Here is a 461373-nt window from a genome sequence, read left to right on the forward strand (position 1 = left end):
CCATAAAGTTCTTCGCCCAACGTCCACCGATCTGAGCGCCAACATAACCGCCAGACCAGTCAAGCGTCTCAGCGTTAGACGCACCCACGCTAGCGCCAAGCATTAGCGCCACAATCCCCAAACGATTCATACCCGCCCTCACAAGTTGTGGCGGCAATCTAGGACAATCAAATGAACAAAACAACGTTCTTCGCGTATGCGAGGCGCGCGCCTTTTGGCGGCCGTTTGAGCCAGGCTCAGGTTGATGGCACATCGGCTATCTTGGCCGAAGCCGAACGCCGTAATCTGCCCGACGAGCAGATCGCGTATATTCTTGCAACAGTCTTTCATGAGACCGGCGGCAAGATGCAACCAGTTGTCGAGAATCTGAACTACACAAGTGCAGCGCAAATTCGGGAAACGTGGCCAACGCGGTTCCCAACTGTAGCCAGCGCACAGCCATATGTTCGCCAGCCTCAAAAGCTTGCTAACAAGGTCTACGGCGGTCGCATGGGAAACGACAGCGTTAATGACGGCTGGACTTATCGCGGGCGAGGCCTGCCCCAGATCACAGGCAAGGACAACTACAAGAAGTTCGGCATTGCCGATGCGCCAGAGAAGGCGCTGGAGCTAGCAACGGCCATCCGCATCCTCTTTGAGGGTATGGTGCTGGGCAAGTTCACGGGGCGCAAGCTCGCGGATTATTTCGGCAAGGGCAAAGCAGATCCTGAAGGCGCACGTGTCATCGTCAACGGCACCGACAAGGCCACGCTGATCGCTGGTTATTATCGCAACTTCCTCGATAGTCTGATTGCTGCGCGCGAAATGAAGGCCGCTGCTCCTGATGACGCTAAGCCTGACGACGTGCCTCTGCTCAAGGATAAAACTGTGCAGACCATTGTCGCAGCTGGTGGCGGTACGTTCCTGACCGGCCTTATCAGTGCTGTTTCCAATCCGTGGGCATTTCTGACGGTTGCCTTGATCGTTGTGGCCTTGGGTGGCGGCTTCTGGCTTTGGCATACAGGACGGATCGAACTGAAGAGGGTGGCGGCGTGACTTGGCTCTTAACGTTGCGCTCCAAACTGACAGCCTACGCCGTGGCAATCGCTGCGGCGCTGGCCGTCCTTGTCGGCGCGTACCTTAAAGGCCGGTCGGACAGCAAAGCAGCCCAGACCGCACGCGATGCGCAATCCGCAACCAAAGCACGGAATATAGAAAATGAAGTCAGCCGTCTTGATGACAGCGCTGTTGACGCTCGGCTTGCTAAGTGGATGCGCGACAAGCGGTAATTACTGCGATGTGGCGCGAGCGATCTATGCCAGCCACGACGACACGTCGGAAACCAAGCGCCAGATCCTGGCCGAGAATGAGAAAATGGAAAAGCTGTGCGGGGTACGGCCTTGAGTGGGGAAATTAAATGACGATTGAAGTAGGCTTGGCGCTAGCAATTCTGGCGGCCGTTACGGGTGCTTTCTGGCGCATGTGGGATTTGATCGCGAAGGCTGGTCAAAAAGGTGAAACAGCGTCAGCTGACCTTGCCGCCCACAAGCTACACGTGGCTGAAACTTATGTCACAAAGGCAGGCATGTCTGAGCAGACCGCGCAGATCATGAAGGCAATCGACGGTGTTGGTTCAAAGATTGACCGCACGAACGACCGGCTTGATACGATCATGCAGCCTAAGACTGCGCGGGCGATTGGAAGATAGCGGGCAAGGGGTGATTATCCGAAAAGTTGTTTAAACTCGTATGCGAGGCACGCACATCCGAATCCGAAAAGCATGAACGAGCTTACGCTCGTAGCTATGCCTACGTACATGAAACGATCTGCAACCATGAGTTCTTTGTCACGTTTGCTTGAGGTCGTTGACCGCTCACTGCGGTCGACGTGGCGCGTCGAGAAGAAAGCGAGTGGGTAGGTTATCCCTGCAAAGAACGCCCCGGTTGCCCAAAGAGTCAGAGGCCAGAAAATGAGTGGTCCAAATCCTGTAGAAACGAGAGAGCCAATCTGACTAATAAATGCGACCGCAGCCCCGCCGTTTAACAATACTGAAGTGTTGACGGCGGCGCGAGCGTAATCCTGAGAAATTTGACGATAGTCAGCCATGCCTAAGCATACTTTTTCGCTGCTTCTTTGATGCGGTCAGCATACTCGTAGATTTGATCAAGGCTCTCGATAATTACCCGATCTTCCGCGTCACCATCGAATATACCAATGTATTTGATTGCGCGGTTGAAGTGCAGGCGGACTAAAGGTTTACGGTTATTATCATCCAAGAGCACAGCACAGTACGATTTGGCGTCCCTCATTGCGATACGTTTTGCGGCGACGAGTTCCCGACAGATCGCGCGAACAATCATGAACCCTTCTATTTCCTCTTCGGTTGTCACGATTTCAGGCTCTTCGGCAGGCTCTTCTATTTGCTCTACAACCTGTTCCGTATCAGCTAAGGCATTTGATAATCTGTTTTTAACGGCGTCCATGATGACGTCACGGAACGCTGATTTAGTCACTCCTGTCAGCATTTCTTTCACTGGAGCGGTGAAGCGGCCCTCGTAAACCTCGGCTGAAACGATGCGTACGAAGTCTTCTGTAGGATCTTCAATCAGCTTGTTAATGGCTTTTTTGATCCCTGAAGTATATTTCAGCCGTTCAGCGGTAGCTAATATCGTATCGACATTGAAGCTGGCCTTTTCGAACTTTTTGAGTTCTGAAGCGATCCCAGGATTAAAATCAGCCATATCAAAAACAAAAAATGGCCGAGTGTCGAGTTTGTTTGGTGCGTCTAGGTCAGTGTAGAAGTTGAACGTTCTACCATTGGTAAGAATGGCGAACTTAGTATTTGTTACGCTGAAATAACGATATAATTGGTCTAAGTGCTTCTTTTCCAATGAAACGGTAATCGGCTTACACTCAATGAGTATTCTGATTTCGTTTTCAATCTGGATTGCGTAATCGACCTTCTCGCCCTTCTTGCCAACAGCATCAGCTGTGAATTCAGGTATAACTTCATTTGGGTCAAAAACGTCATAACCAAGCGCTCTGAGGAATGGAAGAACCACTGCAGTCTTTACTGCTTCTTCTGTGGCCATTGTGCTCGAATGCGTTTTAATGCGATCCGCAATTATTTTAATGCTTTCTTCGAAAGTACTCATTTCCACCCCTAGTTATAGCTAACCATTTTCGCCCAATACTAGCCAAGCTGGCAGAGGCATATCGAGTCGTCAACTACCAAAGGTAGTGAAGACGCAGCCATTCTACTTTGTCCTACTTGACGCCCCTTTCACTTCCACCACAATGACAAATTGCGGGCTACCAACCCGCAAGCCAACCAACACGAGGAGACTGTATGTCCAATGACAGACAGCGGGCGAACACGCGCCTTTCAAAACAAGAACTAGCCCGCCGTGTTGCTGCGTATCAGCAGCACGGCACGATAACGAAGGCTGCGCACGCGTGCGGCGTCAAGAAGTCTGCATTTCACGACAGTATTAAGCGGGCCGCTGAGCTCGGGTTGATGGGTCCAAAAGAAACGCTGCCCGGTTATGCAATCAAAAGCCTGACCGAAACGCCTAACGGCACGTACATGCGCCAGACGAAAGAGGCTGGCCCTGTTTATGAAGCCACTGTTGGTCTGGCGGTAAAAGGCAAGACGACGCTCGTTAACAGTGAAGGCCGCATCGTCACGCAGCACATCATGGAACGAGCGGACGCTGACCAACAGCGTGCAGCAATCACGGCCATGGTTGAGGCGCTGAAAGAAAATCTGCCGCGCGTATCTATCATGCCTGCGCCAAAGGGCTGTCGCGAGGATCTGTTGAACCAGTTCACGATCACTGACAATCATTTCGGCATGATGTCGTGGCGTGAAGAGACCGGCAGCGACTACGATCTGCGGATTGCCGAGCAGCTATTGCTAGATTGGTTCTCTGCTGCTGTAGCGCAAGCGCCAGACGCTCACACGGCCATTCTGGCACAGCTCGGCGACCTGATGCACCACGATGCGCTTGAAAGCGTCACGCCTGCTCACAAGCATGTTCTGGACGCCGACAGCCGACTGCAGAAAGTTATTCGCATTGTGATCCGCACGATCCGGCGCATCATCGACATGCTGTTACAGAAGCACGAGCGCGTTCATGTCGTGATGGCTTCGGGCAATCACGACCCGGCCTCATCCGCATGGCTGCGTGAAATGCTTGCCGTTATGTACGAGAACGAGCCTCGCATCACCGTCGATAATTCACCGTCGCTCTATTACGCGTTCGAGTGGGGCAGCACGATGCTTGCCTATCACCACGGGCATAAGCGAGGCGTTGCGAATATCGAGGGCACGATTGCAGGCATGTTTCGAGGTATGTTCGGACGCTCGTTGCAGGCCTACGTGCATATCGGACACCGACACAGCGACGATGCCAGAAAAGGCACGCTGATGTATGTCGAGCAGCATGAAACACTCGCGGCACCTGACGCTTATGCCGCCGGCGGTGGCTGGCTGTCAGGTCGATCAGCTAAGCGAATAACCTATAGCAAGCAATTCGGCGAAGTCGGTCGCGATATTCTCCGCCCCGAAATGGTCGCAGGGAAGTATGCGGCGGCGAATGATAATGCGAAAAGTCAAAGGGTTGCAGCTTAACCGTCATCCCTTTTGGGACGCTAGATAGTCTGCAACGGCCGCTCGAATTTCAGTCTCAAGTTGATTGGTTTGTGCCAAAATTTCTTTGATGGCCAGATCTACATTATCGATGAATGGGGAATTCATGCGACCGCCGCCCAACGGCGGTGCTATCGGACCATACTCCACGACCACCTTCTCTCCGGAGAACTGCACAGTGATGGATGCTGAGTTCCCAACGTACTTGGCATCTAATATTTGCATATAGGCCTCCCTGTTTGTTTCTCAGTGTAGGCCGGCGAACAGCATTCACACAAGATCATCTGCCGCCCACCAAGCGGCGTTTCACCGCAACACGAGGAGAGAACATGCTTGAAGAAGCAGAAGACAGAGCCGCGCGTGCGGCTGTTGAAGGGCGGACTGGAGAAGGTCCGATTACGCGCGTTACGGTGCGGGCTGATGGAATCGTACTCGGCATCAAAGGCGAAGACGGTATCTGGATAGACACATATTTCATAAACACTCAGCCACCTGTCAAACAGCCTGCCGACCTCGTAATCATCGAAACGCCTTACAGCGGAGATGTGGAGGCCAATACCGCATACGCACGCGCCAGCCTTCTAGACAGCCTGCGGCGAGGCGAGGCACCGATTGCCAGCCATTTGCTGCACACGCAAGTGCTGGACGATATGCAGCCTGACGAACGAACTTTAGGGATTGAGGCAGGCCTTGCTTGGTATCGCGTGGCAACGAAATGCGTTGTTTACTCTAATCGTGGTATCAGCGGCGGAATGAAAATGGGCATCGATCGAGCCGGACTGCACGATGTGGCGGTCGAGTATCGGTGGCTAGAAAAGAAAGCATGGCCAGCAGGAGAAGCACATGAGCAACATTGAAACAGCAATCGCGGTGGCATCTGCGGCTCACATGGGCCAAGTTGACAAGAACGGCGAGCCTTATATTTTTCATCCGATCCGTGTGATGCTGGCTCAGACCACGGCGGAAACGCAGATTGTCGGCGTGATGCATGATTTGATTGAGGACACGGACACGTCGCTGAACGACGTTTACTCATTTGGTTTCGACGACGACATCGTGCTGGCCTTGAACGCAATTACACGTCGCGATGACGAGGATTACTTCGTCTATGTGAAGCGTGCTTGTTCTAACCCTATCGCAAGGCCTGTCAAAATAGCTGATCTGCGGGACAATCTTCGCGCCTCCAATGATGATGCAGACAGGCGCGCCCGTTATACAAAGGCGCTCGAAATGCTCGGGGAGACTCCATGATTCAATTCCACGTTGGCCAGAAAGTGGTTTGCATAGATTCAGTCGTCGGCTTTGAGCAGTATCTTGAGGTGAAGGAAGGCGAGATTTACGAGATCGAGTGGATCGGACCTTTCGAGCATTATATTCACGGTTCGTACATCGGCGTTCGTCTCAAAGGCGTTGATCGCGGGACATGCCCACAGTTTGGTTATGAAAATCCGCCGTTTGCTGCAAAGCGCTTTCGACCGCTCGTTGAAGATAAGTTGTCAGCGTTGCGCGGATTGCATGCTGGCAGGCCTCTTACAGAGAGTTTCGAAGAGCCAAAGCGTAAGGTGAGGGAGGGTGTATGAGTAGCTGGCAGCGAATGGAATCTGCGCCCTTAGATGGGACTAAAGTCGATCTGTGGCGAGTGCATATTGAAAACGGTGATGCCGAACGAATTACAGATTGTTGGTACTCTGGAGGCAATTGGCTTTTTGACCGTAACGATATGATCGGTACTGTGGATGGTAGTTCTGACCAATTAGAAGCCTACTGGTTAATAACGCACTGGATGCTGCCGCCAGCACCGCCGGAGGATATGTAATGGTGCCAGATGCAAGAATTGACCGAGAGATCGCGCGTGGAGATTTGGAAAAACCTAAGCAGCCTATGCCGAAGCCTGTGCATCTAACTGATCTTGGCCTGCGGTCCAATAGCTCTATAAAGTCCGACGGTGGTTCAACCAGCTACTACGAGTTGCCCGCAGGAGCTAGCGAGCTAAACGATCTTATTGAGCACAAAGGCATGTCCTTTGCGCTCGGCAATATCTTTAAGGCTTGCTATCGATTCGGTGAGAAAGACGCGGCCAGTCGCCTTTACGATCTGAATAAGATCATTTTCTTTGCTGAGAGACTGAAGGCACAGGAACAACGCGCCGTCTAAAAAGACAACCGTCCTACAGAAAAGATAAACAATCAAAGCATATATAAAGAGGGCTTCGAATTTCTCCGAAGCCCTTATGATATGGCAGTAAGGCTGGTGGATTTTTATTTGCGGTAAGCTAAACCACCCCAAATTCGACCTTCGTCGCGATGACGACCACCGTGCACGGCTCCGATGTAAGCGGCCACCGCAGCAACGAGTGCAGACGCCGCGAGCAGGAAGGCGGTAAGAATGCCAGTTATCCTAGCTTTTTCTGCTGCGTCAGCTGCCTTTGCTTTCACTTCTTCGGCAGTTTTTTCAGCCTGTGCCTGTATAACAGCAAGGGTCTTTTTAGCTTCGTCAACCTTCGTCTGAGCTTCAGTACGCAGAGCCTGAACGCGCTCAACTGTCTGGTTTACACGAGTTTGAGCATCGTTTTGGCTAAGGCCGGTTCGAGCCGCGATCTGATTAGTGAGCCACGTACGATCAGCGTCTGAGATTTCACCACTAGTAAGCAGGTTTCCCAAAATTCCGCTAACCTGACGTTGGAAATCCGCGATGTTTTGAGCTTCCTGTCCAGCAACAGAGTTGCCTTGACTATCCGTGCGTAACAGAGTGTCCGTGAGGTAGTCTAATGGATTAGTTTTCAACCCTTGCGGCAGCATCTGTTCGACCGATGGAGCAGCGGCTTGTCCTGCACCTTGAGCTAATCCCGACACTGCTTGCCCGGCGCCTGAAATGACACCTCCAGCTAACTGACCAGCTCCTTGAGCTGTGCCGCCGAGGACTGCTCCTGTGGTTTGAACCGCTGTTTCAGCCGCGCTTCCAACTGCTTTCGCTCCACCTGAAATAACGCTGACAAGCATAATAGCCGATACGATTGTACCAAGTCCCCAAACGACGAGGCCATTCAGACCGTCTCGAACGGTTGCTTCATCACGGGTTGCTGTTCCTGATGGTCGGCGCATTCTGCCGGTGATATACCCGCCGAGCATATAAGAAGCGACCATTGATATGATAATAAATAGGGCAGTAATGACGAGCCAGACTGCACTAATGTCTCCTCCATCATCAACTGAGAACGAACTCAAACCAAGTCCACCAGCAAATGTTGTGAGGACAACCATCACACCTGACGCGACCGTCGCGCCAGCAAAAATAGCAGCCCAATCGACGTAGCTGCGATTAGGAGCGTTTTCTACAACTGTTGGATCCACCATCAACGTAATCCCAGAAAAGAGAGAATGAACAACACGATAACGACTAGGCCTACTAAATAGATGATAGAGTTCATGTTGGTTATCTCCTTCAAAAAGTAAAAATGACGACGCGGCCGGCTAATAAGCTGTCCGCCTTACGCTCTCTTCGGGAAAACTCGTGAGCCAGTAAAAGGTTTCAGTGAACGCAAAATTTATTTATTTTATCGATACTTAAAACGGTCTGGATACCGCGATTTAGGTACTTGCTTCTCTCATTTTGATTCTTTGGATCAACGGGGAAAAGATCAGCCGATTGATCTCCACGAACCAAACCAGGGTCTGACCACGATTTTCTTTCCATCCATTTTAAGACGCCACAAATAGATAACCCCGCCAAAGCGGGGCTCTTAATTATTGATCCGTTATTTCCTCGGAGGGCCGACCCGTTCGAGCAGCTTGTAAACGATCTCTGCGCATTCGACTGTTGACTGATCTTCAGCGCATTTCACATCGACCTTGTATCCCTTGTCCTCAACACGAATATGAGCCGACTTATCAGGGGCGGGGCGAGGGCCACCACGTGGCGGAGGAGGAGGAGGTGTTCCCGGCGCGCCAGCTTCAGGAGGTGTGGGCGGCTTAGGTGGCTCCTGTGCAAGGGCCGAGCCGGAGATCATTGCGAATGCAGCGGCAGCAATAAGAACGTTTTTCATTGCATTACTCCTAAGGGTGTGTGCGCTGTGAAAACATTCTATTGATTATAAGGTTCCAGTTTGTACTGATGAATTTGTTCCAAAACTTTTGATTGTTGGTCAGATACGAAGCGTAAAAAAATGCCTCACGATTTTTACGTGAGGCATTTTTAGACTTAACTGTATGGCGAGTTGCAGATCGCACGGCGTCCCGCACTTGGAACGTAAGTATTGTCAGAAGCGCGGTAGGTGCGATAACGCGAAGAGCACCACTGATAATGACGGTTGCTATAGCCTCGTGCCGCAGGACGTTGGTTATTTAACGCGCCGCCAAGAACTGCGCCGGCTCCAAATGCCGCTAAAGGATACCACCAACCGTCGGAGTGTCGCTTATAGCCCCGACGCTGGTCACGATAGCCACGATGTCCGTTATGCCAACCGTCACGGTTAGAGCGTTTCCAGTTTCCGCGTCTGTCGTCTCTGTATCGTCTATGCTGAACTTGCTGGATTTGAGATTCACTCAAACTCAAATCAGAGGTCTGCCTGAGCGGGGAGGCAACTGCCGGCGTAAATGAAGTCGCAGCGACAGCAAAACTTAAAGCGAGGATCCAGGATTTTTTGAACATCAGTTTTCCTTACATTGGCTCTGAGATTAACTTAAAAGGCCTTGTAAGGTTCCAATGCGTGTCAAATTGGCTTCAGTTATCTGGGTTCGCGATAAATAACGAATTCGCTTTGACCCTTCGCTGTGCAGGAGCCACACCTGAGTTTCCATTGGTGTGGACGCAAAGGCTCGTTCTTGCCGATCTTTCGTATCGCTTCTTTTGTATCTACCTTGTTGACGTGTCCGCATCTCGTGCAGAGACCACAAAGAACGTGCCACGGCTCGAGATCGGCAATCCGTGTAAAGGTGTCGATTTTTTCATGCGAAGGTGGCCTTGCCATGTGGCCTACCGAACGACGGTTCGTTCCCAAACGCCATCACCAAAAGGTTTGCCGCCATGCCGACTCATGAAAACGCTCATGCGCCTTTCAGATGAAAAACTGAACACGCAAAAGTCGATTCCAGATTTGCGTGCCATGCGATGAGGAAGGCGAGCACCAAGGCGGCCGGCATCTCGATGAACTTCACGTCGAGCGCATTTTAGTGCGTATGCTTCAGGAAGGGCGACTTGGAAAGTTTTCATCACGCAGCCCTCTTAAAAGAGTTGGTACGCTGATTATGGGCGAGTGCAATCTGAGACAGCTCAATCTCACGCGCAAGGAAGTCTCGGTCTTTCAAAAGCGCTTCGATGGAAGCTCGCACATCGCCTTTATGATAAGCCAATACCAGGTCAATTTCGGCGTCGTAGTTATTTAAAACTGCATTCATGGCGTTCTCCATAGTTTGATTACCGCCTGCCAATGTTCCTGTTATGTTCTAATTTAGTTTGTTAGTCAACCCATCTGATTCTAGAATGGGTAAGCATCTATTCACGATGTTGATGAGGCATGTTTAGGTTCATTTGAACCTGTGGTCACTGCCTGAAACGCTTGTAAGTTATTGAAATCGTTGGCGCACCCGACTGGATTCGAACCAGTGACCTCTGCCTTCGGAGGGCAGCACTCTATCCAGCTGAGCTACGGGTGCATCACCGGGAGACATTAAAGTCTCAATTGAGGCGTTTCTAGCTGAACCACGTCCCAGCTTCAATGCCCTATTTAAACAACAGACAGCAATTTGGCAAAATAGACGTAGAAATTTCTCAGCCCATCACCGCGGAAACGAAACCATATCCCCATAGAGCTCCCGCAGCTTCGCTTTTACAGCTGGAGAGTTTTGGTAAATTTCGATGAATTTTTTCAGCCGTGCATCGTCTCGCAATTCAGGACGAGTAACAAACTGAAACGCATAAATTGGTTCATTCTCGAAAATTAGACCGGATGACGCGTCCAATCCTGCAAGCTTGGCAAATGTAGGGTAGGTGGCAGCAGCATCGACGTCATCTAGTGAACGCGCAATTTGCGGTCCATCAAGTTGTACGATTTTCAGCGGCTTTTTCCATGTCACAACATCTTCAAGGCTGGCACGTTGGTCGATGCCTGGCTTCAGTTCAAGAAAGCCAGCTTGCTGCAAAAGCAATAAAGAGCGTGCGGTGTTGATAACATCGCCTGAAAACGCGATCTGTGCATTATCTGGAATATCTTCCAGCTTCGAATATTTCTTCGAGTAGAGGGCAAAAGGCGTACTGAATGCAGGCGCAACCGGCACAAGCCCATTCCCGGTATTGGCATTTGTATAATTCAAATAAGGAATGTGCTGGAAGAGATTCGCATCGACAGTTTTGTCCGCGACTGCCGTGTTGGGCGTATTCCAATCACTAAATTCGATTAACTCGACATCTAGCCCGTGCTCTTTGGCTTCTGTAGCCGCAACTTCAGCAGCCTGATTAGAAACACTGGTTGCAAGCGCGATGCGTAACGATTGTCGCTCTTCAGCATGAAGCATTGCCGGCATTAATCCTGCCGCGAGAAACAGTGCTGAAATTGAAAAAAAGCGCCGACGCGAATTAATTTTAGATGATGATATTTTCTTGCTCATATCGGTCGCCATGATAACTTTTAAAAGTTGAGTATTTTATTCTACTATATACACTTACATGCAAATAAAAAACAGTTTCTGCATGGCGCATCAATAATTTAGCACGCACTTGATTGTGATCAATGAGCCTCTATTTCGAGGGATTACAGTCTTGAGCATGTCATCTGCGGATGCAACATTTTCAGCCGTTAGTTCCTCAAACTTTTGTTAGTTTAAAAGCAGAAAAGGAGACATCATGTCAAACACAGCTAAGGTCGCCTTAGTCACGGGCGCAGCACAGGGTATTGGTCGCGGTATTGCTTTGCGTCTTGCAAAAGATGGTTTTGATATTGCACTGGTCGATCTGAAAGCGGACAAGCTTGAAACCGTGAAAAAGGAAGTCGAGGCGCTTGGCCGCAAGGCTTCAACCTTCTCCGCTGACGTCAGCAAGCGTGATGATGTCTATGCTGCAATTGATCATGCGGAAAAAGAACTCGGCAGTTTTGATGTTATCGTCAACAATGCTGGCATTGCGCAGGTGCAGCCAATTTCTGATGTGAAACCAGAAGAGGTTGATCGCATCCTTAAGATCAACATTGAGGGTGTTCTGTGGGGCATTCAGGCAGCCGCAGCCAAGTTTAAAGCGCGTGGACACAAGGGTAAAATCATCAATGCGTCCTCTATTGCTGGCCATGATGGTTTTGCGATGCTCGGTGTTTATTCTGCGACGAAATTCGCCGTGCGTGCGCTGACGCAAGCTGCTGCCAAAGAATATGCAAGCGCTGGCATTACCGTTAATGCATACTGCCCTGGTATTGTCGGCACGGATATGTGGGTTGAAATCGACGAGCGATTCTCGGAAATCACGGGGGCACCAAAAGGTGAGACCTACAAGAAATACGTCGAAGGCATTGCGCTTGGTCGCGCTCAAACGCCAGAAGACGTTGCTTCGCTGGTATCTTTCTTGTCCAGCCCAGATTCAGACTACATCACAGGGCAGGCTATTTTGACCGATGGCGGCATAGTTTACCGCTAAGCTCCTACAAAATCGAAAAGGCAGGTGAATCCTGCCTTTTTAAGCTTCCACATAGCTTTTTTTGGGGGGGGCTGACAGAAGAGTTCGGCGTGGCTTTTCTGTATTGAATGAGAGAGGGGGATTTTGAGACTCAGTTAGGCAAGTCAAAAATCAAAATGACTTGATCTCTCGATAAGAAAGACTTTCGCATTTAGCGCATTTTTTAATAAGCGTTTTGTAGATTACTTACAGTAAAAAGCCACGTAATTACGGTAGAAAATTACTGCTTATAATTTTATTTTTTTGGAAAATTTCTGGATAATCTTCATCCATATCGTAATTGTCACTAAAGATCACGATGTCTTTTACTAATCATTCCTTTAAAAGGAATGGCGCGAGTGACGGGGCTCGAACCCGCGACCTCCGGCGTGACAGGCCGGCACTCTAACCAACTGAGCTACACCCGCGCATTGTTCCGATGCTTTCACTTGGGAACGATGCTCATGTATGCGGGAACGCAGCCAGCGTCAATCGTTTCTATGCGTAAGACCATAAAAAAATGAGATAATTTGAATTTAAGCCCGCCCTTGTGGATAAACATATGGTTTTTTGCTCGTGAAAAGGGAAAACCAAGGCAATATAAAAATTATAAATAGAAAGCGGCAGCTCAAATATGAGCGCCGCCCCCTTCAGAGATTCGTTTAGCGAACAGTTTCGCCGGTCTTTGGATCAATCTTAATCTCGACCTTCGCGCCATTTTTCATGAAATACTCGATTTCATAATAGCCACGATCATTCCAGTCGACTTCATCGATATATTGAACGTCCGCTTGCTGCTCGATCTTGGAAATAATTTCAGAGAGTTTTGCGCCTTCAGGAGCGGCTGCAAAAGCTGATGCGGATGTTGCTGTAAGAAGAATGGCGGCGATCATGGTGCGCATGTAGAACTCCTTTGATTGTTACAACCTGTAGGTAAGGCTACAAAATGTCTAATCAAGGAGTGGTATCGCCAGATACTTTATTGCCACGAGCCAAAATGTGTCTGCACAAAGCAGCCAAACACCAGAAATGCCAATATGGCGAGGGCGATCAAGAGTATTTTCATTTCATGATCATCCGCATTGTTCAGATCACATACAAGAAAACTGTATGTGATCTGAAATTGTCAGGTCGATCAATTAAAGGAAATGATTTCGATCAACGGTTACGATTGTCGACTGAAAATGCACCTGCACCTGTTGCTACGAGGGTGAGGAATACAAAGCAGAACAGAATGGATGCATCGCCGCCGTTTGCGACTGGGAAGAAGCTTTTTGGGGCGTGCGCCATGAAATAGGCGAATGCCATGTGGCCCGATAGAATGAAGGCAACAGGGCGCGTAAACCAGCCAAAGAAAATGAGCGCGCCGCCAATGATTTCCAGTAAGGCCGAGGCAAGCTGCAATGTCGAGAGGCTATCAGGGCCAGCAATTGGAAAGCTGAAAGCTTTCTGTGTGCCATGCTCGAAATAGAGAAGCGCAGTTACGATACGAAGAATGCCGATTGCGTAAGGCTGGTATTTGTTGAGCGAGCTGTTTTCTGCCACGAGTTTCTCCAAACATGAGATTTAAAGTCAATAAATCCATGAAGCCAAAAACAGCCATAAATGCAAGCATTTGCTAATGAAAAATGCCGTTGAATATCAGCGGCATCGTGTTTGTCCGAGTTTCACGTCAAACTGACGTGGACCAACCATTCCGTTTTTCATCGGCTTTGAGATGATTGTCGCTCTAAGCGAGCAGGGACCAGCAATCACCTGGTACTTGTCGTCATTTTGATAGATTACCTTGTCTATTGGGTATTGAGGTATAGCTTGGGCCGCTGCTTCAATAACGGCATTGAGCTCTTTTGCGCGTTGATAATTCGGAGCCAGTGCAGCCTCGGCAGCGCTTGCTGCTAAAAATAGTGAAACGGTGCCTAATACGAGTGCCAATCGATCCATACTAATCTCCGTCAAATATAATATTCAATAAAATGGAGCGGGTAGCGGTAATCGAACCCGCCCGTTGCATCGCAAAAGTATCATCATGATCGTCCAATAAGATAGAGAAATCTGGCTTCGATTTGCCCCGATGCACTGCAACAATGTTCGATCATTACGAACCGTAAGAAGATTTCATCGCGCGTCCCATTGATATCCCAAAATCGATCGCCATTTCCGGTGTTCAGTGAATTTGAATAAGCAATGGATAATACATGGCCTTAGCCCCACAGCGCCGAGCACTGCTGATCGTCAATCCGAAAGCCCGTAATGGCAAAGGGTTCAATGCTGAGATGCGCGCGATACTGGAGCGCGGTGGCATATCTCTTGTAGAAAAAACGGCCAAAGGAGATGAATCAGTATCCGATGTTATACGCGGCAACAGTGACGTTGATCTGGTTATCGTTGGCGGTGGTGATGGCACACTCAATGCTGCCGCCCAAGGGCTTATGGAAACGAAGCTGCCTTTGGCTATTTTGCCGCTAGGAACGGCCAATGACTTTGCGCGCACAATAGGGCTTCCAGCAGACCCGACAGAGGCGACACGGCAATTGCTGACGTATCAGCAACTGCCCATCGATCTGGGGGAGGTGAATGGCCATCTCTATTTCAATGTGGCGAGCATTGGTTTCAGTGCTGAACTGGCTCAAAAACTTAGCGCTGATGCAAAAAAGAAATGGGGCAAGCTCGGTTATGCGATTGCAGCCGCCAGAATTTTGGCGCGTTCGGAGCTTTTTACCGCCTATCTGGAACATGATGGAATAACCGAGCAGATAAAAACGCTTCAGGTCTCTGTCGGAAATGGCAAGTTTTACGGCGGCGGAATGGCCGTTGAAAAAGATGCGACCATTGATGATGGTAAGCTCGATTTCTACAGTCTCGAAGTCGATCACTGGTGGAAGCTATTGCGCTTATTGCCAAGCTTACGCCAGGGCACGCAATCAAAGTGGGATGATGTTCGCGCATTTCCGACAACAGAAGTCATCATTCGCACCAAAAAGCCACGGCCTGTTAATACGGATGGTGAGCTTTCCACTTGGACGCCTGCACATTTCAAGCTGCATCGCAAAGCGATTGATGCTTTTAGGCCCGCATAAAAAATGGCCCGCTCTGATAAGAACGGGCCTAAATCATGACGTTAGGTGACTGGCTCGGAGGTCATAAGAGCCGTATAAGTAACGGCTGAACTCCTCGATTGTTCCTTAATCAGAAGAAAAAGTACCAGATAAACAGCACTGCAATAAAAGGTACGCCGAGAAGCCATAGGATAAGTGCACGGAACATTTTTTCTCTCCTTCGTGTTGGAAAAACAACGTGGTAGAGGCGTTTTGGTTCCCTGGTGGATGCTATGAAAATTTATTAACCTTCATCGACTCAAGTGTCCGATTTGCAAATTCTTTAATGATCCGTCAATAATTCAGTGACATCACTATTTGCTCAAAGAGATTTTGACCTCCAGGTTGCTTAAAGAGTTGCGGGTGTGTGGCGTATGAGTTCGAATGGGTGGCAAAACCGGGATGAAAACGTGAGGCTATCGATCAAGCGTGAAAAACGCGGATCGACTGCTATGTTGACATTCGTGGCGCTCGCTCTTGCTTTGGCAGGCTGTGCAAGCGCTCCGCAGCCGAAGTCATCAAAGAAAAAACACCCCAAAGAATATTTCGCTGAATCCAAATATGGTGTCAAAGCCAGTCCGCGCGTGACGAATGTGCAGGGCAAGCCTCTGCCGCGTGGTGGCGGTCGTGACCAGACCGGTAAACCTTATCAGGTTAAAGGCCGCTGGTATTATCCAAAAGAGAACAAGAATTATGCTTCGCGAGGCCGCGCCTCTTGGTATGGCAGCGCTTTCCATGGACGCCTGACGGCAAATGGCGAAATCTACGATATGACGCATTTGACGGCGGCACATCCGACGATGCCGTTGCCAAGTTATGCGCGCGTTACCAATATGTACAACGGCAGCTCTGTCATTGTGCGTGTGAATGATCGTGGGCCATTTGAGCGTGATCGCGTGATTGATCTGTCACAGAAGGCTGCTGAAATGCTGGATTATCAGCATCACGGTACAGCCGATGTGAAGGTGGAATATGTAGGGCGTGCACCGCTGGACGGGCAGGATGACGCCTATCTGATGGCATCTTATAGTCCGGGCAATGGCGACCCGGTTGGTCAACCTGCAACGGGCGTGATGATGGCGATGAATGCGCCAACCCCGACACCTGCGGGTATCGCGGCAATGCCTGTTCCACAATCCTCTCCGTTCGAAGTAAATCCGGCATATGGTGATGGCGAAGCGCCTCTCTTACCGGCCAGCGTTCCAATTCCATCACCAAAACCGGCAATTGGTTTTGGTGTCGCCAATGCATCGCGGCTTGGAACTTTGGGCTATGCGTCCGACCGCATGACCGTTTCTGCATATGCGGAAGAAAAGACATATGGCAGCATTCTGACCGCTAGCGCTGTTTCGGATGCATGGAAGCGCAGAAATTCGGAAGAGCAGCGTGAATATGTTGAGCTTGGCGTGTTTAGCTCGCTTGAAGACGTCATGAAGCTTGAAAAATCGCTGCCGCGCTCTGCACGCGTTACTCGTATGAAAACGCCGACGGAAAATGGCGACATGTACGAGCTGACTGCCTTCTCACAAAAAGGCAACAATGACGATCTGCTACGCGCTGCTTGGAAGGCTGGAGCGACCGACGCCTTTGTCGTTCGTGCTGACTGAAATAAGCAAAAGCCGCGGCGCAAGCTTGTCAAAGCATGACAGGTGTATCATGGGGCGCTCTTCGATCAGCGTAAAGTTTGCAATGGCGGCGACTGTCGCTCTTGCATTGTCGTCTCCGGGCTATGCGCAGCCTGCTGAGGCTGCGTTTGCAACCAAAGCCCCGCAAGTTCTGTTGCTCGATGATAAAAGCGGTACGGTCCTCCTTTCTAAGAATCCAGACCTGAAAATTCCTCCTGCGTCGCTTGCTAAGCTGATGACGGCAGAAGTGGTTTTCGAGGCGCTTCAAAAAGGCGAAACAACGCTTGAGACGACCTATCCGGTAACGGAATATGCATGGCGCACGGGTGGCGCGCCTTCTGGCACCTCAACAATGTTTGCGGCCTTGAAGTCGACGCCAACTGTCGCTGACCTTCTGCAAGGTATGATCGTGCAGGCTGCAAATGACGGTGCCATCATTCTTGCTGAGGGAATTTCTGGTAACGAATCTGCATTTGCCGACAAAATGAATGCGCGTGCGAAAGAACTGGGGCTTAAAGGGTCGAATTTCGTGAATTCCACGGGATTACCCGCTGACGGACAGACGGTCACGTTGTCTGATCTCATAAAGCTTGCACGACACATCTACAGCGCACATCCTGAACGATATAAATATTACGCACAGGATGCGTTTACCTGGAACAAGATTTTCCAGCGCAATCGAAATCCACTTTTGCGACTTGATATTGGCGCGGACGGCATGGGTACTGGTTATACTGAAGCATCTGGCTATGCACTTGTTGGCTCCGCCGAGCAGAATGGCCGTAGGCTTTTTCTGGCCATGAGCGGTCTTACCAGCATCAAAGAACGCGAAGAAGAAGCTAAAAAGCTTATTCAGTGGGCCATGACGTCTTTTGATGCTGTCAATATTTATGCGGCTAATGAAGAGGTGAGCACGGCACAGGTGTTTGGCGGTGCTGCCTCAACTGTTCCGCTGAAAGTTAAAGATCACGTCGAGCTGCTTTTGCCAAAAGAAGGCCGTGATAAGCTTATAGCGCGCATCTCTTATGAAGGTCCGCTGAACGCACCGGTTGCAGCCGATACGCAAATTGGGACAATTGCCTTTGAACTGAACGGCAATGTGGTTCAGCAAATGCCGCTTTATACGGCGCAAGCCGTACCAGTCGGAACACTTTCTCAGCGCGCAATGGGTGCAGCACTCGAACTTTCCACTGGATGGCTGCGTAAGTATCTCTAAACGCTCGACCTTGCGCATAAAGGCCGTTAAACAGATTGAAGCCTAAATAGGCACTAACTCTTTTTGCGGAAGTCAGCTTGACCGGATTGTTCATTACATTCGAGGGTGGGGAAGGTGCTGGGAAATCGACCCAGATAGCCTTGCTGGCAGAACATCTGCGCACTCTTGGTCTTGATCCTCTGATAACGCGCGAACCGGGTGGTTCTGCGGGTGCCGAAGCTGTTCGTCATGTGATTCTGAGCGGCAATGCCGAAAGCTATGGCCCTGCGATGGAAGCATTGCTGTTCGCTGCTGCCCGCGCCGATCATGTTGATCAGCTGATCCGTCCGGCGCTTGCCAATAATCGTATCGTGCTTTGCGACCGCTTTATCGATTCGAGCCGCGCCTATCAGGGCGTAACTGGTAATCTCGATGCCATCTATATGTCAGCCATTGAACGCATTGCGATTGATGGCGCCATGCCTGATCTCACCATCATTCTCGATATTCCTGCCGAGAAGGGGCTGTCGCGAGCGAACAAGCGACGCGGGAGTGATGTGGCAGATCGTTTCGAGAAAGAAGCGATAGCGGTACATGAGGCACGCCGCCAAGCTTTTCTCGCTATCGCCAAAGCTGAGCCTGATCGCTGCAAGGTGATCAATGCTGATCGCGATCTAGACGCTATTTCCGCTGATATTATTGCTGTTACTGATGAAATTTTGAAGAAAAGGGGACTTCTATGATCGAAGAACTCGACGTCCCAAAAGCCCATGATTCAATCGAAGGCGTTCCAGAACCTTCGGCCAGCGATTATATGACAGGACATAGTGAAATAGCTTCGTTTCTTGCACAAGCTTATCGCGAAGGCCGTATGCATCATGCGCTGTTATTTGAGGGTGAGCAGGGCATTGGCAAAGCAACTCTAGCTTTCCATCTGGCAGGTCACATGCTTGCGCATGGTGATCATGCATCTGCGCCTGAAACCATTGAAACACCTGATTTCAGCAAGCCACTCTGGCGACAGATTGCAGGCGGTATGCATCCAGCGGTGCTGCACATCAACCGGCCTTTTGACCAAAAGACGGGTAAGTTCAAAACCGGCATTCCGGTCGAGGAAATTCGCCGCGTCACGCATTTTCTGACACGCACGGCATCGGACGGCGCATGGCGCATTGTCATAGTCGATCCGGCAGATGACATGAACCGCAATGCGGCCAATGCTCTGCTGAAGACGCTGGAAGAACCACCAGCACGCGCGATGTTTATTCTGATCTCGCATTCGTCAGGCAGACTTCTGCCGACCATCCGGTCGCGCTGCCAGAGCATCCAGTTCAAGCCGCTGACGGATGAGCCACTCACCGATGCATTGAGGCATATCGGGCCAAGCGTTGGCCTTGATGCGGGCAACATCACGCCAGCACTGCTGACGCGCGCAGAAGGCAGCGTTCGCAAAGCGCTGCTGCTCGTTGCGCATGGTGGACTGGAAATCTCGGATACGGTCGATGCTATCTTGCGGGGGCAGGCGTTTGATCTACCAAAAGCACAGACGCTTTCAAATGTTCTCAATGGTCGCGAGGCTGAAGTTCAATATGAATTGTTCCGCGATTATCTGATGAGCCTTATTGCAGATGAAGCGCGTCGCTATGCAGATTCGGGGCAAACGCGTGAAGCCGATCAGTGGTCGCGCTACTGGAGCGAGTTGACCCGCGAAATTACCAATGCCGAGACCTATAATCTCGACCGCAAGCAGGCCGTTATGATCCTTTTGGAAAAAACGCATCGCGCTTTTCGATCTGGCGTGCCTCCGCTTACGTGACATGCCGTCTGACTTGCGTTATGTCACCGCTAACGTTTTTTGAACATCACACTTGAAGAAGCCGGATTTTAGATGAGCCGCGAAAAATTCTATATCACCACTGCGATTGCTTACCCGAATGGCAAGCCGCATATCGGTCATGCTTATGAGTTGATTGCGACCGATGCTATGGCGCGTTTTCAGCGTCTGGATGGTAAGGATGTTCACTTCCTGACCGGCTCGGACGAACACGGCATCAAGATGTTGCAGAGCGCGCGCAAGGAGGGCATCACGCCCCGCGAACTCGCAGACCGCAATACGGCTGCTTTCCAGCGCATGGGCGAGTTTCTGAACAGCTCACACGACGATTATATCCGTACCTCAGAAGAGCGTCATTACAAGGCCAGCCAAGCAATCTGGCAGGCAATGTCAGCCAGTGGCGACATTTATAAGGGCGGTTATGCCGGCTGGTATTCGGTTCGCGACGAAGCCTATTACGGCGAAGAAGAAACCGAAGTCCGTGCCGACAATCTTCGCTATGGTCCACAGGGAACAGTTGTCGAATGGGTTGAAGAAGAAAGCTATTTCTTCCGCCTGTCGGATTATCAAGACAGGTTGCTTGCGCTTTATGAAAACAATCCCGGCTTTATCATGCCTGCAGAGCGTCGCAACGAAATCGTTAGCTTCGTAAAATCTGGCCTGAAGGATCTGTCGATTTCGCGCACGACATTCGACTGGGGCATTCCGGTTCCCGGCGATGAAAAGCACGTCATGTATGTGTGGGTCGATGCGCTGACCAACTACATCACAGCGCTCGGTTACCCTGATACGACTGACGAAAAATGGGCTTACTGGCCAGCCGATGCACATATCATCGGTAAAGATATTTCGCGTTTCCATGCGGTTTACTGGCCTGCATTCCTGATGTCGGCAGGCATTCCGCTGCCAAAGCGCGTGTTTGCGCATGGCTTCCTGTTCAACCGCGGTGAAAAAATGTCGAAATCTCTCGGCAACGTCATTGATCCGTTTGAACTGGTTGAGCGCTATGGTCTGGATCAGCTGCGCTATTTCCTAATGCGCGAAGTGCCGTTCGGTCAGGATGGCAGCTACAGCCACGACGCCATCGTCAACCGCACCAATGCTGATCTTGCCAATGATCTTGGCAATCTCGCACAGCGTTCTCTGTCGATGATTGCAAAGAACTGTGAAGGCAAGGTTCCAGTTCCGGGCGCGTTCTCGGATGCCGACAAGGCCATTCTCGATCAGGCCGATGCAGCACTGGAAACCGCACGTAAGGCCGTTGGCGATCAGGCATTGCATATCGCACTTGGCAGCATTTTTGCCGTTGTGGCCGAAGCGAACCGTTACTTTGCAGGGCAGGAGCCTTGGGCGCTGCGCAAGACCGATCTGGAACGCATGGGCACGGTGCTTTATGTAACGGCAGAAGTGATCCGTCGCGTCGGTATTATGGTGCAGCCGTTTATTCCGCAGTCGGCAGAGAAGCTGCTCGATATTCTGGCAATTCCGGCAGATCAGCGTCAGTTTTCTGACGTGAGCGCGCATCCACTTGTTGGCGGTGCAGAACTGCCAGCGCCACAGCCGGTTTTCCCGCGCTATGTGGAACCAGAAGAGCAGAACTGAGCCGAATATGCTTGTCGATAGTCACTGCCATCTCGATTTTGCGGATTTCGAGCCAGAGCGCGATGCGATTGTGCAACGCGCGCTTGATGCTGACATCAAACGCATGGTCACGATTTCAACGCGTGTGCGCAAGTTCGATACGATCCTCGCACTCACCGAGAAATACGAAAGCGTTTATTGTTCGGTTGGCACCCATCCGAACAATGCGCATGAAGAACTCGACGTCACCGCTGACGATCTTGTGAAGCTGGCAGAGCACCCGAAAGTCGTCGCCATTGGCGAGGCGGGCCTTGATTATCATTATGATTATGCGCCGCAGGAAGCTCAGCGTCAGGGCTTTCTCGTGCATATCGAAGCTGCCCGCCGCACACAATTGCCGCTTGTGATCCATGCGCGCAGTGCTGATCAGGATATGGTCGATATTCTGGAGGCTGAGATGGCTAAGGGTGCATTTCCCTTCATCCTGCATTGCTTCTCATCAGGCAAAGCATTGGCTGAAAAGGGCGTAGAGCTTGGCGGTTATGTGTCGTTCTCCGGCATTCTGACCTTTAAGAACTCTGCTGATATTCGCGAAATAGCCCAGATTGTTCCTCGTGATCGTCTGCTGGTAGAAACTGATGCGCCTTATCTCGCGCCGATGCCGCATCGTGGACAGCGCAACGAGCCATCATTCGTGCAGCACACGGCAGCGGTGCTGGCGGAAACCATTGGCGTAAGCCGCGATGAAATCGCGGACATTACCAGCGAAAACGTGTTCCGGCTTTTCTCCAAAATGCCAAAGCCGATTGAGGGATAGTGATCGTGGGTTCTCCTCGCAATTGCCTGCGGTTTACAATTCTCGGGTGCGGTTCATCCCCGGGAACGCCGCGCATCAACGGCGATTGGGGCAATTGCGATCCACAAAATCCGAAGAACAAGCGCCGCCGTGCTTCTCTTCTCGTCGAGCGGTTTGATGAAGCTGGAAACAATACAGTCGTTGTAATCGATACAGGCCCGGATTTCCGCGCCCAGATGATCGATGCTAATGTGCGTTCGCTTGATGCTGCCGTTTACACGCATCCTCATGCCGACCATATTCACGGCATTGATGACTTGCGCACCTATGTCGTTGAAAACAAGCGACTGATGGATGTTTACGCCAACCGTCTGACGCGCAACCGTCTTTTCGAGGCTTTCGGCTATTGTTTCGAGACACCCGCGGGATCGAACTATCCGCCGATCTTGTCTATGCATGATATTATGGCTGAAACACCATTCTCGATCACTGGTGCGGGTGGACCGATCCGCTTTGAGCCATTCAGCCAAGTGCATGGCGATATTGAATCGCTCGGCTTCCGTATTTGCAATGTCGTTTACTGCACCGATGTCAGTGCGTTCCCTGATGAGAGCCATAAATATATCCGCCATGCGGATGTGCTGATTATCGACGCTCTGCAATATCGTCCGCATCCAAGCCATTTCTCACTGGAGCAGGCGCTGGAATGGATTGAGTTTTTCGGTCCGAAACGCGCAATCCTGACGCATATGCATGTGCCGCTCGATTACGACACGGTCATGCGTGAGACGCCTGATCATGTCGAACCCGGCTATGATGGGTTAAGCTTTGAAGTTCCCATGACATAAAAAAAAGGCCCGTTGCGGGCCTTTTTCTTTGCGTTTTGAGCTTGATTAAGCGACCGAACCCTTAACCGGGAACTGCATAACATTGCTTTCCTCAACTTCTTCTTCGTCAGCTTTTGCAGACTTGTCTTCAAGTTGCAGACCGCCAGCGCGAAGCAGGTCGGAGAAGCGTCCACCGCGTGCAGCTAGTTCATCGAAGCTACCACGTTCGACCAAATGCCCCTTGTCCATGAACAGGACGATATCAGCAGAGCGGACAGTCGACAAACGGTGCGCAATGATAAAGGTCGTGCGGTTATGACTCAGATCATCAACAGCCTGCTTCACCTTTTCTTCGGTCTCAACGTCGAGCGCACTGGTCGCTTCGTCAAGCACGAGGATTGGCGAATCTTTCAGGATCGCGCGGGCAATCGCCAGACGCTGACGCTCACCACCAGAGAGCTGCGAACCGCGTTCACCGACAACCGTGTCGTAACCATTGCCCTTGGCGAGAATGAAATCATGGGCGGCAGCAGCCTTGGCAGCAGCATGAACCATGTCGGAAGAAGCATCTTCATTACCGACGCGAATATTTTCTTCTACCGAGCGGTTGAACAGGCCTGCATCCTGAAACACCGTCGCAATAGCATGACGCAGCGAACGACGGCTGATGGTCCGTGTATCAGTGCCATCGATCAGAATGCGACCAGCTGCCGGATCAAATACGCGCTGAAGAATATTGATCAGCGTGGTCTTGCCCGCACCTGTTGGGCCAACAATAGCGACAGTCTGACCGGGCTTTACTTCAAACGATACGTCATAGACGCCCTGACCCGAATTTGGGAACTCGAAGGTCACATTGTCGAAAACAATATCGCCCTTAACATTTTCAATGTCTGTCGCGCCCTGCGGTTCCTGACGTTCAGCGGTCGCATCTTCCATCTCGAAGAATTCTTCGAGCTTTGCACGCGCTGTTACTGTCTGGTTGATAAAGGCGCTGATCTGGTCAAGACGACCGATCATAAGCTGTGCAAAGCCGATAAAGGCAATCACATCACCCACGCGCATCTGACCTTTGGTCACAAAATATGCACCGAGCAGCAGCACAATCACCATCGATAGTGTCGAAGCCATGCGGTTCAAACCGCTGGCAAGCGCCCACCAATTAAGAACTGGAAACTGCACGTTTTCGAGGTTCTTAGCATATTCACGTAGCGACTTTGTTTCCGAAGAAATGCGGTTATAGCTCTGCACGACGGAAACGTTGCTGATTGTATCGCTCACATGCTCAAACAGCTTGTGGTGATGCTTTTCAACCGCTGCCTGACCGTCTTTGGTCTTGCGCATGACGAGCTGGCCGATCATCACATAAATGACGCCGAGTACGATCAGCACCATGGACATGCGCATATCCATGGTCATCGCGACGGGAACAAGCGCAACGAGAGCCACAACAGTGGTCAGGTGCTGGCGCATGAATTCGAGCCAGAGCGTAAAGAGCGAGTCAGTTGCACGGATCAGCGTGTGCAGAGCATTCGATGTACCGCGCTTCTGATGCCATGACAACGGCATGGTGATGATGCGCTCATAGGAATCGATCATCACGCCAAGACGGCGACGATGGGCGAGGCGGTCAGCCCCACGCGCCACAAAAACCGCTGCAATGATGTTAAACCCACCAAGAGCTGCCCACATGGCGAGCTGCGTAACAATATCGCCCTTATCGGAGATAGCCTGAATAACCTGACCGAAAAGGATCGGCTCGGCCAGCATGACAAGGGCAACCAATACGCTTGCAATACACATGGTGATCGTTGCAGCTTTCTCCGCCGCAAGATATTCCATGGCACGCCAGTAGATTTTGAGCAATGACACCTTAGCACTCCCGCTCGTTCTATTTCAGAGGACTACATGGTGCAGTCGCCCTATTCTATCAATATGCAATGATGGCAAGAAGTGGCGAATAGGTGACAAGGTTGACCATAAATTAAAAACAGATGTAACCGAGCGTGAAGATTGTGGATCGCTTTTGTGACAATCGCACATACTTTTATGCCTAGTAATCCGGCGTTGGCACGTCTATTGACAGTCATAAAAGAGCGGCACGCAAGGCTTGTGCCCCAAAAAAGTATCGATCGGGTTTTTCCATGGCAGGTATTGAACAAAAAATAGTGGCTACAGACGAGGCGGGCATGCGTCTCGATCGCTGGTTTAAAGTCCATTTGCCGGGATTGGCTTTCGGTCACCTGCAAAAGCTGCTGCGTTCCGGGCAGGTCCGCGTTGATGGCGGTCGTGCAAAGTCAGACACACGCTTGCAAGCCGGCCAGTCAGTCCGTATTCCGCCCATTGGTGTAGAAGAAACACCAACTGGTCCAATGACGGCTCGCACCATCCGCAGTCAGGATGACGGTGACGTTCTCAAACAGATGCTGATCTATGAGGACGAGAAGGTCTATGTTTTCAACAAGCCTGCCAGTCTGGCAGTGCAAGGCGGTTCTGGCCTCGTTCGCCATGTTGATGGCATGCTGGAAGCATGGCGCAATAAGCGTGGTGAAAAGCCGCGTCTGGTTCATCGTATCGACCGCGATACGTCGGGTTGTCTTGTTGTTGCAAAAACACGCGGTGCCGCGCAGGCTTTGACGGCCTCTTTTCGCGAGCGCACTACCAAGAAGACATACTGGGCCCTGGTGAAAGGTGTTCCGCGCAAGCGCGAAGACAAAATTTCAACCTGGCTTGTGAAAGAGCAGACACCTGATGGTGACAAGATGCGTGTTTGCCAGCATGGTGAGCCGGATTCTGATCACGCAGTATCTTATTATAGGATCATCGAAAAAAGTGGTAATAGCCTGACATGGCTTGAGATGGAGCCATATACCGGCCGTACCCACCAGCTTCGCGTTCATGCGGCCCATATTGGTAATCCGATCCTTGGCGATCCGAAATATTTTGAAGCTGACGACAACTGGGATTTCCCCGGCGGTATTCAGCGAAAGCTGCATTTGCATGCACGCCGTATCCGTATTCCCAATCCGGCTGGCGGCATCATTGACGTCACAGCACCACTGCCGCCGCACATGGTGCAAACGTGGAACCTGCTTGGATTCGACGAGACTGAAACGGAAGATTAAAAATGTCAGGCATGGCGGGAGGGGCGACTCAAGGTCGTGCTGCATTTGATGGGGTAGCCATCGCGCTTGTCATGTTCATCATGTTCACATGGGGGCTTAATCAGGTTGCCATCAAGATAGGCAATCGCGGTTTTAATCCCATGCTTATGGCAGCCGGACGCTCTGCGTTGGGCGGACTTTGTGTCTTCCTTTGGTGTTATTGGAAGCACATTCCGCTTTTCAGGCGCGACGGAACATTAAAGCCCGGCATTCTGGCTGGGCTTTTGTTCGGTGTTGAGTTTGTTCTGATCTTTTTGGCGATGGAACTGACCAGCGTTGGTCGCGTCGCGCTTTTGATGAATGTTATGCCGTTTTGGGTGGCAATTGGCAGTCATTTTCTGTTGGGCGAACGCATGTCGATGCGCGCCTTTATCGGCATGTGTGTGGCATTCTTCGGTGTCGTCATCGTGTTTGCTGACAATAGCAGCAGACCCGGACCTTACGCGCTCTATGGTGATATCTTGGCTTTGATATCCGGCGTGTTATGGGGCTTGACAACGATTGTTATCAAACGCTCGAAGCTGGCACTCGCTGTCCCTGAAAAGATATTGCTCTACCAGTTGGCGGTTGCCGCACTGGTGCCTTTGCCGTTTATGTCGCTGAGTGGGCCGTTAATCCGCGAGCCTGATATGCTTTCGGTCTTGTCATTTCTGTTTCAGTCAATGTTCGTAGTTGCGGTCACATATCCTTTGTGGTTCTGGATGGTTCGCCGCTATCCGGTTTCCAAATTGTCGAACTTTGCATTTCTCACACCCGCTTTCGGTGTGCTGCTGAGTGGCTTGCTGCTCAATGAGCAAATGGGCTGGAAAATCTTTGCAGCGCTGGCTCTGATCGGACTTGGGCTCATTATTATCAACCGACCAGCAAAAGCCGGAGCAGCTTCATGAAACTCGTTCTCTTTGATTGCGACGGCACGCTTGTCGATAGTGGCGACACTATCCATCATTGTATGGCTGCAAGTTTTGAAGATGCTGGACTGACGCCGCCGGAAATTGAGCAGACCCATTCGATCATCGGTCTTTCATTGCCGATTGCCATTGCACAATTGCTTGGTCGCGAAGTTGATGAACAGGTGCATTGGCTAACACAGCGTTACAAAGAAAATTTTGTAAAATATCGTCAGAACCCTGATTTTGCAGAGCCACTTTATGACGGTATTCTGCCACTTCTGAATGAACTTGGCGGTCGCGATGATCTGTTACTGGGCATAGTCACAGGCAAGTCGCAGCGTGGCGTGCGTTCGATTTTTGAACGTCATGGCATCGGCCATCATTTCGTGACCGTACGCACGGCCGATGATTGTCCGTCCAAACCGCATCCGGCTATGGTGCTTGAATCCTGCGCTGAAATAGGGATAGAACCAGAGCGAACCATCGTGATTGGCGATGCGATTTACGATATGCAAATGGCCCGTTCAGCGGGTGCGCGTGCCGCGGGTGTTTCGTGGGGCTATCATAAGCCTGACGCACTGAAAGATGCAGGCGCCCATCATGTTATGAACAAGCCCGAAGAGCTCCATGCGATTTTGCATGAAATGGATGCCTTCGCATCCTGACCGACAACAATTGGACATATAATATGCGCGACACACTGAGCGATCCCCAAGCCGAAATGCCAATCTCGCAAACTGACCCGGTAAAGCGCTCACAAGAACTGATGCGCACACCTTTGCCAAAGCGTTTTTATGAAAAGGCAGAAGTCGCTGAAACTGAGGGTGGTTTCACCGTGCATCTGGACGGTCGCCCGGTTAAAACGCCAGCGCGTGCTGTTTTGCTTTTACCAACAGCACAAGCCGCTGAAATCATCGCCGAAGAATTTCGTGCGCAGGTAGAAGTGATCGACCCTTCCAAAATGCCTGCAACACGGTTGGTGAACACCGCAATCGACGGCATTGCGCAAGACCCGCAGGCTGTGTTTGAAGATATTCTGCGTTTCGCAGGCACGGATATGATCTGCTATCGCGCCGCAAGCCCGAAAGAACTGGTTGCTCGCCAGACAGAGCAATGGGATCCGCTGATTGATTGGGCGGAGAGCCTTGGCGCTCGTTTTGCGCTAGCCGAAGGCGTGATGCATGTCGAACAGTCTCGCGAAGCGATCTCAGCTTTCGGTGTTCATCTGACCGAATTCAAAAATCCAATAGCGCTTGCTTCGCTCCACACCATGACAACGCTGACTGGCTCATCGTTGATCGCGCTTGCAATTGCTAAGGGCGAAATCTCTGTTGAAGACGGCTGGAAGCGTGCACATCTTGATGAAGACTGGACGGTCGAGCATTGGGGTGAAGACGCTGAGGCACAGGCGCGCCGCAAGACGCGTCACGGTGAAATGCTGGTTGCAGATCGCGTGCTCAAAGCGCTCTAGTTATTATTCATCTAATAAGCATAATAGATTGATAGAAATAGAAAACCCGGCTTTCGCCGGGTTTTCTTTCGCGTGCATTTTGCACGTCGTTCCCCTCGGTAACTGTCTTAACCGATGCAGGTCGTTTCCGACCTGCTCTAGTGGTTAAACCGAGTAGTACATGTCGAACTCGACTGGATGCGGCGTTGTTTCATAACGCAGCACTTCAGCCATTTTGAGTTCGATGAAGCTATCGATCTGATCGTCTTCAAACACGCCGCCAGCCTTGAGGAACTCGCGATCCTTGTCGAGCGACTGCAGGGCTTCACGAAGCGAACCGCAAACAGTCGGGATCTTCTTGAGTTCCTTTGCAGGCAGATCGTAAAGATCCTTGTCCATTGCCTGACCTGGATGGATCTTGTTCTTGATGCCATCAAGACCAGCCATCAGCAGCGCTGAGAAGCAGAGATATGGATTTGCTGATGGATCCGGGAAGCGAACTTCAAGACGCTTCGACTTCGGCGACGAGCCGAAAGGAATGCGGCAGGAAGCCGAACGGTTGCGAGCCGAGTAAGCCAGCAGAACTGGAGCTTCATAACCCGGAACCAGACGCTTGTAGGAGTTGGTCGATGGGTTTGTGAATGCGTTCACAGCCTTGGCGTGCTTGATAACGCCGCCGATGAAGAACAGGCAGTTTTCCGACAGACCAGCATATTCATTGCCAGCGAAAGTTGGCTTGCCATCTTTCCAGATCGAGAAGTGAACATGCATACCCGAGCCGTTGTCACCGAAAATTGGCTTTGGCATGAAGGTTGCGGTTTTGCCATAGGCATTAGCAACCTGATGCACGACATATTTCTGGATCTGCATCTTGTCGGCATTGCGTACCAGCGTGTCGAATTTCGTGCCCAGTTCGTGCTGTGCGGAGGCGACTTCGTGGTGATGCTTTTCAACGGTGATGCCCATTTCCGTCAGAACGGTGAGCATTTCTGAGCGCATGTCCTGAAGACTGTCCACTGGTGGAACCGGGAAATAGCCACCCTTAACACGTGGACGATGACCCATATTGCCGGTTTCGTAATCGGTATCGTCGTTCGACGGCAGTTCGGTCGAGTCGAGCTTGAAGCCGGTGTTGAATGGATCAACCTTGAACTTCACATCATCGAAGACGAAGAATTCAGCTTCGGGGCCAACATAAACGGTGTCGCCGATGTTGAGCGACTTCATGTAGGCTTCGGCCTTCTTTGCAGTCGTGCGTGGATCGCGGCCATAAGCTTCACCCGAAATCGGATCAAGAATGTCGCAGAGAATGACCAGCGTGGACTGCGCGAAGAATGGATCAATGTGCGCGGTTTCTGGATCTGGCATCAGAACCATGTCGGATTCGTTGATGGCCTTCCAGCCGCCAATCGAAGAGCCGTCAAACATAACGCCGTCTTCAAACATTTCTTCGTCGACGAGGCCAACATCCATCGTGACGTGATGCAGCTTGCCCTTAGGGTCTGTGAAGCGGAGGTCGACAAACTTGACGTCGTTGTCTTTGATCTGTTTCAGAATGTCATTGGCAGTCGTCATTTTGGTATCCTGTTTGCACGGCGGTGTTCGGTAGACTTGGGTCGATAGACTTCGGTCGTCAGTTTGATTTCGTTAAATCGCGTCCACGCCGGATTCGCCGGTACGGATACGAATAACTTCTTCGATATTGGAAACGAAAATCTTACCGTCGCCAATACGGCCTGTCTGGGCCGCTTTGCGAATAGCTTCAATAGCGCCATCAACGGTTTCGTCGGCGACGATGACTTCGACTTTCACCTTGGGAAGAAAATCGACGACATACTCCGCACCGCGATAAAGTTCAGTATGGCCTTTCTGACGGCCGAAACCCTTGGCTTCAATGACCGTAATACCCTGCAAACCGACTTCCTGAAGAGCTTCCTTCACTTCATCGAGTTTGAAAGGTTTAATAATGGCTTCGATCTTTTTCATCAGAGAATTGTCTCCGCTCTTGTTCGGAAATGGACATTGTGCCCGTTTCGCTGAAATAGAAGCATGAACTGTGCCAACTCAATTTTTATTGGTCGACTTTTTTAAATCCTGCGCCGTTTTGGGAGATTTTTCCCAAATTTCTGCATATAAGCCGTTAGGAAATAGGCTTTAGGTAAGGCTAGCGCATTTTTAAAAATTGCAAGAGTTCAACTTCTTTGCCGCAGACTGGCATTATTATTAGCATCTGCACAAGCTGCGCTGCGTGAAAGATTTTTAATACGGTTTCGATCTCGTTATCGGTGATTAAAAAATAGACATTATGCAGTAAATTTCATCAGACTTGCGCAAAGTCATTTGCCGCGTAATTAATCACATTCATCGTAGAGGAGAATAGCGGCCATGTTTGAACTGCTAACGCCGGAGCAAATGTCACGTGCAGATGCGATGACAGTTAATAGCGGTACGCGTGATGGTTTTTCTCTTATGCTTGCTGCTGGCCATGCCGTTGCCGAGTTGGCTCGGAATATGTTTCCCGCACAAGGACCAATCGCAATTCTATGCGGACCGGGAAACAATGGCGGTGACGGTTATGTAGCGGCGCAATTTCTTGCCGAGGCTGGGCGCGATGTCATCTGTTTTGGCACGAAACAGCCAGCTCAAGGAAGCGATGCCATGCGCGCGCTGCTTTTTTATAAGGGCGAAGTTCGTCGTTTAAGCGCGTTGGTGCCAGAAGATTTCGTCGGTATTGTCGATGCACTTTATGGTGCGGGGCTGTCGCGTCGCGTAGATGGCGTTGAGGCGCGTGTTATTGAAACCGTCAATTCGTCGGATGTTCCAGTTCTCTCAGTCGATTTGCCGAGCGGGATTTCAGGTTTAAACGGGCAGGTACTTGGTACTGCCGTCAACGCACGCGCAACCGTGACCTTCTTTCGCAAAAAGCCTGGGCATCTTTTGCAGCCCGGGCGAGCGTATTGCGGTGTGGTGCACGTAGCAGACATTGGCATTTTAGATAGTGTGCTCGAAAAGATTGCGCCAAATACATTTGAAAACGCGCCTGAACTTTGGCGCAAGCAATTGCCCGCACTTTCAATCAACGCGCATAAATATAGTCGTGGTCACGCCGTTGTTTTTTCTGGCCCAGCACATTCAACCGGAGCAGCGCGGCTCTCCGCAATGGCTGCTGCACGGAGTGGTGCAGGGGCGGTTACCCTTCTATCGCCACCTGACGCGGTTGCAACAAATGCGGCTCATCTGACGAGCATAATGGTGCGCGAGACGCGCAGCATCAAAGATGTCGAAGCGTTTTTGATTGATCGTAAGGTTGCGGCCTGCGTTCTCGGCCCGGGATATGGCAGCGCTGCTTTTGCCCGTGACCATGCTTTGATGTTGCTGTCAGCCGCCAATAATCGCGCAGAACATTTAAAGGGATTGGTAGTTGATGCGGACGGCATAACCGCTTTCGAGGATAAGCGAGACCAGCTTTTCAATGCGAAACGCAGTGTTCATACGGCGCTCGTACTTACTCCGCATGAAGGCGAGTTTCGGCGATTATTTCCTGATATCGCTGCCGATAACGAAACATCAAAGCCAGATAGGGCACGCCAAGCAGCCAACCGTGCCAATGCTGTGGTGATTTATAAGGGACCAGATACAGTCATCGCAGCACCGGATGGGCGCGCCGCGATCAATGCTAATGGCACGCCACTCTTGGCGACTGCCGGATCAGGGGATGTGCTTGCTGGCATCATATGCGGATTGCTCTCACAGGGAATGCCAGCTTTCGAAGCTGCATGTGCTGCTGTCTGGGTGCATGCCGATGCTGCACGTCGCTTCGGCCATGGCCTTATTGCCGACGACTTACCGCTACAATTGCCTGCTGTCTGGAGCGCTCTCGAACGATCAGCGTCCTGAAATGCGGCTGTTGCCGCTACCGACGTCGACGGTGACACTGCCGGAAACCGACACATCAGTATTTCCGACACGGAAGTTTTTCCACGTTCCGCCTTGCTGATTATCAGGCTCGGGAGCAGGCGGTGGCGCTGATACAATCGGCGTTTGCGGCTTCACTCCGGGTAGGCCAGTTGGCCTCGGTTCATTTGCAAAAGCAAATGCTGATATTGTTGTCGAGAAAACAGCGGTAAGCATAAGTATTCTCTTCATAATAATACTCCCTTACACTTTATCTGCAACGGCTTCTAAAAGCTGATCCGCCATTTCGAGCGTAAACTCATCGTAATGCGAGATCACACGGCTCGGTTCATAATGCTGAACTGGCAGGTCAGTATAGCCAAAATCGACCGCCACGACAGGAATGCCTGCTGCCTTGGCCGTATCAATATCAGTACGGCTATCACCAACCATAATAGCGAGATCGCGATTGCCGCATGCAAGAGCGATGGTTTCCGTCAAATGACGAGGATCAGGCTTGCGGAATGCAAATGTATCCGCGCCGCAAATGGCAGCGAAACGATGCGCTTCACCCATTGCCTTCAGCAGCTTTACTGCCAGCGCTTCAAACTTATTGGTACAAACTGCCAGCGTATAGCCATTAGCAGTGAAGCGATCCATGGCTTCTAGCACGCCCGGATAGAATGATGAATGACCCGGCATATGCGCACTATAATGCTCGCGAAACTCTTCAACGAGTTCATCAAGCTTTACATCATCGACTTGTTTTTGCTGCGCTGCAAAAGCACGCTCAATCATGACGCGTCCACCTTGACCGACAAAGCGGCGAAGTGCGTCATTATCTGCTGTCTTCAAACCGGAAATTGACAGGCAATGATTTAAGCTATCCAGAAGGTCCGGTGCAGTTTCAACCAACGTTCCGTCGAGATCGAACACAATGATTGGTTTGGAATTGGCAGCGGACATAATGTTTCCTTCTGGAATTGATCTTCTCATTGCTAGTATGGCGAACCCGAAATTCGTATCGCTTTGAAGCAGTTCTCGGAGCGAATTTCGGGTTCTAAGCCATACTAGTAACTTTTGAATCTAGTGTGGTTTACGGATTTGAAGTTCCTAAACGTGAATGCAATACAAATGATAGGAACTTCAAATCCACCACACAAGTTGATCTTTCAGATAGGCTCAAGTTTGTGTCTTCTCAAGACAAAGCTGAAACAAGAGTTCATCGCAAAAATAACGATAAATTGTATTGAGAGCTTTGTTGCGTTGCGCACCCATGCTAGAGGCGTTGCCGGAGGCGGATTAAGAATCCGCGGGAAACTCAGGAACTCTAGCATGGATGAAGCACGCAAGCTGAAAATCGCCGCCGCTGCCGAGGCACTCACGCATGTCAAAGACGGAATGCGTTTGGGAATTGGAACTGGCTCTACCGCAGAAGAATTTGTGCGTCTGCTGGCGGAAAAGGTGAAGAGCGGTTTTAAGGTTATTGGTGTGCCAACATCTGAGCGCACCGCAGAACTCTGTGCGGAACTTGGTATTGCGCTGACGACGCTTGAAGAAACGCCACATCTTGATCTGACCATTGACGGCGCTGATGAAGTTGATCCGAACCTCTCGGTTATCAAGGGCGGCGGCGGTGCTTTGCTTCGCGAGAAAATAGTAGCGACTGCATCTGATTCGATGATCGTTATTGCCGACGGATCGAAAGTCGTTGAAACACTCGGCCGTTTTCCTCTGCCAATCGAAGTCAATCGCTTTGGCCTTAAAGCGACTTTGCTCGGTATTGAGGCCGCTGCATCGCAATGCGGTCTTGCAGGTCCGCTCGTCCTGCGGTTAAAAGATGGCGCACCATTTGTAACGGATGGTGGACATTATATCGTGGATGCATCTTTTGGCCGCATTCCCGATCCAAAGATTCTCTCTGACGCTCTCTTCGCCATACCGGGTGTTGTTGAGCACGGACTTTTTATCGGACTGGCACGCGCCGCAATCATCGCTGGCGCTGACGGTATCCGAACCATGAACCGGTCTTGAGTGGCCGACACGAATTGTTTGAACGGAGTACCGACCATATGATCCCGGCAACTGGCTTCCGCCGTCTGATTGCACCGTTTTCTGCACTTGTCCTGATGTCAGGCATCCATGCGGCATCTGCGCAGGAAATTTCTGCATCGCATCTTGATGCTGCCCGCGCGGCAATCGCTTCGATTCAGGCAACTGAACAGTTCGACGAAATCCTGCCAAGCGCTGCACGCGCTCTCAAGGGTGAGCTGATCCAGAAGGATCCAAACCTTGAAGCCCTCATCACCAAGACCGTTGATGACAAGGCTATTGCTTTGGCTGCACGCCGCGCTGATCTCGAAACCGAATCTGCTCGCGCTTATGCGAATGCGTTCAGCGAAGACGAACTCAAGGCAATCGCTGCGTTCTATACATCTGATGCAGGCAAGAAGCTTCTTGCGGAAGGCCCAATCGTAACCCGTGAAGTCGTGAAAGCTGCAAATATCTGGCAGAACGGCATTGCGCGCGATCTGGCGACCTCTGTCGCAGAAGTTCTCGCAGCACAGGCTGGCGCTACCGCTGCTCCTGAGCAGCCAGCGCAGTAATTCCTAACAATCACGTAGAATTTAAAAGCCCGGCGACTTGGCCGGGCTTTTTCTTTTGCTTACATATATCTCACGCATCAGATTTGAATGGAGAGTCCCATGGCCGGTTATGATTATGATCTTTTTGTTATCGGCGGTGGCTCGGGCGGTGTACGGGCAGGGCGACTTGCCGGTGCCCTGGGCAAAAAGGTTGGTCTGGCCGAGGAATATCGCATGGGCGGAACCTGCGTTATTCGTGGCTGTGTTCCTAAAAAGCTTTTCGTATACGCCTCCCAATTTCCAGAGCATTTTGAAGATGCAGCTGGCTATGGCTGGGATGTCGGCAAATCAAACTTTGACTGGACCAAGCTTATTGAAGCCAAAGACAAAGAAATTGACCGGCTTGAAGGCCTTTATCGCAAGGGTCTGGAAAATTCGAAGGTCGAGATTTTTGCAAGCCGTGCAGAGCTTATCGACGCACACACGATTGAACTCAAAGCCGATGGTCGTCGCGTAACTGCGGATCAGATTCTGATTGCTACCGGTGGCCATGCCAGCGTGCACGAATCTTTACCGGGCGCGGAATATTGCATCACCTCAAATGAAGCCTTTCATCTTGAAGAACTGCCAAAAGCCATCGTGATCGCTGGCGGCGGCTATATTGCTGTTGAGTTTGCCAATATTTTCCATGGTCTTGGCGTTGAAACCACAATTGTTTATCGCGGCAAGGAAATCCTGTCGCGCTTCGATCATGATCTGCGTCATCTGCTGCATGAAACCATGGAAGCCAAAGGTATCCGCATCATTTGCGGCGCGGTGTTCGAGAGGGTTGAAAAACAGGCTGATGGCGAGCTGAAAGTTTCGCTGACCAATGGTGAAACGCTGAATGTCGGCCAGGTGATGATGGCCATTGGCCGCAAGCCAAACACCAAAGGCCTTGGTCTCGAAAAAGCTGGCGTTAAAACAGACGCGCTTGGCGCGATCGAAGTTGATGATTATTCGCGCACAAGCGTTTCAAACATCTGGGCCGTGGGTGATGTCATCAACCGCGTTCAGCTAACACCTGTAGCGATTCATGAAGCCATGTGCTTCCTAGAAACAGCCTTCAAGAACAATCCGACCAAGCCTGATCACGACCTGATCGCTACGGCAGTTTTCTCGCAGCCTGAAATCGGCACCGTTGGCTTGCCAGAAGATGAAGCTGCCAAGAAATATCCTGAACTGGAAATCTATCGCGCACTTTTCCGCCCGATGAAGAACACGCTTTCGGGCCGCAATGAAAAGATGCTGATGAAGCTCATCGTGGATGCTGAAAGCCGTAAGGTCGTCGGCGCGCATATTATGGGGCCAGATGCAGGTGAAATGGCACAGTTGCTGGGTATTTCACTGAAAGCCGGCGCAACGAAAGACGACTTTGATCGCACCATGGCCGTGCATCCGACAGCAGCTGAAGAGCTGGTGACGATGTATAAGCCGACCTACCGCGTTGTGAACGGCAAGAAGGTCGAGAGCTGAACTTTCGTATCCTTCCAATCCTGTTAACGATTCTTGCTGGTATAAAGTGAGCGTCTGCATTATATCAACGCGATCACGCGTGCTGGTTTGCGTGCACAGACATTAAATTGTCTTGCTCAAGCGCATTCCAGCTTTCGTGCAAGGAGGAATAAATCCGAGAGAAATCGCGCGGATAATTAAACAGGTGTGAAATGACGAAGAACTGGACCCCGAATTCCTGGAGAAACAAACCGATCAAGCAAGTGCCGTTTTATCCAGACGCACAGGCTTTGACCGATGTTGAGGCTCGCCTTCGTACCTATCCACCGCTCGTTTTTGCAGGCGAAGCACGCAAGCTGAAAACACAGCTCGCAGCCGTTGCCGAAGGAAAAGCATTTCTGCTTCAGGGCGGCGATTGTGCGGAAAGTTTTGCTGAACATGGCGCGGATAATATTCGCGACTTTTTCCGCGTCTTTTTGCAGATGGCCGTTGTTTTGACTTTTGGTGCTTCGAAGCCGGTTGTTAAGGTTGGTCGTATTGCTGGTCAGTTCGCCAAGCCGCGTTCGTCCGATATGGAAACACTCAATGGCATTGAGTTGCCTTCATACCGTGGTGACATCATCAACGGCATCGATTTCGATGCGGCTTCGCGTATCCCTGATCCGCAGCGCCAAGATATGGCCTACCGCCAGTCTGCCGCTACGCTGAACCTGCTGCGTGCATTCGCGCAGGGCGGTTATGCGAACCTTGAGAACGTGCATCAGTGGATGCTCGGCTTTGTTGGCAAAAGCCCGCAGGCAGAGCGCTACGCAGCTCTCGCACAGCGTATTTCGGAAACCATGCACTTTATGCGTGCTATCGGGATTACTTCCGACAGCAATCACGCGCTGCGTGAAACCGATTTCTACACCAGTCATGAAGCCTTGCTGCTTGGCTATGAAGAAGCGCTGACACGCGTCGACTCGACCTCTGGCGACTGGTACGGCACTTCAGGTCACATGATCTGGATTGGCGACCGCACACGTCAGGCCGATCATGCGCATATCGAATATTGCCGTGGCATCAAGAACCCGCTCGGTCTGAAATGTGGTCCATCGTTGCAGCCGGATGATCTCATCCGTCTGATCGATCTTCTCAATCCTGAAAACGAAGCTGGTCGTCTGACGCTGATTGCTCGTTTCGGTTACGACAAGGTCGGCGATCATCTGCCACAGCTCATCCGTGCAGTTGAACGTGAAGGCCGTAAGGTCGTCTGGTCTTGTGATCCGATGCATGGCAACACGATCACTGCTGGCGGCTACAAGACGCGTCCGTTCGACCGTATCCTCAAGGAAGTGGAATCTTTCTTCGCGATCCATCGCGCCGAAGGTTCGCATCCGGGCGGTATCCATGTTGAAATGACCGGCAAGAACGTGACCGAATGCACGGGCGGCGCTCGAGCCATTTCGGCGGAAGATCTGCACGATCGTTACCACACGCATTGTGATCCACGCCTCAACGCCGATCAGGCGCTTGAGCTGGCATTCCTTCTTGCAGAGCTGCTCAAGAAGGAACGCGATGCCGGGACAGAAAAGCAGGCTGTTAACGGCTGATTGGGTAATCCCACTTTGAAATAATGGCAGGGCGGAGAATTCATTCTCCGCCCTGTTGCTTTTCGGATGAAGACACTTATTGATTTTCGCAAGACTTTTAGGGGGCATCCATGAAGCGGATTTTTCTGGCGTTTCTAAATTCAATGCGTGCTCTCAAGCACTTGGCGAAACACGAAAAGGCCGTTCAACAGGAACTGGTTCTTTTTTTGCTGTCGCTACCAGTTGCGTTCTTTGTTGCCCCAACTTGGCTGACATTTCTGCTGATGACAGGATCAATCCTGTTTCTTATTCTGGTCGAAGTGCTCAACACCGGCATTGAAGCGACCTGCGATGCCGTTTCACGCGATTTCCATAAGGAAATCCAGATTGCCAAGGATTGCGGTTCGCTGGCCGTTCTTATCGCCGTTATTTTTGTAGCCGTTACATGGGGCTACATTCTCGCCACAACCTATCTGATCTGACAAAGAACTGTCGTTCTTCCACGCAATCCGTTGCAATTAAATGCACAAGCGCGCTAAAGCTTGCGCATGATCAGCGTTAGCGAGAATCTCGATATGCTTCGTATTGCCGTTGCACAGCTCAATCCTGTAATGGGCGACATCGCCGGAAATCTTGCGAAGGCGCGTGCAGCGCGTGCACAAGCAGCTCAAATGAACGCCGATCTCGTGATGTTCACGGAGCTGTTCATTGCAGGCTATCCGCCAGAGGATCTGGTTCTCAAAACTGCCTTTGTTGCAGCATGCGAAAAAGCAGTCCGTGAACTTGCCAAAGACACAGCCGATGGCGGCCCCGGTGTGATTATCGGCACGCCTTTGCAGCGCGATAGTGGTTTGCACAATTCGATTGCAGTTTTGGATGGCGGCGAAATCATCGCTGAGCGTTTCAAAGTCGATCTGCCTAACTACGGCGAGTTTGATGAAAAACGCGTTTTCCAGCCCGGCCCGATGCCAGGACCAGTGAATTTTCGTGGTGTACGCATCGGTATTCCGATCTGCGAGGACATTTGGGGTGATCTGGGCGTTGCAGAAACGCTTGCTGAAAGCGGTGCAGAACTTTTGCTTGTGCCCAATGGTTCGCCTTATCATCGCGACAAGATCGAGCGCCGCTATCAGGTTGTTCTGAAACAGGTTATCGAAACTGAGCTGCCAATGCTCTATGCCAACCAGATGGGCGGGCAGGATGAACTTGTGTTCGATGGCGGCTCGTTTGCCTTTAATCCAGATAGCCACTTCCCTTGCTTGCAAATGCCGCAGTTTGCAGAAGCTATCACTCTGACTGTCTGGAAGCGCGAAACTGATGGTTGGCGCTGTGAAGACACTGAAAAGGCGAAGCTTCCCGAAGGTCTCGAAGCAGATTATGCAGCCTGCATGTTAGGCCTGCGTGATTATGTGAATAAGAATGGCTTCAAAGATGTTGTACTTGGCTTATCGGGCGGCATCGACTCGGCGATCTGTGCGGCTCTGGGTGTTGATGCACTTGGCAAAGATCGCGTGCGTTGCGTCATGTTGCCTTATCGCTATACTTCAGACGAATCGCTGAAAGACGCTGCTGATTGCGCAAAAGCGCTCGGCGTGCGTTATGATATTGTACCAATTGCAGAGCCTGTTGAAGGTTTCCTTTCTGCACTTAAGCCAATGTTTGAAGGCACCGAAAGCGGCGTTACCGAGGAAAATCTGCAAAGCCGTGCACGTGGCACTATTTTGATGGCTGTTTCCAATAAGTTTGGGTCGATGGTCGTGACCACCGGCAACAAGTCGGAAATGTCAGTTGGCTATGCAACGCTTTATGGCGATATGAATGGCGGCTTCAACCCCATCAAAGACGTCTATAAAATGCAGGTGTTCGCGCTGTCTGAATGGCGCAACAACAATGTTCCTGTGGGAAGTCTTGGGCCATCCGGCGAAGTGATCCCAACCAACATTATTACTAAAGCACCATCAGCCGAGTTGCGCGAAAACCAAACCGATCAGGATAGTCTTCCGCCTTATCCGGTGCTGGACGATATTCTCGAATGCCTCGTTGAAAACGAGATGAGTAATGCCGAGATTGTCGCGCGTGGCCACGCGCTTGAAACGGTGCAACGGATTGAGCATCTGCTCAATCTGGCCGAATATAAGCGCCGACAATCGGCCCCGGGTGTCAAAATTACCAAGAAGAATTTCGGGCGGGATCGTCGTTATCCAATAACGAACCGCTTCCGCGACCGCTGAAAGATTTAGTCATGACCGTAACTGTTCGTTTTGCACCGTCGCCGACGGGCTATATTCATATTGGCAATACACGCACTGCGCTTTCAAACTGGCTTTTTGCCAAGAAGAATGGCGGCAATTTTATTCTGCGTTATGACGATACAGATGTTGAGCGTTCGAAGCAGGAATATGCTGACGCCATCGCAGTTGATCTGGCTTGGCTCGGTGTTACGCCTGACCGCATCGAATATCAGTCAAAGCGCTTTGAGGTTTATGCCAAGGCGGTTGAAAAGCTTAAACAGGCTGGTCTTCTCTATGCCTGCTATGAAACAGCAGAGGATCTGGAGCGCCGTCGCCGCTTGCGCTTAGCGCGTAAGCTTCCGCCGGTTTATGGCCGTGAAGCATTAAAGCTAACCGACGAAGAGAAAGCGGCCTTTGAAGCAGAAGGCCGCAAGCCGCATTGGCGTTTTCTTCTGCCGAATTTTGAAAGCGATCCTTTCAACACCACACGCACTGAAGTGCATTGGGATGATCTGGTGCGTGGTCCACAGACGGTTGATCTGGCTTCGATGTCGGATCCGGTTCTGGTGCGTGAAGACGGAACGTATCTTTACACGCTGCCATCGGTTGTCGACGATATTGATCTCGGCATCACCCATATCATTCGCGGCGACGATCACGTCACCAATTCGGGTGTGCAGATTGCCATCTTTAAAGCGCTTGGCGCAGAGCCACCAGTCTTCGGCCATCACAACCTGCTGACCACGGTTTCGGGTGAGGGACTTTCCAAGCGCTCCGGTGCTTTGTCCATCGGTTCTCTGCGTGATGCCGGTTATGAACCAATGTCGGTAGCGTCACTGGCGATCCTGATTGGAACTTCGGAATCCGTTTCCGCGGCAACAGATATGGATGCTCTCGCAGAGCGCTTTGATCTGGCTGCAATTTCAAAGTCATCGGCAAAGTTCGATCCGGCAGAACTTGATACGCTCAACCGTACACTGCTGCATGAAATGCCATTTGATAAGGCAAAAGATCGTCTCGAAATATTGGGTATTTCGGGTGAAAAGGCAGAGCATTTCTGGATGACTGTGCGCGGGAATCTCGAACGCTTCAATGATGCGGCTCATTGGTGGCAGATCATCACCGGGAACTTGCCCGAAAAGCCTGAACTATCTGAAGAAGATCAGGCCTTTGTGAAGGACGCTTTCAAGTTGCTTCCCGCAGAGCCATGGGACAAACAGACCTGGAAGGTCTGGACCGACGCCGTGAAGGCAGCAACGGGACGCAAGGGCAAGACACTATTCATGCCCCTGCGCCTTGCACTTACTGGGCAGCTTCACGGTCCGGAGCTTGCGGACCTACTGGTTTTGATTGGTCTTCAAGGAACGAAGAACCGACAACTCTGACCTTTGAGCTTTGCGAATAATCACGCTCTACCGGCGTCGTCGTTGCAGACTGCGAAGCTGCCGCCGATGGAGTGCTTGAGGCTGGAGTGCTTGATGCCGGACTAATTGACGCTGGACTGCGATAATCAGTCTGTTTCAATGGCTCGTGTGAAATCGATGTATAAGTTGGCTTCGGCATCTCTTGATAGCCCGGAACCACAACGTCCTCTACCGGATGCGTAACAACGTAGGTTGCCGGTTCACCGCTGTTCTTCGCCGACTTGTTAACGGCCGCTTTTTTAGGGGCTGTCTTTTGCTGCTTTCGGACTGGTATCCATGTTGCAGTACAAGCCTGAACAAATTTCCCAGTATGTGATTTACCAGCAATTGTTGCATTTAGCTCCGCAAGCTGAAGTTCCAGAATTTTAATATCTGACTTGAGTTTATCTGCTCTGCTCTTAATTCGAATGCAGGCGGCTGAGTTGATTCCGCTCAAGCAGCTTTGCCTGGACATCTGAGTCTGTGTCCGCGCTAACTGAGATTTTGTTTGCTCCAGCTTAGCCTTAGTCGTTTTAACATTACTTGCTAATCTAACCTTTTCAGCCGGCGTACATTGCTGCGCCGGTTGGATAGTCGTACATCCTGAAATAAGCACAGAAGCTGTTAAAAGAATTGATGGAGTTATAAAACGCGTCAAATATCGGTTTGAGATTTTCATAGAACAAGCCCGTCCTGATTGTTCGTATGGCTGAATGTGCTCCTTTTAAGTAAAAAAAACATAAACGCCAAGTATTATTTGTATACTTGGCGTTTATGGATTTATCTATTTTTGCTTTTTGATTTTATTATTAATCACTTTTTCTTGATATTATCGCCAGTGCGCTGAAGTGCTTCAACTACAGCGAGTGCGGTCATATTGACTACACCTCGGGAAGTAACCGATGGCGTCAAGATATGAGCAGGGCGCGCAGCACCAAGTAGAATTGGGCCAACATGCAATGCGTCCGTTACCGTCTTTACGACATTGAGTGTGATGTTTGCCGCATCAAGATTAGGGAAAACCAATAGGTTAGCTTCACCCTTCAGTCGCGAATTCGGGAACACACGATCACGCAATGCCTGCGAGAGTGCGGAATCGCCATGCATTTCGCCATCTGATTCAAGTTCCGGCGCTTTTTCAGCAAGGATCGCGGCGGCACGACGCATTTTCTCGGCACTTGCCGATTCCTTTGAACCAAAGTTTGAATGCGAAACCAGCGCAGCCTTAGGCTCAATACCAAAGCGGCGGATTTCTTTCGCGGCCAGAATTGCCATTTCAGCAATTTCTTCTGCTTCAGGTTCCACAGTCACGTAAGTATCGGTCAGGAACAATGCGCCACGCTGTGAGATCAAAAGGCTCAATGCCGAATAATCACTGATGCCCGGCAGCTTACCAATGATCTGCTTTACAACGCGGGTATGGCGCTCAAAACGGCCTTCAAGGCCACAGATCATCGCATCTGCCTCATCACGCATCACAGCAAGCGCAGCAATTGCAGTCGAGTTCGTACGAACGATTGTACGCGCCGCTTCTGGTGTCACACCCTGACGGCCTGTGTAAGACAGATAGAGATCAACATAGTCACGGTAACGCGGATCGTCTTCCGGGTTAATGAGGTCGAAATCTGTGCCCGCACGGATTTTAAGACCATAGCGATTTAGGCGTGCTTCAATAACACTTGGACGACCGACGAGAATAGGCGAAGCAATGCCTTCTTCAATGACAACCTGAGCAGCGCGCAATACGCGTTCATCTTCACCATCGGCATAGATCACGCGCATTGGTTTGCTCTGCGCACGTGCTGCGGCGAAGACCGGCTTCATAATGAGGCCGGAACGGAAGACGAAACGTGTGAGACGGTCTGTGTAAGCTTCCCAATCCTCAATCGGACGTGTCGCAACACCGCTATCCATTGCAGCTTGTGCAACGGCAGGTGCGATGCGCAGGATGAGGCGCTGATCGAATGGAGATGGAATGATGTAGTTCGGGCCGAATGTTGGTGTATCGCCGGAATAGGCGCGGGCCGCAACATCTGAAGGCTCTTCACGGGCAAGTGCTGCAATAGCGCGCACCGCGGCTAGCTTCATTTCCTCGTTGATAGCCGTTGCGCCAACATCAAGTGCACCACGGAAAATATAGGGGAAGCAGAGAACGTTATTTACCTGGTTCGGATAGTCAGAACGGCCGGTGCAGATCATGGCATCGGAACGCGCTTCGCGTGCAGCTTCCGGCATGATCTCCGGGTTTGGATTGGCGAGCGCCATAATGAGAGGATTTTCGGCCATCTGCTTAAGCAATTCAGGCTTAAGAACACCTGCAGCTGAAAGACCAAGAAACACATCTGCGCCGCCAATAACATCGGCCAGTACACGTGCGTCTGTTTTCTGCGCGTAAACGTCCTTCCAGCGGTCCATAAGCACCGGACGACCTTCATAGACCACGCCTTCAAGATCGCAGACGAAAATATTTTCGCGCTTAGCGCCAAGTTTAACGAGCAGATTTAGGCATGCGAGAGCCGCAGCACCCGCGCCAGATGTTACAATCTTGGCGCTCGTAATATCTTTTCCTGCCAGTTCCAGACCATTCAGGACGGCTGCAGCAACAATAATCGCGGTTCCATGCTGATCGTCATGGAACACCGGAATATTCATCTTGGCGCGAAGCTGCTCTTCCACTTCAAAACATTCAGGCGCTTTAATATCTTCGAGATTGATGCCGCCAAAAGTTGGCTCAAGCGCAGAAACCACATCGACCATACGGTCGATTTCCAGCGCGTCGATTTCAATATCGAAAACGTCAATGTCGGCGAATTTCTTGAAAAGAACAGCCTTACCTTCCATCACCGGCTTGGATGCAAGCGCGCCGATATTACCGAGGCCGAGAACCGCAGTACCGTTTGAAACAACGGCTACCAGATTACCACGCGCCGTATATTCGGCAGCGGTGGATGGATCTTCATGGATTGCAAGGCAGGGTGCTGCAACGCCCGGCGAATAAGCAAGCGCAAGATCGCGCTGATTGCCGAGTGGCTTGGTCGCTTGAATCTCAAGCTTTCCCGGCTTGGGATAACGATGGAAGAACAGGGCCGCTTCGTCAAAATCCGAACGCGTGGAAGTGGAGGGGGTCTTTTTCTTTGTCATTATCGCATCGCTTTCCGGTTCATACGCGCGGCTGAAGGGGGAACCACACAATGACGCTTATTTGCGCCTGTTGAGCCAATATCGTTCTTATCTCAAACTATCAAATCACTACAGGCATGATTTCGAGAAGCAGTTATTCCGCAATCGCAGGGTTTCTCAGCAAACCAGCCTATTATTTCATCAGACATGCCACCAGCGGACACCTGCAATCAACCAGATTCTGGTTGACGCGCCGAAATGTCCACCGCTCTGGTAGCTCATTTGCATCACAACTTTCAATTCACAATGCCCGTCATATGTCTGTGACATGAATCGGGTTTTGTCTGCTCAGTTTCGGGTTGCCAGATGGAAGGACAACCACATGAGCGAAGAACAGATCGAACCAAAGAAATATCGCACATTGTTTATTTCAGACGTGCATCTTGGTTCGAAAGCAGCTCAGGCCGAATTGCTTTTGGATTTTCTGCGTACTCACGAAGCCGAAACCATTTATCTGGTTGGCGATATTGTCGATGGCTGGCGTCTGCGCCGGAACTGGCATTGGCCGCAGGAACATAATGATGTTGTTCAGAAGCTTTTGCGCAAAAGTCGCAAAGGTACTTCAATCATCTACATCGCGGGCAACCATGATGAATTTCTGAGAAATTTCCAGGGTACGCATTTTGGCGGCATCGAAGTGATGAACCGCGCGATTCACGAAACGGCAGATGGCCGCAAATTTCTCGTCATTCACGGTGATCAGTTCGATGTAGTAGTACGTAATGCGCGCTTCATCGCCTATCTTGGTGATTGGGCTTATGACACGGCGATCTGGATTAACACGGTCATGAGCCGTGTGCGCGCAAAGTTTGGATTGCGTTATTGGTCATTTTCCGCTTGGGCAAAGTTTCGCGTTAAGAAGGCCGTTAACTTCATCGGAAATTTTGAAGACGTCGTATCCGAAGAAGCTCAACGCATTGGCGTTGATGGTGTGATTTGCGGCCATATTCATCATGCAACTATCAGTAAAATGAATGGTGTTGAATATATAAACACTGGCGACTGGGTGGAAAGCTGCACAGCCGTTGTTGAGCATTTTGATGGTCGTATGGAACTGATTGAATGGACGGATCGTCTGGGACAACGACCTCAGCTTCCTGCAGCTGGCGACAATGGCAAGATAATACGGCTCCCCAGAGTGGCACGTAAAGTGATGAACGGCAGCTAATGAAGAAACTCGTCATCGTTACCGATGCCTGGCATCCGCAAGTCAACGGCGTTGTGAGAACACTGGCCAAGTGCTGCGAACTGATGACTGAACGTGGCTACGAAGTTATCGTTATCTCACCACAGGATTATCGCTCTTTTCCATGCCCGACCTATCCTGAAATCAGGCTGGCAATGACAACGCCATCTGCATTTCAGCGAAAGTTGATTGATTTACAGCCTGATTATGTTCATATCGCCACTGAAGGTCCGTTGGGTTTTATGGCGCGGCGTGCGTGTATGAAAATGGGCTGGAGCTTTACCACCAGCTTTCATACCCGCTTTGCGGAATATGTCAGGGATCGTTTTCCAATTCCGCTAAGCTGGACATATTCGTTTTTACGCAAATTCCACAATGCCGCATCGCATACGCTCGTCCCAACACAGTCTATTCTCACCGACTTGCATTCGCGTGGGTTTACGGGACTTGAGTTATGGACGCGGGGCGTGGATCGTCGCTTATTTCATTCGCGAAGCGATGTGAGGAAAGATTTGCCGCAGCCCGTATTCATTTGCGTGGGGCGTGTGGCAACCGAGAAAAACCTGCCGGCTTTTCTGGAATTGGATTTGCCCGGAACGAAACTCATCGTCGGAGATGGTCCAGCACTTCATGATCTGAAGAATCGGTTTCCCGACGCCGTTTTCATTGGCAAGAAAGAAGGCGACGCACTGGCTCAAGCCTATGCATCAGCCGATGTATTTGTGTTTCCAAGCAGAACCGACACTTTTGGTCTGGTTCTGCTTGAAGCGATTTCATCGGGTTTACCTGTTGCCGCTTTTCCAGTTCCGGGATCGTCCGACGTTGTCGGTGCGACCGGTGCTGGTGTTCTCTCAGAAGATCTTCGCGCCGCTTGTCTGGCAGCGCTTGAAATGCCTGCATTCGATCCTGCGGAGGTGTTAAAACCTTTCACATGGGACGCCTGTGCAGATATTTTCGAGAATGTCCTTGCGGCAACAAACAGTGTCAAACAACGATCGGGCCACTTACATAATCAGCCCCAGAGCGTTGCCTCCGGCGGATAAACAAGCGCGCCGTAATATCGCAGACCTGGAACTCGATCCTGTGCAAGAAGCAACGGCCCGTCAAGATCGACAACATCGGCCTTCTGCGCGAGCAGAACCGCCGGTGCCATTCCAAGCGACGTGCCGACCATGCAACCAACCATAACCTGCAAGCCTAGCGATATGGCCTTCTCACGCATGATCAACCCTTCGGTCAGTCCGCCAGCCTTGTCGAGCTTGATGTTGACCGCATCATAACGGGTCGCCAACTCTTCCAGTCCAACGGATGTATGCACACTCTCATCTGCGCAGATAATCACTGGTCGATCTATGCGGCTTAGAATTTCGTCTTTATCCGCAGGCAAAGGCTGTTCTATCAAAACTACGCCAGCTTTAGCTGCCGCAGCCATATTTTCTTCGATGTTATCGTCAGTCCAGCCTTCATTGGCATCAATGATTATTCGGCTGTTTGGAGCAGCATTTGTAACGGCATGAATGCGCTCAATATCATTGTCGCCGCCCATTTTGACTTTAATCAAAGGATAGTGAGCAACTCTTGCGGTCGATTCCGCCATTTCTTCAGGTGTGCCAAGCGATACGGTGATCGCCGTTTCAAGAGGCTGGGGCTGGGTTCCAAGAATATCTGCGACGCTCTTGCCTGACAGCTTTGCTTCCAAATCCCAGAAAGCACAATCAACTGCATTTCTTGCTGCGCCTGCGAGCATGTGCGTTTGAATAGCAAGACGATCCGCACCGCTTTCTATCGCGCTCCGGACCGCTTCAATCTGTTCACTAACGCTCTCGATTGATTCTCCATATCGTGCATAAGGAACACATTCACCGCGTCCCAATTTTCCATTGCGGCTAATTTCACAAACTATGACCAAAGCTTCGGTCTTTGAGCCGCGAGAGATTGTGAATTTTCCGGCAATGGGATAGCGTTCTTGGATGATTTTCAAACTATTGTGCATGGATATGCCCTTTAGGACGCAGTATTTCGGTCGTGAACCGACTCGTATAAGAGGTTAGGCCATGTTGACCGACACTGCCGACAAAGCAAGTGCTGCTTCTGATGTCGCGCCAAAGATTGATTTGGCCGAGCATGATGGCGCACGCCTCGTAAATCTTAGCGGACGCTGGGTTTCGCAAACTATTGGTATTGTCGACAAGAAGATGCGTGAGCTGGAAAATGTTGGCGGCTCGCATTCAATTATTATCGATGCAACGAATGTTGCGGGACTTGATACAGCTGGCGCTTGGTTGATTGAACGCCTGCGCCAGAGGCTGGTTTCTCAGAATATCGATGTTCATCTGGAAGGCGTCAGACCTGCGTGGCTGCCGCTCGTTGAAGAAGTCGGCAATTCGGTTGAGCGTACCCTAGATGTAAAGCCAGCGAAAAAGCCATTTTTTCTCATCAAAATGCTGGACTCTATCGGACGAGGCGTCGCCTCGGTTTACGAAGACTTCCTGATGGCGATGCACATTTTGGGGGCAACCATTCGCGGCGCGCAGCTTAAAGCCGGGCGCGGCAGTGGCATCCCATTTCCGGCGATTGTAAAGCAGATTGATCGGATGGGTGTCGGTGCAATCCCGATCATCGTCCTCATGTCCACGATTGTTGGTGCAATCATTGCACAGCAGGGCGCTTTTCAGTTGCGCTATTTCGGTGCGGAAATATTTGTCGTCGATCTGGTTGGTATTCTCGTCCTGCGTGAGTTGGGCGTGCTCCTGACTGCGATTATGATCGCCGGTCGTTCGGGCAGTGCGATCACAGCTGAAATAGGCTCGATGAAGATGCGGGAGGAAACCGACGCACTCACAGTAATCGGGCTTAATCCTGTGGGCGTCCTTGTCTTTCCAAGGCTTGTCGCCTTGGTGGTGATTCTGCCTCTTCTGACGATTATCGCTGATTTGTCGGCATTGGTGGGTGCAGCCGCAGTTACTTACTTTTACTCAAATATTTCGCCGGAAGCTTTCATCAGTCGCTTGCATGATGCCGTTGCACTCAACACCTATTTCGCGGGTTTGATCAAAGCTCCGTTCATGGCACTCATCATCGGCATACTTGCTTCTGTTGAAGGAATGAAAGTCGGCGGAAGTGCAGAATCACTGGGTAGCCGCGTGACAGCTTCGGTCGTTAAATCGATCTTCGTTGTCATTGTCGTAGACGGCATGTTTGCGATGTTCTATGCCGCAATTGACTTCTAACCTTTTAGTTTTGCAACTTTATGGGGTCTTTCGGACACAATAAGGGATAAAACTGAAGAAAGCCGTTTCTCGCGGTTCAGTCTCGCAATAAGCTCGGATAAAGAATATTCATGGAGACGAGTATAGATAATCAGCCGCATTTGCAGGACGTTGGCAACAACGATCAGCCTGTACCGATCATTTCGGTGCGGGATGTTACCGTTGGTTTTGGCGGTCGCGCACCTGTGCTCGATAATCTTTCACTCGATATTTACAAAGGCGAGGTTCTCGGCTTTATCGGGCCATCTGGCTCAGGTAAATCCGTGCTGACCCGAACCATTTTGGGCTTGAATAAAAAGCAGGCAGGACAGATTGAGATATTAGGAAATAATATCGATAAGCTGACCGATGTTGAGAAAATGGCTATAGACATGCGTATGGGCGTGCTGTTTCAGCACGGCGCTTTGTTCTCAGCTCTTAGCGTCCTTGAGAACATCCAGGTTCCTATGCGTGAATATCTGGATCTTCCGCCTAAACTCATGGATGAGCTGGCACGCCTTAAAATCGATCTGGTTGGTCTCAGCCCTGATGCGGCTGAAAAGTTCCCATCTGAGTTATCAGGCGGCATGATTAAGCGTGCAGCATTGGCGCGAGCGCTGGCTCTCGATCCCGACATCGTGTTTCTGGATGAGCCTACATCTGGACTTGATCCAATCGGTGCTGCCGACTTTGATGAGTTGATTGCCAATCTTCGCGATACAATGGGCCTCACGGTCTTTATGGTAACGCATGATCTCGATAGTCTTTTTGCAATTTGCGACCGCATTGCCGTACTCGGTAATAAAAAAATCCTGGTGAGCGGTTCCATTGAAGACATGCTGACTGTAGATGATCCATGGGTTAAATCCTATTTTCGAGGAAAGCGCGCTCGTCAGATTGACACTTCCGCGCCGAGCAGACGTCGGCCTAACAGCCAAATGCAGACGGGATAAGATATGGAAACGAAGGCCAATTACGTTGTGGTGGGAGTTTTCACGCTGATCGTCAGCCTGCTGGCTTTCGGTTTCGTGTATTGGATTGCGCGTTACGGCGAGGCACGGGATTCCGTTGGTCTCGACGTTCGTATACCGGGTTCTGTGACCGGCCTGGGCATCGGCAGTCAGGTTCTCTTCAACGGTATCAAGGTCGGTGACGTTCGTCGTTTGCATTTGGATGAATCCAATCCAAGCATGGTTATTGTACAGACGCGCGTAAATGCGACGACGCCGATTACACGCTCGACAAAGGCTTCACTTGGCTTTCAGGGATTGACTGGTCAGGCCTATATTGAACTGAACGGCGGTAGTCTCGAAGAGCCTAATCTGCTTACTGAAGCAGCCAAAGAAGATACGATTGCTCGTATTGATGCTGATCCTTCATCGATCAACAATCTGCTTGCAACAGCACAGGACATTTTTGGTCGCGCAAATTCGGTGCTGGGTGAACTCGAAGGCTTTGCTAAAGAAGCACGTGGCCCTCTGATCGATACGATCAACAATACAAAGACCTTCACAGACGCATTGGCTAAGAATGCAGACGTTATTGATGAATTGGGTTCCAACGCAGGCAACATCAATCAGATTGTGTCGGAAGCAAAGCAGATGATGGAGCGTTTGAACTCTGCGTCTGCACGTGTTGAAAACGTTATTGCTAAGGCAGACCAGTTGCTTTCCAGTGACGACAAGGATGGTCTTGTTGCACAGGCTAAGTCCACACTTGAATCGATCCGTCAGTTATCGAACAATCTCGACAAGCGGATCACGCCGATTGCCAGCAATCTTGAGCGCTTCTCCGGTTCAGGTCTGAGCGATGTTCAGGCATTGATCGGCGACAGCCGTCGCGCTGTACAGCGCGTAGAGCAGGCGATTACAGAACTAGAACGTAACCCACAGCGTTTGATCTTTGGTGGTTCCGGCAGTGTACCGCAGTATAACGGAAGGGCGCGTCATTAATGTCCATTACAGGTTCCATCGTGACAAAATCCCATCGTAAGCTGATCGTTCCGCTTCTTTTGACAACAATGCTTGCCGGTTGCGGAACTACGACGCCACTCGACACATTCAGCCTGTCAGCGCCACAACAGGTGCAAGGCACATCGGTTAGCCGTAAGAACCTCCAGATCCTCGTGCCATCACCCAATGCGCTGAAGGCACTGGATAGCGAGAATATCGTCGTCAACACTGCGCCCGGCACGATTGAATACCTCAAAGGTGCACAATGGGGCGACAGACTGCCCAATCTCGTTCAGTCTCGTCTTGTGCAGGCCTATGAAAACGCTGGCGTATTCGGTGGCGTAGGCCGTCCAGGTGATGGTCTGGCAATCAACTACCAGATCCTGAGCGATCTGCGGGTATTCAGCATTCAAGCCTATGGCTCTCAGCGTGCAGCGGTCGTAGAGATCGCTGTTAGGCTGATGAACGACAAGAATGGCGAAGTTCGTGCCACACGCGTTTTCCGCGCCTCTACGCCGGTTCATGGCACCACAAACAACGAATATGTGCGCGCGTTGGACAAGGCGTTTGATCAGGTCGCAAGCGAAATTGTCAGCTGGACAATCTCTTCGCTCTGATCCTCCGAAACACTAAAATATTCAAGGCAGCCGGTAAAACGAGCTGCCTTTTTTGTTGGCCTGACTTTTTAAATATCAGCTTGGCCGTGGGGTTGGCATAAAGTTGATGCTAAAACCCCTAGCCATCATTAAAATGAACATAAAAAAACGCAGCCTTTTGGCTGCGTTTTTCAGATTTATGCTCGCTTTGATTAGCGAAGGCGTCCACTTGCGTGAGCAAGCATGGTGTAAACTTTGCCGGTATCTGAAGTCAGGTAAGTCTGTGTCACCATGTTGTCGCGGTCGTTACGTGCAACGTCTTCAAGAAGGCGCTGGAAGTCGTCCATGTAGCGATCAACAGCGCGGCGGAACTCACCATCGGTCTGATACTTACGCTTGATGTCATCGAACGTTTGCTGACCCTTGAGGGTATAAAGACGACGGGTGAAGACATTGCGCTCACCGCGGCGGTAACGATCCCACAATTCAACCGATGCTTCATGATCAATTGCGCGTGTGATGTCCACCGAGAGCGAGTTGAGAGATTCAACAACGTGGCTTGGCGAACGTGGCGTCTGTGTTGGCTGTGCCTGCGCTGGCGCAGCAATATCATCCTCAACCGATGCACGAGCCAGAAGGTCAGAAACCCAGCCGCGTGGCTTTTCAGAAGACTGTACTGGCTGTGTAACCTTTGGAGCTTCAACCGGACGGCTGCGAACTGCGACGTCTGCCTGCTGCGCTCGCGGTGCTGCTACAGGTGCTTGAACCGGAGCAGGCGCTGCACGCTGTGTCTGCACTGGACGCGAAACCGGACGGTCTGCACGACTTTCGCCGACATCAACTAGACGGCCTGACTTATTGACGATTTCAGCCAGTTCTTTCAGAGCATTGATTTGTTCGCCAACTGCCTTGCGCATCGCGCTCGTCGTTTCCTTGGCTTCCGCTGGCATATCAAGAACGCCGCGCTTGAGTTCGCCACGAGTGGTGTCGAGTTCACTGCGAATTTCCGTTGCTGTACGACGAATATCGTCGGTAGCAGCAGAGAACTTCTGCGAAGCCTGTTCAACGATCTCAGTAACGCTTTCGCGCATCTTCTCAGCCGAACTGCGTGTCTGGCCTTCAGCGCGCTGGAAGGCAGAAGCCACAACAGTTTCAAACGACTGCATCAGCTTTTCGATGCCTTCCGACTTTTCAACCAGCCCCGAGGCCAGCTTGTCGAGCGCCAGATGACGATCTTCAAGCGTACCAGCAAGACCGTTTTGTGCCGAGTTAATCATATCGGAAGCGGTCGAGAGAACCTTTCCATGATCTTCAAAGCGCTCGGCAATATCTGCAATCTGCGACAATGTTCCGTCGGAGAGTGCACGCAGCGTGCCAATATTTGTGTCAATGAGACCAGTCGATGCCTGGAACATCTGTGCAGCACGGTTTGCATTCTCAACAAAGCTGCTTGTCGTTTCAACAAGACGGCCATCAATGCTGTTGAGGTTGTTTGCAGCCGCATCGATCAGCTTGCCAAGTTCGCCATTCGACGCCGAGAGGCGTTCAATCAGCTCACTGACATTTTCCGAAAGACCGGATTTTGCCTGCTGAACCGCAGCAATGGTTTCAGCTGTACGGTTAGCCAGCGCGTTGACGAGAGCAGCATTTTCCGCACGCAGACGATCGGTTGCTGCATGGGTTGCCTGTTCAAGCTGTTCTGCCAGTCCGCGACCGCTATCAGCCAGACGCTGGACCAAAGGTTCCGCAGTATCGTTGAGGATCTGCGTGATCTCCTGCGAACGAGCGGAGAGAACTGCGTTGAGTTCACGGGTGCGTTCTTCAAGCGTAACAGCAGTTGTATCCGTCACCTGAGCGATACGTGCTTCAACAGAACCGAGTTCCATCGTGATACGCGAACCAATGTCTCCAAGGCGTGTCGCAATAGCATCTGCACGCTCGGTAAGACGTGCTTCGGTTCCCGACAGATTTTCTGTAACGCTTGTTGAGAAGGCTTCGCTATGGCCAGCCAGCGTTTCACTGGTTTTGGTTGCAGTATCAGCGATACGCGCTTCAATTGCCGAAAGTTCACCGGTGAGGCGGCTTTCAATGGCTTCGAGGCCACCAGCAATTGCGCTTGCACGTTCGTTAAGGCGCGCTTCTGTACCTGCGAGATTATCGGCAACGCTCGACGAGAAGGCTTCGCTGTGGCCAGCCAGCGTTTCACTGGTCTTGCTTGCAGTATCAGCAATACGGGCTTCAATCGCTGAAAGTTCGCCGGTGAGTCGGCTTTCAATGGCTTCAAGGCCACCAGCAATCGTGCTTGCGCGCTCATTCAGGCGAGCTTCCGTGCCTGCCAAGTTTTCGGCAACGCTTGCAGCAAAAGCTTCACCATGACCGGCCAGCGTCTCGCTGGTTTTGGCAGCGGTGTCCGCAATGCTGTATTCAATCTCAGACATACGCGATGCAATAGCATTGGCGCGTTCGCTGAGACGTTCTTCCGTAGCCGCAAGATTGGTGCTGAGATCAGCGCTGAAGCTCTGACCAAATCCATCAAGCGACTGACCAGCTTTTGCAGCTTCTGCGGAGAGAATGCTTGCTGCTTCTGTGATCTTGTCACGCAGCGAACCAGCAACTGTACCCGCACTCTGTTCAAGAGCACGGCGAACATTGTCGACGCCAATGGTAAGCGCCTTTTCCATCGTTTGGGTGCGTTCTTCGATAATACCGGTCTGGCCTTCAAAGGCACGGCTGATGCTATCGCTGCTGGTTTCAATCGCATTGTGCAGATTGGCTGTACGCTGCGAAAGAATATCGCCGTGATCCTGTAGCGTCTGGCTCAGCGAAGCTGTGCTTTCGGTCAGTGTTTCACGAATTGCAGCCGTGCGACCTTCAATAGTCTGTTCATGACCGTCAAGAATGTTGGCAAGGGCACTGTTGTGATCGTTTAGGACAGAACGAAGGCCGCTTGTGCGTTCTTCAACACGCTGCACGTGATCGGTAAATGTCGCCTCGAATGCGTCGCGGCTGGCGCCAATCGTTTCGCTGATTGCATGCGAACGCTCGTCAAACACACGAGCCAGTTCCTGCTGATTTCCAGCAATAAGTGCCTCGAGCGATGCAACACGTTCATCGAAAGTGCGTGCCAGAACTTCACGATTTTCATTGAAGTTATCGCGCAGAGCAGTGGTGCGTTCATCCATCAGCTGAGCAAGCATAGTCTGATTGCCGGCAATCACACCGCTAAGTGAAGCGGCGCGTTCATCCAGCGAACGGGCATGATCAGCAAATGTCGCATCAAGACGCGAAGCGTTGTTTGCCATTTCTTCCTGAAGAACACTCGTTCTGTCAGCAAGAATAGCGGCATGATGTTCGGCAGCCGAATTGAGGGCAGAAGCGCTGTTGTTGATGGCGCTTTCGATGTCGTTGGTGCGGGCAGCAAGCGTGTCGGCATGGCCGCGAATAACAGCGGAAACGCGTTCAGTTTCACCTTCAAGCGACGCAGCCAGAACATCACGGCTTTCTGAAAGCTTGCCGGCAAATGCTGTGGCATTTTCATTGAGAACATTGCCAACGCTAACACTGATCGAGGTCAGATCATCGCTGATCTTGGTCTTTGTCTCGTCAATCATCGTGCTCAGTGCATTGCGGCCACCTGAGAAGGTTTCAGCAATTTCACGGGTACGCGCAATGAGGTTCTCATTGATCTGACGCGAGCGGGTTTCAAGAGCCGCGTTAAGCTTCTCTGTGCTGCTATCCAACGCATGCGCGCGGTTTTCAAACTCGCTGAGCAGGGAACGGCCACGCTCATTGAGCGTTGTGTCGAGCTGTGTGAGACGAGCATCAAACTCGCTGACCATCGACTGCGTTGCGCCGCCGAGCAGCGTTGCAATACCTGCAGTACGCTCATCAAGCGCCGAACTAACGCGTTCTGAAATCTCACGTGACTGCTGGTCGAGTGTCGTAATCCGAGAATCGAGCTGGCTCGAGAAAGCTTCGCCCGAGGTCGTGATGCGGGTGGCAATATCGCCGGTACGCGTTTCGATCGCGTCAGCAATTGCACCGCCGCTATTATTGATGCTGCTGATCAGGCGCTCACCAGAATCGCCCAAAAGCGAGCTAAGCTGCTCAGATGCAGATGCAACATTATCACGTATGATATTGGCAGCGCTCGACAATTCTTCCTTAAGCTGCTCATGCGCGCCTGTAATGGAAGAGCGTACGCGCTCCGCATGGCTGACCACGGCTTCGCGTTCATTACCAAGATCGCTCACGAGCGAACGAATACGAACTTCGTTATCGGTGTAAGCGCGCTCAAGCTGATTGACCTCAGACTGGACAAGCGTTTCGAGCTCAACAGCGCGAGCAAGCGTACGTTCAATGCCTTCATTCATCGCAGCAACTTCGCGACGAACTGCCTGGCTAAGCGTTGATACGCGATCACCGGCTGCTGCTTCAGGCTGCAATAGCTTGAGTGCTGCTTCCGACATGCTGCGTGCAGCAACATGCATTTCTTGTGCGCGTTTTACGATGTGCGCAAAGCCCCAGAACATCGCGACTGGAAGAGCAACACCAGCCATCACGCCAATACCTGCAGGAGAGGTAAAGAAATTCGTGGTTGCCTGAAGGCTTGAAAACACATCAGGGCTGATTGCCTTGCTGATCGCAACGCCACCGGCAGCCCAAAGGACACTCATGGCGGTTGTCGTCCAGTAAAGCTTAGAAGAGCGTTCCGTTATACGGCGAGGCGCGGCAGTGATTGTACGGCTGCTGCGGGAATCGTCATTGGCCGGTGTAAGAGCTGCAGCAGGCGTGGCAGCAACAACAGGCGCAGGCGAAGCGGTGGGCTTTGGCGCTGCTTCTTGAGTAGCAGGCTTTGCCTTGTTGGCTGGCTTGGGCGCAACATTGGCAGCTTCTGGCTTGGCAGACGGGAAGGCAGCATTCACAACTGGCGGCATAGGCGGCGCGGCAGGGCTTGCAATGACGGAAACGGTAGCAATCGTTTCAGCCTTCGCAGTTCCTTCAGTGGTAATGTCTACAGGAGAGACAGTCGCGGCTTCGACCACTTTCGTGTTCTGCTCAGCAACCAGTTCTTCGGCTGCGCGCGAAATCTGTTCTTCGAGGTCATCGACCGAAAATTCTTCGTCAAGTGCACTCAGATCCATATCGATGTCAAAGTCGTCACCGAATTCGATATCGAGTGCATGTTCAAGTGCTTGTTCAACCTCATGGTCGAGCTTTTGCGCCTTGGATTTAGAAGCCATAGCCTTGCCTACCTCGTACTCTTTACTGCGACGGCCGGATCAACTGAGAGCCGTTACAAAACTTACTCCGCCATTTTTCATCGTATCGGCTCGGGCTTGTTAAGGAAATAGGCGCCCGGGCAGGATATGTAAAACTTTAAATACAAGGTTAACAAACGAAAGGGAGCTTGCAGAAAAGCCCGGAAATGCGGCGTTTTTTGGTTAACGATCATTCTGTGGAAATCACCTCCACCCATCTTACAACCATAATACCCATACATCAATTCGTTAACAAAATTACACGTAAAAAGTGAACTGGTAATATTGTACTATTGATAGGTTGATTCATCTGCGCCGCCTGGTTCAGGAAACCTGCGCAGTTATAGGTGCGGATAATGTGGCTTTTACGTTAGAAGATGTGATCATAACGGCATATTGGCGCAGTTGGCTCAAACAGCGACTTATGGCGGTTGAAACTCTTTGAATAAGTCCGTATTTGCGTCTGCAAGATATTAATAGAACTCACAGCGATCACTTTACATCGCATGAGCTTATCAAACACGCAGAACGCGCGTGTTCAGGAACTTAAAATGACAAAGATTATCTTCGTATCTGCCGATGGTGCTTCACGCATTGAAGTTGAGGCTGATAACGGATCAAGTGTGATGGAAGCGGCTGTTCGCAATGGCGTGCCGGGGATTGATGCCGAATGCGGCGGTGCTTGTGCCTGCGCAACCTGTCACGTCTATATTGACGATGAATGGACAGAGGTTGTCGGCGGACCGGACGCTATGGAAGAAGACATGCTGGATTTCGCTTATGAGCCGCAGCCCAATTCGCGTCTTTCTTGTCAGGTCCGTGTAAGCGACGAGCTCAATGGTGTTGTGATCAGGGTGCCAGAACGCCAGAACTAAGAACGCATTATATAAAGATGCCGCTGAAATGTGTTGATGCACCTCAGCGGCATTTGTACTTTTCGGCTACTGAACCATCTTTTCGAGCTTATAGGTCAGCAAGCGTTCAAAGCGGCGCTCGAAGTTGATGGTTTCAACACGATCAAAGCGTTCCTGCTCTTTATCATGCGCTGCCATCAGCTTTTCCGTGACCTTATCAATGTCAGCGCGGAGCGTGACGCAATCTTTGCGGCTGCGTAGGGACCGTATTTCACGTTCCATTTCGCTCGCATGACTGCGGGCAATCACGATATGGCTTTCTTCGTGGCGGCGAATATCCTGATAAAGCGTATCCCAGATCAGTGCGATTTCTGGCTCAGCTTTGCGGCGCTGTTTCCAGCGCGGCAGCATGACCTTAGCGTGAACGTTCACATAAACATCCTGCACCTTGCAGGCTTGCTGACCTGTGGCACGACCATAACGAACTTTGGCATCAAAACGAATTTCGGCTGCACCCGGATGATGCTGGCCGGTTTTTTTCAGAAAAGGCCCGCTACGCGATAATGCTTTGTCGAGATCTTCCGCAGTCTTTCCGTTCACATTATAATAGCTAAAGGTACGGAAAATCGAAGCAGCCTGCGCCTGTGGAGCAATGACGGCAAAAGCTAGTCCCAATGCCAGAACTCGTTTTTTCAAAGACATGTTCCGGCACCTCTTCATAAACCAGAAAGAAAATTGCAAATTCATTGATGAGCAACATGGCATGCAATCGTCAAGAGAACTATAACGCATTCATAAAATGGCACACTCAGCAGAGCGTTCAGTCAGCAGCGTTAATAAACAATTGGAATATCATTGAATGATCAAACAATGGCAGCTCGCCCATGGCCGTAGCCTCCAATTGGGTTCAAAATCGGTCATCATGGGTATTTTGAACGTCACGCCGGATTCATTTTCCGATGGCGGTAAGCATATTGAGCTGGATAATGCGCTGGCAGCTGCAAAAGCGATGCTCGACGAAGGCGCTACGATAATCGACGTGGGCGGTGAATCAACCCGTCCGGGTGCGACAAATGTCGATGCAGAAACGGAAGCCGCACGCGTTGTGCCAATCATTCGTGCGCTGACCGAGCATTTTGGCTGCATCATTTCGATTGATACCTATCGCGCTTCAACAGCACTACTTGCGGTGGAAGCGGGCGCGCATATCGTCAATGATGTGTGGGGTCTGCAAAAAGAGCCGGAAATTGCAGCTGTTGCGAAAGATACAGGTGCTGGGATTGTCATCATGCATACAAGCCGTGACCGGGAAACCGATGCAGACGTGATTGCGGATCAGTTCGCCTTTCTGAACAAATCGCTCGAAATTGCGGGCAGGGCAGGCATCAACGCTTCTAATATCACGCTTGATCCGGGTTTCGGCTTTGGCAAAAGTCAGAATGAGGACATTGCGCTGATGGCGCACATGGAAGAATTGCAGCGTTTCGGTTATCCTCTGCTGATCGGAACATCGAGGAAGCGCTTTATCGGAGCGATGACAGGGCAGGCCGAGCCTTCGCAGCGCGATGTAGGGACTGCTGCAACTTCGTTAGCGCTGCGTTTGGCAGGTGCCGACATTTTCCGCGTTCATAATGTCGCGTTTAATAGAGACGCTCTTGCAGTTGCTGATGCTATCCTGCAAAGCAGAGCAAGTTCACAATAGGAAAAGAGCCGTGTACACTATCCGCATTATGAATTGCGCCTTCTTCGCGCATCACGGCGTCTTTGACGAAGAAAATAAGCTAGGACAGCGCTTCTATGTCGATGCAATACTCGATGTTGATGCGGGTTCATCCTTGGAAAACGACGATATTGAAGGCACTGTTCACTACGGCATCGCTTTCGCCGTCATTCAGGACATTATCACTGGCCGTCAGCGTTATCTGATCGAAACACTTGCGCTGGATGTCGGCAAAGCTTTGACTGAACGTTTCCCGCAGATCAAACGCGCCGAAATCACCATTCGTAAGCCAAATGCGCCGGTTCCTGGCGTGCTTGACCATGTTGAAGTCACGGTGGTTTATCCGCGCTGATGAGCAATGAATTGCCTTATCGCGCCTGGCTTGGGCTTGGCGGCAATATTGATGATCCTATTGCATCGATGGCGAAAGCCTTGAGGCTACTTGATACGCGTGACGATACGAACGTCATCGCCGTTTCAAACGTCTATCGCACACCGCCATGGGGCAAGACGGATCAGGCTTGGTTTCATAATGCCTGTGCGGAAATTGAAACCGTGCTTACACCGCTTCAATTGATTGAAATCTGTCTCGATGTGGAGCGTTCGCTCAAACGCGTGCGACTTGAGCGCTGGGGACCGCGTATCATTGATATTGATATTCTGGCGATGGAAACGAAGGCGGGCGAGGCGATCATCATGAATGACGCGACGCTTGAACTGCCGCATCCGCGCATTCAGGATCGGGCCTTCGTGCTGGTTCCACTCAATGATATTGCGTCGGAACTTGAAATCGCTGGTAAAAGCGTTTCCGAATGGAATGCTGTATGCACAAGCGCAGACATAGAAAAAGCCCGCACAGATGCGGGCTGGTGGCTTGAAGAATAAATAGCTTTAGTTTTTAGCGATACTGCCGACCGCGATATTATCAACGCGCTTGAGGCTCATGCCGATTACCGGGACGAGTTCTTTTTCAACGCGCACAGAAACCGTGACATTCATCGTGTTCTTATCGGCAACACGAGCAAGCATAGCGCCGTTCAGTTCTTTGCGGTTCAGCCCAAGAACGACCTTGTTGCCGGAAACCGTACCAGACGTAACGTTCAGGCCTTTGCCTTCTGCACCATCATTAAACTTACCGGAATAGGTTGAACCATCGCGTGTGATTGTTGCTTTCATCGCCTGCGAGAAAACACCAACGCGGCAGGTGCCATCAAGTGTCATGCCGACTGCGGCATCAGGCGTTGTACCAGCGAGATTGCAGACGAATTTGGTGCCTTTGTATTTACCGGCAACAATTTCACCCGGACCGGACCACTGTCCTTCGATTGTCTGGAAAAACTGTTCATCCTTATCTGCGGCCAGAGACGGCGCAACGAAAAGCGATGCGGGCAGAAGCGTGAGGCATGCAGCGATGGTGTTTTTCATAGTCAGCTCTGTCCCGGAATTTTTGCCTGAAGGGCACGCTTCCAATAGATGATTTGTAAACACGCCGCAACCAAATGGCAGAGCGTTTTATGGTGCAAGGATCGCAGATTCGAGCACCCTATATTCACGTCTTATAATCGTCGCGAATGGTTAACGCTTCGTTTTCATCGCCATTAAAGCTGACAGGTTTACCCAGAATAAAAAGCTATTTAGCCACGATCCTTTGGCTTTACAGCCTTATCGCCGTTTAAGCGAGCGATATCACCAATAAAGTCGCCAACACCGGGACGTTTCTCTGAATTAAACGGGAAGGGCCGAACCACATCCATAGCGGCAATGCCTATACGGGCAGTCATCAAGCCATTAACAACACCTTCGCCGAGTTTTGCCGAGAGGCGCGATGCAAGCCCATGACCGATCAGCTGTTGAATGACACTATCCCCCATGGCAATCGTGCCGGTGACGGCCAGATGCGCCACGACGCGTCTCGCGAGCTTAAGGAAACCAAGCGTTCCGGGGCGCCCACCATAAAGCTGTGACAGTCGGCGGATGAGACGCGCCGATTCAAAGATCACATAGCCAATATCAACAAGTGCGCGCGGGCTGATAGCTGTGACAATCGAAACACGCTTTGACGCATTGAGGATTAATGCACGTGCTTCACGGTCAAGCGGGCGCAGGATTTCAGTCTCGGCAAGACGAATGAGATTGCGACCATCAATGATCTCATCAGTCAGGCCATCAAGCATTTGCCGACCGCGTGCAGTTTCCGGCAAGCTTGCCGCGATTCCGCGCAACTCATCGACCGCTTTACGCGCAGCTGCCATATCATCGCGCTCAGCCGCATCAGCCGCATGCTTTCGCAAGTGCTGAACCGAAGCCAGTCGTCGAAGAGCCATCAACTCGCGCACAATAATTGCCACAAATGCTGCAAGCGCTACCATCGCCACGCCAAATGCGGCCCAACCCAACCAGTCAGCGCGGGAGAAGAGTGCCTGAATGAGGTCTTCAATCCAGATGCCAATGGCGAAGGACGCAAGAATAACCAGCGCACCAAATAAAACCTTGCTCAACGACCAGCGACTACGTGACGGCGCTTCAAAAGCCGGATCCAGAATCTCAAGCTCTGCAGCTTCTTCTTCACTCAGCGCAAAAACATCAACGTCTGGTACGACTTTTTCAAGATCGGTAACGGCGCGTGGGCGGCGAGGTGTTTCTGCCGCTGCAACCTTTTCCGCAGGTTGCTGAACAATAAAGGCCGCTGGTTTGCGTGGAGGCTGCTCACTCATGCCAGACGATCTCCAATCAAAAACTGCAATGCCCGATCAAGCCGGATATGCGGCAGCGAAAGCGTGATGCCTTCAGCCGTTCGCTCGAGACGTGGAGGGCGAAAACGAACAAAACGGATGGCAGGATCATCATTCGAAAGCGATGGCTCGAATATTACATTAGGGTTCTTTGGTAAATCACCGGGAAATATAGCCGTTTCTGTTTCACCATCAAAGATTTCACCGTCGATCCGCTCGCCTTTCAGCGGCGTTCCGATGATAACGGGCAGCGTATCTTTGCCTTCTTTAACAGTTGCTTCGCGAGTAGCGCGAACAGCGGCCATAGCAAGAACTTCAATGTCGGCCCCGGAAAAATCCGCCCGTTCAATGGCGCGTTCGACCAGACGGCGAACAATTGCTTGCAGACGGTCATGGCTTTCATGATGCAGGTGATCTGCCTTGGTGGCGGCCACCAGAATACGACCAATGCGGCGCTGAATAAGCCCCGTCAGCAGATTGGCACGGCCCGGACGGAAGCAGGAAAGAATATCGGTAATTGCGCGTTCGAGATCAGCAACCACCGCACCACCGGCATTCATGGCCTGCATTGCGTCAATCAGGATAATCTGGCGATCAAGCCTTGCAATATGCTCGCGGAAAAACGGCTTTACGACATGCGTTTTATAGGCTTCGTAACGGCGCTCCATCATTGCAGCCAGACTGCCGGTTTTGAAATCTTCCGGCTTCAGATCAGGCAATGGCGCGAATGTGAGGGCAGGTGAACCGTCCAGATCACCGGGCATCAGGAAGCGCCCCGGAGGAAGCGTCGATAATGCACGCTCATCGGCCTTACCGGCACGCAAATAGGCAGTAAAACTCTTAGCTAACCGCTGCGCCGTCAGTTCATCGGCATTATGCGAAGGCGTGATCGCGTGCGCGTCGGCAAGCCACGCAAGTGCCAGATCCTTGTGTGTTGGCTCATTGGCAAGGGCAAAGGAATCGGCACTGAACTCTCGATAAGTTTTGCCAAGCAGGGGCAGGTCGAGAAGCCATTCGCCCGGATAATCGACAATATCGACAGAAAGCCGTCCGGGTGAGAGCCAGCGCCCCCATGCCGATGCCGTTTCATATTCAATTGTCAGGCGAAGCTGCGATATCGCGCGCGTTGAATCCGGCCAGATCCGCTCATCAAGCAGCGCTGAAAGATGTTCTTCATATTGAAAACGTGGAACTGCATCGTCTGGCTGCGGCTCAAGCTGCGAGCGCGATATGCGCCCGGATTTATAAGCTTCGAACAGGGGCAAACGACCGCCATGCACCATATTGTGCACCAGAGCCGTGATGAAAACGGTTTTGCCCGCGCGGGACAGACCAGTGACACCAAGCCTTAGCGAAGGAGACATCAAGCCGGTCGCCCGATCTGTCAGCGTGTCGAGTGCGATCCGTGCTTCATCGCCGAAACTGGTCAGTTTTACCAATTGTGCCCTCGTAGAAATTACGTCCTGTCAAAGCCATAGATAGGAACTTATGAGGCATATCAACAAGGTGCCAGCAATATCGCTGTAATGCGCAGTCAGCGCGGGACAACAAAACTTTCAAGAAAACCCTGCTTCTGCGCAATCCCTGATAACGGTCCATCAAATTTGAATGTTGCGAGTGCAGCGGTGGGAAAACCTGCCTCAAGCCGCGCTATGCTTTGTGTATCTCCGTCGCCCGCAAGCGCTAGCGCGAGATCCTCAATGCTAGGATTATGCCCAACCAGCATTAATTGCTCTGACCCGGAGTTGTTCTTGATAGCCTGTAAATATTCAGCAGCCCCGCCGCTATAGATCGTCTGATCAATAATCGTTTCAACATCGATCTCAAGTCGTTCGACTAAACCGAATGCTGTTTCGCGAGTCCGGCAAGAGGCCGACAGCACAATCCTGTCCGGCAGTGAGCCGGATGATTTCATTACTTTTGCCAGTCCATCCAGTGAAGCTATGCCTTCTTCATCCAGTGATCTGTCAAAGTCCTTCATGGCGGGTTTTGGCCAGATTGCCTTGGCATGGCGAAGAAGAAACAGACGACTCATAGCGGACTCCCATAGGCATTTTGAGGAGGATCGAACACATTTCATGCCACAATTGCTTCAAAATAGGGATACGGATTTCAATTTCAGCCGCTTTTTCTATGAAAAGAATAAATATGCACAGGTAGTTTTGCTGCAATATTGGGCATAGCATTGATTGAGGATTGTCCTTATGCGGTAATTATGTTTCGTAAAAAGTTGCAAGACTGCCTATTTGAAGCGTTTTACAAAAAACAAAATCGAATAATTTAAATTTTTCATTTTAGTTGCTTATAATTTCATCATAATCACATAATTTTGATGAACTAAAAAATAGCAAGCAGCGTGTGTTTAATGTTGTGTCATTGATGTGATCGACTTATATACCGCACGCGTCTCCTAGATGTGGGGTAATTCAGAATGAGTGAATTGATCGACCTTGACTATAGGCCCACTGAAGACGAGCCGTTCATGAATGAACGGCAGAAGTCTTACTTCCGTGGAAAGCTTATTGCATGGAGGAATGATATTCTGCGCGAAGCGCGCGAAACTCTCGACGCGCTACAGCAGGAAAATGCAAACCACCCGGACCTGGCGGATAGGGCATCCTCCGAAACGGATCGGGCCATTGAACTTCGCGCTCGTGACAGACAGCGCAAACTGATTTCCAAAATCGATTCAGCCATTGGCCGTATTGACGAGGGGACCTACGGTTTTTGTGAGGAGACCGGCGATCCAATCAGTTTGAAACGGCTGGATGCACGACCAATCGCAACGCTTTCCATTGAAGCACAAGAGCGCCACGAGCGCCGCGAAAAGGTTTATCGCGACGATTGATTTATTTCAGTCGAACAGAAATTTATAAGGCTGCGTTTTCGCAGCCTTTTTTCTTTGCCTTATAACTCAAACAAAAAAGGGCGTCAGCATTTCTGCTGACGCCCTTTTTAGATTATGTATTTAATTAGAACTTACGGGTTTCATCGCTGGTGAGTTCACCGAGCAGTTTTTCCATTTCGTCTTCGATGCTGTCATCTGGCTTGCTGCCTCTAGGAGAAATATCGAGCGAACCAAGCAGCTCTTCTTCAAAAATATCTATTTCGAGCATTTCCGGTTCTTTATTGCCTGCAATATCGACACCATCTGTCGCAAGATCAGCCATGATGGCATCATGCAGTGCGCCGCCAATATCACCCAGATCATCTTCAAACTGTGGTTCAGGCTCTGAAGCAATCACGACAACAGGCTCTTCTTTTGCTGTTGCTACAATCGGCTCTGGTTCTGATCTAAACGCAGGCGCAATATCAGCAACTGGGCTCACTTCAGGTGCAACAGCCTGCGGGTTCGTCGTCTGTTCATTGGCTGGCGTGACATTACCAAGGTTGGCAGCTGCAACGCTTGCAGCTGCAGCAGCACTGGCCGCAGATGTAGAGCTCAAAACACCGCGCGATACCTGACTTAGCGGATAAGCCGGGTGCAAGCGAGGTGACTGCGGCTGCTCAGACGGATGCGCAGCTGGAAGAACTGTGCGCGGCTGCGGCGGATAATTAGGAGCTGGGCGAGGCGGCTGTGGACGCGCTGGAGCAGCGACCGCTGGTGCTTCAACTTTTTTCGGAGCCTGCGATGTAACTGGAGTTACAGGCGGTGCTACCGGCGGGCGTGGAGGTGCACGAAACTGCTGGGCTTCAGGAGCAATCTGTTGAACTGGCTCAGGTTTACGCTGGGCAACAGGCTCAATTGGAGAGTTGAGCTGAATGGCTTCGTCTTTTTCGACCACTTGAGCGACAGGCTGAGCAAGTGCTGGACGCTCCGCAATATCCGATGTGACACTGGCTTCATGCTGACGAAACCGCTCAATATGTTCCGGCTCAATACGCGAAGGCTGCAAACGTGGATTTGCTCGGGCTTCCATGACGATGTTTTGCTCAACGACAACATCGGTCGGGCCACCGATCAGCAAAAGATGCTCGACATCATCGCGGCGGATCAGAACCAGCTTACGGCGCCCGTCAACGGCTGCTGCATCCATGACTGAGAGCCGTGGCTGACGGCCTGTTCGACCGTTTGTGGAAAAACCACCGCCACTGAACCGCCGGATAATGCTCAGAACAACGAAAATTCCGCCAAGAATGATCGCAAAAATGAGGATAAAGCCGATAATGTTTGCAGCACTTTCCCCAACAAGACCGCTGAGCCATTCTTTCATGCGGGTAACCCTCTCATACTAAAACCAATAATGTCCGTGACGGAAACTACAATTCCCCGCGCTTCAAATCACAGGACAACACATTTCTCGTGCAACACTAATTCAATTTGTCTCACTTGGGAATGTTCCATCCATTTGGCTGAAACATATGATCCCCAGCCAAAACAGTGCAAAACACGCCATCTCACGCTGTTTTAAGGCCTGCAAGCTTGTGCTGTCAGGCGATTAACGCATTCTGCGAATCGTATATACCCTGCAATATGCGTCAAAATCTGGCAGAAGATATAAAGCTGGAAAACGAAGCAGGGAACGTGATTGGTTTTGCTTGATGAATAAGATAGCGCGTAAGCTGAAACAAACAGCAGCGGGACGATTTGCGGCCCTTGTAGTTCAGCTAAACAGCATGAAAGGGCAGTGGGCCTGATGTCGCGACCGACGGACAATAATTATCCGAAACCGCTCGTCATGCCGAAGCGTGGCTCAAGTTCAGCTTTACGGCTGCTCGTCATCGGCATTGTGCTGACGGTTGCGGCACTCGTCTATTTCGTGTTCCGCGATCAGCTTGGCGATGGGTTTGCTATCGTTCTGATGGGCATTCTGTCGATGATCGGCGTGTTCTATCTTTTTGGCGCTGCAACAGGTCTCATTGAGTTCAGTCAGCGTCATGGCGGGCGAGATCTTGAGCATCGTTTTATGGATACGATGCCAGAAGGCACTGTGATTTCGGATGCGCGCGGCCAAATTGTTTATGCAAATAATGCTTATGCCGGCATGACAGGTGTCGCTGCTGCTGATGGTGTGCGCTCGCTCGATAATATTCTCACAAGCGAGCCAGCTGCGTCCGACGCAATCTATCGCCTGACAAATGCGGTGCGCGATGGCCTATCCGCGCAAGAAGAAGTGCGCATTTCCGGCGGCCTTTCACGTGACAGCCACGGCTCTGCATCTCCGGTCTGGTATCGCATCAAAGCACGCCCTGTTGATGGCGGACAGGACTATAAAGGTCAGCTCGTCGCTTGGCAGATCGCAGACATTTCGGATGAACGCGCCGAACAGGAGCGCTTCTTTCAAGAATTACAGGAAGCAATTAATCATCTTGACCATGCGCCTGCAGGCTTTTTCTCAGCTGATCCTTCGGGCCGCATTATCTATCTGAATGCGACGCTTGCCGAATGGCTTGGCGTTGACCTGACGCAATTCACGCCGGGCTCGCTCACGTTGAAAGACATTGTTGCGGGCAGTGGCATGGCTCTTATTAAGGCCGTCAAAGCAGAGCCGGGCACCAGCCGCAACACCGTGATCGATCTTGATCTTATCAAGCGCAATGGTCAGAGCCTTGCTGTACGTTTTTATCACCGCGTACAGGCTGCCCGCGATGGTACGCGCGGCACAAGCCGGACCATCGTTTTGGATCGCGCAGAGGGCGAAGATTCGTCCGCCGCTCTTCGTTCCGCCGAAGTGCGCTTCACCCGCTTCTTCAACTCCGCTCCTATGGCCATTGCTGCCGTTGATGCCGAAGGCCATACGCTGCGCACCAATGCGCGTTTCCTCGATATTTTTGCACCTGTGGTTGATCGCGATGCCGTCGATAATCGTGTGAAACTCGAAAACGTTGTGCATGAACGCGATCGCGAAACCTTCAATAAGGCGCTTGCTGCAGCTTTCGCAGGTCAGGCAAGTATTTCGCCGGTTGATACAGTGCTTCCTGGCAACGAAGACCGCCATATCCGTTTTTATATGAGTGCTGTTACCGATCTTCGTGAAACCAGCGAAGAAGCGGCGATCATTTCTGCGGTGGAAACCACTGAGCAGAAAGCGCTCGAAAATCAGATGGCGCAAAGCCAGAAGATGCAGGCAGTTGGCCAGCTGGCTGGTGGTATCGCGCATGACTTCAACAACGTATTAACCGCGATCATCATGTCGTCGGACCTGTTGTTAAGCAATTACCGCGCTTCTGATCCGTCGTTCCCGGATGTCATGAACATCAAGCAGAATGCCAACCGTGCTGCATCACTCGTGCGGCAGTTGCTGGCATTCTCGCGCCGTCAGACACTTCGTCCAGAGGTTCTGGATCTGACCGATGTTCTGGCCGATCTGCGTATGCTGCTGGCGCGTCTGGTGGGCAAGGATATTAGTCTCAAGATCGAACATGGACGCGATGTCTGGCCAGTGAAGGCTGATCTTGGTCAGTTTGAGCAAGTCGCCGTCAATCTTGCTGTCAACGCACGTGATGCCATGCCAGATGGTGGCGAAATCACGCTACGCACACGCAATGTCAAAGCGTCGGAAGCGGCCAAGCTCAATTATCGTGAGCTACCTGAAGCCGATTACGTTGTCTTTGAAGTCGAAGACAGCGGAACTGGTATTCCTGCTGACGTTCTTGAAAAAATCTTCGAGCCGTTTTTCACCACAAAGGAAGTCGGCAAGGGCACTGGGCTTGGCTTGTCTATGGTCTATGGCATCATCAAGCAGACCGGCGGCTTCATCTACTGCGATTCCGAAGTTGGCAAAGGCACAACCTTCAAAATCTTCCTGCCGCGCCACGTTGAAGAACAGGGGGCAGACAATGCACCTGTAGCGGTCAAAGAAAAGAAGGTCGAAAAAGCAACCGACCTTTCTGGATCTGCAACTGTGCTTTTGGTTGAAGACGAAGATGCGGTGCGTATGGGCGGCGTGCGTGCATTGCAGTCGCGTGGCTACACCGTACATGAAGCGGCATCCGGCGTTGAAGCGCTTGAGGTTCTGGAAGAACTCAATGGTCAGGTGGACATTATTGTCTCGGATGTTGTGATGCCTGAAATGGATGGGCCAACTTTATTGCGCGAACTCCGCAAGACCCATCCAGACATCAAGTTCATCTTCGTTTCGGGTTACGCAGAAGACGCATTTGCACGCAATCTTCCAGCAGATGCCAAATTTGGCTTCCTGCCAAAACCTTTCTCTCTCAAACAGTTAGCAACTTCTGTTAAAGAAATGCTGGAGAAAGAAGATTGATGCCTGAATGCAGGGCAGAAAATCATGCGTAAGCGTGAAATCGCGATTTTCGGCGGCGGGCCAGCCGGGCTTTTTGCCGCCGAACATTTGTCGGCAATTGGGCACTCCGTCAGCGTTTACGAGCAAATGCCCACCGTCGGGCGCAAATTTATGCTTGCCGGAAAGTCCGGCCTCAACATCACCCATTCCGAAGATTTCGCACAATTTGCGCAGCGCTATGGTGCGAGTAATCGGCATCTCCGGTCTGCCTTAGAACACTTCACGCCGCAAAATTTGCGCGATTGGGCAGATGCGCTGGGTGCGCAAACCTTCGTCGGTTCATCCGGTCGCGTCTTTCCAAAAGCCATGAAAGCATCGCCGCTTTTACGCGCATGGATAAAGCGACTGGAAGCACAGGGTGTCAAAATTCTGACCCGCCATAAATGGACAGGTTTTGAGAATGGCAAGCTGATCATCGAAACGCCCTCAGGTATAGAAGCAATAACCTGTGACGCAGCACTGTTTGCCTTTGGCGGTGCTAGCTGGCCAAAGCTGGGCTCTAACGGTGCATGGATCGAACCATTCACCGAGCAGGGCATTTTGTCCGCTCCGATGCGTCCGGCCAATTGCGGCTTTGATGTAAATTGGAGCGATTTTTTCGCCGAGCGTTTCGCAGGCGAGCCGGTCAAGTCTGTGACCATCACCAGCGAGGCAGGTGTAACGCAGGGTGAATTCGTGATCACACGCGGCGGTGTGGAAGGCAGTCTTGTCTATGCGCATTCAAGCGCTTTGCGCGATGCGCTGCAACAAAATGGCCATGCAGACCTCATTCTTGATCTCGCGCCTGGGCGAAGCCTTGAACGGCTAACACATGATATTAACCGACAAGACAGCAAGCTAAGTATCAGTAATTTATTGCGAAAAGGCGCGGGGTTAACGGGCGTCAAGGCAGCTCTCATGTTGGAATTCCAGCGTGAGAAAGATACTGCCAAGCTGGCACAGACTATCAAGGCATTGAAAATTCCGCTCGTCCGTCCGCGTCCGATTGAAGAGGCGATATCCTCGGCAGGTGGGATAGAATGGCGAGAGCTCGACGAGCATTACATGCTTACCAAATTGCCTGGTGCGTTTGTCGCTGGCGAGATGATCGACTGGGAAGCACCAACTGGCGGCTATCTTCTGACCGCGTGTTTTGCAACGGGCTTAGCAGCAGCGAATGGCATAGATAACTGGCTCGCGAAAGGCAGTTAGTCACGTTAATATCAAAGAGGAAATGCGATGCGCTTTTTAAAAGTTACCGGTTCCATTCTCCTTCTTGCTATTCTGGCTGTCGTCTTATGGCTTGGTTTTCGTCCGCCCGAACTTCTTAAAGTTGGCAGCGGCTATGCTGCCAAGATCGTCTGCTCGAATGTCTTTCTGGCCAATCGTGATCCGCAAGAGGTGCTCGCACTTGATGTGCAGGCCCCCGGTCATCCTTTACTGAAATTTGTCGATGTTTCAGTCGATAATGCCAGCGAGACAGTTACCGCCCATATTTTTGGTTTCTTTGCACCGAGCAAGGCCGTTTATCGCCCGGGGCTTGGCTGCGCCAATGTGCACGACGTCGATTTACGCCCTTCATTGAACCAGCCTATGGATGCAGCAGCTCTCATTGCCGATGTGAATATCAATCCGGCAATACAAAGCATTATCGAAAACCCGACACTGGCAGGGCCGGGGATGCGCGCGATTGGCGTGTTGAAAGACGGCCAGATCATCGCTGAAACTTATGGACTAGGCTTCGATGCAAATACCCCCTTGCTTGGCTGGTCGATGACCAAATCGGTTATGGCTACGCTGATTGGAATGCGTATTGCCGAAGGCAAGATGGATTTGCAGCGCGATCATCTCTTAGCGGAATGGGAGAGCGACGACCGTTCAAAGATCAGGCTTGCTGATTTGTTGGCGATGGAAAGCGGGCTCAAATTTGATGAGGATTATGGCAGCGTCACCGATGTGACGCGTATGCTGTTTCTCGAAAACAATATGACCGAATTTGCAGAATCGTTGCAGCTCGAAGCGCAACCTGGCACAAAATTCAACTATTCCAGCGGTACAGCCAACATTTTGTCGAAACTTTATATGGAAAGCTTTGATACACCCGAACAAGCGCTCACCTACGCGCAAAGCGCGCTTTTTGAGCCATTGGGTATTGCGAGCGCCACGCTCGAAGTTGATGCTAGCGGCGTTCCTGTTGGCTCATCTTACCTTTATGCGAATGCACACGACTGGCTGTCTATCGCGCGCCTTATTCTCGATGACGGTAAAGTCGGCGACAAACAGCTTCTAAGTGAAGATTTCATTCGCCTGATGCAAGCGCCGTCCAAAGCCTCTGACGGCTGGTACGGGTCAGCACAGACCTGGCTGCAAGCCGCAGGTGTTAAAGCCGGAACAGAAGGCATTCCGGCAGATGCCTTCTGGATGTCGGGTCACGATGGTCAAAGCATGATCATTGTTCCATCGATGAATTTGGCGATTGTTCGGCTTGGCCTTACACCATCACGCACCGGATATAAGGTTCCTCAACTTCAGGCGGCAATCATTCAGGCTTTGCAGCAGGCAGAGTGAGGTCCACAAGATTGAGCTTACGGAAATCGCCACCGCTTGGATTCTGAAATGGATAGAGACCAAACTCTGGCATTACTGCATAGAGATGGTCGAAAATATCGGACTGGATCTGCTCATAAGAGGCCCAAACGGTTGTGTTGGTGAAACAATAGACCTCCAGCGGCAAACCATCTGGTGTCGGGTCCATCTGGCGCACGAGAAGCGTCATGCCCTTGTGAACGTTAGGGTGATTCCGCAGATAGGTTTCGACATAGGCGCGGAACGTGCCAATATTTGTAAACCGGCGCGTATTGACCGGGTTTTTTGCCTTATCGCCAAGCTTAGCATTCCAGTCAGCGATTTCCTTTTCTTTCTTCGAAAGATAGCCCGTCAGTTGATCAATGGAGGCAAGGCTTTGTAACTCATCTTCGCTTAGAAAGCGGATTGTTGCCTGATCGATGAAAAGTGCGCGCTTGATGCGACGGCCACCCGATTGCTGCATTCCGCGATAGTTTTTCATCGGTTCGGTGATGAGTTTGCGGATCGGGATTGTGGTGATCGTCTTGTCGAAATTCTGAACCTTGACCGTATAGAGCGCGATCTCAACCACATCGCCATTGGCATCAAGGTTTTTCATCTCGATCCAGTCGCCGACACGCACCATGTTGGATGAGGCAATCTGCATACTGGCAACGAGTGAGAGCAGCGTATCCTGAAAAACCAGAATAAGCACGGCAGCCATGGCGCCAACACCAGACAGCAGGATCACAGGCGAGCGATCTAGAAGCGTTGCAATGATCAGCACCACCGCGACGAGGTAAATCACGAGCTTGCTGACCTGTACATAGCCCTTGATCGGACGATCTTTGGACTCTTCACGGCGACTATAAAGCGTATCGACAACGCTGAGCGCCGCACTGACTGTAAAGGCCAACGTCAGAATGATAAATGCAATGGCAACATTGCTGATAACTTTTAATGCGGTCTCTGGAAGTTCAGGCACAGCCACAATGCCCGTCGCAATGATCAGCGCCGGAACAATATTCGCCAGATGCGCAATCACGCCATGTTGCTTGAGTTCTTCATCTTGACCAAAAGCAGTCTTCTGAACAATCCGGTCCAGAATTTTGAGCAATATGGCTTTAATGAGAAAATTTGCCACAAAGGCCGCAAGGAAAAGACCTGTAAGGGCGGCAACAGTCTGCGCCCAAGGATGGGCAATAAAAAATTCCGACAATATATTTTCCCGAATAGCTTGGTGATTTTCAAGAGTCCTACGTGTCTGAACCGCTGAAATCAACCTTTCGGCCTCATTTCAAAGAAAATCCCGGCCAGTGGCCGGGACTTTGTTCGCGATACAACGAGTATTTCGCATTATTGGGCAGGCGCAGCAGGTGCGGCCGGTGCCGGGGCTGGATCAGCCATTGGCGCTGGTGAGGCCGGGTCAGCCGCTGGCGCATCCGTGGCTGGAGCATTTGTCTCTCCCGCTGCGGCAGGATCAGCAACACCATCAACAAACAGCACCGAGCGATCAAAGGCAGGTGCCTCGGTTAGCTGATCCTTGGTGGCTTTGATGACGAGCCATTTCTTACCGTCACTGCGTGTTGCAAGCTGCAACTGATCGGGGCTAACAGCCACATCCTTCTGGCCAACGCCCAGGAAACCACCAACACCGATAACTGCGGCCTGAACTTCACCATCGGGGCTAACGATCAGATCATTGAGATTACCGACAGAGGCTGCATCGGCTGCATCACTTTCATAGACGGTCTGTCCGATGAAACTTGAAACGAGCAGCTGGCCATCTTTTGCTTCTACAAAACCAATCTTTTCAGATTCTGCAGCTGGGGGGCTACCAAACATATTCTGGGAAGAAACTGGAAGCTCTGCGGCGGCAGGTGCAGCTTCAGTCGGTGCGGGAGACGCTGTCTGGGCAAAAGCCGAACCACTAATCAGCAGCGCACATGTCGTTGTCAGCAGTGTTGTTCTAAGCATAATCATCTCCTTTGTTCATCTTGTTCCATTAGTTGAACGTAGAGATCTGAATAGGGTTCCAATTTTTAATATAATTTTTTCTGAGTTCTGCTGCTTAGGAAAAATAATTCAAATGTACCAAAACAAAACAGGCCGGAATGATCCGGCCTGCTTTTTATATTCAATTGAACTTCAGATTAACTGCAACCGCTCGTAGATCCACAGGTGTCGCATTTCAGGCAGGTGCCATTGCGAACCATAGTGAAGTTCTGGCATTCAGAGCAACTATCACCCGTATAGCCCTGCATCATCGACTTGATACGACGATCTGCTTCAAGCTTTTTGGCTGCATTGGTCGTTTCTGCACGGGCAGATGCTGCATCAGCAGCTGCTTTGTCAGAAAACAGTTCCGTTGCTGCAACATTATCCTGCTGCGGTGCTTGCGTTGGCTGTTGTTCAAACTCGCGTTTCAACGCTGTCGCACCTTCGGTCATCAAACCAACCGCTGCCGGGCGCGCCGCAGAAGCTTTCAGCGTGGTAACATTGGAACCTTGTGGTGCCGATGTGACCGAACCCTTCGGTTCCGTACCGGACTGTGTGTTCGACACAAGCGTTGGCTTGTAGCCACGTGTCCAGCCGGTTGAAACGAGATTGGTTTTGCCTTCCTGAATGCCCTTGCCAAGTGCAGTGTTCGAGAAATCGCTCGTATCGACATGCGCAAGATCGTTGCGGCCAAGATAGGACACGGCCAATTCACGGAACACATAGTCGATGATCGATGTCGCTGTCTTGATCGCATCGTTGCCGATGACCATGCCAGCAGGCTCGAACTTCGTGAAAGTGAACGCTTCGACATATTCTTCGAGCGGCACACCATATTGCAGGCCGAGGGACACAGCGATGGCGAAGTTGTTCATCATCGCACGGAAAGCAGCGCCTTCTTTGTGCATATCGATGAAGATCTCGCCGAGGCGACCATTACCAAATTCACCTGTGCGAAGGTAAACCTTGTGACCGCCGACAACAGCCTTCTGCGTGTAGCCCTGACGACGGTTCGGTAGTTTTTCACGCTCATGAACGATCTTTTCGATGACCTTCTCGACAACGCGTTCGGTGATCTGAACTGCGCGCGCGGCAGCAGGTGCTTCGATCAGTGCTTCAACCGCATCATCTTCGTCTTCATCATCCGAGATCAGCGATGCATTGAGCGGCTGCGAAAGCTTGGAGCCGTCGCGATAAAGCGCATTCGCCTTAAGAGCGAGTTTCCATGAAAGCAAGTAAGCGCTCTTACAATCTTCAACGGTCGCTTCATTTGGCATGTTGATGGTCTTCGAGATCGCACCCGAAATAAACGGCTGTGCCGCTGCCATCATCCAGATGTGGCTTTCCACCGAGAGATAACGCTTGCCGATTTTGCCACATGCATTGGCGCAATCGAAAACTGCATAATGCTCTTCTTTCAGGAAGGGCGAGCCTTCAAGGGTCATCGCGCCGCAAACGTGAACATTTGCTGCTTCAATTTCCTTTTTGCCAAAGCCAATTGCTGGCAGCAATTCAAATGAGAAATCGTTGAGCTGCTCATCAGTCAGCTTCAAGACGTCCTTGCAGAAATCTTCGCCAAGCGTCCACTTGTTGAAAGCGAACTTGATGTCGAAGGCGCTCTTCAGAGCAGCATTCAGCGCTTCAATCTTCTCATCTGTAAAGCCCTTGGCTTTCAGAGTCGAAGGATTGACGCCCGGTGCCTGATTGAGGTTGCCATGACCGACAGCATAGGCTTCGATTTCAGCGATCTGGCTTTCAGAATAGCCAAGTGTACGCAGCGCTTCAGGAACGGCGCGGTTGATGATCTTAAAATAGCCACCGCCAGCCAGCTTCTTGAACTTTACCAGTGCGAAATCAGGCTCGATACCCGTGGTATCGCAATCCATGACGAGGCCAATCGTGCCGGTCGGCGCGATAACGGTTGCCTGTGCATTGCGGTAACCGTGTTTTTCGCCGAGTTCCAGCGCCTTGTCCCAAGCAGCACGTGCGTGAGTGATCATGTCCTGATCAGGGCAATCTTCGGCAATCAGACCAACTGGATTAACGGCCAGACCTTCATAGCCGTCGTTTTCGCCATAAGCAGCACGACGGTGATTGCGGATAACACGTAGCATGCTCTGAGCATTTGGCTCATAGCTTGGGAATGCGCCAAGTTCTTTGGCCATTTCCGCAGATGTCGCATAGGAAACGCCGGTCATGATTGCAGTCAACGCACCACAGATCGCACGACCTTCGTCGGAATCATATGGAATGCCGGACGTCATGAGTAGGCCGCCAATATTGGCGAAGCCCAGACCAAGCGTGCGATATTCATAGGAGAGGCGGGCGATTTCCTTGGAAGGGAACTGCGCCATCATCACCGAGATTTCGAGAACCATCGTCCAGAGACGCGCGGTGTGCTCGTAAGCTTCGATGTCGAACGAGCCATCCTTATTGCGATAGGTCAGCAGGTTGATCGACGCCAGATTACAAGCCGTGTCGTCGAGGAACATATATTCCGAGCACGGATTGGATGCGCGAATTGGACCCGCCGCAGGGCAGGTGTGCCAATCATTCATTGTGGTGTTGAAGTGGAGACCCGGATCAGCCGATGCCCATGCCGCATAACCAATCTTTTCCCAAAGATCGCGGGCTTTCAGCGTCTTCATCACACGGCCATCGCGGCGCGCGGTCAGGTTCCAGTCGCCGTCATTTTCAACAGCGCGTAGGAATTCATCCTTGAGTGAAACCGAGTTATTCGAGTTCTGGCCCGAAACAGTCAGATAGGCCTCTGAATCCCAATCGGTATCATAGGTCTTGAACTCAATGTCCGTATAGCCCTGACGCGCAAACTGAATGACGCGCTTGACGTAGTTTTCAGGTACCTGGTTCTTCTTAGCAGCCTTGATTTCGCGCTTAAGAACAGGGTTCTTCGATGCATCGAAACAGTCGTCATTATCGGCTTCGCAATTGACGCAAGCCTTCATGATTGCAGTTAGATGCTGCTTGACGATCTTGGAACCAGTGACAAGAGCAGCAACTTTCTGCTCTTCCTTCACCTTCCAGTCGATATATTCTTCAATATCCGGGTGATCGACATCAACAACCACCATCTTGGCTGCGCGGCGTGTTGTGCCGCCAGACTTGATCGCGCCCGCCGCACGGTCGCCGATCTTGAGGAAGCTCATCAGGCCGGAAGACTTGCCGCCGCCCGAAAGCTTTTCGCCAGCGCCACGCAGATGCGAGAAGTTGGAGCCTGTACCAGAACCATATTTGAACAGACGGGCTTCGCGGACCCAAAGGTCCATGATGCCGCCTTCGTTTACCAGATCATCGCCAACAGACTGGATGAAGCAGGCGTGTGGCTGCGGATGCTCGTAAGCGGATTTCGATTTCGTCAGTTTTCCGGTCTGCCAGTCAACATAGAAGTGACCCTGACCCGGACCGTCAATGCCGTAAGCCCAATGAAGACCAGTGTTGAACCATTGCGGGCTGTTTGGCGCCACGCGCTGCGTCGCCAGCATGTAAGCCAGTTCGTCGCGGAAAGCCGACGCATCTTCTTCAGAGTTGAAGTAGCCGCCTTTCCAGCCCCAATAGGTCCATGTTCCCGCGAGGCGATCGAAAACCTGACAGCCGTCCATTTCGGAACCAAAACGCTCTTCTTCCGGCAGCTTCGCCAGAGCATCTTCATCCGGGATCGAACGCCAGAGCCACGATGGGACATCGTTCTCTTCAACTTTTTTAAGACGGGCAGGGACGCCGGCTTTGCGGAAGTATTTTTGCGCTAGAATATCGGCTGCTACCTGGCTGAACTGTGCCGGAACATTGATGCCTTCAAGGCGAAATACCACCGAACCATCGGGATTCTTGATCTCACTCGTCGCTGTGCGAAATTCGATCTCCGCATAAGCTGACTGGTTTTCTTTCGTAAAACGGCGTTCGATCTTCATCTGTCCCATCCAAACGTTCTATATATAGTAGCAGACTGATCAATTTCAGCCCGAGTTCAGCCTTGTCACACGAGCCACAACCGGCGTCTTGCATATTCGTTTCGAACATCCTCCCAATGCGGGAGGGCAATCATATCGAGGAGCGATCTCCTCAAGGATTCTTTCGATCAAATGCCTCAAACAGGGCATGATCAACGTTCCAGCCATGAGGCCAGTTCTAGACTCATTCATACATGCTGACGGATAAGGTTTTTGCTTATCTAGTATGTTATCATGATTGAAAATACTAAATCTAGTATTAATCCGACATCAGCACCAATAAACAGAAATCTTTCCACTAGGCTAAGTATCTGAAATTCAGACGCAAAAAATCTCGTGCGATAAACGTATTATCTACGCAACGCCCGTTACTCAACCGACTAAATTGAAGAAAAGGCCGACATAACTTCACGCTCGGCCACGCCACTTACGCAACGACCGTTTCATAAAAAACGACTCGGACATGAGCGTCAAGCTTTGGTTTACCATATGGCTTAGAGCGCTAGATATTGTGATCGAGCTCTGGGGGTAAATGTGGATAACGGGGAGAATGACAGATATATGAATGTCAGCTCAAATAATGCGGTGACACATGCCAATCAGCAACACCGGCCATTATATCGAGGCAATATCTGACGAAATAGCGACTTGTGGCGCTGGCAAAGCCATCATTCAGCAGCAATAGCCGTAAGCGACCCGTCAAAACCCAGCAAAATACGCTTGAGATCTGTTTCATCCACACGCTCCGCAGCCTGACGAGGGGATACCCACTCACAGATACGCTGCTCACGCTCCGGCCAATCTTTTGCACGCTCGACGAAGTGCAAAGCATAAACTGCCACCGTAAACTGATTGATGCATTCCGGCGGAAGATCGTTTTTGCAATAATCAAAGCTGCCAATCGGATGAGATGAAATCTCCCCGCGCACGCCAGCCTCTTCATAAGCTTCACGCGCAGCCGTCTCAGCAAGGGTACGGCCCACTTGCGGCCAGCCCTTAGGAATGACCCAACGGCCCGTTCCACGACTGGTAATGACGAGAATTTGCCGTTCGCCGGCCTCAAAGCGGTAAACAAGAGCCGCAACTTGTTGCAAACGACCAGAAGGCGTCAGAATACGCTTCTCCGTTGCAACAAATTTTTTAGCCTGTGTTTTCACCGCGAAAGTCCCACCATTTTCAAAACAGAATGGATTGATTCGCCAAAATAACAATGGATTTGTTTGACAGGGTCTTTCGATAAGAAGCTTAAAATGCTTTTATTTTTAAGGCCTTGCTTAAATTAGTAAACGCAACGCTTTAGCTAAATAGCTTGAAGTCACGCCTCCATACAATTTCGGCAGACTTTCAATATAGTGCGATTGCGGCAGCTTTACCACCGCAATCGACTTTCATTTATTTTCGTTTATCCGCGTTTTCCGCCAGCGATTGGCTCCTGATAGGTGAAGCCCATATCCCACGGGAAATAAATCCACGTATCCTGTGAGACTTCCGTTACAAAAGTATCGACGAGTGGGCGGCCTTTCGGCTTAGCATAAACGGTAGCGAAATGCGCCTTCGGCATCATTTCGCGTACGATAGCGGCGGTTTTGCCGGTGTCCGTTAAGTCATCAACGACAATCACGCCTTCGCCGCCATTTTCGAGAAGCGGTGCGCTGATGCCTTTGAGAATTTCCATTTCGCCTTGCGATGTATAATCGTGATAGGATGCAACGCAGACAGTTTCGATCAAACGAATGCCGAGTTCACGGCAAACGATAGCTGCTGGAACCAAGCCGCCACGGGTAATGGCCACGATAGCGCGCCATTCCTGATTCATATCAGCAATGCGCCAGGCAAGCGCACGGGCATCACGGTGGAACTGATCCCAGGAAACGGGAAAGGCTTTATCAGGCAACGACATCGAAACGCTCCATGGAAAATCCGGGAGTTTCACTCCGGATCTGTCAAACCAAAAATGCGCGATGACGGGTGCCATTCGCGCTGAACTGTCTGGATCTGCCGCTTTCCCTAATGCGCGCACAGCATTTCATATGCATGCTGCACAAGAAGGAAAGGCTCTCCGCCCGGCACAGTCAGCGCCGGGTGATGCTGATAACCGCAAAAAGACCTTTTGCGCAAGAGCGGCGTGAGACCCCACGTCCTTTTAAGGCCAAAAATATAGCGCGGGACCGCATAAAACGGACCGGCGCTATAATTATTCTTAGCGTGAGAACAGGGTCAGGATGGGAAGGTCGTTCAACATCGAACGGGTAACACCGCCGAAAACCAGTTCGCGCAATCGCGAATGGCTATATGCGCCCATCACCAGAAGATCGGTGCGATGCGCGATGATATGCTCACGAAGCACATCCTGTGCGCTACGACTATTGGATGCAAGCGGAGTGAGACTCACATCCACCCCATGCCGCGACAAGGCTTCGGCCAGTTCGCTGCCTGCAAGCGCTTCGTCTTCACCTTCGCGCTCTGGTGGATCAATCCAAACCAGTTCCGAGCGGCTTGCATGTCTCATGAAAGGCAAAGCGTCGAATGCTGCGCGCGATGCTTCCCGCTTGCCATTAAATGCAACCACAATGCGATCAATGGCTTCCATGGCAACGACGGGCGCATGAGGCACCAGCAAAACAGGGCAGCTGGAATTAAACACCAGCGTATCGGCTGTTTCATCATTGGTTGCTGGATCATCCGGATCGGGCTGACCTGCTACCAGCAATTCAGCGCCGAGGCACGAGGTTAGCACACCATCGGCAGCAGTTCCGGTTTCAGAACGCGTGATGCGGAACTCATGATTGATTCCCTGACGGCGCATTTCATCTTCAAACTGCGCTTTCAGATGCTCCGATATTTCTTTGTGCTGCTTATCATGCAGCTCAAACATGCCCGGATCGATAAAACCATTGGGATCTGCATACACGATGGGCGAGGGAACAGAATAAAGGCCGATGACATGAATGTCATGCGTTCTGCGCGTCAGAAGAGCAACTGCAGACAAAATCCGCTTCAGTTCTGCCTCGCTGCGGGAATAGGCCACGACCGTTTTGTAGGACATATCAGATCTCCTTCCGGCTATATTTCATTCTAACATATGATGGTGGTTGCGCTTGGGTAATAACTATTACCTTCACGCCGCACCTTGTTCTTGCAATGTGGCAATCATCGCTTCGATTGCAGCAACCGCCACGTCGATTTTTGCTTCATCACTGCCACGAACAACCAATTCGGTGCTGAAACGACCATTTTCAAATTTCGGATATGATCCGATTATTGTTTCCGGGTTTTCTTTCTGAATTGCTGTTAGCGGTGCGCCGATAACACCTTCACCAAATGGACAGCGCACAGCTTTGGATAAAAGTTTACGGCCAGTTTTCAGCGTCGGCAAAACATTGTCGAGCATAGCCTGAAACACCGACGGCACACCTGCCATCACATAAACATTGCCAATATGAAAGCCGGGTGCAGCAGATATCGGGTTATCGATATGCTCTGATCCTTGTGGCATACGCGCCATGCGTTTACGCGAGTCGGTGAACTCAAGTTCGCGCTTGGCATAATTATCAGCCAAGAGTTTCATAGCCTTTTCGTCATAGATGCACTGCACTTCAAAAGCGCGCGATACGGCATCGGCGGTAATATCATCATGAGTAGGGCCGATGCCGCCCGACGTGAAAATATAGTCATAGCCGGGGCGTAAAGCATTGAGCGCTGTAACGATGGCGTCTTCATCATCAGGAACGATACGAACCTCTTTGAGATCAATACCGGCAGCCGTCATCACATCGGCGAGATGACCGATATTTTTATCTTTTGTACGTCCTGAGAGAAGTTCGTCGCCAATAGCAAGCATTGCAGCCGTCACGGCCTGCTGCGGGGTATTCGTCATGCCCAGACTCCATTCTGTATATGCACAGTTAATCCCCGGCAGATGAAAGCTGCAACTGGTTTTCTGTGTTTTTCAAAGTGGAGACCCCGCATACGACTGATTGTTATCAATATAACTTTTATTCAACAAAAACGTTGCGGGCTATTTTCTAATTTTTTTCCACTGTCATGAAAACCAGTTGTTACAACTGCTCAAAACCGCTTGAATTTGCTTCACAAATCATGACATAGAAAGTCTTAGCTGCGGTCGTGGCGAAATTGGTATACGCAACGGACTTAAAATCCGTCGCCTTTTAGGCTTGCGGGTTCAAGTCCCGCCGACCGCACCACCCGTCTTCATTGATAAAACAATACTATTTTACTCATGTTTTGCGTTTCGCGCTTGTTTGCGGCGCGAAAGCCATGTAGCCATGCGAAAATAGTATTGTGAATGCAGAAAGCCGACCGATGAACGCCTTCGTTAAAGCCGTAGTTCAAGCTGAAACCGCCATGCGTGCGCTCTTTCCAGAGACACCATTGCAGCTCAATGACTATCTTTCACGGAAATATGGCGCAGAGATTTGGCTTAAGCGTGAAGATCTGACGCCAGTTCGCTCTTATAAAATACGTGGTGCTTTCAATTTCATTTCGCGCGCAGTGAAGACAACAGACGAAAATGCAGTTTTTGTCTGTGCGTCGGCTGGCAATCACGCACAGGGCTTTGCCTTCGCCTGTCGCCATTTTGGCCGCAAGGGCGTGGTTTTTATGCCCGTGACGACGCCGCAGCAAAAAATCGACAAAACACGCGCTTTCGGTGCTGAATTTATCGAAATCAAACTCATCGGCGATATTTTCGACGTCTGCTATGCTGCTTCACAGGAATATGCCGCAGCGAATAGCGGTGTAATGGTACCGCCATTTGATCATCAGGGCATCATTGAAGGGCAGGCGACCGTCGCACTCGAAATCGAACGGCAGTTGCCTGATAACAAAAAGCCGGATTTTGTGTTTCTGCCAGTTGGCGGCGGAGGTCTGTCAGCAGGCGTCACACAGTATTTTGATGGCATCGGCTGGAAAGCGTCTTATCGCTTTGTCGAACCGCAGGGCGCTGCAAGCCTTAAAGGTAGCCTTGAAGCGGGAAAGCGTATCAAACTTTCACACGTTGATAATTTCGTTGATGGAGCTGCAGTTGCCGAAATCGGCAAAGAAAACTTCAAGCTTCTCAAAGGCTTCGACAAAAACGTTGTGATCACAGTTCCGGAAAACCGTCTGTGCTCAACAATGGTTGAAATGCTCAATATTGAGGGCGTTGTGCTCGAGCCTGCCGGTGCTCTTGGTATTGATGCGCTCAAGGATTTCAAGAAAAGCGAAATCAAAGGCAAGCGTATTGTCATCGTCGTATCGGGCGGTAATTTCGACTTTGAACGACTGCCAGACGTCAAAGAACGCGCACTTCGCTATGAAGGTTTGAAGAAATATTTCATCTTCCGTTTTCCGCAGCGTCCGGGCGCTTTGCGCTCGTTCCTCGATCTTCTTGGACCGGAAGACGACGTTGCCCGTTTTGAATATTTGAAGAAGTCTGCGCGTAATTTTGGCTCGGTGCTGATCGGCATCGAAACGAAGAATGCCGGAAATTTTAAGATTCTTGAAAAGAAGTTTGCCGAAGCGGGCTGGGCTTATCAGGACATCACCGACAATCAGGTGCTTGCAGATTTCATTATCTGATAGTTCCAAAAACAAAATTCATTTGCTTTTTGGGGCATAATACCCCATATGGCGGCTCAGGCGCATGGACTGAACTTTTTCAGTCTTCCCGGAATCGGACTTGTTGCGTCTCGCCTCTTGCAGTCAGAATGGTCTGACAGCAGGGGAGACCCGGCTGGTTTCGGGCACGGCAGCGCAAGTCGACCGGATTTTTTTCCGGCGTCCCGTCGTACATCCAAGAAATTCCCGTTCGGCAAGTTGCGCTTGTCCGAAGTTTTTAAAGCGGACCGCAATCATGTGGTGCCGCCGAAAGAGTTTAAATTGACAACTGAAAATATTGGCGGCTTTGCCGCTCTTGGCGTTACTGGCGTGCTGCTCAAAGGCGTTGAAGCTGCTGGCATGACCGAGCCCAAGCCAATCCAGACCGAGGCTATTCCACATCAGCTGGCAGGCCGCGACATTCTGGGTATTGCACAGACTGGCTCCGGCAAGACAGCCGCATTCAGCCTGCCGATCCTGCAGAAAATCATTGCACTTGGTGACAAGCGCAAGGGCAAGACTGCACGCGCGCTGATCCTTGCACCAACCCGCGAACTGGCCGTGCAGATCGAAGAAACGATCCGCGTTGTGGCCAAGCAGGCCCATATTTCGACAGCACTCGTTCTGGGTGGCGTATCGCGTCTGAGCCAGATCAAGCGCATGCAGGGCGGCGTTGATGTTCTTATCGCAACGCCCGGTCGTCTGACCGATCTCGTACGTGAAAATTGCATTGATCTTTCGGAAACCCGCTGGCTGGTTCTCGATGAAGCTGACCGCATGCTCGACATGGGCTTCATCAATGATGTCAAGCGCATTGCCAAGGGTACGCATAAGAACCGTCAGACTGCGCTTTTCTCGGCAACCATGCCAAAGGAAATTGCAGCGCTTGCACAGACACTGCTGCGCGATCCAATCCGTGTAGAAGTTGCGCCACAGGGTACAACTGCTGCGGAAATCACGCAGGTTGTGCATCCGGTTCCGACCAAAGACAAGCGCCGTCTGCTTTCTGGTCTGCTGGCTGACAAGGGCATGAAGTCGGTTATCGTCTTCACGCGCACAAAGCACGGCGCAGACGCTGTTGTGCGTCATCTCGAACGCGATGGCTTTGATGTTGCTGCGATCCATGGCAACAAATCACAGAATGCCCGTCAGCGCGCACTGAACGGATTCCGCGATGGCACGCTTCGTATTCTGGTCGCAACTGACATCGCCGCCCGCGGCATTGACGTTCCTGGTATCAGCCATGTCGTCAATTACGATCTGCCAGATGAGCCAGAAACCTATGTGCACCGTATTGGCCGTACCGGTCGTAACGGCGCAAGCGGCGCTTCGATCACGCTTTATGATGCCGCAACGGAAGACACAAAGCTGCGCGCCGTTGAGCGTGTGACGCGTAACAAGCTGACCATTAAGGAAGCGCCTGTTAAGCTTGCACCTGCACCGGCTGCAAAGTTTGATGATGCGGAAGACAAGCCACGCTTTGATCGCAAACCCGGCTCAAACGGTGTTCCGCAGAAGCATCGTCGTCCGGCTCACAAGATGGCAAAGTCTAGCGAGCACCGTTCAGCACCAGCTGCGCAGCCTGCAAGTGGTGAAGCTGCTGCAAAGCCAAAGCGTCCATTCCATCGGAAGCGTCGTCCAGGTGGCGGCGGTGGTGGTCAGCGCGCTGCGTAATCTGTCAGAATGACATTTCCTTTAAACCGCCCTCAACAGGGCGGTTTTTTCGTTTCATTGATACTAACCAGTTTGCAATTGCAGTTTCACACGGAAAATTATTCCTCGCTTGCTTGAAGATCAGCATACTTCCACATAGTTTCGTCTTAACCAGAGGGATAGAAGCCATGCTCAATTCGGCACTCGACGCTATCGGCAATACGCCATTGATCCGTTTGAAAAAGGCTTCCGAAGTCACCGGCTGCGAGATTTACGGCAAAGCCGAATTTCTCAATCCAGGCCAGTCGGTTAAGGACCGGGCGGCGCTCTATATTATTCGCGATGCCGAAAAGCGCGGGCTTCTGCAGCCCGGCGGCGTTATCGTTGAAGGTACAGCAGGAAACACCGGCATCGGCCTCACATTTGTTGCCAAGGCACTTGGCTATCGCACAGTGATTGTTATTCCAGAAACCCAGAGCCAGGAAAAGAAGGATGCGTTGCGCCTTCTTGGTGCTGAACTAATTGAGGTTCCTGCAGCACCTTATCGCAATCCGAACAATTATGTGCGTCTCTCCGGTCGTCTGGCCGAACAACTGGCCAAAACCGAGCCAAACGGTGCAGTCTGGGCCAATCAGTTCGATAATGTTGCCAATCGCATCGCGCATGTTGAAACAACTGCGCAGGAAATCTGGCGCGATACCAATGGCAAGGTTGATGGTTTCGTCTCGGCTGTTGGTTCAGGTGGCACACTGGCGGGCACGGCGTTTGGCCTCAAGGACAAGAATGCCGATATCAAGATTGCGCTTGCTGATCCTCATGGCGCAGCACTTCATTCCTTCTACACGACAGGCGAATTGAAATCAGAGGGTGATTCCATCACCGAAGGCATAGGGCAGGGGCGCATCACGGCCAATCTCGATGGCTTTACGCCCGATTTTTCGTACCGCGTCGGCGACGCTGACGCGCTCGATATTGTCTTTGATCTGGTGCAGGACGAAGGGCTCTGCTTGGGTGGTTCTTCAGGCATCAATATCGCCGGTGCGATCCGCCTTGCAAAAGATCTCGGGCCGGGCCACACCATCGTGACCGTGCTTTGCGACTATGGTAATCGTTACCAGTCCAAACTGTTTAATCCGGCTTTCCTGCGCGGCAAAGACTTGCCGGTGCCGGGCTGGCTGGAAACGAAAACTGAAATTCACATACCTTACGAGGACTGACCATGGCATATGAGACCGAAGCTTTGTTCCGCGAAGATGCATATCTTAAAAGCGCGGAGGGTTCGGTTTTGGCTGTGACAGATACCGGCGGCATCATTCTCGACCAGACAAATTTTTATGCCACTTCCGGCGGCCAGCCGGGCGATACTGGTTATTTTGAACGCTCTGATGGTTCGCGCATTGAGATTGCTGCAACCGTTACGGGCGAAAACAAAAGCGAAATCATTCATGTGCCAGCCGAAGGGCAGGCGGTTCCCGCTATAGGCGAAAAGCTTACACTACATATCAACTGGGATCGTCGTCTCAAGTTGATGCGTATGCATACGGCTTGCCACCTGCTTTCCGTAGCCTGTCCATTTCCAATTACTGGCGCCGCCGTTGGTGAAGAGGAAAGTCGTGTCGATTTCGATCTGCCAGATGCGAGCTACACAAAAGAACTCGTCACAGAGAAGCTTATGGAATTGGTCAATGCCAGTGAACCGATTAGCCTCCACTGGATTACCGACGAAGAGTTTCTCGCCAATCCAGACATTGTGAAGTCAAAGAATGTTCGGCCACCTGTGGGTGCCGGACGCCTTCGTTTGGTTGTTATCGGTGAAAATGGCTCGGTGGATTCGCAACCTTGCGGCGGAACACACGTTTCTAACACACAGGAAGTGGGTGAAATCCACATTGGCAAAATCGAAAAGAAGGGCAAGGAAAACCGGCGTTTCCGCATTCGATTTGGCAATGCACCACTCTCATAAATTCAGGAGCAATCATGTCCGATAAAAGCGCATTTGTTATCTCCCGCGATGATTTGAAAGCCCGATTGGGCGAGCCGGGTCTCGCAATCGTGGATGCATCCTGGTATTTGCCCGCAGCCGGTCGCAATGGGCGCGATGAATATGATGCAGCGCACATTCCGGGGGCGGTCTTTTTCGATCAGGATCTAATTGCGGATAAGGAATCCGGCCTCCCGCACACTTTGCCATCGCCAGAGCTTTTTGCACGCCATGTCGGTGCAATGGGCATTACGGCGGATGAAACAGTCGTTGTCTATGACGGCCCCGGCATGTTCTCGGCACCACGCGTTTGGTGGATGTTCCGCGTCATGGGTGTGAAGAACGTTCTGGTTCTCGATGGCGGTTTTGATGGTTGGAAGGCCGCGGAATTCCCCATCACCAATGAAGTCACCAAAATCGCAGCAACACTTTTCACGCCATCATTCAATGAAGCCAAAGTCGTCAGCTTCAAAGAGATGAGCAAGGTGGTGGAAGAACATAGCTCGCAAATTGCAGATGCACGTGCCGCTGGCCGCTTCACAGGTTGCGATGCAGAGCCACGTGAAGGCATGCGCTCAGGCCATATGCCGGGCGCGCGTAATGTCCCGGTCGGTACGCTGTCTGAGAATGGCAAACTGAAAAGCCTCAATAGCCTGCGTGAAATCTTTGCCGATGCAGGGGTCGATCTCAACAAGCCGGTTGTCACAAGCTGCGGCTCTGGCGTGACGGCGGCTGTCATCACACTCGCGCTGACGTCGCTAGGCCATGAGGACAATCGACTTTATGATGGTTCGTGGAGCGAATGGGGCAGCAGGCAGGATACGCCCGTGGTGACCGGCGAAGCAGATTAAGCATGGCTGAAAAACTGATTGCCAGAGTGACCCATCTGGAAATGACAGCGCGCCCGGCACTGTCGGCTCCAGTGCCATCTGGCCTGCGCCTTGCACTGATGCGTTCAACACAAACGCCGGTGCATTTCTATCGCTACCTTTATGAGCAGGTCGGACGTCAGCATCATTGGATGATGCGCCGCATGCAAAGCGACGCGGAAGTGGCTGCGGCGATTCATGCAGAAACAACCGATATTCATGTTCTCTATGCAGACGGTAATCCAGCAGGTCTTTTAGAGCTTGATCTTTCTGCGCTTCCCGAGACGGCCGAGGTTCTGTATTTTGGTCTTATGCCGGACTATCAGGGGCGGGGGCTTGGCAAGTTTTTCCTAAATGAAGCCATTTCAACCGCTTGGTCACACAACCCGCAAAAAGTGGCAATTCATACCAATACGCTCGATAATCCGCGCGCGCTGCAACTCTATCAGAGAATGGGTTTTGTTCCTGTAGGATGGTCAGAAGAAGAAGTTACTCCCTGGGAATAGTAATTAACCCCGGGCAACTTCGCGTCCGTTGGTGATCGATACAACCGATGCGCTCGTAATACGACCGCTTTCCTCATCAAAAACGACACAATTACGACCGCGCTGCTTGGCCATGTAAAGGCAACGATCAGCGCGGCTTAACACTTGAGAATTGGTTTCGTTCTTCGGAGCCGATGCTACACCAATGCTGATGGTGAGCGGATATATTTGATATTCTGTTGCATGAAATGGCGTGTGTTCGACTTCTGCACGTATTCTCTGCGCAACGCGCATACCAGTTTCGCCTGTGGCGCCCGGAAGGAAGACACAAAACTCTTCGCCGCCGATACGACCGACAAGATCGCCTTTGCGTGTTACGTTCTGAAGTGCGAAGGCAATGAGTTTAAGTGCACGATCACCGACACTATGCCCGAATGTATCATTGATCGCCTTAAAATGGTCGGCGTCGATAACCAGCAGTGTTCCACTTTCAATGCGCGAACGGCTGATTTTCATAGCATCAAACAATGCTTCGCGGTTCAGCAGCCCGGTCATATGATCGACGCGCGAGCGCGCCTGTAACTCGCTATGCGCCTTTTCGAGCTGTGAGTAAGCTTCACCGAGCTTACTATGCTGAATGAAAATGTAAGCAAGAGATGGAAACGCCGTCACCAATGGAATGCCGGTACTAAGTGCAATCGCGACACGACCAGGCAAAGATCCAGAGACAAATCCAACGAGAAAGCTAACGCCGACGGAAAATAGAACCACATACAACGTTATTAACGCTGCTTTCCATAAAGCCGTCTTCATGCCTAAAAACTCCCCAAACCCGCCGAAGATATTTATGTGCCTGTTTCTGAACCCTCTATGAACAGACCTAATCGTCAGGGGGCTTATAGGAGAAGAGCACCAATACTGAAAGTTACGTCCCCGCCCATATGCAATTATTGATAAATTCGTATCATTAGTAGCGCAATCTAAGGTGGTGGAAATTATACTACCTAAACATCATTCGCACGGCAACAGTATTTAATAAAAATTACACAAAATGTAATTTTTAACATATGTCTAATTTATGTGACTATAATTAACAGGCAAAAGGGGCGTCCTAAGACGCCCCTTTTAAAATAACAAAATGGGATCACATTTTTAGAAGACTGCCAAATACTTCAAAAGCGATATTATACCGATGATAATAACGATTACTTGAGCAATCTGTTTCACCTTGCCATCAAGGGGCAGCATATTGATGAGATACAGGACGAGAAAGATAACAAGAACTGTTATCAGAAGGCTAATGAGGATAGACATAGGCAGTCGAACCCTTCCCGGAACGGCGGTTTATGAACACTCTCGACGGCCGTTCCATCGCGATGCCGAAAGTGCATATAATATGGGAAGTGCGGCTCATGTGAGAGCCTGAAACTGTCCCCGATCTCCATCATCCCAGATGCAGAGATGATATGCCGGTTAACGTTCAAATCAGAATAAGGTTCCACAAAATCGGCGACTTACGCCGCCGATCCAAATAATTTTCAAAGCGTCGATCTCGCTTTTAGTCGCCCAACCTTAGCTCTTGTCGCGGCTTTTGCTAAGCCTGCATTGAGCCAGTCTCTTTGCGGCGGCTATGCCAACTGAATGCTTCTTCAAGCAGGTGAGGGGTATGCCCCCCGCGCTGGCACGCACGATCAAAATAATCGTTCAATTGACCGCGATAGTCTGGATGCGCACAATTATTTATGATCTGCTTAGCGCGTTCGCGCGGCGCAAGTCCACGCAGATCTGCGAGCCCCTGTTCGGTGACAAGAATATCAACGTCGTGCTCGGTATGGTCAACATGGGTAACCATCGGTACAATTGAAGAAATTGCGCCATTTTTCGCTTCAGACTTGCTGACGAAAATCGAGATATAGGCATTGCGTGCAAAGTCACCGGAACCGCCAATACCGTTCACCATGTGCGTTCCATCCACATGTGTGGAATTCACATTGCCGTAGATATCGAATTCAAGCGCTGTGTTGATACCAATAATGCCAAGGCGGCGAATGACTTCGGGATGATTGCTAATTTCCTGGGGGCGCAAAATTAGCTTGTCCCGATAGCGGTCAATGTTGTTAAACACTCGTTCGCCACAAGCTGGGCTCAAAGTGATTGAGGAACCCGATGCGTAGTCCAACTTGCCAGCATCAAATAAATCAAAAGTGCTATCCTGCAACACTTCGCTATACATACGCAGATTATGGAATGGGCTTTCAGCAAAACCATTCAGAACTGCATTTGCAATTGTGCCGATACCGGCCTGCAAAGGATTAAGTGTCAGATCAAGACGACCAGCTTCGACTTCATCAAGAAGAAACTTTATCAGATGGGAAGCAATCGCAATCGTTTCGCCATCGGCAGGCTCAACCGTAGATGCGCTATCATTTTCATGGGTAATAACGATGCCAGCGATCTTCTCTGGCGGAATTGGAATATAGGGCAAACCGACACGACTATCGCAAGCCGTCACAGGGATCGGATCTCGGGAAGGGCGCTTCGTCGGAATATACACATCGTGCAGTCCTTCCAGCGCCAATGGCTGATTGAGGTTCACCTCAACAATCACCTTCTCAGCAAGAATTGCAAAACTTGCAGAATTACCGATGGAGGTAGTCGGGATTATCCCGCCATTCTCAGTGATCGCCAGAGCCTCCACAACCGCATAATCAATCGGGCCAATCTGGTTGGAACGCAGTTGCTCGACAGTCTCCGACAGATGCTGATCGATGAACATCACTTCGCCGCGATTGATCGCAGCGCGTAACGTGCGATCCACCTGAAACGGCATACGTCGTGCCAGAACATGGGCTTCTGTCAGTATCTTATCAACGTCATGGCCCAAAGAAGCACCAGTAATCAGAGTGATCTGAAATGGGTCTTCCGCAGCGCGCGCTGCCATTGCGAGAGGAACGGCCTTGGCGTCACCTGCGCGGGTAAAACCGCTCATACCGACAATCATGCCATCTTTTATCAGGCTTGCTGCTTCCTCCGCGGTGATGATCTTATCACGCAGAGATGTATTCCTGATACGAGCTTCCAACATGTAAATTACCTTCCTTGCAGACCAGTCCAAAAGACCGGAAACAACGTTCTCCGTGCAGGGATATTCACACTGGCATTCGGAGTCGGCGCATAGAGGTAATAGCCTAAGCAGTCAGCTATTACACGCATGCTTTCGTCTTAGATCAACTCACAGCAGCTATATCAAAATACACCAGCCGGAAAATGATCTTAATCAACACAGACGAGTTCCAAAGCAAATGAAAACAAAGTAGGAGTAGGGCGTTGGCACCGTCCTTCTCATAAAAACAATGAAGCGCATTTCTTTCAGCAGCACCGTCTTCCTGAAGGCAAGGCCTTCGCAAACAGAGGTTATGCGATGAACAATGTCGCTAATCAGAATGTCGGTTTCGGACGAATTGCAGTTATGATTCCCGTTAAAGATATGGACCGGGCCTGTAGTTTTTACATGAATGTATTGGGCTTTGAAAAAGTCTTTGAGAACGGAAATCCGGTGGGTTTTATGATCCTGCGCCGTGAGAACGCCGAATTGCATTTATCGCTGCAAAAAGAGCATAAGGCGGCAACTTTCAACATCGCTCATATGCTGGTGGAAAATGTCGACGCTCTACACACAATATGTAAGCAGAGCGGAATGCGGATCATAAAAGGCTTGCAGGATAAGGACTATGGATTGCGAGCCTTTGTTTTTGAAGACCCGGACGGCAATCGTATTGATGTAGGCCAGAAAATCTAGAGCTACACCGAAACCGGATGAGCAACGCTTATTCGGTTTTGTTTATTTGACGCTGAGTTGCGCAGCAAAGTTCTATTCTGCGACGTCCATCCAGATCAATATGCGAATAGGTGCGGTCCATGACAGGTTCCTTGCATTCGATAACTCATTGTTATCATTTGCAAGTCGCACTTCAAACTAGAACCCACCCGGCTACATAGGATAATCGCATAATCTATCTTATGGAACTAAATTATACCGACCGTTCTAAGATCAGTTGCGTTTGGCGATATAAAGATGCCCAGGCACTGGCGAACCTTGCTCACTACGCACAACGATATCTTCGCAGCGGATGCATTCAATACCGTGCTTAGATAGAAGCGAACTTACATATGTCTGAGCATGTGCAAAGCGCTGATAATCGCCGACCATGAAATTACGTCCGGCAAATCGCTTTTCAGACTGTGTTTCGCTTGAGAAGCTGAAGTAGCCGCCAGATGTCAAATGTGCAGCCACGCCAGCGAAGAACTGCTCAAGATCACCCATGTAAGGCAGCACGTCTGTGGCGACGATCAGATCCCAGGCGTCCTCCTTGGTCTCTTCAAGAAAGCGTACAGCTTCGCCCACAAACAGTGCATCATAATCACCTTTTTCATAGGCGACTTCGATCATGTTTTCGGAGATATCAACACCGGTTTTGTGGTCAGCCATGTCATCCAGCGCATCAGCCGAAAGTCCAGTTCCGCAGCCGAGATCAAGCATTCTCTCAGCCTGAAACTCTTCATCCATTTCCAGAAGCATTTCACGCAATTGCAACGGCACATCATAGCCGAGCTGATCGACAAGAATTGTATCAAACATTTCAGCATGCTGATCAAACAACGTCGATACATACGCATCCGGCGCTTTGGACGGGACAGCGCCACGTCCCATGCTGGCGAGACGCACAGCAGCGCCACCGTGATCCTCGGGATCGATTTCAAGAACGGCCTGATAAGCCAGCGCGGCAGCATCCAAATCGCCAGCTTTTTCCAGCGCAAGTGCCTGATTGTAAGCTTCTGCTAAAGCCTCCTGATCAAATGACTCTGTATCAGTGGATTTGCCGTTCTGCTCGGACATATGCATTGCCTTTTCTTGAGACCTCCTGCCCTCCTAACCTTATAACGCTTTGACAGCAAGAACAGTTCTATTCTGCTGCCGACGTTACCGTGTTGGATGCGGGTTTATGATCGGCAAGTTTTCGCGCGATCACAGCACAGGCCATGAGCTGTATTTGATGAAACAGCATTAGCGGCAATACGATGCTACCCACATCAGCGCCGATGAAAATAGCGCTCGCCATCGGCGCTCCGCTGGCAAGGCTTTTCTTGGAGCCGCAGAACATAATCGTAATCCGGTCGGCGCGATTGAAACCAAGCCATTTACTGCCATACCAGGTGGCGAGCATGACGATAACCAGAAGCAGGATATTGACGCCAATCATCACGCTGAGATCGTTCCACGAAACCTTGTGCCACAAGCCTTCAACAACCGCTTCACTGAATGCGAGATAGACGACCATCAGGATTGAACCGCGATCGACAAGGCCCAACGACTTGCCGTGACGACGCATAAAATTGCCGATCCATGGCTGAAGAATCTGGCCAAGTACGAACGGCGCGAGCAATTGCAGCAAGATTGATTCAAGTGCATCTACGGAAATTCCACCGCCGCCCTTAACTGCAAACAACAGGCCAACAAGCAAAGGCGTTAAAAACATGCCGAAAATGTTGGATGCGGATGCTGAAACAATGGCCGCTGATACATTCCCACCCGCCATCGACGTGAAAGCAATCGACGATTGCACAGTCGAAGGCAGAACACAGAGATAGAGAATGCCCAGATAGAATGGCGATTGCGACAGTCCCGGAATGGTCCAGCCAGCAAGAAGACCCAGAATTGGAAAGAGCACAAATGTTGAAAGCGCAACGGCCAGATGTAAACGCCAATGCGTGACGCCAGCAACGACAGCTTCACGCGATAGACGTGCACCATGCAGGAAGAACAGGAGCCCAACAGCGATTTTGGTCGCTATGCCAAACCACTCGGCAAAATCACCCTGCACTGGAAGAAATGACGCAAGCACAATGGTTGCAATCAACATACAGGTGAATTTGTCCGGTAGAAAACGCATTATCTCGATAGTCCTTAATAAGCTCGCGTAGAACCTTCAGGCCGCAAACTGGTCAGCTCTCTTCCCTGTTGTAATAGTCCAATCAGACTTTGGTACAATACTAAAGGATAGGCAAAGCAGCTGATCGGTTCACATTTGCGGGAAGCCGAGCATAATCAGTCTGGTTCGTATCCATTTGGATTCTTGGACTGCCAGTTCCACATATCCCTGCACATTTCACGCAAATCCTTCTGCGCAGTCCAGCCTAGAAAATCGCGTGCAAAGGCCGGATCGGCATAGCATTCGGCCACATCGCCCGGACGACGAGGAGAAATTTCATATTTGATTTCGCGGTTTGAGACGTGCTCGAAAGCTTTGACCACATCAAGCACGCTATAGCCCTGCCCGGTCCCAAGATTGACTGAAAAGCACTGAGGATCATCAAGTTTTTTCAATGCTTTGAGATGACCCGCAGCCAGATCAACGACATGGATATAATCACGAACGCCAGTTCCGTCTGGCGTCGAATAATCATTGCCCCAGACATTGAGTTTTTCCCGGCGACCAGTCGCCACCTGCGCAATGATCGGCATCAGATTGTTGGGAATTCCCTTTGGGTCTTCGCCAATCAGACCACTTTCATGCGCACCAACAGGATTGAAATAACGCAAAATCGCAATTTTCCAGCTGTTATCGCTGTTATAGAGATCGCGTAGCATATCTTCGACCACGAGCTTTGTGCGGCCATAAGGGTTAGTTGCAGAAAGCGACTGATCTTCAGTAATCGGCAGCTTTTGCGGATCGCCATAGACTGTCGCTGACGAACTGAACACGAGAGTCTTTACGCCGGTCGATTCCATTGCCTGCAAAAGACGCAAGGTGCCCAGCACGTTACAGTCATAATAATGCAGCGGTTTTTCATTCGATTCACCCACGGCTTTCAATCCAGCAAAATGGATGACTGCCGAGCATTTGTGCCGTGTGATGATCTTTTCCAGCAAGGCACGATCACGGATATCTCCAGGCTCACGGATCGGCGCACGCCCTGTAATTTTCTCCACCCGATGAAGCGATTCCGGACTACTATTTTCAAAGTTGTCGACCACAACAACGTCATGACCTGCTTCGATCAACTGAACGCATGTGTGCGAACCAATGTATCCGGCACCACCTGTCACAAGAATCGTCATTGTTTAAATACCTGCTTGTTGAACATGCCGCACCGATGTGCGATCCCATGGGCGTTTAGCTTTGGACTATGCAAAAACACGATTGACCGCAACCCAAACCATTTGATTTTGGCAGCTTGCATCAACAATGCGACATCAATTCTTACGGAGTGAAGATGGAACCCTCGCAAAATATCGACCGTCTTCTCGAAATCATGGTTGCGCTGCGTGATCCGCAGACTGGTTGCCCTTGGGATGTTGAGCAGACATCTCAATCTATTGCGCCCTATACGCTCGAAGAAGTCTACGAAGTACTCGACGCGATTGAGCGCGACGATATGGATGACTTTCGCGAAGAACTGGGAGACCTGTTGTTACAGGTTGTTTTCCATGCACGCATGGCAGAAGAAGACGGCAAATTCGGTTTCGGCGATGTCGTAGAAGCCATCACCCGCAAGATGATCCGGCGCCACCCACATGTTTTTGGTGATGCAGAAGCCAGAAGTGCTGGCATGGCAAAGGGTTCATGGAACCGCATCAAGGCCGAAGAAAAAGCCGAGCGTGCTGAACGTCGCGCTAAGCTTGGTTTGGAGACGGTCGAGAAAACCCGCTATCTTGACGATATTCCAAATGCATTCCCTGCCCTTCTTCGTGCTCTGAAACTCCAGCAAAAGGCTGCCAAGGTTGGCTTTGACTGGTCGGAGGCAGAACCGATCTTCGACAAGATCGCTGAGGAAACGGCTGAACTTAAAGAAGCGATGGCATCGCAGGACAAGGCGCATATTGCAGAAGAATATGGCGATCTGCTTTTCGCGATGGTCAATCTTGGACGTCATCTCGAGATCGACGCAGAAACTGCACTGATTGCGGCGAATGACAAGTTCAAGCGTCGGTTTGACTTCATCGAAACATCATTGAAGGAATCAGGAAGTAGCCTTGAAGCGGCCCAACTCGACGACATGGAAGCGATCTGGGGCGAGGCAAAGAAAAAGGGGCTGTAATCAGCCCCGTCCCTCAAATCTTATCGTCCCATTTGGGGCGGAACATCTGATAAACATCATCCGTTGTCGCAAAGTCCATATAGCCAAGGCGGGTCACCGGCTTGGCTTTTTTAATGTCAAATAGCCCATCGGTCAGCACGCTTTCATCGATGTGAACGCCGACGACTTCACCAATCACCATGTAATTGTCGGTTGGCCTGCCTTCTTTGTCCTGCAAACGCTTGATCTCGACCAGAACGCATTCCAATGCCGCATAGGCCTCTTTGACAAAAGGTGCTGCAATCAGTTTGCTATGCGCAACGGTCAAACCTGCATAGTCAAATTCACTCACGCCGCGCGGAGCATTTACTGAAGACGCATTCATCTGCTCCTTGAGATGGTCGCTGACCAGACTGGCCGTAAACTCGCCCGTCTCTTCGATGAATGAAACACTGTCTTTGAAACCGCTGGATGAAAACATAATCATTGGCGGGGTGTCACTGACCACATTGAAGAATGAGTACGGTGAAAGGTTCACCGCACCGTCTTTCGAGCGCGTACCAATCCAACCGATAGGACGCGGTGCGACAATCGCCTTGAATGGGTTATGAGGAAGATTATGACCAGATGAAGGTTCATAAAACATCAGCGTTTTCCGTCACTTATAACTTATTTTAGAGGAGAACGATTAGGATACCCATGGTCCGCTGTAATCAGAAACAATCTTATCCATATCCGCACGCGGACGCTCTGGCATTTTGTTTGCTGCCGTACCGATGTGGATAAATCCAGCAACGCGCTCTTCAGGTGCAACACCCAAAAATGCACGCGCTGGCGCATCATCCGAATACCAGTTGGTAATCCAGTTGGTTGCATAACCAAGTGCATTGGCTGCGGTGCAAAGATTCATAGCGACGGCACCTGCCGACAAAAACTGCTCCCACTCCGGAATGCGTTCATGGGCGACTGGCGAAGAGACGACGCCTATGACCAGTGGTGCGCGCGCAAAACGCGCCCTCTCCTGATCCTTGCGGCTTTCATTAAGCGGCCCTTCCCGCTCTTCAGCGCGTATAGCCAAATATTCACCAACCTTATGACGCACATCACCGCGATAGAGAATAAAGCGCCATGGCGTCAGACGGCCATGATCAGGCACACGCGCGGCAACTTTCAGCAAATCATCCAGCTCAGCACCTTGCGGAGCAGGCTCTGAAATTGCGGAAATAGGCGTAGAACTGCGCTGCGCCAAAAATTCAAAAACCGGATGCGTCACGGGGGAAACCTCATCGCTGAAATTTGTATATGTCACTCCAGTTAATATGGAGGCAGCTCCTTCTCGCCCGACGTGATCTGGGTGTAAAGTCAAAAATCCATGACTGTGCACGCTGCGTAAATATAAATTTGCAAAGGTGTCGGTCAATTTAGCCTTGAATTCGCCACCCGCTTCGGTTCAAAACAACAACATGTCAGATAGTCTGGGTCCGTATAGGGCAAACAGTGCAAAATCATCGCGCCGCAAGACCCTTGCAGCAACACTCTCGTTTGTCCTGATTGCATCGTCGGCTTTAGCGCAGGGTCCAGGTGGCCCCGGTGGTGGACCGAGTGGTGGACAGGGCGGGCCCGGCGGCGGATTTGGTGGCGGCCCACAAGGTGGTCCAAGTGACAGTGGCTTCAAATTGCCGAGCTTTCAGCTCGAATTACCCGCACCGGCAGCAGCACCCGTCATACAATCCCCTTTGGGAAATAACGGACCAACCCCGTCTAACAATGCAATTGGCTTGCCTAATTTCCCGGATCCAAAACTGAATTTACCATCGATCAGCCCCTATGCCGGCCCGACAAGCCCAGATAATAATCCACTGATCAAAACGAGTGAGCTCGATCTGAAGGCTCGCCTCAATCAGGATGGACCGGATATTTCTTCGGGAATCGTTTGGCGGGTTTTTGCGCCGGAGGTTGGCGCAGACGGACAACTGGCTCTGATTGCATCAGCCAAGGGTGGCAGCACAGTTTTCAACCTGCCAGAAGGCAGTTATCTCGTTCACGCTGCCTATGGCCGCGCTGGTGCGACAAAGCGCATTACGCTCAATAAAAATACACGTCATGAAGTTATGACGCTTGATGCTGGCGGAATGAAACTGAGCGCCGTTTTGCCCGATGAAGGCAAAATCAAAAGCGATCTCGTGCGCTTCTCCATTTATGCAGACGAAGACAACAGCGACCGTTCGCTCATCGTGCCAGACGTAAAGCCAGACACAATCATCCGGTTGAATAGCGGCACCTATCACGTCGTTTCTAACTACGGGACCGCAAATGCTATTATCCGCGCGGATATCCGTGTGGAAGCGGGCAAGCTGACAGAAGCGACGGTTCAGCATCGTGCAGCCGAAGTCTTGCTCAAGCTTGTAGCGAAAAAAGGCGGCGAAGCCCTCGCCGACACTTCATGGTCGATCCTCAATGCCTCAGGTGATGTCGTTCGTGAAAGCGCTGGTGCTTACTCGTCCATGGTTTTGATTGAAGGTGACTATGTTGCCGTCGCAAAAAACAAGGATCGTATTTATCAGCGCGACTTCAAAGTGACCTCTGGTGCCAATGAAGAGGTTGAAGTGGTCGCAAACCGCGAATCCGAAGCACTCACGGACGATGATGCCGCGCAAGACTAATTAAATTATATCTGAAATGAAAAGGCCCGCTTCAAGCGGGCCTTTTGCTATTATACGTTGCGCAAACGCAGCAAATCTGGCGGCGTTGCTTCTTCTGCGAGACGAGCAATTGCTTCGTCCAGCGTCATCGATTCCTGATCACGTGAACCCAGACGGCGCATATTGACCGTCTTTTCTTCCGCTTCACGCATACCGCAAACGAGAATGACCGGAACCTTCTGAACCGAATGTTCGCGGACCTTGTAGTTGATCTTCTCGTTGCGAACATCAGTCACAACCTGCAAGCCAGCTGCCTTGAGCTTAGCCGCAACTTCAGCAGCATAACCATCGGCTTCAGACGTAATCGTTGCTACAACCACCTGAATTGGCGCGAACCAAAGTGGCATATGACCGGCAAAATTTTCGATCAGAATGCCAAGGAAGCGCTCCATCGATCCGCAGATCGCGCGATGGATCATAACAGGCTGGGTCTTTTCCGAATTGCTGTCGATATAGAATGCGCCAAAACGTTCCGGCAAGTTGAAGTCAACCTGTGTCGTTCCGCACTGCCATTCACGACCGATCGCGTCTTTGAGCGTATATTCGAACTTCGGACCGTAGAAGGCACCTTCGCCCGGCAAAATGCCAGTCTTTATATCGTCTGACTGTTCCGCGATTTGTTCCAGAACGGTCATCATCACGCTTTCAGCGCGATCCCACAATTCGTCCGAACCCACACGCTTTTCGGGGCGTGTCGAAAGCTTGATCGTGATCCCTTTGAAGCCGAAATCCTTATAGACCGACAGAATGAGATCATTGATACGCAGGCATTCGGCAGCCATCTGCTCTTCAGTGCAGAACACATGCGCGTCGTCCTGTGTGAAGCCGCGAACACGCATCAGACCATGCAAAGCACCTGATGGTTCGTAGCGATGCACATTACCAAATTCTGCAAGCTTTATAGGCAGATCGCGGTAAGACTTAAGACCATGCTTAAATATCTGAACGTGACCCGGGCAGTTCATTGGCTTCAACGCAAACACGCGGTCGTCGTCGGTATCATCACCGGCAACCGTGACCTTGAACATGTTGTCGCGATACCAGCCCCAGTGACCGGAAGTTTCCCAAAGCGACTTGTCCAGCACCTGTGGAGCATTGACTTCCTGATAGCCATGGCTGTCGAGACGACGGCGCATATAGGCCACAAGCGTCTGGAACATGCGCCAGCCTTTGGCGTGCCAAAACACAACGCCCGGACCTTCTTCTTGAAAATGGAACAGGTCCATTTCGCGACCAAGGCGGCGGTGATCGCGCTTTTCGGCTTCTTCAAGCATATGAAGATAAGCGTTGAGATCGGCGTCATTGGCAAATGCTGTTCCGTAAATGCGGGTCAGCATTGGGTTGTTTGAATCGCCACGCCAGTAAGCGCCAGCAACCTTCATCAGCTTGAATGAATTGCCGATCTGACCTGTGGAGGCCATATGCGGACCACGGCAAAGATCGAACCATTCGCCCTGATTATAGATCTTGAGGTCCTGACCTTCAGCGATCGCATCGACGAGTTCGACCTTATAGCTCTCGCCCTTATCGGCAAAAACCTGCTTGGCCTTTTCACGCGACCAGATCTGCTTGGTGAACGGCTTGTTGCGCTGAATGATTTCGCGCATTTTCTTTTCGATCACTGGCAGATCATCAGGCGTGAAAGGTTCATTACGCGCAAAGTCGTAATAAAAACCATTCTCGATCACCGGACCAATCGTAACCTGTGTACCCGGGAAAAGCTCCTGCACGGCTTCTGCAAGAACGTGTGCCGTATCATGACGGATCAGTTCAAGCGCGCGCGGGTCTTCGCGGGTCAGAATTTCAATTGCACCGGAAGCGCCAAGCGGATCAGACAGATCGCGCACGGTGCCGTCTACGGCGTAAGCCACGGCCTTTTTAGCGAGTGATTTGGAGATTGATTCAGCTAACTCGAAACCGGTTGTTGCGGCATCATATTCGCGCACCGATCCATCAGGAAACTGCATGGAAACATTCGACATCATATTATCCTTATCCAGTCCCGCCAACGATTGCGGGTGGTTAGTCATGAAACGATCCTGCTTTGAATTGGCAGAACGATCTATATGTTGCTTACACAACAGGAAATGAAGGCCAGCTATTAATCTTTTTTGGCCATTACGTAAAGCAAAAGCACCGTGGCAAACTGCATCACGGTGCTTTCAGGGCATCTTAAAATCTGGCTGAAATCAGTTGCGGATAGCCAGGCAAGGAACACCCTGCAATTTAAGCTGCGTGCAGGTCTTTTGCGCAGCATCCGAGTCTTTAAAGCCGGTAAAGCGAACGCGATAAAGCTTGCGACCACGCGGCGCTGCCGAAATCTCTGCTTTGGTGCCCGGCACCAAGCGGTCTACGACAGGCATATATTTCGCCTGCAACTCGTCCGCACCTTTGCGCGATGGCGTCATACCGACCTGAACACGCCACGGTGACGCTGCAGGATTGACCAGAAAACCACCATCGCCCTGCTCGATCTTGGAATCATCAATCATATCCGAGACGGCATCTTCTTTTGGTTCAGGCGTCTTGATCTGCGTGACGATTGGCAGAGCATTTTCAATAGGTGCTGCAAAGGCGGTCAGTTCACGTCCTGCGAACCCGGCACCTTCTGTGCCAAAGCGCGTGAGTAGCTTTGACATGCGGTCATCGCGTTCACGTGACGATCCAGCGCCGAGAACGACACCAACAAGATGCTTGTTGTTAATGATTGCAGATGAAACCAGATTATAGCCCGAGACATCGGTATATCCGGTCTTAATGCCGTCAACGCCCTGATAGCGATACATCAGATTGTTATGGCCGTTAAATGGACGACCGTTATATTCAAAGGAGCGCTGCGAAAATAACGCGTATTCCTGAGGAAAATCACGGCGAAGAGACATTCCAAGCACTGCCATATCGCGTGCAGTTGTCAGCTGTGGCAAATGCCCTGTCAAACCCGATGGATTGACGAAATAGGTACTCTTCATGCCAAGATTTCTGGCTTTCTGCGTCATCAGACGGCCAAAACCTGCTTCAGAACCACCGAGATACTCGCCCATAACGGTTGCAGCATCATTAGCAGAAACGACGATCATACCATTAACCGCATCACGAACAGAAATCGTCGTGTCGGGTTTGAGATAAAGCTTCATACGAACTTTTGCAGAAGCATTTTTTGTCACAGGCATTTCATCATCCCAATGGATGCGACCTGTTTTCAATGCTTCAAACGCCAGATAAAGCGTCATCATTTTGGCTAGCGATGCTGGCGCGTGTTGCTCAGTCGCTCCGTCCTGCCCCACCACAACGCCCGTATCCGCATCGAAAACGACCCATGATACGTTGGCCATAGCGCTGGTTGCACAGAGAACACTGGCACCAAGCGCAACACCGGCAATAAGCTGGGAGATGCGGAACGACGATTTATTCATGATGGCTCGCAAGACTAGAAAACACGATGCAAATGCAGCTGAAATGCGGCGTCAAAAAGACGTTGGCTCAAACTGATTTGCGTTTCCTGATAAAACAGATTTATCATTAACGAATTCTAATCAGCATAGAATTGATCAACAGTTTTTTATAAAAGAATTTAGTTTTTCGGTGATGAAACGCGCCAATAACGCCACGGCAAATACCAACGATAATGGTTAGATAATTCTCTCGGCACTGGATCAAAGCCGTGCGTGCCCATCGGTCCACAACGCATGATCCGGAAAAGCCCCATCCAGCTACCATTCCACAGGCCATATCGTGCTACAGATTCGTAGGTATATTCGGAACAGGTTGGCATATGGCGGCACGAATTGCCGATGAAAGAGGAAAGTGTGAGCTGATATAATCGTATCAAACTTGTACCCAGCACCCTGCCCGGCGTTTTGCGCCACGGATCGCTGAAGTTGCGGGTCTGACGCTTTTTGAGTGCCTCGGCATTACCCGCGTGATCTTTCCCGCAACCACACATCAGGCGGCTTGCACCTTTTCCTCGATTTGGCGAATGCAATCGACCACCGCATCAAACGTTAGAAGTGTCGAGGCGTGACGGGCCTTATATTCGCGAACCGGCTCGAAATATTTTAAATCCTCGAAACGTCCTTCCGGTGCAGGACCGTTTTCCTTCAGCATTGAATACATCGAATCGCGCACTGCCCGCAGTTCTTCGGATGAACAGCCGATGATATGCCGCGCCATAACTGACGATGATGCCTGCCCCAATGCGCAGGCTTTTACTTCATGCGCAAAGTCGGTAACCACACCATCATGCATCTTGAGATAGACCGTGAGGGTAGAACCGCACAATTTTGAGTGAACGGTCGCCACCGCATCCGGGTCAGCAATGCGGCCAAGCTTTTCGATATTCCCTGCAAATTCAAGGATACGTTTATTATAAACATCGTCGATCATTGAGACGAACCTTCTGCCTTGCCGGATAAAAACGTAAAATTGTCGCCCGGTTACGGTTTGAAGTTGCATTTTGATGTCTATATAATAGGCAAGTCGCGACGACGCCATGGTCAGATTATCACATGGTTATGAAGTCGCAGGAATAACTGTCCGGCAGCTCAGTGTTGTTGGATCAATACACCGCACGCTCACAAGCACAATCGCCGGGCGCATCGTTGTATTGTCCGTTTAACTCGTCTCCTCTTTGAAGGAGGCTACTGGAGAATAACGATGGACGCGCGCATCAAAAAAATCCGTGACGAATCTATTGCTTCTGCACAAGTGCAGAAGCCAACGCAGGCTGAAGCAGAAGCCGCAGTACGCACACTTCTTTTGTGGGCGGGAGATAATCCTGATCGCGAAGGTCTGCTGGATACGCCAAAGCGTGTGGCAAAATCTTATAGCGAGCTTTTTGGGGGCTATGCCGAAAGCCCTGAAGATGTACTCGGCACCACTTTTGAAGAAGTGTCCGGCTATGACGACATGGTGCTGGTGAAGGATATTTCGTTCTTCTCGCATTGCGAACATCATATGGTGCCGATCATCGGCAAGGCGCATGTCGCTTATCTGCCGGACGGCAAGGTGCTTGGTCTGTCGAAAATTGCCCGCGTTGTTGATATTTTTGCGCGTCGCTTGCAAACGCAGGAAAGCATTACCGCACAAATCGCTGACAGCATTCAGCGCATTTTGAAGCCACGCGGCGTTGCGGTGTTGATTGATGCTGAACATATGTGCATGGCGATGCGTGGCATCCGCAAACAAGGTGCAAGCACAATCACCACGACCTTTACGGGCGATTATAAGACAGACGTGAATGAACAGGTTCGCTTCATGTCTCTTATTCGTAAGTAAGTATATTATCAGGCGCAAAAATGAGCAGTTTTCGAGCACAGCCCTCAGACAAAAAGTCGATAGAAGAAGGCGCTGTTTTCATGCCGCGTTTCGACGCTTCCGGCCTTATCACAGCGGTCGTCACCGACGCGCAGGATGGTGAGTTGTTGATGGTCGCTCATATGAACGATGAAGCATTGCGTCTGACGCTTGAAACCGGCATTGCGCATTATTGGTCCCGCTCGCGATCCAAACTTTGGAAAAAGGGCGAAACCTCTGGCAATCTACAAAGCGTGATCGAACTGCGTACGGATTGCGATCAGGACGCGCTGTGGCTGAAGGTCCGCGTGGCGGGTGATGGTCCAACCTGCCACACAGGACGCCGCTCGTGCTTTTATCGGCAGGTTCAGTCCGATAACGGTCAGGCTAGCCTGTCGATTGAAGACACCTGCGACCGTAACCATTAGAGCGCATCCAGAAAACCGTTTCGCACTTTTCGGGATGCGCCCCAATTTTTCATACTGTTACTTTTAACATTTATTGTTTCGCTACAGTGTTTTGATAAACTCGCCGAAACAAGAGGTGTTGATCGATATGTTCCCTTGGGGTCAAAAGCGTAAAGCAGCCAGTTCACAGCCTTTGAACCTCGAAGGTGTTGAGACTGCCCGGCCTCAAGCCCGACCTGAGCCACGAAGAATCGCACTCGCATTAGGCGGCGGCGCAGCGCGCGGCTGGGCTCATATCGGCGTGCTTCGCGCTCTTGATGAAGCCGGCATTGAAATCGAAATGATTGCCGGCACATCAATCGGCGCGCTGGTTGGTGGCTGCTACCTTGCAGGAAAACTGGACGAACTCGAAGAATTTGCTCGAAGCCTGACGCGGCGACGCATGTTCAATCTCCTAGACATAACCTTACGCGGCAGTGGTCTTTTTGGCGGCATGAAGCTTGATAGCCGTATGCGCGAACACCTTGATGGTCTGCGTCTCGAAGATCTTGACCGGCCTTTCGTTGCCGTCTGCACCGAACTGCGCACAGGCCATGAAATCTGGCTCTCTACTGGCCCGCTGGTCGAAGCAATGCGTGCATCTTATGCCCTGCCCGGCATATTTGAGCCCGTCCGTTGGCAGGAACGTGTTCTCGTTGATGGAACACTCGTCAATCCTGTGCCCGTCTCTGTCTGTCGCGCTTATGAACAGCGCCTCGTACTGGCGGTGAACCTGCATTATGATCAGTTTGGACGTGCTGCTGTAATCAAACACGCGCAATCGCATCCAGATACGTTAAGCGAGATGATACATGGCGGAAATGAAGGTCGTCTTGGTATTACTGGGGTAATGATGGAAGCTTTCAACATCATTCAGGACCGCATTTCCCGCGCCCGTATGGCTGGAGATCCACCTGATGTATCCCTTATGCCAACGGTGGGGCAAATCGGTCTCGCGGACTTTCATCGTGCATCCGAAGCAATCGACATTGGCTATGCCGAAACGGTGAAGCGACTGGAAGACATACGGCGCCTACAGAGCATAAGTGCTTAATAATTTGATATTTCACCGATAATTCAAAAAAGATTGAAACTAGCTAAAGAATAGGCTTGTGCCTGTCGGATCGATTTGCTAGATGGCTCCTCGCTGACAGTGTTCAGCTTCTACCACACAGTGCGGTCGTGGCGGAATTGGTAGACGCGCAGCGTTGAGGTCGCTGTGGGGCAACCCGTGGAAGTTCGAGTCTTCTCGACCGCACCATTCTCTTCCCAAAATATTTTATCTGTTCTTGTTAAAGCTTTGCTATCTGGTTTACTCCAGATGACGCGAAGCTTTTTTGCATTTCAAATCATGTATTTAAGCGCAATGTGAAACAATTGTGCTCAAGTCAAAAAATGGTCTTGTGCAGTCCAAATTGATTTGCTAAATGCCGTCTCGCTGACATTGTTCAGCTTCTACCACACAGTGCGGTCGTGGCGGAATTGGTAGACGCGCAGCGTTGAGGTCGCTGTGGGGCAACCCGTGGAAGTTCGAGTCTTCTCGACCGCACCATTCTCTTCCCTGAAAAATATAATTTTTTGCGCGCTAACTGTGAATAGCTTCTCGAATTTGGGATGTTATCCCAGTCGCTAAAATGCTTTATTGCATCATGTAGACGCCAATTGATAACGGGAAGACACCATGAAAATCAGCGCACGCAATCGCCTCAAAGGCACAATCGTCGATGTTACCAAAGGCGCAACCACTGCGCATATCCGCATTGATATCGGAAATGGTGTCGTTGTTACCTCGTCTATCACCAATGAAGCAGTAGATGAACTTGATCTTAAGGTCGGCAAGACGGCCTATGCGGTCGTTAAAGCATCCGACGTGATGGTCGCCACCGACGACTGACCCATTAAAAAAACCCGCTTAAAGCGGGTTTTTTCTTACTCATTATTTTTATGCTCGCCGAGCTTTGGTGATCGCTTATCCAATTTCAGTTCTGCGTCCGAGAATCGGATTGGCGTACGCAAGCCCGGCACACCATCGGGATCGATTCTCATCTGTCGCGCGATGAATTGCGGATCAGCAAATACATCCTCCACCGTGTTGATCGGCCCGGCAGGCACTCCTGCTTTGGCAAGTGCTGCCAGAAGGTCATCGCGCACCCATTGCTTCGTGCGCTCTTCCAGCAAAGACGTGAGTGCATCGCGATTAGCAACGCGCAATGCATTGGTGAGGAAGCGAGAATCGCGCGCGATTTCACCAATCCCCAGCAAAGCGGTCAGTTTTGCAAACTGCCCGTCATTGCCACAAGCGATAATGAAATAACCGTCCGATACAGGCAGCGTCTGATAAGGCGCAATATTGGGATGCGCATTGCCCATACGCTTGGGCGAAATGCCGGATGCCAAATAATTCATTCCCTGATTGGCAAGAACTGCTGACATGCAATCAAACAGCGCCATATCGATATGCTGGCCCTTGCCTGTGCGCTCACGCATGATAAGAGCCGACTGAATAGCAATGACGCTGTAAAGCCCGGTGAAGATGTCTGCGAACGCCACACCAATCTTCTGCGGTTCACGATCCGGCTCGCCAGTCAGGTCCATGATGCCGCCCATGCCCTGGATCATGAAATCATAACCCGCACGTTCTGCATAAGGACCCGTGTGGCCAAAACCCGTGATTGAGCAATAGATCAGCCGTGGATTGATCGCTTTCAGGCTTTCATAGTCGAGGCCATATTTATCAAGACCGCCGAGCTTGAAATTCTCAATCACCACATCCGCGTCAGTAACGAGCTTGCGCACAAGCGCCCGCCCCTCATCCGTACGAAAATCAGCGATGATGGATTGCTTGCCACGATTACAGGCGTGGAAATAGGCTGCCGACTTTTCGCCTTCAACCTCGATAAATGGCGGCCCCCATGTGCGAGTATCGTCACCTTCAGGGCTTTCGACCTTAATGACGTCGGCACCAAGGTCGGACAGTGTCTGTCCGACCCATGGACCTGCCAGAATGCGGGCCAGCTCAATGACTTTAAGACCAGCAAGCGGTGTATTGTGCATTTCTCAAATCCCTTCTGAGTGATTAGAAAAATGCCTGAATGCCGGTCTGCGCACGTCCGAGAATCAGCGCATGAACATCATGCGTGCCTTCATAGGTATTGACGGTTTCAAGATTCTGCGCGTGGCGCATGACATGATATTCGATCTGAATACCGTTGCCGCCATGCATGTCGCGAGCCTGACGCGCAATATCGAGCGCCTTGCCGCAATTGTTGCGCTTAACGATCGAAATCATCTCAGGCGCCATTTTGCCTTCGTCAAACAGACGACCAACGCGTAAGCTTGCCTGTAAGCCCAAGGTGATTTCAGTCTGCATATCGGCGAGCTTCTTCTGGTAAAGCTGTGTGCCAGCCAGCGGCTTGTCGAACTGCTTGCGATCAAGACCATACTGACGCGCACGGAACCAGCAATCCTCTGCCGCACCCAGCACACCCCAGGAAATGCCATAACGTGCACGGTTGAGACAGCCGAACGGACCCTTCAGACCCGATACATTTGGCAACAATGCATCTTCCGATACTTCCACGCCATCCATGACGATTTCGCCAGTGATCGAAGCACGCAACGAAAGCTTTCCGCCAATCTTGGGGGCAGAAAGACCCTTCATGCCCTTTTCAAGCACAAAGCCACGGATCGCACCGTCATGGGCAGTCGATTTGGCCCAGACCACGAAAACGTCGGCAATCGGCGAATTGGAAATCCACATTTTTGAACCGCTGATGCGATAACCGCCATCGATCTTATCGGCGCGGGTTTTCATGCCAGCAGGATCGGAACCGGCATCAGGCTCGGTCAGACCAAAGCAACCGATCAACTCGCCCGAAACTAGACCCGGCAGATATTTCTTGCGCTGTTCATCAGAGCCATAAGCATAGATTGGATACATTACGAGTGACGACTGAACGCTCATCATCGAACGATAGCCGGAATCAATACGCTCGACTTCGCGCGCCACCAAACCATAAGAAACATAACCAGCATTTGCCGCGCCGTATTCTTCAGGAAGCGTTACGCCAAGAAGACCGGCCTGTCCCATCAGGCGAAACAGATCTGGATCAGTCGTTTCATCGAGATAAGCTTTTTCAATGCGCGGCAGCAAAACATCACTAGAGAAAGCCTGTGCCGAATCGCGGATCATCCGCTCATCTTCGGTCAGCTGTTCATCAAGCAGAAACGGATCTTCCCAGTTAAATGCGGCACGCGACATCAATCATCTCCTCAAATTCGGTTGGTGAGACTATGGCGCAGCATTATTCGACATGCAATTTACGTTTACTCATCGATCTATTCCATTTAGTAATAGATAATGATTTCACTTTCGAGACGCCTGCTTCCTTCGACAAGTGCACTTGCCGCCTTTGATGCAGTCGCGCGCTATCAGAGCTTTTCGAGCGCTGCGGAAGAGCTGTCTTTGACGCAAGGTGCTGTCAGCCGTCAGATTGCCTTGCTGGAAGAACAGCTCGGCGCCGTCCTGTTTGATCGCACCAGTAGACATGTCATGCTGACCGATGCCGGACGCGCCTATCTTCAAGCAATAAGCCCTGCGCTTGCTTCCATTCGTGCGGCGTCATTACAGGTCATGTCGCAAATGCGGGGGACAACGCTCAATCTCGCATTTCTGCCTACCTTTGGCACCCGTTGGCTGATCCCGCGCATCCCGCGCTTTGTCGCGCAATATCCGGATATTATTCTGAATTTTGCCACGCGTATTGGCCAGTTCGACTTTGAACGCGAAGGCCTCGATGCGGCAATCCATATTGGCCAGCCAGACTGGCCCAATGCCGACTGCACATTTCTGATGGAGGAAATGGTTGCGCCTGTTTGCAGCCCAGCTTTTCTGAAACAGCATCCGATCAACGGCCCCACAGACCTTTTGCGTCTACCGCTTTTCAACATGGCATCACGCCCCGGCGCATGGAGCCACTGGTTCAAAAGCCTTGACATTGCAGCACCTGTTGCAGGCGGGATGCGCTTTGAGCAGTTCTCAAATGTTTCTCAGGCTTGTGTTGCAGGTCTTGGGATTGCGCTTATGCCGCTATTTCTGATCAGTGCCGAAATTGAGAGCGGCCAGCTTGTCGTGGCTTATGAGCACACGGTAAAAAGCCCGAGCAGCTATTACTTTGTAACACCGCAGGCGCGCGCAAACACGCCTGCGGTTAAAGCTTTCCGCGATTGGCTTCTTACCGAGGTCAATCGCGAGTTCGATCCTCATGCCATCGAGTTGCTGACGATCTCATAAGAGCGAAGACGCTTCTGATGGTCATAGATCATGCCCGTCACCATCAATTCATCTGCGCCGGTGCGTTCGGCAAATTCGCGGATGCCCTTGTCGACTGTTTCGGGGCCACCCACGACACGACATGAAAGCATCTGGCGAACCAGTGCCTGTGCTGACGGATCGAGCTGTTCCTGGTACCCCGCTACAGGCGCAGGTAACTTGCCCGGACGGCCGCTGCGCAAATTTACAAATGCCTGTAATTGGGACGTGAACAGGTGATGTGCTTCTTCGTCCGTATCCGCTGCAATGACATTCAGCCCAAGCATGACATAAGGCTTCTGCAGATATTCGGACGGCTCAAATCGCTCGCGATAAAGGTCTACAGCGCGTTCCATGTCAGCCGGTGCGAAATGGGAGGCGAAGCCATAAGGAAGCCCCAGCATCGCAGCCAGTTGCGCGCCAAACAGGCTCGAACCGAGAATCCAGACTGGAACATTCAACCCAGCCCCGGGAACTGCTTGTACGCGTTGAGCAGGATCGGCGGGCTTGAAGTAATTGAGAAGCTCAACGACATCACGCGGAAAATCATTGGCGCTGCTTTCCAGATTGCGGCGCAGTGCATGCGCTGTCATCTGATCGGTGCCCGGCGCACGACCAAGTCCGAGATCAATACGACCCGGAAACAGCGAAGCCAGCGTACCGAATTGTTCAGCGATTACCAATGGAGAATGATTGGGCAGCATGATGCCACCGGCGCCGATGCGAATGGTGGACGTGCCCGCTGCCACATGGCCGATAACGACCGACGTTGCAGCGCTGGCAATGCCGGGCATGTTGTGATGCTCGGCCAGCCAATAGCGCGTGAAACCAAGCTTTTGTGCCTGTTGGGCGAGCTCCAGCGTATTACGCAGAGACTGACCAGCATCGCTGCCTTCAGGGACGGGTGATAGATCAAGTACGGATAAAGGTATCATGCTTGCTCATATGGTGTGAAAAATCGGGGATGCAACAGAGCATAATCCGACCGGAGTAAAACGAGGATCGATAAGATTATGCTGGAAATCGCTCGACTCCCAACAAAAAGGGCGGCCCACATGTGGCCGCCCTTAATCTTATTATTCAATACAAGTTTCAGTGATGGACAAGTTTCAGTGATGGGATGCGGTCGCCGGTTCTTTTCCATCTTCTTGCGATGGTACAAACTCACCTTCCACGTCCTTCTTAGCGATGAAGGTGTAGAACATCGGCACCACAAACAGCGTGAAGACCGTTCCCACGGTAATACCAGTGAAAATCACCAGACCCATCGAGTAACGTGCCGCTGCACCCGCGCCGCTTGCAATGATCAGCGGCACAACGCCAAGTGCCATCGCAGCCGTGGTCATCAGAATCGGACGCAGGCGTGTTTCGGCAGAGAGAATAATCGCTTCACGACGTGAATGACCATGCAGACGACGTTGCTGATTGGCAAACTCGACCATCAGAATGCCGTGCTTGGTTATCAGCCCCACAAGTGTAATGAGACCGACCTGCGTGTAGATGTTGAGCGTTCCAAGACCGAGATTCAGCGGAACAATCGCACCGAAGATCGAAAGCGGAACCGACATCATGATGATGAACGGATCACGGAAGCTTTCAAACTGTGCCGCAAGCACCAGATAGATCACGATAACGGCAAGGCCGAAGGCGATCATGATCGTGTTGCCCTGCTCGACTTCCAGACGTGACTGGCCGGAATAGTCGAGGAAGAAGCCTTCTGGCATCTTCTGCTGCGCCAGATTGACGAGCGTTTGCAGGCCCTGACCTGTTGTGACACTCGGCATTGGCAGAGCAGAGATCGTCGCTGAGTTGAGCTGGTTAAACTGCTCAATAGCGGCAGGAGAAGCATTCTGTTTGATCTCAATTACTGATGACAGTGGAATCATTTCGCCAGAAACACTGCGAACAAAGAATTCGCCGAGTTTTTCCGGGGTGGAACGATAAGCATCCGGCACCTGAGTAATGACGTCATAGCTGTTGGAATCACGGTCGAACTGAGCAATTTTTGCACCGCCCGTCAGAAGACCAAGCGTCGAACCGATATCGCTGACCTGAACACCGAGCGTCGCAGCACGATCACGATCAATAGTGATCGTGGTCTGCGGTGCATTAAAGGACATCGAATTCTGAACGACGATGAACTGACCCGATGCCTGCGCTTCGTTCTTAATTTCTTCGGCCAGTTCAAACACCTGACTGGATGGTCCCGTTGACTGAAGCGCAATGGAAATCGGCAGACCACCGCCAGCACCCGGCAGCGACGGAGGCGCAAAAATGAATGCGTCAACGCCCGCAACTTTGGTCAGTCGAGCAGTCAGATCTTCCTGAATTTGCTTTTGCGAACGTGTACGTTCGGACCAGTCTTTCAGAACCCAAAGAGCGATGCCAGATGTTGTACCGCCATCCATACCAACGATCTGGAAACGTGTATCCAGCTCCGGCAGATCTTTGGTCAGACTATCAATCTCTTTTGCATAGAGGTTGGTATAGGCTGAAGTCGCGTATTGCGGAGCCTGGAACATCGAGAACAATGCGCCTGAATCTTCTTCAGGGGCCAGTTCACTCGACGTGTTGACGAACAGAAAGCCTGTCAGACCAACCAGAGCAATAACGATCATCAGCGTAATCGGACGATAATTCAGCGAACCGGATACCATGCCATGGTACCATTTTTCGAGCTTCTTAAAATTCCGGTCAATGAACTGCTGGAAACGTGACGCTTCACCGTGCTTAAGCATACGCGCACACATCATCGGCGAGATCGTCAAAGCTGCGATGCCCGAAATGATAACTGCACCCGCAAGCGTGAAGGCAAACTCGCGAAACAGCGATCCGGTCAAACCACCGGTAAAGCCGAGAGGCGCGAACACCGCAGCAAGCGTAATCGTCATCGCGATAATCGAGCCGGTGATTTCCTTCATACCCTTGAAGGCCGCATCCATCGGACGCAATCCTTCTTCGATATGCCGGTGGATGTTTTCAAGCACCACAATCGCGTCGTCGACCACCAGACCAATCGCCAGAACCATCGCCAGAAGTGACAGAAGATTGATGGAGAAGCCGAGAATATAAAGGAAGAAGCAAACGCCGATGAGCGAAATCGGGATCGTCACAATCGGAATAAGAACCGAACGGAACGAGCCGAGGAAGACGATGATAACCAGAATAACAATCGCGACAGCTTCACCGATGGTTGTGAACACTTCACTGATTGATGAGCTGATCTGCTCGGTCGCATCATAAACGAGATCAAGCGTCATGCCTTCAGGCAGGGAAGCCTGAATGGCCGGCAATTCCTTTTTAAACGCAGTTGCAACATCAATCGGGTTGGCTGACGGCGTTGGATAAATTGCAAGGAATGTACCGGCAGAACCGTTGAACGAAACAATCGTGTCTGTGCTTTTCGCAGCAAGTTCAACTTTTGCGACGTCGCGCAGACGAACAATCTGATCGCCAGTCGATTTGATTGGCATTGCGCCAAACGCTTCAGGCGTTTGCAATGTCGATTCAAGCGTGATCGAGGATGCAACATACTCGTTCTTCGTTTGGCCCGGCGCGGACAAGAAGTTAGACGCGTTGATCGCATTCAACACTTCAGAAGCCGTAACTTGGCGCGCTGCAAGCTGAATCGGATCGATCCAGACACGCATCGAATAAACTTGTCCACCAAGAATTTCAGCCTTCGCCACACCCTGAACGGTAGAAATGCGCGGCTGCATGACGCGTTCCAGATATTCAGTGATCTGTTCGCTGGTCATGTTGGGGTTCTGCGCGGCCAGATACATGGTCGCAAAGCTCTGCCCCGTTCCCTTAACGATCACCGGATCATCAGATTGTGTTGGCAGATTACCGCGAACCTGATTGACCTTGGCAATCACCTCGGTGAGTGCTGCGTCAGGATTAGCGCCAAGCTTCATCTGAACCGTCACCGTGCTGGACGATGGGCGGCTGGACGATGTGACGTAATCAATGTTTTCGGTCGTAGCCACCGATTCAGCAATCGGCGACGTGATGAAGCCCTGAATAAGCTCCGCACTCGCTCCGGCATAAGCGGTCGAGACGGTGATTACAGTTTCATCGACCTTCGGATATTCACGCACAGAAAGCTGCGCGATACCCAAAAGGCCGAGGAGAATGATCATGAGGGCGACCACTGTAGCAAGTACGGGTCGCCGGATGAAAATATCGGAAAAACTCATCTCGCTTGCCTATTACTTGTCAGCTGCAGGGATAGGATTGACGGTGTTGTCAATCGTTACTGGTGTCCCCGCTGAAAGCCGGTTTTGGCCCGCCGTGATCACAACGTCTCCAGCCTTGAGGCCATCGTTAATCTGGACGACACCGCCATAGCTGCGGCCAATTTTGACGAAAACCTGCTGTGCGACCTGTTTTGCAGCATCACCTTCAGGAGCCTTTTCGCCTTCTTTTGGCTGTGCAGGGCGAACAGCGTAAACATAGTCGCCGTAAAGGCTGCGAACAACGGAAGTCATCGGCAATGCCAGCACATTGTCTTCTTTTGGAAGCTCAACGCGAACCTGAACGAATTGTCCCGGTGTGAGGCGTGGCTCATCATTCTGCACTTCAGCACGCACCGAAACCAGACGGCTGGATGGGTCGATTTTTGGATCGATACCGACGATGGTGCCGCTATAATTGAGCTGCTCCATGCTTGGGCCAACCTTCACCGGCTGACCGAGTTTGAGCAAAGGCAGCGATTGCTCCGGCACAGTGAAATCGATACGCATCTTATCGGTTTCCTGTAAGGTTCCGATAATCGTTCCTGGCGTCAGATACTGCCCAAGATCAACCTTAGGAATACCAATAACGCCTGTAAACGGAGCCGTTACAGTCTTCTGATCGAGTACAGCCTGCATCTTGGCAACAGCAGCCTCCTTGGCACTTGCCGCCGCCGCTGTTGTATCAACGTCAGAAACTGCACCTACACCACGCGTCCGAAGCGTTTCAGCGCGTTTGAGATTTTGGTCTGCAAGCACGGCTTCAGCCTTGGCAGCCACCAGATCAGCGGTTTCAATACTGTTTTCGAGCTGAAGCAGGACCGTGCCCTGCTTCACTTCCTGATTGGCTTTAAAGTCGATCTTATCAACAATTCCGCTGACCTGAACTGTCAGATCAACACCATTGATAGCATTGGCAGAACCGATCGCTTCAATACCCGGCGTCCAGGTCGTCGGCTCAAGGGTGATCGTAGAAACCGTCTTTGCCGGCGGTTGCATATTGGCGAAGAAATCTTTGATCGCCTGCGTCCTGAACAGGTTAAAACCGACGAGCCCCCCTACGACGATCACGAGAAAGATTATTGCCAGAATAAGGCGTTTGATCATTGCGGCTGCACTCCAGGGCGGCTCAAGCGCGTTTCTGCCACAGCAAAAATCGCGCGTATTTTACTTGAATGTTTGGATCAAATAACTGTACCGTCTGGACGGTATTGTCAACTATTGAACTGTCAGGAGACCCATAGAATTGAACACAAAAAAGAAGGTCTCTTCGCGTGAACGTATCCTTAAAGCGGCTGTTGAGCTCGCTCAGGAGGTCGGACCCGCACATATTTCACTCGACGCAGTGGCTGCACGCGCTGGGCTTTCAAAAGGTGGATTGCTTTATTCTTTTCCAACCAAAGCTAAACTTTTGGAAGGTGTGGTTGAAGAATATATGAAAGTGCATGAACACGCGATGGAGGTTCAGGAGAACCTTCAAAGCGGAGGCAAGAATCAGGTCGCGCGTGCGTTTTTTGATGTTTTTCGCGTTCAGGCAGATGATGAACCACCAGCAAGCGGCATTCTAGCGGCTCTGGTCGAAAACCCGGATTTCATGATCCCGGTCAGACATTACCACCGTAGTCTGCTCGACCGCATGCTCAAGGATGCTTCGGATCGCAACCTTGTACTGATTACGTATTTAGCAGTTTCCGGGCTCGAATGTGGTCGATTGCTTGATTGTGATATTGTCAGTGACGAAGAGCGACATTCATTGATCTGTCGATTGGAAACGCTGTTAGAAGCCGGCTAATATTTTTTACTTAAGTAAACCTACAAAAAACGCGCCCTGTGAGGCGCGTTTTTATTAGATTAAAGAGCGGGTATATCGCCCCTCTCCCATCCGGCTGTTGTTTCAGCCGCGAAATCCTCAAAACGACCTTCCGCAATAGCGGCACGAATGCCCTGCATGAGATATTGGTAATAGGCAAGATTGTTCCATGTCAGCAGCATGCCGCCGAGTGCTTCACCCGATTTGACCAGATGATGCAGATAGGCACGGCTGTAATCACGCGTTGCCGGACAGTTTGATTCTGGATCAAGCGGACGATGATCATCAGCATGGCGTGCATTGCGCAAATTCACCTTGCCGAAGCGGGTGAAAGCCAAACCATGACGGCCAGCACGCGTCGGCATCACGCAATCGAACATGTCGATACCGCGAGCCACAGATTTCAGCATGTCATCTGGCGTACCGACACCCATCAAATAACGTGGCTTTTCTGCAGGCAGGATCGGGCAAACCACTTCCAGCATATCGAGCATAACACTCTGTGGCTCACCCACAGCCAGACCACCAACGGAATAGCCTTTCAGGTCCATGGCTTTGAGCGCTTCTGCCGAGCGTTCACGCAGACGCGCATTGTCACCGCCCTGTACGATGCCGAACATCGCTTTACCCGGCTGTGTGCCGAAAGCAACCTTGCAGCGTTCAGCCCAACGCAACGACATTTCCATGGCGCGCTCGGTGTTCTTTTCAGGGGATGGCAGGGCCACGCATTCATCAAGCTGCATCTGAATATCACTATCGAGCAGGCCTTGAATTTCGATAGAGCGCTCTGGCGTCATTTCATAGGCTTTGCCGTCGATATGCGAACGGAAAGTCACGCCGGTTTCATCAATCTTGCGCAACTGCGCGAGCGACATAACCTGAAAGCCGCCAGAATCCGTGAGAATCGGGCCTTTCCAACCGCCAAATTCATGCAGACCACCAAGGCGAGCTACGCGTTCCGCACCCGGACGCAGCATCAGATGATAGGTATTGCCGAGGATAATATCCGCACCAAGATCCTTCACCTGATCCATATACATGGCTTTGACGGTACCGGCTGTGCCAACCGGCATAAAGGCAGGCGTACGCACCACGCCGCGCGGCATGGAGATTTCGCCCTGACGGGCTGCGCCATCACGCGCAACCACTTTGAATTCAAAATTTTCGCTGGTCATGCCGTGTCTCTAAATAATTTTGACTGAAAAGGAAACCGTTTCGGCTAACCTCGTTCGAGCAAGCTTGAATCGCCATAAGAATAGAAGCGATAGCCTGTCTCAATAGCGCGCTTATAAGCTTCATGCATGGTTTCAAAACCACTAAAGGCCGAAACAAGCATGAACAGTGTTGAGCGCGGCAGATGGAAGTTGGTCATCAGCAGATCAACGGCACGGAACTTGTAGCCCGGCGTGATGAAAATATCGGTCGGGCCGGCCCATGGGCGAATAATACCGTCTTCACCGGCTGCGCTCTCAATGAGGCGCAGCGAAGTTGTACCGACGCAGATCACGCGGCCACCGCGCGCATGAACTGCAGTGAGTGCATCCGCCGTTTCCTTCGAAACATAACCAATCTCGGAATGCATCTTGTGATCGATTGTGTCGTCAGCTTTGACTGGCAAAAAGGTGCCTGCCCCCACATGCAGCGTCACGAAATGTTCTTCGATACCGCGTTCGCGAATTTTCGCGAGCAGTTCAGGCGTGAAATGCAGACCAGCCGTTGGTGCCGCAACTGCGCCCTCTTCACGCGCATAAACCGTCTGATAATCGCTGCGATCGCGCTCATCTTCGGTACGTTTCGATGCGATATAAGGTGGCAAAGGAATATGGCCGACGGCAGCAATCGCTTCATCCAGCATTGCGCCAGAAAGGTCAAACACCAGCAACACTTCGCCTGCATCGCCTTTTTCAGCAACGGTTGCATCAAGCGTACCCAAAAAGCAGCTTGAACCCGAATGACCGAAACGGATGCGGTCGCCCTCCTTCACACGCTTGGCAGGGCGCAGGAATGCCTTCCAACGATCAGCACCAGTACGCATATGCAGCGTCGCACTCACTTGAGAAATATTGCCTTCGCGCTCGCGCATGCCTTCAAGCTGCGCTGGAATAACCTTTGTGTCGTTGAAAACGAGCGCATCGCCCGGCTGCAACAAATCAGGCAACTCGAACACCTGTCGATCTTCGAACGGCTGGCCCGGACGCACACACAACAGCTTAGCATGGTCACGCGGCTCGGCTGGACGCAAAGCAATGCTCTCATCCGGCAAATCGAAATCAAAAAGATCAACACGCATTTTAAACCTCATTAAAGCATTTCAACTTTCAGAAATGCGTCAAAGCAAGAGCGGCCCCGGCAAAACCGGAGCCGCTATATTTCTATCGTAAATACAGAATTAGATGTCAGCAGCGATACGTGCGGTTACGATCGTGTCTGGATCGGTAACTGGTTCGCCGCGCTTGATCTGATCAACATTTTCCATGCCTTCGATAACCTGACCCCAAACGGAGTACTGACGGTCAAGGAACGATGCATCGCCAAAGCAGATGAAAAACTGCGAGTTAGCCGAATTTGGGTTCTGCGAACGCGCCATCGATGCCGTGCCGCGCTTATGCGATACGTTCGAGAATTCAGCCTTCAAATCAGGCTTGGACGAACCGCCCATGCCAGCGCGCGAGCCATTGAAATCCGCACCGCCCTTTTTACCGAACTTCACGTCGCCAGTCTGCGCCATGAAGCCATCGATAACGCGGTGAAACACAACGCCATCATAAGCGCCTTCGCGTGCCAGTTCCTTGATGCGTTCCACATGGCCAGGAGCCAGTTCGTTAAAGAGTTCGATAACAACATTGCCCTTGGTGGTTTCAAGAACGAGTGTATTTTCCGGGTCTTTATAAGCCATCGGGCCTCTCCTATTGAGCGTATCCCAAAAGTTTAAATGAGTTTTGGGACAGGGATACGCGTTGAATCTAAAACTTATTTCGTGTCGATTGTGGCTTTGACGATCTTGTCAGGGCTTTCAACCGAACCATTGTCGGATTCGCTGCCCTTTTTGATCTTATCGACGACATCCATACCACTGACAACCTTGCCAACAACAGTGTACTGGCCGTTCAGGAATGCGCCATCATTGAACATGATGAAGAACTGCGAATTGGCCGAATCTGGCGACTGGCTGCGTGCCATACCAACCGTACCGCGTACGAATGGTTCCTTAGAAAACTCAGCCGGAATGTTTGGCATGTCAGAACCGCCGGTGCCGACGCGCGATGCATTGTAGCCCTTATCGACATTGCCGAACTTCACATCACCAGTCTGTGCCATGAAGCCCGGAATCACGCGATGAAATGCGACGCCATCATAAGCGCCTTCCTTCACAAGCTTTTCAATCTGCGCAACATGCTTTGGGGCAAGCTTTGAATCGAGTTCAATAGCGACATTGCCGTCTTTGAGCTGCAAATTGAGAGTATCAGCAGCAAAAGCTACACCCTGAGAAAGCGCAACAATGGTGGCAGCGGCGAAAGCCGAACGAATGAAGGACATAATCGAGAAACTCCCTAAATCAGGATTTGAATTTTGCTTCCAGAGCGGAAGCAACAGAGGCGGGAACGAAGGGCTTTATATCGCCACCCATTGAGGCAATCTGGCGAACCAATGTGGCAGTAATTGTGCGCACAGCCGGATCGGCGGGCAAAAAAACGGTTTGCAATTCCGGCGCCATCGTTCCGTTCATGCCTGCCATCTGCATTTCATAGTCGAGATCGGTACCATCGCGCAGACCACGCACCATCAGCTTCGCACCGTGCTCGCGTGCCGCATCAATCACGAGCCCATCAAACGAAATCACCGAAACGCGCTTTGCATCCTTGCCAAGCAAAGCCTCCGCACTCGCATTGATAAGCGCGACGCGCTCTTCAAAACTGAACAGCGGCTTTTTACCGGGATGCATGCCAATCGCGACAATAACCTTGTCGGCAAGGCGGAGCGAGCCTTTGAGCACATCCATATGGCCGTTTGTTACCGGGTCGAAAGAACCCGCATAAATCGCGATTGTCATTTCTTCCAGCTAGCCTTTTCTCGTCAGTTTTTCAACAACAACCACAATTGAAAGAAATCAGAAACCAAGAAAACAAATTGAATGAGCAATGAAACACGATTTCACGACAGATTCACAACCAGTTTACCAGCATGGGTGCAAGTTCGGTGCAACCTTTTTGCTTCTCAAGCGTATCTATAATGAAAGGATACAGCGATGATGATATTTCTTCTGGCATTATCCATGATGGTAGCAATGGCTGCATCGGCGGTTATTCTGCTTCTGGAAGAGAATGAAGCAAAGCGTAACCGAGTTCGTCCCGCAGCATTCAGTTTGAGTTCTATGAGTAAATTGCGTTCACATTAATTGCTTATTTTAAAGATCGTCAGTTCCCTCCAGTCCTGACATCTCAAAAAGGCCGATGGCTTCCGCCACCGGCCTTTTCATTTGTTAAAAAGACTAACCTGATTATTTTGTGCTTCAGGAAACTCTTTTAATCTTCGCCACCAGCTACAGGCGCTTCACCTTCCGAAGTCGATCCCTCAACTTCAACAGCGCCATTTTCTTCATCGCTTTCCGTTTCCGAAATGCGCTCGACCGAAACGACCTTTTCGCCGTCAGCCGTATTGAAGATCGTGACACCCTTAGTCGAACGTCCGGCAATACGAATGCCGCCAACCGGCACGCGGATCAGCTGGCCTTTGTCGGAAACGAGCAAAATCTGATCGCTTGCTTCGACTGGGAATAGTGCAACCAGTTCACCAATTTCGTCGGTCTTCGAAGTATCCGTTGCACGAATGCCTTTGCCGCCACGACCAGAAACGCGGAACTCATAAGACGAGGAACGCTTACCGTAACCATATTCGCTAACAGTCAGAACAGTCTGCTCACGTGCTTTCAGTTCCTGATAAAGCTCTTCCGTCAGCTCAGCCTCAACCGCGACTTCTTCGCCGACAACAACAATATCATCCGCATCATCCGCACCCATCGCACGACGCTCGGCAATAGAGCGCTTGAGGTAAGCGGCACGCAGCGGTGCATCCGCATCAACGTGATGCAGGATCGCCATTGAAATGACCTTATCGCCATCTGCCAGATTGATGCCACGAACACCAATCGAGTTACGGCCCGCAAAGACGCGAACATCAGTAACCGGGAAGCGAATACACTGGCCGCCAGCACAGGTCAGAAGGACGTCATCAAATTCGGTACAAGTATCGACCGAAAGGATTTCATCGCCTTCTTCTTCCAGCTTCATCGCGATCTTACCGTTACGGTTGACCTGAACGAAGTCGGAAAGCTTGTTACGGCGCACCGTTCCACGCGTTGTCGAGAACATGACGTCGAGGTTTGCCCAGGATTCTTCATCCTCCGGCAATGGCATAATGGTGGTGATGCGCTCACCCTGCTGCAATGGCAGCATATTAATGAGTGCCTTGCCGCGCGATTGCGGATTACCGACTGGCAGACGCCATACTTTTTCTTTGTAAACGATACCACGCGAAGAGAAGAACAGCACCGGCGTATGCGTATTGGCAACAAACAGACGGGTTACGAAATCCTCGTCTTTCGTGGCCATGCCGGAGCGACCCTTGCCGCCACGACGCTGCGCACGATAGGTCGCCAGAGGCACACGCTTGATGTAACCCGCATGGCTGACCGTGACGACCATGTCTTCGCGGGCGATGAGGTCTTCATCGTCCATTTCCGCGCCACCAAGACCAAACTCAGTGCGGCGTGGCGTAGCAAACTCGTCACGAACGGCAATCATCTCTTCTTTGACGATTGTCATCACGCGAATACGCGAGCTGAGAATGTCTAGATAATCACGGATTTCTTCGCCGATTTTGTTCAGTTCATCCGCAACTTCGTCGCGACCCAGTGCAGTCAAACGCTGCAAGCGCAATTCAAGAATTGCACGTGCCTGCTCTTCGGACAGATTATAAGTGTTGTCTTCATTGATCTTATGACGCGGATCATCAATGAGACGGATCAGCGGGGCAACATCAGCGGCAGGCCAGCGACGTTCCATCAACTGCTCACGAGCCGTTGCCGGATCTGGCGCACGACGAATGAGAGCAATGATCTCGTCAATATTGGCAACAGCGATGGCCAGACCAACCAACACATGCGCGCGATCACGAGCCTTGTTGAGGAGGAACTTGGTGCGGCGTGTGACGACTTCCTCACGGAACGACACGAATGCGCGCAGCATATCGAGCAGAACCATCTGCTCTGGCTTGCCGCCATTCAGCGCAACCATGTTGCAACCGAACGATGTCTGCAAAGGCGTGTAACGATAAAGCTGGTTCAGCACGACATCGGCAACCGCATCGCGCTTCAGCTCAATCACAACGCGATAACCATCACGGTCAGATTCGTCACGCAGATCGGAAATGCCCTCAATACGCTTATCGCGTACCAGTTCGGCCATTTTCTCGATCATCGAAGCCTTGTTCACCTGATAAGGAATCTCGGTGATGATAATGGCTTCACGATCGCCGCGCATTGGCTCAATTGCAACAACACCGCGCATAATGACGGAGCCGCGACCTGTGCTGTAAGCAGAGTTGATGCCAGCGCGGCCAAGGATGATACCGCCGGTCGGGAAATCCGGACCGGGGATAATTTCCATGATTTCTTCCAGCTCAATGGCCGGATTTTCAATCAGCGCTACGCAACCATCAATGACTTCGCCAAGGTTATGCGGTGGAATATTGGTGGCCATACCAACCGCAATACCGCCCGAACCATTGACGAGAAGATTTGGAAAGCGCGCAGGCAGAACCATTGGTTCGCGCTCGCGGCCATCATAGTTGTCCTGAAAATCAACCGTATCCTTGTCGATATCCGACAGAAGGGATTCAGTGACTTTTTCAAGACGGCATTCGGTATAACGCATTGCCGCTGGCGGATCGCCATCGATGGAACCGAAATTCCCCTGCCCATCCACAAGCGGATCGCGCAGCGAGAAGTCCTGCGCCATACGTACGAGGGCGTCATAAATGGATGCATCGCCATGCGGATGGTATTTACCCATCACTTCACCGATCACACCTGCCGATTTACGGTAGGGGCGATTGTAAGCGAGGTTCATCTCGTTCATGGCGTGGAGAATACGACGATGCACAGGCTTCAAGCCGTCGCGCACATCAGGCAGCGCACGGCTAACGATAACGCTCATCGCGTAATCGAGATAGGAGCGCTGCATCTCCTCAATAATAGAGATCGGCTCGATACCTGTAGGGCCGCTCGGGCCGCCATTCATATCTTCGGAACCGGGTGGTGGCGTTAGATCTGACACTATTCAGATATCTTTCTCAACAGAATCGATAAAGTCACTTTATAGAGCAAACTAGCACAAAAGGCCAATTTGACCGCCATTTCGCGGCGTGAAATTCCATTACCTTATCAACGGCTTGAAAGATATTCACATAAACATCGCGCAATGATGTTGTGTGAGCGCACGCTTTGCATCGACCGTGTGCCACTGATCGGCTACAATCCCTTTAACAAATCAGGTAATCATTACCAATAAAAGAGGCGAGTTTAACATGGGGTTCTACGATACGGTTTTCAGCGCCTTCGTCACCCTCCTTGTAACAATCGACCCGCCCGGTCTGGCACCACTATTTCTGGCGCTCACGCCAGGCATGGATCGTAGCCATCGCAGTCAGGTTGCACTGCGCGCTTCTATAATTGGCTTCATTGTCATGGCACTGTTTGCGATTGCTGGAGCACAGATACTCGGCATGTTCGGCATCTCCATCGGGGCTTTCCGCGTTGCAGGTGGTCTGCTGCTCTTTTGGATCGCTTTCGAAATGATTTTTGAAAAGCGAACAGAGCGCAAGGAAAAGAGCGCGGAAGTCGCGATCACCAAGGATCATATCCGCAATATCGCTGCTTTCCCGCTTGCCATTCCGCTGATAGCTGGTCCGGGCGCGATCTCAGCCATCGTGCTGACATCGGATTCCTTTGACGGTATCGGGCCGCGCGCAGCCCTGCTCGGTGTGATCGCAGTCTGCCTACTGATTACCTACGTCGTATTGCTGCTCGCAGAACGCGTAGACCGGTTTCTGGGTGAAACCGGTCGTTCTATTCTAACCCGACTGCTCGGTGTCATTCTTGCAGCACTTGCAGTTCAGTTCGTAGCAGACGGTGTGCGATCGCTGATTAGTGGCTAGGCCGTAAAAGCACTCAGCTCGTTATTAAATATACCGCGAACGGGCTGAGAAAAGGCAAACTACTTTGCGAGGAGTATAATTTAAATAATTAGCTTAATTATATTTTTTCAAATTTTTTAGAAAAATATCCGTAGCAAAGGCGATATCTCCAGAATTATCGATGATGAAAACATCTTCAGCGCCATCATCAAAATAGACTTCACGGGAAAGTCGTCTGATAATTTCTTCCCGGCTCTCGCGACCGCGCGCAGCCAATCGCTCTGCCAATACCTCTGGCTTTGCAGAAATCACAACTATGGACCGCGAGGCATAAAGACTGCGTATTTCACCCAGCACGCGGCGCGAAACATTGGCAATTATGACCGAACCTTTTGCAATCTCCTCGTTTAGCGACTTTGGCAGACCATAGCTTAACCCATGTGCCTGCCAATGCAGAGCAAAAGCACCATCGTTAGCGAACCTAACAAAAGCATCTTCGGTCAGGCTGTCATGGTCTTCCGTTCCGGGCATTTGTGGGCGAGTGATTATGCGGCGAACGAAATGAAATCGATGATCATCAGCGAGTGCGGCACGCGCGGCGTCCATGATTGTGTCTTTGCCGGCACCGCTAGGGCCGACAACCGCCACAAAGCAACCTTTCGGCGCCAATCTCCGACTAACATCACTCATATCTGCACTCGATGCATTTCAAAACGATGTACCAAAAGGGACGCAGCGGATGGGCCACTTCGCCCTCGGTTCCTCATGCTTCATATGTTCGCTCACTCGCATGAACTTCATAAGCTTTGCGGATATGAAGATCAACGAACAGATATATAAATTATATGTCACAGACCGGTAAAAATCGGCTTTTTCAAAAAACCGTACACTTGGATAACAGGCACTAAGCAACGAAAGTGAACATGATTTTATTCAACCAAAGCCGATAACTTTTAAGAACAAAAATGCTTCAAAGCTAATGCAGGTAGCTGAAAATAGAGCGATAAATTGATATGTTAAAATCTATAAAAACATCAATTAGAACAAGTTACTATTCTTGTATCTCAATTATTCAATTTAATTAAAAAAGCGGGCGTTTAATGCGCCCGCTTTTTTCATCAAAATGGAATTTCGTCGTCGAGATCGCGGGAGAAACCGCCGCCACCGCCGCCCTGACTGGATGGGCCGGAGGAACCGAAATCATTACCGCCGCCCGAGTAATCTGACATCTGGTTACGATTGCCACCACCACCGCCGCCGCCAAAGGAACGACCCTCACCGCCGCCTTCGCCACGGCTATCGAGCATCTGCAGTTCGCCACGGAACTTCTGCAACACGATTTCGGTGCTATAGCGGTCGTTGCCGTTCTGATCCTGCCATTTGCGTGTTTGAAGCGCGCCTTCGATATAAACCTTAGAACCCTTCTTCAGGTACTGTTCGGCAACCTTAGCAAGATTTTCATTGAAAATAACAACGCTGTGCCATTCTGTGCGATCCTTGCGCTCACCGCTCTGACGATCACGCCAGCTTTCCGAGGTCGCAATACGCAGATTGGCGATCTGGTCGCCTGAATTAAGGCGACGAATTTCAGGATCGGCACCAAGATTGCCGACCAGAATGACTTTGTTGACGCTACCAGCCATCGAAAACTTACTCCGGGTCTCGCAAGCACAACCTAACCTACAGTTTCATCCGAATTGGATCGGACTGATCTGGCAAGACGTGCTTTCCACAATAAAGATCAGGCGCAAATATGCGCCATCACATAAAACTCTGAACACACACTACAACAGTCATTCTCGAAGCGCGCTGATTGCAGAGATTATTTTAAGAATGTTCCACAGATGATTATGTTCTTGTTTTGTTCAAAATGCAACAATATTCATAAATCATGACCGCGTTGACGCATTTAAAAGTCATACTCCGAGGATATATGGCACTCTAATGATTTGAAATCGTATTGCAAAGTTAAGCCCTGCCGCTCACTGTTTCTTTGGCGCGCAGGGCTTGGATTTGAGCAATGCTCTTATATCGACAATGCTTCGCCGATAAATGTTTTCGGAAATCTACTGCCTGGAAGCGGACGATCTCCGCGCATATTTCAGGTTTTCTGCAATCAGCTAACACGATCAATTATGCATTTGTCCGAAAAGACGATACAGAATGACGTGAAGTGATTGTGCTTTCACAATCGTGAAAGCGAGGCAACTTAGTCAGGTGGACTCATGCTCCATTTCCTCCTGTTGCATTAACCCAACCGTTTGGACCTCTTGTCGATATCGAATAATCATCCCGATATCTCTCCATCCAGCGAGTAGGTGCAGTCTGCGCCTGTCAGGAGTAACAGTCAACGCTCTTGCGTTCACATTTCGTATCGCATATCAGAAGTTCAGTTGTTCGATCTTTGTTCCGGTGTTATTTAAGCCCGGAATGATTGAACGCCCCTTTCCTTGGAAGGGGTTCATACCCATATTGTGGAGCGGCGCGGCATTGAGTTCCACGCCCGACAATCCATGACAGGACCAAACAGGCAGGACGCGGAATGAGCGATCAGAAATTCATTTCCATACGTGGCGCGCGTGAACACAATCTGAAAAATGTTGACCTTGATCTGCCGCGCGACAAGCTGATCGTCATGACCGGTCTTTCGGGCTCCGGCAAATCATCGCTGGCTTTCGATACGATTTATGCAGAAGGCCAGCGTCGCTATGTCGAAAGCCTTTCGGCTTATGCGCGCCAGTTTCTTGAAATGATGCAGAAGCCAGATGTGGACCAGATTGATGGTCTTTCCCCGGCTATTTCCATCGAGCAAAAGACAACGAGCCGCAATCCGCGTTCGACCGTCGGTACTGTAACCGAAATCTACGACTATATGCGCCTGCTTTTCGCACGCGTAGGTGTGCCTTATTCACCTGCGACGGGCCTGCCGATTGAAAGCCAGACTGTCAGCCAGATGGTTGATCGCGTTCTCGCATTTGAAGAAGGCACCCGTCTTTATATTCTGGCTCCAATCGTTCGTGGTCGTAAGGGCGAATATAAGAAGGAACTGGCAGAGCTTCAAAAGAAGGGTTTCCAGCGCGTAAAGGTCGATGGCGCCTTCTACGAAATCGCTGATGTCCCTGCCCTCGATAAAAAATACAAGCACGACATTGATGTGGTTGTGGACCGTGTTGTTGTGCGTGGTGATCTTGCAACCCGTTTGGCCGACAGTCTTGAGACCTGTCTGAAATTGGCCGAAGGTCTGGCGATTGCCGAATTTGCCGACAAACCTTTACCAGCAGAAGAGACAGCCTCCGGGGGTGCAGCGAATAAATCGGCGAACGAAACGCATGAACGCGTGATGTTCTCGGAAAAATTTGCATGTCCTGTTTCAGGTTTTACAATTCCTGAAATCGAGCCGCGTTTGTTTTCGTTTAACAATCCGTTCGGTGCCTGCCCGACCTGCGATGGTCTAGGCACGCAACAGGCAATTGATCCTAATCTGATCATCCCGGATCATTCCGCTTCTCTGAAAGATGGGGCAGTTGCGCCATGGGCGCGCTCGTCATCGCCCTATTACAACCAAACGCTTGAAGCGCTTGGCAAATCCTATGGCTTCAAACTGAGTGCCAAGTGGACTGATCTCCCAGAAGAAGCTCAACAGGCCATTCTTTACGGCACCAAGGGCAAAGAAATTGCCTTTAATTATGATGATGGTTTGCGCGCCTATCAGACCACCAAGGCATTTGAAGGTGTTATTCCAAACCTTGAGCGCCGCTGGAAAGAAACCGATTCAGCATGGTCGCGAGAGGAAATTGAGCGCTTCATGTCGTCAACGCCCTGCCCGGCATGTCGTGGCTATCGCTTGAAGCCAGAAGCACTGGCCGTCAAAGTTGGCATGAAGCATATCGGTGAAATCACCAGCATGTCGATCCGCAACGCTGACCAATGGTTCCGCGATGTCGATGGTACGTTCAACGACAAGCAGCGCGAAATCGCAGCGCGCATTCTCAAAGAAATTCGCGAGCGTCTGGACTTCCTCAATGATGTTGGGCTCGACTACCTGACGCTCGCGCGTAATTCAGGCACGCTTTCAGGTGGTGAAAGCCAGCGCATTCGCCTCGCCTCGCAGATTGGTTCCGGCCTGACTGGCGTCCTTTACGTGCTGGACGAGCCATCTATCGGCCTGCATCAGCGTGACAATGCGCGCCTTCTGGATACGCTTCGTCACCTGCGCGATCTCGGCAATACCGTGATCGTTGTCGAACATGATGAAGATGCGATCCTCACCGCCGACTATGTGGTCGACATTGGGCCAGCAGCCGGCATTCATGGCGGCCATATCATTGCGCAAGGTTCTCCTGATGACGTGATGTCGAACGCCAATTCGTTGACCGGCAAATATTTGTCAGGTGCGCTTGAAGTTGCAATTCCTGCTGAGCGCCGCGAAATTTCCAAGGCAAAGCGCATCAAAGTTGTCGGCGCGCGTGGTAACAATCTGAAAAACGTCTCAGCGGATATTCCGCTTGGCACATTTACAGCCGTTACCGGCGTATCGGGCGGCGGCAAATCGACGTTCCTGATCGAAACGCTGTTCAAAGCTGCATCGCGCCGCATCATGGGTTCCCGCGAACATCCTGCGGAACATGACCGTATTGAGGGCCTTGAGTTCCTTGATAAGGTGATCGACATTGACCAGTCACCGATTGGCCGCACGCCGCGTTCCAATCCCGCAACCTATACCGGCGCTTTCACGCCGATACGCGACTGGTTCGCAGGTCTTCCCGAAGCCAAGGCACGCGGTTATCAAGCCGGACGTTTCTCATTCAACGTGAAGGGTGGACGCTGTGAGGCTTGTCAGGGCGATGGCGTCATCAAGATCGAAATGCACTTTCTGCCAGACGTTTATGTGACCTGTGATGTTTGCCACGGCAAACGCTACAACCGCGAAACGCTCGAAGTGCACTTCAAAGGCAAATCAATTGCCGACGTACTGGATATGACGGTCGAAGAGGGCGCTGAATTCTTCACAGCCGTTCCCGCTGTGCGTGACAAACTCGAAACGCTTGTCAAAGTTGGACTGGGCTATGTGAAGGTCGGCCAGCAAGCCACAACACTTTCGGGTGGTGAAGCGCAACGCGTGAAACTTGCCAAGGAACTGTCGCGCAAAGCTACAGGCCGAACGCTCTATATTCTTGATGAGCCAACGACAGGTCTGCATTTCCACGACGTCGCAAAGCTTCTCGAAGTGCTGCACGAACTGGTTGAGCAGGGAAATACGGTTGTGGTGATCGAACACAATCTTGAAGTCATCAAGACTGCTGACTGGGTGATTGATCTTGGTCCAGAGGGCGGTGATGGCGGCGGCGAAATCGTTGCCGTTGGGCGTCCTGAAGATATTGCCAAGGAAAAGCGTTCCTATACCGGCCAGTTCCTCAAGGAGCTGCTCGAACGCCGTCCAAGACGTAAAGCAGAAGCTGCTGAATAATTTTAAAGCCGGGCATTGCCCGGCTTTTTTTATTCAAAAAAACCGACAACAGGCCCATATCCACCATGCCATGAAATGTCGTTGCGACCCATGGCAGGACTATAAATTCCAGCGCCGCCCCCGCCATCAAGGAACAGTGCATTCGGGCACTTCAGCTCGTCTCTAAACAGTGAAGCGAAATCATAGAAATTCACAGCATCTTCGCTAATTGCAAAGCGGATCGATTGATCCTCACAGATACCCACGCCGCTTCTACGAGTTCGGTCTGTGGATCCTTTGATCAGGATAGGATTGAGCTTGTTCCCTATGATCAGCATAGGCCCGGATTGCGTTGCAAAATTCGCCCGCAGCTTCTGCTTCAGAAACTGGTCAGTTGAGACAATTCCTGCGCTGTCATTATCAAAATAGAAAACACCATTCGGCTTTTTATAGAAATTTGGAATCGGACCCGAGACACGCTGCGGTGTTTTCGTATCTGGAGGCACCAGTTCCTGTCCATTCTCGATATATAAGCCCATCGGCGTAAAATCGACCTGATACATCCCGGCATTAAAAGCAAATGATAGTGTTTTGCCCACGCCAGCTACAGCATCTGCTACTTTTGAAAAATTGCGATATGGCTGGCCATCAGCACTTTTCCAAAACAGCCGCAGATTTTGTTTGTCCTTCACCGTGCAGACAATGAATTTCATATCTTGAAAAATCTGCGGTTCACACGCTTCGGCTCGTGCTGATTGCGTTGCGAAATAAAGTCCGGCAAACCCCAGAGCTGTGTGTGCCATTGTCGATTTAAACAAGCGCAAAGCAAAACCTCCCTCGAAAAATAAAAAAAGCCCGGCTAAACCGGGCCTTCTCGTAGTACTGTCCGCGATTATCGCGACAGTTACAGCATCAACCCAAAAATCAAAATCGATTTCAGAAAGCACGATGCTTAACCTAAAAAGTCAAAGCGTGCCTCGTGCGCCAATTATGACGCACAGCGCTCTAACGATTAGCCGTTAACGGCATCCTTAAGGCCCTTGCCGGCCGAGAACTTCGGCACGTTACGGGCAGGAATTGCAACTTCTGCGCCAGTCGACGGGTTACGACCTGTCGAAGCTGCACGATGCGACACGGAGAAAACACCAAAGCCTGGCAGACGTACTTCTTCGCCAGCCTGAAGTGCACCGGTTACAGCTGCGAGTACTGCGTCAACTGCAGTTCCTGCGTCGGCCTTTGTCAAACCGCCCTTTTCCGCTACTGCGGCGACCAATTCGTTCTTGTTCATAGGCATTTCCTTTCTTTATCTACCGGCGCGATTTACGCGAACGGATTGCGTGCAGTTTATTCAAATTGAATGACAAACCAAGCCTGTCAACACGAAAAAAGCCCAGAAAACCGGGGTTAAACACAGAAATGCCGGGCTTTTGGCCCGGCATTGTTAGTATATTAGCCACTGTGAACGATTAATGCGCTGTAGAAACGCCCGCGTCATCGTCTACCGGAGCAGATGCAACTGGTGTTGCAGGCTCTGTCCATTCGATCGGCTGTAGCTCACGAACCAGCGCATGCTTAAGCACTTCACCGACTCGCGACACCGGAACGATCTCAAGATTGTTCTTCACATTGTCCGGAATATCCGCCAAGTCCTTGGCGTTTTCTTCTGGGATCAGAACTTTCTTGATGCCGCCGCGCAATGCAGCAAGCAGCTTTTCCTTGAGACCACCGATAGGCAATACGCGGCCACGGAGCGTCACTTCGCCGGTCATTGCAATGTCCTTGCGAACCGGAATACCGGTCATCACAGAGACGATTGCCGTAACCATGGCGATACCAGCCGATGGGCCATCCTTGGGCGTCGCACCTTCTGGTACGTGCACGTGGATGTCGCGCTTGTCGAACAGCGGAGGCTCAATGCCGAAATCAACTGCACGCGAGCGAACATAAGATGCCGCCGCAGAAATCGATTCCTTCATAACATCACGGAGATTACCCGTAACGGTCATGCGACCCTTGCCGGGCATCATGACACCTTCAATGGTCAGCAACTCGCCGCCCACCTCAGTCCACGCAAGACCTGTGACAACGCCGACCTGATCTTCACCGTCGATCTGACCGAAACGATAGCGCTCGACACCGAGATAATCGGAGAGATTTTTGTCAGTGATTTTCACCGACTTCTTCTTCGACTTTAGAATCTCAGTCACGGCCTTACGTGCCAAAGTCATCATTTCACGTTCAAGACTACGCACACCGGCTTCACGTGTGTAAAGGCGGATAACATTACGCAGCGCATCGTCTGTGACCGAAAACTCTTTCGGCTGCAAAGCATGATCCTTGATCGCCTTTGGCAACAAATGCCGTTTAGCAATCTCGAGCTTTTCATCTTCGGTGTAACCGGCAATACGAATGACTTCCATACGATCCAGAAGCGGACCCGGAATATTCAGCGTATTGGCGGTCGTCACGAACATGACGTTCGACAGATCATATTCAACCTCAAGGTAATGATCCATAAAGGTCGAGTTCTGTTCTGGATCCAGCACCTCAAGCATTGCTGACGACGGATCACCACGGAAATCCTGACCCATCTTGTCGATTTCATCGAGCAGGAAGAGCGGGTTGGACTTCTTTGCCTTCTTCATCGACTGGATGACCTTGCCGGGCATCGAACCGATATAAGTGCGGCGGTGACCGCGGATTTCAGCCTCGTCACGCACGCCGCCAAGCGACATACGAACATATTCACGGCCGGTAGCCTTGGCAATCGAACGGGCAAGCGAAGTCTTACCGACGCCGGGAGGTCCAACGAGGCAAAGGATCGGGCCTTTGATCTTGGTCGAGCGAGCCTGCACTGCGAGATATTCGACAATGCGCTCTTTGACCTTTTCGAGGCCAAAATGATCGTCACCAAGCACGCCTTCGGCAAAGTTAAGATCCTGCTTGATCTTGGACTTCTTGCCCCACGGAATCGACAGCAGCCAGTCGAGATAGTTGCGAACAACGGTTGCTTCTGCCGACATCGGGCTCATGCTGCGCAGCTTTTTCAGCTCAGCCTGTGCCTTTTCGCGGGCTTCCTTGGAAAGCTTGGTCTTGTTGATGCGCTCTTCGAGTTCAGCCGTTTCATCACGACCGTCCTCGCCATCACCAAGCTCCTTCTGAATCGCCTTCATCTGCTCGTTGAGGTAATATTCGCGCTGGGTCTTTTCCATCTGGCGCTTAACGCGGCCACGGATGCGCTTTTCTACCTGCAGAACAGAAATCTCGGATTCCATGAAGGCCAGCGCCTTCTCAAGACGCTCACGCACCGAGAGAATAGACAACATTTCCTGCTTTTCAGGAATCTTGATCGCGAGATGCGAAGCGACCGTATCAGCAAGCTTAGAATAATCTTCAATCTGCGTGGCTGCACCAACCACTTCAGGCGAAATCTTCTTGTTCAGCTTGACGTAGTTTTCAAAGTCAGAAACCACGGAACGCGATAGCGCTTCAACTTCAACGGCATCTTCTTCGGGTTCAGGAAGAACCGTAGCAAATGCTTCGTGATAATCTTCGCGATCAGTGAACTTAGAAACCTTGGCGCGCGCAGTGCCTTCGACGAGAACCTTAACGGTGCCGTCTGGCAGCTTCAAAAGCTGCAACACATTTGCAATCGTGCCGATTTCATAAATAGCATCAGGTGCCGGATCATCGTCTGCCGCATTCTTCTGCGTTGCGAGCAAAATCTGCTTATCGACGCCCATCACTTCTTCAAGTGCTTTGATCGACTTTTCACGTCCAACAAACAGCGGAACGATCATATGGGGGAAGACTACGATATCGCGCAACGGCAGAACGGCATACAGCCCGTCTTCGCCATTCGCTTCCGTCTTCTGTTCAATATCCGTCATGTCAGTCCTTTCTCAGGTCATTCGACCCGACTGCCAAAGGTTGTGGCCCCTTTCATGATGAGGCAGTCCACAACCAGTGCTTCGGTCCATAATTGGAGTGTCGAACTCCTAAATTCAAGCTGCTTTAATGGCAGCATTCATAGAATCGTCATCTATCCTGCGCCGTCACAGAAATTTGTACAATAACAACTGCGCGATGTATCCAGACTGCGCCAACAGATAGACAAGAAAAAGGCCGCTTTCGCGGCCTATTCTCATTTTATTCAACAGCTATCAGGCTGAGGCATTGCCTTTTTCGTCCTGGCGCTCGGAATAGATGTAGAGCGGACGGGCGCTGCCATCCACAACATCTCCGGAAATAACCACTTCCTGAACGCCTTCCAGCGTTGGCAGCTCGAACATAGTGTCGAGCAGGATCTTTTCCATGATCGAACGCAGGCCACGCGCGCCGGTCTTGCGCTCAACTGCCTTATTGGCAATCGCACGCAGAGCGTCGTCGTGGAAGCTGAGTTCAACATTTTCCATGTCGAACAGACGCTGATACTGCTTCACAAGCGCATTCTTTGGCTCAGTCAGAATCTGCACAAGTGCGTCAACGTCCAGATCTTCCAGAGTGGCAATCACTGGCAGACGACCAACGAATTCCGGAATAAGACCGAATTTCAGCAAGTCTTCTGGTTCCAGTTCACGGAACACTTCACCAATACGACGATCTTCAGCGGACTTTACATTGGCGCCAAAACCAATCGAGGTCTTTTCACCACGTGCCGAAATGATCTTATCGAGACCAGCAAACGCACCGCCACAGATGAACAGAATGTTCGTCGTATCCACCTGCAGGAATTCCTGCTGCGGATGCTTACGGCCACCCTGCGGCGGCACGGAAGCAACAGTGCCTTCCATGATCTTAAGCAGCGCCTGCTGAACGCCTTCGCCCGATACGTCACGGGTGATAGAAGGATTATCCGACTTGCGGCTGATCTTATCGACTTCGTCGATGTAAACGATGCCGCGCTGTGCGCGTTCAACATTATAATCAGCCGACTGGAGCAGCTTCAGAATGATGTTTTCAACGTCTTCACCGACATAACCGGCTTCTGTCAGCGTCGTTGCATCAGCCATTGTGAACGGAACATCGATGATGCGTGCAAGTGTCTGGGCAAGATAGGTCTTGCCGCAACCCGTTGGACCAACCAGCAGAATGTTGGACTTCGCTAGTTCGATGTCGTTGCTTTTGCTCTGATGTGCAAGGCGCTTATAGTGATTGTGTACCGCAACCGAGAGAACGCGCTTGGCGTCTTTCTGACCGATGACATAGTCATCGAGTACGTCTTTGATTTCCTGCGGCGTAGGCACACCTTCGCGCGACTTCACCATCGAGGTTTTGTTTTCCTCGCGGATGATGTCCATGCAAAGTTCGACGCACTCGTCGCAGATAAATACGGTCGGGCCTGCAATCAGCTTACGTACTTCATGCTGGCTTTTGCCACAGAACGAGCAATAAAGCGTATTCTTTGAATCGCCGCCGCTGTTGCTGACTTTGCTCATTGCAGTTTCCTTTCAATAAACCGAGTTGAACAACAGCCCTCTGCGTCCATCTCGATCGTTTCTTCCGGTTCGGAGCCATTGAGGAAGCACAACACAGCTTCTTTCCGGCTCCATCAGCAGTTTTTACGCACTGCCAGTCATTTTGGATCTCGCGCACCCAAGGCTTTCCGACCGAATAAGCCTTAAGTGGCGACTTTTGCAGAACCTAAAGCGGGGAACAATTGAAAAATCATGTTCCCCAGCGAGATTCGGCATAATCTGAACTATTTTAACGCCGTGAACCCCAACAGATGCTTAACGCGATGCGTTAACCTTTAGCTAGGACCACGAAATAAGCCGCTTTTGTGGCAAAAGGCGCTAAAATATGAAGAGGCAGACAAGCTGCCGCTCCAGATTACTTGGTTTCTTCAACAGCCACTTCACGCGATTCGATGACCTTATCGATCAAACCGAACTCAAGAGCTTCCTGCGCGGTCATGAAGTGATCACGATCAAGCGTACGTTCAATGGTCTCATAATCGCGACCTGTATGCTTGACGTAGATCTCGTTCAGGCGGCGCTTCATCTTGATGATGTCCTGCGCATGACGTTCAATGTCGGACGCCTGCCCCTGGAAACCACCAGAAGGCTGGTGAACCATGATACGCGCGTTTGGTAGCGCGTAACGCTGGCCAGTCGCACCGGCAGTCAGCAGCAGTGAGCCCATTGAAGCGGCCTGCCCCATGCAAAGCGTGGATACTGGCGGCTTAATGAACTGCATCGTGTCATAAATCGCCATGCCGGACGTAACAACGCCGCCGGGCGAATTGATATACATGTTGATCTCTTTCTTCGGGTTTTCAGACTCGAGGAAGAGCAACTGCGCACAGATCAGCATCGACATGCCGTCTTCGACAGGACCGTTGACGAAGATGATACGTTCTTTCAGCAAACGCGAAAAAATATCATAGGCCCGCTCGCCACGGTTGGTCTGCTCGACAACCATCGGCACAAGGTTCATGACGGTTTCAATTGGATCTCTCATTATGGGCCTCTGCATATTTATAACGAATATGAATCGTATGGATGTTCCATACATAGGGCTTTGCAGCCCTGTTCCGCAAGATGCCGATCAATCCCAATCGGAATCCTGCTCGACAGGCTTAATGCCGCGTTTCTCATCGAGCATTTTGCGTGCTGTTTCTGTCAAGCGAGCTTGAATACGAACCGAGCCATCCTCGAGGTCTTCACGCTTCACATCGCTGCCATGCTGGTAAATCCAGTCAAGAATACGAAGCTCTGAAGGTGGAAGCACCACATCTACTGAGCCGAGCGCACCAGCAATGCGGCTCTCGATCAATGACAGCAACCTGTCAACACCTTCACCTGTCCAGGCAGAAAGCGGGATTGGTCGACCTTCGTCACCGCCAGCCGCGGCCAGACGCAGGGCAGCCTCACGGCCAGCCTCGTCGAGATTATCGATCTTGTTCCAAATCTGGATCACGCGCTTATGATCATGCGGATCGACATCGAGGCCCGTCAAAATGCTTTCTACGTCTTCTGCTTGCGCCGCATTATCCGGATCGGAAATGTCGCGCACATGCAGAATCAGATCCGCTTCGACCACTTCTTCAAGCGTCGCACGAAATGCTGCAACGAGATGATGCGGAAGATTTGAGATGAAGCCCACAGTATCCGAGAGAATAACCGTTTCGCCGTGCGGCAGGCGAATACGGCGCAATGTCGGATCAAGCGTCGCAAACAGCATATCTTCGGCCAGCACATCGGCGCCCGTCATACGGTTAAACAATGTCGATTTTCCCGCATTGGTGTAGCCAACCAGCGCGATGACCGGATGCGGCACTTTGCGCCGCTTCTGACGGTGCAATGTGCGGGTGCGCACAACCGTTTCCAGTTCGCGTTTGATCTTCAGAATCTTGTCCTGAAGCATGCGCCTGTCGGCTTCGATCTGTGTTTCACCCGGACCACCGAGGAAGCCACCGCCACCGCGCTGACGCTCCAAGTGTGTCCAGCTTCGGACAAGACGACCCTTTTGATAATTCAGATGTGCAAGCTCAACTTGCAGCGAACCTTCTTTGGTGCGTGCGCGCTCGCCAAAAATTTCCAGAATAAGCCCGGTACGGTCGATAACCTTGACGTGCAATGCTTTTTCGAGATTACGCTGCTGCACCGGCGTCAAAGAGTGATCAACGATCACGAGACCAATTGACTTTTCTTCCAGAATTTCAGCGATTGCCTCAATCTTACCCGTACCCAACAGCGTTGCTGGACGAGGTTGGCTGACAGTCACATTTTCAGCATGGGCAATTTCAAGGTTGATAGCGCGCGCAAGACCAATAGCTTCTTCCAGCCGTGCTTCATTTGAACGCTGAAACTGCGCTCGTTCGCCTTCTTCGCTTGCTGTAGTGGTATTATAACGTTCCGGAAGAATTGGAACGATGACCGCCGCTCTCGTTGGTTCTGGCTCAGACAGGCCAAATCCTTTTTTTTCATCGGCAGGCGAAACATTCGCGTCTTTGAATTTCGACAAATATACTTACTCCGGGATACGGAACCTAACTGCACCCGCAGATAGGTCTTCGCATAAGCGGTTTCAAATAGAAGACGCCCCGGCCAATCAAATCATGATCCTGAATACCCGACATACGGGATCGGAATCGAAAAAGCTGGAGCAGAGTGACGGTTTCAAGAGATCACCACGCTCCAGCATAAACTGGTCAGTTAAAAACTGAGAAGCGTCAGACTTCCTCACCCTCGAACATCTGTACCGGCTGGCTCGGCATGATGGTCGAAATTGCATGCTTGTAAACAAGCTGCGAATGACCATCGCGACGCAGCAACACACAGAAATTGTCAAATGACGTCACGATACCTGTGAGCTTCACACCATTGATAAGAAAAATGGTCAGTGAAATTTTCTGCTTGCGTACAGAGTTAAGAAAAAGGTCTTGAAGATTTTGCGATCGTTCAGCCATTGTTTTTATTCCTTTAATCGATCAGCAGTTTGTTCGTTTATGCCAGACGAACACGCGCACACACATAAATCAAGCTCCCGGGTTGCGCAAAACCAGTCGCTAAAAGCAATTGCTGTGGAAAGACAACTGCTTCGCTCTTAATCTTCGGTTAACAGGATGGGAATCTTTCCGCAACCAACAAATTCAAAACCCGACATGCAAATCTTTGCAGGTATGAATAAATCAACCTTATTTGAGGTCACTTGAAAGTGGTTTGCTAAGCAATGGTCTAACCCGATCAATAGCCCACATATAGAAGCTTCCCGGCTGCATGGAAACGACCTCTTTATGTTTCTTATGGATATGAAAACCAATGAAATCAGGGTGTTTGGTCGGCTCTATCCCATACACTGGGTCGTAAATCCGAGTAGCCTCTTTCCCTACCCAATAATAGAAATTCTCCTGCGGTGCCGCATTTTTAAAGATGCCATACTTGCGTGCGAGCCGTGATATGCCGTCATTTCCGAAAATTGTAATCCCGATAGCGGCAGGCGTAACTTCTTTGCCCGTAAGACGATAGTATAACGGCCGCAGCTTGCCGCGTCGTACTCCCAGCCAGCGCGGGAGAGGATAGGTGGCCGCAATATAGTGTTCAAATTCGCGAATGATCGGATGGTCATGCGGCAAATAGAGAGCCGAGACACCGACACGAAAGCGATTCTCTCGTGCCAGATATGGCTTCGTAGGATCGGGATGAAATTGCTTGAGCAAATAGACATCCGTATCAAGCCACACGCCCTGCCTATGCTTCATCAGCATAATACGGAAAATATCACTGAACTGAACTATCGTCGTTCGACTGCGCAACTTCGGGTAATTCGGATCGAGACGCTTAAATACCTGCTCAGGCAGAATAGTGCTGGCGTCGTGGATTTCGACGCCCTCAGGGACATTCTCGATTGGCGCATATGAAAACAGCTTCACGCGTTGGCCAGTCATCACCATGGATGCAAGGCATATGCGGTCGACGTCCCGTAGGCTCGGCCCATACCAGAAAGTGCAGATATCCATCAGAGATACCGGATAAAAGAGGTTGCCATTTTTGAAAACTCAGAAAAATTCGAGGCTAACGCGGAACATCTGTTCAACATGTTTGATTGCATCAGCAGTCGCGAATATCACAACACGATCTTTCGGCTTAATACGCACGTCACCATTTGGTTGAATAACCTGCCCTGCACGGTAAATCGCACCAATGCGCAAGCCTTCCGGCAAATCGAGATCACGCAAGGGTGCACCGACCAGCGATGATGTCTCAAGTGCTTCCGCCTCAATAATCTCAGCCATATCACGATAGACGCTGTAAACTGCGCGAATACGACCACGTCGAACATGCTGCAATATCTTCGAGACCGTAACAGCCTTCGGATCGATATACGCATCGATCCCCACCATGTGGGTAAAATCCTGATAGCCGGTCGTGTTGATCAGCGCCATATTGGCCTTACACCCAAGCCGCTTGGCCATGATGCTTGAGAGAATATTCACCTGATCCTGATTGGTCAGAGCGACAAACAGATCAGCATCCTCAATGTCCGCTTCCTGCAAAAGCTCCTGATCCAAAGCACTGCCGTGCAGAACCATGGTACGTTTCAGCTGATCTGCAATCATGAAAGCACGCTCATGCTCGCTTTCAATCATCTTTATGCGCGTTTGCCATTTGCGCTCTTCAATGGCTTTCGCAACATAAAGGCCAATATTGCCGCCGCCAGCAATGACAATGCGATGTGCCTCTGGCTTTTCATGACCAAACAATGAAAGCGTTCTGCGAACCTGTTCGCGGGTTGTCACAACATAAGCGAGATCACCGGCATTGAGCTGATCGGTTGAACGCGGAATGAACAGACTGCCATTGCGCACAACACCCACGACCGTTGCAGCGAGATCAGGAAACAGGTCAGAGAGCTGTTTTAATGGCGTATTGATAACCGGGCATTCTTCGAGACATTCGATTGCAAGACCGATGATCTTATCATCAGCAAACCGCAAAACATCGGTCGCGCCCTGCAATGCGATGCGCCGCAAAACCACTTCACCGACTTCAAGCTCAGGTGAAATAATCACGTCAATCGGCAGATTTTCGCGCAGAAACAAGTCCTGATATTCAGCCTTCAAATAAGACTGTGCACGAATACGGGCGATCTTGGTTGGCACATTGAAAACCGAATGCGCAACCTGACAGGCCACCATATTGACTTCGTCAGACAATGTGACTGCGATGATCATATCGGCTTCATTGGCACCGGCAGCAGCCAACACATCGGGTTGCGAACCATGACCAACGAACCCGCGCACATCCAGCGTATCGCGCACAATCTCGATATGGCGCGCAGATGTATCAATGACGGAGACGTCGTTTTCTTCAGCAGCAAGCCGCTCGGCAATACCGTAGCCAACCTGTCCTGCACCGCACACGATTACGCGCATGATTGTCCCGCCTGCCCTGAATTCGTTTAACTATTATACGCCAAGCGACTTCAGCTTGCGATGCAATGCCGAACGTTCCATGCCAACAAACTCAGCCGTACGCGAGATATTGCCACCAAAGCGATTGATCTGCGCAATCAGATATTCCTTTTCAAAGCGCTCGCGTGCTTCACGCAAAGGTAGAGCCATGATGTGCTGATCGGATTCAGTTGGCGCACGCGGCAATGTATCGCCAATTTCTGCTGGCAGAAGATCGGCTGTCACTGGCGCATCCGGATCATCACCGCGCGCCAGAATCATCAGTCGCTCAACATTATTCCGCAACTGACGGATATTCCCCGGCCAGCTATGCGATTGCAAAACTGCCATTGCATCAGAACCGATCTTGCGCGGCTTGATACCTGCCTGTTCCGCAATCTGCGTCATGAAAAATTCGACCAGCGATGGAATATCCTCGCGGCGTGATGCAAGCGCTGGCACATGCACAGGCACAACGGACAGGCGATGGAACAGATCTTCGCGGAACGTACCTTCGGCAATCATGCCTTCAAGGTTCTGTGCGGTCGAAGAGATGATGCGGACATCAACCTTCACACGCTTGGTTCCACCCACACGTTCAAACTGCTGATCAACCAGAACGCGCAAAATCTTGTTTTGCGTTTCACGCGGCATATCGGCAATTTCATCAAGATAAAGAATGCCGCCATGTGCTTCTTCCAGCGCGCCAACCTTGCGCTCACCGCCATCCATTTCCGTGCCAAAAAGCTCAATTTCCATACGCTCAGGCGTAATTGTTGCAGCATTGACCGTCACAAACGGACCATTAGCCCGACCTGAATGTGCATGGATAGCACGCGCTGCCAGTTCCTTACCCGCCCCCGAAGGTCCGGTGATCATGATACGGCTGTTGGTTGGCGCAACACGCTCAATCGTCTGGCGCAGCTGGTTGATCGCAAGCGAAGCACCGATCAGTTCCATGCTGTTGCCGCCGCGCTTGCGCAGATTGGAAACTTCGCGTTTCAGCTTCGATGTTTCCAGCGCACGTTCAGCAACCAAAATCAGACGATCCGCCTTGAACGGCTTTTCGATAAAATCATAGGCACCGCGACGGATCGCCGAAACAGCCGTTTCGACATTGCCGTGTCCAGAGATCATAACGACCGGCAGATCAGGATGCTGCTTCTTGATTTCGTCAAGCAGCGCAAGACCATCAAGGCGACTGCCCTGCAACCAGATGTCAAGAAACACGAGCCTAGGCACACGATCATCAATCGCAGCGAGCGCGCTATCAGCATCGAAAGCCGTACGCGTTTCATAGCCTTCATCGCTCAGGATACCTGCAACAAGTTCCCGAATATCCACTTCGTCATCAACAACAAGAATATCGGCTGCCATATCAGTTCACCTGTCCAACTATCTCGTTTCCGGGATTTCCCTCTTCCGCACCAGCAGAGCTGGTGGAAACCTCAGGAAAGATCATACGTATCATTGCGCCACGTCCACCGTGGAAATCTGCTGGCGCATCATGCAATTCCAACTGTCCGCCGTGGTCTTCCACGATTTTGCGCACTATCGCGAGACCAAGGCCAGTGCCCTTTTCGCGCGTGGTCATATAGGGCTCTAAGAGCTTCTGGCGATCATCGCCCGGCAAGCCCTTGCCGTTATCGATGATATCGACCACCAGATGCCCCTCGGCTTTACTTGAGCGAACAAGAATATGCCCTTCGCCGCGCTCTTCTTTCGGCACAGCATCAATTGCCTCGCTGGCATTCTTAATGACATTGCCAAAAGCCTGACCAAGCAGACGACTATCAAAAGAACCAATCAGTTTTTCAGAGCCATATTCATTGGTAAACTTTATATCCTGACGGCTGACTTCAATGAGGAACGAAGCCTCACGCAACGCCTCACGCATATCCATCGCCTTCATTTCAGGCTTAGGCATACGCGCAAATGCTGAGAATTCATCGACCATGCGACCAATATCACCGACCTGACGGATGATTGTATCAGTGCACTGATCGAACACTTCGCGATCTTCAACAATTACCTTGCCGTAGCGACGGCGAATACGTTCTGCAGAAAGCTGGATCGGCGTCAGCGGATTTTTGATCTCATGTGCGATACGACGCGCAACATCGGCCCATGCGGACGAACGCTGCGCCTGAACCAGATCGGTAATGTCATCAACCGTAACGACATAGGAATGATCGTCAGATTCTGAATCTTCGACGGTCACCTGCACGTTAAAGGTTCGTGCAACACCATTACGCGTCATACTGACCTGTTCACGATGCATCGCACGATCCGTTGTACGCGCAACTTCAAAAGCTTGTCCGATTTCAGGCGCAATACTGCTCAAGCTTTTGCCAATTGCATCTTGTGAACTGACACCGAACATATGCTCAGCCGAGCGATTAAGGATCGAAATTGAGCCATCAGTCTCGATACCGATAACACCCGCATTGACGCCAGAAAGAACCGCTTCAGAGAAGCGACGACGCTCGTCAATCTGATCTTTCGCTGACAAAAGCTCGTTGCGTTGGCTATTTAGCTCAGCAACCATGTTGTTGAACGTGTCGGACAGAGCGCCAACATCGCCATCAGATGCGCGTACTGGCACAGAGATATTCAGATTACCGGCAGCAACATCGTCAGCTGCACCAATCAAAAGCCTGATCGGACGCACAAGACGGTCCGCCACGGCAATACCTGTCCATATGGCAGACAGAAGAACAATCAGAGTCAGACCGAAATAGAGCAGCGCAAACGCAATCTGGGTTGGTATGCGGTTGGCATCCATCTCTTGATAGCGCGCCGTATTGGCTTCCATCAGGCGCATAGAATCCAGAATTTGCTGATCAACCGCCCGTACCGTGTAGAGATAAAGGTCCGGTATCTCGCGCATCTTGATGACAGCGCCAACAAAATTACTGTTGCCCGGAGGGATAATAACCGGCTTACCATCGACAGCTGTTTTCAAAGCGTCTTCGGTTGGCGGCGGCAAGCGCGTTTCAACGCCTGTCTCGCTTTTGACGACAACATCGCCGTTTTCACGCACCAAGAATGCACCAAGCAGTCCGCGTCCACCAGCCTGAAGCGTCATGTAGCGGATGAAGCCACCCCTATCGAGGCTATAGACCGTGCGCTGGGCATCAAGCTCCTGCAACATCGAAAATGACGTGCTTTGCAGGTTTAACGCAGTTTCCCGAATATAGGCGGTGGTCAGGTTCTGTGATGAACTGACAATATCGCGTGTGTTGGTATCAAACCAGCGATCAAGACCAAGATTGAGGGTAACGGAAGCAACAATCGCAACTACGATTGCAGGCACCGCAGCGATCAGTGAGAACAGCGCAACAATTCGCACATGCAGTCGAGATGCAGCTTTCCCGGATCGACGCGCCGAGATAATACGGTAAATCTCGCGGCAAATCAGCAGGATCAGAAAGATGATGAGCGCGACGTTGATAATGACCAGCGCAAGCGTGACTGCACGATCAGGCGTAATCGGCGTAATGCCAATGAGAATGCAAAAAGACAGTGACGCGGTAATCAACGCCAGAACAACGGTGATAATACCCGGTAACGCAAGAAGCCTGCGCCCCTCACCGCCGCGCGATGGTCGCTCTGCCTTATCCATATCCGTCGTCAGATTCGCTGTATGCATGTTAACCATATTACCCAATAGCGTTGCATCTATGCAACGCATTGTGGCGAAAATGCAACGATTGTTTACAGCTTAAATAGGGTTTCGCGAAACTGAGAGCGGCTTATCGCTCATTTTCTATTGCTTGGCGCCTCGATAGATATTCACGCCAAGCTCTCTGATCTTCTTACGCAGTGTGTTACGGTTAAGACCCAGAATTTCTGCGGCCTTAATCTGGTTACCGCGCGTAGCCGTCAAACATGCAAGGATAAGTGGGTATTCAAGTTCTGCCAGAACGCGATGATAGAGGCCGGGCGGTGGCAAATCAGAGCCGAACGATCCGAAATAACGCTGCATATTCTGCTCAACGACCTGCGAAATCGTGATGTTTTCGAGATCACCCGTCACGATGGCAGGGGCATCGGGCTTTGAAAGCTCCGACTTAAGTTCAGCTTCGATGATTTCGGGCGAAATCTCGTCTTGCGGATAGAGTGCTGAAAGTCTGCGCACAAGGTTTTCAAGCTCGCGCACATTGCCCGGCCATGGATAGCGGCGCATCATATCAAAGCCGGTCGCAGTAATGCGCTTTTCAGGCAGACCTTCTTCGGCGGCGCGCTTAAAGAAGTGGCGGACCAGATCAGGCACGTCTTCACTGCGTTCACGTAGTGGCGGCAGACGCAACGGCACGACATTCAGACGATAATACAGATCTTCACGGAACAGACCCTGCGCAATAAGCTGGCGCAAATCCTTATTGGTTGCAGCAACAATCCGCACATCAGTCTTGATCGGTGTACGACCGCCGACCGTCATATATTCGCCCTGCTGCAAAACGCGCAGCAAACGCGTCTGTGCTTCCATCGGCATATCGCCAATTTCGTCGAGGAAAAGTGTTCCGCCATTGGCCTGTTCGAAACGTCCACTGGACCGGTTCTGTGCGCCGGTAAAGGCACCTTTTTCATGGCCGAACAGTTCAGATTCAATCAGGTCACGCGGAATAGCCGCCATATTAATGGCAACAAATGGCCCTTTGCGGCGACGACCATATTCATGCAAGGCGCGCGCGACGAGTTCCTTACCCGTACCCGACTCGCCTGTGACCATCATGGTGAGGTCCGTCTGCATCATGCGCGCCAACACACGATAGATTTCTTGCATTGCGGGCGAGCGCCCGACCAGTGGCATGTTTTCAGCCTGCTCATCCGGCAGAACCGCAGCGGGCTTATGCTTTGGTTCTGAGAGCGCACGACCAACAATATTGATTAGCTCTGTGAGATCAAACGGCTTTGGCAAATATTCATAAGCACCGGCTTCCGAAGCGCGGATCGCGGTCATAAACGTATTTTGCGCGCTCATAACAACAATCGGCAAATCAGGCCGCATCTTCTTGATACGCGGAAGCAGATCAAACGCATTCTCGTCGGGCATATTGACGTCGGTAATCACCAGATCACCATCCCCGGCAGCTATCCAGCGCCAGAGCGAAGCACCATTGGATGTAACCCGCACATCATAGCCTGCGCGCGACAATGCCTGATTGAGCACTGTGCGAATTGCAGCATCGTCATCCGCAACGAGAATCGTACCTGTCGGACGTCCGGCAATCATGCTTTATCTCCTGTCTTTACAGACATATTTTCGGCTGAACTTTTCCATTGCGGCATGAGAATGCGAAATGTAGTGCGCGATGGGTGGCTATCGCACTCGATCACACCGCCATGATCGCCAATAATTTTGGCAACCAGCGCCAAACCAAGGCCGGATCCATTTGTTTTGGTCGTCACGAACGGGTCGAACAAATGCGGCAGCATATCGTCGGGCACGCCCGGACCATTATCATGCACGCAGAATTCCAGCGGCAATGCCACACGGTCGCTTGCACCCGGGACTTGTAAGCGAATGCCAGGGCGATAGGCTGTCGAAAGCGTGATTTCAGCGCCATCACGATCGCCAAGCGCTTCGGCTGCGTTCTTCACCAGATTAAGGAAAACCTGCACAAGCTGATCGCGATTGGCATAAACTGGCGGCAATGATGGATCATATTCTTCGACAAAGCGGATATGCCGCGCAAAACCGTTGCGTGCCAGTGTCTTCACATGATCGAGCACCGAGTAAATATTGACCGCCGTGCGCTCAATCGGACGCTCATCGGAAAATACTTCCATGCGATCGACAAGCTTTACAATCCGGTCCGTTTCATCGGTAATCAGTCGCGCCAACGCACGATCTTCATCACCAACCACTTGTTCCAGCAATTGTGCTGCACCACGAATGCCCGAAAGCGGATTCTTGATTTCATGCGCGAGCATTGAGGCAAGCCCCGTCACAGAACGCGCCGCACCGCGATGAGTCATCTGACGGTCGATTTTCTCAGCCATGGACTTTTCCTTAAACAGGATTACCACGGCACCCGGCGTTTCGATCACCGGAGCAACATAAAGATCGACAATGCGCTCGGCACCGAGCTTCGGCGATGAAATATCGACGCGATATTCATTAACCGGCACCTGAGCCGTGCGGACCTGATCGACCAGAGCCAGTAATGGGCTGCCAAATGGAAGAAACGATTCAAGACGGTTGCGTGCCAGAATAGACGAACCAGACCGGAAGAATTGCTCGGCATCCATATTCGCATAAACGATGTGATTATCGGCGCTCACCATAATCACAGGCTGATTGATCGCATCCAATATGATTGCTGGAATGCCGTTTGTTTCACCTCTACCGCCCATCACGCGACCTTTCTGTCTGCATCACGCAGAAAAACGCGGGTTAGCGCCGCGATAACCGCTTCGGGATCAGTGAGCGTCATGATTTCAGCCTTATCTGCCTGCGAGATTGCTTCGCCCGCATGACGATCCAGATACCAGCCGAGATGTTTTCTTGAATGGCGGATACCAGTCTTGCTGCCATAATGGTCGAGCATATCTTCGTAATGTCTTATAATATAAGAAAGAATGCCATCAGCTGTACGCGGTGCGAAATCACTGCCTGCGATCAAGCCTGCAAGCCACGGCTGACCATAGGAAGCGCGACCAACCATCACGGCGTCGGCCCCTGAACGACGCAGCAACTCTTCCGCATCTACGCGTGACAACACATCGCCATTGGCTACAAGCGGAATTTTCACGACATCACGCACCGCATGAATGGCATCCCAGTCGGCTTTGCCTTCATAGAACTGACAGCGCGTGCGTCCATGAACCGTCACCATGGCAATACCCGCACCTTCGGCGCGTTTAGCTAATTCAGGCGCGTTGATGCTATTCTCATCCCAGCCAAGACGCATTTTCAGCGTAACCGGCACCTTGACCGCATTCACAGTTGCCTCAACCAAAGTCATGGCGTGATCAAGATCGCGCATCAGCGCAGAGCCGGAATAGCCGCCCGTCACCTTCTTGGCAGGGCAGCCCATATTGATGTCGATAATATCCGCACCCTCGCCTTCGGCGATGATGGCCGCTTCGCCCATCCAGTGTGCTTCGCGGCCTGCAAGTTGGACGACATGCGTGCCAAGCCCTTCACCGGACAGGCGCAACATGCTTTCCTTATGACGATTGCAGAGCTCAGCACTCGCGACCATCTCCGAAACAACCATGCCAGCACCTGCTTCCGCAGCGCGCTTGCGAAATGGAAGATCAGAAACGCCCGACATAGGCGCAAGAAAGACGCGGTTTGGAACGACCACGTTACGTATGCTTAAAGGCAGTTCAAGATTAGCGACCAAAAGATGCTCATTTGATGTGCACGATGCAATTAGCACACAGTTTAATCACTCACTGCATTGAACGCAAGGAAAAGCGCGTGCGGGTAATGATAAATTGATTGCGGTATGGCAATTATTTACGCAAGGCGTTATTCGGCAAATAGCAATTTGAATCTCTGACAAAGGCGACCGATATTTTACGGGCAGCAGCAGTCATCGTAGCCGCAGGACGTGGCGAACGGGCAGGACAAAGCACCGAAGGACCGAAGCAATATCGGCGGATCGGCGGCGAAGCCGTGCTTTCGCGCACATTGCGAGCTTTTGCGCATTGTCCCGAGATTGCTGAGATTATTGTGGTCATCCATGCCGATGATGCAACCCTTTACGATAACGCTATCATTGAGCAATATGAAAATGTGCGTGTCGTCACGGGTGGACCGACGCGACAGGAATCCACTCGGCTTGGATTGCTGGCGCTCAACAAAAACGCGCCTGACTATGTGCTTATCCATGACGGCGTGCGTCCGTTCATCGAGCAGGAACTGCTTGCGCGCATTTTCGACAATCTGACACCGCAGGAGGGCGTTTTACCTGCGCTTGCCGTATCCGACACGCTGAAACAATCAGCAAGCGACGGCACGGTCAAAATGACGGTCCCGCGCGCTGGTCTTTTCGCAGCGCAAACACCGCAGGCATTTCCCTTCGCGCCAATACTCGACGCGCACGAGAAAGCATTTCTAAGCGGTCGTTCGGATTTTACCGATGACGCGTCGATTGCAGAAGCCTTTGGCCTGTCCGTGCGCATTATCGAAGGTTCGGCAGACAATACCAAACTGACATGGGCCAAAGATATCGAAATGGCCGACAAACGTTTGAGGCATGGCATGACTTCTTTTCCAGATATCCGCACCGGCAACGGCTATGACGTTCACAGTTTTGAGCCGGGCGACCACGTCACGCTTTGCGGCGTCGCCATTCCCCACAACAAAAAGCTCAACGGTCATTCCGATGCAGACGTGGCACTTCATGCGCTAACCGATGCCCTGCTTGCCACACGCGGTGCAGGAGATATAGGCACGCATTTCCCGCCATCCGATCCGCAATGGAAGGGTGCAGCATCGCATATCTTCGTTGAACATGCGGTTCGCATTGTTCGCGCAGCCGGCGGTCGTATCGCCAATGCTGATGTGACAATCATCGCGGAAGAGCCGAAAATCGGCCCGCACCGTCCGGCAATGACAGAAGCCATGGCCAATATGCTCGGCATTTCTCAAGACCGAGTGTCAGTTAAAGCCACCACCAATGAAAAGATGGGCTTTGTTGGCCGTGGTGAAGGCATTGCTGCTATTGTGACGGCAACCGTGATTTATCCCGGTGAGGTTCCAGAATGACATTAATCGCTGAAGCGCAAGTCATCGCGGTTCTCAATGCATGCCGCAAACATAGCATCATGATCGTGACGGCCGAATCCTGCACAGGTGGGCTTATCGCGGGTGCACTCACCGATATAGCCGGTTCTTCCGATGTAGTGGATCGCGGCTTTGTCACCTATTCCAATGAAGCCAAGAATGAGATGATCGGCGTCCCTATGGAACTGATCATCCAAGTGGGCGCTGTCTCAAAAGAAGTGGCAATCGCCATGGCAGAGGGCGCACTTGCCAACTCATGCGCAGGCATAAGCATTGCCGTGACAGGCATCGCAGGACCCGGCGGCGGATCAGCGGAAAAGCCAGTCGGTCTCGTGCATATTGCGAGCGCACGCAAAGGCTTTGCTACGCTGCATAGAGAATGCCGTTTTGGAGAAAAGTCCCGCGAAGCAATACGCCATGAGACTGTGCTATCTGCACTGGCTCTCGTGCTTGAAGGGCTTAATTCTCAACCGTAAATCTGATCGGCGCGTTTCTCGAATGCTTCCGAGAATTTGCGGAAAGCAAGATCAAACATTGATCCCATCAGCATACCGAGCATGCGGCTTTTGAATTCATAATCGATGAAAAACTCGACATCGCATTCCGAACCATCGCCAACCGGCTTAAAAGTCCAGCGATTATCGAGATAGCGGAATGGGCCGTCGACATATTTCACGTCGATCATGCTTTCTTTCGGCTTCAAAAGCACCTGACTGGTGAATGTCTCGCGGATCAGCTTATAGCCAACCGTCATGTCAGCGACGAGCAAGGTCTTATTATCGCGTTCTTTGCTGGAGCGGATTGAAAGCGCCTCGCACATCGGCAAAAATTGCGGATATTTTTCAACATCTGCAACCAGGGCAAACATTTCGTCTGCCCTGTGATGAACGCGTCTGACATTAGTAAATTGCGGCATGCGAGTTTAAGCCTGTGCTGCGACCTGCGCTTCACGCGCAGCCTTGAGCTTTGCAAAATCATCACCGGCATGGTGCGACGAGCGCGTCAGCGGGCTGGACGCAACAAGAGCAAAGCCTTTCGTACGACCGATTGTCTCAAACGACTTGAATTCGTCTGGCGTGATAAAACGGACAACCGGATGGTGCTTGCGGGTTGGCTGAAGATACTGACCAATGGTCATGAAATCCACGTCAGCCGAACGAAGATCATCCATCAGCTGAAGAATTTCGTTCCGCTCTTCACCAAAGCCAACCATGATGCCGGACTTCGTGAAGATCGTCGGATCGAGTTCCTTCACGCGCTGCAACAAGCGGATGGAATGGAAATAGCGCGCGCCCGGACGAACCTTGAGATATTTCGACGGAACAGTTTCCAGATTGTGATTGAACACGTCAGGACGTGCCTTAACAACGATTTCAAGCGCGCCTTCCTTGCGAAGGAAGTCTGGCGTGAGAATTTCAATCGTTGTCTTTGGTGTTGCTTCACGAATCGCGCGAATAACGTCAGCAAAATGCTGTGCGCCGCCGTCAGCGAGATCATCGCGATCAACCGAGGTAATAACAACGTGGGTAAGACCCATCTGCTTGATGGCGCGTGCGACACTTTCCGGCTCGTTCGGATCAAGAGCTTTCGGAATACCGGTCGAAACGTTACAGAAAGCACAGGCACGGGTGCATATTTCACCCATAATCATAAAGGTTGCGTGCTTCTTTTCCCAGCACTCGCCAATATTCGGGCAACCAGCTTCTTCGCAAACGGTAACAAGCTTGTTCGACCGGACGATTTCGCGTGTTTCACTATAGCCACGCGAAACAGGAGCCTTGACGCGAATCCAGTCTGGCTTTTTCAGAATTTCATTATCCGGACGATGTGCCTTCTCCGGATGACGAAGACGTCTCTGGTTCACCGTGTCGAGAACTGTAACCATGCTGTTTCCTGCCTATCCGAAGTTTTCACAAACTTGAAACACTTCTAAATTGGGTCCGGTTCGTAATCTCTGGTCTGTACCCTGTCAACTTGGCACACCCAAAGACATCGTCAATATGCTGCGGCTTACCGTCTCGCCGCCATTCCTAATGCCCTGAAAACGAGTGCCCAGATAAGGCCAAACAATAGCCCGCCAAATCCAAGTGCAAAAGCCAGTGTCCAGACGCCATACCAGCCAGCAATCGCCATTCCATTGACCGATATGGTGTTTCCGCCGATCAGGCTCAAGCTCCCGGCCATAAAGCCAAGCGCTAAACCACCAACGGTACACCATTTAATCATGGGCCATGCGGCACGCCGCCATGGCCCTCCATTATCGATCAGTGGAATATTTTTGCTCCTAGTTTAAGCGTTCAGCACGCGGCCATAGGCATCCAGAACACTTTCCTTCATCATTTCGGAAAGGGTCGGATGCGGGAAGACCGAATGCATCAGTTCTTCTTCTGTCGTCTCTAAGTTCATCGCAACGACAAAGCCCTGAATAAGTTCGGTCACTTCTGCGCCAACCATGTGAGCACCGAGCAGCTGTCCAGTCTTCTTGTCAAAGATCGTCTTAACCAGACCCTGATCTTCGCCAAGCGCAATAGCCTTACCGTTTGCCGAGAAAGAATAGCGACCGACACGAATGTCAAAGCCCTGTTCCTTCGCCTTGGCTTCAGTCAGGCCAACAGATGCTACCTGTGGATTGCAGTAAGTGCAGCCCGGGATCATGCCCTTGTCGAGCGAATGAACATTCGGCAAACCAGCGATCTTTTCAACGCAGATCGTGCCTTCATGCTCAGCCTTATGAGCCAGCATCGGAGGACCAGCAACGTCACCAATGGCATAAATGCCTTCGACATTGGTCTTGCCATAGCCGTCGATCACAACGCAGCCACGGTCTGTCTTCACGCCAAGCGCTTCGAGACCAAGGTTCTCAATGTTACCCTGAACGCCAACAGCCGAAATCAGACGATCAACAGTCAGCTTTTCAACCTTGCGGTCCTTGGTTTCGATATGAGCGGTCACGGAATCCGCGCCTTTCTCAACCTTGGTAACCTTGGCTTCGGTGATGATCTTGAGGCCGAGCTTTTCCAGACGCTTACGAGCGAAAGTGGAAATTTCCACATCTTCAACCGGCATGATGTTCGGCATCAGTTCAACAACCGTCACATCAACGCCCATGGCATTGTAGAAGGATGCAAACTCAATACCGATCGCACCGGAGCCCATGACCACCATCGACTTTGGCAGCGCCGGTGGAACCATGGCTTCGAAATAGGTCCAGATCAGCTTGCCATCTGGTTCAATACCCGGCAGCGAACGCGGACGTGCGCCGGTAGCAACGATCACATGCTTGGCCTTGTAGCCGCCCTCGCCCAAAACGCCCTTCGGCACTGGGTTCTGCGGGAGCATTGGCTGCTTCGATGATTTACCGACCGAAATCTCCGCAGGCGTATTGCCAGAAGCGCCCTTAACAAGCTTAGCTTCGCCCCAGATCACGTCGATCTTGTTCTTCTTCATCAGGTAGGCAACGCCGCCATTCAGCCGCGCCGACACACCACGCGAACGCGCAACAACCGCATCCACATCAGCACTGATCGAGCCTTCAAGCTTAAGGCCGTAATCCTTGGCATGTTCGCCCAGATGCAGCACTTCCGCCGAACGCAGCAGCGCCTTGGTCGGAATGCAACCCCAGTTAAGGCAAATGCCGCCCAGATGCTCGCGCTCGACAATGGCAGTCTTGAGGCCAAGCTGCGCTGCGCGGATAGCGGTGACATAACCGCCCGGTCCCGATCCGATGATAATAACGTCGTAGATGTCGGCCATAGTTTCCTGCCCTTAAAACATCAGAAATACGAGAAGCAGCATCTTACGCAGATTTTCTTGCGGTGCGCATTCTCGAATTGCCGACTTTCTGTCGGCTTATAAATAGGAAACGCCGCGTGTCAGATAACACGCGGCGTATAACCATATCAGACCAGCATACCCATCGGGTTTTCGATGTGACGCTTGAAGGCCTGTGCAAGTTCAGCAGCCAGAGCGCCATCAACGGCGCGATGATCGGTGGAGAGCGTGACAGACATAACCGTCGCAACCTTCACTTCACCATTCTTGACCACTGCACGCTGTTCACCTGCACCAATTGCGAAGATCGTCGCATGTGGTGGGTTGATGATTGCTGCAAAGTCCTTCACGCCGAACATGCCAAGGTTGGACACAGAGGTCGAACCACCCTGATATTCATCAGGCTTAAGCTTTCGATCACGCGCACGCTTGGCAAGGTCCTTCATCTCATTGGAGATGGCGGACAGCGTTTTGGATTCAGACTGACGCACGATTGGCGTAATCAGACCGCCCGGAATGGAGACAGCAACGCCCACATCCGCACGCTTGTGCTTGATCATGCCGCCTTCAGTCCAGGAGACGTTGGCTTCAGGAATATCACGCAGCGCAAGAGCAACAGCCTTGATCACCAGATCATTGACAGAAAGCTTGTAGGCCGGAACCTCTCCCTTCTCTGTCTTGGTAACGGGTGCTGCGGAATTGATCTGCGAACGCAGAGCCAGAAGCGCATCGAGTTCGCAATCAATCGTCAGATAGAAATGCGGAACAGTCTGCTTCGATTCAACCAGACGGCGAGCAATGGTCTTGCGCATACCGTCGTGAGGAACGATTTCGTAGGTGCCTTCTTCAAAGAGCTTGAGGATGGCATCATCTGACTGAGGCTTCGGAGCCGACGCAGCCGTCGGTGGTGCAGCAGACGCAGCTTTCGTACCGCCGGATTTGATTGCAGCTTCAACATCACGCTGAACAACACGGCCATGAGGACCAGTGCCTTTAACAGCGGAAACATCAACGCCTGCATCCTTCGCGATGCGACGCGCAAGCGGCGATGCGAAAACGCGATCTCCCTTGTTTTCGGCGCCACTATTAGTAGCAGGAGCAGCCGCTGGAGCTTCAGCTTTTACAGGAGCCGGGGCTGCTGCGGGTGCAGCTTCCTTCTTTGGCTCTTCCTTAGGCGTTTCAGCCTTAGCTTCCGCCTTTGGTGCAGGAGCAGCGTCGCCACCCTTTGCTGCTTCTGCGACATCCTCACCGTCTTCGGCGAGGATTGCGATCAGCGCGTTGACCTTGACGCCTTCGGTTCCGGCAGGAACGACGAGCTTCGCAACAACACCTTCATCAACAGCTTCGACTTCCATCGTCGCTTTGTCGGTTTCAATCTCGGCGATCACATCGCCGGACGTAACCTTGTCGCCTTCTTTAACCAGCCACTTGGAAAGATTGCCTTCTTCCATGGTTGGTGAAAGTGCTGGCATGGTGATTTTAATCGGCATGTCCAGTAACTCCTCAGGCGGTGTAGGTCACGGCTTTCACCGCTTCCACCACTTCAGCTACAGTCGGCAGAGCCAGCTTTTCGAGGTTGGCCGCATATGGCATCGGAACGTCTTTGCCAGCAATCGTCAGGATCGGCGCATCGAGATAATCGAAAGCCTGCTGCATGACGCGGGTAGCAATTTCAGTACCAACGGAAGACTGTGGGTAGCCTTCTTCAACAGTCACAAGACGACCCGTCTTCTTGACCGATTCCACGACCGTTGGAATATCCATTGGGCGGATGGTGCGCAGATCGATAATTTCAACATCGATGCCCTGTGCAGCCAGTTCTTCCGCAGCCTTGACCGCATAGGTCATGCCGATACCGAACGAAACGATGGTCGCGTCCTTGCCCTGCTTGTGAATGCGGGCCTTGCCGATTGGCAGAACGAAATCGTCAAGCTTCGGCACATCGAAATGATGACCGTAGAGAATTTCGTTTTCAAGGAAGATAACCGGATTTGGATCGCGGATAGCCGCCTTGAGCAGACCCTTCGCATCAGCAGCTGAGTAAGGCATGACGACCTTGAGGCCCGGGATCTGGCTGTACCATGCGGCATAGCACTGGGAGTGCTGAGCAGCAACGCGGGCAGCGGCACCCGAAGGTCCGCGGAACACCATAGGTGCGCCCATCTGGCCGCCCGACATATAAAGCGTCTTGGCAGCCGAATTGATGATCTGGTCAATCGCCTGCATGGCGAAGTTGAACGTCATGAATTCGACGATTGGCTTCAGGCCAGCCATAGCAGCACCAACGCCAACACCAGCAAAACCATGCTCGGTGATCGGGGTGTCGACAACGCGGCGTGGGCCGAACTCATCGAGAAGACCCTGCGTGATCTTGTAAGCGCCCTGATATTCGGCAACTTCTTCACCCATGATGAAGACATTGTCGTCGCGGCGCATTTCTTCAGCCATGGCATCGCGCAGTGCTTCACGCACAGTCATCGAAACCATTTCTGTACCAGCTGGAATGTCCGGATCGGAAGCAACTTCAACTTTCGGAGCAGCAGGCACGCTATCGGCCTTCTTTTCTGCGGCCTTTGGCGCTTCTTTCGCTTCTTCCTTTGGAGCTTCCGCTTTTGCAGCAGGAGCAGAACCGATGTCGGATGCACTTTCGCCGTCACCGAGCAGGATTGCGATTGGCGTATTTACTTTTACGCCTTCCGAACCTTCTTCAATCAACAGCTTGCCGATTGTGCCTTCATCAACGGCTTCAACTTCCATCGTCGCCTTATCGGTTTCGATTTCAGCGATCACGTCACCAGACGTAACCTTGTCGCCTTCTTTTTTCAGCCACTTGGACAGTTTGCCTTCTTCCATCGTCGGGGAAAGGGCAGGCATGAGAATTTCTACGGGCATGACAATACCTTTCCTGAATTAGAGCAGAATATCCGTGTAGAGCTCGGAAACATCCGGCTCTGGATCGTTTTGAGCGAAATCGGCCGAATCAGCGACGATGTCGCGAACATTCTTGTCGATTTCTTTCAGCTCTTCTTCAGTGGCCCAGTTGTTTTCAATCAGGCGCAGTTTAACCTGTTCAATCGGGTCGTGCTCCGAACGCATTTTCTGCACTTCGTCCTTCGAACGATATTTCGCAGGATCGGACATGGAGTGACCGCGATAACGATAGGTTTCCATTTCGAGAATCAATGGGCCCTTGCCCGAACGCGCCCAATCGGCAGCAAATTCGGCAGCAGCCGCAACAGCACGAACATCCATGCCGTCGACCTTGATGCCCGGTACGTTGAACGAAACACCGCGCTTGGAGAAATCTGTTTCAGCGGAAGAACGCGAAACCGATGTACCCATTGCATAGCGGTTGTTTTCGATCACGTAGATCACCGGAAGCTTCCACAGCGATGCCATGTTGAAGGCTTCATAAACCTGGCCCTGATTGGCAGCGCCATCGCCGAAATAGGTGACGGAAATATTGTCATTGCCGCGATATTTGTTCGCAAAGGCAAGACCGGTGCCAAGAGGAACCTGAGCGCCGACGATACCATGACCGCCGTAAAAGCCCTTTTCCTTCGAGAACATGTGCATGGAGCCGCCCTTGCCCTTGGAGTAACCTCCACGGCGGCCAGTCAGCTCGGCCATAACGCCACGTGCTTCCATGCCAGTTGCCAGCATGTGACCATGGTCACGATAGGAAGTGATGATCTGATCACCTTCCTTGAGCGCTGTCTGCATACCGACGACAACGGCTTCCTGACCGATATAAAGGTGACAGAAGCCACCGATGAAACCCATACCGTAAAGCTGTCCGGCCTTTTCTTCGAAACGGCGGATCAAAAGCATTTCGCGGTAAGCACTCAGTTCCTGCTCTTTATTAAACTTTGCAGGCGCTGGCGTCTTGGGGGTGGTGACAGAAGACGTCTGCGTTTTTCCAGCAGGCGCCTTATTAGCCCTCGGTGCCATATCTCGCTCCCTATAGCATGCACCCAAAATCAGAGGTGATTTTGAAAGCAACATGCGACGATTCAAATTATCAGAGCACCTTTCACGCACACGAAGGACGCGCGGCGCTCTACGATTGTCGTTCTATTGTGACGTTATACGGGCAATTTACAAGATACAATATGCACGCAAAGCATAGCTGCTATGCCGCCAAGCCTTTAAAAACATATCACAAAAAGACAATTAACCTGAATTTGGTTAATTTGACCGATCTTCGCGAGAAATGATTATCGTCATTTCATCGGAATGGGAGAGATTAAGCGCCCTGCGAGCCTGCTCGTCAAGCATGTCCTTTTCAATCGAGCCATCGCGCAGAAGCGTGACTCGCTTTTCAAGTGCAGCTCTGTCGGCAGTCACCTGTGCAAGTTGATCGGTCAGCAAGCTTTTCTGCTGTTCCAGCTGGAGACGGGAATAGAGCCCAAATTCGCCATGATAGGCGTGGAAACCAAAATAACTCAGAAACGCAGCTGTCAAAACAGGCAGCACAAAACGGCCACGGATAGATTTACGTTTCTGCTTGGTCCACATTTCGGCTTCCTTCCCGGATACTCACGAGGGCTTCGATGCTGATTTGAAGCCGTCAATCCGATTTCCACCATAAAACATAATTCTGCTTAACAGAGCTTTACCGCAGGGCGATGACAGTGGCTCTAGCGTCAGATTTTTTGGAGCCCTACCCCAGCACGAGAGTAAGAATGGCGACGACAGCCGCCATCCCATTAATGAATGCTGCGCCGTTCAAACATCAACAATCGTTGAAAAACCACCCATGATCATGCGCTTACCGTCAAAAGGCATGGTTTCACCCATTTCCTTCATGCGCGGATCACTCATCATTTTTTCATTAGCAGCGTCGCGTGTGGCTTTGTCAGGATATTCAAACCACGAAAAGACCACCTCTTCATCGTCCTTTGCCTGCACAGCACGGCGAAAGTCTGTGACCTTACCATTGGGCACATCATCGCCCCAGGCCTCGACCATACGCGTCACGCCAAACTCTTTGAATAATTCCGCAGCTTTAGCGGCATGTTGCCGATAGACCTCTTTATTGGCCTTTGGAACCGCAACGACAAATCCTTCTATGTAAGCCATTTTTCTCTCCCAATTTTTCGCCCTCCACCAAGTGATGATATTTTTCTTATTATTCACCTGAGACACAGGAAATTAGAAATAGGCCGCTAAGTCGCTAAAGCAATAGCACTCGTGCTTTGCCACCAACACGCAAAATTGAAAAGATAGAAGGCAAATAAAACAGGCTGAAAATTAGCCAAAATCGAGTAGGTAGATAATATTAATATTTATGACGAAATATAAACATCGATTACTTCTTAATATAATTACATAGGAATATAATATTATGAACGAAAAAATAGTGAAAAGAATAGCATGTATCGTTATGGCACTATTTCCTGCATTGTGGGGCTTATTCAGTTTTCTGAATAACACAGCTGATTTTCCAGGCACTGCTCAACATGCTGTTGCACCACTTTTGTCCATGGCTGACACTTATGGAAATCCCGCTTTAACTTGGCGCGCTATTACAGCGAGCTGGGCGCCTTACGTAGGGCTTGCTGGAATTACAGCGATGGAAACGCTGGCAGGCATTCTAGCCACGATCGGCGTCATCAAGATGATTGCAAACATTGGGAAAGACTATTCTGCTTTCTCCAACGGCAAAGCATGGGCGATGCTCGGAGCCCTGTGCGCAATCGCAGTCTGGGGCATCGGCTTCATGGTCGTGGCAGGTGATTGGTTCATGGCGTGGCAAGCCAAGGAAAACCCGCTCAATACACAACTAGGGGCGCTGATATACGCGCTTCCAAGCATGATGGCCGTTGTGATTATGATGCTTCACAAAGAAGAAGCATGAAGCCAATAAAAAACGGCGGCCTTTAAGCCGCCGTTTTCAAATTTTGGTAAGACGTCTTAGAGGAACTTCAGAGCGCTACGGCCTGCATAGCGAGCCTGCTTGCCAAGTTCTTCTTCGATGCGGATGAGCTGGTTGTACTTTGCAGTACGATCCGAACGCGCCAGCGAGCCAGTCTTGATCTGACCGCAGTTGGTTGCAACTGCGAGATCGGCAATGGTCGAGTCTTCTGTTTCGCCCGAGCGGTGCGACATGACAGAGGTGTAACCAGCCTTGTGAGCGGTTTCGACAGCATCCAGCGTTTCGCTGAGCGAGCCAATCTGGTTGACCTTAACGAGGATCGAGTTGGCAACGCCCATCTTGATACCATCGCGCAGACGTGCCGAGTTGGTGACGAACAGATCATCGCCAACGAGCTGGCACTTGTCGCCGATCAGGTCGGTCAGGTATTTCCAACCTTCCCAGTCGTCTTCAGCCATACCGTCTTCAATCGACACGATTGGGTATTCAGCAGCGAGCTTTGCGAGATACTCAGCCTGCGCCTTTGGATCACGGGTCTTGCTTTCGCCTTCATAGACGTAGTTGCCGCCCTTGAAGAACTCAGTTGCCGCGCAATCAAGACCAATTGCAATGTCTACGCCCGGCTTGAAGCCAGCTTTTTCGATCGATTCGACAACGAAATCGAGCGCTGCTTCTGCACTGAGCAGGTTTGGCGCAAAACCGCCTTCATCACCAACATTGGTGTTGTGGCCAGCATCTTTCAAACGCTTCTTGAGCGTGTGGAAAACTTCCGCACCATAACGAACAGCTTCACGGAACGACGGAGCGCCAACCGGAATAATCATGAATTCCTGAAAATCGATTGGATTATCAGCATGAGCGCCGCCATTGATAATGTTCATCATTGGAACCGGCAGAACGTGAGCGTTCGCACCGCCAACATAACGATAGAGCGGCAGGCCAGAAGCCTGTGCCGCAGCCTTAGCAACAGCAAGTGAAACGCCGAGAATCGCGTTTGCACCGAGATTGCCCTTGTTTGGTGTGCCATCAAGTTCGATCAGCGTCTGATCGATGAGCAACTGATTTTCAGCGTCGAGACCAGCGATTGCATCAAAAATCTTGCCATTGACTGCTTCAACAGCCTTTTCAACGCCCTTACCGAGATAACGGCTGCCGCCGTCGCGAAGCTCTACAGCTTCATGCGCGCCTGTCGATGCGCCCGATGGCACAGCAGCGCGGCCAAAAGAGCCGTCTTCGAGGTAAACGTCGACTTCGACGGTTGGGTTACCGCGGCTGTCGAGAATTTCGCGACCAACGATGTCGATGATTGCAGTCATAGGGGCAAGTCCTTCCCTGTAGGTAGCCCCGCTTTGTTGCAAGGCACATTGAAGAAATTCAATTTCAGGTCTTCATTACAGACATTTAAGGCGGAGGAAAATCCCCCGCCTGTGAATTCTTGATGAATTTTAAATCGATTTAGCAATTCTGTCGAATGCCATGAGCTTTTCAAGCAATGCAGGCATTTTGTCGATGGGCACCATGTTGGGGCCATCGGACGGCGCATTGTCTGGGTCTTCGTGCGTTTCGATGAACACACCAGCCACACCAACAGCCACAGCAGCGCTTGCAAGCGTTTGAACAAACTCACGCTGGCCACCTGACGAGCCACCCTGACCGCCCGGCTGCTGCACAGAGTGAGTCGCATCGAAAATCACTGGTGAACCAAAACCAGCCATGATCGGCAGCGAGCGCATATCGGACACCAGCGTATTGTAGCCAAAGGATGCACCGCGCTCAGTTGCCATCACATTTGGATTACCATTTTCGGTGATCTTCGCCAGCACGTTCTTCATGTCCCAAGGCGCCAGAAACTGGCCCTTCTTGACGTTGATCGCGCGGCCAGTCTTGGCTGCTGCAACCAGAAGATCAGTCTGACGGCAAAGAAATGCCGGGATTTGCAGAACATCGACAACTTCGGCAACTTCCGAACACTGATGTTCATTGTGAATGTCTGTGAGAACCGGAAACCCAAATTCTTTTTTGAGGTCTGCAAAGACTTCGAGCGCTTTATCCAGACCAATGCCGCGCTGTGCGCTCAGCGACGTGCGGTTGGCTTTGTCAAAGCTCGACTTGTAAACGAGACCAATACCAAGCTTGCTGGTGATTTCAACCAGACGCCCAGCCATCTCAAAAGCGTGTTCCCGTGTTTCCATCTGACAAGGCCCAGCAATCAATGCCAGCGGCGCAGTGTTTGAGAACGTTACATTGCCGATTTTTACAGCAGGATTGGCGGTCGTCATGATTGGAAACCTTCAACTATTACAAGTGCCTCAGAGGCACCTTATCTGGCGTGCGAATTGATCAAAAACAAGGCGCGGGTAATTGCCGCACAAATGAAACGCGCCACGACAAGCATGTCTCCAAAAAGTGGGAACCGGTTTTTGGATAAAGACATGCGAAAAACAAAGGCGTATCGCGCGTAAAGTAAAACGCGCCCCATAAGGGCGCGTAAGAGCTTTAAACCAGTCTGCCCTGCTCCATCGCGGCTGCGATGAAGGAGGCGAAGAGTGGGTGCGGTTCAAATGGGCGAGACTTCAATTCCGGGTGATACTGAACGCCAATGAACCAAGGATGATCGGCATATTCGACTGTTTCCGGCAGAACACCGTCCGGCGACATGCCTGAGAAGATCAGGCCGCTTTCTTCAAGGCGATCCTTATAGTCAACATTCACCTCATAACGGTGACGGTGACGTTCGGAAATATCGGTCGAACCGTAAATCTCAGCAATACGCGTTCCAGCCTTAAGCGTGGATTCATATGCGCCAAGACGCATCGTTCCGCCAAGATCGCCTGATTTGGTGCGCTTTTCGAGCATATTACCCTTGAGCCACTCAGTCATCAGACCAACGACTGGTTCTTTGGTCGGGCCAAACTCGGTCGAAGATGCATTCTCGATACCAGCGAGATTACGCGCTGCTTCAAGACATGCCATCTGCATACCAAAGCAAATGCCGAAATAAGGCACCTTATGTTCGCGTGCGAACTTGGCCGCAAGAATCTTGCCTTCTGCACCACGCTCACCAAAGCCGCCCGGCACCAGAATGCCGTGAACTTTTTCGAGATATGGCGATGGATCTTCGCTTTCAAAGACTTCCGCTTCGATCCAGTCGAGATTGACCTTCACCTTGTTGGCAATGCCGCCATGCTGAAGCGCTTCGATCAGCGACTTATACGCATCTTTCAGCTCGGTATATTTGCCGACAACGGCAATGGTGACTTCGCCTTCAGGATTGTGAAGAAGGTCAGAAATACCTTCCCAACGCTCCATGCGCGGCTTTGGTGCAGGCTCAATGCCGAATGCTGCAAGAACTTCGTTGTCGAGACCTTCTTTATGATAGGCAATCGGCACATCATAAATGGTCGAGACGTCGAGCGCCTGAATAACTGCGCTTTCACGCACGTTACAGAACAACGACAGCTTGCGACGTTCAGAAGCCGGAATCTCACGATCTGCACGAACCAGAAGAATGTCCGGAGCAATACCGATTGAGCGCAGTTCCTTGACCGAATGCTGTGTTGGCTTGGTTTTGAGTTCACCTGCCGCAGGAATATACGGCATCAATGTCAGATGGATATAGACCGCGCTGCTGCGTGGCAGTTCGTTGCCAAGCTGACGAATCGCTTCAAGGAACGGCATGGCTTCGATATCGCCAACCGTGCCGCCGATTTCGCATAACACGAAATCATATTCGTCATTGCCTTCAAGGATGAAGTTTTTGATTTCATCCGTAACGTGAGGAATGACCTGAACCGTCGCACCGAGATAATCGCCGCGGCGTTCTTTTTCGATGATATTGCGGTAAATACGACCCGTCGTAATATTATCCCGCTGATTAGCAGGACGACCGGTGAACCGCTCGTAATGGCCCAGATCAAGGTCTGTTTCGGCACCATCGTCAGTGACGAACACCTCACCATGCTGGTAAGGCGACATCGTGCCGGGGTCGACGTTCAGATAAGGGTCGAGTTTACGGATACGCACGCGGTAACCACGTGCCTGAAGGAGTGCAGCCAATGCTGCTGCGGCAATGCCTTTTCCGAGGGAAGAAACCACGCCGCCTGTGATGAATACATATCGCGCCATGGGCTTATGTCGTTAGACCCTTCTGATTGATTCCGCCACTAAAAAAATGGGAATCAATGTTTTTTCCATCAAAATCGCGCCCGAACTGCATTGCATGCGAGAAAATCGGACGCTTCCACCGAGTTTAGTTCTGTTCGTAACATGTTATCTAAATTGATACGCGCACGAAAAAAGGCCGGGAAAATCCCGGCCTTTCGGGTAGTTTACAAAAAAATCAGAGGACGACGACTTTTGCGCCCATACCAACGCGGTCATAGAGATCCATGACGTCTTCGTTGGTCATACGGAAACAACCGTTGGAAGCAGGGCTTCCGATTGTCCATGGCTGAGTCGTGCCATGAATACGGATGTAAGTATCTTTGTTGCCCTGAAACAGATACATGGCGCGCGAACCCAACGGGTTGCCCGGACCGCCATCCATGCCATTTTTATAACGACCGTACTGCGTAGGATTACGCTCAATCATTTCTTTGGTCGGAATCCAGCGTGGCCATTCGCGCTTAGCGTTGATGTTCGCAGTTCCCTTGAATTCGAGGCCAACTTTACCAACAGCAATCCCGTAGCGGCGTGCACTGCCCGAGCTTTCGACGAGATAAAGGAAATACTTCGACGGATCGATCACGATCGTACCTGGCTCATAGCCAGTGAACGAAACGGTCTGCGCCTGATAGCGTGGATCGATGTTGTAGCGATTAAGGCCAACCTTTTTCGCAGCACCTGCATTCGAAGCGGTTTTCTTTTTCTTCTTGGCAGGCTTTGCAGTGGTATCGCTTGCAACAGCAACCTGTTGCACAGCAGTCGCAGCAGCATCAAGCTCAGCTTCTGCGCCAGCAGCACCAGCGGCGAAGCTCTGGCCTGAAAGACCGATGCAGAGGCTTGCAATACCAGCCATCAAAATAAAACGTGGAGACATGATTAGTTCCCGAAACCAGACGTAAGCGGAAAATACCTGCCGCAACATCGCGTTCAGGTTTTTCAACCCAATACGTTAATCAGCAAAATTACTCAATTATCCAGACCGCCAATACATCACGATTCGATGATCGCTATTGCCTGTGTGCAACACTTTGGGTGCTTATTACCAAAATAAAAAGGCCGATCTGAAAACAGACCGGCCTTTTAAAAAATCTGGAAACTCAGATGATCTTACTGGGAGCTTGGAACCTGCGGTGCCTGTGGCTGGGTGCTGTCAGGCTGAACGGGTGCAGGAGCTTCGCCCGAAGCAGGTGTTTCCGCTTCATTGGTACGCGAAGATTCGCCACCGAGCTGATTAAGGATGCCGCCACCCGTACCAGTTCCACCAGCAGGCGCATTTTGCGTGCTACCAGCGGCAGGGATACGGTTCAGAATGTCGGTCGGCTTTTCGCCATAACGCGCCATAATGCCGAGCGCCAGCGAAGTGATGAAAAAGCCAATCGCAAGAATAGCTGTTGTGCGGGTCAGCGCGTTTGCCGCGCCGCGAGCCGTCATAAAGCCCGAACCACCGCCGATACCAAGGCCGCCGCCTTCGGAACGCTGGATGAGCACAACGCCAACAAGCGCCAAAACGATCAACAAATGAATGACAATGACTATGGTCTGCATAGGTTAAGGTCTTTATATCTCTGGACTTATGCTTAACCGAAACGGCACTAAAACAGGCGCCCGGTTAGCGATGATACAAATAGATAGAGCGGCTCTTTACACGCTATTGCGTCATAAACCAAGCCCCGCGCCCGATATTGATTAAAGGACGCAAACACTTGTCACAAATTGCGATATGTTTCGCATATGGCGAGAAAGTCTGTGGCTTTCAAGCTGGCTCCACCAACCAAAGCACCATCAACGTCTGGAACGCTCAGCAATTCCAAGGCATTTGATGCTTTCACCGATCCGCCATATAGAAGACGGAGATGTGCACCGTTTGCACCAAAACGTTCGGTCAGCTTTTCACGCATGAATGCATGAGCAGTCCGAACATCTTGAACAGTTGGTGTCAAACCTGTGCCGATAGCCCAGACAGGCTCATATGCAACAATCGTATTTTCAGCATTTACACCTTCAGGAAGAGATACCGCGAGCTGTCCGCCAATAATATCAAGGGTCCGCTCTGCCTTGCGCTCATCAGCCGTTTCACCAACGCAGACAATCGCAACAAGACCGGCTGCCCATGCGGCTTCCGTTTTGCTGCGCACTAGCTCGCTCGCTTCACGGTGATCGGTGCGGCGCTCCGAGTGACCAAGAATGACATGGCTTGCACCAGCTTCTTTGAGCATTTGTGCCGAAACATCGCCCGTATGAGCGCCAGATACCTTCGCATGACAATCCTGTCCGCCGAGACCGACTGTCTCGCCTTCAAGCGTTTCCGCTGCGCGTGAAAGCAACGTTGCTGGAACACAGATCACGGCATCCAGTTTACGGCCAAGATCAGAACTCAAACCCGCAGCAATCGCGCGCAGTTCGGTTAGAGATTCTCCCGTACCATTCATTTTCCAGTTGCCAGCAACCAGCGGACGGATTCCCGGAGTCATGTCATTCTCCTCGCCTTGAACGACAGCAAACCGCTCAACTTTATGTAAGCAGCGCCAAATTTTGCCACTGACTAAGCGTATTCGCACAGCAATGCAACGTTCTTGGTGCTCTGCGCACAATGAGAACTTGCATCGGAACCTTTGTTAAGGTTATCCCCTCACAAGGCTTATCTTTACAGATAGCCGGGCTTTGTTTTGTTCTTAAAGGGTTTCCAATGCTCGACAGTATGCGTGATGCCGCCAAATCCTGGGTTGCTAAGCTTCTTCTTAGCCTGCTCGTCCTCAGCTTTGCGGCTTGGGGTATTACGGATGCTTTCCAGGGCGAAATGGAAGTTGATTCAGCCATCAGCGCTGGCAGTTCAAAAGTCAGCACGACTGACTATCGTTTTGCCTATGAACAGCAGCTGATGCGCCTTTCACAGCAGTTCCGCCAGCGGCTCAATCGTGAACAGGCTCAGCAGCTCGGCGTTGACCAGCAGGTTCTGGCACAGCTCGCAGCCGGTGTCGTTCTTGATGAACAAGCCCGCAACATGCAGCTCGGCCTTTCCAAGGATGGCATCGCACGTCTGACCGGCGAAGATCCGTCATTTCAGGATGCAAGCGGCAACTTCAGCCGCGCCCAGTTTGATGCAGTTCTACGCCAGTCGAACATTCGCCCACAGGATTACCTCGATAACCGCGCGAAAGTTGCTCGTCGCCAGCAAGTTGTCGAAGCTTCCACCGACGGCCTGAAAATGCCAAACACCATGCTGAAGGCATTGGCCCTTTATCAGGGTGAAAGCCGCAGTGCCGACTACATTACTATTCCAGCAGAAAAAGCCGATGCGGTCCCTGCCCCTTCGGATGAAGCGCTCAAGACTTATTTTGATGCGCACAAGGACGAATATAAAGCACCAGAATACCGCAAGATTACCTATGTGAAGCTTGAGCCTTCAGATATTACCGATCCGGCGGCCGTCACGCAGGACGAAATTAAAGAATATTACGAAAAGAACAAAAGCCGTTTCAGCACAACTGAAACCCGCACAATCGAACAGCTTAACTTTGCAGATGAAGCAGCTGCCAAAGCCGCGCACGAAAAAATCGCAGCTGGCACCAGCTTTGTCGATATCGGCAAAGAACAGGGCAAGAGCGAAAGCGATCTCGTACTCGGCACTTTTGAAAAAACTGCTCTTCCTGATTCCGTCATTGCGGATGCAGCATTTGCACTTAACGAAGGTGGCGTCAGTGATGTTGTAAAGGGTGCATTCGGCCCTGTTATTCTTCGCGTTACGACGGTTAATCCAGCAAGCGTCAAAGAACTTTCGGAAGTCGAAAAAGAAATTCGCGACACTGTAGCGACCAATATCGCAATCAGCAGCATCGGCGGCATTCACGACTCATACGAACAGCAGCGCTCCGAAGGTGGCAGCATGACAGATGTTGCCAAGGCTCTAAGCCTCAAGGCTGTGACGATTGAAGCTGTTGACGACGAAGGAAATGATCTGGCTGGTAAAGCTCTTGAGTTGCCAAACTCGGAAGCGCTTCTTGCTGCTGTATTTCAGGCCGATCAGGGTTTTGACAATGATGCGCTGACGCTCGGAAACTCTGGTTATCTCTGGTATCAGGTTGATGGAACCACACCAGCGCGTGACCGCACACTTGATGAAGTCAAGGAAAAGGTTACAGCGGCATGGAAGGGCGAAGAAGCAGTTAAGCGTCTCAATGATCGCATGGCGGAATTGAAAAAACGTCTTGATGGCGGTGAAACACTCGACGCCATCGCAGCAAGTGCAGGCGTCGAAAAGCAGACCAAGCGCGGCATCACACGCAATACCAATGATGCGGATTTCGGCTCTGCCGCAACCGCACAGGTATTCCGCGGCCCGCTTAACCACACAGGCACCGCGGGCGCTGTTTCCAATGACGGACAGCTTCTCTTCAAAGTGATTGAAGTGACCGAGCCGACCGCTGCTGGCCCAGAAGCCATTCCGGAAGACCAGCAGACCTATCTTGCAAGCACGCTGACCGACGATGTTCTCGAACAGCTGGTTGGTGAGTTGCAGAAGCAGTATCCGGTCAAGATCAACCAGACTGCCATCAACAACGCACTGGCATTCTGATAAGCGGCGGACATAAGAGAATGGCTGACTTAAAACCCTATATCGCCAAGGCTGCCACCGGCACACCACTGTCGTTCGAGGATTCTAAAGCAGCCTTCAACATTATGATGTCCGGTCAGGCCACTCCTTCGCAGATCGGTGGCTTCCTGATGGCCTTGCGTGTTCGTGGTGAAACAGTGCCGGAGATTGCCGGCGCTGTTGCTTCCATGCGTTCCCGCATGCTGCCTGTTTCAGGATCAGAAGATGCGGTCGATATTGTTGGCACCGGTGGCGATCAGTCCGGCTCCTACAATGTTTCGACCTGCTCTGCCATCGTCGTTGCGGGCGCAGGCGTGCCAGTTGCAAAACACGGCAATCGCGCACTTTCATCAAAATCAGGTGCTGCCGACGCTTTGGCAGCGCTGGGCGTCAACATCGAGGCCGATGCAAATACTATTGGGCGCAGCATTAATGAAGCTGGTCTCGGGTTCATGTTCGCGCCGATGCATCATTCTGCAATGCGGCATGTGGGGCCCTCGCGTGTCGAACTTGGCACCCGCACAATTTTTAATCTTCTCGGCCCGCTTTCAAATCCGGCTAGCGTAAAGCGCCAACTCGTTGGCGTATTCTCTGCCGAATGGGTAGAGCCACTGGCGGAAGTCCTCCAAGCTCTGGGTTCAGAAACCGCTTGGGTCGTCTATGGCGATGGCCTTGACGAAATGACCACCGCTGGCACCACAAAAATTGCAGCGCTTGAAAACGGTACGATCCGCACATTTGAGCTTCAGCCGGAAGATGTCGGGCTTCGTCGCGTCGATATGTCTGAACTCAAAGGTGGCGATGCGGAAGTTAACGCCAAGGCACTGCTTGCAGTGCTTGAAGGCGCACAGAATGCCTATCGTGACATTGTACTGCTGAATTCCGGTGCAGCTCTGGTGATTTCCGGTAAAGCAAAAGACATTAAAGACGGCATCGCACTCGCCGCGCAATCAATCGATAGCGGTGCGGCGCTGGCCGTTCTGCAAAAAGTTATCGCTGTATCAAACGACAAGCCGCTCTGACGGAGAGGATCACATTATGTCCACCGACATTCTGCGGAAAATTGAAGCCTATAAGCGCGAAGAAATCGCTGCTGCAAAGGCGTGCCTTCCACTTGATGAAGTAAAGGCACGGGCCAAGGATCAACCAGCAACGCGTGGTTTTCTCAAAGCACTCGAAGCAAAGCGCGCTGCCAACAAGTTTGCTCTTATTGCCGAGATCAAGAAGGCAAGCCCGTCAAAAGGTCTTATCCGTCCGGATTTTGATCCACCCGCATTGGCAAAAGCCTATGAAGATGGTGGTGCGGCCTGTCTTTCAGTTCTGACAGATACACCTTCGTTTCAAGGCGCACCGGAGTTTCTTACCGCCGCACGCAACGCTTGCTCACTGCCTGCGCTGCGCAAGGATTTCCTGTTCGACACTTATCAGGTCTATGAAGCGCGCAGTTGGGGTGCGGATTGCATTCTGATCATTCTGGCAAGCGTGGATGACAATGTCGCCAAAGCGCTTGAAGAAACCGCCTTTGAGCTTGGCATGGATGCGCTGATTGAAGTGCATGACGAAGAAGAAACCGAACGCGCGTTGAAACTTTCATCGCGTCTTGTTGGTGTCAATAACCGCAATCTGCGTACCTTCGAACTCGACCTCGCCGTTTCAGAGCGTCTTGCAAAAATGGTACCTTCGGACCGTCTCCTCGTCGGCGAAAGTGGCATCTTCAGCCATGATGACTGTCTGCGCCTCGAAAAGTCGAATATTGGCACATTCCTGATTGGCGAAAGCTTGATGCGCAAAGATGATGTGGCCAGCGCCACCCGCGAACTTCTGACTGGCAAGGCATAAATAATGACGGCAAAGCTCACCCATATCGACCAGACTGGTGCCGCCCATATGGTCGATGTTGGCGACAAGGCAGAGACAGACCGCGTGGCGACTGCCGAAGGTGCTGTCAGAATGAAGCCAGAAACGCTGGCGCTCATTCTGGACGGCAATGCAGCCAAAGGCGATGTCATTGGCACAGCACGGTTTGCTGGCATTATGGCGGCGAAAAAGACCGCTGATCTTATTCCGCTCTGTCATCCGCTGATGCTCACCAAAGTGTCCGTCGAGATCGAACCCGACCAAACCCTGCCCGGCTTGCGCGTGTCTGCGACCGCAAAACTAAAAGGTCGTACCGGCGTTGAAATGGAAGCACTGACTGCCGTTTCGGTCACCTGCCTGACAATCTATGACATGGCCAAAGCTGTGGATCGCCATATGGAAATTACCGATATTCGCGTTTCGGCAAAAAGCGGCGGCAAGTCGGGCGACTGGAAAGCCTGATTATCCAGACAAGAGGAAACCCCATGTCGCTGTTACCGGTCGATGAAGCCCTTGCACGCATTCTGAGTAGTGCTCAACCGCATGGAACAGAGACAATCTCGCTTTTTGAGGCGGGCGGACGGGTCGTTGCAGAAAACGTTCAGGCTAAACTACAACAGCCTCCCTTTGATTGCTCGGCGATGGATGGCTATGCGATAATCGCGCCCGAACGCATCAACTATCCCCTTGAGTTCATTGTCATCGGCGAATCAGCTGCCGGCAAACGCTTTGAAGGCGCGCTCAAACGAGGCGAAGCCGTACGCATTTTTACCGGCGCACCCATGCCCACTGGTGCTGATAGTATTGTTATTCAGGAAGATACTGAACGATCAGGTGAAAAGCTCAAGATTCGTGAGGGATTAGACGTAGGCCGCCATATCCGTCGCGCTGGCCTCGATTTTGCGCCCGGCGACGTGGTGCTACCAATCGGTCGTTCTCTTGATGCGCCAGCGCTTTCGCTTGCAGCAGCGAGCGGCAATGCAAAAATTTCAGTGTTTCGTCAGCCGCGTATCGCAATACTCGCTACCGGCGATGAACTTGTTCGGCCCGGAATAATCCCCGGCCCTGACCAGATCGTCGCCTCTAACAGTGTCGGCATTGCGGAAATCGTTCGTCGTGCAGGTGGTGAGCCGAAAGATATGGGCATCATCATTGATGATCCGGCCAAAATAGAAACAGCAATCAGCGAAGCTTTTGCAGATGGCATCGACATTCTGGTGACGATTGGTGGCGCATCCGTTGGAGATCGCGATTACGTTCACGGCGCTTTAAAGAATTGTGGTGTTGATCTCGATTTCTGGAAAATCGCAATGCGCCCCGGTAAACCGCTGATGTATGGGCGCAAAACAGTTTCTGACAAAACAGTGCATGTTATCGGGCTTCCGGGAAATCCGGTTTCCAGCCTTGTATGCAGCCTTGTTTATCTGCGCCCACTTGTCGCCAAACTTTCCGGCACGCAGCTGAACGCAGATATACGCCCAGCCAAGCTCGGTGAGGCGATGAAAGCCAATGATCACCGGCGCGACTATGTACGCTCGACCGTTAGTCAGGCATCTGACGGCACACTGATTGCAACACCTTTCCCCGTTCAGGATTCGTCGATGCTTTCGGCACTGGCTCGCTCTCAAGCATTGCTAATCCGGGATGAGCATGCCCCGGCAGCAGACGCTGGCGATGCCTGCACAATCTTGATGCTGTAAAGAACTCAGCCCCTTCTCTCGACCATTAATCATTTTAAAACCATTGCGGAACAAGACTGGAACATATAGGGTTCGTTCTGGTTTTGTTTTTATTTGATTCTGGTCCGGAGGGTATAGCGCATGTTGACCCGTAAACAGCACGAGCTTCTGCTGTTCATTCATGAACGTCTTAAAGAGACGGGCATCCCTCCGTCGTTTGACGAGATGAAAGAGGCTCTCGATTTGGCTTCAAAATCGGGCATTCATCGCCTTATTACGGCGTTGGAAGAGCGTGGTTTTATCAGACGGCTTCCCAACCGCGCTCGTGCGCTGGAAGTTCTTCGCCTGCCAGATTCAATTGCTCCGGGCTTGAACGCGCAAAAGAAGTTCGCCCCAAGTGTCATCGAAGGAAGCCTCGGCAAAGCTCCACCACCGCCGGTACGTCCTGCCCCTGTTACGGCAAATGATGACGCTCCCGCGACTGTTTCCATACCGATGATGGGGCGAATTGCAGCAGGTGTGCCAATCTCAGCAATTCAAAATCAAACACATTCTATCAGCCTGCCACTCGAAATGCTGGGCGCTGGCGAGCATTATGCGCTGGAAGTCAAAGGCGACTCGATGATTGAGGCCGGAATTTTTGATGGCGACACCGTCATCATTAAGCGCGGCGAGACAGCCAATCCGGGAGAAATCGTTGTCGCACTCGTCGATGATGAGGAAGCAACATTGAAGCGCTTCCGTCGCAAAGGTGCGTCTATTGCTCTGGAAGCAGCTAACCCCGCTTATGAAACACGCATTTTCGGTCCAGATCGTGTGCGGGTGCAGGGTAAGCTAATCGGTCTCATCCGGCGCTATTAAATGACTGCATTTTGAGGAAACGTGCAGCTCACTGTGATTCCTCTTAAGCAGTGCGATGAATTAAAGCGGCTCTGAGAATTCTGTAAGGTTTTGTGTCGCGTCGTAAGCTTTGCTTTTCTCAATGCCTGCTCTCTTTTGATATTCGCGATCAGGAAGCCCCCTCGCCGCTCGCGAATAGAGACGATGCAAATGCCACGGGCGCGTTGGCGCATCGACCGAAAAGGTCAATTGATCAGTGTAGCCGGCTAAATTAGTCGTCTTGGTTCGGGCGAAGCGGTAAATTTTATTCTCTTGCGTAATACCGTTTTCGTCATAGTTGATCGCAGAAGCGCTTACACGTAGCAGCTTATACCCCAGCCTGAGCTCCAAGGTGCCTTTTAAGGCTAGTTCCTGTCGGTCAACCATCAAAACATTGGAACGCTCACAGCTCAGTTCCTTTCCGGCTATAGCAAGAATGACGACATCACCAATGTTGCAGGCAACCTCTTTCATTCCTTCATCTGCGGTATAAGACAGCATTCTACCGTCCCGCAGCGGGATCGTGCACAAGCCTTCTTCGCAAACAAAGGCTTCCTCAGCTGATATTGGGCTCTGTTTTTTTACCACCTGCGGCGGAATAAACTCTTTAATCAGATAGGCCGTCTGCCAGTTTTGCGCAGTAAATTTTGGAGGCCTGCTACGGTTGACCGCAAAATTTCCATCGGGCAGCCGAACAGCCACAAATTTCGCATCTTCACTCACAAGAACATCTGGCAGCGGTGTTCTTATAAATATGGCAAGTCCGATCACTACGAACGGTAACGCCAACCATCGCATCCTTGTTGTAAACACAACCGCTATAACAAGCGCCAGTGTCCAGAGAATAAGCGTGCTTGCTGGCATAACACCCGGATTACCATCTGGCGAAAAGCTGGCGACAAAACTTGCAATATGTCTCACCAGTAAAACGCCAAAGCCCATAATCTGCAATGGTAGCCAATCGAGATGCAGCGGCATCAATAACAGGCTCAACACTGCGAATGGCATAACCAATATAGAGATAACGGGTAGCGCCAATACGTTGCCAACGAGTCCAAACGGAGCCGTATTATTGAAATGATAGGCTGCAAAAATTCCGCTGGCCACACCGGCAACAATAGACGTCGCTCCCGTCGCGACAGCTGGTATAAGCATTTTTGAAACGATCCCGCGCGGCTTGGCGCGACGATCTTCAATCGCTGTTTGTTTACGAGATTTCCTATCGCTCCACCAAGCAAATGCTGCAATCAGGCCTGCGGTGGCTGAAAACGACATTTGAAAGCTTGGCCCCAGAATTTCATGCGGGGAGATTGCAATCATTGCCACTGAGGCAATCGCCAAATTGCGCATACTGATCGCCGCACGGTCCGCCAACAACGCGCAGAGCATCACAACAATCATCACATAGCTTCGTTGTGCAGCGACGTCAGCACCTGACATTGCCAGATAGAACGTGCAGCTTAGAAGCGAGAGAAATGCAGCGATTTTTTTGACCGGATATCTGGCACTAAACGCTGGCGCGAGTGCGAATATTGATCGCAATGACATCATCACGACACCCGCAGCCAACACCATATGTAAACCGGAAATGGACAAGATATGCGCGAGACCCGCTTTGCGCAGATCCTCATTTGTTTCTTCACTTATCCCCGCTCGTTCTCCGGCGATCAGCGCGGCAGCAACACTCCCATCCTCGCCTGAAAGCACTTCCGCAATACGTTCAGAAACATGCACCCGTAATTGGGCGATAGCGCCCGAAATTTTAGCAAATATCTCACTTGGCGCTGGCACATCAGCGACTTTCGGTGTTCCCAAAAAGAAGCCATTCGCTCCTATCCCTCCGAAATAAGCATGAAAGGCAAAGTCGTAGTTTCCTGGTCGAACAGGGCCAGAAGGTACACGCAAGCGAGCGAAACCAGTCAAGCCGCTGCCAATTTCCGTTTTGGCTGGTATATCACGCGCGGTAATCCGGATGCGTTGCGGCGAATAGCGAAGTTTGGGTCTTTGCGTTTCAAGCAATTCGAGCGTCACACGCCAACTGCCGTTATCGCGATATTCTAAGCCGACAACTCTGCCAGTGATACGCGTTGCGACCTCAGAACCTAACAATTGCGTACTTCGTCGTTCAGTCTCGAACTTTCCCGCAACTATCCCCAATAATACCGCCAACACGAGTGTTACTGCTTGTGATACGAGGAAATATTTTCGGAATAAAAACCGTATTAAACAAACAGCCACAATAACAGACAAAATGGGCAACCATTCAGGCTCATAAGAGAGCGTGAAATAGACGACAGCTCCCAAACCCATAAAAACGGGAAAAAGAAGAAAAAATATTCCGCGCCCTATTTCACGACTGAGCGCTGCAATGAAAAGCTGACGTGAACTACTCGGCAGTTCCCGCACACGCTCGAAAGGTGTCAGTTTCCTTCCCGGTAAAGCGACGGGATAAATGTCAGCTCGTTCGTTTGGTAACCACGGTTCGGGAAGCAAGGCACGCGCAAGACCTTCAGGCATGTCTTTGACAAATGCCCGCTCGCTGACCTCTTGTCTTTCCCTTATGCCCGTCATGCCCCCGCCTGACTGCAAAAGTGCCCGCGCTTCATCTAAAGAAGCACGTCCCAACGGTGCGAAAGAATTGGGAAACGCTTGCACACCGTGCTGCCTATGCTACATGAACCACAATCAAAATCGAGAGGGTTCTCGCAATGAGAGTCCTTATCGCCCGTGGACTGTGAGAAAACGGGCACTACATATTCAAAATTCTGCCTCGCGCTCGGCTTCCTGCCGCAATTCAACGAGGCTCTGACACAGTGGAGCTGTTATGTCGAAACCGGTCGTCACCCGTTTTGCCCCTTCGCCCACGGGTTATCTGCATATTGGCGGAGCCCGCACGGCTCTTTTCAACTGGCTCTATGCGAAGCATACGGGCGGCAAGATGCTGCTACGCATCGAAGATACAGATCGTGAGCGTTCTTCCGAAGCAGCCACCGCCGCCATTCTTGATGGCCTGACCTGGCTTGGTCTGGATTGGGACGGTGAACCAATTTCACAGTTCAAGCGCGCACCGCGTCACCGCGAAGTAGCAGAAGAACTCGTTGCGACCGGCAAAGCTTACTATTGTTACGCAACACCCGAAGAACTTGAAGACATGCGCGAAAAAGCACGCGCTGAAGGCCGTCCACCACGCTATGATGGCCGCTGGCGCGATCGTGATCCATCGGAAGCACCTGCAGGCGTAAAGCCAGTTATCCGAATTAAAGCCCCTCGCGATGGTGAAACCGTCGTTCGCGACGCGGTGCAGGGCGATGTCCGCTTCCCAAACAAGGATCTCGATGATTTCATCATTCTTCGTTCCGATGGCAACCCAACCTATATGCACGCGGTTGTCGTTGACGATCACGATATGGGCGTTACGCACATCATCCGCGGTGATGACCACCTGACAAATGCTGCCCGCCAGACCGTGATTTATGACGGTATGGGCTGGGAAGTCCCGCAGATGTCGCACATTCCGCTCATTCATGGTGCGGATGGCGCCAAGCTTTCGAAGCGTCATGGTGCACTTGGCGTCGATGCTTATCGCGCGATGGGCTACCTGCCGGAAGCACTGCGTAACTATCTCGTTCGCCTTGGCTGGAGCCACGGCGACGATGAAATCATGTCGACCGAGCAGATGATTGAATGGTTCGACGTGACCGACATCAATAAGGGTGCTGCGCGTTTTGACTTCCAGAAGCTGGAAGCCATCAACGGCGTTTATATGCGCGCCAGCGATGATAAGGCTCTGTTTGACGCATTGATCGCTGTACTGCCTGAAATCGAAGGTGGCAAAGAACTGGAAGCGTCGCTTGACGAAAAGGGACGTGCACAGCTTCTGACAGCCATGCCGGGTCTGAAAGATCGTGCGAAGACACTGGTCGAGCTCGCAGATGGCGCGAAGTTTATTTTCGCCAAGCGTCCTCTTGCATTTGACGAAAAAGCGGCATCCCTGCTCAATGATGAAGGTCGTGAAATTCTTAAAGGTGTCCTACCGCATCTAGAATCAGTCGGCGAATGGACTGTTGAAGCGCTCGATGCAGCGGTTCGGGCACACGCAGAAACTATTGGCCTCAAACTTGGGAAGGTTGCGCAACCATTGCGCGCAGCGCTCACTGGCCGTGCGACATCTCCGGGTGTATTCGATGTTCTGTTCGTGCTTGGTCGCGAAGAGTCGCTTGCACGTGTAAAAGATCAAATCGTTTGAACTGTTAGCATTCACGCTGACGTGACAAAACTGGCTTAATTAGACCAAAATACGCATTGCATCGCGAAATCATTGGGATAGTTTGGCGGTCGAAATCGTTTGGATAATGCGTTGAAAAATCGGTTTCGTGCGAAAGTGCGAAACCTGTAGAAGTTGAGAAGACAAGTTATAGAGACGATTAAAATTTCAGCTGCCATGGGCAGCAAAAGTGGACACGAAAGGAAACACGATGTCAGATAAGACAGCTAGCTTTACCCTCGACGGCAAAACGTTCGACCTGCCTGTACGACAAGGCACTGTCGGGCCGGACGTCGTTGACATCGGTCCACTTTACAAGAATGCGAATGCCTTCACCTACGATCCAGGTTTCACCTCGACTGCTTCTTGCGAATCCAAGATCACCTATATCGATGGTGATGAAGGTGTGCTGCTCTATCGTGGCTATCCGATTGATCAGCTTGCTGAACATGGTGACTTCCTCGAAACTTGCTATCTGCTGCTTTACGGCGAACTGCCAACAGCGACCCAGAAGGCTGATTTCGATTATCGCGTGACACGTCACACGATGGTGCACGAGCAGATGACGAAGTTCTTTAGCGGCTTCCGTCGTGACGCGCATCCAATGGCGGTTATCGTGGGCTGCGTGGGCGCAATGTCGGCGTTCTATCACGACTCGACCGATATCACCGATCCGCATCAGCGCATGGTTGCTTCGATCCGCCTGATCGCAAAGGTGCCTACCCTTGCTGCAATGGCCTATAAGTACCACATCGGCCAGCCGTTCATGTATCCGAAGAACGACCTCGATTTCGCAGCAAACTTCCTGCATATGTGCTTTGCAGTGCCTTGCGACGATTACAAGGTCAATCCGGTTCTCGCTCGCGCTATGGACCGCATCTTCATCCTGCACGCCGATCACGAACAAAACGCATCGACCTCGACCGTTCGTCTTGCTGGTTCGTCGGGTGCAAATCCATTTGCATGTATCGCTGCTGGTGTTGCTTGCCTTTGGGGACCTGCACATGGCGGTGCGAATGAAGCAGCGCTCAACATGCTTGCTGAAATCGGCTCTGTTGACCGCATTCCAGAATTCATCGCACGCGCTAAGGACAAGAACGACCCGTTCCGTCTGATGGGCTTCGGTCATCGCGTTTACAAGAATTACGATCCACGCGCTAAGATCATGCAGAAGACCTGCCATGAAGTTCTTGGCGAACTCGGCATCAAGGACGATCCGCTTCTTGATGTTGCGCTGGAACTGGAACGCATTGCTCTGACCGATGAATATTTCATCGAGAAGAAGCTCTATCCAAACATCGACTTCTACTCGGGCATTACGCTGAAGGCACTCGGTTTCCCAACCGAAATGTTCACTGTTCTGTTCGCACTCGCACGCACCGTCGGCTGGGTCGCGCAGTGGAAGGAAATGATCGAAGATCCTCAGCAGAAGATCGGCCGTCCGCGCCAGCTTTACACAGGTGCGCCAGAACGCGACTACGTACCAACTGCAAAGCGCAAGTAATCATTGTACAAAAGAAAACCCCGGCAAATCGCCGGGGTTTTTGTTTGTCTTAATTTTAATAACTCAACGTTTCCTGCCGTTTTCAGCCAAATCAAGCAATACCTTCGCACCGATCTCGCCAGAAGGCCGTTCGGTCGCCATAATCGACGTCACCTTATCAAACCCATCAATCTGAGCCTGTCGCGATGCACTCTTTTGCATGAGCTGTTCAATGTAGCGCGCCAGATTACCCGGCCTCACGGATTCGTTGAAAAACTCAGGCACAACTGGCGCATCAGCAATGATATTTGGAAGAGCGGCACTCCAGATTGTAATTTTAGATGCCAAGAACTGCCGCACAAACCAGTCAGCCTTATAAGACAGAACTGTCGGAATATGAGACAGAGCCAGCTCTAGCGAAACTGTACCGGACGCAGCCAGCGCTGCATCGGCGCGTGCAAAAGCATCCCACTTGGCTTCATCACCAGTGACGATAAGCGGCTTGACTGGCCAATCCTTAGAAAGCTCACGCACCATTTCTTCAATGCGTGGCAACGTTGGCAAAATAATTTCAAGCTTTTCGATACGTGTAGAAAGTTCTGCAACTGCTTTGCCAAATGGCTCCATCAGCATTTCAACTTCACCACGGCGCGAACCAGGCATCAGCAATAAACACCGTGAATCGTCACTCCAGCGATTCACCTCGAGTGTACGCTGCGCTGCCTGCACCTTTAAAATAGGCGCGTAACTACTCAACCGATGGCCAACATAAGTCGATTGCGGACCATTAAGCCGCTTCATGACCTCAACTTCGAACGGCAAAATCGTCAACACGTGATCGACATAAGCACGCATCGCTTTTGCACGTTGCGGACGCCATGCCCAAACACTGGGCGCGATATATTTGACAATCGGGATAGATGGATCGGCAGCACGTATTTTCTTTGCTACGCGATGTGTAAATTCCGGGCTGTCGATCAACAAAACGCAATCAGGCTTCTCTGCAATAATCCGCTTTGCGGTTTGCCGAATGCGGAGCAGAAGTCCCGGAAGATTTTTTAAAATCGCACCGAGGCCCATAAGTGCGATCTCATGAGGATCGAAAAATGTCTTTAGGCCGCGCTCGCCCAAATGCTCGCCACCAACGCCAATGATATCGACAAGCTTGTCCGTCTGTCTGCGCAGAGCATCAACGAGATCAGCACCAAGAAGGTCGCCGGACTCTTCTCCGGCCACGATTGCTATTTTCAATGGCCGGCTGGTTTTACTCACCCTGTCGTGTCCTTTGTGCTTCGACTAATCGTTTCGATAAAGAGGCCTTTTTCATTGGCTGCAGCCATGGTTTCACCAAGACCCAGAATGAAGGTTCGGCCTGCTTCAATCACAATTCCCGAAAGTCCTGCCCTCGCTGCATTCTCAACCGTTGATACGCCGATAGCCGGCAAATCAGCCCGCTCATCTTGCCGTGGCTTCGCCATTTTAACAAGCACGCCGCCGCGTTTAGAGATACGTCCCGCCTGACGAAGTTCACGCACGCGCTCGATCATCTGATCGGTACCTTCGGCACCTTCGAGAGCCACGACACGTCCACCGGCAGCAATTGCGCCCTGCCCGACATCTAATTCACCAAGGCGAAGTGCTGCTTCCATCGCAAGCGCTATATTTCTCCGCTCGCGAGCGTCAGGCGTGATACGCGTAATGTTGCGCGGCGGTATCGGTGACAACAATTCCGGCACAACTTCGTGTGCGCCGACCATGCTGAAACCATAGCGCTCAAGCAAACGCATGAAAGCGCGCAACAACGCATCATCGCCCTGTCCCAGAGCAACGAGCACATAACGCATCGCTCTTATCGTTGGCAAATTCAGCTTCAAATCGCTCAGATGTGGGCGGTTGCGAAGTCCGCCTGCGAGTACGACCTGGCTTACGCCAGCAGTTCGCATCGCACGAATAAGCATGCCAAAATCAACCGCAGCGATTTCCTGATGTTCATACTCGTACAGCGAGGCATCAGCTTCGCCACGCAGTGGAAGCAGAAAAGGCGGATTTCCATCCGCCTTTAAAGCTTCAGCCACTTTGATTGGCAAAAGACCGTTACCAGCAATGATGGCAGTGCGCTTACTCGTTATAGGACCAGCCCCGCTATCAATCGTCGTCACCGTCATTCATGGCTCCGCCTATGGATGAACCCAGCGGTGGCGTGCAATAAGCGCGCTTATTTTCCACCATGATGAAAGAAATAAGATCTGCCACGCCATCCGAATCAGGAAACGCGTTCAACACATCCTGTGCGCGCTCACGCACCGGTTTGCTGCGATCAAACAGCATATGTACGGCATGGCGCAGATTATGGATGTCTTTGCGCTGCATACCGGAACGCTTCATGCCGATAATATTCAGACCGCCAAGATAAGCGTGATTACCAATTGCGCTTCCGTAAGGAATGAGATCATGCGCGAGAGCGGCCATACCGCCAACAAAAGCATGATGGCCAACGCGCGTAAACTGGTGAACAGCAGAACCGCCACCAAGAATAGCATGGTGACCGATTTCGACGTGACCGCCGATCATGACATTGTTTGCAAACGTAACGTGATCACCCACATCGCAATCATGTGCAACATGCGCATAAGCGAGAAACTGGCAGTTATTGCCAACGCTTGTGAAACCACGGCTGCTATCCGAACCGCGATGCATGGTGACGCCTTCGCGCACGAGGCAATTATCACCAACAACAAGCGTGGTTGGCCCACCCTTGTGCTTACCGTTCTGCGGGTCGCAACCCAGAACTGCATGCGGATAGACCTTGGCATTCGCACCAAGACGCACAGCATCACTAATAACAACATGGCTCATCAGTTCAGAGTTATCGCCAATAACGGCGCCAGTCTGAACATGACAAAAAGGGCCGACGGAAACGCCCTGCCCCAGTTCCACACCCTGCTCAACCAGAGCTGTAGGATGGATGAAAGTTTCTTTCATTGAGGTACTCATGCCTTTTCTTCAGCTACGCCAACCATTGCGGCGACTTCAGCTTCGGCAACCTTTACGCCATCAACTTGAGCTACGCACTCAAATTTAGAGATATTTCCGCGCTGTTTGATCTTCTTCACGTGAAGGTGAAGCTGATCGCCAGGAACAACCGGGCGGCGGAACTTCGCTTTGTCAATTGTCATGAAATAAACAAGGCTAGGCTTATCGGAACCGTTTTTAAGAACCGTAATAGCACCAGCTGTTTGCGCCATAGCTTCAATAATCAAAACGCCCGGCATAATCGGCTTATCTGGAAAATGACCCGTAAAATGCGGTTCATTCATCGTGACATTCTTGATGCCAGTTGCAGACTGATCACCATCAATATCGATGATACGGTCGATCAGCAAAAATGGATAACGATGTGGGAGCGCGCCCATAATAGTCTGAATGTCTGCAGTTTCCAGCTTCTGGTTAGCTTCACTCATCAGAGGATTGCTCCTTTCTTGGTTTCCCGATGCTCCGGATATTCGCGATATCGCGGAACCATTGTTTAATAGGTCGAGCGGGGACGCCGCCCCAACGCTCGCCATCGGGTATGTCATTCATTACGCCGCTTCCAGCAGCAATCTGCACACGCGATCCGATGACCACATGATCGGCAAGCCCTACACTACCGCCGATCATCGTCTGATCGCCGATAACAACACTTCCCGAAATGCCGCAAAGTGCGGCCACAACGCAAAAGCGACCAAATCGAACATTATGTCCAATCTGCACGAGGTTATCGATCTTGGTGCCTTCGCCGATAAAAGTGTCGCTTAAAGCGCCACGATCAATCGTTGTGTTTGCACCAATCTCAACATCATCCTGAAGAATAACACGGCCAAGCTGCGGTACTTTTTCAAGGCCACGTGGACCCGGAACATAACCAAAGCCGTCCTGCCCGATACGAACACCGGGATGAAGCGAGACACGATTGCCGATCATGGCAAATTGGACAGCCACGCCCGGAGCGATATAGCTATCGCGACCAATCTGGCAGCCGGCACCAATAACAGCAGTTGCCGCGATCAGCGTGCCAGAACCGATGGTTACATCTTTGCCAATCGAAGCACCGGCTTCAATTGTCACGCCATCTTCAATTTTAGCTGAAGGATGAATGAAAGCAGCTGGTGAAATACCTGTTTCACCAAGCCAGCTTTGCGGACGTACAGAAATAGGAAACAGCATCCGGCCAACGGATGAAAAGTCACGCTGTGGATACTTTGTTACGAGAACAGCAACATCGGAAGGAACGCTATCAGCAACATCTTCTGAGCACAAAACAGCGGCGGCTTTTTTGCCTGCCAGTGTTGCAGCATTCTTTTTACCATCGACGAAAACGAGCGCGTCCGCACTTGCATCATTGATCGAAGACAAGCGAGCAACAGCACGCGGTGCAAGCTTCGGGTTACGAAGGCTTGCACCGGTGAAATCTGCTATATCGCCGATCGTGAGTTCACGAGAAGGCTTGAAGAAAATTGGATCTGCCATCTAAGCACTTTCTTGCCCGGGGCATGTCTGCCCCGGGAAAAGGCAAATCTATTAGAACTTGGTCGAAACGCCGAAGTTGAAATTCTGAACCTTATCGGAATCAGCCTTCGAAACAGGAAGCGCATAATCAAAGCGCAGAGGACCAAATGGCGACGCCCACATCAGGCTGACACCGACAGAAGAACGGATCTTCTTGTCGTCGCCCGAAATATCTGGCGTGTTGTTACCATAAAGTGTTGCGGCGTCTGCAAAGAATGCACCACGGATGCCAAGGCTATCTGGAACGAGTGGCATTGGGAACTGCACTTCAGCTGTCGCATTGAAGTACGTTGTACCACCAAGCCAATAACGGTTGCCGTTAGTTCCGTTAGCATCCTGATAAGGACCAATGCCGTTGAACTTGAAGCCGCGGATCATATCAGAGTTGTTCTTGAACAAATCAAAGATACGGACACCATCATTGCCAAATTCGTGGATATAACCACCACCTACACCCAGCATACCGACGATATCGGCTTCCTGAGCAAGAGTCTGGTAGTAGTTACCCTTGAAAGTCGTCTTGATGTACTTTGCGTCGCCACCGAGACCAGCAAATTCCTGATTGAACTTCGCATAAATACCATCATGCGGGTTCTTCATATCATCGATGGAATTATAGGTCAGCGAGTAGCTGATTGAAGAACGAATCCAAGGACTATGATCAGCAGCTTCAATCAGTGCTGGCGCATAGTAATCACTTAGAACGTTACCGTCGTTATCCGTGTAAAGCTTATACTTTTCCTGCACGAGGTTGTACGCCAGACCAGCCGAGAAGTTATCGGTGATCGGCAGGCCGAAACGAATCGTTCCACCTGTCTGCTCAACATCGTAACGACCACCACTGCTGACGCGGTATGAACGACGGAATACGTCGAAACCGGCCGACATGCGATAACCGAGGAAATAAGGCTCAGTGAACGAAAGCGCGTAGTTACGCATTTCATCCTGACCAGCACCCGCGCTGATACGAACGAACTGGCCACGACCGAGGAAGTTACGCTCGGTAATCGCAGCTTCAACCTGCGCACCTGGCGAATCACCACCTGTTGTATAGCCACCACCGATGGAGAATTCACCGGTCGACTTTTCGACGACATCAACAATCAGAACAACCTGATCAGGCTCTGCACCCGGAGCGGTCGAAACGTTGACTGTCTGGAAGAAATCAAGCGCTTCAAGACGACGCTTTGCGCGCTGAACCATGACCTGATTGAAGGCATCGCCTTCATTCATGTCGAATTCGCGACGAATGACGTAATCACGAGTCTTGTCGTTGCCGCGGATCTCAATGCGCTCAACATAAGCGCGCGGACCCTGATCAACGCTATAAACAACCGAGATCGTGTTGTTCTCAAAATTGCGATCGCCGCGTGGCTCAACCTTCGCGAAAGCATAACCGCTGCCAGCGACGTTTTCAGTAATCGCAGTCACTGAGTCTTCGACTTCCTTAGCGCTGTAAGCCTTGCCGGAGCGGGTCTTTACGAGGCCATTGAGTGCCTGCGTATCAACACCTTCAACGGTGCTTTCAACCGAAACGTCACCAAAGTTATAACGATTACCTTCATCAACATTGATGGTGATCGTGTATTCATTGGTCGAAGGATCAAGCGTCGCATTGGAAGACAACACGCGGAAATCGGCATAACCACGGTTATAATAGAAACGACGCAGTGCTTCTTCGTCAGCCTGCAAACGGCCTTCGTCGTAAACGTCATTACGGGTCAACCACGACAGCGGGTTCGAACGCTTAGTGGAAATAACATCGCGCAGACGGCGCGAACCGTAAGCATTGTTACCGACAAAATTAATGTCAGCGATCTTAGTGCGGCCACCTTCAGTGATCTCGTAGACCACGTTGACGCGACCCTGACCGAGATCAACGGTACGTGCATTCACGATCGCATCGCTGCGTCCGATATGCGCATAGGCACCCTTGATGGCTTCCTTATCGGCTTCCATGGTTGCAGCATCATAAGGCGAACGCGCCTTGAGCTGAACTGCACGCGCCAGATCGGGATCCTTGATCTTCTTGTTGCCCTGGAACAGGACGTTATTGACGACCGAGCGCTCATCAACATGAACAACGAGCGTGCTGCCGGACTGGTTGATGCGAACATCAGAGAACAGGCCCATGGCATAAAGACGCTTTACAGCTTCATCAATGTCATTGGCGTTGAAAGCTTTGCCCGGCTGAATGCCGATATTATCACGGACCGTCTGCGCATCAACACGCGCGTTGCCGCGCACTTCAATGCGATTGACAACAGCAGCATGAGCAGCAGTGACCGATGCAAGAGAAAGCGCAGCCGAACCTGAAGCTACCAGAGCAACTGACATGGCGAGCGCTGAAGCGGCACCAAAGAATTTAGAACTTGCCGTCATGGGCTTTCCGAACCTTCGTTTTTTCTGTCCCCGGGGCGAATTTCCCAGAAATGCACGTACAGATACAACCGTAATAGCCGGTTTTTCTATACAAGCAAGCGTCGCGGTTAAAATCTGTTTACTTAAGCAACCAGCGTGGCATCCATGCCACGCGATTTAATACTTATGGTAAACAAAACACTACGCTTTTCCAGTCCTCACTCCAAAACTTCATTTCTGATTAACACCTCTACACAGCTTTTGGCCAGTGAGGTGCTTATGCGGTAGAGAGCCTCGCCAAATTCACAGCGCGACCCAGTTTCCCGTCAAATATCCGGGAAGTGATCTAGCAGGCAAAGAGGTCGTTGAAAAGTACAAACCCCATAAAACCCATAACTACGAGGAAGCCTACGCGATAAAAAAGTTCCTGCGCGCGAACCGACACCGGACTGCCCTTAATTGCTTCCACAGCATAGAAAACGAGATGCCCACCATCGAGCGGTGGCAGCGGAAACAGGTTCAAAAGCCCGATACCAATGGAAAGCATGGCTGTCAGCTGGATAAGCCAGTCAAAACCCTGACTTGCAGCCTTACCCGCCATATTAGCGATCTTTACCGGACCACCAAGCTGACACTTGTCTTCACGGCCAACAGCGAAGCGCTGAAAAAACTCACCCGTGCGACTGATAATATGTCCGGTTTCTACAATTGCCTGTCCCACTGATTCGAGGGGACCATATTCAATACGGCGAAAATTGCCGACCGCTTGCGTGGTTTCAACACCGATAGCGCCCATCTTAACATTGTTGCCAAGCGGGTCTGTGCGTTCAACAAGCGCAGGCGTTGCTTTCAGGTCCACCATCTTGCCATTGCGTTCGACGGTGAAATCCAGCTCATCACCGGAGCGACCAGACACAATCCGCTGCACGTCGGAAAAAGTCGTGACCTTCTGGCCTTCAACGCTGATAAAACGGTCGCCCGGCTCAAAACCTGCCGCAGCCGCAGGACTGTTTGGCTGCACGCCCGCGACTAGCGGATCAGCAATTTGTCGGCCATACATCGCGAAAAACACGCTGAAGATGACAACGGTAAGAATAATGTTGAATGCAGGGCCTGCGAAAACGGTCGCGGCACGCTTCCAGACAGGTTGTCCAGGAAACGCCCTGCTCTGCTCATCTGGCGAAAGCTTGGAAACATCCACACCAACCGGAGAACTCGTGGCGTCTTCATCGCCGATGAATTTCACGTAGCCACCGAGAGGAATCGCCGATAACTTCCAGCGGGTGCCATGCTTATCGGTAAAGCCGATAAGTTCGGGGCCAAAGCCAATGGAAAACGCACTCGCGCCAATGCCGCACCAGCGACCGACGAGATAATGCCCCATTTCATGCACAAAAACGACGACCGTCAGCACAAACAGAAATGGAATTATGGTTCCCACAAGCAGACTTTCGCTGCCGATAAAAAAGGCGAGAGCCTCCTGCAAATTACCACTCCTACAAATTTACTCGCGGTCAGAAACTAAAAAAGATAGCTGATGGCACATCTGGCTCGGCCATGATGGCTCCAAAAAGATATAAGAGAGCTGCGGCCGCAACCAAACCATCGACACGATCCAGCACTCCGCCATGTCCCGGCAAGAGACGACCCGAATCCTTAGCGCCAAACTGTCGCTTTACCCACGATTCTGCCAGATCACCGATCTGGGAAATGATGGACAACAACAATGCCAATAATGGCACAATCCAGCTGCCCGGCGCTGCAACAAGCGATGCAACCAGAATGCCGCCCGCAACGGCTGCTGCTGCTCCACCAAGCGCACCAGACCATGTCTTATTCGGCGAAAACCGTGGTGCAAGCTTAGGACCGCCCAAAGCGCGCCCATTGAAATAGGCTGCAATGTCGGTCGACCAGACCACGGCGAAGAGGAAACAGATAGCTGTGAAGCCAAACGGTTCATCGCCGCGCAACAGCGAAAGTGAGATTGCAGAAAAGCCAGCATAGAAAAGGCCAGTTGCAGGCCATCCGCGACCATTCTTCCACTGTGTAATCAGCAGAACAATCGTCCCAAATGCCAAAACGCCAATAGTCAGCAAGGCACCGCGATCAAGAATCAGAAGAACCGACGTGATTATCAACCAGCCCCAGCCAAACAGGCGGGAAAACGTTGTCTGCTTCGTCGCACTCAACTCGGTCCACTCGTAAAACATCGCGAGGCCAATAGCGATTGCAAACAGGGTGAAACCCAGCCCGCCAACCCAAGTCAGCCAAAGAGCAACAGTTCCAAGAACAATCGCGGTCAGAATACGAGTTTGCAGATTTGACATTGATACCTTTCGATATAGCGGGCAAGCCGCATCACACAGCTGCACCATTGGTCGAAGGGCATGCATATTCTTCGGATTGATCCAATACGTCTACGCCACCAAAACGACGTTCGCGCTGGCGAAAGACCTCATATGCCGCATCAAGATCAGCTGGCCTGAAGTCCGGCCAGTGCCCTGGCACAAAGAGGAACTCGGCATAAGCCGCCTGCCAGAGCAGAAAATTCGATAAACGCATCTCGCCGCTGGTGCGGATGATCAAATCAGGATCAGGAATGCCAGCTGTATCAAGATTTGCAGAAATCAATTCAGCTGAAATAGATGATGGATCAAGCAGTCCCGCAGCGACATCGCGCGCAAGACTTTTGACCGCTCTGGTAATCTCATCACGAGAGCCATAATTGAAGGCGATGATCAGATTGAGGCCTGTATTCTGGCGGGTGAGCGACTCTGCCTCGCCAAGCAAGCCGCAAATATCTGCCGCCAATCCTTCGCGTTCGCCAATAATCCGTACACGGACATTGTTGCGATGAAGTTCAGCCAGATCGCGCCGTATGAAGAGCTTCAGCAATCCCATGAGATCGCCAACTTCACCGCTGGGACGTGACCAGTTTTCGGACGAAAATGCAAATAGCGTGAGATAGCCAAGGCAGCGATCACCCGCGCCCCTTACCGTTTCACGCAAAGCTTCGACGCCGGCCCTGTGGCCAGCGCTACGCGGCAAACCACGCGCCTTAGCCCAACGGCCATTACCATCCATGATAATGGCTATGTGGCGCGGATCAGACATGTCGAAGCTCCCCTTGATGGAAAATCATGTCAGGCCTAAACCTGCATGATTTCTCCTTCTTTGACCGAAACGATCTTGTCCATTTCTGCAATGGTATCGTCAGTCAGCTTCTGTACTTTTTCCGAGAAGCCACGGCTATCATCCTGACTGATGTCGCCGTCTTTTTCGAGCTTCTTCAACGTATCCATACCGTCACGGCGAACGTGACGCGCAGAAATACGGCCCTGCTCCGCATATTGATGAGCGATCTTGACCAGCTCCTTACGGCGCTGTTCGTTCAGCTCTGGAAGCGGAATGCGCAACGTCATGCCATCGGTAATTGGATTGAGACCAAGACCGGAATCACGAATCGCACGCTCGACCGCGCCAACCATTGTCTTGTCCCATACAGAGACCGACAACATGCGCGATTCAGGTACAGTGATATTCGCAACCTGATTGATCGGCATTTCCGAACCATAGGCCGTAATCGTGATTGGTTCGAGCAAGCTTGCAGAAGCGCGGCCCGTACGCAGACCACCAAGGTCGTGCTTAAGGGAACTGATCGCGCCTTCCATGCGTCGCTTCAGGTCGTTGATGTCGAAAACATCGCTCATGCAAATTCTCCTTCAGTGCTTGGCAAAATCAACGATCATTTATCGGAAACGATCGTGCAGCGTCCTTTGCCTTGCAGAATTTCGGCCAAACCGCCGCTTTCATGGATAGAATAGACTATTATCGGAATGTTGTTCTCACGCGCAAGGGCAACTGCCGTGGTATCCATGACAGCCAGTCCACGATCCAGAACTTCCTTATGGGTAAGCGTATCAAAACGGGTCGCTGTCGGATCTTTCTTCGGATCGGCGGTGTAAATACCGTCAACCTGTGTACCCTTCAGAAGAGCATCCGCTCCAACTTCCGCCGCGCGCAGTGCAGCAGCAGAATCGGTCGTAAAGAACGGGTTACCCGTGCCGCCTGCGAAGATCACAACCTTGCCCTCATCCATATAAGCAGTTGCCTGCCGCTGAGAGAAACTCTCGCAGATTTCAGGCATTGCTATAGCAGAGAGAACAACGGCGTCCACGCCAATCTTGTGCAATGAGGTACGCAGCGCCAGTGAGTTAATTATCGTGGCAAGCATGCCCATATGATCGCCAATCACACGGTCGCCACCCTTGGATGCGACGGCCACACCGCGGAAAATATTGCCGCCACCGATGACAACGCCAACTTCAACACCAAGTGCACGTGCCTGCTTAATGTCATTGGCAATACGGTCGGCAACCGAAACATCAATGCCAAACCCCTGACTGCCCATCAATGCCTCGCCTGAGGCTTTCAGAAGAACGCGTTTGTAGGCGGACTTAACGGACATGGAGTGTTCTCCGCAGATAGTGATCAATGAATAATAGACGTTGCGATACACGAAGGGCACCGCGTTGTCACGCGATGCCCTTCATAATCAAAAGCCTTTTGAGCATTTCCAGCAAAAGTAATTTGGACTTTTGCGCGGGTGAATGCGGCAGAAAAATCTTAAAGCGCATTCTGAAAAGAGCGCGCTGAAAGATTATTAGCCCTTGGCAGCAGCAGCAACTTCAGCAGCGAAGTCGCTTTCTTCTTTTTCGATGCCTTCACCGAGAGCGATACGTGCAAAGCCAGTGATCTTTGCAGGCGCGCCGATCGACTTTTCAGCTTCTTTAAGAGCAGCTTCAACAGTCAGATCAGGATTAATAACGAAAGCCTGCGAAAGAAGAACAACTTCTTCGTAGAACTTGCGCATGCGGCCTTCGATCATCTTTTCGATGATTGCATCTGGCTTGCCCGATTCACGGGCCTGCTCGATGAAGATTGCCTTTTCGCGTTCAGCAGCAGCTGGATCAACGTCAGCAGCAGTCAGAGCGAGCGGGTTGATAGCAGCAACGTGCATTGCAACCTGACGACCAAATGCGGCAGCAGCTTCTACGTCGCCATCGGTTTCGATTGCAACGAGAACGCCGAGCTTGCCGAGGCCATCTGCAACGCCGTTGTGAACGTAAGTAGCAACTGTACCCTTGGAAACTTCAAGAGCTGCCGAACGACGGAAGCTGATGTTTTCACCAATGGTTGCAACTGCGTCTTTTGCAGCCTGCGTAACAGTCTTACCGTCGATGTTTGCTTCAGCAACAGCTTCCGACGAACCATCGGTGGTGACTGCTGCGTTTGCGATCTGACGAACGAGATCCTGGAAAGCGTCGTTACGTGCAACGAAGTCGGTTTCGGAGTTAACTTCAACAACAACAGCCTTGTTGCCGGAAGCCACAACGCCAACCAGACCTTCAGCAGCCGTACGGCCAGCCTTCTTGTCAGCTTTAGCCATGCCCTTAGCGCGCAGGTAATCAACAGCGGCTTCGATGTCGCCATTGGTTTCAGCAAGCGCTGCCTTGCAGTCCATCATGCCTGCGCCGGTCAGTTCGCGGAGTTCTTTAACCTGTGATGCGGAAATGCTCATTGTGTCGCCTTTCACGAAAGCGAAGGCACACCGGATGGGTGTGCCAACTTTTAACCGACGCTGATTGCATCGGAATGAATGAAGTTATCCACCCGTCATGTGACGGATGGATGAAAATCATAAGCGCTGATTATGCGCTTGCAGCCGGAGCTTCGAGAGCTGGCTCAACAGGAGCTTCAACCTGCGCACCAACGTCGATGCCCATAGCGCCCTGCTGACGTGCAATGCCGTCAAGAGCAGCACGAGCGATCAGATCGCAATAAAGCGAAATAGCGCGAGCAGCATCGTCGTTGCCTGGAATTGGGAAGTCGATCTGATCTGGGTTACAGTTCGAATCGATAATCGCAACAACTGGAATGCCAAGACGCTTGGCTTCCTGAATAGCAATTGCTTCCTTGTTGGTATCAACGATGAACATAAGATCAGGAACCGAACCCATGTCCTTGATGCCGCCGAGAGCGCGATCAAGCTTTTCGCGTTCGCGTTCGAGAGTCAGGCGTTCCTTCTTCGAGTAACCCTGAGCGTCGCCAGCGAGAATTTCGTCGAGCTTGCGCAGACGCTGGATCGAGTTCGAAATCGTCTTCCAGTTGGTCATCATGCCGCCGAGCCAGCGTGCATTGACATAATACTGAGCCGAACGTGTTGCAGCATCAGCAATAATGTCAGAAGCCTGACGCTTCGTACCAACGAACAGAACGCGACCACCGCGAGCAACAGTGTCTGAAACGAGCTTCAGAGCATTGTGCAGCAGAGGAACGGTCTGGGACAGATCGAGAATGTGGATGTTGTTGCGTGCGCCATAGATGAATGGGGCCATCTTTGGGTTCCAGCGGTGAGTCTGGTGACCGAAGTGAACACCAGCTTCAAGAAGCTGACGCATGCTGAATTCTGGCAATGCCATGTGTATTTTCCTTTTCCGGTTTAACCTCCACGGGCTGAGGCGATTTCTCGCCACCGGAGGCTGAGGCCGGATTTCTCCCGGCAAAAGCCCAATCCCGTGTGTGGAATAGGCGCGCTGTTAAACCAACACGCCGATAAATGCAAGTCTTGCGCCGATTTTAACGCATATAGCTTCGGCAAATGCCTCACTTGCAGTCAGCGCTTGCAGCCTTATCATCGTATAGATCGAGCTTAACCAGCTTGCCGCGCATCGAGAAATCACCATAGTCCATGGTCAGGTCGCGGGTGATGCCATTCTTATAAAGCTTGAAGTTGATGCGATAGATCGGCAGGCCATCCTGCTTTTCTTTGTCATCGAAGTAGGAAATCGTCACCGGCCAGACATTGTCCTGCGTGAACTTGCCCATAGCCTTGGTTTCGTCGTTCTTGGCTTCCTGTTCTTTGCCGACAACAACGGTGGTCGCGACAACACGATCCGCATCTTCGGAAGCATCATACAGTGTCGTCTGATAGAATTTTTCGCCAGCTGCTGCCTTTGCAATCAACTCTTCCATATGCGTTGTCGGGAACTGCGTGGCTTTCAGATCAAGCTTATCTTCTTTGGGCTTAGACAATGCGACAACGGTTTTCCCGTCTTCGACCTTGGCATCGCCACGCACTTCCTTAACCAGCTCTTTGTCGACAAAGGTCTTATTGGCAAAGCGGAAGTCTTTTCCATCAGCACTCTCAAAGCTTGTCGTCTGCTGGTCGGTCACACGCTGTGGCTGCTCATCCATATCGATACGCGTTACAAAACGGAAATTCGTCGTATAGCCTTCACACGCAGAACCATTGAACTCATAGACCATGCGCCCTGTAAGCCCGCTGATCCCAGACTTCTCATCGGCACGATCCAATGTGAGATCATAAACGGCGCGATGCGGAATCAGCGACACTGTAGAAGCAGCATTGGCAACGCCACCCCAAACACAAACTGCCGCTCCACTCGCCGCAAACGCCATTCTCAAAAAATGCATATAAGAATCTCCCGAACTGTTGAGCAGCATGATAAAAAAACTCGTGGCGGAAGCGAGGCAAAAAACGCACCTTTCCCAAAAGCTTCACCGATTCTATCTATTACGGCACTAAGTTAGCAAGGATTAATGGAATGACCGACACCATCGACAGCCGCCTGCAAAATTTGGGTATAACTTTGCCAGAAGCTGCGGCACCAGCCGCAAACTACGTACCTTTCGCACAAACTGGTTCGCTGCTGCTGACTTCAGGTCAGCTTCCGCTGGAAAATGGCAAACTCGTTCATACCGGCCAGGTCGGTGATGTACTGACGGTTGCCCATGGTCAGGCTGCGGCACGCGCTTGCGCGGTCAACATTCTTGCACAGGCGAAAGCAGCGCTTGGCGACCTGCACAAGATCAAGCGTATCGTAAAAATTACCGTATTCGTTTCTTCGACCACCGATTTCGTGGAACAGCATCTGGTTGCCAACGGCGCATCTGACCTTCTCGTTGCTGTTCTCGGCGATGCAGGCAAGCATGCTCGTTCGGCTGTCGGCGTCGCAAGCTTGCCGCTTAATGCGCCAGTTGAAATCGAAGCCATTATCGAGGTTGCATAATGTCATCCCCGGAATGGCTCAAGAAGCAGCCGATTGCACATCGCGGCCTCCACGACCTCAACAATACGCGCTGGGAAAACACGCTTGCAGCTTTCGACGCAGCTGCAAAAGCAGGGTTTGCGATCGAGTGCGATGTGCACCTGACCAAAGACGGCAGCGTGATTGTGTTCCACGATGACGATCTTGAACGCCTCACAGGTCAGAAAGGTCGCATTAGCGATCTGACACTTGCGGAAGCAACAGCTCTGAAAATTGGCGGCACAAATGACCACGCGCCATCATTGCGGGAGATGCTTGATCTGGTTGCCGGTCGCGTGCCGGTCGTGATTGAGCTGAAAGGTATAGAAGGCCGCGATGACGGTCTTGTTGCAGCGGTTGCTAAAGACCTCGCCTCTTACGAAGGCGAAGCTGCAATCATGTCGTTCGACCATTATCTGGTCAGGCTTTTTCCAAGCGATGCTCCGGGAATTCCGGGCGGGCTCACTGCAGAAGGCACACAGATGAAGCACTTCGAAGCGCACTTCTCGATGCTCGCGCATCAGATTTCCTTCGTGTCCTATAATGTGCATCACCTGCCAAACCCGTTTGTCAGCTTTGTGCGCGAAAAGCTCGACCTTCCGGTCATCAGCTGGACAGTGCGCAATCCTGAAATGAAAACACATAGCGATCTGAACGTGGATCAGATCACCTTTGAGGGTTTTGATCCGCGCACTTTAGTCGCCTAGCAGGACACTTCGCCATGAATGACGACGAAAGGCAGACTGAACAAAGCTTCGCTCTCCGGGTTGTCGAAAGCGTTGGCGATTTTTCTGAAGACGAATGGAACCGCCTTGCCGGGACATCCCGGCAAGGCGGCTCCTATAATCCCTTCATTTCCCGCGCTTTTCTTCTGGCACTGGAACAATCAGGCTCTGTGTCACAACACGCTGGCTGGCTGCCGCACTATCTGCGTCTTGAAGATGACAAAGGTTTTCTTATTGGTGCGGTCCCCAATTACTTAAAAGGGCATAGCCAAGGCGAATATGTTTTCGATCATGGCTGGGCAGATGCCTTTGAGCGCGCGGGCGGACGTTACTACCCCAAGTTTCAGGCATCCATTCCGTTCACACCCGCAACCGGGCCACGTCTGCTTCATCATCGCGATTTTGAACCAGAGGCCATTCAGGTCGCGCTGGGAACCGGGTTACGTCAACTAACCGATCAGACAGGCGCTTCTTCTGCTCACGTTACATTCGCGCCTCAGACCGAGATTTCATCGCTCGAAGCAGCCGGATTTCTGCATCGAACCGATCAACAGTTTCATTTCATAAACAATGGCTTTTCAGAATATAATGATTTTCTGAATGAGCTTGTTTCCCGCAAACGAAAAGCGCTTAAAAAAGAACGTCGCGACGCGCTTTCAGAAGGTATTGAAATCGATTGGCTAACCGGCAAGGAGCTGACTGAATCGGTCTGGGATGACTTTTACGAATTCTATGTCGATACCGGCAATCGCAAGTGGGGACGCCCCTATCTCAACCGTAGTTTTTTCTCGCTGATTGGCGAGAGCATGGCCGACGACATTCTGCTCGTGATGGCAAAGCGTAATGGACGCTATATTGCAGGCGCGATCAATTTCATTGGCAGCGACACGCTATATGGTCGCCACTGGGGCTGCATCGAGGATCACCCATATCTGCATTTTGAGGTTTGCTATCATCAGGCAATTGATTTTGCGATTGATAGTAAACTGCGCGTTGTCGAAGCCGGAGCGCAAGGCGAACACAAACTTGCACGCGGCTATGTTCCGGTGACAACTCATTCCGCGCATTACATTGCGCACGAAGGTTTTCGCCGAGCCGTCAGTGATTACCTTGAGCGTGAACGCCGCGAGATCGATCAGATACATTCAGCACTGGAAGAGCACACGCCTTTCAGGCAAACGTAACGACTACTATAATTGACTAAACCGGAGAGACCAGCATGTCCGCCACCTATGATGACAACAACATCTTCGCAAAAATCCTGCGCGGCGAAATCCCATCCATCCGCGTCTATGAAAACGATGACGTTGTGGCTTTCATGGATGTCATGCCGCAAGCAAACGGCCATACACTGGTTGTTCCAAAAGCGCCGTCACGCAATCTACTGGATGCAAAGCCCGAAGCTCTGGCCGAGACAATCAAGGTCGTTCAGAAGATCGCAAATGCCGTGAAGACGGCCTTTGATGCCGATGGCATCACCGTCATTCAGTTCAATGAGCCTGCTGCCGGACAGACAGTTTACCACCTGCATTTCCACGTCATCCCGCGTTTTGAAGGCGTAGAACTGAAGCCTCATACGGGAAATATGGAAGACGCAGCCGTCCTTACAGCAAATGCTGAGAAAATACGCGCAGCACTTTGATAAGAGTGCGCTTTATAAGCTTAGAAGCCCTGTGACGAGCAGGGCTTCTGTCACTATGATGCCAACAAGCAAACGCTTTCCGGCAATGAGATAAGCAATAAAGCCCGCTGCTGCCGAGCCGACACGCAGCCACATGGGGGAGTTTGCAAGTTCCCCGTTCGGATAAAGTATAAGCTGCGCAATAACGCCCGCAACAAGTGCCGTCGCAACGCAGCGCACGAATACCAGAACTTCCGAATCTTCACGGACCCGCCCACCGACAATTACACCCATGACGCGGAAAAGATATGTTGGAAGCGCACCTGCAAGCAGGATGAAAAGAAGCGGCCACCACCAGTCTGAGTAACTATCCCAGTTCATTGGACGGGCTCCGTTGGCTTGCGCGCACGATGAACGGCGAATGCGATCACGCCACCAACAATTCCGGTCATGAGAAGATCATAGCCGGGTGCAAACTGGTGAAAGATCGGGAAAAGCACAATCCCGGACACCATGGCAATCTGCCCTGCCCGTTCACGCGCCGATCTCCAAAGCGACGTTAGAAAATACATCGGTGTGAGCATGAAAAGTGCTGCAAACACCACCGGCGGAAATGACGCCGACAGCGTATATACCAAAGCGACCACAAGCGCGTTCGTACCGACAAGCACTGTGCCAATACCTGCAAAATAGCTCGTTCGCATATTGCGCGGTACGTTGCGCAGCTCGTCCATCGCCATTACCCAGGCTGTCACCGCCACAAAATGGCAAAGGGCAGCAAGTGTCAGCTTACGTGTTTCAGGCCCTTTCAATTCAGGAAGAAGCGCCACCACCATCGGCATCAGACGCACAGAAGACAAGCCTACAGCCAAAGCAGCGGCTGGGATCGACGCTCCCGCACTGATTGCGCCGATCAACACCACTTTTGCAGGCAAAGCCCAGATGGTCAGTGTCATAAACACCGCTTGCCCAACTGTTATGCCGCTTTCAATTGCCAGCCCTGAAAAGCCGATGAACGAACTCATTAGCAAAATAGCGGGCACGCTCGCGATGCGGCTCGTACCACGGAAAAACCAAGCAAGATGGCTATTTTGTTCAGGCGATGATGAACCGGGAATGGTGGAGCGACTCGAAGACATGGTTGAGATTAGGCCATTTACACGGAAACTTGCACCATGAAAAAAGGCCCTTCGTGAGAAGGGCCTTTTGCAGTTGTTATTTCTTACGCGGCACTTTCGGTACCGAGGACTTCGTCGCGGAAGCCTTTGCGGCGGGTTTTGGTGCGGCCTCGTCCTTGCCAGCCAAAACCTTTTCCTTCTCGACCTTCTTCGGTGCTGCCTTCTTGCGCACGGGCTGCTTCTTTTCAGCCGGAATATCCTTCTTAGGAACAACCGTGGTGTCAGAAACAGTCTCAAGAGCAAGATCAGTCTTGCCGTCGTCCTTCGTGATCACATCGACCCGCACCGTACCGCCATGCTTGAGCTTGCCGAACAGCACTTCATTGGCCAGTGGCTTCTTGATGTGTTCCTGAATGACGCGAGCCAGCGGACGTGCGCCCATGCGCTCGTCGTAACCCTTGTCAGCAAGCCATGCGATGGCAGGCTCGGTCAACTCAAATGTCACGCCACGTTCAGCAAGCTGCGCTTCAAGCTGAAGCACGAACTTCTGCACGACCTGATGGATGACCGGAACTGGCAGCGGGCCGAATGGAACGATTGCATCGAGACGGTTGCGGAATTCCGGCGTGAACAGCCGGTTGATCGCTTCCATGTCGTCGCCTTCACGCCGTGTCGAACCAAAACCAATCGCCGCCCTTGCCATGTCGGAAGCACCGGCATTGGTGGTCATGATCAAGATCACATTGCGGAAATCGATCTTCTTGCCGTTGTGATCAGTGAGCGAGCCATGATCCATAACCTGCAACAGAATGTTGTAGAGATCTGGATGCGCCTTTTCGATTTCATCGAGCAACAACACACAATGCGGATGCTGATCGACTCCATCGGTCAGAAGACCGCCCTGATCGAAGCCAACATAGCCGGGAGGTGCACCGATCAAACGCGATACGGTGTGACGCTCCATATATTCCGACATGTCGAAACGAAGCAGTTCGACACCCAGCGACGAAGCAAGCTGCTTGGCAACTTCCGTCTTACCGACACCAGTTGGACCTGAGAACAGATAGGAGCCGATTGGCTTATCTGCTTCACGAAGACCAGCACGCGCGAGTTTGATTGCTGACGAAAGCGCTTCAATCGCCAGATCCTGACCATAGACGACACGCTTAAGCTCGGCATCAAGATGTGCGAGCACCTGCTCGTCATCCTTCGAAACAGACTTAGGCGGAATCCGTGCCATTGTGGCAATCGTTGCTTCGATTTCTTTGACGCCAATCGTCTTCTTGCGCTTGTTCTGCGGAAGAAGCATCTGACTTGCGCCCGTTTCATCGATCACGTCGATCGCTTTGTCAGGCAATTTGCGGTCAGAGATATAGCGTGCCGAAAGCTCCACAGCCGACTTGATAGCATCAACCGTATATTTGACCTTATGGAAGTCTTCAAAATACGGCTTCAGCCCCTTCATGATCTCAATCGCATCCGGGATCGATGGCTCATTAACATCGATCTTCTGGAAACGACGCACCAGTGCGCGGTCCTTTTCGAAGAACTGACGATATTCCTTATAGGTCGTCGAACCGATGCAACGGATCGCACCCGAAGACAGAGCAGGCTTCAACAGGTTCGATGCATCCATCGCGCCGCCGGAAGTCGCTCCGGCACCGATGACTGTGTGAATTTCGTCGATGAACAGAACCGCGCCCGGATATTCTTCGAGCTCTTTAACAACCTGCTTCAAGCGCTCTTCAAAATCACCGCGATAGCGTGTTCCAGCGAGCAGCGTACCCATATCAAGCGAGAAGATCGTGGCGTCAGCAAGCGCTTCCGGCACATCGCCTTCAACGATACGCTTTGCAAGACCTTCGGCAATCGCGGTTTTACCAACGCCAGGATCGCCCACATAAAGCGGGTTATTCTTGGAACGGCGGCAAAGAACCTGAATGGTCCGGCTGACTTCACTATCGCGACCAATCAGTGGATCGATGCGGCCTGATTTGGCTTTATCGTTCAGATTGACGCAATAGGCGGTCAGGGCATCTTGCTTTTTCTTCGCGCTTTCTTCCGGTTCTACGCTTGTGCGCTCTTCGCTCGCACTTTCAGCACCGCGCGGGGTGCGTGGTTCGCTGCCCTGCGTGCGCTTGGAAATGCCGTGCGAAATATAGTTCACAGCATCATAACGCGTCATCTGCTGCTCTTGCAGGAAGTAGGCAGCATGGCTTTCGCGTTCAGCGAAAATAGCCACCAGCACATTTGCGCCGGTCACTTCTTCGCGGTTTGACGACTGAACATGGATGACAGCGCGCTGGATCACGCGCTGGAAAGCCGCCGTCGGCTTGGAATCCTCGTCGTAGCCGGTGACAAGGTTGTCCAGTTCACGGTCAATATAATCGGTAACGATCTTTTTAAGATGCTCAAGATCGACGTTACAAGCGCGCATCACTGCGCCCGCATCCTGATCGTCGATCAGGGCAAGTAAAAGATGTTCGAGCGTGGCATATTCGTGATGCCGCTCGTTCGCGATGGTAAGCGCTTGATGCAGCGCCCTTTCAAGGCTGGGAGAAAACGATGGCATATGACCTCACTTTTTCTCCATTACACATTGTAATGGATGCTGGTTTTGGCGGGCAAAATCCATGACCTGACTAACCTTGGTTTCGGCAACCTCGTATGTGAATACGCCGCACTCACCGACACCATGATTATGGACATGCAACATGATACGCGTCGCGTCGTCCATGTCTTTTTGGAAAAAACGTTGCAGGACATGAATGACAAACTCCATAGGAGTATAGTCATCATTGAGAAGCAGAACACGATAGAGACTTGGCTTCTTGGTTTTGGTCTGCGTGCGCGTGACCACAACGGTCCCATTATCTGGTCCGTTCCCGCCGTTTGCTTTGCTTTGCATGACTGGATTTAAATGCCGCATGTAACCTATCACCCGATGCCCAACTCTATGGCCTGCTTGCCCTTTTATGTAGGGCGTCATGCGATGATTTTAAGCCCTTCCTTGCCACTTGCAACCGAGACTTCTTGCAAGGTGCCGCATTGGCACAATTATCTTGGCCAGTTTGCATCAATAACGAAAATTTGAACGCCCGGCGCAGAAGGCTTTGCTCACCGAATTGCGTATTTGTTGCGCACAACTTCACAGCTTGCCCATCAACTTTTTTTTAGAAATTATAAATAATGCGGTTACCATAAACGGATTGGTAACGCTGATGACAGTAAGGTTCCCGAATTAGATTGCTGTGTGCCCTTTGTGCCGCAGCTAAAAAAAACCGGGATACAGGCAGGTCATTATCGTGCGTATAGCATTCAGTAACGTAGCATATGCCTTGAAAAGAGCGGCGCAAGCCACCCTTCTTCTAGCTGTTGTAACAGGCTGCTCTACGGCCTCGACGACCGTTCCAGCTGTCGCCAATGACAGATATGCCGCCATTGTTGTCGATGCGAACACGGGTAAAACCCTGTTTGCCTCAAGCGCAGATGCAAAACGCTATCCGGCGTCGCTGACAAAGATGATGACCATCTACATGCTACTTGAAGCAGTGCAGACCGGCCGCATCAACAAAGACACGCGTATTCCAGTTTCAGCCTATGCAGCGGCTCGCCCGCCGACAAAAATCGGGTTCAAAAAAGGCCAGACCATTCGCGTTGAAGATGCAATTCTTGCGATGGTGACAAAGTCCGCCAACGACGTTGCAGCAGCATCCGGCGAATTCCTCGGCGGTTCAGAAGAGCGTTTTGCCCAGATGATGACGGCAAAAGCGCGTCGCCTTGGCATGAGCAACACCACATTCCGCAACGCCTCCGGCCTTCCAAACATGCAGCAGGTGACTACTGCGCGTGATATGGCGATTCTCAGCATCGCCCTTCGTCAGCATTTCCCGCGCGACTTCGCTTATTTCTCGCGCAGCAGCTTTGACTATCGCGGTCAAACCATTCGCGGTCACAACCGTCTTCTTGGCCGTATTGAAGGCGTTGACGGAATCAAGACCGGTTATACCAATGCATCCGGTTACAACCTTGCTTCATCAGTCAATCTTGATGGTCGTCGTATCGTAGCAGTCGTTATGGGCGGCAACACTGGCGCAAGCCGCGATGCGCATATGGCACAGCTTATCAAGCAATATCTGCCAGCAGCAACGCGTGGCCGTGCATCTGAGCCTCTCATTGCGATGCGTAGTGAAGTGCCGCAGGTCGTAGCCTCTGCCGCATTGCCAAAGGCACGCAACGCGCCTGTTCCAGTCGCCCGTCAGGTCGTCGCCGTTGAAGACGTGATCAACAATGAAACTGGTGAAGGTGACAATGAGCAGCCACAGGTACTGGCGCTTGCAGCTCCTACCCAGCGTCCCGCAGCAATGGCCGCGCAGGCAGCAGTTCGCCCAACGCCAAAGGCAGCTGTTCCTTCCGCACCAGTGCCACATGAAATTGATCCAGTAACGACAGCGTCTGCACCTGCATCTGGTGGCTGGGCTATTCAGGTCGGATCGCTACCAAGCGAAGGTCAGGCCCGCGATATGCTGACCAAGGTTTCGTCGTCGGTTGGCGCGCCGCTGCGTTCGGCATCGCCATATACCGAGACTTTTGTGAAGGGTAACGCGACTTTCTACCGTGCCCGTTTTGTCGGCTTTAATTCAAAACAAGCCGCATGGGATGCATGTGCATCGCTGAAAAAGAAGAACTTTGGCTGCTACGCAGTCGCAAACTAACAAACGTGGGAGAGTTCGCTTTCCCGCATAGCTTTAAACCCGAAATTTGTATTGCGTAGAGGGTTTCGAGATGTCGAATATGAACGAGACACTGACACAACATGCTTTGGCACCCAACCTGTGGACAGATGAGGCACACCGCCCGTCCACACTCGGGTCGCTGTTTTCAGTACAAGCCTTGAAGCAGGCCGCACTTCGTATTGCTGACGTGCGCCATGGCAAGGCGTTTCATACGCGCGATCTGGTAGGCGTGCTGGTCAGCCACGCCGCCCGCAATCGCCGCATGGTTAAGCCGCGCACAATGATGCGCATGACGTTACCCGTTACGGCTGATAAGGTTTCGGTACGTCTCACAATCGAAAACTGATTTAAAAAAATTTCATCAAAAAAGCCTGCCGGTTCGGCAGGCTTTTTTATTTGCTCACAGCAAACCCAAGGCCGCTAGTTCTTGTCGCAATTCGGAAGGCAAAGCAGCCCTTCCCGATTTGCCTGCAGCTTCATCGAGCGGAACTTCATTTTCATTAAGATAGCGCCACCCCTGAAAAGCACGACGTGGCTGCCAATCCGTCGGATGAATTTTTGGCTCCAGCACCAGATGGCAACGATTGATGCCCTGCTCATCCGTAAACGGTCGTATATCCAGAAAACGCTGTCGACATTGCACATTGCCTTTGATCACCCAATAGAGTGAGCCACCGTCGAGCAATTCATCGGCACGCTTGGGAACCATACGTGTCGTATGAAACTGTTCCGGGACCAGTCCAGCAGCACGTTGTTCCGCCAGCCGAAAATCGATCCAGGCTGCGAGATCTTCGATACTGTCGCAACCGACGCAAAGTTTTACGAGATTGAGTGCCATGGCGATGATTTAGCCAAGCCGAATGCAGTCTTCAAGTCATAAGAATTTTATCTTCAGCAGGCGACCACATTCACGGCCAAACCGCCCTGACTGGTTTCCTTGTAGCGCTCGCTCATATCGTGTCCGGTCTGACGCATGGTTTCGATACAGGCATCGAGCGGCACGAAATGCTGACCATCGCCCTTAACTGCAAGCGAGGCAGCGGTGACGGCCTTAACCGCACCCAGCGCATTGCGTTCAATACATGGCACCTGCACAAGACCGGCAACTGGATCGCATGTCATGCCAAGATGATGCTCAAGTGCTATTTCAGCAGCATTTTCGATCTGCTCAGGTGTACCGCCCATAACAGCAGCGAGACCCGCTGCCGCCATAGCAGAAGCCGAACCGACCTCACCCTGACAACCAACTTCCGCGCCTGAAATCGAAGCATTATGCTTGATCACACCGCCAATTGCGGCAGAGGTGAGCAGAAAATCACGAATACCCTTTGCATCTGCATCATCATGGAAATGCAGATAATAGCGCAAAACCGCAGGCACGACGCCAGCCGCACCATTGGTTGGGGCAGTCACAACACGTCCACCGGAGGCATTCTCTTCATTGACCGCCATTGCATAAACAGACAGCCAGTCATTTGCTAGCAGCGGGTTGACCTTGTTGTTACGCCAGTCGTCTTCAAGCCGTTCAAAAAGCTGACGCGCACGGCGACGCACTTTCAGGCCACCCGGCATAATACCATCGCGGCTCAAACCACGCTCAATACAGCCACGCATCGCGCCCCAAATGCGGTCCAGCCCTTCATCGAGATCAAGGCATGACATATGGCACTCTTCGTTGGCGCGTTTCATATCGGCAATAGAGAGGCCGCTTTTATTCGCCATGGTGAGCATTTCAGCCGCATTGTTGAACGGATAAGGCACATCAGCCTTTTCCTCACGCTGGCCACCGCTGGTCTGCACGCGGCTTAATTCCTCGGCTGTAACAACGAAGCCGCCACCAATCGAGAAATAAACGCGACGCAGCAACAACCGATCACTTTTATCGTAAGCTTCAAACGCCATGCCATTGGCGTGGCCCGGCAATGGCGTCTTACGATCCAAAACCAGATCGGTTTTCGGATCAAATTGATAAGCAGGATGACCAGCGGGCTGCACGGTTTTTGCGCGAGAAACCTTTTCGACTTCGCTATCCATAATATCAGGATCGATCGAATCGGGCGTGAAGCCACAAAGGCCGAGAATCACTGCGCGATCTGTGGCATGCCCTATGCCGGTATAGGCCAGCGAGCCATGGAGGCTGGCTTTCAGTCGATATACTTTGGCATTGGCAGGTTTTGGCCAATCGCCACCGATCAGTTCTTTAAGGAACATATGTGCGGCAGTCATCGGGCCCATCGTATGTGAACTCGAAGGACCAATGCCAATTTTATAAAGATCGAATACCGACAGAAACATTCTACACCTATCCAACCCAAAACGGGCTGCGCAATTCCACATGCCAACCACGCAAAGCAGGCAGCAAAATGATATTACACCATATAGATAGTTTAAGTGCGGAACAACGCAAACCGATTGCCGAAATGCGGCATTAAGTTTCCGCTTTACGCATCCTTCTCGGCATCAGACCGAGAAGAGGTAAGCCATAAGAATGATTGTAGCGAGGCCAACGACTGCCCAGAGCGTAACGCCCCAGCAGGATTTTTGAACGGTTTCGTCCATGGAGATTTTTTACAACCTTGTTGTGCAACTCTTGCAAGCAGCGTCCTTCACAACGCTGTTACCTGAGATATAGCCCTGACACATATGAAACGCAACTGTGAAAAATGGCAGAAATACGGCGCGTAAATCCACCCCATCGCAGCACGTTTCAAAAATCCATTTAGTATCAAAACGTTAACAAGGCGTATGTTTAACAAAAGCTTTAAAGTCACGGCAGAATTGGGGCATCAGGGTTGTGGAAGGAGCATATCTGTCTTGCCCGTCAACCAGTAAGCGGTAAGGCCAACCCATTCACGCATGGCTACGCTAAAGCGTGACAGACCTTCATTGGGCGATTCAAAGTAAAGTGAGAAATTCTGTTTGGCTGGCGTTTTGTAATCTACCGGCCAGGCAACGACATCGAATCCGGCCTTACGGAAGCAGCCGATTGATCGCGGCATATGATAGGCTGAGGTGACAAGCAGCCATGTCTCACCAGGCTTCGGTTGAGCCAGCTCTTTCGAAAACTCGGCATTTTCAACGGTGTTGCGCGACTTATTCTCAAAAATGAAACGATCGCCGGAAAAGCCTAAATCAGCAAGCATCATGCGCGTGCTCTCAGCTTCGGGTACAGCTTCTTCAAAAAAAGCACCATCACCACCGGACACAATCACTTTTGCGTCTGGGTAAAGCTTAGCAAGCCGCATGGTTTCAAAGATGCGATCTGCGGCGCTATTTAACTCAAACCCCGGCCTTCCCGCATTAATATCGCCATTCATATAGCCACCAAGCACCACAATCCCATCCACATGGGACGGCAGTTCTGCCTGCTTCGGAAAGCGATCCTCCAGCGGCACGAGAAGCAAGCTTCCAAGTGTTGTATATGCACTGAAAAACAGAACAATCGCGGCGCTTATCGTCGCCGCAAGACCGAGCTTTCGGAAGCCGGTCCATACCAATATGAGTGCGAGCAGCAGAAATACAAAGATGATCGTCAGCGGCTGGAAAAACAGCCAGAAAAGTTTCGAAACACTGAAAAACAAACTGATCTCCAACAAACGCTGCTGATTTCAAACGGGTCGGACGAATCCGGTTCTTCGACATACTATAGCCATTGAATGGCTTGTGATAAGAATCTTCGCGACTCTCACTGTCAAAGCCCGGGACGCATTATGCAGAGCAATGCCGAAATCAAACTGACGTCATCAAGCCGCCCACGTCTCGAACGTATCGATATAGCGCGCGGTTTGGCGCTGGTTGCGATGGCGATTTATCATTTCGGCTGGGATCTCGAGTTTTTCGGCTACATGGCAGCGGGAACTACCGGACACGGCGGCTGGAAGCTCTTTGCACGCTGCATTGCGTCAAGCTTCCTGTTTCTGGTCGGTTTCAGTCTGGTTCTGGCGCATGGCCGCGCTATTCGCTGGAACGCAGTCAGAAAACGCTTTCTACAGATAGCCGCTGCCGCTGCTGCGATTTCCGCCGTCACCTATTACATGTCGCCGGATAACTTCATCTTCTTTGGCATTCTGCACCAGATCGCACTGGCGAGCTTGCTCGGGCTCTTATTCCTGCGCGTCCCGCCAGTGATAACGCTGATCGTGGCAGCATTCGTCATCACCGCGCCGCTATATGTACAGGCCGATTTTTTCAATCAGATGTGGCTTGCATGGGTTGGGCTTTCAACAATCCCGCCACGTTCAAACGACTATGTGCCGCTTTTTCCGTGGTTTGGTGCGGTGCTCATTGGCATTGCAACAGCCCGCATCTTTGAGCGGTTCAACTGGCTATCAACACTCGCAGGCGGCATTCAACCGCATCTGCTGCAAAAGCCATTAACCTTCATTGGTCGCCACAGCCTCGCATTCTATCTGATCCACCAACCTGTGCTGATCGCGCTCGTTTATTGCTTTGCGCAAATCTCGCCGCCCGACCAGCGCCCCGTCTTTACACAATCCTGCGTCGCATCATGCCTGCCAAGTGGCAGCGAAGCGCTGTGCAATGCATTCTGCGGCTGCGTGGTCAGTGAGCTTGATAAAGCGAAACTTTTTGATGATGTCTTTAGCGGCAAGGCTGATCAAAACAACAACAGTACGGTTCAGCAAATCGCGCAGATGTGCTCACCCGTACCGGATAATCAATAAAAATCAGGTAGAAACGCCGAGTTCTGCAAGACGTTCGATGCAAGCTTCTTCCACCTGATCAAGCTCGGTGAGCGTCTCGTCAATATCCCGGCGCTTCTGACGAAGATCGGCACGCTTTTCTTCCACGCGCTTCATCAAGAGCTTGAGCTGCCCGGTCTCACCGGGCGGCTCACGATACATCTGCACGATCTCATGGATTTCGGCGATTGAGAAACCAAGGCGCTTGCCACGCATGATTTGCTTGAGAAGATGCCTGTCAGAAGGCCTGAACAAGCGTGTGCGACCACGCCTTACAGGCGCAATCAAACCCTCATCCTCGTAGAAACGCAAAGTCCGGGTAGAAATCCCGAATTCCCGTGTCAGCTCTGTGATCGTATAATATTCGCGCACAACTATATCCCGGCCTTGCAGTATGCAGGCGATTGTTGTGCAGCCGGACTTACGTAAAAGTCAATATTAAACCGTCACAATTAGTCATAATGATTATAAGTTGCAGGTACATTTGGTGATGCACTTGCCATTATCATGCCGCTCATGCGTTATAAAATGATAACAGTATCAATAATTGACAGCGATTCATGCGGCGCTCCATTAAATTTACGATCATCGGACTGGTCATTATTGCACTTGGCGGTGCTGCACCTTTTGCGATTGAGCCCATTGTCAAAAAGATCGGCGAAGGATCAATCCGCCAACTCGCAAAAGACGGTAATTTCTGCACAACAGATAATTGCGAAGAAGGCATGACCTATGCGATTGGCTTTTTAGAAACCAATTACGGCCTCTCTCCAGACAATGTGAAATGGTGCATGGGCGTCGATGTTATCGCAAATTATGAATTGCCATTTGGCAATGCACTCAAAAAGTCGATAACCGACCAGATGTATTCTCGGTGTGGCGATCCGGCTCAGGATGAACCTGTCGGCAATTATACGGCAGAATAAAAGGCCATACCGAATGACACGACTTTTTCGCCTTGCCGCATGGCTGGTACTGGCTCTCATCCTTATCGTGACCATCAGCCCGATTCAGTTTCGTCCCATAACGGGTGAACCCGCCGATCTTGAACGCTTTGCAGCCTTCTTCCTCGTGGGCTTTCTATTCGCACTTGCTTATCCCCGCCATTGGATCGCTGTGCTGCTGCTCACGATCGGATGCGCCGGCATGTTTGAACTGCTGCAACGGCTGGCACCCGGACGGCATGGCGAGTTTGCCGATTTTGTCTTCAAAGCGGTCGGCGCAATGGCTGGCGTATGCATCGGGCGCGGCCTCAGCTTACTTCCCATCTTTACAGAAAAATCGAAATAAAAACTTTTCCTCCAACGGAACCAAAAGGTTGCATGATCGTTTTATGTTCATCAATTCCAATGGAGGTTTGAAATGGCCGATAACAAGACAGCTAATGACGTTCAGCAGGCTTTGGAACAGCAGGTTGCTGATTTGCGCGGTGAGCTGAAGCGCCTGTCTAAGTCTTTGGCTTCCCGCTCGAACGATTTGCGCGATAGTGCAGAAGATGCATTCGATGATGCTTCGGGTCGTTTTCGTCATGCAGCACAGGTTGTTCGCGAACGCGGACAGGCCGTCGCCGAAACGGTAAAAGAAAATCCCGGCACAGCGACCACGCTGTTTGGCACGGCTGGTCTTATCGGCATTGCAATTGGCGTGGCAATTGGCTGCGTATTGTCCGACCGCCGCTAAACACTATTCGTTTTACGCAAAAGCCCGCGCCCTCCCAGCGCGGGCTTTTTCTATGGGGTTTACCAGCCATGCCAAGACTGCTACTCGGAGCCATTGGCAATCTGCCACCGGTCGCAGCCTACCCGGTTAAAACAAGGACAAGCGCTTTATCTTTAAGCGTTAAGACTGCACCGTGGCTTTAAGTAAAGGCACGTAAATGTCTGAAAAGACGATATATTCTGATCTTAAGCAGCTCGGTTCAAACACCGCTGCCCCGCAGTCTCCTGAAGAAGCAATTCTCGAACGAGTTGCAAACCCGCAAGCAGGAACGCCTTACTGCGTTCGCTTCACCGCACCGGAGTTCACTTCACTTTGCCCTATGACCGGACAGCCGGATTTCGCGCATCTGATGATTGATTATGTGCCGGGCAAGTGGCTGGTTGAAAGCAAGTCACTCAAGCTGTTCCTGTTTTCATTCCGCAATCATGGCGCATTCCATGAGGACTGCACCGTCACTATCGCTAAGCGGCTTGTTGAACTGCTAGAGCCAGAATGGTTGCGCATTGGCGGCTATTGGTATCCGCGCGGCGGCATTCCGATTGATGTATTCTACCAGACTGGCGAAACACCGAAAAATGTCTGGATTCCTGAACAGTCTGTACCCAATTATCGCGGTCGCGGCTAATCGCAAAAACCTGTATCTATTGCCGCACAAATCACATTGCCTATATCCGAACCAGACACCCAACAGGAAACCCAGATGAATAAAGTTGTCCTACTTATGTCGCTGGCAGTTCTTTCGGGCTGCGGAGCAGGCAAAGCGGCGATGGATGCAGGCAAAGGCTTTGACCGATTTGGCTGCATGTCCCGCAATATGAAGGGCGAAACGCCGTGCCCTTCGCCAGACAATCCGAACCAGACCCCATAAACAAAGCGAGCCGCCATGACCATTCAACCAAAAGACGTCCTTGATTTCTGGTTTTCAGCAAAAATGCGCGAAAACTGGTTCACCAAGAGCGATGAAATCGATGCGGAAATTCGCGAAAAGTTTCTGGCAGCCTATGAAGATGCGCGTGCCGACAAATTTGAAGACTGGAAGCAACAGCCAGAAACCGCACTCGCGCTGACGATTCTGTTTGACCAGTTTCCGCGCAACATGTTCCGCGGTTCGCCACGCTCATTTGAAAGCGATGGCCTTGCTCGTGATGTGGCGACACGGGCGCTGGACCACGATTTTGATCGCAATCTTTCTGCTGATGAGCGCCAGTTCTTCTATCTGCCTTTCATGCACAGCGAAGATCTGAGCGATCAGAAGCGCTGCCTCGATCTTTATGAAAAGCTCGGCAACGAGTTTTCACTGGGTTTTGCCCGCCAGCACCACGATATTGTTGAGCGTTTTGGTCGTTTCCCGCACCGCAACAAGGTTCTGAGCCGCGAAACAACAGCGGAAGAAGCCGAATTTCTCAAAGAGCATTCCGGATTTTAATTTTTAAAGAAGTTTATATGGCAGGATTCCACGGCGGTCGTGATCGACCGCCAGCCTGCTTTTCAGCGGTGGCACGGCACGCTGAACACATTCCGCCCGCTCGCAAATTCGGCAGGAAACGCCAATCGGATCGAATGCCGAGCGTGTGGCAATGTCCAACCCATCCGCATAGACAAAATCCTGCGCATGCGTGACTTCACAGCCCAGAGCAATGGCATAGCGGCGCTGCGGCGCGTGAAAGCCGCCCTCACTCTTGGTCAGTTCGGTTGCAACGCAGAGATAACGCGCCCCATCCGGTGTCTCGGCAAGCTGGCGGATAATCCGCCCCGGCGTCTCAAACGCCTGATGCACATTCCACAACGGACAAGCAGCACCATAACGCGCAAATTGCAGCTTGGCGGCACTGTGCCGCTTAGTGATATTCCCGGCACGATCAATACGTGCAAAAAATACCGGCACACCGCGCTGACCAGAGCGTTGCAATGTACTCAGACGATGCGCGACCTGCTCCAGACTGGCTCCAAAGCGCGATGCCAGCAATTCCAGATCATGCCGCAGCTCTTTGGCAGCCGACAGAAACGTCTGATAGGGCAAGACCAGCGCACCAGCGAAATAATTGCGTAGGCCGATTTTGCAAATCTCGACTGCCTCGGCTGAGCGAAAATCAGCACGTTTTGCTATTGCGGTGACAAGCTCTTCCATTTCCAATTCGGCAATCTGAAACGCAATCTGGAAATTGCGCGTCGAGGCTGGCGAATAGGGATTGAGATAAAGCACCCGGGCAACGGGATCGAATCGCCGCAAAATGGCTTCATCGGGATCAGCGCGTGCTACACGGACACGATAACGCTCTTCCATATATTGCGGCAGTGCCACGCCGATGTCGCGAAATGGAATCCTCAACTCGTCTGCAAGTTTTTCTGCAGCGATATCAAGCTCGTGCACGTAATTATCGATAAAATGGAAAAAATCGCGCACCTCTTCATAAGGCGCAGGTTCTGCCACTGACGACGGCGCACGACCAAGCTGGTGATCAAGGCTCGCGAGCTGCTCACTGTTACGTCGATAAGCCTGATGACAGGCAATCAGCGCATGAGCCAGCCCAGGCGCATTCTGCGTGATCAGCTTTAATTCCTGCAAATTCGGCTTGTAATTATCGAACACCGGATCGGCCAACGCTTCCGATACAGCCGATAACAACCGATCATCATCGCCCAGCGAAATGGCACCAATATCAATCTGATAATTTTCTGCCAGTGCCAGCAGCACAGCGGCAGATACAGGCCGCTGATTGTTTTCAATTTGATTGAGATAACTCGTTGAAATACCTAAGCGTTCAGCAAAACCAGACTGGGTTGCCTTGTGCTGCTCGCGTATGTCGCGGATCTTCCTGCCAACATAGAGTTTTTTGGGTGCCATAACAGGGTGCCATATTTGCAAATTTGCATTTCGCTATTTGCAAATTTATAAATTACACAATCGCACCTTTTCAAGCTTTCAGAATGCGGCATACTGGCTCTAAGCATTGAGACAATAATTCCGTAATTTCTTAGCTTTCCAAGGTCATAGCGAATGCAGGAACTTCTCGAACAGCTTGAAGCCCGTCGTGCCGAAGCCCGTCTTGGCGGCGGACAGAAGCGCATCGATGCGCAACACGGCAAAGGCAAGCTCACCGCCCGCGAAAGATTAGACGTGCTTCTCGACGAAGGATCGTTCGAAGAGTTTGATATGTATGTCACCCACCGCTGTACTGACTTCGGCATGGAAAAGCAGAAGATCGCGGGCGATGGCGTGGTGACAGGTTGGGGCACCATCAATGGCCGTCAGGTCTATGTGTTCAGTCAGGACTTTACCGTTCTTGGTGGCTCGCTTTCTGAAACGCACGCACAGAAAATCTGCAAGATCATGGATATGGCCTTGCAGAATGGCGCTCCAGTCATTGGGCTGAATGATTCTGGCGGCGCACGCATTCAGGAAGGCGTGGCGTCCCTTGCAGGCTATGCCGATGTTTTCAAACGCAACGCCGATGCATCGGGCGTCATTCCGCAGATTTCTGTTATCATGGGCCCATGTGCGGGTGGCGCGGTCTATTCACCAGCTATGACCGATTTCATCTTCATGGTGCGCGACAGTTCCTACATGTTCGTAACTGGCCCTGATGTGGTGAAAACCGTCACCAACGAAATCGTCACGGCAGAAGAATTAGGCGGCGCATCGACCCATACAAAAAAATCATCCGTTGCAGATGGCGCTTACGAAAACGATATCGAAACGCTTGAACAGGTTCGCATGCTTTTCGACTTTCTGCCGCTGAACAATCGCGAGAAAGCGCCGACCCGTCCGTTCCATGATGACCCGGCTCGCCTTGAAATGCGCCTTGATACGCTGATCCCAGACAGCGCCAACAAACCTTACGACATGAAAGAACTGATTCTCGCTCTGGCGGATGAAGGCGACTTCTTTGAAATTCAGGAAGCTTTTGCCAAAAACATCATCACCGGCTTCATCCGCATGGAAGGGCAGACGATCGGTGTCGTCGCCAATCAGCCGATGGTGCTCGCAGGTTGTCTCGATATTGATTCATCGCGCAAGGCCGCACGCTTTGTTCGCTTCTGCGACGCATTCAGCATTCCGATCCTGACACTGGTTGATGTTCCGGGCTTTCTACCGGGTACCGCACAGGAATATGGCGGCGTGATCAAACACGGTGCCAAGCTGCTCTTCGCCTATTCACAAGCCACCGTCCCGATGGTGACGCTCATCACACGCAAAGCTTATGGCGGCGCTTATGACGTGATGGCATCAAAACATATCGGCGCGGATATGAATTATGCGTGGCCGACAGCGGAAATCGCAGTGATGGGAGCCAAGGGAGCCACCGAAATCCTGTACCGCTCGGAGCTAGGCGACGCGGAAAAAATCGCCGCCCGTACCAAAGAATATGAAGAGCGCTTCGCCAATCCATTCGTTGCTGCCGAACGCGGCTTCATTGATGAAGTAATCATGCCGCATTCTTCCCGCCGCCGTATCGCCCGTGCGTTCTCTGCGCTTCGTAACAAAAGCCAGAACACGCCATGGAAGAAACACGACACCATTCCGCTGTAAGATTGCTACGGGTACGATAGAGATGATCAAAAAAATCCTCATTGCCAATCGCGGCGAAATCGCATGCCGGGTTATCAAAACGGCGAAGAAAATGGGCATTGCGACGGTCGCAGTCTATTCGGACGCAGACCGCAATGCGCTGCATGTCAAAATGGCCGACGAGGCAATCCATATCGGACCAGCGCCCTCAAACCAGTCTTATATCGTCATCGACAAAATTCTCGCGGCAATCAAAGCGACTGGCGCAGATGCGGTGCATCCGGGCTATGGCTTTTTATCAGAGAACCCACGCTTTGCCGAAGCGCTGAAAGCTGCCAATGTGACCTTCATCGGCCCGCCAGTGAACGCTATTGAAGCAATGGGCGACAAGATCACTTCCAAAAAATTGGCAAGCGAAGCCGGTGTCTCTACTGTTCCCGGCCATATGGGGTTGATTGAAGACGCGGAAGAAGCCGTGCAAATCGCGCGCAAGGTCGGCTATCCAGTAATGATCAAAGCTTCCGCAGGCGGCGGCGGCAAAGGCATGCGTATTGCATGGAATGATGACGAAGCCCGCGAAGGCTTCCAGCTTTCACGCAACGAGGCGAAATCCTCCTTCGGCGATGACCGTATATTCATCGAAAAATTCGTCACCCAGCCGCGCCATATCGAAATTCAGGTTCTGGGCGATCAGCACGGCAATGTCATTTATCTTGGCGAGCGCGAATGCTCCATTCAGCGCCGCAACCAGAAAGTGATTGAAGAAGCGCCCTCGCCGTTTCTGGATGAAGCAACCCGCAAGGCGATGGGCGAACAGGCGGTCGCACTCAGCAAAGCGGTTGGCTATTTCTCCGCAGGCACCGTCGAATTCATCGTCGATGGAGATCGCAACTTCTATTTCCTGGAAATGAACACACGGTTGCAGGTCGAGCATCCAGTGACCGAACTCATAACTGGCATTGATCTGGTCGAGGAAATGATCCGCGTCGCGTCTGGCGAAAAGCTGCGACTTAGCCAAGCCGACGTGAAACTCAACGGCTGGGCTATTGAAAGCCGCCTTTATGCCGAAGACCCTTATCGCAATTTCCTGCCTTCCATTGGCAGACTGACTCGCTATCGCCCACCCGTCGAGGGACGTAATGCAAACGGCACTGTCATTCGTAATGACACCGGCGTCTTTGAGGGCGGTGAAATTTCCATGTATTATGATCCCATGATTGCAAAACTATGCAGTTGGGGACCGGATCGCACCAGCGCAATTATTGCCATGAGCGGCGCACTTGATGCATTTGAAGTCGAAGGCATCGGCCACAATCTGCCTTTTCTTTCAGCCGTTATGGAGCATCCACGTTTTCGTGCTGGCGCACTGACAACGGCTTTCATCGCAGAAGAATATCCAGATGGATTTGCGGGCGTTTCCGTTTCGGAAGATGATGCGCATGTACTCGCCACCGTCGCCGCCCAAATCAACATGGTTGTCGAACAACGCAACGCGCAAATTTCTGGTCGTATTTCGTCACAAGCACAGTCCGTTGCGACTGAATGGGTAGTGACGCTTGGCGGCCACTGCCTGCCGATCAAAATCTCAGAAGGCGAAGGCGGCACCGTCATCAGCTTTCCCGATGGTAAAAGCCTGCCTGTTGCCAGCGACTGGCATCCCGGCAAACAGCTTGCCTCTTTCACCGTTGACGGCAAGGCAATAGCCATGAAGGTTTTGCGTTCAGGGACGGGCTGGCGACTGCGCTGGCGCGGGATCGATACAATCGCCCATATCCGCAAACCACGTGTGGCGGAACTTGCAAAGCTTATGCCGGTAAAACTGCCGCCGGACACATCAAAAATGCTGCTCTGTCCGATGCCCGGCGTGATTACATCTGTTCTCGTCAAAGATGGTGATACGGTCGAAGCCGGTCAGCCACTGGCAACCGTAGAAGCCATGAAAATGGAAAACGTACTGCGCGCCGAACGCCGTTCAACGGTTAAGCGCATCGCTGCGGAAGAAGGTGCAAGCCTTGCCGTTGATGAGCTTATCATGGAATTTGTGTGAGGACCGATATGAGCGAGCGCCCCACAAAACAGGATTGGTCGAAACTGGCCGAAAAGGAACTGAAGCGCCCTGCAGATAGCCTTGTCTGGCACACACCGGAAGGCATTGACGTAAAGCCGCTTTACACGGCTGATGATTTGACTCCAATCGAGCATCTCGACACCCTGCCCGGCTTTGAACCGTTTCTGCGTGGCCCGCGTGCCACCATGTATGCAGGACGTCCGTGGACCATCCGCCAATATGCGGGCTTTTCGACTGCCGAAGCATCGAACAACTTCTACCGCAAGGCACTCGCAGCTGGCCAGCAGGGCGTATCGGTTGCTTTTGATCTTGCGACGCATCGCGGCTATGACAGCGATCATCCGCGCGTTGAAGGCGATGTGGGTAAGGCAGGTGTGGCGATTGATTCAGTTGAGGACATGAAAATCCTCTTTGATGGCATCCCGCTTGAAAAGATTTCCGTCTCCATGACGATGAACGGCGCTGTCATCCCGATCCTCGCCAATTTTATCGTCGCGGGTGAAGAACAGGGCGTTTCGCGCGATCTGCTGTCCGGCACCATTCAGAACGATATTCTGAAAGAGTTCATGGTCCGCAACACCTATATCTATCCGCCGGAACCGAGCATGCGGATCATTGCGGACATCATTGCATATACCGCAACGGAAATGCCGAAATTCAATTCGATTTCCATCTCCGGCTATCACATGCAGGAAGCCGGTGCCACGCTGGTACAGGAACTGGCCTTCACGCTGGCCGATGGGCGCGAATATGTGCGAGCGGCGCTCAACAAAGGCCTGAATGTCGATGAGTTTGCAGGGCGTTTGTCGTTCTTCTTCGCCATTGGCATGAACTTTTTCATGGAAATCGCCAAGCTGCGCGCAGCCCGCCTGCTCTGGTCGCGCATCATGAAGGAATTTGACCCGAAAAAGCCGGGATCGCTGATGCTACGCACGCACTGCCAGACATCGGGCGTGTCATTGCAGGAGCAAGACCCTTACAACAACATCGTGCGCACAGCTTTTGAGGCTATGTCGGCAGCGCTGGGCGGCACGCAATCGCTGCATACCAATTCTTTTGACGAAGCCATTGCTTTGCCGACAGAATTTTCTGCGCGCATTGCCCGCAACACACAGCTTATTCTGCAAAATGAAACCGGCGTTACTAAAGTCGTCGATCCACTTGCAGGTTCCTACTACATTGAAAGTCTGACCAACGAGCTGGCCGAAAAAGCTTGGGCGCTGATTGAAGAAGTGGAAGGCTTAGGCGGCATGACCAAGGCCGTTGAAAGCGGCTTGCCAAAGCGCCTGATCGAAGAAGCAGCCACCCGAAGGCAGGCCGCAGTCGATAAGGGCGAAGAAGTGATTGTCGGCGTCAACAAGTTTCGTCTCGAACAGGAAGACAATATCGACATTCTCGAAATCGATAACACCGCCGTGCGCAAATCGCAGATCGCGCGGCTCAACCGCATCAAAGAAACCCGCAACAAAGCTAAAGTCGAAGCAGCACTTTCAGAACTTGAAAAGGTCGCGAAGACTGGTGAAGGCAATATTCTCGCAGCAGCTGTCGAGGCCTCGCGCGCACGCGCAACAGTTGGTGAAATTTCAGATGCGATGCGCAAAGCATTTGGTGATCATGCTGCGGTGCCCAAGGTTGTCAAAGACGTCTATGGTGCGGCTTACGAGAATGAACCGGAATATTTGACGCTTGTGGAGCGACTTGAAGAATTTTCCAAGCACACAGGCGACAAGCCTCGTCTGATGGTGGCAAAGCTCGGTCAGGATGGGCATGACCGCGGCGCAAAGATTATTGCCTCCGCCTTTGGCGATATTGGCTTTGAGGTGCTGGCTGGCCCGTTATTCCAAACGCCCGATGAAGCAGCTGACATGGCAATCAAGGCAAAGGTGCATGTGCTGGGCGTGTCATCGCTGGCAGCCGGGCACAAGACACTGCTTCCGCAGCTTGTCGAAACACTTCGCAAAAAAGGCGCCGAAAATATCATCGTCGTTTGTGGCGGTGTGGTTCCGCGTCAAGACTACCAGTATTTGTTTGACCATGGTGTCTCGGCAGTCTTCGGTCCCGGAACAAACGTGCTTGATTGCGCGCGCGCAGTGCTTGATCTCATGGAAGGCAAGCGTCGTAATCTCTGAATAATATCAGCAAGATATAACGCATAAGAGACTCTTTTTATGAGCAACTTAACAAGCCGGACTAACAGTCCGGCTTCATCATTTGGAGACCAGTCAGTTCTTGGGTCCCGCAAAACCGGCAATGGCCGAACTTGTCACAGAGACAGGATCGCTTGCCGGAAAACTATCTTCCAAGCCCTCATCCAGCTGACGCTCAAGTTCTGAACGATCCCCAGCCCGGCGCGCACTTGGAAGCGTGATCTGGTTTGCTGGCTCAATGCCGCATTCAAGACATGCCACGCCGAGCGCCTCACCCAGCTTTAGCGCGGCTTTGCGTATCACTGCATCGCGAGGAAGCTCTGCTCCGGTCTCATTCTCGACTTTAACCGAAATGCGCTCTTCGCCCTCGGTTACAAACTCGACCAGATAGGTTGCAAATCCACCAAGGGAACTCACACGAGTTTCAACGATATCCATGATTTCACCTCCGCATTTATCTGTAATGAAAACGGAGCATCGCGTGGATTGTTCCCTCAAAAACTGCGGCGCTCACCTTTCCCTGCAACTTCTGATGCCTATATCAAAAATGCACCTGCATTTATTACAACCAGAAAGGACATCTCATGGCCATCACACGAAAGGAAGAAGCCCGCGCGTTGAATGCAGAAGAACGCGAACTGGTAGAAAAATCCCACCACCCAATTCTTCAGGAAGTTCCCGACTCTGAGCTCTCGCAGCTTGCAAAGCTTTTGCGCGACCGCCGCAGCAAAGCCCGCGATCAGGCCCATCAGCGCCGCCGCGAAATGCGAGGAAAAGGAACTGCACGAGGCGCATCTGCATCAAAAGCTGACGAAGGCTCGCATCTGAAAGTTTCTGTTCTAGCCATGGCTATGCGCCGCATCAATGCAGAAGTTGATCGCCGCCGCAGCATGTCGTCAAGCAACGATCTTATCGCTAATGCGAAAAAGGCTTTGGCAACGAAGAAAGCCAGCGAAAAGAGCGAAACGACTTTCAACACGCGGCACGCGCGTCATGGAATGCGCAATATTCCCAATGAAAAAGCCGATAGCCTCATTCGCCCCATGGAGCGCGGTCGTTTGAAAAAAGCCGCCAGCGTAGCGCAAGCAAAACGCGATTCCCGACAGGAAGCAGCAAGCTAATCAACTTTCACAATCACCCGAAAATGCGTTTCATTTTCGGGTGATTTATTTTTAAAAACAATAATTTATAATATTTTATTAGATAATAGCTTTATGATTTTATTCTGAAAACTGCAATCCAAAGCCCTGCATCAAACGACGAATGGCATAATCCGGCTTATTCGATGTGAACACTGCCAGATCATCGTGATGATGCAGCGCCTCATCAATCTCGCGTGGCGACAAAAGTGAAACCGTGCGTCTTGCAATCGCTTCGGCAGGGTCGAGCCAATCAACCGGCCATGGTGCCAGCCGGCGAAAAACATTGACGAGAAACGGATAATGCGTGCAGGCAAGCACGATAATATCCGTGCGCTTACCGTCCATTTCGACAAAACACGGCGTGATCTGGTCAACGACCAGCGCCTCATCAATCTTCTCGCCGCGAATATGTGCTTCTGCAACACCTGCAAGCCGGTCAGCTCCAACAAGCCGCACATGACATTGTGAGCCAAATGACTGGATCAGATCACGCGTGTAAGCACGCTTGACAGTCCCCGGTGTTGCCAGAACAGAAACAAGCCCCGACGACGTGCGCTCGGCAGCAGGCTTTATTGCCGGAACTGTTCCGACAAACGGCACTAATGGATAAGCGCGGCGCAAATCATCCAACACCAGCGTTGAGGCCGTGTTGCACGCGATCACCGCAATTTCAGGATTATGCTCGGCGATAAACTTACCGAACAGTTCGACAATGCGCGCGCGTAACGCTTCTTCTTCCCAATCCCCGTAGGGAAACCCGGCATCATCAGCGATATAAACAAATCGCCGATCCGGCATCATCACCCGCAACTCGCGCAAAACCGTCAGACCGCCGATACCGCTGTCAAAGACCAAAATCGGTCTTTCCATCACGGTAAAAGACTTGCTGAAATGCTCTGCTGCGGGTGCTGGTTTCATTCAGCCTTGTCCTCTGTTGCGGGCTTACGTGCACGACTTTCCGGTGCGCCAGAACCACGCGGCTTTTTTGGTGTAAACACATCAAGCGAGGTGATCACGCCGCGCAGAAGCTTCAGTTCTGCCGATGCAAAACCTGCGCGCGTCAACACCGAACGCAGATTATTGACCATGATTTCTTTCTTGGCTTCGGGGCGGAAATAACCCCGAATATCAAGCGCTTCTTCCAGATGATTGAAAAGACTCTGCAATTCGAGCTTGGGTGCTGCTTCCATTTCCGGTCCACGGAAAACCGTATCAGTCTCGGTTGCAAGACCCGATTTCATCCACTCATAAGACATGAGCAAAACGGCTTGGGCGATATTGAGCGATGCAAAGGCTGGATTAACCGGGAACGTCACCAGTTCATCCGCAAGGCCAACTTCCTCATTGCTAAGACCAAAACGCTCGCGCCCGAACATGATGCCGGTCTTTTCGCCTGCCGTGAAACGACGACGCAATTCGCCATTCGCTTCCACAGGGCTGCGCACCTGTTTAAAACCATCGCGCTCGCGTGCTGTAGTGGCATAGACGAAATTCAGATCTGCGAGCGCCGATGGGAGATCATCGTAAACCACTGCATTATCGATGATGTGATCGGCTTTACTGGCTGCCGCACGTGCTTTCTCGCTTGGAAACTCTTCACGCGGCTGCACGAGACGCAATTCGGCAAGACCAAAATTTGCCATGGCGCGCGCCACCATGCCGATATTCTCCGGCAATTGGGGATTAACCAGAATGATCGCCGGGCCTTCGGTGATCAACGGGCGCTGTTTGTCTGTTCCTGCCATGATAATTTCCGCTTATGCTTTAGGATCGTGGCGTTTCCCTGACATGTTTGAAAGAAAATCGCAAAGATTCCCCTTACAAACATCGTCAAAAATCGCGTGTAGTAGCGGAATAACACCAGTCTCCCGGCCTTCCATGCCAGACTACTGCTACCTACATCATATCTGACAGGGAGGAAAATCATGTCCGGCAAAAAGATTCTCATGATCTGTGGTGATTTCTGCGAAGATTACGAAACCATGGTTCCGTTTCAAACGCTTCTGGCCGTTGGACATAAAGTCCATGCCGTATGCCCCGGCAAAAAGGCTGGCGACGCGATTGCGACTGCTATTCACGACTTCGAAGGCCACCAGACCTACACTGAAAAGCCCGGTCATAATTTCACTCTCAATGCGACATTTGCAGATGTGAAAGCCGAGAGCTACGACGCGCTGGTCATTCCCGGCGGACGCGGACCGGAATATCTGCGCCTCGATGACAAAGTCATCGCCATTGTTGAGCATTTCTTTGAAGCAAATAAGCCTGTTGCAGCCGTATGCCATGGGGCGCAACTACTCGCCGCCGCTCGTGTACTCGAAGGCCGCACCTGCTCCGCTTATCCGGCCTGCCGTCCCGAGGTTGAACTTGCAGGCGGAACCTATGCCGATATCCCAGTCGATCAGGCCGTAACAGACGGAAACCTCGTGACAGCTCCCGCATGGCCTGCGCATCCTGCATGGCTTTCGCAGTTCCTCGCAGTTCTCGGAACAAAAATCACGCATAGCTGAGCAAACGCTGAAACCACGCCTTTCATCATGCAAGGCATTTCGCTAAAAATGCCAAATCAGAACCTTTCCGGCAAAACTGTCGGAGAGGTTTTCTTGAAGTATGATGGAAGCCTTGATGAAAACCACCAAATTCCTCGCTCTCTCTTTTGCTGCATGCATCAGCGCAATTTTTGCTAACGCATCAGATATGGCCCAAGCGCAGGAAGCCGCTGGCGCAGAAGTGGCGGCCATTTCAGAGCAATATCCGGCACCCTCGCCCGATACTTTCGGCAAAGCTCAGTTCGTGCTGTCCGGCAACCCAATCGTTCCTCCGCGCGACTACAGCAAAGGAACCGGGCTCCCTTCCAAAGACGACTACCAGTCTAATGAAAGCGGAAGAATCTATGATGTTGTTTTTGTCGGCGTTCAAGCAGACCAGATGCAATTTGAAGTCAGAGGCTACTCAATTGATAGCCTGGAATTTCCAGCAAGTGGTCAGACGATAGAATTCCCCGCTGATCAACGGCAGGTCACAATCCGCGACCTCACCTTCAACATTGATGAAGCGACAGCTGGAAGCATCACTTATACGGTTCAACCGTTGAAGTAAGTTGCAGGCAGCTAAAATCTGCGCGACACTGCCGGAAGAGATTTTTGGGAGGAAGTCATGTGCAGATTGTTCATCGGGGCAGAACCGCAGCTTTGGCAAAGCGTCACGCGTTCACTGCGCATTGATGGCGTCGTGACCAGTGTACGGCTGGAGAACTTTTTCTGGTCAGCACTGGAAGATATTGCCGGGCGTGATGACATGAGTGTCAGCCGTCTGCTGGGCAAACTCTATGAGGAATCGCGCGCAGAAGGCCACGACCTCGACAATTTCGCATCATTTCTGCGTGTGTGTTGCGGGCGCTATCTCGCACTTCAGGTCAATGGACTTATTCCGACCGACAGAACAACCGCAATATCCACACTTGATACGGAAGAAATATTGCGGCGCGAAAAGGAAACCTATCGCGATCCGCATTCCAGCTGGCAAAAATCTGCACACCACGCGGCATGAAAAATCGCCTATAGGCCAAAGAATAAGCCTCTGACACTTTGCCTCAGCGCTTACCGATGCTATACGGGCGCGACGCATTCAATGAGAGGCATTATCAATGGCAAAAATCAAGGTTGCAAACCCGGTCGTTGAACTTGACGGCGATGAGATGACCCGCATCATCTGGCAGTTCATCAAGGACAAGCTGATCCATCCTTACCTCGACATCGATCTGAAATATTACGATCTGTCGGTCGAGTACCGCGATGAAACCAACGATCAGGTTACCATTGATGCTGCAAACGCCATCAAGGAACACGGCGTTGGCGTAAAATGCGCAACCATCACGCCAGACGAAGCACGCGTTGAAGAATTCAAGCTCAAGAAGATGTGGAAGTCGCCAAACGGCACAATCCGCAACATCCTCGGCGGCGTTATTTTCCGCGAACCAATCATCTGCAAGAACGTTCCTCGCCTGGTTCCAGGCTGGACACAGCCAATCATCGTTGGCCGTCATGCTTTCGGTGATCAGTACCGCGCGACTGATTTCAAATTCCCGGGCAAAGGTACACTGTCGATTAAGTTCGTAGGTGAAGACGGCGAAACCATCGAGCATGAAGTCTATCAGGCTCCTGCTGCTGGCGTGGCCATGGCCATGTATAACCTCGACGAATCAATCCGTGAATTTGCGCGCGCGTCGCTGAACTACGGTTTGCAGCGCAAGTATCCGGTTTATCTCTCGACCAAGAACACAATTCTTAAGGCTTATGACGGTCGCTTCAAAGACATCTTCGAAGAAGTCTATCAGGCTGAATTCGCAGACAAGTTCAAAGAAGCAAAGATCTGGTACGAACATCGCCTGATCGACGACATGGTTGCATCGGCTCTCAAGTGGTCGGGCGGTTATGTTTGGGCTTGTAAGAACTACGACGGCGACGTGCAGTCGGACATCGTGGCACAGGGCTTCGGCTCGCTCGGCCTGATGACCTCAGTTCTGATGACGCCAGATGGCAAGACTGTTGAAGCAGAAGCTGCACACGGCACCGTGACCCGTCACTATCGCCAGCATCAGAAGGGCGAGGAAACCTCGACCAACTCAATCGCTTCGATCTTCGCATGGACCCGTGGCCTTGCACATCGTGCAAAGCTCGACAACAACGAAGAACTGAAGCGATTTGCTGACACGCTGGAAAAGGTCTGCGTGGACACAGTTGAAAGCGGCTACATGACCAAGGATCTGGCGCTGCTTATCGGTCCAGATCAGCCATGGCTCTCGACAACTGGTTTCCTCGACAAGATCGACGAAAATCTTCAGAAGGCAATGGCTGTGTAAGCCAACCTGAATAAACAAAGAAAACGGCGGGAATTTCCCGTCGTTTTTTATTTGCGCGCCACTATTTATCCCTCGCAAGCACAATTAGTCCTCGATAGTCTGTTGTTACAGAAACAGGGAGGATTGATATGTCGACAATTCGGGCTTTGACGCCACAAGACCGCGCTGCATGGGAGCCGTTATGGAAAGCCTATCAGGTCTTTTATGAAGTCGATATTCCATCCGATACCACCGACATAACATGGCAACGATTCCACGATAGCGCGGAACCCATGCACGCTCTTGGTGCATTCGATGACGATGGAAGCCTTGTTGGCATCGTGCATGCGATCTTTCACCGCTCGTGCTGGCTGCCGAAATGGACCTGCTATTTGCAGGACCTCTATGTTGAAAACAGCCAGCGCGGAAAAGGTACAGGCGCCGCTCTGATCGAAGCGGTCGCCGATCTCGCTCGCGCAGAAGGTGCAGGACGTCTCTACTGGCTCACGCATGAAAGCAACGCCACTGCACGGCGTCTATACGACAACATCGCGCAAGCGTCCGGCTTCATTCAATATCGTAAGGCGCTTTAAGGAAGTGAAGTTCCCACTTCTTGATATGTAGAGAAGGACTAATATCAGAGCTGAAAAGCTTTTGTAAAAGCTTGAGCGCCATTGGGTGAGAAGGCAATAACACGACCTTCTTCCCGTCGCGCCCAACCTTTGTCGATAAAGCTTTTCAATAGGGCAGCACCAAGCGCACCGCCTAAGTGATTGCGTCTCTCGCTCCAGTCAAGACAATGACGGCAGAGCGGTCTCTTGCCTTTCTGCAGCGCATCGACATCAATGCCAAGGCACGAGAAGAATGTTTTTCCCTCATGGGTCAATGCTGGCTCACTGGTCTCGTCAATCAAACCAAGCCTGTGAGAGGCGTCCAGCATTTCCACGCCGCGCTCGCCCGCGAGATGATCATAACAAATGCGCGCCTTACGCAGAGCATTGTCTTTCGGACCAGTGCGAACACGAACAGCACCTGTACGTTGCGCAAGCCCCATCAGCCCTTCCAGAACCTGCGCTACATCAGCCCCTGACAGCCTGAAATACCGATGTCTGCCCTGCTTCTCAGCCACCAGCAAATTGGCTGCATCAAGTTTTGAGAGATGTCCGCTGGCGGTCTGGATCGTCACGCCTGCCGCGGCAGCGAGTTCGCTTACCGTCAAAGCGCGCCCATCCATAAGCGCGGTTAACATGTTGGCGCGCGCCGGATCGCCCAATAAGGCTGCAACAGATGCTATGATTGGTCCATCTTTCATACTTCGATGCTAACCGAAGCATGGATAACATTCAATAAGCTAAAACCATCTCCAGAAACTTCAACAATCAGGAGATATGAATGATTACCTGCTTCATCCGCTATCAAATCGATCCATTCAAAGCCGATGCTTTCGCCGAATATGCATGCAACTGGGGACAAGCAAGCCCACGTTGCGGCGCAAACCTCATTGGCTATTTCGGTCCGCATGAAGGCTCAACCACGACCGCCTATGGCGTCTACTCTGTCGAAAATCTCGCCGCCTATGAACAGTTTCGTGCACGTCTGGCCGCTGACCCAATCGGTCGGGCAAATTATGAGTTTGCGAAGCGCGAACAGTTTATCCGCTCAGAAGAGCGCATATTTCTTAAGCTGCAATCAGCTCCACATGCGGAGTTTATCAAACCATGATCGCTGTCATATTTGAAGTTTGGCCTGCGGATGATGAGCGGCGCGACCAATATCTCGATATAGCCGCAAGCCTTCGTGCCGATCTGGTTCAAATCGATGGTTTTATATCCATTGAGCGTTTTCAAAGTCTGGTTGAGCCAGAAAAGCTGCTGTCTCTCTCCTTTTGGCGCGATGAAGAGGCGGTAAAGCAGTGGCGTAATCTGCCAACTCATCGGATAGCGCAGACGAAGGGGCGTGGCGGCGTTTTTGAAAACTACCGCCTGCGTGTTGCGAATGTGGCACGCGATTATGGGCTAGATCAACGCGAAGAAGCACCTGACGATAGTCGCAAGATGCATGCTGCATGAAAAAGGCCGGGAAAATCCCGGCCTTTTTCATTTCTATATGCAACTTATCAGACGATCAGCGCTTTTACAGCCGCTATGGCGTCATTCGCCTTAGTGCCATCTGGACCGCCTGCCTGTGCCATATCAGGACGACCGCCGCCGCCAGCGCCACCAAGAGCGCCCGATGCCGCACGTACCAGATCAACCGCACTAAACCGACCAACCAGATCTTCGGTCACAGCAGCAACTGCACTCGCCTTGCCATCTTCGCTAACACCAACGAAGAGAACAACGCCGGAGCCAACCTGCTTTTTGCCTTCGTCAGCAAGCGGTTTGAGATCGCGCGGTGAAACACCAGTCACAACCTTGCCGAGGAAATTGACACCGTTGACTGTTTCAACAGCGCTGCCACCATCCGATGAACCACCACTTAGCGCGAGCTGTCGACGTGCTTCGGTCAGTTCGCGTTCGAGCCTCTTGCGCTCGTCAACCAGAGCATTCACGCGATCTAGAGCTTCCGATGGCGAGGTTTTCAACACACCGGCGATTGCCTTAACGCGCTCGTCCTGTTCTTCGAGGTAAAGGCGAGCTGCCTCACCAGTCAACGCTTCCATACGACGAACACCGGCAGCAACACCACTGTCCGCGAGAATACGAACGAGACCGATATCGCCAGTCTGGCGAACATGCGTACCGCCGCAAAGCTCAACCGAATAAGGCTTGCCAGCCTTTTCACCATGCTTGGCCGTGCCCATCGAAACAACACGCACTTCATCGCCGTATTTTTCGCCAAAAAGTGCCATCGCACCTTCAGCAATCGCATCATCCACAGCCATCAGGCGCGTGGTAACCTGCGCGTTCTGCAAGATGATCTCATTGGCGAGATTTTCAACAGCCGTCAGTTCTTCAGCCGAAATCGGCTTAGGATGCGAGAAGTCGAAACGCAGACGATCAGGAGCAACGAGCGAACCCTTTTGGGCTACATGCGAGCCGAGTGTTTCACGCAGCGCTTCATGCAGAAGATGGGTGGCCGAGTGGTTAGAGCGAATGCGCGTACGACGCTCACCATCGACCTTCAGCTCAACCGCATCGCCGACCTTAGCCGAACCCTTGGTAACTTCGCCGATATGGACGAAAAGGCCTTCACCTTTTTTGAGCGTTTCGCGAACAGTAATGACAAAGCCTTCGCCGGAGATCGTACCCGTATCGCCCTGCTGACCACCGGATTCGCCATAGAATGGCGTCTGGTTGACAACCACGGATACGGTTTCACCTTCCGCAGCTGAAGAAACTTCGGCACCATCGCGCACGAGAGCAGAAATAACGCCTTCTGCACTTTCGGTTTCATAGCCGAGGAACTCGGTCGCGCCGACTTTATCCTTGATACCAAACCAGATAGTTTCGGTTGCGGCTTCGCCCGAACCGGTCCAGTTGGCACGAGCTTCGGCCTTCTGGCGCTGCATAGCCGTGTTGAAGCCATCAGTATCGACCGTGACACCGCGCTGGCGCAGAGCATCCTGCGTCAGATCAAGCGGGAAACCATAGGTGTCATAAAGCTTGAACGCGGTTTCGCCATCAAGGCGATCACCTTCAACGAGATTTTCCGAAGCATCAGAAAGAAGACCGAGACCGCGTTCCAGGGTTTTACGGAAACGAGTTTCTTCAAGCTTCAGCGTTTCGGAAATCAATGCTTCCGCACGGATAAGTTCAGGATAAGCCTGACCCATTTCACGCAGCAAAGCTGGCAACAAACGCCACATCAATGGCTGGCTCGCGCCTAGCAACTGCGCATGACGCATGGCGCGGCGCATAATGCGGCGCAGCACATAACCGCGACCTTCATTCGATGGCAAAACGCCATCAGCAATCAGGAAGCTTGATGCACGCAGGTGATCGGCAATCACGCGATGGCTAGCGCGGAAATCGCCTTCAGCCTTAACGCCCGTTGCTTCTTCCGAAGCACGGATCAGTGCCTTAAACAGATCGATGTCGTAATTGTCATGCACGCCCTGTAGCACAGCTGCAACGCGTTCAAGGCCCATGCCGGTATCAATTGACGGACGCGGCAGATCAATGCGCTGCTCCGGAGAGAGCTGCTCGAACTGCATGAAAACGAGGTTCCAGATTTCGATGAAACGGTCGCCGTCTTCATCAGCCGATCCGGGAGGTCCACCCCAGATATGATCGCCATGATCATAGAAGATTTCCGAGCACGGACCACAAGGACCAGTATCACCCATCGCCCAGAAATTATCATTCGTGGCAATGCGGATGATACGATCATCAGAAAGACCGGCAATCTTCTTCCAGAAATTCGCGGCGTCATCGTCGGTATGGTAAACCGTGACCAGCAGCTTGTCCTTATTCAGGCCAAACTCCTTGGTAATCAGGTTCCAAGCATGCGTGATTGCTTCTTCCTTGAAGTAGTCTCCAAAGGAAAAGTTACCAAGCATCTCAAAGAAGGTATGGTGACGCGCGGTATAGCCCACATTGTCAAGATCGTTATGCTTGCCGCCAGCACGCACGCATTTCTGCGACGTGGTTGCACGGCTGTAAGGGCGCTGCTCAAGACCAGTAAAAACATTCTTGAACTGCACCATGCCCGCATTGGTGAACATCAGCGTCGGATCGTTACGCGGAACGAGCGGACTCGATGAAACGACTTCATGTCCGTTCTTACGGAAATAGTCGAGGAATGTGGACCTTATCTCGTTGACGCCAGCCATAATTCACCCTTGGACATTTTCTGCCCTGCATGAGATGCGCAATCGAACACGCATCAATTTTATAATCTCCACCCGCAGGAACGCGTCAACTTACGGCATATTCTGCCGCCACGCTTCGACTGCCCTATAATGGAAAGCCCGTGAGGTGGAATTTCGGTTGTCCGCTTTTAACGGGGCACTGCTTTTCTGTCCAGATAAGCAGTGTGCGCTATAAAAGCAATTTCTGCCGCAAACGCAGAAAACGGCAACTATGCAACAGTATTGAACCTGAAAAGCAAAAAGCCCCACACTTTCGTGCAGGGCTTGCTTTGCTTCATATCAACACGAAGCTTATGCTTCAGCTGCATCCGGACCGTCGTCAGCTTCCGGGCCACCATCTTCGATGAACTTCTCAGCGATGAGCCCTGCATTTTGACGAAGTGTGGTTTCAATCTCTTTTGCGACTTCCGGATTGTCTTTCAGGTACTGCTTGGCGTTTTCACGGCCCTGCCCCAGACGCTGCGAATTATAAGAGAACCAAGCGCCCGACTTTTCAACAATACCAGCCTTCACACCAAGATCGACCAGTTCGCCGGTCTTAGAAACACCGGCACCATACATGATGTCGAACTCGACCTGCTTGAACGGAGGAGCAAGCTTGTTCTTAACCACCTTCACGCGGGTCTGGTTGCCGACAACTTCATCGCGCTCCTTGATCGAGCCAATACGGCGAATATCCAAACGAACCGAAGCGTAGAATTTGAGAGCATTACCGCCAGTTGTCGTTTCAGGCGATCCGAACATGACGCCGATCTTCATACGAATCTGGTTGATGAAGATGACCATGCAATTCGAACGTGAAATCGAAGCAGTGAGCTTACGCAGTGCCTGGCTCATCAAACGAGCCTGTAGACCTGGCAGAGAATCACCCATCTCGCCTTCAATTTCAGCGCGCGGGGTAAGGGCTGCAACCGAGTCGATAACCAGAACGTCAATCGCGCCAGAACGCACGAGCGTATCCGTGATTTCAAGCGCCTGCTCACCCGTATCGGGCTGCGAGATCAGAAGGTTTTCAAGATCAACGCCCAGCTTACGCGCATAGACTGGATCAAGTGCATGTTCCGCGTCCACAAATGCACAGATACCGCCCTTCTTCTGTGCTTCTGCAATTGTATGCAGCGCAAGCGTGGTTTTACCCGAGCTTTCAGGTCCATAAATTTCGATGATACGTCCCTTGGGCAGACCGCCGACGCCCAGAGCTATATCGAGAGAAAGCGAGCCGGTTGGCACAGTCTCAATATCAACGACCTCGTTCTGACCGAGCCGCATGATAGAGCCCTTGCCGAACGCACGTTCAATTTGCGACAACGCCGCATCCAGAGCTTTAGTCTTATCCACTGAATTATCCTCAACGAGTCGCAATGATTTCTGAGACATCTTACACCATCCTCTTGCCTCGCTAGAAGCCCATCGGGCTTATCGCCAATATCTATTTGTATCTGTTTTGTTCTCATTTTGCAATAAGGTTAAATTATTGTTTTTAAACAATTAAGATTTTTTGTTCTTTTATTGTTCTTATATATTAGAAAACTATAATCTTCAAAACTGTCCACGCTTTAGTTGCAAAAAGCATGGAAATTTACCGCTCGATTCGCTGCTCACAAATGAAAACGCAGCCCTTCTTTCGAAGGGCTGCGCCAAATTGCTTAAGAATGCCGAACGAGAATTACTGCTGTGCGCCGCGCAGCGGGGAAATCTGGATTTCTACGCGACGATTCTGTGCACGGCCTTCCGGTGTTGCGTTGCTGGCAACCGGCTGGCTTGCACCGTAACCGATAACAGCAAAGCGGCGTGGATCAATGCCCTGCGAACCAAGATAGCTTGCAACGGAGGCTGCACGGCGCTGCGACAGACCCTGATTGTAGCTTGCACTACCGGTCGAGTCGGTGAAGCCATACACATCAACCAGTGTCTGATTGAATTTGCGCAAGACAATCGCTACCGAGTTCAGCGTCGAATAGAACTGGCTTTTCACCTGATCCTGATCAGTGTCGAACGTAATTGCCGAAGGCATATTCAGGATAATCTGATCGCCATTACGGGTGACGGAGACGCCTGTGCCCTGAAGCTGATTTCGAAGTTCGGATTCCTGACGGTCCATGTAATTACCGATAGCACCGCCACCAAGCGCGCCAATACCAGCACCGATCAAGACAGCATTACGCTGTGCGCGGCTCGAACCACCGACCATCAGACCACCGAGAGCACCAACGGCTGCGCCGATAGCGGCACCACCTGCGGTGTTCGACATCTTTTCCTGGCCAGTATAAGGGTCAGTCGATGTACAGCCTGCCAGAAATGTGGCTCCGATTAAAACAATTCCGAGTTTCTTCAGCATAAAAAACGTCATCCTCAATGTTCGATTCGCCGCGAATGATAACTTCGATTGCGGCTGGATGGTGGCTTTAAATCCTTTTATCGCCAATTTTAGAGCACACTCCAAGACATTTTAGCCTATTCGCCCGCAAGAGCGCAGTTGCGAAGCATAGCGGCTGGCCATATTTTGAGCGCGCTTTGCACCATTTAATGCTGTGGAATTGTTACGCCAGACACCGCGCGAATAGCCGCCATGACCCGAATAATATGCAAGATAGAGGCTGTAAGCATCATTCCGATTGATACCATTTCTCCGGCTGCTTTCATTATGATACCAGCCGATGAAATGAATGGCGTCGCCAAAATTGCTGCGTGATGCCGTCCAACGGCCCGTCTCGCGCTTGTAACGATCCCAGGTTCCATTAAGTGCCTGCGAATAGCCATAGGCAGTCGATGCACGCTTCCATGGAATAAAGCCGAGTAGCTTTGTGCGCGGCGGACGTGCATAGGGGCGGAAGCCGGATTCAGCGTAGATCGTCGCCATAAGGACGTGAACCGGAACTCCATACTCACGAGAGACACGTGTAGCGTCCTTCTGCCAGTTATTTATCCAGCCATCCCGTTGATCAAAAACAGCGCATACATTGCTGATCTGCCGTGGGGCGGTCGCGCAGCCACCAAGAATAACGAGCGCGACGAGCAACAAAACGCGCGTCATGAACAAACCTCGTAGGATCTATAAAATTTGATGAATTTTAAACATTAAGTGCAACTCAAGCTAAGTGCCTGATCTGTATATGGTTACCAGATTGTTTAAGCATACCGCTTTGGGTTGCCGGACCATTGTATTTATTAGAGAATAAATAAATGACGCCACCTGTGGACTAAATCCATAGGTTGCAGTTTTCTTCGCTCTAAGCTGATAGATGAAGGCCGAAATGTGACTTTAAGGCCGCACGAATAGTATTAAATATAGCGATCAGCGTTCATCTGCGACCCTGACGTTCGGCACGTAATCGCGACCAGTAATCTAATCGCTTACGAATTTCACGCTCAAAACCGCGTTCCGGTGGATCGTAGAAAACCTGACGACCCATCGCTTCCGGGAAATAGTCCTGCCCCGAAAAAGCGTCCGGCTGGTCATGATCATAGGCATAGCCATCGCCATAGCCTTCGCTCTTCATAAGCTTGGTTGGCGCATTGAGGATATGCTTAGGAGGCAATAGAGAACCATTCTCTTTGGCGGCACGCATAGACGCTTTATAGGCCATATAAACCGCATTGGATTTTGGAGCCGTTGCCAGATAAACGCAGGCCTGCGCCAAAGCCAGTTCACCTTCCGGTGAGCCGAGATAATCATAGGCATCCTTGGCAGCATTGCAGATAGCCAGCGCTTGCGGATCTGCAAGACCGATGTCCTCTACCGCCATGCGAACGAGACGTCGCCCGAGATAAAGCGGGTCTTCACCTGCATCAAACATGCGACAGAGATAATAGAGTGCCGCATCCGGGTCAGATCCACGCACCGATTTATGCAGCGCGGAAATGAGATTGTAGTGGCCGTCCTGCCCCTTGTCATAAACAGGCGCACGACGTTGCACGACATCCTGCAACTTTTCCGCATCAAATATCTCGCCCGGTCGGGCGGCGCGCCAGACTTCTTCTGCGAGCGTTAATGATGCGCGGCCATCGCCATCCGCCATGCGGATAAGGCTTGCGCGCGCTTCCTCATCGAGCGGCAATGGACGTTCTTCTTGCTCTTCGGCGCGTGTCAGAAGGGTCGCGATGCTCAACGCGTCGTGCGAATGGAATGTCAGCACCCTCGCCCGCGACAGCAAAGCGGCGTTGAGCTCAAAGGACGGATTTTCCGTCGTCGCACCAATGAGAATAACGGTGCCATCCTCCATAACGGGAAGAAAACTATCCTGTTGCGCGCGGTTGAAACGATGAATTTCGTCCACAAACAGCAATGTCTGACGGCCCGACATGCGGCGCGCTCGCGCAGCCTCAAATACCTTTTTAAGATCGGCCACACCGGAGAAAATTGCCGAAATTTGCTCAAAGGCTAATTCAGTTTGGCCTGCAAGTAGTCTGGCGACAGTAGTTTTGCCAGTTCCCGGCGGCCCCCAGAAAATCATCGAGCCAAGCGAACCAGAGGCAATCATCCGTGTGAGAATGCCTTCCGGTCCCGTCAGATGTTCCTGCCCTGTAACTTCTGAAAGTTGGCGCGGGCGAAGGCGGTCAGCAAGCGGCCTGTTACGGTCGGCATTGGGATCAGCCGCAGTGGAAAATAGATCGCTCATTACGCTTCGCTCAATGCCATAAAAACAAATGTCGTTTCAGGCATAGTCCCGCCTGAAACGACATGCAACTTTAAATGCTAAGATACGAGATCAGCGCACAAACTGGCGAATCAACGCACCATTACGCTCAACCTCAAGACGCCATGCCAGACCCCGTCCGCCATTAAGCGCCGTCGTCAAATCATTAATCGTACGGATCGGATTGCCGTTAATCCCGCGAATGATATCGCGCTGGCGCAGGCCAAGCTGAGCCGCTTGCGAATTAACAACAACATCGGTGACGATCACGCCGCGCGAACCTTCACGCAGTCGCATCTTCGAAGCCATTGCAGGGGTAATCTCTTCAACAACAGCACCCTCGAATGGGTTATCGCCCTTAATCGTCTGCTTCTGTTGTGGCTTGGCTTCAGGCTCTTTTGCCAGTTTCACCGGCAGCTTGCTGTCCTTGCCGTTGCGAACGATGTCGAGCGTAACAGTATTGCCGATGCCAGCCGTCGAAAGGCGATAGCCGAGGACATCGATATTGTCGGCGCGAACATCCTGAACCGAAAGAACAACATCACCAACTTTCAGGCCCGCCTGCTCCGCTGGTCCGCCCTTGGTAACGGCCGTGACGAGAACGCCGAAGGATTTATCCATCCCAAGGCCTTCGGCGACATCAGGTGTGATGTTTTGGAAGGTTGCACCAATAAAAGGACGCTCGAAACTCGTGCTTCCGCTCAATGCTGCATCAACAACCGCGCGAACCATATTCGATGGGATAGCAAAGCCGATACCCACGGAGCCGCCCGAGCGGGAGTAAATAGCGGTATTGATGCCTATCAGGCGGCCTCGCATATCAATCAGACCGCCACCCGAATTACCGGGATTGATCGCTGCATCTGTCTGAATGAAGAAGTCAAAATCGGAAACACCGACCTGCGTCCGGGACTGCGCCGACACAATACCGCTGGTGACAGTCTGTCCGACCGCAAATGGGTTGCCGATTGCCAGTACAAGATCGCCAACTTCAACATCGTCAGAGTTACCGAGCGAAACGACTGGGAATTTCTCTTTTGCTTCAATCTTAAGAACCGCAAGATCGGTGGTCTCGTCACGTAGCAAAACCTTGCTTTCGAGCTGACGACCATCAGACAGAGCGACCTTGATCTCGTCTGCGTCCTTAATGACGTGGTTGTTGGTCACGACAATTCCCGATGAATCGACGATCACACCAGACCCGAGCGATTGCTCCGTGCGTGGTTTGCCGGTGCCGCCAAATTGCTTCCCAAAGAACTGCTCGAAAAATGGATCACCCGCAAACGGGGACGCTTGCTGCTGCACCTGGCGCGCAGCATAAACATTCACCACAGCCGGCGCGGTCTCTTTGACGAGCGGCGCAAACGATAGCTGCATATCGCCACGGCTTAGCGGAATCTGTTTTCCTTGAACCGGAGCAGGATTGTCCTGAGCCAACGTCGGCAAAACCATCATACTGACAGAAGTTAGAACAACACCAGTAATTCCCAAACGCCGCAAATTCATCCGCTCACTCCAGCTTTCTTTCCGAAACCCGATTCATCAGGTTGAAAATAGTATGGAGGCAACAAGGCCAAGGATAAAGGGCTGTATTGTGGCAAACAGCATTACGGCTTTGTAATGCTTGGCTTGAGCAAGGCTGAAAAGCAAAAAGGGCCGCACAAGGCGACCCTTTTTAATCATTACGAAGCGTGAATTACGCTGCGTCTGCTTCTGCTGCAAGCTCAGCTTCAACGCGTGCGCGATCAGCTTTGCCCTTTGCATCGACATCGCGTTCAACGAATTCGACAACTGCCATCGGTGCATTGTCACCGGTGCGGAAGCCTGCCTTCATGATGCGGATGTAGCCGCCGTTACGGGTTGCGTAACGTGTAGCAAGTGTGTCGAACAGCTTAGCAACCAGCTGTACGTCGCGGATGGCGGAAATCGCCTGACGACGTGCATGCAGATCACCGCGCTTGCCGAGCGTGACAAGCTTTTCTACGATTGGACGGATTTCCTTAGCTTTAGGAAGCGTGGTCACAATCTGTTCATGCTCGATGAGCGAAGCCGCCATGTTGGCGAACATTGCCTTGCGATGCGAGGCAGTGCGGTTCAGCTTACGCTGTCCATTACCGTGGCGCATGGCCTTCTCCTTTAATTCAGTTCAGCCGGAATTTTCCGGTCTTAATATTGGTCTTCGTAGCGCTTGGCGAGATCTTCGATATTTTCAGGCGGCCAGGCTGGGATTTCCATACCAAGATGGAGACCCATCGACGCCAGAACTTCCTTGATCTCGTTGAGCGACTTGCGGCCGAAATTCGGAGTCCGCAACATCTCGGCTTCCGTCTTCTGGATCAGATCGCCGATATAGACGATGTTGTCGTTCTTCAGGCAATTTGCCGAACGTACTGACAGCTCGAGTTCGTCGACCTTCTTGAGCAGAGCCGGATTGAAAGCGAGTTCCGCAACTTGTTCCTGCGGAGCTTCCTTCTGCGGCTCTTCGAAGTTAACGAAGACAGCCAGCTGGTCCTGAAGAATACGCGCTGCATAAGCAACTGCATCTTCACCGCTCACCGAACCATTGGTTTCGATGTTGAGCGTCAGCTTGTCGTAATCAAGAACCTGACCTTCACGGGTGTTCTCAATCTTGTACGATACCTTGCGGATCGGCGAATAAAGGCTATCAACCGGAATAAGGCCGATTGGAGCATCTTCCGCACGATTACGATCAGCAGGCACATAGCCCTTACCGGTGTTAACGGTGAATTCCATGCGGATTTCAGCGCCTTCATCCAGCGTGCAGATGACGTGATCCGGATTAAGGATCTCGACATCGCCGACGGTCTGAATGTCACCAGCCGTAACAACGCCCGGGCCTTCCTTACGGACAACCATGCGCTTCGGGCCCTCGCCTTCCATACGGATGGCGATTTCCTTGACGTTCAGAACAATATCCGTGGTGTCTTCGCGGACGCCCGGAATAGAAGAGAACTCATGCAGAACGCCGTCGATCTGAACAGCGGTAACTGCTGCGCCGCGAAGCGACGACAGAAGCACGCGACGCAGAGCATTACCGAGTGTCAGACCGAAACCGCGTTCCAGCGGTTCAGCAACAACGGTTGCACGCGTGCGGGAGCCGTTGGTGATGAAATCCACCTTGTTCGGCTTAATAAGTTCCTGCCAGTTTTTCTGGATCATGTATTTTTCCTCTATCAACTGTCGCTACTATCCAATCGTAGCGATCCTGTGAAGAACCGCAGAGGAACCCCGAAGTCACCTTCGGGGTTCATGCAGCATATAAAAGAAATTAGACCCGGCGCTTCTTGCGCGGACGGCAACCGTTGTGCGGGATCGGCGTAACATCGCGGATCGACGTGATCACAAAGCCAGCAGCCTGAAGGGCGCGCAGCGCAGATTCACGGCCTGAACCCGGTCCGCAAACCTCGACTTCGAGGGAGCGCATGCCATGTTCCTGAGCCTTCTTGGCGCAATCTTCAGCAGCGATCTGTGCGGCAAACGGGGTCGACTTACGCGAACCCTTGAAACCCTGAGCACCTGCAGAAGACCAGGCAATCGCATTGCCCTGTGCATCCGTGATGGTGATCATGGTGTTGTTGAACGTCGAATTTACGTGGGCAACGCCCGACGAGATGTTTTTGCGCTCGCGACGGCGAATACGCTGGGCTTCCTTAGCCATGATAGTCCTTTCAAAACTCGATCTCGACACCGCCGTAATTCCAGCGGCTCCACCAGTCCTTTGAAAAGGACTAGCACCGAACCCACCCAATCAAGGGCAAGCCCGGCAGAACGAATGGTTCTGCCGAAAATTACTTCTTCTTACCTGCGATAGCCTTTGCAGGACCCTTGCGGGTACGTGCATTGGTATGCGTGCGCTGACCACGAACTGGCAGCGAACGACGATGACGCAGACCGCGGTAGCAGCCAAGGTCCATCAAACGCTTGATGTTCATGGAAACTTCACGACGCAGATCACCTTCAACGCGGTAATCAGCATCGATTGCTTCACGGATCTGAAGTACTTCAGCATCCGAAAGCTGATTTACACGACGGTCGTCAGCAATCCCAACTTTCGTTACGATCTGACGAGCAAATTTTGGTCCAATCCCATGAATGTACTGAAGCGCAATGATAACGCGCTTGTTCGTTGGGATGTTGACGCCAGCTATACGTGCCACGTCTGTTCTCCTTGGTTATATAAAAATCCATCTGGCAGATGCGATCAACCAGACAGCATTGTTTGACCGGTCCCGGCCTCTTACTATTTCCGCCAGAACCGACCATTCAAAACAAATTGAAGTGGCGCAGTCTTTGACGGAATCGCCCGAAAAAGTCAACTCTTAACTGTCCGTAACGTCACCGCAGTAACCTTGCAGACATTAAAAGCAACTTTTGGAAGCAATAAACGGGCAGAAAAACATAAAATGCTTCTCTGCCCGTAATCCTTGAAGGCTCATGTGAGCCTTATGCTTGACCGCTTATGCGGGAACGAGAATTCTCTCGATTTCAGCAGTAACTTCTTCAACAGGTGCCATACCGTTCAAAACACGCAGTTCACCAGTTCCAGCATAATATTCCGAAAGCGGCGATGTTTTTTCACGATATTCGACCAGACGCTTGCGGAAAGCTTCAGGATTATCATCAGAACGAACCTGACCACCCTTAGCAATCGTCTCAGCCACGCGGCTTTCAATCCGGCTGACCAAAGCGTTTTCGTCGACTTTCAGCTCAATGACCGCATCAAGCTTCAGGCCTTTGCCGCGAAGCATTTCACCAAGCGCTTGCGCTTGTGGAACCGTACGCGGGTATCCGTCGAGAATGAAACCACTTGCGCAATCCGGAGCATCAATGCGCTCCGAAACGATCTGGTTTACGATCTCATCAGAAACGAGCTGACCAGCATCCATGACGGCCTTAGCGCGTTTCCCGATTTCGCTCTGCTGAGCGACTGCTGCACGCAGCATGTCACCAGTCGAAAGCTGAGGTATTCCATGCTTCTTGGTAAGAAGTCCAGCCTGCGTCCCCTTACCTGCTCCGGGCGGCCCAAGAAGTATTAGTCTCATTTACTGCGTTTCCCACCTCTGAGTTTGGACTTCTTGATCAACCCTTCATACTGATGGGCGACAAGATGTCCCTGAATTTGCGCAACCGTATCGAGCGTAACGCTGACCACGATCAGCAGCGAAGTACCACCAAGATAGAAAGGTACACCGGTCGCAGAAATCAGGAATTCCGGCAGAAGGCAGACAAGCACGATATAGATGGCGCCGACAACCGTAATGCGGGTCAACACATAGTCTATGTATTCGGCTGTACGCTCACCCGGACGAATGCCCGGAATAAAGCCGGAGTGCTTCTTAAGCTGGTCAGCAGTGTCCTTAGGATTGAACACGATGGCCGTATAGAAGAAGCAGAAGAATGCCATCAAGCCCGCATAGAACAGCATATAAAGCGGCTGACCATGGCCAAGAGCGTTGAGGATAGTCGTGCCCCAAGCAGGCATTTCTGCCGTATTTGCAAAACCAGCAACAGTCGCAGGCAAAAGCAGAAGCGACGAAGCGAAGATCGGAGGAATAACACCCGCAGTGTTCAGCTTAAGTGGCAGGTGCGATGTATCGCCCTGGAACATGCGGTTGCCGACCTGACGCTTCGGATACTGGATCAGAAGACGACGCTGAGCGCGTTCAACAAACACGATGATCGCAATCAGCGCCACAGCAAGAACGATAACACCGAGGATCAGGCCAGTCGACAAAGCGCCTGTACGGCCCAGTTCCAGTGTACCGGAAATAGCATGCGGAAGGTTTGCAACGATACCTGCGAAGATGATCAGCGAGATACCGTTACCAATACCGCGCGCTGTAATCTGTTCACCAAGCCACATCAGGAACATCGTACCGCCAACAAGCGTGATGACCGATGAAACGAGGAACATTGGGCCCGGGTTCGTAACAATGCCGTTACCAGCCTGCAAACCAACGGAAATCGCATAAGCCTGAACGATCGCCAGAAGCACAGTACCATAACGTGTGTACTGGTTGATGATCTTACGGCCCGATTCGCCTTCCTTTTTCAGCGCTTCAAGCGTCGGAACAACCGACGTCATAAGCTGCACGATAATGGAAGCGGAAATGTAAGGCATGATGCCAAGCGCAAAAATGGCCATACGACCAACAGCACCACCGGCAAACATGTTGAAGAGTCCGAGCACACCCTGGCTATGCTGCTGGAAAGCCTGCGCAAGCGCATCAGGATTGATGCCGGGTAGCGGGATATAGGTACCAAAACGGTACACGAGCAAAGCGCCCAGTGTGAACCAGATACGCTTCTTGAGTTCTTCAGCTTTCGAGAAAGCAGAAAAATTAAGATTGGAAACTAGCTGTTCAGCAGCCGATGCCATTAAATTACTCCGGTGAAAAGTATCCGGCCCCCTACCCCAACAGCACGCATTAAAAATCCGCATGCCTTCGGACAAAAGACTCTACCCAGATATGCGCATTGGCATAAATGTGCAAGCGGCGGCACTAAGGCCGCCGCTTTTATTTTTATGTCGATGCTTTATTCAGCAGCTGCTTCAGGAAGCTTTACGCTACCGCCAGCCTTTTCGATCTTTTCGATCGCAGCCTTGGAAGCACCAGCAACATCAAAAGCTACCTTAGCCTTCAGTTCACCGTCAGCAAGAACGCGAACACCGTCAAGCGCACGGCGAATCACGCCAGCAGCCTTGAGGGTTTCAATGTTCACCACAGCCTTCGCATCCAGCTTGCCTGCATCGATCGCAGCCTGAACACGGCCGAGCGATACAACATTGAAGCTCTTTGCGAAGATGTTCGTGAAACCGCGCTTTGGCAAACGACGGTAAATTGGCATCTGGCCGCCTTCAAAGCCATTGATCGCTACGCCAGAACGGGACTTCTGTCCCTTGACGCCGCGGCCAGCGGTCTTGCCGGTGCCGGAGCCGATACCACGGCCAACGCGCTTGCGCGCTTTTACTGAACCTGGCTTGTCACGCAGATCGTTGAGTTTCATGTCTCTGTCCCCTGCGTTATCAGACCTCGTCCACAACGCGGACGAGATGCTGAACCTTGGCGATCATACCACGAACTGAAGGAGTATCCTCCAGTGTGCGGCGGCGGTGCATTTTGTTAAGTCCCAGACCGATCAGCGTTGCGCGCTGTTCGGCTGGACGACGGATAGGGCTTCCGATCTGTTCGACCGTAACCGTCTTACCCTTCTTCTCAGCCATCACTCAAATCCCTTGTCTATGGCGTATCCGGTGCTCTCGCACCGGACTGGCACAAACTATCGGCTACTCTTCGGAACCGACCACATCATGGCGACGAGCCTGAAGGGTCGAGTACTTGATGCCGCGCTGTGCAGCGATATCCTTTGGATGCATCTGATGCTTCAGAGCGTCAAAGGTTGCGCGAACCATGTTGTAAGGGTTCGACGAGCCGAGCGACTTAGCAACAACGTCCTGAACGCCAAGCGTTTCGAACACTGCACGCATAGGACCACCAGCAATGATTCCCTTACCAGCAGGAGCTGCACGAAGCAGAACCTTGCCAGCGCCGTGACGACCCTGCACATCGTGATGCAGTGTACGACCCGAACGCAGTGGTACGAAAATCATATCGCGCTTGGCAGCTTCAGTAGCCTTACGGATCGCTTCAGGCACTTCACGAGCCTTACCATGACCGAAGCCTACGCGACCCTTCTGATCTCCAACAACGACGAGCGCTGCGAAACCAAAACGACGGCCACCTTTAACAACTTTAGCGACGCGATTAATGTGAACGAGCTTGTCAACGAATTCGCTGTCACGCTCCTCACGACCGCGGTCCTCGCGGTTACGTTCTCTCTGTGCCATATCCTATTCCTTTATTATTTTCCGGAAGCACAAAATATTAGAAGCTAAGACCGCCTTCGCGGGCAGCTTCGGCGAGAGCCTTCACGCGACCGTGGTAAATAAATGCACCACGATCAAACACTACTTCACTGACGCCTGCTTTAACGGCACGCTCTGCAACAAGCTTACCAACGGCAGCAGCTGCTGCTGAGTCGGCGCCGGTCTTGAGCTGGCCCTTCAGGTCGCCATCCAGTGTCGATGCCGCTGCGATGGTAATACCGCGAACGTCGTCGATAACCTGAACGTAGATGTTCTTGGAAGAGCGGTGTACGCTGAGACGTGGACGGCCGTTTGCGACGGCCTTGACCTGACGGCGAACACGAGCAGCGCGACGCTGCAAAGTTTCTTTTGGCGATGCCATGACGCGCTTCCCTTACTTCTTCTTGCCTTCTTTGCGGACGATCTTTTCGCCAGCATACTTGACGCCCTTGCCCTTGTAAGGCTCGGGGCCGCGATATTCACGAATCTCAGCGGCGACCTGACCGACCTGCTGCTTGTCGATACCAGTGACGACGATTTCCGTCGGCTTTGGAACAGCAACAGTGATGCCGGCTGGCACGTCATAGATAACTTCGTGAGAGAAGCCGAGAGAAAGCTGGACATTCTTGCCCTGCATAGCAGCACGGTAACCAACGCCGCTAATCTCAAGCTTCTTTTCAAAGCCCTTTTCGACGCCTTCGAAGATGTTTACGATCATCGAACGCGACATGCCCCACTTGGAGCGAGCTTCTTTAGACTGATCACGAGGATCGACGCTTACAGCGCCGTCTTCGAGCTTAACCAGTACTTCATCGTGCACAACGAAAGACAATTCGCCCTTCGCGCCCTTAGCCTTGACGGTCTGACCTTCAACGCTGGCTGTTACGCCTGCCGGGACCGGCACGGGTTTTTTACCGATACGAGACATTTTTATACCTGTCTTCTATCTGTTCACTGTCAGCCGCATCAGAAGATGCGGCAGAGCAGCTCACCACCAACGTTTTGTTCACGAGCTTCATGATCAGCCATCACACCCTTAGGAGTGGACAGGATCGAGATGCCAAGACCATTCGCGACCTGCGGGATCGACTTAACCGACACGTAAACGCGACGGCCAGGCTTCGAAACGCGGGTCAGTTCACGAATGACTGGAACGCCTTCATAATACTTCAGTTCGATTTCGATCTCGGCTTTGCCGTTCACGAATTCACTCTGCGTGTATCCGCGGATGTAACCTTCAGATTGAAGAACATCCAGAACGCGAGCGCGGAGCTTCGAAGCCGGGGTCGAAACCTTGGACTTCTTGCGGCCTACTGCGTTACGAATACGGGTCAGCATATCGCCGATAGGATCTGACACAGACATATGCTACTCCTTACCAGCTCGACTTAACTATGCCTGGAATCTGTCCAAGCGAACCCAACTGACGAAGCGCAATACGCGACATCTTCAGTTTACGGTAATAACCACGCGGGCGACCCGAAACTTCGCAACGGTTGCGAATACGGACCTTAGCGGAATTGCGCGGCAGTTCGGCGAGCTGGATAGTAGCGCGAAAACGCTCATCCAACGGAAGGCTCTGATCCATTACGATCGCCTTCAGACGTGCACGCTTGTCAGCATGACGCTTAACCAACTTTTCGCGGCGCTTATTGTTTTCGACTGCGCTAGTCTTGGCCATATTATTATACCTCGCTACGCTTGCCGTTACTGCCGGAATGGGAAGTTGAAGGCGCGCAGAAGAGCGCGGGCTTCATCATCCGTCTTAGCGGTCGTGCAAACGATGATGTCCATGCCCCAGATCTGATCAACTTTATCGTAGTTGATTTCTGGAAACACGATGTGTTCCTTAACACCCATGGCAAAGTTGCCACGACCGTCAAAGCTCTTCGGATTCAGACCACGGAAATCTCGAACGCGCGGAAGCGCAATCGTGATCAGGCGATCAAGGAATTCGTACATGCGATCTGCACGAAGAGTAACCTTCGTACCGATTGGCATGTCTTCACGCAACTTGAAAGTTGCGATCGAATTACGGGCGCGAGTAATGACAGCCTTTTGACCGGCAATCAAGGCCAGATCTGCTGCAGCAACAGATGGCTTCTTTGAGTCGCCAGTTGCTTCGCCTACACCCATGTTCAGGACAACTTTGGTGATGCGTGGAATCTGCATCTCATTGTCGTACTTGAATTCTTCAAGGAGAGACTTACGAATTGTTTCGTTGTAAATCTTCTTGAAGCGTGGAAGTTCCTTAACTTCAGCCATCAGATAACCGCTCCCGAACGCTTTGCAACGCGGACCTTCTTGCCATCTTCAATACGGAAACCAACGCGAGTTGGCTTGCCGTCTTTAGGATCAGCAATTGCCAGGTTAGACAAATGAATCGGCGCTTCTTTAGTGATAATGCCGGCTTCCTGAGTCTGTGTCTGGCGCTGGTGACGCTTTACAGTATTAATACCGCGAACAAGCGCTTTGTCGTCCTTAGGCATAACCTGGAGAACTTCGCCCTTACGGCCTTTGTCCTTACCGGACAGCACGACAACGCTGTCGCCTTTGCGAATCTTTTGCATCGTCTTGCTTCCTTACAGAACTTCCGGAGCCAACGAGATAATCTTCATGTGGTTCTTAGCGCGAAGTTCGCGTGGAACCGGTCCGAAGATACGCGTACCGATAGGCTCTTTCTTGTTATCGATGAGAACAGCTGCGTTGTTATCGAAACGAATAACGCTGCCGTCTGCGCGACGGATGTCCTTAGCGGTCCGTACGACCACTGCCTTCATCACATCGCCTTTTTTGACGCGGCCGCGCGGAATTGCTTCCTTGATCGACACCACAATGATGTCTCCCACGGAAGCATAACGCCGCTTGGAACCGCCCAGCACCTTGATGCACATGACACGACGTGCGCCGGAGTTATCCGCCACGTCGAGGTTTGTTTGCATCTGAATCATGACTGGCCGCCTTTTTTTCCTTCAGCTGGTTAAGGGCTCCTGCCCTACCTAAGCTGCGTGTTTGTAATTTAGCCTGCTGTTACGTTCGAAAGAACGACCCAGCATTTGTCCTTCGAAATTGGCTTGGATTCTTCAATAGAAACCTGATCACCAATCTTGAACTGGTTGTTTTCGTCATGCGCTTTGTATTTCTTCGACTGACGAATAGTCTTCTGGAGAAGCGGATGCGAATAGCGGCGCTCAACCTTAACTACAACAGTCTTATCATTCTTGTCGCTGACGACAACGCCCTGCAGAACGCGTTTAGGCATTATACTTGTTCCTTATGCCTTGCTTTCGGCCGCCTTCTGGCGGGCGATGGTCTTGATACGCGCAATGTCGCGACGAACTTGCTTCACGCGCGCGGTTTTTTCGAGCTGGCCGGTTGCCTTCTGAAAGCGCAGGTTGAACTGCTCTTTCTTCAGGGAACCCAACTCATCATTAATCTGATCGAGGCTTTTCGCCCGAACGTCTGCGGCTTTCATGACTGCCCTCTTACTCTGCGATGCGCTGAATGAAGCGCGTCTTGACCGACAACTTTGCAGCGCCGAGTCTCAAGGCTTCGCGTGCCACATCTTCGGGTACGCCGTCAAGCTCAAACATTATACGACCTGGTGCAACACGTGCTGCCCAGTAGTCAACGGAACCCTTACCTTTACCCATACGGACTTCGGTTGGCTTCGATGTTACTGGTAGATCCGGGAAGATTCGGATCCATACACGACCGGCACGTTTCATGTGACGGGTGATCGCGCGGCGGGCCGCTTCGATCTGTCGTGCTGTGACGCGGTCAGGCTCTACTGCCTTCAAACCGAATGCACCGAAATTAAGATCCGTACCGCCCTTCGAGTTGCCGTGGATACGGCCCTTGAACTGCTTACGGAACTTGGTGCGCTTAGGCTGCATCATTGTTCTTTACTCCAATTTTCTCGCCGGCGGCCCGCTTTTTAAGCGTTTTCGCGGCGGCGGTTCTGATGGGAACCCTGATTGTCACCCTCAACCGCACGACGCTCAGAAGCCATTGGGTCATGCTCAAGGATTTCGCCCTTGAATACCCAGACCTTTACGCCGCAGATGCCGTAAGCAGTCTTCGCTTCAGCCGTACCGTAGTCGATATCGGCGCGCAGCGTGTGAAGAGGAACGCGACCTTCGCGATACCATTCCATACGTGCGATTTCAGCGCCGCCCAAACGACCGGAGCAGTTGATACGAATTCCTTCGGCACCGAGACGCATTGCCGACTGAACGGAACGCTTCATGGCGCGACGGAATGCCACACGGCGTTCGAGCTGCTGTGCGATCGACTGAGCGATCAGCGTAGCGTCGATTTCCGGCTTACGAACTTCAACAATGTTGAGCGACGTATCGGAATTCGTCATCTCGGAAAGCTTCTTGCGGAGCTTTTCGATGTCCGCGCCCTTCTTGCCGATGATGATGCCCGGACGAGCAGCGTGAATAGTCACGCGGCACTTCTTGTGTGGGCGCTCGATTACGATTTTAGAAATCGCAGCCTGCTTGAGTTCGCTCTTAAGATACTCACGGATCTTAACGTCTTCGTGCAGCAGCTTACCGTATTCGCCGGTATTCGCGTACCAACGCGAATCCCAGGTGCGGTTGATGCCGAGGCGAAAACCGATCGGATTAATCTTCTGGCCCATTATGCGGCCTCCCCTTTTTCCGCAACTTCGCGGACAACAATGGTGAGATGCGAAAACGGCTTTTCGATGCGGCTTGCCTTACCACGTCCACGAACGTGGAAACGCTTCATGACAATAGATTTGCCGACATAAGCTTCTGCAACGATCAGCGCGTCAACGTCGAGATCATGATTATTCTCTGCGTTGGCGATAGCCGATTCGAGCGTCTTTTTCACTGTTTCAGCGATCCGCTTGCGCGAGAAAGTGAGATCAGCAAGTGCCGCATTCACTTTCTTGCCGCGGATAAGTGCCGCGACAAGATTAAGCTTCTGCGGGCTGACGCGAAGCGTACGGGCGACGGCTTTCGCCTCGTTATCCTTAAGCTGGCGGGGAGCCTTGGCCTTGCCCATCTGTTACTTCCTCTTTGACTTCTTGTCCGCGCCGTGACCGTAATAGGTCCGTGTCGGCGCGAATTCACCGAACTTATGTCCAACCATTTCTTCGTTGATTGATACCGGCACATGCTTGTTGCCGTTATAAACACCGAAGGTCAGGCCAACGAACTGCGGCAAGATCGTGGAGCGACGGCTCCACATCTTGATAACTTCATTACGACCGCCCTCGCGTACCTTCTCAGCTTTCGTGAGAAGATAGCCATCGACAAACGGACCTTTCCAAACTGAACGAGCCACTTTAGACTACCTTTCTTACTTCTTGCGCTGATGACGCGAACGCATGATGAACTTATCGGTTGCCTTGTTCGAACGGGTCTTTTTGCCCTTCGTAGGCTTACCCCAAGGGGTAACCGGGTGACGACCACCAGAAGTACGGCCTTCACCACCACCATGCGGGTGGTCAACTGGGTTCATAGCAACGCCGCGAACGTGTGGACGCTTACCGCGCCAAACCGAACGACCGGCCTTACCGTCATTGATGTTGCTGTGCTCTGGATTGGATACTGCACCAACCGTTGCAAAGCATGCACCAGAAACCAGACGCTGTTCGCCCGAGTTCAGACGCAGGATAGCCATGCCCTGATCGCGACCGACGAGCTGTGCGTATGCACCTGCCGAACGAGCAATCTGACCGCCCTTGCCTGGCTTCATTTCCACGTTGTGGATAATGGTACCAACTGGCATCGACGAAAGTGGCATTGCGTTGCCTGGCTTAACGTCAACGGACTGACCGGCGATAACCTTGTCGCCAGCTGTCAGACGCTGTGGAGCCAGGATGTAGCTCAGTTCACCGTCTTCGTAGCGGATCAGCGCAATAAACGCTGTACGGTTTGGATCGTATTCCAGACGTTCTACCGTAGCGACAACGTCGTGCTTACGACGCTTGAAGTCTACAAAACGGTAGGAACGCTTGTGACCGCCGCCCTGAAAGCGAACAGTGATACGACCTGTGTTGTTACGGCCACCCTTCTTGGACAGACCTTCAGTCAATGACTTGACTGGCTTGCCCTTGTAGAGTTCCGAACGGTCCACGATGACCAGCTGACGCTGGCTTGGCGTGATCGGATTAAAGTGCTTGAGTGCCATTGTCTTTACTCCGTGGCCTCTCAGAGACCTGTCGAAACGTCGATGCTCTGGCCTTCAGCCAAAGTTACGATCGCTTTCTTGACATCGCTCTGGCGCCCGACAATGCCGCGGAACCGCTTCACTTTGCCTTTGCGCACAGTGGTGTTTACAGCCTTAACCTTGACGCCGAAAAGCGCTTCGATTGCAGCCTTGATTTCCGGCTTCGTCGCTTTGCGAGCTACGTTAAAGACGACCTGGTTATGTTCAGAAACAAGGGTCGACTTTTCGGTGATGACTGGGCTGACGATCACGTCATAATGGCGAAGATCGGTCATTTAAAACGCTCCTCGAGTGCTTCGACAGCTGCCTTGGAAAGCACGAGCTTGCCACGACGCAGAATGTCGTAAACATTGATGCCCTGTACTGGCAGAACATCGATGTTCGGGATGTTCGAAGCAGCGCGCTGGAAGTTCACGTCGATTTCTGCGCCGCCGATGAGCAGTGCATTTTCGAGACCGAGCTTTGCGAACTGCGACACAAGCTGCTTTGTCTTAGCTTCGGAAGCTGCCAGATCATCGATGATAATCAGGTCAGATGCCTTTGCCTTAGCAGACAGAGCGTGACGCAAGCCGAGAGCGCGAACCTTCTTTGGCAGATCGTGATCGTGGCTACGAACAACTGGTCCGTGAGCCTGACCGCCGCCGCGGAACTGCGGTGCACGTGCCGAATGGTGACGAGCGCGGCCCGTACCCTTCTGCTTGTACATCTTCGAACCGGTGCGGCTGATGTCGCTACGGCCCTTGGCATCATGAGAGCCCTGCTGGCGGCGAGCCAGCTGCCAGCGCACGACGCGCTGGAGAATGTCGTCGCGTGGGTCGAGACCGAAGATTTCTTCGTTCAGCTTGACCTGGCCGGCATCCTTGCCTTCAAGTGTTGTAATTGTGAGATCCATTATTCGGCTCCCTCAGTCGCTGCAGTTTCAGAAACTACAGCAGCTTCTACCTTGGCCTGTGCTGCTTGGCGCAGACCAGCTGGCTTGGGAGCATTATCTGGCAGCGATACCTTTACGGCGTCGCGAACGTAGATCCATGCACCCTTTGAACCAGGAACCGCACCGCGAACAAGGATAAGGCCGCGATCGAGGTCTGTCGAAACAACTTCGATATTCTGCGTGGTTACACGGGTCTGACCCATGTGACCGGCCATCTTCTTGCCTTTAAATACTTTACCTGGGTCCTGACGCTGACCGGTCGAGCCGTGAGCGCGGTGGGTAACTGAGTTACCGTGCGATGCACGATGACCAGCAAAGTTATGACGCTTCATAACACCGGCAAAGCCCTTACCGATCGAAGTACCCGTCACGTCGACCTTCTGGCCGGCGACGAAATGTTCGGCAGTGATTTCCACGCCGACTTCGAGCAGATTATCAGGAGAAACGCGGAATTCCGCAACTTTCGCCTTAGGCTCAACTTCAGCCTTCGCGAAGTGACCGCGCAGAGCCTTAGTTGTGTTCTTTACTTTGGCAAGTCCAACGCCAAGCTGAACAGCCGTGTAACCATTCTTTTCAACTGTACGCTGAGCTACCACGTGGCAGTCTTCCATACGGAGAACTGTTACTGGTACATGTTCACCGGCGTCGTTATAGACGCGGGTCATGCCCAGCTTTTGTGCAATAACACCTGAACGCATCGGGTTCGTTCCTTCCGTCCTCAAGCCGATTAAAGCTTGATCTCGACATCAACACCGGCGGACAGATCGAGCTTCATCAGCGCGTCTACAGTCTGCGGGGTTGGGTCAACGATATCGAGAAGACGCTTGTGCGTGCGCATCTCGAACTGTTCGCGGCTCTTCTTATCGATGTGCGGCGACCGGTTTACTGTGAACTTTTCGATCCGTGTTGGAAGTGGGATCGGTCCGCGTACATTTGCACCGGTACGCTTAGCAGTCGACACGATTTCGCGCGTCGAAGCGTCAAGGATCCGATGATCAAACGCCTTGAGGCGAATGCGGATGTTTTGACCGTTCATTTGATCTGTTCCTTGTTACGCGGAGCGTTTCCGGAGAAACGCTCCTGTACAAATCTAATTACTCGATGATCGAAGCGACGATGCCTGCACCAACGGTACGGCCACCTTCACGGATAGCGAAGCGAAGCTTGTCTTCCATCGCAATCGGTACGATCAGCGTTACGTCAACAGTTACGTTGTCGCCTGGCATAACCATTTCCACGCCTTCTGGCAGGGTAACAACACCGGTAACGTCAGTTGTACGGAAGTAAAACTGTGGACGATAGTTGGTGAAGAATGGTGTATGACGGCCACCTTCGTCCTTGGTCAGAATGTATGCTTCTGCCTTGAACTTGGTGTGTGGCTTAACCGAACCTGGCTTGCAGAGAACCTGACCACGCTCAACGTCTTCACGACCAACGCCGCGAACCAGTGCGCCGATGTTGTCGCCAGCCTGGCCCTGATCGAGCAGCTTGCGGAACATTTCAACGCCGGTAACAGTCGTCTTGCCAGTTGCCTTGATGCCGACGATTTCGACTTCTTCGCCAACCTTAACAATACCGCGCTCTACACGACCGGTAACAACAGTACCACGACCCGAAATCGAGAACACGTCTTCGATTGGCATCAGGAATGGCTGGTCAATCGGACGTTCTGGAGTTGGGATATAATCGTCAACAGCAGACATCAGGTTGCGAATTGCGTCTTCGCCGAGTTCCTTCGAAGAATCTTCAAGAGCAGCAAGAGCCGAACCCTTAACGATTGGCACTTCGTCGCCTGGGAAGTCGTACTTCGAGAGAAGTTCACGAACTTCGAGCTCTACGAGTTCGAGAAGTTCAGCATCGTCAACCTGATCGCACTTGTTCAGGAACACAACGATCGCAGGAACGCCAACCTGACGAGCGAGCAGGATGTGCTCACGGGTCTGCGGCATTGGGCCGTCAGCTGCCGAAACAACGAGGATCGCGCCGTCCATCTGAGCAGCACCGGTGATCATGTTCTTAACATAGTCAGCATGGCCTGGGCAGTCGACGTGTGCGTAGTGACGTGCAGGGGTTTCATATTCAACGTGTGCCGTCGAAATGGTGATACCACGAGCGCGTTCTTCTGGCGCAGCATCGATCTGGTCGTATGCCTTGAATTCACCAAAGAACTTGGTGATCGCTGCGGTCAGCGAGGTCTTGCCATGGTCAACGTGACCAATGGTGCCGATGTTTACGTGTGGCTTATTGCGTTCAAACTTGCTCTTTGCCATCTGAGCTCTCCTAAAATCTAGCCTGCTCAGGCTTTTTACTGTTTGGCGTAATCAGAAATTACGCGAACTTCTTCTGAATTTCCTGTGCGACCGCGGTCGGAACCGGCTCATAGTGGTCGAACTGCATGGTGTACTGCGCACGGCCCTGAGACATCGAACGCAGGTTGTTCACGTAACCAAACATGTTGGCGAGTGGAACGTTTGCGTTGACGACCGTAGCAATGCCACGAGCTTCCGTACCGGAAATCTGACCACGACGTGAGTTCAGATCGCCAATTACGTCACCGACGTAATCTTCCGGGGTTACGACTTCGACCTTCATGATCGGCTCTAGGAGCTGAGCACCGGTCTTCTGCGCGCCTTCACGGAATGCAGCGCGAGCAGCGATTTCGAAGGCGAGAACAGACGAGTCAACGTCATGGTATGCGCCGTCGATCAGGGTAGCTTTCACGCCGAGCATTGGGAAGCCAGCAAGTGGACCCGCACCCATGACGCTTTCGATACCCTTCTGAACGCCTGGGATGTATTCCTTAGGAACAGCACCACCAACGATCTTGGATTCGAAGATGAAGTCGTCGCCGTCATGCGGCTCAAAGATCACCTTAATACGAGCGAACTGACCCGAACCACCCGACTGCTTTTTGTGGGTGTAGTCGATTTCAGCAAGACGCGTGATTGTTTCACGGTAAGCAACCTGCGGCGCGCCGACGTTTGCTTCTACCTTGAACTCACGACGCATACGGTCAACGAGAATGTCGAGGTGAAGTTCACCCATACCAGCAATAATTGTCTGGCCTGATTCTTCATCTGACTTAACGCGGAACGAAGGATCTTCAGCTGCAAGACGGTTGAGCGCGAGGCCCATCTTTTCCTGGTCAGCCTTAGTCTTTGGTTCAATCGCGATTTCGATAACCGGGTCTGGGAATTCCATGCGTTCAAGAATAACCGGCTTCAGTGGATCGCAAAGCGTATCACCTGTTGTGGTTTCCTTGAGGCCAGCCAGAGCAACGATGTCGCCTGCGAAAGCTTCTTCGATGTCTTCACGGCTGTTGGAGTGCATCTGCAACATACGGCCGATACGCTCACGCTTGCCCTTAACGGTGTTTTCGAGCGAAATGCCCTTGGTCATCTTGCCCGAATAGATACGAGCAAAAGTAAGCGAACCAACGAACGGATCGTTCATGATCTTGAATGCGAGCATCGAAAGTGGTGCTTCATCCGAAGATTCACGGGTAGTTTCAGTTTCCGTCTTAACGTCGATGCCCTTAATTGCAGGAACTTCAACTGGCGAAGGAAGGAAATCTACAACCGCATCAAGAAGTGGCTGAATGCCACGGTTCTTAAACGCAGTACCGCAAAGCACTGGATGGAACTTAACAGCAATCGTACCCTTACGGATCAATGCGCGAAGCTGATCATTCGTAGGCATGGTGCCTTCGAGATAAGCTTCCATTGCGGCTTCGTCGATTTCCACGGCCAGCTCGATGAGCTTTTCGCGGTACTCTTCAGCCTTATCCTTAAGGTCTGCAGGAATTTCGCCTTCGGTCGCAGCTGCGCCGATGGTTCCATCCCAAGTCAGTGCCTTCATTTCGATCAGGTCGATAACGCCTTCGAACTCGTTTTCAGCGCCGATTGGCAGCTGAACTGGGAGCGCGATTGCGCCAAGACGCGAGCCAACCATTTCTACGCAACGGTAGAAGTCAGCACCGATCTTGTCCATCTTGTTGACGAAGACCATACGTGGAACGTGGTACTTCTCAGCCTGACGCCAAACGGTTTCAGTCTGCGGCTCAACACCAGCATTCGCATCGAGAAGAGCGATTGCGCCATCGAGAACGCGGAGCGAACGCTCAACTTCAATCGTGAAGTCAACGTGGCCCGGAGTGTCGATGATGTTGAAGCGACGCTTCTTGCCATCTTTGCCCTGCCAGAACGTGGTCGTAGCAGCGGACGTGATGGTGATACCGCGTTCCTGTTCCTGCTCCATCCAGTCCATGGTGGACGCGCCATCATGGGTTTCACCAATTTTATGGTTCTTACCGGTGTAGAACAGAATACGCTCGGTCATCGTCGTCTTACCGGCGTCGATGTGAGCCATAATACCGAAATTGCGGTAGTCTTCGATTTTATATTCGCGGGCCATGTTTTTGCTCTTTGAATAGGGTTCGACGATTACCAGCGGTAATGCGAGAATGCGCGGTTGGCTTCGGCCATGCGGTGCGTGTCTTCACGCTTCTTCACAGCAGAACCACGGTTGTTTGCAGCATCAAGCAATTCACCGGAAAGGCGATCAATCATTGTGGTTTCGTTACGTCCGCGAGCGGCGTTAATCAACCAACGAATGGCAAGTGCCTGGCGGCGTTCTGTACGCACATCGACCGGAACCTGGTAGGTTGCACCACCAACGCGGCGCGAACGGACTTCAACGTGCGGAGCAACATTGTCGAGCGCCTGATGGAACAGCGCGACCGGCTCTGACTTCGCCTTGGCTTCGATTGCCGACAGCGCACCGTAAACGATGCTTTCTGCAACCGACTTCTTACCATGAAGCATAACTGCATTCATGAACTTGGTGATTACGAGATCACCGAACTTTGGATCCGGATTAATCTCACGCTTTTCAGCTTTATGGCGTCTGGACATTTCGTCTCAACTTTCAATTACATCGGGCTCAACTCGCCATTATGGCGGCCGGTATCCCCGGAAAATTCTTACTTAGGACGCTTCGCACCGTACTTCGAACGACGCTGCTTACGGTTCTTAACACCCTGTGTATCGAGTACACCACGGATGATGTGGTAACGCACACCCGGCAAATCCTTGACGCGGCCACCGCGGATCATAACCACGGAGTGCTCCTGAAGGTTGTGACCTTCACCAGGGATATAACCGATGACTTCAAAGCCATTGGTGAGACGAACCTTGGCAACCTTACGAAGAGCCGAGTTAGGCTTCTTAGGGGTTGTGGTATAAACGCGGGTGCAAACTCCGCGCTTCTGTGGGTTTGCCTGCAGAGCAGGAACCTTATTACGCTTTACCGGCGCAGTGCGCGGCTTGCGGATCAACTGGTTTACGGTAGGCATTGAACCTTCCTCTATAAAAAATCTCGTAACAGAGCCCAATAAGGGCCGTTCCACCGGAGTGAACATGCACAAATTCGGGATGAGCCACTCCATCAGCGGCCAACCCGAACAAAAGCAGAGGAAGCTACAGCTTCATGCGAACGGCAAGTATCATTTCGATCGTAAAACGAACCCTGTTTGAGGCGAACTCCAGAGCGTGTCGCTCCGAAAAGACCAGCCTCACATCGGCTCAGATGGGCTGCTGATACGCGTTAACGGGCGTTTCGTCAAGGGCAACAGGGGAAGTTTCTTATGGAAGGGCCGCAAAACGGAGTTTTGGATCACCCTAAACAGTCGGTTGGGCCAATTCACTCGGCATATCTCAAATATTTGGGAGACAAAACTGTCATTTTCTTGTGTCAGCATAGCATCTGACAGCAACAGAGTTTATTGAAACACATCTGAGTCGAAAAGCAACGCAATTTTAAGGGATTCTTAATGTCATCCACCACCCCATCCACAGAAAACGATTCGCCTGTTGTGCATCTGGTCATTGCCGATGTTTGGAATGAAGGCGAAGAAGAATCTATTGAAGTTCATATTCTTCTGAAGTCAGACGAAGATGAAGATCTGGTTCAGACCGTTCTCGCGATCCTTTCGGAAGAAGGCTACAACGAGGCCGAACTGGTTGAGATGGGCACCATCACCGAAGAGCCTGAAGAAGAGCCACACAAAAGTGCATGGCACACCGCCCTCACCGGCGAAGTTGCACTGATCGAATTTGATGGTGAGGAAGAAGAAGAGTAAATCTCTTCCTCTCAATCAGAATAACAAAGGGCGGTTTCAAACCGCCCTTTTCTTTTGTCTTCCATACAAAAAAAGGCCGCCCCGAAAGGCGGCCTTTTTATTACTTTACCAACTTGCCTTATTCGGCTGCGCTGTTGGTCATGTCTGTCAGCATCGCGTTTGCATCTGACGAACCTGTCGACTTGCGGCGCTCGTCGATGATCAGTTCGTCGCGAGCAGTTGCAATGCGACGGATCTGGTTGGTCATGCCACCCGTACCAGCCGGGATGAGACGACCGACGATGACGTTTTCCTTGAGACCCTGCAGCGTATCCATCTTGCCGGCAACTGCGGCTTCGGTAAGAACGCGTGTGGTTTCCTGGAACGACGCTGCCGAAATGAACGACGGTGTCTGCAATGAAGCTTTGGTAATACCAAGCAGAACCGGATTACCCGAACCTGGCTTCTTACCTTCTTCGATCAGACGATCGTTAACTTCATCAAGTTCGATGCGGTCAACATGATCACCTGTGAGGTAACCCGTATCACCCGATTCCGTGATCTCGATCTTCTGGAGCATCTGACGAACAATCACTTCGATGTGCTTGTCGTTGATCAAAACGCCCTGAAGACGATAGACTTCCTGGATTTCGTTTACGAGGTAAGAAGCAAGTGCTTCCACGCCCTTAATCGCCAGAATGTCGTGCGGAGCTGGATTACCGTCGAGGATGTATTCACCCTTTTCGATAACGTCACCGTCCTGAAGATGGAACGGCTTGCCCTTAGGAATCAGATACTCGACAGGCTCGACCGTATCGTCGTTTGGCTCGATGATGATGCGACGCTTGTTCTTGTAATCGCGACCAAAGCGGACAGTACCATCGATCTCTGCGATGACGGCGTGGTCCTTTGGACGACGAGCTTCGAACAGTTCCGCAACGCGTGGCAGACCACCGGTAATGTCCTTGGTCTTGGCACTTTCCATCGGCAGACGCGCAATAACGTCACCAGCATTAACATGAGCACCCGGCTCGAACGAAAGGATCGTTTCAACTGAAAGCAGGAAGCGAGCTTCGCCACCCTTCGACAGCTTCAAGATCTTGCCGCTCTTATCCTTGATGACCATAGCAGGCTTGAGATCGGCACCGCGTGGTGTCGAACGCCAGTCAATGATGACGCGCTTGGTGATACCAGTCGACTCGTCCGCTGTTTCCGAAACCGAGAGGCCATCGACGAGATCTTCGAACTCGACAAAGCCTTCCACTTCCGTAAGGATTGGACGGGTGTATGGATCCCATTCAGCAATACGCTGACCGCGCTTAACTGTATCGCCTTCGTCAACGAACAGACGCGAACCGTAAGTAACACGGTGAACAGCACGTTCCTTGCCAGTCGCATCAACAATCAGAACCGCCATGTTACGGCCCATGACAACGAGGTTGCCATCGGTGTTGCGAACTACATTGCGGTTACGTAGCTTAACGGTGCCTTCATACGATGCTTCGAGATACGAGCTATCAACAACCTGAGCAGTACCACCCAAGTGGAAGGTACGCATGGTCAGCTGAGTGCCCGGCTCACCGATCGACTGCGCAGCGATAACGCCAACAGCTTCACCCTGGTTAACCGGCGTACCGCGTGCAAGGTCACGACCATAGCACTTGGCGCAAACGCCGTTACGGGTTTGACATGTCAGAGCCGAACGAATGCGGATCGACTGGATGCCAGCCTTCTCGATGATTTCGACGTCCTTTTCATCGACCATGCGGCCAGCTTCAACGATAACTTCGCCGGTTGCTGGATTGATGATCGGATCAAGTGCCGTACGGCCCAGAACGCGCTGACCAATTGGTGCAACGATCTGACCAGCATCGACGATTGGCTGCATGGTGAGACCAATTTCGGCGCCGCAATCGACTTCCGAAATGATCGCGTCCTGTGCAACGTCAACGAGACGACGTGTCAAGTAACCCGAGTTAGCGGTCTTCAAAGCAGTATCAGCAAGACCCTTACGGGCACCGTGTGTCGAGTTGAAGTACTCGTTAACGGTCAGACCTTCTTTAAAGTTCGAGATGATCGGGGTTTCGATGATTTCACCCGACGGCTTGGCCATAAGACCACGCATACCGCCAAGCTGACGCATCTGGTTGACCGAACCACGGGCACCCGAATGCGACATCATGTAAACCGAGTTCATCTGCTTCTGACGGCCAGTCACCGGATCGAACTCAACAGCCTTAATGCGGGCCATCATTTCTTCGGTGATCTTGTCAGTCGCCTTACCCCAGGCATCAACAACCTTGTTGTACTTTTCGCCCTGAGTGATCAGACCGTCATTGTACTGCTGTTCATACTCAGTGGTCAGCGCTTCGGTTTCTGCAACGATCTTTACCTTCGCATCAGGAATGACCATGTCATCCTTGCCGAACGAAATACCGGCGCGACATGCATGCGCAAAGCCGAGCTGCATGATGCGATCACAGAAAATGACCGTCTCTTTCTGACCGCAATGGCGATAGACGTGGTCGATCATCTTGGAGATGTTCTTCTTCGTCATTTCCTGATTGCAGATATCGAAAGATACCTTGGCATTCTTCGGAAGCAATTCGCCCGTGATCATACGGCCAGGGGTCGTGTCGTAAACCTTGGAAACAGGGTTTCCATTTTCATCGACAGTCTTAAAGCGGCCCTTGATCTTCGTATGAAGCGTGACAACCTTGTTCTCAAGCGCATGCTGAAGTTCGCCCATATCAGCGAACATCATGCCCTCGCCCGGCTCCTTGTCTGCCACAATCGACAGATAATAGAGACCAAGAACCATGTCCTGTGAAGGAACGATGATCGGCGCGCCGTTTGCAGGGTGCAGGATGTTGTTGGTGGACATCATCAGCACGCGTGCTTCAAGCTGGGCTTCAAGCGAAAGCGGAACGTGAACAGCCATCTGATCGCCGTCAAAGTCAGCGTTAAACGCTGTACAAACGAGCGGATGCAGCTGGATGGCCTTGCCTTCAATCAGCGTGGGTTCGAATGCCTGAATACCAAGACGGTGCAGCGTAGGCGCGCGGTTGAGAAGAACCGGATGCTCACGGATCACTTCGTCAAGGATATCCCAAACTTCTGGACGTTCCTTTTCAACCAGCTTCTTCGCCTGCTTAACGGTCGAGGAATAACCCTTCGCATCAAGACGAGCGTAGATGAATGGCTTGAACAGTTCGAGCGCCATCTTCTTTGGTAGGCCGCACTGGTGAAGCTTCAGTTCAGGACCAGTCACGATAACCGAACGACCCGAATAGTCGACGCGCTTACCGAGAAGGTTCTGACGGAAACGACCCTGCTTACCCTTGAGCATGTCGGAGAGCGACTTCAGCGGACGCTTATTAGCACCGGTGATGACACGGCCACGACGACCGTTATCGAACAGCGCGTCAACAGCTTCCTGCAACATACGCTTTTCGTTACGGATAATGATGCCAGGAGCGCGCAGTTCGATCAGACGCTTCAGACGGTTGTTACGGTTGATCACACGACGGTAAAGGTCGTTAAGATCGGACGTAGCAAAACGACCGCCATCGAGTGGAACCAGAGGACGCAGATCCGGTGGAATAACCGGAACGATCTTCATGATCATCCACTCAGGACGGTTGCCAGATTCCATGAAGTTCTCAACGATCTTGAGACGCTTCATCAGCTTCTTGGTCTTCAGTTCAGACGTGGTTTCTGCCAGATCAACGCGCAGGTCTGCGGCGATGTTTGGAAGATCCATCGAAGCCAGAAGTTCAAAGATAGCTTCCGCACCAATCAGGGCTGTGAACTGATCTTCGCCGAATTCATCGACGGCAATCATGTATTCTTCTTCCGAAAGGAGCTGATGCTCTTTCAGGGAAGTCAGGCCTGGTTCGGTAACGATGTAGTTTTCGAAATACAGAACGCGCTCAATATCCTTGAGCGTCATGTCCAGAAGTGTGCCGATGCGCGAAGGCAGCGACTTCAAAAACCAGATATGGGCAACAGGTGCTGCGAGCTCAATATGGCCCATGCGCTCACGACGAACACGGGACAGTGTGACTTCAACGCCGCACTTTTCGCAGATGATGCCTTTGTACTTCATACGCTTGTACTTGCCGCACAAGCATTCATAATCCTTGATCGGGCCAAAGATACGCGCGCAGAAAAGACCATCGCGTTCAGGCTTGAACGTACGATAGTTGATGGTCTCTGGCTTCTTGATCTCGCCATATGACCAGGACAGAATCTTCTCAGGGCTGGCAATCGAGATTCTGATGGAATCGAACGTCTGTGCCGGAGCCTGAGGATTGAAAAGATTCATGACCTCTTGGTTCATGCCGTTCTCCTTAAGGGCGATCCGCCGCCCTGTGTGTCGTCGATGACAAGTCAGACACTGTCATCTTGAAAAGAATTCGCGGTATTACGCAGTTTCGAAATTTACATTTCGTATCAGCATTCTCCGTAAGCGGCATAAACTGCCTGCCGGAAAAGACTTTACGGGCGCGCCACGGCTAAACCATGGCGCGCCTTAATGCTTTTATTCCGCCGCGTCCGGAAGTGCGGCCTGCTCGTCGCGTGTATCGTCCAGCTCGACATTGAGGCCGAGCGAGCGCATTTCCTTGACAAGAACGTTGAAGCTTTCCGGAATACCGGCTTCAAACGTATCGTCGCCACGAACGATGGCTTCGTAGACCTTGGTACGGCCTGCAACGTCATCCGACTTGACTGTAAGCATTTCCTGCAGCGTGTAAGCCGCACCGTATGCTTCCAGAGCCCAGACTTCCATTTCCCCGAAGCGCTGACCACCGAACTGCGCCTTACCACCAAGCGGCTGCTGGGTAACAAGCGAGTAAGGTCCGATCGAACGAGCGTGGATCTTGTCGTCGACCAAGTGGTGAAGCTTGAGCATGTAAATGTAGCCCATGGTCACCTGACGGTCGAACGGCTCACCCGTACGTCCATCATACAGTGTCGACTGACCCGAGGTCGCAAGACCTGCATCTGTCAACATCGCATTGATGTCAGCTTCAACCGCACCGTCGAATACCGGCGTTGCGATCGATACGCCGCGCTTCACCTGATTTGCCAGCATGAGGACGGAATCGTCATCATACGAACGGACAGGCTCGTTGCGGTCGTTGTCCGGATAAATGTGCTCCAGAGTATCGCGCAGCGGCTGAATATTTGCCGTCTTGCGATAAACGTCGATCAGCTCACCGATCTTCTTACCCATGCCTGCGCATGCCCAGCCAAGATGTGTTTCCAGAATCTGGCCCACATTCATACGGCTTGGAACACCAAGCGGGTTCAACACGATATCAGCATGCGTACCGTCTTCGAGGAACGGCATGTCTTCGACAGGCAGAATGCGGGAAACCACACCCTTGTTGCCGTGACGGCCAGCCATCTTGTCGCCTGGCTGGATCTTGCGCTTCACAGCAACAAAGACCTTAACCATCTTCATGACGCCTGGAGGCATCTCGTCGCCGCGCTGTACCTTTTCGACCTTATCCATGAAGCGCGCTTCGAGCAGCTTCTTGGATTCGTCGTACTGGCCACGCAGAGCTTCGAGTTCGCCCTGATGCTTTTCGTCTTCGACAGCGAACTGCCACCACTGCGAACGTGGATACTCGGTGATCACATCACGAGTAATAGTCGAGCCTTTTTTGAAGCCCTTAGGGCCTGCAGCTGCAACCTTACCGTCGATCATATCAACGAGACGGCCGTAAACGTTACGGTCGAGAATAGCCTGTTCGTCGTCGCGGTCCTTCGCAAGACGTTCGATCTCTTCGCGCTCAATCGCCATTGCACGTTCGTCTTTTTCAACGCCGTGGCGGTTGAATACGCGAACTTCAACGATTGTACCGTATGTTCCCGGAGGCATACGCATCGAGGTGTCACGAACGTCAGAAGCCTTTTCACCGAAGATGGCGCGCAGAAGCTTTTCTTCTGGCGTCATTGGGCTTTCGCCCTTCGGTGTAATCTTGCCGACAAGAATGTCGCCAGGATGCACTTCCGCACCAATGTAAACAATACCAGCTTCGTCAAGGTTCTTCAGCGCTTCTTCCGAAACATTCGGAATATCGCGGGTGATTTCCTCAGGTCCAAGCTTCGTATCGCGAGCAGCAACTTCGAATTCTTCGATGTGGATCGAAGTGAAGACGTCTTCCGAAACGATCTTCTCAGAGAGAAGGATCGAATCTTCGTAGTTGTAGCCATTCCAAGGCATAAACGCGACGAGCACGTTACGGCCTAGAGCCAGATCACCGAGATCGGTTGACGGACCATCAGCAATGATGTCGCCCTTACCGATTGGATCACCAACGCGTACAAGCGGACGCTGGTTGATACAGGTCGACTGGTTCGAACGCTGGAACTTCTGCAGACGATAGATATCAACGCCAGACTTCGATGGATCGAGGTCTTCAGTAGCGCGAATAACGATACGCGTTGCGTCAACCTGATCGACGATACCACCGCGACGAGCGGCAATAGCAGCACCGGAGTCACGCGCAACAACTGCTTCCATACCTGTTCCGACGAACGGTGCTTCAGCACGAACGAGTGGAACAGCCTGACGCTGCATGTTCGAGCCCATAAGAGCGCGGTTCGCATCGTCGTTTTCAAGGAACGGAATAAGCGCTGCAGCAACCGAAACGAGCTGCTTTGGCGAAACGTCCATCAGATCCACGTTTTCACGCGGGGTCATCATCACTTCGCCTGCATGACGGCAGATGACGAATTCGTCAACAAAGCTGCCATTTGCATCCAGCTCTACGTTTGCCTGAGCAACCGAGTGCTTTGCTTCTTCCATGGCCGAAAGATAGACGACATCGAGCGTTACCTTGCCGTCGACAACTTTACGGTACGGGCTTTCGATGAAGCCGTACTTGTTGACGCGAGCAAAGGTTGCGAGCGAGTTGATCAGACCAATATTCGGGCCTTCCGGCGTTTCAATCGGGCAGATACGGCCATAATGCGTTGGATGCACGTCGCGGACTTCGAAGCCAGCGCGCTCACGGGTCAAACCACCAGGTCCAAGAGCCGAAAGACGGCGCTTGTGGGTGATTTCCGAAAGCGGGTTGGTCTGATCCATGAACTGCGACAGCTGCGAGGAGCCGAAGAATTCACGTACAGCCGCAGCAGCAGGCTTCGCGTTGATCAGATCCTGCGGCATGACCGTGTCGATTTCGATCGAGGACATACGTTCCTTGATCGCACGTTCCATACGCAGAAGACCGACGCGATACTGATTTTCCATCAGCTCGCCGACCGAACGCACACGACGGTTACCGAGGTTATCGATATCGTCGATTTCGCCGCGACCATCACGCAGTTCAACCAGCATCTTGACGACTGCAAGAATGTCTTCCTTGCGCAGAACGCGCACGGTGTCTTCTGCATCGAGATCAAGACGCATGTTCATCTTCACGCGACCAACAGCGGAGAGGTCGTAGCGTTCCGAATCAAAGAACAGCGAGTTGAACATGTTCTCAGCCGAATCCATTGTCGGCGGCTCACCTGGACGCATAACGCGGTAGATGTCGAACAGTGCTTCCTGACGGCTTTCGTTCTTATCGACCGACAGAGTGTTACGGATATACGCACCGATATTGATATGATCGATATCGAGAACGTTGATCTCGTTCGCACCTGTATCGAGAAGCGTCTTAAGAACCTTCTCATCAATTTCATCACCGGCTTCGAGATAAATCTCACCCGTTGCGTAATTGACGGTATCTTCAGCAAGATACGCACCGAAGAGATCGTCTTCAGTTGCCTTGATGAACTTCAGGCCCTTTTCAGCAAGCTGCTTCGCCGAGCGAGCAGTCAGCTTCTTACCGCCTTCAAGAACGACTTCACCTGTTTCAGCGTCAATCAGATCAGAAATGATCTTCATGCCCTTGAAACGCTCTGCCGAATAAGGAATGCGCCAGTTATCACCGTCACGCGAATAGGTGACAGTGTTATAGAACGTCGACAGAATTTCTTCGCCGTCCATGCCAAGCGCCATCAGAAGCGTCGTAGCTGGAAGCTTACGGCGACGATCGATACGCGCATAGACTACGTCCTTGGCATCGAATTCGATGTCAAGCCACGAACCGCGATAAGGAATAACGCGAGCAGCAAACAGAAGCTTGCCCGAGGAATGCGTCTTACCCTTGTCGTGATCAAAGAACACGCCTGGCGAACGGTGCATCTGCGAAACGATAACACGTTCGGTACCATTGACGATGAAGGTGCCGTTGTCTGTCATGAGCGGCATATCGCCCATGTAAACGTCCTGCTCCTTGATGTCCTTGATGGACTTCGCGCCGGTATCTTCATCAATATCGAACACGATCAGACGCAGCGTCACCTTGAGAGGTGCCGAATACGTCAAATCGCGCTGACGGCATTCGTCAACGTCGAATTTTGGTGCATCGAATTCGTAGCGAACGAATTCGAGCATTGAAGAGCCGGAGAAATCCTGAATAGGGAAAACAGACTTGAAAACGGCCTGCAAACCCTCGTCAGAACGCCCACCAGCTGGTTCCTCAACCATGAGAAACTGGTCGTAGGATGCCTTCTGAACCTCAATGAGGTTAGGCATTTCCGCGACCTCGGGAATCTTACCGAAAAATTTGCGTACGCGCTTGCGACCATTGAAAGAATGGGTCTGAGCCATCGTCGCTCCTCGTTCTATAGCCTTGCGGCTTGCTCACGCCTTGCGGCCTTTATCGTGCGCCGCCTTTCGGCGGTCCTCTTAACGCATACCTCTTTCAAATCCGACAGATTTGAAGAAAGGACATACGCAATCTTCTTTTTAGAGCGGCCTTGGCGTGTCGTTCGAAACACCCGGCGCTCTAACAGGCTAAAACCCGTTTCCTGAAAGCCCCTTCAAGGCCATCAGAAAAAGGGTTTAAAAAGATCAGAACGTAGTAACTAAAATCGCTCTGACTATGATTTGCATAAAGAGAACCTATTTCCGCGCTTTTCGTTTCTTTTCATGCATTTACTCCAGATGCAAGCCCAGAGTTTAATAAGGATTAAACTGGCGGACGTTTCCGTCCGCCAGAATAAAGAACTTACTTAAGTTCAACCTTAGCGCCAGCTGCTTCGAGCTGTGCCTTGATCTTTTCAGCTTCGTCCTTGGACGCTGCTTCTTTAACAGCCTTAGGAGCTGCTTCAACGAGGTCCTTAGCTTCCTTCAGGCCGAGACCTGTGATTGCGCGAACTTCCTTGATCACGTTGATCTTGTTAGCGCCGCCTTCAACGAGAACTACGTCGAATTCAGTCTTTTCTTCAACAGCAGCAGCTGGAGCACCAGCAGCAGCAGCAGCAGCTACAGGAGCAGCAGCCGAAACGCCCCACTTTTCTTCGAGAAGCTTCGAAAGCTCAGCAGCTTCGAGAACTGTCAGAGCCGAAAGGTCTTCAACGATCTTTGCGAGATCAGCCATTTTGGTATTTCCTTAGTTTAAGGTTTGAACTGTTTGTAATGAGAAACGGCCTTAAGCCGCCTCGTTCTTCCGGGCGTGCGCACCAATAACGCGAGCGATCTGGCCCGCTGGAGCGCTGGTAAGTACTGCAAGACGCTGAGCTGGGGTTTGGATCATTCCAACCAGCTTTGCGCGCAGTTCGTCGAGCGATGGGAGCGAAGCAAGCGACTTTACGCCTTCGGCGTTAAGTGTTGTTGCGCCCATTGAACCACCAAGAATAACGAGCTTGTCGTTAATCTTAGCGAACTCGACGGCTACTTTCGGTGCAGCAATCGGGTCGTCTGCATATGCAACGACCGTCTGACCTACGAATAGGTCTGCGATGCCTTCCGATTCCGTGCCCTGAAGAGCGATTTTGGCAAGGCGGTTTTTCGCGACTTTAACGGTGCCACCAGCGTCACGCATCTTGGAACGAAGATCGCTCATCTGCGCAACGGTGAGACCGGTATAGTGGGCCACGACGACCGAACCGGACTCTTTGAAAGCGCCGTTCAGCCACGCGACAAATTCGCGCTTTTCCGCTCTATCCACTGTGTCTCTCCAGTAGACAGGACCAGTTTGGCCCTGCCGGGTTGCCTTTGCCAGACTTGCCTTGCGGCTCATCTGACGTTCGAGGATCCTGTCCCCTTCAGCTTCACCCGCAAAGCGGACTACACTCAAAGGCAACTACGGTTCAAACCTCGCATGCACTTTCGTGCGAAACAGGGTTATTCCACGTCTCATGCAGGCCGTATGTTTAAGGACAATCACCCGAAGATGACCATCCGCCTGCAATCTCGGACAGGATAACCGGACTTTCGTCCGGCTATCCGGATCTTGCGATCCGGAATTTGTTCACATTCGACTGCTTGCACAGTCCGGTAGTGCGACCAACCTCCCCTCAGGAGAGGCATAGGCTCCGGCAAACCGGAGCCCAAAAATTATGCGACGACCTTAACAGTCGATGGATCGACCTTAACGCCAACGCCCATGCTCGATGAAATCGAGACGCGCTTCAGGTATTCACCCTTAGCAGCCGATGGCTTCGCCTTGAGAACTGCGTCAGCAAAAGCTTTGATGTTTTCTTCGAGCTTCTGATTGTCGAAGGAAACCTTGCCGATGCCAGCATGGATGATACCAGCCTTTTCAACGCGGAACTCAACTGCGCCGCCCTTAGAAGCGGTAACAGCAGCTGCAACGTCAACAGTCACAGTACCAACCTTAGGGTTTGGCATCATGCCGCGTGGGCCGAGAACCTTACCAAGACGACCAACGAGTGGCATCATGTCTGGTGTCGCAATGCAGCGATCGAATTCGATCTTGCCGCCATTGACGATTTCAAACAGGTCTTCTGCACCAACGATATCAGCGCCAGCCTTCTTAGCTTCTTCAGCCTTATCGCCACGTGCAAAAACTGCAACGCGAACGGTACGGCCTGTGCCGTTTGGAAGGTTAACAACGCCACGAACCATCTGATCAGCATGACGTGGGTCAACGCCGAGGTTCATTGCGATTTCGATGGTTTCGTCGAACTTTGCAACAGCGCGTTCCTTAACCATGCCGATTGCATCGGACAGGTCGTAAAGCTTGTTGACGTCAACGCCTTCGCGGATCTTAGCTACACGCTTGGAAATCTTTGCCATCGTCTTAGCCCACCACTTCCAGGCCCATCGAACGGGCAGAACCTTCGATCATACGCATAGCTGCTTCAACGTCAGATGCGTTCAGATCTTTCATCTTAGCCAAAGCGATTTCGCGAACCTTGTCGCGCGCAATCGTGCCGGCCTTTTCCTTGCCAGGAGCCTTCGAACCGGACTTGAGGTTCGCAGCCTTCTTAAGGAAATAAGACACAGGAGGCGTCTTCATCACAAAAGTGAAAGACTTGTCCTGGTAATATGTAATCACGACTGGAACAGGCGAACCTTTTTCCATTTCCTGTGTGGCAGCGTTAAATGCCTTACAGAATTCCATGATGTTGATGCCGCGCTGACCCAAAGCTGGGCCAATCGGAGGCGATGGTGTGGCCGAAGCCGCTGCAACCTGCAGCTTCAACTGGCCTGCAATTTTCTTAGCCATTGCATTCTGCCTTCATATAAATGCTGGAAACCCAGCGTTCTCGATTAATGCCGGAAATCCGGCTCTCGACTGACGTCAGTTAAACTGACTGGCAGTTCGGTGGTGCGAAATCGGCAACCGGCTAAGCCACCTATCCTCCCACCATTTTCCGTCACTTACGACGGAAACCCTTTCGGGCAACAATCAGACCTTATCGACCTGACTGTATTCAAGATCCACAGGCGTCGCACGCCCGAAGATGGAAACTTCAACCTTGAGGCGCGCACGCTCTTCGTCAACTTCCTGAACGATACCGTTAAACGAAGCAAACGGACCATCGGAAACGCGAACATTTTCGCCAATCTCGAAGGTGATCGAGGTCTTAGGACGCTCTGCACCATCCTGAACCTGATTCAAGATCAGATCGACTTCCTTCTGCGAAACAGGAACCGGCTTTGAATCACCTAGGAAACCAGTAACGCGCGGCGTATTCTTAATCAGCGAAAACACAGCATCAGTCAGCGTCGCCTGAACCAGAACGTAGCCCGGGAAGAATTTGCGCTCTGCATCAACCTTACGGCCGCGGCGAACCTCAACAACCTTCTCGGTCGGCACGACGATCTGCTCGATAAGACCGGAAAGGCCCTTTTGAGCAGCTTTAGCTTGAATGTCGTCAGCCACCTTCTTTTCGAAGTTGGAATAGGCGTGAACGATGTACCAGCGCGCTGTCATCTCAAAACTCCCCAATCCTGCTTAGCGGCCAAGGCCAAGAATAAGTTCTACGCCATAGGCCATAAGCTGATCGGCAAGAAAAAAGAACGTAGCAGCCAAAAATGCCATAACCACAACCATGATCGTGGAGATGATCGTTTCACGCCGTGTCGGCCAGGTCACTTTCGCCGTTTCGGCGCGAACCTGCTGGAAAAAGGTGATCGGATTCGTCTTAGATGCCATCTGTCACTCTATTTGCTTGGTGAACCACTACTCTTGAAGCGAAAAAACGAATCAAAAACAGGAACCCACGCGTATACGGTACGCAAAGCTGAAGATTCAGCCCCACGCACCGCGTGTCTGTTGACGTTACATAGAATCGATTCCCAAAAAAAACAAGCCCAATAGTTAAAAGAATACCATACAGGCTTATCGGAAATCCGACCCTTACGAACATCGCTTGCAGTACCATTCAATCGTACCGCAGCGACCTCTCCTGCCCGACCATAACACCGGCGGAGAGTTATCGATATCTGACTTAGCAGCTCTTGATAAAAGCGCTCATCAGATCAGTCAGCGAAAACGCTACGTCAAAATACAAAAAACGAGTACTCATAGTCAAGCCATGAGTACTCGTTTTAAAATGGCAGGGGCAGCAGGGCTCGAACCCGCGGCCTACGGTTTTGGAGACCGTCGCTCTACCAACTGAGCTATACCCCTATTTGGCACTGAGTGTGCCAGACTGGCGGCATAACCGCCAGTCAAATTCTTTACTCGATGATCGAAGCGACGATGCCTGCACCAACGGTACGGCCACCTTCACGGATAGCGAAGCGAAGCTTGTCTTCCATCGCAATCGGTACGATCAGCGTTACGTCAACAGTTACGTTGTCGCCTGGCATAACCATTTCCACGCCTTCTGGCAGGGTAACAACACCGGTAACGTCAGTTGTACGGAAGTAGAACTGTGGACGGTAGTTGGTGAAGAATGGTGTATGACGGCCACCTTCGTCCTTGGTCAGAATGTATGCTTCTGCCTTGAACTTGGTGTGTGGCTTAACCGAACCTGGCTTGCAGAGAACCTGACCACGCTCAACGTCTTCACGACCAACGCCGCGAACCAGTGCGCCGATGTTGTCGCCAGCCTGGCCCTGATCGAGCAGCTTGCGGAACATTTCAACGCCGGTAACAGTCGTCTTGCCAGTTGCCTTGATGCCGACGATTTCGACTTCTTCGCCAACCTTAACAATACCGCGCTCTACACGACCGGTAACGACAGTACCACGACCCGAGATCGAGAACACGTCTTCGATTGGCATCAGGAATGGCTGGTCAATCGGACGTTCTGGAGTTGGGATATAATCGTCAACAGCAGCCATCAGATTGCGGATTGCGTCTTCGCCGAGTTCCTTCGAAGAATCTTCAAGAGCAGCAAGAGCCGAACCCTTGATGATTGGCACTTCGTCGCCCGGGAAGTCGTACTTCGAGAGAAGTTCACGAACTTCGAGTTCTACGAGTTCGAGAAGTTCAGCATCGTCAACCTGATCGCACTTGTTCAGGAACACAACGATCGCAGGAACGCCAACCTGACGAGCGAGCAGGATGTGCTCACGGGTCTGTGGCATTGGGCCGTCAGCTGCCGAAACAACGAGGATCGCGCCGTCCATCTGAGCAGCACCGGTGATCATGTTCTTAACATAGTCAGCGTGGCCTGGGCAGTCGACGTGTGCGTAGTGACGTGCAGGGGTTTCATATTCAACGTGTGCCGTCGAAATGGTGATACCACGAGCGCGTTCTTCTGGCGCAGCATCGATCTGGTCGTATGCCTTGAATTCACCAAAGAACTTGGTGATCGCTGCGGTCAGCGAGGTCTTGCCATGGTCGACGTGACCAATGGTGCCGATGTTTACGTGTGGTTTATTACGTTCAAACTTGCTTTTTGCCATCGCCGTTGTTCTCTTTGTTCTAGAACCGCTCGAGCGCCCGCACAAAAGCCTGAAAGACATTCGCGCCGACATTTATGCCAAAACGGAACGGCGAACCGCCCGTCGATGATACCTTACGCCTATCCGCTCACAAAAACTGGAGCGGGTAACGGGAATCGAACCCGTGTATTCAGCTTGGAAGGCTGCTGCTCTACCATTGAGCTATACCCGCATACTCTAAACTCTAATCCGACAGTGGTGGAGGAAGTTGGATTTGAACCAACGTAGGCTTAGCCAACGGATTTACAGTCCGTCCCCTTTAACCGCTCGGGCATTCCTCCTAATATCACTATCAGCAGAGTCGAGTAACTAGGCATTTTGTGCAGAATGTCTGGCTGCCCGTTTGGGCCGTACCGTCGTTCTGCGAGGGGGCTTATGCCGATATGCGTCGCTCCTGTCAACAGGGTAAAAGTGAAAAGAATGCAGAACTTTCCACAGCTTGCACATATCAACAGATGCGAGACGCCCCAGAACCGCGTGAAACCGGGATTTGACGGCTATAGCGGCCAGTTATTTCTTGTCTTAAATAAAATCGCACATGCTATCTTCCCTGTTGTGGACAGGATATAAGCGCCTCATGAACGATAAAAACTCTTCCCACACCCCAAAAGATTCTCACTATGCACGCCTGCGTCGCGAACATCGCGACCAGAAAGCATCGTCTGAAGGCAAAGCGCCGCACAGACCGCAACGCGCACCAATCCCTGCTGGTCGCGTGAGCGATGGTACAGTCCGTCTTTACGGCCTGCATACCGTACGTGCAGCAGTAGAGAATCCCGCGCGTAAGATTTTGCGTATGCGCGCCACACGCAATGGCTTCGCTCGCCTCGAAATTGGCGAAGCTGAAAACCTGCCCTTCCCTGTTGAAATCGTCGAACCAAAAGAAATCGACAAGGAAACAGGTTCTGATGCCGTGCATCAGGGCGTTATGATCGAAGCGGAACCGCTTCGTCATAAAAAGCTCTCGGAACTGAAAGACAGCCCACTGCTTCTGGTGCTTGATCAGGTCACTGATCCGCACAATGTTGGCGCGATCATTCGTTCTGCTGTGGCATTTGGCGCAGGCGCGATCATCACGACAAGCCGACACAGCCCGCAAGAAAGCGGTGTTTTGGCGAAAGCGGCCTCCGGTGCACTGGAAATTATCCCGCATATCGAAGTGCGTAATCTCGCAGATGCAATCGAAGAGCTTCATTCCCTTGGCTTCATGACCATTGGTCTTGATTCTGAAGGAGCAAATGAAATGGAAACGACGCTCAACAGTGATCGCGTTGCGCTCGTCCTCGGCGCAGAAGGCAAAGGCCTTCGCCAAAAGACCCGCGAAACAGTCACCGCACTGGCACGTCTCGACATGCCCGGTGAAATCAAATCGCTGAACGTCTCCAACGCCGCTGCAATTTCGCTCTATGCCGCCGAGCGCTATTTGCGCGCCCGTCGCTCAGCCTGACGAATCGGCTTAATTTAATATCTGGAGCGTTTTTCACGCTCCAGATAAAGATTTACGCGGTTGCAATATAGCTACGAATATCTTCCGCTTCTTGCTCGACATCCTCAATGCGCCGCTTCACGACGTCACCGATTGAAATGATTCCCGCAAGCTTGCCGTTTTCTTCAACCGGCATATGGCGGAAACGGTTATGCGTCATAATTTCCATCACCTGATTGATGGTGTGATGCTCGCGGCATACCTGCACTTGTGCCGTCATGAAGTCCGAAACCGGCCGCTTCCATATTTCCACATCCATCGTCGCCATTGCACGAACAACGTCACGCTCAGAAAGAATGCCTTTGATATGGCCTTCGGCGTCGCAGGCAACAATTGCGCCGATTTTATATTGGGCAAGAATGGCAATGGCGTGTGCAAGCGTATCATCCGGCTTGATGATAACGACTTCCCTGCCCTTGGTTTCAAGAATCGATCTAACAGTCATGCCAAAGTCCCTCCCAAGGTTCAGCAATCTATCAAGGGAACATGTCCCATGATTCTAACGCAGCTCCTCCAGCTGTGTTCCTATAATGGTGCGCTTTGATGCGCCGCTTTGCAAGCGTGCGAAATAGGGAGAGTTAACCTCTGCGCCGGATCACGGCATCGTAATTGCGTGGCTTATCCAGCAAGGCAATACCGAAAAAGCCCGCAACAAATCCACCAATATGCGCTTCCCATGCGATTCCCGAGAGGTCCGCGCCGCCCGTCGAATAAAGGCCCGTCACAATATTGATTAAGAACCAAACGCCAACGAATGTCAGCACAGGCTTCAACGTCAATGTAAGACCAATCGGCAAAACGGGCCCTGCAAATTCAGATTTGCGTCCATGCCCTACTCGGCGAAAGCCATAACGCGCAGCAGCACCCATCATGCCCGAAATAGCACCCGAAGCCCCGACAAGTGGCGTCACGCTCTCAGGATAGATCGCGTAATGTGTCAGTCCGGCAACGACCGATGTGAGAACCCAGAAGATAATCATTCGTCCGGTGCCAATACGACCCGCAAGCGGAGAACCGAAAGCCGCAAACCAGATCATATTGACCGCGATATGCGCCAAACCGCCATGCATAAACGAGTAACTGATGAGCGTGAACAGGGCTGCCGGATCAGTGAAACCACCCGCCAATGAGAACCGCGCCGGAATCAGCGCGAAATTCAGCATGAAGGCATAGTTCTGCTGCTCGCTGATAATGTAGTTCTGATAAATATAAACGCCGGCGCAAATGGCCATCAATGCCAGCACAACACCCGGTATATTGAATATCGGCTCTCCTCCACGAGAGGAGTTCGTGTTTTCGCGCATATCAGGCTGAGGAATGCTCATGAACCGCCGCTTTCCAGCTAACTGTCTTCAAAATAATGATTCTAGATAAGTGACAATTCGTTAAAAATAAAGGCCGCCGGATTGTACCGTACGGCCTTGTCGCAAATATCTGAACATTGCGAGACGGAATCTGGAGATCAGAAAAAAGTCAACCAAGACAATGACTTCTTCTGATAAGCCATCAAAGCGCTATAATAGATTTTTTGCAACTATTACTTCCTGTTAACCTTAACAGACATCCTCCGTGGATGAACAAAGGGTTAAGCTGGCGTCCCCGCCGTTAATACTATTTTAATGCGCTGAGCGATGGGCAAAGCCCGCAAACACAGACGAGCAATAAGCAGCGCAAGATGAAAAACCGCAGCACGATCGCAATTTTCAGCGAATGGCAGCGACTGGCACTGAGCCAGAGCGGTAGCCTTTATGCGCCTTCGCGCGAATCTATTCAGCCACGCAAACTTGGACGGCATTTGTCGGATCTGTTCTTTCTGGAAGAAGATAATTCAGGACAGATGATCTTTCGTCTCGCCGGAACCCGAATCTGCACCCTGTTCGGGCGTGAACTTAAAACGACCCGTTTTTTGGCTCTCTGGCCGGAGCGTAATCGCCCTGCCCTTCATGAGCTGACGCGAAGCATCAATGAATTTCTGGTTCCAGCCTTGAGCCACAATGACGGCATTAGTCTTTCGGGGCGTAGTCTCTCATTTGAAATGCTGCTCGCACCGCTTTCAATCAGCGATGATGGCAGATTGAACTTGCTCGGTAGCATTTCCGTACTTGATGACATTGCATGGGCCGGTGCGGATCCAATCGTACTGGGCAATCTCAACCGAATCGAACCGCTAGCGCCTGATCTGATTGTTGCACAAGAAGAGCGCAAGTCTTCTGCCATTACAATGAATGCAACCAGCGGACGGCAACGCTGGGCAGCGCCTGTGCCCAGCCGTGATATTCCGCAACTACGCGTGATCACTGGCGGCAAAGCCTGAACCAGTGCAAACCAAAAGGTAAACGCGCACTAAGGTTACGGATTTGCAAATTGCACTTCGGGCTCTTTTGGGCATCAAAAGGCCATAAATGACGCTAATATTAGCTGAAATACGCTATTTCTGAACAAAACCTTGCAGCATTCAGTTCAGTTTTATTCAAATTAGATTAGCATTTTCGCGTCTGAATTTCCCCACTCTCAAAGTCTTGCACGCATTCTTGTTTCCAACAGGGAGACAAAAGAATGACAAAGCAGACAATCATCGCAGTCCTGATGCTGATGCTGGGAACCGCCTTTGCGCAAGCCGCAAGCCCTGCTTCAAAATCGCATTGGATGCCGACTGGCGAACGCACGTCGCAGCCGATTGGTCACTATGAATTTTGTGAGCGTCATCCTGCTGAATGCAGCATATTGAATAAGAATAGCGCGCCGCTGACGCTCAACCAGAAAGTCTGGCAGGAAATCGTCACGATCAACGCCAGCATCAACGAACGAATCGCTCCGCGCACTGACATGGAAGTCTGGGGCCACGAAGAATATTGGGAATACCCAACGACTGCCGGTGATTGCGATGACTATATGCTGCTCAAGCGCCGCGAACTGATTGCGCTCGGCATTCCAGCCAACACACTGCTCATGACTGTCGTGCGCCAACCGAATGGTGAGGGTCACGCAGTTCTGACCGTGCGCACAGACCGCGGCGATTTCATTCTCGACAATATGGATCAGCGCGTGCGGCTCTGGAATGACACCGACTACACCTACCTCAAACGCCAGTCCACAACGAACACCGGCGTATGGGTTTCCATTAAAGATGGTCGCGACACTTTCGTCAGCAGCATTCGCAACTGATCCTGCTGAAATACCCCTGTTAAAAATGGAAGGGCGTCATTCCCCTTCCTTTTTTTATGCTGGTTCCAGACCGCGCATAAAAGACTGGCCTTTTTCAACATAATGCTTTGCTGACAGCTTCAGTTTTTCAGCCGCGGCAAAATCAAGTTCCCGGATAACGCGCGCTGGCGAGCCAACAATCAGCGAGTTATCTGGAAATTCTTTGCCTTCAGTCACAAGCGCACCCGCACCGATAAGGCAATTATTACCGATCTTCGCACCGTTCAGAATAATCGCCCCCATACCAATCAGCGTATTATTGCCAATCGTACAGCCGTGCAGAATCGCACGGTGGCCAATTGTGCAGCCCTCGCCAATGCTCAGAGGAAATCCAATATCGGTGTGCATGATGGTGTGTTCCTGCACATTGGTATTCGCGCCCACCGTAATCGGTTCATTGTCGCCGCGCAGAACGGAACCGAACCAGAAGCCAGCATTCTCGCCAACGAGAACTTTACCAATCAGCGTCGCGTCCGGCGCAATCCAATTACTCGCACGGTCAGCAAACTCCGGCTTATGTCCGTTATAGACGTAGATTGGCATCGGCTTTCCTCCATCAAAGAATCTCGAAACATGATGCGTTATTTATCATGGGAGCGAAATGCGGCTTGCAGACAATAAAGCGTTGCAATCAGAAAGATGATGCCAGCCGACAATTTTAGTCCAACGATAGTGGAAAAAATCCCCCAATCATCCGGCCAGCGAAAGATGCTGCGCAGCCTTCCCATCTGGGAAGAAATCACCATTTTGCCAGCGGTTACATTTTCGTAGGCGCTGCGAAACGAGAAGAATGACACGCACCCACCCAAAACCGTACTCGCCCAAAGTGACCCAGTCGAAAACTTCGACATTTCCGATTTCGTCTGATTGGCAAGACAGGGCTTGATTTCGCGCGTCTTCCGCTTACGAATGTCTAGCCATGGCGGAAGCTGCTTATCATCATCGTTCTTTTCCATGATTAGTCATCACAGATTTCATAGCCACTGCTCTCAGCTTCAACAGCTGCCTTAATCCAGAAAAAAACGTTTCCATCTCCCTGAAGTTTTCCTTGGCATAAAGCAACAATATTGCCCAGACCGGCAGGCGCCTTCGCCGCACAAGATGCCTTCCAGCTCGCAAAACGCTCAATAGATCCATCAACAATTTCGGGAAACCCAAAATAAATCTGACTCATTTTCTGAGCCAGTTCAGGACATGTACCATCATCATCAATGGCTTGAGCAACCGATGGAGAAACAGCAAAACTCAAAAATATTGCTGCACCACACGCTACAGCACTCAAAATTAACGGCCTCATAGCTTCTCCCAGCACGCACGTTGATTAAGAATACTTTTTAAGGCGCTCACGCGGAAGCATCAACTCAATAAAAAACGCCCCCTCTGCAAGGCAGAAAGGGCGTCTTATTTAACTGCAAAAAATCTCAGAGATCGACGTCGAGAATAGCCATCGAGAAATTATAGGAGAGTTCGCCTTCGTCTTCATCCTTATAGACAAGCCCCAGGAACTCATCATCCAGATAGACTTCAGCGGAATCGTCCTTGCGTGGACGCGCCTTAATCTGAAGGCCAGGATTGTTAAAAGTCCGCTTGAAATATGCGTCGAGTTTCTTGAGTTCTTCGGGTTTCAACCGGCTTCTCCTGATATTGAATTAAGGCCGGTGTAATGCACCCGGCATTGTTTGATGTAAAGCACTAACGCACGCGCGAATGAACACATGCACCGTTAGTTGGAATAGCTTTTCAGACATATAGTCCGCTCTGGTTAAAAAGCCAGCAGCAGTCAGTTTTATGGTTTTGCTGAACGAATAGAGCTATATGCCTTCGCCATACATATGTTCGCCAAACGCAGCCTCACCGAGCATCTGGTCCATAACGCGAGATGGCTCAGAACACCCACTCTCGCCGACAACCTTTGCAGGAACACCAGCGACCGTCGCATTGTTCGGCACTGGCTTAAGTACTACAGAACCGGCGGCGATCTTAGAGCAATGACCAACTTCGATATTGCCGAGAATCTTCGCGCCAGCACCAATCAGCACGCCATGGCGGATCTTTGGATGGCGATCTCCACTGGCCTTACCTGTACCGCCGAGTGTTACTCCGTGTAGAATCGACACATTGTCTTCGATGACAGCTGTTTCGCCAACCACAAGCCCGGTCGCATGATCAAGAAAAAGACCACTACCAAATTGGGCGGCAGGATGAATATCGGTCTGGAAGATCGATGATGAGCGGCTTTGCAGATAATAAGCGAAGTCTTTTCGGCCTTCCTTATAAAGCCAATGCGCCAAACGATGCGTCTGGATGGCGTGGAATCCCTTCAAATAAAGAATAGAATCCATGAAACGGCTATACGCCGGATCGCGATCATAAAAGGCCTGAATATCGACGCGCACGATATGAGACCACTCGGGATTGGCCTCGAACATCGCATCAAATGTCTGACGCAAAATATCAGCGCTTAAATCAGCATGTCCAAGACGTTCCGCGATGCGATGCATAACCGCATCTTCCAACGTCGTCTGGTTGAGTATCGTCGCGTAAAGAAACGTTCCAAGCACGGGATCGTTCTTGGCAGCGTCCTCCGCTTCGGCGCGGATGGAATGCCAGATCGGATCTACCTGTCCCAGCGACGGGGACAATTTTGCGTTCGAACGAACGGACATTATGCATACTCCAATTTTGCTTATCGCAGGCAATGAGCACTCCCGTTGCTCTATGCCTGCACCGCAATGCGCGTTCAGCCGATAACATATCTCAAAATGCTGCGCGTTGACACTGCGTAAATCTCGTTGATGCTTTGGTCGAAACTTATAGAGGGTTCTCTTCGAGAAACGCCAGAACGCCTTTCTTATAGACCTTATCGCCCACCGCCAACATGTGATCACGGTCAGGTATGTCAAGCGCCTGTCCATTTGGCAGCATATCGGCAAGTTCCTGTGCACTGCCCGCTATATCGTCAGTCGTACCAACGGCGACAAGAACAGGCTGCATGATGCGCGCAATTGCCTCGGGCGAAACCAGTTCTTTGGACGTAATCACACAGGCTGCAAGCGCAATTCGATCACTCTTAGTCTGATCGGCAAATTTGCGGAACATCAATCCACGCGGATGCGTAATGGTCGATGGATCTTCCGCAAGAAGCGCTTCACCAATCGGCTCCCAATCGCCCGCGCCTGTAACCATGCCGATGCCAAGACCGCCAAAAATAGCACTATGCACGCGCTCAGGATGTTCAACGGCTAAAAACGCGGTGATACGCGCACCCATCGAATAGCCCATGATATGCGCTTTCTCGATGCCAAGATGATCAAGCAGAGCGGCAGCATCACCAGCCATGGCGCTAGGCGTATAATCAGCCGCGTCATGGCTTTTTGAAGAAAATCCATGACCACGATCATCAATGGCTATCACGCGATAACCAGCCTCGGTCAACGTGCGAAACCAGCCGGGCGACACCCAGTTAACGAGGCTTGATGATGCAAAACCGTGAATGAGCAGAATCGGATCGCCCTCTCCGTCCTGACGATACGCAAGACGCAGACCATCATGTTCGAAATATTCGATGTCGAGCGCGCTCAATTTTGCATTCCTTTTGAATTTTAGACGGTGGGACTTTTGCCAGATTTAGCTGCGGCATTCGCCGCAGATTGCTTTGTGAATAGCCTTGTCACCACGCTTGATACCGGTCCGTTTAACAGTCCCCGCCAGAAGTTCAACCACATAGGCCGCCGGCCCCTGAGAAGAAATAATATCTTCCGAAAAAGGAACTGCGTTTTCGTGGATCGCAGACACATGACCAGTAGCGTCAAGAAATACCATATCCAAGGGTGATGGCGTGTTCTGCATCCACATCATCACATCGCGCATCTGGCCAAAAACAAAAAGCATTGCCCGATCTTTTGGGAAATCAGTGCGCCACATCAATCCACGCATACGCGCTTCATCAGTGTCAGCAATTTCCAATGCAAAAGAGGCTTTACCGCCTGAGGTGACGAAAGTCAGTGGCTCTTTATCTAAAGGCAGCAGCATGGGCTTGGTTTCCTGCGCCTGCGCAGAAACCGCAAAAAACAGAAAAACGAATGCGAAAAGAATGCGGCCCATGAAGTGCTCTTGCCCTGCATCTTGGATGCCCATCCCCGAATGTCAGGAAATGAACAATGATGGAATTGAGCTCGGGACAATATCAATGAGGTGGTGGCATCACAAGAGCCACTCACAGCCTTGTTACATCAAGAGATGCTGTAAAATCAGTGCGAGAAAGGAATCGCCGTTCCAATATCTGGATGGATTTCAGCAGCCATCAGGCCCTTGTCGCCGTCGCCAAAACGGATCAGGACAACCTGACCGGGACGCAGTTCCATCATTCCGAAACGACGCAGCGTTTCCATATGGATAAAAATATCTTCGGTCCCCTCGCCGCGCGTTAAGAAGCCAAAGCCTTTGGTGCGGTTGAACCACTTAACGATCACGCGTTCCAGACCACTTGATGGCGTCACAGTCACATGCGTGCGCTGTGGCGGCATCTGTGCAGGATGCACAGCCGTTGATGTATCCATCGAAAGAACGCGGAAGCATTGCATACCACGATCACCATTGCGCACTTCACACACGATCCGGGCGCCTTCAAGCGCTGTCTGGAAGCCGTCGCGGCGCAATGTTGTCACGTGAAGGAGAATATCAGTAAAGCCCGGCTGATCAGGAACGATGAAGCCATAGCCTTTTGCAACGTCGAACCATTTGATATGGCCCGAGAGTTCAACGAGTTCGCCAATCTCTTCTGAGGAGGCCTGACTGCGAAACTGGTCATTTGACACAGATTTGTCTGCCATGCGCTCGTCCCTCCTCTTTTGTTCCGTTGCGATTCTGACGTGATTCTTGCCCAAAGAATAACACTTCCTTAACCGTAGGCGGCAAGCCCTATCTTTTGTTCAATTGAAGATGACCACAGGCTTTATGCGCTCATCGTTAATTCCTAAATTTCTCAATCAAAAACGATCTGCCGAAAACATAAGGCAGCGTCGGCGTTCGACAACTTGTTACTTGCGTTTTTATGCGGGCCACTTATCCACGTTAACAGCTCTTTCAAGCGGTCACGCGAAACGCACTGAACCATTCTTTCGGGAAAGCGTTGAGTTTGTGACCCGCATATCTGCAAAACAGGAGAAGAAGATGCGCTATCTGCACACCATGGTTCGAGTTCGCGATATTGATGAATCGCTGGATTTTTATGTGAACAAGTTCGGTCTTGAAGAAATTCGCCGCACTGAAAATGAAAAAGGCCGCTTCACACTGATTTTCCTTGCCGCCCCAGCGGACAAGGATAAAGCCAAGGCAGAACGCGCTCCAGAGCTGGAACTAACCTATAACTGGGATCCGGAAACCTATACTGGTGGACGCAATTTCGGTCATCTCGCCTATGCGGTCGATAATATCTACGAAACCTGCCAGAAGCTGAAAGATGCAGGCGTTACCATCAACCGTCCACCGCGCGATGGTCACATGGCATTTATCAAATCGCCAGATGGCATTTCGATTGAACTGATCCAGAAGGGTGAACGTCTGGCTCCGCAAGAGCCTTGGGCGTCGGCTGAAAACATCGGCAGCTGGTAAAAATAAAGCCCGGTCGCGAGACCGGGCTTTTTTATTTATTCAGTGCCCTGAATGGCTGCAAGCAACCAGTCACCGCCGTCAACGCGGGTAAACGTCCAGACTTCAACGCTTTCAACTGGCTCATCTGGGTTGCCTTCAACAACTACACCCGTATTGCGATCAAGCATAACGTCGATTGCCGAGTAGCGGATAGCAACCGTTGCATAATCGACATTGCCTTCGCGCCATGCTTCGGAAACGTCACCTTGGAGGAGCTTCACGTCCTTCACTTCATTACGCATACCGCTTGAGGCGATTTCGCCAAGTTCTTCTGCGAGATACGACATGGCTTCCGGTGTTGCGAGCTTGCGCAGCGCTGCATAATCCTCACGACCGTAAGCGGTCTGGATTTCTGCAAGCATCTGCTCAAAACGATCAAGCTCTTCCTGACCCACATCCATCGGCTCGTCTTCAACAACGGGCGCAGCCGGAGCTTCTGCCTGCTTGTTGGCAAATGGATTAACGGAAGGCGTGCGGCTTGCAGTATTTGCCTGCGGAGCAGCAGTCTTTGCAGAACCAAAGACCTGTGCAGCATTAAAAGGCTGAGCACCAGCATTTCCTGCACCCGCTGCTGCCGTCTGACGACGATTTGCAATCATGCGCATAACGAACATTGCAATCAGAGCGATGACCGCAACCTGCAAAAGAAGGCCCAACATGCCAGCCATACCGCCAAGGCCGTTACCCAGCAGCATGCCAATCAGACCACCAACAAGAAGGCCACCAAGCATCGAACGACCAAAATTGCCGAACATTCCGCCCGAACGTGCGGCTGCAGCGCTTTGCGTGCCAGCAGCAGCACCCGGACGGTTAGTCTGTGTTGCACCTGTATTCGGCGTCATTGAACGCTCAACAGGCGCAGCATTGTTTGGTGCAGTCCTTGTTGGTGCAGGCGCCTGATAAGTACGCGCACCACGGCTACCAAAACCGCCCCCGCCTGCACGGCGAGCCTCGGCGAAATCGACAGCGGCAAAAGAGGCGATAAGCCCAAGGACCATTGCAGCGGTCAGTTTGGTCAGGCGGTTTCCGGAACCCGGCATAAGTATCTCCCATATAGAGTAATCACAGATTATTTTATTCTGTGATCATATGGGAATTCACCCCCCATTTTCACAAGAGCGTGAAGACAAAAAAGTTCAGAAAATTCAAACAGGCACAGCCGCATCCAGAATCTGTATCTGAGGTGTGACAGAGCCATTCCAGTGATTGAGCGACAGATTGCCAACGATGTGTACGCTCTGGCCGATATTATTGAACAAAAACCGCCCCAGATCGCCTTCAGCGACGCGAAACGCAATCGCATTCACACGCTTTCCATCGGCTCCACGCAGCACAACGCGGACATGGTCACGCCCGACAGTGCGTACATCGGCCAAAACGTGATGCGGAAGTGCCAGCACCGGCTGCGGGTGCGCGGAACCGAAAGGCCCTGCCTTCTGCAAAGATTCGTAAAGCGAAACGGTGGCACCCGATGCAGCCACCGCACCATCAATCGAAAGGCTCTGGTTTTCGCGAAGTCTTGCGACAGTATCGGCAGACTCCTCCTCAAGAAAGGCCCGAAGCGCTCCGAGTTTGGCTCGCTCAATGGTGATGCCAGCCGCCATGGCGTGGCCACCGCCCTTAACGAGCAAGCCTTTTTCTACAGCTCCGCGCACCAGCTTGCCAAGATCAAGTCCCGTAATCGAACGTCCCGAGCCGGAGCCAACGCCATTCACATTAAATGAAATAGCAAAAGCTGGGCGACGTGCCTTTTCTTTGAGCCGCGAAGCAAGCAGTCCGACGATACCCGGATGCCATCGGTCACTTGCCGTCACAATCACAGATGCGCCGGCACCACCTGAAAGCTCTAGCGAGGCTTCTGCTTCTGCTTCAATCAGCATCTCGGCTTCCATCGCCTGCCGTTCCTGATTGAGTCGATCAAGCTCAACGGCAATCGGATCAGCAGCAGTGGAATCATCCAGTGTCAGCAAGCGAGCACCTAAGCCCGCATCACCAATACGCCCACCGGCATTGATGCGCGGACCAATCAGATAACCGAGGTGGAAAACATTAAGCGGTTCGCCAATCCGCGAAACACGACCCAGTGCTGCAAGTCCGGCATTGCTCTGACTACGCGCAACCAGCAGCCCCTTGACCACAAATGCGCGGTTCACACCTTTCAGCGGCACCACGTCGCAAACAGTTGCAAGTGCGACCAGATCGAGCAGCGAAAGCAGGTCAGGCCCTGCCCCTTTGCCCCGCTCACGCAGAACTTTCGTCACCTGAACAAGCGTCAGAAAAACAACGCCCGCCGCACAAAGATGCTCTTGCTGTGAGATATCATCTTCACGATTCGGATTGACGATTGCCACCGCATCGTCTGGCAGATCGCCGCCTACCTGATGGTGATCAAGCACGACAACATCAGCACCCGCTTCTTTTGCAGCGGTGATTGATGGGGCGCTGTTGGTGCCGCAATCCACCGTCACGATAAGCGATGCGCCCTTTGCCACCAGCTCACGCATGGCATCAGGGTTCGGGCCGTAACCTTCGAAAATACGATCTGGAATATAAATCGAATGGGTAATGCCATAGTGTTTCAAAAATCGCGCCATCAATGCAGATGAACATGCGCCATCCACATCATAGTCGCCGAAAATCGCAACCGTTTCGCGACGCATAATAGCGTCCGCGATGCGGTTTGCAGCCTTATCCATATCGGTCAGCATCGCCGGATCGGGCATAAGATTGCGAAGACTAGGATCAATAAACTCCGGCGCGCCTTCAACGCTCACGCCACGCCCTGCCAGCACGCGCGAAACAAGATCAGAAATGCCGTGATGCTGCGCGATCGCAAGCGCCGTATTGGCTTCACGCGGTCCGAGCCGGTCCATCCATTTCTGGCCAGTGACAGATTTGCGGATACCGAGAAAATAGCGTTCTGTTGTCATGAGGTCTTAAAGACACAAAAGGCGGCATTTTTGCAATGCCGCCGTTCGATCATAAGCCGGGAACCAGAAGAGATTTCGGTTATGGCGTACCGAAAATGGTGGAGTTCGAGAACCGGAGCGGAATGTACTTATGGGTACATGAGCACCGGAAGCGTAGAACAACGCCATTTGCAGGCAGCCAGAGCCTAAATATCGATGGTTCTGTTAGAATTTAGACAGATCTTGGTGTCTCGCCTTAATTTCGCGAACCGTTTGCGAGCTTGAGCGCATGACGATTGTATGGGTCTGGATATAATCGCGGGCAAACTTAACGCCTGAAAGCATGTTGCCATCGGTCACGCCAGTTGCAGCGAACAGCACGTCGCCTTTGGCCATTTCTTCCATCGTGTAAATCTTTTTGGGATCAGAAATACCCATCTTGGCGGCGCGTGCGATCTTTTCATCAGAGTTGAGCTGCAAGCGTCCCTGCATCTGACCACCAATGCAGCGCAGTGCAGCAGCGGCAAGTACACCTTCCGGCGCACCACCAATACCGATATAAATATCGATACCGGTTTCATCCGGGTTCGTCGTGTGCATCACACCGGCAACATCACCATCACCGATCAGCCGAATGGACGCTCCAGTTGCGCGCACTTCTTCGATCAGGCGCGCATGACGTGGACGATCCATGATGCAGGCCGTAATTTCGTGCGGCTGCACTCCTTTTGCCTTAGCAATCGCGTGAATATTATCAGTGGCTGTCGCGTCAAGATCGACAACGCCTTTCGGATAACCCGGTCCGACCGCAATCTTTTCCATGTAAACGTCAGGCGCGTAGAGCAGATTGCCCTTCTCGGCAATGGCGATCACCGCCAACGAGTTTGGCAGGTTCTTGGCGCAAATCGTGGTGCCTTCCAGCGGATCAAGCGCGATATCAACATCAGGACCCTGCTTGGTGCCGACTTCTTCGCCGATATAAAGCATCGGCGCTTCATCGCGCTCACCTTCACCAATCACGACTGTTCCGGCAATCGGCAGACGATTGAGTTCCTGGCGCATGGCATCAACGGCTGCCTGATCGGCAGCCATTTCATCGCCACGTCCACGCAGACGCGCCGCCGCAACTGCCGCGCGCTCGGCAACGCGAACCAGCTCAAGCGTCAGAATACGGTCAAGTCCCTGCGCTGGTCGTTGCGGTTGCTGTTCTGAAGTCTTGGCCATGTGAACAAAGTCCTGAATTCATATGAAATGTGTGTTTCGCCATCTATAGCGACATTGTGCAAATGTTTTGTCAAAGTCCCCGCCGACCTGCAAGGGAAAGAGCGGTAAAAACATTTTCCGCTCTAACTCTTAATCGATTTAGCGTAAAAGGCCCAATATTTCAGCCTTTAGCATAGTCAAAGAAAACCTCAGGGCTTTCCACTTCGATCAGCCTTTTTCGATCTATCACCCAGAACCGATTGCCAATGTTGCGCACAAAACTGCGATCATGCGAAACAATCAGGCTCGCGGTTTCATCGCTTAGCAGTTCGGCTTCGAGCGCTTCTTGCCCATCAATATCAAGGTGATTGGTCGGTTCATCGAGAATGTAGAAGTTTGGCTTGGTCAGTCGCAAAACCAGCATGGCAAGGCGTGCCTTCTGCCCGCCCGAAAGCCGCGACAAAGATTTCGTCTGCATATCCAGCGTCATGCCTGCGCCAGCCAGCAACGACCGTGCGCGCTGGTCGCCCACATCGAAACGCTTCATAATCGTTTCAAACGGCGTCCAGTCACCATTCAGCTCAGACAAAGCCTGATCGCTATAGCCCAACACAAGCGACGGCGTCGCTTTTATGCCAGCGAGTGATTGTTCCGGCTTTAGGATTGCCTCGCGAACCAGTGTCAGAACTCGTGTCTTGCCGGTTCCGTTCGCGCCAAGCAGTACGATTCGATCACCGGGATTGATCCACAACTGACCGGTTTTGTAGAGAGCCCGACCGTCAGGCGTCGCAATCTCGGCCTTATCAATCACAATCAGCGCTTTGGCATGGCTGCCTCGCCCATCGAGTTTAATCTTGCCAGCAGAGCGTTCGACATGCGCCGCTTTGGCGCTTTCCTCAATTTTTTCGGCTCTCGCACGCAATTGCTTGGTTTTCACGACCAGCAAATCACTGCCCGAATTGATGCCGATATTGTTGAGCTTCGCAGCCTGTCTGCGCAATTGTTGGACAGTTTTCATGTCCTTTTCAAACTGGCGAGCGTCAGCCGCGTCAATCTCGTCAAGCGCCACACGCGCTTGGCTATAAGGCAACGCAAAGACGAACGAGTTTTCTGCACGCAGGAAAAGCGTGCGTTTCGTCACCACGTCAAGAAAGGCGCGATCATGACTGCAAACAATGACGGCTACTGAACGCGGGAGCGCATCTAGCCAGTTTTCCAGCAAATGCACCTTTTCAAGATCAAGGTGATTGGTCGGCTCGTCGAGCAAAAGCACATCAGGTTCAGAAACCCATGTGCGCGCCAGTAGCGCAAGCCGTTGCCAGCCGCCGCTCAGTTGTCGAACAGCAAGACCGCGCTGTTCTGCGGGAACATTCAGATCATCAAGCACTATGTCTACGCGCCAGCTTTCATAGTCGCGCGCATCTTCATCCAGTCCGCTGAGGACCAGATCGTAAAAAGAGAGGTCCATCAGATCAGCGGAAACATATTGGCTGACGTAACCAATTTTCAGCCCTCGTGAGCGGGTAATGACACCGCTGGTCGGCTCACCCTCCCCAACAATAAGGCGCAAAAGGCTGGTCTTTCCACGACCATTAGCGGCGACAATACCCAAACGCTCTCCCTCGCCCACAACAAAATCGAGGTTAGCGAACAAGGTCTGATGAAGGGTAAGCGAAAGATTCTGAATAGATATAAGAGACATGGCGATAGGCCCAATTTGGCCAAGCACTGACGAGCAGTTCTCAAACAGCTTCAATCAAAATGCTTGCAAATTTTCGGCTACAGCTATTCAAGCTGCGCCTTCAGAAAAGGCAGAGAAAGACTGTTCTGTAAGTCTTAATCGGCCCTGCACAAATTACTGTTGCAGGGCAAAATCAGGGCCGTACTGACGATGGCGGTCGTGACGCGTCACATCCATATTACAGCCCTCCTTTTCCATATTTGTCTCTTAGTCGGATTATTCCGATAGCTATTTCTTAGCAAAAACGTTGCCGCCCTTCAAGAGCGGCAACTTAAACCGGCAATTAGCCAGCGCGCTCAATGCGGATCATCTGCGGTTTACTGACCAGATGATCGTCCTTGAGAATGGCTTCAAGAGACTTCTTCACCGCAGATTCAGTCGTTTCATGCGTGACAAGAATAACCGTCTTAATACCATCGCTTACATCACTATCCATCAGCGGACGCTGAACAATCGACTCAAGTGAAATATCATTTTCGGCCATGCGCTTAGCGATAGCTGCAAAAGCACCGATGCGGTCATAAACCGTCAATCGAATGAAGTAGCCGCCAGCATGCTTGCGCATTTTGGCGCGCTTATATGGCTGCAAGGCTTTCGCAGGTGTGCCGAAAACCGGGCCATGCTGGAAGCCGGGACGGCTCTTCGCAATATCCGCAATATCGCCAATCACCGCCGAAGCAGTAGCATTACCGCCAGCACCAGGGCCAGAAAGCAGCAATTCACCCAGAAGATCGGTTTCAATCGCAACCGCGTTGGTCACGCCATGCACCTGCGCGATAACCGATGATGTCGGCACCATGGTTGGATGCACGCGCTGTTCAATGCCGGTATCAGTCTTTTGTGCAACGCCCAGCAACTTGATACGATAACCAAGCTCATCAGCAGCACGGATATCGGCCAGAGAAATATTACTAATGCCTTCAAGGTAAATATCATCGGCAGCAATCTGCGTGCCGAATGCTAGGCTCGTCAGCAACGCAAGTTTGTGCGCCGTGTCATTGCCTTCAATATCGAAAGTTGGATCAGCTTCGGCATATCCAAGGCGCTGCGCATCCGCGAGGCAATCCTCAAACGAAATGCCCTCTTCCCACATCCGGGTCAGGATGTAGTTACAGGTGCCGTTCATAATGCCGTAAACGCGCGAAACCGTATTGCCAGTCAGCGATTCACGCATCGCTTTGATAACCGGGATACCGCCTGCAACAGCAGCTTCAAAGTTAAGAAGCACGCCTTTTTCTTCGGCAATCTTGGCGAGAGCTACACCATGCTTTGCAAGAAGCGCCTTGTTGGCCGTCACGACATGATGACTTGCCCGCAATGCTGCTTCTACAGCCAGTTTGGCTGGGCCTTCATCGCCACCGATCAGCTCAACAAAAACATCGATATTGGCACTTTTCGCGAGTTCGACAGAATCGTCGAACCATTCAATGCCAGAAAGATCGACACCGCGATCGCGCGAGCGGTCACGAGCGCTTACCGCCGTGACAACAACCTGCTTGCCGCACTGACGAGTGAGCATTTCGGCCTTGTCACGTAGAATACGCAACACCGAAGCACCAACGGTGCCCAGTCCGGCAACGCCGATCCGCAATGCATCACTCATTGTTCTGTCTTTCTGAATTGTTGAGTTTGTATGTGGTGGGAAACAAGGGCCGACCAGAAGCCAGCCCTTGTCTTATCTTAAAAGCTGTTAGCGGCGACCTTCAAGCGGAATAATGTTCTGCACATTTTCATCTTTTGCAGACAGGAAACGCTTGATGTTGCGTGCGGCCTGACGAATGCGATGCTCGTTTTCGACCAATGCGATACGAACATATTCATCGCCATGCTCGCCAAAGCCTACACCCGGAGCAACAGCCACATCGGCCATTTCAACCAGCAGCTTGGAGAACTCCAGCGAACCCAACGCGCGGAAACGCTCTGGAATCGGAACCCATGCGAACATGGTTGCAGCTGGTGGTGGAACATCCCAGCCTGCACGGCCAAAGCTGTCGACCAGCACATCGCGGCGCTGTTTATAGACATTGCGAACATAGCTTATGTCCGTGCCGTCACCATTCAGCGCTGCGGTTGCTGCAACCTGAATTGGCGTGAACGCACCATAATCCAGATAGGATTTTACACGGGTCAATGCTGCAATGAGACGTTCATTGCCGACCGCAAAGCCCATGCGCCAACCCGGCATCGAGAATGTCTTCGACATTGAGGTGAACTCGACAGCAACATCCATAGCACCCGGCACTTCAAGAACCGATGGCGGTGGGTTGTTATCGTCGAAGTAAATTTCCGAATAGGCAAGATCGGACAAAATGATCAGATCATTCTTGCGCGCGAAATCGACCACATCCTTGTAGAAATCAAGGGTCGCGACATAGGCAGTCGGGTTCGACGGGAAGTTCAGAATCAGCGCGAGCGGCTTTGGAATCGAGTGCTTTACTGCACGATCGAGCGCACGAATGAAGTCTTCATCCGGCTTTGCAGGGATCGAACGGATAACGCCGCCCGACATGATAAAGCCAAATGTGTGGATCGGATAGGTCGGATCGGGACAAAGCACGACATCGCCCGGAGCAGTGATGGCCTGCGCCATGTTGGCGAAACCTTCCTTTGAACCCAAGGTCGCTACAACCTGAGTGTCCGGGTTAAGCTTCACACCGAAACGACGTGCATAATATTGTGCCTGTGCACGACGAAGACCGGGAATACCCTTTGACGACGAATAACGATGAGCGCGGGGATCCTGAACAGCTTCGCAAAGCTTATCGACGATGTTCTTCGGCGTCGGCAGATCTGGATTGCCCATTCCAAGATCAATGATGTCGGCTCCGCCCGCTCGCGCCGCTGCCTTCAGGCGATTAACCTGTTCAAAGACATAAGGTGGCAAACGACGGACTTTATGAAATTCTTCCGACATGATCCTGTTCCAGAATGGAGTTAAATGAAATGACGCTTATGCGTCGCGTTTGGAGATATACACTCGTTATCGAATCGGGTCGAGACTTGTTACAGTTCTGCGACAAAGCTTTTATTGACTAAAAGCGTCTTATTCCCCGGCTTCGATCTGCTTAAGTGTAGCGGCGGCTTCGTCCTGCGCTTGCTTGCGCAATGCAGCGGCCTGAGCAGGAGTGAGCGTGCTTGCTGACGAGCGCGTGGCCGCCAATCGCGTACGATCAGAATCAAGACCAGACATCATCTGCGCCTTTTCTTCCGGCGTAATTTGCACCGTGGCAGCTTTCGGCATACGTCCAAAGGTTGGATAGGTATCGCTGCGCTTGGCACCCGCCTGCGGTGTACCCTGAAATTCCGGACCGCCAGCACAACCCGCGAGAAGCGCCACGGCTGTTGCTGCCAGCATGATATTGGCAAACGTCCGCGTGCTCTTGGTCATATGTCGGGTTCCAATCCTGATGTTCTGCCCTGATATCTGCTCGTGCGAAATCTATAACTCGCCCGACGCAGATAATATATCGGAAAGTGGATAGCACCAACTCGCTACGTCATGTCAACAAGTGAGTTGCGATCAGGTGCAATCCTGCCCTTTCAAAGACGCCATCAAAAGCAAGTATAACCAAAAGTTACAATTAGTAACATTGCGTTATTATTACGTAAAACAAAATTGAAATGCAATTTATTCAAGCACTGATCGCTTTCAATAGTTGCGTTTGGCAGTTAAAAACCCTAAAAATTGGTTACAACTTATCATTCGATAAATTGTCTACTCATGCTTTAGGACGACTGCACACATGATGCATTCTTAATAAAGCACTGAAAATCTTGGACTATCTAAGCTGGCCTTCATTGCCGGTTTTTGTGAGTAAAGCTGCTTAAAAATGCTTGAGCGCGACTCACACGGGGAAGCCGATCTCCCCAAACCAAAACGGGATCAGGATTTTTCCGGCTCGTTAAAATGGTCAAGCCCATCTGTATGGGACATCGAGCTGGAGCAGATATTGAAATTCGCAGTAGCAACGCACACGACAACAAGAAGACTACTTTCTGGTAGCGTAGCCTTGCTCGCGCTCGTTCTTACATCGTGCACATCGACCGGCAATGGCACGTCACCATTACAAATGACGAACGACGCAGATGGTTCCGTCATTGCTGAAACTCTTCAAAGCGCAGCCGATCAAACGGTAGCCGCTGAAGCAGCTAAAGAATCAACAAAGCCAGCGCTTGCTGAAAAAGCCGCGCCCACTGAAAACACACAAACAAATCCCACCGCCACGGCATCAGTAGAAGGCGCACCAAAACAGGAAACCCCTGTTCAGGTTGCAGCCCTCACACCAGAGAAAAAATCCGGCTCTTTATTTGGGATGTTTGGCAAAAAACCCGTCGAATCCGCTCCTGAAGCACCAGAACAAGCAGCAGAAACTCAGAAGCCCGAAGAACAGGCTACGACAGCAGCACCTCAATCTAAGCCCGAACCTGCAAAGACTGAACCTGAAACGGCTCCAGCGGCAGAAGTTGCTAAGCCTGTCGAGCCGGAAAAACCAACACAGGTTACATCGCTTTTCGGATCAGCTAAAAATGCAAATGCCTATGTCGCTCCTCAGCGCCCGGCAACAGCTGGACAGGGAAGTATTGCACGCCTCTTCAACGAAGATGGCGCGAACGGCGACACTAAGTCGGTCAATAAGAAACTTGCTGTTGTGCGGCCCACAACTAAATCAACGCACGAATATAATTATGCCCTTCCCGGTGTGCGCGCGAATGGCGGCTTTGAGATCAAGCATCGCAAAAGCATCTATGATGACAGCGACATTGATGCGAACGAATATGACGATTACGCGTCCGTACAGCTTGCATCGGCGCCCGGCCTTGCACGTCTCGCACCCAATGGCCTGAAGGTTCAGCGCGAAACTGTCGATGTCGCCTGCCTGAAGCCTCAACTTGTTTCCATGCTGAAGACTATGGAACGTCACTTCCGCAAGCCAGTCATGGTAACATCAGGCTACCGTAGCCCGTCTTACAATCGCAAAGTAAATGGCGCCCGCAAATCCCTGCATATGATTTGCGCTGCGGCTGACATTCAGATCGACGGCGTATCAAAGCACGAACTTGCCCGCTACGCCCGCAATATGTCCACGCGCGGCGGTGTCGGCACTTATTGCCATACAACTTCTGTGCATGTGGACATCGGACCAGAGCGCGACTGGAACTGGAGTTGCAAACGATAAAAGAACAAAAGCCGGGTCGCATCACCCGGCTTTTTTATTGCATTTCAGTCAGATAGCTAATTTATCCACAGCGCATCCACTCTGAAAATTAGCCTCGCATGATATTTTTATGAAAAAGTCGAATTAAGGGCTTGCGAGTCAGAACCTTCCTGCATATAAGCCCACTCACACCAGCAACAGGCGCCCATCGTCTAGCGGTTAGGACAGCGCCCTTTCACGGCGCAGACAGGGGTTCGATTCCCCTTGGGCGTACCACTTGCTGGTTTTTCTTTTTCCAGACATACAATCGATACACACAAGGCAGCTTGTTTTAGGCGCCCCGTGTAGCCGAAGCATGACTTCAGCTTGGCGCTCTATCTCATTGTTTTCACAAGCGACGTTCGTAAAAATCATCAAGTAAATTTTTCTTGGATTTTTTCTAAAAAGGACTTGCGCGTCGGATATTTCCTGCATATAAGCCCACTCACACCAGCAACAGGCGCCCATCGTCTAGCGGTTAGGACAGCGCCCTTTCACGGCGCAGACAGGGGTTCGATTCCCCTTGGGCGTACCACTTGGTGGTTTTTTTATTCTCCCGAAAAATTGATATCTTGCTGAGTGACATATCTCAGATAGCAATGCTAGGCACTGTCCGTAAAACTTGAGATTGGACAGCAAGATTATGGCTAAAACCACCGCTATTGTACCAACAGCCCACGCCAGCCGCTATTTGCAGCAGCTCTGCAAACATTGGGCGCATAAATTCTCCATCGAATTCACACCAGAACATGGACAGATCGACTTCGATGAGAATCGCATCGTTACTCTTGATGCAGATTCGGAAAAGCTCATCGCAACCGTTGAGGCTCCACAAGAAGCCCTTTCACAGATGGAAGACGTCGTAGCAAGTCATATCATACGCTTCGCATTCCGTGAAGAATTGGCTTTTAACTGGGTAAAAGAATAGCCCTTTATTGGCTCTCATAATTTGCCCGCAAAATGCCGCGAATAAACATTTTCACATCATATTGCGGGCTAAATTAAGCGTGAAGTTTCCACCAGTTCAAAAGCAATTTGGTGGCGACCGTGATTACCAGCGAAACAAAAACAACACTCACCTTACTTGGCGCTGGCCTTATCGCAGCCATGCTCGTGCTCAGCGCAGATATGCGTTGGGCAGATGTCTTCACGGTGCTCTTCTAGATTCGCAGACGCTTGCATCCATGCATACATCCGCCTAAATCGGAGCATGCTTTTCAACCCTCCTCTTGTGACAGGTCGCCTTGAGCGACGCTATAAGCGCTTTTTGGCCGATGTTACGCTCGACGATGGGCAGTTCATTACGGCTTCCGTTCCCAACACGGGATCAATGCTCGGTCTTACAACGCCCGGCTCTCGCGTTTGGTTGAGCGTTTCAGATGCCCCTCACCGGAAATATCGGCACACTCTGCAAATTGTTGCAGCAGACAACACACTTGTCGGGGTGAATACGGGGCTGCCGAATAAAATCGCCGAAGAAGCCATTCTTGCAGGCATGATTCCAGACTTGAAGAATTACGCCGTCCTTAAGCGCGAACAAAAATACGGCAAAAACTCACGCATCGACATATTGCTTGATGAAGGCGAGCAACCACGCGCCTATGTGGAAGTGAAAAACGTTCACTTCATCCGCACCCCTTTCCTTGCCGAATTCCCCGACACAGTGACGGCACGTGGCGCGAAACACCTTGATGAACTCGTAGATGTCGTATCTGCTGGCTATCGGGGCGTGATGGTGTTTATTATCCAGCGAAACGATTGCGACAGATTCAGCATCTCAGGCGATCTTGATCCGACTTATGCGCGCGCATTTGATCGCGCACGCGCAGCCGGGGTTGAGGCTTGGGCCATTCGATGCCACATAACAGAAAACGGCATCAGTGCTGAAACAGTCGTGCCTATAGAATATTAGAAAGACGGACCGAGATGGTGACTTATATCGAAGCAACAAGCGCACCAATGAAATATACGGGGCAGATCAGGCTTTACGGCTCAGACGCCTTTGAGGGCATGCGCAAAGTCTGCAATCTTACCGCTCGTTGCCTTGATGCGTTGAATGACATTGTAAAGCCCGGCGTTACCACCAATGAAATCGATCGTTTCGTGTTTGAATTCGGCATGGATAATGGCGCATTCCCGGCGACGCTCAACTATCGCGGTTACACCAAGTCCACTTGCACATCGATCAACCATGTTGTTTGCCACGGCATCCCAGACGACAAGCCTCTGCGAGATGGTGATATCGTCAATATCGACGTGACCTATTTGCTTGATGGCTGGCATGGCGATTCAAGCCGCATGTATGCGGTTGGTGAAATCAAGCGCGCAGCCGAGCGCCTGCTTGAAGTGACCTATGAAAGCTTGCTGCGTGGCATTGAAGTTGTAAAGCCGGGTGTGAAAACCGGCGCTATTGGTGCTGCAATTCAAACCTATGCAGAAGGCGAACGCTGCTCAGTGGTACGCGATTTCTGCGGTCACGGTGTTGGTCAACTTTTCCATGATGCACCAAATATTCTTCATTACGGTACAGTCAACGAAGGTGTTGAGATTAAAGAAGGTATGATCTTCACGATTGAGCCGATGATTAATCTCGGCAAGCCCGGCGTTAAGGTTCTTTCGGATGGCTGGACTGCCGTTACGCGCGACCGTTCACTGACTGCGCAATATGAGCATACCGTTGGCGTTACCAAAGACGGCTGCGAAATCTTCACGCTTTCGCCGAAAAACGTTTTCGGTCCGCCATCCATGCGGTAGACTAGCTTAAAAATTGTCGACTGTTTCTGCGGGGGTTTAAACAGAATGGCACCAAAAGACAAAAGTCCGGGAGGTTTCGACTTTCCCGGCTTCAACGAGGGCATAAGAGTTCAGGCTTCCCTCGAAAAGCCGCATCATCTGGGTCACCGAGATCGGTTACGACTGCGCTTTAAGACAGCACCGGATGCACTCGCCGATTACGAATTGCTTGAGCTTCTGTTGTTCAGAGTGGTTCAGCGAGCGGATACAAAGCCCCTTGCTAAGTCACTGTTAAGCCGCTTTGGGACCGTTGCGGAAGTGTTGGGCGCGCCTGAAAAACTTTTAGCGGAAACGCCCGGCATTGGTCCCTCCATAGCGCTTGAACTAAAAATCGTCGAAGCAATCTCCAAGCGCTCCGCACGCAGCACAGTGATGGAGCGCGAAGTGCTGGGCTCATGGAGCCAAGTTATCCAATATTGCACCACAGCAATGGCCTATGAGACGCGAGAACAATTCCGCATACTTTTCCTTGATAAAAAAAATCGCCTCATCGCAGACGAGGTGCAGCAACAAGGAACAGTCGACCACACGCCGGTGTATCCTCGAGAGGTTATGCGGCGTGCTTTGGAGCTTTCAGCGACAGCAATTATTCTTGTCCACAATCATCCATCCGGTGATCCAGCACCGTCTCGCGCAGATATTGAAATGACTAAAGTGCTGATCGATGCTGCCAAGGCTTTGAGCATATCCGTTCACGACCATATCATCGTGGGAAAGCATGGACATGCCAGTATGCGCGGCCTGAAACTCATCTGAAACGCGTGAGTAGCGCATTCATCCTTCATTAAGCATACCATCCGAAACAAAGGGCTTTCCCCTCGATTTAGCTCGAATTTTCTTAAATTTAGACACAATCACGAGCGAGGACATAATCAGATTGAAGACAACCGGAATCGGCCCTTCAGAATAGATCACGCATATTTTCCGCCAGCGTTTTAGGTGGGAAAACTGGAGTAAAAAATGTTGAAGCGTTCCTACATCGCCGCGGCGTTCGGTGCCGCACTCGTTGCCTTTGCTGGCCCATCCATCGCCGCTGATATGATGGACAACAACGATTACACCTATAACGAACCTGTTGCAGCCGGTCCACACGACTGGTCAGGCAACTATGTTGGTGCACAGATTGGTGCTTCTTCGTCGAAAGTTCCCGGCCCGTTCACCAACCGTACTGGCTTTCTTGGCGGCGCGGTCGTAGGCAAGAACATGCAGAGCGGCAATATCGTTTTCGGTGGTGAGCTGGAAGGTAATTTTGCCGAAGCCGAACATCGCATTGGCCGCGGCGGCAGCCTCCAGCAATCGTGGAATGCAAATGCCAAGGGTAAAGTGGGCTATGCTTTCGACAAGACCCTCGTTTACGGCACGGCCGGTTACGGCGTAACCAAGTTTAAGGCCAAGGATGCAACCACATCCGGCCCAGGCTGGGAAGGTGGCGCACTGATCGGCGCTGGCGTTGAACAGGCAATTTCTGGCCCAATTTCCGTGAAGGCAGAATATGACTTCCAACGCTTCGGTGACGTAAAATCCAAGGTGAACGGCGTTAGCCAGACCAACAACCTCAAGAACCATTCTATTAAGGCAGGCGTGAACTATCGCTTCTAAAATCTGCCAATAAACTCCTCATAAAGGGCCGCATCATATGCGGCCCTTTGTTTTTTATCTAAAGAGTAAATTCAAAATAGTGCAAAAAATAAGGGCCATAAGGCCCTTATCTGGTTAATCATCCGATCCACGACGGGCATTATCCCCGTCCTTACCACGTCGCCAATAGGCAACAATCAGTTGCTTGTCTTTAGGCACATTGCGCTCTTTGCGCATATAGCTGCGGATGGCGCGGAACGCATTGAACTCACATCCAGCCCAGACATAGATGCTCTCTTCGTTTTCAGGCAACTCGACTGCCTGAACAGCATCCTGCAAAAGCGTGGTCGTACCGGCTTCTTCGCCATTACGATGTAGCCATTGCAGATCAACATCGGCTTTGGACTGAATAAGTTGCTCTTCTGCAGCACTGTCGATCTCTACACGAACAACAGCTTTCGCTCCCTCAGGAAGACGCTCCAAAATACGACCGATCGCTGGCAATGCCGTTTCGTCACCAGCCAGCAAATACCACTTTGCATCTTGCGCCGCATCGCCGCCGCCGGGACCGGTCATTCCGACAATATCGCCGGGTTTCACGCTCATAGCCCAGCCAGAACCCGGCGCATCGCAATCATCGCCATGGACAACCATATCGATGTCCACCCAACCGGCATCTGCATCCAATTGGCGAATAGTGTAAACGCGCGCAACAATCTGCGCTTCGCCTTCAGGCCAGACAGGACGACCATCTTCGCCCATGACCGGCCATTGCGGCTGAGCCAAGGCTTTCTGAGGGAAAAGCAGACGGATGTGCAGACCATGTTGCGAAAAACGTTTGAGATCGTTGCCCTGCAAACGCACGCGGCGCATATGGGGCGTGACATCAGAAACAGATAAAACCTTCATCTCGCGGAAGTAAGGCAGCAATTCTCCAGCTGCACCATCACCAATCCAGCGTATTTTCGGTGCCGTTTCGTCTTTGTCCAAAAACTCTAATATGTGCGAAGCAATTGACAGCTTCATATAGGCAAGGCCGGTGTCGTCGTCGCTACGGACATCAACATCGACCGCTTCGTCATTCCAGCGCACATCTGCCTGACCGAAGCTGAGCACCAGCTTTGCACTACCTTCGTTCCGCTCCACATCACCATGCTCATCAAAATGATCCAGCAGCTGATTAACGATACGATCAGGGTGGTCGAGTGCAATACGGGCGTTAGCGTTCAGGCTCAATTCGGACATGCCTGTCTCCTCATCAGAAATAACGATCAAGCCTTAACCGAACATAATATGACTATTCAAGTCATCATTTTGTTTTGGCGCCGCAATAAATTGTGACGGGCAGTGCCTGACGCCATGCATCGAATGAACCAAGTGTGCCCGCCTGAGCTACCTGCAAGCGTGTCAACTCACCGCCATATTGCTGTTGCCAGTTAAACAGCTGCATTTCGCTTTGCAATGTGACGGCATTTGCAACGAGACGCCCCCCGGGCTTTAGCGCTTTCCAGCAAGCGTCGATCACGCCGGCATCCGTAACACCACCACCAATGAAAATTGCATCCGGTGCTTCAAGGCCACTCAACGCTTCAGGCGCTTCGCCTTTCACAAGCCGCAAGCCCGGCACGCCCAGCGTTCGCGCGTTACGCTCAATGATAGCTTGCCGTGTTTCATCAGCCTCAATAGCGATAGTCCGGCAGGATGCATGAACTCGCATCCATTCGATGCCAATTGAACCGCAACCTGCACCCACATCCCATAAAAGCTCATTTGGCAAAGGCTGCAAACGCGACAGTGTCACTGCGCGTATATCGCGTTTTGTCAGCTGCCCGTCATTCTCAAAAGCATGATCCGGCAATCCGCTGACAGGCGAAAAAACAACCGCATCTGGCGCCGCGATGCATTCAATTGCCAAAACATTGAGATCGGCACAGTTTTCATGTGACCAATCCCGCGCAGTAGCGCTGATAATCTTTTCCTTTGGTCCCCCGAGGTGTTCAAGCACCGTCAGGCGGCTTTCACCAAAGCCTTTGGCCCTGAGTAAGGCTGCAGCTTTCGCAGGCGTCGTGCCATCATTGCTCAATACGAGGATTTTCTCGCCCGGCAGGATACGCGGTGCCAACAATTCAAACGGACGACCATGCACGCTGACCGCGCGTACTTCTTGCAGAGGCCACGCCATACGGCTTGCGGCCAGCGACAATGACGATGGAAACGGGATGATCTGCATATCCTGTGTCGAGAAATGGCGGCTCAGCGATGCGCCCATACCAAAGAACATCGGATCGCCGCTTGCCAGCACCACAACATTCCTACCGCGGTGGGCTTCAATCATTGGAAATGCATTATCGAACGGTGACGGCCACGAAATCTGCTCAGCTTTGATGCAATGATCAAGAAAGGCCAGATGCCGCTTGCCGCCGAAAATCACATCAGCACGGTCAAGCGCGTCGCGGGCGATCTTTCCAAGACCCGCTAGCCCATCCTCACCAATACCGATAACCGTCAGCCAGCAGCTCATAAGCATTGCTCCTTTTCTTCGTTCGTATGGCGGTGCAGTAGCAAGTGCAAGCGCGAAGGCGTATAAGGCCAATATGTTGAGCCAGCAAAATAGCCAGACCATTGCTATCAGACCCGACCGGCGTAATGCCTGTCCGGGGCTTTCGCGCATGGTGATGAGCAAGGATGGCGCAATCGCCCGCATCAAGCTCCGGCTCGGAAGGCTCAGCGTGGCACAGGCTCAGGCCATCGCAGATATCGCCGAACGATTTGAAATCGGCGCAATTGAATTGTCGATTCGCTCCAATATTCAGCTTCGCGGCATTCATCCCGACGTCTGGCCGGATGTTATCGATGCCCTTCATGAGTCAGGGCTTGTCGCGCAAAATGCGGCGGCTGATGATGTTCGCAATGTCATGGTTAGCCCAACAGCTGGTATCGATAATGGACAAGTCACAGATGTGACTGGCCTCGCCACTAAGATGCTTTCCGTTTTGCATGACGACGAAACTTATCACGCACTGTCGCCCAAATTCTCACTCCAGATTGATGGTGGCGAAGATTGCGCTATGGTTTCACATCCCGGCGATATCTGGCTCTCAGCAATTGAAGGTGGCAAGGCCTATGCGTTTGGATTGGCTTCCTCGCCTGACAGACAGGCGCTTGGTACAGTTTCAAACAAAAACGCCCTGCCTTTTATCGAAGCTCTGCTACAACATTTCCTTGGGTCAAGCCAAAAAGGCATTGCGCGCATGAAGCACCTCTTCGAGGTGATGCCGGTCGCAGAGTTTCTCCAAACACTTCCATTCACATTTGATGCAGCAGCAAGTTGGCAGCGCAAAGCACCCATCGCTCATACGCATCTTGGCTTACACAGCCAGCTTGACGGCAACTTTTATGTCGGTGCCATGCCGTTACTTGGTCGCCTGACACCGCAGCAAATGCGTGAACTTGCTGGACTTGCACAAAGCGAACTGCGCCTCACCCCATGGCAGGGCATTCTGATCCCGCATGTTGCGGAAACAGAAAGCAAGAGCACCATCAACGCGCTTCATGCCTTGAGCCTCTCCACCGAGCCCGCCTCACCTGCCGCTCGCCTTCGTGCCTGTTCAGGTTCCAAAGGCTGCGCATCAGCGCTTGCAGACACACAGACAGACAGTGAAAAGCTTGCCCGTAAGCTACAAAGCGACACCAAGCAGATTCACATCACCGGCTGCGCGAAATCCTGCGCTGCACTTTCTCCCTTGCCACACACGCTTCTGGCCCGCTCACCAATGCATTACGACCTGTTTTTGCAAGACAAAGCTGGACCAGCACGCTTCGGGCGGCTATTGGCGTCAAACATCACCATTGATGAGGCAGCAAAGCTGCTCAACAAATAGCAAAAGCGGACGCCATGACAGATTACATCCGCGATGGGCAGGCCATTTATGACCGCTCCTTCGCCATCATCCGCGCTGAGGCCGATCTGAGCCGCATACCTGCGGATCTCGAAAAGCTCGCGGTGCGCGTGGCTCACGCATCTGGCATGGTCGATATCGTTGAAGACATCGTCTTCTCAGAAGGCGCAGGACAGGCCGGACGTGATGCTTTGCTCAAAGGTGCACCAATCCTCTGCGATGCACGCATGGTTGCAGAAGGCATCACCCGTTTGCGACTGCCAGCCAATAATGATGTTATCTGCACACTGAACGATCCATCGGTTCCGGAGTTGGCGAAAAAGATCGGCAACACACGCTCTGCCGCAGCGCTTGACCTCTGGCTTCCCAACCTCGAAGGCAGCGTCGTTGCTATCGGCAACGCGCCAACCGCTCTCTTCCGCCTGTTTGAAATGTTGGACAATGGTGCGCCCAAACCTGCGCTTATCATCGGTATGCCGGTCGGTTTTGTCGGTGCTGCCGAATCCAAGGACGAGCTGGCCGAAAACAGTCGTGGTGTACCTTTTGTGATCGTGCGCGGACGTCGTGGTGGCAGCGCTATGACCGCAGCTGCTGTCAATGCACTTGCTTCGGAGCGCGAATAATGGCCCTCAAAGGCAAGCTTTATGGTCTGGGTGTCGGCCCCGGCGATCCCGAACTCATCACACTTAAAGCGCTTCGACTGCTCAAATCCGCTCCTGTGGTCGCTTATCACGCAGCCAAGGGCAAAAAGGGCAACGCACTGACAATCGTCGAAACCTATCTGTCTTCAGAACAGACTTTGGTTCCGCTTATCTATCCGGTAACAACGGAAAAACTGCCCGATCACATGGATTATGAGCAGATCGTCAGCGATTTCTATGCCGAGATCACCGCGACGATTGCAAGTCATCTTGATGCAGGCCGCGACGTGGCCGTGATCGCGGAAGGTGATCCGTTCTTCTATGGTTCGTTCATGTATATCCATGACCGACTGGCCGAAAAATATGAAACGGAAGTCGTGCCTGGCGTTTGCTCTGTTCTGGGCGCCGCTGCCGTGCTCGGCGCGCCCTTGGTCTACCGCAACCAGACCCTGTCGATCCTTTCAGGCGTCATGAGTGCGGGAGAACTCAAAACACGCCTAGCAGGTACTGAGGCCGCAGCCATCATGAAACTCGGCAAAAATCTCGACAAGGTGCGTGATGTGCTGAACGAGTTAGGGCTGATGGATCGTGCCCTCTATATCGAGCGTGCGACCATGCAGAACCAGCGTATTGCCCCATTGGCCGAGGTCAGTGGTAGCGATTGTCCATATTTCTCGATCATTCTAGTTCCAGGCAGCAAATGGAATGGCGCATGAAGCCTGCAATTCTGATCTTGAGCGAAGCTGCAATTTCCACGGCGCGGAAAGTGCAATCAGCACTTGGAAATGCGGAAGTACTCGGACTGGAAAACCGAGTTCACAGCGCCGACAAAAGCTTTGCTCATTTTGGCAATATAATCCGCGCACTTTATGAAGAGGGCCGACCTGTGATCGCCTTGTGCGCTTCAGGCATCATCATCCGCGCCCTTGCACCCCTTCTGCAAAACAAGCGCATCGAACCGCCCGTTCTGGCCGTTGCAGATGATGGCAGCGCGGTTGTGCCATTGCTTGGCGGTCTGTCGGGTGTCAATGACATGGCGCGAACAATCGCTCATGCATTGGAAGTAGCGCCCGCGATCACCACGACTGGCGAGTTGCGCTTTGGCATTAACCTGCTTCATCCTCCGGCGGAACTGACACTCGCCAATCCGGACAACGCCAAGACCTTCATGTCCAACCTTCTTGCAGGTCAAACACTACAAATTAGAGGCAATTCTCGCTGGCTCTCGGCATCAAAGCTACCGCTTTCCGACGATGGGCAACTCACAATCAGCATCACGCCCGAAAACCGCGCAGCAAAACCAAATGAGCTGATCTATCATCCGCGAACAATTGCCATCGCTATCGAAAAGCCAACCGAAGACCTTGCAGGTCTGATCGGACAAGCCTTTGACGATACAGGCCTATCGATAGACTCGCTTGCTTTGCTTCTGGCTCGCGAGACACATTGCGCTTCACCGCATATCCATGAGGCTGCAAAAGCACTGAAAGCGCCCTTGCGTTTTGTTGCAGGCGATGCCGATCTTGCAGCCGCCTCGGTCGAAAACCCTGTTCAACACGTGGCGACTGAAAACCTGACGCTGGCTGTTGCAGCAGCACCTGCCGATGTTCTTTTTATCGGTCGCAAGCGCGGCAAGCTCACGGTTATTGGGCTTGGCCCGGGTTCCCGTGATCTGATGACGCCAGCCGTGCAGCGTGATCTGGAACAGGCCGAAGACATACTCGGCTATGAAACCTATGTCCGCATGGCAGGCCCCTTCCGCGACGATCAGATCATTCACATGACCGACAATCGCGAAGAAATGCAGCGCGCACGCCATGCATTTGAACTTGCTGCTTCAGGCCGTGACGTCGTGATGGTGTCATCCGGTGATCCGGGCGTCTTTGCCATGGCAGCAGCCGTGGTCGAAGCTCTGCATGAATCATCTGATACGTCGTGGCACGGCGTTGAACTCGTTATCCAGCCCGGCATTTCGGCGGCGATGGCAGCGGCGTCGCGCATCGGCGCACCGCTTGGGCACGATTTCTGCATCATCTCGCTATCAGACAATCTGAAGCCATGGGATGTAATCGAGAAGCGTCTGGCACTGGCAGCGCAAGCCGATCTTGCCATGGCATTCTACAATCCAATCTCCAAAGCACGTCCGCATCAACTTAGTCGAGCTTTAGAAATCCTCCGGCAGTATCGTGATGCTGAAACGCCCGTCGTGCTTGGTCGCGATATTGGCAGGCCTGCCGAAACAACTCGCGTTGTTTCGCTCGGACAACTTACACCTGATGATGTAGACATGCGCACTGTGGTGATTGTCGGCTCATCGCACACTACGCGTTTTCCGCGAGCAGAAGGCGGGGAGTGGGTTTATACGCCGCGCTGGTATGGCGAAAAGCCCAGTAAATAAAAAACAAAAAGGCAGGGAAATCCCTGCCTTTTTCGTATGTTACGAAGTGTTATTGAATCACTTCTTCTTGGACTTTTTCGGTGCTGGAGCTGCCGAAGCGGTTTGAGCCGCCGCGGCTTCGGCAGCAACCTGATCTGCGCTCTTAGGCGATGTATCGATAACTGAACGAACCGAACCACCTGCAGAAAGCTGGCAAACAGCGGTGCGCAGATCAACCTTCAGATCAACATCGGTTCCGCCACCAGCACCCGGACGCGAATTAACCGCCGTAATTGCACGCTCTGGCAAAAAATACTTGTTGGCAGCAGCCGTGATGCAAGGCTGAGCAAGCGATGAATCGACCGAATAGGTCGGAACAAAGCGAGGAAATGAAACGCTGGAAGCTGCAACAGGCGCTTCCGACTTGCCGGGAACCGTCGCATTTTGCGTGGTTGTCGTACAAGCGGCAGCCAATGGAGCCAGCATAGCAATAACAAACAAACGGGCTCCGTTGCGGGTGCGTCCGGACATGATCAACCTCTTACGATCTGCTGATTAGGTAAAATTTTAACTGAGATAACTATTCGCTTTTGGCGGATTGTCGAGTGGCAGGAAGGCCACAATGCCGGTTTTTCGTTGAGCATCCCCAACGATGTCATCATTGTTTCGTGAATATCCAGTTCAACATCTCACGCCAGTCGCTCATTCTGATGGGCGTTCCATGGTTGCCGCTTTCAAAGCGACGAAACTGAACAGGGTAGCCAGCCGAACGCTTGCGGATTTCCCGATAAAAGCCTTCTTGCTTATCGATTGCGAAAACTGGATCGCGACTGCCGTGGCCAAAGAACACAGGCACGCGCTTCTGAAAAGCCGGAGATTTGAAGAAACCTTCATCCCACAATGACCCCATCAGGATCAAACCCGCAAGCTGATTGCCAGCTTTTTCATTGGAAGCGATGCGCCAGCAAAGTGCCCCACCCTGCGACCCGCAAGCAAGGACAAGCGGTGCGGATGGCGACGTTGCCTTTGCAGCCTCTATGAGCCCGGCAATCTGCTCTTCGCCCGTTGCAGCAAAATCTTTGAAATCCGGCGTCAGATAAAGCCCGCCATTCAGTGCAGCCAGATTTTTGACGCGGTTAAAGTTACCGCCGAAGGTAAAATCATTCACGCCCTGCAAACGATTGCCACCGCGTCCGTGCAGATAAATAACGATGAAAGAAGCATCTTTCTGCTTGCCCACAGCTATAGCCTTAACAGGGCCTGACGCTGTCTGAAAGACCACATCTTTCTGATAAGCACGCGCTTTTAGCGAAACATACGCATCCTTGGCGCGCTTCTCAGGTACGGCATCACGGCCATTAATGTCGCGCATTTCATTGTAATCAATGACTTTGTAATCGCCATTATCGGCGCTGCTAAGCAAGCCTGGATAGGCAAAATAATCATCTTTGAAAGGAGGAAGCGGCCCTTGAGCGAAAGCGGATGTAGCCGTTAACAGCAACAAGCTTGCAATTAATCCACCGCGTCGGATCATTTTCCCTCCTCCAAACACGTTCAGAGTTCCAGCTTATGATAGCGACGATTGAGATAAATCAGCGCTTCTTCATCAGCATTTGAAAGCAACCCGACCACTTCGCCGAACAGCACATGATGGGTTGAATGTTCCTGGACACTGGTTACCCGGCAGTCAAAAACCGCAAGTGCGTTTTTTAATGTCGGAGCGCCCGTTGCAAGCACATCCCACTCTGCGAGCTCAAAACGCTCTTCTTGCGTCATCCCCAGCCGACCGGAAAACGCATCCGCCAGCTGCTCGTGGGTGCCTGCGAGCGTATTGACTGCGAAAACACCATTTTCAATGAAAAGATGATTTTCCGGATGCGATTTCTGCAAGCAGACCAGCACAGTCGGCGGATTATCCGAGACCGAACAAGATGCGGTCAGTGTAAGACCACGACGGCCAGCTGAACCAGCAGTCGTGACAAGCTGAACTGCGCCTGCATAATGACTCATCGCATCACGATAAGTCTTTGGCTCAACAGAAACAGCATCGGGGGAAGCATTATTTTGCATTTGCACGTGAGCAACTATCCGTATTGACTGTCAGGTTCACGCAGATGTCTCTCCGTTTACCTGTATCTGCTTATGGGCATTGCACAAAGGCGAGGAAACCGCTACCCACTTTTCGTTGAATTTGTCATGAAATGTTTGAAGAAGACCGCCTCTGTGATCACGCCAAAGCAGCTTCCTGAAAAATATACAGCGGTTTTCCGCAACGGACTGTATGGGCGCAAGCATCTAAAGCTGCTGCTGATCGCGCTTTCGGCTTTCACAACACTTGGCGCAAGCGCCAAAGCACAGGACAATCCAACCGATATACGTATCGGCTTTGCTGCCCCCTTAAGCGGAAACTTCGCAGCACTAGGCAGTCAGCTTCGGGATGGCGCGAATGTGGCTGCTACAGCGGTAAATGCACGGCTTATCATCGCAGATGATCGCTGTGATGCAGAAGGTGGCAAGCAGGCTGCCGAAAGTTTTGTTCAGGAAAAAGTGCAGATTGCTGCCGGTTTTTTGTGCTCCGAAGCGCTTGAAGCAGCACTTCCTCTGCTCGCCCAAAACAATATTCCTATCATCACCTCTGGCGTGAGCGAACCCACACTGACCGAAAAACGCGCATCACCAACAATGGCTGTTTTTCGTCTGACAACGTCGCTCGACAAGGAAACGCGGGCGACAGGTAGTTTCCTCGGCAGTCTGTGGCGAGCACAGCCCTTTGCTATTATCGATGACGGCACCATTGAAGGTCGCGAGCGTGCGGCGCATGTGTTGAACAGTCTCAGAGACCAGCAATTGCAGCCAGTTTTCACCGATACCTACCGGCCCGGGCTAGAAAACCAGAATGCGCTTGTTTCTCGTTTGCGCCGCGCCGGTGCAACCCATGTTTATGTCGGCGGCGAACGTGATGATATTGCCGCCATTGGTGCGAGTGCTCAGGCACTTAAATATCCGCTGACTATCGCGGGCGGCAGCGTTCTGAACGCGGCTCCCGGCCCACAAAAGCTAAGCGATGGAACACTCATGGTTGCTCCACTAAAGGCACAGGATGTTTCAACGGCCAAACCTGCAACAGACGCGATCAGCAAGGCGGGCATCTTACCGGAAGCCTATGCGGTCATGGGCTTTGCTACAGTTGAACTCGCAGCTAAGGCAATCAAACAAGCGCAGGAACAGCAGCAGTCAGTCATCGATATCGTGCGAAGCAATTCCTTTGAAACGGCGATCGGCACACTGAAATTTGACGGTAATGGCAACCGGACCGACAACCCGAACCGTCTGCAACGCTATGATGGCAAGAGTTTCACACCAGCCGACTAATAAGACCAATCAGACTCGCCGCAATAACCAGCCCTGTCATCACGCTCATCATTGACCAGAACAGCGAAAGTGCAGCGTCGATATCAGTTGCATCAGCCTCGCGCTTGCCTTCACCATAAAACATCGGCGCTTCGACTTTCTCAGCCCCATACTGACGCGGCCCAGCAAGTGCTAATTTGAGCGCGCCTGCAAAGGCTGCTTCCGGCCAACCAGCATTTGGCGAACGATGCAGCGGCGCATCGCGCCACATCACCTTAAGTGTTCTTTTCCCGGCTTTTTTGTCGACCGTGAATGCAGCAGCAATTGCTGTGAGTAATCCGGTCAATCGAGCCGGGATATAGTTTGCGACATCATCAAGACGAGCTGCGAAGCGTCCAAAATGACGATAGCGATCATTGAGATGACCGATCATTGAGTCGGCAGTGTTGATGAGCTTATAGGCAAAAAGCCCCGGCAATCCGCCTACCAAAAACCAAAAAGCGGGCGCTATGATGCCATCCGAAGCATTCTCGGAAAGGCTTTCAATCGCCGCACGGCTAACCCCACCTTCATCCAATTGTTCAGGATTACGCCCGACGATCATCGAAACCGCTTTGCGTCCGCCTTCAATGCCGTCTTCACGCAATCCAGTGGCCACCGCCCGCACATGATCGGCTAGACTTTTCTGCGCGAGAAACACCGCAACGATGACAATCTCGACCAGCGCACCCGCCGTACCAAGATAAGGCAGCAAATAGTCTAGCGCCAACCCTACCACAACACAGGAAATCACCAGTCCGATGATCAGCCACATACCATTGCTGCGCAGTGCATTGACGGAAAGGCTATGATCATTGAGACGCTTTTCACCCCAGCTGATTGCCTTGCCAAACAGAACCACCGGATGCGGAATTTTCTGCCAAAGCTGCGGCGGGTCACCTACCACACGATCCAGAACAAGCGCTAAAGCAAGAATAATCAGCTTTATTTCCATGGACTTGATGCGCTTTCCTGAATCACTTTTTTAAGCGGAGAATATCCCGCAATGCCTGTTCCAATCGCATAAGGCTCGCTTGATCAGGCGCCAGTCCGATGCGCAGCCAGCTTGGTGCATAGGCAAACTTTCGGACAAGAATATGCCGTTCACAAAGCGCATCGTAAATTGCATGAGCATTTTCGTGTTCAACCAGCGAAAACAGAGCCGTGCCGCCGATTTCAGTGAGCTGACACTTTGCAAGCGTCGCGGTAAGTTCTGCCCGTCTTGTATCGATACGACTATGAAATGCCTCAAGCTCAACGCCACTTTTGAAAGCATGAAGCGCAATGGCAAGCGTTGGCCCCGCCACCGCCCATGGACCGAGTCTGTCTGCAACGCGATTCACAAGCGCATCATTTGCAAGCAGAAACCCAAGCCGAACACCTGCAAGGCCAAAGAACTTGCCAAAGGATTTCAGCACGATCAGCGGCGCATTCGCAGCATGCCTTGCAATGCTCACCTCTGGATGCGGATCGGCAAATGCCTCATCCACAACCAGAAAACCACCACGTTCGCCCAACTTTCGTGCAAGCCCCAGCAAATCAGGTCGCGCAACAATCCGGCCATCCGGGTTATTCGGGTTGACGATTGTAACCACCAGCGCATCCTCTGGGATGTCGTCGAGCGTCGCACATTCGATCACATTCCAGTTCGCTGCTTCAAAAGCTGCCGCATGTTCCTGATAGGTCGGGCCCAAAATGGCGACCGTCGCAGGCCCAAGCAATGTTGGTATAAGTTGAATGAGTGCCTGCGTTCCCGGGCTGGCAACGATTGGCGCATTCTGACCCGCTTCGTAATAGGAACGTGCGGCAGTCAATACCTGCTGCAACAGCCCCTCATCCGGCAGACGGTTCCACAGGGGCGCAGGCAATTCGGGCAGTGGAAAATGTTCGGGATTGATACCCGTTGAAAGATCAAGCCAGTCTTCAGCCTTGCCGCCAAAACGGGCAATGGCCTTATCCAGCGCTCCGCCATGCTCAATAGTCATGTTCAGGCACTCTCTCCGGAAAAATCAATTACGTGCATGAAGGAACCGGCAACTGAACCAACGCGCAGACCCGCCTCTCCCAGTTCCTCGCCCAACGCATCGCGAACACGGAAAAGCCGTTCGGCATCCCCTTCACGCACAATGCTCGCATAATGAAACTCATGCGCAGAAAGCGACAAAGGCCATGGTGAACCCGACAAAGGTTCCAGTTTGCGATAGCCAAGGTGCATTTTGCGTTTGGCAAAGCTTGTTTCAAGCGGAAGCAGCCCAAGCATAGGATGCTTCACGCAAGACGAATCTTCCAGCGTCTCACCCAGCACCATATAGCCGCCACACTCGCCGTAAATGCGCGCACCACGATCCGCAGCGCGCCTCATGCCCTGCTGGAAATGCTTCGCTTGGCTCAGTTTTCCGGCATAAAGTTCGGGATAGCCACCCGGCAGATAAATGGCGTCAGCGCTTTCATCGGGCGCTGCATCAGCAAGCGGTGAAAAGAATGAAATCTCGGCACCACGCCTGCGCCAGCCTGCAAGCAGATGCGCATATGCAAAGGCGAAGGCATCGTCTCGCGCTACTGCAATGCAGCTTCCAGGCGGCGTAAGGCGAGGAACATTCGCCATCGCCTCATGATGCTTTGGCCGCGACCAGATATGCTCTAATGCGCGTAAATCAATATGCGCATCGACCACATCTGCAGCGTGTTCAAGGAAACGCTCCAGATCGGCATGTTCCGCTGCTTGAACAAGCCCAAGATGCCTGGAGGGTAGAACCAGCGCTTCATCGCGCGGAATTGCGCCCAACACTGTCATGCCAAGCGGCTTGATCGCTTCGCGCAGCATGGCTTCATGTCTGCCGCTACCAACCCGATTGAGAATAACACCAGCAATCAGCACATCTTTGCGAAACTGGCTGAAACCTGAAATGAGTGCCGCAATAGAATGCGATTGGCGCGCGCAATCGACCACCAGCACCAGTGGCAGATCAAGCATTCTAGCCAAGTCTGCCGACGAACCCTTTCCATCGAGCGCCCCGTCAAAAAGCCCCATCATGCCTTCGACAACCAGCAGCTTGTTGCCTTCAGTCATACGGGAAGAAATGGCACTGATAAGCTCTGGCCGCATGCCCCATGGATCAAGATTGAAGCAATCTGCACCGCTCGCAGCCTTATGATAGGCAGGATCGATATAATCAGGACCAGCTTTTGCCGGTGCAAGTGCCTCGCCACGCCGTTTTAGAGCGCGCAGCAGCCCAAGCGTCAAAGTCGTCTTTCCCGAACCGGAAGCAGGTGCGGCAATCATGAAACCATTCATGCGCTCTTGTCCTTGTTGAGATGAAGCGGATCACTTGTCAGCTTACGTCCCTGAGACGCACCAAGCCAATCAAGCCCGGAGCGCAGCTTCACGACCTCGCCTACAACCACTATTGCCGGTGGCTTGAGGCCCGATGCTTCGACATCGGCAACCGCGCGTGACAGCGAGGTCTCCAGAACCACCTGTTCAGGCAAGCTGGCATTACAGACAAATGCGACCGGCTCATCCGGTGAGCGTCCTGCCGCCATCAGGCGCTCTGTGATGAGATCAATATGCTTCATCGCCATATACATCACTATAACCGGAGAGACCTGCGCAATGCCTTCCCAATTAATACGGTCCGGCATCAGCCCCTTTGCATCATGACCTGTGAGGAACGTGACTGATTGGTTGATATCGCGATGCGTGGCTGCAATTCCAGCATAAGCAAGGCCACCAATACCTGCTGTAATCCCTGGCACGATGCGAAACGGCACGCCATGTTCAACCAACGTCAGCGCTTCCTCAGCTCCGCGCCCAAAGACAAACGGATCGCCGCCTTTAAGGCGCAGAACCTTTTTGCCCTGCTTTGCAAGTTCCACCAGACGCAACGAAATATCGCGCTGTTTTGGCGACGGCTTGCCACCCCGCTTACCGGCATATTCCAAAACCGCTGTGGCATTTCTCAGAGAAAGGCAGGATTCATCAACCAGAGCATCATAGACAATCACATCGGCTTGACCTAAGGCATTGGCCGCATGAAGCGTCAGCAACCCCGGATCGCCGGGACCAGCGCCCACCAACCAGACATGCCCCGGCTCTATCGCAGGCAAAGCTATCCTGTCAGCGCCAGATGAGGTAATGTTCGGTTGAATATTTTCAGTCATTTTACAATGTGTCACCAGATAAATCCGCAGGCATCCATGAACGACGAAACCACGCCCCGCAAGGAAAAAACGCAAATTGGCGGGCAAGAACCGTTGCGTCGTGGCTGGACGACGGGCGCCTGCGCCACAGCAGCAACCAAGGCTGCACTCACCGCGCTGATTACCGGCGAGTTCCCTGATCCGGTCGGCATCATTCTGCCTAAAGGCGAAGTCCCTTATTTCCAGCTTGAATATGAAGGCCTCGGCGAAGGCTATGCCATGGCAGGAATCGTCAAAGATGCAGGCGATGACCCGGACGTGACCCACGGCGCGACAATCATCTCAACAGTCTTCCCCGCTCCTCCCGGCACAGGCATTGTGTTTCAGGCTGGCGAAGGTGTGGGCACTGTCACGCGGCCCGGCCTGCAAATTCCTCCGGGTGAAGCGGCAATCAATCCAACGCCTCGCCGTATGATGACAGAAATCTGCGAGCAGATTTGTGCCGAATATGGCCTGCCTGCGGATCTGGTGATTACGATTTCGGTTCCGGGTGGCGAAGAAATCGCACAGAAAACATGGAACCCGCGCCTTGGCATCGTCGGCGGCATTTCCATCTTAGGCACGACAGGTGTTGTGCATCCTTTCTCGTGCTCAGCATGGATTCATTCGATCCATCGCGGCATCGATGTGGCCCGCGCAGAAGGCCAAAAACATGTTCTGGCCCCTACAGGCTCTACGTCCGAAGATGCAGCTCAGGCAATCTATGATTTGCCGGAATTCGCGGTTCTCGACATGGGCGATTTTGCAGGCGGTGTCCTTAAATATCTTCGCGAGCATCCGATTGAAAAACTGACCATTGCCGGTGGCTTTGCTAAATTGACGAAACTTGCACAGGGGGAGTTAGACCTCCACTCAGCGCGGTCACAGGTGGACAAAAGCTTCCTCTGGGCGATTGCTGAAAAAGCTGGCGCGCCAGCTGACATGAAGGATCGGATTCTTTTTGCGAACACTGCGCTCGAAGTGCTTGAATTGACTCAGAGCCTTGGCCTCGACATGGCTACGCCAATTGCGCAAAAAGCAAAAGAAACTGCACTTGCAACCTTGCGCGGCGCGCCCGTTGACGTCGAAATTATCGTGACGGATCGCAAAGGCAATATCCTTGCCCGCCTCTAAAATACTCATTCTTGGCGGCACGGCAGAAGCAGCAAAACTTGCTTCTGCATTCGCGCCCCTGCCCGTTGAATCTATCACCTCACTTGCAGGCCGGACGGCAAACCCGACGGCAATCAGCGGTAAAATCCGAACAGGTGGCTTTGGCGGCGCAGAAGGTCTTGCGGCGTATCTGGCGAATGAAAAGATCGACCTCCTGATTGACGCAACACATCCCTATGCAACGCGCATTTCACAAAATGCTGTGCAAGCATCTGAGATCACCACTATCCCTCTGCTGAGGCTTGAACGCCCAGCATGGGAAAGGGAAAGCGGCGACAACTGGATTGATGTCGCGAGTGAAGCGCAAGCCGCGAGCCTTATTCCCGCAGATGAGCGCGTTTTGCTCGCATTAGGACGACAGCACATTGCGCCCTTTGCAGAACGCAACGATGTGCACTTCATCACGCGAATGATCGACCCGCCAGAAGTAAGCCTCCCGCACGATTGCGAGATCGTTCTGGCAAAGCCATGTAATTATGAAGCTGAGTTGCAATTCTTGAACGAACGAAAGATCAGCCTCATCGTCAGCCGCAATTCCGGCGGCAGCATATCCTACGCCAAGATCAAAGCAGCGCGTAATCTCACTATTCCGGTCTTGATGATTAGTCGTCCGCCCGTTGCAGCCAAAACCTCTGTCGCGACAGTGGACGAAGCACTCGATTTTGCGCGCACAGTTTTAAGATTTTGAGCGTGCAACATGGCTATGCGCCTCATGATAAAGCGCTGAATCCCGAAAATTCTTCGGATCAAGGCCACGCCCTACAAAGATCATTGCGGTTCGCTTGACGCCTGAAAGCTCGATTTTCTCCGCAATATCAGACAATGTTCCGCGCAAAATCTGCTCATCTGGCCAGGCAATGCGATAGGCAACAACCACCGGACAATCCGCACCATAGAATGGCGTAAGCTCTGCCTCGATCTTCGCAAGATTGCGAATGGAAAGATGGATAACCAGCGTCGCACCCGACTTCGCAAAGGTGGAAAGCTCTTCGCCTTCCGGCATGGCAGAAGATTTGACCGAAGTGCGTGTGAGAATAATGCTCTGATTAACTTCCGGAATTGTCAGTTCCTGCTTCATCGCAGCCGCAGCCGCCACAAAAGCCGGAACGCCCGGTGTCACATCATAAGGGATGCCGAGCGCATCGAGCCTGCGCATCTGTTCAGCCATCGCGCCATAAATCGACGGATCGCCTGAATGGACACGAGCAACATCATGCCCTTTGGCATGGGCTGCTTCAATCGCCGCAATAATTTCATCAAGAGTAAGCGAGGAACTATCAATCAGCAGCGCATCTTTGGGCGCGGACGCGACAACTTCTTTCGGTACCAGTGATCCCGCATAAATGCAGACCAGGCAGCTCTCAATCAGTCGCAGACCGCGCACAGTGATAAGATCGGCCGCACCCGGACCAGCGCCAATGAAATGAACTGTCACGTTTTCTTCCTCTGTTCAGGCATTTCGAATGCCTGTCAGATGACAGAGGAGTCAATCTTTTTCAGGCAAGAGTCCTTGAATATCATTGAAGATCGACTGCCACTCTTCCGGCGTCAGCTCAAAGAAATTAAAGCTTCTGAGCAAAAAAGCACCTTCGTTTGCAATAAACGCCAGTCGCGCGCGCCTGCCTTCAGGCGTCGAAACATCAAGACCATCCCACTGCTTGCGATACCAGGCCCGGGTTTCATCCAAATAATGCGAGTTGGGAATAAGGCTCGCCATCATTGCGGCAAATCGAGAATCATCTTCGGCATCGCTCTCACGGGTTACAGCTATGTGTGCTGCGATATGCGAAATTGTATCTTGCCTATGCTGCTTGCGTGCCGTCACAAGATCGTCGAAGCGGTCGCCCCACCGCTCGATCATGGCTTTCATCAATCCATCTTTATTCCCAAAGCAATATTGCACACCGCCTTTGGTCACGCCGGAGGCTTGCGCCACTGCATCCATGGTCAGCGCAACGATACCACCTTCAGCAACGAGCTTCTCAGCCATGTCGAGCACATGGTCACGATCGATTGAGCGCGGGCGGCCAGTTTTTTGCAATTTCTTACTTTCCATACGGACGGATTTATATTATGTCAGCCACCCTGACAAGTTTGAATACGGCCGTATTGAAAAGGTATAATCCGATGTTGCCGCAAAATCGCTGGCTCGTTCTCGCAATTGTTTCCAGCGCGTTGTTTCTGATCGTTGTGGATATGACAGTGCTTTACACAGCACTGCCACGCCTCACCCATGATCTGGCGGCAAGTGCTTCCGAGAAGCTCTGGATCATGAACATTTACCCGCTGGTGGTGGCAGGTCTGTTACCGGGTCTTGGCACACTGGGCGACAAGCTCGGCCATAAGCGCATGTTCATGAATGGCCTGGTGGTGTTTGGTCTTGCTTCGCTATGTGCTGCCTATTCGCCAAACCCGGAAGTTCTGATAGCATCCCGCGCATTTCTCGCCTGCGGTGCAGCGATGATGATGCCTGCCACGCTGTCGATCATTCGACTAACCTTCACCGATGAAAAAGAGCGCTCGCTTGCTATTGGCATCTGGGCGGCCATTGCCTCGGGTGGCGCTGCCATCGGCCCCGTTGCGGGTGGTGTATTGCTCGAATATTTCTGGTGGGGATCGGTATTCCTGATCAATGTGCCTGTCGTTATCGTAGCGCTGGCACTTTCAGCCTTTAACCTTGAAAACCGCCCGCTTGGCTCGAAGCGCAAATGGGATCTCGTCGGCTCGATCCAGATCATGATCGGCCTGATAGCGTTGACCTATGCCGTCAAGGAACTTGCCAAACGCGATGCATCGATGACTGTCTTTGCGGGCGCACTGCTCATCGGCCTGATCGCCACGACCATCTTTGTGCGCAGACAATTTGCGAGCAAGGAGCCACTCATCGACTTCTCGCTGTTTAACAACAGACTGTTCTCAACCGGCGTGTTTGCAGCTCTGGTCGCATCAGGGTCGATGACCGGCATGGAACTGGTATTCAGCCAGCGCATGCAGCTTATCGAAGGTATGTCGCCATTGCAGGCTGGCCTGATGATCTTGCCTATTCCGCTTGCGGCTTTCGTAGCAGGGCCACTGGCTGGGATGATGTTGCCGCGCCTTGGAGCAGGCAAAGTGCTTTGGGGATCGCTCGGCATCACAGCGCTTGGGATCGTGATTTATATCCTGACCTACAAGCTCTCGACGCACTTCTATCTGGCAGGGTTAGCCGTTCTTGGCTTCGGCGTCGGCTGCGCGATGACTGGTGCATCGTCATCCATCATGGGCAATGCACCCGTTGAAAAAGCCGGCATGGCGGCATCCGTCGAAGAAGTATCATTTGAACTCGGCAACGCGCTGGGTGTTACGATCTTCGGTAGCATCCTGTCAGCGTTCTATACTGCAAGCCTTGTTCTGCCAGCAGGCTCAAGCATTCCGCCGATTGTCCGTGATAGCCTTGATGAAGCTCTTCTTGCTGCACAATCAATGCAAGCAGCAGATGCAGCGAGCCTCACCGCACTTGCATCTCAAGCGTTTGAGAATGCCTATGTCGCAGTGATCGTCGCAACAGCTGCGTTGCTCATCACTGCTACTGCTGCGACCTACATCGTGCAGCGCCGCAAGGTGCTTTAATCAAAATGTGCCACCGCAATTGCTGCGGTGGCACGCTCAACTGAAGTCTTTTCGACCAGCAAAACAGCATTTTCTCCAGCCGCTGCAAGTGCAGCAGATTCTGCAACGCCATGGCAACCAACAGACGCAAAAACCAATTCTGATGGGTTTTTAAGCCGCGGTGTTTCCTGCTCAAGACGAGCAGCATCAAAGAAGCGTAGCGCACAGCCATAATGTTGTGCGAGTTTTGCCCATACAGGATCACTTTGCTTAGTGGCAATTGTTGCGATCATATCCGGCCGCTTCAATCCGGCACCGCGCAAAACTCTATTTGCCAATGAAACAAGCTCCTCAAAACCTACGACTGAGGAGCAGCCCATTCCAAGAGCAATAAGATTTCCGTTAGACGGCACGTGGAGCCGGTTGCTGCGCTTCTCTGATGTCTTCCGATGTAACACCAAGAATATCTGCAATACGCTTGATCATCGCAGTTTCCGACTGATCGACATGATTATCGGCACGCGCAACACGAACAAGATCACGCAACAACGACGCACGGCGTTCCGGCGCCATTTCAGCCAGCATGGAAGCTGCCTGTTTCGTTGTCGTTTCATAGCCGAAGTCTTTGAGATATTCGGTCACTTCCGGCAACTCTTCAGCCGAAATTCCAAAATTCTCGGAAACGATCTGTCTGAAAGCTGCGATTTCTGCCGGATGACGATCACCATCGGCAAAAACGACATGAAGCAGAAGAAGCAGTTCCGAAGCGAGCGCCGGATCTTCGGCAACGCGCTGCACAGCACTCTTTTTGCTGAGAAACGCAGTAATGCGTTCGAAAATGCTTTCGCTCATGGGGGACTTTCTCCTGTGACCAACCTGACGTTTATCAGTAATGATGCCTGAACAAAAAAACAACGCAAGTACCAGTTGGTTCCGCACATAACTTGTCTGGCGCAACGAGATTGTCTGCTCTATGTTGCATCAACTTTTTCCGGACCCACCCATGCTTGAATTCTTCGATACGTTGACGCTTCTGCTAACCATGGCCGCTTTTATTGCGGGCATTATCGATTCTATCGCGGGCGGCGGCGGCATGATCACGATTCCCGCGCTACTCCTAGCCGGAATTCCGCCTGTCGAAGCATTGGGCACCAACAAGCTACAGGGACTGTTTGGCTCATCCTCCGCAACCATCGCCTATGCACGCAAAGGTCATGTGAACATCCGTGAACAATGGCCAGAAGCAATTGCGTCACTTGTTGGGTCGGTTCTCGGTGCATTTCTCGCAACCGTTCTTCCTGTCGACATCATGCGGGCAGCACTTCCAATTTTGCTGATTGCAATCGCCGTTTACTTTGCGCTCAAACCCAGCCTCGGCGATCTGGATCGTACGCGTCGTATTGGACCATTCCTCTTCGGAATGACGATTATTCCACTGATCGGCTTTTATGACGGCTTGTTTGGACCCGGCACAGGATCATTTTTCATGATCGCATTCGTGGCGCTTGCAGGCTTTGGCGTACTCAAAGCCACTGCCCATACCAAGCTGCTCAATTGCGCATCGAACGTCGGTGGCTTTGCCACCTTTGCTCTTATCGGTGTGATCAACTGGAAAATCGGCATCTGCATGGGTATTGCACAGTTTATCGGCGCTCAGATTGGCGCAAGCCTTGCGATGAAGGTTGGCTCACGCATCATCAAGCCATTGCTGATCGTCGTGAGCCTTGCACTTGCCATGCGTCTTCTCATGGAGCCGAGCAATCCTATCCGCCAGATGCTCGGATTTTAAACCCGAAGCGCTACCAACACGACACCGCAACCGATCAAAGCAATGCCTAGCCAGTTGATCGTCGACATGCGTTCGCCAAGAAATGCTGCACCAAACAGCGCAACCAATACGACCGACAATTTATCGACAGGGGCGACGCGTGACGCGTCACCAATTTGCAGCGCCCGAAAATAGGCAAGCCATGACGCGCCGGTTGCAAGGCCGGAAAGCACGAGAAACACCCACGACTTGCCTGAAATCTCGCCCGGCTTTTGCCATTGGCCTGTTACAGTCAAAAACAGACACAAAGCACCTATAATCACCAGCGTACGAACCAGCGTAGCAAAATCTGAATTGATGCCCTGAATTCCGACCTTGGCGAATACCGCGGTCAGCGCTGCGAAAATCGCCGACATCAACGCCCAGAATTGCCAGCTATCCGCCATTAAAATTCAATACCTTTTTGTGCTTTTACGCCAGAACGGAACGGATGCTTGATCATTTCCATCTCGGTGACAAGATCAGCAAACTCAATCAGCTCATCCTTGGCATTGCGGCCAGTGATGATGACGTGCTTCATCTCGGGCTTGGCTGCAAGCACTTCGATGATTTCCTCAACCGGCAGATAATCATAGCGCAGCACGATGTTGAGTTCATCGCATAGAACCATGTCATAGCTCTCATCAAGAATAAGCGCCTTCGCCTGCTCCCACGCATCGCGTGCCATGGCGATATCGCGGGCACGATCCTGCGTTTCCCATGTAAAGCCTTCGCCAAGTGCGGAGATTGTCACCTGCTCCGGAAATTTCTCCAGAACCCAGCGCTCGCCAGTATCCCACGAGCCTTTAACAAACTGCACAACACCAATTTTCATGCCATGGCCAAGCGCGCGAAAAACCATGCCGAAGCCTGCGCTCGACTTACCCTTGCCCTTGCCGGTGTGGACAATCACAAGACCTTTTTCATCAGTCTTGGTCGCCTGAATTTTGTCGCGCGCTGCTTTCTTCTTGCGCATCTTATCCGCATGACGGGCATTCAATTCCTCTTCCGTCATCGAAAGAAGTTTCGCAGATTTCTCAGCCATTAATTGCCCTTTCCGGAATCATTTTTTTAAGTTTAGCAAGGTCAGGTGAAGATGGCAGATCTTCCACATCAGACTTTGCTTGCAAACAAAGAGTGGCACGTCACATCGCCGTTTTCGTGCGATACTCCATAAGATTTTCCAGCTCAAACCGTGCTGAGTTAGAACGCGGCACCCAGAAGCCACGCTCTATTGCGTCATTGAGCTTTGAAGCGGTCTCACTCAGAGCAGCCGGGTTCTTATCAAGCATGAAATCATGCACGGCTCTGTCAGCGATATAAGCCTGATAAACAGCCTCGAAGTGATGGTTGCCAACTTTGCCGGTCGTAGCCGCGAAAGCGAAAAGATAATCGACAGTGGCTGCAATTTCCGCAGCACCCTTATAGCCGTGGCGCATCACGCCCGCGATCCACTTAGGGTTCGCCGCACGTCCACGCACGACGCGCGCAAGTTCTTCTTCGAGCGTGCGGATCACCGGCTTCTCAGGCTTTGAATGATCATTGTGGTAAACAGTCGGCATCGCACCAGTCAGATTTTCAACCGTCGCGGCCATGCCACCTTCAAACTGATAATAATCATCACTGTCGAGCAGATCATGCTCGCGGTTATCCTGATTTTGCACAACCGCCTGCACAGAGCGGAGCCGTTCTTCGAGAAGACCGCGTTCCGCCTGCCCCTCTTCACCAGCGCCATAGGCATAGCCACCCCAGACGAGCCAGGCTTCGGCGAGATCTTTGCGATCAGCCCAGCCATTTTCATCAATCAGCGCCTGCAAGCCAGCACCATACGAACCCGGCTTTGATCCAAACACACGATAGCCCGCGCGGCGTTCGGCAGTCTTCGCATCTACACCCGTTTCGATAAGCCGCGCTTGTTCAGCCTTGATGCGGCTAGCGATCGGATTGTCCTCCGCCTCTTCATCAAGTGCGCCTACAGCGCGTACTGCTTTATCAAACAGCGCTATCTGTTCAGGAAATGCATCACGGAAAAAGCCCGAAATGCGCAAAGTCACATCAACGCGCGGGCGACCAAGCTTGGCAATCGGCACGATCTCGTAGCCAGTGACACGCCGCGACGCCATATCCCAGACCGGCTTCACGCCAATTAACGCCAAGGCCTGCGCAATATCATCGCCACCCGTGCGCATGTTGGAGGTTCCCCATGCGGTCAAACCAAACGAAGTCGGCCACTCGCCATGATCCTGCGTATAACGCGTAATCAACAGTTCAGCTGATTTGCGACCAAGCTCCCATGCCGCTGGCGTCGGCACGGCACGGCTATCGGTGGAATAGAAGTTGCGTCCGGTCGGCAAAACATCTGGTCGCCCGCGCGTTGGCGCACCGGAGGGTCCCGGCGGCACGAACCGTCCTGAAATAGCGGAGAGAAAGCCTTCAATCTCTGATGGCCCACACGATGTCACCATCGGGCGCAAATGTTCATTGATCGACTGCAGCACGGCATTGGTCTGTGCCCAATTTGCCGGGCAGTCAACTTCACCATCCACAAACTGCGCGGCAAGCAATTCGATACGTTCAACCGTATCACCTTTAATACGCCAGCTTGCAGGACTTGCCGCCGCCAACAACTCAGGCTTCGGCCCGGTCCACGGATCAGCCATAGCACAATCGAGCGGATCAAATTCTTCGCCAAGACCTGCGTCTTTTGCGATAGCCCGCTGCAAGCTCTGTTCGCCCAGCAAGCCACCCAGCGAAACAGGAATGCCGCGCGGCACGCGCGCCAGAGCAACCAGCAAATCGGTCAATAAACGCCCTTCAGGGGCGAGACCAAAAATATGCAGCCCATCGCGGATCTGCATTTCCTTGAGATCGCAGAGATAGGCATCAAGCTTTTGCAGCGCCATATCTTCATCGTCATGGTCATGAATACCCGCATCGCGGTCGAGACCAATGTCGCGTACCAGATCAAGAATCTGCGCCTTCAGTCGCAACAGACGGCGCGGATCAACGCCCGATGCCTCGTAATATTCATCAACCAGCGCTTCCAGATCTTTAAGCGGACCATAGCTTTCGGCGCGCGTTAACGGTGGGGTCAGATGATCGATGATCACGGCACCCGCGCGACGTTTGGCTTGCGTGCCTTCACCCGGATCATTGACAATGAACGGATAGACATGCGGCGTGGGGCCAAAGACCGCTTCAGGATAACAGTTTTCCGACAAAGCCAGCGCCTTACCGGGCAGCCATTCCAGATTGCCATGCTTGCCCATATGCACGATGGCATCGATCTTCGCCACGTCGCGCAAATAAGCGTAGAACGCGATATAGCCATGCGGCGGCACAAGATCAGGGGAGTGATAGGTCTCTTTTGGATCGATATTATAACCACGTGCAGGCTGAATACCGGCAATGGTTTCGCCAAGTTTCATCAGCGGCAGCGCAAAACCTTCAAGCTCGCTATCATAGAATGGATCATTCTCTGGGCCACCCCAGCGGGTCTCAATTTCATTCTGAATCACATTCGGAAGCTTTGCAAAGAAAGCCCTGTATTGACTCAGAGAAATGACCTCGCGGATGACTCGTCCATCACGTGCAGCATTGGTCGGACCAGCCATTAAAAGCTGCATAAAGGCATCACTATTGGCCGGCACATCACCCACCTGATAGCCCTCGCTCGCCATAGCGCGCAGCACTTCCACCGTTCCCGCAGGCGTATCAAGCCCAACGCCATTGCCCAGCCTGCCATCGCGATTCGGATAATTGGCAAGGATCAGCGCAACGCGTCGCTCTTCCGGCTTTTTTCGCTTGAGCCACACCCAATTTGCCGCCAATCGCGCGACAAAAGCCACACGTCCGGCATCCGGCTCATGGGTGACAATATTAGCTTCAACAGTGCTATCAAATTGCTTTGCCGATTTAAACGACACCGCACGCGACAGCACACGCCCATCAATTTCCGGCAGCGCCACATTCATTGCAAGATCACGCGCCAGCAAACCCTGCTGAGATGCTTGCCATGTTGCTTTTGGCGTACCGGAAAAGATCACCTGCAGAACCATATTGCCGCGCTTATCCAGCACGGTCGGCTTACGCTCAGCACCCGGCGAAGAAATTGCAAAGCCGGTTGCATTGAGCACAATATCCGGCTGACAATCTTCAAACAGGCCATCGACAACTGCAGCAGAAAGCCGGTCCTTAAGGCTGGAAACAAAGATCGGAACAGGGTTGAGGCCCTTGGCCAGCAACGCATTGATCAGTGCTTCGACCGGCTGTGTCTGTCCGCTTTGAACCAGCGCACGATAAAAAATGATTGCCGCAGCAGGCGCTTCGGCGTCTTTCCATTGTCGGCGGATGAGATCGAGCGAAGGCGTGGCCATATCTGGCCACCACAGCCCAGCTTTCAGAAGCGGTGCAGCCTCCTCCGGCTTTTCGCTTTCATCAATCAGTGCGCAACAATAATCGAGAAATCGGGACGTATTGGCGGCCCCGCCCTCAATCAGATATTGCCAGAGAGCATCCCGCTCCTGCGATGAAACGGTTGAGAACCGTTCAAGTCCGTAATCTGGCTTATCATCACCCGGCAGCACGGCGATCTTGATGCCGTGCGAAACCGCACAGGCATGAAGCGCCTCAAGCCCATAAGGCCAATAGGTCTCGCCACCAATAATCCGCACAACAATAAGTTTCGAATGTTGTGCCGTGCGCTCGATATAAGCGTCGACTGACATGGGATGTGTGAGGCTTAGAAAATTAGCGAGCCGGAGACTTGGCCCGCTTTGCCCAAGCTTATGTGCTTGAGCAAGGCTTGCCAGCTCCGTATCGGCAGCGGAAAGGAACAATATATCGCCCGGCGTCTGGCCGAGGTCGACAGCCTCATTGCCATCGCTGATCGTTCCTTTCTGGGCAAGTAATAAGTGCATCAGAGCATAATCCCGAAAAGTGGGAACCGGTTTTCGGAACAGATTATGCTCAGAAAAGCGACGCAAGCGCGATGTTTAGTCACTTCACAATTGTTCCTCACGAAGTAACAGCGTCTTTCACGGCTTTGGTGATAGCCTGTTCATCGATCTCATGCAGGCCAATGACGACAAGACGCGTATTGCGCAGTTCATCCTTGCCCCACGGGCGATCGAAATAGTGCTCAATACGCGGACCAACAGCCTGCACAACCAGACGCATCGGCTTGCCCGGCACATCGACAAAGCCTTTGAGACGCAGAACATCATGTTCCGCAATTATGCCCTTGAGCTTTTCGGTAAATGCCTTTGGATCAACAACCGAACCTGCTTCAACCACAAAGCTTTCAAACTCGTCGTGATCATGCTCATGACCATCAGCATGATGGATTTCATGATGCGATTTGCGGTTGGCGATATCGTCTTCCGTACCAACGCCGAGGCCGAGCAGTACGTCCGCACCAATCTTGCCGAAGCTTGCTGGCACCATGTTGACGCGACGTGTTGAACGTTCCGCCACATCGGCCTTCACGCTATCAAGTTTCGACGGATCAATGAGGTCGGCCTTGTTGAGAACAATGAGGTCAGCCGCATGTATCTGATCCTCAAAAAGTTCCTCTAAAGGGCTTTCATGATCAAGAGAATCGTCCGCTGCGCGCTGTGCATCCACCTTGTCGTGATCGTCCGCAAAACGGCCTTCAGCAACAGCGGCAGCATCGATCACAGTCACCACGCCGTCGACCGTCACCTGCGTTTTGATTTCGGGCCAGTTGAAAGCAGCAACCAGCGGCTGCGGCAGCGCCAGACCCGAAGTCTCAATCACGATGTGATCAAGACGATCCGCACGATCAAGAAGCTTGGTCATGGTCGGAATGAAATCATCAGCAACGGTGCAGCAGATGCAGCCATTGTTCAGTTCAATAATATCTTCTTCACGGCAGCTTTCGATACCGCAACCTTTAAGAATTCCGCCATCGACACCGAGATCGCCAAACTCATTGATAATGAGCGCAATGCGCTTGCCATTGGCGTTTTCCAGCAGATTGCGAATAAGCGTTGTTTTACCCGAACCAAGAAATCCGGTGATCACGGTCGCTGGAATCTTTTGTCCCTGCATCAAATTAACCCTTCATTTTGAGCGGCAATCCTGCCGCTATGAAATAAACTTCATCCGCCACCGACGCCACGGCCTGATGCAGAAAACCGGCATGATCGCGAAATTCACGCGCCATGCGATTTTCCGGCACAATACTCAAGCCGACCTCGTTGGAAACAAAAACAACCTGACCTGAAAGCTGAGGCAATGCTGTAACCAGCGTCTCGGTTTCAGCAGCAATATCCCGCTCTGCCATCATCAGATTGGTGATCCAGAGCGTCAGACAATCGACAAGCACGAAACGGTCATGTCCCGCGTGTTTTTGAAGTGCCCCCACAAGGTCGAGCGGTTCTTCAACCGTCTGCCATTCGTCCCCGCGACTGTTGCGATGAATGGAGATGCGGCTCTCCATTTCCGTGTCGAATGCACGTCCCGTCGCGAGATAGACTGGTTGAAGGCCTGTCCCTTCAACCAGTTTTTCCGCATAAGACGACTTACCAGACCGGGCTCCGCCAAGAACGAACGTGGTTTTTGCATTTTCATTTCGGAGCAGAGCCATATCTATCAGCCTTCAATATCTGACTTCGCATAAGCCTGAATGAACCAGCCCAGCGCAAGCCCAATGACAGCCCACATGAACAGGTTTGTTGCAAGCGATGCGACGGCATATTGCGAAGCAAGCAGTGACGGGATTGGCGATGCAATATCTTCAGGGTGCGGCGCGCCATAGAGATGCGGTGCGATAATCAGCACAAGTCCCAGGATTTTGGAAATAATCTCGCCACGCAAAACCAGTAGATAAATGCCGACGCCACTCAAGACGACGGTCGAAATCCACCAAAGCTGACGCTGTGCGAGGTCGGCCGCAGGCATGGCAGGCAGTTCCGGCGAAAGTCCCAGAGCGGGCAGGAAGGCGACCGCAAAGAAACCTGCCATCCCCCAAAGGATACCGTTCTGCGGTGTGATCCGACGACCAAGCAGCAAAGCAATACCACCCAAAAGCAAAGCAAAGCCTGCACCGGCTACGAGGTTGGCAAGCAATGTGTTGCCAAGGCGACCAAACGGAAGTTCAGCGCCCTCCTCTTCTTCGCCTTCACTCGCCGCAGCTGCGGCATGGTCGTGCGGTGCAGACGCTTCGGCTTCGCCATGGCTATGACCGCCGCCAGCGTCTTCATAGGTTTCCGCCTGAATAATCAGCGGAACGGTTTTCAAATACATAGCAGGCGTCACGAGGAGCCCGGCAAGAAGACCAGCAACAAGCGTGGCCAAAAGATAACGGATCAACATTTTATTCCCTCAACAGCAATTATTCGCCGATGGCCGTCCACCATCAAGCGTTGCTCATTTCCTGTTTCAAAAAGCTAATCGGCTTAGTGGCAGGGAAACCCGTATGAATGACGCGTATCGTGCGCTGAATCGTGCAGCGTATCCGAATGGGCGAGACCCACGCCGTATATCAGAAACGCGCCAAGAAGCAGCGAAACGACAGCTGTCGCAAGACGCGTTGCAAGCGGCATAGCTATAGTATTGGGAATAGAATTTTGGGTACGCGCAGCCATGACAACCTCCGTGTAGGCAGCAGGGAAAACCTCCCATGGGGTGCGGACAAAATGCCCTTCACACTACAGGCAGGTCTCCTGGCTCACGGGTCGTAGGGTTTGGAGCGCCTTCCCAGAAACGTTGTGTTTCCAGTGGCTGCCGGTTAACCGGCTTGCCTCATCCCTCTCCGCTCTACAGTCGCGGGGTCGGCTGCGATAAAGACGCCCGGATTGGGTCCGTCCGTCGCATTCCCTTTTGGTATCGCCGGGATTCGTCCCGGCAAAACCTGTTGTGTAGATCGACACTAGGCTTTCACCAATGCGGCGTCAATCAATCTACTTATAAAGGCGCTTACGCAGCCCTGAGCCTTTTTGTCGAACCCAATCGTCAATGGTATCGGCGTTGCGAGCAACTCGAGGCCACAGCCATATCATCAATCCAATTATCAAAACCCATGCAATAACGACATCAGACAAAAAGTGTGCCCCCATAAAAACACGGTTGAGCGAAATGGAAACAAGTAAAGGGACGAGAACCCCTGCTGCCCAAACACGATAAGGCCGTGGCACGAGAATGAGCAATGAAAGCATTGCAGCTGCCGCTGCCGACTCACCTGATGGAAACGAACAACTGTGACGACAAGCGTTCGCAAACTGCCAAGCTGGGGTAAAATCGGCCGTTCCACCAAATTCCATCAGATGTCTTGGACGTGCACGACCAATAATAAACTTCAGTGTCTGCACCAACACGCCAGGACCAAAGGCAAAAGTTAAAACAGCATAGACAATTTTATGTGGAGATATAGCGTTTAAGGGGCGTTGCGATATTGCATAGACTACAAGCAACATCAGCAGCAGACCAATAATATAGAACTGACTGAGCCTGTGATAATCTCTCAAAGCGACCCAATAGGGATGTTGAGAGATAACGAAATCGCCAGCACGATAAAAATATCGAGACACATCAATATCCACCTGAGGAAACACAATAAAAAAACCGCTGACCAGAATAAAAAAATATAAAAAATTCTTCTCCAAGCGGAGAGAATAACGTTCATAGTCAGCGCCAAAATAAGACGCAATACGCACGATCAACCTCTAAAAATAAATAAAAAAAATTTTAGAATTTAATATAGTCAAAATATTGTTCATGCATTTTTAAATAATTAAGTATTTAATTATATATTACTATCTATTTAAAGTAATTGTATTTTATTATTCTTTAATATTATAAATTATCAAATTGAAAAAATTGCATCAATATCGAGAGAATCTTCCAACCCTTTCGCGAGCTGATCCAGCGCGCCCTCTATACTTTCTCTGTAATGCTCAACTGAGCTACGCACTCCGAGAGCAAAAAGGACATTTCGCCTAAACTCATCAGCACAAAAAACGCCATGCAGATACGTCCCCATGACACGGCCGTTTATTGATACGGCTCCGTCGTCATGACCATCAATTTTTGAAAATGGGCGTATCGCATCAGCGCCATGCGTGCGACCGATATGTATTTCGTAGCCCTCGAGGGCTACATCATAAAGCATTGATTGAGCCTGAACATTGCGAACAACTTTTTCTGGCTCCATGATTGTCTCAACATCAAGTAAGCCCAAGCCATCAATCTCGCGCACCGACCCTTCAATGCCATGAGGATCACTAATGCGGTTTCCAAGCATCTGAAACCCGCCGCATATCCCAAGCACATGCCCCCCACGTCGCACATGCGCGTGCAAATCGCGCTCCCAACCATTTTCACGAAAGGCAATCAAGTCAGCAATTGTGGATTTGGTTCCCGGTATAACTACAAGACCGGCATCGTTCGGCAGAGGCTGTCCAGGGGGAACCATAACAACCTCCACCTGATCTTCGGCCTTCAATGGATCGAGATCATCAAAATTTGCGATGCGTGGTAGCATCGGAACCGCTACTTTCAATGCTTTGGCATCGCCGCGCGTAGCACGTTCCAAGACAACCGAATCTTCGGCAGGCAAGCGCGACACGGCTTTCAGCCAAGGCACAACACCGAAGGAGCGCCAACCGGTAAAACGCGTTATCGCCTCCAGACCGTCATCAAACAGCGTAATATCGCCGCGAAACTTATTGATCAAAAAGCCGTGCACCATTGCACGGTCCTCGTCGGACAGGATTGTGTGCGTACCGACCAGCGAGGCAATTACCCCACCGCGGTCAATATCGCCCACCAGAACCACCGGCACGTTGGCCTGTGTAGCAAAGCCCATATTAGCAATATCGCCAGCGCGCAGATTGATTTCGGCAGGCGATCCCGCACCTTCGATGAGCACCAAATCAGCGCCTTCGCTAATGATGGCGTAAGATTCCATAACTGCCGCCATCAATTGCGGTTTTAACTGCTGATAATATCGGCCACGCGCCTCACCACGCACTTTTCCCTGAACAACGACCTGACTGCCCATATCGGTCTGTGGTTTCAGCAAAACCGGATTCATGTGCACCGATGACGGAACGCCACACGCCAGAGCTTGAAGCCATTGCGCCCGTCCAATCTCGCCACCGTCATCGCTGACGGCCGCATTATTAGACATGTTTTGCGGCTTGAATGGCCGAACTATCAGTCCGCGATTGCGGGCAACGCGGCATAGACCGGCAACAAGAACACTTTTGCCGACATCCGAACCCGTTCCCTGAAACATGATTGCGCGTGTCATGCGCGCTTGCCTATCCCAAGTTTATGCGACTGGCAATCGCCAGCAGTTCCAGCGACCTTATATGCAAAAATGCGCATCAGTTTATTACAAAAGTGAGCAAGATTATTCCAATGGAGCGTTGGCAGCCACGAGCCATTGTGATCTAGTCCCATCAGGAGGCGCGGTGCTCATAGGGAGGAAACCATGGATACTGCCAACCAGAGCCAGTTTGAACTCAATGAAGATCAATTAGCCATTCAGGACATGGCACGCGGTTTTGCAACTGATTTTGTTGCGCCCCATGCGCTGCAATGGGATCGCGACAAGCATTTCCCCATAGAGGTGATTAAACAAACCGGACCGCTTGGTATGGGCGGAATTTATGTTCACGACGACGTCGGTGGATCAGCACTTAAGCGTTCTGATGCCGTCCTGATATTTGAGGCACTGGCCGAGGCTTGCCCTGCCTTTTCAGCCTTTATATCCATTCACAATATGGCAGCATGGATGATCGATACGTTTGGCGACGAGAACCATCGCCAGACATTTTTGCCCAAACTCACATCGATGGATTGGCTTGCAAGCTATTGCTTGACCGAACCTGGCTCAGGCTCGGATGCGGCTGCACTACGGACGCGTGCAGAGCGAGATGGCGATCATTACATTCTCAACGGAACAAAGCAGTTTATTTCCGGTGCAGGTGCGACCGATCTTTACGTAACAATGGTACGTACCGGCGAGGACGGCCCCAAGGGAATTTCTACGCTTATTGTGCCAAAAGATGCGCCCGGTCTATCTTTCGGCGCCAACGAACACAAGATGGGCTGGAATATGCAGCCCACACGAACGGTAATTTTCGACAATTGCCGCGTGCCAGTTGCTAATCGTTTGGGTGAAGAAGGCACAGGCTTCAAAATAGCTATGGCAGGTCTTGACGGTGGCCGACTGAATATTGCCGCCTGCTCGCTCGGTGGCGCACAATCTGCACTCAATAAAGCTATAGATTACACGGGACAACGCAAAGCTTTCGGCAAGACAATCGATCAGTTTCAGGCTTTGCAGTTCCGCCTTGCCGATATGGAAACAGACCTCTCCGCATCACGACAGCTTCTTTACACTGCTGCGAGCAAGCTTGACCGCAAAACACATGATGCCGGCAAATGGTCTGCCATGGCCAAACGCTTTGTAACCGACACAGGCTTTAACGTCGCCAATGACGCGCTACAGCTTCTGGGTGGCTATGGCTATCTCCATGATTACGGCATCGAGAAACTGGTCCGCGATCTGCGCGTTCATCAGATTCTTGAAGGCACCAACGAGATCATGCGCGTCATCATCGCGCGCCAGATGATCGGACGCTGATACATTTATTGAATAGGAGGAAACCATGGCCACTATCGCTTTTATCGGCCTCGGCAATATGGGCGGACCGATGGCCGCCAATCTGGTAAAGGCCGGGCACAAAGTCATAGGCTTTGATTTGCTGCCCGCTCATTTGGAAGAAGCTAAAGCCAATGGGCTTGAGATCGCGGCAAGCGCTGCAGAGGCAGCAAGCAATGTCGATGCGATCATTACCATGTTGCCTGCGGGCAAACATGTTCTTTCTGTTTATGAAGACATCGCTCCTAAGGCTCGTAAAGACTCACTTTTCATTGATAGCTCAACCATTGATGTGGATTCTGCACGCAAAGCGCACGAGATCGCAGCCAGTCATGGGCAACTCTCCGTCGATGCGCCAGTCTCAGGCGGCACAGGTGGTGCAACAGCTGGCACCCTCACTTTCATGGCAGGTGGCAGCGACAATGCTTTCGCCAAGGCTGAACCGCTGCTTCAGCCAATGGCTGGTAAGATTGTGCATTGCGGTGGCGATGGTGCAGGACAGGCTGCGAAAATCTGCAACAATATGATTCTCGGCATTTCGATGATTGGCGTCAGCGAAGCTTTTGTGCTGGCAGAAAAACTCGGCCTATCACATCAGGCTCTATTTGATGTGGCCTCAACTTCATCAGGTCAGTGCTGGTCGCTGACCACCTATTGCCCGGTGCCCGGCCCAGTGCCAACATCCCCGGCAAACCGTGATTATACGCCAGGATTTGCAGCAGCACTCATGCTCAAAGACCTCAAGCTTTCACAAGAAGCTGCAAAAAGCGCAGGCGCGGCCACCCCCCTGGGCGCTCATGCGGAAGAACTTTACAAGCGCTTTGACAATGAAGGGCACGGCGGAGACGATTTTTCCGGCATCATCAATTTTTTACGTTCAGCAAAAGCCTAAACTCGATAAATTCTTCTATAAAAAGCAAAAAACTGCCGTTGTTTAGATTTGCTTAAGTATCTGATAACTGTCCGGTAACGATGTTGCGCTAAAAAGGGGCCAGAGACGATTGAGTTCTTCTCTGGCTCCGGATTTGGTACTGCGTACCGGAGCTTCAGTCTCTTCCACCTGTGTATTGTTTGGTGGAAGCGCCATGCGTATTTGGCAAGACCGTGCACCTGACGAGGCAGCGCGGTTTTTTGCTATTTTTTCCCGCTTATAAATTATCCGTGATGATACTTTCAGTTTTTAGTTATAAGATTGAAATCAAGCCATAATCCTGTGACAGATATTTTATTGGAGCAGCGTTTCGCCGAGCGAAATAAACGAACGCGCCAGTTAAAAGCGAATTAAGCATCGTATTTTTTTGAGTACGATCAAATCTTGGAATAGTAATTTGACCACCCTGAAAGCGACAACTGCGGAAAGCGCAGATAAATCCTTCTTTGGCTTCCCAATGGCGGTTGTCTTCGTACTTTGCTATTTTGCCTTTCAGGCTATCCTTGTGACATTCGTCTCTAACGGCGCAGGCTTGGACGATGCAGAGCAACTCGCAAATATAGGCTATCTCGATTGGGGGTATGGCGGCTCACAGCCGCCTCTCTATACCTGGATAACGAATATTGCCGCGTCCGTTCTGGGCACATCAATGCTGACGCTTCAAATCGTCAAGTTTAGTATGCTCGCCAGCTTATTTTTAAGCGTATTTGGCGCAATGCGACTTTTAGGCTTCTCGCGAATTGTCGCTTCGGCATCAATGCTGGGACTATTTCTCGTTCCGCAAATAGGCTGGGAATCTCAGAGAGCACTAACACATTCTATTGCCGGGACAGCAGGATGCGGCTGGGCTTTTCTCACCTTCGCCTGGTACATGCGAGATAAAAGCATGTTAGCCGCAGTTGCCCTCGGCATTGCAATGGCTGCCGCTGTACTGGGTAAATTTAACGCATCTATATTTATAATAATGCTGATTGTTACCGGGCTTTCAGTAGCAGAATACAGAAAAGTACTACTATCAAAGATAACTTTTTTGACGGTGGGTGCATTTGCTATCTGCTTTGCTCCAACCGCTAATTGGATGATCGCGCATAAAGCAAGTGTTGTTGCACGTTCAGAAAAGCTTCAGATTGGTGCAACCGGTAACTTATTTTTTGATCGACTGCACGGCGTCGGTAGCTTCATTGAAGCTACATTTCTTTTTTCCGTTCTGGTGATCGGTATAGCTTTCATCATATCACTTATTCATTCTGCCAAACGCACGTCACCAAACCAACCGATTACGGCGGGTGAGACATTCATGCGGCGTATTCTCGTTGTGGGAATTATTATCGTATTGTTTGGAGTGATAGTAGCCGGTGTCAGCAACATCAAAGATCGCTGGCTGCAACCCGTACTTTTTCTCACACCAGCAGTGATAGCCTGCCTATTTTCAGAATACCGTCGCCACTCACGCGCACTATTACAATTTTCAGCCGTTAGTATTGTCTTCGCACTGATCGTACCGCCGGTACTTGCGTATTATCTCATCTATGGGTCGGGCAATCCGCCATATGGTCAGCTGGATTACCAGAGTCTTTATCAGGAAATGCGTCAAGACGGAGATTTCAAAACAATCCTGACCGACAATGCGCAAATCGCCGGAAATTTCAGAATTTTTGAACCGTCCATTCAAGTGATCCATCCGGAAACACCAAATGGAGCGTTTAATGCTGAAAGGCCTGCGCTTATAATGTGGTTCGGGGGTGCATCACCAAATGAGCGCGTAACGAACCTCATGAATCAAGCAAAAATCACAATACCAGAGAACGGCGTAAACACGACAACTGTCGTTTATCGAACACGCCGAGACAAACATCTGACAGTCAGCTATTTTTTGCAGAAATAAAAAAAGGTCCGGGAAAACCCGGACCTTTTTGATTCACTCAACCGTTTCTTGAACAGCATGCGCAGTGCCTTTTACGTCGCGCCCCACACCGCGAACCGTGTTGGCACAGGAAGCTAACGTGAAAGCGCAAAGGACAATAGCAACAGGAACGATACGAGATAGCTTCATAGGGTCTCTCCACTGAGGTCACAGTCTAACAAATAAACCTCCCGAACGACCGGCCCGCCCTGCCCGGAATCCTGGTGGTGAAGCTGTTCTTACAGCTGTCATTTTAGCCATTTAGTGCAGGATTTATTCTCGACAAGAGCGCAGATCAACCGCACGCAACTGCAACGCTACCCCAACCCGAACGCAGCGTTTCAAAGCGACCACTGCGGCGATAGGATTCAAAGACATTGCGCAGATGATCCGCCACAACCTGAATATGTTGCCGCGCATCGGGCCGAATAATCATTCCGAGCTGATAGCGTCCCAATTCCGGTAGTCCATGCTCAGGACCAAGTGCGACAATGCCTTCACCAAGCAAGGTCTTACCAAAAGGTGCAATCGCGAGATCCGCTTGGATTGCTGCACGCTGACCTGTTGAGTGCGAACTCATATAGGCGATGCGATACTGCCGCCCCGAACTCTCGAGTGCTTCCAGCGCATTGCCGCGCCATGCACAGCCTTCTTCCCATATTGAGAGTGGCAGCGGGTCACGCCGATAAGCCGTTCCACATTTCGCACCCGCCCAAACGAGTTCCTCATCAAGCAGAACTTCGATGTCGCCCTTGCTCGGTACGGTATGGGAAAGGTTAACGAGCGTAACGTCCAGACGCCGCTCGTCTAAACGCTTACGAAGATTGGAACTTTGATCTATCACCACATCGACTGTAACGCCGGGATGTGTCTCGGCAAATCGCTTCAACACCAGCGGCAGAACACATTCGCCAATATCGTCGGGCGACCCCAAACGAACAACGCCAGTGATAGTGGGCGCCAGAAACTTCGCAACAGCTTCGCGGTTAAGGGCAAGCAACCGCCGCGCATAGCCGAGAAGCATCTCACCATCGCTCGTCAATGTCACCGACCGCGCGTCACGATCAAACACCACAACGCCTATTTGCTCTTCAAGCTTCTTAATTTGCATTGAGACGGCAGAGGGCGTGCGAAACACGACATTGGCCGCGGCAGAAAAACTGCCAGTGTCTGCGATAGCCGCGAATGTGCGCAATACATCAATATCGAGCATTGGCATTGGATGCTGAACCGGCGCTGTCATGATGAACTCCATAGCTTTCGCTAGTTCAATTTTTCTGATCTTATGGCTTTGTATATTTCGTTTGATTGAACGTCAAGATGGTCGCAAGCTTTGGGCATAGAGATCAAGCCACTCCCAAACACATGATCTCAATTTTGTCTGGAGAACGAAAATGAGCATTCAATGTGAAGCACTGCAAAACGAATGTGGGTCACGCTCGTCTTTGATCCCAAGCTGGCTCAAGGCGAACGTAGCAACATTCAGCGGATTTTATTCCAACTGGAAATACCAGCGACGCATCAAAAAAAGTCGTAGGGCATTGGAGGCCTTGCCCGAGCACATTCTGCACGATATCGGCTGGCCATGCGTCGATGATCGACTACCCGCTCAAACCCTGAAAAACCGGAACACTTAAGTAATATTGCAAATTGAGGGCAGGATATTCCATGCCTTCAATTTAGCGACACGGAGAAACCAATTTACGGCAGGCATTTAGCCGCACTATTCAATCTGAGCGTTCTATGTCTCAATATGCCTGTCCTGTTTGCGCCATAGCCACCCCCTATAAAACAAGGCTGTAGCAACAGGATGACCGGTCAAAAAACGACCGGATGACAAGACCGGTGAAAATTCCGGTGTCATGACGGAGGCACAAGGTCTGAATTGCGTCGGGAACCGCAACAAGGCTTTTGAGAATGGGAACGGTCAGGCTATGATTGAAGCTTCATCGATTAAGCGATCTATTGTTTTTTTTCTGGTGCCGGACTTTTCGATGATCGCATTTGCGACAGCGATTGAACCGTTGCGCATTGCCAATCGAATGCTGGGCTATGAAGCCTATCGCTGGCGGCTCACCTCGACCGATGGCAAGCCAGTCAAAGCATCGAACGGCGTGGAATGCGCCGTCAATGCTTCGCTGGAAGACGAACGTCGTTTCCTTCAACGCGAGCAACGTCCATCCATGGTGTTCGTTTGCTCTGGCGTTTATGTCGAAGAGTTCCGCAACAAGTCTGTCTTTGCCTGGCTGCGTGAGGAATATAACCGTGGGGTGGCAGTAGGTGGCCTCTGCACCGGCGCGCATATTCTAGCAGCCGCCGGACTTCTCTCCGGCAAACGCTGCGCAATCCACTGGGAAAACTTGCCGGGGTTTTCCGAAGCTTTTCCAAAAGCGGAAGTCTATGCTGATCTCTTTGAGGTGGACGGCAATATTTACACCTGCGCTGGCGGTACAGCAGCGCTCGATATGATGCTGAAACTGATTGGTGATGACTTCGATGACAATCTGGTCAACCGTATCTGCGAACAAGCACTAACCGACCGCGTTCGCAATCCGCATGATCGTCAGCGCCTGCCACTGCGGGCGCGGCTTGGCATTCAGAACTCAAAAATTCTGACCATAATCGAAATGATGGAAGCCAATCTTTCCGAGCCAGAAACTCTCATTGATGTGGCACATAGCATTGGCCTGTCGCGCCGTCAGGTCGAACGGCTCTTCCGGCAGGAAATGGGCCGCTCACCAGCGAGATATTATCTTGAAATCCGCCTTGATCGGGCGCGACATCTTCTGTTGCAATCCTCTATGCCGGTGGTGGAAGTCGCCGTTGCATGTGGCTTTGTTTCCGCGTCGCATTTTTCCAAGTGTTATCGCGAACTTTATGGTCGTTCACCCCAACAGGAACGAGCAGATCGCAAAATGCTGATAGCAGCCTGATTACATCAAAAGCCATGCTACAAAGCGTGGCTTCTTATTTTAAATCAGTGTGATAGCCACGCACCATGAATCAAAATCTCAATATCGCACGCATATGAAAATCAACATTTCGGCTCAATCAAATACACATTTAACTTCGGTCGCCGGACGCTCTGATTATGTCGTAGAATGACTATTGTTGGCTCACACCAATCACTATGATTCCATCAAATTATAAATGGGATCGCATAAAATGGCAGAGTTTCCTAAGAAGGCAAAAGTCGTCATTGTCGGACTTGGCGGCATCGTCGGTGCATCGGTCGTCCACCACCTGATTGAGCGCGGTTGGGACGACATTGTCGGCATTGATAAGTCCGGCATCCCGACCGATATTGGCTCCACAGCCCACGCTTCCGATTTCTGCTATGCGACCAGTCACGATTTCCTATCGTGTTGGACCACGCTTTACTCCATCGATTTCTATGAAAAGATGGGGCATTACGCGCGCGTTGGCGGCATCGAAGTTGCCCGCGTCGACGACGATTCCCGTATGGAAGAACTAAAGCGCAAGGTTGCATCCGGCAAAGCTTTCGGCACACGTGCCCGCCTAATGGAGCCTTCCGAAGTCAAAGAGAAGTTCCCACTTATTGAAGAAAGCCTTGTTCAGGGTGGTCTTTGGGATCCGGATGCTGGTCTCGTTATTCCACGTTCGCAAACCGTCGCAGGCAAGCTGATCGACCAAGCCGAAGCCGCTGGCAAGCTGCAAAGCTTTGCGAATACACCCGCTCAGTCGCTTGTTATCGAGAACGGCCGCATCAAGGGTGTTGTCACCCATCGCGGTACAATTGAAGCCGATTATGTTGTTATTTGTGCCGGACTTTGGGGACGTCTGATTGCAGAAATGGTTGGCGAAGACCTGCCCGTGATGCCGATCGACCATCCGCTTACCTTCTTCGGTCCCTATAATGAATTTGCTGGCACCGGCAAAGAAATCGGCTGGCCACTTCTGCGCGATCAGGGCAACTCTGCCTATATGCGTGATACAGGCGACCCGAAGACTGCCGAAGGCGGCCAGATCGAATGGGGCTATTACGAGGAAACCAATCCGCGCCTGTGCCACCCTCGCGATCTGCTTGAAAAGCATGAAGCACGCCTGTCGCCCTCGCAGCGCGATCTCGATATGGAACAGGTGCTCGAACCGCTCGAACGCGCCATTGAATTGACCCCTATCTTGGGTGAACTTGGCTATAATGAAAGCCATTCCTTCAACGGCTTTCTGCAGGTGACAACCGATGGCGGCCCTTCGATGGGCGAAAGCCAAAAGGTGCGCGGCCTCTGGTATGCGGTTGCAATATGGGTCAAGGACGGCCCCGGCATGGGTAAGCTCATTGCGGACTGGATGACCGATGGGCGGACATCAATTGATCATCACGCTATCGACTATTCGCGCTTCTATCCGCATCAGATGACGGAGCAGTTCATCTGGGATCGCTGCACCGAAACGGCCATGAAGGTCTATAATCCAGCAGTGCATCCGCGTGAGCCATTCTCCAAAGGCCGCAATATTCGCCGCTCGCCTTTCTATGAGCGTGAAAAAGAACTCGGCGGCTACTTCATGGAGCTGGGCGGCTGGGAGCGTGCGCATGGCTATGCGGCCAATGAGCATCTGCTGGAAAAATATGGCGACCGCATTCCGGTCCGCGAGAACGAATGGGATAACCGCCATTTCTGGCGCGTTTCCAATGCCGAGCATCTCGCATTGAGCGAAGATTGCGGCATTATCAATCTCTCGCATTTCGCCATGTATGACATTGAAGGCCCGGATCATGTCGCGCTAATGGAGTGGCTTTGTGCCGCCAAAATCGGCGGCGATGCGAATATAGGCAAAGGCATTTACACGCACTTTCTCGACAATGAAGGCATGGTACGTGCAGATTTCACAGCAATCCGCATGGCCGACCGCATTCTTATGATCAACGGTGCAGATGCCGGTCCGCGTGATTTCCATTACATGCGCCGTGTGGCCGAAGATAAAGGCTTTGACGTTACCATCACCGATGTGACGGAGAAATATGTAACCATCGGCATTTGGGGACCGAATGCCCGCGCCAATCTCAAAAAGGTTGTCGAAGACCCGGATGGTCTTGATGCCGAAAACTTCGCTTTTGCAGCGATCAAGCCAATCCGCGTTGCAGGCAAAGACGTAACCGCCTTCCGTATTTCCTATGTCGGCGAACAGGGCTGGGAATTGCACATGAAATATGAAGACGGGCTTGCCGTCTGGGATGCGCTGCGCTCAACGGGTGCTATTGCCGTTGGCGTCGAAACCTACGCCAATACACGCCGCATGGAAAAGAGTCTGCGCCTTCAAAATGCTGATCTGCTCACCGAATATAACCTGCTGGAAGCTGATCTCGCTCGCCCGAAGGTGAAAGAAGCTGACTTCTGCGGTAAGGCAAAGCACCTCGAATATAAAGCCCGTGACCATCAGCCAGCAATGCTTTGCACTCTGGTCATGAGCGAAAATATCGATTCAAAAGGTGTTGCTCGCTATCCGGTCGGCATTTTGCCGGTGCTCGATCCAGAAACAGGCGAAACACTCGTTGATGAACTCGGACGCAGATCATTCACGTCGTCCATTGCCTATGGTCCAACCATCGGCAAGAATATCGCACTTGCCTATCTGCCATGGTCTTATTGTCAGGAGGGCCGCAAGCTGAATGTGGAATACTTTGGCGAGACCTATCCGGTCGAAGTCGTATCCATTGGCTATAAACCACTTTACGACCCGGAAAATCTTAAACCACGGAGCTGAAGCATGTCGCGGAAAAGTGGGAACCGGTTTTCCGATAACGATATGTGCAAAAAGAAAGCCGGGGCATAACCCCGGCTTTCTTCATTTAAAATCTGTGACTATTGAAAAGATGCCTTGCCGCCGGAAATGACAATCTTTTCATCGCCTTTCAGCGCTTCACGATCACCATTCGGAAACGTCACGAAGCAACCACCATCACAGAATTCGACGGTCTCACCCGCAGCAATCAGCATCTCGCGTTTTGATGCGCCTTCGGTCACAACGATTGTCTGTTCAGCTGCATCGTTATTGGAAACACTGGCAGCATAGAGGCTTGGCACAGAAAAAGAGAGTGCAAGCACTGCGCCGAGTACGACTTTGCCAGCAAAATGGACCTGAACTTTATTCATATCTTTTTCGGCGTTTCCGCCGCTCCCGCTACAAGCCGAAAACCGGCCCCACTCGTTTAAGCAGTCCCCTGCTCTCATTCTTTATTACTTATAAGACTTCAAAACTGAACCGCAACTGAACAGGCCGTTCATACCTTGTCATCATGTTCTGGTTTGTCAGCTTCCACAGGCTTTTCCTTACGCGGCTTTGCAGCGCGTGGAACTTCCCTATTCATCAAGTCTGACAGCTTTTCGATTTCAGGCACGCCAAGCACCAAATCCGTCGAAGACGAGGCCAATTGGATCCCTTCAGCATGGAACCGTTCAACAATCTGGAAGCGCAGCTCATTCTTGATACCACCCGTCGATGTAATATCTGCGACATGCGCATAGGCATCGAAAACCAGTAATGAATCCGTCATGCTTTGTAGTGCCACGAATGGCTCAGGATTTTTCAAAATCGATGGATGACCACGAATGATTTCTAACAGCAGGCCGTGAACACGGCGCGGCTCATCCGTATAAGCGGCCTGCACATTGATATCGATACGGCCCAGCTTATTCCGCAACGTCCAGTTACCGACATTGCCGTTAATCAGCGTCGAGTTCGGAACGACAATCGATTGTTTTTGGAAAGTTTCAACCTCAGTCGCGCGAACACTGATCTTTTTAACAATGCCGCTGACCGTTCCAGCTTCCACCCAGTCACCGACTTTGAACGGGCGTTCTGCCAGCAAAATAAGACCAGAAACAAAGTTCTGAACGATATTCTGAAGACCAAAACCGATACCAAGCGACAGGCCACCAGCGATCAGCGCCAGACTGGATAGATTGAAGCCAGCGGCGGATACCGCAACCAGCCCGGCAAGCACCAGCCCAACATAGCCGATAACAGTGCGGATAGAATTGCGAACACCTGAATCGACGCGACCGCGCGCAAGAACCTTGCTATCAAGCCAGTTTTGGAACCAATGCGTCATCAGATAGACGATGATAAACAGGCCCACGCCGGTCAGAATTCCCATCAGCGATATGGAAATGCTGCCAACCTGGAAGCCTGTCATCAAATGATAGAACGTGTTTTTGAGTTCGACCCATTGGAAGCCGAACTGCATCAACACCAGCGGTATGCCGACCAGGGCAACCGCAAGATTGATAAGAATGCCGACAACAAGTCCCAGCTGGTCCAGTTTCGCTTCATCGAAATGGAAGCGGTCACGCATTACCCGCCCAATTGGGCTGGACGCAAAGGCCTGTTCTTCAGAAATCGCACGTCCCGTCAAAAAGCCGAGATACATCGTCACGAGAAATGCGCCAGTGACAACGATCTGCTGCGCCATAAAGCGCGCAAGACCAATAAAGCCGAAGCAGGCTGTAACAATCGGAATAAGGCCAAGCAGAATCAGAAATACACGGAACGCTTTTGGCCAAGGGCGAATAGCTTCTCCAACGTTTCTCTCGATTGGTTTTACCAGCGCTATGATGAGGATGAGCACGCCGATTACAACCGTCGACAACAAGCTTTTGGCCATCGTCAAAGACAATGGCGACGACAAAACCTGATTAACCTTGCTGAAAAACGAATCCAGCCCGTTAATCAGTGCCATACCAGTTATGAGCCAAACCAATGCCCTGCCCGGACGCGGTGCTATAGGCACCAACCGCCAAGCGGGAGTGTAAGGGCTGATACAAGCAAATGCTAACCGGCTGATAAAGAAGACAATGCCGAGAACGATAAACAGCGATTGCAGCAGCGTCCCAATGTCGGGTCTGAGCACATTGAAGTAATCGAGACAGAAGTAAGTTGTAGCCAAGAAAACAGCAACAGCACCCGAAGGAATCGCCGTTGACCAGAAGGCGACCGACAAGCGGCTGAGATAAGAAGGCGCTTCGTTCGTTATATCACGCTCGTAAAGCGATCCCAGAACCCGTCGTGCACCAAGCTGAATAACCAAAGCAGCAATAACGGCAAAGAAAGCCGCAGCCAGAAATGAGTTGAGCTTAAAGGTAGAAACAAAGCGCCACCATGATTTCACGATGCTCCACAGGGAAACCATCTGATTTCCAGCGGCGGCTGTTACTTCTGAACCAAGCGTGAGATCAAGGTTCACACGTTGCGACAATGTCTGTGCGAACAGATCACGGCGCATATTGCCGATTTTTGCCGACATCTGATTGACAGCAAGTGAAGCGTCTTCAGTTTCACCGATAACCGCATTAATCTCGGCTTTCTCAGCGACTAACCTCGCACGCTCTTCGGCAACGATTGTCGGTTCCGCTGCCTGATCACCAGAAGGCGCTGCGCCCAACTGTTCGAGCCGCGTATTGATTTCCGTCAGTCGCGGACGAAAGGCGACACCAGCATCGAGTAGCTTTTTGGAAAGACCATCGAGCTGCAACTTGAAATTCGCCAGAGATTCGTCGTTCGTGACAGATTTCTGTAACTGGTCACTGATCGTTTTCGTCTGCTGCTTAAGATCGTTGATAACCGGCTTCTGCTGTTGCACGACGCCGGAGACGGGTGCGCTATTTTCAACAACAGCTTTTTCTTCCGGCACCGACTGTTCAGCGGCTACAGGAGCCTGCGGCTTCGACGCCTTGGGATCTTGCGCATTTGATTGCCCAATCGCGCACAGCGAAAAAGCCAAAGTTGTCATTGCGAATGCAACTGCGCGGAACGTCGATAAATATGTCAATTTCAACTCTGCCGGTTTCTCGATCTGCTTTTGAACATAAAGCGCATGATAACAGAAGCAATACTATGGCAAGCTCGATACCAAAATGGGCTTTTGATTTTATTCAGTGATTTCAAGACATCACCAGTACCCCATACAGAAAACGATTCCCTTTTTTGAATCGATGCTGTAGGTGTCATCGCTAAGCCTCGGTAAGAATACGATGTTTTTGAATCGGGCAATGCATAAAATCGAATAAACAGAACGGTTTAGCGACAAGCAAAATCATTCTTAAACTGGCTTATTTCTACGGAAAGACTGTCGAAGAAAGTTCGGGCGTTTTGTTTAAAGGCATGAACAACGCAGATCAGCGCACTGATCGTTATTATCAGCATGGTTTCATGCTGGTTGTGACGTGCGTTCTGTCGTTTGCCGCCTTTCTGTTCGCAATAGACCTTTCTGCTCTTGGCGGCGAAACGAGCCGTGCACTTCCCGGAAAAATGGCTGCGCAGCAGATAGATAGCGCACCTGCACTTCCCCCACGCCAGCAATCCACACCGGCAACCCAGCCGATGCGTGCTGTCCTGACAGATGCGATAGCAGCAAAAATCAAGGCAGCTTATCCTCACGGAAATGGCGACGGAATCGCAACATTCTCCAGCGAGATTGTCCTTTATGACGGGCAACCTGTCGAAGCAGCGACAAGCCCTCATTTTTTGAGGCTTTCGCAAAGCAGCTATGCTTCTGCTCGCGCACCACCAGCGATGGTGTAAATCCTTCTTTTGAAGGTGGCTTCGGCTAACCTTGAATCAATTACGAAAAAATGTGCCATAAGCCTTTGTTTTTATTGCAAACTTATAAGCACTCAATATCCGGAATTTCAACTCATGCGTACTTCTAAATGGGTCGCTGTGCTCTATGGACTGATCGTTTTGATCGGTGTCATTATTGCCTTGCCCAATTTCTTTACAAAGCAGCACCTCGAGGCGATGCCGTCGTGGTTCCCAAAACGACAGGTTACACTCGGTCTTGATCTGAGTGGCGGCTCCTACCTCGTTCTCGAGGTGGATGCAGCAAGCCTCAAAAGTGACCGCATGCGCGCACTGCTTGATGATGCGCGTGGGAAGCTGCGTGCTGAACGCATTCAGCCACAGTCGATCCGTGCAGTTGGCGATTCCGTCATCGTGACGATCCCGGATGCCGATCAGCGCGCGAAAGCCGATACAGCGCTTAAGACTCTGATCTCTCAGGTTAACACGACTGGCTTCGGCACCGCGATCAACGACATTGATGTAACCAGCAGCGACAATCAGATTCGTCTGACACTGACACAGGCTGGCTTTACATACCGCCTCGATGCAGCTCTCCAGCAGAGCCTTGAAATCATCCGTCAGCGTGTAGATCAGGTCGGTGTTGCCGAACCATCAATCCAGCGTGTTGGCTCTGACCGCATTGTTGTTCAGCTTCCAGGTCTTCAAGACCCAGCACATCTTCGCCAGCTTCTTGGCAGTACCGCGAAGATGAGCTTCCACATGGTAGCTGATGCCAATCCAAATGACGCACCACCTCCGGGCATCAGCATCTTGCCGGATTCTAAAGATCCAAACATCAAATATCCGGTTGAAGATCAGATCGCTCTTTCAGGCGAACGCCTGACCGATGCCCGTGCGGGATTTGATCAGCGCACCAATGAGCCAATCGTTTCGTTCCGCTTCGATAGCCTTGGCGCGCGTCAGTTCGCAGATATTACAACCAAAAATACTGGCCGTCCCTTCGCCATCGTCCTCGACGGCAAAGTTCTGACCGCTCCACGTATCAATGAACCGATCACGGGCGGCTCCGGTCAGATCACCGGCAGCTTCACGGTTCAGGACAGTGTTGTTCTTTCTGCACTGCTTCGCGCCGGCGCATTGCCTGCTCCGCTGACCGTAATCGAAGAACGCACCGTCGGTCCTGACCTTGGTGGCGATGCCATCAAGATGGGTCTGGTTACGGGTATCGCGGGCTTTATTCTTGTCGCGGTATTCATTCAGCTGCTTTACGGCGTCTGGGGTCTGATCGCCAACGTCGCGCTTTTGCTTCACACGCTGCTCACCTTCGCAGCATTGAGCCTTATTGGCGCAACGCTGACATTGCCGGGTATTGCGGGTATTATTCTGGGTATCGGTATCGCGGTTGACGCGAATATTCTGATCAACGAACGTATTCGAGAAGAAACGCGCAAAGGCCTCGGCGCTATGGCTGCGCTCGATAAGGGCTTCCATGCAGCCTTTGCAACGATTGTTGACTCGAACGTCACCTCGCTAATCTCGACCTTGCTGCTGTTCATGTTCGGCACAGGCCCGGTACGCGGCTTTGCTGTTGCAATGATGCTCGGTATCGTCATTTCGATGTTTACTGACGTTACGCTCGTGCGTATGGCGATGGCCTGGTATGTTCGCAAGCGCAAGCTCAAGGTGCTTGATATCAAGCCACTGATGAAGATTGCTCCGGAAAATCCAACTTTCCGCTTCATGAATGCACGCTTTGTCGGTATTGCCGTGTCCATCGTGTTGTCGCTTGCTTCGATTGGTCTGTTCTTCAAGCCGGGCCTCAATTACGGCATCGACTTCAAGGGCGGTATTCAGGCTGAAATCAGCACATCAAAACCAGCCGATCTCGCGCAATTGCGTGAAAAGCTCAGCGAACTTGGTCTTGGTGAAGTTGCCCTTCAATCAGCTGGTAGCCCGAACGATGTTCTGATCCGCATTCAGCGTCAGGATGGCGGCGAAGAAGCGCAGACGGTTGCCGTCAACAAGATGCGTGAAACGATTGCCGCAATCGACGCTGGCGCAAAGATCGAACGCGTTGAAGTTGTAGGACCAAAAGTCTCTGGCGAACTCGCTCGCTCTGGCTTCATTGCGGTCGTGCTTTCAGCGCTCGGAATGCTCATCTATCTTTGGTGGCGATTTGAGTGGTTCTTCGCGGTTGGCGCGATCATCACGCTCATTCTCGATACAACCAAGATGGTTGGCTTCTTCGCGCTGCTACAGCTCGACTTCAACCTGACGGCCATTGCAGCGCTTCTGACCGCTATCGGTTACTCGGTAAACGATAAGGTCGTGGTTTATGATCGCATGCGTGAAAACATGCGCCTTTATAAATCAAAGCCGCTGCGTGAGATCGTGGACATGAGTATCAATCAGGTGCTCATCCGCTGTATCTATACCTCTGTGACGACGTTCCTCTGCTTGCTGCCAATGGCAATCTGGGGCGGAAGTGCGGTTCATAACTTTGCCGTGCCAATGCTGTTCGGTATCTTTATCGCAACAACCTCGTCGATCTTCATTGCAGCACCGATCCTGCTTCTGCTTGGAAACTGGTGGCAACACCGTCAGGAAGCGCATCAGGCTGTTCTTGAAAACGGTACGACAACACAGAAGTAAGCTCATTGCCGGGCATGGTTTTCGCCATGCCCGGCTTCTTCCATAAATGTTCGCATGACTGAAATCGGGAAGGCCCCGCTATGCCCCATGACACGCCTCTGATTGCGACAATCGTCATTGGTCTGTGTCTTGCATTCATCTTCGGCACTATCGCCACCCGACTAAAAATCTCTCCCCTCGTTGGCTATCTTCTCGCAGGTGTCATTGCTGGCCCGCACACACCGGGCTTCGTTGCCGATCAGGACTTGATCCTTCAGCTAGCCGAAATCGGCGTTATTCTGCTGATGTTCGGCGTCGGCCTGCACTTCTCTCTCAAAGACCTTCTCTCCGTTAAAGCTATCGCCGTTCCCGGCGCACTGGCGCAGATTGCGACAGCTGCAGCACTCGGCACAGCGCTTGGCTTAGCGCTCGGCTGGGATGTAAAAGCCGGTTTGGTTTTCGGTCTCGCTCTTTCAACGGCAAGTACCGTCGTACTCCTGCGTGCAATGCAGGATATGCGCCTCATTGATACGGAGCGCGGTCGTATTGCGATCGGCTGGCTGATTGTGGAAGATCTCGCCATGGTCATGGCGCTGGTACTTCTTCCAGCCCTTGCCAGCATTGGCAGCGAAGCTGGCCATGCCGCGACAAGCGACCCCATCGCTCAATGGCTGGGCCTTGGCATTGGCGGCATCATTCTACTGACGATTGCCAAAGTCGTTGTCTTCATAGCGCTCATGCTGGTTGTGGGACGCAAAGTGATCCCATGGCTTTTGAACGTCATCGTTCAAACCGGCTCGCGCGAATTGTTCCGCTTAGGCGTTTTAGCAATTGCGCTTGGGGTAGCCTTTGGTGCGGCGCATTTGTTTGGCGTCTCCTTCGCGCTCGGTGCGTTCTTCGCTGGCATGGTGATGAGTGAATCGGAACTCAGCCATCGCGCAGCTGAAGAATCTCTGCCGCTACGTGATGCTTTCGCAGTCCTCTTCTTCATTTCCGTGGGCATGTTGTTTGATCCGATGAGCCTCATCCGTGATCCCCTGCCCCTCATTGCAACGCTTGCCATTATTCTCGTGGGCAAGTCGGTTGCCGCATTCTTTATCGTTCGCGCATTCAAACGTCCTGTTGGGACAGCGCTCACTATTTCCGCAAGCTTAGCGCAGATCGGCGAATTTTCGTTCATTCTTGCAGGGCTCGGCGTTGGGCTTAATCTTCTGCCACCAGAGGGGCGCGACCTAATCCTTGCAGGCGCTATCCTGTCGATCTTTCTCAATCCAGTGATGTTCATTGTCGCAGAGCGTCTGCGACCATGGATCGAAACGCGCCTCGGCGTTCAACCGTCCGATATCGGTAGCGCGGACGCTGACATCAGTATTTCTGAACCTGCACGACTTCCTCAGAGCAAGCTCAGGGATCATACGGTGATTGTCGGATATGGTCAGATTGGCCGTCGCGTGGCGGCAAATCTTCAGGAAAATCATATTCCTTTCCTCGTTGTCGAAGATTCGCCAAAGATTTATTTCAGATTGAAAGAAATCGGCATTGAAGCTATTGCGGGCAATGGCTCGGATGCTGAAATATGGGATACGGCGAATCCATCTTTTGCCCAAAATGTTGTGATTGCAATTCCGAATGCTTTTGAGGCAGGACGCATCACAAGTCTTGCAAGGCAGGCGAATCCAGATGTGCGCATTGTTGTGCGTGCCTGTTCGCAAGCCGAAGCTCAATATCTGCACGATCTTGGTGCAGACTCTGTCATTCTCGGCGAAGCAGAAATCGCCGCAGCAATGGAAAAGGCGATGAATAAGGAAGAACGGATTACGAGCGTTTCCACGATACACGCAAAGTCCGGGGCGGATGACAAAGGGGAATTTAATGCGAATTGAACGTGCGGTGGCCAGTTAATGAAGTTCAAGGATTATATCTGGCCGATCATTGGCCTTTGTGCAGTCGCTATATCTGTTTGGCTTCTATATCGGGAGCTGCGTAGTATTTCTCTCGATGACGTTCTGGATAGTCTTTACGCAATTCGCGCGCATCACTGGCTTCTATCTGCCGCAGCTGCACTTCTCGCCTATAGCTCGCTTGCCGGATATGATCGCATCGCGCTTCTTCACCTGCGTCGCAAAATTTCCTGGCTCTTCATCGCCCTTTGCTCGTTCACAACCTACGCTCTTTCGCACAATATCGGCGCATCGGTCGTATCGGGTGCTGTGGTTCGTTACCGCGCCTATTCTTCGCAAGGCATGCCGGGTAGTGAAATTGCTGTCCTGATTGCCTTCTGCTCCTTCACATTCATTCTCGGAGTGATCATCACTTCGAGTGTCGTTCTGCTACTGGAGCCGCATATTCTGATGCGCTTCAATGAGGAACTGACCCCGACAATCTCCGTCATTATCGCATTGGTGATGCTGGCGTTTGTTCTGCTTTATATTTTCGGAAGCTGGCTCCAGCTTCGCCCTTTGCAGATCGGCAAGTTTCGCCTGGAATATCCGCGTCTGCCTGTGGTCACACAGCAGCTTATCGTCGCTCCGCTGGAGCTTATTGGTGCAGCTGGCATCATCTATTTCGCACTGCCGGAAGCTGGAAATCCTGGTTTCCTGATCATCCTTGGCATCTTTCTGGTATCATTCTCAGCAGCGCTCATTTCACACGCTCCGGGCGGCCTTGGTGTGCTTGAACTGGTGTTCCTCACTGGCTTACCAGATATGAACCCCGCTGACGTTCTAGCTGCTCTGATCGTGTTCCGTCTGCTCTATCTTCTCATTCCATTTGCAATGTCGCTCATTGTTGTTCTCGTTTTCGAGAAATCGCAATTCGTGCTTCGCTGGAACGATAAACAAAAGAAATAGCATTGCAGAGGCGGGATTATTTTTTACACTCCCGCCTCTAATTGAATTTATTTTCCTTAAAATGATATGAAATAGCCCTTATCTTGGAAATTGCTTCGCATAACCTCCCAATGCAGAGCAAAAACAGCCTCCCAAGGCATTTTCCAAGAGGAACTAACGCATGCCTGCGACATTGATCATCCCCGGTTATAAGGGATCGGAAGCAGGCCACTGGCAGCGCCAATGGTTGCATGACGATCCGTCAGCAGTGCTCGTCGAACAAGACGACTGGCACTATCCGGTGCTATCCGACTGGATGCACGCGTTTGAAGCCAAACTCGCCGAAAATCCCGGCGCAGTTCTGGTTGCCCATAGTCTTGGTTGTATTCTTGTTTCTCATCTCGCAAGCCGCCCGGCTGCGGCACATGTTGCGGGTGCACTTCTCGTCGCCCCGGCAGACGTTGAAACCATGTCGCGCCGAGACAGCCGCTTTGCGAGCTTCGCACCTTTACCGCGTCACGAACTGGCATTCCCGTCGATTGTCGTTGCCAGCCGCGATGACGAATATATGAGTTTCGCTAAAGCCGAAGCTATCGCCAATGTCTGGGGTTCAGGCTTCGTCGATGTCGGCCATGCAGGACATATCAATGTGGCCAGTGGCTTCACGCATTGGCCAGAAGGCCCAATTCTCGCGTCGTCTCTTCAAAGAGAACCAATAACACACACGCTCTCCCAAGCAGCGTGACCGCGAACCGCCCGCTTCAATAAGCCGGGCGGTTCCATTTTTTCATAAGCGCATCTTCGCCGAAAACCGCTCAACATTTTTCGGGATGCGCTCTAGCTATGTTGTTTGCGCTCAAGCCAGATTTTGAAAACCAGCGTCACAAGCGCTATCAACGCCAATGTTGAAGCGGCAGCAAATGCCCCTGCTACGTTATAATCATTAAACAGCAGTTCGACCTGCAAAGGCAGTGTATTGGTTTTACCGCGAATAGCGCCCGATACAACAGATACAGCTCCGAACTCACCCATCACACGCGCATTACAAAGCACAGCACCGTAAAGCAGCGCCCATTTGATGTTGGGCAGTGTGACATAGAAAAATGTCTGGCAGGCGTTGGCTCCAAGCGTCAGAGCGGCCTCTTCTTCATCACTGCCCTGAACTTCCATCAGCGGAATAAGCTCACGCGCGACAAAGGGCGATGTCACAAACAGGCTCACGAGGAAGATCGCGGGAACCGTGAACATGATCTTGATATCGTAGCTCTCGAGCAACGGGCCGAGCAGTCCCTGTGAGCCATATAAGAAGAGATAGGTAACACCCGCTACAATCGGCGACACGGAAAACGGGATTTCGACAAAGGTAATCAGCAGCCTCCGCCCTGGAAACCGAAACTTCGTGACAAGCCATGCAACGCAAACGCCAAAGGCCATATTGATTGGCACAACGACAATCGCCGTCAGGATGGTTAGCCAGACCGCATGCAAGGTATCAGGCTTCAGGATTTCACTGAAAAAAACACCGACACCCTTGCTGAAGGCATAGGAAAAGATAATTGCCAGCGGCGCGCCAATGCAGATCGCAGAAAGAACAGCTGCAAGGCCAATCAGCAGGTTACGGACCGGACCGGGCGCATTGCGCGCCTGAACACTAGCGCTCTGCATAGCGAAGCTGCCTTGCCTGAATAAGATTGGTCACAAGAAGCATGAAGAAAGCCATCAACAGCATGACGAACGCCAAAGCAGCAGCGGCCGGATAATCATATTCATCGAGCCTGATGAAGACCAAAAGCGAGGTCACTTCTGTTTCAAAAGGCAGATTGCCGGAAATGAAAACAATGGATCCAAACTCGCCAAGGCTACGTGCAAAAGATAGCGAGGCACCTGCAAGAAAGGCCGGAAAGATAGTCGGCCAGATAATATGCGAAAAAATCTGCCACGGCTTTGCACCAAGGCTCCGTGCGGCCTCTTCAACATCAGCACTCATGTCTTCCAGCACCGGTTGCACGGTGCGGATGACAAAGGGAATACTCGTGAAAAACATCGCAACCATGATGCCCATCGGCGCATAGGCAACCTTGATGCCAATCGGCTCAAGGTATCTTCCAAACCAGCCATTGGGCGCAAACAGCGTGACCAATGCCAGACCCGCAATTGCTGTCGGCAGTGCAAATGGCAGATCAACAGCCGCATCGATCAATCGCTTGCCCGGAAACTGATAACGCGACAAAACCCAAGCAAGCAGCAAGCCAAACAACCCATTGAAGACGGTGGCCACCGCTGCCGCACTGATTGTAATGCGAAATGTCGCCAAAGCGCGTTCTGAAGTGACGATCCTCCAGAAATCGCTCCAGCCGAGGCTTGCAGTTTTCAGGATCATCGCCAAAAGCGGCAAGGCAACAATCACCGCCAGATAAAGCAAAGTGCAGCCGAGGGTCAGCCCGAACCCCGGCAGCACCGAATTGCGTTTCATGCTCAAAAGCGACACGAGAGCATTTCCAATATAGTTTGAGGCATTTGAAATGCTCTATCTGGTTTTACACGCATCTTAATCCGAAAACCGTTTCACACTTTTCGGAATGCGCTTTGGATTCTTCCAAAAGAAAGGCGGGGATCGAATGCCCCCGCCGGGTAGTTTTGTTTACTTGGCAGTAAAGAGCTTATCAAGCACGCCACCTTCGGCGAAGTGATCTTTCTGCACCTTGTCCCAGCCGCCAAAAGCATCTTCAACAGTCACAAGACGTACGTCAGGATAAATGTCTTTGTGCTTGGCAATGACATCCTTATCGTGGACGCGGTTGAAATTCTGGGCGAGAATTTCCTGACCTTCAGGGGAATAGAGATAATCGAGATAAGCTTCAGCAATCTTGCGCGATCCACGCTTGTCGACAACCTTATCAACCACCGTCACCGGGAATTCTGCAAGCAGGCTCACTTCAGGAACAACGACGTCGTATTTGTCAGCACCAAGAACCTTTTCAGTTCCACGGGTTTCGGCCTCAAACGTTACAAGAACATCGCCGATGCCGCGCTCAGCAAAAGTTGTTGTCGCACCACGGCCGCCAGTATCAAACACAGGGACGTTCTTGAAAATCTTGCCGATGAATTCGTGAACCTTGTCCTGATCGCCCTTGAAGGCTTCATTCGCATAGGCAGTTGCAGCAAGATAGGTATAGCGCGCATTGCCGGAAGTCTTAGGGTTCGGGAAGACAACCTTTACATCTTCACGCGCCAGATCGTCCCAGTTCTTGATACCCTTTGGATTGCCTTCACGCACCAGGAATGCCGGGAACGAATAATAAGGGGATGAATTGTTCGGCAGACGCTTCTGCCAATCAGCCGGGATCAGATCGCCCTTGTCATGCAGAACCTGAACGTCAGTCACCTGATTGAAGGTAACAACATCAGCTTCTAAGCCCTCGAGAATGGAACGAGCCTGCTTGGAAGAACCGGCGTGAGACTGATTAACGGTAAGATCTTCGCCGTTCTTGGCTTTCCAATCAGCGACGAATGCCTTGTTGACCTGCTCGTAAAGCTCACGCGCAATATCGTAGGAAACGTTAAGGATTTCTGTCGGCTGCTGAGCCTGCACAGGGACGGCACCCAAACCAAGAGCCACCGCCGCATATAGAATAATTTTCTTCATAGATCGCACCCTTCTCACTTTGCTTGCGCAAAGCGCCCATAAATCGACTTTCATTGGGAAACAAATCTACAGAGAGATAGACAAGAATCAATCTAAATCATTGATTTAAATATATAAACTACTATCATAACCATTATTGGAAACCGTACCTAGCAGCAAAATCCGGTGGAGAATAATTTTCTAAATAGCCTTTAAAGCACGCAATAAAAACCAGAAAGCCGGAAGCTTTTGCTTCCGGCTTTCGAAACTTAATCCGCTTGTTAGAGCTTACCAGAACCCGCGATGCTGCCAGCACCAGAGAAAATTTTGCTCGCCGCGTTCAACGCGATTACGGCGTCGCCGGGCAATTTCATCAGCATTCAGCTTCATGCCGCGCCACGGCTGTTCCAGAGATGCCATGACTGCCAGTGCGCCACTTTTCAGGCTTTTAATCAGCAATAAAAATTTGCGGTTCATAACAGCCTCCCGTTAGCATCAACACTTCAAAGCCGCGTTTTCGCCACAACATTGAACGATGTGTTAATTTTGAAGGCTTCTACGAGAAAGTCAATATCCTACTTATTCTATAGGAATTAACAGGATGAAATATTTTGCGAGCAACCGCGCAGCTGCTCGCAAAATTATTCCGTTTTACACCTCGTAATCGTCAACCGGCCGAATACGAACCTTTTCGACATGTCGACCATTCATCGAATGGATCGTAAACTCGAACCCGTCGGAAACGAAGCTCTCACCACCCAGCGGCAAATGCCCAAGGTGCCAAATGACATAACCGGCCAGTGTCGTGTAACGATCACTGTCATCCACAAGATCGCGTTGAAGAATGCTGCTCATACGACGAATGTCGGTGAAGCCATCGACCAGATAACCACCCTGCCCATCCGATTCTGCAACAGATGCCTCTTCGTCTTCATCCGGGAATTCGCCCGCGATGGCCTCAAGCACGTCGGTCGGTGTAACCACACCTTCAAACGAGCCGTGCTCATCAATCACTACAGCAAGCTGTACCGGTGAAACACGCAACTGCTCCATAACGCGCAAAACATTCGCATTTTCATGAACCACGAGCGGCTGCTTAACGACATTATTCCAGTCAATCGGCTTCTTGTCGCTCATATCGAGCAACAAGTCTTTGACCAGCGCCACACCGACAAATTCATCGACCTGACGGCGGGCCACGACGACCCGCGAATGCGAAAGCTCGCGAATTGCCTGATGCAATTCCGCTTCGTCTTCATCCAGATCAAGCCATTCGATCTCATTACGCGGCGACATGATGGTGCGTACAGGGCGATCTGCAAGATCGAGAACGCCGCGGATCATCTCTTTTTCTTCCGGCAGGAAGATGTCGTTGGATGCCGTTTGCTGCGCAATCACATCAACTGTATCGGAGAGCGGATTGTCATCGCGCTGACCACCGAGGAGCCGCAAGACGGCTCCCGCGGTGCGCTCGCGCAGATCGTTGGTTGTCACCAGCTTCTCACGATTCTTACGCGCCATCTGGTTGGCTGCCTCAATCAATACCGAGAAGCCGATAGCGGCATAGAGATAGCCCTTTGGAATATGGAAGCCAAAGCCTTCAACGACCAGACTGAAGCCGATCATCATCAGGAAGCCAAGGCAGAGAATAACAACCGTCGGATGTTTATTCACAAAATCCATGAGCGGACGCGCTGCGAGCATCATAACGCCCACAGCGATAACGACCGCTATCATCATCACAGGAAGATGCTGCACCATGCCGACAGCTGTAATCACGCTATCGAGCGAGAACACCGCATCGAGCACAACGATCTGAACAATGACCTGCCAGAAAACTGCATGAACGACACGCGAGTTCTTTGGCCCATGGGCACCTTCAAGGCGCTCATGCAACTCCATTGTACCCTTGGCGAGCAAGAAGAGACCACCGACCAGCATGATAAGGTCGCGACCGGAGAATGAAAGCTCCATCACGGTAATCAGCGGTTCGCGCAGCGTCACGATCCACGAGATCGATGCCAGAAGCGCAAGGCGCATGACCAAGGCCAATGTGAGACCAATTATACGCGCACGATTACGCTGATGCGGCGGAAGTTTATCGGCGAGAATTGCGATAAAAACGAGATTGTCGATGCCGAGAACAATCTCCAGCACCACCAATGTTACCAGACCTATCCAGGCATTGGGGTCGGCAATCCAGTCCATGGACCAATCCATGATGTGTCGGCTCCTATAAAATCAAAAAGAAGGGGAAACAGAAAAAACGCCGCATGCGTTTTCTTCCCGAACCGTAGAAAAACGGATCGGCGAGAAGAAACTGCAAACGGCGTGAGTAAGCTCAAAGCCTTTTAAGTCCGACGCTCCCTGAAAGGGAGCGGGACTTCGTGAAGACGGGTCGTCAGAACTGTCGTCGGGCATAAAGCGCGATGAACCTTTTAAAAAGACATGAAAGGAGCTGCTTGCTCACCCTCAAATGCCATGTTGTTAAGATTGCTGCATTATGCAGACGCGCGGCTCACGCGCAAGACCATATGCTATTCTGCTGGAGAAACATGAACGCCGCGCTTACGCTCACGACGCGGACGGCCCTTGAAAAAGCGCATACCAACCAAGGTTGCAACGATCGTCACGAGCGTGACCCCGACAACGGCCCAGAACATGTGATCGCCATCCATCTTCGCAAAAATACCGATTCCACGACCCGCGAGCCAGCCCGGCAAGAACATGACAGGTGCCCAGACCATAGCAGAAAGAACGTTTGCCGTCTGGAACCGCTTCTGATCCATCGACATCATGCCTGCAACCATCGGCACCGTGCAGCGCACCGGACCAAAGAAGCGACCGAGGAATACCGCGGAAAAACCATAACGGCGAAAAAGCAAGCGCGCGCGCGCTATACCAGTACGATGCTTATTGAGCGGCCATTTGTGAATAATGCTGCGACCAAGCCACCAGCCAAGCAAATAGGAAACGATATCACCGATTACGGCACCAATGACCGCACCAATGATAATAGGCCATGGCTCAACGATACCAGCACCGACGAGACCACCAATCGCGAGCATGATCGGCGTAGCGGGAATAAGCATTCCAATAATAGCGAGTGACTCGCCGAAGGCGATGACGCCCACGATAGGAGCGGCCCATGCCCGATGATCGGAGATGAACTGTCCGAGGTCGCTGATTATGCTTTCCATTCCGTCCTCAAAATGCCGCGAACCGGATTATGAAAACGCGTCCCAACCTTGGGTGCGGCTTCGGGTTTTCTTAAACGAGGACAATCCGGTGCGTGAACCCCTCGCCTGCCTGCGCGTAACAAACGCTTGCAGCATCTTCTCAATGGCAAAAATCATATTCGCCTATCAAGTCTTTTATATGCCGAAGCATCTCAGACAAGCATCAAAAATTGATGACATGACTGCGACATTTGCGGCGCGCTCATAAAAAGCCGGAAGCAATCATTATCACAATACACAAAAGCATGTGATTTGAGCTTCATGCATATGGAAATTCAGGCGCTTCGTTGCAACCACACACTGAAAAAATGTTTCAAAAACAGAATCATGAATGATTTGATTCCATAAATTCGACCACACATCAGCAATCAAAAGACGCATACCAGAGATGTGCACGATATGCGCGCAATTGGTAACTTAGAAAAACCCAGTATTTCCGGGACTTTTAAAATTCATTCCACTTTTTTTCGTTTTTTTTCAATTGGAGGCTAGACACAAAGAAAAGTGGCCTTTATAGAACCGCTCACTGCACCGGGGCCGCTGCCTCGGAGTAGCGAGTGGGTGATTAGCTCAGTTGGTAGAGCAGCTGACTCTTAATCAGCGGGTCGTAGGTTCGATCCCTACATCACCCACCATTTTCTCCTTTCTTACAAAGAGTTACCGCTGATTACCGAATGCCCGGGCAAGGGCAACGGGAAAACTCTTTCGAAAAATTCCAAACCGCTATCGCCTAACTTTTAGTTCGCTGAAAAGAACGATTCCTTACAAATAGAAATGGCGAAACTGGCACAGTGGTACTATGAGTGCCACATGACCCCCAAAAGCCTTGGCTACACCTTCACACTTCTCGCCGTCACCATCTTCGCAACACAAGACGGTATTTCGAAGTATCTCGGCTCACACTATTCGCCCATCTTTATTACGATGGTGCGTTATTGGGTTTTTGCAGCCTTCGTGATTCTTGTTGCTACGCGTTCAGGGGGAATCGCACGCGCGGCTTCGACAAAGCGCCCAGTCTTGCAGATTCTTCGCGGAATACTGCTCGCAGCTGAAATCGTTATACTCGTTTACGGCCTCAGCCGCGTCGGTATGGCCATGACGCAGTCAATCTTTCAGGCAGCCCCGCTGCTAATCACAATGCTCTCAGTGCCGCTCCTTGGCGAAAAGGTCGGCTGGCGTCGCTGGGTCGCGATTTTCGTGGGCTTATTTGGCGTCCTACTGATTATCGACCCGACACATGTGCAGTTTGACTGGGCGCTCATGTTTCCGATTACCGCCACAGTCATTTTTGCATTTTATGCGATTGCCACACGCGCAGTCAGCAAAACTGACACCTCAATGACCAGCTTTTTCTATACTGGCATTGGCGGCGCAGTTGTTCTCACCATGATCGGCCTATTCCATGTCGAGTCTATCGCTCTGCACGATTGGCCATGGATGGCAGCGCTCTGCGTAACAGGCATCGCCAGCCACTATTGCCTCATTCGCGCTTACGACATTCTTGAAGCCGTTGAAGTGCAGCCGCTGACATATCTACAGTTGGTCGTAGGCGCTTTGATTGCCGTATTGGTCTTCCACGAACAGCTAACCTGGAACGTTCTGACAGGCGCAAGCATTGTTGTGGCAGCTGGCCTCTTCTCAATGTTCAGAGAAAGATTGCGCGCAAAACGAGCATCATAACATTACCAATTATTAATTGGCTTGTTCATATCAGGTTCACCTAAAATGACCGACATTACTCACACGCCAATCAATGGCGCCCTTGTATAGAGTGATGGAGTCATAGAACCATGAAATCGAAGACCTTGTATGTTGCAGTTATCGCGTCAGCATTGCTTTCTACCGCTGCCTTTGCGCAGGAAAAAGCAACCGAAAATACAGGAAAATCGGCGACGGATACTTCCATTACACAAACTGATGGAACCAAAGGCAAGCGCGGACCAATTGATCTGGAAAAGTTCTCCCGCATGGAAGAACTAAAAGCCGCAGATACCAATGGTGACGGTGTTCTGTCTCGCGATGAAATCGAAGCGCTTGCCCTTAAGCGCATGGTAAGCCGTGCAGCAGATCGCTTAGAACGCCGCCTTGACGTTAAGGGCGATGGCAAAATCACGCTCGAAGCGATTGAGAAGCAGCGCCAGAAGGAATTCGCAGCGCTTGATCGCAACGAAGACGGCCAGCTTGATCGTCATGAACTGCGCGCGGCCAAGAAACTCCACCACGGTCCAAAGGGTCCGCATCATGGCGGCAAGGGCAAGATGGAACATCATCACCCAAAGCCTCAGCAGTAAAACTGCATCAATAAAAAAAGCCCCGCATCGCGGGGCTTTTTCCGTTTCAATTACGAGCGAATAACGCCCTTCTTGAAAATGATATTACCATAAAGGCGCTTTTCACCCGAACGGATGACAGCATAAGCAGCGCTTGCACGATCATAAAAAGCAAAACGTTCAATTGGCTCAACTGCGATCTTGCGGCCTTCAGCCTTTTCGATGATCGCTTCAAACTCACCAAAAATCGCTGGCGTATCATTCGGCGCTTCCATGACAGCCGCAGGCAGATCGACAAAGTCATCAAGCGGCAAAAGCGACAGAACAGCCTCTGCAACGTCAGTTGCGCTGATGCCCGGCAAATCGATAACCTGAACGCCAGAAGCCTGTGCAGGATAATTGGCGTCAACGATAACCAGATCGTCGCCATGGCCCATATCCGCAAGCACTTCGAGAAGAGAACCAGTCAGCAGTGGGTTTATATTTTTGAGCATTGATGAGTTCCGAATGGTGAATTTTAATTTGCGCACCCTATCTGAAATTCGGCTGAAAAAGCAAACGCCGGCTACATGAGCCGGCGCTTTTGTTCATCCATTAAAGAATGCTCGTATTAGTCGGCAGTTGCTTCAATATTGATCTTGTCGAGGATCGACATCGGATCTTGCGAAACAGCAATCATTTCCAATGCACCGATACCGCGTTCAGACTTCGATTTCGCAGTCACTTCAAAGGTCTTCGGCTTAGCCAAAAACGTATTGAACGCCGAGATTACGCCCTCAAGCTGTGGCTGATCGGCAGCAAGTTCCTGCAGAACTGCACTCGCGATAAGTGTAAGTGTGCTGCGTGCTTCTTCAACAGACATGTCGTTTTCGTCTGCATAGAGCTTCAGTCCCTTTTCAGCGAGACCTTCATTCTCAACCTTCAGCTTCACTTCACGCGCCTTAAGCCCGAGAAGTGCAACCTGAGCAAGAACCTTATCGCCAGAGAAAAACTCCTTGGAAAAGCCGCCCATCAAGCCGGACATTGAAATCTTGCCCATATCCTTGCCGCTCACAGAAATGTCCTTAATGATAAGGTTCTGTGTTGGCTCATCCCAGTTTGCTTCGACGTTTGAAGAAATCGTGACGCGGTCATAACCAAGCTTACGAAGCTGCTGATACATCTCTTCGCCGCTATCCGCAGGCACTGGCAAAGACATATCTTCATACGTAATACGAATATCAGACGGAATGCCGTTTACAGGCTTATTCAGCGCGACTTCATAGCTTTTAACGCCAATTTTCATGCGATGTGGCAGACCGTCCGGCTTTGGAGCTGGATTGCCGTCTTCATCCTCAATATCAATATCATCATTGACGTTGTTATCATAAGGAACATCGGCTTCGATGCCTTTGACAACAATTGTCCCAAACTCTGGCAGCATCGTCGTGAATGGGAAATTTTCCATTTCCTCTTCATTCAAAGCGGCAAACTTTGTTATCGCTTCCGCTGAAGGTGCCCAATTGAAGCCTTTAAGCGAGAACTCATCCAGCTTAACGTAATCCTTGCCATTGCCAGCATTGAAGCCATTGAGCGACATATCAAGCTTCTTATTGTCGAACGCCATCGACATTTTCTCGATGCTGCCTTCGCCCTTTTCAGCATCGCCTGGCTGAATCTTCATGCCAAGCAGTTCAACGTCGCCCTTACCAATCGTATCAAAAAGACCGATCAGACGAACAAAGAATTCTTTACGCTCTTCCGGGGGAAGCGCATCAATATCCTGAGCTGCTTCCAGCTTTTGCAAGGTTTCCGTAATTGGCTCCGCTGGCAGGCGCATGGTGAAACCATTGCTGCGGATTTCAGCATAGCTGAAATTCGATTTCGTGCTTTTAATCACGATGTCTTTTGCAGAGAATGGCCCATAAACTGGCTTGGCTTCGGTGTCATTTGGACCCGCAGCTTCGGTGTAAAGACGCGCGATGAAAACACCGTCAATGTCTTTACCTTCTGATACGCCGATCGTGCCGGCCATGCGTTCTTCTTCAATCGTGCCTGACTCATTTGGCAATGTCAGATCGAGATCAAAGGTCGCTCCAGAAGAAGTATAGCGCGCCACGTGACCATGCACGATATCTTCAAGTGTAACATCCTTGTAGGACGTCTTTTGTTCCTTATCGTTCAGCATCTGAACGACATTGATTTCTGGAATAGACATGCTCTTTGCAGAAAAACGACCAACGCGCTCGGCAAGGCTCAGCTCACCATTCCCAAAAGTGTCGCGCAACATGCCAATGTCGAAATTGGCGTCGTCAATAAGAACACTTGGCAGCGCAATTTTGAACTGCGCAACTTCTGTTTTGATGTCCTTGGCGTCCAGCATGCCATTCAGGAACAGGATTTTTGGACGACCTTCAATCGAACCAATCGTAATGTCCGTGCCGTCTTTAAGAGGCAGGACCACATCGGTCAGCTTGATATGACCAAGGAAGTCAGCTGAAACGGAGGCAGCTTTACCGCCGCGCCGTTCAAGCTGAGCATTGATCGTCTTTTCGAGTGTAATCTTGTATCCGACTGCACCTGCAGCGGCGATGGCGATGACTGCTACTGCTGCCCAAAGCGCCTTGCGTCCGCCTTTGCGTTTTCCGCTCGTTGCCTGCTCCACGATTTCTCATCCTTTCAGCGCAATTTCAACGGTATCTGATAGATGATTGGTTAATCACAAGAAATTGTAAGAGCAAGCAGGATTGGCCGAAATTTGGGATTTTTGACCATCCGGTGGAAAAATGCTCGCAATTTTGCAAATTTATTCAATGGAAACTGCAAAAATCTACCGTAGTCGTTTGCGCGTGTGCAGGACGAAATCATCATCGATTTTTAACAAATGCCCATCGATTCCATAAACCTCGTTGAGCAAATGAGGAGTAAGAACCTCTTCCGACATGCCATCGGCAACGAGTTTGCCCTGATCAAGAACAATCAGCCGCGTGCAGTATTTTGCAGCCAAGCCAAGATCATGCAGCGAGGCGATCACCGTCTTTTTCTCTGCTGCAAGCGCAGTAAACACTTCCATCAGTTCAAGCTGATGCGCAGGGTCCAGTCCGGCCACTGGTTCGTCTGCCATGATGATAGGTGTATCCTGCGCCAAAACACGCGCAATCAAAGCGCGCGCTCTTTCACCGCCCGATAATTCATTGGCAGGACGCAACGCAAACTCAGCCACACTCATACGCTGCATTGCTGTTTCAATGGCGGCTTCATCGCCGCTGTCCAAACCGGCAAAAACCGGCTTCAACGCTGAACGCCCGAGCGACACAAGCATACGAACCGTGACGGGCCATGCAACATCGCGTTCCTGCGGCAGATAAGAGATCGCCTTGGCACGGTCGGCGACGTGCATGCGTCGCAAGTCCGAACGATTGAGTAAAAGATTGCCATTTGAAGGCGTAAGCCCAAGTATTGCGCGCAAAAGCGTTGTCTTACCGGCACCGTTCGGCCCGATCAGGCCGATAAATTCGCCTTCACCCACTTCAAAGCTGACAGTTTCAAGAACGGCTTTGTGACCGAGCGACACATCAAGGTTTTTAACGGAGAGCATAGTCATACCAGCCGCCTCCGATATTTAAACACAAGCCACAAGAAGAACGGAGCGCCGATGATTGCGGTCAGCACACCAAGCTTCAATTCGCGCCCAGGCATGATCACTCTCACCAGAACATCGGCAGCCAGCAATAGTGCCGCCCCACCAAAGGCACTGGAAACGAGCAGCCGCGATGGTCTTGCACCAACCAGCGGACGCAACAAATGCGGCACCACAAGGCCGACGAAACCGATTGCACCAGCTACTGCGGTCGAGGCCCCGACACTGGCCGCAGTGCCAAGAACTGCCAAAACCTGAACGCGGGAAAGATTAACGCCCATACTGGCGGCAGCATCCGACCCCAGTGTGAGACTATCGAGCGCGCGTCCGAGCGAAAACAACATCACCCAGCCAATCAAGATAAATGGCGCTGCAAGCCACACATGCGTCATTGAGCGATCAGCCAGAGAACCCAGCATCCAGAACACGATTTCCATCGCCGCAAATGGATTGGGCGACAGATTAAGCGCAAGTGCCGTCATGGCCCCTGCAAGACTGGTGACGGCAACACCTGCGAGGATAACCGTCAGCGTTCCGGCGTGACGCCCTGCGAGAGCCTTTACCAGAAAGACTGACAAAAACGCACCGACCAGCGCCAGCAATGGCAGAGCCAGCGGGAAAACCTGCGAAAGCCCGGTATAGATTGCGATCACTGCACCAAGGGATGCGGAGGAGCTCACCCCAAGAAGTCCCGGTTCAGCCAAAGGATTGCGCAAATAGCCCTGAAGGGCCGCGCCTGAAAGCCCAAGCGACGCACCGATCAACAAGGCAAGGATTGCACGTGGAAGACGTATCTCACGCATGACCAACACAATCACATCGCCCTGCCCGGTAAAAAGTGCCCGAATACTCTCACCCACACTGATCGATGCAGGACCAACCAGCAGAGAAAGTGCAAAGAGCGCGAGAACCAGCAAACCCAGAGCAACAAGCAGGAGATAAAAACGCCCGGTTTCAGTCACGCGCGGCCTCCGCGAGCTTTGCAACAGCCTCAACACTGAATGGCCCACCACATACTGTCAGATTATCGTTGAGTGCCACCATCCGCGTATGGCCTTCAAGAGCACGCAATGCCGGATGCTCGAAATTCTCAAAAGCCAGTGCCGGCGGTCGCCCGCGTGACCCTCGAACCAGAATATCAGGCTTCTCCATGACCAGCATTTCCAATGGCAACATCGCGGAACCACGAACGCCTGCCTTGTCGGCGATATTATCAAGCCCCGCCAGACGGATCGCTTCATCAATCAACGTCCCGCGCCCCGCCGTATAGCTATTGGCATAATAAAGCGCCACAGTTGGCTTGCGATCAGGCCTTCTGATCGACAATAAATCCGCATCCATTGCAGCAATCTGACGTGCAGCTTCTTCTTGGCGTCCCAACAATTCCCCCAGCCGCTTCATATGCGTTTTGATATCCTGAAATGATCGTGCAGGCGCGAACTCCTCAACCCGCACGCCCAAATCACGCAAAAGCCCAACTGTTGCACGCGAAGAGAATGTACCTGCCAACACCAGATCGGGCTTCATGAGAAAAACTTCCTCCGCCTGCCCATGATTAACGGGCAATCCCTTTGCCTTCTCACTCATCACTGACAAAAGAGGATCACGCGAGAGATAGGACACCGATTGCAATTGCGCGGGATCAGACAGCAATATTGCAAGCTGATCCGTGCAGACATTCATCGACACGACACGTTGAGGGCGTTCTTCTGCGAATGCAGAATGAAAGCCAGCGAGAAACAGGCCTGCCAGAAGACAAAGCCTCAGATTCTTCATAACTGTCTGTCTACGCGCCCACATCATCTGCAATCAGAAATTCCGCGTTAGCCCAATATTTATGGTGCGCCCGGGCGCAATATAGCCAGACGTTGTCTGATAATCCTTGTTGAAAATATTCTCGACCGACAGCTTAAGTTGAGACTGCGCATCGATGTCATAAAGCGCAATGAAATCTGCCGTTACATAGGGATCAAGCTTATTGGTGTTGGCAGCATTTGTGAAACGTGAACCGCCATAAAGCAGCCGCGCAGTCAGATCGAGTTTGTCGACCGGCTTGTAGCTAACTTCTGCCGTTGCTTTGACCCGTTCGCGATAAGCCAGATCATTATCACTGTCTTCATCAATCGGACGCTTCAGATCAATAGAGCCTTTCACACCCCACCTCTCGTTAAAGCGATGAGACAGCGTGGCTTCAAAGCCGGTGATCTTTGCTCGCGCAACATTATAGGGCAGATAAGAAGGCGCTGTGCTCATGATCGCATCGCGCAACCACGTCTGGTAAAAAGCCATATCGAGGCTGGTTTTATCTGTTGCCTGCCAGTTAAGACCCACTTCATAAGAACGGGATTTTTCTGGTTGCAGATCAGGATTTGCATAACCGGGATAATAAAGCTCATTGAAGGTCGGCGCACGAAAGCCTGTGCCAAATGACGAGCGCAGCACCAAATCAGGCAATATCTCATAGCTCGCTCCGGCATTATAAGTCACAACGTCGCCAAACTGCTCGTTGTGATCATAACGCACGCCGCCATCAAAGCGCAGCGCATCATATTCCAGCGAATATTGTCCGAACACTGCCGCCAAATCGCGACTGGTTTCCGCATAGACCGTCGTGGCATTCACCTCCTCACGATAGGCCTCAACCCCACCCGTCACCACATGAGAGACGCTGCCTGTTTCAAATTGCTTTTCAGTCGAAGCAAAGAGTCCGTAGCGCTTGGTTTCAAACAGATCAGAACCACTAACGTTCTTACGGAAGTTCCGACTGTGATCCAGCCCTGAACTGAGTTCAATCGTCGAAGACCAGTCGTCCGTATGATCAATACGCGTGCCAATTTTTCCATTGAAAGCGGTCGTGTAAGCTTCGTTAAAAGACGGTGCTGTTGCGTCATATTGGTTGCGCCCGCGGCTCAACAGACCATCCGTATAAATGCGGCCCCAGTCGAAATCCTTTGCAAGGGAGAAATTGAACGAGCCTTGCAGAAATCCATCACGATCCGGTTCATAACCGAATGTTCCCGGCTGTTTGAAATTATAACCTTGCGTACCTGTTACCGCCGCACCAAACGCATAATCAATGCCGTCTTTGCTCTGGCCTTGCAGAGACGCAGACGCATAGCCACCCCATGGATGCGTGACGCCCGTTGTAACGCTGCCACAGAAAGAACGCTCACCGCAGGCACCGCCCTGCTTGGTGATGATATTGATCACACCGCCCATCGCATCCGCACCATATTGCGAGGAATGTGCACCTTTGGCGATTTCAATACGATCAATTGAACTGAGTGGAATATTGGCAAGCGATGTTGCGCCAGTCGTCGCTGATGCAGTTCGTACGCCATTGACTAAAACAACGGTCTGTTTCGACGACATACCGCGAATATGGAGATTGGAAGAGGACCCCTGCCCGCCATTGGTGGTGATCGAGATACCGGGGTAATATTGAAGCAGTGATTGCAGATCAGGCGCTGCTGAACGACCTATCTCTTGGCTGTCAATCACCGTGACGGACGATGTGGAGCGCTGCAACGACGTCGCGCGACGAAGCGGCGTGACGACAATCGTATCGAGCACAAGGCCATCCTGAGCGTTAGTGTTCGTCTGGGAAAAGGCATCAAGCGGCATAACCACCAAAATAGTGGATGCGAGATAGGCCGATAGTCGGAGAATATGCATTAGTCTACTTCCTGCGCGCAAGCGTTGCTTCACCGCAGGTGTCAGAAATCAGGGCGTAAACGCCCCGTCTTTGTCCCACGGCAACATTTCACAATGTCACCGCTACGGACGGCCGCGACTGGACACCCCTCGTGTCAGCCATGGGTGACTGGATGCGGCAGGTCTCCTGACTTCCGGGTCTTCATCAATCCTCCGCCTTCCCGAACGCGAATGTTCAGTGGCTATGATCGCGATAACGATCATGGGAGGACGACTCTCCGGTCACAGTTGCGGGGGCAGTCTCGGTCTCAGCTCTTCAAATAAGCCTCACCGTGTTCCCTTTTCATCCACCCTTGCGGGCAGAACCGTATCCTAGGGCGAGCGATAGCAAGCGGATCGCAGATTATCAACTGCAACATAATGCCCCTCTGAATCACATTGGCAGCAAACATTCAGAAGCTATTGAAGCACAAGGTATTTTGAAAAGGAGTTTTCGCGGGTGCTGATTGAGAGAGATGGAGGGCAATGTTGACAGCACCCGCTGACTGTCGATCAGGGCAACACTGCAAAAAAAGATCGCGCTGGTGCGCTCGACAGATCCTTGAATGAGAAATTCTTAGCCGGGATGTCGCTTTAGGTTGGGCCTCGACATCCCGGGCCGTCAGTTCTGGTGGAACCTGACAACGATCAATCACTAGCACCAGCAGGCAGATGCTTTCTTTGATTTAAATCAATTAGATAATAAATATATGCGATCTCACCCGCTATTTTTGCGGGCTGCACTTGCCCCATCTTTTTTTCAAATATGCAGAAACGCTTTTAAGTTTGGGATCAGACAGAAATCCTTGGCGGAAAAGAATGCTGCCTTTTACCTCTGGTATTGCGTTGTTGAGATCAAGCTGGCGCTTAATTTCATCGACGCCATTTCCCTCAAGCCACTCGGGTTCAGACTTCGAAGAACTACCAGCCCGATATAGCGCCATACCGATATAGAGATCGGTCTTCGAACCGCGCACAGTATCCGCCCACCATCTGACAATCGGACCATAGGGCACATCTTTGCGCCCGGACGACCAGTAAACCTGCGGCGCTATATAGTCGATGAGACCATCCTTCACCCAAGCGCGCGTATCAGCGAAGTCGCCATCATAATTAGTTTTGCCCGCACGCGTCGCAGAGCCACGCGGATCATCCGCCTGATTGCGCCAGACACCGCCCGGGCTAATGCCAAACTGAACATGCGGTTTGATCGCCTTGATCCGGTCTGAAATTTCCTGCACCAGCGTATAAGTATTGTAGCGTCGCCAGTCATACTTACTGGAGAACTTTGTCCCAAAACGCTTATAGGTTTTGTCATCCTTGAGCGGCGAGCCTTGGGTTTCATAATAGAAATAATCGTCGAACTGGATACCATCGACATCGTATTTCTGAACCACTTCGGCAGTGATATTACTCACCCATTGGCGCACAGCCGGAATGCCTGGATCAAGGACATAACGATCCGCTGAAATACCCACCCATTCCGGATTGGTCTTATAGACGCTCGGCGGGGAATCATTGGAAGAGCCCTTCAGCTCTTTGCGTGTCGCAGGCCGCACATCCATCGAAACCCGGTAGGGATTAAGCCATGCATGAAGCTCAATACCGCGCTTATGTGCTTCCGAAATCGCAAAGCGCAACGGGTCAAAGCCCGGATCTTTTCCAAGCGTGCCTGTCAGATAAGACGACCACGGCAGATAATCTGATTTATAAAAGGCGTCCGCAGCAGGCGAAACCTGAAAAATAACAGCATTGATGCCATGTTCGGTTGCCTCATCAAACATGCGCACCAGCTCTTGCTTCTGGCGCTTCACGCGTTCGGAATCATTTTCAATCTGTGTAGAAGCTCTCGATGGCCAATCCAGATTAAGAACAGTCGCAACCCAGCTCGCATGAAATGTATCGCAATCAAGTGGCATGGATTATCGAAGCCCTATTCTATTTTATATCAACGACATATACGGTTTGTTATGATCGTCTGAGTAACTACTTTAAAGTTGCATAAAGTCAAAGCGAGGGCACGATGTATAAGAATATACTGGTCACTACCGATGGTTCAGAGTTTGCGGAACGCGGTCTTGTTCATGGATTTGACACGGCAAAAGCCATGGGCAGCAAAGTGACTGTCCTCACTGTGACTGCACCCTATTCGCTTTCCGGCCTCCCGGGTGGATTTACCGACAGCCCTACCTTCATCGAACGTTATGAAGAAGAGTGGAACGACTTTGCTGACGCGGCTCTCGCACGCGCCCGTGAACTAGCAAATGAAGCAGGTGTTGAAATTCATACATTGCATGTCGTGGCACAGCATCCTGCGACATCGATTATCGAAACCGCCAAAGAACTACGCAACGACCTGATTGTTATGGCGTCACATGGTCGCCGTGGCCTCAAAGGCATGTTGCTTGGCAGTCAGACTTATGAAGTCGTGACGCACAGCAAGGTTCCGGTGCTGGTAGTCCGCTAAAGCATTCCCAACAAAAGTGCGAAGCAGTTTTGTGCGGGATAATGCGCAAAAGAGACAATTAGGCCGTCTGATGCCCAGTGGCGCTTTCAATATCAACGCGGAAGAAAACTGGATCCAGTTTGCGTTGTGTGCCGCCACTGGTAATCGTCTTGGTGTAAGCTGGTTCCCACCACGTTGGCTCATTTGAGAGCATATTCACGATGGCGGCCTTTTCCTGATCCCGCGTAATTTCGCGATAATGACCATTCACGACAACGCTGCGCCATTGCGTTTTTGAGACAATCTGATCGAATAAAATACAGACAGCACTGTTCTTTCGCATGGCCTCAGTTTTCTGACCGTCTGTAGTGAAAGAATAGAGCGCGCCGCCGCTGAACTTAAACCCAAGCGGTACGACATAGGGCCGATTATCAAGCACATAACCCAGCCGACCAATCTCGGTATGCTGGATCATATCGCGGACATCAATTTCAGACATTTCTTTGATCAGCATATCCAGCGTCCCTTATTCATCGAACCTATCGATAGATTACTATGGAGCAGCGATTGCGCTTTGACTGCAATCAAAACATGAAAATCAAACGAACAAGCGCCCTTCTGCAATCTTCACAGCCGTCCCACCAATACGCGCGCCGGTCAGCACTTGTTTAGAAACATCAAGCTCAAGACGAATACGCGAAGGGCGGCCCATCTCCATGCCCTGCTCAATCCACCATTGCGAACTGCCATCCATGGGCTTGTCTTTGGCAAGGATCATGCCCGCAAAAGCAGCAGCAGCAGACCCTGTCGCTGGGTCTTCATAGACATTCGATCCTGTCACAAACATACGTGCGTGATAGTTGCTATCGAACAAGATTGTCTCACGGCAATAGACATAGATCGGCAAGGGCCGGTCGCCGACATGCGGCAGGCTTTCGCTGACATAAACGGGATCAATAGAGACTTTTGCAGCCGCAATCAGGTTATGAACCGGCACGAGCAGATAGGGAGTGCCAGCGCTCCATATCGCTGGAATATGATTTTCAAAACCAATTTCATGCGTACCAAGTCCGATAGCGGCAGCGGCTTCTTCTTTCTCGATTTTAATATCGATCTTTTCTGGCAAGCGTGGCAGATCAAATTCGGCAAAGGCACTGTTCTCACCGAGAATAACCCCGCAACGAACAACGCCGACTTTTTCTTCCAGCGTAACAATCCGGTCGGACTCATCACCTGTCCTGCGATGTCGTGCCAGAGATACAGCGGCACCAACAGTCGGGTGCCCTGCAAAAGGCAGTTCGTAATCAGGTGTAAAAATACGGACCGCCGCTTCGTGCATGGGATTTTCAGGCGGGAAAATGAAGACCGTCTCAGACAGGTTAAACTCGCGCGCTATTGCCTGCATGCGCGCATCGGTCAGACCTTCGCAGTCATGAACGACAGCCAGTGGGTTTCCTGCCAATGCCTTATCGGCAAAAACATCAAAAACCTCATAATACCGGCCGGCACTGGCAGCTTCGGTCATCGTTCACGTCTCCCTCAGATCACAGTCGGCGAATAGCCTTGAGCTGCGAGCATAGCCAATTTATCGGCGCTGTCATCTGTAAGAACCAATCGTTACTGTTGATTATCAAAATGCCAGTCAGCAAACGCCCGCACATAAGGCGGCGTCGCCGGTCCCATTGCCCCAGCCTGTGTGACCGGAATGATTTCTGACAGCTCCGGCTCCGCCTGTTGCGCCAGATTGGTCTCAATCTGCTTCAGCAATTCAGCGGTTGAAAGATCAAAATAATAACGACGAAAAAGCGCAACGCTCCCGTCAGCTGTCACCAGATGCGTCTTTGCTTCCACCTTGGCATCACCAAGCTTTATGCCCGTTTCCTCAAAGACTTCACGAGCCATATTGGTTTCATAATCCGCATGTCCGTCGACAACATCATTGTCATCAATCGAGCCTGCGGGAAAATAAACGCGGCCGGCCACAGCATTGTGTGAACTCATGCGCGCAGCCATCAGATGTCCCTCTGCCGAAACTATGACGCCCACGCCAAAGATGTGCCATGGCCGCACCGTTTGCTTGTCTTTGCGCCAATACATGAGCGTTGCAAAGCTTGTGCGATGAAAACCGGCGGTGAATGAACACCCTTCAAGTCTCGCTTGAGGTGCCAGATAAATTTCACCATCAAACAATGTCGGATTGGCCTGACATTCACCCTGCCAGTTTTCGGCAATGGCTAGGTTGTTCGCCTGCGTGTAATCAAGTGGGCCGGGCAAAACCTGCACATCAACACGGTCAATTTCATAGATCGTGTTTTCTTTTACATTCTGCATGCGCGACCTCAATCTCAAACGATGTTCAGCGTCACGGCCACAGGGCAATGGTCGCTGGCTTTCGGGCGATCCCATCCAGTGCGTGGATAGCGATCCACCTCCTGTCCCGGCGGAAAAACCGTGCGCCATGGCTGACCACGGCGGATAATCTGCGGGATCGCACCACCGTTTTTGTCTGCCAGCGCTGGCGACGCGAGGATGTAATCAAGCTGGCAAAGATGGCGCTCCTGCGGCCCACGCGTATGATAAAGCGTCCAACGATCCATCTCTAGGCGACGTTCCACGAGATTGATAGCAAAGCCATCATTCAACAAAGTATCGAGCGCACTGGCCGCTTCTTTAACCGGCGTGAACTGATAACCGTTCCACTCATCACCCTCGATGATAATCCGCTCACGATAATCATTGAAATCACCGCAAATGAGCCAGCGCTTGTCTGCTGTATTGCCCGAGCCAAACTTCTCTTCAATGATATGGCGAATTGCACGCGTTTCGGCGTGTCTGACAGGTAATGACGCGGTGCGACCATCCATCCCGTTGCGGGAACCGCCCATCGATTTCAGATGTACGACAAACAATGTCAAAGGCTTGCCGTCGATACGCATATCAAGACAAAGACAATCGCGTTTGAAAATGCGGTCATGCGGCTCTAATCCCAGTTCAGCCAGCACCGGCTGATAAAGGTCGAGTTCTTTATAGGTTACATGCGCATGGCTGGTGACTTCCAGCACTTCAATCCGCTGACCATCCCGCGTCGTATCCCGCGCCATGACGGCAACGTCGATGCCACGACTATCGTTACCATCGATTAGATATTTGTTGCGATAGCCCTGCCCGACCATCTTGAAAAGATAGCCATATTCAAAGGCATTGAGTGCAGCGAGATTATCGACTTCTTGCAGGCAAAGCACATCGGCGCGCGTTTCAGCAATAGCCAAAGCCGTCATCTGCCGCGTATCGTCGGTATGGGCAACCGCCCGCGCCTGCTCAAGCAGACGGTATTGCTTTTCATCGCTGATCTCAAAGAGCTTAAGCGAGCGGTCCTGATGCAATTCATTGCGAAAACCGGAAAAATCAAACCGGCGCATCAGATTTTCGACATTAAATGTGGCTATTGTCAACATGCCTGCGCAATTTCGCGACTTGCGCTATAATTAGCAAGTGGTTCTTTTCAGGATTTTACAGCCACATTGGCTTTGTTCGAAAACGTCACCATATAATATTTTTAATCAGGATAACGAAATGCTTGGAAAGATAGGACGCATTACAATTTGCACAGGTCTGTTTGCGGCAAGCCTCGTCGGCAGCGCTGCGGCTGTTGATTTGAATACGCCTTACGTGCCGTCTTTGCGCCCAAGCACACCGCCTGTTGCTGGCGCATTGCCACGCTCCTATCAGCCAAAGGCCGGATCGCCCAAATGCTATGGCGCGGGATGCCGGGACAGCGGCAATTACATCTCGCGCGAAGGCATACCGATCTACAAGAATGGTGATCCGCTTCAGGTGCGACCAGCTGATCGCAGAGCAGTGAAAACAGTCGGCCCAAGCAGCAACCATATTTCATGGTGCTCGAACCAGTACCGCAGCTATCGTACTTCGGATAACACATACCAACCCTTGGCAGGGCCGCGCACGGGCTGCAATTCGCCATTCCAATGAAACAAAAAAGCCGGGCAATGCCCGGCTTCTGAATTTATGCAGCTTCCGATTTGGAATGCGTGCGGATCAAGCGACCAAGTCGCATGATACCTTCATCAATCATTTCATCATTGGCACATGAATAGCTCAGGCGCAGCGTATTCGCGCCCGTACCATCAGCAAAGAATGCCTTACCTGGTACGAAAGCCACCTTCTCGCTTTCGATAGAAGCTGCAAGCAGTGATGCACCATCCATGCCCTTTGGCAGCGTAACCCAGATGAACATGCCGCCTTCAGGCTTGGTCCAGTCTGTGCCTTCCGGCATATACTTGGCCAACGCTTCCAGCATCTTGTCGCGGCGGTGCTTATAAACACCATGCAGCTTTGCGACTTGTGCATCGAAACCTTTTGAGGCTACGCGATGAACAACAATCTGGTTGATCGTCGAAGAATGAAGATCAGCCGCCTGTTTCATCAGAACGAGCTTGCGGATAACCGCCTGCGACGCAACCACATAGCCAACACGCAGACCTGGTGCGAGGGTCTTCGAGAACGAGCCGCAATAGATCGTGCGGGTCTTTTCAATATCACCGCCGTTGCGCTCAATATCGAGCGACAGGATCGGCGCAATGGCTTCGCCATTGTAACGCAGATACTGATAAGCAGCGTCTTCGATGATCGGAATATCGAGCTCATCCGCATCAGCCATAAGCTTCTTGCGGCCTGCGAGATCAACGGTTTCGCCAGTTGGATTGCTGAAATCTGCCGAGAGATAAGCAAACTTTACCTGACCGCCAGCATCTTCCGCATGCTGCTTATAGGAAGCCGGTGTGCGGTTTCCATTGAGCGAGAGAATGTCATAGGTCGGCTCATAGGCATTAAATGCCTGCAACGCACCAAGATAGGTAGGCGCTGTCACGAGTGCCGTATCATTAGGCGAAATGAAAAGCTTGCCGAGATAATCGAGCGCCTGCTGCGAACCGGACGTAATGAAGACATTATCTTCCGTGCAGGGAATGCCGATTTTAGCAAGTTCGCCTACAAGCCATGAGCGCAACGGCTTATAGCCTTCAGATACCGAATATTGTAGAGCTGCATTGGCTTCAGGGCCACCAAAAATATCCTGATAAGCGCTCTGAAATTCAGCATGCGGAAACAATGCCGGGTCCGGAATACCGCCAGCAAAAGAAATAATATCCGGACGCTCCAGCAATTTCAGAAGTTCACGGATTTCCGAAGCGCGCATACGCTTCGAGCGCGTTGCAAATACAGTTTCCCAGTCCAGCACCGGAAATCTCCTCAATATGATGGAGGCAAAGCCTCCTCAAACTCGCCAGATAAAGTTCTAGCGATAGCGCAATTTTTTGCTAACGAGAACACTTTCTTCCATGCTCAGACGGAATAAAGATATTCTGAATTGTTTTGGCTGAACAACGCACAAAACATAAATTCAATCGGCGTTTGGCGATCTTTTCGTGCGCTACGTTTCACACGAATAAAGCTCTATGCATGAAAGGGGCGCAAGAAACGCCCCTTTATTTTCTTCAATCGAAGGGCACTGCAAAATCTGATGAAATTCTGACTCTGGCCGACGCATCGGCCCAAAAATCGTTTTCGATTTTTGGATAGATCGACGCATCTATCTGAAAATTAGAGCGACCTTTGTGCGCCCTAACGGGCGCACGGCGCTCTACCCGAAAATGGTGTTTTGTGAGAACCGGAGCGGAGCGTACATTAAGTACGTGAGCACCGGAAACGAAACAAAATGCCATTTGCAGACGGCCAGAGCCTGAATATCGCAGATTTTTAGTTGCGTGCCTTGTCGACGAGCTTGTTCGCTGCGATCCATGGCATCATGCCGCGGAGCTTTTCGCCAACTTCTTCGATCTGGTGGCTGTCGTTGTTGCGACGGATACCCTTGAAGCGCGCTGCGCCTGCACGGTATTCCTGCATCCAATCGGAAGTGAACTTGCCGGTCTGAATGTCCTTCAGAACGCGCTTCATTTCTTCTTTGGTTTCTGCAGTGATGATGCGTGGGCCAGTGACGTATTCGCCCCACTCAGCAGTGTTGGAGATCGAATAGTTCATGTTGGCAATGCCGCCTTCGTAGATCAGGTCTACGATGAGCTTCATTTCGTGCAAGCACTCGAAGTAAGCCATTTCTGGTGCGTAACCAGCTTCAACCAGAACTTCAAAACCTGTGCGGATAAGTTCAACAACGCCGCCGCAAAGAACAGCCTGCTCACCGAACAGATCGGTTTCGCACTCTTCCTTAAAGGTGGTTTCGATAACGCCCGAACGACCGCCGCCAACGCCCGAAGCGTAGGACAGAGCGAGATCATGTGCGTTGCCCGAAGCATCCTGATGGATAGCTATAAGGCAAGGAACGCCGCCGCCCTTCTGGTATTCGCCGCGAACCGTGTGGCCTGGGCCCTTTGGCGCGATCATGACAACGTCAACGGACTTCTTTGGCTCAATGAGGCCGAAGTGAACGTTGAGGCCGTGTGCGAAAGCAATCGCTGCGCCGTCACGGATGTTGTCCTGAATGTGATCCTTGTAGATGTCAGCCTGAAGTTCATCAGGGGTTGCCATCATGAGGAGATCTCCCCACTTGGCAGCGTCAGCAACATTCATGACTTCAAAGCCATCAGCTTCGGCCTTCTTGACCGTCGCCGAACCTTCACGAAGAGCGATGCGCACATTGGCTGCGCCGGAGTCCTTGAGGTTGAGCGCATGAGCGCGACCCTGGCTACCGTAGCCGACGATAACGACCTTCTTCGACTTGATCAGGTTAACGTCTGCATCACGATCGTAATAAACGCGCATTTCGATATTCCCTTCATTCAGATTATTCTGCGGCATCCTCGTATCCGCAGAAAACTAAGCTCCGTATAGAGCGAAAAACTGCTTTGTAGCGCGCCGGGCGTCCCGGATTACCACTTCGTCAGTCAATTCCAACCGGTCGCCGAGCAGCAACCGGATTTGCATATCCCGAACGACAAGTCCGAAAAATGCACGAAAAGCTTCATCAATATCGTCGAAAGCCAGAAGCTTTGCTTCCTGTCCCATTTCAAGGATCGGCTTAAGACGCTTGGCCATGGCAACCGGACCATTCGAGAGAACGATGTCACCCAATGCTGACTTACCAGAGGCAGAGTGACTGACGGCCAGACGGTTCAGCGCAACGGAAGTGCGCCCCGAGAGAACCAGCAACCAGTCACGAGCAAAATGTTCAAGGCTTGAGAAAAGCGATTCCGCATCCAGCTTCTCGCGTGCCACAGGCACAACGCGAACCTTCGATGCCTGCCAGCGAACCATCGCGGTCAGCAAACCATCGCGATCACCAAACCATTTATAGAGGCTTTCTTTGGAGCAATTTGCAGCACGCGCAATGCTTGCCGTTGTCAAAGCGCGGTCCCCGCCTTCAACAAGAAGGCGCAACGCCTGCTCCAGAACTTCGTTCTGACGCGGCGAGAAAGACGGCTGCTTCTGAGCCTGCAATTCTTCGCTTTTATCAGTCACCGGTTGATCCCTCCAACTTGTACCGTACGGTACGGTTCCGTTTATTAGTCTGAGATATGGTCATCGTCAAGCAGGATTTTTTAAAGCGAATACAGATTTTAGAATTGTGATCCGAACACTGTGTCCGACACTAAAAAGAAGCCAGCAAATTCAAAATGAAAGGGCGCCTTCTGGAATCAATTCCTGAGAAGACGCCCTTAGAGATTTTATAACTGAAACCTCAGATATTCACCTGCGTTCCAATTTCCACAACGCGGCCCGTTGGAATTTGGAAATATTCCGTTGCATCCGATGCCGTCCTAGCGAGCAAGATAAACAGCTTATCCTGCCAAAGCGGCATACCCGAATGCGCCGATGCTTTCAGCCAGCGACGCGACAGGAAGAATGACGTCGTCATGATATCAAATTTCCAGCCAAGCCTACGGCAAAGCCCCAAAGCACGCGGGATGTTCGGCTGCTGCATATAGCCAAACGTCAGCGTCACTTGCATGAAACGCTCATTATATTGCGAAACACGCACACGATCTGCGCTCGAAACCCAAGGCTTTGACGCTGTTACCACCGTCAAGATCACATTGTTCTGATGCAAAACTTTGTAATGCTTGAGGCTATGCATAAGCGCAGTTGGTGCGCTCTTGGGATCACCTGTCAAAAACACGGCCGTGCCGGGAACAATCGTGGGCGGACGTTTGTTCATCTGCTCAACGATCAGATCAAGCGGCACTTCTGCCTTACGTGTTTTCTGGAACAGATGACGCGTACCGCGTACCCACGTCCACATGATAACCACGAGAATTGCAGCAAACAGGATCGACGCCCAACCGCCGTCATGCACCTTGATGATGTTGGCACTGAAAAACAGAAGATCAATAATCAAAAAGCCGACAATAATCGGCAGAGCGCGGCTGACACGCCAGTTCCAGATGCGCGTCATGACGAAATAAAGAAGCCCGGTCGTGACCAGCATATTGCCAGTCACGGCGATACCATAAGCCGAAGCCAGATTGTTCGACTTCTCGAAACCAAGCACCAGAATGATAACGGTTAGACCAAGCAGAAGATTGACGCGTGGAATATAGATCTGCCCATGCAGCTTTTCCGACGTGTGCTGAATTTCCAGACGCGGCAGGATATTGAGCTGCACGGCCTGACGTGCCACCGAAAACGCACCACTGATAACCGCCTGACTGGCAATCACAGTTGCAGCAGTCGCCAACAACACCATCGGCCAAAGCGCAAATTCAGGCATCATCTGGAAGAATGGCAGAGCAGCCGCTTCACCATGCGAAAGCACGAATGCTGCCTGCCCAAAATAATTGAGCAGCAGGCATGGAAACACGATCCAAAGCCATGCGCGAACAATCGGCTTACGGCCAAAATGACCAAGGTCAGCATAAAGCGCCTCAGCGCCCGTCATCGCAAGGAACACTGCGCCAACTGTGATGAAGGCCACACCGGGGCTAACCACCAGAAAACGCAGCGCATAATAAGGATTGAGTGCCGCCATAACGGTCGGGTCATCAAAGATGTGCCATAGCCCGGAAGCGCCGAGCGCCAGAAACCACACCGCCATAACGGGCCCGAATACAATCGCGACCTTGCCCGTTCCATATTTCTGGATTGAAAACAGAACAACAAGGATAACCACCGTAATCGGCACCACAAAGGGCGTCATGTGGGGTGCTACGATCTGCACGCCCTCAACGGCTGACAGTACAGAAATCGCGGGCGTGATCACCGCATCGCCAAAAAACAGCGCTGCACCACAGATACCGGCTGCCAAAATGACGTCAGGCCGCCCCTTCAAGGCAGCCCGCACCAAAGCCATCAGAGAGAGAATGCCGCCTTCGCCGTTATTGTCGGCTCGCAGCACGTAAATCACGTATTTGATAGTAACAACGAGCAAAAGCGCCCAAAAAATTAGCGAAACGACACCGAGAATATCACTTCGCGACAGAATGCCATCCGACGTTGCTGCGTGCAGCGCTTCGCGAAACGCGTAGATCGGACTGGTTCCAATATCGCCGTAAACAACGCCCAATGCCCCAAGCACGAGCATTTTCATGCTGTCTTGCGAATGATCGTTTTCTTCAGAAACTGTGCCGTTTTCAGGAATAACGCCAACAGGCAGCGTGTTTTGAGAACCGGCCTGTGCTTCATCTGCAACTGGCTGGTTCTTATCATTATTCTCGCTGCTCATATGCAGACACCTCACAAGGCCGTAATTTTTAAACCTGCAGGAAAAAAGAAAAAGAGGAAAATCTTCGTCAGCAAAAAACTCTGGCCAGACGTAAAAGTTCCTCGTTCAGTCCGCTAACAACTCGACAGTTCGACGAAAACAAAATTCAGATAACTTAAGCAATCGCCGGGGTACAAATCTTGGACTGCGGAAAACTTCATTTATGCTTCCCTTAATTGATCCTGCATGCCCCCAGCACATAAACATCAGGCGCGCGGTCTATAACTTGTTACGTCCGCGCACAAATGCAGATTTCGCACAGCTTGTTTAGTAGCCATGCATTTTATGCACCACCTATCCCGCCAGCGCAGCAATATAACGACTGACCGTAACCGGCATGCCATACATCAAAGCATCTGCCGTCAGGCCATGACCGATAGATACTTCGCTTAACTGCGGTACACGTTTGACCAGCGCAGGTAGATTTTCAACTGTCAAATCGTGGCCGGCATTGATTGCGAGCCCCAGCTTCGTGGCCGCATCAGCTGCCTTACCGATACGACCAAGCTCGCGCGTTGCAGCAGCAGGATCATCATAGGTCGCGCCATAAGGGCCAGTGTAAAGCTCAATACGATCAGCACCAATCGCTTTAGCCTTATCATAGCCAAGCGGATCAGGGTCAGCAAACAGTGACACACGCATACCATTTGCCTTGAGGAGCTGAACAATCGGAGCCAGAAAATCAGATTTGGTTTCAAAATCCCAACCGTGATCAGACGTTGCCTGCATTGGATCATCTGGAACAAGCGTCACCTGTTCCGGCTGATGCTTGTCAACCAGATCAAGAAATGCCTCTGTCGGAAAACCCTCAATATTGAACTCAGCCTGCGGATATTCATCATCAATGAGTGCGCGAATATCGCCCAGATCGGAAAAACGAATATGGCGCTGATCAGGACGTGGATGCACTGTCAAACCAGCGGCACCCGCTGCAAGCGCTGCTCGCCCAAGGCCTGTAACGCTTGGCCATGGTAGATCACGGCGATTGCGTAACATGGCTATAGCATTGAGATTGACAGACAATTTTGCAGGCATAGAGCATAGCTCCCACAGATAAGGATATGGCTTTATATCCCGCGATAGTAAAAAATGTCAGTGCTTTCCGGTCGCACCCCACAATGAATCGTCAAGAAATATATCACTCAAATATTATCTATCGGAACGCAACTTTTGCCCCCTCAAAAACGTTAAAGCCGACAAAACACATGACGTTTTTAAAGAACAATATTTCCCAATGGAGGTCCTTATGCGCAATGAAGACATTCCTGTCGTCCGTCGCATTCAAACCAATCGTGAAGATGTGTTTGCCTTTGCAATCGAAGGGCATCTTGATGATGCAGCACTCGAAAATCTTTATGGCCTGCTCGATGCAGCCTATGAAGGACATGAAGAGATCGATCTTCTCATTCGTCTGACTGGATACGAAGGCGTCGATTGGGGCTCTGCATTTTCCGAAAGCATGTTGTCGATGCGCGCCAAGTCGCTGCGTCACCTGCGTCGTTACGCGATTGTTGGTGGACCACTATGGATACAAGCCAGCGTCACACTGATGCAGCCATTTCTTTCTATCGAAATGAAGACATTCGAAACGGAAGATGAACCAAAAGCATGGGCATGGCTAAACGCCGAACCCGCTGACTAATAATTATTTGACGATTGTAAGCTGCTCTGCCGCGCGGGTTATGGCTGTATATAGCCAGCGCTCACGTGTGTCACGGAACGCGTAGCTCTCGTCGAACAAAACAACATTGTCCCACTGAGAACCCTGCGCTTTATGCACTGTCAGCGCATAACCATAATCGAAATCATCGAAGCGCTTCTTCGTCTGCCACGGAATTTCAGCGTCCGGGTCTTCAAACTGCGCCTTGAGCAACTTGATCTTGGCAACACCGCGATCTTCATCTTCTGGTGAAACAAGCAGATTAATGCCTGGCTTCACTGTTTCCTTGGATGAGGTCATGACTTTCCAAAGCGAGCCGTTCAACAACCCCTTGGCCGGATCATTGCGCAGGCACACAAGCTTATCGCCTGCCTGCGGATACTCAGCGCTAAAGCCTTTCAGCTCGCGGAGCCGTTGGTTATAGCGCTTGCGTGTGCGATTCGTCCCCACAAGCACCTGATCGGCGGAAAGAACCAAATCCTGATTAACCTCAGACTTGGAAATAATCTTTGCCCGACCTTCATCGCAATAACTCAACTCTCGGCCTTCGCGGACATCCAGCGCCATGCGAATAATCGGGTTGTCACGTGCCTGACGATGAATTTCAGTGAGCAGATAATCCGGCTCGTGTTCAGTAAAGAATCCACCACCCGAAATCGGTGGCAACTGCCCCGGATCACCCAGCACGAGAATAGGCGTGCCAAAAGTCATCAGATCTCGGCCAAGCTGCTCATCGACCATCGAACATTCGTCCACAACAATGAGCGCTGCTTTGGCTACCGGGCTTTGACGATTGAGCGAAAACGTCGGCGCAATCGATGTCTTGCCAGTTGTTTCGTCTTCAATGGCTTCTTCGCCGCGCGGACGATAAATCAGCGAATGCAGCGTGCGGGCATTGTTTGCGCCCTTGGAGCGCAGTACCTGCGCGGCCTTGCCGGTAAATGCCGCAAATTGCACTTCACCATCCACGTGCTCGGCAAAATAGCGCGCAAGTGTGGTTTTACCTGTTCCGGCATAACCAAAAAGCCTGAAGATTGGCGAACGCCCTTCCTTCAGCCATTTTCCAACGGCTTTTAAAGCCTGATCCTGTTCTGGTGAAAACTGCATCCCCTGTTCAGACAGGATTCGGCACTCAAAAACAAGATCAAACCGTGATCAGATATTTTAGCCAACCAGTGCGGCAAATCTCTCGAGATCAACATTGCCACCGCTGACGATCACGCCGACGCGTTTGCCTTTCAGTTCTGGTGCCATTTGCATAGCCCCAGCGAAGCCCAGACAACCAGTCGGTTCAACCACCATCTTCATACGACTGGCGAAGAATTTCATACCCTGCACCAGTTCATCATCGCTGACAGCCAAAATATCCCGAACGGTTTTCTGAATGACCGCAAAAGTCATATCGCCGAGCGCCTGCGTCTGCGCGCCATCTGCCAATGTCTTTGGTACGTCGATGTGAACAATTTTCCCCGAGCGCAATGACTGCTGGCCATCATTGCCGGCTTCTGGCTCAACACCATAAACATCGCATGAGGGCGCAAGCACTTTCGCAGCCAAAGCTGATCCTGCTAGCAGGCCACCACCTCCGAGACAGACGAACAATGCATCGAGTGGCCCAACCTCTTCGATGAGTTCTTTGGTTGCTGTACCCTGCCCCGCAATAATATCAGGATGATTGAACGGCGGAATGAGCGTCAGGCCGCCCTCGTCCGCAAGCTTCTTTGAGAGCGCATCACGATCTTCAGTGTAGCGATTATAAGTGACGACTTTTGCACCATATCCTCGTGTGGCGTCGAGTTTTGCAGCCGGTGCGTCTTCGGGCATGATGATCGTTGCACCAATACCAAGAAGCTTTGCCGATAAGGCAATCGCCTGCGCATGATTGCCAGATGAGAAGGCAAGCACGCCACGCTTCTTCTGCTCATCGGTAAAGCGCGCCAAAGCATTGTAAGCACCGCGAAACTTGAAAGCACCAATGCGCTGAAAATTCTCGCATTTGAAAAAGAACTGTGCCCCCGTTTGGGCGTCAATGGTCGCTGAGGTGAAGACAGGCGTTTTATGCGCATGGCCTTCAATCAATCGGGCTGCTGATACCACATCATCATAGGTAGGAAGCACAGACATCGTTCACCTTTGGAGCATTTATCGGCTTTTGGTGAGAAGAAGTTAGCCCAATAAAAAACCGGCACAATCAAAAAATTGTGCCGGTTTTATTCGATATTGTATCAGTGGTGACTAAGCTTAGAGACCTTGCGGGCCACGGTTCATTGCAGCCACACCAGTGCGACAGATTTCCACCAGACCAAGCGGCTTCATCAGCGAAATGAACTGGTCAATCTTGGCTGTCTTGCCGGTAATCTCGACGATGAAATGCTCGGTCGTGGCATCCACGATTTTTGCATTAAAAGCATCGGTCAGGCGAAGAGTTTCAGCACGTGCCTCGCCCTTTCCTGCCACCTTAATCAGCGCCAATTCACGCTCAATCGGGCGCTCATGGCCGAGTTCAACAGCACGATGGGTCATATCAACCACGCGATGCACCGGAACAATACGCTCCAGCTGATGGCGGATTTGATCAAGCACATTGGGCGTGCCGCGCGTTACGATTGTGATGCGCGACAGATGCTGCTCATGCTCGGTTTCAGAAACCGTCAGGCTTTCAATATTGTAGCCACGTCCTGAAAACAGGCCAATGACGCGGGCTAGAACACCTGGTTCATTATCAACGAGAACCGAAAGCGTATGCGTTTCTGGTGTTTGGGTATCCGCTGCGATGAAATATGCCGAGCCGGATGCTAGATTTTGTGCGTTCATGTTCTTTACTCCGGGTCAGACTAGGGCGCGGCCCTTGGCATCAATTGCATTGGCAACCGCTTCGTCAGTCGCTTCATCAGGCAACAGCATTTCATTATGCGCCTTGCCAGATGGGATCATCGGGAAGCAGTTGGCGAGATTTGCAACACGGCAATCGAAGATGACCGGCTTGTTGATTTCAATCATTTCCATGATTGCATCATCAAGCAAAGCTGGCTTGTCACAACGAATACCATGCGCACCGTAGGCTTCTGCAAGCTTCACGAAATCAGGCATAGCTTCGGTATAAGAATGCGACAGGCGATTGCCATGTAGCAACTGCTGCCACTGGCGAACCATGCCCATATATTGATTGTTCAGAATAAAAATCTTGATCGGCGCATTGTACTGGATGGCCGCCGACATTTCCTGAATGCACATCTGGATCGATGCGTCACCGGCAATATCGATAACCAGCGCATCTGGATGCGCGATCTGCACGCCGAGAGCTGCTGGCAAACCATAGCCCATGGTGCCGAGACCACCGGACGTCATCCAGCGATTTGGCTCTTCAAAATCCATGAACTGTGCAGCCCACATCTGATGCTGGCCAACTTCAGTGGTGATGTAAGTATTACGGTCTTTGGTCAGTTCGTTCAGACGCTGCAATGCATATTGCGGCATGATGACGTCTTTGTTCGGCGCATATGCAAGCGAATTGCGTCCACGCCAGCGGTTGATCTGCTCCCACCATGCGGCCATCGCATTTGCTTCCGGCTTCTTGGAAGCTGCACGGAACTGGCGAACAATATCTTCCAGAACATGGGCAACGTCGCCAATAATCGGAACATCAACGCGTACATTTTTGTTGATCGACGATGGATCAATGTCGATGTGGATTTTGCGCGAATGCGGCGCAAAAGCATTCAGACGACCTGTGATACGGTCGTCAAAACGTGCGCCAACGCACAGCATGACGTCGCAATCATGCATGGTCATATTGGCTTCGTATGTGCCGTGCATACCCAGCATGCCGAGCCAGTTCTTGCCAGATGCAGGATAAGCACCGAGACCCATCAAAGTTGATGTGATCGGGAAGTTGCTGATTTCAACCAGTTCGCGCAGCAGTTTCGTTGCAGCAGGCCCCGAATTGATAACGCCGCCACCGGAATAGATCACCGGCTTCTTTGCGGTCAGCAGCATTTCAACAGCCTGAGCGATCGCATTCTTGTCGCCTTCAATGGTCGGGCGATAGCTGGTGCGCGGCGATGTCTGCGGTGGCGTATAGATGCCGGTCGCAAACTGAATATCTTTCGGAATATCAACCAGAACCGGACCCGGGCGGCCCGTCGAAGCAATATGAAACGCTTCGTGCAGAATGCGCGACAGATCATTTACATCGCGAACCAGCCAATTGTGCTTGGTGCAAGGGCGCGTAATGCCAACGGTATCCGCTTCCTGAAAACCATCAGAACCGATCAGCGATGTTGGAACCTGACCGGAAATGCAAACCAGCGGGATCGAGTCCATCAAGGCGTCCTGCAATGGCGTAACCGCATTGGTTGCACCCGGACCAGACGTAACCAGCATAACGCCAACCTTACCGGTTGCGCGTGCGTAGCCTTCGGCGGCATGGCCTGCGCCCTGCTCGTGGCGAACAAGAATATGTTCAACCTTGTCCTGCTGGAAAAGTTCGTCATAGATCGGCAGCACGGCACCGCCCGGATAGCCGAAAAGATGTTCCACGCCATGATCGATCATGGCCTGAATAACCATTTCCGCGCCGGTCATTTCGCGTTGTCCTGCGGAGATCGTTGCCGCCTCGCTTTTTGCTGCCGTCATCGTCGTCACTTCCCGTCTGCTTTACATATTCAATTTCGTTGGTGTTTAGATAACAAAAAAGGCCCCCGAGGGAGCCTGTCTTTCGCGCATGGGAGCTTTCGCCGGATGGTTACACCATCCTGCCCATGCGCGTACGTACCACAAGAATAAGAGCTGTTCTGTTCATGGTCGGGAGACTAATCAGCGAAAATCGTGCCGTCAACGCGAAAATGCATGAAACGTGATATTTTCTTATATAAAAAAGGCATTCTCGATAAGATTATTGCCCTAACAAGGCTTCCTGCCCCGAAATATATCTTTTCCAGCTATCATCGAGCTGATTTCTGAACCAAGTCGATTGCCGTTTGGCATATTGGCGGGTGGCGATAACCGAAAGCTCAATGGCTTCTTCCCGCGTCATCTCACCGGCAAAAAATGCTGAAATCTCGCGCACGCCGATAGCTTTTAAAGCCGGCAATGCCGGATCTAGGTCCAGTGCCATTATTGCACGAACCTCTTCAAGTGCACCATGATCCCACATCAGATTGAAGCGTTGTGCAATCCGCTCTCCCAACCATTGGCGGTCTGGCAACAAAATGATCTTGCGCGCACGCGCATCGTCGACCAGCGCGGTTCCTGTGTTTTTCTGCCAGTGCAGCAACGACTGTCCGGTTCCTTCAAACACTTCAAGCGCACGCACAATGCGCTGGCTATCGGTCGGGCGTAATGTGGCAGCGATTTCCGGATCACGTTGCGAGAGCATCAAATGCAGCGCTTCCGCGCCCTCCTCGCTCATTTTGTTGCGCCAGTACTCACGCACATCGGCAGGCACCTCCGGCATCTGCGAAAGCCCGCCAAGCAAAGCACGGAAATAGAGCCCCGTCCCGCCAACAAAGATTGGCGTGCGGCCTTTAAGGTCACTGCGCGACAGTAGCGCCTCCACATCTGCAAACCATTTGCCGGTTGAATAGGAAACAGATGGAGCAACATGCCCATAAAGATAATGTTCAGCTTCATGCAACTCATCGGGCTGCGGACGAGCGCTCAGAAGGTCAAGCACGTCATAAACCTGCATGGAATCGGTATTGACGATAAAGCCGCCGGTCTTCTTTGCCAGTTGAAGGGCAAGTGCCGACTTGCCGCTGGCCGTCGGGCCAGCTATCAGGATTGCATCCTTCGCCGCTTCACTCATCGCAGGAAATGCTCCTCATGTACCGATCCGCTTCCCTCATTGCTACACTGATTGCCAATCCAGCCAAAGCACAGCTTGTTCCGTCGCTGGGGATTAAAGCCTCGGCAGCAGTGAATGCAACCGGACTTTACTGGCTGGCCGATGGCATTGCCTGCGACATACCACTTCCCTCGACCATCTCCCCTGCAGAAGCTGAGCAAGCTCTGCGCAATTCTCTTGATGGCGCGCCAGTCGATGTCGTGGTGCAGGAACAGGACAGCCGACGCAAGAAAATTCTGATTGCAGACATGGATTCCACCATGATCCAGCAGGAATGCATCGATGAACTGGCTGAAGAAGCAGGCCTGCGTGAACAGGTCTCGCTCATAACCGCCCGCGCTATGAATGGTGAAATCGAGTTCGAGCCAGCTCTGCGTGAACGCGTGGCTCTTCTCAAAGGTCTGCCGCTTTCGGTTATCGACAAGGTTATCTCAACCCGCATCACACTCATGCCGGGCGGCGTGGAACTGGTTCGGACTATGCGCAAGCACGGCGCTTATACGGCACTCGTATCCGGTGGCTTCACATCGTTCACAAAGCGCGTCGCTGAGATGATCGGTTTTAACGAAGACCGCGCCAACACCCTTTTGCACGACGGAAAACATCTAACCGGCACTGTGTCCGACCCAATTCTCGGCCGTGAAGCCAAGGTCGAAAAGCTAGTAGAAATTGCAGAGCGCCTTGGCCTCACAGCGCAAGATGCAATTGCTGTGGGTGATGGAGCTAATGATCTTGGCATGATCCAGCTTGCCGGAACCGGCGTCGCGCTTCATGCAAAACCTGCGGTCGCAGCACAGGCTAAAGTGCGCATCGACCATGGCGATCTGACCGCCCTCCTTTATATTCAAGGCTATCGCAAATCGGATTTTGTCGAATGATTATTCTGGAAACGCCTCGCCTCGTTATTCGCAACTGGGAAAACCGGGATCGCGAACTGCTTCACGAAATTAACTCAGATGCTGAGGTAATGCGTTTCTTCCCGTCTCGGCTTTCACGCGCAGAATCAGACGCATTGTTTGAGCGTCTGCAAAAAATGATCACAGACACAGGGTTTGGCTTTTACGCTATTGAGGAAAAACAAAGCGGGCAATCGATCGGCTTTGCTGGTCTCGCCCTCACAGATCTTGAACCGTGCCTCCCTGACGGCACAGTGGAAATCGGCTGGCGACTTGCACCGCCCTTCTGGGGCAAAGGTTATATGACCGAGGCAGGAAAAGCACTTCTGGCTTACGCCTTCGACAAGCTTAAACTTCCTGAAGTTGTTTCATTTGCTGTCTTCAATAACGACCGCTCCACATCGGTTATGCAGCGCATCGGAATGGTGCGGGATGAAGCCCGCGACTTCGACCACCCCAAGGTGCCTGACGACATGCCCCACCTCAAACGTCACGTCGTTTATTCCGCAGTAAACCCATCGAAAAACTGAATCAAATTCCGAACCAATTCCGGCAAGAGATTCTAAACACAAACAAAAAAGGCGTCGCAACAGTTGCGACGCCTTTCGCATTTCCAGTTTAGGAAGAAGCTAGTCGATACGGATCGTCACAAAGCGCAGCTCGCCAGAGCGCGAAGCCAACATCAAAAGCGCGTTCTTGCGGCCCTCGCGACGCAACGCATCAATCCGCTTTTTAACATCGGCAGGGGCTTTCACAGTAACCTGACCAACATCGACAATCACATCGCCAATTTCGATGCGCTTTTCAGCGGCAGCAGAACCCGGCACAACGTGAAGAACTGCTACGCCTTCAACATCTTCGGCAATGCCAAATTCGCCACGTACATCTTCATTGAGTTCTGATAGCTTCATGCCAAGCACCGTTGCGGCGGCCTGTTCCTGCTGATCTTTCTTCTTGGGATCAACCTTTGGAGCATCCGGAAGCTCCTGCCCCTCTTCGCCATCTTCCATGTCTGGCGGAGGCGCTTGGTCTTCTGTCGCTTCCTCGGTGCTCTTATCGTCTTCGATCAAACGACCGAGCTTAACCTTGACGGTCTGCTCTTTACCATCCCGCACGACAACGACCTCAACCTCATCGCCAACGGCACTCTCGGCAACCAAACGCGGCAGATCACGAGCACGTTCAACCGGTTTTCCGTCATAGCGGATAACAACGTCGCCCGCCTTGATGGCTTTATTATCAACTCCAGAATTCTCGATAATACCAGCGATCAGCGCACCCTTCGCATCTTTCAGGCCAAGGCTTTGCGCAATGTCATCGGTCACTGGCTGAATACGCACACCGAGCCAGCCGCGACGCACTTCGCCAAATTCTTTGAGCTGATCGATAACACCAACGGCCATTTCCGCAGGGATCGCAAAGCCAATACCAATCGAACCGCCCGATGGCGAATAGATCGCTGTATTGATGCCGATCACCTTGCCGTCCATGTCGAACAGCGGACCGCCGGAGTTACCACGGTTGATCGCAGCATCGGTCTGAATAAAATCGTCATAAGGGCCGGACTGAATATCGCGCTTACGGGCAGAAATGATGCCGGCAGTTACTGTGCCGCCAAGGCCAAACGGATTGCCGATTGCAAGCACCCAGTCGCCGATGCGCGCTTTATCAGAATTGCCGAACTCAACAGCTTTGAGCTTATGCTTGGTTGGATCGACTTTCAGCACGGCGAGATCGGTCTTGGTGTCCTTACCGACAAGTTCCGCTTTCAGCTTGGAACCATCGACAAAATTCACTTCTATCTCATCCGCATCAGCGATGACGTGATTATTGGTGACGATAAAACCCTTTTCGGCATCAATCACAAAACCAGAGCCAAGCGACTGTACTTTGCGCGAATCGCCTTTCTTATCGCCGCCTTTTTCATTGAAAAAATCGTTGAAGAATTCTTGAAACGGTGAACCTTCCGGCACCTGTGGCATCGGTACGCCACTGTCTTCTTCGCCGTCTTCTTTAACCGTCTGCGATGTCGAAATATTCACAACCGCATCAAGCAGACCTTCAGCCAAATCGGCAACGGACCCCGGCCCCTGCCTGATTGGAGCAGTTTGCTGAGCAAAAGAGGGAGATATGCCAATCGCAACTGTCCCTGTAAAACTCATCGCTCCGAGAGCAACGGTTGCTAAAAGGGTGCGGCCAAATCCCGCCTTGGATGCAATTGCCATGAAGCTCCGCTCCGTTTTTGTCTGCATGAAAAAGCGAAAAGATTAGATCGCTGCAAAATACGGCCTGTTTACGGCCCCGCATAGAGTGGAGAGCAGAAATATAATGAATGAACTGGCTTATCCCCTAACAAGCCAGACAATAAAGACACCAATCGCCAATGCGCAAAGCCCGGCAATCCGCAACATGCCTTCCGGCGCTTGAGATGCATCACGCGCCAGCTTTTTGGCAATCAAAGGAAAGCCGCCGTAGAGCAGCCCCTCGAATACGAAGAGAAGTCCTACGGCGGCTAGAAAATCGCTCATATGCGATAATCTCTCTTACTGCGCTGGCGCTGTTGCAGGTGCGGTAGTCGGCAACTGCCCAGCGGAATCACGGAAGAACTTGAAGAACTCCGAATCTGGCGAAATAACCAGTGTTGTATCAGGCGTTTCAAGTGCCTTACGATAAGCTGCCATTGAACGATAGAACGAATAGAAATCCGGGTCTTTCGATGCGGATTCAGCAAAGATCGCACTACGCTCTGCATCGCCTTCACCGCGGAGGATTTCCGAGTCCTTACGCGCTTCAGCAACAGTTTCTACAACCTGACGATCAGCAATAGCGCGAATACGCTGTGCTGCTTCACGACCACGCGCACGCAGACGTTCTGCTTCCGCAAGACGTTCGGCCTTCATACGCTCATAGGTCTGCTGTGAGACTTCAGCGGTCAAATCCGTACGACGAATGCGAACATCTTCGATGGTGATGCCAAGCGATGTCGCATCAGGGCGAAGCTGATTTGCAACTTCACGCATCATATCGCCACGTTCTTCGGAAAGTGCAGCTTCAAAGCCGCGCTGACCGTAAACGCCACGCAATGCAGCATCAAGACGCGTACGCAGACGCTGTTCTGCAAGCAAAACACTACCCGATACGGTTTCACGGAACTTGCGCGGATCAGTGATGCGGTAAACGAGGAATGCATCCACGTCGTAGAACTTGCCGCCCGAAACCTGAACGCGAATATCGTCAAGGTCAAAGCGCAGCAGGCGATCATCGATCAGCTGAACCGTATCGGCATCAAGGAAACCGAAAGGCATTTTGAAGTAAATGCCCGGATCGGTTTTCACATCAACGATCTGACCAAAGCGCAGAACGATTGCCTGCTGGCGTTCATTAACGATGAATACCGACGAATAAATTGCGAAAGCAACGATGGCGATAATGCCGAAAATAAACGGAAGCCTGTTATTGGCCATGATTAGTTACCTCCGCTATTCGTCGTTGCGTCAGCGGCACCCGGACGCGGCTGCTGGCGCATAAGTTCACTCAATGGCAGGTAGGGCACGACATCCTTACCAGCTTCCACGATAACCTTCTTGGTGCCAGCAAGCACTTCTTCCATGGTTTCGAGGAACAAGCGGTTGCGTGTTACTTCAGGAGCGTTTTTGTATTGATCGACAACGGAGCTGAAGCGCTGTGCTTCACCTGTTGCATCCTGAACAACACTGTTTTTGTAAGCCGCAGCTTCTTCACGCAGCTGTGCTGCCTGACCGCGTGCCTGACCAAGACGCTGGTTCGAATACTGATTGGACTCTTCTACGAAGCGGTCTTCATCCTGTTCAGCGCGCTGCACTTCATCAAACGCATCTGCCACTTCACGCGGCGGCGCGGCGTCTTCGATGGAAACGGCATTCACCTGAATACCGGTGTTATAGCGATCAAGCGTGGCCTGAATAATTTCGCGTACACTCTGCGCAATTTCAGCACGATTATCACGGAAGACATCCTGTGCAGGACGACGACCAACGATTTCACGAATCGCACTCTCAGAAACCTGCTGCACCATGGCATCCGGATTCTCAACGTTGAAAAGATAATCGCGCGGATTAGCAACACGATAAAGAACCGAGAACTGAACATTGACGATGTTCTGATCGCCAGTCAGCATCAGGCCCTGCGTCGCAGTCCGTGAACCCTGACCACCGATATTGATCTGCTTTTCGACGATCTGAGCCTTTTCAACGGTCTCAACAGGCCAGAAAAGGAAATGCAGGCCCGGCTCGGAAACTTCAGCCTTTGGTTTACCAAAAACGAGCTCAACAGCGAGTTCGTCTGGCTGCACCGTATAGACCGACTGGTAAAGCCAGAGGCCAAGCACTGCTGCACCAATCAGGAAAAATACACCACGATTGCTGCCGCCTTTACCGCCGCCGCCACCTGGGAAAACTTTTTTCAGACGATCCTGCCCTTTGCGAAGAATATCCTCAAGATCAGGAGGCGTGTTCTGGCCGCCATTGCGTGGCCCTTTCGGACCCTGACCCCAAGGGCCACCTTTATCGCCATTGCCGCCATTATTATTGTTGTCGCCGCCGCCACCCCATGGGCCTCCGCCGCCGCCATTCTGATTACTCCAGGGCATCCTCACCTCTCGTCCGGGAGACGGGAAAGCCTGTTCAACTTCCCGTCATCAACTAATGTTACCGTTTTATAGGCATCGCGAGGGCCGCTTTCAACGTGAAGCGGCAAATTTCCTGCGTTATAATTTATATAACGTGTCGGTCGTACCGAATATAACGCGTTGGATGGCTATCTTTCTCGCCCGCGGGCACTTCTTCGGAGCTGACTTCTTGCCAGATTTCCGAATCGATTTCCGGGAAAAATGTGTCACCATCAATGGTCGCGAGAACGCGCGTCAGATGCACACGATCAGCAAATGGCAATGCCTGTGCGTAAATCTTGCCGCCGCCAATGATACAAACCTCATCTACACCAAGTTCAGCCGCAAGCTCGCGCCCCAGTTCAATTGCCGCATCGAGCGAGCTAACAATGGTCGCTCCGTCCGCTTTGAAAGCTACATCCCGCGTCACAATAAGGTTGGGACGGCCCGGCAGCGGGCGACCGATGGATTCCCATGTCTTGCGACCCATAATAACGGGCTTGCCAAGCGTGATCGCCTTAAACCGCTTGAGGTCTGTGGAAAGCTTCCACGGCATATCATTGTCGCGGCCAATGACATTGTTTTCGGACGCTGCAACGACAATCGAAAGAACGGCTTTGCTCTTGGTCATATCTTAAACCGCAATCGGTGCTTTGATTGATGGATCAGCTTCATAACCCACCAGCTCAAAATCGTCGTAACGGAAAGCAAACAGATCTTTCACATCCGGGTTGATGCGCATGGTCGGCAAGGATTTCGGCGTGCGGGTCAGTTGCAGACGCGCCTGCTCGAAATGATTGGAATAAATATGCGCGTCACCCAGCGTATGCACAAAATCACCCGGCTCAAGGCCTGCAACCTGCGCAATCATCATGGTCAGCAACGCATAAGATGCAATATTGAACGGAACGCCTAAGAAAATATCTGCCGAACGCTGATAAAGCTGGCAAGACAGTTTGCCGTCCGAGACATAAAACTGAAACAGGCAATGACACGGCGGCAAAGCCATTTCATCGACCAGCGCCGGGTTCCATGCTGAAACGATCAAACGTCGTGAGTTAGGGTTTTCGCGCAACATCTTCAAAAGATTCGCAATCTGGTCGATATGGCGGCCATCAGGCGCTGGCCATGAGCGCCACTGATAGCCATAGACCGGGCCGAGATCACCGTTCTCATCGGCCCATTCATCCCAGATCGAAACGCCATTTTCTTTGAGATAAGCGATATTGGTATCGCCTTTCAGAAACCACAGCAGTTCATGGATGATCGATCGTAGATGCAGCTTCTTGGTGGTGAGAACGGGAAACCCTTCAGCCAGATTGTAGCGCATCTGATAGCCGAAAACTGAACGCGTGCCTGTCCCGGTGCGGTCGCCACGGTCTGAGCCATTGTCGAGCACATGCTGGAGAAGATCGAGATAGGTGCGCATAGGGGTACTTTCCGGGCCGATTCGTCTTAACCCAATATAAGAAAAACCCCGGCTTTTAACACCGGGGTTTTCAGTCTGGACTGTGGACGACGATTAAAGATCGCCGAGCTTACCAAGCTGCTTCGCAACCAGATAATAGAAGGTGACGCGACCCTTGTTACGATCGCCCTTCATCACTTCGGCCACATGGTCTACCACTTCGACGGCTTTGGCTTCATCAGCAACGCCGAGCTTCTTGTGAACCCAGCTGTCGCGGACGCGCTTGAGTTCTTCAGGATCGGTTGCAGAAACTAGGGAGGAATCGCGATTGCGCAGCGCAATGCCAAGATGCTTTACGATCTTCTCGACAACGGCTTCATCAGCAGCGGCATCATAACGACGGACATCCGCGAGATAGTCACTCATAGATTCACTCTCCTTCGATTGGCTTTAGCCCCGGTTAAACCTCCGCTACAGCCGGACAATGACAATCCCAATCCGGCATGCACCGATAGTCTTGTCAGGATTGACCAGCCTGCGATTGCTGTCAATGAAAAATGAACGCAAAAAGCGAAGACAAACGAGCGCCAACAACCTGTTAAATCATAACTCCCCTCTTCCAATCGCGAAGAAGGACGCCTATATACGTCGTGTCAGCGCAAGCTGACTATGGTGATAAACGGACGATGTAATAAACCTATTGGACCCGGGGGCGGTACCCGGCGCCTCCACCAGAACGCAAGAAGCAGTAAACGCGAGTTGCGCTGTGGCGGGGGCGAAATAGGATCGACAAGGGTGTAAAGATCGCTCTTTTGCTCGGCATGATACCACCGTTATCGGGTCAATTGAGTAGTTGCAAATGACAACAAAGCTCAGGGTTACGCTCTCGCTGCTTAATCGCGGTGCGAGAAACCCAACCTAAGTCCTTCTGGTTAGCACCTTGAGGCGGGGTTCGGAGGCACCTGGCAACAGAAGCCTCCACTTTTCCCATCTTTAGATTGTTGCCACTTCCGCTTCTGGCTGTGCTTTGCGCGCAAACACAACGCGACTAAGCAGGAATGCGATAAGCGCACAGATCGCAATACCACCAATCATCGGCTTCGCTGAACCGTCAAAGAATGCGCCGGTAACGCCGATTGCAATGCCGCCAATGACGAAATGCAATGTGCCCAGAAGTGCCGATGCTGTTCCGGCAATTGCTCCGTGATCTTCAAGCGCCAGCACTGCGGTCGTCGGAATGACAAGTCCGAGAAAACCGTAACCAACAAACAAAAATGCCGCGATCAGCCAAAGGCCGGTATGGCCCATGAGAACTGCGGCAAACATCGCAAGCATAACGGCGGCAAAGCCTGAAACGGCGACCTGCATCACGCGACGCAATCCAAAACGCGCACCCAAGACGCCATTCAGCTGCGAAACGCTGAAGAACGAAACGGCATTAATCGAAAACGCAATTGCATACTGGCTTGGGCTGAGGCCGTAATGATCAATTAGAATAAACGATGAGTTTGCCAGATAGACAAAGAAGGACGCGATGCCGAAGCCGCCAATACAGGCCAACCCCATAAAATAGCGATCTTTGAGCAAGCGGCCATAACCCGCAAGCGCGCTGCTGATATTGCTATCAAGCCGAGCTTCGCTACCCCGCGTCTCTTTAAGCGACGTTGCGATCAGCACAACGCCCACGATTGCTGCCACCAGAACTGCCCAGAAAACACCGCGCCAACCAAAGAAGTCGATAAGCACCGAACCACTCAGGGGTGCTAAAATAGGTGAAATCGAAAAGACGAGCATCAATAGCGACATCAGTTTTGCTGCATCAACACCCGTATGCAGATCACGCACAATCGCACGCGGAATAACCGAGCTTGCCGCAGCGCCCAAACCCTGAATGAAGCGGAACAGGACCAAAATATCGATATTGGTCGCGAGTGCTGAGCCGATACTGCCAACAGCAAACAGGATCAGTCCGCCATAAAGCGGAAGCTTGCGTCCAACCATGTCCGACAAAGGACCAACAAAAAGCTGCGCAATCGCGAGAGCGATGAAGAATGCCAAAAGACTCATCTGCACAGCACCGGTCTCGGCGTGGAGATCGGTAGCGATGGTTGGCAATGCGGGCAGATACATATCAATGGCAAATGGGCCGATTGCCGAAAGAAGACCAAGAATAATCGCGTTACGCACGAGACCTGAAGTGGGAGAGCCTGAACTCATTGGGGGCGTACTTTCATCAATGTTTCGTGAGTCGCCCGTTACGCGTTTGGTTCCGGCGCATCGCTTGGGAGGAAGGGCAAGCCGGGACCAAATAACGCAACTAAGCGACTATCCACATGCTTATGCTACATAATTTCGCGATATTTGCGATGTATCCAGCCCCCAACCGGGTATCGCAGTCTCTCAAAAGCGGGTAGCCATCCCCATAATGGACGAATTACAATAACTGTTTTGACACTACTGTAAAATTAGACACTATTGTCCAAACCGTCAAGCCGCATTATGTTATGAATATGAAACCTACTGACATGCTCGATAGTGCCGTTCTCGCAGACAGACGCCCACTCCTTTCTGAAGGGGCAAATTCTGCGTCCGCAAAATCGGGGTTAAAGCCCGGCCAATGTATGAAGCGCGACTTCATTCTTTGCGCGGCAGCACGCGTTTTTTATCGAGATGGGTTTCAGGGCGCCAGCATCGATCTGATAGCCAGCGAAGCTGGCGTATCACGCCAGACCATTTACAATCATTATAAAGATAAAGAAGCACTGCTGGCGGCTGTTGTTGACGATGCATTCGACAGAATGTCGTCTGGTCTTTTTGCTGTGCTCGCTACTTTTCCTCAGTCTGGCGAAAACCTCGAAGAAAATCTGGTCGCCTTCTCGATCAGGATGAGCCGCAATTGCGTGCATGATTCTTCGACTGTCTTCTTGCGCAAACTGTTTCAGTCCGATGAAGATGCCCTGCCCCTACATGGCAATATATGCAGCAACAAGGGGCCCGCACAGGCAGTTCCAGCCATTGCCGCCCATCTGGCGCGCTTAGCATTGGCCGGTGATCTGGTCATTGAAGACCCCGATTTGGCAGCACGTCATTATCTGGCGCTTATCAATGCGGATATTCATTACCATCTGCTAACCGGCCAGACAGTTGATGATTCAATTATTGAAAAAAGCGCGATCAACGGTGTGCGGACATTTTTAATGGCCTTTGGTGCGCGCGCTTAAGCATTTCCGCACCTCCCCGGGCTCACTTTTTTCTTGATATATTTTAGATTCGTCAGAGAACAAACTTGACATCAACCTGCGAATCCGTGGGATAAGCAATCTATGGTTCAGGATCTCATTCGTTACGATATTCTCGCTCAGGAAGCCCTCCGTGGCGTCATTCGCAAGGTTCTTGCGGAAGTGGCAGCGACTGGCTTGCCTGGCAATCATCATTTCTTCATCACGTTCCTAACAGGGGCGCCCGGTGTACGCATTTCATCGCGACTTAAGGAAAAGTATCCTGAGCAGATGACAGTGGTGTTGCAACATCAGTACTGGGACATGGTTGTCACTGATCAGCTGTTTGAAATCGGCTTGTCATTCGGTGACGTGCCAGAAAAGCTGACAATCCCATTTTCTGCTGTCCGCGGCTTCTACGATCCATCGGTCAACTTTGAACTTGAGTTCGATGTATCGGTTGTGCAGCCAACAAGCGACAATGATGAAGGTGGCAACGTCTCCTCTATCGAATTGATCTCGTCCGAAGATGCGCCTGAAAAGGCCAAGCCTAAATCCAAATCGCGCAAATCTGCTGCTGATAAAGGTGATAGCGCTGCAAAAGACGAACCGGCATCTGAGGATGACGATACAGAAGCCAAGCCATCGGCAGACGTGGTTTCCCTAGATTCTTTCCGTAAAAAATAAGTTTTAACTTCACTGAGAATACCAAACACCGGCTGAACATTCTGCCGGTGTTTTTTTATAGCAGTCGTGCCGCTCTTGACTTCGATCAAAGCATCTCAACAAATGCTCTGTAAAACTGAGATAAACAAAAACGCATCACAGGACAGGCCCCAACATGTTGCGAATTATTGCTCAGATCGTTCTTTGGTTCAGCGGTATCATTGCCGGTTTCTTCGTCGCTAAAGACGCCCCGAACTTTCCGATGTGGCAAATGACTTTCGGGTTGCTGCTCCTCGTGATACTTTCGCTGATCATCTGGTGGATAACCAATCCAAAATCGCCAAACAAATAAGGCGATGCCCACTGACATACTTGGCAGGCATTCATGAGTGAAATTATCAATCTGCGCCAGTTCAAAAAGAACAAGGCGCGTGCCTCGCGGGAAGAACAAGCCGATCAGAACCGCATTCTGTTTGGCCGGACAAAAGCCGAAAAAGGCTTTGCGAAAGAAGAAACGCGCAAAGCCAATAGCTTTCTCAAAAACAACAAGCTTGAGCCAATCAACAAGCCGAAAGCTGAAGAGTGAGCGGCTCCCTCAGCACTACAGGACGGCTTAAAAAGCGCTCTGTGAGTATTCGTGGACATGCAACGAGCTATACGCTCGAAGACCCATTCTTCGAGCTGCTTGAAGAGATCGCAAACACGCGGCAAGTATCTGTCGCATCGCTTGTGACGGAGATCGACGGGCAGCGCGAGCGCAGCGTCAACCTCTCTTCTGCTCTCAGGCTCTACATACTTGACTGGCTAAAATCAAAAATTCGGTCTCAAGGCTGAGAATTCGGCGCAACATTTGGCGCCTGCTCCAGATCTTTCAAAAACTCATTCAGCGACTGACCACCCTCACCATTCAGTTGTGCGGGCTGATTAGTGCCCTCAACGGGTTTCTGCGCTTCCAATGCATTTCTGGCAGCCTGTTCGCGAGCTTCTGCCTCTGCTCTTTTTCGAGCCTCTTCCTCGAGCTGCACACGCTCGCGCGCTTTGGCATCCGATGCTAGCAAGTCCAGCTGGCGTCTCAGCCGCTGCTTTTCCATGATGCTCGCCTGCATCGCTTCAACCCGTTCCTGCTCTCGCTCCAATGCGCGCTGCGTCAGAAACTGAACCAGCGGCTGGCGATCAAATTGAACTGTAGGGTCGTCATAGGTTCCGCCAATTGTATAGCGAAGACTTGCTGTGGTTGAAGGTTGCACATCGTCCGGTTGATCAAATGCGAAGCTGCCTTCACCACTGAGGCCCAGCGTAGAAAGATTAAGCTGCATATCGCCGCTCAATGTGGCGTCGCCCGATGCAAGACTGATCGGTGCAAGTCGTGCGATGCCTCCGGCAATCGTAAAATCAAAGCGCGGATTACCAAGCGCAAAGCGACCCTGACCAATTGCCTTATCGGTCAATGCGCTGAAAGCTTTAGCATCCAGCTGCGTGGCACCTACGGGCTGATCACCCAGACTATCAGCCTCAGTCAGCATTGCCGGAAAAGCCGTTTGATCAAAGCCATTGATTGCGAAATTCTCGACATCAACGCTGCCTGAACCAGCTAACGACGCAACCAGTTCGGCGACATTCGAGCCGCTACCATTCAAAGTCAGAGCAGCCTTAATCGTTCCATCCAATGGGCTGCTACCCGTCGAAGAATGATAGAAATCTTCGAGCCGTGCACCACTCCATTTAAGATCAGAAGACAGCAGCGCGGTTTTATCGTTGTTGCGTAGAGAAATATTGCCAACCAGATACCCGCCAGCCCAGTTTCCCGTCAGCTCATTAAGTGCCAGCCCATCCATATTCTTCTGAACGCGCGTAGAAAAATCGCTCACGGTTCCGAAGCCATCCATGTGTGCTTGCGCTGCAGTCAGCTTCATATCCATTAGCAGCGTCAAAGACGGACGCGTAGCAAATGGCGTATTTGGCCAGATAGAAGCCTTACGCGGCGAAGATGGCTCAAGCGCATCCTGACCAAGCATGATTGCTGCGAGGCTGCCAAGTTCAACAGAGGTCAGCTTTGCTTCACCTTTGATCTGCGGAAGTCCACTATCTGAAAAGTTCGCTTCAAGACGAGCGGAGATATCATCTCCGCCAAGCTTACCCGCAAAATTCGGGAACCGCAGCAAACCTTTGGCAAACTGAAAATCGCTCGATAGATCAGCGGACAGTCCTTCGCCAAATCCCGGAAGCGTGTAACCCGCTGTTGCGATAAAGGGTTGCAAATCGGCAGACTTCACCTGAGCCTTACCGCTCGCCGCAATATCTCCGCCAACCATCGACAAAATGCCATCCGCAACTGCAGATCCATCAGGTGCCGTCAGTTTGAGTTGCGTTCGCATGCCAGCACTTGGCGCGCCCTGCATGGTGAGATCAGCCGTCAATTCGCCAGCAAGTCCGAGCGGCAATGTTGGAACGCCCAATAAAGCCAGAACCGTTTCGCCATTCGTAGACGTTGCAGTTCCGTTGAGCTGCATCTGCATCGGATCGTTTTCAGCGCTTCCGCCGCTGGTCGTGCCGGACAGGTCAAGCTTCATACCGCCTGCTTTGCCCGTCACGCTAAACGACGCCTCGCCACCCTTTGCAGGTGTCTTTGCTGGCACTTCCTTGGCGCGTGATCCTTTGGCACTTCCCGCAACCGGCGCGGCGGTCACACCATTACCGGTGGGTGCCACGGCATTGGCGATGATATTAATCTCCGTGTCCTCAAAGAGACCCGGATAATTATCTGCGCGCGCAGAGAGCGAACGGAAAAATGGAACTTGCGGATGACGATGCGCAGCGAGTGTCAGAAAATGCGACAGATCAGCGGAAAGCAAAGTTGCATCAAGTTTGCCTGACGGCGTTGCTGCAAAAGGCTCATAAGTGCCGGTTGCAGTCAGCGTTGTTCCTGCAACATCATTGACCATCAAACGGTCAAAATCAAAACGGCCATTATGAATACGAACAGCAAGATCAACACTCGCTGCTTCCATATCCTCATATTGAACAGGGCCAGCGGTGAACCCAATATCAAGCGCTTGTCCATCAAGTGAAGCAACGCCATGACCGCCTGAGAAAAAGCCTGTAAATGCACGAAGTGCATTGCTATCAACTGCACCACCTTGCAACCGCAGCGTAATAGCTGGTTCGGCAGAACCTGCTACTTGCCGCAGGAATGTACCTTTCAGCGTCGTTTGGCCCATACCGACTTCAAGGTTATCAATGCTCTGCATGCCTTCACGCAAATTCACTTTGCCTGAAAAGCCCACGCTATCGAGTTTACGGATGGATTCATCAACAGTTTCATTCAGCCATGCTGCAAGACCGGATGGCTGGCGCGAAGCCACAAGCATATCGCCTTCAAAACCGAAATCGCGCCCGACCGAAAGTCTGCCTTTGGCCTCAATCTTTGTACGGCCCGGCAGATCAGCTTCAAACTGACCAATATTCCAGCCATTTCCATCAGGCTCTGCACTGATTGTCACGGAACGAATAGTCGTTCCACCGGCAATCACTGCCGGTAGCCGTAAATCGACATTGCCGGGGATTCCAGGGATCGGCAATTGCTCAAGTATCCGCCGTAATGTCTCAAGGCGCTCGCCATCAGCGACGGGTGTGGGTTGCTGATCCTGCGTTTCAACCGGACCCCAGAATATCTGCTGGCCGTCAGCACTGATTTCAAAATGTGGCTTATCACCGTAATCAATAAGAGCCTTGCCATTCACCACGTAAGGATTGTCGGCCGGTCCCTGCTCCATGCGAAACTCGCTGGCATCGAAATGGATTTTATTTGCAGAAAACTTGCCACTAACACGAAGGTCACTGAAAAATGGCTTCTCTACTGGCTCTTTCTGGTTCTTGGCGACTGACCCCATCGCATCAGCAGAACGGAGTGAAAAGCTGCCAGCATAGTTCAGACGACCATCATCAAGCGTAATGTCACCATCAGTCTCAAACGATGCGGGCACCGCTTCAGGCGATATGCGCGCTCGAAGGCGCAGAGAGCCGTCGGGCTTGGCTTCACCGCTGGTAAGATCAAGCGCCAGCTTCTGACCTTCAATTTCTAAAGTGCCGTTGGCCAGCCATGGCCCTGCAAGACTGTTGGCAGAGAGAACCGCATTTATATCGCTGGCATTGTGAACGCGTCCACTCGCCTCATCGATAAGGGTCGTAGTTCCGTCCGTGATTGAGAGGCGTTCAACCTTGATCTGCGCCGGATCAAGCGGTGTGGAAGGACGGATCGCCCAATCCACCTTGCCATCCTTATCGAGCGAAATAATCGTATTCGGGCGTTCGACACGCATATCGAAAATCAGCAACTGGCCGCGCAAAAATGGCATCAGTTCCGCATCCATCGAAAACGTATCGACCGTCATCACGGGATGCTCATTATCAGCGCCCACACGCACATCGGAAAATGCCACTGAAGGGAACGGCAGCAATCGCGCACTCACGTCGCCTGTCACATGCACTGGACGGCCAAGGATCTGGCTTGCCTCGCGCTCAAACTCGGCACGATAGCCGCTCCAGTCGACAAATGGCGGAACGACCAGCGCTGCGGTCAAAAGCAACACCAGCAATCCACCCACGATGACGAATATGCGGCCCAAGCGAAACTCCGATAATATGCAGAGCGCGAAACAATCCTTGAATCACGCGATTTTTATCGGTGCAACATAGCGGGATCGATCCGGCGATAACAAGGCAAATTGCCTGCGCAATCGCCGATTCAGCCGCGACATTGAATCGCCTTCTTAAAAAGACGATTCAAAGGACTGATTTGAATCAGGAAATCAGGATTTTTCCCGGATTCATAATGTTATCTGGATCGATCGCTTTCTTGATCATCCGCATGTAGTCAGTCGCGTCACCAAGCTCCATTGCAAGATATTTCATCTTGCCCTGCCCGATACCATGTTCTCCGGTACACGTACCCTCCATGGCAAGCGCACGCTTCACCAGGCGATCCATAAAATCTTCTGCGCGCTCCATTTCCGATGCATCGTCCGTATCAAGCAGAAGAAGCAGGTGGAAATTACCGTCGCCAACATGGCCAACAACGGGAGCAATCAATTCGCTTTCAGCCAGATCTTTTTCTGTCTCAGCAATGCAGTCCGCAAGCCGTGAAATCGGCACGCATACGTCAGTCGAAACACCCTTCGCACCAGGGCGCAAAAGGAAAGATGCCAGATAAGCGTCATGCCGCGCGCGCCACAAGCGGTCGCGTTCTTCCGGATCATTGGTCCAGCGGAACTCGCCGCCACCATTTTCCGCAGCAATCTCGCCAAAGATTTCCGCCTGTTCCGCAACGCCGGTTTCGGTGCCATGGAACTCGACAAACAAATAAGGCTGCGCCTCATAGGGCAGCTTGGAATGCATAATCAGTGCTTCCATCTGGAGCTTGTTCACGAGCTCAATACGCGCAACGGGTATGCCCATCTGGATGGTTTCAATAACCGCGCGGCAAGCTGATTCAACATCAGGGAACGGGCAAATCCCGCCCGACACCGCTTGCGGAATACCCTGCAATTTTAAAGTCAGTTCAGTGATAATACCGAGCGTGCCTTCAGAACCGATCAGCAGCCGTGTCAGATCATAGCCAGCCGCTGTCTTCTTCACACGTTTGGATGTTTCGATCAGGCGACCATCGGGCATCACGGCTTTCAGCGCCAATACGTTTTCACGCATTGTGCCATAGCGCACGGCATTGGTGCCAGACGCTCGTGTTGAGGCCATACCGCCAAGGGTCGCATTTGCACCCGGATCGATTGGGAAAAACAGTCCGGTATCACGCAAATATTCGTTCAGCTCTCGGCGCGTAATGCCCGGCTCAATAACGCAATCAAGATCTTCCGCATGAACTGCCAAAACACGGTTCATCTGTGTGAGATCAATCGACACGCCACCGGCAGGCGCATTCACCTGTCCCTCAAGCGAAGAACCAGCGCCAAATGCGATCACCGGCACCTTATGCTCGGCACAGATGCGGACCACAGCCTGCACATCATCGGTTGTCTGTGCAAAAATGACAATGTCGGGCGCCTGCGTCGGCACATAGGTCGTCGTGTGGCCATGCTGCTCGCGAATTGCCTGTCCGGTCTGTGCTCGCTCACCAAACCGCTGCTTGAGGAGCGCAACTGCAGCTGCAATGCCCTCTTCATTACGCTGAAGGGCAACCACATTCTGAAGCGACATCGTTTATTCTCCGTATTTTAATTTATGCTGCAGCTAAGGCCAGCGCGACGGGATCTTGTCCCAAATGTTCAGCAATAGCCCGCACGACAAGATTATGATCTTCACGCTGCGGAAGGCCCGAAACAATTGCTGTTCCGATTACGCCCGCACCTGCGATATGGATGGGGAACCCACCACCCGCTAAAGCATAATCGGCAACATCCAGTGCCTTATGGTCTGCAAACATTTTGTCTTCGCGATTTTGTTCCAGAACAAGGCGATAGCTCGAAGCGTGAAAGCGACGCACGACATTAAATTTACGCCGCAGCCATTCGGTATTGTCAGCGGTGGTTCCAGCAGTTGCTGCAAAAAACAGACGGCGATCCCAAAGCGAAATATCAATCGCAACCGCGAGCTTCTGTTTCACCGCAATATCGCGTATCCGCTGGCCGAGTGAAAATGCATCATTCTCGGTGAAACTTGTGAAAATAAGTGCCTGTTCTTGCCGGATGATCTGCTTGATGTCGTCGCTTTGCGCCATGTTCAACACTCTCCCCAAACATTTATTCAGCTCTTTTGCGCCCTCATTCACATGATTGCAACCGTTGAACCCCACCATCAAACTTGATTGATTGAGCGCAAGCGGCTAGTGGAACTGCATGGCTCAGAACCCAAATATTGATGTACCCGCACAAGGCGACCGCATACCGCAATTTGTGGAGACCGCAGTTTTTAAGCGCGATGTTTTTTCCGAGACACGCGCAGGCTATTTTGCGGGCGATCCCGAGACAAGAATTATTCGTCGGGTGGTGAGTGCAGCCCCTTGGTGGTCGAAGCCTCTGGCATGGATTCTGGCACGACGCGAAATTCGCGGCCTCAAAACCGTGCGCGGCATCGAAGGCGTACCGCAACTTCTCTATACCGACAAAGACGGTCTCTATCGTTCATGGACGGAAGGCACACCGCTGCATCTTGCGCGTCCGGCTCAACTCAAATGGTATCGCACTGCGCATCGCATTCTGCGCGATATGCGCCGCATGGGCGTTACCCACAACGATCTGGCCAAGCCGCAAAACTGGCTGATGACGCCGGAAGGCGAAGCAGCGGTTATCGATTTTCAGCTGGCAAGCGTGCATCGCCGTCGTGGCGGATTTTACCGTTTGCTCGCCTATGAAGATTTCCGTCATCTCATCAAACAAAAGCGCGCCTTTGCACCCGATCTGATGACGCCGACCGAAAAGCGCATTCTGGCACGCCGTTCGCTGCCGTCACGCATTTGGCTCGCTACTGGCAAGAAGGTCTATAACTTTATCACCCGAGGCATTTTCAGCTGGTCCGATGGTGAAGGTACGGGCGACCGTATCGACAATGAAGGCCCAGCTATCATGGCTGCGTTGAAGTCAGACCCGCGTGTAAAAGACGTAGCGCTCGCGCTTTATTCACTGCCAGCCAAGGGCGTGGGCCTCTATGCCTTCGTCGAAACGGCTGACGCGGACGAAAAAAGCCTGCGCGCACGGCTGAAAGGCACAAAGCTTGAACTCATCCAACCGGTTGCGCATTTGCCACGCCGGGCCGATGGCACGATCAGAGACGATATTCTGCGTTTGATCGCCATGAACCAGATGACGGAGCTTGATGAACTGCTACAGCGCGAACCGGAGATGCGCGGCCTTGTCGAAGCGCTTGCTTCACATCGGCTCAATTTCACCGATCGTCGTATCACACAGCTTGAGTAATTTAACGCTTTCGCTGGTTTTTGATCAACGAATCACTACATTCGGTAGCAATGTCTGATTTTCCCGATGATATGCCGTTTTTCGGCAATGAAACTCCTGCCGATCGCGCACCCGCTGCGACTGGCGGAATTGCCGCGCGCGCCATGGCAGCACGCAACCAGCAGCGTGGCGAACCCGATTATTTAAAGGGTCTCAACCCTGAGCAGCGTCAGGCCGTCTTGACCACCGAAGGTCCGGTTCTTGTTCTCGCAGGTGCAGGCACCGGCAAGACCCGCGTGCTCACAACCCGCATCGCGCATATTGTGACGACTGGCCTCGCCTATCCAAGCCAGATTCTCGCTGTGACTTTTACCAACAAAGCCGCCCGCGAAATGAAAGAACGTATCGGCCATCTGGTCGGCGGTGCAGTCGAAGGCATGCCATGGCTCGGCACGTTCCACTCCATCGGCGTGAAACTGCTGCGCAAACATGCAGAACTGGTGCACCTCACTTCTGATTTCACAATCCTTGATACTGATGACGTGATCCGTCTCATCAAGCAGCTTATTCAGGCCGAGGGTCTCGACGACAAGCGCTGGCCGCCCCGCACTTTTGCGAACATGATTGATGGCTGGAAGAACAAGGGCTTTGGCCCAGCGGATATCCCGGAAGGCGATGCGCGTTCGTTTGGCAACGGCAAAGGCCGCGAGCTGTATCAGGCTTATCAGGAACGCCTTCGTACGTTGAACGCATGCGACTTCGGTGATCTTCTGCTGCATCCGATCCGCATCTTCCGCAACAATCCCGACATTCTGCGCGAGTATCACGCGAAGTTCCGTTACATTCTGGTGGACGAGTATCAGGACACCAACACAGCACAATATATGTGGCTGCGGCTACTTGCTCAAAAGCCACAATCGAAAAGCACTGCTCCAGTTCCAGCCGATGGTCGGCAGACATCATCAGGCGTAAGCGACAATAAAGTTAACTTGTGTTGTGTTGGCGATGACGATCAGTCGATCTATGGCTGGCGCGGTGCCGAGGTGGATAATATCCTCCGCTTCGACAAGGATTTTCCGGGCGCAGTTGTTATCAAACTTGAGCGCAACTATCGCTCGACAGCACATATTCTGGGAACTGCCGCGCATCTGATTGCACATAACGAAGGTCGTCTCGGCAAAACGCTTTTCACTGAAGCGCCAAACCCCGACGATCCAAAAGTCAAAATCCATGCAGCATGGGATTCGGAAGAAGAAGCCCGCGCAGTTGGTGAGACCATCGAACAGGCTCAGCGCCAAGGCCATTTGCTCAACAATATGGCGATCCTTGTGCGCGCGTCCTTCCAAATGCGCGAGTTTGAAGATCGCTTTGTGACGCTTGGCCTCAACTATCGGGTTATCGGCGGTCCACGCTTCTACGAGCGCCTCGAAATCCGCGATGCCATGGCTTATCTGCGTGTGGTTGCACAGCCGGCTGATGATCTGGCGTTAGAGCGCATCATCAACACACCAAAGCGCGGACTTGGTGAAGCAGCAATTCGCCTGATCCACGACTATGCGCGCGCACGCGACATTTCGATGTTCGCAGCCGCTTGTGATCTGGTGGAAACGGAAGAACTAAAGCCAAAGCCACGTTCGGCGCTGCGCGAAGTGGTCAATAATTTCCGCCGCTGGCAAACACTTCTCGACAATACCCCGCATACAGAACTCGCAGAAACCATTCTTGATGAGTCGGGCTACACGTCCATGTGGCAGAACGACAAATCGGCAGAGGCGCCGGGGCGTCTTGAAAACCTCAAGGAACTGATCCGTTCCATGGAGGATTATGAGAGCCTGCGCAGCTTCCTTGAGCACATTGCGCTCGTCATGGATGCGGAGCAAAACACCGATATGGATGCCGTCAACATCATGACGCTCCACTCTGCTAAGGGCCTTGAGTTTGAAACTGTTTTCCTGCCCGGTTGGGAAGAAGGCCTGTTTCCGCACCAGCGCGCACTTGATGAAGGTGGTCGCTCAGGCCTCGAAGAAGAACGACGCCTTGCCTATGTGGGCGTGACGCGCGCCAAAAAGAACCTGCATATCTGGTTCGTATCCAACCGCCGCATTCATGGCATGTGGCAGTCAACCATTCCTTCACGCTTTCTGGAAGAGCTTCCCGAACCGCATGTCGAAGTTGCTGAAATGGAAGGCAATTACGGCGGCTATGGCAATAGTGGTTATGGACAATCGCGCTTTGATAAAGCTGATCCATTCCAAAACTCCTATGCAACGCCCGGCTGGCAGCGCGCGCAGCAAAACCGCTCTGATGCAACACGCAACAACTGGGGTTCGCGCTCGGGTGCAAATGTCGAACGCGTCGGCTATGGCGAAACCGATTCTGGCTTTGGTGCTGGTCGCGGGTCGGTAAAAGGACGCACCATTGACGGCGAACTGGTTGCAAAATCAACAACCGATAAGCCGTCTGCCTATTTCGTCGGCGACCGTGTGTTCCACATCAAATTCGGTAATGGCACAATCTCGACCATTGACGGCAATAAACTGACCATCGACTTCGATAAGGCGGGACAGAAGCGCGTTCTCGACAGCTTCGTTCAGCGCGCATAATTCTTAAGAGTAGAAGAGCCGGAGATTACTCCGGCTTTCCTTTTTCCCAGGTCACATCACCCTTGAACAGCGGAACGGTCGACAGCGATGTCTTAGCCGAACCATCCTGCACCTGTGTCGCATGAGCGAGATAAAGAAGCGTGTTGTTCTTCTGATCATAGATACGGGTGATGACCAGCTTCTTCCAGATAAGACTGGTGCGCTCCGCAAAGACCCGCTCACCACCCTTACCAAGCTTAATATCACCGATGGTAATCGGCCCGGACTGCTCGCAGGAAATCGATGCATTGGACGGGTTTTCAAACCAGTTGCCCTTCTGCAGGCGGTCGATAACTCCGCGCGAAAAAGATGCCAAATAGCAGGTCACGCCCTGCACCTTCGGATCCTGAACGGCATCAATCACAATGTCATTTCCCAGCCAGTCCACGCCAACTTTACCGACTTCTTCTGCTGATACCGCAGCCGAAGCTGCAAGCAAAAGCATCGGCGCGACAAGCAATCCCACAAACCTGTTCATCTTTGACATTCGATCTCTCCAGCAACTTCGTTCTCAAAGGTGGAGAAACAAATCAGGCATTGCAAGAGAGCAACCCTCAACCGCCCCACTTTTCCAGAAAGGCCTCAATTTCAAGCGCCTGAATATCAGGAACGGCCTCATAAAGCTTTTCCACCGGCCAATCCCACCAGCACAGAGCCAGCAATCGTTCTATAATTGCATCATCAAAGCGCTTGCGAATGATGCGGGCCGGAACACCGCCGACAATATGATAGGGCGCAACATCTTTCGTCACCACAGCATTTGCGCCGATCACCGCGCCATCACCAATATTGACGCCGGGCGTAATCACCGCACCATGGCCAATCCAGACATCATTGCCGATTGTCACGCGTTTGGCCTGTCGCCGTTCACGGAACGCACCGTCCACGCCCAGATAACGAAAATACTCATTCGGACGATAGCTCACCTTATGAGTCGTAAGCCGTTCCATAGGATGCTCAAGCGCATTGATCCGCACATTGGAAGCAATTGAGCAGAACTTACCGATCTGCGCGTAAATACCTTCCCCGTTGCGCTCGAAATAGGTGAAATCGCCGACTGTCACTTCACGCAGGATTACACGCTCACCTATGTCCGCATAGCGACCAAGCTTGGAGCCTTTGAGCTGAGCTGTCGAGTGAATGCGCGGTTCACTATTTTGGAAACGAAGGTCTTCACCCTGCGTCATTTCAAAACTTTCTGAAATCTTTGTACTCTGCTAGACTGGATCTATCGTTTCAACATAAGATGCGCTCGTTAAATAAGCGCTTTCCTATTGCATAACGATGTAAACACTAAATAGCGTGCTTATCTGCGATAAATGCAAAACAAAATTCAAGGCTGACCGGACATGAAAAAATTCCTGCCCATCTTCATCTTCGCCTTCATCATTGTGATTGTTGGCGCTGCGGGCTTCAATATGATCCGCGACCGTAATTCCGCCGATCAGCCTTTCGGCGGTCCGTTCAATCTCGTGGCTATGGATGGCAAGCCTTTCACTGAAAAAGAACTGCGCGACACACCTTCCGTGGTTTTCTTTGGTTTTACCCATTGCCCTGATGTGTGCCCCACCACGCTCTACGAACTGGACGGATACTTCAAACAGCTCGGACCAGAAGCATCTGACATTAAAGCTTATTTCATTTCCGTGGATCCTGAACGCGACACACAGGAGATTATGAAAACCTATGTGAGCAACGTGTCAGACCGCATCATCGGCGTGACCGGAACACCGGAAAACGTCGCTGACATGGTGAAGTCCTACCACATCTACGCCAAGAAGGTTCTGACCGAAGACGGCGAATATACAATGGATCACACGGCTTCGGTTTTCCTTCTCGACAAGGGCGGTCGCTTCCGTGGAACCATCGCCTATCAGGAGAACCCAGATACTGCTCTGGAAAAGTTGAAGAATCTGGCCAAAGGCCGCACAAACGGGTAAACAAAGCTTCCAATTCGATTTGAGAGCTTATTATCCATGCCCCAATCACGACTCTTCTTTTCGGCTGACAAGACGGAAGCCGAACGAATCTATGACATCATCGAACAAGCATTCGAAGATGAAGCCTTCCCGATTGCAATCACTGAAATCGATGAAGACCGTCAGATTTTCGAAGTTTCCGTCTATACCGAAGATGGAGCCGAGGAACTCGCAGCGCGCATAGACGCGCTGGTGGGTGCTGGCAAATTTGAAACCGAAGAGCTGCCAGACATTGACTGGGTCACACACTCGCTCTCAGTTCTAAAGCCTGTTCGTGCCGGACGCTTTTTTGTGCATGGCTCGCATGACAGCGACAAACTACAAGCCGATGAAATTCCGATTTTGATCGATGCTGGCCTCGCTTTTGGCACCGGACATCATGGCACCACGTCTGGTTGCCTTGAAATGATTGAGGAAGTGGTTGAGCGCGAGCATCCGACCAATGCGCTTGATCTCGGCACCGGCTCTGCTGTTCTGGCAATTGCCATCGCCAAGCTTGCACCAATCCCGGTTCTCGCCACCGATATCGATCCGATTGCAGTCACTGTTGCCGCTGAAAACACCGTTCTCAACGGAGTGAGTGAGCATGTCGTAACGGCGACTGCCGAAGGCTTCGACCATCCGATCTTCCGCTCCTACACCCCGTTTGATCTTATCGTCGCCAATATTCTAGCCAACCCGCTGATGGAACTCGCACCTTCGCTGAAATCACATCTGGCACCAAGCGGCTCAATCATTCTGTCCGGCATTCTCGACAGTCAGCATGACATGGTTCTTGCTGCCTATCAGTCGCAGGGACTTACCCATGAGAAAACCTTCCATCGCGAAGGCTGGGTCACGATTCACCTGAAGTAATAGGTTTCCATTATTTATTGCGAGTTACGCTCATGGCTTTCCAGACTTTTGATGTAACCACCGATCCGGCCAATGGTGCACCACGCGTCGCCAAACTGCGCGAGAAGCTTGTCGAACAGGGACTCGACGGCTTTCTCGTTCCGCGTGCCGATGAGCATCAGGGCGAATATGTGCCGCTGCGTGCCCAGCGCCTTGGCTGGCTCACCGGTTTTACCGGTTCGGCAGGTGCGGCACTGATCCTCAAGGATAAGGCTTTAGTCTTCATCGACGGTCGCTATGAGTTGCAGGTTCGAAATCAGACGGATGGTAACGTGTTTTCTTATGAAAGCCTCGTCACCAATCCGCCTGCGAGCTGGCTCGCGGAAAACGGCAAAGGCCTGACCATTGGCTTTGACCCTTGGCTGCACACGATTTCCGAAGCCTCCGCTCTCCGCGAAGCTTTGGAAAATCAGGGTGGCAAGCTGGTGCCGGTTGCGCATAATCTGGTTGATCTCATCTGGGATGATCAGCCGGAAGCACCACTTGCGCCGGTCACTATTCAGCCAGCCCGTTTCTCGGGCCACGAGGCTGAAGACAAGATCAAGGAAATGCAAAAGGCGGTAGCAGCAACGGGTGCAAGTGCCGCAGTGCTAACTGATCCGTCATCGGTTGCCTGGGTGTTTAACATTCGCGGCAAGGACGTCTCCAACACGCCTCTGCCGCTTAGCTTCGCAATCATCCCGGCTGAGGGTGAGCCAGAACTGTTCATCGACGAGCGCAAACTTGCCATCGAACCCCGCGCCTATCTCACGCAACTAGCGAAACTCTGCGAACCAGCAAAGCTTGAAGGTCACCTGAGTGCGCGCGCAGCAGAAGGCGAAACCATTCTACTCGATCCAGCACTGGCTGCGGAAAAGCTTCGTCTGGCGGTAGAAGCCGCGGGCGGCCATGTCATTCATGGCAAAGACCCTGCCCGCCTGCCCCGCGCGATCAAGAACAAGGCAGAACTCGACGGTTCTCGCGCAGCACACGAGCGCGATGGCGTGGCAATGGTCAATTTCCTGTCCTGGCTTGATGGAGAAAAGCCCGGAACGGTTGACGAAATCTCAGCAGCGCAAAAGCTGGAAGCAAGCCGCGATAAGGCTGGCCGCGATTTCCAGATGCCACTTGAAGATATTTCGTTTGATTCGATCTCCGGCGCAGGTCCGGACGGCGCAATCATCCATTACCGCGTCAACACCGACACAAACCGCAAGCTTAACGATGGCGAGCTTTATCTGATCGATTCCGGGGCGCAATATCGCGACGGCACGACCGATATTACTCGCACCGTTGCTATTGGCAGCATCACGCCTGAAACCATCCGCTCGTTCACGCTTGTGCTGAAAGGCATGATTGCCATCACCACCGCACGTTTCCCGAAAGGAACACGCGGACAGGACATTGACGTGCTGGCGCGTATCGCACTCTGGAAACAGGGCTTTGACTATGCGCATGGCACCGGCCACGGCGTCGGCAGCTATTTGTCGGTGCATGAAGGCCCACAGAGCATTTCAAAGAAAGGCGTGCAGGAGCTTTTGCCCGGCATGATCCTTTCCAACGAACCGGGCTATTACAAGCCGGGTGCTTACGGCATTCGCATTGAAAACCTGATCATCGTGAAAGAAGCGGAAGTTCCAGCAGGCGGCGAGCTACCGATGATGAGCTTTGAAACGCTCACCTTCTGCCCGATCGACCGGCGCCTTATCGACAAATCACTGCTCACGCAGGAAGAGCTGGATTGGCTGAATGCCTATCATGGCAGCGTGCGTGAAAAGCTTATCACGCACTTGGATGAGGCACAGGCTAAGTGGCTCGAAGCAGCAACTTCAGAGATTTAAGCCGGAAAGAAATGGCGCAGTGCGATCAACAGCGCTGCGCCTGCAAAAAACATTGTCATCATGCTAACCCGCAATGACAACAACACGCAGAATACCAGCACCAACAATTCGCGCCAACCATGATCCGATGCGGGCGCTGCAACAATTGCTGTCAGAACCGCCGCAGGCACTGCATTCAATGCTGCTTCAACACGATAATGCACACGCTCAAAACGCGATAAGATCATATGCCCGCCAAAGCGGGTAAGATAGGTGCACAACGCACCCGCAAGAATAATCCAGATCGTCGTGGACATGATCTATGCCTTCCCTGTTTGCGGCTTTGCGAGAACAGCGGCCAGTACAACACCACCCATCGCACCGAGCGTTACATGCCATGGCGAGCCGACGAACTTGTAAGCCGCTACTGCGCAGACAGCACTGACAATAACAACCGGCCACCAATGTTCGCGATGGCGAAAACTCATCACCATGCCAAGGAAATAAATCGGCAGCAGAAAGTCGATCCCAAGCGCATAAGGATCAGAAATCAGATTGCCAAACAGCGCACCAATGAGCGTCTCGATCAGCCAGCAGACATAGATTGTGAGACCAAGCCCCATATACCATGCGAAGCTGATTTTCCGGCCCGCCTCAGCACGAATTTCAACTTCGGCATATTGCGGATCGACCAGCAGAAAGAAGGCGAGCGCCTTTTGCATGAAGGTGAAATGGCGAATGCGCCGGCCGACCGTCGCCGAATAAAGCACATGCCGAAAATTGACCGCGAAGATCGACAGCACAATCATCCATGGCGCGATGTTCTGGCCAAATAGATCAAGCCCAACCATCTGGCTGGCGCCTGCATAGATCATTCCACTCATGAAGATGGCTTCAGCAATGGTAAAGCCGTTGTCGATTGCTACTGCACCAAACAACAGACCAAACGGCGCACCAGCTGCTACGATGGGCAAGCCACGTTTAACACCGCCCCAGAAGTCGCTACCTGCTGACGCCGGTGCTGATCGAAAACCCTGATCCACGAATATCTCTCCTCACTCATGGAGTGCTTAGAGAATTTCAGGCCAACTTGAAATCAATTTTCGATAAAAATCATACTATTAGAATATACGCGCAGCATTTCAGCATCACTGATAAAAACCAGTGATACTGAAATGAATTATTCTGATGCTTGTGGAACGGTGCCTTCAATCTTCTTGATCCAGTCAATCAGCGGTCGGGACTGTTCGGCAAACTTGACCAGCCGATCAGCAAGATCAGCACGGGTAATGCTCTCCGGGTCAATTTCCATCCGCACAGCAAAATGCCGGTTGCGGATCCCATCAAGAAGATCAGCATCGGTCACGGTTTCAAAACCGCGTGGCGTTCGCTTCAAACGCTCATGATCACTGATCTGCAGGCCGTTTTTCTTGAGCTTTGCCACTACCGCGCGATATTCTTCCGGCTTTTCGACAATTGCCTCGCGGATAGCTTGCAGCAGCTCTTTTTTCGGCCCCCACCACGCCACACCAGCATAACAATCGCGAATGCCCGGCAGACCGATGCAGACATAAAAGCAGCCGCTTTCGTCCCATTTGGTGCCGGAGTTGGACAGAAGCGCCGACAAATGCCGATTATACGGCGCTTTATCATGAGAAAACCGCGTGTCCCGCTTGATGCGAAACTGCGATTTCACGCGATCACCTTTGAAAGGCAATCCGGCTTTTTCAAAGCGCGCCGTCAGTTCCTCAATCAAATCGCCAAGCGGCTCTTTCAGATGCTCTTCAAACAGGTCTTTGTTTTCGACAAACCACTCGCGGTTCTGATGAAAATCGAGCGCTTTAAGAAAAGGAATTGCCTTGTCGCCAAAACCTTTGAACGGAGCCATCAGCCTTCTCCAACCAAGGTTAGCCACGCATCTTCATCGATCACTTCGATGCCAAGCTCTGATGCCTTGGCAAGCTTTGACCCCGCCCCCGGACCAGCCACAACAAGATCGGTCTTTTTGGAAACAGACCCCGCCGTCTTGGCACCGTGACGCTCTGCCATGGCTTTCGCTTCATCACGTGACATGCGTTCAAGACTGCCGGTAAACACCACGGTCTTGCCTTCAACGGGCGATCCGGTTGCCACACGTGCCACTTCATCCAGCGGCGTCACCTCTGCTAAGAGCGCACTCAGCACTTCCTGATTATGTGGTTCTGCATAAAAATCGACAACAGCTTCTGCCACAATCGCGCCGATACCTTCAACGGCAATCAGGTCTTGCCAAGCTTCATTGCCCTTGTCGGTACGGTCACCTTCTTTTGGCGGAACAGCGGTTGTCGCGGCTTCTGCAAACTTCTCATAGGTCAGATAGGCTTTCGCAAAACGCTTGGCATTCACTTCGCCCACATGCCGGATACCGAGGCCAAACAGGAAGCGATGAAGCGCAATCTCACGGCGGTCATTAATCGCATCATAAAGCTTCTTTACCGAAGTCGCGCCAAAGCCATCGATGTTTTCAAGCTTCTTAAAGACTGACGCTTCCTGTCGCTTTTGTAGCGTAAAAATATCCGCAGGTGATTTGATTTTCAAACTGTCATCTTCCGCGTGGAAGAAAAACTCAACCTGCTTTTCGCCTAAACCCTCAATATCAAATGCATTACGGGAAACGAAATGGCGAATACGCTCGACCGCCTGTGCAGCACAGGTAAGCCCGCCCGTGCAACGATAGACCGCCTCGCCTTCTTCGCGCACGGCATGACTGCCACAGACCGGACATTCATGCGGGAAATTAAACGGCAGCGCATCGGCGGGACGCTTTTCCAACACCACATCGACAATCTGCGGAATAACATCGCCTGCACGCTGGACGATTACCGTATCACCGATACGAATGTCGTGATCGTCCTCCCGGATGCGCTCACCCTTAAGACCAAGACCCATGATGTAATCTTCGTTATGCAGCGTGGCATTGGTGACAACCACACCACCCACAGTAATCGGCTCAAGGCGCGCAACCGGCGTGAGTGCACCCGTGCGTCCAACTTGAATATCGATACCGCGCAGAATGGTCGTTGCTTGTTCAGCCGGGAACTTGTGCGCAATGGCCCAGCGCGGGCTACGCGAGCGGAATCCAAGCCGCGTTTGCAGATCAAGCCGGTCCACTTTGTAGACCACACCGTCAATATCGTAATCGAGCTTGGCACGCTCAAGACCAATGGCGCGATAATGCGCAATCAGCTCATCTGCGCTCTGCAACCGCTTGGTCAGCGGATTGACCGGGAAGCCCCACTTGGCGAACACCTCGACCATGCCATGCTGTGTGTCGGCAGGCATTTCCGACATCTCGCCCCAAGCATAGGCAAAGAATCTGAGCTTACGGCTAGCGGTTACCTTCGCGTCAAGCTGCCGCAGCGACCCTGCGGCAGTGTTGCGCGGGTTGACGTAGGTTTGCTTGCCCTCTGCCACCATCTGCTCGTTGAGTGCGAGGAAGTCGCTCTTGGCCATATAGACTTCGCCGCGCACTTCAACAATCGCAGGAACACCCGCCGGAAGCTTATTCGGAATCTCGCCAATGGTGCGGATATTGGCCGTAACATTTTCACCGGTGGTGCCATCGCCACGCGTGGCAGCACTCACCAGAATGCCATTTTCATAGCGGATCGACATGGAAAGCCCGTCGATCTTCGGTTCGGCCGTAAACGCGATAGAATTATCCGGCAAGTGCCCGAGAAAGCGATAAACGCTGCCGACAAAATCCTGCACGTCTTCATCCGAAAACGCATTGCCAAGCGAAAGCATCGGTCGTGCATGGGTAATCTGAGCGAATTTGGAAACAGGTGCCGCGCCAACACGCAAAGATGGGCTGTCAGCCCGCAGCAGATGCGGAAACCGCTCTTCTATCGCATCATTGCGCCGCTTCAGCGCATCATAGTCAGCATCCGAAATCTCAGGCCGATCATTGGCATGATAAAGCTCATCATGATGCGCTATTTCACGCGCCAGCCGTTCCAGTTCTGCGGCGGCTTCAGGGGCGGTCAGTTGTTCAACGGAAATATCGGACATATGCTTGGCAAAACCTGCTGATTCAATTTTGCCCAACATAGCTAAGAAATGAAGCTGCGCATACAGCCGCGCGCAGTTACAAACATGTGGTCACACTGACAGCGTTCTGTCAGGAGACCAATGCGCTGTTCTCGGCAAGCAAACGCTCGGCCGCTTTGCGCGCTTCATCGGTGATGCTGGCACCGGCCAACATACGTGCGATTTCTTCCTGCCGCTCATCGACACCAATCGACCGGATCGACGTGGACATGCGATCTTCATTGGTTGCAGACTTCGCAATCAGGAAATGCGTTGATGCGCGCGCGGCCACCTGCGGCGCATGCGTAACCGATAGCACCTGCACCCGCGATGATAGACGTGCAAGACGCTGACCAATCGCGTCAGCAACGGCACCACCCACCCCCGTATCGATTTCATCAAACACCAGCGTCGGTGCGGAACCGCGATCAGCAAGCGCCACTTTCAGCGCCAGTAAGAAACGCGAAAGCTCACCACCTGATGCAACCTTCATCATCGGGCCAGCACGCGTACCCGGATTGGTGCGAACCCAATATTCAACTGTATCAATGCCTTCGGCAGCACGAGCGTTGCTATCCGTGGTCATTTCGACGAGGAATTCAGCACGTTCCAGCTTCAGCGCCGGAAGCTCTGCCATAACAGCCGCTTTAAGGTGCTCAGCCGTATCCGTGCGACGTTCAGACAGAACCTTCGCAGCAGCATCGTAAGCCGTACGCGTCTCGGTTGCCTGTGCTTCAAGCTTGATGAGTTTTTCTGCACCGGCATCAAGATCCGCAAGGTCGGCATCCATCTTGTCGCGCAAAGCGGGCAAGCCCTCAACCGAAACAGAATATTTGCGGGCAGCCGCTCTCAGAGCAAACAGCCGCTCCTCAACCTGTTCCAAAACACGCGGATCAAAATCGATCTCGCGCATCGCATGATCGATACCATCCTGCGCAAGCGCCAAATGATTGAGTGCTTCATCAATTGCTTTACAAACAGGCTCAAGAAGATGCGGTGCTTCCGGGATTTTACGCTCAAGACGACGCACAAGGCTTGCGAGCGTTGGCACAGGCGAACCATTGCCTGACAGCAACTCACCGGCTTCGTTCACATCACCGGCGATCTTTTCCGATTTCATCATGATCGCACGACGTTCGGCAAGGTCGTCTTCTTCGCCCGGCTGCGGATCAAGCTTGGTCAGCTCATCAACGGATGAGCGCAGATAATCACCTTCGCGCTCAGCCTGTTCGACTCGCGCACGATGCTTAGACAATGCGTTTTCCGCATCACGCCATGTTTTATAACGCTCGCGAACAGTGGAAGCCTCGGAATCAAGCCCTCCAAAAGCATCCAGCAATGTACGATGAATATCTATGTCGATCAGTGCGCGGTCATCATGCTGACCATGAATTTCAACGAGACGTTTGCCGAGTTCACGCAAAAGCGCAACGCTCGCCGCCTGATCGTTGATGAAAACACGTGTACGACCATCTCCCATTTGAAGACGACGCAGGATGACGTCGCCGTCATCATCAAAACCATTTTCACTTAAGAATTTACGGGCCGGATGCCCACCCGGCACATCGAACACGGCAGTCACCTGCCCCTGATCTGCGCCATGACGCACCAGCGAAGCATCGCCGCGCGCACCAAGTGCGAGCGACAATGAATCAAGCAAGATTGATTTACCGGCGCCGGTCTCGCCCGTAAGCACGGACAAGCCGGTCTTGAACTCGATGTCGAGCCTTTCAATCAGAACAATATCACGGATCGAGAGGTGCGACAGCATGCTTGTATCGGCTTAGTTGCCGCCCGTAATAAGCGAAGATGCCTTGGCCAGCCATGAGCCACCGTTTTCGCGTGGCTCAAGACCACCGCTCTGCAACAGCTTGTAGCTATCCTTATACCAGCGGCTATCCGGGTAGTTCTTGCCAAGCACCGATGCTGCCATCTGTGCTTCAGATGTCAGACCAAGCGCGTAATAGGCTTCGACCAGACGAGCCAGCGCTTCTTCAACCTGACGCGTGTTGGAATATTCCTCAACCACGAGACGGAAGCGCTTAATCGCAGCCAGATATTCCTTGCGCTCAAGATAATAACGACCAACCTGCATTTCCTTGCCGGCGAGCTGATCGCGCGCAACGCGGATTTTGGTCTTGGCATCGTCGACATATTCGGAATTCGGGAAGCGATCGACCACTTCCTGCATCGCAGCAATAGCGCGACGGCTTGCAGCCTGATCGCGGGTCACGTCAGGAATCTGACGGAAATAGCTCAGACCGATGATGTAATAGGCATAGGCCGATTCAGGCGATGTTGGATAAAGCGTGTTGTAACGCTTCGCCATATTGATCGCTTCTTCGTAATTGCCCTGACGGTAATTGGTAAAGGCAGCCATGACGAGCGACTTACGCGCCCATTCAGTGTAAGGGTGCTGACGATCAACCGCTGCGAACTTCTTAGCAGCTTCGCCCAGACGACCAGCATCGAGGTTCGCAAGACCTTCATTGTAAAGCTTATCCGCCGGATCAATCGTCTCAACATATTTGGTTAGATCGATATCGTCGTTTTTGCTGGCACATCCCGCAAGCGGAACAAAAACGGCAAGAGCGCTGACAATCAGCGCAGTTTTCGTCTTCACCGGGAAATTTGAACTCGTCATGCGGTCTCCGGCCATCTGGCAACAACTTTTCTGTAAGGAGCCAAGCAAACAGACGTATCTGCGCTTATTTCCATCCATTCCAATACATCAGCATCAGCACATAGGTAAACATAGCCAAGGCTGTTTTGGCCGTTCATAAACCACATGCTGGCGTAATCGGCAATCGTCTAGCTGCTCAAACGTCAGAAAATGGCATATTCAGAACGGCCTAAGGCATTATCTTTGCAAACCAATTGCTACATCCTCATCCAATGGAGAGGTCTGGCTGTCACTTCACATACGATACACCGACTCATCGCAAACATGACCCGGCGATCACGGCCCAATTATGGCCATAAACGCTAAGTCCTTCGCATCACACCCTTAAAGTGCCCAAGGTGCAGAAATATTCGGACGCACAGTCACCAGATCCGAATTATCAGAATTGCGACGAACACCGCTTGCTTCAACAATATCGTAATTCGATTTGTCGGCCAGAAGCGCCTTTACCGTTTCAGCATTCAACCTGTGACCACCGCGATAGGACCGGAAGCAGCCGATAAACGGCAAACCAGCAAGCGCGAGATCACCTACGGCATCCAGCGTCTTATGACGCACAAACTCATCCGTGAACCGCAACCCGCCCGGGTTGATCACCGAATTATCGTCGCCAATGACAAGCGAATTATCAAGCGATGAACCAAGGGCCAAACCAGCGGCCCACAACCGCTCAACGTCTTTCATGAAGCCAAACGTACGTGCGGTCGATATGTCTTTGCGGAAGACGTCTTCATTGATGTCATTCGCGTATTTCTGGCGACCAATCAGCGGGCATTCAAAGTCGATTTCGACTTCGTAACGCGTACCCGAATAGGGCTGGAATTCACCCCATGAACCGCCCGCTTCCACACGTACAGTTTTCAGAATACGAATGAAGCGGCGCTTGGCATCTTGCGTAACAATGCCGGCTTCATCAAACGCATCAATAAAACGCGCAGACGTGCCGTCGAGAATGGGAACCTCTGGTCCCTCAACCTCGATAATAAGATTATCAATGCCCAGAGCCGCAATTGCAGCCATCAAATGCTCAACGGTATTGATTCGCGCTTCTTGCGGCCCAAGAGCCGTACACAGATCGGTCGCGCCAATCTCGGAAGCATGAGCGCGCGTATCAGGGGCATCCTGAATATCAGAACGACGGAAGACAATGCCCGTATTCGCCTCAGCAGGTATAAAGGTAGCCGACGCACTCGTACCACCATGGACACCAACGCCCGACAACGTGAAAACACGGCCAATTGTCTTTTGATAAACGCTCAAAACGGGGTCCAATCTATCTTCTATCAAAACTCGATCCCGCATCGGCCTGAACCTTCTTCGCGAGAAAATCAACGTAACCGAGCTTTCTTCATGCCCCTTAAATAAAAGAGATATGGCAAAAATGAGCAACTGTTACACAGAAGTCCGCTCACACAAACATGTAAGCATTCGCTACAAATAGTGGTTGCCTATAGCCGATCAAAATCACGCTTTCTTACAAAGCATAATGAAGTGCCAACAAAAAAAGCCGCAAGGAATCCCCTGCGGCTTTTTATTTCAGACAGCGTTTGCTGATCAGTTAGACTGACGGCGCAGGAACGCTGGAATTTCGAGCTGGTCTTCTTCCGAAGCAGCGCGTGGCTGTGGACGGCCCTGATCGTCAAGCTGGCCGCGACGCGGTGCATAGATCGAAGCGTCCTGCTGCATTGGACGGCGCTGCTCTGGCTGACGCATCGCAGGTTCGCGCTGCTGAGCTGGCTCAAGGCGAGCTGCTGGCTGCTCTTCTTCACGACGGGTCAAACCACGTGTCAGGCGGGAAAGCAGACCCATTGGGCCGCGTTCTTCCTGAACAGGCTGCTGAGGCGCTGCACGACGTGCATTGATTTCTGCCTGTGCAACAGGTGGGAAATCAGAAACAGCTGGCATACGCGGAGCAGGACGTGGCTGAGGAGCCGGTTCTGCATGCATCTGCTGTGGCTGCTGGTAAGCCTGCGGCTGCATGACTGGAGCAGTTGCCTGATTGTGATGCATCTGCGGCTGTGGAGCGACTGGACGAGCAACAGGTGCGCGTTCAAAGCTGTCAGCAGCAGGAGCCTGGAAAATGCGGCTCTGCGGGCGGAACTCAGGTGCCGCAGAGGCGGCTGGGGCCACTGGTGCAGCTGGAATTTCAGTCTCAATCGACTGAGCAACCGGTGCAGGCTGTTCGACGTGACGTGGCTGTTCAACAACCGGAGGGCGCAGAATACCATGCGCAGTCATCGGCTTTGTCTGTTGAGCAACTGGCTTTACCGGCTGGCGAAATTCCAGCGGCGCAGGCGCCGCGTCTCCGATCTTCTTGTCGATGCCAGTGGCAACAACAGAGACGCGAATAACGCCTTCTAGTCCTTCATCAAAAGTCGCACCAAGGATAATGTTGGCTTCTGGATCAACTTCTTCACGGATACGTGTAGCAGCTTCGTCCACTTCGAACAGGGTCATATCGCGACCACCAGTGATCGAGATCAGAAGACCCTTTGCACCGCGCATCGAGGTTTCGTCGAGCAGCGGGTTCGCAATTGCAGCTTCAGCAGCAGCCATCGCGCGGCCGTCGCCCGAAGCTTCGCCAGTACCCATCATCGCTTTGCCCATTTCGCGCATAACCGAGCGAACGTCAGCAAAGTCGAGGTTGATGAGGCCTTCCTTGACCATCAGATCGGTGATGCAAGCAACGCCCGAATAGAGCACCTGATCAGCCATTGCGAAAGCATCAGCGAAGGTGGTCTTGTCGTTGGCAATGCGGAAGAGGTTCTGGTTTGGAATGACGATAAGTGTATCGACGTTCTTCTGCAGTTCTTCGATGCCGAGCTCAGCCGTCTTCATGCGGCGAGCACCTTCAAAATGGAAAGGCTTTGTTACAACGCCAACGGTGAGGATACCGCGTTCGCGTGCAGCACGTGCTACGACAGGAGCTGCACCCGTACCGGTGCCGCCGCCCATACCTGCAGTGACGAAGCACATATGCGTGCCATTGAGGTGATCGACGATTTCGTCGATGCATTCTTCAGCAGCTGCACGGCCAACTTCTGGCTGCGAACCAGCACCGAGACCTTCGGTGACAGCTGCACCGAGCTGGATCATGCGCTCGGACTTCGACATCGTCAAAGCCTGCGCGTCAGTGTTTGCCACAACAAAATCCACACCGCGCAAACCGGCATTGATCATGTTGTTGACCGCGTTGCCGCCGCCGCCACCGACACCGAACACGGTGATGCGAGGCTTCAGCTCGGTAATGTCCGGCTTTTGCAGATTAATTGTCATGGTTCTCGTTCCTCTTAAAGCCTCTCACCGCTTCGCCGCCGCGGTGCTAATTGGTTATTACGCTGATGGTTACGCCCACATCACGCAATGAATCACTCAATGTGTACTCAAAAACTCTCTCTCAGCCATTGGCCGACACGCTGAATTCGCCCGCCCGTACCAGTCATAAGACCGGAGGAAGCTGCTTTCACCGACCGTTCTTCAATCCCTGCCACTTGCGGGTAGATCAGAAGTCCAACAGTCGCGGAGAAAGCCGCACCCTTAGCCGCTTCAGGCAATCCCGCTATTCCTAGCGGACGCCCGATACGCACATTCCTTGCAAGTATCCGTCTGGCTGCTTCTGGCATGCCCGGAAGCTGGCTTGCGCCACCTGTCAGCACCACGCGCTTGCCAACGATGTGTCCGAGGCCCGACTGGTTCAGCCTGTCGCGAACCAGTTCCAGCGTTTCTTCCACACGTGCACGGATGATCCGCGTCAAAACCGAACGCGGATATTGATTGGGGACATCACGCTCGTCATCGCCAATTGGCGGCACCGAGATGAGATCGCGGTCGTCGGCTGCACTTGGCAGCGCCGAGCCGTACATAACCTTAAGGCGCTCAGCATCTTCCATGCGCGTGGAAAAGCCGCGTGCCACATCCATCGTGACGTGCGAGCCGCCGATAGCAACCGCATCGGCGTGAATGAACTTGCCTTCAGAGAAGACGGAAATCGTGGTCGTGCCGCCGCCCATATCGATGCATGCCGCACCCATTTCGGCTTCATCACCAACGAGCGCTGCAAGGCCGCTTGCATAAGGCGTGGCAACGATTGCTTCGACCGAAAGGTGGCAACGATTGATGCACAATTCGAGATTACGAAGCGGTGCCGCATCAGCCGTCAGAACATGCATATCGACGCCGAGGCTGTCACCCAGCATACCAAGTGGATCACGAATGCCGCGTTCGCCATCAAGCGTGTAACCAACAGGCAGCGAGTGAACGAGGTGACGTTCCGCAGCCAATGCCTGCTTGGCACCAGCGGCCAATACGCGACGAATATCGGTCTGTTCAACGTCATGACCGCCGAGATTAACGCTCGCGGTAAAGGTTTCGCTCTTAAGACGACCGGCGGAAATGTTGACGATCAGGCTATCAACTGTCAGACCAGCCATGCGCTCAGCAGCATCAACGGCAAGACGGATCGACTGTTCAGCCGCATCAAGATCGATGATGACGCCAGACTTCACACCACGCGAACGCTGATGGCCAATGCCAAGCACTTCCATGCGATGCGTACGACCCGGAAGCAGCGCACCCGCTTCATGTGGACGCAGACGCGCAATCACGCAAGAAACCTTGCTTGAACCAACATCCAGAACTGTCAGCAGGCGCACCTTGCGCCCTGCACTTCCAGCTTGTGATGAACTTTTTCCGCCAAGAATACTCATACGCGTTTCCCCGTGCGGGCTAATTCTTTTTTACGATCTGCCAGGAACTTCTCACGCTGCTCCATGCCACTCGCTGTCAGCTGAACCGTAACACGATCATCAAGACGCATATCGACCGCAGCAATGTCGCGAGACAGCAGGTGCTTTTCGCTATCCATCTTTTCGACTTCGGCAAGAGCCTTCATCGGCTCATTTTCCGGCAGCATGATGCGAACGCCGTTTTCAAGCAGAATGTCCCAGCGACGATCAGCAACGCGAATATAAGCACGAACCTTACCAGCCAGCGCAGGATAGGCAGCAACCTCGTCTACGAAGCCCTTAACGCGCTTTTCAGCACCTTCACCGACCACGAGCGGGAGAGCGTTGTAACGACCCGGACGGAACGGAACGATTGTATCGCCTGCCGAATCAATCAGTGAAAGTTCCTGACCATTCTGCCAGACCGCGAAAGCTTTACGCTCTTCAAGCGACACCAGCAGCGTGCCCGGATAAACCTTGCGCACTTCTGCGCTTTCAACCCAAGGAAGCTTCGTAATCGCCTGACGCGCAGCCTCAGCACTCAAACCAACGAGCGATGTTTCACCATCCAGCTCAAGCTGACCGAGAATATCAATATCGGAGGTCTCGTTGTTACCAACCACCTTCACATCTTCAATTGCAAAACCAAGGGTCGAAGCAGTTGCCTTGACCATATTCTCGGAGTGACCACCAAGAACCATGCCGTAAACGCCGGTTGCACCGAGAAAACCAAGCATACCAATCGTGCCAGCATAACGCGGCACATTGATGTTTCCCTGAAACAAACGAACAGCAAAGCGGAAGGGCTTGCGCAGAAAGCGCGGCAGAACAAAGGCTGCACCCGATGCATCACGCATCGCGCCAGAACGCCTGTATTCATTTGATCTGCCTTTTAACGCAAACAAGACGCGTCCTCCACCAACCAACTCAACAATTCACCAAAAGAGATACCCGCCGCTTTCGCGATATCAGGTACGAGCGAGGTAGGAGTCATTCCCGGCTGAGTGTTAACTTCCAGCCAAATAACTTCGCCTTCTTCGGAAAAACGATCATCGAAACGGAAGTCTGATCTGCTTACGCCCCGACACCCGATTGCCCGATGCGCCGTAAGGGCCATTATTTGAATTTTTTGGTAAATATTTGGTAAAATTTTTGCAGGACACACATGAGTTGATGCACCCGGCACATATTTTGAATCAAAATCGTAGAACTGATGCCCTACCGGAATGATCTCGCAGACGTCCATCGCGCGATCACCCATCACGGCGCAGGTCAGTTCCCGTCCGGCGATATATTTTTCGACCAGAACGTCCGCACCATAATTCCACTCGGCCGAGCTGATGATTTGCGGAGGATGAGTCTGATCTTCCTGAACGATGACAACACCGAAGCTTGAACCTTCGCGTACAGGCTTCACCACATAAGGCGGCTGCATCGGATGCTCATTGCCGATTTCAAAACGGTTCATCAGGCGCGAAGGAGCAACTGCTACACCTGCAGCAGACGCAACAGTCTTGGCGCGATCCTTATCCATGGCAAGCGCTGAAGCCAGCACACCGGAATGCGTGTAAGGAATTTGGAGATATTCAAGGATACCCTGAATGGTGCCATCTTCACCGAACGGACCGTGCAGCGCATTGAACGCCACATCAGGCTTCAACTCAGCGAGAACACTGGCAACATTGCGATCAACATCAACACGCGTAACGCGGTAGCCGCGCTCTTCGAGAGCCGTAGCACAAGCAGCACCAGACGACAGACTGACAGGACGCTCTGAAGAGAAACCGCCCATCAAAACGGCAACATGCTTTACAGCCTTCTGTCCAGCCACGTTAGTCATCCCCTCTGCGCATCCCCTGCGCTCGAATCAAAAATAGAATCAGGATAGCCCGGCTACACTACGCAGCAGACACCCAAGTCAGAAAACTCTGACGAATCAAATCACTGTACGGTTAACCATAAAGAATCAGAGAGTTGATTCCGTGGCAAGCCCCTATCAAAAGGGGAGCAACTTACGAACGACTCAATAAGCCGAAAAAAGCCCGGAATTTCAGTGGGAAATCCGGGCTTCTTAAAATGTTAATTTTTATAAGAATTCTTTAACTTCCTGTCCTTCACGGAACAAGCCGAGCCGCTTGATCTCCCAATGAAGGCGAATGCCGGAAGTCTCATAAACTTTAGCGCGAACTGTCTCACCGAGCGTTTCGAGATTATATCCGGTGGCGTCACCCGTATTGATCATGAAATTGCAGTGCATCTCCGACATCTGTGCGCCACCAACACGCAAGCCACGACAGCCAGCCTTGTCGATTTCTTTCCAAGCAGACGACCCTTCAGGGTTTTTGAAGGTTGAACCACCGGTTTTCTCGCGCACGGGCTGCACCGTTTCGCGGTGATTCTGCACTTCGTCCATGGCCTTCTGAATGTCTTCACGGTCTCCCGGAACACCTTCAAAGAGCGCTGAGGTGAAAATCAGATCAGGCGATGCTGAGGAATGACGATAAGCATAACCCATATCGGCATTGGATAGAATGTGTAGTTCGCCCTTGCGATCAAGTGCGCGCACTTCCACCACGCGCTCGCGGGTTTCAACGCCATTGGCACCGGCATTCATCCGCAAAGCGCCGCCAATAGCACCCGGAATGCCGTGATAAAAATGGAGACCTGCAAGACCAGCCTCAAGCGCTGCTGCTGCTACACGCTTATCTGGCGTTGCGGTCCCTGCCCTCAACTGCGTTTCCGACACCTGTTCGACACTACCAAAACCCTTGGCTGACAAGCGCACCACAAAGCCCGGAATACCACCGTCACGCGCAAGCAGATTAGAACCAACCCCTACAACCAGAAGCGGAATCTCTTCCGGTACGGCTTTCAGAAACTCGGACAAATCTTCTTCATCTGCTGGCTGAAACAGAACCTGTGCAGGACCACCGGCACGAAACCATGTGATCTTATCCATGCCAGCGTCCGGCATCATGCGCCCGCGAAGGCCAGACAGCCTGCCGTCGAGCTTTTTGAGAAGCGCTTCGCCGCTTTCCATCACTTTTTACCCTGTTCAGCCAGTTCTTTCGGAAGTGCATAAGCCCATTGCGTGATGTTGCCCGCACCAAGGAAAACCACGAAATCTCCGGGTTCCGCGACCGATGCAACAAGCGGCGCCAATGTTTCTGGACCACTGGCATAACGTGCATCGCGATGGCCGGCGGTCTTGATGCGCGAAACGAGCGTTTCCGAATTTACGCCTTCAATCGGGTCTTCGCCAGCGGTATAAACCGGCGCGACAATCACCGTATCGGCATCATTGAAGCACGCTGCAAACTCATCAAACAAGCTGTGCAGACGCGTATAACGATGCGGCTGAACAATACCGACGACACGACCCTTGGTTGCTTCGCGTGCGGCTTTCAGCACTGCGCGAATTTCAACCGGATGGTGTCCGTAGTCATCGAAAATCTCAACGCCATTCCACGTGCCCGTATGGGTAAAGCGACGCTTCACACCACCAAATGCGCCAAGGCCACGACGAATATCATCGGCGGAAATACCCAGCTCATGCGCAACCGCAATGGCTGCCGTTGCGTTGGAAACATTGTGCATGCCCGGCATTGGCAAACGCAGATCCTTAATCTCTGTCGTTTCACCCTTGCGCGAACGGATCAGCACATCAAATAGGCTGACAGCGCCTTCCATGCGATGATTAACAAAACGCACATCGGCCTGCGGATTTTGACCGTAGGTTACGATGCGGCGATCCTCAATGCGGCTTACCAGAGCCTGCACTTCAGGATGATCAAGACACATAACGCCAAAGCCATAAAATGGCACATTTTCAACGAACTGCGCGAAAGCTGCGCGCACATTATCAAAATTGCCGTAATGATCGAGATGTTCCGGATCAATGTTGGTCACGACAGCAATATCGGCAGGAAGCTTGAGGAATGTGCCGTCGCTTTCATCCGCTTCGACAACCATCCAGTCACCATCGCCCATACGGGCATTGGTGCCATAGGCATTGATAATGCCGCCATTGATAACCGTCGGATCCAGATGTCCCGCATCAAGCAAAGCTGCAACCATCGACGTGGTGGTGGTCTTGCCATGGGTGCCGCCAATGGCAACCGCGCGGCGGAAGCGCATTAGTTCGGCCAACATTTCGGCGCGGCGAACAATCGGCAAAAGCTTTTCGCGCGCTGCGGACAATTCTGGATTGGTCTTCTTGATCGCAGTTGAAACGACGATCACTTCTGCATCGCCGAGATTCTCAGCCTTGTGACCGACGAAGACTTCAATGCCCTTCTCACGCAGACGCTGCACATTGGCGCTGTCCGACTGATCCGAGCCCTGAACCTTATAGCCAAGATTGTGCAGCACTTCCGCAATGCCGCTCATGCCAATGCCGCCGATCCCGATAAAATGGACAAGCCCGATGTTGAGCGGCATTTTCATGGCCGAGTTCCTTCTTTAAATTCCTGAACTGATTGTCCTGCTGCAATAGCCTCTGCGAGATCAGCAAGCAACTGCGCGGCATCAGGCTTACCAACGCTTTTTGCAGCTTTGGCCTGTTGTTCAAGCCTTTCTGGCTCGTTAATCGCCGCACTGATGATGTCAGCCAATCGCTGTGGCGTTAGCTCTGCCTGTCGGACAACTTCGCAACCGCCAGCGCTCGCAAGAGCTGCGGCATTCGCTGCCTGATCATGATCAAGCGCATGCGGGAAAGGCACCAGTATTGCCGGACGGCCAATGGCTGCAATTTCGGAGACGGTCGAAGCCCCCGAACGTGAAATAACAAAATGCGCATCGGCAATGCGTGCTGGCATATCGTTGAAGAACGGCGCAACATCCGCAAGAATACGCAGCTTTTGATAAGCAGCGCGAACAGCCGCTTCATCTTCTTTGCGTGCTTGCTGGGTAATCAGCAGCCTTGCCCGTTCACTGTCTGGCAAAAGCGCAATCGCTTCGGGAATAGCTTGTGAGAAAAACTGCGCACCCTGACTGCCACCAAATACCAGCAGACGAAAACGCTGCCCCTCTTTGGCTGGTCGATAGGATGTTTTGGCAGCTGCAAGCACAGGCGGACGAACCGGATTGCCCGTCGAAATAATCTTATCGGCAAAAGAACCAGCAGTTTCTGGCAAGAACCCGCCAGCAATTGCCTTCACGCGCGAAGCCAAACCCTTATTGGCACGGCCCATGACGGCATTCTGCTCATGCACCATTGTCGGGATACCCATATTGCTCGCAGCATAAAGCGGCGGCAACGTCGGATAACCGCCAAAGCCAGCAACCAGTTTCGGTTTCAGGCGACGGAACAGTTTGCGGCTGTCGAGATTACCCTGCCACAACGACCAAAGCGTACGTGCCAGCGCAATCGGATTACGCCCGGCAATGGTTGCTGAACGGATCACATGCACATGATCCTCCGCGAAGGCTCCGGCAAAACGCTGCGCGCGAGCGTCCGTTGCCAGATGCACATCCCAGCCGCGAGACTTCAACTCATGCGCCAGTGCTTCAGCTGGAAACAGATGGCCGCCAGTCCCCCCAGCAGCCAGTACAATTACGCCTTTGCCCATAGTTCCCTCACAAAACCGGAATGCGCCTGTTCACATCGGCACCCATGCTCACCGTATGCGTCATACGCGCTTCCGGACGACGGCGTGTCAACGCCAGCAGAATACCCATTGTGATTGCAATCGCTACAAGCGATGAACCACCATAAGATATGAATGGCAGCGTCATACCCTTTGCAGGCATCAGATGCAGATTAACCGCCATGTTGATGATTGACTGGAAGCCAAACAGGATCACGATGCCGGAAACAGCAAGACGCGTGAAAGCATCACGCTCACGAAGCGCAATCGACAAGCCACGGATCACGATAAACGCAAACAGCGCCATGATGATCATGCAAAGAATGATGCCATATTCTTCAGCAGCCACAGAGAAAATAAAATCGGTATGACTATCAGGAATGATGCGCTTAACGGTGCCTTCGCCCGGTCCCTGACCGAACCAGCCGCCACGCAAAATGGCTTCGCGACCTGCATCCACCTGAAACGTGTCGCCCTCGCCGGTCATGAATCGATTCACACGGCCCGCAACGTGATCCAGCGTCATATAAGCACCAAAAGCGCCTACGACTGCGATACCGCCAAGAACGAGAATCCAGAACATCGGCAGGCCAGCGAGAAAGAACATCGCGCCCCATGTGCCAGTGGTCAGCATGGTTTGCCCGAAGTCAGGTTGCAACATCAGCAATCCTGCGGTCACGCAGAACAACGCCATGGCCAAAAAATAACCCGGCATATGTCCACCGCGCTCGCGCTCTGAGAAAAGCCACGCACAAATCACCACAAAAGCAGGCTTCATAAACTCGGACGGCTGAATGGAAACACCCGCAAGGCTGACCCAACGACGCGCGCCTTTAATCTCAATACCCACGAACAAAGCCGCAAGCATCAGGAAGAGCGATGCCCCCAGCAGCAGCAATGCAAAACGTCTGACCTGACGCGGCGACAGGAATGACACGCCAATCATCACCGCCACAGCGGGTATCATAAAGAATGTCTGACGCTCAACAAAATGAAAGCTGTCAAGACCAATGCGCTGCGCAACCGCAGGACTTGCCGCAAAGGAGAGCAGCACGCCAAGGCCCATCAGACCCAAACATGCAGCGAGAAAGTAACGGTCGATTGTCCACCACCAATTGGCAACAGCACCACGGTCAACGCGACTTACCATCAGCTTTTCCCTCCGATTGGCTCAATACCCGGGAGTGCGAGAACGGCGCTGCGGAATGCATCACCGCGTTTTTCAAAATTCTGAAACTGATCAAAGCTTGCGCAGGCTGGCGAAAGCAGAACTACCGGCTCGCTTGAAGCGTCATTGCCAGCATCACGTGCCGCATGTTCAACAGCCGCAGCCAAAGTGTCGGAAATTTCAAACGACACCGCATCGCCAAGTGTGGCAGCAAATTGCGCCGCAGCTTCACCGATCAAATAGGCTTTGGTGATACGCGGGAAAAATTCCGACAAAGCGCTGATGCCACCAGCCTTGGGTACACCACCAGCAATCCAGTAAATATGATTGGCAAAAGATGACAAGGCTGGCGCGGTTGCTTCGGCATTGGTCGCCTTTGAATCATTGACGAACAGGACTTTACCGCGATGGCCCACTTGCTCCATGCGATGCGCGAGACCAGGGAAGCTTTTCAGACCAGCACGAATTTCTTCGATTGAAAGACCAACCGCAAGACAGGCAGTGATAGCTGCAAGCGCGTTCTGCGCATTATGCGCGCCGCGCAGCGAACCAATACCTTCAAGCGAAGCTAAATCCTCAACGCCACCAGCTTTAGCGGAATAGAGCTTTGCACCATCTGCAAACGCACCATTCTCAAGGCGTTTGTCCTTGGAAATTTGCGCGACTTTTACGCCAGTGCTTTCGAGACGATCTGCAATGCTGAGGCAATAGTCGTCATCGACGCCAATGATTGCCACGCCGCTTTTCGCAACCAGCCGCTCCTTGATTGCGGCATAGTTTTCCATCGAACCATGGCGATCAAGATGATCCGGCGTCAGATTAAGCAAAATTCCAGCAGTCGGATTAAGCGATGGCGCAAGATCAATCTGGTAAGACGAACACTCAACCACATAGAAACGGTTTGGCGCAGGCGCGTCCAATGTCAGGATCGCTGTGCCTATATTGCCACCAAGCTGCATATCGCGGCCTGATGCCTTGATGATATGCGCAATCAGCGCGGTCGTGGTCGATTTGCCGTTGGTGCCAGTGATAGCAATAAACGGGCAATCTGGCGCGATATGATTACGCTCGCGTACGAACAGTTCAACATCGCCGATAATCTCAACGCCAGCAGCGCGTGCCAGATCCACCGTCCAGTGTGGCTTTGGATGGGTCAGCGGAACACCCGGCGAAAGCACAAAGGCAGCGAACTGTGACCAGTCCGCCTGCCTCAGATCACCTGTTGCAATGCCTGCGCTTTGCGCGCGGGCCACACTGTCGGGATTATCATCCCAAGCAATGATCTTCGCGCCACCAGCCACAATAGCCTTGGCCGTTGCAATGCCCGACCCACCCAATCCGAAGAGGGCAACAGTCTTATCTTTAAGGGCGGTGATCGGGATCATTCGTCTGCCTTATCTCAGCTTCAGTGTGGAAAGGCCGATCATGGCAAGGATAATCGCCACGATCCAGAAACGGATCACGACCTGACTTTCCGTCCAGCCCTTCTTTTCAAAATGATGATGAATGGGTGCCATCAGAAACACGCGCTTGCCGGTAAGCTTGAACGAGCCAACCTGAATAATTACCGAAAGCGCTTCCATGACGAAGAGACCGCCAATGATCGCAAGAACGATCTCGTGCTTGGTGGCAACAGCAACAGTTCCGAGCATGCCGCCAAGTGCCAGCGAACCCGTGTCACCCATGAAGATCGCGGCAGGAGGTGCATTGAACCAAAGGAAGCCAAGCCCCGCGCCAATCACTGCACCCAGAACGACAGCCAGTTCACCTGTACCCGGAACAAAGTGGATTTGCAGGTAATCCGCAAAGATCGCGTTACCCGAAAGATAGGCAATAAAGCCAAACGAAGCCGCAGCCACCATCACTGGCACAATTGCGAGACCATCAAGACCATCGGTCAGGTTCACCGCATTGCCTGCGCCAACCATCACGAAGGCCGCAAAGGGAATGAAGAACCAACCGAGATTAAGTACGAACTGCTTCACAAACGGGAATGTCAGCGACGACGAGAACGGCTCCTGCCCTGCGCGCATGATGATGAAGGCTGCAATAGCGGCAATGAAGAACTCGATTGCCAGACGCGACTTACCGGAAAACCCTTTATCCGACTGCTTCGTCACTTTCAGATAATCATCGTAAAAGCCGATTGCGCCAAAGCCGACCGTGACCATCAAGACAACCCAGACATAAACGCTGGAGAGATTAGCCCAGAAGAAACATGACACGAGAATGCCGGTCATAATCATCAGGCCGCCCATGGTGGGCGTACCCGCTTTCTTGAAGTGGGTCTGAGGACCGTCGGCACGGATTGGCTGACCCTTTCCCTGTCGCGCACGCAGCGAATTGATGATCGCAGGACCAAACAAGAAAACGATCAGTGCCGAAGTAATCATCGCGCCGCCGGTGCGGAACGTGATGTAGCGAAACACGTTGAACGGAGTCACATGATCGGCAAAAACTGCAAGAAGCATCAACATACGGAGAAAAATCCCTCAAACACGCCTATTCGGCAGGCACCACCGGTGGAAACTGGTTTGTCAGCGCCTTGACGATCTTAGCGAAACCGATCCCTTTGGAGGATTTCACCATGACAACATCACCGGGGCGGACTGCTTTCATCACCAATGGCAATAATTCCTCGGTGCTCTGCCTGTATTCGACGTGAATTTCAACCGGCAAGGCGTTTTTCAGCACCGACATTTCACGGCCACCGATATAAAGTACGTTCACTTCCGCATCGACAATCGGGCGCGCAAGGTCAGCATGAAGCTTGCCGGACTGACGGCCCAGCTCCAGCATATCGCCCAAAATTGCGATGCGGCGACCGCGTGGACCTTCCGGCGGCGTTGCCTGCAAAAGTGAAAGCGATGCGCGCATCGACGTTGGATTGGCGTTATAGCTTTCATCAATCAGTGTGAAAGAACCACCGTCCGGGTGTTCCAGCACATGGCGCGCGCCGCGCCCACCTTCAGCGGTCAACGTTGCCATAGCAATGGCAACCTTTGCCGTATCAGCGCCGACAAGATGGGCAGCACCCAGAACGGCAAGCATGTTCTGCACAATATGGCGTCCCGGCATGCCGACTTTGACGACAGCTTCTTCATTGCCTATTTTAACGGTCATGCATGAACAGGTCGGATGCATTTTGACTTCACGCAGACGATAGTCCGAACGCGCATTTTCACCAAACGTAACAATATGCTCAACGCCTGCCTTTTCAGCCAGCTCTTCAAGCTGTTTGAAGCGCTTGTCGTCGCGATTAAGCAGCGCATAACCGCCCGGCACAACGCCTTCAAAAATCTCAGCTTTTGCTACTGCGATTTCTTCAAGATTTGCAAAATGGCCAAGATGCGCAGGCGCGATCAACGTAATCAGCGCCACATGCGGACGCACCATCTTCACCAGCGGACGAATTTCGTCATGATGATTCATGCCGATTTCAAACACACCGTAATCGGTATCGGCTGGCATACGCGCAAGCGTCAGCGGCACGCCCCAATGATTGTTGAATGAGGCAACCGACGCATGAACTTTGCCACTATCGGCAAGCACATGACGCAGTGCTTCCTTAGTTGTCGTCTTACCGACTGAGCCTGTGACAGCAATAATCTGCGCTTTGGAGCGTTCACGCGAGGCAAGCCCAAGCTTGGTCAAAGATTCAAGTACGTCTTCCACGACGATCATCGGGACTTTGAGATGACCAAGCGCCGGAAGGCGGGATTCGTTTACCACGAGAAGACCTGCACCAGCGGCCATGGCAGCCGTTGCAAAATCATGCCCGTCAAACAAATCGCCCTTGATCGCGAAGAAAGCTTCGCCTTCTTTCAACGTGCGGCTATCGATGGAAATTCCGGTGATCCCCGCAGGCAACGTACCAAAAGGCCGGCCTTCCATGGCCTCCACCATATCGGCAGATGTCCAAAGCCAGTCACTCATCCCTTATGCTCCTCAAGGCGCGCGCCAAGTGCTGCCGCCACTTCCGTATGATCAGAGAATGGCAACGTAATATTGCCAACGATCTGACCTTCTTCATGTCCCTTGCCCGCAACAACCAGTGTGTCGCCAGGCATCATCATCGAAACTGCTGTGAAAATCGCCTCGCGACGGTCACCGATTTCGGTCGCTCCCGGAGCCGCGGCCATAATTTCCGAGCGAATTTGCGCCGGTACTTCTGAACGTGGGTTGTCGTCGGTAACAATTGCCACATCAGCAAGACGCGCTGCGATTTCGCCCATGATCGGGCGCTTGCCCTTGTCACGGTCGCCGCCGCAACCAAACACCACGATCACGCGGCCAGTTGTAAACGGGCGCACAGACGTCAGCACATTTTCAAGCGCTTCTGGCTTATGGGCATAATCCACATAGGCGGGTGCACCCTCTTCAGTCGCACCAACGAGATCAAGACGCCCCGGCGCACCTTTGAGGCGTTCAAGTGCACGCATTGCAGCCGCAGCCGGAACGCCGGTCACCATTGCAAGGCCAGCCGACACCAGCGCATTCGCAACCTGAAAATCACCAGCCAGTGGCAGTTCAATTTCAAAGATTTCGTCAGCGATACGCACTTCCACATGCTGGCGGAAACGCTCATGTTCAACGCGCTTAATGGTGATGAAATCACCCTTACGGCCAACAGTCTTTACATCGCAGCCAGCGGCCTTCGCAGCTTCAATAGCCTGCGGAGAAAACTGATCATCCGCAAAAATAATCGCAGGCGAGCCTTTTGGCAAAAGCGTATCAAACAGGCGCATCTTGGCATGCAGATATTCTTCAATCGTGGCGTGATAATCCATGTGATCGCGACCAAGATTGGTGAAGGCGCCAGCGGCAAGCTTCACACCGTCAAGGCGACGCTGGTCAAGACCATGCGACGAAGCTTCCATCGCAGCATGGGTCACACCTTCATCGGCAAGCTCGGCCAGAAGGCGCTGCAACTCAACCGGATCAGGCGTGGTCAGCGAATTATAATCGCTACGCGTTGGCGAGAAAACGCCAGTGGTCCCAATGTTGGCGGCAGGAAAACCAGCATATGCCCAAATCTGACGCGTAAATGAAGCGACCGACGTTTTGCCGCTTGTACCTGTGACTGCAACCATAACTTCCGGCTGCTTGCCATAAAATTGAGCGCTAGCTACCGCGAGCGCATGGCGGGGATCGTCTACATGAAGGACAGGCACGTCGAGATTTTCGAGAACGGCACTCTTGCCTGCGATAACTGCAACTGCACCACGTTTGACCGCATCAATCGCATAGGCTGAGCCATCCGCCTTAACGCCTTTCAGAGCTGCAAACAGAAAGCCCGGCTCCACTTTGCGGGAATCCGATGTAACGCCAGTAATTTCGAAATCACCTGCGGAACCGGAGGTAAGATCCTTAAAAAGTGCGATGTCTTTCAACTTCATGGTCATACCAATTCCAGATAAAGGGACGTATCACGCGTTACAGGCAATTACACAAATCAGTCATTTGCAGAATCAACAGAAGCGATCTCCGACTCTGCTGGCGCAAATTCCTGTTTAAAATCGGGCTTAACCCCTAAAAAAGTGGCTGAGCGGCGAATAATATCAGCAACCATCGGTGCAGCATTCAGACCAGCGGTCGCGCTGTACTTACCTTCTTCAGGCTTTGGCTCGTCAATAATGGTCAAAACCACATAGGTTGGATCATCCATCGGGAACGATGCAAGGAAGGCATTAAAGCGCACATCTTTCGAATAGCGGCCATGAACGACCTTTTCCGCCGTGCCGGTTTTTCCGCCGACGCGATAGCCCTGAACCGTTGCGCGCTTACCCGAACCACCCTGTGCAGTCGCATTCAGACGATAGAGATAACGCATATCGGCAGAGACTTGGGGATGGATAACCTGCTGGGCGACTTGATCGGCCTGAGCCTGTGTACGCGCCAGGAAAGTTGGCTCAATCAGCTTGCCGCCATTCATAAGCGCCGCCGCACCAACCGCCGTCTGCAATGGCGTGGTCATCATGCCGTGACCAAACGAAATGGTCATCGAATGAACTTTCTTCCAAACGCGCGGCTCAACCGGGCGCGCAACTTCTGGAAGCTCTGTCTGCATACGATCCAGAAGACCAAGCTTTTTCAAGAACGCGCGATGCCCTTCAATACCAACCACATTGGCTTCGTGACCCGAACCAATATTGGATGAGAAGATGAAAACTTCCGGCAGCGTCAACACACGGCCCTTACCGTGGAAGTCGCGGATGGTCTGACGACCAATAACCAGCGGACGCGAGGCATCGATCTTCGAGTTCAGCGTAAACTTGCCAGAGTCGAGCGCCATCGCCGTGGTGAAGCTCTTAATCGTCGAACCCATTTCATAGGTGCCCGCCGACATACGGTTAAGGCGATCCTTATCCAGCGCATTCACTGGATTGTTCGGATCGAAATCCGGCACGGACGCCATAGCAATAACTTCACCGGTCTTCACGTTGAGAACAACAGCACCCGCAGCAATAGCGCGGTAGCGTTCGACCGCTTTGACGAGTACGTCGCGCATAATGTGCTGAACACGAATGTCAATCGACAGCTTGATTGGTTCAAGTGATTGCGCGGTGGCCATGCCAGCCGCTCGCAAGTCGCTTAAGCCCTGACTGTCGACATATTTCTCCATACCGGCAATGCCCTGATTGTCGACATTGACGAGACCAAGAATATGCGACGCGGTCGGACCACCCGGGTAGAAGCGGCGCTTTTCGGTACGGAAACCAATACCGGGCACGCCAAGCGCCATGATCTGGCTCTGCTGACGTGGTGTGAGGCCACGCTTAATCCATACGAACCCTGCGCCACCCTTCAAGCGACGATAAGTGGCTTCCCAATCAAGATCAGGAATAACAGTTGAAAGCAGTTCAATGGTTTCGTCAGGATCAACGATTTTGCGCGGTTCGGCAAACAGCGACGCGGTCTTAATATCGGTCGCGAGTATCTCGCCGTTACGGTCCAGAATATCGGGACGCGATGCAAGCTGATGCACAGCAGGACCGTTGGAGTCATCGTCTTCACCACCAATGACGCCGAAATAGACGAGCTTTCCACCGATAACGCCATAAATGCCGACGAAACAGACAATGGCCATCCACAAACGATTGCGCGCACGATTACCGTGTTTTTTGCGCGAACCCACAAACGCCATGTTGCCGGCCAGCTTTTCATTGCCAGCCGGCGTGTTGCCGTCATCAATCGTATTTTTGTTCTTCATGGAAAATCCGAGCTTCAGCCGCATGATCAGTGCCTCGCTCCATTCTTTTTAACGCTTCCGGTGGTCGTTGCGTCTGGTTCCAGAACGCCGCTCGCGACCAGCTCGTCGCTGCCGGAAATCAATTTCTGAATATCATCAAGCTGGCGCTCAGGAATATCTTCGACACCCATAGCCAGCTGCTGCGCCTCAATCGGCTCAAGCTTCAACTCTTCCGAGTAAACCCCAACGAGGCTCTGCAAACGTCCCGGCTGGTTCATCAATGCCCAGTCTGCGCGCAGAAGCGTAATCGTGTCCTTCTCAGAATTGATCTGGCGTTGAAGTTTAGCAATAACCGAGATCTGCCTCTCCGCATCATATTTGATGGTATAGGTGATCGTTGCTGCTACCAGCATTGCCGCAATCATGATGAGTTCAAAAGTACGCAGCACTCGTTCAACTCCGGGCCAGTTCGTGCGTTTCAGGCAGCTTAGGCAACCCAAAAAGCGTCAAATCATCTTCAAGAGGCGGATTTTCAGTTCGCACACCTGCACGTAATTTTGCGGAGCGCGAGCGAGGATTGCGCTCTTCTTCTTCTGCCGTTGGGCCGACAGCGCCCTTCACTGCAGGCGTAAAGCTTGGCAGCCGCACATGCGTTTCCGGCAAATGCCGCGATCCAGCACTGCCGCCGGAACGATCTGCAAAATAGCGCTTAACCATACGATCTTCGAGCGAATGGAATGTCACAACAACAAGACGCCCGCCGGGCTTCAAAACGCGCTCGGCAGCAAGCAATGCGCGCGCAAGTTCGCCCAATTCGTCATTCACATATATGCGTAACGCCTGAAATACACGCGTTGCAGGATGAATTGGCACCTTTGGATTTCGTCCGACCAGCGCTTCAATCGCATTGGCGAGATCGAGCGTACGCGTGAAAGGCTGTGCTTCGCGGCGCTTTTCGATCATCCGCGCAATGCGGCCTGCATTACGTTCTTCACCCAGAAAATTAAAAATGCGCGCAAGGTCGCCCATCTTAAGACGATTCACGACGTCAGCAGCACTCGGCCCCTTACGCGACATGCGCATATCAAGCGGACCATCTTTCTGGAAAGAGAAACCGCGCTCGGCTTCATCAATCTGCATCGAAGAAACGCCGATATCGAGAACAACGCCATCAACCGTGGCACCCGCTCCCAATACCTGTTCAACCGCTTGATCCAGCACCGAGAAACGGCTCTCAACAAGATCAAGCCTGCCGTCAAACTCTTTCACCATAACCTGCCCTGCGGCAATCGCAGTTGGGTCACGATCAATAGCAATCACATTCGCGCTCTGCTCAAGAATGCAACGCGTATAGCCGCCAGCACCAAAGGTGCCATCGACAATTACTTTGCCGGTTTCGGGTTTCAGAGCGTCAATCACTTCGGAGATAAGCACCGGAACGTGACGGACCTGAGCCCCTTCGGCTTGAGATTGGTCTCCGCCGAGGCTAGCCATCATCACGGTCCTTTCTCGGGACCACGTCCCGCTATCCTGTGTTTTACGCATCATTCCGGCCAATTTCAGACGGGTGTCGATTTGGCGGATTCGTTCAAACAGTTATCGGATATTAAGCTTAATGAACCGTTATCCTTTGACGGCGACCTTCATAAATCCGTCTTGTGTGAAAAGTTTTCCCCGCAATAAATTGAAGCACTTTTGTTTGCTCTTATCCTCGCCGCATCAGAGCAGGTTTAGCCGACAATGCATTCATCCAATATCCGGCATGCACGATCACATAGTTATGAAGAGCGCACTTCCCACCACCGTTGACGAAATCACCACACAGGATTATTAACTGCAAATAATTTGCAATTGCATTTTGGAAGCTTAAAGCATGGCATTTAAGATGGCCCAAGAGGATACGACGACGCCCGCAGCAGCCCAAGACGTTACTTTTGAAGGTTGGCGTCGGGATCGCGGCGAAGCTTCGATGTCAGATGTTCATCGCTCGATACGGGTCAGTCGCTCCGGTTCAAAACTCCGCCGCGCCATGGCTTTCTTCGGCCCCGGCTATTTGGTTGCAGTCGGCTATATGGACCCCGGCAACTGGGCAACATCGCTTGCGGGCGGCTCGCGCTTTGGCTATGTGCTGCTGTCGGTCGTGCTGATTTCAAATCTCATGGCTGTTCTTTTGCAAGCGCTCTGCACCCGACTGGCAGTTGCGACAGGACGTGATCTTGCTCAAGCCTGCCGCGATGCCTATCCGCGTTTTCTTGCTTGGCCTTTATGGTTGCTCGCAGAACTTGCCATCTGTGCCACCGATCTTGCTGAAGTCATCGGCACAGCCATTGGTCTCAATTTGCTGTTTGGCATTCCGCTCGAAATCGGCGTCATTCTAACTGCCGCCGATGTGCTTTTGGTTCTTTATCTCCAAAACAAAGGCTTTCGTCGTGTTGAAGCGCTTATCATTGCGCTGCTGGCTGTCATTGCTATCTGCTTTCTGATCCAGATTTTGATGGCGGACCCAAATTGGGGCGACGTTATCCGTGGCTTTGCACCCACCACTGAAATCCTGCGCAATCCAGATATGCTATATATTGCACTGGGCATCATTGGTGCGACGGTCATGCCGCATAATCTCTATCTGCATTCGGGCATCATCCAGACCCGCGACTATGGCCAAACAATACCGGAAAAGCGCGAGGCAATCCGCTATGCCACGCTTGATTCCACCATCGCTCTGACATTTGCACTGCTGGTCAATGCTTCAATCCTGATCCTCGCCGCCGCAAGTTTCCACGCGACCGGCAATACAGGCGTCGAAGATCTCGACAAGGCTCATTCCCTGCTCAATCCACTGCTTGGCTCAGCGTTGGCACCAACGCTCTTCGCAATAGCTTTGCTGTGTTGCGGTCTTAATTCTACGATTACAGCGACTATGGCTGGTCAGATCGTGATGGAAGGCTTCATCGACATCAAACTGAAGCCATGGCTTCGTCGCGCTATCACACGCTTTGTCGCGATTGTTCCGGCTGCCATCGTTACAATCATGTATGGATCACAGGGAACCAGCGAGCTTCTGATCTTGTCTCAGGTGGTACTTAGCCTGCAATTGCCGTTCGCCGTCATTCCGCTTGTGATGTTCACGGCAGAAAAGAAAAAGATGGGCGCGCTGGTGGCACCGCGCTGGGTGACAGTCCTTGCTGCAATTACCGCCGCGATCATCGTCGTTCTGAACATGAAGCTCATCTACGACTTCTTCACTGGTGTACCGATCTAAAGCGCGTTTCGATCTGATTAAGTCAGATCGGCGCTCTCAATAGTTATCTTAACGCGCATCCTTTCCGAAAACCGGTTCCCACTTTTCGGGATGCGCTAAACAGATAAAGTGTCAGTCGGTCTATAAGCCGGGTTTTGTATGGCCGGACTTGCGTCCAACGTGGCAGCCATTCATCTGGGACGGATGTCGCCACCCGCCTCTTGCAACCCACCCGGACGACTGATCCGGAAACTGATTGCCGGTCCTTGCGAACCGGCGCGCCGTCCCTATTCGGTTTTGCTCCCAATGGGGTTTACCGTGCCGCCTGTGTTGCCACCGGCGCGGTGGGCTCTTACCCCACCCTTTCACCCTTACCCCGTCATCCCTGCCGCTTAGACAAGCGGTACGGAAGACGGGGCGGTTTACTTTCTGTGGCACTATCCCTAGGGTCGCCCCCGCCGGGCGTTACCCGGCATCGTATTTCCATGGAGCCCGGACTTTCCTCACCTGCCGTCTTTCGACATATGACAAGCGCGGCTGCCCGACCGACTGACGGCGCGTATATAGCATGATCGGACAAAGTGGGAACCGTGTTTCGAAAAAATCTCCACACAACAAAAAAGCCGGCAGCGAACACGCTACCGGCTTATCAATCACATCATCGGCCTGAAACTCTACGCGACCGATAACATGAATTCAGATGTTACAGACCAGCCATATAAGACTTAACCGAGCTGCAATATTTTGCAGATGTTGGGTTCATACGCTTTGCGCCATGACCGGCATTATACTTGAGGATCGTGCCGCAAGTGCTGCCGCCACCAAGCTTCTGGGCTTGTGCAAGATATTTCATGCCAAACTGAATATTGGTCGAAGGCTCATAAAGACCTTTTGCCGAACCCGTGTAGCCAAGACCGCGAGCGGTCGAGAGCTTGATCTGCATGAGACCAATTTCACCCGCTGCACCGCGCACATTTGGCTGAAAGTTGCTCTCATGACGAACAACAGCATGCGCCAGCGAAGATGGAACGCCATAGGTTGATGCGTAACGATTGATGATCTGCGAGTAAGCCTTACCGCCAACCTGTGCAGTCTTTGATGCGTCTGCACGAGCCTTGGAACGCTTTGCGCTCTTTGCAGCGGGCGCTGCGCGCTTGGTGATAACAGAGGCCTTCTTAGCCGTCTGCTTCGTTTCTGTGCGGGCGGAACGCGAAGCCTTTTCTGACTTGTTGGCTTCCACAGCCTTGTTCTGTGCACGGGCTTTCAGAAGGTCTGCGAGATTGGTTGGCTCGTTTACCGGCGCACTCATTGCAGAATTTAGACCAAAAGAACTCATGGCGCCAATGAGGGCGCAAACAACTACAAATTTTGACTTCATAACCTACCGTCTTGGATCGTTTTTATGGGGCTTTGCTGGTCTTGGGGGCAGCATTGCCGTTTTATTTATGGTCCCGCTCAACAAGCATTTCACACGCTCATCACCGCCGGGAATGGCAGATCATGTGATGGGGAAATGCAGCCGAAGATTGGTAGGGGAAGTAAAATAGTCTTACAGGTTGTAATAAACGCTGTCACATTTCGTGATGCGCGCATGAGTGGAAAAAGATCAGCAATCAGCACGACTTCCGGTCTAATTTAATGAAATTGCTACAGAAATATGAAATATTGGTCGTGGAACACCCTAAAAAATAGCGATGCTCACGCGGTAACATTTTGCAGCGAAAAAATAAGCCTGTAGAGGGTATCTATAGTAGATACATCGGCTACACCATCCACATTTTGTGTCCGAAAATGCCGCTGAAAGGCCTTAATCACGATCTCAGTGGCCTCATCGAACGCACCATTGATCTCAATTTTGTATCCGTAAAGCGCAAGCATCGATTGCAAAGCCTCGACTGGCTGGCCTTGTTCGCCGCGTGCGAGAAAACGACCGCCGCGTATCGGCGTTGGCTCAATGTAATGGCCAATGCCTGCCTCATGCAGTTGCTTCCATGGGAAGTTGTGCCCCGGATCGGTCTTGCGCTCTGGTGCTATGTCTGAATGCGCAAGCACGTTTTCGGGACGGATTTCGTAGCGCGAACAAATGCTGCGGCACAATTCGATAACCGCCGCGATTTGCTGTTCAGCGAATGGTGGATAGTTTTCCAGATTGCCTGGATTGACGATCTCAATGCCGATAGAAGCCGAATTAATATCGGTCTCGCCTTTCCAAAAGCTATTACCCGCATGCCATGCGCGCGCCTTTTCAGACACCATCTGCACAACACGTCCATCTTCATGAACCAAATAATGTGCCGAGACTTCCCGTTCAGGAGACTTGAGAACCTCAAGTGCCTCCTCTGCTGTCTCCAACCCCGTATAGTGCAGGATCAGATAAGTCGGCGTTTTGCCATCCTTGCGAATACCGAAGTTCGGCGAGGCATCAATAGTAGCGGTCGGATAATCCGGCTTCTCCAACGCGAGCGCTGCTAAGTCATCTGACGGTTTGATAACTGAACCACTCATGCGGCCTCCAGTTGTTTCACTACACTGGCCCAAGCGCTGTTGATCGCAGCGAGGCGCGCATTTGCAATATTAATGAATTCCAGCGGAAGCCCCTCCGCAACAAGTCTGTCCGGATGATGCTCTTTGACCAGCGCACGATATTTTTTGCGCGCTTCTTCAAATGAAACACCACGTTTCAGTCCAAGAATGGCAAAGGGATCGCCCTCGCCGCGACTGACATGCCGCAAAGCGATGCGGTCAAAGCCTTCTTCGTCATAGCCAAAAATTTCGGCAACATTCGACAGGAACGCCATTTCCTTTTCATGCACATAGCCATCTGCGGTCGCTATATGGAACAGCCCATCGAGAATATCTTCTAACAGGTGACAATTCTCATCGCCTTCGCGACAAAGCCCCGCAAGCTGACGTGCATAGCTCTCATAACCGGCGACATCCTGCTGTGCGAGATTATAGAGGCGCACAACGTGCGCATGCTCTTCTTCTGGTACGGAGAAAATCCTTTGGAACGCGCGAAACTCGTCCTGTGTCACAACACCATCTGCTTTAGCCATTTTGGCGGAAAGCGCGATCATGGCGATGGAAAATGCAACACGTCTGCGCGTGTCTGCATCGCCTTCGAAAACTGTTCGCACAGCTTCAATCACGCTAGAAATAGCGCTGAGCGTTATAGAGGTGAAGAAATCACCGATTTGAACCCAGATCGACATGAATCGTTTCTATAGAATTACGTAAAGGCTGGAAACATCAACACGTAACAATCGACGAAAAAACAATAATTTAGCAATAAACAAAATAGTTATTGGGACTGACGTTCTGAAAAAGAACGCTGCGCGGAACTTGCAGCAGCTTCACCTGCAGCTTGAGCCTGTTGTTCGTTTTGCCCAACTGCTTTGGCTGCGGCTTCTGCATTGCTGCGGGCACGTTGAACAGCTGCAGCCTGCTGTTCTGGTGTCATCACACCAGAATTATCTTCCAAGGCCTTAATCAGATTAGGGCCATCCTGCTCTTGCGCGGCTTGCGCAGGAGTGGAGGTTTCTTGCTCTGGCTGAGCGGATACTGCGTTCGTATCGTCACTACCCTTACCGCAAGCAGCAAGTGCAACAAGAACAACAGCGGAAATCAAAAACAAGAAATTACGGCTCATGACAAAAGCCATAACCGAAGAAAGACGACGTTTAAACTCCGAAAACGCGCTCATCTCATCTTTGTTTTCAACAATCGCAGAATTTGTCACCAGTTCTGCTCCTTTCGAGGCAAATAGCGGCCCGAAACCGGACCGCCATCTGAAACCAGCGAATGCCATGGGCATTCACGTAAACCTAACTGCAATTTAGTTTGCAGGTGGCGTACCTGTTGTACCCGGCGTCGAAGGCGCAGGGGTAGCAGGGGTCGTTGTCGTATTGTTAGAAGGCGCGGCTGGCGCTTCAGGCGCTGGTGCAGCCGGAGCATTGCTGGTGTCTTTTGAATTGTCGCTACAAGCTGCAAGACCTAAAAACGATACGGCAGCAACTGAAGCAATCAAAAACTTCTTCACGGTGGCTCTCCTTACCCTAAATTGAAGCGTTGCGGGGATATAGCCAACGCTTTCTGATTTATTGTGCGTGACCGGTTTAGCGGCCAATCACCTCGAAAAGACATTCGTCACATCACGCTTTTGTCCCCATAGCTATTTCCAAGCGATCTGTTTGACGACGCCAACATCACGTTAGAAAACGGCGAGCATGCGGAAAGGTTCTCTCAAATAGTCTTACGAGCGGTAACAAACCGCCATAATAACAAAGTGCTAACCATAACTTTCTGCGTCACGCGCCTGTTACCCGACAATGTTTAACTCAGCCAAACAAATCCGGATTCGCCAGTGATTTGGCGCTAAAAGAACGGGGAACATGGCATGAAAAAGCAAAGCGCCAACGATACGATCCTCAAGCGCGCGGTCACTCAAAACAACGCGCTCTCAAAAGACGGTGTTTCCGAAAGACTCTTTGCTTGGCTATTCAAAGGGCTGGTCTATCCGCAAATTTGGGAAGACCCAGAGGTCGACATGGCAGCGCTTGCCATTGAACCCGGCCATCGCATCGTGACAATAGCGTCAGGCGGTTGCAACGCGCTTTCTTATCTGACTGCTGATCCGGCTTCGGTCGAAGCGGTTGATCTGAACAGCGCCCACGTTGCATTCAACAGGCTTAAACTCGGCGCTTTAAAGCATTTGCCGGATTATGCGAGTTTCTACCGCTTCTATGGGAAAGCCGATGACAAGGCCAATCTTGCGGCCTATCAGCGCTTCATCCAACCACATCTCGACAGCGAAAGCCGGGCCTATTGGGAAAAGCGCAAATGGAGCGGCCGCCAGCGCATCTCGATTTTCTCCCGCGATCTATACCGCCATGGTCTGTTGGGCGTCTTCATTGGTATGGGCCATCGCGTTGCCCGTCTTTATGGAATTGATCCACGCGACATTCTAAAAGCGCGCACGATGGAAGAACAGCGCACGTTCTTCGACACAGCTCTGGCACCTTTATTTGAAAAGCGCATGGTGCGCTGGGCCACAGCGCGCAAGTCATCGCTTTTCGGCCTCGGCATTCCGCCACAGCAATATGATGCTTTAGCGACAGCCGGAAATGGCGATATGGCATTCGTTCTTCGCGCGCGACTTGAGAAACTCGCCTGTGCGTTCCCGCTGAATGAAAACTATTTCGCATGGCAGGCATTTGGCCGAGGATATAGTAACGACGATGAGACCGGCCCGCTGCCGCCCTACCTCTCGCGCGCTAACTTCGACACTGTGCGTGCACGCGTTGATCGCATGAGTGTTCGAAATGCGAATTACACGGAGTTTCTCGCCAAAAAGCCTGCTTCATCGGTGGATCGCTATATTCTTCTCGACGCTCAAGACTGGATGAATGACGCACAGCTCAACGCGCTCTGGAGCGAGATCACACGCACAGCAGCGCCCGGTGCACGCGTCATCTTCCGCACGGCAGCTGAGCCAAGTCTGTTGTCGGGCCGGGTTGATCCCTCAATACTCGACCATTGGGATTATCGCGCTGATCAATCTCGTGCTTTGCATGACCGCGACCGCTCTTCTATTTATGGCGGCTTTCACCTCTATGTTCTGAAAGACGCATAGTATGAGCGTTCATCAAAAACATAGCAGCGGCGTAGACCACGCCAGCCTGATGGACCGCGTTTATCGTCACCAAAGATATTTCTACGATGCGACGCGCAAATATTATCTTCTCGGGCGGGATACGATGATTGCTGGCCTGAACGTCCCTGAAGGCGGCAGCGTATTGGAAATCGGCTGCGGTACGGGACGCAATCTGGTCAAAACCGCAAAGACCTACCCTCGCGCGAAGCTCTACGGCATCGATATTTCAGCCGAGATGCTCGACACCGCTCATGCGGCTGCAAAGCGTGCCGGAATTGCGGAACGCACAAAACTCGAACGCGCCGATGCCACACATTTTGATCCCAGCTTACTTTTCAACGTAGGTAGCTTCGACCGCATATTCATTTCTTATGCCGTCTCAATGATCCCACAATGGCAATCGGTTATTGCTGAAAGCATTCGACACTTAAAGCCGGGCGGCGAAATGCATATTGTCGATTTTGGCAATCAACAAGGACTACCGCGCTGGTTCAAAAAAGCACTTTTCACATGGCTTAACTGGTTTCATGTGACGCCTCGCGAAAATCTTTTCACCGTTTCAGAGCAACTCGCAAAAGAACAAGTCGCTCATATGAAACAAAAAGTCTTGCATCGCGGCTTTGCATGGATCGCTATTATCTGCGCCAACACATAAACAGTGCGACACAATATATATTGAGCAAAGTTTTGCGGCCTCAGCGGGTGACGCAGACAACGGTATCGCGTAACCCTAATCAAGACTGATTCGCGACACCGGGACCATTGTATGAACGCTATCGCCAGCCGCTGCTTTCTTGCCCTCGGGGCGTGTCTTCTGTCCGCTTGTACGACAGTGGATTATGATTTCGCCGACGTTAAAAAGTCAGGCAATTCGATGCAGCAGATGGCGCGGCCATCCGGCGCGGTTAATGCGCCGCGCTTTGGTGATCGCAAGCCGTTCGAATGGACGGGTCGCACACCTTGGCATTATCCGATCCACGGCACCGATGTCTCCAAATATCAGGTGGATGTTGACTGGAACGCGGTGCGACGCAGCGGCATTTCCTTTGCCTTTATCAAAGCAACAGAGGGCGGCGACCGCTTCGACGATCGTTTCACTGAGCACTGGAATGGTGCAAAACAAGCTGGCATTCCGCGCAGCGCCTATCACTTCTATTATTTCTGTCGCCCTGCAATTGAGCAGGCGCGCTGGTATATCCAAAATGTACCGCGCGATCCAAACGCATTGCCACCCGTGCTCGACATGGAATGGAATGCACATTCGCCCTCGTGCAAGCTGAGGCCGAATGAAGTCGTCGTGCGCAAAGAAATGAAGATTTTCCTTGATGCCGTCGAAAAGCATTATGGCAAGCGCCCAATCATCTACACCACCGTCGACTTCTTCGATGAGAATAACCTAAACCAACTAAGCGGCTATCCGTTCTGGTTGCGCTCGACTGCCGGTCATCCGACTGAGAAATACGGCCCGCATCCCTGGACTTTCTGGCAATATACCGGAACCGGCACAATTCCCGGTATCAAGGGTGATGCGGACATCAATGTCTTCGCAGGCAGCGCGGGAGCATGGAAAAAGTGGCTGGAAAGCAACAAGGTCCGTTAACTGAGCAATAAACGGGAACTCACACTAAGTTTCGCTTCATTTCCATGACGTGATGAGGCAATAGCTTAAAAAACAAATGGGGACGTTATTTCCCTTTTAATTGTGAGTTCTCTCGATGAAACTTATCGCTTCAGTGATGGCTGCCGCTTTACTGGCATCAACTGCAATTTCCCCTGCTCTCGCTTCTCCAGCACCGACTGCTGCGACGGATACGGCAAATATGCCGAAGCCCGAATGCGAAATCGATTATGGTCAGTGGATGGACAATCTGACCAAAGAAGCGCGCGAAGCGGGCGTTGGCGAAAAGGGCATTGCTGAACTGCACAAGGCAACGCTCGAACAAAAGGTTCTGGATCGCGACCGCAAGCAGACTGTTTTCAACCTCACCTTCACCGAATTTTCCAAGCGCCTGATTTCGGAAGCACGCCTGAAGAATGGCCAGAACAATCTGGCCAAGCATGCAGATGTGTTCAAAAAAGTTGAAGAGACCTATGGCGTTCCCGGCCCGGTTCTCGCAGCCTTCTGGGGACTGGAAACAGATTACGGCGCTATTCAGGGCGATTTCGATACGCTGAACGCGCTTGTCACCCTTTCTTACGATTGCCGCCGCCCGGACCTGTTCCGTCCACAATTGATCGCGCTGCTTAAGCTTTTCGATACCGGCGTTGTCGATGCAGCAACAACCGGCGCTTGGGCTGGCGAAATCGGCATGATGCAGCTTCTGCCAAAGGACTATCTGGAACGCGGCGTTGATGGCGACGGCGATGGTAAGGTCGATCTGAAGAATAGCATCCCTGATGCGATGATGACCGCTGGCCGCATGATCTCCGAGCTTGGTTGGAAGCGCGGCGAGCCATGGCTTGAAGAAGTGCGCATCACGCAGGATCTGCCGTGGGAAGAATCCATCCGCACCAATCGCAAGCCGCATTCATGGTGGGCGCAGCACGGTGTAACGGGCCTCAATGGTCCACTCGGCCCCGATGATGGCGATGCATCGCTTCTGCTGCCATTGGGCCGCAAAGGTCCCGCGTTTCTTTCCTATGCAAACTTCGACATCTTCGTTGAATGGAACAAGTCGATTGTTTACGCAACGACCGCTGCCTATTTCGCGACCCGTCTTGCAGGTGCACCAGCCTTTAATGCTGGCAATCCTGATCAAGGCCTGACGCAGGAGCAGATGAAAGAACTCCAGACCAAGCTACAGGCGCGTGGCTATGAGATGGGTAAGATTGACGGCGTCTTCGGTGTTTTAACCCGCGATGCCGTTCGCACCGAGCAATTGCGTCTGGGTATGCCTGCCGATTCATGGGCAACGCCAGAACTTCTCGACAAGCTCTGATTATACTATCAAAAGGCGCGGACGGCCTCCGCGCCTTTTCAATTATTATAAGCTGATCCCCCACCATGCTTTCAACCCTGATTATCGTTTTGCCCGTCTTCGCCCTCATCTTTTCCGGTTGGGGTGCCTTCAAGCTGAACATATTAGGCCCGCATGCCATAGCAGAACTCAACCGTTTCGTTGTCTATCTCGCCCTGCCCGCTCTGCTGTTTGATATCATGGCCAACACCCATGGCAGCGATCTCTGGCAGCCGGGCTTTATCAGCGTCTTTCTACTCAGCAGCGCTATTGCCTTCGTACTTCCATTCCTTATTCGCCTTCGAGGCCAACTGTCGCTTGCTGACAATGCACTCGACGGTCTGAACGCCGCCTATCCGAATACCGGCTATATGGGCATCCCGCTTTCGATGATTGCATTCGGCTCAGGTGTCCTTGCTGCAACGACGATCTCGATCATCATCACGGTCTGCGTGACTTTTGCTTTTGCGATTGTGCTGATTGAAATTGGTCTGCAAACAGAGAAGAAGCCGCTGCGCCTTATCTGGAAAGTGGCGCGCTCGCTGGTGCGTAATCCGCTGCTCGTTGCCCCGTTTCTCGGCGCATTGATGCCTGTGACCGGCCTTACCATTCCCGCCCCTGCTGAAACATTTTTGAAAATGTTGGGCGGTGCTGCTTCACCTTGCGCATTGGTAGCGCTTGGACTGTTCCTCGCACAACCACGCAAGATTGAGCGCGAGAGCATCAACGCCATCGCCTTCCTCGTCTCGGTCAAACTCATTGTTATGCCATTGGCTACGTGGCTGCTTGCGGTTTACGTTTTCAATCTGCCAACACATCTTGCGCAAAGCGCTACATTGCTTGCAGCCCTTCCTGCCGGAACTGGTCCGTTCATGCTGGCAGAACATTACCGTCGCGAAGCTGCAATCACGTCGAATGTCATCCTCTATTCGACGGTTCTTTCGGTGCTGACTCTCTCGGCTTTCCTCGCCTTGATCCGCTAAAACAGCAAAAGCCACCCTCAAAATTGGCAGTTTCGTGGCTTTTTCATGAAATGTGAACAAATTTTTACAGGCAAAAATTTCAAAGACTTAGGTGGTAAACAGAAGGTTTTTTTCGCAATCACTGCATATTGCAGTAAGAAATCTTCTTTTGTTTAAACCGTTTTGCGCTTAGATTCAGGTTCTCTACCAGCGCGCATTCGACCAGTCATTGGCTCGTCGGGTGCATAGAAGGAGACAGACCGATGGGACTTACACGATCTTTGAACGTCCTCATGATCTGTGCAGCATTTGCATTTGTTGCAGCGTTGATAGCAGGCGTCATTCCCTGAATGAGGGATAGCCTAAGCCATTAGACGGCATCAGTTTTTGAGGATGAACTGATGTGTCTTACTTAAAGAAAAGCCCGGTTTTTAAACCGGGCTTTTTTCATATCATGCGACTTCAAGCGCAGGCTCTATTTTAGGCCGAATGCCAATCATATGGCAAATCGCAAACGGCAGATCAGCGCGGTTCATCGTGTAGAAATGGAAATCCTGCACACCGCGCTCAATCAGGTCCATGACCTGTTCGGCAGCAATTGCAGCCGCAACAAGCTGATGGGTCTGCGGGTCTTTATCCAATCCATCAAAGCGTTCTGCAAGCCAGGCCGGAATATGGGTTGCTGAGCGCGCGCAGAAATTGCTGACCTGCTTGAAATTATGCACCGGCAGAACACCTGGAACGATTGGGATATAAATGCCTGCACGGCGCACACGCTCGACATAACGCTCATAAAGATCGTTATCGAAGAAAAACTGCGTGATCGCCCGCGTTGCACCATTATCGACCTTGCGCTTAAGCATATCGATGTCGGTCGCAAAATCCGGGCTTTCAGGATGCTTTTCCGGATAAGCCGAAACAGAAATATCGAAATCAGAAAGCGTGCGCAGACCACCAACAAGTTCCGCGCCATTCTGATAACCGCCCGCTGTCGGTACGTATTTTTCGCCAATGCCGCTGGCAGGATCGCCACGCAGCGCCACAAAGCGATTAACGCCAAGCGCCGCAAATTCTTGCGCAACGCGATCAACTTCCTCACGCGTTGCGTCAACGCAGGTCAGATGTGCCGCAGGCTGAATATCGGTTTCTTTCAAGATACGCGCGACCGTGCGGATCGTGCGCTCACGCGTCGAACCACCCGCACCATAGGTCACAGAGACAAACTCAGGCTTAAGCGGCGCAAGCCGCGTTACTGTTTCCCACAGGCGCTGTTCCATTTCTTCCGACTTAGGCGGGAAGAATTCGAACGATACCCGGGTGGTCTGGCCGATATCAGGTCGGCGGGAAAGACCATAAAAGCCCATTAGACTGTCTCCGTCATGCTTGCATTACGCGGTGCCGGATCAGCAATCAGCAAACGCGGATCATGGGCAAGCCAAAGCTTGACCGTCAGTCCGTCGTCACCATTTGCAGCCTTTGGCGCCAACTCAGTTGTTTTTGCAGGTTCCAGCCCTGCCTCTTTCATCCAGCCCAGCATCTGCTCATCACTGAAGCCAAGCCGTAAATGCGCGTGCTCTTCGCGCAAAAATTCGAGAAGATGCGGGGCAAAATCGACAATCAGCAATCGACCGCCCGGACGCAGCGCACGCGCCGCTTCACGAATTGCAGCCAATGGGTCATCGAGAAAATGCAGCACCTGATGGATTGTCACCAGATCGAAATTCTCGCGCTCAACAGGTAGCGCATAGACATCACCCTGCCGCACCTGCGCATTGGCAACCGATGCCAAATCAAGGTTAGCACGCGCCACAGCCAGCATGTCGCGATTGATATCAATACCAAGCCCACGCACATATAGCGGTGAGAACAGCTCCAGCAAACGACCTGTGCCCGTGCCTACATCAAGCATAGCCTGAAACGGCCTGTCGCCGATGATGCCCTTGAGAGCGACTTCAACAGCATTCTCCGACACATGCAGCTTGCGGATTTCATCCCAACTCACTGCATTGGCGCTGAAATAAGCTGCGGCCCTTTCCTGACGACTGGATTTGACCTGCAAAAGCCGCTCCATATCGCGCTCAAGCAGCGCATCGGAAATATCAAGCTTCGATAAGAGATTGCGCGCAACCTCGCCACAAGCGGCACTCTCCGACAGCCGGAAATAGGCCCATGCGCCTTCCTGATAGCGATCAATCAGATCTGCCTCACCAAGAAGCTTGAGATGCCGCGATACACGCGGCTGCGACTGTCCGAGAATGGTTGTGAGGTCTGAGACTGTCAAATCGCCCTTGGAAAGAAGTGCAAGGATACGCAAGCGGCTTGGTTCAGCCACTGCTTTTAACACATCCACCATCTGATCGAGCTGCATGCGCAAATCGCAATCTCCATACTCTCAAACATATAAAGATATGTTTATGTGAATTATAGAAATCGCGCAAGCGATTTTCACACACCCATGCACAGCAAAACTGCTGTGAAACTCTGGTAGCCGTTTGAGTGAAATAATAAGCAGAGTATGCTTGTTACGAATCTCGCTGAAAGCCGGAAAGGAAGACAGCCATGGGTGCAAGCACTGTACGACAGAAGGCAATAGCAAAGTCGCTTACGCTTTTGCTCCCTGCAGTCCCCTATTCTGATTCAGAGCCAATTCGCGCGGCAGCCTTAGCGCCTCACATGAAAGCGCTTCCTCCATCCATTGCCGTATGGCTTGCAACAGTTGCACATGTCCGCCACTCGCATACTGACTATGACGCCCTGCGTGATGATGGCTATGACAAGGATTCAGCACGCTTTTTCGTGATGGACTCAATCAATAAAAAGCTCACCGAATGGCGCGCAACACGGCTCGTCACCGCAGACGATGATGAGAAAGTGGAAATATAAACGCCGCCCGAAGGCGGCGTCTAACAGATTTAAATATCAGTGGGTTCCGTGGCCCTGCAGATAACCGTGTTTGCGTGGATCGGGCATGACTAGACCGACGATGAACACGATCACCATCATGATGGTTACATACCAGAAGAACCCGCTTTCAAAGCCGACCTTCTTGAACCACAGCGCCACATATTCAGCAGTACCGCCAAAAATTGCATTGGCAATCGCATAGGAAAAGCCAACGCCCAAAGCCCGCACTTCAGCCGGAAACAGTTCCGATTTCACGATGCCGCCAATCGACGTGTACATGCTCACAATTGCCGAAGCGATAGCAATATAGATAAACGCCATTGTCGGGCTTTGTACAGAGCCAAGCACTGTGAGCAAAGGAATCGTCGTCAACACCGATACGCCGCCAAACGCGATCATCATTGGTTTGCGACCAACCTTGTCGGAGATATAGCCAAACAGCGGCTGCATAAGCATGAATGCAAACAGCGCAACGGTCATAACCTCGCTGGCCGTTTCCTTGTTCATACCCGCGGTATTGACCAGATATTTCTGCATATAGGTCGTGAACGTATAGAAGGTCAGCGAACCGCCAGCCGTGAAGCCCACAACAACCAGAAATGCCTTGCGGTGATGCTTCCAGATCGTGGCAAAGCTACCAGCAGCCTTATTGTTACGGGATTCTTCTGTCGACGTTTCATGCAATGTTCGGCGTAGATAAAGCGCAACAATTGCAGCCAGACCGCCAATAGCAAACGGAATGCGCCAGCCCCATTCATGCAGCTGCTCAGTCGTTAAGAAGAATTGCAAAATGACCAGAACCAGCACGGCCAGAAGCTGACCGCCAATCAAAGTCACATACTGAAAAGACGAGAAGAAACCACGACGCCCGGCAAGTGCGACCTCACTCATATAAGTGGCAGTCGTGCCATATTCACCGCCAACCGACAGACCCTGTAAAAGTCGGACGAGTAGCAGAAGGAGCGGAGCCCAGAGACCAATCGTTTCATAGGTTGGCAGGATCGCGATTGCAAAAGAACCAAGGCACATCATGCTAACCGAAATCAGCATGGAAGTACGACGACCGAGCCTGTCAGCCACACGGCCAAACAACCAGCCACCGATAGGTCGCATAAGAAAACCAGCTGCAAAAATTGCAGCCGCATTCAACAACTGACTGGTTTGATCCGCAGCCGGAAAAAACTGTGACGCGAAGTAAAGCGCGCCAAAGGAATAGACGTAAAAGTCGTACCATTCGACCAGATTGCCCGAGGCGCTTGCAACGATCGCGTAAATTCTTCGGCGCGTATCGTGAGCGTCGTGTTTCTCCTCGATCTCACCATTGGCATCGCTGTGCATTTGTGCATTGCTCATTGTAAAACTCCCGATAGCAGCCGCAAAAGGGGATACGACTGCATGATTACTCGCCTTGCTTGGGAGAGAGCAAAACCAGTAATCGTTGATCTCTGAATCAATATATTCGGCAGGTTGGTCAGGCCTCAGATTTCAGTCTGCAACTCCGCATGGTTCAACCAAGAAGGCTGCACAGTCCATGAAGCTGACCTTGACGTAGCATCTTTGAAAAACAGATTTCGCCACTCCCAATCAAGCGATCCCAGCGGGCATCAATAATTGTTTGGAACTACCTCCGATATCGCGAAATCATAGGAGCAATATCGTTTGTATGCAATCTATTATCATGCACTACTATTGTAGTAGAAACTCATCAGCAGTCGCATAAGAACTTGAAATTTAACTGTTTTACCGGATACGCAATTTACAGATCCGGTAAAATCTTTGTGAAATAAGGTCTCCGCCACAGAGCAGAGAAGGCCCGCTAAAGCGTTTGACTATTTTCTGGCGACGATGAAAATGCGCGGGAACCGCAGCAGCACACGACCATCATTCAGCGTGGGATAGAACGCCTCAAGCCGTGCTTTATACGCTTTCAGATACTCGCGCTGCTCATCATCATTCAATGGATCGAGAAATGGACGCAGCCCAGTGGACTTAACCCATTCAATGATTGCATCCACATCGGCGAGTTGATGATTATAAATCACATGCCAAATATCGACGTGGGATGCATACCCGATCAAAGCGTTATAGTAGTCTGCTGCTGGCGGCAGTGGCGCTCTGCCCTTATCGCCAATCTTATCGTTAAAAGGCTCGGTTTTGGCAACTTCACGCATTAAAACATGGGTCGGTTCAGCCATGTTATCCGGCATTTGCACTGCCAGATAAGCACCTGTCTGAAGCTCGGACACTAGCCTTTGCATCTGTTCAATATGATCAGGGACCCACTGAAAAACCGCATTGGAAAACAACACATCCGTTTCAGAATCTGGCACAAATTTGGTGAGATCACCGAGAGCGAACTCTACTTGTGGCAAGCGCGCCTTCGCCTTCTCGATCATATCCGGCGATGTATCAAAGCCCGACATCTTCGCATTCGACCAGCGCTGAACCAAAAGCTCTGTAGAATTTCCCGGTCCACAACCAATATCGACCACCTTGCGAGGACTATCGATCATAATCTGCGCCAGAAGATCAGCCGCCGGGCGACTACGTTCATCTTCAAACTTCAGATATTGCTTCGCGGACCAGTCACGCATGTTGGTAGCCTCACCTGTCATTGCTCTCATGTTGTAGAGAATTTTAATATTTCATATCAATCAATGGCGTTACGAAAAAATATTAGAAAAAAGAAAATCGTCAATTCATAAAAGGAATTGTTATGTTCATAGAACTAAGAAGAGTAGATGGATCTTTATTTACTTATAACTTTGATTATTTAACGGCTTTTAGTGAAGCAAACGTAGGAACTACATTAGCATTCACATGGGGAATATCTGCGGTTCAAGAGACATATGAAGAAGTAAAAGCCCTCATAGAGAGATAGAAATAAAGAACAACCCCAAGAAAATACTCTTGGGGTTGTCCATTCCAAAATAAACCCTTAATTAGATCAGGTTTAATCGTTATATTCAGCGTGTCAGCGGCTTGTAAGTAACCCGCTTTGGATTGACACTTTCAGGTCCGAGACGACGAACCTTATCCGCTTCATAATCCTCGAAGTTGCCTTCGAACCATTCAACATGGCTATCGCCTTCGAATGCCAGAATATGCGTTGCCAAACGATCGAGGAACATACGATCGTGGGAGATGATAACAGCGCAGCCAGCGTATTTTTCTAGCGCATCTTCAAGCGCTGCCAGCGTTTCGGTATCAAGATCGTTGGTCGGTTCGTCAAGCAGCAGAACGTTGCCGCCTGCCTGCAACATCTTGGCAAGATGCACGCGGTTACGCTGACCACCGGAGAGATTACCGACTTTCGCCTGCTGATCGCCGCCCTTGAAGTTGAACGCACCGCAATAAGCGCGGGAGTTCATTTCAAACTTGCCGAGCTTTATGATATCGTTACCGCCGGAAATTTCTTCCCAGACATTCTTGTTCGCATCGAGATGATCGCGGCTCTGATCGACATAACCAAGGTGAACCGTGTCGCCGATACGGATCGAACCGGAATCCGGCTTTTCCTGACCAGTAATCATCTTGAACAGTGTCGATTTACCGGCACCGTTCGGACCGATAACACCAACGATACCACCCGGAGGCAGCTTGAATGTGAGATTTTCGATCAGCATACGCTCGCCAAACGACTTGGTCAGACCTTCGGCTTCGATAACCACCTGACCGAGACGTTCACCAGCCGGGATCAGAATCTGGGCATCGCCCGGACGCTGATTGTTGGCAGCTTCAACCAGCTGATCATAGGCCTTGATACGCGCCTTCGACTTCGACTGACGAGCCTTCGGGCTAGCGGCTATCCACTGGCGTTCGCGCTCAAGTGCCTTCTGACGCGAATCGTCTTCACGGCCTTCCTGAATCATACGCTTGGACTTGGCTTCCAGATAGGCGGAATAGTTGCCTTCGTAAGGAATGCCGCGACCGCGATCAAGTTCGAGAATCCAGCCGGTGACATTGTCGAGGAAGTAGCGATCGTGCGTGATGAGAAGAACAGCGCCTTCATATTCACGCAAATGCTTTTCGAGCCATGCAGTGGTTTCGGCGTCAAGGTGGTTGGTCGGTTCGTCGAGCAGCAGCAAATCAGGCTTCGAAAGAAGCAACTTGCAAAGTGCGACACGACGACGCTCACCGCCCGAAAGCTTGGTAACATCGGCATCAGCTGGCGGGCAGCGCAGGGCTTCCATCGCCATTTCAACCTGACTGTCGAGATCCCAGAGATTCTGGCTGTCGATGACGTCCTGAAGAGCCGCACCTTCGTCTGCGGTTTCATCAGAATAATTCATCATCAGTTCGTTGTAACGGTCGAGAATAGCTGTCTTTGATGCTACACCTTCCATAACATTGCCGAGAACGGTCTTTTCTGGATCCAGATGCGGTTCCTGAGCAAGATAGCCGCAAGTCGCACCTTCAGCGAGCCAGGCTTCGCCGGTGTAATCCTTGTCCATACCGGCCATGATCTTGAGGATCGTCGATTTACCGGCACCGTTTGGACCAAGAATACCGATCTTAGCATCTGGGTAGAATGACAGATGAAGGTTTTCGATAACCTTTTTAGCACCATAGGCCTTGTTCAGCCCGGACATATGATAAATGAATTGGCGTGCCATAAAGCGCGTCGTCTCCACGAGTTAGAGAGCGTGAACAGCGATAACGCCGAACCGCAGGGAAATTTCTGAAGGGTATGTAGGCGAAATAGAGCGCGGAAGCAAATATCATCGCGCAAACTTCAGCTTGAAAAGCTTCCAAACAAAATGAAACCGGGCGCGGATATTTCCGTCACCCGGTTTCCCCTCTGGCCACCACTCGGGAAAGTATCCTCCCTTTCGCCGAATGGCCTGCTAGTTATGCCCTAATACCGAAATTTAACGCCTCTGGATTTCCTTCAAAACTCCGTCGACATCCTCTGTTGGAGATAGATTTGCCTAGGTTTTTACGGTTTTCAAGCGGAATTTGCTCAAAAATTACATTTGCCTAAAATTAATTCACTCAACCTCTGGATGCCTTTTTAAACGACACCACCAAAAGAGGGTTTGACTATTTGCGCAGCATAAATTCAGATGCTTCCATGTCGTTTGAAACCATCCATCTCTTACCGCTTAATAGCGGAATCGAATTGCCATTTCGGCAATCGCTGATCGCTGCACCAAGGGCTGCCGTGCACATCTGCCACGGGCTTGCAGAGCACTCTGCGCGCTATGCGCGGTTTGCAACCGCCCTGAACGCAGCAGGTTACAACGTCTATGCGCATGATCATCGCGGTCATGGCGCAAATATTGGCGCATATGCGCCAAAAGGAATATTCGCGCAAAAAGACGGCTATAGAGTGGCAATTGATGATGTTCTTGCCCTAAACCGCCATATTCATGCCTCGCACCCTGTCTTGCCGGTGGTTTTATTCGGGCACTCCATGGGCGGACTGATCGCGCTCAATTATACACTCATTCACTCTGAAACAGTTGACGCTGCAGCTATATGGAATGCCAACTTCAACGGAGGCGTTGAGAACAGCGCGGCGATGGCAATTCTTAAAATCGAGCGCATGCTCAAAGGCTCAGACGTTCCAAGTTCGATCCTGCCAAAGCTCACCTTTAGGGCTTGGGGCAACGCTATCCCCAACCATCGCACCGCGTTTGACTGGTTATCGCGTGACGCCTCAGAGGTTGAAGCTTATGCTAACGATCCACTCTGCGGTTTTGATGCAAGCGTGGCGCTCTGGATCGACGTATTCCGCATGATTAAGGCTGGAGCAACCGACCGCAATTTTGCAAATATTCGCCGCGGCCTGCCGTTTAATCTGGTTGGCGGTGGCGAAGACCCTGCAACAGATAGAGCCAAAGCCACCAAAAAACTCGCGCACAGAATGCAGGCGATGGGCTTTAGCAAAGTAACTTGCACAGTCTATCCCAACACACGGCACGAAAGTCTCAACGACCTAAACCGAGATGAAGTGACGCAGAATTTTCTGGATTGGCTCTCGGAAGCTCTTCCGTCTGGCAACAAGTCCGGCTAAAAGCGGCTTATATTCTGAGAAACTGGTCAAGCTCACGATTTCTTGAAACACTTGGTTTGCCCGGCAATCAATGGTATGGAGCCCGCCTTGCGCGCTACAGGGCACCTGTACTGAGATATTACGCACACTGATTTACGGTAAATGCGCAAGGAATGAAGGAACTCCGCTTGTCAACACCGACGATTTCTGTGGTCATCCCCTGCCGCAACGAAGCCGACAATCTCGCTTTTCTGCTCGATGAAGTCGATAGCGCCATGCTGGGCCGCGCCTATGAAGTCATTGTCGTAGACGATGGCTCAACAGATTCAACCAGCGATGTGCTGGCTGGCCGCATCCATGCTGGCAAGCCGCTGCGCCATATCCGCCATGACCGCTCATCCGGCCAAAGTGCTGCTTTGCGCTCCGGCGTTTTTGCAGCGCGTGGCCAGATTGTTGTGACAATGGATGGTGACGGGCAGAACAATCCTGCCTATCTGCCAGCACTTGCAGACGCCCTGATCAATGCCGGCCCTGCTTTTGGCATTGCCGCCGGTCAGCGCCTCAAGCGCACTGATACCAAGCTCAAGCAGCTTTCATCACGCTTTGCCAACAATCTGCGCGGCGCGATCCTCAAAGACAAAACACGCGATTCCGGTTGCGGCCTCAAGGCGCTGCACACCGACCTGTTCCGCGAGCTGCCATTCTTTGATGGCTGGCATCGCTATCTGCCTGCGCTCGCTCTACGCGAAGGTTTTGATGTCGTGCATATCGATGTCACCGACCGCGAACGCCGCCACGGCAAATCGAATTACGGCATTCTCGACCGCGGCCTGCGCGGTGTTTTAGACCTTTATGGCGTGTGGTGGCTGCGCAAGCGCCGCAAGGTTGTGCCGCGCGTGACGGAGATTACCCATGACTGATATTTTCAGCAGCTTCATCCAGTGGTTACACGATGTGTTCGTAGCACAGTGGGACGGCTGGATTATTCTAGGCTTCGTCGCTCAGGCCTGCTTTACCATGCGCTTCGTCGTGCAGTGGCTGGCATCGGAAAAAGCCAAGAAAAGCGTAATGCCGGTGGCATTCTGGTTCTTTTCGCTCATTGGTGGCGTGCTGCTCTTGGTTTACGCCATCCAGCGCAAAGACCCCGTTTTCATCGCAGGTCAGGGCTTTGGCCTGATCGTTTATATCCGCAATCTCTGGCTTATTGCCAATGAGAGGAAGCGGTTGAAGGCAGCGAGTTAATTCGTTTCACCAAACAAAAACGCCGATCTGAAATCCTCAGATCGGCGTTTTGAATTTTAAAACATGTATTTGTCCCAAAACCGGTTCCCACTTTTGGGAGACATGCGCTAACTCTTTAAAGTCCGCCCTACTGAGCGATAATCCAATCCGGTTCCGGCAACATCGTCCGCTTTATAGACATTGCGCAGATCAATCAGCACATTGCCATCCATCGCTTTTGCGACACGCTTCAAATCAAGCGCACGATAAGCATTCCACTCGGTCAAAAGCGCCGTAACACCCGCGCCTTCTACTGCCTCATAAGCAGAACCGCACCAGATAACCTCCGGCAAAACTGCTTTGGCAGCATCCATTGCTTCCGGATCGTGCGCACGCACAGAAATGCCTGCTTTTTGAATAGCGGCAATAATGTCAATCGCAGGCGATTCACGAATATCATCGGTGTTCGGTTTAAAAGCTACGCCCAGCACAGCAACCGTTTTCGTTCCACTCTCACGAGCAGCGGCAATGATACGATCCGCCATCGATAGCTTGCGCGCTTCGTTGACAGTGATCACCTCTTCGATCAGCGACTGCGGCGCATCATACTTTTTGCCTGTCGCAGCAAAAGCGCGGGTATCCTTCGGAAAGCACGAACCACCAAAGCCCGGCCCCGCATGGAGGAACTTCGAACCAATGCGGTTATCCATGCCGATTGCACGTGCAACTTCCTGCACATTGCCGCCGGTCTTTTCGCAAAGATCAGCCACCTGATTGATGAACGTCACTTTCATAGCGAGAAAAGCATTGGCTGCATATTTGATGATTTCAGCATTTTCAAGCGAAGTAACGACCATCGGCGTTTCACGCAGATAAAGCGGACGATAAAGCCGCTGCATCGCCGCCTTGCCGCGCTCATCATCTACGCCAACGACAACACGGTCGGGACGCATAAAGTCTTCAATCGCTGAACCTTCACGCAGAAATTCAGGGTTTGAAACCATCGAAAACTCAACACCCGGACGCGCTTCCGCAATGCGGTCGCGAATACGCGCATTGGTTCCGACAACGACCGTCGATTTAATAACGACCACAGCACCCGGCTTCATGGCAGCCGCAATTTCATCCGCAGCAGCTTCAATATATTGCAGGTCCGCTTCACCATCTCCGCGACGCGAAGGCGTGCCGACTGCAATCAGGATCACATCAGCATCGGCAACACTGGTTGCAAGATCGGTACTGAATTCAAGGCGGCCATCACGGATATTACGCCCCATAAGCTCATCAAGGCCCGGCTCGAAAATCGTGACCTTACCCGCTTCAAGCCGTTCGATGATCGACGGGTTCTTGTCGACACAGGTGACGTGAAAGCCAAACTCGGCAAAACACACACCTGAAACCAGACCCACATAGCCCGTTCCGATCATCGCCAGCTTCATACGTTCAGTCCTTTTTCGTTCATCGCAAGCTTGCTGAACCTGTTGAGATTTCGGTTATGGTCTGTCGAAAATGGTATTTTTCGAGAACCGGCGCGCCGCGTACTTAAAGGTACGTGAGCACCGGAAGCGCAGAAAAGTGCCATTTGCAGACGGGCATGGCCGAAATATCGGTGGGTTCAGAGCCATTTATCATAGTCTGACACCAAAAGGTGTAATGGCTTTTCGTTCTCTTCAATATCGGAAAAGCGGCCAATCGGCTCACGGAAAATATTGTCCGTCAGATCGTCATTAACGGTCGATACTTCACCGATCAACACATCGCCGCCCTCACCCCAGAAGGCATGCCAGTTACCCGGCAGCAGCGTAACGCTTTCACCTGGGCTTAGCTTCAAATGCGCACCAGCTTTCTGCGTCACCAGACGACCATCAGTCGCAACCGTTACATCAGTTTCTTCATCAACACTGCCATCGGCGCGTGAATTAAACAGTTCCAGTACCAGCGTACCGCCACCACGATTGATAATGTCTTCGGCCTTCAATGCATGGCGGTGCATCGGCGAAATCTGGTTTTTGCATGAGATCATGATCTTCTCAGCATACAGCATGCCAGTGCCACGCTTGAGATCTTCGACATTACCGTTGCGTGTTGTGAACAGGAACAAGCCGAGATCGGCAAAATTGCCCTGACCATAATCAGTAATGTCCCAGCCAAGGCGCCCATCGAGAATAGCCTTCGCATCGCTTGACGTGTGCTGTTTCAGCTCTTCCGGCGTCCAATAGGCGAATGGCGGCATGATATAACCAAAAGAACGGATGAAAGCATCGCTCTCGCGGATAATCTCATTAACTTCTGAACGTTTCATGGCCTGCTAGCCTCCCATGGAATGAAACCGAATATGTCAGGCAGCTTGGTAACTGGCTTTCTCCCATCTTGGCAATCCCGCGCGCGCAACTCACACATATTTGCGAAGAACTGCGCGAATGCGCGCGTGTCGTCTTTACGCGAAAATCATGTCGCATCCCAATGCGCGTTTAGAACATTTCAATGATTGAATCATGACAACGGAAGCCAGTCTGAACATGAGCCAATGAACAGACAAGCCATTGAGATAATGGGAAAGCGCAGCTTCCGGAGGATAAAGGGAACATTCGGTCGAGCAAGCGTCGCTGAGAGAACAGCACCAGCCCGACTTTGATACGGACGCAAAGGTTTGATTCTATGGACGTTCGCAACGAAATGCTGGGGCTTTTGACCGGGCGCGACCCAAATTTCAGCCTTGAGCAGAAGTTTTACACCGATCCGGATTTCTACAAGCTCGATCTGGAAAACATTTTTTATCGCGACTGGCTCTTTGTCGGTCACGATTGCGAACTGCCCAAGACCGGCTCGTATATGACCGTGCAGGTCGGCGCTTATCCAGTTGTGATCGTGCGCGATTCACAAGGGACTATCCGAGCGTTCCACAATTCCTGCCGTCACCGTGGTTCGCGCATCTGCGCGGCTGAAAAAGGCACAGCAGCCAAGCTCGTCTGCCCTTATCACCAGTGGACCTATGAACTTGATGGCCGCCTGTTGTTCGCGCGACAGGTTGGACCAGATTTCAAGCCCGCCGAATATGGTTTGAAGCAAGTGCATTGCGAAAGCGTCGCGGGCTATATCTATGTTTGCCTTGCAGACGAAGCGCCCGATTTCAACAGCTTTCGCGCCTTGGTCGAGCCTTACCTCGCACCGCACAACATTAAGGACGCCAAAGTCGCCTTTGAAAGCTCGATCATCGAGAAGGGTAACTGGAAGCTCGTTTGGGAAAACAACCGCGAATGCTATCACTGCGCGGCCAACCACCCCGAACTCTGCCGCACCTATCCCGAAGCACCTAGCGCTACGGGCGTTCAGGGTGTGATGGAAGACCCGGAAATCAACCAGCTCTGGAAAAACTGTGCTTCTATCGGCTTGCCTGCCGAGTTCAATATGTCGGAAGACGGCCGCTATCGCATTACCCGCATTCCCTTGCTGCGTGACGCAGTGAGCTACACCATGTCCGGAAAGCCAGCGGTCAAAAAGCCATTGAGCGATCAGGTTTCAGGCGACACCAATATCGGTGCGATGCTGCTCTTCAACTATCCTTCAACGTGGAACCATTTGATGGTCGATCACGCCATTTCCTTCCGCGTTATGCCAATCAGCGCCGAGGAAACCATGGTGACAACCAAGTGGCTTGTTCACAAGGATGCGATTGAAGGCGTCGATTATGATCTCGATGAACTGACCCATGTGTGGATTCAGACCAATGATCAGGATCGGCAGATCGTCGAAGAAAATGCCATTGGCATTCGCTCACCCGCCTATCAGCCCGGTCCTTATTCGGTCGAGCATGAAGGTGGAGTGATGCAGTTCCTTGAATGGTACACCAACACCATCACGCCTCGCCTGAAGGGCGAGACGGCAAAGCTCAGCCGCGTCGCATAAAACAAAGCGCATCCCGAAAAGTGTGAAGCGGTTTTCGGAATAAGATGGGCGTAAAACGAAGCATTTTAAGAAGTGAGAAGGCCATGCAGCCTCTGAAATATCTGGATGAGATGCTGCCGTGGAACGACAGGTTGCAGATGCTGCAGTGCATCTCGGCCATCGAAGAAGCGCCAGACGTCATGACCTTCTCCTTCAAGACACTCGAGGACAACTGGTTCCGCTATACGCCGGGCCAGTTCGTCACGCTTGAATTGCCAATAGAACGGGCCGATGGACTGGGACCGGTGCTGCGCACCTACACACTGTCATCGACCCCTTCCCGGCCCTACCATATCTCGGTCACTGTCAAAGCGCAGAAGGACAGCATTGGCACCCGCTGGATGCTGGATCATCTGCGTCCGCCCATGAACATCAAGGCCTATGGTCCCAATGGCGACTTCTCGCTCGCCAATCATCCAAGCGAGAAATATCTATTCATCTCGGCTGGATCTGGCATAACGCCGATGGTCTCCATGACACGCTGGCTGTTTGATTGCGCACCGGCAACCGATGTCGCCTTCATCAACTGCGCGCGTTCACCCGATGATATTATTTTCCGCAAAGAACTGGAGCTGCTTTCAGGCCGAATGGAAGCCATGCGCCTTGCATTCATTGTGGAACAATCATCGGCACGGCATGTCTGGCTAGGACTTCATGGCCGCATCGACCAGCCAAGGCTTGAACTGCTGGCACCAGATTTTCTTCATCGCAAAGTGTTCTGCTGCGGACCAGAACCATTCATGAATGGCGTGCGTGGTCTCTTGGAGCAATCTGGCTTCAACATGGCCAATTACCATCAAGAGAGCTTCCAGCCTGCCAGCGAAATTTCTGCTGTACCTTTGCCATCGACACTCGCTGCAACCAGCCAAAAACCTGCGGCTCCCGCAAAGCCCGCCGTCCTACCTGCAACTGTTGTCTTCACGCTTTCTGGTGTTGAAGTCGAATGCACCGAGAACGACACTATTTTGCTCACTGCCCGCAATGGTGGCCTTAAAATCCCAAGCGCTTGCGAATTTGGTATTTGCGGCACCTGCAAAGTCAAATGTATCGGTGGTGAAACCGAGATGACCCACAATGGCGGCATTCGCGATGACGAGGTGGCGGAAGGCTACATCCTTGCCTGTTGCAGCCGTCCGCGTGGTCGTGTCGAAATTGATGCCTGATTAGGCTTTCTTGAGAAATTCAGTGCGCAGCACGAGGCCTTTGACCTGCTTTGTGCTGCAATCAACTTCGTCAGGGTTGCCCGTCAGGCGAATACCCTTCACCAGCGTACCGCGCTTGAGCGTCGTCGAGGTCCCCTTAACTTTCAAATCCTTGATAAGCGTAACGGAATCGCCGTCATTGAGCTGTGCGCCGTTGCTGTCACGCGTAATTTCATCGGTCATAATCATCCCCTGTCCAAGTAAAGCATGTCGCGGAAAAGTGGGAACCGGTTTTCCGATAACGGCATGCTCAAAATAACAACCCAAAGCTGCTCGGTAGCACCAAAGACAATGTAATACCAGAACGCGCATAATCACTGGCATCGCCCCTGATCGCTGACTATAATTGCGGCAAAGAATTCAGGAGCGTTTTATGATCGGACATGCCCTTCTCGTCGTTGATGTGCAAAATGACTTCTGTCCCAGTGGTGCACTGGCCGTCGATAAGGGGGATGAAATTCTACCTGCGATCAACCGCCTGATTGACGAGAGCGAACATGTTATCCTGACACAAGACTGGCACCCCGCAGGACATTTGAGCTTTGCAAGCAGTCACTCCGGGAAAAAACCTTATGATAGTGTTGAGATGCCATATGGCGAACAAACGCTATGGCCTGACCATTGTGTTCAAGGCACGTACGGTGCCGACTTTCATCCAGATTTGCAATGGACACGCGCACAACTCGTCATTCGCAAAGGCTTTCGCATCGGCGTAGACAGCTATTCATCTTTTTATGAAAACGACCGCAAAACGCCGACAGGTCTGTCGGGTTATTTGCGTGACCGCGAGATTGGTTCTCTGACAATCGCAGGACTGGCTACGGATTTCTGCGTCGCCTATTCCGCACTTGATGCAGTGGCGCACGGTTTTCAGGTGCGCGTAAGGCTGGATGCTTGTCGCGGCATCGACATTGGCGGATCAATGAATGCCATGCTCGATCAGATGCAAAAGGCGGGCGTTGAACTTATCAACGAACCCGCCCTTGCATCTCATTTCATCTGATTATTTCTCGATCTCGCCATCCGGCAAAACGACATAGATCAGCACGGCAATGATCGTGATGAAGAAGCGAAATGCGGACTCAATTCCGTTCCATGTGGACGACATCCACATGCCGAACCATTCGCCGCCAATCGACATGAAGCCAACCTGCCAGACGAGAAAGCCGACCGAAAGACCAGCAATGCCCCACTTCTTGGAGTGATTGAAGCTCTTTGCATCGCCACTTAAACGACCGAGCATCGCGAAAGCACCAATCCAGCAGAGAATGGCTGTCAGCGTTTCAGCAGCAATGATCAGAATATAGCCCGCATTGTGCAGAGTATTACTCTCGATAGCACGATATTTGATCGTCGCATCCGGGAAAATCGTATCCATCAGCAACACATGCTGAACGAAAGCGAAATTGCTGCCGTAATCGGTAATATTGCCGAAGGCGACCAGCGTTGCAAAGAAAGCGATTGCCGCAACAAATGCGGTTTTGCTCAAACGAGTAACGACCATGGAAAACCCCTCTCCAAAAAAGTCGTAGCCGTAGTCTTTCCAAACTTACGGC

437 protein-coding genes, 11 tRNA genes, 2 other RNA genes, 1 pseudogene and 2 riboswitches (1 of these 453 running past the window's edge) are annotated in these 461373 nt (G+C 51.8%); of the genes and pseudogenes, 165 read left to right on the forward strand and 286 right to left on the reverse strand.

Going from position 1 to position 461373, the window contains the following annotated elements:
• Positions 1-130: the start of an outer membrane protein gene (locus ACOZHT_RS11275; RefSeq protein WP_421565761.1), read on the reverse strand. Its footprint begins 515 nt before the window's first position; the window shows 130 of its 645 coding nt (coding positions 1-130); its start codon is at positions 128-130; its stop codon lies off the left edge, out of view.
• 41 nt (positions 131-171) lie between these two features.
• Here ACOZHT_RS11275 and ACOZHT_RS11280 point away from each other — a divergent pair, with 41 nt between their 5' ends.
• The 3 genes from ACOZHT_RS11280 to ACOZHT_RS11290 all read left to right on the forward strand — a co-directional run bounded on the left by ACOZHT_RS11280 (position 172) and on the right by ACOZHT_RS11290 (position 1687).
• A complete protein-coding gene (locus ACOZHT_RS11280; RefSeq protein WP_421565762.1) occupies positions 172-1035 on the forward strand; it encodes a chitinase in 864 nt (287 codons plus the stop codon).
• A complete protein-coding gene (locus ACOZHT_RS11285) occupies positions 1032-1268 on the forward strand; it encodes a hypothetical protein (protein ID WP_421565763.1) in 237 nt (78 codons plus the stop codon). The genes ACOZHT_RS11280 and ACOZHT_RS11285 overlap by 4 nt, the downstream gene beginning before the upstream one ends.
• 128 nt (positions 1269-1396) lie before the next feature.
• Entirely contained in the window at positions 1397-1687 is a 291-nt protein-coding gene (locus ACOZHT_RS11290) for a hypothetical protein (protein WP_421565764.1), read from the forward strand.
• 400 nt (positions 1688-2087) lie between these two features.
• On the opposite strand, the gene ACOZHT_RS11295 is transcribed toward ACOZHT_RS11290, so the two are convergent.
• Entirely contained in the window at positions 2088-3134 is a 1047-nt protein-coding gene (locus tag ACOZHT_RS11295) for a type I restriction endonuclease (protein WP_421565765.1), read from the reverse strand.
• Between the two features lie 194 nt (positions 3135-3328).
• Between ACOZHT_RS11295 and ACOZHT_RS11300 the strand changes: the two genes are divergently transcribed.
• Positions 3329-4612, forward strand: coding sequence for an oxidoreductase (locus ACOZHT_RS11300; protein WP_421565766.1), 1284 nt, complete (start codon positions 3329-3331; stop codon positions 4610-4612).
• Between the two features lie 3 nt (positions 4613-4615).
• Here the strand turns inward: ACOZHT_RS11300 and ACOZHT_RS11305 are convergent, their stop codons facing one another.
• Complete coding sequence (locus ACOZHT_RS11305; protein ID WP_313829871.1) at positions 4616-4855, reverse strand: hypothetical protein; 240 nt, start codon at positions 4853-4855, stop codon at positions 4616-4618.
• 104 nt (positions 4856-4959) lie between these two features.
• On the opposite strand from ACOZHT_RS11305, the gene ACOZHT_RS11310 reads away from it, so the two are divergent.
• Genes ACOZHT_RS11310 through ACOZHT_RS11330 form a run of 5 tightly spaced genes read left to right on the forward strand, consistent with a single transcriptional unit; the run spans position 4960 to position 6784 of the window.
• Positions 4960-5487: a hypothetical protein gene (locus ACOZHT_RS11310; RefSeq protein ID WP_421565767.1), complete on the forward strand. Its 528-nt coding sequence runs from the start codon at positions 4960-4962 to the stop codon at positions 5485-5487.
• Positions 5474-5881, forward strand: a complete 408-nt coding sequence (locus ACOZHT_RS11315) for a GTP pyrophosphokinase (RefSeq protein ID WP_421565768.1) — start codon at positions 5474-5476, stop codon at positions 5879-5881. Before ACOZHT_RS11310 ends, ACOZHT_RS11315 begins: the two co-directional genes overlap by 14 nt.
• The gene (locus tag ACOZHT_RS11320; RefSeq protein WP_421565769.1) at positions 5878-6210 is read left to right on the forward strand and encodes a hypothetical protein; all 333 of its coding nucleotides are present in this window, start codon (positions 5878-5880) and stop codon (positions 6208-6210) included. Before ACOZHT_RS11315 ends, ACOZHT_RS11320 begins: the two co-directional genes overlap by 4 nt.
• The gene (locus ACOZHT_RS11325) at positions 6207-6446 is read left to right on the forward strand and encodes a hypothetical protein (protein ID WP_421565770.1); all 240 of its coding nucleotides are present in this window, start codon (positions 6207-6209) and stop codon (positions 6444-6446) included. The genes ACOZHT_RS11320 and ACOZHT_RS11325 overlap by 4 nt, the downstream gene beginning before the upstream one ends.
• Positions 6446-6784 (forward strand): hypothetical protein, encoded by a 339-nt coding sequence (locus tag ACOZHT_RS11330; protein ID WP_339508700.1) that lies wholly within the window; start codon positions 6446-6448, stop codon positions 6782-6784. The genes ACOZHT_RS11325 and ACOZHT_RS11330 overlap by 1 nt, the downstream gene beginning before the upstream one ends.
• A 104-nt stretch (positions 6785-6888) precedes the next feature.
• Here ACOZHT_RS11330 and ACOZHT_RS11335 read toward each other — a convergent pair whose 3' ends face one another.
• The 6 genes from ACOZHT_RS11335 to ACOZHT_RS11360 form a co-directional block, all read right to left on the reverse strand.
• Positions 6889-7983, reverse strand: a complete 1095-nt coding sequence (locus ACOZHT_RS11335; RefSeq protein ID WP_421565771.1) for a hypothetical protein — start codon at positions 7981-7983, stop codon at positions 6889-6891.
• A 401-nt stretch (positions 7984-8384) separates the two neighbouring features.
• The gene (locus tag ACOZHT_RS11340) at positions 8385-8672 is read right to left on the reverse strand and encodes a hypothetical protein (RefSeq protein WP_339508703.1); all 288 of its coding nucleotides are present in this window, start codon (positions 8670-8672) and stop codon (positions 8385-8387) included.
• Positions 8673-8827: 155 nt separating this feature from the next.
• On the reverse strand, positions 8828-9277 hold the full coding sequence (locus tag ACOZHT_RS11345) for a BA14K family protein (protein ID WP_421565772.1): 450 nt from the start codon (positions 9275-9277) through the stop codon (positions 8828-8830).
• Positions 9278-9837: 560 nt separating this feature from the next.
• Positions 9838-10023 carry a hypothetical protein gene (locus ACOZHT_RS11350; protein ID WP_310010157.1) on the reverse strand — a complete coding sequence of 62 codons (186 nt, stop codon included), beginning with the start codon at positions 10021-10023 and terminating at the stop codon, positions 9838-9840.
• 181 nt (positions 10024-10204) lie between these two features.
• Positions 10205-10281: transfer RNA gene (locus ACOZHT_RS11355), tRNA-Arg, on the reverse strand.
• 123 nt (positions 10282-10404) lie between these two features.
• Entirely contained in the window at positions 10405-11232 is an 828-nt protein-coding gene (locus tag ACOZHT_RS11360) for a MetQ/NlpA family ABC transporter substrate-binding protein (protein WP_339508708.1), read from the reverse strand.
• A gap of 235 nt (positions 11233-11467) precedes the next feature.
• Between ACOZHT_RS11360 and ACOZHT_RS11365 the strand changes: the two genes are divergently transcribed.
• Positions 11468-12247 (forward strand): acetoin reductase, encoded by a 780-nt coding sequence (locus tag ACOZHT_RS11365; RefSeq protein ID WP_421565773.1) that lies wholly within the window; start codon positions 11468-11470, stop codon positions 12245-12247.
• Positions 12248-12616: 369 nt separating this feature from the next.
• Here the strand turns inward: ACOZHT_RS11365 and ACOZHT_RS11370 are convergent.
• From ACOZHT_RS11370 to ACOZHT_RS11385, 4 genes are all read right to left on the reverse strand, one after another.
• Positions 12617-12693: transfer RNA gene (locus tag ACOZHT_RS11370), tRNA-Asp, on the reverse strand.
• 234 nt (positions 12694-12927) lie between these two features.
• Positions 12928-13167, reverse strand: a complete 240-nt coding sequence (locus ACOZHT_RS11375; protein ID WP_310010152.1) for a PepSY domain-containing protein — start codon at positions 13165-13167, stop codon at positions 12928-12930.
• A gap of 256 nt (positions 13168-13423) precedes the next feature.
• Complete coding sequence (locus ACOZHT_RS11380; protein WP_421565774.1) at positions 13424-13810, reverse strand: DoxX family protein; 387 nt, start codon at positions 13808-13810, stop codon at positions 13424-13426.
• 96 nt (positions 13811-13906) lie between these two features.
• Positions 13907-14206, reverse strand: coding sequence for a hypothetical protein (locus ACOZHT_RS11385; protein WP_421565775.1), 300 nt, complete (start codon positions 14204-14206; stop codon positions 13907-13909).
• A gap of 254 nt (positions 14207-14460) precedes the next feature.
• On the opposite strand from ACOZHT_RS11385, the gene ACOZHT_RS11390 reads away from it, so the two are divergent.
• The 8 genes from ACOZHT_RS11390 (at position 14461) to ACOZHT_RS11425 (ending at position 23239) form a co-directional block, all read left to right on the forward strand.
• Positions 14461-15342, forward strand: a complete 882-nt coding sequence (locus ACOZHT_RS11390; RefSeq protein ID WP_421565776.1) for a lipid kinase — start codon at positions 14461-14463, stop codon at positions 15340-15342.
• 392 nt (positions 15343-15734) lie between these two features.
• Positions 15735-16967, forward strand: a complete 1233-nt coding sequence (locus ACOZHT_RS11395) for a septal ring lytic transglycosylase RlpA family protein (protein ID WP_421565777.1) — start codon at positions 15735-15737, stop codon at positions 16965-16967.
• A gap of 49 nt (positions 16968-17016) precedes the next feature.
• The gene (locus ACOZHT_RS11400; protein WP_421565863.1) at positions 17017-18201 is read left to right on the forward strand and encodes a D-alanyl-D-alanine carboxypeptidase family protein; all 1185 of its coding nucleotides are present in this window, start codon (positions 17017-17019) and stop codon (positions 18199-18201) included.
• A gap of 77 nt (positions 18202-18278) precedes the next feature.
• Positions 18279-18923: a dTMP kinase gene (tmk, locus tag ACOZHT_RS11405; RefSeq protein WP_339508720.1), complete on the forward strand. Its 645-nt coding sequence runs from the start codon at positions 18279-18281 to the stop codon at positions 18921-18923.
• On the forward strand, positions 18920-19996 hold the full coding sequence (locus tag ACOZHT_RS11410) for a DNA polymerase III subunit delta' (protein ID WP_339508721.1): 1077 nt from the start codon (positions 18920-18922) through the stop codon (positions 19994-19996). Before tmk ends, ACOZHT_RS11410 begins: the two co-directional genes overlap by 4 nt.
• A 72-nt stretch (positions 19997-20068) precedes the next feature.
• Entirely contained in the window at positions 20069-21616 is a 1548-nt protein-coding gene (gene metG / locus ACOZHT_RS11415) for a methionine--tRNA ligase (protein WP_421565778.1), read from the forward strand.
• Positions 21617-21623: 7 nt separating this feature from the next.
• Positions 21624-22412 (forward strand): TatD family hydrolase, encoded by a 789-nt coding sequence (locus ACOZHT_RS11420; protein WP_339508723.1) that lies wholly within the window; start codon positions 21624-21626, stop codon positions 22410-22412.
• Positions 22413-22417: 5 nt separating this feature from the next.
• On the forward strand, positions 22418-23239 hold the full coding sequence (locus ACOZHT_RS11425) for an MBL fold metallo-hydrolase (protein WP_421565779.1): 822 nt from the start codon (positions 22418-22420) through the stop codon (positions 23237-23239).
• Between the two features lie 45 nt (positions 23240-23284).
• Here ACOZHT_RS11425 and ACOZHT_RS11430 read toward each other — a convergent pair whose 3' ends face one another.
• On the reverse strand, positions 23285-25090 hold the full coding sequence (locus ACOZHT_RS11430; RefSeq protein ID WP_339508725.1) for a glucan ABC transporter ATP-binding protein/ permease: 1806 nt from the start codon (positions 25088-25090) through the stop codon (positions 23285-23287).
• A 272-nt stretch (positions 25091-25362) separates the two neighbouring features.
• On the opposite strand from ACOZHT_RS11430, the gene ACOZHT_RS11435 reads away from it, so the two are divergent.
• Genes ACOZHT_RS11435 through ACOZHT_RS11450 form a run of 4 tightly spaced genes read left to right on the forward strand, consistent with a single transcriptional unit; the run spans position 25363 to position 28743 of the window.
• Positions 25363-26343 carry an RluA family pseudouridine synthase gene (locus ACOZHT_RS11435; protein WP_421565780.1) on the forward strand — a complete coding sequence of 327 codons (981 nt, stop codon included), beginning with the start codon at positions 25363-25365 and terminating at the stop codon, positions 26341-26343.
• Positions 26344-26345: 2 nt separating this feature from the next.
• Positions 26346-27269, forward strand: a complete 924-nt coding sequence (locus tag ACOZHT_RS11440; RefSeq protein ID WP_339508727.1) for a DMT family transporter — start codon at positions 26346-26348, stop codon at positions 27267-27269.
• Positions 27266-27937, forward strand: coding sequence for an HAD-IA family hydrolase (locus ACOZHT_RS11445; protein WP_421565781.1), 672 nt, complete (start codon positions 27266-27268; stop codon positions 27935-27937). The genes ACOZHT_RS11440 and ACOZHT_RS11445 overlap by 4 nt, the downstream gene beginning before the upstream one ends.
• A gap of 23 nt (positions 27938-27960) precedes the next feature.
• Positions 27961-28743, forward strand: coding sequence for an ATP12 family chaperone protein (locus ACOZHT_RS11450; RefSeq protein ID WP_339508729.1), 783 nt, complete (start codon positions 27961-27963; stop codon positions 28741-28743).
• Positions 28744-28887: 144 nt separating this feature from the next.
• On the opposite strand, the gene glnA is transcribed toward ACOZHT_RS11450, so the two are convergent.
• Positions 28888-30297: a type I glutamate--ammonia ligase gene (glnA, locus tag ACOZHT_RS11455; protein ID WP_339508730.1), complete on the reverse strand. Its 1410-nt coding sequence runs from the start codon at positions 30295-30297 to the stop codon at positions 28888-28890.
• Positions 30298-30369: 72 nt separating this feature from the next.
• Positions 30370-30708, reverse strand: coding sequence for a P-II family nitrogen regulator (locus ACOZHT_RS11460; protein WP_007874909.1), 339 nt, complete (start codon positions 30706-30708; stop codon positions 30370-30372).
• A 399-nt stretch (positions 30709-31107) separates the two neighbouring features.
• On the opposite strand from ACOZHT_RS11460, the gene ACOZHT_RS11465 reads away from it, so the two are divergent.
• On the forward strand, positions 31108-32619 hold the full coding sequence (locus tag ACOZHT_RS11465; RefSeq protein WP_339508731.1) for an NAD(P)H-hydrate dehydratase: 1512 nt from the start codon (positions 31108-31110) through the stop codon (positions 32617-32619).
• Here the strand turns inward: ACOZHT_RS11465 and ACOZHT_RS11470 are convergent.
• Both ACOZHT_RS11470 and ACOZHT_RS11475 read right to left on the reverse strand, forming a co-directional pair.
• Complete coding sequence (locus ACOZHT_RS11470; RefSeq protein WP_339508732.1) at positions 32608-32868, reverse strand: hypothetical protein; 261 nt, start codon at positions 32866-32868, stop codon at positions 32608-32610. The two genes, ACOZHT_RS11465 and ACOZHT_RS11470, sit on opposite strands and share 12 nt — an antisense overlap.
• A 12-nt stretch (positions 32869-32880) precedes the next feature.
• Positions 32881-33582, reverse strand: coding sequence for an HAD family hydrolase (locus ACOZHT_RS11475; protein WP_339508733.1), 702 nt, complete (start codon positions 33580-33582; stop codon positions 32881-32883).
• A gap of 369 nt (positions 33583-33951) precedes the next feature.
• Here ACOZHT_RS11475 and rpiA point away from each other — a divergent pair, with 369 nt between their 5' ends.
• The 7 genes from rpiA (at position 33952) to gltX (ACOZHT_RS11510) (ending at position 41882) form a co-directional block, all read left to right on the forward strand.
• Positions 33952-34650 (forward strand): ribose-5-phosphate isomerase RpiA, encoded by a 699-nt coding sequence (rpiA, locus tag ACOZHT_RS11480; RefSeq protein ID WP_339508734.1) that lies wholly within the window; start codon positions 33952-33954, stop codon positions 34648-34650.
• A gap of 38 nt (positions 34651-34688) precedes the next feature.
• Positions 34689-35222, forward strand: a complete 534-nt coding sequence (locus ACOZHT_RS11485; RefSeq protein ID WP_339508735.1) for a DUF2059 domain-containing protein — start codon at positions 34689-34691, stop codon at positions 35220-35222.
• A 99-nt stretch (positions 35223-35321) separates the two neighbouring features.
• Positions 35322-36716 (forward strand): glutathione-disulfide reductase, encoded by a 1395-nt coding sequence (gene gor / locus ACOZHT_RS11490; RefSeq protein WP_421565782.1) that lies wholly within the window; start codon positions 35322-35324, stop codon positions 36714-36716.
• A 191-nt stretch (positions 36717-36907) separates the two neighbouring features.
• Positions 36908-38287, forward strand: coding sequence for a class II 3-deoxy-7-phosphoheptulonate synthase (locus ACOZHT_RS11495; RefSeq protein WP_339508737.1), 1380 nt, complete (start codon positions 36908-36910; stop codon positions 38285-38287).
• Positions 38288-38397: 110 nt separating this feature from the next.
• Positions 38398-38748: a diacylglycerol kinase gene (locus ACOZHT_RS11500; RefSeq protein WP_339508738.1), complete on the forward strand. Its 351-nt coding sequence runs from the start codon at positions 38398-38400 to the stop codon at positions 38746-38748.
• A gap of 66 nt (positions 38749-38814) precedes the next feature.
• Positions 38815-40497: an NAD+ synthase gene (locus ACOZHT_RS11505; RefSeq protein WP_421565783.1), complete on the forward strand. Its 1683-nt coding sequence runs from the start codon at positions 38815-38817 to the stop codon at positions 40495-40497.
• Between the two features lie 11 nt (positions 40498-40508).
• Positions 40509-41882 (forward strand): glutamate--tRNA ligase, encoded by a 1374-nt coding sequence (gltX, locus tag ACOZHT_RS11510; RefSeq protein WP_339508739.1) that lies wholly within the window; start codon positions 40509-40511, stop codon positions 41880-41882.
• Here gltX (ACOZHT_RS11510) and ACOZHT_RS11515 read toward each other — a convergent pair.
• Positions 41800-42579, reverse strand: coding sequence for a hypothetical protein (locus tag ACOZHT_RS11515; RefSeq protein WP_421565784.1), 780 nt, complete (start codon positions 42577-42579; stop codon positions 41800-41802). The genes gltX (ACOZHT_RS11510) and ACOZHT_RS11515 overlap by 83 nt on opposite strands.
• Before the next feature lie 134 nt (positions 42580-42713).
• Positions 42714-45041, reverse strand: coding sequence for an NADP-dependent malic enzyme (locus ACOZHT_RS11520; RefSeq protein ID WP_339508741.1), 2328 nt, complete (start codon positions 45039-45041; stop codon positions 42714-42716).
• A 361-nt stretch (positions 45042-45402) separates the two neighbouring features.
• Here ACOZHT_RS11520 and ACOZHT_RS11525 point away from each other — a divergent pair, with 361 nt between their 5' ends.
• Together ACOZHT_RS11525 and ACOZHT_RS11530 are read left to right on the forward strand one after the other, a co-directional pair.
• A complete protein-coding gene (locus tag ACOZHT_RS11525) occupies positions 45403-46248 on the forward strand; it encodes a UDP-2,3-diacylglucosamine diphosphatase (RefSeq protein WP_339508742.1) in 846 nt (281 codons plus the stop codon).
• Positions 46248-47309, forward strand: coding sequence for a glycosyltransferase family 1 protein (locus tag ACOZHT_RS11530; protein WP_339508743.1), 1062 nt, complete (start codon positions 46248-46250; stop codon positions 47307-47309). The genes ACOZHT_RS11525 and ACOZHT_RS11530 overlap by 1 nt, the downstream gene beginning before the upstream one ends.
• Here the strand turns inward: ACOZHT_RS11530 and dgcA are convergent.
• Entirely contained in the window at positions 47279-48259 is a 981-nt protein-coding gene (gene dgcA, locus ACOZHT_RS11535) for an N-acetyl-D-Glu racemase DgcA (RefSeq protein WP_339508744.1), read from the reverse strand. The two genes, ACOZHT_RS11530 and dgcA, sit on opposite strands and share 31 nt — an antisense overlap.
• 61 nt (positions 48260-48320) lie before the next feature.
• On the opposite strand from dgcA, the gene ACOZHT_RS11540 reads away from it, so the two are divergent.
• The 4 genes from ACOZHT_RS11540 (at position 48321) to ACOZHT_RS11555 (ending at position 52083) form a co-directional block, all read left to right on the forward strand.
• The gene (locus ACOZHT_RS11540) at positions 48321-49496 is read left to right on the forward strand and encodes an ABC transporter permease (protein ID WP_339508745.1); all 1176 of its coding nucleotides are present in this window, start codon (positions 48321-48323) and stop codon (positions 49494-49496) included.
• A gap of 110 nt (positions 49497-49606) precedes the next feature.
• The gene (locus ACOZHT_RS11545) at positions 49607-50467 is read left to right on the forward strand and encodes an ABC transporter ATP-binding protein (protein ID WP_421565785.1); all 861 of its coding nucleotides are present in this window, start codon (positions 49607-49609) and stop codon (positions 50465-50467) included.
• A 3-nt stretch (positions 50468-50470) separates the two neighbouring features.
• A complete protein-coding gene (locus ACOZHT_RS11550; RefSeq protein ID WP_339508747.1) occupies positions 50471-51466 on the forward strand; it encodes an MlaD family protein in 996 nt (331 codons plus the stop codon).
• Positions 51466-52083 carry an ABC-type transport auxiliary lipoprotein family protein gene (locus ACOZHT_RS11555; RefSeq protein ID WP_339508748.1) on the forward strand — a complete coding sequence of 206 codons (618 nt, stop codon included), beginning with the start codon at positions 51466-51468 and terminating at the stop codon, positions 52081-52083. Before ACOZHT_RS11550 ends, ACOZHT_RS11555 begins: the two co-directional genes overlap by 1 nt.
• 278 nt (positions 52084-52361) lie before the next feature.
• Here ACOZHT_RS11555 and ACOZHT_RS11560 read toward each other — a convergent pair.
• Positions 52362-57386: pseudogene (locus ACOZHT_RS11560) on the reverse strand (hypothetical protein); the annotation flags it as partial.
• A gap of 488 nt (positions 57387-57874) precedes the next feature.
• Here ACOZHT_RS11560 and ACOZHT_RS11565 point away from each other — a divergent pair.
• Entirely contained in the window at positions 57875-58198 is a 324-nt protein-coding gene (locus ACOZHT_RS11565; protein WP_250040736.1) for a 2Fe-2S iron-sulfur cluster-binding protein, read from the forward strand.
• A gap of 66 nt (positions 58199-58264) precedes the next feature.
• On the opposite strand, the gene ACOZHT_RS11570 is transcribed toward ACOZHT_RS11565, so the two are convergent.
• Positions 58265-58879, reverse strand: a complete 615-nt coding sequence (locus ACOZHT_RS11570; protein WP_339508750.1) for a DUF922 domain-containing Zn-dependent protease — start codon at positions 58877-58879, stop codon at positions 58265-58267.
• 157 nt (positions 58880-59036) lie between these two features.
• On the opposite strand from ACOZHT_RS11570, the gene folP reads away from it, so the two are divergent.
• The 3 genes from folP to folK are packed head-to-tail and all read left to right on the forward strand — an operon-like array spanning position 59037 to position 60782.
• Complete coding sequence (gene folP, locus ACOZHT_RS11575; RefSeq protein WP_421565786.1) at positions 59037-59879, forward strand: dihydropteroate synthase; 843 nt, start codon at positions 59037-59039, stop codon at positions 59877-59879.
• 10 nt (positions 59880-59889) lie between these two features.
• Positions 59890-60249 carry a dihydroneopterin aldolase gene (folB, locus tag ACOZHT_RS11580; protein ID WP_310010102.1) on the forward strand — a complete coding sequence of 120 codons (360 nt, stop codon included), beginning with the start codon at positions 59890-59892 and terminating at the stop codon, positions 60247-60249.
• Positions 60249-60782 (forward strand): 2-amino-4-hydroxy-6-hydroxymethyldihydropteridine diphosphokinase, encoded by a 534-nt coding sequence (gene folK, locus ACOZHT_RS11585; protein ID WP_339508752.1) that lies wholly within the window; start codon positions 60249-60251, stop codon positions 60780-60782. Before folB ends, folK begins: the two co-directional genes overlap by 1 nt.
• A gap of 6 nt (positions 60783-60788) precedes the next feature.
• Here folK and ACOZHT_RS11590 read toward each other — a convergent pair whose 3' ends face one another.
• The 4 genes from ACOZHT_RS11590 to ACOZHT_RS11605 form a co-directional block, all read right to left on the reverse strand.
• Positions 60789-61322, reverse strand: coding sequence for a hypothetical protein (locus ACOZHT_RS11590; protein WP_250040729.1), 534 nt, complete (start codon positions 61320-61322; stop codon positions 60789-60791).
• Positions 61323-61531: 209 nt separating this feature from the next.
• Positions 61532-62611, reverse strand: coding sequence for a YcjF family protein (locus ACOZHT_RS11595; protein ID WP_421565787.1), 1080 nt, complete (start codon positions 62609-62611; stop codon positions 61532-61534).
• On the reverse strand, positions 62608-64068 hold the full coding sequence (locus tag ACOZHT_RS11600; protein WP_339508754.1) for a YcjX family protein: 1461 nt from the start codon (positions 64066-64068) through the stop codon (positions 62608-62610). Before ACOZHT_RS11600 ends, ACOZHT_RS11595 begins: the two co-directional genes overlap by 4 nt.
• A gap of 95 nt (positions 64069-64163) precedes the next feature.
• Positions 64164-64664 (reverse strand): histidine phosphatase family protein, encoded by a 501-nt coding sequence (locus tag ACOZHT_RS11605; RefSeq protein WP_339508755.1) that lies wholly within the window; start codon positions 64662-64664, stop codon positions 64164-64166.
• Positions 64665-65060: 396 nt separating this feature from the next.
• Between ACOZHT_RS11605 and dksA the strand changes: the two genes are divergently transcribed.
• On the forward strand, positions 65061-65477 hold the full coding sequence (dksA, locus tag ACOZHT_RS11610; protein ID WP_250040726.1) for an RNA polymerase-binding protein DksA: 417 nt from the start codon (positions 65061-65063) through the stop codon (positions 65475-65477).
• Between the two features lie 124 nt (positions 65478-65601).
• Here dksA and ACOZHT_RS11615 read toward each other — a convergent pair whose 3' ends face one another.
• Positions 65602-66843 carry a flagellar biosynthetic protein FliO gene (locus ACOZHT_RS11615; protein WP_339508756.1) on the reverse strand — a complete coding sequence of 414 codons (1242 nt, stop codon included), beginning with the start codon at positions 66841-66843 and terminating at the stop codon, positions 65602-65604.
• Positions 66844-67266: 423 nt separating this feature from the next.
• On the opposite strand from ACOZHT_RS11615, the gene cckA reads away from it, so the two are divergent.
• Genes cckA through ACOZHT_RS11630 form a run of 3 tightly spaced genes read left to right on the forward strand, consistent with a single transcriptional unit; the run spans position 67267 to position 72423 of the window.
• On the forward strand, positions 67267-69837 hold the full coding sequence (gene cckA, locus ACOZHT_RS11620; RefSeq protein WP_339508757.1) for a cell cycle histidine kinase CckA: 2571 nt from the start codon (positions 67267-67269) through the stop codon (positions 69835-69837).
• A 24-nt stretch (positions 69838-69861) separates the two neighbouring features.
• Positions 69862-71067 carry a TIGR03862 family flavoprotein gene (locus tag ACOZHT_RS11625; RefSeq protein ID WP_421565788.1) on the forward strand — a complete coding sequence of 402 codons (1206 nt, stop codon included), beginning with the start codon at positions 69862-69864 and terminating at the stop codon, positions 71065-71067.
• A gap of 27 nt (positions 71068-71094) precedes the next feature.
• The gene (locus ACOZHT_RS11630) at positions 71095-72423 is read left to right on the forward strand and encodes a serine hydrolase (protein ID WP_339508759.1); all 1329 of its coding nucleotides are present in this window, start codon (positions 71095-71097) and stop codon (positions 72421-72423) included.
• Here ACOZHT_RS11630 and ACOZHT_RS11635 read toward each other — a convergent pair.
• The 7 genes from ACOZHT_RS11635 to ACOZHT_RS11665 form a co-directional block, all read right to left on the reverse strand.
• Entirely contained in the window at positions 72395-73639 is a 1245-nt protein-coding gene (locus tag ACOZHT_RS11635; protein ID WP_339508760.1) for a mechanosensitive ion channel family protein, read from the reverse strand. The two genes, ACOZHT_RS11630 and ACOZHT_RS11635, sit on opposite strands and share 29 nt — an antisense overlap.
• 137 nt (positions 73640-73776) lie before the next feature.
• A complete protein-coding gene (locus tag ACOZHT_RS11640) occupies positions 73777-74397 on the reverse strand; it encodes a PRC-barrel domain-containing protein (RefSeq protein ID WP_339508761.1) in 621 nt (206 codons plus the stop codon).
• Between the two features lie 176 nt (positions 74398-74573).
• The gene (locus tag ACOZHT_RS11645) at positions 74574-78347 is read right to left on the reverse strand and encodes a vitamin B12-dependent ribonucleotide reductase (protein ID WP_421565789.1); all 3774 of its coding nucleotides are present in this window, start codon (positions 78345-78347) and stop codon (positions 74574-74576) included.
• A gap of 707 nt (positions 78348-79054) precedes the next feature.
• Positions 79055-79543 (reverse strand): NUDIX hydrolase, encoded by a 489-nt coding sequence (locus ACOZHT_RS11650; RefSeq protein WP_339508763.1) that lies wholly within the window; start codon positions 79541-79543, stop codon positions 79055-79057.
• A 245-nt stretch (positions 79544-79788) separates the two neighbouring features.
• On the reverse strand, positions 79789-80286 hold the full coding sequence (gene gpt, locus ACOZHT_RS11655) for a xanthine phosphoribosyltransferase (RefSeq protein ID WP_339508764.1): 498 nt from the start codon (positions 80284-80286) through the stop codon (positions 79789-79791).
• Between the two features lie 300 nt (positions 80287-80586).
• The gene (locus ACOZHT_RS11660; protein ID WP_339508765.1) at positions 80587-81432 is read right to left on the reverse strand and encodes a universal stress protein; all 846 of its coding nucleotides are present in this window, start codon (positions 81430-81432) and stop codon (positions 80587-80589) included.
• Between the two features lie 72 nt (positions 81433-81504).
• Positions 81505-82263 carry a competence/damage-inducible protein A gene (locus ACOZHT_RS11665; protein WP_339508766.1) on the reverse strand — a complete coding sequence of 253 codons (759 nt, stop codon included), beginning with the start codon at positions 82261-82263 and terminating at the stop codon, positions 81505-81507.
• 242 nt (positions 82264-82505) lie between these two features.
• Between ACOZHT_RS11665 and ACOZHT_RS11670 the strand changes: the two genes are divergently transcribed.
• The 7 genes from ACOZHT_RS11670 (at position 82506) to ACOZHT_RS11700 (ending at position 88993) form a co-directional block, all read left to right on the forward strand.
• Positions 82506-82591: transfer RNA gene (locus ACOZHT_RS11670), tRNA-Leu, on the forward strand.
• Positions 82592-82709: 118 nt separating this feature from the next.
• Positions 82710-83966 carry a threonine ammonia-lyase IlvA gene (ilvA, locus tag ACOZHT_RS11675; protein ID WP_339508767.1) on the forward strand — a complete coding sequence of 419 codons (1257 nt, stop codon included), beginning with the start codon at positions 82710-82712 and terminating at the stop codon, positions 83964-83966.
• A gap of 48 nt (positions 83967-84014) precedes the next feature.
• On the forward strand, positions 84015-85658 hold the full coding sequence (locus tag ACOZHT_RS11680; protein WP_421565790.1) for a DEAD/DEAH box helicase: 1644 nt from the start codon (positions 84015-84017) through the stop codon (positions 85656-85658).
• Between the two features lie 167 nt (positions 85659-85825).
• On the forward strand, positions 85826-86854 hold the full coding sequence (locus ACOZHT_RS11685) for a cysteine synthase A (protein ID WP_421565791.1): 1029 nt from the start codon (positions 85826-85828) through the stop codon (positions 86852-86854).
• A 2-nt stretch (positions 86855-86856) separates the two neighbouring features.
• Complete coding sequence (locus tag ACOZHT_RS11690; protein ID WP_339508769.1) at positions 86857-87600, forward strand: alanyl-tRNA editing protein; 744 nt, start codon at positions 86857-86859, stop codon at positions 87598-87600.
• Positions 87601-87614: 14 nt separating this feature from the next.
• Positions 87615-88469, forward strand: coding sequence for a 3-mercaptopyruvate sulfurtransferase (sseA, locus tag ACOZHT_RS11695; protein ID WP_339508770.1), 855 nt, complete (start codon positions 87615-87617; stop codon positions 88467-88469).
• Between the two features lie 2 nt (positions 88470-88471).
• A complete protein-coding gene (locus ACOZHT_RS11700) occupies positions 88472-88993 on the forward strand; it encodes a GNAT family N-acetyltransferase (RefSeq protein WP_339508771.1) in 522 nt (173 codons plus the stop codon).
• Positions 88994-88996: 3 nt separating this feature from the next.
• On the opposite strand, the gene ACOZHT_RS11705 is transcribed toward ACOZHT_RS11700, so the two are convergent.
• The 3 genes from ACOZHT_RS11705 to ACOZHT_RS11715 all read right to left on the reverse strand — a co-directional run bounded on the left by ACOZHT_RS11705 (position 88997) and on the right by ACOZHT_RS11715 (position 92057).
• Positions 88997-89785, reverse strand: coding sequence for a GGDEF domain-containing protein (locus tag ACOZHT_RS11705; RefSeq protein ID WP_339508772.1), 789 nt, complete (start codon positions 89783-89785; stop codon positions 88997-88999).
• 339 nt (positions 89786-90124) lie between these two features.
• Positions 90125-90286 carry a Thivi_2564 family membrane protein gene (locus tag ACOZHT_RS11710; protein WP_250040694.1) on the reverse strand — a complete coding sequence of 54 codons (162 nt, stop codon included), beginning with the start codon at positions 90284-90286 and terminating at the stop codon, positions 90125-90127.
• 280 nt (positions 90287-90566) lie between these two features.
• Complete coding sequence (locus ACOZHT_RS11715; RefSeq protein WP_339508773.1) at positions 90567-92057, reverse strand: acetyl-CoA hydrolase/transferase family protein; 1491 nt, start codon at positions 92055-92057, stop codon at positions 90567-90569.
• A gap of 336 nt (positions 92058-92393) precedes the next feature.
• Between ACOZHT_RS11715 and ACOZHT_RS11720 the strand changes: the two genes are divergently transcribed.
• Positions 92394-92771 (forward strand): glyoxalase superfamily protein, encoded by a 378-nt coding sequence (locus ACOZHT_RS11720; RefSeq protein ID WP_339508774.1) that lies wholly within the window; start codon positions 92394-92396, stop codon positions 92769-92771.
• A gap of 252 nt (positions 92772-93023) precedes the next feature.
• Here the strand turns inward: ACOZHT_RS11720 and ACOZHT_RS11725 are convergent, their stop codons facing one another.
• The 3 genes from ACOZHT_RS11725 to galE form a co-directional block, all read right to left on the reverse strand.
• Positions 93024-93869: a class I SAM-dependent DNA methyltransferase gene (locus ACOZHT_RS11725; RefSeq protein WP_339508775.1), complete on the reverse strand. Its 846-nt coding sequence runs from the start codon at positions 93867-93869 to the stop codon at positions 93024-93026.
• Positions 93870-93936: 67 nt separating this feature from the next.
• Positions 93937-94923 carry a bile acid:sodium symporter family protein gene (locus ACOZHT_RS11730; RefSeq protein ID WP_339508776.1) on the reverse strand — a complete coding sequence of 329 codons (987 nt, stop codon included), beginning with the start codon at positions 94921-94923 and terminating at the stop codon, positions 93937-93939.
• Between the two features lie 155 nt (positions 94924-95078).
• Entirely contained in the window at positions 95079-96092 is a 1014-nt protein-coding gene (galE, locus tag ACOZHT_RS11735) for a UDP-glucose 4-epimerase GalE (RefSeq protein ID WP_339508777.1), read from the reverse strand.
• Positions 96093-96247: 155 nt separating this feature from the next.
• On the opposite strand from galE, the gene mazG reads away from it, so the two are divergent.
• Positions 96248-97072 carry a nucleoside triphosphate pyrophosphohydrolase gene (gene mazG / locus ACOZHT_RS11740; protein WP_339508778.1) on the forward strand — a complete coding sequence of 275 codons (825 nt, stop codon included), beginning with the start codon at positions 96248-96250 and terminating at the stop codon, positions 97070-97072.
• A 13-nt stretch (positions 97073-97085) separates the two neighbouring features.
• On the opposite strand, the gene ACOZHT_RS11745 is transcribed toward mazG, so the two are convergent.
• Together ACOZHT_RS11745 and ACOZHT_RS11750 are read right to left on the reverse strand one after the other, a co-directional pair.
• Entirely contained in the window at positions 97086-97697 is a 612-nt protein-coding gene (locus tag ACOZHT_RS11745; RefSeq protein WP_310010074.1) for a flavin reductase family protein, read from the reverse strand.
• A gap of 42 nt (positions 97698-97739) precedes the next feature.
• Entirely contained in the window at positions 97740-98324 is a 585-nt protein-coding gene (locus ACOZHT_RS11750) for a nitroreductase (protein ID WP_339508779.1), read from the reverse strand.
• Between the two features lie 190 nt (positions 98325-98514).
• On the opposite strand from ACOZHT_RS11750, the gene ACOZHT_RS11755 reads away from it, so the two are divergent.
• Positions 98515-99714, forward strand: coding sequence for a hypothetical protein (locus ACOZHT_RS11755; protein WP_421565792.1), 1200 nt, complete (start codon positions 98515-98517; stop codon positions 99712-99714).
• A gap of 50 nt (positions 99715-99764) precedes the next feature.
• On the opposite strand, the gene thrS is transcribed toward ACOZHT_RS11755, so the two are convergent.
• From thrS to ACOZHT_RS11775, 4 genes are all read right to left on the reverse strand, one after another.
• On the reverse strand, positions 99765-101738 hold the full coding sequence (gene thrS / locus ACOZHT_RS11760) for a threonine--tRNA ligase (protein ID WP_339508930.1): 1974 nt from the start codon (positions 101736-101738) through the stop codon (positions 99765-99767).
• 204 nt (positions 101739-101942) lie between these two features.
• Positions 101943-103166 (reverse strand): D-alanyl-D-alanine carboxypeptidase, encoded by a 1224-nt coding sequence (locus ACOZHT_RS11765; protein WP_339508780.1) that lies wholly within the window; start codon positions 103164-103166, stop codon positions 101943-101945.
• A 158-nt stretch (positions 103167-103324) separates the two neighbouring features.
• Positions 103325-103696, reverse strand: a complete 372-nt coding sequence (gene yidD, locus ACOZHT_RS11770; RefSeq protein ID WP_339508931.1) for a membrane protein insertion efficiency factor YidD — start codon at positions 103694-103696, stop codon at positions 103325-103327.
• Positions 103696-104136: an iron-sulfur cluster assembly scaffold protein gene (locus tag ACOZHT_RS11775; RefSeq protein ID WP_339508781.1), complete on the reverse strand. Its 441-nt coding sequence runs from the start codon at positions 104134-104136 to the stop codon at positions 103696-103698. Before ACOZHT_RS11775 ends, yidD begins: the two co-directional genes overlap by 1 nt.
• A 270-nt stretch (positions 104137-104406) precedes the next feature.
• Here ACOZHT_RS11775 and folE point away from each other — a divergent pair, with 270 nt between their 5' ends.
• The 6 genes from folE (at position 104407) to ACOZHT_RS11805 (ending at position 107385) form a co-directional block, all read left to right on the forward strand.
• A complete protein-coding gene (gene folE, locus ACOZHT_RS11780; RefSeq protein ID WP_339508782.1) occupies positions 104407-105027 on the forward strand; it encodes a GTP cyclohydrolase I FolE in 621 nt (206 codons plus the stop codon).
• Positions 105028-105047: 20 nt separating this feature from the next.
• Positions 105048-105473: a phosphoribosyl-AMP cyclohydrolase gene (gene hisI, locus ACOZHT_RS11785; protein WP_339508783.1), complete on the forward strand. Its 426-nt coding sequence runs from the start codon at positions 105048-105050 to the stop codon at positions 105471-105473.
• Positions 105474-105600: 127 nt separating this feature from the next.
• Positions 105601-106545 (forward strand): patatin family protein, encoded by a 945-nt coding sequence (locus ACOZHT_RS11790; RefSeq protein WP_339508784.1) that lies wholly within the window; start codon positions 105601-105603, stop codon positions 106543-106545.
• A 122-nt stretch (positions 106546-106667) separates the two neighbouring features.
• Positions 106668-106752 (forward strand) — tRNA-Leu (locus ACOZHT_RS11795).
• A gap of 206 nt (positions 106753-106958) precedes the next feature.
• Positions 106959-107043 (forward strand) — tRNA-Leu (locus tag ACOZHT_RS11800).
• A gap of 129 nt (positions 107044-107172) precedes the next feature.
• Complete coding sequence (locus tag ACOZHT_RS11805; protein ID WP_064320641.1) at positions 107173-107385, forward strand: TOBE domain-containing protein; 213 nt, start codon at positions 107173-107175, stop codon at positions 107383-107385.
• Between the two features lie 35 nt (positions 107386-107420).
• Here ACOZHT_RS11805 and ACOZHT_RS11810 read toward each other — a convergent pair whose 3' ends face one another.
• Both ACOZHT_RS11810 and ACOZHT_RS11815 read right to left on the reverse strand, forming a co-directional pair.
• On the reverse strand, positions 107421-108545 hold the full coding sequence (locus ACOZHT_RS11810; protein WP_339508785.1) for a CaiB/BaiF CoA-transferase family protein: 1125 nt from the start codon (positions 108543-108545) through the stop codon (positions 107421-107423).
• A gap of 22 nt (positions 108546-108567) precedes the next feature.
• Complete coding sequence (locus tag ACOZHT_RS11815; protein ID WP_339508786.1) at positions 108568-109752, reverse strand: acyl-CoA dehydrogenase; 1185 nt, start codon at positions 109750-109752, stop codon at positions 108568-108570.
• 99 nt (positions 109753-109851) lie between these two features.
• On the opposite strand from ACOZHT_RS11815, the gene ACOZHT_RS11820 reads away from it, so the two are divergent.
• On the forward strand, positions 109852-110784 hold the full coding sequence (locus tag ACOZHT_RS11820) for a LysR family transcriptional regulator (protein WP_339508787.1): 933 nt from the start codon (positions 109852-109854) through the stop codon (positions 110782-110784).
• On the opposite strand, the gene ACOZHT_RS11825 is transcribed toward ACOZHT_RS11820, so the two are convergent.
• The 3 genes from ACOZHT_RS11825 to ACOZHT_RS11835 form a co-directional block, all read right to left on the reverse strand.
• Positions 110754-111737, reverse strand: coding sequence for an LLM class flavin-dependent oxidoreductase (locus tag ACOZHT_RS11825; protein WP_421565793.1), 984 nt, complete (start codon positions 111735-111737; stop codon positions 110754-110756). The genes ACOZHT_RS11820 and ACOZHT_RS11825 overlap by 31 nt on opposite strands.
• Before the next feature lie 174 nt (positions 111738-111911).
• Entirely contained in the window at positions 111912-115001 is a 3090-nt protein-coding gene (locus ACOZHT_RS11830) for an efflux RND transporter permease subunit (RefSeq protein WP_339508789.1), read from the reverse strand.
• 12 nt (positions 115002-115013) lie between these two features.
• Positions 115014-116144 (reverse strand): efflux RND transporter periplasmic adaptor subunit, encoded by a 1131-nt coding sequence (locus ACOZHT_RS11835; protein ID WP_339508790.1) that lies wholly within the window; start codon positions 116142-116144, stop codon positions 115014-115016.
• Positions 116145-116283: 139 nt separating this feature from the next.
• Here ACOZHT_RS11835 and ACOZHT_RS11840 point away from each other — a divergent pair, with 139 nt between their 5' ends.
• Positions 116284-116829, forward strand: a complete 546-nt coding sequence (locus tag ACOZHT_RS11840) for a TetR/AcrR family transcriptional regulator (RefSeq protein WP_339508791.1) — start codon at positions 116284-116286, stop codon at positions 116827-116829.
• Between the two features lie 59 nt (positions 116830-116888).
• Here ACOZHT_RS11840 and tgt read toward each other — a convergent pair whose 3' ends face one another.
• The 5 genes from tgt to coaD form a co-directional block, all read right to left on the reverse strand.
• The gene (gene tgt, locus ACOZHT_RS11845) at positions 116889-118022 is read right to left on the reverse strand and encodes a tRNA guanosine(34) transglycosylase Tgt (RefSeq protein ID WP_339508792.1); all 1134 of its coding nucleotides are present in this window, start codon (positions 118020-118022) and stop codon (positions 116889-116891) included.
• 44 nt (positions 118023-118066) lie between these two features.
• Positions 118067-119137 (reverse strand): tRNA preQ1(34) S-adenosylmethionine ribosyltransferase-isomerase QueA, encoded by a 1071-nt coding sequence (queA, locus tag ACOZHT_RS11850; RefSeq protein WP_339508793.1) that lies wholly within the window; start codon positions 119135-119137, stop codon positions 118067-118069.
• Positions 119138-119236: 99 nt separating this feature from the next.
• The gene (locus ACOZHT_RS11855; RefSeq protein WP_339508794.1) at positions 119237-119743 is read right to left on the reverse strand and encodes a peptidylprolyl isomerase; all 507 of its coding nucleotides are present in this window, start codon (positions 119741-119743) and stop codon (positions 119237-119239) included.
• A gap of 74 nt (positions 119744-119817) precedes the next feature.
• Entirely contained in the window at positions 119818-120384 is a 567-nt protein-coding gene (locus tag ACOZHT_RS11860; protein WP_339508795.1) for a peptidylprolyl isomerase, read from the reverse strand.
• Positions 120385-120403: 19 nt separating this feature from the next.
• Positions 120404-120898, reverse strand: coding sequence for a pantetheine-phosphate adenylyltransferase (gene coaD / locus ACOZHT_RS11865; protein WP_339508796.1), 495 nt, complete (start codon positions 120896-120898; stop codon positions 120404-120406).
• Positions 120899-121093: 195 nt separating this feature from the next.
• Between coaD and ACOZHT_RS11870 the strand changes: the two genes are divergently transcribed.
• Positions 121094-121243 (forward strand): hypothetical protein, encoded by a 150-nt coding sequence (locus ACOZHT_RS11870; RefSeq protein WP_339508797.1) that lies wholly within the window; start codon positions 121094-121096, stop codon positions 121241-121243.
• 127 nt (positions 121244-121370) lie between these two features.
• Here the strand turns inward: ACOZHT_RS11870 and gyrA are convergent, their stop codons facing one another.
• Complete coding sequence (gene gyrA, locus ACOZHT_RS11875) at positions 121371-124145, reverse strand: DNA gyrase subunit A (protein WP_339508932.1); 2775 nt, start codon at positions 124143-124145, stop codon at positions 121371-121373.
• A 286-nt stretch (positions 124146-124431) separates the two neighbouring features.
• Between gyrA and ACOZHT_RS11880 the strand changes: the two genes are divergently transcribed.
• Positions 124432-125061: a MarC family protein gene (locus tag ACOZHT_RS11880; RefSeq protein WP_339508798.1), complete on the forward strand. Its 630-nt coding sequence runs from the start codon at positions 124432-124434 to the stop codon at positions 125059-125061.
• 93 nt (positions 125062-125154) lie between these two features.
• Here the strand turns inward: ACOZHT_RS11880 and phnN are convergent, their stop codons facing one another.
• A complete protein-coding gene (gene phnN / locus ACOZHT_RS11885) occupies positions 125155-125730 on the reverse strand; it encodes a phosphonate metabolism protein/1,5-bisphosphokinase (PRPP-forming) PhnN (RefSeq protein ID WP_339508799.1) in 576 nt (191 codons plus the stop codon).
• 428 nt (positions 125731-126158) lie between these two features.
• Positions 126159-126683, reverse strand: coding sequence for a single-stranded DNA-binding protein (gene ssb / locus ACOZHT_RS11890; protein ID WP_339508800.1), 525 nt, complete (start codon positions 126681-126683; stop codon positions 126159-126161).
• Positions 126684-127582: 899 nt separating this feature from the next.
• Between ssb and uvrA the strand changes: the two genes are divergently transcribed.
• A complete protein-coding gene (uvrA, locus tag ACOZHT_RS11895) occupies positions 127583-130507 on the forward strand; it encodes an excinuclease ABC subunit UvrA (protein ID WP_339508801.1) in 2925 nt (974 codons plus the stop codon).
• Between the two features lie 29 nt (positions 130508-130536).
• Here uvrA and ACOZHT_RS11900 read toward each other — a convergent pair whose 3' ends face one another.
• From ACOZHT_RS11900 to dusB, 14 genes are all read right to left on the reverse strand, one after another.
• Positions 130537-131310, reverse strand: coding sequence for a phosphodiester glycosidase family protein (locus tag ACOZHT_RS11900; RefSeq protein WP_421565864.1), 774 nt, complete (start codon positions 131308-131310; stop codon positions 130537-130539).
• Between the two features lie 188 nt (positions 131311-131498).
• Positions 131499-131774: an HU family DNA-binding protein gene (locus ACOZHT_RS11905; protein ID WP_250039808.1), complete on the reverse strand. Its 276-nt coding sequence runs from the start codon at positions 131772-131774 to the stop codon at positions 131499-131501.
• A gap of 178 nt (positions 131775-131952) precedes the next feature.
• Entirely contained in the window at positions 131953-134376 is a 2424-nt protein-coding gene (gene lon / locus ACOZHT_RS11910) for an endopeptidase La (protein WP_339508802.1), read from the reverse strand.
• 273 nt (positions 134377-134649) lie between these two features.
• Positions 134650-135924 (reverse strand): ATP-dependent Clp protease ATP-binding subunit ClpX, encoded by a 1275-nt coding sequence (gene clpX / locus ACOZHT_RS11915; RefSeq protein WP_339508803.1) that lies wholly within the window; start codon positions 135922-135924, stop codon positions 134650-134652.
• A 394-nt stretch (positions 135925-136318) separates the two neighbouring features.
• Positions 136319-136948, reverse strand: coding sequence for an ATP-dependent Clp endopeptidase proteolytic subunit ClpP (clpP, locus tag ACOZHT_RS11920; protein ID WP_250039805.1), 630 nt, complete (start codon positions 136946-136948; stop codon positions 136319-136321).
• Positions 136949-137035: 87 nt separating this feature from the next.
• Positions 137036-138454, reverse strand: a complete 1419-nt coding sequence (hflX, locus tag ACOZHT_RS11925; RefSeq protein WP_339508804.1) for a GTPase HflX — start codon at positions 138452-138454, stop codon at positions 137036-137038.
• 208 nt (positions 138455-138662) lie between these two features.
• Positions 138663-138899, reverse strand: a complete 237-nt coding sequence (gene hfq, locus ACOZHT_RS11930) for an RNA chaperone Hfq (protein ID WP_007875113.1) — start codon at positions 138897-138899, stop codon at positions 138663-138665.
• Between the two features lie 228 nt (positions 138900-139127).
• Positions 139128-139949: a hypothetical protein gene (locus ACOZHT_RS11935; RefSeq protein WP_339508805.1), complete on the reverse strand. Its 822-nt coding sequence runs from the start codon at positions 139947-139949 to the stop codon at positions 139128-139130.
• Between the two features lie 39 nt (positions 139950-139988).
• Positions 139989-141365 carry a Trk system potassium transporter TrkA gene (gene trkA / locus ACOZHT_RS11940; protein WP_339508806.1) on the reverse strand — a complete coding sequence of 459 codons (1377 nt, stop codon included), beginning with the start codon at positions 141363-141365 and terminating at the stop codon, positions 139989-139991.
• 33 nt (positions 141366-141398) lie between these two features.
• Complete coding sequence (locus ACOZHT_RS11945; RefSeq protein WP_339508807.1) at positions 141399-142760, reverse strand: sigma-54 dependent transcriptional regulator; 1362 nt, start codon at positions 142758-142760, stop codon at positions 141399-141401.
• 1 nt (position 142761) lies between these two features.
• Entirely contained in the window at positions 142762-145077 is a 2316-nt protein-coding gene (locus ACOZHT_RS11950; RefSeq protein WP_421565794.1) for an ATP-binding protein, read from the reverse strand.
• A 75-nt stretch (positions 145078-145152) separates the two neighbouring features.
• Positions 145153-146622 (reverse strand): nitrogen regulation protein NR(I), encoded by a 1470-nt coding sequence (gene ntrC, locus ACOZHT_RS11955; protein WP_339508808.1) that lies wholly within the window; start codon positions 146620-146622, stop codon positions 145153-145155.
• Positions 146619-147746, reverse strand: coding sequence for a nitrogen regulation protein NR(II) (locus ACOZHT_RS11960; protein ID WP_339508934.1), 1128 nt, complete (start codon positions 147744-147746; stop codon positions 146619-146621). Before ACOZHT_RS11960 ends, ntrC begins: the two co-directional genes overlap by 4 nt.
• Complete coding sequence (gene dusB, locus ACOZHT_RS11965) at positions 147746-148741, reverse strand: tRNA dihydrouridine synthase DusB (protein WP_339508809.1); 996 nt, start codon at positions 148739-148741, stop codon at positions 147746-147748. The genes ACOZHT_RS11960 and dusB overlap by 1 nt, the downstream gene beginning before the upstream one ends.
• Positions 148742-148896: 155 nt before the next feature.
• Here dusB and ACOZHT_RS11970 point away from each other — a divergent pair, with 155 nt between their 5' ends.
• Together ACOZHT_RS11970 and ACOZHT_RS11975 are read left to right on the forward strand one after the other, a co-directional pair.
• Positions 148897-150111 carry a bifunctional 2-C-methyl-D-erythritol 4-phosphate cytidylyltransferase/2-C-methyl-D-erythritol 2,4-cyclodiphosphate synthase gene (locus tag ACOZHT_RS11970; RefSeq protein ID WP_339508935.1) on the forward strand — a complete coding sequence of 405 codons (1215 nt, stop codon included), beginning with the start codon at positions 148897-148899 and terminating at the stop codon, positions 150109-150111.
• Complete coding sequence (locus tag ACOZHT_RS11975; protein WP_339508810.1) at positions 150108-150605, forward strand: CinA family protein; 498 nt, start codon at positions 150108-150110, stop codon at positions 150603-150605. Before ACOZHT_RS11970 ends, ACOZHT_RS11975 begins: the two co-directional genes overlap by 4 nt.
• Here ACOZHT_RS11975 and ACOZHT_RS11980 read toward each other — a convergent pair.
• The 9 genes from ACOZHT_RS11980 to ACOZHT_RS12020 all read right to left on the reverse strand — a co-directional run bounded on the left by ACOZHT_RS11980 (position 150596) and on the right by ACOZHT_RS12020 (position 158982).
• Entirely contained in the window at positions 150596-151045 is a 450-nt protein-coding gene (locus ACOZHT_RS11980) for a type II toxin-antitoxin system RatA family toxin (protein WP_339508811.1), read from the reverse strand. The genes ACOZHT_RS11975 and ACOZHT_RS11980 overlap by 10 nt on opposite strands.
• Before the next feature lie 6 nt (positions 151046-151051).
• Positions 151052-152014 (reverse strand): lipoyl synthase, encoded by a 963-nt coding sequence (lipA, locus tag ACOZHT_RS11985; protein WP_339508812.1) that lies wholly within the window; start codon positions 152012-152014, stop codon positions 151052-151054.
• A gap of 125 nt (positions 152015-152139) precedes the next feature.
• Positions 152140-152355, reverse strand: a complete 216-nt coding sequence (locus ACOZHT_RS11990) for a hypothetical protein (protein ID WP_339508936.1) — start codon at positions 152353-152355, stop codon at positions 152140-152142.
• A gap of 63 nt (positions 152356-152418) precedes the next feature.
• The gene (gene lpdA / locus ACOZHT_RS11995) at positions 152419-153882 is read right to left on the reverse strand and encodes a dihydrolipoyl dehydrogenase (RefSeq protein ID WP_339508813.1); all 1464 of its coding nucleotides are present in this window, start codon (positions 153880-153882) and stop codon (positions 152419-152421) included.
• 146 nt (positions 153883-154028) lie between these two features.
• The gene (locus tag ACOZHT_RS12000) at positions 154029-155390 is read right to left on the reverse strand and encodes a pyruvate dehydrogenase complex dihydrolipoamide acetyltransferase (RefSeq protein ID WP_339508814.1); all 1362 of its coding nucleotides are present in this window, start codon (positions 155388-155390) and stop codon (positions 154029-154031) included.
• A 13-nt stretch (positions 155391-155403) separates the two neighbouring features.
• The gene (locus tag ACOZHT_RS12005) at positions 155404-156792 is read right to left on the reverse strand and encodes a pyruvate dehydrogenase complex E1 component subunit beta (RefSeq protein ID WP_339508815.1); all 1389 of its coding nucleotides are present in this window, start codon (positions 156790-156792) and stop codon (positions 155404-155406) included.
• Positions 156793-156810: 18 nt separating this feature from the next.
• Entirely contained in the window at positions 156811-157851 is a 1041-nt protein-coding gene (gene pdhA, locus ACOZHT_RS12010; RefSeq protein WP_339508816.1) for a pyruvate dehydrogenase (acetyl-transferring) E1 component subunit alpha, read from the reverse strand.
• 237 nt (positions 157852-158088) lie between these two features.
• A complete protein-coding gene (locus ACOZHT_RS12015) occupies positions 158089-158418 on the reverse strand; it encodes a septum formation initiator family protein (RefSeq protein WP_339508817.1) in 330 nt (109 codons plus the stop codon).
• 210 nt (positions 158419-158628) lie between these two features.
• Positions 158629-158982 (reverse strand): DUF1428 domain-containing protein, encoded by a 354-nt coding sequence (locus ACOZHT_RS12020; protein WP_339508818.1) that lies wholly within the window; start codon positions 158980-158982, stop codon positions 158629-158631.
• A 265-nt stretch (positions 158983-159247) separates the two neighbouring features.
• On the opposite strand from ACOZHT_RS12020, the gene ACOZHT_RS12025 reads away from it, so the two are divergent.
• A complete protein-coding gene (locus ACOZHT_RS12025) occupies positions 159248-159760 on the forward strand; it encodes a DUF2165 family protein (RefSeq protein WP_339508819.1) in 513 nt (170 codons plus the stop codon).
• Positions 159761-159816: 56 nt separating this feature from the next.
• Here ACOZHT_RS12025 and eno read toward each other — a convergent pair whose 3' ends face one another.
• From eno to tpiA, 6 genes are all read right to left on the reverse strand, one after another.
• Entirely contained in the window at positions 159817-161094 is a 1278-nt protein-coding gene (gene eno, locus ACOZHT_RS12030; protein WP_339508820.1) for a phosphopyruvate hydratase, read from the reverse strand.
• 129 nt (positions 161095-161223) lie between these two features.
• Positions 161224-162057 carry a 3-deoxy-8-phosphooctulonate synthase gene (kdsA, locus tag ACOZHT_RS12035; protein WP_339508821.1) on the reverse strand — a complete coding sequence of 278 codons (834 nt, stop codon included), beginning with the start codon at positions 162055-162057 and terminating at the stop codon, positions 161224-161226.
• Between the two features lie 217 nt (positions 162058-162274).
• Positions 162275-163903 (reverse strand): CTP synthase, encoded by a 1629-nt coding sequence (locus ACOZHT_RS12040; protein ID WP_339508822.1) that lies wholly within the window; start codon positions 163901-163903, stop codon positions 162275-162277.
• Between the two features lie 214 nt (positions 163904-164117).
• Complete coding sequence (locus ACOZHT_RS12045) at positions 164118-164816, reverse strand: L,D-transpeptidase (RefSeq protein WP_339508823.1); 699 nt, start codon at positions 164814-164816, stop codon at positions 164118-164120.
• Between the two features lie 233 nt (positions 164817-165049).
• Positions 165050-165487, reverse strand: a complete 438-nt coding sequence (secG, locus tag ACOZHT_RS12050) for a preprotein translocase subunit SecG (RefSeq protein ID WP_339508824.1) — start codon at positions 165485-165487, stop codon at positions 165050-165052.
• A 161-nt stretch (positions 165488-165648) separates the two neighbouring features.
• A complete protein-coding gene (gene tpiA / locus ACOZHT_RS12055; protein WP_421565795.1) occupies positions 165649-166413 on the reverse strand; it encodes a triose-phosphate isomerase in 765 nt (254 codons plus the stop codon).
• A gap of 215 nt (positions 166414-166628) precedes the next feature.
• On the opposite strand from tpiA, the gene ACOZHT_RS12060 reads away from it, so the two are divergent.
• From ACOZHT_RS12060 to lexA, 6 genes are all read left to right on the forward strand, one after another.
• Entirely contained in the window at positions 166629-168515 is a 1887-nt protein-coding gene (locus tag ACOZHT_RS12060; protein WP_339508826.1) for a peptidyl-prolyl cis-trans isomerase, read from the forward strand.
• Between the two features lie 20 nt (positions 168516-168535).
• Complete coding sequence (gene trpD / locus ACOZHT_RS12065; protein ID WP_421565796.1) at positions 168536-169555, forward strand: anthranilate phosphoribosyltransferase; 1020 nt, start codon at positions 168536-168538, stop codon at positions 169553-169555.
• Between the two features lie 16 nt (positions 169556-169571).
• Entirely contained in the window at positions 169572-170372 is an 801-nt protein-coding gene (gene trpC / locus ACOZHT_RS12070) for an indole-3-glycerol phosphate synthase TrpC (protein WP_339508828.1), read from the forward strand.
• A 3-nt stretch (positions 170373-170375) separates the two neighbouring features.
• Positions 170376-170852: a cyclic pyranopterin monophosphate synthase MoaC gene (gene moaC / locus ACOZHT_RS12075; RefSeq protein WP_339508829.1), complete on the forward strand. Its 477-nt coding sequence runs from the start codon at positions 170376-170378 to the stop codon at positions 170850-170852.
• Positions 170853-170875: 23 nt separating this feature from the next.
• Positions 170876-172090 carry a gephyrin-like molybdotransferase Glp gene (gene glp / locus ACOZHT_RS12080; protein WP_339508830.1) on the forward strand — a complete coding sequence of 405 codons (1215 nt, stop codon included), beginning with the start codon at positions 170876-170878 and terminating at the stop codon, positions 172088-172090.
• A gap of 120 nt (positions 172091-172210) precedes the next feature.
• Positions 172211-172930 carry a transcriptional repressor LexA gene (gene lexA, locus ACOZHT_RS12085; protein ID WP_339508831.1) on the forward strand — a complete coding sequence of 240 codons (720 nt, stop codon included), beginning with the start codon at positions 172211-172213 and terminating at the stop codon, positions 172928-172930.
• A gap of 60 nt (positions 172931-172990) precedes the next feature.
• Here lexA and ACOZHT_RS12090 read toward each other — a convergent pair whose 3' ends face one another.
• Positions 172991-175519 carry a ComEC/Rec2 family competence protein gene (locus ACOZHT_RS12090; protein ID WP_339508832.1) on the reverse strand — a complete coding sequence of 843 codons (2529 nt, stop codon included), beginning with the start codon at positions 175517-175519 and terminating at the stop codon, positions 172991-172993.
• A gap of 253 nt (positions 175520-175772) precedes the next feature.
• On the opposite strand from ACOZHT_RS12090, the gene gltX (ACOZHT_RS12095) reads away from it, so the two are divergent.
• The gene (gene gltX / locus ACOZHT_RS12095; RefSeq protein ID WP_339508833.1) at positions 175773-177194 is read left to right on the forward strand and encodes a glutamate--tRNA ligase; all 1422 of its coding nucleotides are present in this window, start codon (positions 175773-175775) and stop codon (positions 177192-177194) included.
• A 229-nt stretch (positions 177195-177423) separates the two neighbouring features.
• Positions 177424-178716 (forward strand): citrate synthase, encoded by a 1293-nt coding sequence (gene gltA / locus ACOZHT_RS12100; protein ID WP_339508834.1) that lies wholly within the window; start codon positions 177424-177426, stop codon positions 178714-178716.
• Between the two features lie 63 nt (positions 178717-178779).
• Here the strand turns inward: gltA and lpxB are convergent, their stop codons facing one another.
• From lpxB to eipB, 14 genes are all read right to left on the reverse strand, one after another.
• Entirely contained in the window at positions 178780-179967 is a 1188-nt protein-coding gene (gene lpxB, locus ACOZHT_RS12105) for a lipid-A-disaccharide synthase (RefSeq protein WP_339508835.1), read from the reverse strand.
• Positions 179964-180860 carry an LpxI family protein gene (locus ACOZHT_RS12110; RefSeq protein ID WP_339508836.1) on the reverse strand — a complete coding sequence of 299 codons (897 nt, stop codon included), beginning with the start codon at positions 180858-180860 and terminating at the stop codon, positions 179964-179966. The genes lpxB and ACOZHT_RS12110 overlap by 4 nt, the downstream gene beginning before the upstream one ends.
• Entirely contained in the window at positions 180841-181677 is an 837-nt protein-coding gene (gene lpxA, locus ACOZHT_RS12115; protein WP_339508837.1) for an acyl-ACP--UDP-N-acetylglucosamine O-acyltransferase, read from the reverse strand. Before lpxA ends, ACOZHT_RS12110 begins: the two co-directional genes overlap by 20 nt.
• Positions 181678-181685: 8 nt before the next feature.
• Entirely contained in the window at positions 181686-182156 is a 471-nt protein-coding gene (gene fabZ / locus ACOZHT_RS12120) for a 3-hydroxyacyl-ACP dehydratase FabZ (protein WP_250040902.1), read from the reverse strand.
• Positions 182149-183204 (reverse strand): UDP-3-O-(3-hydroxymyristoyl)glucosamine N-acyltransferase, encoded by a 1056-nt coding sequence (lpxD, locus tag ACOZHT_RS12125; RefSeq protein ID WP_339508838.1) that lies wholly within the window; start codon positions 183202-183204, stop codon positions 182149-182151. Before lpxD ends, fabZ begins: the two co-directional genes overlap by 8 nt.
• A gap of 51 nt (positions 183205-183255) precedes the next feature.
• Positions 183256-185625 carry an outer membrane protein assembly factor BamA gene (bamA, locus tag ACOZHT_RS12130; RefSeq protein ID WP_310010013.1) on the reverse strand — a complete coding sequence of 790 codons (2370 nt, stop codon included), beginning with the start codon at positions 185623-185625 and terminating at the stop codon, positions 183256-183258.
• Positions 185626-185950: 325 nt separating this feature from the next.
• Positions 185951-187090 (reverse strand): RIP metalloprotease RseP, encoded by a 1140-nt coding sequence (gene rseP, locus ACOZHT_RS12135; protein ID WP_339508839.1) that lies wholly within the window; start codon positions 187088-187090, stop codon positions 185951-185953.
• A gap of 28 nt (positions 187091-187118) precedes the next feature.
• Positions 187119-187931 carry a phosphatidate cytidylyltransferase gene (locus tag ACOZHT_RS12140; RefSeq protein WP_339508840.1) on the reverse strand — a complete coding sequence of 271 codons (813 nt, stop codon included), beginning with the start codon at positions 187929-187931 and terminating at the stop codon, positions 187119-187121.
• Between the two features lie 31 nt (positions 187932-187962).
• On the reverse strand, positions 187963-188718 hold the full coding sequence (locus ACOZHT_RS12145; protein ID WP_339508841.1) for an isoprenyl transferase: 756 nt from the start codon (positions 188716-188718) through the stop codon (positions 187963-187965).
• A gap of 35 nt (positions 188719-188753) precedes the next feature.
• A complete protein-coding gene (frr, locus tag ACOZHT_RS12150) occupies positions 188754-189314 on the reverse strand; it encodes a ribosome recycling factor (protein WP_339508842.1) in 561 nt (186 codons plus the stop codon).
• A 35-nt stretch (positions 189315-189349) separates the two neighbouring features.
• Positions 189350-190072 (reverse strand): UMP kinase, encoded by a 723-nt coding sequence (gene pyrH / locus ACOZHT_RS12155; protein WP_339508843.1) that lies wholly within the window; start codon positions 190070-190072, stop codon positions 189350-189352.
• Positions 190073-190267: 195 nt separating this feature from the next.
• Complete coding sequence (tsf, locus tag ACOZHT_RS12160) at positions 190268-191185, reverse strand: translation elongation factor Ts (RefSeq protein ID WP_339508844.1); 918 nt, start codon at positions 191183-191185, stop codon at positions 190268-190270.
• Between the two features lie 130 nt (positions 191186-191315).
• Positions 191316-192086 carry a 30S ribosomal protein S2 gene (gene rpsB, locus ACOZHT_RS12165; protein ID WP_339508845.1) on the reverse strand — a complete coding sequence of 257 codons (771 nt, stop codon included), beginning with the start codon at positions 192084-192086 and terminating at the stop codon, positions 191316-191318.
• A gap of 184 nt (positions 192087-192270) precedes the next feature.
• On the reverse strand, positions 192271-193101 hold the full coding sequence (gene eipB / locus ACOZHT_RS12170; RefSeq protein ID WP_339508846.1) for a cell envelope integrity protein EipB: 831 nt from the start codon (positions 193099-193101) through the stop codon (positions 192271-192273).
• Between the two features lie 131 nt (positions 193102-193232).
• On the opposite strand from eipB, the gene ACOZHT_RS12175 reads away from it, so the two are divergent.
• From ACOZHT_RS12175 to ACOZHT_RS12190, 4 genes are read left to right on the forward strand one after another with little or no spacing between them, the layout of a single operon-like run.
• Positions 193233-193697 (forward strand): RidA family protein, encoded by a 465-nt coding sequence (locus ACOZHT_RS12175; protein ID WP_339508847.1) that lies wholly within the window; start codon positions 193233-193235, stop codon positions 193695-193697.
• Complete coding sequence (locus ACOZHT_RS12180) at positions 193697-194422, forward strand: glycerophosphodiester phosphodiesterase (RefSeq protein ID WP_339508848.1); 726 nt, start codon at positions 193697-193699, stop codon at positions 194420-194422. Before ACOZHT_RS12175 ends, ACOZHT_RS12180 begins: the two co-directional genes overlap by 1 nt.
• A gap of 14 nt (positions 194423-194436) precedes the next feature.
• Positions 194437-195624: a GNAT family N-acetyltransferase gene (locus ACOZHT_RS12185; protein WP_339508849.1), complete on the forward strand. Its 1188-nt coding sequence runs from the start codon at positions 194437-194439 to the stop codon at positions 195622-195624.
• Between the two features lie 35 nt (positions 195625-195659).
• Complete coding sequence (locus tag ACOZHT_RS12190; protein ID WP_339508850.1) at positions 195660-196082, forward strand: HIT family protein; 423 nt, start codon at positions 195660-195662, stop codon at positions 196080-196082.
• Between the two features lie 12 nt (positions 196083-196094).
• Here the strand turns inward: ACOZHT_RS12190 and ACOZHT_RS12195 are convergent, their stop codons facing one another.
• The 4 genes from ACOZHT_RS12195 to clpS all read right to left on the reverse strand — a co-directional run bounded on the left by ACOZHT_RS12195 (position 196095) and on the right by clpS (position 200108).
• Entirely contained in the window at positions 196095-196442 is a 348-nt protein-coding gene (locus ACOZHT_RS12195) for an AzlD domain-containing protein (RefSeq protein ID WP_339508851.1), read from the reverse strand.
• On the reverse strand, positions 196439-197200 hold the full coding sequence (locus ACOZHT_RS12200; protein ID WP_339508852.1) for an AzlC family ABC transporter permease: 762 nt from the start codon (positions 197198-197200) through the stop codon (positions 196439-196441). The genes ACOZHT_RS12195 and ACOZHT_RS12200 overlap by 4 nt, the downstream gene beginning before the upstream one ends.
• Positions 197201-197276: 76 nt before the next feature.
• Entirely contained in the window at positions 197277-199751 is a 2475-nt protein-coding gene (clpA, locus tag ACOZHT_RS12205) for an ATP-dependent Clp protease ATP-binding subunit ClpA (RefSeq protein ID WP_339508853.1), read from the reverse strand.
• Between the two features lie 6 nt (positions 199752-199757).
• Complete coding sequence (clpS, locus tag ACOZHT_RS12210; RefSeq protein WP_250040925.1) at positions 199758-200108, reverse strand: ATP-dependent Clp protease adapter ClpS; 351 nt, start codon at positions 200106-200108, stop codon at positions 199758-199760.
• A 376-nt stretch (positions 200109-200484) separates the two neighbouring features.
• Here clpS and ACOZHT_RS12215 point away from each other — a divergent pair, with 376 nt between their 5' ends.
• Positions 200485-201894, forward strand: coding sequence for a D-alanyl-D-alanine carboxypeptidase (locus tag ACOZHT_RS12215; protein ID WP_339508854.1), 1410 nt, complete (start codon positions 200485-200487; stop codon positions 201892-201894).
• A gap of 70 nt (positions 201895-201964) precedes the next feature.
• Positions 201965-202261, forward strand: a complete 297-nt coding sequence (locus ACOZHT_RS12220) for a hypothetical protein (protein WP_339508855.1) — start codon at positions 201965-201967, stop codon at positions 202259-202261.
• Between the two features lie 54 nt (positions 202262-202315).
• Here ACOZHT_RS12220 and ACOZHT_RS12225 read toward each other — a convergent pair whose 3' ends face one another.
• The 3 genes from ACOZHT_RS12225 to ACOZHT_RS12235 form a co-directional block, all read right to left on the reverse strand.
• Positions 202316-202753, reverse strand: a complete 438-nt coding sequence (locus ACOZHT_RS12225) for a DUF1489 family protein (protein WP_339508856.1) — start codon at positions 202751-202753, stop codon at positions 202316-202318.
• A gap of 53 nt (positions 202754-202806) precedes the next feature.
• Positions 202807-204210 carry an L-serine ammonia-lyase gene (locus tag ACOZHT_RS12230; RefSeq protein WP_339508857.1) on the reverse strand — a complete coding sequence of 468 codons (1404 nt, stop codon included), beginning with the start codon at positions 204208-204210 and terminating at the stop codon, positions 202807-202809.
• A gap of 491 nt (positions 204211-204701) precedes the next feature.
• Complete coding sequence (locus ACOZHT_RS12235; protein ID WP_339508858.1) at positions 204702-205496, reverse strand: YdcF family protein; 795 nt, start codon at positions 205494-205496, stop codon at positions 204702-204704.
• Between the two features lie 129 nt (positions 205497-205625).
• Here ACOZHT_RS12235 and ACOZHT_RS12240 point away from each other — a divergent pair, with 129 nt between their 5' ends.
• Entirely contained in the window at positions 205626-206597 is a 972-nt protein-coding gene (locus ACOZHT_RS12240; protein ID WP_339508859.1) for a DUF1624 domain-containing protein, read from the forward strand.
• Positions 206598-206600: 3 nt separating this feature from the next.
• Here the strand turns inward: ACOZHT_RS12240 and ACOZHT_RS12245 are convergent, their stop codons facing one another.
• Complete coding sequence (locus ACOZHT_RS12245; RefSeq protein WP_094507367.1) at positions 206601-206987, reverse strand: MerR family transcriptional regulator; 387 nt, start codon at positions 206985-206987, stop codon at positions 206601-206603.
• A 188-nt stretch (positions 206988-207175) separates the two neighbouring features.
• Between ACOZHT_RS12245 and ACOZHT_RS12250 the strand changes: the two genes are divergently transcribed.
• The 6 genes from ACOZHT_RS12250 (at position 207176) to ACOZHT_RS12275 (ending at position 209760) form a co-directional block, all read left to right on the forward strand.
• A complete protein-coding gene (locus tag ACOZHT_RS12250; protein WP_339508860.1) occupies positions 207176-207541 on the forward strand; it encodes a hypothetical protein in 366 nt (121 codons plus the stop codon).
• Between the two features lie 13 nt (positions 207542-207554).
• Positions 207555-207905 (forward strand): VanZ family protein, encoded by a 351-nt coding sequence (locus tag ACOZHT_RS12255; RefSeq protein ID WP_339508861.1) that lies wholly within the window; start codon positions 207555-207557, stop codon positions 207903-207905.
• A 72-nt stretch (positions 207906-207977) separates the two neighbouring features.
• The gene (locus ACOZHT_RS12260; RefSeq protein WP_250040939.1) at positions 207978-208295 is read left to right on the forward strand and encodes a DUF883 family protein; all 318 of its coding nucleotides are present in this window, start codon (positions 207978-207980) and stop codon (positions 208293-208295) included.
• A 196-nt stretch (positions 208296-208491) separates the two neighbouring features.
• A complete protein-coding gene (gene queF, locus ACOZHT_RS12265; protein WP_339508862.1) occupies positions 208492-208959 on the forward strand; it encodes a preQ(1) synthase in 468 nt (155 codons plus the stop codon).
• 75 nt (positions 208960-209034) lie between these two features.
• Positions 209035-209202 (forward strand): hypothetical protein, encoded by a 168-nt coding sequence (locus tag ACOZHT_RS12270; RefSeq protein WP_339508863.1) that lies wholly within the window; start codon positions 209035-209037, stop codon positions 209200-209202.
• Positions 209203-209217: 15 nt separating this feature from the next.
• Positions 209218-209760 carry a DUF924 family protein gene (locus ACOZHT_RS12275; RefSeq protein WP_339508864.1) on the forward strand — a complete coding sequence of 181 codons (543 nt, stop codon included), beginning with the start codon at positions 209218-209220 and terminating at the stop codon, positions 209758-209760.
• 3 nt (positions 209761-209763) lie between these two features.
• Here the strand turns inward: ACOZHT_RS12275 and ACOZHT_RS12280 are convergent, their stop codons facing one another.
• Entirely contained in the window at positions 209764-211179 is a 1416-nt protein-coding gene (locus tag ACOZHT_RS12280) for a helix-turn-helix domain-containing protein (protein WP_421565797.1), read from the reverse strand.
• A 153-nt stretch (positions 211180-211332) separates the two neighbouring features.
• On the opposite strand from ACOZHT_RS12280, the gene ACOZHT_RS12285 reads away from it, so the two are divergent.
• The 3 genes from ACOZHT_RS12285 to scpA are packed head-to-tail and all read left to right on the forward strand — an operon-like array spanning position 211333 to position 217041.
• The gene (locus tag ACOZHT_RS12285; RefSeq protein ID WP_339508866.1) at positions 211333-212865 is read left to right on the forward strand and encodes an acyl-CoA carboxylase subunit beta; all 1533 of its coding nucleotides are present in this window, start codon (positions 211333-211335) and stop codon (positions 212863-212865) included.
• A 22-nt stretch (positions 212866-212887) separates the two neighbouring features.
• Positions 212888-214891, forward strand: a complete 2004-nt coding sequence (locus tag ACOZHT_RS12290; RefSeq protein ID WP_339508867.1) for an acetyl/propionyl/methylcrotonyl-CoA carboxylase subunit alpha — start codon at positions 212888-212890, stop codon at positions 214889-214891.
• An 8-nt stretch (positions 214892-214899) separates the two neighbouring features.
• A complete protein-coding gene (gene scpA, locus ACOZHT_RS12295; RefSeq protein WP_339508868.1) occupies positions 214900-217041 on the forward strand; it encodes a methylmalonyl-CoA mutase in 2142 nt (713 codons plus the stop codon).
• A gap of 93 nt (positions 217042-217134) precedes the next feature.
• On the opposite strand, the gene ACOZHT_RS12300 is transcribed toward scpA, so the two are convergent.
• Positions 217135-217497: a hypothetical protein gene (locus ACOZHT_RS12300; RefSeq protein ID WP_421565798.1), complete on the reverse strand. Its 363-nt coding sequence runs from the start codon at positions 217495-217497 to the stop codon at positions 217135-217137.
• A 146-nt stretch (positions 217498-217643) separates the two neighbouring features.
• Here ACOZHT_RS12300 and ACOZHT_RS12305 point away from each other — a divergent pair, with 146 nt between their 5' ends.
• Positions 217644-218180 carry a hypothetical protein gene (locus ACOZHT_RS12305; RefSeq protein WP_339508870.1) on the forward strand — a complete coding sequence of 179 codons (537 nt, stop codon included), beginning with the start codon at positions 217644-217646 and terminating at the stop codon, positions 218178-218180.
• A 99-nt stretch (positions 218181-218279) separates the two neighbouring features.
• Here the strand turns inward: ACOZHT_RS12305 and murI are convergent, their stop codons facing one another.
• Positions 218280-219119: a glutamate racemase gene (gene murI, locus ACOZHT_RS12310; RefSeq protein WP_421565799.1), complete on the reverse strand. Its 840-nt coding sequence runs from the start codon at positions 219117-219119 to the stop codon at positions 218280-218282.
• On the reverse strand, positions 219116-219946 hold the full coding sequence (locus ACOZHT_RS12315) for an RNA methyltransferase (protein ID WP_339508872.1): 831 nt from the start codon (positions 219944-219946) through the stop codon (positions 219116-219118). Before ACOZHT_RS12315 ends, murI begins: the two co-directional genes overlap by 4 nt.
• A gap of 180 nt (positions 219947-220126) precedes the next feature.
• Here ACOZHT_RS12315 and ACOZHT_RS12320 point away from each other — a divergent pair, with 180 nt between their 5' ends.
• The 5 genes from ACOZHT_RS12320 to ACOZHT_RS12340 all read left to right on the forward strand — a co-directional run bounded on the left by ACOZHT_RS12320 (position 220127) and on the right by ACOZHT_RS12340 (position 223634).
• Positions 220127-220711 carry a DJ-1/PfpI family protein gene (locus ACOZHT_RS12320; RefSeq protein WP_339508873.1) on the forward strand — a complete coding sequence of 195 codons (585 nt, stop codon included), beginning with the start codon at positions 220127-220129 and terminating at the stop codon, positions 220709-220711.
• A gap of 115 nt (positions 220712-220826) precedes the next feature.
• Positions 220827-221300: a hypothetical protein gene (locus ACOZHT_RS12325; protein WP_339508874.1), complete on the forward strand. Its 474-nt coding sequence runs from the start codon at positions 220827-220829 to the stop codon at positions 221298-221300.
• Positions 221301-221357: 57 nt separating this feature from the next.
• Positions 221358-221750: a ribbon-helix-helix domain-containing protein gene (locus tag ACOZHT_RS12330; RefSeq protein ID WP_339508875.1), complete on the forward strand. Its 393-nt coding sequence runs from the start codon at positions 221358-221360 to the stop codon at positions 221748-221750.
• Between the two features lie 97 nt (positions 221751-221847).
• Positions 221848-223062, forward strand: coding sequence for an NADP-dependent isocitrate dehydrogenase (locus tag ACOZHT_RS12335; protein ID WP_339508876.1), 1215 nt, complete (start codon positions 221848-221850; stop codon positions 223060-223062).
• Positions 223063-223190: 128 nt separating this feature from the next.
• Positions 223191-223634, forward strand: coding sequence for a GNAT family N-acetyltransferase (locus ACOZHT_RS12340; RefSeq protein WP_339508877.1), 444 nt, complete (start codon positions 223191-223193; stop codon positions 223632-223634).
• A 44-nt stretch (positions 223635-223678) separates the two neighbouring features.
• Here ACOZHT_RS12340 and ACOZHT_RS12345 read toward each other — a convergent pair whose 3' ends face one another.
• Positions 223679-224353 (reverse strand): helix-turn-helix transcriptional regulator, encoded by a 675-nt coding sequence (locus ACOZHT_RS12345; RefSeq protein WP_339508878.1) that lies wholly within the window; start codon positions 224351-224353, stop codon positions 223679-223681.
• A gap of 80 nt (positions 224354-224433) precedes the next feature.
• Between ACOZHT_RS12345 and ACOZHT_RS12350 the strand changes: the two genes are divergently transcribed.
• Entirely contained in the window at positions 224434-224763 is a 330-nt protein-coding gene (locus tag ACOZHT_RS12350) for an NIPSNAP family protein (RefSeq protein ID WP_339508879.1), read from the forward strand.
• Positions 224760-225110, forward strand: coding sequence for an antibiotic biosynthesis monooxygenase (locus tag ACOZHT_RS12355; RefSeq protein WP_339508880.1), 351 nt, complete (start codon positions 224760-224762; stop codon positions 225108-225110). Before ACOZHT_RS12350 ends, ACOZHT_RS12355 begins: the two co-directional genes overlap by 4 nt.
• Before the next feature lie 47 nt (positions 225111-225157).
• Here ACOZHT_RS12355 and alaS read toward each other — a convergent pair whose 3' ends face one another.
• The 37 genes from alaS to rpsL all read right to left on the reverse strand — a co-directional run bounded on the left by alaS (position 225158) and on the right by rpsL (position 252870).
• Positions 225158-227815, reverse strand: coding sequence for an alanine--tRNA ligase (gene alaS / locus ACOZHT_RS12360; protein WP_339508881.1), 2658 nt, complete (start codon positions 227813-227815; stop codon positions 225158-225160).
• A 330-nt stretch (positions 227816-228145) separates the two neighbouring features.
• Positions 228146-229231, reverse strand: coding sequence for a recombinase RecA (recA, locus tag ACOZHT_RS12365; RefSeq protein ID WP_339508882.1), 1086 nt, complete (start codon positions 229229-229231; stop codon positions 228146-228148).
• Between the two features lie 289 nt (positions 229232-229520).
• Complete coding sequence (locus ACOZHT_RS12370) at positions 229521-230192, reverse strand: OmpA family protein (protein ID WP_339508883.1); 672 nt, start codon at positions 230190-230192, stop codon at positions 229521-229523.
• 111 nt (positions 230193-230303) lie between these two features.
• The gene (locus ACOZHT_RS12375; RefSeq protein WP_339508884.1) at positions 230304-230888 is read right to left on the reverse strand and encodes a hypothetical protein; all 585 of its coding nucleotides are present in this window, start codon (positions 230886-230888) and stop codon (positions 230304-230306) included.
• A gap of 268 nt (positions 230889-231156) precedes the next feature.
• A complete protein-coding gene (locus ACOZHT_RS12380) occupies positions 231157-232473 on the reverse strand; it encodes a replication-associated recombination protein A (RefSeq protein ID WP_339508885.1) in 1317 nt (438 codons plus the stop codon).
• Positions 232474-232563: 90 nt separating this feature from the next.
• Positions 232564-233997, reverse strand: coding sequence for a DegQ family serine endoprotease (locus ACOZHT_RS12385; RefSeq protein WP_339508886.1), 1434 nt, complete (start codon positions 233995-233997; stop codon positions 232564-232566).
• A 190-nt stretch (positions 233998-234187) separates the two neighbouring features.
• Entirely contained in the window at positions 234188-234616 is a 429-nt protein-coding gene (gene rplQ / locus ACOZHT_RS12390) for a 50S ribosomal protein L17 (RefSeq protein WP_339508887.1), read from the reverse strand.
• A gap of 41 nt (positions 234617-234657) precedes the next feature.
• Positions 234658-235671 (reverse strand): DNA-directed RNA polymerase subunit alpha, encoded by a 1014-nt coding sequence (locus ACOZHT_RS12395; RefSeq protein WP_187544615.1) that lies wholly within the window; start codon positions 235669-235671, stop codon positions 234658-234660.
• A 109-nt stretch (positions 235672-235780) separates the two neighbouring features.
• On the reverse strand, positions 235781-236170 hold the full coding sequence (rpsK, locus tag ACOZHT_RS12400; protein WP_024897028.1) for a 30S ribosomal protein S11: 390 nt from the start codon (positions 236168-236170) through the stop codon (positions 235781-235783).
• A 130-nt stretch (positions 236171-236300) separates the two neighbouring features.
• Entirely contained in the window at positions 236301-236669 is a 369-nt protein-coding gene (gene rpsM / locus ACOZHT_RS12405) for a 30S ribosomal protein S13 (protein ID WP_024897027.1), read from the reverse strand.
• A gap of 300 nt (positions 236670-236969) precedes the next feature.
• Complete coding sequence (locus tag ACOZHT_RS12410) at positions 236970-237554, reverse strand: adenylate kinase (RefSeq protein WP_339508888.1); 585 nt, start codon at positions 237552-237554, stop codon at positions 236970-236972.
• Positions 237551-238891 (reverse strand): preprotein translocase subunit SecY, encoded by a 1341-nt coding sequence (gene secY / locus ACOZHT_RS12415; protein WP_339508889.1) that lies wholly within the window; start codon positions 238889-238891, stop codon positions 237551-237553. Before secY ends, ACOZHT_RS12410 begins: the two co-directional genes overlap by 4 nt.
• A 158-nt stretch (positions 238892-239049) precedes the next feature.
• Entirely contained in the window at positions 239050-239520 is a 471-nt protein-coding gene (rplO, locus tag ACOZHT_RS12420) for a 50S ribosomal protein L15 (protein ID WP_339508890.1), read from the reverse strand.
• A gap of 19 nt (positions 239521-239539) precedes the next feature.
• On the reverse strand, positions 239540-239737 hold the full coding sequence (gene rpmD / locus ACOZHT_RS12425; RefSeq protein ID WP_094504974.1) for a 50S ribosomal protein L30: 198 nt from the start codon (positions 239735-239737) through the stop codon (positions 239540-239542).
• A gap of 63 nt (positions 239738-239800) precedes the next feature.
• Positions 239801-240361 carry a 30S ribosomal protein S5 gene (gene rpsE / locus ACOZHT_RS12430; RefSeq protein ID WP_024897023.1) on the reverse strand — a complete coding sequence of 187 codons (561 nt, stop codon included), beginning with the start codon at positions 240359-240361 and terminating at the stop codon, positions 239801-239803.
• A gap of 37 nt (positions 240362-240398) precedes the next feature.
• Positions 240399-240761 (reverse strand): 50S ribosomal protein L18, encoded by a 363-nt coding sequence (rplR, locus tag ACOZHT_RS12435; RefSeq protein ID WP_339508891.1) that lies wholly within the window; start codon positions 240759-240761, stop codon positions 240399-240401.
• Positions 240762-240773: 12 nt separating this feature from the next.
• A complete protein-coding gene (rplF, locus tag ACOZHT_RS12440; RefSeq protein WP_339508892.1) occupies positions 240774-241307 on the reverse strand; it encodes a 50S ribosomal protein L6 in 534 nt (177 codons plus the stop codon).
• A gap of 38 nt (positions 241308-241345) precedes the next feature.
• The gene (rpsH, locus tag ACOZHT_RS12445; protein WP_140904462.1) at positions 241346-241744 is read right to left on the reverse strand and encodes a 30S ribosomal protein S8; all 399 of its coding nucleotides are present in this window, start codon (positions 241742-241744) and stop codon (positions 241346-241348) included.
• 10 nt (positions 241745-241754) lie between these two features.
• The gene (rpsN, locus tag ACOZHT_RS12450) at positions 241755-242060 is read right to left on the reverse strand and encodes a 30S ribosomal protein S14 (RefSeq protein ID WP_024897020.1); all 306 of its coding nucleotides are present in this window, start codon (positions 242058-242060) and stop codon (positions 241755-241757) included.
• Between the two features lie 26 nt (positions 242061-242086).
• Positions 242087-242644, reverse strand: a complete 558-nt coding sequence (rplE, locus tag ACOZHT_RS12455; RefSeq protein ID WP_339508893.1) for a 50S ribosomal protein L5 — start codon at positions 242642-242644, stop codon at positions 242087-242089.
• Complete coding sequence (gene rplX / locus ACOZHT_RS12460) at positions 242644-242949, reverse strand: 50S ribosomal protein L24 (protein WP_250040986.1); 306 nt, start codon at positions 242947-242949, stop codon at positions 242644-242646. Before rplX ends, rplE begins: the two co-directional genes overlap by 1 nt.
• Before the next feature lie 12 nt (positions 242950-242961).
• Positions 242962-243330 (reverse strand): 50S ribosomal protein L14, encoded by a 369-nt coding sequence (rplN, locus tag ACOZHT_RS12465; RefSeq protein ID WP_094504980.1) that lies wholly within the window; start codon positions 243328-243330, stop codon positions 242962-242964.
• Between the two features lie 68 nt (positions 243331-243398).
• Positions 243399-243641 carry a 30S ribosomal protein S17 gene (gene rpsQ / locus ACOZHT_RS12470; protein ID WP_250040987.1) on the reverse strand — a complete coding sequence of 81 codons (243 nt, stop codon included), beginning with the start codon at positions 243639-243641 and terminating at the stop codon, positions 243399-243401.
• A gap of 12 nt (positions 243642-243653) precedes the next feature.
• Entirely contained in the window at positions 243654-243854 is a 201-nt protein-coding gene (gene rpmC, locus ACOZHT_RS12475) for a 50S ribosomal protein L29 (protein ID WP_187544594.1), read from the reverse strand.
• Positions 243855-243864: 10 nt separating this feature from the next.
• Positions 243865-244278: a 50S ribosomal protein L16 gene (gene rplP, locus ACOZHT_RS12480; protein WP_024897015.1), complete on the reverse strand. Its 414-nt coding sequence runs from the start codon at positions 244276-244278 to the stop codon at positions 243865-243867.
• Between the two features lie 38 nt (positions 244279-244316).
• Complete coding sequence (gene rpsC / locus ACOZHT_RS12485) at positions 244317-245027, reverse strand: 30S ribosomal protein S3 (protein WP_339508894.1); 711 nt, start codon at positions 245025-245027, stop codon at positions 244317-244319.
• Entirely contained in the window at positions 245027-245416 is a 390-nt protein-coding gene (rplV, locus tag ACOZHT_RS12490) for a 50S ribosomal protein L22 (RefSeq protein ID WP_007875336.1), read from the reverse strand. The genes rpsC and rplV overlap by 1 nt, the downstream gene beginning before the upstream one ends.
• Positions 245417-245419: 3 nt before the next feature.
• Positions 245420-245698 carry a 30S ribosomal protein S19 gene (rpsS, locus tag ACOZHT_RS12495; RefSeq protein WP_339508895.1) on the reverse strand — a complete coding sequence of 93 codons (279 nt, stop codon included), beginning with the start codon at positions 245696-245698 and terminating at the stop codon, positions 245420-245422.
• Between the two features lie 15 nt (positions 245699-245713).
• Positions 245714-246547 (reverse strand): 50S ribosomal protein L2, encoded by an 834-nt coding sequence (rplB, locus tag ACOZHT_RS12500; protein WP_339508896.1) that lies wholly within the window; start codon positions 246545-246547, stop codon positions 245714-245716.
• Positions 246548-246567: 20 nt separating this feature from the next.
• A complete protein-coding gene (locus tag ACOZHT_RS12505) occupies positions 246568-246861 on the reverse strand; it encodes a 50S ribosomal protein L23 (RefSeq protein ID WP_007875343.1) in 294 nt (97 codons plus the stop codon).
• On the reverse strand, positions 246858-247478 hold the full coding sequence (gene rplD / locus ACOZHT_RS12510; RefSeq protein ID WP_250040993.1) for a 50S ribosomal protein L4: 621 nt from the start codon (positions 247476-247478) through the stop codon (positions 246858-246860). Before rplD ends, ACOZHT_RS12505 begins: the two co-directional genes overlap by 4 nt.
• Complete coding sequence (rplC, locus tag ACOZHT_RS12515; RefSeq protein WP_250040995.1) at positions 247478-248215, reverse strand: 50S ribosomal protein L3; 738 nt, start codon at positions 248213-248215, stop codon at positions 247478-247480. Before rplC ends, rplD begins: the two co-directional genes overlap by 1 nt.
• Positions 248216-248244: 29 nt before the next feature.
• Positions 248245-248553, reverse strand: a complete 309-nt coding sequence (gene rpsJ / locus ACOZHT_RS12520) for a 30S ribosomal protein S10 (protein ID WP_002964363.1) — start codon at positions 248551-248553, stop codon at positions 248245-248247.
• Positions 248554-248611: 58 nt separating this feature from the next.
• Positions 248612-249787 (reverse strand): elongation factor Tu, encoded by a 1176-nt coding sequence (gene tuf / locus ACOZHT_RS12525; RefSeq protein ID WP_421565800.1) that lies wholly within the window; start codon positions 249785-249787, stop codon positions 248612-248614.
• Positions 249788-249845: 58 nt separating this feature from the next.
• A complete protein-coding gene (gene fusA, locus ACOZHT_RS12530) occupies positions 249846-251930 on the reverse strand; it encodes an elongation factor G (protein ID WP_339515235.1) in 2085 nt (694 codons plus the stop codon).
• Between the two features lie 29 nt (positions 251931-251959).
• Positions 251960-252430, reverse strand: a complete 471-nt coding sequence (rpsG, locus tag ACOZHT_RS12535) for a 30S ribosomal protein S7 (protein ID WP_094504990.1) — start codon at positions 252428-252430, stop codon at positions 251960-251962.
• Positions 252431-252498: 68 nt separating this feature from the next.
• Positions 252499-252870, reverse strand: coding sequence for a 30S ribosomal protein S12 (rpsL, locus tag ACOZHT_RS12540; protein ID WP_002964366.1), 372 nt, complete (start codon positions 252868-252870; stop codon positions 252499-252501).
• 477 nt (positions 252871-253347) lie between these two features.
• Here rpsL and ACOZHT_RS12545 point away from each other — a divergent pair, with 477 nt between their 5' ends.
• Entirely contained in the window at positions 253348-253656 is a 309-nt protein-coding gene (locus tag ACOZHT_RS12545; protein WP_339515232.1) for a hypothetical protein, read from the forward strand.
• A 118-nt stretch (positions 253657-253774) separates the two neighbouring features.
• Here ACOZHT_RS12545 and rpoC read toward each other — a convergent pair whose 3' ends face one another.
• From rpoC to ACOZHT_RS12605, 12 genes are all read right to left on the reverse strand, one after another.
• On the reverse strand, positions 253775-257977 hold the full coding sequence (gene rpoC, locus ACOZHT_RS12550; RefSeq protein WP_339515230.1) for a DNA-directed RNA polymerase subunit beta': 4203 nt from the start codon (positions 257975-257977) through the stop codon (positions 253775-253777).
• 201 nt (positions 257978-258178) lie between these two features.
• Positions 258179-262309, reverse strand: a complete 4131-nt coding sequence (gene rpoB / locus ACOZHT_RS12555; protein WP_339515228.1) for a DNA-directed RNA polymerase subunit beta — start codon at positions 262307-262309, stop codon at positions 258179-258181.
• Positions 262310-262709: 400 nt separating this feature from the next.
• Positions 262710-263081, reverse strand: a complete 372-nt coding sequence (rplL, locus tag ACOZHT_RS12560; RefSeq protein ID WP_339515226.1) for a 50S ribosomal protein L7/L12 — start codon at positions 263079-263081, stop codon at positions 262710-262712.
• Between the two features lie 51 nt (positions 263082-263132).
• Positions 263133-263651, reverse strand: coding sequence for a 50S ribosomal protein L10 (gene rplJ / locus ACOZHT_RS12565; protein WP_339515237.1), 519 nt, complete (start codon positions 263649-263651; stop codon positions 263133-263135).
• Between the two features lie 389 nt (positions 263652-264040).
• On the reverse strand, positions 264041-264742 hold the full coding sequence (gene rplA / locus ACOZHT_RS12570) for a 50S ribosomal protein L1 (protein ID WP_339515224.1): 702 nt from the start codon (positions 264740-264742) through the stop codon (positions 264041-264043).
• 4 nt (positions 264743-264746) lie between these two features.
• Positions 264747-265175: a 50S ribosomal protein L11 gene (gene rplK / locus ACOZHT_RS12575; protein ID WP_250044719.1), complete on the reverse strand. Its 429-nt coding sequence runs from the start codon at positions 265173-265175 to the stop codon at positions 264747-264749.
• Positions 265176-265358: 183 nt separating this feature from the next.
• On the reverse strand, positions 265359-265886 hold the full coding sequence (gene nusG, locus ACOZHT_RS12580; RefSeq protein ID WP_339515222.1) for a transcription termination/antitermination protein NusG: 528 nt from the start codon (positions 265884-265886) through the stop codon (positions 265359-265361).
• 21 nt (positions 265887-265907) lie between these two features.
• Positions 265908-266108 (reverse strand): preprotein translocase subunit SecE, encoded by a 201-nt coding sequence (gene secE, locus ACOZHT_RS12585; RefSeq protein WP_250044717.1) that lies wholly within the window; start codon positions 266106-266108, stop codon positions 265908-265910.
• Positions 266109-266509: 401 nt separating this feature from the next.
• Positions 266510-266585 (reverse strand) — tRNA-Trp (locus ACOZHT_RS12590).
• Positions 266586-266635: 50 nt separating this feature from the next.
• Positions 266636-267811, reverse strand: coding sequence for an elongation factor Tu (gene tuf / locus ACOZHT_RS12595; protein ID WP_421565801.1), 1176 nt, complete (start codon positions 267809-267811; stop codon positions 266636-266638).
• Positions 267812-267948: 137 nt separating this feature from the next.
• A tRNA-Gly gene (locus ACOZHT_RS12600) sits at positions 267949-268022 on the reverse strand.
• A 24-nt stretch (positions 268023-268046) separates the two neighbouring features.
• Positions 268047-268131 (reverse strand) — tRNA-Tyr (locus ACOZHT_RS12605).
• A gap of 296 nt (positions 268132-268427) precedes the next feature.
• Between ACOZHT_RS12605 and rlmB the strand changes: the two genes are divergently transcribed.
• Positions 268428-269297, forward strand: coding sequence for a 23S rRNA (guanosine(2251)-2'-O)-methyltransferase RlmB (gene rlmB, locus ACOZHT_RS12610; protein WP_339513834.1), 870 nt, complete (start codon positions 268428-268430; stop codon positions 269295-269297).
• A gap of 52 nt (positions 269298-269349) precedes the next feature.
• Here rlmB and ACOZHT_RS12615 read toward each other — a convergent pair whose 3' ends face one another.
• A complete protein-coding gene (locus ACOZHT_RS12615) occupies positions 269350-269781 on the reverse strand; it encodes a CBS domain-containing protein (protein ID WP_339513833.1) in 432 nt (143 codons plus the stop codon).
• A 133-nt stretch (positions 269782-269914) separates the two neighbouring features.
• On the reverse strand, positions 269915-270661 hold the full coding sequence (locus ACOZHT_RS12620; protein WP_339513831.1) for a rhomboid family intramembrane serine protease: 747 nt from the start codon (positions 270659-270661) through the stop codon (positions 269915-269917).
• A gap of 350 nt (positions 270662-271011) precedes the next feature.
• Here ACOZHT_RS12620 and ACOZHT_RS12625 point away from each other — a divergent pair, with 350 nt between their 5' ends.
• The gene (locus tag ACOZHT_RS12625; RefSeq protein WP_339513829.1) at positions 271012-271650 is read left to right on the forward strand and encodes a PAS domain-containing protein; all 639 of its coding nucleotides are present in this window, start codon (positions 271012-271014) and stop codon (positions 271648-271650) included.
• 242 nt (positions 271651-271892) lie between these two features.
• Positions 271893-272501, forward strand: coding sequence for a transglutaminase-like cysteine peptidase (locus tag ACOZHT_RS12630; RefSeq protein WP_339513828.1), 609 nt, complete (start codon positions 271893-271895; stop codon positions 272499-272501).
• Between the two features lie 54 nt (positions 272502-272555).
• Here ACOZHT_RS12630 and ACOZHT_RS12635 read toward each other — a convergent pair whose 3' ends face one another.
• The 8 genes from ACOZHT_RS12635 to ACOZHT_RS12670 all read right to left on the reverse strand — a co-directional run bounded on the left by ACOZHT_RS12635 (position 272556) and on the right by ACOZHT_RS12670 (position 277372).
• On the reverse strand, positions 272556-273083 hold the full coding sequence (locus tag ACOZHT_RS12635) for a gamma carbonic anhydrase family protein (protein ID WP_339513826.1): 528 nt from the start codon (positions 273081-273083) through the stop codon (positions 272556-272558).
• A 38-nt stretch (positions 273084-273121) separates the two neighbouring features.
• Positions 273122-273496 (reverse strand): hypothetical protein, encoded by a 375-nt coding sequence (locus ACOZHT_RS12640; RefSeq protein WP_339513824.1) that lies wholly within the window; start codon positions 273494-273496, stop codon positions 273122-273124.
• A 2-nt stretch (positions 273497-273498) separates the two neighbouring features.
• A complete protein-coding gene (locus tag ACOZHT_RS12645; protein WP_339513822.1) occupies positions 273499-273837 on the reverse strand; it encodes a hypothetical protein in 339 nt (112 codons plus the stop codon).
• Positions 273838-273961: 124 nt separating this feature from the next.
• Positions 273962-274168, reverse strand: a complete 207-nt coding sequence (locus ACOZHT_RS12650; protein ID WP_095446832.1) for a DUF3126 family protein — start codon at positions 274166-274168, stop codon at positions 273962-273964.
• Between the two features lie 183 nt (positions 274169-274351).
• The gene (gene cysE, locus ACOZHT_RS12655; RefSeq protein ID WP_339513819.1) at positions 274352-275206 is read right to left on the reverse strand and encodes a serine O-acetyltransferase; all 855 of its coding nucleotides are present in this window, start codon (positions 275204-275206) and stop codon (positions 274352-274354) included.
• Positions 275207-275351: 145 nt separating this feature from the next.
• Positions 275352-276122, reverse strand: a complete 771-nt coding sequence (locus ACOZHT_RS12660; RefSeq protein WP_339513817.1) for an alpha/beta hydrolase — start codon at positions 276120-276122, stop codon at positions 275352-275354.
• A 45-nt stretch (positions 276123-276167) separates the two neighbouring features.
• Entirely contained in the window at positions 276168-276644 is a 477-nt protein-coding gene (locus tag ACOZHT_RS12665) for a DUF192 domain-containing protein (RefSeq protein WP_339513815.1), read from the reverse strand.
• A 146-nt stretch (positions 276645-276790) separates the two neighbouring features.
• On the reverse strand, positions 276791-277372 hold the full coding sequence (locus tag ACOZHT_RS12670) for a cold-shock protein (RefSeq protein ID WP_250044582.1): 582 nt from the start codon (positions 277370-277372) through the stop codon (positions 276791-276793).
• A gap of 340 nt (positions 277373-277712) precedes the next feature.
• Here ACOZHT_RS12670 and gloA point away from each other — a divergent pair, with 340 nt between their 5' ends.
• Complete coding sequence (gene gloA / locus ACOZHT_RS12675; protein ID WP_339513811.1) at positions 277713-278153, forward strand: lactoylglutathione lyase; 441 nt, start codon at positions 277713-277715, stop codon at positions 278151-278153.
• 35 nt (positions 278154-278188) lie between these two features.
• Here gloA and ACOZHT_RS12680 read toward each other — a convergent pair whose 3' ends face one another.
• The 7 genes from ACOZHT_RS12680 to ACOZHT_RS12710 all read right to left on the reverse strand — a co-directional run bounded on the left by ACOZHT_RS12680 (position 278189) and on the right by ACOZHT_RS12710 (position 287433).
• On the reverse strand, positions 278189-279232 hold the full coding sequence (locus ACOZHT_RS12680; protein WP_339513809.1) for a Tim44 domain-containing protein: 1044 nt from the start codon (positions 279230-279232) through the stop codon (positions 278189-278191).
• A gap of 105 nt (positions 279233-279337) precedes the next feature.
• On the reverse strand, positions 279338-281122 hold the full coding sequence (gene recJ / locus ACOZHT_RS12685; RefSeq protein WP_339513807.1) for a single-stranded-DNA-specific exonuclease RecJ: 1785 nt from the start codon (positions 281120-281122) through the stop codon (positions 279338-279340).
• Positions 281123-281326: 204 nt separating this feature from the next.
• Positions 281327-282325: a class II fructose-bisphosphatase gene (gene glpX, locus ACOZHT_RS12690; protein WP_339513805.1), complete on the reverse strand. Its 999-nt coding sequence runs from the start codon at positions 282323-282325 to the stop codon at positions 281327-281329.
• A 160-nt stretch (positions 282326-282485) separates the two neighbouring features.
• The gene (locus ACOZHT_RS12695) at positions 282486-284006 is read right to left on the reverse strand and encodes an ABC-F family ATP-binding cassette domain-containing protein (RefSeq protein WP_421565802.1); all 1521 of its coding nucleotides are present in this window, start codon (positions 284004-284006) and stop codon (positions 282486-282488) included.
• A gap of 322 nt (positions 284007-284328) precedes the next feature.
• Positions 284329-285648 (reverse strand): homoserine dehydrogenase, encoded by a 1320-nt coding sequence (locus ACOZHT_RS12700; protein ID WP_339513801.1) that lies wholly within the window; start codon positions 285646-285648, stop codon positions 284329-284331.
• An 87-nt stretch (positions 285649-285735) separates the two neighbouring features.
• Complete coding sequence (locus tag ACOZHT_RS12705) at positions 285736-286959, reverse strand: LL-diaminopimelate aminotransferase (protein WP_339513799.1); 1224 nt, start codon at positions 286957-286959, stop codon at positions 285736-285738.
• A 129-nt stretch (positions 286960-287088) separates the two neighbouring features.
• On the reverse strand, positions 287089-287433 hold the full coding sequence (locus ACOZHT_RS12710; protein WP_339513797.1) for a hypothetical protein: 345 nt from the start codon (positions 287431-287433) through the stop codon (positions 287089-287091).
• 562 nt (positions 287434-287995) lie between these two features.
• On the opposite strand from ACOZHT_RS12710, the gene ACOZHT_RS12715 reads away from it, so the two are divergent.
• From ACOZHT_RS12715 to ACOZHT_RS12750, 8 genes are all read left to right on the forward strand, one after another.
• A complete protein-coding gene (locus ACOZHT_RS12715) occupies positions 287996-289222 on the forward strand; it encodes a YcbK family protein (protein WP_339513795.1) in 1227 nt (408 codons plus the stop codon).
• Positions 289223-289402: 180 nt separating this feature from the next.
• Positions 289403-289477, forward strand: a tRNA-Glu gene (locus ACOZHT_RS12720).
• Between the two features lie 223 nt (positions 289478-289700).
• Positions 289701-289775 (forward strand) — tRNA-Glu (locus ACOZHT_RS12725).
• 108 nt (positions 289776-289883) lie between these two features.
• Positions 289884-290168 (forward strand): DUF2218 domain-containing protein, encoded by a 285-nt coding sequence (locus ACOZHT_RS12730; RefSeq protein WP_339513793.1) that lies wholly within the window; start codon positions 289884-289886, stop codon positions 290166-290168.
• Positions 290169-290450: 282 nt separating this feature from the next.
• Positions 290451-291152 carry a DNA/RNA nuclease SfsA gene (sfsA, locus tag ACOZHT_RS12735; protein WP_339513791.1) on the forward strand — a complete coding sequence of 234 codons (702 nt, stop codon included), beginning with the start codon at positions 290451-290453 and terminating at the stop codon, positions 291150-291152.
• A 14-nt stretch (positions 291153-291166) separates the two neighbouring features.
• Positions 291167-291994, forward strand: a complete 828-nt coding sequence (map, locus tag ACOZHT_RS12740) for a type I methionyl aminopeptidase (protein WP_339513789.1) — start codon at positions 291167-291169, stop codon at positions 291992-291994.
• A gap of 45 nt (positions 291995-292039) precedes the next feature.
• Entirely contained in the window at positions 292040-292789 is a 750-nt protein-coding gene (radC, locus tag ACOZHT_RS12745; RefSeq protein ID WP_339513787.1) for a RadC family protein, read from the forward strand.
• A gap of 204 nt (positions 292790-292993) precedes the next feature.
• Complete coding sequence (locus ACOZHT_RS12750) at positions 292994-293632, forward strand: outer membrane protein (protein ID WP_339513785.1); 639 nt, start codon at positions 292994-292996, stop codon at positions 293630-293632.
• A gap of 114 nt (positions 293633-293746) precedes the next feature.
• On the opposite strand, the gene ACOZHT_RS12755 is transcribed toward ACOZHT_RS12750, so the two are convergent.
• Together ACOZHT_RS12755 and cbiE are read right to left on the reverse strand one after the other, a co-directional pair.
• Positions 293747-294856: a siderophore-interacting protein gene (locus tag ACOZHT_RS12755; protein ID WP_339513783.1), complete on the reverse strand. Its 1110-nt coding sequence runs from the start codon at positions 294854-294856 to the stop codon at positions 293747-293749.
• A 64-nt stretch (positions 294857-294920) separates the two neighbouring features.
• A complete protein-coding gene (cbiE, locus tag ACOZHT_RS12760) occupies positions 294921-296132 on the reverse strand; it encodes a precorrin-6y C5,15-methyltransferase (decarboxylating) subunit CbiE (RefSeq protein ID WP_339513781.1) in 1212 nt (403 codons plus the stop codon).
• 73 nt (positions 296133-296205) lie between these two features.
• On the opposite strand from cbiE, the gene cobG reads away from it, so the two are divergent.
• The 4 genes from cobG to cobJ are packed head-to-tail and all read left to right on the forward strand — an operon-like array spanning position 296206 to position 300549.
• Positions 296206-297492 (forward strand): precorrin-3B synthase, encoded by a 1287-nt coding sequence (gene cobG, locus ACOZHT_RS12765; protein ID WP_339513779.1) that lies wholly within the window; start codon positions 296206-296208, stop codon positions 297490-297492.
• A gap of 14 nt (positions 297493-297506) precedes the next feature.
• Positions 297507-298133, forward strand: a complete 627-nt coding sequence (locus ACOZHT_RS12770) for a precorrin-8X methylmutase (protein WP_339513777.1) — start codon at positions 297507-297509, stop codon at positions 298131-298133.
• Positions 298133-298867 carry a precorrin-2 C(20)-methyltransferase gene (locus tag ACOZHT_RS12775; RefSeq protein WP_339513775.1) on the forward strand — a complete coding sequence of 245 codons (735 nt, stop codon included), beginning with the start codon at positions 298133-298135 and terminating at the stop codon, positions 298865-298867. The genes ACOZHT_RS12770 and ACOZHT_RS12775 overlap by 1 nt, the downstream gene beginning before the upstream one ends.
• A complete protein-coding gene (gene cobJ, locus ACOZHT_RS12780) occupies positions 298864-300549 on the forward strand; it encodes a precorrin-3B C(17)-methyltransferase (protein WP_339513773.1) in 1686 nt (561 codons plus the stop codon). The genes ACOZHT_RS12775 and cobJ overlap by 4 nt, the downstream gene beginning before the upstream one ends.
• Before the next feature lie 57 nt (positions 300550-300606).
• Here the strand turns inward: cobJ and ACOZHT_RS12785 are convergent, their stop codons facing one another.
• The 3 genes from ACOZHT_RS12785 to ACOZHT_RS12795 all read right to left on the reverse strand — a co-directional run bounded on the left by ACOZHT_RS12785 (position 300607) and on the right by ACOZHT_RS12795 (position 302598).
• Entirely contained in the window at positions 300607-301059 is a 453-nt protein-coding gene (locus ACOZHT_RS12785; protein ID WP_339513771.1) for a hypothetical protein, read from the reverse strand.
• 127 nt (positions 301060-301186) lie between these two features.
• Entirely contained in the window at positions 301187-302062 is an 876-nt protein-coding gene (locus ACOZHT_RS12790) for an alpha/beta hydrolase (RefSeq protein WP_339513769.1), read from the reverse strand.
• A 20-nt stretch (positions 302063-302082) separates the two neighbouring features.
• The gene (locus ACOZHT_RS12795; protein ID WP_339513842.1) at positions 302083-302598 is read right to left on the reverse strand and encodes a flavin reductase; all 516 of its coding nucleotides are present in this window, start codon (positions 302596-302598) and stop codon (positions 302083-302085) included.
• A gap of 234 nt (positions 302599-302832) precedes the next feature.
• On the opposite strand from ACOZHT_RS12795, the gene ACOZHT_RS12800 reads away from it, so the two are divergent.
• Positions 302833-303900 (forward strand): branched-chain amino acid ABC transporter substrate-binding protein, encoded by a 1068-nt coding sequence (locus tag ACOZHT_RS12800; protein WP_421565865.1) that lies wholly within the window; start codon positions 302833-302835, stop codon positions 303898-303900.
• On the opposite strand, the gene cbiB is transcribed toward ACOZHT_RS12800, so the two are convergent.
• From cbiB to cobA, 4 genes are read right to left on the reverse strand one after another with little or no spacing between them, the layout of a single operon-like run.
• Positions 303884-304873: an adenosylcobinamide-phosphate synthase CbiB gene (gene cbiB / locus ACOZHT_RS12805; RefSeq protein WP_339513765.1), complete on the reverse strand. Its 990-nt coding sequence runs from the start codon at positions 304871-304873 to the stop codon at positions 303884-303886. The two genes, ACOZHT_RS12800 and cbiB, sit on opposite strands and share 17 nt — an antisense overlap.
• Positions 304874-304895: 22 nt before the next feature.
• Entirely contained in the window at positions 304896-305909 is a 1014-nt protein-coding gene (gene cobD, locus ACOZHT_RS12810) for a threonine-phosphate decarboxylase CobD (RefSeq protein WP_339513840.1), read from the reverse strand.
• Complete coding sequence (locus ACOZHT_RS12815) at positions 305906-307213, reverse strand: cobyrinate a,c-diamide synthase (RefSeq protein WP_339513763.1); 1308 nt, start codon at positions 307211-307213, stop codon at positions 305906-305908. Before ACOZHT_RS12815 ends, cobD begins: the two co-directional genes overlap by 4 nt.
• The gene (cobA, locus tag ACOZHT_RS12820; RefSeq protein ID WP_339513761.1) at positions 307210-308079 is read right to left on the reverse strand and encodes a uroporphyrinogen-III C-methyltransferase; all 870 of its coding nucleotides are present in this window, start codon (positions 308077-308079) and stop codon (positions 307210-307212) included. The genes ACOZHT_RS12815 and cobA overlap by 4 nt, the downstream gene beginning before the upstream one ends.
• 36 nt (positions 308080-308115) lie before the next feature.
• On the opposite strand from cobA, the gene ACOZHT_RS12825 reads away from it, so the two are divergent.
• Both ACOZHT_RS12825 and ACOZHT_RS12830 read left to right on the forward strand, forming a co-directional pair.
• A complete protein-coding gene (locus ACOZHT_RS12825; RefSeq protein WP_339513759.1) occupies positions 308116-309231 on the forward strand; it encodes a cobalt-precorrin-5B (C(1))-methyltransferase in 1116 nt (371 codons plus the stop codon).
• Positions 309218-309958 carry a cobalt-precorrin-6A reductase gene (locus tag ACOZHT_RS12830; RefSeq protein WP_339513757.1) on the forward strand — a complete coding sequence of 247 codons (741 nt, stop codon included), beginning with the start codon at positions 309218-309220 and terminating at the stop codon, positions 309956-309958. The genes ACOZHT_RS12825 and ACOZHT_RS12830 overlap by 14 nt, the downstream gene beginning before the upstream one ends.
• Here the strand turns inward: ACOZHT_RS12830 and cobM are convergent.
• Together cobM and ACOZHT_RS12840 are read right to left on the reverse strand one after the other, a co-directional pair.
• Entirely contained in the window at positions 309947-310705 is a 759-nt protein-coding gene (gene cobM / locus ACOZHT_RS12835; RefSeq protein ID WP_339513755.1) for a precorrin-4 C(11)-methyltransferase, read from the reverse strand. The genes ACOZHT_RS12830 and cobM overlap by 12 nt on opposite strands.
• Before the next feature lie 51 nt (positions 310706-310756).
• On the reverse strand, positions 310757-311311 hold the full coding sequence (locus tag ACOZHT_RS12840; RefSeq protein ID WP_339513753.1) for a TetR/AcrR family transcriptional regulator: 555 nt from the start codon (positions 311309-311311) through the stop codon (positions 310757-310759).
• Between the two features lie 86 nt (positions 311312-311397).
• Between ACOZHT_RS12840 and ACOZHT_RS12845 the strand changes: the two genes are divergently transcribed.
• A complete protein-coding gene (locus tag ACOZHT_RS12845; RefSeq protein WP_339513751.1) occupies positions 311398-312879 on the forward strand; it encodes an MFS transporter in 1482 nt (493 codons plus the stop codon).
• Here ACOZHT_RS12845 and ACOZHT_RS12850 read toward each other — a convergent pair.
• Entirely contained in the window at positions 312876-313238 is a 363-nt protein-coding gene (locus ACOZHT_RS12850) for a cobalamin biosynthesis protein (RefSeq protein ID WP_339513749.1), read from the reverse strand. The genes ACOZHT_RS12845 and ACOZHT_RS12850 overlap by 4 nt on opposite strands.
• A 22-nt stretch (positions 313239-313260) precedes the next feature.
• Positions 313261-313710, reverse strand: a complete 450-nt coding sequence (locus tag ACOZHT_RS12855; protein WP_339513747.1) for a TerB family tellurite resistance protein — start codon at positions 313708-313710, stop codon at positions 313261-313263.
• 151 nt (positions 313711-313861) lie between these two features.
• Between ACOZHT_RS12855 and ACOZHT_RS12860 the strand changes: the two genes are divergently transcribed.
• The gene (locus tag ACOZHT_RS12860; protein WP_339513745.1) at positions 313862-314647 is read left to right on the forward strand and encodes a TSUP family transporter; all 786 of its coding nucleotides are present in this window, start codon (positions 313862-313864) and stop codon (positions 314645-314647) included.
• Here the strand turns inward: ACOZHT_RS12860 and ACOZHT_RS12865 are convergent.
• From ACOZHT_RS12865 to ACOZHT_RS12905, 9 genes are all read right to left on the reverse strand, one after another.
• Entirely contained in the window at positions 314644-315072 is a 429-nt protein-coding gene (locus ACOZHT_RS12865) for an EamA family transporter (RefSeq protein ID WP_339513743.1), read from the reverse strand. The two genes, ACOZHT_RS12860 and ACOZHT_RS12865, sit on opposite strands and share 4 nt — an antisense overlap.
• Positions 315072-315710 (reverse strand): cob(I)yrinic acid a,c-diamide adenosyltransferase, encoded by a 639-nt coding sequence (gene cobO, locus ACOZHT_RS12870; RefSeq protein ID WP_064320764.1) that lies wholly within the window; start codon positions 315708-315710, stop codon positions 315072-315074. The genes ACOZHT_RS12865 and cobO overlap by 1 nt, the downstream gene beginning before the upstream one ends.
• Positions 315711-315810: 100 nt before the next feature.
• Positions 315811-319584 (reverse strand): cobaltochelatase subunit CobN, encoded by a 3774-nt coding sequence (cobN, locus tag ACOZHT_RS12875; RefSeq protein WP_421565803.1) that lies wholly within the window; start codon positions 319582-319584, stop codon positions 315811-315813.
• Positions 319585-319681: 97 nt separating this feature from the next.
• On the reverse strand, positions 319682-320737 hold the full coding sequence (gene cobW / locus ACOZHT_RS12880; protein WP_421565804.1) for a cobalamin biosynthesis protein CobW: 1056 nt from the start codon (positions 320735-320737) through the stop codon (positions 319682-319684).
• 4 nt (positions 320738-320741) lie between these two features.
• Positions 320742-321275 (reverse strand): bifunctional adenosylcobinamide kinase/adenosylcobinamide-phosphate guanylyltransferase, encoded by a 534-nt coding sequence (gene cobU, locus ACOZHT_RS12885; protein WP_339513738.1) that lies wholly within the window; start codon positions 321273-321275, stop codon positions 320742-320744.
• 5 nt (positions 321276-321280) lie between these two features.
• On the reverse strand, positions 321281-322003 hold the full coding sequence (locus tag ACOZHT_RS12890) for a CbtA family protein (RefSeq protein ID WP_339513737.1): 723 nt from the start codon (positions 322001-322003) through the stop codon (positions 321281-321283).
• Between the two features lie 83 nt (positions 322004-322086).
• A complete protein-coding gene (locus ACOZHT_RS12895; RefSeq protein ID WP_339513735.1) occupies positions 322087-322275 on the reverse strand; it encodes a CbtB domain-containing protein in 189 nt (62 codons plus the stop codon).
• A gap of 51 nt (positions 322276-322326) precedes the next feature.
• Positions 322327-322560: riboswitch (cobalamin riboswitch) on the reverse strand.
• A gap of 30 nt (positions 322561-322590) precedes the next feature.
• Entirely contained in the window at positions 322591-323343 is a 753-nt protein-coding gene (locus ACOZHT_RS12900) for a phosphatase PAP2 family protein (RefSeq protein ID WP_339513733.1), read from the reverse strand.
• Between the two features lie 149 nt (positions 323344-323492).
• Entirely contained in the window at positions 323493-324941 is a 1449-nt protein-coding gene (locus ACOZHT_RS12905; protein WP_421565805.1) for a cobyric acid synthase, read from the reverse strand.
• A 183-nt stretch (positions 324942-325124) separates the two neighbouring features.
• On the opposite strand from ACOZHT_RS12905, the gene ACOZHT_RS12910 reads away from it, so the two are divergent.
• The 3 genes from ACOZHT_RS12910 to ACOZHT_RS12920 all read left to right on the forward strand — a co-directional run bounded on the left by ACOZHT_RS12910 (position 325125) and on the right by ACOZHT_RS12920 (position 329116).
• Positions 325125-326282, forward strand: coding sequence for an isobutyryl-CoA dehydrogenase (locus tag ACOZHT_RS12910; RefSeq protein ID WP_339513729.1), 1158 nt, complete (start codon positions 325125-325127; stop codon positions 326280-326282).
• A gap of 25 nt (positions 326283-326307) precedes the next feature.
• A complete protein-coding gene (gene mmsB / locus ACOZHT_RS12915) occupies positions 326308-327192 on the forward strand; it encodes a 3-hydroxyisobutyrate dehydrogenase (protein ID WP_339513727.1) in 885 nt (294 codons plus the stop codon).
• Between the two features lie 436 nt (positions 327193-327628).
• Entirely contained in the window at positions 327629-329116 is a 1488-nt protein-coding gene (locus ACOZHT_RS12920; protein WP_421565806.1) for an ArnT family glycosyltransferase, read from the forward strand.
• Positions 329117-329149: 33 nt separating this feature from the next.
• On the opposite strand, the gene ACOZHT_RS12925 is transcribed toward ACOZHT_RS12920, so the two are convergent.
• Together ACOZHT_RS12925 and ACOZHT_RS12930 are read right to left on the reverse strand one after the other, a co-directional pair.
• Positions 329150-329284 (reverse strand): entericidin A/B family lipoprotein, encoded by a 135-nt coding sequence (locus ACOZHT_RS12925; RefSeq protein ID WP_007875604.1) that lies wholly within the window; start codon positions 329282-329284, stop codon positions 329150-329152.
• A gap of 145 nt (positions 329285-329429) precedes the next feature.
• A complete protein-coding gene (locus tag ACOZHT_RS12930; protein WP_339513723.1) occupies positions 329430-330377 on the reverse strand; it encodes a LysR substrate-binding domain-containing protein in 948 nt (315 codons plus the stop codon).
• Positions 330378-331068: 691 nt separating this feature from the next.
• Here ACOZHT_RS12930 and ACOZHT_RS12935 point away from each other — a divergent pair.
• A complete protein-coding gene (locus tag ACOZHT_RS12935; protein ID WP_339513721.1) occupies positions 331069-332067 on the forward strand; it encodes a GlxA family transcriptional regulator in 999 nt (332 codons plus the stop codon).
• A gap of 232 nt (positions 332068-332299) precedes the next feature.
• A complete protein-coding gene (locus ACOZHT_RS12940; protein ID WP_339513719.1) occupies positions 332300-334861 on the forward strand; it encodes an FAD-dependent oxidoreductase in 2562 nt (853 codons plus the stop codon).
• Positions 334862-334959: 98 nt separating this feature from the next.
• Here ACOZHT_RS12940 and ACOZHT_RS12945 read toward each other — a convergent pair whose 3' ends face one another.
• Both ACOZHT_RS12945 and ACOZHT_RS12950 read right to left on the reverse strand, forming a co-directional pair.
• A complete protein-coding gene (locus ACOZHT_RS12945; protein ID WP_339513717.1) occupies positions 334960-335250 on the reverse strand; it encodes a hypothetical protein in 291 nt (96 codons plus the stop codon).
• 128 nt (positions 335251-335378) lie between these two features.
• Positions 335379-337925, reverse strand: a complete 2547-nt coding sequence (locus ACOZHT_RS12950) for a mechanosensitive ion channel family protein (protein WP_339513715.1) — start codon at positions 337923-337925, stop codon at positions 335379-335381.
• Between the two features lie 332 nt (positions 337926-338257).
• Between ACOZHT_RS12950 and ACOZHT_RS12955 the strand changes: the two genes are divergently transcribed.
• The 5 genes from ACOZHT_RS12955 to ACOZHT_RS12975 all read left to right on the forward strand — a co-directional run bounded on the left by ACOZHT_RS12955 (position 338258) and on the right by ACOZHT_RS12975 (position 344881).
• The gene (locus tag ACOZHT_RS12955; RefSeq protein WP_421565807.1) at positions 338258-338677 is read left to right on the forward strand and encodes a hypothetical protein; all 420 of its coding nucleotides are present in this window, start codon (positions 338258-338260) and stop codon (positions 338675-338677) included.
• A 114-nt stretch (positions 338678-338791) separates the two neighbouring features.
• Positions 338792-341329 carry a protein translocase subunit SecD gene (secD, locus tag ACOZHT_RS12960; protein WP_339513711.1) on the forward strand — a complete coding sequence of 846 codons (2538 nt, stop codon included), beginning with the start codon at positions 338792-338794 and terminating at the stop codon, positions 341327-341329.
• 80 nt (positions 341330-341409) lie between these two features.
• The gene (gene ybaL / locus ACOZHT_RS12965) at positions 341410-343191 is read left to right on the forward strand and encodes a YbaL family putative K(+) efflux transporter (RefSeq protein WP_421565808.1); all 1782 of its coding nucleotides are present in this window, start codon (positions 341410-341412) and stop codon (positions 343189-343191) included.
• An 18-nt stretch (positions 343192-343209) separates the two neighbouring features.
• The gene (locus ACOZHT_RS12970) at positions 343210-344157 is read left to right on the forward strand and encodes a lysylphosphatidylglycerol synthase domain-containing protein (protein WP_339513709.1); all 948 of its coding nucleotides are present in this window, start codon (positions 343210-343212) and stop codon (positions 344155-344157) included.
• Between the two features lie 160 nt (positions 344158-344317).
• Complete coding sequence (locus ACOZHT_RS12975) at positions 344318-344881, forward strand: alpha/beta hydrolase (RefSeq protein WP_421565809.1); 564 nt, start codon at positions 344318-344320, stop codon at positions 344879-344881.
• A 92-nt stretch (positions 344882-344973) separates the two neighbouring features.
• On the opposite strand, the gene cysW is transcribed toward ACOZHT_RS12975, so the two are convergent.
• The 6 genes from cysW to ACOZHT_RS13005 form a co-directional block, all read right to left on the reverse strand.
• Positions 344974-345801, reverse strand: a complete 828-nt coding sequence (gene cysW / locus ACOZHT_RS12980) for a sulfate ABC transporter permease subunit CysW (protein WP_339513705.1) — start codon at positions 345799-345801, stop codon at positions 344974-344976.
• Positions 345788-346609: a sulfate ABC transporter permease subunit CysT gene (gene cysT, locus ACOZHT_RS12985; RefSeq protein ID WP_339513838.1), complete on the reverse strand. Its 822-nt coding sequence runs from the start codon at positions 346607-346609 to the stop codon at positions 345788-345790. Before cysT ends, cysW begins: the two co-directional genes overlap by 14 nt.
• A 168-nt stretch (positions 346610-346777) precedes the next feature.
• On the reverse strand, positions 346778-347782 hold the full coding sequence (cysP, locus tag ACOZHT_RS12990; protein WP_250038915.1) for a thiosulfate ABC transporter substrate-binding protein CysP: 1005 nt from the start codon (positions 347780-347782) through the stop codon (positions 346778-346780).
• A gap of 267 nt (positions 347783-348049) precedes the next feature.
• Positions 348050-348238 carry a hypothetical protein gene (locus ACOZHT_RS12995; protein WP_339513844.1) on the reverse strand — a complete coding sequence of 63 codons (189 nt, stop codon included), beginning with the start codon at positions 348236-348238 and terminating at the stop codon, positions 348050-348052.
• 174 nt (positions 348239-348412) lie between these two features.
• Entirely contained in the window at positions 348413-349981 is a 1569-nt protein-coding gene (locus ACOZHT_RS13000; RefSeq protein WP_339513703.1) for a TerC family protein, read from the reverse strand.
• Between the two features lie 317 nt (positions 349982-350298).
• Positions 350299-350961: a DedA family protein gene (locus ACOZHT_RS13005; protein WP_421565810.1), complete on the reverse strand. Its 663-nt coding sequence runs from the start codon at positions 350959-350961 to the stop codon at positions 350299-350301.
• Here ACOZHT_RS13005 and ACOZHT_RS13010 point away from each other — a divergent pair.
• The 4 genes from ACOZHT_RS13010 to ACOZHT_RS13025 all read left to right on the forward strand — a co-directional run bounded on the left by ACOZHT_RS13010 (position 350951) and on the right by ACOZHT_RS13025 (position 353291).
• A complete protein-coding gene (locus tag ACOZHT_RS13010) occupies positions 350951-351208 on the forward strand; it encodes a hypothetical protein (RefSeq protein WP_339513698.1) in 258 nt (85 codons plus the stop codon). The two genes, ACOZHT_RS13005 and ACOZHT_RS13010, sit on opposite strands and share 11 nt — an antisense overlap.
• 351 nt (positions 351209-351559) lie before the next feature.
• Positions 351560-351635: transfer RNA gene (locus ACOZHT_RS13015), tRNA-Lys, on the forward strand.
• A 175-nt stretch (positions 351636-351810) separates the two neighbouring features.
• Positions 351811-352680, forward strand: a complete 870-nt coding sequence (locus ACOZHT_RS13020) for a DMT family transporter (protein ID WP_339513696.1) — start codon at positions 351811-351813, stop codon at positions 352678-352680.
• A 110-nt stretch (positions 352681-352790) separates the two neighbouring features.
• On the forward strand, positions 352791-353291 hold the full coding sequence (locus tag ACOZHT_RS13025) for a calcium-binding protein (RefSeq protein ID WP_339513694.1): 501 nt from the start codon (positions 352791-352793) through the stop codon (positions 353289-353291).
• A 50-nt stretch (positions 353292-353341) separates the two neighbouring features.
• On the opposite strand, the gene ACOZHT_RS13030 is transcribed toward ACOZHT_RS13025, so the two are convergent.
• The 7 genes from ACOZHT_RS13030 to ACOZHT_RS13060 form a co-directional block, all read right to left on the reverse strand.
• A complete protein-coding gene (locus ACOZHT_RS13030) occupies positions 353342-353764 on the reverse strand; it encodes an RbsD/FucU family protein (protein WP_339513692.1) in 423 nt (140 codons plus the stop codon).
• A gap of 116 nt (positions 353765-353880) precedes the next feature.
• The gene (locus ACOZHT_RS13035; protein ID WP_339513690.1) at positions 353881-355914 is read right to left on the reverse strand and encodes a hypothetical protein; all 2034 of its coding nucleotides are present in this window, start codon (positions 355912-355914) and stop codon (positions 353881-353883) included.
• 165 nt (positions 355915-356079) lie between these two features.
• Positions 356080-356853, reverse strand: a complete 774-nt coding sequence (locus tag ACOZHT_RS13040; protein ID WP_339513689.1) for an ABC transporter ATP-binding protein — start codon at positions 356851-356853, stop codon at positions 356080-356082.
• Entirely contained in the window at positions 356850-357851 is a 1002-nt protein-coding gene (locus ACOZHT_RS13045) for an iron ABC transporter permease (RefSeq protein WP_339513687.1), read from the reverse strand. Before ACOZHT_RS13045 ends, ACOZHT_RS13040 begins: the two co-directional genes overlap by 4 nt.
• The gene (locus ACOZHT_RS13050; protein ID WP_421565811.1) at positions 357844-358665 is read right to left on the reverse strand and encodes an ABC transporter substrate-binding protein; all 822 of its coding nucleotides are present in this window, start codon (positions 358663-358665) and stop codon (positions 357844-357846) included. Before ACOZHT_RS13050 ends, ACOZHT_RS13045 begins: the two co-directional genes overlap by 8 nt.
• Positions 358666-358698: 33 nt before the next feature.
• A complete protein-coding gene (locus tag ACOZHT_RS13055) occupies positions 358699-360564 on the reverse strand; it encodes a TonB-dependent receptor domain-containing protein (protein WP_339513683.1) in 1866 nt (621 codons plus the stop codon).
• 139 nt (positions 360565-360703) lie between these two features.
• Positions 360704-360928, reverse strand: a riboswitch (cobalamin riboswitch).
• Between the two features lie 379 nt (positions 360929-361307).
• On the reverse strand, positions 361308-362501 hold the full coding sequence (locus ACOZHT_RS13060) for a glycoside hydrolase family 10 protein (RefSeq protein ID WP_339513681.1): 1194 nt from the start codon (positions 362499-362501) through the stop codon (positions 361308-361310).
• 104 nt (positions 362502-362605) lie between these two features.
• On the opposite strand from ACOZHT_RS13060, the gene ACOZHT_RS13065 reads away from it, so the two are divergent.
• Positions 362606-363049: a universal stress protein gene (locus ACOZHT_RS13065; RefSeq protein WP_421565812.1), complete on the forward strand. Its 444-nt coding sequence runs from the start codon at positions 362606-362608 to the stop codon at positions 363047-363049.
• Between the two features lie 58 nt (positions 363050-363107).
• Here ACOZHT_RS13065 and ACOZHT_RS13070 read toward each other — a convergent pair whose 3' ends face one another.
• From ACOZHT_RS13070 to ACOZHT_RS13085, 4 genes are all read right to left on the reverse strand, one after another.
• Positions 363108-363542 (reverse strand): pyridoxamine 5'-phosphate oxidase family protein, encoded by a 435-nt coding sequence (locus ACOZHT_RS13070; RefSeq protein WP_339513677.1) that lies wholly within the window; start codon positions 363540-363542, stop codon positions 363108-363110.
• Between the two features lie 84 nt (positions 363543-363626).
• On the reverse strand, positions 363627-364553 hold the full coding sequence (locus tag ACOZHT_RS13075) for a PhzF family phenazine biosynthesis protein (protein ID WP_339513675.1): 927 nt from the start codon (positions 364551-364553) through the stop codon (positions 363627-363629).
• A 92-nt stretch (positions 364554-364645) separates the two neighbouring features.
• Positions 364646-365359, reverse strand: coding sequence for an NUDIX domain-containing protein (locus ACOZHT_RS13080; protein WP_339513674.1), 714 nt, complete (start codon positions 365357-365359; stop codon positions 364646-364648).
• A gap of 14 nt (positions 365360-365373) precedes the next feature.
• Positions 365374-366483, reverse strand: coding sequence for an endonuclease/exonuclease/phosphatase family protein (locus tag ACOZHT_RS13085; RefSeq protein WP_421565813.1), 1110 nt, complete (start codon positions 366481-366483; stop codon positions 365374-365376).
• A gap of 118 nt (positions 366484-366601) precedes the next feature.
• Between ACOZHT_RS13085 and ACOZHT_RS13090 the strand changes: the two genes are divergently transcribed.
• Positions 366602-367018, forward strand: a complete 417-nt coding sequence (locus ACOZHT_RS13090; protein ID WP_339513670.1) for a BA14K family protein — start codon at positions 366602-366604, stop codon at positions 367016-367018.
• Positions 367019-367052: 34 nt separating this feature from the next.
• Here ACOZHT_RS13090 and ACOZHT_RS13095 read toward each other — a convergent pair whose 3' ends face one another.
• The 5 genes from ACOZHT_RS13095 to ACOZHT_RS13115 form a co-directional block, all read right to left on the reverse strand.
• On the reverse strand, positions 367053-368285 hold the full coding sequence (locus ACOZHT_RS13095; RefSeq protein ID WP_339513668.1) for a PLP-dependent aminotransferase family protein: 1233 nt from the start codon (positions 368283-368285) through the stop codon (positions 367053-367055).
• A 518-nt stretch (positions 368286-368803) separates the two neighbouring features.
• On the reverse strand, positions 368804-369823 hold the full coding sequence (gene ilvC, locus ACOZHT_RS13100) for a ketol-acid reductoisomerase (protein ID WP_007875687.1): 1020 nt from the start codon (positions 369821-369823) through the stop codon (positions 368804-368806).
• A gap of 54 nt (positions 369824-369877) precedes the next feature.
• On the reverse strand, positions 369878-370519 hold the full coding sequence (locus ACOZHT_RS13105; RefSeq protein ID WP_250038896.1) for a TetR/AcrR family transcriptional regulator: 642 nt from the start codon (positions 370517-370519) through the stop codon (positions 369878-369880).
• A 220-nt stretch (positions 370520-370739) separates the two neighbouring features.
• Positions 370740-372584, reverse strand: coding sequence for a potassium transporter Kup (locus ACOZHT_RS13110; RefSeq protein WP_339511794.1), 1845 nt, complete (start codon positions 372582-372584; stop codon positions 370740-370742).
• Positions 372585-373052: 468 nt separating this feature from the next.
• Positions 373053-373793, reverse strand: a complete 741-nt coding sequence (locus ACOZHT_RS13115; RefSeq protein ID WP_339511757.1) for a pyridoxine 5'-phosphate synthase — start codon at positions 373791-373793, stop codon at positions 373053-373055.
• Between the two features lie 211 nt (positions 373794-374004).
• On the opposite strand from ACOZHT_RS13115, the gene ACOZHT_RS13120 reads away from it, so the two are divergent.
• Positions 374005-374400 carry an STAS/SEC14 domain-containing protein gene (locus ACOZHT_RS13120; RefSeq protein ID WP_339511756.1) on the forward strand — a complete coding sequence of 132 codons (396 nt, stop codon included), beginning with the start codon at positions 374005-374007 and terminating at the stop codon, positions 374398-374400.
• Between the two features lie 3 nt (positions 374401-374403).
• Here the strand turns inward: ACOZHT_RS13120 and ACOZHT_RS13125 are convergent, their stop codons facing one another.
• From ACOZHT_RS13125 to miaA, 5 genes are all read right to left on the reverse strand, one after another.
• Positions 374404-375525, reverse strand: coding sequence for an ATP-dependent RecD-like DNA helicase (locus ACOZHT_RS13125; RefSeq protein WP_339511755.1), 1122 nt, complete (start codon positions 375523-375525; stop codon positions 374404-374406).
• Between the two features lie 57 nt (positions 375526-375582).
• The gene (locus ACOZHT_RS13130) at positions 375583-376542 is read right to left on the reverse strand and encodes a threo-3-hydroxy-L-aspartate ammonia-lyase (RefSeq protein ID WP_339511754.1); all 960 of its coding nucleotides are present in this window, start codon (positions 376540-376542) and stop codon (positions 375583-375585) included.
• A gap of 117 nt (positions 376543-376659) precedes the next feature.
• Positions 376660-377232 carry an acetolactate synthase small subunit gene (gene ilvN / locus ACOZHT_RS13135; RefSeq protein WP_007875697.1) on the reverse strand — a complete coding sequence of 191 codons (573 nt, stop codon included), beginning with the start codon at positions 377230-377232 and terminating at the stop codon, positions 376660-376662.
• Positions 377233-377247: 15 nt separating this feature from the next.
• Positions 377248-379053 carry an acetolactate synthase 3 large subunit gene (locus ACOZHT_RS13140; protein WP_339511753.1) on the reverse strand — a complete coding sequence of 602 codons (1806 nt, stop codon included), beginning with the start codon at positions 379051-379053 and terminating at the stop codon, positions 377248-377250.
• Positions 379054-379312: 259 nt separating this feature from the next.
• Positions 379313-380224 (reverse strand): tRNA (adenosine(37)-N6)-dimethylallyltransferase MiaA, encoded by a 912-nt coding sequence (miaA, locus tag ACOZHT_RS13145; RefSeq protein WP_339511752.1) that lies wholly within the window; start codon positions 380222-380224, stop codon positions 379313-379315.
• 17 nt (positions 380225-380241) lie between these two features.
• Between miaA and serB the strand changes: the two genes are divergently transcribed.
• Together serB and ACOZHT_RS13155 are read left to right on the forward strand one after the other, a co-directional pair.
• A complete protein-coding gene (gene serB / locus ACOZHT_RS13150; RefSeq protein WP_339511751.1) occupies positions 380242-381141 on the forward strand; it encodes a phosphoserine phosphatase SerB in 900 nt (299 codons plus the stop codon).
• A complete protein-coding gene (locus tag ACOZHT_RS13155) occupies positions 381138-381689 on the forward strand; it encodes a GNAT family N-acetyltransferase (RefSeq protein ID WP_339511749.1) in 552 nt (183 codons plus the stop codon). Before serB ends, ACOZHT_RS13155 begins: the two co-directional genes overlap by 4 nt.
• 99 nt (positions 381690-381788) lie before the next feature.
• Here the strand turns inward: ACOZHT_RS13155 and ACOZHT_RS13160 are convergent, their stop codons facing one another.
• The 7 genes from ACOZHT_RS13160 to ACOZHT_RS13190 form a co-directional block, all read right to left on the reverse strand.
• Positions 381789-383384 carry a Do family serine endopeptidase gene (locus ACOZHT_RS13160; protein ID WP_339511747.1) on the reverse strand — a complete coding sequence of 532 codons (1596 nt, stop codon included), beginning with the start codon at positions 383382-383384 and terminating at the stop codon, positions 381789-381791.
• Positions 383385-383501: 117 nt separating this feature from the next.
• Complete coding sequence (locus ACOZHT_RS13165; RefSeq protein WP_339511745.1) at positions 383502-383687, reverse strand: DUF2065 domain-containing protein; 186 nt, start codon at positions 383685-383687, stop codon at positions 383502-383504.
• 15 nt (positions 383688-383702) lie between these two features.
• On the reverse strand, positions 383703-384623 hold the full coding sequence (locus ACOZHT_RS13170; RefSeq protein WP_339511744.1) for a protease modulator HflC: 921 nt from the start codon (positions 384621-384623) through the stop codon (positions 383703-383705).
• 2 nt (positions 384624-384625) lie between these two features.
• The gene (gene hflK / locus ACOZHT_RS13175) at positions 384626-385786 is read right to left on the reverse strand and encodes an FtsH protease activity modulator HflK (RefSeq protein WP_339511743.1); all 1161 of its coding nucleotides are present in this window, start codon (positions 385784-385786) and stop codon (positions 384626-384628) included.
• A gap of 124 nt (positions 385787-385910) precedes the next feature.
• The gene (locus tag ACOZHT_RS13180) at positions 385911-386435 is read right to left on the reverse strand and encodes a dihydrofolate reductase (protein ID WP_339511742.1); all 525 of its coding nucleotides are present in this window, start codon (positions 386433-386435) and stop codon (positions 385911-385913) included.
• Positions 386436-386438: 3 nt separating this feature from the next.
• Entirely contained in the window at positions 386439-387233 is a 795-nt protein-coding gene (locus ACOZHT_RS13185) for a thymidylate synthase (protein ID WP_339511741.1), read from the reverse strand.
• Between the two features lie 93 nt (positions 387234-387326).
• A complete protein-coding gene (locus ACOZHT_RS13190) occupies positions 387327-387638 on the reverse strand; it encodes a DUF2853 family protein (protein WP_339511740.1) in 312 nt (103 codons plus the stop codon).
• 187 nt (positions 387639-387825) lie between these two features.
• Between ACOZHT_RS13190 and ssrA the strand changes: the two genes are divergently transcribed.
• Positions 387826-388195, forward strand: a transfer-messenger RNA (tmRNA) gene (gene ssrA / locus ACOZHT_RS13195).
• 10 nt (positions 388196-388205) lie between these two features.
• Here the strand turns inward: ssrA and ACOZHT_RS13200 are convergent.
• Positions 388206-389429 (reverse strand): multidrug effflux MFS transporter, encoded by a 1224-nt coding sequence (locus ACOZHT_RS13200; RefSeq protein ID WP_339511739.1) that lies wholly within the window; start codon positions 389427-389429, stop codon positions 388206-388208.
• Positions 389430-389716: 287 nt separating this feature from the next.
• Between ACOZHT_RS13200 and ACOZHT_RS13205 the strand changes: the two genes are divergently transcribed.
• From ACOZHT_RS13205 to ACOZHT_RS13225, 5 genes are all read left to right on the forward strand, one after another.
• The gene (locus ACOZHT_RS13205; RefSeq protein WP_339511738.1) at positions 389717-390433 is read left to right on the forward strand and encodes a TetR/AcrR family transcriptional regulator; all 717 of its coding nucleotides are present in this window, start codon (positions 389717-389719) and stop codon (positions 390431-390433) included.
• 102 nt (positions 390434-390535) lie between these two features.
• Complete coding sequence (locus ACOZHT_RS13210; protein WP_339511737.1) at positions 390536-391117, forward strand: SspB family protein; 582 nt, start codon at positions 390536-390538, stop codon at positions 391115-391117.
• A 154-nt stretch (positions 391118-391271) separates the two neighbouring features.
• The gene (locus ACOZHT_RS13215) at positions 391272-391448 is read left to right on the forward strand and encodes a hypothetical protein (protein ID WP_339511736.1); all 177 of its coding nucleotides are present in this window, start codon (positions 391272-391274) and stop codon (positions 391446-391448) included.
• A 33-nt stretch (positions 391449-391481) separates the two neighbouring features.
• A complete protein-coding gene (locus ACOZHT_RS13220; protein ID WP_339511735.1) occupies positions 391482-391682 on the forward strand; it encodes a DUF4169 family protein in 201 nt (66 codons plus the stop codon).
• Positions 391679-391930 carry a ribbon-helix-helix domain-containing protein gene (locus ACOZHT_RS13225; RefSeq protein ID WP_339511734.1) on the forward strand — a complete coding sequence of 84 codons (252 nt, stop codon included), beginning with the start codon at positions 391679-391681 and terminating at the stop codon, positions 391928-391930. Before ACOZHT_RS13220 ends, ACOZHT_RS13225 begins: the two co-directional genes overlap by 4 nt.
• Here ACOZHT_RS13225 and ACOZHT_RS13230 read toward each other — a convergent pair.
• From ACOZHT_RS13230 to ACOZHT_RS13240, 3 genes are all read right to left on the reverse strand, one after another.
• Positions 391921-395721 (reverse strand): AsmA family protein, encoded by a 3801-nt coding sequence (locus ACOZHT_RS13230; RefSeq protein WP_339511733.1) that lies wholly within the window; start codon positions 395719-395721, stop codon positions 391921-391923. The two genes, ACOZHT_RS13225 and ACOZHT_RS13230, sit on opposite strands and share 10 nt — an antisense overlap.
• Before the next feature lie 175 nt (positions 395722-395896).
• On the reverse strand, positions 395897-397306 hold the full coding sequence (locus ACOZHT_RS13235) for an FAD-binding oxidoreductase (protein ID WP_339511732.1): 1410 nt from the start codon (positions 397304-397306) through the stop codon (positions 395897-395899).
• Positions 397307-397328: 22 nt separating this feature from the next.
• On the reverse strand, positions 397329-397826 hold the full coding sequence (locus tag ACOZHT_RS13240) for a heme-degrading domain-containing protein (protein ID WP_339511731.1): 498 nt from the start codon (positions 397824-397826) through the stop codon (positions 397329-397331).
• A 118-nt stretch (positions 397827-397944) separates the two neighbouring features.
• Between ACOZHT_RS13240 and ACOZHT_RS13245 the strand changes: the two genes are divergently transcribed.
• Positions 397945-399021 carry a serine/threonine protein kinase gene (locus ACOZHT_RS13245; protein ID WP_421565814.1) on the forward strand — a complete coding sequence of 359 codons (1077 nt, stop codon included), beginning with the start codon at positions 397945-397947 and terminating at the stop codon, positions 399019-399021.
• Between the two features lie 50 nt (positions 399022-399071).
• Complete coding sequence (locus ACOZHT_RS13250; RefSeq protein WP_421565815.1) at positions 399072-401603, forward strand: ATP-dependent helicase; 2532 nt, start codon at positions 399072-399074, stop codon at positions 401601-401603.
• A gap of 25 nt (positions 401604-401628) precedes the next feature.
• Here the strand turns inward: ACOZHT_RS13250 and ACOZHT_RS13255 are convergent, their stop codons facing one another.
• Both ACOZHT_RS13255 and ACOZHT_RS13260 read right to left on the reverse strand, forming a co-directional pair.
• A complete protein-coding gene (locus ACOZHT_RS13255; RefSeq protein ID WP_339511726.1) occupies positions 401629-402129 on the reverse strand; it encodes a CreA family protein in 501 nt (166 codons plus the stop codon).
• A 67-nt stretch (positions 402130-402196) separates the two neighbouring features.
• Positions 402197-402829 (reverse strand): DapH/DapD/GlmU-related protein, encoded by a 633-nt coding sequence (locus tag ACOZHT_RS13260; protein WP_339511724.1) that lies wholly within the window; start codon positions 402827-402829, stop codon positions 402197-402199.
• A 162-nt stretch (positions 402830-402991) separates the two neighbouring features.
• Between ACOZHT_RS13260 and ACOZHT_RS13265 the strand changes: the two genes are divergently transcribed.
• From ACOZHT_RS13265 to ACOZHT_RS13275, 3 genes are read left to right on the forward strand one after another with little or no spacing between them, the layout of a single operon-like run.
• Entirely contained in the window at positions 402992-403582 is a 591-nt protein-coding gene (locus tag ACOZHT_RS13265) for an SCO family protein (RefSeq protein WP_250038868.1), read from the forward strand.
• 36 nt (positions 403583-403618) lie between these two features.
• Positions 403619-404476, forward strand: a complete 858-nt coding sequence (locus ACOZHT_RS13270; RefSeq protein ID WP_339511721.1) for a 50S ribosomal protein L11 methyltransferase — start codon at positions 403619-403621, stop codon at positions 404474-404476.
• 32 nt (positions 404477-404508) lie between these two features.
• Positions 404509-406335 carry an aminopeptidase P family protein gene (locus ACOZHT_RS13275; protein ID WP_421565816.1) on the forward strand — a complete coding sequence of 609 codons (1827 nt, stop codon included), beginning with the start codon at positions 404509-404511 and terminating at the stop codon, positions 406333-406335.
• Here ACOZHT_RS13275 and ACOZHT_RS13280 read toward each other — a convergent pair.
• From ACOZHT_RS13280 to rsmH, 22 genes are all read right to left on the reverse strand, one after another.
• Entirely contained in the window at positions 406332-406631 is a 300-nt protein-coding gene (locus tag ACOZHT_RS13280) for an AzlD family protein (protein WP_339511717.1), read from the reverse strand. The genes ACOZHT_RS13275 and ACOZHT_RS13280 overlap by 4 nt on opposite strands.
• 3 nt (positions 406632-406634) lie before the next feature.
• Positions 406635-407357, reverse strand: coding sequence for an AzlC family ABC transporter permease (locus tag ACOZHT_RS13285; protein ID WP_421565817.1), 723 nt, complete (start codon positions 407355-407357; stop codon positions 406635-406637).
• Positions 407358-407494: 137 nt separating this feature from the next.
• Entirely contained in the window at positions 407495-408202 is a 708-nt protein-coding gene (locus ACOZHT_RS13290) for a TIGR02453 family protein (protein WP_339511713.1), read from the reverse strand.
• Positions 408202-410364 carry an NAD-dependent DNA ligase LigA gene (gene ligA / locus ACOZHT_RS13295; protein WP_421565818.1) on the reverse strand — a complete coding sequence of 721 codons (2163 nt, stop codon included), beginning with the start codon at positions 410362-410364 and terminating at the stop codon, positions 408202-408204. Before ligA ends, ACOZHT_RS13290 begins: the two co-directional genes overlap by 1 nt.
• 109 nt (positions 410365-410473) lie before the next feature.
• Positions 410474-412153, reverse strand: coding sequence for a DNA repair protein RecN (recN, locus tag ACOZHT_RS13300; RefSeq protein ID WP_339511709.1), 1680 nt, complete (start codon positions 412151-412153; stop codon positions 410474-410476).
• 12 nt (positions 412154-412165) lie between these two features.
• Positions 412166-413026: an outer membrane protein assembly factor BamD gene (locus tag ACOZHT_RS13305; RefSeq protein ID WP_339511707.1), complete on the reverse strand. Its 861-nt coding sequence runs from the start codon at positions 413024-413026 to the stop codon at positions 412166-412168.
• A gap of 363 nt (positions 413027-413389) precedes the next feature.
• A complete protein-coding gene (lpxC, locus tag ACOZHT_RS13310; protein ID WP_421565819.1) occupies positions 413390-414325 on the reverse strand; it encodes a UDP-3-O-acyl-N-acetylglucosamine deacetylase in 936 nt (311 codons plus the stop codon).
• 294 nt (positions 414326-414619) lie between these two features.
• A complete protein-coding gene (gene ftsZ / locus ACOZHT_RS13315; protein WP_339511703.1) occupies positions 414620-416341 on the reverse strand; it encodes a cell division protein FtsZ in 1722 nt (573 codons plus the stop codon).
• Between the two features lie 107 nt (positions 416342-416448).
• A complete protein-coding gene (gene ftsA, locus ACOZHT_RS13320) occupies positions 416449-417771 on the reverse strand; it encodes a cell division protein FtsA (protein WP_339511701.1) in 1323 nt (440 codons plus the stop codon).
• The gene (locus tag ACOZHT_RS13325) at positions 417768-418694 is read right to left on the reverse strand and encodes a cell division protein FtsQ/DivIB (protein WP_339511699.1); all 927 of its coding nucleotides are present in this window, start codon (positions 418692-418694) and stop codon (positions 417768-417770) included. Before ACOZHT_RS13325 ends, ftsA begins: the two co-directional genes overlap by 4 nt.
• Complete coding sequence (locus ACOZHT_RS13330; RefSeq protein WP_421565820.1) at positions 418682-419629, reverse strand: D-alanine--D-alanine ligase; 948 nt, start codon at positions 419627-419629, stop codon at positions 418682-418684. The genes ACOZHT_RS13325 and ACOZHT_RS13330 overlap by 13 nt, the downstream gene beginning before the upstream one ends.
• Before the next feature lie 246 nt (positions 419630-419875).
• Positions 419876-420829: a UDP-N-acetylmuramate dehydrogenase gene (murB, locus tag ACOZHT_RS13335; RefSeq protein ID WP_421565821.1), complete on the reverse strand. Its 954-nt coding sequence runs from the start codon at positions 420827-420829 to the stop codon at positions 419876-419878.
• Positions 420829-422235, reverse strand: a complete 1407-nt coding sequence (gene murC / locus ACOZHT_RS13340) for a UDP-N-acetylmuramate--L-alanine ligase (RefSeq protein ID WP_421565822.1) — start codon at positions 422233-422235, stop codon at positions 420829-420831. Before murC ends, murB begins: the two co-directional genes overlap by 1 nt.
• Positions 422232-423359, reverse strand: coding sequence for an undecaprenyldiphospho-muramoylpentapeptide beta-N-acetylglucosaminyltransferase (gene murG / locus ACOZHT_RS13345; RefSeq protein ID WP_339511693.1), 1128 nt, complete (start codon positions 423357-423359; stop codon positions 422232-422234). Before murG ends, murC begins: the two co-directional genes overlap by 4 nt.
• 7 nt (positions 423360-423366) lie before the next feature.
• The gene (gene ftsW / locus ACOZHT_RS13350; protein WP_339511691.1) at positions 423367-424527 is read right to left on the reverse strand and encodes a putative lipid II flippase FtsW; all 1161 of its coding nucleotides are present in this window, start codon (positions 424525-424527) and stop codon (positions 423367-423369) included.
• The gene (gene murD / locus ACOZHT_RS13355; protein ID WP_339511689.1) at positions 424527-425930 is read right to left on the reverse strand and encodes a UDP-N-acetylmuramoyl-L-alanine--D-glutamate ligase; all 1404 of its coding nucleotides are present in this window, start codon (positions 425928-425930) and stop codon (positions 424527-424529) included. Before murD ends, ftsW begins: the two co-directional genes overlap by 1 nt.
• Positions 425931-425939: 9 nt before the next feature.
• On the reverse strand, positions 425940-427022 hold the full coding sequence (mraY, locus tag ACOZHT_RS13360) for a phospho-N-acetylmuramoyl-pentapeptide-transferase (RefSeq protein ID WP_339511687.1): 1083 nt from the start codon (positions 427020-427022) through the stop codon (positions 425940-425942).
• A gap of 25 nt (positions 427023-427047) precedes the next feature.
• Positions 427048-428481, reverse strand: coding sequence for a UDP-N-acetylmuramoylalanyl-D-glutamyl-2,6-diaminopimelate--D-alanyl-D-alanine ligase (locus tag ACOZHT_RS13365; protein WP_339511685.1), 1434 nt, complete (start codon positions 428479-428481; stop codon positions 427048-427050).
• Positions 428478-429950, reverse strand: coding sequence for a UDP-N-acetylmuramoyl-L-alanyl-D-glutamate--2,6-diaminopimelate ligase (locus tag ACOZHT_RS13370; protein WP_339511683.1), 1473 nt, complete (start codon positions 429948-429950; stop codon positions 428478-428480). The genes ACOZHT_RS13365 and ACOZHT_RS13370 overlap by 4 nt, the downstream gene beginning before the upstream one ends.
• Positions 429951-430000: 50 nt before the next feature.
• Positions 430001-431782: a penicillin-binding protein 2 gene (locus ACOZHT_RS13375; RefSeq protein ID WP_339511681.1), complete on the reverse strand. Its 1782-nt coding sequence runs from the start codon at positions 431780-431782 to the stop codon at positions 430001-430003.
• Positions 431783-431784: 2 nt separating this feature from the next.
• A complete protein-coding gene (gene ftsL / locus ACOZHT_RS13380; RefSeq protein ID WP_310009820.1) occupies positions 431785-432186 on the reverse strand; it encodes a cell division protein FtsL in 402 nt (133 codons plus the stop codon).
• A 4-nt stretch (positions 432187-432190) separates the two neighbouring features.
• Positions 432191-433234, reverse strand: coding sequence for a 16S rRNA (cytosine(1402)-N(4))-methyltransferase RsmH (gene rsmH / locus ACOZHT_RS13385; protein WP_339511678.1), 1044 nt, complete (start codon positions 433232-433234; stop codon positions 432191-432193).
• Positions 433235-433622: 388 nt separating this feature from the next.
• Here rsmH and ACOZHT_RS13390 point away from each other — a divergent pair, with 388 nt between their 5' ends.
• Positions 433623-434996 (forward strand): Nramp family divalent metal transporter, encoded by a 1374-nt coding sequence (locus ACOZHT_RS13390; RefSeq protein WP_421565866.1) that lies wholly within the window; start codon positions 433623-433625, stop codon positions 434994-434996.
• Between the two features lie 107 nt (positions 434997-435103).
• Here ACOZHT_RS13390 and rnpB read toward each other — a convergent pair.
• The 6 genes from rnpB to ACOZHT_RS13420 all read right to left on the reverse strand — a co-directional run bounded on the left by rnpB (position 435104) and on the right by ACOZHT_RS13420 (position 439014).
• Positions 435104-435528, reverse strand: an RNA gene (gene rnpB, locus ACOZHT_RS13395) — RNase P RNA component class A.
• 150 nt (positions 435529-435678) lie between these two features.
• Entirely contained in the window at positions 435679-436353 is a 675-nt protein-coding gene (locus ACOZHT_RS13400; protein WP_339511676.1) for a lytic transglycosylase domain-containing protein, read from the reverse strand.
• A gap of 320 nt (positions 436354-436673) precedes the next feature.
• Positions 436674-437480: an N-acetylmuramoyl-L-alanine amidase gene (locus ACOZHT_RS13405; RefSeq protein WP_339511674.1), complete on the reverse strand. Its 807-nt coding sequence runs from the start codon at positions 437478-437480 to the stop codon at positions 436674-436676.
• Positions 437477-438187 carry a DnaJ family molecular chaperone gene (locus tag ACOZHT_RS13410; protein WP_339511672.1) on the reverse strand — a complete coding sequence of 237 codons (711 nt, stop codon included), beginning with the start codon at positions 438185-438187 and terminating at the stop codon, positions 437477-437479. Before ACOZHT_RS13410 ends, ACOZHT_RS13405 begins: the two co-directional genes overlap by 4 nt.
• Positions 438188-438276: 89 nt before the next feature.
• A complete protein-coding gene (locus tag ACOZHT_RS13415; RefSeq protein ID WP_339511670.1) occupies positions 438277-438714 on the reverse strand; it encodes a hypothetical protein in 438 nt (145 codons plus the stop codon).
• 96 nt (positions 438715-438810) lie between these two features.
• Entirely contained in the window at positions 438811-439014 is a 204-nt protein-coding gene (locus ACOZHT_RS13420) for a hypothetical protein (RefSeq protein WP_339511668.1), read from the reverse strand.
• Positions 439015-439371: 357 nt separating this feature from the next.
• Between ACOZHT_RS13420 and ACOZHT_RS13425 the strand changes: the two genes are divergently transcribed.
• The 5 genes from ACOZHT_RS13425 to ACOZHT_RS13445 all read left to right on the forward strand — a co-directional run bounded on the left by ACOZHT_RS13425 (position 439372) and on the right by ACOZHT_RS13445 (position 444568).
• The gene (locus tag ACOZHT_RS13425) at positions 439372-440607 is read left to right on the forward strand and encodes a DUF3419 family protein (protein WP_339511666.1); all 1236 of its coding nucleotides are present in this window, start codon (positions 439372-439374) and stop codon (positions 440605-440607) included.
• A gap of 1 nt (position 440608) precedes the next feature.
• On the forward strand, positions 440609-441283 hold the full coding sequence (locus ACOZHT_RS13430; protein WP_339511665.1) for a class I SAM-dependent methyltransferase: 675 nt from the start codon (positions 440609-440611) through the stop codon (positions 441281-441283).
• 111 nt (positions 441284-441394) lie between these two features.
• Complete coding sequence (locus ACOZHT_RS13435; protein ID WP_339511664.1) at positions 441395-442228, forward strand: GH25 family lysozyme; 834 nt, start codon at positions 441395-441397, stop codon at positions 442226-442228.
• Positions 442229-442343: 115 nt separating this feature from the next.
• A complete protein-coding gene (locus ACOZHT_RS13440) occupies positions 442344-443567 on the forward strand; it encodes a lytic murein transglycosylase (RefSeq protein ID WP_421565823.1) in 1224 nt (407 codons plus the stop codon).
• Positions 443568-443632: 65 nt separating this feature from the next.
• Positions 443633-444568 (forward strand): AEC family transporter, encoded by a 936-nt coding sequence (locus ACOZHT_RS13445; protein ID WP_339511662.1) that lies wholly within the window; start codon positions 443633-443635, stop codon positions 444566-444568.
• A 431-nt stretch (positions 444569-444999) separates the two neighbouring features.
• Here ACOZHT_RS13445 and metF read toward each other — a convergent pair whose 3' ends face one another.
• Both metF and ACOZHT_RS13455 read right to left on the reverse strand, forming a co-directional pair.
• On the reverse strand, positions 445000-445911 hold the full coding sequence (metF, locus tag ACOZHT_RS13450) for a methylenetetrahydrofolate reductase [NAD(P)H] (protein ID WP_339511661.1): 912 nt from the start codon (positions 445909-445911) through the stop codon (positions 445000-445002).
• The gene (locus ACOZHT_RS13455; RefSeq protein WP_339511659.1) at positions 445911-446915 is read right to left on the reverse strand and encodes a metalloregulator ArsR/SmtB family transcription factor; all 1005 of its coding nucleotides are present in this window, start codon (positions 446913-446915) and stop codon (positions 445911-445913) included. Before ACOZHT_RS13455 ends, metF begins: the two co-directional genes overlap by 1 nt.
• A 191-nt stretch (positions 446916-447106) precedes the next feature.
• On the opposite strand from ACOZHT_RS13455, the gene ACOZHT_RS13460 reads away from it, so the two are divergent.
• Positions 447107-447430, forward strand: coding sequence for a DUF2293 domain-containing protein (locus tag ACOZHT_RS13460; protein ID WP_339511657.1), 324 nt, complete (start codon positions 447107-447109; stop codon positions 447428-447430).
• Positions 447431-447466: 36 nt separating this feature from the next.
• On the opposite strand, the gene ACOZHT_RS13465 is transcribed toward ACOZHT_RS13460, so the two are convergent.
• From ACOZHT_RS13465 to ettA, 3 genes are all read right to left on the reverse strand, one after another.
• A complete protein-coding gene (locus ACOZHT_RS13465; protein ID WP_421565824.1) occupies positions 447467-448804 on the reverse strand; it encodes an MFS family transporter in 1338 nt (445 codons plus the stop codon).
• Positions 448805-449280: 476 nt separating this feature from the next.
• Entirely contained in the window at positions 449281-450045 is a 765-nt protein-coding gene (tam, locus tag ACOZHT_RS13470) for a trans-aconitate 2-methyltransferase (protein ID WP_339511653.1), read from the reverse strand.
• Between the two features lie 372 nt (positions 450046-450417).
• Complete coding sequence (gene ettA, locus ACOZHT_RS13475) at positions 450418-452067, reverse strand: energy-dependent translational throttle protein EttA (RefSeq protein WP_339511651.1); 1650 nt, start codon at positions 452065-452067, stop codon at positions 450418-450420.
• A gap of 458 nt (positions 452068-452525) precedes the next feature.
• Here ettA and ACOZHT_RS13480 point away from each other — a divergent pair, with 458 nt between their 5' ends.
• The 3 genes from ACOZHT_RS13480 to ACOZHT_RS13490 all read left to right on the forward strand — a co-directional run bounded on the left by ACOZHT_RS13480 (position 452526) and on the right by ACOZHT_RS13490 (position 454691).
• Positions 452526-453470, forward strand: a complete 945-nt coding sequence (locus tag ACOZHT_RS13480) for an alpha/beta hydrolase (RefSeq protein ID WP_339511649.1) — start codon at positions 452526-452528, stop codon at positions 453468-453470.
• Between the two features lie 167 nt (positions 453471-453637).
• Positions 453638-454369, forward strand: a complete 732-nt coding sequence (locus tag ACOZHT_RS13485; protein WP_339511647.1) for a glycosyltransferase family 2 protein — start codon at positions 453638-453640, stop codon at positions 454367-454369.
• Positions 454362-454691 (forward strand): lipid-A-disaccharide synthase N-terminal domain-containing protein, encoded by a 330-nt coding sequence (locus ACOZHT_RS13490; protein ID WP_339511645.1) that lies wholly within the window; start codon positions 454362-454364, stop codon positions 454689-454691. Before ACOZHT_RS13485 ends, ACOZHT_RS13490 begins: the two co-directional genes overlap by 8 nt.
• Positions 454692-454798: 107 nt before the next feature.
• Here ACOZHT_RS13490 and ACOZHT_RS13495 read toward each other — a convergent pair whose 3' ends face one another.
• Both ACOZHT_RS13495 and ACOZHT_RS13500 read right to left on the reverse strand, forming a co-directional pair.
• Complete coding sequence (locus ACOZHT_RS13495; protein WP_339511643.1) at positions 454799-456109, reverse strand: UDP-glucose/GDP-mannose dehydrogenase family protein; 1311 nt, start codon at positions 456107-456109, stop codon at positions 454799-454801.
• Positions 456110-456285: 176 nt separating this feature from the next.
• Positions 456286-456972, reverse strand: a complete 687-nt coding sequence (locus tag ACOZHT_RS13500) for a D-lyxose/D-mannose family sugar isomerase (protein WP_339511641.1) — start codon at positions 456970-456972, stop codon at positions 456286-456288.
• A 356-nt stretch (positions 456973-457328) separates the two neighbouring features.
• On the opposite strand from ACOZHT_RS13500, the gene ACOZHT_RS13505 reads away from it, so the two are divergent.
• A complete protein-coding gene (locus ACOZHT_RS13505) occupies positions 457329-458576 on the forward strand; it encodes an aromatic ring-hydroxylating dioxygenase subunit alpha (RefSeq protein WP_339511639.1) in 1248 nt (415 codons plus the stop codon).
• 83 nt (positions 458577-458659) lie between these two features.
• Complete coding sequence (locus tag ACOZHT_RS13510) at positions 458660-459778, forward strand: hybrid-cluster NAD(P)-dependent oxidoreductase (protein WP_339511637.1); 1119 nt, start codon at positions 458660-458662, stop codon at positions 459776-459778.
• Here the strand turns inward: ACOZHT_RS13510 and ACOZHT_RS13515 are convergent, their stop codons facing one another.
• Positions 459779-460000, reverse strand: a complete 222-nt coding sequence (locus tag ACOZHT_RS13515) for an alkylphosphonate utilization protein (protein ID WP_339511635.1) — start codon at positions 459998-460000, stop codon at positions 459779-459781.
• 190 nt (positions 460001-460190) lie between these two features.
• On the opposite strand from ACOZHT_RS13515, the gene pncA reads away from it, so the two are divergent.
• A complete protein-coding gene (pncA, locus tag ACOZHT_RS13520) occupies positions 460191-460820 on the forward strand; it encodes a bifunctional nicotinamidase/pyrazinamidase (RefSeq protein ID WP_339511633.1) in 630 nt (209 codons plus the stop codon).
• Here pncA and ACOZHT_RS13525 read toward each other — a convergent pair whose 3' ends face one another.
• Positions 460821-461321, reverse strand: a complete 501-nt coding sequence (locus ACOZHT_RS13525) for a DUF2165 domain-containing protein (RefSeq protein WP_339511631.1) — start codon at positions 461319-461321, stop codon at positions 460821-460823.
• Positions 461322-461373: the final 52 nt, after the last annotated feature.

Source organism: Ochrobactrum sp. EDr1-4, assembly GCF_049199085.1.
GTDB lineage: Bacteria > Pseudomonadota > Alphaproteobacteria > Rhizobiales > Rhizobiaceae > Brucella.

What these genes read in the sequence shown, in the direction of transcription:
- ACOZHT_RS11280 (WP_421565762.1), top strand. Translation starts at nt 172, where the DNA reads ATGAACAAAACAACGTTCTTCGCGTATGCGAGGCGCGCGCCTTTTGGC.
- ACOZHT_RS11290 (WP_421565764.1), top strand. Translation starts at nt 1,397, where the DNA reads ATGACGATTGAAGTAGGCTTGGCGCTAGCAATTCTGGCGGCCGTTACG.
- ACOZHT_RS11295 (WP_421565765.1), bottom strand. Translation starts at nt 3,134, where the DNA reads ATGAGTACTTTCGAAGAAAGCATTAAAATAATTGCGGATCGCATTAAA.
- ACOZHT_RS11300 (WP_421565766.1), top strand. Translation starts at nt 3,329, where the DNA reads ATGTCCAATGACAGACAGCGGGCGAACACGCGCCTTTCAAAACAAGAA.
- ACOZHT_RS11305 (WP_313829871.1), bottom strand. Translation starts at nt 4,855, where the DNA reads ATGCAAATATTAGATGCCAAGTACGTTGGGAACTCAGCATCCATCACT.
- ACOZHT_RS11310 (WP_421565767.1), top strand. Translation starts at nt 4,960, where the DNA reads ATGCTTGAAGAAGCAGAAGACAGAGCCGCGCGTGCGGCTGTTGAAGGG.
- ACOZHT_RS11315 (WP_421565768.1), top strand. Translation starts at nt 5,474, where the DNA reads ATGAGCAACATTGAAACAGCAATCGCGGTGGCATCTGCGGCTCACATG.
- ACOZHT_RS11320 (WP_421565769.1), top strand. Translation starts at nt 5,878, where the DNA reads ATGATTCAATTCCACGTTGGCCAGAAAGTGGTTTGCATAGATTCAGTC.
- ACOZHT_RS11325 (WP_421565770.1), top strand. Translation starts at nt 6,207, where the DNA reads ATGAGTAGCTGGCAGCGAATGGAATCTGCGCCCTTAGATGGGACTAAA.
- ACOZHT_RS11330 (WP_339508700.1), top strand. Translation starts at nt 6,446, where the DNA reads ATGGTGCCAGATGCAAGAATTGACCGAGAGATCGCGCGTGGAGATTTG.
- ACOZHT_RS11335 (WP_421565771.1), bottom strand. Translation starts at nt 7,983, where the DNA reads ATGGTGGATCCAACAGTTGTAGAAAACGCTCCTAATCGCAGCTACGTC.
- ACOZHT_RS11340 (WP_339508703.1), bottom strand. Translation starts at nt 8,672, where the DNA reads ATGAAAAACGTTCTTATTGCTGCCGCTGCATTCGCAATGATCTCCGGC.
- ACOZHT_RS11345 (WP_421565772.1), bottom strand. Translation starts at nt 9,277, where the DNA reads ATGTTCAAAAAATCCTGGATCCTCGCTTTAAGTTTTGCTGTCGCTGCG.
- ACOZHT_RS11350 (WP_310010157.1), bottom strand. Translation starts at nt 10,023, where the DNA reads ATGAATGCAGTTTTAAATAACTACGACGCCGAAATTGACCTGGTATTG.
- ACOZHT_RS11360 (WP_339508708.1), bottom strand. Translation starts at nt 11,232, where the DNA reads ATGAGCAAGAAAATATCATCATCTAAAATTAATTCGCGTCGGCGCTTT.
- ACOZHT_RS11365 (WP_421565773.1), top strand. Translation starts at nt 11,468, where the DNA reads ATGTCAAACACAGCTAAGGTCGCCTTAGTCACGGGCGCAGCACAGGGT.
- ACOZHT_RS11375 (WP_310010152.1), bottom strand. Translation starts at nt 13,167, where the DNA reads ATGCGCACCATGATCGCCGCCATTCTTCTTACAGCAACATCCGCATCA.
- ACOZHT_RS11385 (WP_421565775.1), bottom strand. Translation starts at nt 14,206, where the DNA reads ATGGATCGATTGGCACTCGTATTAGGCACCGTTTCACTATTTTTAGCA.
- ACOZHT_RS11390 (WP_421565776.1), top strand. Translation starts at nt 14,461, where the DNA reads ATGGCCTTAGCCCCACAGCGCCGAGCACTGCTGATCGTCAATCCGAAA.
- ACOZHT_RS11395 (WP_421565777.1), top strand. Translation starts at nt 15,735, where the DNA reads ATGAGTTCGAATGGGTGGCAAAACCGGGATGAAAACGTGAGGCTATCG.
- ACOZHT_RS11400 (WP_421565863.1), top strand. Translation starts at nt 17,017, where the DNA reads ATGGGGCGCTCTTCGATCAGCGTAAAGTTTGCAATGGCGGCGACTGTC.
- ACOZHT_RS11410 (WP_339508721.1), top strand. Translation starts at nt 18,920, where the DNA reads ATGATCGAAGAACTCGACGTCCCAAAAGCCCATGATTCAATCGAAGGC.
- metG (WP_421565778.1), top strand. Translation starts at nt 20,069, where the DNA reads ATGAGCCGCGAAAAATTCTATATCACCACTGCGATTGCTTACCCGAAT.
- ACOZHT_RS11420 (WP_339508723.1), top strand. Translation starts at nt 21,624, where the DNA reads ATGCTTGTCGATAGTCACTGCCATCTCGATTTTGCGGATTTCGAGCCA.
- ACOZHT_RS11435 (WP_421565780.1), top strand. Translation starts at nt 25,363, where the DNA reads ATGGCAGGTATTGAACAAAAAATAGTGGCTACAGACGAGGCGGGCATG.
- ACOZHT_RS11440 (WP_339508727.1), top strand. Translation starts at nt 26,346, where the DNA reads ATGTCAGGCATGGCGGGAGGGGCGACTCAAGGTCGTGCTGCATTTGAT.
- ACOZHT_RS11445 (WP_421565781.1), top strand. Translation starts at nt 27,266, where the DNA reads ATGAAACTCGTTCTCTTTGATTGCGACGGCACGCTTGTCGATAGTGGC.
- ACOZHT_RS11450 (WP_339508729.1), top strand. Translation starts at nt 27,961, where the DNA reads ATGCGCGACACACTGAGCGATCCCCAAGCCGAAATGCCAATCTCGCAA.
- glnA (WP_339508730.1), bottom strand. Translation starts at nt 30,297, where the DNA reads ATGACGACTGCCAATGACATTCTGAAACAGATCAAAGACAACGACGTC.
- ACOZHT_RS11460 (WP_007874909.1), bottom strand. Translation starts at nt 30,708, where the DNA reads ATGAAAAAGATCGAAGCCATTATTAAACCTTTCAAACTCGATGAAGTG.
- ACOZHT_RS11465 (WP_339508731.1), top strand. Translation starts at nt 31,108, where the DNA reads ATGTTTGAACTGCTAACGCCGGAGCAAATGTCACGTGCAGATGCGATG.
- ACOZHT_RS11470 (WP_339508732.1), bottom strand. Translation starts at nt 32,868, where the DNA reads ATGAAGAGAATACTTATGCTTACCGCTGTTTTCTCGACAACAATATCA.
- ACOZHT_RS11475 (WP_339508733.1), bottom strand. Translation starts at nt 33,582, where the DNA reads ATGTCCGCTGCCAATTCCAAACCAATCATTGTGTTCGATCTCGACGGA.
- rpiA (WP_339508734.1), top strand. Translation starts at nt 33,952, where the DNA reads ATGGATGAAGCACGCAAGCTGAAAATCGCCGCCGCTGCCGAGGCACTC.
- ACOZHT_RS11485 (WP_339508735.1), top strand. Translation starts at nt 34,689, where the DNA reads ATGATCCCGGCAACTGGCTTCCGCCGTCTGATTGCACCGTTTTCTGCA.
- gor (WP_421565782.1), top strand. Translation starts at nt 35,322, where the DNA reads ATGGCCGGTTATGATTATGATCTTTTTGTTATCGGCGGTGGCTCGGGC.
- ACOZHT_RS11495 (WP_339508737.1), top strand. Translation starts at nt 36,908, where the DNA reads ATGACGAAGAACTGGACCCCGAATTCCTGGAGAAACAAACCGATCAAG.
- ACOZHT_RS11500 (WP_339508738.1), top strand. Translation starts at nt 38,398, where the DNA reads ATGAAGCGGATTTTTCTGGCGTTTCTAAATTCAATGCGTGCTCTCAAG.
- ACOZHT_RS11505 (WP_421565783.1), top strand. Translation starts at nt 38,815, where the DNA reads ATGATCAGCGTTAGCGAGAATCTCGATATGCTTCGTATTGCCGTTGCA.
- gltX (WP_339508739.1), top strand. Translation starts at nt 40,509, where the DNA reads ATGACCGTAACTGTTCGTTTTGCACCGTCGCCGACGGGCTATATTCAT.
- ACOZHT_RS11515 (WP_421565784.1), bottom strand. Translation starts at nt 42,579, where the DNA reads ATGAAAATCTCAAACCGATATTTGACGCGTTTTATAACTCCATCAATT.
- ACOZHT_RS11520 (WP_339508741.1), bottom strand. Translation starts at nt 45,041, where the DNA reads ATGACAAAGAAAAAGACCCCCTCCACTTCCACGCGTTCGGATTTTGAC.
- ACOZHT_RS11525 (WP_339508742.1), top strand. Translation starts at nt 45,403, where the DNA reads ATGAGCGAAGAACAGATCGAACCAAAGAAATATCGCACATTGTTTATT.
- ACOZHT_RS11530 (WP_339508743.1), top strand. Translation starts at nt 46,248, where the DNA reads ATGAAGAAACTCGTCATCGTTACCGATGCCTGGCATCCGCAAGTCAAC.
- dgcA (WP_339508744.1), bottom strand. Translation starts at nt 48,259, where the DNA reads ATGCACAATAGTTTGAAAATCATCCAAGAACGCTATCCCATTGCCGGA.
- ACOZHT_RS11540 (WP_339508745.1), top strand. Translation starts at nt 48,321, where the DNA reads ATGTTGACCGACACTGCCGACAAAGCAAGTGCTGCTTCTGATGTCGCG.
- ACOZHT_RS11545 (WP_421565785.1), top strand. Translation starts at nt 49,607, where the DNA reads ATGGAGACGAGTATAGATAATCAGCCGCATTTGCAGGACGTTGGCAAC.
- ACOZHT_RS11550 (WP_339508747.1), top strand. Translation starts at nt 50,471, where the DNA reads ATGGAAACGAAGGCCAATTACGTTGTGGTGGGAGTTTTCACGCTGATC.
- ACOZHT_RS11555 (WP_339508748.1), top strand. Translation starts at nt 51,466, where the DNA reads ATGTCCATTACAGGTTCCATCGTGACAAAATCCCATCGTAAGCTGATC.
- ACOZHT_RS11565 (WP_250040736.1), top strand. Translation starts at nt 57,875, where the DNA reads ATGACAAAGATTATCTTCGTATCTGCCGATGGTGCTTCACGCATTGAA.
- ACOZHT_RS11570 (WP_339508750.1), bottom strand. Translation starts at nt 58,879, where the DNA reads ATGTCTTTGAAAAAACGAGTTCTGGCATTGGGACTAGCTTTTGCCGTC.
- folP (WP_421565786.1), top strand. Translation starts at nt 59,037, where the DNA reads ATGATCAAACAATGGCAGCTCGCCCATGGCCGTAGCCTCCAATTGGGT.
- folK (WP_339508752.1), top strand. Translation starts at nt 60,249, where the DNA reads ATGAGCAATGAATTGCCTTATCGCGCCTGGCTTGGGCTTGGCGGCAAT.
- ACOZHT_RS11590 (WP_250040729.1), bottom strand. Translation starts at nt 61,322, where the DNA reads ATGAAAAACACCATCGCTGCATGCCTCACGCTTCTGCCCGCATCGCTT.
- ACOZHT_RS11595 (WP_421565787.1), bottom strand. Translation starts at nt 62,611, where the DNA reads ATGAGTGAGCAGCCTCCACGCAAACCAGCGGCCTTTATTGTTCAGCAA.
- ACOZHT_RS11605 (WP_339508755.1), bottom strand. Translation starts at nt 64,664, where the DNA reads ATGAGTCGTCTGTTTCTTCTTCGCCATGCCAAGGCAATCTGGCCAAAA.
- dksA (WP_250040726.1), top strand. Translation starts at nt 65,061, where the DNA reads ATGAGTGAATTGATCGACCTTGACTATAGGCCCACTGAAGACGAGCCG.
- ACOZHT_RS11615 (WP_339508756.1), bottom strand. Translation starts at nt 66,843, where the DNA reads ATGAAAGAATGGCTCAGCGGTCTTGTTGGGGAAAGTGCTGCAAACATT.
- cckA (WP_339508757.1), top strand. Translation starts at nt 67,267, where the DNA reads ATGTCGCGACCGACGGACAATAATTATCCGAAACCGCTCGTCATGCCG.
- ACOZHT_RS11625 (WP_421565788.1), top strand. Translation starts at nt 69,862, where the DNA reads ATGCGTAAGCGTGAAATCGCGATTTTCGGCGGCGGGCCAGCCGGGCTT.
- ACOZHT_RS11630 (WP_339508759.1), top strand. Translation starts at nt 71,095, where the DNA reads ATGCGCTTTTTAAAAGTTACCGGTTCCATTCTCCTTCTTGCTATTCTG.
- ACOZHT_RS11640 (WP_339508761.1), bottom strand. Translation starts at nt 74,397, where the DNA reads ATGCTTAGAACAACACTGCTGACAACGACATGTGCGCTGCTGATTAGT.
- ACOZHT_RS11645 (WP_421565789.1), bottom strand. Translation starts at nt 78,347, where the DNA reads ATGAAGATCGAACGCCGTTTTACGAAAGAAAACCAGTCAGCTTATGCG.
- gpt (WP_339508764.1), bottom strand. Translation starts at nt 80,286, where the DNA reads ATGTCGTTGCCTGATAAAGCCTTTCCCGTTTCCTGGGATCAGTTCCAC.
- ACOZHT_RS11660 (WP_339508765.1), bottom strand. Translation starts at nt 81,432, where the DNA reads ATGTCCTACAAAACGGTCGTGGCCTATTCCCGCAGCGAGGCAGAACTG.
- ACOZHT_RS11665 (WP_339508766.1), bottom strand. Translation starts at nt 82,263, where the DNA reads ATGACGAATACCCCGCAGCAGGCCGTGACGGCTGCAATGCTTGCTATT.
- ilvA (WP_339508767.1), top strand. Translation starts at nt 82,710, where the DNA reads ATGAACGCCTTCGTTAAAGCCGTAGTTCAAGCTGAAACCGCCATGCGT.
- ACOZHT_RS11680 (WP_421565790.1), top strand. Translation starts at nt 84,015, where the DNA reads ATGGCGGCTCAGGCGCATGGACTGAACTTTTTCAGTCTTCCCGGAATC.
- ACOZHT_RS11685 (WP_421565791.1), top strand. Translation starts at nt 85,826, where the DNA reads ATGCTCAATTCGGCACTCGACGCTATCGGCAATACGCCATTGATCCGT.
- ACOZHT_RS11690 (WP_339508769.1), top strand. Translation starts at nt 86,857, where the DNA reads ATGGCATATGAGACCGAAGCTTTGTTCCGCGAAGATGCATATCTTAAA.
- sseA (WP_339508770.1), top strand. Translation starts at nt 87,615, where the DNA reads ATGTCCGATAAAAGCGCATTTGTTATCTCCCGCGATGATTTGAAAGCC.
- ACOZHT_RS11700 (WP_339508771.1), top strand. Translation starts at nt 88,472, where the DNA reads ATGGCTGAAAAACTGATTGCCAGAGTGACCCATCTGGAAATGACAGCG.
- ACOZHT_RS11705 (WP_339508772.1), bottom strand. Translation starts at nt 89,785, where the DNA reads ATGAAGACGGCTTTATGGAAAGCAGCGTTAATAACGTTGTATGTGGTT.
- ACOZHT_RS11710 (WP_250040694.1), bottom strand. Translation starts at nt 90,286, where the DNA reads ATGTCTATCCTCATTAGCCTTCTGATAACAGTTCTTGTTATCTTTCTC.
- ACOZHT_RS11715 (WP_339508773.1), bottom strand. Translation starts at nt 92,057, where the DNA reads ATGTTGGAAGCTCGTATCAGGAATACATCTCTGCGTGATAAGATCATC.
- ACOZHT_RS11720 (WP_339508774.1), top strand. Translation starts at nt 92,394, where the DNA reads ATGAACAATGTCGCTAATCAGAATGTCGGTTTCGGACGAATTGCAGTT.
- ACOZHT_RS11725 (WP_339508775.1), bottom strand. Translation starts at nt 93,869, where the DNA reads ATGTCCGAGCAGAACGGCAAATCCACTGATACAGAGTCATTTGATCAG.
- ACOZHT_RS11730 (WP_339508776.1), bottom strand. Translation starts at nt 94,923, where the DNA reads ATGCGTTTTCTACCGGACAAATTCACCTGTATGTTGATTGCAACCATT.
- galE (WP_339508777.1), bottom strand. Translation starts at nt 96,092, where the DNA reads ATGACGATTCTTGTGACAGGTGGTGCCGGATACATTGGTTCGCACACA.
- mazG (WP_339508778.1), top strand. Translation starts at nt 96,248, where the DNA reads ATGGAACCCTCGCAAAATATCGACCGTCTTCTCGAAATCATGGTTGCG.
- ACOZHT_RS11745 (WP_310010074.1), bottom strand. Translation starts at nt 97,697, where the DNA reads ATGTTTTATGAACCTTCATCTGGTCATAATCTTCCTCATAACCCATTC.
- ACOZHT_RS11755 (WP_421565792.1), top strand. Translation starts at nt 98,515, where the DNA reads ATGTCAGATAGTCTGGGTCCGTATAGGGCAAACAGTGCAAAATCATCG.
- thrS (WP_339508930.1), bottom strand. Translation starts at nt 101,738, where the DNA reads ATGATGTCGAATGTTTCCATGCAGTTTCCTGATGGATCGGTGCGCGAA.
- ACOZHT_RS11765 (WP_339508780.1), bottom strand. Translation starts at nt 103,166, where the DNA reads ATGAATAAATCGTCGTTCCGCATCTCCCAGCTTATTGCCGGTGTTGCG.
- yidD (WP_339508931.1), bottom strand. Translation starts at nt 103,696, where the DNA reads ATGTGTGGTTGCGGGAAAGATCACGCGGGTAATGCCGAGGCACTCAAA.
- ACOZHT_RS11775 (WP_339508781.1), bottom strand. Translation starts at nt 104,136, where the DNA reads ATGATCGACGATGTTTATAATAAACGTATCCTTGAATTTGCAGGGAAT.
- folE (WP_339508782.1), top strand. Translation starts at nt 104,407, where the DNA reads ATGGACGCGCGCATCAAAAAAATCCGTGACGAATCTATTGCTTCTGCA.
- hisI (WP_339508783.1), top strand. Translation starts at nt 105,048, where the DNA reads ATGAGCAGTTTTCGAGCACAGCCCTCAGACAAAAAGTCGATAGAAGAA.
- ACOZHT_RS11790 (WP_339508784.1), top strand. Translation starts at nt 105,601, where the DNA reads ATGTTCCCTTGGGGTCAAAAGCGTAAAGCAGCCAGTTCACAGCCTTTG.
- ACOZHT_RS11805 (WP_064320641.1), top strand. Translation starts at nt 107,173, where the DNA reads ATGAAAATCAGCGCACGCAATCGCCTCAAAGGCACAATCGTCGATGTT.
- ACOZHT_RS11810 (WP_339508785.1), bottom strand. Translation starts at nt 108,545, where the DNA reads ATGCACAATACACCGCTTGCTGGTCTTAAAGTCATTGAGCTGGCCCGC.
- ACOZHT_RS11815 (WP_339508786.1), bottom strand. Translation starts at nt 109,752, where the DNA reads ATGTCGCGTGCCGCATTTAACTGGGAAGATCCGTTTCTGCTTGATGAA.
- ACOZHT_RS11820 (WP_339508787.1), top strand. Translation starts at nt 109,852, where the DNA reads ATGATTTCACTTTCGAGACGCCTGCTTCCTTCGACAAGTGCACTTGCC.
- ACOZHT_RS11825 (WP_421565793.1), bottom strand. Translation starts at nt 111,737, where the DNA reads ATGATACCTTTATCCGTACTTGATCTATCACCCGTCCCTGAAGGCAGC.
- ACOZHT_RS11830 (WP_339508789.1), bottom strand. Translation starts at nt 115,001, where the DNA reads ATGAGTTTTTCCGATATTTTCATCCGGCGACCCGTACTTGCTACAGTG.
- ACOZHT_RS11835 (WP_339508790.1), bottom strand. Translation starts at nt 116,144, where the DNA reads ATGATCAAACGCCTTATTCTGGCAATAATCTTTCTCGTGATCGTCGTA.
- tgt (WP_339508792.1), bottom strand. Translation starts at nt 118,022, where the DNA reads ATGACCAGCGAAAATTTTGAATTCAAAGTGGTTGCGCGTGATGGCGCA.
- queA (WP_339508793.1), bottom strand. Translation starts at nt 119,137, where the DNA reads ATGCGTGTTGATCTTTTTGATTTCGATTTGCCGGATGAGAGCATTGCT.
- ACOZHT_RS11855 (WP_339508794.1), bottom strand. Translation starts at nt 119,743, where the DNA reads ATGGCTTATAAAGACCCGGAAAATACACTCGTTCTTGAAACCACCAAG.
- ACOZHT_RS11860 (WP_339508795.1), bottom strand. Translation starts at nt 120,384, where the DNA reads ATGTCCTTCATTCGTTCGGCTTTCGCCGCTGCCACCATTGTTGCGCTT.
- coaD (WP_339508796.1), bottom strand. Translation starts at nt 120,898, where the DNA reads ATGACAATCGCGATTTATGCGGGTTCTTTCGACCCGGTAACAAACGGC.
- ACOZHT_RS11870 (WP_339508797.1), top strand. Translation starts at nt 121,094, where the DNA reads ATGATGATATTTCTTCTGGCATTATCCATGATGGTAGCAATGGCTGCA.
- gyrA (WP_339508932.1), bottom strand. Translation starts at nt 124,145, where the DNA reads ATGAATGGCGGCCCGAGCGGCCCTACAGGTATCGAGCCGATCTCTATT.
- ACOZHT_RS11880 (WP_339508798.1), top strand. Translation starts at nt 124,432, where the DNA reads ATGGGGTTCTACGATACGGTTTTCAGCGCCTTCGTCACCCTCCTTGTA.
- phnN (WP_339508799.1), bottom strand. Translation starts at nt 125,730, where the DNA reads ATGAGTGATGTTAGTCGGAGATTGGCGCCGAAAGGTTGCTTTGTGGCG.
- ssb (WP_339508800.1), bottom strand. Translation starts at nt 126,683, where the DNA reads ATGGCTGGTAGCGTCAACAAAGTCATTCTGGTCGGCAATCTTGGTGCC.
- uvrA (WP_339508801.1), top strand. Translation starts at nt 127,583, where the DNA reads ATGAGCGATCAGAAATTCATTTCCATACGTGGCGCGCGTGAACACAAT.
- ACOZHT_RS11905 (WP_250039808.1), bottom strand. Translation starts at nt 131,774, where the DNA reads ATGAACAAGAACGAATTGGTCGCCGCAGTAGCGGAAAAGGGCGGTTTG.
- lon (WP_339508802.1), bottom strand. Translation starts at nt 134,376, where the DNA reads ATGACGGATATTGAACAGAAGACGGAAGCGAATGGCGAAGACGGGCTG.
- clpX (WP_339508803.1), bottom strand. Translation starts at nt 135,924, where the DNA reads ATGAGCAAAGTCAGCAACAGCGGCGGCGATTCAAAGAATACGCTTTAT.
- clpP (WP_250039805.1), bottom strand. Translation starts at nt 136,948, where the DNA reads ATGAGAGATCCAATTGAAACCGTCATGAACCTTGTGCCGATGGTTGTC.
- hfq (WP_007875113.1), bottom strand. Translation starts at nt 138,899, where the DNA reads ATGGCTGAACGATCGCAAAATCTTCAAGACCTTTTTCTTAACTCTGTA.
- ACOZHT_RS11935 (WP_339508805.1), bottom strand. Translation starts at nt 139,949, where the DNA reads ATGGATATCTGCACTTTCTGGTATGGGCCGAGCCTACGGGACGTCGAC.
- trkA (WP_339508806.1), bottom strand. Translation starts at nt 141,365, where the DNA reads ATGCGCGTAATCGTGTGCGGTGCAGGACAGGTTGGCTACGGTATTGCC.
- ACOZHT_RS11945 (WP_339508807.1), bottom strand. Translation starts at nt 142,760, where the DNA reads ATGGCAGCCGATATTCTTGTTGTTGATGACGAAGTGGATATTCGGGAA.
- ACOZHT_RS11950 (WP_421565794.1), bottom strand. Translation starts at nt 145,077, where the DNA reads ATGCGTTGCATAGATGCAACGCTATTGGGTAATATGGTTAACATGCAT.
- ntrC (WP_339508808.1), bottom strand. Translation starts at nt 146,622, where the DNA reads ATGATTGCCGGACGTCCGACAGGTACGATTCTCGTTGCGGATGACGAT.
- ACOZHT_RS11960 (WP_339508934.1), bottom strand. Translation starts at nt 147,746, where the DNA reads ATGGGCGGTAGAGGTGAAACAAACGGCATTCCAGCAATCATATTGGAT.
- ACOZHT_RS11975 (WP_339508810.1), top strand. Translation starts at nt 150,108, where the DNA reads ATGACATTAATCGCTGAAGCGCAAGTCATCGCGGTTCTCAATGCATGC.
- ACOZHT_RS11980 (WP_339508811.1), bottom strand. Translation starts at nt 151,045, where the DNA reads ATGCCGCAATTTACTAATGTCAGACGCGTTCATCACAGGGCAGACGAA.
- lipA (WP_339508812.1), bottom strand. Translation starts at nt 152,014, where the DNA reads ATGGTTACAGTTCTCGACACGGTGAACCAGAGACGTCTTCGTCATCCG.
- ACOZHT_RS11990 (WP_339508936.1), bottom strand. Translation starts at nt 152,355, where the DNA reads ATGATTAAATGGTGTACCGTTGGTGGTTTAGCGCTTGGCTTTATGGCC.
- lpdA (WP_339508813.1), bottom strand. Translation starts at nt 153,882, where the DNA reads ATGGCCGACATCTACGACGTTATTATCATCGGATCGGGACCGGGCGGT.
- ACOZHT_RS12000 (WP_339508814.1), bottom strand. Translation starts at nt 155,390, where the DNA reads ATGCCGATTAAAATCACCATGCCAGCACTTTCACCAACCATGGAAGAA.
- ACOZHT_RS12005 (WP_339508815.1), bottom strand. Translation starts at nt 156,792, where the DNA reads ATGCCCGTAGAAATTCTCATGCCTGCCCTTTCCCCGACGATGGAAGAA.
- pdhA (WP_339508816.1), bottom strand. Translation starts at nt 157,851, where the DNA reads ATGGCACCGAGGGCTAATAAGGCGCCTGCTGGAAAAACGCAGACGTCT.
- ACOZHT_RS12015 (WP_339508817.1), bottom strand. Translation starts at nt 158,418, where the DNA reads ATGTGGACCAAGCAGAAACGTAAATCTATCCGTGGCCGTTTTGTGCTG.
- ACOZHT_RS12020 (WP_339508818.1), bottom strand. Translation starts at nt 158,982, where the DNA reads ATGGCTTACATAGAAGGATTTGTCGTTGCGGTTCCAAAGGCCAATAAA.
- ACOZHT_RS12025 (WP_339508819.1), top strand. Translation starts at nt 159,248, where the DNA reads ATGAACGAAAAAATAGTGAAAAGAATAGCATGTATCGTTATGGCACTA.
- eno (WP_339508820.1), bottom strand. Translation starts at nt 161,094, where the DNA reads ATGACTGCAATCATCGACATCGTTGGTCGCGAAATTCTCGACAGCCGC.
- kdsA (WP_339508821.1), bottom strand. Translation starts at nt 162,057, where the DNA reads ATGACGACCGCCAATCCTGCTGTAAAAATCGGCAATGTAACGTTCTCA.
- ACOZHT_RS12040 (WP_339508822.1), bottom strand. Translation starts at nt 163,903, where the DNA reads ATGGCGCGATATGTATTCATCACAGGCGGCGTGGTTTCTTCCCTCGGA.
- ACOZHT_RS12045 (WP_339508823.1), bottom strand. Translation starts at nt 164,816, where the DNA reads ATGTCTCCACGTTTTATTTTGATGGCTGGTATTGCAAGCCTCTGCATC.
- secG (WP_339508824.1), bottom strand. Translation starts at nt 165,487, where the DNA reads ATGCAGACCATAGTCATTGTCATTCATTTGTTGATCGTTTTGGCGCTT.
- tpiA (WP_421565795.1), bottom strand. Translation starts at nt 166,413, where the DNA reads ATGACTCCGGGAATCCGTCCGCTGGTTGCTGGCAACTGGAAAATGAAT.
- ACOZHT_RS12060 (WP_339508826.1), top strand. Translation starts at nt 166,629, where the DNA reads ATGCTCGACAGTATGCGTGATGCCGCCAAATCCTGGGTTGCTAAGCTT.
- trpD (WP_421565796.1), top strand. Translation starts at nt 168,536, where the DNA reads ATGGCTGACTTAAAACCCTATATCGCCAAGGCTGCCACCGGCACACCA.
- trpC (WP_339508828.1), top strand. Translation starts at nt 169,572, where the DNA reads ATGTCCACCGACATTCTGCGGAAAATTGAAGCCTATAAGCGCGAAGAA.
- moaC (WP_339508829.1), top strand. Translation starts at nt 170,376, where the DNA reads ATGACGGCAAAGCTCACCCATATCGACCAGACTGGTGCCGCCCATATG.
- glp (WP_339508830.1), top strand. Translation starts at nt 170,876, where the DNA reads ATGTCGCTGTTACCGGTCGATGAAGCCCTTGCACGCATTCTGAGTAGT.
- lexA (WP_339508831.1), top strand. Translation starts at nt 172,211, where the DNA reads ATGTTGACCCGTAAACAGCACGAGCTTCTGCTGTTCATTCATGAACGT.
- ACOZHT_RS12090 (WP_339508832.1), bottom strand. Translation starts at nt 175,519, where the DNA reads ATGACGGGCATAAGGGAAAGACAAGAGGTCAGCGAGCGGGCATTTGTC.
- gltX (WP_339508833.1), top strand. Translation starts at nt 175,773, where the DNA reads ATGTCGAAACCGGTCGTCACCCGTTTTGCCCCTTCGCCCACGGGTTAT.
- gltA (WP_339508834.1), top strand. Translation starts at nt 177,424, where the DNA reads ATGTCAGATAAGACAGCTAGCTTTACCCTCGACGGCAAAACGTTCGAC.
- ACOZHT_RS12110 (WP_339508836.1), bottom strand. Translation starts at nt 180,860, where the DNA reads ATGACGGTGACGACGATTGATAGCGGGGCTGGTCCTATAACGAGTAAG.
- lpxA (WP_339508837.1), bottom strand. Translation starts at nt 181,677, where the DNA reads ATGAAAGAAACTTTCATCCATCCTACAGCTCTGGTTGAGCAGGGTGTG.
- fabZ (WP_250040902.1), bottom strand. Translation starts at nt 182,156, where the DNA reads ATGAGTGAAGCTAACCAGAAGCTGGAAACTGCAGACATTCAGACTATT.
- lpxD (WP_339508838.1), bottom strand. Translation starts at nt 183,204, where the DNA reads ATGGCAGATCCAATTTTCTTCAAGCCTTCTCGTGAACTCACGATCGGC.
- bamA (WP_310010013.1), bottom strand. Translation starts at nt 185,625, where the DNA reads ATGACGGCAAGTTCTAAATTCTTTGGTGCCGCTTCAGCGCTCGCCATG.
- ACOZHT_RS12140 (WP_339508840.1), bottom strand. Translation starts at nt 187,931, where the DNA reads ATGTCAAATCTGCAAACTCGTATTCTGACCGCGATTGTTCTTGGAACT.
- ACOZHT_RS12145 (WP_339508841.1), bottom strand. Translation starts at nt 188,718, where the DNA reads ATGTCTGATCCGCGCCACATAGCCATTATCATGGATGGTAATGGCCGT.
- frr (WP_339508842.1), bottom strand. Translation starts at nt 189,314, where the DNA reads ATGAGCGATGTTTTCGACATCAACGACCTGAAGCGACGCATGGAAGGC.
- pyrH (WP_339508843.1), bottom strand. Translation starts at nt 190,072, where the DNA reads ATGTCCGTTAAGTCCGCCTACAAACGCGTTCTTCTGAAAGCCTCAGGC.
- tsf (WP_339508844.1), bottom strand. Translation starts at nt 191,185, where the DNA reads ATGAGCATTTCCGCATCACAGGTTAAAGAACTCCGCGAACTGACCGGC.
- rpsB (WP_339508845.1), bottom strand. Translation starts at nt 192,086, where the DNA reads ATGGCATTGCCAGAATTCAGCATGCGTCAGCTTCTTGAAGCTGGTGTT.
- eipB (WP_339508846.1), bottom strand. Translation starts at nt 193,101, where the DNA reads ATGCATTTTTTGAGAATGGCGTTTGCGGCGAGTGGAGCGGCAGTTTGT.
- ACOZHT_RS12175 (WP_339508847.1), top strand. Translation starts at nt 193,233, where the DNA reads ATGACCGACACCATCGACAGCCGCCTGCAAAATTTGGGTATAACTTTG.
- ACOZHT_RS12180 (WP_339508848.1), top strand. Translation starts at nt 193,697, where the DNA reads ATGTCATCCCCGGAATGGCTCAAGAAGCAGCCGATTGCACATCGCGGC.
- ACOZHT_RS12185 (WP_339508849.1), top strand. Translation starts at nt 194,437, where the DNA reads ATGAATGACGACGAAAGGCAGACTGAACAAAGCTTCGCTCTCCGGGTT.
- ACOZHT_RS12190 (WP_339508850.1), top strand. Translation starts at nt 195,660, where the DNA reads ATGTCCGCCACCTATGATGACAACAACATCTTCGCAAAAATCCTGCGC.
- ACOZHT_RS12195 (WP_339508851.1), bottom strand. Translation starts at nt 196,442, where the DNA reads ATGAACTGGGATAGTTACTCAGACTGGTGGTGGCCGCTTCTTTTCATC.
- ACOZHT_RS12200 (WP_339508852.1), bottom strand. Translation starts at nt 197,200, where the DNA reads ATGTCTTCGAGTCGCTCCACCATTCCCGGTTCATCATCGCCTGAACAA.
- clpA (WP_339508853.1), bottom strand. Translation starts at nt 199,751, where the DNA reads ATGCCATCGTTTTCTCCCAGCCTTGAAAGGGCGCTGCATCAAGCGCTT.
- clpS (WP_250040925.1), bottom strand. Translation starts at nt 200,108, where the DNA reads ATGCGGCATTTAAATCCAGTCATGCAAAGCAAAGCAAACGGCGGGAAC.
- ACOZHT_RS12220 (WP_339508855.1), top strand. Translation starts at nt 201,965, where the DNA reads ATGTCGAATATGAACGAGACACTGACACAACATGCTTTGGCACCCAAC.
- ACOZHT_RS12225 (WP_339508856.1), bottom strand. Translation starts at nt 202,753, where the DNA reads ATGGCACTCAATCTCGTAAAACTTTGCGTCGGTTGCGACAGTATCGAA.
- ACOZHT_RS12230 (WP_339508857.1), bottom strand. Translation starts at nt 204,210, where the DNA reads ATGTTTCTGTCGGTATTCGATCTTTATAAAATTGGCATTGGTCCTTCG.
- ACOZHT_RS12240 (WP_339508859.1), top strand. Translation starts at nt 205,626, where the DNA reads ATGCAGAGCAATGCCGAAATCAAACTGACGTCATCAAGCCGCCCACGT.
- ACOZHT_RS12250 (WP_339508860.1), top strand. Translation starts at nt 207,176, where the DNA reads ATGCGGCGCTCCATTAAATTTACGATCATCGGACTGGTCATTATTGCA.
- ACOZHT_RS12255 (WP_339508861.1), top strand. Translation starts at nt 207,555, where the DNA reads ATGACACGACTTTTTCGCCTTGCCGCATGGCTGGTACTGGCTCTCATC.
- ACOZHT_RS12260 (WP_250040939.1), top strand. Translation starts at nt 207,978, where the DNA reads ATGGCCGATAACAAGACAGCTAATGACGTTCAGCAGGCTTTGGAACAG.
- queF (WP_339508862.1), top strand. Translation starts at nt 208,492, where the DNA reads ATGTCTGAAAAGACGATATATTCTGATCTTAAGCAGCTCGGTTCAAAC.
- ACOZHT_RS12270 (WP_339508863.1), top strand. Translation starts at nt 209,035, where the DNA reads ATGAATAAAGTTGTCCTACTTATGTCGCTGGCAGTTCTTTCGGGCTGC.
- ACOZHT_RS12275 (WP_339508864.1), top strand. Translation starts at nt 209,218, where the DNA reads ATGACCATTCAACCAAAAGACGTCCTTGATTTCTGGTTTTCAGCAAAA.
- ACOZHT_RS12280 (WP_421565797.1), bottom strand. Translation starts at nt 211,179, where the DNA reads ATGGCACCCAAAAAACTCTATGTTGGCAGGAAGATCCGCGACATACGC.
- ACOZHT_RS12285 (WP_339508866.1), top strand. Translation starts at nt 211,333, where the DNA reads ATGCAGGAACTTCTCGAACAGCTTGAAGCCCGTCGTGCCGAAGCCCGT.
- ACOZHT_RS12290 (WP_339508867.1), top strand. Translation starts at nt 212,888, where the DNA reads ATGATCAAAAAAATCCTCATTGCCAATCGCGGCGAAATCGCATGCCGG.
- scpA (WP_339508868.1), top strand. Translation starts at nt 214,900, where the DNA reads ATGAGCGAGCGCCCCACAAAACAGGATTGGTCGAAACTGGCCGAAAAG.
- ACOZHT_RS12300 (WP_421565798.1), bottom strand. Translation starts at nt 217,497, where the DNA reads ATGGATATCGTTGAAACTCGTGTGAGTTCCCTTGGTGGATTTGCAACC.
- ACOZHT_RS12305 (WP_339508870.1), top strand. Translation starts at nt 217,644, where the DNA reads ATGGCCATCACACGAAAGGAAGAAGCCCGCGCGTTGAATGCAGAAGAA.
- murI (WP_421565799.1), bottom strand. Translation starts at nt 219,119, where the DNA reads ATGAAACCAGCACCCGCAGCAGAGCATTTCAGCAAGTCTTTTACCGTG.
- ACOZHT_RS12315 (WP_339508872.1), bottom strand. Translation starts at nt 219,946, where the DNA reads ATGGCAGGAACAGACAAACAGCGCCCGTTGATCACCGAAGGCCCGGCG.
- ACOZHT_RS12320 (WP_339508873.1), top strand. Translation starts at nt 220,127, where the DNA reads ATGTCCGGCAAAAAGATTCTCATGATCTGTGGTGATTTCTGCGAAGAT.
- ACOZHT_RS12325 (WP_339508874.1), top strand. Translation starts at nt 220,827, where the DNA reads ATGAAAACCACCAAATTCCTCGCTCTCTCTTTTGCTGCATGCATCAGC.
- ACOZHT_RS12330 (WP_339508875.1), top strand. Translation starts at nt 221,358, where the DNA reads ATGTGCAGATTGTTCATCGGGGCAGAACCGCAGCTTTGGCAAAGCGTC.
- ACOZHT_RS12335 (WP_339508876.1), top strand. Translation starts at nt 221,848, where the DNA reads ATGGCAAAAATCAAGGTTGCAAACCCGGTCGTTGAACTTGACGGCGAT.
- ACOZHT_RS12340 (WP_339508877.1), top strand. Translation starts at nt 223,191, where the DNA reads ATGTCGACAATTCGGGCTTTGACGCCACAAGACCGCGCTGCATGGGAG.
- ACOZHT_RS12345 (WP_339508878.1), bottom strand. Translation starts at nt 224,353, where the DNA reads ATGAAAGATGGACCAATCATAGCATCTGTTGCAGCCTTATTGGGCGAT.
- ACOZHT_RS12350 (WP_339508879.1), top strand. Translation starts at nt 224,434, where the DNA reads ATGATTACCTGCTTCATCCGCTATCAAATCGATCCATTCAAAGCCGAT.
- ACOZHT_RS12355 (WP_339508880.1), top strand. Translation starts at nt 224,760, where the DNA reads ATGATCGCTGTCATATTTGAAGTTTGGCCTGCGGATGATGAGCGGCGC.
- alaS (WP_339508881.1), bottom strand. Translation starts at nt 227,815, where the DNA reads ATGGCTGGCGTCAACGAGATAAGGTCCACATTCCTCGACTATTTCCGT.
- recA (WP_339508882.1), bottom strand. Translation starts at nt 229,231, where the DNA reads ATGTCTCAGAAATCATTGCGACTCGTTGAGGATAATTCAGTGGATAAG.
- ACOZHT_RS12370 (WP_339508883.1), bottom strand. Translation starts at nt 230,192, where the DNA reads ATGCTGAAGAAACTCGGAATTGTTTTAATCGGAGCCACATTTCTGGCA.
- ACOZHT_RS12375 (WP_339508884.1), bottom strand. Translation starts at nt 230,888, where the DNA reads ATGACGCGCGTTTTGTTGCTCGTCGCGCTCGTTATTCTTGGTGGCTGC.
- ACOZHT_RS12380 (WP_339508885.1), bottom strand. Translation starts at nt 232,473, where the DNA reads ATGAGCGATCTATTTTCCACTGCGGCTGATCCCAATGCCGACCGTAAC.
- ACOZHT_RS12385 (WP_339508886.1), bottom strand. Translation starts at nt 233,997, where the DNA reads ATGAATTTGCGGCGTTTGGGAATTACTGGTGTTGTTCTAACTTCTGTC.
- rplQ (WP_339508887.1), bottom strand. Translation starts at nt 234,616, where the DNA reads ATGCGCCACGGTAATGGACAGCGTAAGCTGAACCGCACTGCCTCGCAT.
- ACOZHT_RS12395 (WP_187544615.1), bottom strand. Translation starts at nt 235,671, where the DNA reads ATGATCCAGAAAAACTGGCAGGAACTTATTAAGCCGAACAAGGTGGAT.
- rpsK (WP_024897028.1), bottom strand. Translation starts at nt 236,170, where the DNA reads ATGGCTAAGGAAGCCCAGCGTATTCGCCGTCGCGAGCGCAAAAACATC.
- ACOZHT_RS12410 (WP_339508888.1), bottom strand. Translation starts at nt 237,554, where the DNA reads ATGAGACTAATACTTCTTGGGCCGCCCGGAGCAGGTAAGGGGACGCAG.
- secY (WP_339508889.1), bottom strand. Translation starts at nt 238,891, where the DNA reads ATGGCATCGGCTGCTGAACAGCTAGTTTCCAATCTTAATTTTTCTGCT.
- rplO (WP_339508890.1), bottom strand. Translation starts at nt 239,520, where the DNA reads ATGAAACTCAACGATCTGCGTGACAAGCCAGGTTCAGTAAAAGCGCGC.
- rpmD (WP_094504974.1), bottom strand. Translation starts at nt 239,737, where the DNA reads ATGGCTGAGAAGAAGGGTAAGACGGTTACGGTCGAACAGATCGGAAGC.
- rpsE (WP_024897023.1), bottom strand. Translation starts at nt 240,361, where the DNA reads ATGGCACAGAGAGAACGTAACCGCGAGGACCGCGGTCGTGAGGAGCGT.
- rplR (WP_339508891.1), bottom strand. Translation starts at nt 240,761, where the DNA reads ATGGCATCGCCAAAAGAAACTTTGCAGCGTCGCGCTGCTCGTGTTCGC.
- rplF (WP_339508892.1), bottom strand. Translation starts at nt 241,307, where the DNA reads ATGTCTCGTATCGGTAAAAAACCCGTGCCGGTCCCGGCAGGCGTAACA.
- rpsH (WP_140904462.1), bottom strand. Translation starts at nt 241,744, where the DNA reads ATGTCTGTGTCAGATCCTATCGGCGATATGCTGACCCGTATTCGTAAC.
- rpsN (WP_024897020.1), bottom strand. Translation starts at nt 242,060, where the DNA reads ATGGCCAAGACTAGCGCAGTCGAAAACAATAAGCGCCGCGAAAAGTTG.
- rplE (WP_339508893.1), bottom strand. Translation starts at nt 242,644, where the DNA reads ATGGCTGAAGTTAAGGAACTTCCACGCTTCAAGAAGATTTACAACGAA.
- rplX (WP_250040986.1), bottom strand. Translation starts at nt 242,949, where the DNA reads ATGCAAAAGATTCGCAAAGGCGACAGCGTTGTCGTGCTGTCCGGTAAG.
- rplN (WP_094504980.1), bottom strand. Translation starts at nt 243,330, where the DNA reads ATGATTCAGATGCAAACAAACCTCGACGTGGCGGATAACTCCGGCGCA.
- rpsQ (WP_250040987.1), bottom strand. Translation starts at nt 243,641, where the DNA reads ATGCCTAAACGCGTTCTGCAGGGCGTTGTCGTCAGCGACAAGAATGAT.
- rpmC (WP_187544594.1), bottom strand. Translation starts at nt 243,854, where the DNA reads ATGAAAGCCGCAGACGTTCGGGCGAAAAGCCTCGATCAGATTAATGAT.
- rplP (WP_024897015.1), bottom strand. Translation starts at nt 244,278, where the DNA reads ATGATGCAGCCTAAGCGCACCAAGTTCCGTAAGCAGTTCAAGGGCCGT.
- rpsC (WP_339508894.1), bottom strand. Translation starts at nt 245,027, where the DNA reads ATGGGCCAGAAGATTAATCCGATCGGTTTTCGCCTCGGCATCAACCGC.
- rplV (WP_007875336.1), bottom strand. Translation starts at nt 245,416, where the DNA reads ATGGGCAAGGCCAAGGCTCCCCGCCAGCTTAAGGATAACGAGGCGAAA.
- rplB (WP_339508896.1), bottom strand. Translation starts at nt 246,547, where the DNA reads ATGGCACTCAAGCACTTTAATCCGATCACGCCAAGCCAGCGTCAGCTG.
- ACOZHT_RS12505 (WP_007875343.1), bottom strand. Translation starts at nt 246,861, where the DNA reads ATGACCGATCTTCGCCATTATGACGTGATCGTCAGCCCAGTCATCACC.
- rplD (WP_250040993.1), bottom strand. Translation starts at nt 247,478, where the DNA reads ATGGATCTCACAATTACAACACTTGAAGGCAAGGATGCCGGCCAGGTC.
- rplC (WP_250040995.1), bottom strand. Translation starts at nt 248,215, where the DNA reads ATGCGTTCAGGTGTTATTGCACAAAAGCTGGGCATGACCCGCGTCTAT.
- rpsJ (WP_002964363.1), bottom strand. Translation starts at nt 248,553, where the DNA reads ATGAACGGTCAAAACATCCGCATTCGCCTCAAGGCGTTTGATCATCGG.
- tuf (WP_421565800.1), bottom strand. Translation starts at nt 249,787, where the DNA reads ATGGCAAAGAGCAAGTTTGAACGCAATAAGCCACACGTAAACATCGGC.
- fusA (WP_339515235.1), bottom strand. Translation starts at nt 251,930, where the DNA reads ATGGCCCGCGAATATAAAATCGAAGACTACCGCAATTTCGGTATTATG.
- rpsG (WP_094504990.1), bottom strand. Translation starts at nt 252,430, where the DNA reads ATGTCCAGACGCCATAAAGCTGAAAAGCGTGAGATTAATCCGGATCCA.
- rpsL (WP_002964366.1), bottom strand. Translation starts at nt 252,870, where the DNA reads ATGCCTACCGTAAACCAGTTGATCCGCAAGCCGCGCACTGCGCCGGTA.
- ACOZHT_RS12545 (WP_339515232.1), top strand. Translation starts at nt 253,348, where the DNA reads ATGTCATCCACCACCCCATCCACAGAAAACGATTCGCCTGTTGTGCAT.
- rpoC (WP_339515230.1), bottom strand. Translation starts at nt 257,977, where the DNA reads ATGAACCAAGAGGTCATGAATCTTTTCAATCCTCAGGCTCCGGCACAG.
- rpoB (WP_339515228.1), bottom strand. Translation starts at nt 262,309, where the DNA reads ATGGCTCAGACCCATTCTTTCAATGGTCGCAAGCGCGTACGCAAATTT.
- rplL (WP_339515226.1), bottom strand. Translation starts at nt 263,081, where the DNA reads ATGGCTGATCTCGCAAAGATCGTTGAAGACCTTTCGGCTCTGACAGTT.
- rplA (WP_339515224.1), bottom strand. Translation starts at nt 264,742, where the DNA reads ATGGCAAAGATTTCCAAGCGTGTAGCTAAGATCCGCGAAGGCGTTGAC.
- rplK (WP_250044719.1), bottom strand. Translation starts at nt 265,175, where the DNA reads ATGGCTAAGAAAATTGCAGGCCAGTTGAAGCTGCAGGTTGCAGCGGCT.
- nusG (WP_339515222.1), bottom strand. Translation starts at nt 265,886, where the DNA reads ATGACAGCGCGCTGGTACATCGTTCACGCCTATTCCAACTTCGAAAAG.
- secE (WP_250044717.1), bottom strand. Translation starts at nt 266,108, where the DNA reads ATGGCATCTAAGACGAATCCGATCACCTTTTTCCAGCAGGTTCGCGCC.
- tuf (WP_421565801.1), bottom strand. Translation starts at nt 267,811, where the DNA reads ATGGCAAAAAGCAAGTTTGAACGTAATAAACCACACGTAAACATCGGC.
- rlmB (WP_339513834.1), top strand. Translation starts at nt 268,428, where the DNA reads ATGAACGATAAAAACTCTTCCCACACCCCAAAAGATTCTCACTATGCA.
- ACOZHT_RS12615 (WP_339513833.1), bottom strand. Translation starts at nt 269,781, where the DNA reads ATGACTGTTAGATCGATTCTTGAAACCAAGGGCAGGGAAGTCGTTATC.
- ACOZHT_RS12620 (WP_339513831.1), bottom strand. Translation starts at nt 270,661, where the DNA reads ATGAGCATTCCTCAGCCTGATATGCGCGAAAACACGAACTCCTCTCGT.
- ACOZHT_RS12625 (WP_339513829.1), top strand. Translation starts at nt 271,012, where the DNA reads ATGAAAAACCGCAGCACGATCGCAATTTTCAGCGAATGGCAGCGACTG.
- ACOZHT_RS12630 (WP_339513828.1), top strand. Translation starts at nt 271,893, where the DNA reads ATGACAAAGCAGACAATCATCGCAGTCCTGATGCTGATGCTGGGAACC.
- ACOZHT_RS12635 (WP_339513826.1), bottom strand. Translation starts at nt 273,083, where the DNA reads ATGCCAATCTACGTCTATAACGGACATAAGCCGGAGTTTGCTGACCGT.
- ACOZHT_RS12640 (WP_339513824.1), bottom strand. Translation starts at nt 273,496, where the DNA reads ATGGAAAAGAACGATGATGATAAGCAGCTTCCGCCATGGCTAGACATT.
- ACOZHT_RS12645 (WP_339513822.1), bottom strand. Translation starts at nt 273,837, where the DNA reads ATGAGGCCGTTAATTTTGAGTGCTGTAGCGTGTGGTGCAGCAATATTT.
- cysE (WP_339513819.1), bottom strand. Translation starts at nt 275,206, where the DNA reads ATGTCCGTTCGTTCGAACGCAAAATTGTCCCCGTCGCTGGGACAGGTA.
- ACOZHT_RS12665 (WP_339513815.1), bottom strand. Translation starts at nt 276,644, where the DNA reads ATGGGCCGCATTCTTTTCGCATTCGTTTTTCTGTTTTTTGCGGTTTCT.
- ACOZHT_RS12670 (WP_250044582.1), bottom strand. Translation starts at nt 277,372, where the DNA reads ATGGCAGACAAATCTGTGTCAAATGACCAGTTTCGCAGTCAGGCCTCC.
- gloA (WP_339513811.1), top strand. Translation starts at nt 277,713, where the DNA reads ATGCGCTATCTGCACACCATGGTTCGAGTTCGCGATATTGATGAATCG.
- ACOZHT_RS12680 (WP_339513809.1), bottom strand. Translation starts at nt 279,232, where the DNA reads ATGCCGGGTTCCGGAAACCGCCTGACCAAACTGACCGCTGCAATGGTC.
- recJ (WP_339513807.1), bottom strand. Translation starts at nt 281,122, where the DNA reads ATGACAACAGAACGCTATTTTCTCGGTATCCGCAAATCTGTCACTGGC.
- glpX (WP_339513805.1), bottom strand. Translation starts at nt 282,325, where the DNA reads ATGGCCAAGACTTCAGAACAGCAACCGCAACGACCAGCGCAGGGACTT.
- ACOZHT_RS12695 (WP_421565802.1), bottom strand. Translation starts at nt 284,006, where the DNA reads ATGTCTCTTATATCTATTCAGAATCTTTCGCTTACCCTTCATCAGACC.
- ACOZHT_RS12700 (WP_339513801.1), bottom strand. Translation starts at nt 285,648, where the DNA reads ATGAGTGATGCATTGCGGATCGGCGTTGCCGGACTGGGCACCGTTGGT.
- ACOZHT_RS12705 (WP_339513799.1), bottom strand. Translation starts at nt 286,959, where the DNA reads ATGTCGGAAGAATTTCATAAAGTCCGTCGTTTGCCACCTTATGTCTTT.
- ACOZHT_RS12710 (WP_339513797.1), bottom strand. Translation starts at nt 287,433, where the DNA reads ATGACCAAGAGCACGCGGACGTTTGCCAATATCATGCTGGCAGCAACA.
- ACOZHT_RS12730 (WP_339513793.1), top strand. Translation starts at nt 289,884, where the DNA reads ATGGCTAAAACCACCGCTATTGTACCAACAGCCCACGCCAGCCGCTAT.
- sfsA (WP_339513791.1), top strand. Translation starts at nt 290,451, where the DNA reads ATGCTTTTCAACCCTCCTCTTGTGACAGGTCGCCTTGAGCGACGCTAT.
- map (WP_339513789.1), top strand. Translation starts at nt 291,167, where the DNA reads ATGGTGACTTATATCGAAGCAACAAGCGCACCAATGAAATATACGGGG.
- radC (WP_339513787.1), top strand. Translation starts at nt 292,040, where the DNA reads ATGGCACCAAAAGACAAAAGTCCGGGAGGTTTCGACTTTCCCGGCTTC.
- ACOZHT_RS12750 (WP_339513785.1), top strand. Translation starts at nt 292,994, where the DNA reads ATGTTGAAGCGTTCCTACATCGCCGCGGCGTTCGGTGCCGCACTCGTT.
- ACOZHT_RS12755 (WP_339513783.1), bottom strand. Translation starts at nt 294,856, where the DNA reads ATGTCCGAATTGAGCCTGAACGCTAACGCCCGTATTGCACTCGACCAC.
- cbiE (WP_339513781.1), bottom strand. Translation starts at nt 296,132, where the DNA reads ATGAGCTGCTGGCTGACGGTTATCGGTATTGGTGAGGATGGGCTAGCG.
- cobG (WP_339513779.1), top strand. Translation starts at nt 296,206, where the DNA reads ATGTTGAGCCAGCAAAATAGCCAGACCATTGCTATCAGACCCGACCGG.
- ACOZHT_RS12770 (WP_339513777.1), top strand. Translation starts at nt 297,507, where the DNA reads ATGACAGATTACATCCGCGATGGGCAGGCCATTTATGACCGCTCCTTC.
- ACOZHT_RS12775 (WP_339513775.1), top strand. Translation starts at nt 298,133, where the DNA reads ATGGCCCTCAAAGGCAAGCTTTATGGTCTGGGTGTCGGCCCCGGCGAT.
- cobJ (WP_339513773.1), top strand. Translation starts at nt 298,864, where the DNA reads ATGAAGCCTGCAATTCTGATCTTGAGCGAAGCTGCAATTTCCACGGCG.
- ACOZHT_RS12785 (WP_339513771.1), bottom strand. Translation starts at nt 301,059, where the DNA reads ATGTCCGGACGCACCCGCAACGGAGCCCGTTTGTTTGTTATTGCTATG.
- ACOZHT_RS12790 (WP_339513769.1), bottom strand. Translation starts at nt 302,062, where the DNA reads ATGATCCGACGCGGTGGATTAATTGCAAGCTTGTTGCTGTTAACGGCT.
- ACOZHT_RS12795 (WP_339513842.1), bottom strand. Translation starts at nt 302,598, where the DNA reads ATGCAAAATAATGCTTCCCCCGATGCTGTTTCTGTTGAGCCAAAGACT.
- cbiB (WP_339513765.1), bottom strand. Translation starts at nt 304,873, where the DNA reads ATGGAAATAAAGCTGATTATTCTTGCTTTAGCGCTTGTTCTGGATCGT.
- ACOZHT_RS12815 (WP_339513763.1), bottom strand. Translation starts at nt 307,213, where the DNA reads ATGAATGGTTTCATGATTGCCGCACCTGCTTCCGGTTCGGGAAAGACG.
- cobA (WP_339513761.1), bottom strand. Translation starts at nt 308,079, where the DNA reads ATGACTGAAAATATTCAACCGAACATTACCTCATCTGGCGCTGACAGG.
- ACOZHT_RS12825 (WP_339513759.1), top strand. Translation starts at nt 308,116, where the DNA reads ATGAACGACGAAACCACGCCCCGCAAGGAAAAAACGCAAATTGGCGGG.
- ACOZHT_RS12845 (WP_339513751.1), top strand. Translation starts at nt 311,398, where the DNA reads ATGTTGCCGCAAAATCGCTGGCTCGTTCTCGCAATTGTTTCCAGCGCG.
- ACOZHT_RS12850 (WP_339513749.1), bottom strand. Translation starts at nt 313,238, where the DNA reads ATGGGCTGCTCCTCAGTCGTAGGTTTTGAGGAGCTTGTTTCATTGGCA.
- ACOZHT_RS12855 (WP_339513747.1), bottom strand. Translation starts at nt 313,710, where the DNA reads ATGAGCGAAAGCATTTTCGAACGCATTACTGCGTTTCTCAGCAAAAAG.
- ACOZHT_RS12860 (WP_339513745.1), top strand. Translation starts at nt 313,862, where the DNA reads ATGCTTGAATTCTTCGATACGTTGACGCTTCTGCTAACCATGGCCGCT.
- ACOZHT_RS12865 (WP_339513743.1), bottom strand. Translation starts at nt 315,072, where the DNA reads ATGGCGGATAGCTGGCAATTCTGGGCGTTGATGTCGGCGATTTTCGCA.
- cobO (WP_064320764.1), bottom strand. Translation starts at nt 315,710, where the DNA reads ATGGCTGAGAAATCTGCGAAACTTCTTTCGATGACGGAAGAGGAATTG.
- cobN (WP_421565803.1), bottom strand. Translation starts at nt 319,584, where the DNA reads ATGCACTTATTACTTGCCCAGAAAGGAACGATCAGCGATGGCAATGAG.
- cobW (WP_421565804.1), bottom strand. Translation starts at nt 320,737, where the DNA reads ATGCAGGGACAAAAGATTCCAGCGACCGTGATCACCGGATTTCTTGGT.
- cobU (WP_339513738.1), bottom strand. Translation starts at nt 321,275, where the DNA reads ATGGCTCTGCTCCGAAATGAAAATGCAAAAACCACGTTCGTTCTTGGC.
- ACOZHT_RS12890 (WP_339513737.1), bottom strand. Translation starts at nt 322,003, where the DNA reads ATGTTGATCCGTTATCTTTTGGCCACGCTTGTTGCTGGTCTTCTTGCC.
- ACOZHT_RS12895 (WP_339513735.1), bottom strand. Translation starts at nt 322,275, where the DNA reads ATGGCTGCGCGTACCCAAAATTCTATTCCCAATACTATAGCTATGCCG.
- ACOZHT_RS12905 (WP_421565805.1), bottom strand. Translation starts at nt 324,941, where the DNA reads ATGACACGCGCAATCATGTTTCAGGGAACGGGTTCGGATGTCGGCAAA.
- ACOZHT_RS12910 (WP_339513729.1), top strand. Translation starts at nt 325,125, where the DNA reads ATGGATACTGCCAACCAGAGCCAGTTTGAACTCAATGAAGATCAATTA.
- mmsB (WP_339513727.1), top strand. Translation starts at nt 326,308, where the DNA reads ATGGCCACTATCGCTTTTATCGGCCTCGGCAATATGGGCGGACCGATG.
- ACOZHT_RS12925 (WP_007875604.1), bottom strand. Translation starts at nt 329,284, where the DNA reads ATGAAGCTATCTCGTATCGTTCCTGTTGCTATTGTCCTTTGCGCTTTC.
- ACOZHT_RS12930 (WP_339513723.1), bottom strand. Translation starts at nt 330,377, where the DNA reads ATGACAGCGCCGGTTCAGCATCCAATGCCAATGCTCGATATTGATGTA.
- ACOZHT_RS12935 (WP_339513721.1), top strand. Translation starts at nt 331,069, where the DNA reads ATGATTGAAGCTTCATCGATTAAGCGATCTATTGTTTTTTTTCTGGTG.
- ACOZHT_RS12940 (WP_339513719.1), top strand. Translation starts at nt 332,300, where the DNA reads ATGGCAGAGTTTCCTAAGAAGGCAAAAGTCGTCATTGTCGGACTTGGC.
- ACOZHT_RS12945 (WP_339513717.1), bottom strand. Translation starts at nt 335,250, where the DNA reads ATGAATAAAGTTCAGGTCCATTTTGCTGGCAAAGTCGTACTCGGCGCA.
- ACOZHT_RS12955 (WP_421565807.1), top strand. Translation starts at nt 338,258, where the DNA reads ATGAACAACGCAGATCAGCGCACTGATCGTTATTATCAGCATGGTTTC.
- secD (WP_339513711.1), top strand. Translation starts at nt 338,792, where the DNA reads ATGCGTACTTCTAAATGGGTCGCTGTGCTCTATGGACTGATCGTTTTG.
- ybaL (WP_421565808.1), top strand. Translation starts at nt 341,410, where the DNA reads ATGCCCCATGACACGCCTCTGATTGCGACAATCGTCATTGGTCTGTGT.
- ACOZHT_RS12970 (WP_339513709.1), top strand. Translation starts at nt 343,210, where the DNA reads ATGAAGTTCAAGGATTATATCTGGCCGATCATTGGCCTTTGTGCAGTC.
- ACOZHT_RS12975 (WP_421565809.1), top strand. Translation starts at nt 344,318, where the DNA reads ATGCCTGCGACATTGATCATCCCCGGTTATAAGGGATCGGAAGCAGGC.
- cysW (WP_339513705.1), bottom strand. Translation starts at nt 345,801, where the DNA reads ATGCAGAGCGCTAGTGTTCAGGCGCGCAATGCGCCCGGTCCGGTCCGT.
- cysT (WP_339513838.1), bottom strand. Translation starts at nt 346,609, where the DNA reads ATGAAACGCAATTCGGTGCTGCCGGGGTTCGGGCTGACCCTCGGCTGC.
- cysP (WP_250038915.1), bottom strand. Translation starts at nt 347,782, where the DNA reads ATGAAGAAAATTATTCTATATGCGGCGGTGGCTCTTGGTTTGGGTGCC.
- ACOZHT_RS12995 (WP_339513844.1), bottom strand. Translation starts at nt 348,238, where the DNA reads ATGAACCGCAAATTTTTATTGCTGATTAAAAGCCTGAAAAGTGGCGCA.
- ACOZHT_RS13000 (WP_339513703.1), bottom strand. Translation starts at nt 349,981, where the DNA reads ATGGATTGGTCCATGGACTGGATTGCCGACCCCAATGCCTGGATAGGT.
- ACOZHT_RS13010 (WP_339513698.1), top strand. Translation starts at nt 350,951, where the DNA reads ATGCTTTCCATTCCGTCCTCAAAATGCCGCGAACCGGATTATGAAAAC.
- ACOZHT_RS13005 (WP_421565810.1), bottom strand. Translation starts at nt 350,961, where the DNA reads ATGGAAAGCATAATCAGCGACCTCGGACAGTTCATCTCCGATCATCGG.
- ACOZHT_RS13020 (WP_339513696.1), top strand. Translation starts at nt 351,811, where the DNA reads ATGACCCCCAAAAGCCTTGGCTACACCTTCACACTTCTCGCCGTCACC.
- ACOZHT_RS13025 (WP_339513694.1), top strand. Translation starts at nt 352,791, where the DNA reads ATGAAATCGAAGACCTTGTATGTTGCAGTTATCGCGTCAGCATTGCTT.
- ACOZHT_RS13030 (WP_339513692.1), bottom strand. Translation starts at nt 353,764, where the DNA reads ATGCTCAAAAATATAAACCCACTGCTGACTGGTTCTCTTCTCGAAGTG.
- ACOZHT_RS13040 (WP_339513689.1), bottom strand. Translation starts at nt 356,853, where the DNA reads ATGACTATGCTCTCCGTTAAAAACCTTGATGTGTCGCTCGGTCACAAA.
- ACOZHT_RS13050 (WP_421565811.1), bottom strand. Translation starts at nt 358,665, where the DNA reads ATGAAGAATCTGAGGCTTTGTCTTCTGGCAGGCCTGTTTCTCGCTGGC.
- ACOZHT_RS13055 (WP_339513683.1), bottom strand. Translation starts at nt 360,564, where the DNA reads ATGCATATTCTCCGACTATCGGCCTATCTCGCATCCACTATTTTGGTG.
- ACOZHT_RS13060 (WP_339513681.1), bottom strand. Translation starts at nt 362,501, where the DNA reads ATGCCACTTGATTGCGATACATTTCATGCGAGCTGGGTTGCGACTGTT.
- ACOZHT_RS13065 (WP_421565812.1), top strand. Translation starts at nt 362,606, where the DNA reads ATGTATAAGAATATACTGGTCACTACCGATGGTTCAGAGTTTGCGGAA.
- ACOZHT_RS13070 (WP_339513677.1), bottom strand. Translation starts at nt 363,542, where the DNA reads ATGCTGATCAAAGAAATGTCTGAAATTGATGTCCGCGATATGATCCAG.
- ACOZHT_RS13075 (WP_339513675.1), bottom strand. Translation starts at nt 364,553, where the DNA reads ATGACCGAAGCTGCCAGTGCCGGCCGGTATTATGAGGTTTTTGATGTT.
- ACOZHT_RS13080 (WP_339513674.1), bottom strand. Translation starts at nt 365,359, where the DNA reads ATGCAGAATGTAAAAGAAAACACGATCTATGAAATTGACCGTGTTGAT.
- ACOZHT_RS13085 (WP_421565813.1), bottom strand. Translation starts at nt 366,483, where the DNA reads ATGTTGACAATAGCCACATTTAATGTCGAAAATCTGATGCGCCGGTTT.
- ACOZHT_RS13090 (WP_339513670.1), top strand. Translation starts at nt 366,602, where the DNA reads ATGCTTGGAAAGATAGGACGCATTACAATTTGCACAGGTCTGTTTGCG.
- ilvC (WP_007875687.1), bottom strand. Translation starts at nt 369,823, where the DNA reads ATGCGCGTTTATTACGATCGTGATGCAGACGTTAACCTGATCAAGTCG.
- ACOZHT_RS13110 (WP_339511794.1), bottom strand. Translation starts at nt 372,584, where the DNA reads ATGAAAATGCTCGTGCTTGGGGCATTGGGCGTTGTTTACGGCGATATT.
- ACOZHT_RS13115 (WP_339511757.1), bottom strand. Translation starts at nt 373,793, where the DNA reads ATGCCTGCAAAATTGTCTGTCAATCTCAATGCTATAGCCATGTTACGC.
- ACOZHT_RS13120 (WP_339511756.1), top strand. Translation starts at nt 374,005, where the DNA reads ATGCGCAATGAAGACATTCCTGTCGTCCGTCGCATTCAAACCAATCGT.
- ACOZHT_RS13125 (WP_339511755.1), bottom strand. Translation starts at nt 375,525, where the DNA reads ATGCAGTTTTCACCAGAACAGGATCAGGCTTTAAAAGCCGTTGGAAAA.
- ACOZHT_RS13130 (WP_339511754.1), bottom strand. Translation starts at nt 376,542, where the DNA reads ATGTCTGTGCTTCCTACCTATGATGATGTGGTATCAGCAGCCCGATTG.
- ilvN (WP_007875697.1), bottom strand. Translation starts at nt 377,232, where the DNA reads ATGAACGCACAAAATCTAGCATCCGGCTCGGCATATTTCATCGCAGCG.
- ACOZHT_RS13140 (WP_339511753.1), bottom strand. Translation starts at nt 379,053, where the DNA reads ATGACGGCAGCAAAAAGCGAGGCGGCAACGATCTCCGCAGGACAACGC.
- miaA (WP_339511752.1), bottom strand. Translation starts at nt 380,224, where the DNA reads ATGAGTGAAGCGGCGAAGGATGCAATCCTGATAGCTGGCCCGACGGCC.
- serB (WP_339511751.1), top strand. Translation starts at nt 380,242, where the DNA reads ATGTACCGATCCGCTTCCCTCATTGCTACACTGATTGCCAATCCAGCC.
- ACOZHT_RS13155 (WP_339511749.1), top strand. Translation starts at nt 381,138, where the DNA reads ATGATTATTCTGGAAACGCCTCGCCTCGTTATTCGCAACTGGGAAAAC.
- ACOZHT_RS13160 (WP_339511747.1), bottom strand. Translation starts at nt 383,384, where the DNA reads ATGGCAATTGCATCCAAGGCGGGATTTGGCCGCACCCTTTTAGCAACC.
- ACOZHT_RS13165 (WP_339511745.1), bottom strand. Translation starts at nt 383,687, where the DNA reads ATGAGCGATTTTCTAGCCGCCGTAGGACTTCTCTTCGTATTCGAGGGG.
- ACOZHT_RS13170 (WP_339511744.1), bottom strand. Translation starts at nt 384,623, where the DNA reads ATGGCCAATAACAGGCTTCCGTTTATTTTCGGCATTATCGCCATCGTT.
- hflK (WP_339511743.1), bottom strand. Translation starts at nt 385,786, where the DNA reads ATGCCCTGGAGTAATCAGAATGGCGGCGGCGGAGGCCCATGGGGTGGC.
- ACOZHT_RS13180 (WP_339511742.1), bottom strand. Translation starts at nt 386,435, where the DNA reads ATGACCAAGAGCAAAGCCGTTCTTTCGATTGTCGTTGCAGCGTCCGAA.
- ACOZHT_RS13185 (WP_339511741.1), bottom strand. Translation starts at nt 387,233, where the DNA reads ATGCGCACCTATCTCGATCTTCTCCAGCATGTGCTCGACAATGGCTCA.
- ACOZHT_RS13190 (WP_339511740.1), bottom strand. Translation starts at nt 387,638, where the DNA reads ATGAGTGACTATCTCGCGGATGTCCGTCGTTATGATGCCGCTGCTGAT.
- ACOZHT_RS13200 (WP_339511739.1), bottom strand. Translation starts at nt 389,429, where the DNA reads ATGAGTTCAGGCTCTCCCACTTCAGGTCTCGTGCGTAACGCGATTATT.
- ACOZHT_RS13205 (WP_339511738.1), top strand. Translation starts at nt 389,717, where the DNA reads ATGAATATGAAACCTACTGACATGCTCGATAGTGCCGTTCTCGCAGAC.
- ACOZHT_RS13210 (WP_339511737.1), top strand. Translation starts at nt 390,536, where the DNA reads ATGGTTCAGGATCTCATTCGTTACGATATTCTCGCTCAGGAAGCCCTC.
- ACOZHT_RS13215 (WP_339511736.1), top strand. Translation starts at nt 391,272, where the DNA reads ATGTTGCGAATTATTGCTCAGATCGTTCTTTGGTTCAGCGGTATCATT.
- ACOZHT_RS13220 (WP_339511735.1), top strand. Translation starts at nt 391,482, where the DNA reads ATGAGTGAAATTATCAATCTGCGCCAGTTCAAAAAGAACAAGGCGCGT.
- ACOZHT_RS13235 (WP_339511732.1), bottom strand. Translation starts at nt 397,306, where the DNA reads ATGTCGCTTCAGAATGTGGTTGCCCTTCAGCGTAATGAAGAGGGCATT.
- ACOZHT_RS13240 (WP_339511731.1), bottom strand. Translation starts at nt 397,826, where the DNA reads ATGGCGCAAAGCGACGACATCAAGCAGATCATCCGGCAAGAACAGGCA.
- ACOZHT_RS13245 (WP_421565814.1), top strand. Translation starts at nt 397,945, where the DNA reads ATGGCTCAGAACCCAAATATTGATGTACCCGCACAAGGCGACCGCATA.
- ACOZHT_RS13250 (WP_421565815.1), top strand. Translation starts at nt 399,072, where the DNA reads ATGTCTGATTTTCCCGATGATATGCCGTTTTTCGGCAATGAAACTCCT.
- ACOZHT_RS13255 (WP_339511726.1), bottom strand. Translation starts at nt 402,129, where the DNA reads ATGTCAAAGATGAACAGGTTTGTGGGATTGCTTGTCGCGCCGATGCTT.
- ACOZHT_RS13260 (WP_339511724.1), bottom strand. Translation starts at nt 402,829, where the DNA reads ATGACGCAGGGTGAAGACCTTCGTTTCCAAAATAGTGAACCGCGCATT.
- ACOZHT_RS13265 (WP_250038868.1), top strand. Translation starts at nt 402,992, where the DNA reads ATGAAAAAATTCCTGCCCATCTTCATCTTCGCCTTCATCATTGTGATT.
- ACOZHT_RS13270 (WP_339511721.1), top strand. Translation starts at nt 403,619, where the DNA reads ATGCCCCAATCACGACTCTTCTTTTCGGCTGACAAGACGGAAGCCGAA.
- ACOZHT_RS13275 (WP_421565816.1), top strand. Translation starts at nt 404,509, where the DNA reads ATGGCTTTCCAGACTTTTGATGTAACCACCGATCCGGCCAATGGTGCA.
- ACOZHT_RS13280 (WP_339511717.1), bottom strand. Translation starts at nt 406,631, where the DNA reads ATGTCCACGACGATCTGGATTATTCTTGCGGGTGCGTTGTGCACCTAT.
- ACOZHT_RS13290 (WP_339511713.1), bottom strand. Translation starts at nt 408,202, where the DNA reads ATGGCTCCGTTCAAAGGTTTTGGCGACAAGGCAATTCCTTTTCTTAAA.
- ligA (WP_421565818.1), bottom strand. Translation starts at nt 410,364, where the DNA reads ATGTCCGATATTTCCGTTGAACAACTGACCGCCCCTGAAGCCGCCGCA.
- recN (WP_339511709.1), bottom strand. Translation starts at nt 412,153, where the DNA reads ATGCTGTCGCACCTCTCGATCCGTGATATTGTTCTGATTGAAAGGCTC.
- ACOZHT_RS13305 (WP_339511707.1), bottom strand. Translation starts at nt 413,026, where the DNA reads ATGACGAGTTCAAATTTCCCGGTGAAGACGAAAACTGCGCTGATTGTC.
- ftsZ (WP_339511703.1), bottom strand. Translation starts at nt 416,341, where the DNA reads ATGACAATTAATCTGCAAAAGCCGGACATTACCGAGCTGAAGCCTCGC.
- ftsA (WP_339511701.1), bottom strand. Translation starts at nt 417,771, where the DNA reads ATGAGTATTCTTGGCGGAAAAAGTTCATCACAAGCTGGAAGTGCAGGG.
- ACOZHT_RS13330 (WP_421565820.1), bottom strand. Translation starts at nt 419,629, where the DNA reads ATGACTAACGTGGCTGGACAGAAGGCTGTAAAGCATGTTGCCGTTTTG.
- murB (WP_421565821.1), bottom strand. Translation starts at nt 420,829, where the DNA reads ATGGAAAGCGGCGAAGCGCTTCTCAAAAAGCTCGACGGCAGGCTGTCT.
- murC (WP_421565822.1), bottom strand. Translation starts at nt 422,235, where the DNA reads ATGAAAATGCCGCTCAACATCGGGCTTGTCCATTTTATCGGGATCGGC.
- murG (WP_339511693.1), bottom strand. Translation starts at nt 423,359, where the DNA reads ATGGGCAAAGGCGTAATTGTACTGGCTGCTGGGGGGACTGGCGGCCAT.
- ftsW (WP_339511691.1), bottom strand. Translation starts at nt 424,527, where the DNA reads ATGGTAAGTCGCGTTGACCGTGGTGCTGTTGCCAATTGGTGGTGGACA.
- murD (WP_339511689.1), bottom strand. Translation starts at nt 425,930, where the DNA reads ATGATCCCGATCACCGCCCTTAAAGATAAGACTGTTGCCCTCTTCGGA.
- mraY (WP_339511687.1), bottom strand. Translation starts at nt 427,022, where the DNA reads ATGTTGATGCTTCTTGCAGTTTTTGCCGATCATGTGACTCCGTTCAAC.
- ACOZHT_RS13365 (WP_339511685.1), bottom strand. Translation starts at nt 428,481, where the DNA reads ATGAGTGACTGGCTTTGGACATCTGCCGATATGGTGGAGGCCATGGAA.
- ACOZHT_RS13370 (WP_339511683.1), bottom strand. Translation starts at nt 429,950, where the DNA reads ATGACCATGAAGTTGAAAGACATCGCACTTTTTAAGGATCTTACCTCC.
- ACOZHT_RS13375 (WP_339511681.1), bottom strand. Translation starts at nt 431,782, where the DNA reads ATGCGGCTGAAGCTCGGATTTTCCATGAAGAACAAAAATACGATTGAT.
- rsmH (WP_339511678.1), bottom strand. Translation starts at nt 433,234, where the DNA reads ATGATGGCTAGCCTCGGCGGAGACCAATCTCAAGCCGAAGGGGCTCAG.
- ACOZHT_RS13390 (WP_421565866.1), top strand. Translation starts at nt 433,623, where the DNA reads ATGGCCCAAGAGGATACGACGACGCCCGCAGCAGCCCAAGACGTTACT.
- ACOZHT_RS13400 (WP_339511676.1), bottom strand. Translation starts at nt 436,353, where the DNA reads ATGAAGTCAAAATTTGTAGTTGTTTGCGCCCTCATTGGCGCCATGAGT.
- ACOZHT_RS13405 (WP_339511674.1), bottom strand. Translation starts at nt 437,480, where the DNA reads ATGAGTGGTTCAGTTATCAAACCGTCAGATGACTTAGCAGCGCTCGCG.
- ACOZHT_RS13410 (WP_339511672.1), bottom strand. Translation starts at nt 438,187, where the DNA reads ATGTCGATCTGGGTTCAAATCGGTGATTTCTTCACCTCTATAACGCTC.
- ACOZHT_RS13425 (WP_339511666.1), top strand. Translation starts at nt 439,372, where the DNA reads ATGAAAAAGCAAAGCGCCAACGATACGATCCTCAAGCGCGCGGTCACT.
- ACOZHT_RS13430 (WP_339511665.1), top strand. Translation starts at nt 440,609, where the DNA reads ATGAGCGTTCATCAAAAACATAGCAGCGGCGTAGACCACGCCAGCCTG.
- ACOZHT_RS13435 (WP_339511664.1), top strand. Translation starts at nt 441,395, where the DNA reads ATGAACGCTATCGCCAGCCGCTGCTTTCTTGCCCTCGGGGCGTGTCTT.
- ACOZHT_RS13440 (WP_421565823.1), top strand. Translation starts at nt 442,344, where the DNA reads ATGAAACTTATCGCTTCAGTGATGGCTGCCGCTTTACTGGCATCAACT.
- ACOZHT_RS13445 (WP_339511662.1), top strand. Translation starts at nt 443,633, where the DNA reads ATGCTTTCAACCCTGATTATCGTTTTGCCCGTCTTCGCCCTCATCTTT.
- metF (WP_339511661.1), bottom strand. Translation starts at nt 445,911, where the DNA reads ATGGGCTTTTATGGTCTTTCCCGCCGACCTGATATCGGCCAGACCACC.
- ACOZHT_RS13455 (WP_339511659.1), bottom strand. Translation starts at nt 446,915, where the DNA reads ATGCAGCTCGATCAGATGGTGGATGTGTTAAAAGCAGTGGCTGAACCA.
- ACOZHT_RS13460 (WP_339511657.1), top strand. Translation starts at nt 447,107, where the DNA reads ATGGGTGCAAGCACTGTACGACAGAAGGCAATAGCAAAGTCGCTTACG.
- ACOZHT_RS13465 (WP_421565824.1), bottom strand. Translation starts at nt 448,804, where the DNA reads ATGAGCAATGCACAAATGCACAGCGATGCCAATGGTGAGATCGAGGAG.
- tam (WP_339511653.1), bottom strand. Translation starts at nt 450,045, where the DNA reads ATGCGTGACTGGTCCGCGAAGCAATATCTGAAGTTTGAAGATGAACGT.
- ettA (WP_339511651.1), bottom strand. Translation starts at nt 452,067, where the DNA reads ATGGCACGCCAATTCATTTATCATATGTCCGGGCTGAACAAGGCCTAT.
- ACOZHT_RS13480 (WP_339511649.1), top strand. Translation starts at nt 452,526, where the DNA reads ATGTCGTTTGAAACCATCCATCTCTTACCGCTTAATAGCGGAATCGAA.
- ACOZHT_RS13490 (WP_339511645.1), top strand. Translation starts at nt 454,362, where the DNA reads ATGACTGATATTTTCAGCAGCTTCATCCAGTGGTTACACGATGTGTTC.
- ACOZHT_RS13495 (WP_339511643.1), bottom strand. Translation starts at nt 456,109, where the DNA reads ATGAAGCTGGCGATGATCGGAACGGGCTATGTGGGTCTGGTTTCAGGT.
- ACOZHT_RS13500 (WP_339511641.1), bottom strand. Translation starts at nt 456,972, where the DNA reads ATGAAACGTTCAGAAGTTAATGAGATTATCCGCGAGAGCGATGCTTTC.
- ACOZHT_RS13505 (WP_339511639.1), top strand. Translation starts at nt 457,329, where the DNA reads ATGGACGTTCGCAACGAAATGCTGGGGCTTTTGACCGGGCGCGACCCA.
- ACOZHT_RS13510 (WP_339511637.1), top strand. Translation starts at nt 458,660, where the DNA reads ATGCAGCCTCTGAAATATCTGGATGAGATGCTGCCGTGGAACGACAGG.
- ACOZHT_RS13515 (WP_339511635.1), bottom strand. Translation starts at nt 460,000, where the DNA reads ATGACCGATGAAATTACGCGTGACAGCAACGGCGCACAGCTCAATGAC.
- pncA (WP_339511633.1), top strand. Translation starts at nt 460,191, where the DNA reads ATGATCGGACATGCCCTTCTCGTCGTTGATGTGCAAAATGACTTCTGT.
- ACOZHT_RS13525 (WP_339511631.1), bottom strand. Translation starts at nt 461,321, where the DNA reads ATGGTCGTTACTCGTTTGAGCAAAACCGCATTTGTTGCGGCAATCGCT.